Here is a 450186-nt window from a genome sequence, read left to right as displayed (position 1 = left end):
ATCCGAGGTCGAGCACGTGCTGGCCACGCAGACCTTGCCGCTGAGGCCATTTCGGACCATGGCGATCAACATCGACGGCAGCCTGCCGACCGGTGTCACCAGCAAGGATGTCATTCTGGCTGTCATCGCCAAGATCGGCACCGGCGGTGGCCAGGGGTATGTTCTGGAGTACCGGGGACGGGCCGTCGAAGAGATGTCGATGGAGGCCCGAATGACTATGTGCAATATGTCCATTGAGGCGGGCGCGCGGGCAGGAATGGTGGCCCCCGATGAAACGACATATGCGTACCTGAGGGACCGGTCGCACGCGCCCAAGGGGGCGTTGTGGGATGCCGCTGTGGCCGAATGGGACTCGCTGCGCACCGACGAGGGCGCCCAGTTCGACGCCGAAGTGCACATCGATGCCAGTACTTTGACGCCGTTCGTCACCTGGGGCACCAACCCTGGGCAGGGGGTGCCCCTGGGCGCTGACGTGCCCGATCCTGAGCTGATGGCCGACGAAGAAGAGCGGATGGCGGCCGAGAAGGCGTTGACCTACATGGATCTCACACCGGGTACCCCGATGCGTGAGATCCCGGTGGACACCGTGTTCGTCGGCTCCTGTACCAACGGCCGGATCGAGGATCTGCGGGCGGTCGCCGACGTGCTGCGGGACCGGAAGGTGGCCGAAGGGGTCACCATGCTCATCGTTCCCGGCTCGATGAGGGTGCGCGCACAGGCCGAATCCGAGGGGCTGGGCGAGATTTTCACCGCCGCGGGTGCTCAATGGCGCCAGGCGGGCTGCTCTATGTGCCTGGGCATGAACCCCGACCAGCTCTCGCCGGGGCAGCGATGCGCGTCCACGTCGAACCGAAATTTCGAGGGACGACAGGGCAAGGGCGGCCGCACCCATCTGGTGTCACCCGCCGTGGCCGCGGCAACGGCGGTGAAGGGAAAGCTCTCATCGCCAGCTGATTTGGCAAAATCCGTAAAATAGGCACCTGCCAAAAGGCACAGGGAGGAAATAGTGGAGGCATTCGACACCCACACCGGAATTGGTGTGCCGCTGCGTCGTTCTAACGTGGACACCGACCAGATCATCCCGGCGGTCTACCTCAAGCGTGTCACCCGAACGGGTTTCGAGGACGGGCTCTTCGCCGGCTGGCGCACCGATCCGTCGTTCATTCTCAATCTGGAACCGTTCAACCGGGGCTCCGTTCTCGTCGCCGGGCCGGAATTCGGCACCGGATCATCCCGCGAGCACGCCGTGTGGGCCTTGATGGACTACGGATTTCGAGTAGTACTGTCGTCCCGTTTCGGAGATATCTTCCGGGGCAACGCCGGTAAGGCCGGTCTGGTCGCCGGCTTGGTCAGCCAGTCCGATATCGAGCTGCTCTGGAAGCTCATCGAGCAGAATCCGGGCTTGGAACTCACTGTGAATCTTGAGGATCGGACAGTGACCGCCGGAACGGCCGTGGTGCCGTTTGAAATTGACGACTACACCAGGTGGCGGCTGCTCGAAGGATTGGACGATATAGGCCTTACGCTGCGAAAAGTCGATGAAATTGCGGCTTTTGAAGCCTCGCGGCCCGAGTTCAAACCCCGCACTTTGGAGCCTTCTGAGTAGCTGATTGGGCGTCCTTGGGGGGCAAGGGCATTGCTTTTGGTCGGCATATGGGCCGTTAAAAAGCTCAGAGAATTTTGCCGAAATTACGCGTGGCACTTGGAAATCACGTGCACTTGGGTTTACCGTGTTCGAAGTCGGTTCAAAGTGGACCACTGGCTTCGGAGGGTTTTACATGAACAAAGCAGAGCTCATCGACGTTCTGACACAGAAGTTGGGCTCGGATCGCCGGCAGGCCACCGCTGCGGTGGAGCACGTCGTCGACACCATCGTTCGCACCGTGCACAAGGGTGAGAGCGTGACCATCACCGGATTTGGCGTTTTCGAGCAGCGCCGCCGCGCCGCTCGTGTCGCCCGCAACCCGCGGACCGGTGAGACTGTCAAGGTGAAGCCGACGTCGGTGCCGACGTTCCGTCCCGGTGCGCAGTTCAAGGCGGTTGTCTCTGGTGCGCAGAAGCTTCCGGCCGACGGCCCCGCTGTGAAGCGTGGCTCCACCGCCGCCCCGGCCAAGCGCGCCGCTGCCAAGAAGGCCGCCCCGGCCAAGAAGGCTCCCGCGAAGAAGGCTGCGCCTGCTAAGAAGGCTGCTCCCGTGAAGAAGGCAGTCGTCAAGAAGGCTGCTCCCGTGAAGAAGGCTGTCGTCAAGAAGGCTGCTCCCGCCAAGAAGGCTCCGGTCAAGAAGGTTGTGGCCAAGGCTCCCGCCAAGAAGGCCCCGGCCAAGAAGGCCCCGGCCAAGAAGGCTCCGGCCAAGAAGGGCCGCAAGTAGTTTCAACACAACATCGGGTCCCACCTCAGGGTGGGGCCCGATGTTGCTTTGTTGGGGGTAGTGCTGCTGTCAGCTGCCGGCGGGCAGCGGACTGTCCAGATGGTCTGCGGCCAGCAGCTTCTGGCCGCGCATCGACAACACCCACATACTGCCCTTGCGGTTACGTGATTTGTCGGGGCGCACACCGTCGCGCTGCGCCCACCACTGGATGAGATCAGGGATGACCTTGCCTTGGGTGCACAGCACCCGAATGCCGTCCGATCCGGCGATTTCAAGAACCCTGCGGTGCGCTCGTTTGCGATCTGCCCAGTAGGCCTCTTCACTGAGCGCGGGCTCGCTGAAGATCACCGTGTTCAGCTCTTCGGCAAGCGGCTCCACGGTCTGCCGACAGCGCAACCTATCGGCGGCATGAATAGCACTGGCACCGAATGCAAGTAATTGACCGGTGAGCGCTTCGGCTTGGGCGCGGCCCTTCTTATCCAGCGGACGCAGGGTGTCGTCGCCCGAATATCGTTCCTTTCGCCCCGCTTTTGCGTGACGCACAATAATTAATGTCTGAGTATCAATTTCGTGCTTTGCGAAGTTTCGAAGCACTTTCCGATCAACGGCATAGCTGACTGTCTTGATGGCTTCTCCCACCGGTAGCCACCGAATTTCGTCCACTTCATGGTTGGCTTCGAACTTGCCGTCCACGGCTTGTGCCGCCCAGTATTTGACGCGTTTGGTGCCCTGGCTCACCGGGTAACTCACCGACGGCAATCGTCTGCCGAGGCGAGCGGTAAATCCCGTCTCCTCGGCGATCTCGCGGACCGCGGCGATGGCCGCCGTCTCTCCGGGGTCGAGTTTCCCCTTGGGAAGTGACCAATCGTCGTATCGTGGTCGGTGTACCAGGGCCACCTCGATGGCGCCGGTGGTGTGGTCCTGATCAGAGTCTTCCTGATACCGCCAGAGCGCGGCTCCGGCGGCAAGGACCGCCGCACCGGTCCGGGGGGTCGGATCGGGCACGAAAGCTCCTTCGGGGGAGAGTTGTTCAGCCGGGAGAACCTGGTCTAGATCATGTCTGCGAGCGGTGCCGTTTCATCATTTCGACCTGATGGTCGCGTACCTCTTCGCCGTCCGCGGGCGAGGCCAGCCATTGACCGTCGGGCTGCAGCTCCCAGCAGCGGGTGCGGGAGTCCAACGCGGAGGTGAACATATCGTCGAGCTGTGCGGTGAGCTTGGGGTCGGTGACGCGCGCGAGAACCTCGACACGTCGGTCCAGATTACGATGCATCATGTCGGCACTGCCGATCCAGAATTCGTTGATGGCGTTGAAGTGAATGATGCGCGAATGTTCAAGGAACCGGCCGAGAATGGATCGCACCGTAATGCTGTCGGAGTACTCGGGAACCCCGGGGCGCAATGCGCAGATTCCGCGCACCACTACCTCGATGGGGACCCCGGCCTGGGACGCCCGGTACAGCGCGTCGATCACCTGCTCATCGACCAACGCGTTCATCTTCAGCCGGATCCGGGCATCCTGACCAGCCCGATGCGCGGCGATCTCACGATCAATGCGGTCGACGATGCCGGCGCGGATTCCGTGCGGGGCGACCAACAGGTTGCGATAGGAGACCTTTCGCGAGTACCCGGTCAGTGAGTTGAACAGGTCGGTGAGATCGGCGCCGATCTCCGGTGCGCTGGTCAGCAGGCCGACGTCTTCGTAGAGCCGGGCCGTCTTCGGGTTGTAGTTTCCGGTGCCGATGTGGCAGTACCGGCGAATGGCCGACCCTTCCCGGCGTACCACCAGGGCGGTTTTGCAGTGTGTCTTGAGACCGATCAAGCCGTAGACCACGTGCACGCCGGCATCTTCCAACGCGCGGGCCCACTTGATGTTGGCCTGTTCGTCGAAGCGGGCCTTGATCTCCACCAGCGCGACCACCTGCTTACCTGCCTCGGCGGCATCGATGAGCGAGTTCACGATGGGGGAGTCGCCCGAGGTGCGATACAGCGTCTGCTTGATGGCCAGCACCTGGGGATCCGCGGCGGCCTGCTCGATAAACCGTTGCACGCTGGTGGAGAACGAGTCGTACGGATGATGAACGAGTACGTCGCCGTCGCGCAGCGTCGAGAAAATGCTCTTCGGTGTCTCGCCCTGTCCGAAGGCAGGGTGAGTGGCCGGTACAAAGGTCGGATCCTTGAGTGCGGGACGATCCACGCCGTAGACCTGCCACAAGCACGAGAGATCCAGCAGGCCGGGAACCTGCACCACATCACCGGGATCCACGTCCAGTTCACGCAGCAGCAGCTCCAGCATGTGCTCGGTCATGTCGTCGGCGACCTCGAGGCGGACCGGGGAGCCGAAGCGCCGGCGGGCCAATTCCCGTTCGAGCGCCTGCAACAGGTCCTCGTCGCGATCTTCCTCGACCTCGAAATCGGCATTGCGAGTGATGCGGAACGCATGATGCTCGACGATTTCCAGGCCAGGGAACAGCGCCGACAAATGCGCGGCGATCAGTTCTTCCATGGGCAGGAAGCGTGCGGTCTGGGTGGTCCCGGTCCCGTCGGGGCTGCGCAGCCGGACAAAGCGATCCACGTTGTCGGGCACCTTGATTCGGGCGAAGTGCTGACCGCCGGTTTCGGGTACCTGGACCGTGATCGCCAGATTCAGGCTCAAGCCGGATATATAGGGGAAGGGATGCGCGGGGTCGACCGCGAGCGGAGTGAGTACCGGGAAAACCTGGTCGGTGAAATAGGAGGAGAGGTAGCTCCGTTCGTCCTCGGACAGATCGGCCCAGGTGACGACGAAGATGCCGTTCTCGGCGAGCTCGGGGCGTACCGAATCGCTGAACACCCGAGCGTGCTGCACCGAGATTTCCTGGGTGCGCTCGCCGATCAGCTTCAACTGCTCGCGTGGCGACAGGCCGTCGGCCGAACGTACCGAGAGGCCGGTCTCGTCACGGCGTTTCAGGCCGGCGACCCGAACCATGTAGAACTCGTCCAGGTTGGACGCGAAGATCGCCAGGAATTTGGCGCGCTCCAGGATGGGCAGCGATTCATCGGCGGCGAGTGCCAGTACGCGCGCGTTGAAGTCGAGCCACGAGAGTTCCCGGTTGAGGTATCGGTCTTCGGGCAGCTCCTCACCCGACACGATTGTGGTTGCGGCCGGGGGAACGCTCGGTGTGGTCACCCTTGTGATCATAGAGATATCGGACCGGCTCAGAGAGGTAGCGCGGCCCCAAGCTCACGGGCGGCCGCCAGATCGTCCGGGGTGTCGACATCGCAGCGCAATCCCGGCCAGTCCCCGGTGAGCTCAACCGCCCCTGAATCCCGGTGGCGGCGTGCCGAATCGACGCCGAACAGCGGATTCAGGTCACCCTCGGTGCAAAAGAGCGCGGCGGTACCGGTGCCGTGCCGGTCGGCGACAAAACTGCGGGAATGGCCGCGTGCGGCCGCCAGGGCGGCGGCGAATTCCTCGGCCGTGACCACCGGAAGGTCGGCTTGCAACACAACAAGATTCGGTGACGCCGCACGTAGCTGAGCCGCTGCGCTGCGTAAGGCGTTGTTGAGCGGGTCGGGATGGCCCTCGGGGGTGTCGTCGAAGATGAACCGCGCACCGGCTTCGCCCGCTACCGCCTTGGCAGCAGGATCGGGGCTGATCACCGCCACGGTCCCGGCCGCGCTGAACGCCACCGAGATGGCGTGCGTCAGCATGCCCAGCACCAGCCGCTCGCGCTGGGGGCCGGGCAGGGACGACGCCAACCGGCTTTTCGCGGTCGCCAGGTTTTTGACCGCGATGATCACGCCGAAGTCTGTGCCAGCCTGTCTGCCCACATACTCCATGGTGCCAGCCCCGGCTAGGGTGTCTGCCATGGCCACGGATGAGCCGCTTGCGGGAAGACGACCAGTCAAAGCTGCGGTGATGGGTGCGGGTTCCTGGGGGACCGCGTTGGGCAAGGTGCTTGCCGACGCCGGTCACGATGTCCGTTTATGGGCACGCAGATCCGAATTGGCCGATGAGATCAATGCGACGCATCGCAACTCGGTGTACCTCAGCGATGTGGATCTGCCCACGTCGATCGTCGCCACCGGCGTGGCCGAGGAGGCCTTGCAGGGTGCCGAGCTGGTACTGCTCGCGGTGCCCTCGCAGTCATTGCGGGCGAACCTGACGCCCTGGGCCGACCTCATCGAGCCGGGTTCGTCGGTGGTGAGCCTGGCCAAGGGCATCGAGGTGGGCACGCTCATGCGAATGAGCCAGGTGGTCACCCAGGTTCTCGGCACCGATCCCAGCCGCGTCGCGGTGCTGACCGGCCCGAATCTGGCCAGTGAGATCGCCGCGGGCCAGCCCGCCGCCACCGTCATCGGGTGCACCGACTCGACGAGGGCCGTCGCGCTGCAGCGCGCGTTCTCCACTCGCTACTTCCGCCCCTACACCAATTCCGACGTCGTGGGCTGTGAGGTTGGCGGTGCGTGTAAGAACGTGATTGCCCTCAGCTGCGGCATGGCCGCCGGAGTTGGTTTGGGGGAGAACACGATAGCCACGATCATCACCCGTGGTTTGGCCGAGATCACTCGGTTGGGGCTGGCGCTCGGAGCCAGCCACACCACCCTGGCGGGGCTGGCCGGCGTCGGAGATTTGGTGGCCACCTGCACCTCGGCGCATTCGCGGAACCGGACTTTCGGCATGCGGCTGGGCAATGGCGAGACGCTGCAGGAGGCGCGCAACGCCGCCGGCGGTAGGGTCGCAGAGGGAGTTACCTCATGTGAGTCCATCTTGGCGCTGGCGTCGAGCTATGACGTCGAGATGCCGCTCACCGAGGCTGTTCATGGCGTCTGTCATCGCGGACTGAGCGTCACCGATGCCGTCGCTCAGCTATTGGGGCGCAGTACCAAACCGGAGTAAGCACATGCCAGAGCCAGGGATATCGACCCGGGCCGTAGTGGCCGCCACCGCCGAACCTGTTGCCGGACAACCCTTTCTCGCGGGCCCGGTATTCGCCTCCGCCTATCATCTGCCGGTGCCCGAGGATGATTCCCTCGACACCTACGGCCGTGCGTCCAATCCCAGTTGGCGACAATGGGAATCGGGCCTGGCGGCGCTGGAGCATGCCGACAGCGCGCTGGTGTTCGGTTCGGGAATGGGCGCGATCGCCTCCACTTTGCGCGCCCTGGTCCGGCCCGGGCAGACACTGGTGGTCCCGGAAGACGGCTACTACCAGACGCGGCGCTATGCCACGGAGAATCTTGCCGCGCTGGGGATCAACGTGGTCGCGGCCGGTGTGGACCAGATCGTGGACGCGGCGGCGCAGGCCGATGTGGTGGTGGCGGAGACACCGTCCAATCCGCGGCTCGATGTCGTCGACCTGGCCCTGCTGGCCCGTACAGCGCATGCGCACGGTGCGGTGTTGGTGGTCGACAACACCACGGCCACCCCGATGGGGCAGCGGCCACTGGAATTGGGTGCCGATCTGGTGGTCGCCAGCGCGACCAAAGCCCTCTCCGGTCACAGCGATCTGATCGCCGGATACGCCGCGGGATCGCGCGCCGACCTGATATCGGCCGTCGCGCAGGAACGATCGCGGGCCGGTGCCATCCTGGGCCCGTTTGAAGCCTGGCTGGGTGCGCGCAGCCTGGCCACCGCTGGGTTGCGGTTCGAACGCCAATGCCAGAACGCACTCGCGGTGGCGACCATGCTGCGGGAACACCCCGCGGTGGCATCGGTGCGTTACCCGGGACTGCCCGGCGACCCGTCGTATCCGGTGGCCGCCGCGCAGATGGCCCGATTCGGCTCACTGGTGTCGGTCGAACTGGCCAGCGCCGGGGCGGTGCACACGTTGGTGCGGCGCAGCGAGCTGTTGGCGTCATCGACGAGTTTCGGTGGTGTGCACACGTCGGTCGATCGGCGGGCGCGGTGGGGTGATGCGGTTCCGCCGGGGTTCGCGCGCATCTCGCTGGGCATCGAGGACACCGACGATCTGCTGGCCGACATTGAGGCTGCGCTCGCAGCCGGTACGGTCTGACACTGTGAATGACTCGGTGGCCCGCTCGCGCGCAGACCAACAGCGGATCAAGGTCGCGCTCGTCTTTGGTGGACGCAGCAGCGAGCACGCGATTTCCTGCGTGTCCGCCGGCAGCATTCTGCGCAATCTTGACCCGCTCGCCTACGAGGTGGTCGCGGTAGGGGTGACGCCCGAGGGCGGCTGGGTGCTGACCGATGGCGACCCGTCCCGGCTGGCCATCAGTGATCGCACATTGCCGCAGGTTACCGATGCATCCGGTACCGAGTTGGTGCTTGCCACTGACCCGCGTCGCGCGGGCCAGCTGGTCAACGTCGACTCGGCTGCCGCCGGGCAGGTGCTGGCCTCCGTGGACGTGGTTTTCCCGGTGCTGCACGGTCCTTACGGCGAGGACGGCACCATTCAGGGGCTGTTGGAGCTGGCGGGGGTGCCGTACGTGGGTGCCGGCGTGCTCGCGAGCGCGGCCGGTATGGACAAGGAGTTCACCAAGAAGCTGCTGGCCGCTGAAGGTCTTCCGATCGGCAAGTACGCCGTGATCCGGCCACGTGACGCCTCACTGACCCTTGATCAGCGCGAAGAGCTGGGGCTGCCGGTCTTCGTGAAGCCCGCGCGGGCGGGCTCGTCGTTCGGTGTTTCCCGGGTGACCGCATGGGAAGAGCTGCCCGCGGCCATCGCACATGCGCGCCGGTTCGACCCGAAGGTGATCGTGGAGGCCGCCATCATCGGCCGCGAGTTGGAGTGCGGGGTGCTGGAGTTCCCCGATGGAGACATCCGGGCCAGCGTGCTCGGAGAGATCCGGGTCGAAGGGGTACGCGGCCGCGAAGACGGTTTCTATGACTTCGAGACCAAGTACCTGGACGACACCGCCGAGCTGGACGTGCCGGCGAAGGTCGATGACGACGTGAGTGATCAGATCCGCGAGCTCGCCGTGGCGGCGTTCCGGGCGATCGACTGCCAGGGGCTGGCCCGGGTCGACTTCTTCCTCACCGAGGACGGTCCGTTGATCAACGAGATCAACACCATGCCCGGATTCACCACCATCTCTATGTACCCCCGGATGTGGGCCGCGACCGGCGTGGACTATCCGGCATTGCTGGACGCGATGGTCCGTACCGCGCTGGCGCGGGGCACCGGGCTGCGCTGATTTTCCGCGATGGGGTGCCGGGCCCGGATCAGCGCGGTAGCGGCTTTGGATCGGGTTTGACGGCGGGCAGCGCCTTGGCGATGGCGTCGGACATCTCGATCAAGGGCTCCGAGCCGGCGCCGTCGGGCACGGTCACCGCGACGTAGACACCGCGATCCACCGCGAACCAGGTGGTGCTGGCCAGCGCCGAGTCGCTCACCCGGAACCACTGCACCCCATTGACCTGCTCGACGGAGGTGCCGACGGCGAACTCGGCGGGCCGGTCGACACCGCAGCGTGCGATCACCGAATCCTGTCCGCGGCGCCACGCCGCGGCGGCCGGAGGTTGTGGCTCGGCAATCTCAACCCTGGACCAATTGCCTGCCATCTTGCCGGGATACGCCTTCACCACATCTACGCAGAGCGGTGAATTCGCCTGCGGTGCAGGAATATTTGCGACGGATATCGGGCGCTTCTCGTTCTGGAATTGCGCGTACTTGAGAACTCCGAAGAGTACGGCCAGTGCCGCGATCGCACCGAATACCGCGATGCCGATGAGGAGCTTGCGGGGTGGGCCGTCTTCGGATTGCACGGGCCTACACTAACCGAGTGCCAAATCTGGGCGATACCGGCGAGTTCGGCGTGATCAGCCGTCTCACCGCGGGCCGCGACCTCGGTGCCGACGTGCTGCTCGGTCCCGGTGACGACGCCGCGGTGGTGGCCGCGCCCGACGGTCGAGTGGTGATATCCACCGATATGTTGGTGCAGGACAGGCATTTTCGCCTTGAGTGGTCGGCTCCTTCGGAGATCGGCCGTAAGGCCGTGGCGCAGAACGCCGCGGATATCGAGGCGATGGGCGGGCGGGTCACCGCCTTCGTGGTGGCGGTGGGGGCACCGGCCCAGACGGATATCGCGTTTCTTGAGCAGCTCAACGAGGGGGTCTGGGCCGAGGCGACCCTGGTGGGGGCGTCGGTCGCGGGCGGAGATCTGGTGAGCGCGCGCGAGCTGGTGGTTTCGGTCACGGTGCTCGGCGACCTCCAGGGGCGCGCGGCGGTGACGCGCGCGGGCGCCGCGCCGGGGGACACGGTGGCGGTCTGCGGTGCGTTGGGCACCTCGGCGGCGGGATACCGATTGTGGCAGGACGGGATTGACGAATTCCCGGAGCTGCGCCGGATTCACCTGGTGCCCGCGCCGCCGTATGGGCAGGGGCCGGTCGCGGCCAGGGCGGGAGCGACGGCGATGACCGACGTGTCTGACGGACTGTTGGCCGACCTGGCGCATATCGCCGAACTCAGCGCGGTCCACCTTGATCTGAGCTCGGTGTGCATGGAGCCGTACCTGGAGCCGTTGGCCAGCGCCGCCGGGCTGCTCGGCGCCGATCCTTGGGCATGGATATTGACCGGGGGAGAGGACCATGCCCTCGTCGCGACGTTCCCGGGAACGATCCCGCCGGGCTGGATTGCCGTCGGCGAGGTGACGGCGGGTGACGTGGGCGTCACGGTTGATGGTGTCGAGTGGACTCGGGCAACCGGGTGGGACTCGTTTCGGCTAAGTTGACTCTTCGTGACTGCCCGACCTCTCGCCGAGCTGATTGATCCCGGCTGGGCTGATGCACTGGGACCCGTCGCCGATCAGGTGACCAAGATGGGGGAGTTCCTCCGCGAGGAGAACTCCTCGGGTCGCGGATATCTACCCACCGGGGCAAACGTGCTGCGTGCCTTCACCTATCCCTTGGCCGATGTTCGGGTGCTCATCGTCGGTCAAGATCCGTACCCCACGCCCGGACATGCCATGGGGCTGAGTTTCTCGGTGGCGGCCGATGTGCGGCCGGTGCCGCGCAGTCTGTCCAACATCTTTGACGAATACCAAGCGGATCTTGGGCTACCCAAACCCGCCAACGGCGATCTCACGCCGTGGTCGCAGCAGGGGGTGATGCTGTTGAACAGGGTGCTGACCGTGCGGCCGAGCAACCCGGCCTCGCATCGTGGCAAGGGCTGGGAAATCGTGACCGAATGTGCCATCCGGGCGCTCGTCGCGCGCGATGCCCCCTTGGTGGCCATTTTGTGGGGACGCGATGCGGCCACCCTCAAACCGATGTTGGGGGCCGGTGTGCCGACCATCGAATCTGTGCATCCGTCGCCGCTCTCGGCCTCCCGCGGATTCTTTGGCTCCAAACCGTTCAGCCGGGCCAACGAGCTACTCGTTGGATTGGGTGCCCAACCGATAGATTGGCGGTTGCCGTAATGCGTTGGTCTACAGGAGCATTGGCCGCCCTGGGGGGCGCGACGGCGGCGCTGGCGACCGGCGGTACCGCACTGCGTAGCCCGGCCGTGGTGGAGCGCCTGAACGACTGGGCCGCGCGACGGCTCACGGCGCAACAGCGCGCGGACCCCTACTCGGCGATCCTTCCCACCCCGATCACCGGTGACGACTTTTACAGCGACCCAGGCGATCTGAGTCTGCTGGCGCCGGGCGAGGTGGTCCGGTCCGACCAGGTCTCGCCGCGGCTGCCGCTGCGCAGGGCGACCATGCAGCGGATCATGGTGCGCTCCACCGACACCGCGGGCAACGCGGTTCCGGTGACCGCGGCACTGATTGAGCCGGAACGTCCGTGGCACGGTCCGGGTTCACGTCCGGTGGTGGTGCGTAATCAGGCGATCAACTCCCTGGGTTTGAAGTTCACGCCGTCTTATCGTCTGACACACCTGTGGTATCGGGACAACCCGCCGATGTTCCCGTTCCTGTCAGCGCAGAACTACGCCGTGCTGTTCCCGGACCATGAAGGCCCCCGAATGTCGTACGCGGCCGGGAAGATGGCAGGCCACGCGGTGCTCGATTCGGTGCGCGGAATGCTTTCGGAAAGACCTGATCTGGCCGATTCGCCAATCGTCATGCATGGATACAGTGGCGGGGCCATTGCCACCGCATGGGCAGCGCAGCTGCAGCCGACCTACGCGCCGGAGCTGCGGATCGCGGCCGCGGCTGCCGGCGGTACGCCCACCGATTACGCCCTGCTGTACGGCAGCATGAACCGGGGTGTTGGTGCGGGGCTCTTCGCGGCCGCGACCATTGGTCAGGCCCGCGAATTTCCGGAACTGGTGCAGATTTTCGGCGACTTCGCGCTCTACTGCGCGATCCGCGCCAAGAATATGCCGCAACCACCGTTGGCCGCTGCCGGCCTGTTGAGATTCGATCTGGATCTGCTCTCGGCGATCGAGAAACCGTTTGAATCGGAGCTGGGGCAACATGTGATTGCCGCCAACCGGCCCGGTGCCCTGACTCCGACCATGCCGGTGCTGCTCTATCACGGCTCGCGCAGTAAGGCGGTCGGCGATTTGTTCATTCCCGAAGAGGGAGCCTTGGCGTTGCGCGATACGTGGCGTGCCAATGGCGCTGAGGTTGATTACTGGGCGCTGCCGGGTGAGCATGTCACCGCGGATATGGTCGCGATCCCGTGGGTTGTGAACTGGATCCGCAGGAAGCTGCTGGGATGAGCGCTTGCGTGAAGACCGTCGAATCGGGATGAGCGCTTGCGTGAAGACCGTCGGACTCGACTGGATCAGGGCCAGACGGGCTTGCGCTTGCCGACGAAGGCGTCGACGCCTTCGATGCCCGTCGGGCTGACCGAGGCCTCGGCGATGCTCGCTTGTTCAAGATTCAGCTGCGCGTCGAGGGTGTTGCCGACACTCAGACGGAGCAGCCGCCGGATGCGGTTCTGCGCCTCGCGTGGACCGGCGGCCAGCTTCTCGGCTGCGGCTACGGCGGTTGCCTGAACCTCGTCGTCGGCCACCACCCGGCTCAGCAGGCCAATGGCCAGCGCCTCGGGAGCCTCGACAACCCGGTCTGTCAGCAGGATGTCCGCGGCACGGGCCTTGCCGACGATGCGGGGCAATGCCCAGGACATGCCGCCGTCGGAGGAGTACCCGATGCCCGGGTAGGCAGCGCGCAGCTTGGTCGACTCGCCACCGATCGCGATATCGGCGAGCAGCACCAGGCTCAACCCGCCGCCGGCAGCCCATCCGTGTACGGAGGCCACCACCGGGCGATCCGCGGCGTCCACCGCGCGTACGAATTCGTGGAGTCGTCCGGCGAGGTCGTTGAGCTTGGCAGCCCGGTCCTCGGCGGAAGCGAAGTCACGGACATTGCCGCCGGCACAGAAATTGGCGCCGCTGCTGGTGAGCAAGATAGCGCCGACTTCGGTGGGCAGATCACGCAGCAGCGGTACGGCGGCATCGACACCGGTGAAGTCCAGCGAGGTACCAGCCGCCGCAGTGGCAATGGTGATGTGCAGGACGCCGTTGCGTACGGCGACGTAGTCAGACGACACGGCAGGTTCCGGACGCGATCAGGCGCCGCGGACGACCTTGCCGGCCTTGATGCAGGAGGTGCAGGCGTTGACGCGCTGCTTGTTGCCACCGGGGGAGGTGACGGCGTGAACCGTCTGGATGTTCGGGTTCCAGCGGCGGTTGGTACGCCGATGCGAGTGCGAAACCGACTTGCCGAAGCCGGGTCCCTTGCCGCACACGTCGCAGACGGCAGCCATAGTGAAACTCCTCAAACTCGCGATTCCGGCCAACGACCTGATTAGTCAGGGTGGCCCACAACCCTGCAAGGATAGCTTGACCGGCCCGTGAACGCCAAAATGGGTGCAGATGAGCCGCTTGGGTGAAGACCCTCAGACACTGTCAGTTCCGGTAGATAGGCTTTCTCACATGCGGCTCTCGGTATTGGACAGTGCTGCGCTGCTCGATTGGGCGCGCGCCTCCGTCGAGGGACTGATCTCGCGTAGTGACGAGATCAATCGACTGAATGTGTTCCCGGTCGCCGATGCCGATACCGGCACCAACATGTTGTTCACCATGCGGTCGGCGGTCAATGCCGCCGAGGCGCTGGGCGAAGGGGCCACGGTCGCGCAGGTTGCCGCGGCGCTGGCGCGTGGGGCGGTTCATGGAGCCCGTGGTAACTCTGGGGTGATCCTGTCGCAGATTGTCCGCGGTATCGCCGATGCGGCCGATGACCAGGACACCATTGGGGCAGAGGTGGTGCGCCGTGCGCTCCGCCAAGCCTCACAGTTCGTCATTGCCTCGATGAGTACGCCTGTCGAGGGCACCATCGTCTCGGTATTGCAGGCGGCCGCGGATGCCGCGGACAGCGTGCGGTCGGGCGATCTGCCCGAGCTCGTCAGTACCGCCGCCGATGCCGCGGTCTCGGCGCTGGAGAAGACGCCCAAGCAGCTCGACGTGCTCGCCGACAACGGTGTGGTGGACGCCGGTGCGCGCGGTCTGGTGGTCATCCTCGATGCGTTGGTGTCGGTGGTGGCGGGGGAGCTGCCCACTCGCCGCGAGTACAGCCCCTCACCTCCGAAGAACGCGCCGTCACAGGTGTGGGTGGCGGGGCCGGGGCGCGGTTCGGGGGGTCTGAACCTGGATCCTCCGCGCGAGCTGCCCCCCGAGTTCGAGGTGATGTATCTGCTCTGTGGGTGTGATGAACTGCAGATCGCCGACCTGCGAGCGCAGCTCGACGCGATGGGAGATTCCATTGCCATCGCCGGTGATGGCGCGATGGGGTATTCCGTCCACGCGCATGTCAACGATGCCGGGGCTGCCATCGAGGCCGGGATGAAATTCGGTATCCCTCAGTCGATTCAGATCTCCTCGCTGCGCGGCGATGTGGGCGGCGGGCATCACGACGGACGGCATCGGCACCGCCGGGTGCTGGCACTGGCGGAGGGTGACGGCGCGGCCACGCTGTTCTCCAGCGAGGGTGCTCAGGTGCTGCGTGTCGATGAGCCTCCGGCCAGCGCGAAGCGTCTGCTGGATGCGGTGGTCGATAGCGGTGCGCACCAGATCATGGTGTTGCCCAATGGATTGATGGCTGCCGAGGAACTGGTGGCGGTCTGCGCGGCAGCGCGCGGCTGGGGAATCACGGTGATCCCGCTGCCGTCGGCGTCCATGGCGCAGGGGCTGGCGGCGCTGGCGGTGCACGATCCGGAACGGATGGCGGTCGACGACAGCTACACCATGGCGCGTGCGGCCGGTGCCACCCGATTCGGGTTGGTACGCGTGGCCACCGAACGGGCTCTCACCTGGTCTGGCACCTGTGAGCCGGGAGACGCTATGGGCATCATCGGGGATGAGGTGCTGGTGCTCAACCACGATGTCGCCAATGCCACAAAGGCTTTGGTGAGCATCATGTTGTCCTCTGGTGGAGAGCTGGTGACCGTGCTGTTGTCGGACAAGGTGGATGAGTCTCTTGCCGAGTCGCTGGTCGAACACACCCGATCGCACCACGGCGGTGTCGAGGTGATGATTTATCGCACCGGGCAGCACACCGATGTCGTGCACATCGGTGTTGAGTGACGGCGCCCCGTGGTAAAACTTTCCGATCGCCTGGATCATGTGTTGGGCAACAAGGCATCCGACGTTCTCGACGCAGAATTCGGGCTGCTGACGGTTGAGGATCTGCTGCACCATTATCCGCGCCGATACAGCACCGACTTCAGTCTGCGTGACGAGCAAGACGGTGAGCGCGCCAAGCCCGGGGAGCACACCACCCTGGTGGGATTCATCACCTCGGCGGAACTCAAGAGCATGCGTAACCGCAAAGGGCAGTTTCTCTCTGTGACGCTGGGCAGTGCTCCGCATGCCGTGCAGGCCACGTTCTTTCATCCACACAAGGTGAAACGTGATCTGCAGGTGGGTAATCGGGTGATGCTCTCGGGTGCGGTCGGGGAGTTCCGGGGTAAGCCCCAACTGACGCATCCCGATTATCTGGTGCTGGAAACCGCGCTCGGCGAGAGCACCGAAACGCGGGGAAGTACCGCATTGCGCGGTATCGCCGGAGTCGCCCGCGATGCGTCCACTGCTATTTCGGCCTTTCAGCGCAATGTGTTTCCGATCTACCCGGCGACCAAGAACCTGGAAAGCTGGGATATCTATCGTTGTATCGATCAGGTTCTCACTCAGCTGGACCCGGTACCGGAGGCGCTGCCGCACGCGGTATTGGACGAGCACGGTCTGATGTCCCTGGACGAGGCACTGCGCGCGATCCACATGTCGGAGGACGCCTCCGAACAGAAGCAGGCACGCCGGCGGCTGGCGTTCGATGAGGCGCTGGGCCTGCAACTGGCGCTGGCCGTGCGCCGCGGCAGTGATATCGGGTCGGCGGGCCCGGCGATGCCGCTCATCGAAACCGGGCTGCGCGCGGACCTCTTGAGCCGGTTGCCCTTCGACCTTACCGACGGGCAGCAGCAGGTCGTTGCCGAGATCGGCGACGACCTTTCCGGGGTCAAGCCGATGAACCGGTTGCTACAGGGTGAGGTGGGCTCCGGTAAGACCGTGGTCGCGCTGCTGGCGATGATGCAGGCGATCGACGCCGGATATCAGTGCGCGCTGCTGGCGCCCACCGAGGTACTGGCGGTTCAGCATGCCCGGTCCTTGCGGGCGATGCTGGGGGCTTTGGCCACCGCCGGGGAGCTGGGAGCCCCCGACGAAGCGACCAGTATTGCGTTGCTCACCGGTTCGATGTCGCCGGCAGTGAAGAAGCAGGTCAAAGCGGACGTGGCGACCGGGCTTGCGGGCATCGTCATCGGAACCCATGCGCTGCTGCAGGATTCGGTGGACTTTCACAACTTGGGTCTGGTGGTCGTCGACGAGCAGCACCGTTTCGGTGTTGAGCAACGAGATCGGTTGCGGGCCAAGGCTCCAGAAGGAATCGTTCCGCACCTGCTGGTGATGACCGCTACGCCCATCCCGCGTACCGTCGCGCTCACGGTGTTCGGCGATCTGGAGACATCGACACTGCGGGAACTCCCGCGGGGGCGCCAGCCCATCACCACAACCGCGGTGTTCACCCGAGAGAAGCCGGGCTGGCTCGCCCGCGGTTGGGAGCGGATCGCCGAGGAAGTGGCCGCGGGCAGACAGGCCTATGTGGTGGCCTCCAGAATCGACGCCGATGACAAGGATGCTGGGCCGGATGAGGCGGAGGAGAAGCGCCCGCCACCGGTACCTGTCACCGAGTTGTACGAGACCATTCGGGGTTCCTTGTTGCCGGGACTGCGCGTCGGGCTGCTGCACGGCCGGTTGCCATCGGAACAGAAGGATGCCGTGATGACGGCGTTCAATGCCGGTGAGATCGATGTGCTGGTGTGCACCACAGTCATTGAGGTGGGTGTGGATGTTCCGAACGCCACCGTGATGCTCATCATGGATGCCGACCGGTTCGGCATCAGCCAGCTGCACCAGTTGCGCGGCCGGGTGGGCCGTGGCGGAAACAAGGGTCTGTGCCTTTTGGTAAGCCCATGCAGCCCCGCGGGTTCGGCGGGGCGGCGACTGCGTGCCGTACAGGACACCCTGGACGGGTTCACTCTGGCAGAGCTGGACCTGGAAGAGCGGCGTGAAGGTGATGTGTTGGGGCGCGACCAATCCGGGCGTGCGGTCAACCTGCGGCTGCTTTCCCTGCTGGATCATCGCGAGATGATCGAGACGGCCCGGGAGATGGCAATCAATGCCTGTGCGGACGATCCGGAGCTGGCACACCAGCCGGCGCTTGCGGGTATGGCCCGTCGTTTCCTGGTTGCCGATCAGATCGAGTACCTGGACAAGTCGTGAGTAACCGCACCATGCTCATTGTCGCCATTGCCGCGGCGATCGCGATGGTGGTGGCATTTCAGGTCTCGGCCCGATACCGGATACAACGTGCCAATGTCATTGCCGGGCAGCCTAATATTCCGACGCTGGCACCCGGACAGGATCCGCTGGCCGGTGTGACGGTGCAGCCCCAGCGCGTACGGGCCAAGGATTATCAGCGCACTGAGTTCGGTGATGCCTGGTCCGATGACACCGATGCTCCGGGCGGGCGCAATGGGTGCGACACACGCAACGACATCTTGAATCGCGATTTGACCGACAAGAGTTTCGTGTACACACGCAGATGTCCACACGCGGTACGTACCGGCAGCCTGCACGATCCCTACACGGGATCACAGATCGCCTTCACTCGTGGGCCGACAAGCGGGGAAGCCGTGCAGATCGATCACATCGTGCCGCTGGCCTACGCATGGGACATGGGTGCCAGCGCGTGGCCGCCGGCCATGCGCTGGCGTTTTGCGAATGATCCGGCCAATCTCATCGCGGTACAAGGGCAGGCGAACAAGGACAAGGGCGATCAGGCGCCCGCCAGCTGGATGCCGCCGAACAAGGCGTTCTGGTGTCAGTACTCGATGCAGTTCGCCGAAGTGGTTCGTGGGTATCATCTTTCGGTGGATGAGCGCTCCGCAAATGCCATCCGTGCGGCAGCGCAGAGCTGCCCGCGGGGCTCACGTGCGTAACGCCGTGACGCCGGCAGTTGCCTTCGCGACAGCTCCTACAGCCCAGACAACCCTGCGCGGCTGGGGGCGGTCGCCGCCGTGGCGGTGGCGGTGTTCGCGGTCACCACAACGGAAATGATGCCGGTGGAGCAACTCGACGGTGACATTGCCTTTCGCGATGTCCATTGTCGCGGGCGTCACAAAGTGCTCCTCGAGTGCGATTGCGCGCGCGGGACTGTGCGCGCCGGGTAGGTGATGCCAGAGCGAGCTGACTGCTGCCGCGGCCGCCCCCACCATCGCTTTCCGCCGATTCATAGCCACGTTCCGAACCTAAAGTCCTTCTGTACCTTGGGGGATACGCAGTATCACCATGTAGAACAGGGAATTACGCGGCGGCATTACGCCTGTCCACAACCGTTGAATCTGTGGTAGACAGGGACGGAAGCCCAAACAGGTGGTGGTCGTAAATGAAGAGAGTTCGGTGGGGCTGGTTACTTGCCATCGTGGTGATGTGCGCCCTGATTAGTTCGCCTATCGGCATTCCGTCCGCAGTTGCCGCTGCGTGTCCCGATGTCGAGGTCGTATTCGCGCGTGGAACGTTTGAGCCGCCGGGTGTCGGCGGGACTGGAGAAGCGTTCGTCAACGCACTGCGGGCACGCACAAAGGGCAAGTCGGTCGAGGTCTACCCCGTCGAATACCCCGCGTCCTTGGCCTTTGCGACCGCCGCGGACGGTGTGGTCGATGCCAGCAACCGCGTCAAGGATGTTGCCGTGCGCTGCCCCAATACGAAGATCGTGATGGGCGGGTTCTCCCAGGGCGCGGCGGTCGTGGCCTACACCACCGCCGATGCGGTGCCCCCGGGCTTCGAGCTGCCAGAGGGGATCACCGGACCCATGCCCCCCGAGGTGGCCGACCATGTCGCCGCGGTAGCGCTGTTCGGCAAACCCTCCAGCGGATTCTTGCAACGCATCGACAACACGGCCCCGCCGATCAACATCGGGCATCTGTATGCGGCCAAGACTGTCGACATGTGTGTTCCCGAGGATCCGATCTGCTCGCCGGACGGTAGCGATAACGCCGCACACGGCTCATACGGAGACAACGGCATGACGAACCAGGCCGCAGATTTCGCGGCGCGGGAGATCAATTCGTCAGCGGACTGATTCGACGAGTTTCTTCAGGTGCCGTGATGCCGCCCGCAGCGGCTCGTCATCGCTTGAAACACGTGAGATGAGTTCGGCGCCTTCGAGGATCGATATGACTGTGCATGCCAGATCATTGGCGGCCGCGGGTTTGAATCCTCCGTCTCGGAGTTTATCGGCGATGAGGCGCCGCCACAGTCGCAGGGACTCGTCGGCGGCCTGTTGAATGGCTGGCGAGCGGCCGATGATCTCCAGCGCGGTCGCGGCGACGGGGCAACCGTCGGACCAATTCGACCCACGAAGATCTTCGGCGAGCAGGGTCGCGCAGCGCGCGACGGCTATTGCGGGATTGCTCGAGCTGGCCAGTCCGCGCCGCAGCAGGTCCGCGAATTCCGCGGCGCCGTAGCGCAATGCCTCGGCCGCGAGTTCTTCCTTTCCATCGGGGAAGAAGTGATACAGGGAGCCAAATGTGGCACCAGCTTCGGTGATGATGCGTTTGACGCTGGTGGCCTCATAACCCTGCCGCTGCAGCAGTGCGGCGGTCGCGATGACGAGCCGCGTACGCGTGTCCGGTTCCTCCACATACGGGAGCCTACCCGCACTAGAGCGTTCACTCCAGCACCCTGATATCCTCTCGCTAGAGCGTTCGTTCTAATGGAGGTCTAATGCGTGATCTGTTCACCGAACACCCCGGATACACCCGGATGTTCGCGCCCGGAAAATTGACTGTCGGTCTGTTCCTGCCTCTGTGGCAATACGACCGATCAATGAATTCGATGGCGGGTCAGGGCGAGATCATCGAGGCGGCCGACGGTTCGGAGTTCGCGGCACTGTGGGTTCGGGATGTGCCGCTGTACGACCCCGGATTTCGGGATGTGGGGCAGGTTTTCGATCCTTGGACCTACCTTGCGTGGCTTGCGGCTCGCACCAGTCGCCTTTCGCTTGCCGCGGGCAGCATCGTTTTCTCGTTGCGGCATCCGATCGATATCGCCAAACAATCCGCCTCCATCGATCAACTCTCGGGCGGGCGCCTGGTCGTTGGCGCTGCCTCTGGGGATCGGGCTGCCGAGTATCCCGCCTACGGGATCGATCATGCGAGCCGTGGGCAGCGGTATCGGGAGGCTGTGAAGTGGTTCCGGACTCTGACGGAGGAGACGGCCCCGCGTATTACCGGCCCCTACAGCACCTTTGGTGGCGGCCTCGACCTACTGCCGAAACCTGCTGCGCGCCGGGTACCGCTGATCGTCACGGGTTCCTCGCAACAGGAACCGACGTGGATCGCCGAAAATGCCGATGGCTGGCTGGTTTACCCAGGTGCCTACGACCGCGCGGGGACGGGTGAGCTCGGACGCAGGATTGCTGCGTGGCGCGAACTCGTTCCGGGGCAGGAGTTTCGGCCAGTGGCCACCAACGAATGGATCGATCTCGTCGAGGACCGAAAGTCGCCTCCCACGCCGCTACGTGGGGGATTTGTGCTTCGTACCGGAACCGACGGGCTGCTGGATCTGCTCGGCCGGTGGCGTGACGCTGGGGTGAACCACGGTGCATTGGGGGTGCAGCACGGTGCACGCCCGGCCGGCGAGGCGGTTCAACAGTTGATCGAGGAGGTGGCGCCCGAGTTTCCGGCGCTCGTGGGGCCAAAGCCTCTTACTACCCGGTGGTGAGCCGTTTCTGGATGAGTTCGATCGTCGACTCGATCACCGCGACGTCGGATGCGCCCGGTACCAAGATGAATTCATCCAGACCGGCCTCCTCGGCGCCGTCGAGCGTGCGATTCAGCGCGTCGGCGTCGAAGTTGGTCAACGTCTTCGGAACATTCTCGGCGATCTGCGCGCCGAAAATCGCGAGGTAGTCGCTGGTGAACTGCTTGAGTTCGGATTCTGCTTCCGCGATGCCCAGCGTGTAGAAGCAGCCGCTCGACAGCAGCGGCGGTTGGGCATGTCCCGCCTCCTGCCACGCGGCGCGCGCGGCGCCGGCGGAGTGGGCAAGCTCGGCCGGCGCGCCGGAGACGCTGAATCCGGTGATGCCGTCGGCCCAACGGGCGGCACGGGCTAGGGACTTCGGGCCGATCGCGGCGGCGACGATGGGCGGCCCACCGCTTTGAACGGGCGCGGGGCCGACGGGATCGGCGCCGTCGAACGGCGGCTCACCGCACCACAGCCGGCGCAGCTCGGCCACCTGATCATCCAGTCGCTGGTGGCGCCGTTCGAAGGACGCGTCCAACGACCGGTAGTCGTGCTCACGGCCGCCCACACCCACTCCCAGGGTGAAGCGCCCTTCGGATAGCACGTCCAGCGTGGCCGCTTGTTTGGCGACCAACGGCACCGGATGTGCCGGCAGCACAGAAACATTCGCCAGTAACCGCACTCTTTCGGTGACCGCCGCCGCCGCGGCGAGCGTTACCCACATGTCTTGGTTGTGATACGAGATGCGCTCGCCGGAGGAGACGGTGGAAAACGGTCCCTCATCGGCCAGACGGGCCCAGGTGAGCGTCGACTCGCGGGTGTACTCCCGACACATGAAAGGCAGGGCAATGCCGATATCCATACCGGCAGCCTAGGAGTTCTCGCTACGGTGATGGCGTGAGCCCTTTCCGCGACTTCGCCCTGCGTGCCAGCACCGCCGCGACACCGCACATCCCGACTCCGGTCCGGCGGGCCATGGCCGGTCGTCAGGTGATCATCGACGGCAACATCCTGGACCCGACGACCCAGCTCCTGCTGCGCGGTATGGAGCTCATGGGGGAGGGGGAGATATCGCGCGGTGAGGATGTCGCGGAGAACCGGGCCAGCATGCGTAGACAGGCCGGGCTGCTGCAATTCAGCACACCGGTAGGGCAGGTGCGCAACTTTTCTATCCCCGGACCCGCCGGGCCCATCCCGGTCCGCCACTACAAACCGGTGACCGACCACACCCGGGCACTGCTGGTGTTCTTCCACGGTGGTGGCTGGGTGATCGGCGACCTGGAGACCCACGACCAGCCGTGCCGCCAGACATGTCGTGACGCCGGCGTCGCGGTGCTGTCGGTGGACTACCGGCTGGCCCCCGAGCACAAGGCCCCCGCCGCCGCCGAGGACTGTTTGGCCGCGTATCTCTGGGCCGTCGAACATGCAGCCGATCTGGGCGTGGCACCAGACAGGATCGCGGTGGGTGGTGACAGTGCGGGCGGTAACTTGGCGGCCGTCGTCGCGCAGCAGACACGCGACAGCGGGGCGCAACTGCCGTTGTTGCAATTCCTGATCTATCCGGCCGTCGACTTCACGGTCCGCAGACCGTCACGTGATCTGTTCGCCACGGGCTTTTTTCTCACCAAGGCGGCCATGGACGGATTCGAAAGTCACTACCTCGATGGGTCCGATGTCGACAAGGCAGACCCCCAAGTGTCACCGATTCTAGCTGCGGACTTCGGGGGATTGCCCCCGGCGCTCATCACCACCGCAGGTTTTGACCCGCTGCGCGATGAGGGCAACGAATACGCGGAGAAGCTGCGGGCGGCCGGAGTGCCGGTGGACCTGCGGGTAGAGGGATCGCTGATCCATGGCTTCTACAACATGGCCGGGCTGGGCGGGGCGCCCTCGGACGCCATGAACGAGCTGACGTCGGCGCTGCGCGCACACCTGTCCCGCTAATTCTGCCCGGTAGGCTGTGCGCGTGGCCAAACCGAAGCAACCCCCTAGCTACGACCTCAAGAAGTCGGAGCAGCGCCGAAGCCAGCTGATTCAAATCGGGCTCACGGCGATTGTCGTGCTGTTCGCCGTGGGGCTGGTGGGGTTCATCGTCCTCAGTAACAAGAAGGACCCGGGGCCGCCCGCGCCGCCCGCAGGTGAGGTCAAGGCGATCCAGGTGGTCACTCCCGGCCCGGCGAAGCTGATCACCAAGGAGGGAACCACCGAGCCCAAGGTGGTCCTGACCCTGATCGAGGACCCGATCTGTCCCGCGTGCGCCATGTTCGAGCAGGAATTCGGGCCGACCGTGCGCAAGCTCATCGACACCGGCGCGGTGCGGGCCGACTACAACATGGTCGGCATTCTGGATGTGCCCCGCCTCAAGCGCGACTACTCGTCGCGGGCGTCGGCGGCCGCCTACTGCGTGGCCGACCAGTCCCAGGATCTGTTCCTCAAATTCCACTCCGTGCTCTACGACCCCAATAAGCAGCCCGATGAGGTCAACTCCAAGACCTGGCACGACGATAAGTGGCTGATCGACCAGGCCAAGGGTGTGGGTGCTTCTGATGCGGTCGCCAAGTGCATCAAGGACAAGAAGTACATCAACATGGTCAAGGAGCTCGGTCCGAAGCTGAACATCCAGGCCACGCCCACCATCCGGATCAACGGCAAGGACTGGGAGATCAGCAAGGGCGCCACGCCGGACGACCTGATCAAGGCCGTCACGGATATCACCGGACCGGTTCCGGGCCTGAAGTGACGCTTCGTCCCGCGACCGCTTGGTACGTCCTCGTTGCCGGGGTCGCCGGGCTGGCCGCCGCGCTGGCTCTCACCATCGAGAAGATCGAGATCCTGATCGATCCGACCTACGTGCCGTCGTGCAGCCTGAACCCGATCATCTCCTGCGGTTCGGTGATGACGACCGATCAGGCTTCGGCGTTCGGGTTCCCCAATTCGCTCATCGGCATCGTCGCGTTCACGGTGGTGTTGGTGACGGGCGTGCTGTCGGTCGCCAAGGTGGAGCTGCCACGCTGGTATTGGAGTGGTTTGGCCGTTGGCAGCCTATTGGGCGTGGTCTTCGTCCACTGGTTGATCTTCCAGAGCCTGTACCGGATCGGTGCGCTGTGCCCGTACTGCATGGTGGTGTGGTCGGTGACGATTCCGCTGTTTGTGGTGACTACCTCGATTGCCTTACGGCCGTTGGGATCTCAGCGGTGGGCGCGGATTTTGTATCAGTGGCGCTGGTCTTTGGTGGTGTTCTGGTTCGTGGCGCTGATCCTGGCGATCCTCGAACGATTCTGGGATTACTGGATCACACTCGTCTGACTTGATTTGTGAAATTGAGCGGACGCGCGTTCGCTCAATCCTCACGGTACGGTCAATGACTATGTTCTCGAAGGTTCTTGTCGCCAACCGCGGTGAGATCGCGATCCGTGCATTTCGTGCCGCCTACGAACTGGGTGCCGAAACCGTCGCTGTCTACCCGTATGAAGACCGCAACTCGGGTCATCGGCTGAAAGCCGACGAGGCGTACCAGATCGGTGAGAAGGGCCATCCGGTCCGCGCTTATCTTTCGGTATCCGAGGTTGTCAACGCCGCCAAGAACGCCGGTGCCGACGCCATCTATCCCGGTTACGGCTTCTTGTCCGAGAACCCAGATCTGGCCGCGGCGTGCGCCGAGGCCGGCATCACCTTTGTGGGGCCGCCCGCGGACGTCCTGGAGCTGACGGGCAACAAGGCCCGCGCCATCGCCGCCGCGCGTGAGGCAGGGCTGCCGGTACTGACGTCCTCGCCGCCGTCGGCGTCGGTTGACGAGCTGCTGACAGCCGCCGAATCGATGGAATTTCCGGTGTTCGTCAAGGCGGTCGCCGGCGGAGGCGGTCGCGGAATGCGCCGGGTCGCCGAGCGTGATCAGCTGCGCGAGGCGATCGAGGCGGCCAGCCGCGAGGCGGAGTCGGCCTTCGGTGACCCGACGGTTTTCCTGGAGCAGGCCGTCATCAACCCGCGGCATATCGAGGTGCAGATTCTCGCCGATACCGCGGGCAACGTGATCCACCTCTACGAGCGCGACTGTAGCGTGCAGCGGCGCCACCAGAAGGTGATCGAGCTCGCCCCGGCGCCCAACCTGCCCGCCGAACTGCGCGAGAAGATCTGTTCGGACGCGGTCGCTTTCGCTCGTCACATCGGCTACAGCTGTGCCGGGACCGTCGAATTCCTGCTCGATGAGCGCGGTCATCACGTCTTTATCGAGATGAATCCGCGGATTCAGGTGGAACACACGGTGACCGAGGAGATCACCGATGTCGATCTGGTGGCCAGCCAGTTGCGCATCGCTTCCGGCGAGACGCTCGATGACCTTGGTCTGCACCAGGAGACATTGGCGGCGCCAAGGGGATTCGCCTTGCAATGCCGGATCACCACCGAGGATCCGGCCAACGGCTTCCGTCCCGACACCGGTCGCATCACCGCTTACCGCAGCCCCGGCGGTGCGGGCATCCGCCTCGACGGCGGTACCACGCTGGGTGCCGAGGTGGGCGCGCATTTCGACTCGATGCTGGTGAAACTGACCTGCCGTGGGCGGGATTTCCAGACCGCGGTGGCCCGTGCCCGCCGGGCGGTCGCCGAGTTCCGTATCCGTGGCGTCGCCACCAATATTCCGTTCCTGCAGGCGGTCTTGGACGACCCAGACTTCCGTGCCGGTCATGTCACCACCTCGTTCATCGAGGAACGTCCGCAATTGCTGACGGCGCGGTCCTCCGCAGACCGGGGCACGAAGATCCTCAACTATCTGGCCGACGTCACGGTCAACAAGCCGCACGGGGCCAAGCCCTCCAAGGTGTACCCACATGACAAGCTGCCCGCTGTCGACCTGTCGGTACCGCCGCCGGACGGCTCGCGTCAGCGCTTGCTGGCCCTGGGGCCAGAGGGATTCGCCAAGGCGTTGCGGGATCAGAAGGCGGTCGGCCTGACCGACACCACCTTCCGTGATGCGCATCAGTCGTTGTTGGCCACCCGGGTGCGCACCACCGGCCTGTTGGCGGTCGCGCCGTACGTCGCTCGCCTGACTCCCGAGCTGCTCTCGATCGAGGCCTGGGGCGGCGCGACATACGATGTGGCGCTTCGTTTCCTGAAGGAGGACCCCTGGGAGCGGCTGGCGGACCTGCGGGAGGCCATCCCGAACATCTGTCTGCAGATGCTGCTGCGCGGCCGCAACACAGTGGGGTACACGCCCTATCCGGAGACGGTGACCAAGGCGTTCATTCGCGAGGCGAGTGCCACCGGGGTCGATATCTACCGAATCTTCGACGCGCTCAACAACATCGATGCCATGCGTCCGGCAATCGACGCGGTGCGTGAGGTCGGCACTTCGGTGGCGGAAGTTGCCATGTGTTACACCGGCGATCTGTCGAACCCCGATGAAAACCTGTACACGCTGGACTACTACCTCAAGCTCGCCGAGCAGATCGTCGACGCGGGTGCGCATGTGCTGGCGATCAAGGACATGGCGGGCCTGCTGCGCCCGCCCGCCGCCGCGACCCTGGTGACGGCACTGCGTTCGCGGTTCGACCTGCCCGTGCATGTGCACACCCACGACACCGCGGGCGGGCAGTTGGCCACGTACCTGGCGGCCTGGCAGGCGGGGGCCGACGCGGTGGATGGCGCTGCGGCGCCCATGGCCGGAACCACCAGCCAGCCCTCGCTGTCGGCGATTGTGGCGGCGGCCGCGCACAGCGAGTACGACACCGGGGTGTCGCTGACCGCCGTATGCGATTTGGAGCCGTATTGGGAGGCCTTACGGAAGGTGTACGCGCCCTTCGAATCCGGACTTCCATCACCGACCGGCCGGGTGTACACACACGAGATCCCGGGGGGCCAGCTGTCGAACCTGCGCCAACAGGCCATCGCGCTGGGGCTGGGTGATCAATTCGAGGAGATCGAGGCACGTTACGCGGCCGCCGACCGGATGCTCGGTCGTTTGGTCAAGGTGACGCCATCGTCGAAGGTGGTGGGAGACCTGGCGCTGGCACTGGTGGGAACCGGCGTGAGTGCCGACGAATTCGCCTCGGACCCAGGACGTTTCGATATACCCGAATCCGTTGTCGGGTTCTTGCGCGGCGAGCTCGGCGACCCGCCGGGAGGCTGGCCCGAGCCGTTCCGGTCCCGGGCGCTGGAGGGGCGCGGACCGGCCCGTGCCGAGGTTGCGCTGAGCGCCGACGACGAGGCTCAGCTCGATGCCGACAGCTCGACGCGACGTGCGGCGCTGAACCGGTTGCTGTTCCCCGGGCCCACCAAGGAATTCCTGGCGCACCGCGAGCAGTACGGCGACACCTCACGGCTTTCGGCGAATCAGTTCTTCTATGGGCTGCGCTACGGCGAGGAACATCGCGTCAAGCTGGAGAAGGGTGTCGAGCTGCTCATCGGGCTGGAAGCCATCTCCGATGCCGACGAGCATGGCATGCGCACCGTGATGTGCATCATCAATGGGCAGTTGCGGCCGGTGCAGGTGCGTGACAGGAGTATCGAGAACGCGGTGGCCAGCGCGGAGAAGGCTGACCGGGCGAATGCCGACCATGTGCCCGCACCGTTCGCGGGTGTGGTGACGCTCAACGTGGTCTCCGGCCAAGAGGTATCGGCGGGGGAGACCATCGGCACCATCGAGGCGATGAAGATGGAGGCCTCCATCACCGCACCCAAGGCGGGCACTGTCGCGCGGGTGGCGCTGGCGGAGACCGCTCAGGTCGAGGGTGGAGATCTGCTGGTGGTGATCAGCTGACCCGGATCATCGCCGGTACCGCGGGCGGACGCCGGATCGCGGTGCCGCCGAAGGGTACCCGGCCGACCACGGATCGGGTGCGTGAGGCGCTGTTCAGCATGCTGGAGGCGCGCCTGGACTTCGAGGGGATCGTCGTGCTTGATCTGTTCGCGGGTTCGGGTGCGTTGGGGCTGGAGGCGCTTTCGCGCGGTGCGCGGCACGTGACCTTCGTCGAGTCGAATGCCGCGGCGTCCAAGGTGATCTCGGCCAACATCGCGGTGGTGGGGTTGCCCGGTGCCGAGTTGCGGCAATCGCCGGTGTCGACGTTCCTCACGACATCACCCAACCGTGCCTATGACCTGGTATTGGCTGATCCGCCGTATTCGGTTTCCGCTGAAGAGGTTTCGGCCCTGCTGCGGCGGCTGACCGATCACTGGGTAACCGACGAGGCGCTGGTGGTGCTGGAGCGTGACGCATCGGGGCCGGAAGCGGTGTGGCCGGATGGCTGGGAAGTGACCTCTCGCAAGTACGGCGGTACGCGACTCGAGCTGGGATCTCTGTAACCGCCCAGGCAATCCACAGCCACCGTTTACCTATCGGGCGCAGACTTCTCGTCATGACCCCGTTGCAGCGGTATATCGCGGAAGAGATCGCTACGGACCATATCGAGGGACTGTTGACGCGTCGAGAGGCGTTCCGGCGGCTCGCACTGCTGGGTGTCGGTGCCGCTGCCGCCAGTGCGCTCATCGCTGCCTGCGACACCGAGAACAAGCCGGCCGGGACGCCGGCCCCGACCGCCGCGGGTTCCTCGTCACCTCCGCCCGGCATGGACAAGGCGGTCGCGACCGAGCCGATCACCTGGAGTGGTCCCGGTGGCACATTGCAGGGCGCCTGGGCGACGGCCGCCCAGCCGCGCGGCGCGATATTGGTGATACATGAGAACAAGGGCCTGACCGATTGGGTTCGCTCCGTCGCGGGACGGATTGCGGGCGTGGGGTATTCGGCGCTGGCCATTGACTTGTTGTCCGAAGAGGGGGGCACGTCGATGTTCAAAGACCCCGCGGAGGCGACGGGCGCACTGGGCAAGATCACGCCGGAACGGTTTGTCGCCGATCTGAAGTCGGGTGTGGACGAGATTCTGCGACGGGTTCCGGGGAAGCCTGCCGGTGTGGTCGGCTTCTGCTTCGGTGGTGGCCTGGTTTGGCAGCTGCTGAGTTCGGGGGAGGCCCGGCTGGCCGCGGCCGCCCCGTTCTACGGCCCGCTTCCGGACAACCCCGACTTCTCGCGGTCCAAGGCCGCTGTCCTGGCTTTCTACGGCGAGCTCGATAAGCGAGTCACCGCGTCGAAAGACCAGGCCGCCGCCGCGCTGCAGCAGGCCGGATTGGTGCACGAGATCGTCGTCGAACCGGGGGCCGATCACGCCTTCTTCAACGACAGCGGGCCGCGCTACAACGCCACCGCGGCGGTGGATGCCTGGCAGCGTCTCACCGGATGGTTCGGCCAGCACGTCGGCTGAAGGACACCTAGACTGGCTGCCCATGTGGTGTAAAGCGGCAGCGATAGCGGTGGCTTCTGGCCTGGTGTCCCTCGCCGCCGCGGGCGTCGCGCTGGCCGACGACGGCGATGCCCCGGCCCCGCCCGCACCCGCCGTGCAGTCGCCCGTGGCCAGTCTGCTGCCGGGGGGCGCGCAAACCGCGGTGGCACCGTCGGTGGCCAGCGACGCGTTGTCGGCCGGGTTGCCTTCGCAGGTAGCAGGTTTGGGGGCACCCGGAGGTCCGCTGTCGGCGGAAGGGCCGTTGTTGTCGCCCACCGGTCCGCTCTCGGCCAACGGACCGCTGACCGCGTCCGGTGGGCCATTGGCGGCAGACGGACCCGTGCTCTCGCCAACGAGCCCGGTATCGCCGGTCAACGGAATCTGTGGATCGGGATCGCTGCTGAAGTCCGTTACCGACCGATTCTCGGGTGTGATTCCCGAGAGCACCCTGGCCTCCATGCAGAATCAACACCCCGCCGGTACCAGCAAATGTCCGCAGCCCCCGCCGGCGGACAGTCCGGATCCGGCCTCGGATCAACCGGTGGGATAACCGCTCAGCTAATCTTCCGGGGTGGGGCCAAAAGGGTGGACGTCGCTAAGCGCAATCATTGCCGTCCTCGTGCTCGGACTGACCTTCCTGTTCGGTCAGGCCTACTGGGGTAGGCACACGATCGCAGGGGATCCTGAGCCGGCCCACGATCTGCCGTCCTACGCGGAACTGCTGGTGCCGGTGCGGGCCGAACATGCGGGCGCCCTGCCCCGCACGCAGGATGCGGCGAAGTGGAGCCTGGACGGCATCAGGCTGCCCGAGGGGCATCTGATCGCGAGTGTGAGCGGACGTCCACTGGCGTGGGTGAGTAACAGCACGGTGCTGGATATCGAATCGCTGTGGCTGCGCCTGGCCGGCCGATTCGACCGAACGGGTCTGTGGCCCTTGGCTTCCAGTGATTCCTGGTCAGACCCTCAAGACCAGGCATGGCGGGCTGATCCCGCCGATGTGTCGGCAGTCGACGCGAGATCCTTTCTGGCTAAACAGGTGTTGTCATCCGGCGCATCGGCCATCGATGTGCCGGTCACGCCTATCACGCTCAATCAGCGCACCCAGCTACCGCAACGTGCGCTCCCAGTTACCGGAGATCAACTGAGACAAGGATCTTTCCTGCTGCTGGTGCCGGTGACCCGGCCCGCCGACACACTGAATGCCCTGGGCTGGACCCATGGCGTGAACTACGACATCACGGAGGCGGAACTGTCGGCGGTGCTCCGCTCCTGGGAAGACAGATTCGGCGCGGTGGTCACGACGGTGGACCTGGCATCGATCGAGGTGGAGGTGACGCGTCCACCGGGTGCCGACCTCGCGACTGCGGTCGGTTACGAGCACTACGGCTTTTGTCCCGACAACATTGACCAGGGAGCGGGCACGCTGAGCGCGTACGCCCGCCAGATCAGCACGGCCCGAACCTGGAGTTTCTGGTGGGACTAGTGCGTGGCCGAACTAGTCTGAGCCGGGTCGGTGCGGGTGCTAGTGGGAGGGCGTCAATGCGTTACGGCAGTGTGGTGGTGGGTAGTGCGGTGTTGGCCGGTGCATGTCTGGTGGGTTGCTCGTCGGGCGGGGGCGTGCACCGCGACTCGCAGATCAGTCATCCGGTACCGATTTCGGAGAGTGCCGCGCCGGCGGCAGGTCCCCGTGTCGTCGTCAACGGCACGGTCAGATCGGTCGAGAATCAGGTCGAGTGTGTTACCGCCGCAGAGATGACCTTTGTCAACATCGGCAGCGATAACGACGGCATTGCCGCCAGGCTGACGGCGGGCGAGCGCCCATCGCTGGAAAGCCTGACTCTCGGTGTCGTAGACGGTCAGCCGGTGACCTATCGCTCGTCGAATGGCGGAGCAAAGCCGACGGTCACAAAGTCGGGCCAGTCCTACAAGATTGCCGGCCCCGCGACGGCCGGCCTGAGCACGCCGGCGACCTTCGAACTCGAGTTCACCTGCCCGGCCAGATAACGGAATCGTGTTAAGCGCATAACGCACTGAGCGAATTGCGCCCTATAACTGCGCATTTGCGTTCCCGAGGAAATACCCTTGGTTCCATGACTACAAGTGTCGGGCAGGACCTCGTCAAGCATCTCTGGAAATCCGCGTTGGTATCAGGAGTTTTGGCGGTAATTATCGGCGCACTGGTGCTGATATGGCCTCAAATCACCGTGCTCGTCGCCGCGTACGCCTTCGGCGCGTATCTCTTGATCTCCGGTGTCGCGCAGGTGGTGTTCGCCTTCACGCTGCCGGTGTCGTCGGCTGGTATGCGGGTATTGCTGTTTCTCACCGGTGTGGTCTCCTTCATCCTGGGTGTGCTGTGCTTCAAGAGCGAGTTGAATTCGCTTCTGTTGCTGGCCATCTGGATTGGTGTCGGCTGGATCGCGCAGGGTATCGCGGGCACCATCACCGCCGTTGGTGACAAGGAACTGCCTGGCCGGGGCTGGCAGATCTTCAGCGGGATCATCTCGACGATCGCGGGCGTCGTGCTCATCGTCTACCCGATCAGCTCGATCTTCACGCTCGCGCTGGTGGTCGGCATCTGGCTCATCGTGATCGGCGTACTGCAGATCGGTAGCGGTATCGGCATTCGCTCGGCCACAAAATCTGCCGTATGACAGGAGCCGTGTGCCCCGGCTCGTTCGATCCGGTGACCCTTGGGCACCTGGACGTGTTCGAACGAGCCGCGGCACAGTTCGACGAGGTGATCGTCGCCGTGCTGATCAACCCGAACAAAGCGGGCATGTTCACTATTGACGAGCGCATCGAGATGATCCGTGAGTCCACGGCCGATCTGCCCAATCTGCGGGTCGAATCGGGGCAGGGTCTGCTGGTTGATTTCGTCAGAGAACGTGGCATGAATGCCATCGTCAAGGGGTTGCGCACCGGTACCGATTTCGAATACGAGCTGCAGATGGCGCAGATGAACAAGCACATCGCCGGGGTGGACACGTTTTTCGTCGCTACCGCACCCGCGTATTCGTTCGTCTCGTCGTCACTTGCGAAGGAGGTGGCGACCTACGGGGGAGATGTCTCGGCGTTGCTGCCGGCTTCTGTTCATCAACGACTTCTCGGGAAACTGCGTGGCCAGGCACAATAGAAAACAGGCCGCGCAGAAATAGCCGACACACCGGTCAGCTAGCACGGTCACAGGAGTCACACCAGGCACACTGGTAACAGTGGAAACTCGCGTGAAGGGTGTAGCCGTGTACCGAGTATTTGAAGCGCTCGACGAACTGGGCGCCATTGTGGAAGAAGCGCGCGGCGTTCCGATGACCGCCGGATGCGTCGTGCCCCGCGGCGATGTCCTCGAACTGATCGACGACATCAAGGACGCGATCCCCGGCGAGCTCGACGACGCCCAGGATGTTCTGGATGCCCGCGACGCGCTGCTGCGTGAGGCCAAAGAGCATCACGAGACAGTGATCGGCAATTCGAACGCCGAGGCCGAGCAGACACTCGGCCACGCCCGCAACGAGGCAGATCGGCTGCTGGCCGATGCCAAGTCGCAGGCCGACCGCATGGTCGCCGAAGCCCGCAACCACGCCGAGCAGACCGTCGGCGAAGCAAGGGAAGAGGCGGCTCGCACGATCGCCAACGCCAAGCGCGAGCAGGAAAGCACCATCGCACGCGCCAAGGCAGAGGCAGACCGCCTGGTCGATTCGGGTAACGCGTCCTACGACAAGGCTGTGCAGGAAGGCATCAAGGAGCAGCAGCGCCTGGTGGCTCAGACCGAGGTGGTTCAGGCAGCGAACGCCGAGTCCACCCGGCTGATCGACGCGGCACACGCCGAGGCCGATCGCCTGCGTGGTGAATGCGATATCTACGTCGACAACAAGCTGGCCGAGTTCGAGGATTACCTCAACGGCACGCTGCGTTCGGTGGGCCGTGGGCGCCACCAGCTGCGTACCGGTGCGGGGACCCACGACTACGTGCAGCGTTAACTCGCGATGAGCCGCTGGGGGGAAGAGCGTTAACATAAGTTTCATGCCGGGACCTTTCGTACTTGATGTCCTGGCCCTTGGGCTGGGGCGACGCCCCGGGTCGATGCGGGAAATCGAACGCACCTTTGCCAGCCCGGTGCGTATCGGTAACGACCTCATCGCGATCCCCGAGGGCGCAGACGTAGACATGGATCTGCGGGTCGAATCGGTGTCCGAGGGTGTACTGGTCACCGGAACCATCTCCGGTGATCTGGCCGGCGAATGCTCACGCTGCTTGGAACCCATCAGCGGCCACGCGGATGCGAGCCTCACCGAGCTCTTCGCGTATCCGGACAGCGAGACCGAGGCGACCACCGAGGAAGACGAGGTACATCGGGTCGTCGATGGCCTGGTTGATCTCGAGCAGACGATCGTCGACGCGATCGTGCCCGACCTGGAGCTCGCACCGGTCTGCCGGCCGGACTGCCCGGGGCTATGCCCCGACTGCGGGATCGCTTTGGCGACAGCCGAACCCGGTCATCATCACGACAAGATCGACCCCCGCTGGGCCAAACTGGCCAACTTCGGTGATGACCAGTGAGTCCCGCCCCAGCCAATCGCCACGACGAGCTGCGCGCGGCGATTGGTGTACAGCTCGGTGATGAGCTGCTCACGCTTGCGCTGACTCATCGCAGCTACGCCTACGAGAACGGTGGTCTGCCCACCAACGAAAGGCTCGAGTTTCTCGGGGATGCCGTCTTGGGGCTGACGATCACGGAAACGCTGTACCGCCGCCACCCGGACCGATCCGAAGGCGATTTGGCCAAGCTGCGCGCCAGCATCGTCAACACCCAGGCACTCGCGGGTGTGGCCCGCGGCCTGACCGGCGATGGATTGGGCGCGCATCTGCTGCTGGGCAAGGGCGAGGAAAACACCGGTGGCCGCGACAAATCCAGCATCCTTGCCGACGGCATGGAATCGATCCTGGGCGCGGTTTATCTCGAACATGGCCTGGAGATCGCCCGCACGGTGGTGCTGAGGTTGTTCAGTGAGCTGCTGGAGACGGCTCCCAAACTCGGCGCGGGTCTGGATTGGAAGACCAGCCTGCAGGAATTGACCGCGGAAAAGGGCTGGGGTGCGCCGGCGTATGCGGTCACCTCGACCGGTCCGGATCACGACAAGGAGTTCACCGCCACCGTGATGGTCAATGACGTCGCACACGGTGTGGGGGTCGGGCGGTCAAAGAAAGAGGCCGAACAAAGGGCCGCTTCGGAGGCCTGGAACGGCATCAGCGGGTCGAGTGCCTGAGCTTCCCGAGGTGGAGGTGGTTCGCCGCGGACTGCACCACCACCTCGTCGGCAAGACCATCGCGTCCACCGCGGTGCACCATGACCGCGCCGTGCGCAGGCAGCCGGGCGGGTCGGTTGAACTCACCGGACTGCTCACCGGACAGCAGATCACCGGCACCGGTCGGCGGGGGAAGTATCTGTGGCTCAACCTCGATGGCCCACACGGCGCTCAGGCGCTGGTGGTGCACCTGGGGATGAGCGGTCAGATGCTCATCGGACCGATTGCCAAGCCTCAGCATCTGCGCATCGCCGCCACACTCGATGACGGAGCGATACTGAGCTTCGTCGACCAGCGCACCTTCGGCGGCTGGATGGTGACCGACCTGGTCACCGTGGACGGCAGCGAGCTTCCCGAGCCGGTCGCGCATATCGCGCGCGATCCACTGGACGAACTGTTCGAGGTAGGCGCTGTGGTCACCCGATTGCGGGGGAAGCACACCGAGATCAAGCGCGCACTGCTCGATCAAACGGTGGTCTCCGGCGTCGGCAACATCTACGCCGACGAGGCGCTCTGGCAGGCGCGGGTGCATGGGCGGCGCCTGACCGACGGCATGAGCCGTGCCAAACTCACCGAGGTCCTCGATAGCGCGGCTGCTGTCATGCGCCTGGCGCTGGCGCAGGGCGGCACCTCATTCGACGATCTGTACGTCAATGTGAACGGTGAATCCGGTTATTTCGAGCGCTCATTGGAGGCGTACGGGCGCGAGGGTGAGCCGTGCCGCAGGTGCGGACGGGCCATGCGCCGGGAGGCCTTCATGAACCGATCGTCGTACTTCTGCCCGAGCTGTCAACGGATGGTTGAACCCCGTTAATAGCGCGTCAAGGGCCCCATATGAGGGCGTCAAGGGGTCGTAAAGAACGCAGGTAGGGCCCATGGCCGGGACCATGATCTTGGCCGTGACTGATTTCTGGTACCTCGTCCTGACCGTGGTGTTGTTCGCCGCGTGCGTCGCCACCGTGCGGGGGTTGCAGTCCCGATGACCGGCACCGTGACAAGCATCGTGCTGATCGTTCTGTCGGCACTCCTGGTGATCTATCTGGTCGTCGCGCTGCTCGACCCGGAAAGGTTCTGACGGTGAATCCAGCTGTGGCAGCCGGTCTTCAGATCGGCTTCGTACTCATCGTGCTCGCCATCGCCTACGTCCCCTTGGGGGACTACATGGCGCGCGTGTTCACGGTCATCAAACACTCGTTCGCCGAGCGCCTCATCTACCGCGTCGGCCGGGTGAGCCCGGAGACCGAGCAGACCTGGGTCGGCTACACCCTGTCGTTGCTCGGGTTCTCGTTCGTGAGCGTGCTCTTCCTCTACGTGCTGCAACGCGCACAGGGAGTATTGCCACTCTCCGGTGACCTGGACGGCGTGAGTCCTGCGGTGGCGTTCAACACCGCGACCTCGTTTGTCACCAACACCAACTGGCAGTCCTATGTGCCCGAGAGCACCATGAGCAACCTGACTCAAATGGTCGGGCTCGCGGTGCAGAACTTCGTCTCAGCCGGTGTCGGTTTGGCCGTCGCCATCGCTTTCATCCGCGGGATCGTGCGTGTCAGCACCTCCGGTGAGCTGGGCAACTTCTGGGTGGACCTGGTGCGGGGGAACTTGCGCATCCTGCTGCCCCTTTCGTTCCTGGTCGCACTCATCTTGTTGTCGCAGGGCGTTATTCAGTCCGTGCACACCCACTTCGATGCCACCGCGCTCGATGGCGCCAGCCAGCATGTGGCCCTGGCTCCGGTCGCCTCGCAGGAAGCCATCAAGGAACTCGGCACCAACGGCGGCGGGATTCTGGGAGCCAACTCGGCGCATCCGTTCGAGAACCCCACACCGCTGTCGAACATCGTGGAAATCCTGGCGATCCTGATCATCCCGGTCTCGTTGACCCGCACCTACTCGACGATGGTGGGCGACCAGCGGCAGGGCATCACCATCTTGTCGGTGATGGTGTTCCTGTGGGCCGGCCTGCTGGCCTTCGTCACCTGGGCCGAATCGAGCCCGCGCGGTATTGCCGCGCAGGCGGCGGGCGCCATGATGGAGGGCAAGGAGGTTCGGTTCGGCATTCCGGCCACCACCCTGTTCGCCGTCAGCACCACCGGAACCTCCACGGGCGCAGTGAATGCGGCGCATGACAGCTTCTCGGCTGCGGGCGGCGGCGCGCTCATCCTGAACATGCTTTTTGGCGAGATCGCGCCGGGAGGTGTCGGAACGGGGATGTACGGCATCTTGATCCTTGCGATCATCGCCGTGTTCGTCGGTGGTCTGTTGGTGGGCCGCACTCCGGAATTCCTGGGCAAAAAGATCGGGCGCCGCGAGATGACGATGGCCGCCCTGTCCGTGCTGGTCATGCCCGCGCTGGTGCTTATCGGCAGTGGTATCGCCATTGCGCTCTCCACGACGCCGGGATACCAAGGCAACAGCGGGGATCCGGGTAGTCCGCAATCCATCCATGGATTCTCCGAAGTCCTCTACGCCTATGCCTCTGCTGCCAACAACAACGGCAGCGCGTTCGGCGGGCTCACCGTGACCAGCCACTGGTTCCAGGCCTCGCTCGGAGTCGCGATGGTCCTCGGCAGGTTCTTGCCGATCATCTTCACGCTGGCCCTGGCCGGTTCGCTGGCCGCCCAGAAGAGAACCCCGGTTTCCGCCGGGACCCTGCATACCCATGGCCCCATGTTCGCCGGACTGCACGCCGGCACAGTTCTTTTGGTGGCCGCATTGACCTTCTTCCCGGCGCTGGCGCTGGGACCGATCGCCGAGGCGGTGCTGTAGATGTCTGCCAAGAAGACAGTTGTTGCGTCGGGTGTCTTCGACCCGAAGCAGCTGATCAAGGCATTGCCGTTGGCTGTGCGCAAGGTCGATCCACGGCATATGGCCCGCAATCCCGTCATGTTCGTCGTCTGGGTAGGTTCGATCGCCACCACGGTGCTGGCGATTCTGCACTCGTCGGTGTTCTCGTGGTCGGTGACGGCATGGCTGTGGTTCACCGTGGTCTTCGCCAACTTGGCGGAGGCCGTTGCCGAGGGCCGGGGCAAGGCGCAGGCGGCAAGCCTGCGTGAGGTCAAACGGGACACGATGGCGCGCAAGCTGGTTGGTGACGGCGACGGTCACGAGCACGAGGAAGAAGTGCCCGGCAGCAGCCTGCGGCCCGGCGACCGGGTGGTCGTGGAGGCCAATCAGGTGATCCCGGGTGACGGCGATGTCGTCGAAGGTATTGCCACCGTCGACGAGTCGGCTATCACCGGCGAATCGGCGCCCGTGGTCCGCGAATCCGGCGGTGACCGCTGTGCCGTCACCGGTGGCACCACGGTGCTCTCGGACCGCATCGTCGTGCAGATCACGGCCGCGCCCGGTGAATCGTTCGTGGATCGGATGATCGCGCTGGTCGAGGGTGCGTCGCGGCAGAAGACGCCGAACGAGATAGCACTCAACATCCTGCTGGCATCGCTCACCATCATTTTCCTGTTGGCCGTCGTCGCACTGGGGCCGATGGGGAACTACGGCGGTAAGCAACAAGACCCGATCAACTTGATCGCATTGCTGGTATGCCTCATCCCGACCACCATCGGCGCGTTGATGTCGGCGATCGGTATCGCGGGCATGGACCGGTTGGTGCAGAAGAATGTGTTGGCCAAGTCCGGGCGTGCGGTAGAGGCCGCCGGCGATATCGACACACTCTTGATGGATAAGACGGGCACCATCACCTTCGGTAACCGGCAGGCGACTGCGTTCGTGGCGGCGCCGGGGGTGGACGACGCCACCATCGCGGCGGCGGCGCGGGCATCGAGTCTTGCCGACGAGACCCCCGAGGGCCGTAGCATCGTTGAACTCGCAGGTGCGGGTGAGGATGTCGAGGGTGAGTTCGTCGCCTTCACCGCGGCCACCAGGATGAGTGGTATCGACACAATCGATGGACGGCAGATCCGCAAGGGTGCTTCCGATGCCGTGTTCAATTGGGTGGCAAGCGATTCTGTCGGAGCCATCGGTACGGAGGCCGACGACCCGGTGGTGGTGGCGGTTCGCCGGGAGGCCAATCAGATCGCGAGCGAAGGCGGCACCCCGTTGGTGGTGGCAGAGAAGGACGCCGCCGGTGCCCGTCTGCTCGGGGTCATTCGGCTATCTGATGTGGTTAAGCCTGGTATGGCGGAGCGATTTGAGCAGCTGCGCGCCATGGGTATCAAGACCATCATGATTACCGGCGATAACCCGTTGACCGCCAAGCAGATTGCTTCAGAGGCGGGTGTGGACGATTTCGTCGCCGAGGCCACGCCGGAGGACAAGCTGGAGCTCTTGCGCAACGAGCAGAAGGCCGGCCGGCTGGTCGCCATGACGGGAGACGGAACCAACGATGCTCCCGCACTGGCGCAGGCCGATGTGGGGGTGGCGATGAACACGGGAACCTCCGCGGCCAAAGAAGCCGGCAACATGGTGGACCTGGACTCCGACCCCACCAAGCTGATCGATGTGGTGGCCATCGGAAAACAGCTCCTGATCACACGCGGAGCGTTGACCACGTTCTCTCTGGCCAATGATCTCGCGAAGTACTTCGCGATCCTTCCCGCGATGTTCACCGGCATCTATCCCCAGCTGGACGCGCTGAACATCATGCGGTTGGCCACTCCCACGTCGGCGATCCTGTCCGCCGTGATCTTCAACGCGCTCATCATCATCGCGCTGGTGCCGCTGGCGCTCAAGGGCGTTCAATACCGTCCGGTGGGCGCAGGTGAGCTGTTGCGCCGAAACCTGCTTGTTTACGGCCTGGGTGGCGTTGTCGTGCCGTTCATCGGAATTTGGTTGATCGACTTGGTGATTCGGTTCATACCGGGAATTGGGTGAGTGAGAGATGGGAAAGATCACTATTGCGTGGCTACGGCAATGTGTCGCGGGCCTTGCGGTGTTGTTGGCACTGACCGCGGTGCTCGGCGTCGGATATCCGGCGGCGGTGTGGCTGGTTTCCCGTATCGACACGTCTTCCGCCGAGGGATCGCCGATCACGGATAAGAAGGGCTGTGTCATTGGATCCGGCATCATCGGCGTCGATCCGAAGGCGGCGGACGGCGGAGCCGATCCGTTCTTCCATACCCGGCTCGTGGGATCGGTATCGGACAAGGATCCCTTCGCCGTCGGCGATCCCGCCGCGGGATCTCCGACGAACCAGGGGCCCAACAGCGACCTTCTGAAGTCATTTGTTGACGAGCGGCGTGAAGCAATTGCCAAGCGTGAGAATGTCAATCCGGCTCGGGTTCCGGCCGACGCGGTAACCGGCTCGGGTTCCGGTCTTGACCCCGACATCAGTCCCGAATACGCGGCACTGCAGATTCGGAGAGTGGCCGCCGCCAATGGCCTGAGCCCGCAGCGGGTGACACAGCTCGTCAATGACCACACCGCATCGCGTCAATGGGGCATCCTGGGAGTACCGCGCGTCAACGTACCAACGTTGAACGCGGCCCTGGGTCTTACGGCCCCTAACTGCTCATGAAGGAGACTGCATGCGGGGGACCTTGCGCATCTACCTGGGGGCCGCACCCGGTGTAGGCAAGACCTTTGCCATGCTCAATGAGGCACACCGCCGCGCCGGCCGCGGCACCGATGTGGTCGCCGCGGTCGTGGAGACCCACGGCCGCAGTAAGACCGCCGAGTTGCTCGATGGGCTGGAGATCATCCCGCCCAAGGAGATGATGTACCGCGGCGCCATCATGTACGAGCTGGACGTGGACGAGGTGCTCGCGCGTAAGCCCGCCCTGGTGCTCATCGACGAGATGGCACACACCAACGTGCCGGGCAGCCGAAATGCCAAGCGTTGGCAGGATATCGACGAAATACTCGACGCCGGCATCGACGTGCTGACCACTATCAACGTGCAGCACCTGGAGAGCCTGAACGATGTCGTCGAACAGATCACCGGGATCGTGCAGCGTGAGACCGTGCCCGATGCCGTGGTGCGCCGCGCCGAACAGGTCGAGCTCGTCGATATCACGCCGGAGGCCTTGCGGCGCCGAATGGTTCACGGAAATGTCTACGCGCCCGAGAAGGTGGGCTCGGCGCTGAGCAACTACTTTCGCACGGGCAACCTGACTGCGCTGCGCGAGCTGGCGCTGTTGTGGCTGGCCGATCAGGTGGACGCGGCGCTGGCCAAGTATCGGTCCGACAATAGGATCACCAAGACCTGGGAGGCGCGCGAGCGGGTGGTCGTGGCGGTCACCGGCGGTCCGGAATCGGAGACCTTGGTGCGCCGGGCAAGCCGTATCGCGGCCAAGTCGAGTGCCGAGCTCCTGGTTGTCCACGTGGTGCGCGGCGACGGTTTGGTGGGTGCGTCCACGGCGGTCATGACGCGGGTCCGGCGGCTGGCCAACGATATTGGAGCCTCGGTGCAAGCAGTCACCGGCGATGATGTGCCGCAGACCCTGCTGGACTTCGCCCGAGGCGTCAACGCGACCCAGTTGGTGCTCGGGACCTCGCGCCGATCGCGGTGGGCACGGATTCTTGACGAGGGCGTGGCGGCCGCCGTCATCCGGGATTCGGGTGCCATCGACGTCCACATGGTGACGCATGGGCACACCTCGGGACGGTTGCGCAACTGGTCGGTGCCGCAGGACGGACGCAAGCGACTGGTCATCAACTGGCTGGCCGCGATTCTGGTGCCGCCGGCCACCGCGTTGTTCATCCATTTCTTCGACACCGCACTCGGGGTGGGCAGTAAGAGCGCCCTTTTTCTCATTGCGGTGCTGGCTGTTTCACTTCTTGGCGGTGTCTCGACCGCATTGGTGTCCGCAGTCATCTCCGGCCTGCTGCTCAACTTTCTGTTCGTGGCACCCCGGTACAGCTTCACGATCGGCGAGACCGACAACGCGCTGACCATCTTGATGATGATGGTGACCGCGGTCGCCGTCGCGGCCTTGGTCGATGCGGCCGCTACCCGGGCGCGGCAGGCCCGGCGCGCCTCCCGCGAGGCGGAACTGTTGGCGCTCTTCGCCGGCGGGGTACTGGTGAATTCGGATTTGTCCGCACTATTGGAACGAGTGCGGACCACCTACAACCAGACCGCGGTGAGCCTGCTGTGCGCGGAGGGGCCGGCCGTGGCCAGCGTGGGGGAGAACCCGTCCACCCGCGAGTCGGAGGCCGATTCGGTGTTCCGGGTCGATGACGGTGCGTACGCGCTGGCGCTCAACGGGCCACCGGTGCCGTCCAGTGATGCACGGGTGCTGCAGGTGGTGGCCGGAACCGCCGTCGGCCTGGTTCGTTCCGCGCGCCTGGCCGAGGAGGCGTCACAGGCCTCCGCGCTGGCCGAGGCGGACCGGCTGCGCCGGGCGCTGCTCTCGGCGGTCAGTCATGATCTGCGCACACCGCTTGCCGCGGTCAAGGCGGCGGTGTCGAGCCTGCGCAGCCCCGATATCGAGTTCTCGCCGGAGGACACCGCCGAACTGCTTGCCACCGTGGAGGAATCGGCCGATCAGCTCACCGCGCTGGTGGGCAATCTGCTGGATTCCTCGCGGCTGGCCGCCGGCGTCGTCAAGCCCCGAGCGGTGCCGGTCTACGTGGAGGAAATTGCCCAGCGTGCCCTGCTGGGCGCCACCGAGAACGATCGCAAACGGGTGCACCTGGACTTGGGTGGTGCCGTGGTGCAGGCAGATCCGGGTCTGCTGGAACGTGTGTTGGCCAACCTTGTCGACAATGCGCTGCGATACTCACAGGGAGACGTGCGGGTGAGCCACGAAGAGGTGGATGACCGCACGTTGGTGATCGTCGCCGATCATGGGAAGGGGTTAGAGGCGTCCAAGCGTGGCGCGGCCTTCGATGCCTTCCAGCGACTCGGCGATCGCGACAACACTGTCGGTGTGGGGCTTGGTCTTTCGGTAGTTAAGGGTTTTGTGGAAGCGATGGAGGGCACGGTGAACGCGACCGACACGGCCGGCGGCGGTCTGACCATGATCGTCGATCTACCCAGTGCTGGTTACTCTCCTGTCGGGGGAATCCGGTGACGCGGGTACTGGTGGTGGACGACGAGCCGCAGATTCTGCGCGCCATGCGCATTAACCTGTCGGCGCGCGGCTACGAGGTGGTGACAGCGTCGTCGGGCGCGGGTGCGCTGCGGGCAGCTGCCGAGACTCAGCCCGAAGTGGTCATTCTGGACCTCGGACTGCCCGATATGGACGGCACCGAGGTGTTGGCTGGGTTGCGGGGCTGGACCGAGGTGCCGGTCATCGTGCTCTCGGCACGCACTGATTCCGCGGACAAGGTAGAGGCGCTCGACGCGGGTGCCGACGATTACGTCACCAAACCTTTTGGCATGGACGAGTTCCTGGCCAGGCTGCGGGCCGCGGTGCGCCGTGGCACACCCGACAGTACTGAACCGGTGGTCCATACCGAGACTTTTGACGTAGATCTGTCCTCGCACAAGGTGATCCGTGATGGCAGAGAGGTACACCTGACGCCCACCGAATGGTCGATGCTGGCAGTGCTGGTGCGTAATCGCGGGAAACTGGTGGGGCAGAAGGAGTTGCTACACGAAGTGTGGGGTCCGGCATACAGCTCCGAAACTCATTATCTGCGTGTATATCTCGCGCAGTTGCGGCGTAAGCTGGAAATCGATCCGGCGCACCCCAAGCATCTGCTCACCGAAGCCGGTATGGGCTACCGCTTCCAGGAGTGACCCGTCAGAACGGTGGGCGACCGAGGTCGATCTGTTGTACGTCGGGATCGCAACCGGGGCGGTACTTGGGCACCAGCTGTCCGTAGGTGGCCCGGAAGTTATCGGCGCCGACCTTCTCGACGCTTTCCGGTGAGGCCAGGAGAAGATAGATACCCATCGGGGTGATCCGCTTGGTGAAGCAGGTATCGACCACTGTGAAGGTTTGTCGCATGGCGGACGTCGGCACGATCTTGGGGTCGCCGGGTGGGATGTACACCAGCTCCTCGATGCGGGGAGCCCAGGAACCAGACAACAACTGCGCCCGTACCTCGCTGTACGGACGCAGCAACAGTGACTCTAGCGCCACTATCGGTTCTGCCGCGGCAGTTGGCGCCCAGAAAAATGAAGCACAGAAAGTCGCCGCGGCTGTGCAGGCGGCGATTACATAGCATTGCGGGCGTGACGTCATTATGGGTAGAGCGTACGGGCAATCGGCGCTACACGGGGCACAGCTCTCGAGGCGCGGAAGTGCTGATCGGATCGGAGACAGTGGACGGGGTCTTCACCCCCGGTGAGCTGCTCAAGATCGCCCTCGCGGCCTGTAGCGGAATGTCCAGCGATCAGCCTCTCGCGCGCCGTCTCGGTGAGGATTACCAGGTACGCATTGATGTCAGTGGCCCTGCCGATCGGGAGCAGGAGCGTTACCCGGTGCTCGACGAGAAAATGGTCATCGATCTGAGCGGGCTGACACCCCAGGAGCGTGACCGAGTGTTGACGGTGGTGGAGCGCGCCATCGACCAGGTGTGCACCGTCGGCCGCACCCTGAAGGCCGGAGCCGAGGTGAACTTCAGTATTGAGTCCTGAGGTCCGCCTCTCCGCCTGGGTGCACGGCCACGTTCAGGGGGTCGGGTTTCGGTGGTGGGTGCGGTCCCGCGCCCTTGAACTCGGCCTGACCGGATATGCCGCGAACACGCGCGATGGCCGGGTACACGTGGTCGCGCGGGGTGGCAAGGCGCCGTGTGAACGGCTGCTGGCCATGTTGAACAGCGGTGAAACACCAGGTCGCGTAGATCTCGTGGTCGATAGCTGGCAGGAGCCCGGCGAGCCCATCTCCGGGTTTAGCGAGCGATAGCGCCAAGACCGGTATTCTGGCCCGCTGTGCACCTCAAGAGTCTGACGCTGAAGGGCTTCAAGTCCTTTGCTTCGCCGACGACTCTGCGCCTTGAACCCGGTATCACCTGCGTCGTCGGACCCAATGGTTCGGGTAAGTCCAATGTCGTGGACGCCCTGTCCTGGGTGATGGGGGAGCAAGGCGCCAAGGCGCTGCGTGGTGGAAAGATGGAAGACGTCATCTTCGCGGGTACATCTAGCCGCGCCCCGCTGGGCCGCGCCGAGGTGACCTTGACCATCGATAACTCCGACCATGCGCTGCCGATCGAATACTCCGAGGTGTCGATTACCCGCCGCATGTTCCGCGATGGTGCCGGTGAGTACGAGATCAACGGCCAGACCTGCCGCCTGATGGACGTGCAGGAGCTGCTGTCCGATTCGGGTATCGGCCGGGAAATGCACGTGATCGTCGGCCAGGGACGGCTCTCCCAGATCCTGGAGTCCCGGCCGGAGGATCGTCGCGCCTTCGTCGAGGAGGCGGCCGGGGTGCTCAAGCACCGCAAGCGCAAGGAAAAGGCCGTCCGCAAGCTGGAGTCGATGGCGGCCAACTTGGCCCGATTGACAGACCTCACGACTGAGCTGCGGCGACAACTCAAACCCCTTGGCCGTCAAGCGGAAGTCGCCCGCCGCGCCGCTACCGTGCAGGCAGATCTGCGGGATGCGCGACTGCGCCTGGCCGCCGATGACTTGGTGTCCCGCCGGGCGGATTTCGATGGGACCAACGACGCCGAAACGGCGTTGCGCAAGCAACACGCGGAGATCACCGACAACCTCGATGTGGCAACCGCGCTGCTCGCAGAGCACGAGAGCGCATTGAACGAATTGATGCCACAGGCCGAGCTGGCGCAGCAGACCTGGTTCCGGCTCTCGGCACTGGCCGAACGCGTCAGTGCCACGGTGCGGATCGCCGGTGAGCGGGCCAGTCATCTCGATGAGGTGGCGGTCACGCCGACCGGACCCGATCCCGAGGAGTTGGAGGCGCAGGCCGAGCGTGTCGCCGAGCAGGAACGCCTGCTCATCGCGCAGCTGGAAACGGTGACAGAGCAATTGGCCACCGCCAAGGCCGAGCTGTCCGCCAGGGAATCCGCGGTTGCCCAAGCGCAACGGCAGCACCTGGCCGCCGTCGCCGCCGAGGCGGATCGCCGTGAGGGCCTGGCCCGGCTCACCGGTCAGGTGGACACCATGCGCACCCGATTGGAGTCCATTGACGGTCAGGCCCAACGTCTGACCGAAGCAATCGGCGAGGCGACGGTGCGGGGTGAGGATGCCCAGACCGAGTTCGACACCGTGAAAGCCCGGGTCGCCGAGCTCGATCAGGGTGAGGTGGGGCTGGACGAGCACCACGAGCGCTCGATCTCGGCGTTGTCCATCGCCAATGAGCGGGTCGCCGAGCTGCAGTCGGCCGAACGTCAGGCCGAGCGACAGATCGCCTCGCTCAAGGCACGTATCGACGCACTGGCCATCGGTCTGGAACGCAAAGATGGATCCGCGTGGCTTGCGGAAAATCGCAGTGGCGCTGGAATTTTCGGATCCATTGCGCAGCTGGTCAAGGTGCGGCCGGGTTATCAGGGCGCCATCGCCACCGCGATGGGTCCGGCCGCCGATGCGGTGGCGGCCGAGAATCCCGCCGCGGCGCAGGCGGCCGTGGCCGCGCTGAAGGCTTCCGACGGAGGTCGGGCGGCCATCGTGTTCGGCGACTGGCCCGCACATCCGCACGCGCGCCCGGCGCTCACGCTGCCGCCCGGCGCGCACTGGGCCACCGATCTGGTGGAGGCGCCGCAGCGGCTGGCGGCCGCGGTGTCGGCGATGCTGGCGTCGGTGGTGGTGGTCGACGAACTCGGTGCCGCCATCGAAGTGGTGCTGGCCAACCCGCTGTTGCGGGCAGTGACCATCGACGGCGACCGGGTGGGTGCCGGCTGGGTTGCCGGCGGCTCGGACAAGAAGCAGAGCACCCTGGAGGTCCAGGCTGCCATCGAGGCCGCGGGAGAAGAGCTGCGGGCCACCGAGACTCAGGTAGGTGAGATTTCCGCGGCGCTGGCGGGCGCGCTCGCCGAGCAGACCGCGCGCCAAGACACCGCCGAACAGGCGCTGGCCGCGCTCAACGAATCAGATGCGGCCATCTCGGCGGTGTATGAGCAGCTGGGACGTGTCGGTCAGGACGTTCGTGCGGCCGCCGAAGAGGTGAAAAAGCTCACCCTGCAACGTGATCAGCTGGAGCTGAGCCGGGCCAAGTCGCTGGAAGAACTGGCCGAGATCGAGTCTCGGCTGCGTAATGCCGAAGAGGCGCCCAACCTCTTCGACGATGAGCCCCTGGATCGTGACGATATGGCGATCGAGCTGGAAGAGGCCCGTTCCGTCGAGATCGAAGCGCGCCTTGCGGTGCGCACCTCCGAGGAGCGGGTGAACTCCGTTCGTGGCAAGGCTGATTCGTTGCGCCGCGCCGCGGTGGCGGAACGTGAAGCACGGGCCAGGGCGGCGCGGGCCGCTGCGGCACGGATGCGGGCGGCGGCCATGGCGAGCACAGTCGCTGCCCTTGGCCGCGAGGTCGCGGCCCGCCTGGAACATGTGGTCGCCGCCGCCTCGGCGCGGCGCGATGAACTGAGCGCGACTCGCGCACAGCACACCTCGGCGATCGGTGCCGTGCGTGAGCAGGTTCGCGAACTCACCCAGGCGCAGACACGTCTGACCGACGCGCTGCATCGTGACGAGGTAGCCAAAGCCCAAGCGGCACTGCGCATCGAGCAGCTCTCAGAGCAGGTGCTCGAACAGTTCGGAATGGCCGCGGACGACCTGATCGCCGAATACGGCCCGCATGTCGAGCTGCCGCCGTCGCAACAAGAGATCGATGAATACGAGCAAGCTCGTGAGCGTGGCGAGCAGGTGAGCGCACCCCAGCCGATGCCCTTTGACCGGGACACCCAGGAGCGGCGCGCGAAGCGGGCCGAAAAGGACCTGCGCGAGCTTGGCAAGGTGAATCCCCTTGCGCTGGAAGAGTTCGCCGCATTGGAGGAGCGATACAACTTCCTCTCCACGCAGCTCGAGGACGTCAAGGCGGCCCGTAAGGATCTGCTCGATGTGGTGGCCGATGTGGACGAGCGGATCTTGCAGGTGTTCACCGAGGCCTACGCCGATGTGGAGCGTGAGTTCAAGGGTGTTTTCTCGTCGCTGTTCCCCGGTGGCGAGGGACGGCTGGTGCTCACCGACCCCAACGACATGCTCACCACCGGCATCGAGGTGGAAGCACGCCCGCCGGGCAAGAAGGTCAAGCGCCTCTCGCTGCTCTCCGGCGGAGAGAAGTCGCTGACCGCCGTTGCCATGCTGGTGGCAATCTTCCGGGCGCGGCCCTCACCCTTCTACGTGATGGACGAAGTGGAAGCGGCGCTCGATGATGTCAACCTGCAACGTTTGATCGGCCTGTTCGAGCAGCTGCGCGAGAAGTCGCAGCTGATCGTCATCACTCACCAGAAGCCGACGATGGAAGTCGCCGACGCGCTCTACGGCGTCAGCATGCGTGACGACGGCATCACCCAGGTGGTCTCGCAGCGCATGCGTGGCCTAGAGACCCAGCTCGCGAGCCAGAACACCTAGCGCCCGCGGGCGATCGGCGGGATCACCCAGCACCTGGATGGCCACCTGGGTAGCACCGGCATCCCGGTGCTCGTGCAGTCGTGCCGCGATCTGTTCCGGCGTGCCATAGGCGATCAGGGTGTCGATCAGCTTGTCGCTGCCGGGCTTGGCCAGATCGTCCTTGCTGCCCGCGAATCGCTCCAACATTGTCAGGTAGTTGGTCAGGCCGAGGTAGAGGTCGAGGGCCTGGCGACCCAATGCGCGGGCCTCGTTCGGGTCGGTGGTGAGGACCACTTTTTGCTCAGGAACGATGATCGCGTCGGGTCCGAGAAGCTCACGGGCCCAACGGGTGTGTGCCGGCGGTGTGAGGTAGGGATGGGCCAGGGCCGAGCGATCAGCCGCCAGCTTGAGTGACTTCTCCGCCAGTGCGGCTAAGCCCCGGCCCTCTCGCGGCACCCCGACCTCGTCGAGTGCGTCGAGGTATTCGACCAGCCCGGTGTACGGCTTGTAGGGCACGCCGCTGTCGATCTCGGGGTGTCCGGCCCCGATACCCAGAATGAAACGCCCGGGATGGGCCGCCTCGATCCGCTGCCAAGACCGCCCGGCCTGCTGTGCCGGCGCCGACCAGATGTTCACGATCGCGGTCACGATCCGAATCCGCTCGGTTGCCGACAACAACGGATCGACCCATGGCAGATCGGCGGGGGGAGAGCCACCGAGCCAAGCCGTATCGAAACCAAGGCTTTCGACGGTTCGCAGCAGATCTGCGTCCACCGCGTCGTAATGGGCGAAAAATCCGAACGGGGTGAACTCCGGTGTGGTCACCTCACGGCGAACGCGCGGGCCCGCCGCGGGTATTCCCCAGCCGGGTTACTTGTCGGAGCCGCAGGTGCAGCTGGAGCCACACTGACAGTCGGTGCAGGTGCAGTTCGGGTTGTCGCACGCGCCGGCCTTCTCGGCTGCGACAGTCTCATTGCTAGTCATGCATATGATGCTACGCCCCGGCGGGCTAATTCCTCGGCGGTTCCGAAACGTTGGTGCGCCACCAGATGGCCGCGCCGACGGCCGCCAACCCGAGGATGAACAACCACGGCCAGGCGCCGTGCAGATACACCCAGCCGGAGATGGTGCGCTGAATCTTCCCGGCCGCGTTGATGATCGGATCGTCTGGATTGCCGTTGGCGTGAAACAGCCGCACCTCGTAGCTGCCGTAGTACCCCACATAGGCGCCCACGACGATCAGGATGGCGCCGCTGATCCGGTTCAGATAGGGAAGCGCGCGGCGCATCGCCTTCAGCAACACCGTGCTGGCCAGTGCGGTCGAGACGGCCAACGTCCCCACCACCAGGGTGATGCCGGACGCATACGCCAGGTAGACCATCACGCCGTCGAACAGGGAGCCACTCTCGAAGGTGGTGCTGGTGACCGCCAGAAAAGGCCCGATGGTGCAGGACAACGAGGCCACCGCATATCCCACGCCGTAGCCGAACATCGAACCCAGCCTGGTGGTGGGGGCGTTCGCGTCCAGCACCTTGGGCATCAGCGCGATGATGTCGCGCCCCGCCAGTAGCCACAGACCGAGGATGACCAGACCGATTCCGAAAACCACTGTCACGAAAGGCAGATAGCGCTGCACGACCGATGCCACCGACACGGTCAGCAGGCCGAAGACGGTGAACACCGCGACGAACCCAGCCGCCATCACCACGGTTGCTATCACGGCGCGGGCCAGCGCCTGCGACTTGCCGATCTCGGCCCCCGGTCCACGCACCACGAGTGCCAGATAGACCGGCAGCAATGCGAAACCGCACGGGTTGAGCGCGGCGATCAGCCCCGCTGCGAAGGCCAGAGATGTCAGGTGAGTGCCTTCACCCGGTCGCTGAGCTCTTGCTCGGACATCGACGATGTGGGGTTGTTCACAAAGTCCGAAGTGCCGTTGGAGTTGATGAACAGATAGGCGGGCTGCCACGGCACCCCGAACTGCCGCCACAACGAACCGTCCGCGTCGTTGAGGTTCGTGAAGTGAAGGTTGTAGCGCGCGATGAATGCCTCCATCTCCCCGACGGACCCGCGGCCGGAGATGCCGACGAAGGTTACCCGGGGGTTGGCCGCCGATACCGCGCTCACATGCGGGCCTTCGCCATTGCAGAACGGGCAGTACGCCGCCCAGAACCACAGCACCACCGGCTTGCCTTTGAGGCTGGCGCCGTTGAACGGAGCACCGGAGACCGTGGTGCCGGTGAAATCGAGCAGCGAGTCGGCTCGCGCGACAGGCGTCCGGACGATGCCTGCCGATATCAACAACACTGCGGCGGTGACCGCAAGGGTCCGCGCCACGGCCCGAAATTTGTTACGTCCCCCGAATTGGATATTCATGTCAAGAACCTCCTGGGACCCAAAACACAGCGCCAACACAGTGTGACTTCCGCAGTGTATGACGGGTTTCTCGTGTTTAGCGGGGGCTTGACCGGGTACGCAGGGAAATTCGCCGCAGACCTGCGACGGTGTTGACGTCGGCGCAGTGCATGGCGATGCGCAGCTCATCGAGGAACTGTTCGAGCCAGGCAATCACGGCCCGCGGTGACTGCACTGCCGGTGCCAGCAGGGGTAGCGCGACCGACACCACGTTCGCGCCCAGGGCGATCGCCTTGGCGGCATCCATCCCAGTACGGATGCCGCCCGAGCCGATCAGTGGCATATGCGGTAGCTCGGCGTGCACTTCGACAAGTGCCTCCGCGGTCGGGATACCCCACTCGGCGAGGTCGGGAGAGGTGATGGCGCCGAACCGGACGAACTGCTCAACCCGGGCCCATGAGGTGCCGCCCGCCCCGGCGACATCGATCGCCGCCAGCCGGCATCCGCCGAGGCGGCGCGCCGCGGCCCCGCTGATTCCGTGGCCGACCTCCTTGAGCAGCATCGGGAATTCGACGGCGTGGGTCAGTTCCGCGAGGCGGTGTACCTGCCCGGTGAAGTCGGTATCACCTCCGGGTTGCACGGCCTCCTGGAGCGGGTTGGTATGTACCGCCAGCGCGTCGGCGCCTACTTGCTGTACCAGGGTGTTGAGCGCGTCGGCGGGGGCGATGTTGCCGAGCTGCGCCAGCCCGATATTGCCGATCAACAGGATGTCGGGAGCTACGTCGCGGACCGCGAAGGTGTCCGCGCTGTCCGGGTCGACCAGCATCACGCGCTGAGAACCGAGCATCATGCCGATGCCGAGCTCTTGAGCGGCCGCCGCGAGGTTGCGGTTGATGGTGGACGAAAGTTTCGCGCCACCGGTCATCGCGCCGATGAGAACGGGAGCCGACAGCCGCTTGCCCAGAAACTCGGTGGACAGGTCGACACCGGCGAGGCTGGAGTTGGGTAACGCCATATAGGGCAGGTCGAGTCGCTCCAGGCCGGTGGTGCGGGTGACGTACTGCACTGGATCACTCAGGCAGGCGTCAATGTGGCGCTTCTTGCGTTCCTGTAACAATGCCCTGGTGCCTCTTGAAGTGTGGATCGCCATCGCGATCGTCGCCGTCGTGGTTGTTGCCGCACTGGTCTTCGGACTGGTGCGTTACCGCTCCCGTCGTATCAGCCTGACACGTTCCGACAAAAACGCGGGGATCACCGAGGGCGCCACACCGACCGACAGGTCCGGCGGATACACCGCCGGTTCCACCATCACCTTCAGCGAGGGCGGCGCGCAAGCGGCTCCGCTGCCCACCGTGGGAGATGACGCGGAAATTCCGCGGGACGCGCCGCGGCGCACCATCTCCAACGTCCAACTGCCCGAGCCAGCTCCGGAACCCGAGCCCGAGCCCGTTGAGGTCCCCGAACCGGTTGCGGCCCCCAAAGCAGAGCCAGAATCTGAAGCCGAGCCCGAGCCCGAGCCGGCTCCAGAACCTGAACCTGAACCCCAGCCCGAGGCCGCGCCCGCGCCGGTGCTCGATGAGATCGCGCCCGTCGCCGGACGGCTCGACCGGCTACGGGGACGGCTGGCCAGCTCACAGAACGCGGTCGGGCGCGGCTTGCTCGGGCTCTTGGGTGCCGGCGACCTCGACGAGGAATCCTGGGAAGAGGTCGAGGACACCCTGTTGATCGCGGACCTGGGTACGGCGGTCACCACCTCGATCGTGGACAGGCTGCGCAGTGAGATGGCGGCGCGTAGCGTGCGCACCGAGGCGCAGGCCCGGGCGTTGCTGCGTGAGGTGCTGATCGACGAGCTGCAGCCCGACCTCGACCGGTCGATCAAGGCGCTGCCACACAACGACAAACCCTCGGTGCTGCTCATCGTCGGAGTGAACGGCACCGGCAAGACCACCACGGTGGGCAAACTGGCCCGCGTGCTCGTGGCCGATGGGCGCCGCGTGGTGCTGGGGGCGGCAGACACCTTCCGCGCGGCCGCCGCCGACCAGCTGCAGGCCTGGGGGCAGCGCGTGGGCGCTCAGGTGGTCCGGGGTGCCGAGGGCGCCGATCCCGCGTCGGTGGCCTTCGACGCCGTCGACGCCGGTATCCGTGAGGGCGCCGATGTCGTGGTTGTCGATACCGCCGGACGACTGCACACCAAAACCGGCCTCATGGACGAGCTGGGCAAGATCAAACGCGTGGTGGAGCGCCGCGCCGATGTCGACGAGGTGCTGCTGGTGCTGGACTCCACCATCGGGCAGAACGGTCTGGCGCAGGCGCGAGTATTCGCTGACGTGGTGGACATCACCGGAGTGGCGCTCACCAAGCTCGATGGAACAGCCAAGGGCGGCATAGTCTTTCACGTGCAGCGCGAGCTCGGCGTGCCGGTGAAGCTGGTCGGCCTGGGGGAGGGGCCCGACGATCTGGCGCCGTTCGAGCCGCCCGCCTTCGTCGACGCTCTACTGGGCTAGACGACAACCGGTAACAGACGCGAAACACACGCGCGCTCTCTCGGAAACATCTGCTGAGCACTCTGCATGGGCAGAGTCCAAGCTTCAAGATCCCCGAGAGGAATGCCGCTAGTGGATGGTTTCCCAACAATGGGTGTCCCGAATACCGGGGACACCGCGTGGATGCTGGCCAGCGCCGCGCTGGTGTTATTGATGACACCCGGTCTGGCCTTCTTCTACGGCGGCATGGTCCGCGCGAAGAACGTGCTCAACATGATCATGATGAGCATCAGTGCCATGGGCCTGGTGACCGTGCTGTGGGTGCTGTACGGCTACTCGATGGCCTTCGGGAACGACGTCTCGAACCTCTTCGGCGATCCTGCGCAATACTTCGGACTCAAGGGACTTATCGGTGCCAACGGTGCCGACGCCGTCGCGGCGGACCCGGCCAACGGCGTGGACGCCGCTGCCGCGGTTCATATCCCTCTGGTGGGAACGCTTCCGGCCACGGTATTTGTGGCGTTCCAGCTCATGTTCGCGATCATCACCGTCGCCCTCATCTCGGGTGCGGTCGCCGATCGGTTGAAGTTCGGGGCTTGGCTGCTGTTCGCGGGTCTGTGGGTGACCATCGTGTATTTCCCGGTCGCACACTGGGTGTTCGCGTTCAACAAGGCCGCATCGGAGACGGGTGGCTGGATCGCCAACAAACTTCTCGCTGTCGACTTCGCCGGTGGTACCGCGGTGCACATCAACGCCGGTACCGCGGGCCTGGTGTTGGCGCTGATTCTCGGCAAGCGCAAGGGCTGGCCCGGCACGCCGATGCGGCCGCATAATCTTCCGTTCGTCATGCTCGGTGCGGGTCTGCTGTGGTTCGGCTGGTACGGATTCAATGCCGGATCGGCAACCAGCGCCAATGGTTTGGCCGGCGCGACCTTCGTGACCACCACCGTGGCCACCGCGGCCGCCATGTTGGGCTGGCTGCTCACCGAACGGATTCGTGACGGACACGCCACCTCGCTGGGCGCCGCATCCGGAATCGTCGCCGGGCTGGTGGCCATCACTCCGTCCTGTTCGTCGGTGAATGTTGTTGGTGCTCTTGCTATTGGCGCCATCGCGGGCATCCTGTGCGCATTGGCGGTGGGGCTGAAGTACCGGCTGGGATTTGACGACTCGCTGGACGTCGTGGGTGTACACCTGGTCGGTGGAATCGTGGGCACATTGCTCATCGGATTCTTCCTCGCTCCGGGCACCGGTGCGGCCGCCACCGAAGGCGTCAAGCTCGGCCTTTTCTACGGCGGCGGGCTAGAACAGTTGTGGCGTCAAGCGGTTGGTGCCGGGGCGGTTCTGCTCTATTCGGCGATAGGCACCGCTATCGTTGCTTTCATCGTGAAGTACACCATTGGCCTGCGCATCAGCGACGAGGGAGAGGCGGCTGGCGCCGACGAATCCCAACACGCTGAGGGTGCATACGACTTTGTCGCACTGGGAAGTGGTTCGGTTATCGGCCGCCACGTCAGCGGCAGGGAGGAATGAGGGACATGAAGCTGGTCACCGCGATCGTCAAACCGTTCACACTCGAAGATGTCAAGACCGGTCTGGAGCAGGCAGGCATCCTCGGCATGACGGTGAGCGAGGTGCAGGGCTACGGCCGGCAGAAGGGCCACACCGAGGTGTACCGCGGCGCTGAATACTCGGTGGACTTCGTGCCGAAAGTTCGTGTCGAGGTAGTGGTTGACGACAGCGCCGTCGACAAGGTGGTGGAGGTCATCGTGACCGCAGCACGCACCGGCAAGATCGGCGACGGCAAGGTGTGGGTGAGCCCCGTGGACTCGGTGGTGCGTGTGCGCACTGGCGAGCGGGGCGCCGATGCCCTCTAACCGCTCAGTACTTCAAACGGAACGGTAATCACTATGGGCGCCGCAACGGACCTCGTGGCCGCCAGGGCGCAGCTGCTCGGTGATAGCGGTCGGCTGAATGCCGCCGCTATCAGGGAGGCGATGACCGACCTCAATGAGCTGTGGCTGACGACAAAGGCCACCGAGGTCGGCATCACCGACTCCAGTGGATTCGCCATCGTGGCACTTGGTGGATTGGGTCGACGCGAAATGCTGCCGCACTCGGATCTGGATCTGGTGCTGCTGCACGACGAGAACATCGCGCCGGAAACTCTCAGCGAGGTGGCCGACGGTCTGTGGTACCCGTTGTGGGACGCCAATATTCGGCTGGATCACAGCGTCCGTACGGTTGCCGACACCTTGCATGTGGCCGGGCAGGAGATGTCGGCGGCCCTGGCTCTCCTCGACGCCAGGCACATCGCCGGCGATGCGCAGCTGTCCAGCCTGATGATCGGCGGAGTGCGCCAGCAGTGGCGTTCGCAGATCCGGACGCGACTGGACGAACTGATCGAATACACCCAGGCCAGATGGCGGCGCAGTGGCGAGATCGCCCACCGCGCCGAACCCGACCTGAAGTCGGGCCGCGGTGGCCTGCGTGATGTTCAGTTGTTGCGCGCGTTGGCCATTGCCCAGCTCACCGACAGCGGCTTGGCCAAGTCGTTCGACGGTGCGCATTCGGTGATTCTGGATGTTCGCACCGAATTGCATCGTGTCGCCGGACGGGAACGCGACCAGCTGCTGGCTCAGTTCGCCGATGAGATCGGTGCCGCGCTGCGCATCGGTGATCGCTTCGATCTGGCCCGGATGCTCTCCGATGCCGCACGTACCATCAGCTACTCGGTGGATGTGGGTTTGCGCACAGCCGCCAATTCGATTCCCCGGCGCGGTATTTCGGCGTTGCGGCGTACCGTCCGGCGCCCGATCGACGAAGGGGTGGTGGAGCATGCGGGTGAGGTTGTGTTGGCCCGCGACGCCCGCCCCGAGCGTGACCCGTCGCTGATCTTGCGGGTGGCGGCGGCGTCGGCGACCACCGGTCTGCCGATTTCGGCGTCCACCCTGGCACGTTTGGCAGAGTCGGCGCCTGAGCTGCGCACGCCGTGGCCCCGTGAGGCTCTCAAGGATCTGTTGGTGCTGCTGGAGGCCGGGCGTCCTGCGCTGGCCACCATCGAGGCTTTGGATCGAACCGGGTTGTGGGGCAGGCTGTTTCCTGAATGGGGACCGGTGCGCGACCTACCGCCTCGGGATATCGTCCACATCTGGACCGTCGACAGGCATCTCGTCGAGACGGTGGTGCAGGCCAGCGCCTTCACCACCAGAGTCTCCAGGCCCGACCTGTTGGTTCTCGGCGCGTTGGTCCACGACATCGGCAAGGGCCGTGGCGGTGACCACAGTGTCGTCGGCGCGGACCTGGCCGTGCAGATCGGCACCAGGCTGGGGCTGTGGCCCTCGGACGTGGAGCTGCTGTCCAAGATCGTGCGGTATCACCTGCTGCTGCCCAACACCGCGACGCGGCGCGACTTGGCTGACCCGGAAACCATTGATGCCGTGGTCAACACGCTCGGCGGTGACCTGCTGCTGTTGGAGCTGCTGCAGCAGCTCGCCGAGGCCGATTCGCTGGCGACGGGCCCCGGAGTGTGGGGCGACTGGAAGGCATCGCTGATCGGAGAGTTGGTGCGCAAATGCCGGCTCGTGATGCGTGGAGAGCAACTGCCCGAACCTGATCCCATTGACCCGGAGCTGCTTTCATTGGCCGCCGATGGGGGAGTGCAGGTACGGCTGGTGCCGGCCGGTTCGCCGCACATGTACACCGTGAGCCTGATCGCGCCCGATCAGCGCGGTCTGCTGTCCAAAGCCGCCGGGGTGTTATCGCTGAACTCGCTGCGGGTGTTCTCGGCGTCGGTGGCCAGCCATGCCGGGTCGGCCATCAATACCTTCGAGGTATCGCCACGGTTCGGTTCGCCTCCGGCGGCCGGACTGCTGCGCCAACAGCTCATCTCGGCCATCGATGGCGATACCGACATCATCGCGGCCCTCGACGAACGCGAACGCGAGTCGGCGCAGTTCGCCACCGGCGTCGTCGGGGACACCACGCCGGCGGTGCCCACGAACTACGCGCCCGCCCCACCCCGCATCCGCTGGTTCGAGCCTGCCGGGAACGCGGACCAGCAGATCGTGGAGATCCGCACCTCGGACGCGCCGGGTCTGTTGGCGCGCATCACCGCGACGCTGGAGCGCCACGGGGTGGATATCGCCTGGGCCAGGGTCAACACTCTCGGCTCCTCGGTCGTCGACACGTTCTGCCTGAGCACGGGCCCCGAGCAGGCGGTCTTGGAAGCCGCCATCGCCTCGGTGCTCCCGGCGGTCGCGCCGCAGCCGAAGAAGGCCGCCAGCTAGCGCACCGACACGCCGCCCGACGGCGGACACGTGCGATACGAACCCGCCACCATGCGGCGTGTCGGCGCGAAGAGGACTGCCAGCTAGGCTGGTCGACGTGTTTGAATCGCTGTCTGACCGGTTGACCGACGCCCTTGCCGGCCTACGGGGCAAGGGACGTCTGTCCGACGCCGATATCGACGCGACCTGCCGGACCATCCGGCTGGCGCTGCTGGAAGCCGACGTGGCCCTGCCCGTCGTGCGTACCTTCATCGCGCGCATCAAGGAGCGCGCCAAGGGCGCCGAGGTTTCGGGTGCGCTGAACCCGGCGCAGCAGGTCGTCAAGATCGTCAACGAGGAGCTGATCGGCATCCTCGGCGGGGAAACCCGCCAGCTGGCCTTCGCCAAGACCCCGCCGACCGTGATCATGCTCGCCGGTCTGCAGGGTGCCGGTAAGACGACGCTTGCCGGAAAACTCGCCAAATGGCTGAAGGGCCAAGGACATACCCCACTGCTGGTGGCCTGCGACCTGCAGCGCCCGGGCGCGGTGAACCAGCTGCAGGTGGTCGGTGAGCGTGCCGGGGTGTCCGTCTACGCCCCGCATCCCGGGACCGCAGACGGCGGGCTGGAGGTGGGCTCGCTGGTCGGTGACCCGGTCGCCGTCGCCCGCGACGGTCTGGCCCATGCCAAGGCCCAGCATTTCGACGTGGTGCTCGTGGACACCGCCGGCCGCCTCGGTATCGATGCCCAGCTGATGGACCAGGCGGCACGCATCCGCGATGCCGTCGACCCCGATGAGGTGCTGTTCGTCCTCGACGCCATGATCGGTCAGGACGCGGTGAGCACCGCGGAAGCCTTCCGGGAAGGCGTCGGATTCACCGGTGTGGTCCTGACCAAGCTCGATGGTGACGCCCGCGGTGGCGCCGCGCTGTCGGTGCGCGAGATCACCGGCACCCCGATCTTGTTCGCGTCGACCGGCGAAAAGCTGGAGGACTTCGACGTCTTCCACCCGGACCGAATGGCCAGCCGCATCCTGGGCATGGGCGACCTGCTGTCTTTGATCGAGCAGGCCGAACAGCACTTCGACGCCGAGCAGTCGCTGGCCGCCGCCGAGAAGATCACTTCGGGGGAACTGACGCTCGAAGATTTCCTGGAGCAGATGCTGGCGATCCGCAAGATGGGCCCCATCGGCAATCTGCTGGGCATGCTGCCCGGAGCCGGGCAGATGAAAGAGGCCCTGGCTGCGGTGGACGATCGCCAACTCGATCGAGTGCAAGCCATCATCCGCGGCATGACACCGGCCGAGCGGACCGATCCGAAGATCATCAACGCGTCCCGGCGGTTGCGTATCGCCAACGGCTCCGGCGTGACGGTCGCCGAAGTCAACCAGCTGGTCGATCGCTTCTTCGAGGCGCGCAAGATGATGTCCTCCATGGCGGGCCGCATGGGTATGGGCGCCATCAACCGCAAGAGCAACCGCAAGGGCGGCAAGAACAACAAGAAGGGCAAGAAGGGCTCACGCGGCCCCACCCAACCGAAGGTCCGGGGAGGATTCCCCGGCATGGCCGGGCTGCCCGGAGGAATGCCTGCCGGATTCCCTGATCTGTCGGGGATGCCGGAAGGTTTGGGCGAACTGCCGCCCGGCTTGGCCGATATCGACATCTCGAAGCTGAAGTTCCCCAAGAACTGAGCCTGATGCGCGCGCACCTGCGTGGACGAACTCTTCCGTCCGGAGAGCCAATCGAGCTGTGGGTGCACGACGGCGTCATCAGCCTCGAGCCGATCGCGGGCGCTGACACCGTCTTCGACAGCGGGTGGCTGCTGCCCGGACTTGTCGACGCGCACTGCCACGTGGGCATCGGGCCGCATGGCCCCACCTCACTCGAGGAGGCAGTCACGCAGGCCGAAGCCGAGCGCGACGTGGGTGCGCTGTTGCTGCGTGACGCGGGATCGCCGGTAGATACCCGCGGTTTCGACGAGCGCGAAGACCTGCCACGGATCATCCGCGCGGGCAGGCACCTGGCCAAGCCCAAGCGCTACATCCCCGGGCTGCCCATCGATATCGAGGACGACGCGCAGTTGCCGGAAGCCGTTGCACTGCAGGCACGTTGGGGCGACGGCTGGGTGAAGTTGGTGGGGGACTGGATTGATCGGGCCGTCGGGGATCTGGCTCCGCTGTGGTCGGACGAGATTCTCGCGGAGGCCATCGACGCCGCGCATGCCAACGGCGCCCGGGTCACCGCCCATGTTTTCGGTGAGGACGCGCTGCCCGGCCTGATCCGCGCGGGAATCGACTGCATCGAGCACGGCACCGGTCTTACCGACGACACCATCGCGATGATGGCCGAACACGGCACCGCGCTTGTCCCGACCGTCATCAACATCGAGAACTTCCCCGGTATCGCGGACAAGGCAGGAAAGTACCCGCGCTACGCGCAACACATGCGCGACCTGTACGCGGGCCTGCACACGACCTTCGGAAACGCATACGACGCCGGCATCCCGATCTATGCCGGTACCGATGCCGGTGGTTCTATCGCGCACGGGCGCATCGCCGATGAGGTTGCCGCGCTCACCAGGATCGGCATGAGTCCCACCGATGCGCTGGGTGCGGCCTCGTGGCGGGCGCGGGATTGGCTGGGCCGGGCGGGCCTGGACCACGGGGCACCGGCCGACCTCGTCGGATACCGCGCCGACCCTCGGAGTGGACCCGAGGTGCTGTCGCGTCCCGACCTCGTCATGCTGCGCGGCCGCATTCGATAGAGTGCCCGTCATGCGTTTTGCGGTGGCGGTGGTGGTGAGCCTGGGGCTGGTGATGGTCGCCCCGGCCGCGATTGCTCGCGCCGGGACCGGTTGCGCCGAGTTCAATACCATGGATGAGGCAGGCAAATTGGGCGCCGTCCAGGAAGCCGCTGCCGAAGGCAGTGTTGTCGCTCAGATATCTGCCAAGGATGCCGTCTCGCTGGCCATTGCGATGTGTCGGGTGCGCACCTCCGAGACCGTGACCCAGGTACTCAACTCCAAGGGCTAAAGCGAACCGACGCTGGTCGAACCGTCATTGACGAAGCCCCAGTCGAACAGGCTCGCGGCCTGGTCCCAGTAGGTGGGTCCACCCTCATGGATCAGGCCGTACATCATGACCACCACCAGCCGCTTGCCGTCGCGCTCGGCAGCAGCCACGTAGGTTTTGCGCGCCAGGTCGGTGAATCCGGTCTTGCCGCCGATCACTCCCGGGTAGCGATACATCAGCTCGTTCTGGTTGTGCAGCACACGGCCAGGGAAGTCGGCGGTGGGCTGCCGGGTGATGTCCGCGAAGACCGGATTGGCCAGCGCCGCACGGAAGATCACCGCCAGGTCATGTGGGCTGGTACGCATGTCCATGCCCGGTGCGTCCAGTCCGGAGGGGGAGGCGGTGTGCGTGGCGGTGGCGCCGAGCGACGCGGCTTTCGCGTTCATCTTCTCCACCGCGGCCTCGCGGCCGCCGAGCATATGAGCCAGCGTGTTCGCCGCGTCATTACCGGATTCCAGCAGCGCACCTTCGAGCAGATCGTGCGTGGTGTACGTCTGACCGGCCTTGATCCCGACACAGTTGCACTCGGCATGGGAGTCGGCGGCATCGGCGACGACGGTGGCATCCAGCGGTAGCTCGTCGAGAGCCACCAGGGCCAACAGGACCTTGATGGTGCTGGCCGGGGGGTGCACGGCGTTGGGCTCGCGCGCGGCCAGGATCTGGCCGGAGTCCAGATCAGCGACCAGCCACGCCTGCGCGGGCCCCTCGGGCGGCGGTGGCGCCATGTCAGCGTGCGCGACGCCGACCGACATCACCGACAAGAACAGGGCGCTGAGCACCGCCAAGGAACGGTTTCGCAGAGTGGACATCGGGTCCGACACTAGCGCAGCGCCGATTCCACATGATCGAGGTCCAGCGATGGCACGAACTGCGGCTGCTGATACAGCTCTCGCAAGCGGTCCTGTGGAATAGCTTGCAACGCAGACTTTTTGATCTTGTCGCCGCCGCCGGCTGCCCACGCACTGTCCCACACCATGGCGAGCGTGCGGGCGCTGTCGGCCATCAGGATCCCGGTTTGCTCGCCAAACTGGGCCCATAGCCCGTCTTGGGTTGCCACCACGGGCTTACCGCCCAGCGCGACGAACGCGTCGATCAACTGCGTCGGTGCCAGCCGCTGCGCCGATCGGTTCATCAGCTCCACGGTCGCCAGTGCCGCATGTTGGCCATCGTCCACCAGCGCCAGTTCGCCGAGGGAGGTCACAGCGGCGGGTATCGCCGCCACCAGCTCTTGTGCGTGCCGATCGATCATCTTCGACTCGTAGCAGGAGTGGACACCGGCGCCGGTGCCGTTGGGATAGCCGTCCGCGAGGTAGCTGCCGTGCAGCGGTTGTGAGGCGTCGCCGATGTAGTGCGCCAAGAGACCGGCCGCGCACACGAACTGGTCGAGCTGCTTGCTTTTGACGAAGCCGACCATAGCGTCGTAGAACTGCCAGACCCGGAACGGCAGCAGGCCGCGCTTGTCCTGGGTGGTGTGACCGCGTTCGTCGTAGAACTGTTGCCATTTGGCCACCGTGAGGTTGGCGATGTCCTGCAGGCACAGGTCTCGCACGATCGAGCCGTCCGGTCCGGGCTCATCGATATCGGCGTAGTGGCAGGGATGCTCGGGGCCCTGCGACCGGTACCCGGTCATGTGGTCGTCGCGGCCGCCCGTGACCTTGCTCGGCAGGTTCTTCCAGACCAAGTCCGGCACGTCGGCGAGCGGGATGATGCCGTCCGGGTTGCTGCGCGCCTCCTTGAGGCGCTGCGCGATTGTCTTCGGGTCCAGCTCGGACAGCGAGAAACTGATGGCATCCAGATTGGCCTGCATCAGCGTTTTGAGGTTCGGTGAGCGGATCGCGTCGGGGGTGAAGGTCGCGATGCTGTAGTGGCCGGTCTGTCCCCAGAATGGGTGGGCACCATCTTGCTGCCCCACGACCGGTTCCACGTCAAGCAGATTGCACACCGTGCTCAGGCTCGTGGCGAGCGCGAAGTTCATGGTGCATCGGGTGGTTCCATCCAGGAATGCCTGCCCGCCCCATTCCACGGCAAGGGGAGCGGGCCGTGGCCGGTTCTCGGTGAGGTGCCAGATCATGCCGGAATCGCCCGGAATCGTTTGCGGGCCTTGCTGATCCGGTGCGATGAGAAAGTCCGAGACGTACTCCGAGCCCCCTACCGACTTGTATCGGTAGAACAGTGCCATCACCTTGCCGGCCACCAGGCCCGAACCCGCGCCGTGCGCCACCACGGGCTGGTCGATCAGATCGAGCCCGTTGGTCATGTCGCCGGTGTCGACCATGGGGCCGATATCGCCGATGCCGTAGGCGGTCGACGTCCATTCTCCGGCGTCATCGACATCGACCAGGCCGATGTCCAGCGTGAGGTAGGTGTTCGTCATCGAGAAGGGATACACCTCATCGAACGGCAGCCTGGTGAGCTGCTGCCCGCTGGAAACCCCGATGCGCGAACGGGTCAGGCCGCGCACCATATCGATTTCTTGTCCGGCCGGTCCGCAGACGTGGCGGTTGGTCAACGCGTAGAGCGTGTGCCCGTCGGATACGAGACAACCGGCGGTCGCGGTGTGCGACTGATTCTGGACATCGACCACGATCGGGAGCCCGCCGCCCAGCAGTGTGGTGGGCCAGCGCGTCTGCGCCGGGTTCCGCCGGGCGGTGGACACGGGCGCCGGATCCACCTGAACCTTGCAGACCGGGACCACCCGGCCGTCGGGCATGAACAGTTGCTTGGGCACGTAGTCGTACGGGGTAAGTGACTTGGGGGCGGCCCAGTCGCTGATGAAAACCATCACGCAGGGCCACGAAAACCCCTGTTCGACCTGCGAATTGGCCAGTGTGCGAGCCCCGCCGGGCTGCTTGCGAATCAGATAACGGCCGATGGCGGTGCCCACCACGTTGGGTTTGTTGACCAGGTGATGGTGATAGAGGTCGCGGGCCGCCAGCAGATCGGTGACCGACAGGGCTTGTAGGTTGTCCACCGTTGTTTGGTTGTTCGCACGCGCGGGGCTCATCCCTGATTCGTAGCGTCCGCGAACCAGATGCCGGTGCGCATGGGGTGAACAGCAGGTGAATCGCGGCTGGGAATACCCCGGGAACATAAGCGGACCGCAGTCCGTTTATGGATGCATGGGAAATCACGTGCAGTTTGGTTTGGACACGTTCGCCGACGTCCCCGAGGGTATGAGCAACCCCGAAGCGATCCGAGCGGTGGTAGAGGAGGGGGTGCGCGCCGACCAGGTAGGTGTCGACATCTTCGCGATCGGTGAACATCACCGGTCTGAGTTCGTGGGGGAGTCTCCGGAGATGATGCTGGCCGCGATCGCGGCCCGTACCGAGCAGATCACGCTCGCGACCGCGGTGACCGTGCTCAGCACCGACGACCCGGTGCGGGTGTATCAACGCTTTGCCACTCTCGACGGAATCTCGGGCGGCCGCGCCGAGGTGGTGCTGGGCCGGGGATCGTTCACCGATTCCTACCCCTTATTCGGCTACGACCTGGCCGACTACGACGAACTCTTCGAGGAGAAGTTCGATCTGTTGGCCAAGCTGCTGCCCGGGGATCCGGTGACCTGGTCGGGCAAGTTGCGGTCCGGTTTGGACAACGTCGAGGTGTACCCCAAGACGGCCGATGGATTGCGGGCTTGGGTCGGTGTCGGGGGATCCCCGGAGTCGGTGGTCCGCAGTGTGCGGTACCGCATACCGATGATCCTGGCGATCATCGGCGGCAACCCGATGCGGTTCGAGCCCTACGTGGACCTGTACCGCCGCGCGCAGGACCAGCTTGGGGTCACCGAGCCGATGCCGCTGGGTATCCACAGCCCGGGGCACATCGCCGAATCGGACGAGGAGGCGATCGCGCAGTATTGGCCAGGGTTCCGGGAGTTGCGCACCACGATCGGGCGTGAGCGCGGATGGGCGGCACCGCGATACGAGGAGTACCTGGCCGAGGTGAAGTCAGGCTCGTTGTACGTCGGCTCGCCCGACACTGTGGCGGCCAAGATGGCCAAGACAATCCGCGGTCTCGGTGCCGACAGGTTCAGCTTGGTATACCAAGCCGCGCAGCCCGGGTTGGGTATGCAGAACGTCGAGCTGTATGGCACCGAGGTGATTCCGAGGGTGCGCGAGCTGCTCGCCCGCGACGAGTCTGGGGTCGCCTAGGCGAAGTTGTAGGTGGCCAGTGCTTTTGCGACGACTCGTCCGGCGGAGTCGCAGACGGTCACCTCGATGTTCGAGAGCCGCCTGCCGCGGCGGACGACCTGGCCCACTGCGGTCAGGTCGGCCGCGTCGGCGGCGGAAACGTAATTGACGGTCAGCGAAGCCGTTGAACCACCGAACTTCTCGGGCTCCACGTCGTCGGCCCAGGCCGCTGCCATGGCGGCGGTGTCGGCCAGGGTGGCGATTGCGCCGCCGTGCACGGTCTGGCCCATGGTCGCCAGCTCGGACTTGAAGGGCATGGCGAGGACCGCGCGATCATTGCCGATCTCGGTCAGGGTGATTCCCAGGTGCTGACACAGCGGCGAGTTCGGGACGAATTGCGTGATGATTTCGGTCCGAGTGGGCATGCTCACAAGTTATGACATCCGCCTGGACCCTCGACGAAGTTTCCGACCGCCTGCAGATTCAGCAGCTCCTGGTCGACTACGCGACCGCCATCGACACCCGCCAGTTCGACGATTTGGACGAGGTGTTCACCAATGACGCGTACATCGATTACCGCGCGATGGGCGGCATCGATGGGGACTACCCGGATGTGAAGGCGTGGTTGGCGCAGGTGCTACCGGCCTTCCCGATGTACGCGCACATGCTGGGAAACATCTCCATCCGTTTCGATGACGCCGAACGGAGCGCGGCCACCGTGCGCAGCCTGTGCTTCAACCCGATGGTTCCGGCCGGCGACACTGATCAGGTGCTTTTCCTGGGGCTTTGGTACGACGACGCGGTGGTGCGAACCCGGCACGGCTGGCGGCTGACCCGCCGGGTCGAGACGAAATGCTTCAACCGGCTGGTGTAGTCCCTGTGCCGACACGCCGCCTCGTGGCGAACGTGTGCGATACGAACCCGCCGCGCTGCGGCGTGTCGGTGGGATTTGAGCTGGTAGGCCCGGGTCTGGCACAATGACCAACCGTCCGTCGTGCTGGCTATGGCCAGCGGCGGTCAGACCCACGCGAGGCAAAACCGGATCATGCACTTCCGCATGAATCGCCGAATTGCCGCGTGATACCTCAAGGAGAAGTTGTAGTCATGGCTGTCAAGATCAAGCTCACCCGCCTCGGGAAGATCCGCAACCCGCAGTACCGCATCCAGGTCGCCGATGCCCGCACCCGCCGCGAAGGCCGTGCCATCGAGGTGATCGGCCGGTACCACCCGAAGGAAGAGCCCAGCCTGATCGAGATCGATTCCGAGCGCGCGCAGTACTGGCTGTCCGTCGGTGCGCAGCCGACCGATCCGGTGCTGGCCCTGCTGAAGATCACGGGCGACTGGCAGAAGTTCAAGGGCCTGCCCGGCGCCGAGGGCACCCTGAAGGTCAAGGAGCCCAAGCCCAGCAAGCTGGACCTGTTCAACGCCGCGCTGGCCGAGGCTGATGGCGCCCCCACCGGTGAGGCCATCCAGCAGAAAAAGAAGAAGGCCCCCAAGAAGGCCGAGCAGGACGAGGCCGCTGCGCCTGCCGAGGAAGCCGCCGCCGAGGCTCCCGCTGAGTCCGCTGACGCCGCAAGCGAATAGGACCTCAGATGAGTTCTGTCGTGGTCGACGCCGTCGAGCACCTGGTGCGTGGAATCGTCGACAATCCCGATGATGTCCGCGTCGACCTGGTGACGAACCGTCGTGGCCGCACGGTAGAGGTTCACGTCCACCCCGACGATCTCGGAAAGGTGATCGGTCGGGGCGGACGCACCGCCACGGCACTGCGCACCCTCGTCGCGGGTGTCGGCGGCCGCGGTATCCGGGTCGACGTGGTGGACACCGACCGGTAGCTCCATGGAGCTAGTGGTCGGGCGTATCGCCAAGGCGCACGGTGTCACCGGCGAGCTGTCGGTGGAGATCCGTACCGACGATCCTGACGAGCGTTTCGCCGTCGGTTCGGTGTTGACTGGGCGGCTGCCCCGTGGTGGTGGCAGTCGCCAATTCACCGTCGAATCGGTGCGCGAGCACACCGGACGGTTGCTGGTCAGATTTGTCGGGGTATCCGATCGTGACGCGGCAGATGCGTTGCGCGGCACGCTTTTCACGGTGGACACCACAAGTCTTCCGCCCATCGAGGATCCTGACGAGTTCTACGATCACCAGCTCGAAGGGCTCGCGGTGCGGACCCTGGACGGGACTGCCGTCGGTGTTGTTTCCGAGGTCCTGCATACCCCCGGTGGGGAATTGCTCTCGGTACGGGGACCCGAACGCCGGGAAGTCCTGGTGCCCTTCGTATCCGCTATCGTCACATCTATTTCGTTGGCGGACAAAGTGATCGAGATCGATCCGCCCGAAGGGCTGCTGGACCTGTCGTGAGAACTCCGGCATGAAGATAGACGTCATCTCAATATTTCCGGACTATCTGCAGCCTGTGCGGCAGTCCTTGCCCGGTAAGGCCATTGACGCCGGGCTGGTTGATGTCGCGGTGCATGATCTGCGCCGCTGGACGCACGACGTGCATAAGTCGGTCGATGATTCGCCGTATGGCGGCGGACCCGGCATGGTGATGAAGCCGACCGTGTGGGGCGACGCTCTTGACGAGATCTGCTCACCAGAAACCCTTTTGGTGGTGCCTACGCCCGCCGGATATCCGTTCACCCAAGAGACGGCTCGCCAGTGGTCTACCGAAGATCATCTGGTGATCGCGTGCGGGCGGTACGAGGGCATCGATCAGCGCGTCGCCGAGGATGCCGCGACACGGATGCGGGTGCGCGAGGTGTCGATCGGTGATTACGTGCTCAACGGTGGCGAAGTCGCCGCGTTGGTGATGATTGAGGCCGTGCTGCGACTGGTGCCCGGCGTGTTGGGCAACGCGCTTTCCGCACAAGAAGATTCGCATTCAGAGGGGATGGCCAGCCTATTGGAGGGCCCGTCCTACACCAGGCCGCCGAGCTGGCGGGGGATAGACGTACCGCCGGTGCTGCTGTCGGGGGACCACGCAAAAATCGCGGCCTGGCGGGCGCAGCAGTCGCGTCAGCGGACCGCCGAGCGACGTCCCGATCTACTCGGTTTCGATTCGTCCGCCGGGGAACATGGTGGCGACGGCCTGAGTTAGCGTGTTGCGCGCTGTCACGTCATTGGCGGTCTGCAGCGAGGCCACCACCACGATGAAGCGACGGTCGGGCCCCACCACACCTGTCGAGAGATGCATCCACGCAGATCCCACGCAGCACATCCAGCCCTGCTTCACGGCGACAGGCTCGCCGGGAATGCCGTCCGGGATGCCGAATCGCTGCGGGTACCCGTCGATGCCGTTGGGTGTCGAGCGGCTCAGATCGTCGACGATGATGTTTGCCCGCTCGGGCGGTAGCCCACCGGTGCCGGACAGCAGCATGTCGTAGTACTGAACCAAGTCGTTCGCGGTGCTGATTGTGTTCCACCACATCCCGTCGGAGGGCACGGTGGTGGAGGCGAGCCCGTACCGCGCGGCGACCCGGGTAATGATCGAATTGCCGCCCCCGCGTTGCCAAAAGACCTCGGCGGCACTGTCGTCAGAGGACTGCAGCATCCGGTCGAAGGCGGCGCGATCGGTGGGGGTGAGGGTGACCTCGCCCTGCGATTCCCTCATCAGCAGATCGTCGGCGATGAACAGCTTTGCCACCGAGGCGATGGCGACAGTGCTGTTGTTGCCGTTGGATACCACCGCGCCCGAGGCACGGTCCTTGATCACGGCGGTCAGTGTCGCGCCGGCACTCTTGGCCTGGGTGGTTGCCGCGGTAGTGCGCTCGGGCAGCGACGCGAACGAAGTGGGGCTCTCTACCTCGAAGACTGGGGGAGTTTCGGCCGGGGCGCTCACTACTGCCAGCACCGGCGTGGCCGGGTCGCTGCGTACGGATGCCACACAGCCGGAGTTCAGCGCGGTCGCTGCGGTGAGCGTCAAGCCCACAAACAGTTTCTGGCCGCGCATGATGTAGACCCCCTTGCGGTCAAAATCTGGCTTTGTTACCCGTGTGACGGGTGTTCCGGTCACGGTAGCCTACTAGTACTTGCTGGATAACTCCTGTCCAAGGGGTGCTCTGGTGGGCGATTTCACTGGAAGGGCCTCTGTCTGGCACAATTGACTAGCTGTCTGCCGGTGTATCGGCGAAACCAGACAGGATTAAGCAACTAATGATCGGCTGAGGTGCATTTCCGCATGCGACCCGGCCGCGCGACCGCGAGGATGTATCACCGATGAACACGCTGGACTTTGTCGACCAGGCGTCGCTGCGCGAGGACGTGCCTGACTTCCGTCCCGGCGACACCATCAATGTGCACGTCAAGGTTATCGAGGGCTCCAAGGAGCGCATCCAGGTCTTCAAGGGCGTCGTACTGCGCCGCTCCGGTGGTGGCGTGAGCGCGACCTTCACCGTTCGCAAGGAGAGCTACGGCGTGGGCGTCGAGCGCACCTTCCCGGTGCACTCGCCGAACATCGACCACATCGAGATCCTGACCCGTGGTGCCGTCCGTCGCGCCAAGCTGTACTACCTGCGTGAGCTGCGCGGTAAGAAGGCCAAGATCAAGGAGAAGCGCTGACCGAGTCGGGACACTGGCCCCGCTTCGGTAGAGGACGTTCATAGTGTCCTATGACGTCTACTTCGTGCGTCAGCATCCTCCTGAGGACTTCGAAGACGTTCCGGAGAACGAGCATCCGCTGAAGGAATCCCCGGAGTTGCGTTCCCGGCTCGTCGCCGACATGAACGCTCCCGATATTTTCGAGGGTGCGGACGGCAAGTGGGAACTCACCGACTCAGTCACCACGGCGCAGGTCAACTACGCACCTGATGGCGTGGGTATGGGTGTCTCATACGGTGCTGCCACCCCCGGGGAATTCGACACGCGCATCGACCATTTGATGCGATTGGCGAAAATCGTCGAAGAAGAGACCGGGCTGACCGCGTGGGATCCACAGTCGGAGAAGGCTTTCTCCGAGGTGACCCCGGAAGAATCCCGTCAGGCATTCGGACAATTCGAGAGCGTCCGTGGCGATATCGAGAATCGGCACGGGGCCGCGAAGGAGCCCGCGGAAGACTCTGAGGAAGTGACCTCAGAAGAGGACTCCGAAGACGACTCCACGTCCGACGACAGCGGGTCAGGAATGCTGCGCGAGGTCGGCGTTCTCCTGCTGATCGCCTTGGTGCTCTACTGCATCACGCAGAACTTCATTGCCCGGCCGTATCTGATCCCATCGGAGTCGATGGAACCGACACTGCACGGCTGCCGGGGATGCACCGGCGACCGGATCATGGTCGACAAGGTGGTGTTCCGGTTGACCGACCCGCAGCCCGGGGAGGTGGTGGTCTTCAAGGGGCCACCCGAATGGAACGGCAACTATCGGTCGATCCGCTCGTCGAACACCGCGGTCCGGTACGTGCAAAATGCCCTGTCATTCATCGGTGTGGTCCCGCCCGACGAGAACGACCTGGTGAAGCGTGTCATCGCGACCGGCGGACAGACTGTGGAATGCCGCCCGGCCACCGGGCTGACCGTCAACGGCAAGAAGCTCAACGAGCCCTATCTCGATCCGGAGACCATCGGACCGAATATCGACGGGTGCTGGGGTTTCCCATTCGGGCCGATCACGGTGCCCGAGGGCAAGCTCTGGATGATGGGGGATAACCGCACCCACAGCGGAGACTCCCGTGCGCACTGCCAGAGCCGGGATCGCGACGCCGGGCTTGATGTCGATATCGAGCGCAAGATCTACTGCACCGGCGACCCGAACATCGGCACGGTGCCCGTGGCCAATGTCATCGGCAAGGCGCGGTTCATCGCGTGGCCGCCGGGGCGTTGGGGTGCCGTCAAAACGGTGAACCCCCAGACATAGTTCGCGCGGGTATGAGTACCAGCTGGCCGCCACGCACCGTGATTCGCAAGGCATCCGGATTGCGCACCCTCGAATTGACGCTGGACCGAGTGGGTTTGGGGCCAGTCGCGGGCGTCGATGAGGCCGGTCGTGGGGCTTGTGCGGGCCCCTTGGTGATAGCCGCTTGTGTGCTTGGCTCCAATCAACGCAAAAGCCTTGCCGCGCTCAATGACTCGAAGAAGCTCACCGAAAAGATGCGTGAAACACTGTTTCCCCTGATCTGCCGGTACGCGGAGGCCTATCACGTGGTGTCGGTACCGGCCGACGAGGTGGATCGCATCGGGGTACATGTGGCCAACATCGAGGGAATGCGCCGGGCAGTAGCAGGTCTGGGCATCAAGCCGGGGTATGTGCTGACCGACGGATTCCGGGTGCCGGGGTTACCGGTGCCGTCCCTGCCGGTGATCGGGGGCGACGCCTCGGCGGCTTGTATCGCGGCCGCCAGTGTGCTGGCCAAGGTGAGCCGCGACCGGGTCATGGTGGCCATGGATTCTGATCACCCGGGATACGGATTCGCGGTGCACAAGGGATACAGCACAGCCGTCCACACCGAGGCGTTACAGCGTCTGGGACCATCGGTTCAGCATCGACAGTCGTTCGTGAACGTGCGCAATGCAGCGCTGGGAAGTTCACCTGGGGGATAATGGAAGGCCTATGAGCGCCGAAGACCTCGAAAAGTACGAAACCGAGATGGAACTCTCGCTGTATCGCGAGTACAAGGACATCGTCGGGCAGTTCAGCTACGTGGTGGAGACGGAGCGAAGGTTTTACCTGGCCAATAGCGTCGAGGTGATTCCGCGCAACACCGACTCCGAGGTGTATTTCGAGCTGCGGCTCTCTGACGCATGGGTCTGGGACCTGTTCCGGCCGGCGCGCTTCGTCAAACACGTGCGCGTCATCACGTTCAAAGACGTCAATATCGAAGAGGTCGACAAGCCAGAGCTGCGCCTACCGGAGTAGATCTCCGGCAGACGCAGCTCGGTCGCACGCGATTTAGGGGATGCTGACGCAGCCCACGTTGTCGACGCACCCGCCGCCACCGCCAGGTCCGCCGTGACCGCCGCCGACACCCGGAATATGTCCGCCGCCGCCTTCGGGGCCACCGCCTCCGGTGGGGCCGCCGGGAACGCTTCCGCTACCGCCCTCGGGGCCACCGCCTCCGGTCGGGCCGCCGGGAATGGCTCCCGAGCCGCCGTTGGGTCCGCCGGTTCCGGTTGGTCCGGGAGCCGGGGTGCCGGTGCCTTCAGGTGCGCTCGGTGGGGGAGTCGTGGTCGTTGTCGTCGTGGTTGTGGTGGTCGTGCTGGTGCTCGTGGGACCGTTGTCGTTACTGGTGCCACATCCGGCCAAGGCTGCGCCGAGCGCGATGGCACATCCGGCAAAAACCTTGGTGGTCTTGATTTTTCGGGTCTTCATCTGCTGCTCCCAGGCTAGATGTGTGGGGCTTCTTTGATCGTGCTTTTCTCGTTGCCCAGGGTTTTGCAGTAGGCCATGGCGGAATTCTTGGCCGCCGTGGTCTGTAGGCCGCTGGGATCTTGCTTGTTCTCGTCCTTCAGCATCTTGGTGACCGCGTCGTTCTGTGCGTTCTCGTCTTGGGTGAGGAACTCCTTGCATGTCGTGTCACCGCCCTGATTGATCACGTCGGAACATCCCGCCAACGAGACGGCCGCTGCCGCGAAAACAGCCACTGCGAACTTCTTTGAAATGGACGGAATCACTAGGGCCCCTTCTTCTTTTATGGACTGCTTGAGGATGCGGTTGGTCAACGTCTGCCGGTGACCAGACGCACCAGGAACAAGAGAATGCATGCTCCGACCAGTGCGGTGATGAAGGTCAGGACCCAGCCGAAACCGTAAGTACCGACGTCGAGCAGGCTCAGCAGAAACCCGCCCAGCAGCGCGCCCACGATCCCCACCACAATGTTGAGTAGAAGCCCCTGCTGGGCGTCTGTGCCCATGATCTTGCTGGCCACCCAACCGGCGAGCCCGCCGATCACGATCCATGCGATCCAGCCGATGCCGAAGCCTAGGTGCGCTGCCGCGACATTGGCGGCCAGGGGTGAAATCATGTGCGGTTTCCTGATTCTCGTGGTTGTGGGCGCGCTGCGACGGTGTCTGTTTTACTTCTCGGCGTCTTCCCGGGCTTCGTGCACGGCGGCTTCGGCGCGTGCCTTCTCGGCCTCGGCCTCCTTGGTGGCTACCTCACGCTGGGCCTCGGCCTTGTCCTGCTGTGCCTGGCCTTCACGCTCCAGTGACTCGTTATCCGTGAGCTTGCCGAACACTTCCTTGGCCTTGCCCGCGACGCCTTCGACGACGCCCTTAAGGCCGGCTTCGATTCCGCTGTCCCTGTTGTCATCGCTCATGTTTCGCTCCTTTTCAGTGCGTGTGTGCGGTGCAACCGCTCGGTGTCGCCTCGTGATGAGGCGATAATTCCACCGTAGCAAGGGTTGTGTACTACGTAAACTAGTTTGTAAACAAACGGGCGCTGGCCAGGCGTTTAGCCGGCCGGGGTACCGTTTTGTGGACGGCGTAGCCGCCACAGGAACGCCGTCATAGCACGAGCCCAGATATGCACGGTGGGAGTGACGGACGCAGTGGACGAGACGGAAAGCGCAGCGGTTGCCGGTAACCCTGAGGGGCGCCGACCGCGATCGTTGACCCGCGCCGAGATTCTCGACACCGCGATCGCGTTGGTGGACAGCGAGGGATTGGATCAGCTGACCATGCGGCGGCTTGGTTCGGCCTGTGGCGTGGAAGCGATGGCCTTGTACCGGCACGTGCATGGCCGGCAAGACCTGCTCGGCGGAATCGTTGACCACTTGGTGGACAAGCTGTACGACGACCAATTGGCGGCCCGGCGTCAGGAAGACGGCTGGCAGGACTATCTCGTCCGGCTTGCGCACGGAGTACGGGCGATCGCGATCGAACATCCGCATCTGTTCCCGACCTTGGCGACCCGGCCACCGGAAGCTCCGTGGGTGCGGCCTCCGCTGCGCAGCATGAAATGGATGGAGACATTTCTCGACACGTTGATCTCCTACGGTTTTGACGACCGCACCGCGGTGTCCGCCTACCGCGCCTACACCACCTTCCTGCTCGGTCAGCTGTTGCTCGAAGTGTCGGCGCGCGGTGCGTCGTTAAGTCCGGTGGAAGACGAACTGCCGGGGAAGACGCTGCGGAGCCTGTCGAGTTATCCGAACCTGCAGCGGATGCAGAAGCAGCTCAGCGAGGATCACAGCGCGACCGAGTTCGAAGAGGCGCTGGAATCGCTGCTCGATCGGCTGGAGAACGGCGCACCGCGGTAGCGCCGGGAGCCACGGCCCGGCGGCGAACTCTTTTGGATCGTCCAGATTCTGTGTGTCTGGGTGGGAAATGTTGCCCGTGAGTCCTGGTTCGAGTTGCGAACCCGGCGTTCGTGCCGCATTCTCTGCCGATGGGAACTTTGCTGACGAGGGCCATGGCCATGATTGCGCCGGTAATTATGGTAGCCCTGCCGCTGGGCACGCCGCGTGCGGCGGTGTCCGCCACCCCGGTGCATTGCGCGCCGGAGAAGGCGGCCAAGGACGTCTGCACCGCAAATCACGATGCGGAGATCAAGTCGGCTCCCAACGCAAAGGATCTGCCGGCCCCTGCGTCGGGAGCGATAGGCAAGGTTGCACCCGTGGTGCACCCGGTCAAGATGTGGAACTAGCGAGCCGCGCTGTAGTTGTGGACGAATTCATGTTTGTGGATAACCACCGATTGGCGTAGCCCAGCGGTGCGCTGACGTCAGGGTCCCTCGCCATCGTTGGTGCCATGACGCATTCACTGAGCAGATCTCAGATCGGTAGCCGCGGAGAGGAGCTTGCCGCCGACTACCTCAGACAGCATGAGTTCACGATTCTCGATCGCAACTGGCGATGCCGGTACGGAGAGATCGACATTGTCGTGAGTCGTGGCGAGCTGTTGGTGTTCGTTGAGGTCAAGACTCGAACTGGCGAGGGATTCGGGACACCAGCGGAAGCGGTGACCTACACCAAGCTGCGCAGATTGCGGCGGCTCGCGGGAATCTGGCTGGCCGCGCAACGTGGTTCGTGGTCGTCGGTGCGTATTGATGTCATCGAGGTGCGGTTGGGCGGCGCCGCGCCGGAGATCACACACATTCACGGGGTGGGATGAGATGGCGCTAGGCAGGGCGTACTCCGTTGCGGTCAAGGCCGTGACCGGCCAGACCGTCGAGATCGAAGCCGATATCAGTGCCGGACTACCGGGGGTGCACCTGGTGGGACTGCCCGACGCTGCGTTGCAGGAATCCCGGGATCGGGTGCGCGCGGCGATCACCAACTGCGGGTTCACCTGGCCGGCGTCGCGGCTCACCTTGGCTCTATCGCCGGCCACACTGCCGAAGATGGGGTCGGTGTACGACCTCGCGCTTGCGACTGCCGTGTTGTCGGCGAACAAGGCGATCCCGCCAATCCGGCTGGAAAAGACGCTGTTGCTTGGGGAATTGGCGCTTGACGGCCGGGTGCGCCCGATTCGCGGAGTGTTGCCGGCCGTACTCGCGGCCAAGCGGGGCGGGTGGCCGACCGTGGTGGTGCCGCAAGCCAATCTGGCAGAGGCCGGGCTGGTCGAGGGTATCGAGGTCTTGGGAACGCAAACCTTGCGCCAACTGACGGCCTGGTTGTGTACCGAAGGCGAGCTGGATCCGGTGCTGCAGTCAGATTTTCGGCAAGAGACCGATATCCCGGATCTGGCAGATGTGGTGGGCCATGCCGACGCGCGCTTCGCTGTCGAGCTCGCCGCAGCGGGAGCGCATCATCTGATGCTGACGGGGCCGCCGGGTATCGGGAAAACGATGCTGGCTCAACGTCTACCAGGTCTACTGCCGCCGTTGACCGACGCAGAGGCGCTCGAGGTGACGGCCATCCATTCAGTGGCAGGCCTCTTGACGGCCGGGCAGCCATTGATTACCGAACCACCGTTTGTGGCGCCGCACCACACATCGAGTGTCGCCGCGCTTGTCGGTGGTGGCTCCGGAATCGCGAAACCCGGCGCGGTCAGCATGGCTCATCGCGGGGTCCTGTTCCTCGACGAGTGCGCCGAACTGTCCACTCCTGCCCTGGAGGCATTGCGGACACCCTTGGAGGATGGGGAGATTCGGCTGGCGAGGCGCGACGGTGTGGTGGCCTATCCGGCTCGGTTCCAGTTGGTACTCGCCGCGAATCCGTGCCCATGTGCCCCGGCGAATCCACGGGACTGCACGTGTCCTGCTCAACTGCGCCGCCGGTACCTCGGCAAGCTGTCGGGGCCTCTCCTTGATCGGGTGGACCTTCGCGTCAAGATGCACCCCATCAGCCAAGCGGCGCTCAACGATGTGGCCGAGGCTACGGCGCTGGTTCGTGAGCGTGTCACGCTGGCCCGTGACCGGGCGTCGCGACGGTGGTCCGAATACGGATTTCGTGTCAACGCGGACGCGCCGGGGCCGTTGCTGCGCAAGGAGTTCCGTCCATCGCGACCGGTCTTGGAACCGTTACGCAACGCCATGGAGCGCGGACTCATCAGTGTGCGGGCGCTGGATCGATGTCTGCGTGTCGCGTGGACGCTGGCAGACCTCGCGGGCCGTGAGCTACCAAGCGTCGAAGACGTCAAGCTCGCACTGACCTTCCGGGACAAGCGATGAGCGGCAAGCTGGCCGACTGGGCTTACCTGTCACGCGTGAGTGAGGCACCCAATGCGGCACTTGCGGCGATGGTGTCGGTGTTCGGAGTGCAGGAGACCGCCGCGCGGGTCCGGCGATTGGACGTACCTGACCAGGTGCTGACCGGGGTGCGAGCCAGGTATGACATCGACTGCGGCCGAGAGGATCTGGAGATCCTGTCGCGTCTCGGCGGGCGTCTGGTCACGCCCGAGGACGAGGAATGGCCACATTGGCAGTTTCAGGCTTTCGCCTCGGTGGACACTCAACGGCTGCCCAACGGCAGAGTGCCGCTGGCGCTGTGGGTTATTGGCGATCACTCGTTGTCGGAAGTCACGTCGCGGGCCGCGGCGCTCGTGGGCACCCGAGCGTGTAGTGGATACGGCGAACATGTCGCGGCGGAGTTGTCCGCCGGTCTGGTAGCCCGGGATGTGGCAGTTATCTCGGGTGCCGCGTTCGGTATCGATGGGGCCGCTCATCGATCGGCCCTGGCCTGTGACGGGATCACCGTTGCGGTACTGGCGGGTGGGGTGGATGTGCCGTACCCCTCAGGTCACTCCGGCCTGCTGTATCGAATAGCCCGGCACGGGCTGGTGGTTAGTGAGTACCCGCCGGGGGTGCGTCCGGCCCGATATCGGTTTCTGACCCGGAATCGGCTGGTGGCCGCGCTTTCGGGCGCGACCGTCGTGGTGGAAGCCGGTGTGCGTAGCGGAGCAGCCAACACGGCGGCCTGGGCCCGGGCCCTGGGCCGCCCTGTCGGCGCGGTGCCGGGGCCGATCACGTCGGTAGCGTCGGCAGGCACCCACGTTGAGATCGCCGAGCGGGGAGCCCAGCTCGTCACCTGCGCCCAGGACGTGGTCGCACTGGCGGGACGGTTGGGCGAGTTCGCGCCCGAGTCGAACCGCCCGGTCAGCGTGGTCGATGGGCTCGGAGAGGACGAGAAACGTGTCTATGAGTCCCTACCCGGCAGGGGTGGCGCGACGGTGCAAAAGTTGGTTCGCGAGTCGGGATTGAGCACCGAGCGAGTTCGGGGCGCGTTGGCGATTCTGGAGCTTGAGCAGCTGGTGGTCGACGTCGCGGGGGATTGGAAGATAAGACGCGCCAGTCTGGTTCAGGGCGGTGGTGGCTAGTTCCGGTGGTGTACAGGTCAATTCGCACCCCGATACCACGTGGCATCGCGCACGATCGGGCGCTGGGTGCGCGTGTCTTCATCTGGTTGGCCTGGCAATGAGATGAATCCGTTCTGAGTCGGTATCGGTGTGCGGGCGCGATCTGGCGGCCCGGACTTCCAACTTCACACGCGCAGATGATCTCTCGGCTATTGGACGCGGCAAGCTACCTACAGGCGCCTAACTTGTACGAGCGAGGACGATTGCTGGTGGTCGGACGGCATATGTTGCGCCATTGGCAGATCCCAGGCATATTGGAATTGGGTGCTTTCAATGGCTGCGACACCCATCGGGGGAATTGGCGGGTTGCCATCATCGGCAATGACGTCTGTAGTGCGCGAATTCGATTCCGGCGGAGATCATCTCAGGGATTTCGCTGGGTGCTAGATGCTCAACCTAAGGTTGATTAATGTCAACCATGTGTTGAAGATCACACCTATGCCATACCCCGGTAGGGTATTAATTAGATATGACGTCGAGACCAAGGTCTGCCTGGAAGGCACTCGAAGAGGGTAACCAGCGTTTTGTTGGTGGTTTTCCGCAGCATCCGAGCCAGAGCATTGCGCGGCGCGCGGAGTTGGCCAACGGTCAGCACCCCAATGTGTTGTTGTTCGGGTGTTCCGATAGCCGGGTGGCGGCGGAGATCATTTTTGATCAGGGCCTGGGGGATATGTTCATCGTGCGTACTGCCGGTCAGGTGATCGACTCGGCGGTGTTGGGCTCGATTGAGTATGCGGTGGCGGTGTTGGGTGTGCCGTTGATCGCGATCTTGGGCCATGACTCTTGTGGTGCGGTGGGGGCCACGGTGGCGGCGCTGGATACCGGTGAGGTGCCCAGTGGGTATATCCGGGATTTGGTGGTGCGGGTGATGCCGTCGATCTTGGGTGGGCGCAAGGATGGGTTGTCGCGGATCGATGAGTTCGAGGCTCGTCATGTTGAGGAAACCGGCACCAAGTTGTTGCAGCGTTCGCAGGTGGTGGCCGATGCGGTCAAGGCCAACAAGCTGGCCCTTGTGTATCTGACCTACAAACTGGCCGACGGCCGCGTTGTCCTACACGGCCACGTCGGCGATATCGATAACTCATGAGGAGCCGGACATGAACAGAAAAGGCCGGTCCGCGACTTTGGAGAGCGGACTCGAGGCTGGTGTTGAGACCGGCGAGGATGTCGTCGCGGCATCGCGGAACGCTGACGCCGTCATAACGCGTGAGGCGGCAGTGGGCTCGGAGGCCCGACTGTCCTGGCTGTTGTCGGGGTTGGCGGGAATGGTTGGCGCAGTGGCCTTCTTGCACAGCGCGGGCTACTTCGTGACGTTCATGACGGGAAACACCGAGCGTGCCGTGCTGACATGGTTCAAGGTCTCCGACAAGCAGCAGGTGGCAGGTGCGGGTCCCATTGCCGCGATATCGATGATCGGGGCATTCCTGTTCGGGGTCATCGTGGCCTCGTACTGCAGGCGAAAGTTCTGGAAGAACCACCCGCATGGGGCAACGGTTTTGACCACCGTCGGTCTGCTGGCCGCCGCCGCGGTCGACTTCTATCAAGACCGTAGCTTCAACATGAATATCGACGTGCATTTCACGCCGATTCTCCTGTTGGCCTTCTCGATCGGCGCGCTCAATACGTCATTCGTGAAGAAGGGTGAGACGGCTATTCCGCTGAGCTACGTCACGGGAACGGTGGTCAAGCTGGGGCAAGGAATTGAGCGGCATCTGTTCGGCAAGGGTTCGGTGTTCGAATGGCTGGGGTACGCGATGCTCTACCTGTCATTCATGCTGGGGGCGGCGACCGGCGGGCTCATCGCATCGGTTTACAGCGGGTCCAAGGTGATTCTGACTGTCGGAATAATATGTGGCGCAACAACACTGGTCACATTCTTTCATTCGGATCGTAAGACCATTCTTGGTTGAGCGGTGCTGCGAATAGTTCAACCACATGGGAAGAAAGGATGTACGTCATGGAGCCTGGGTTCCAGATCTACGAGCCGCACAAGGCAGAGGCGACAAGCCCCATCGAGCATATGAATGACCTGGTCACGGCGCTGATCATCGCCGCTCTCTTTATCTCGTTGGGAATAGCCAAGTTCGGGCCGCTCTGGCTCATCAACTACTGACACATCCTTGGCCGGGGCCACCGCTTCCGTGGGGCCATCGGGGTGATTCGTCGTGGAGCTGAGGCAGCTTGAGTACTTTCTCGCGGTGGCCGAGCACGCAAACTTCACGCGTGCCGCCGAGGCTCTGCACGTGGCTCAGCCGTGGGTAAGTGCCCAGATACGCCGGCTGGAGCGGGAGCTCGGCAACGAGTTGTTCGATCGATCGAGCCGGGTACTCAGGCTGACCCGGTTCGGGAAGGCGGCACTGCCGCTGGCGGGGGCGGTGCTTCGGGCGGTAGACGAAATACGCTCTGCCGCCGACGCGATGGTGGGCGTACTGGCCGGGAAGCTGACGATTGGTACGGTGGCGCATTCCTTACCCTTGCTCGCCGACGCCCTGGCCGTCTTTCGCAAGGCGCACCCGGCGGTCGCGGTGATGGTGACCGAGGGCCGTTCTGATCGGCTTACCGCGGCAGTCCTGGAACGTCAGCTTGATATGGCAGTAATGGGTTGGGCGACGGTGCCGCCTCCTCAGCTACGTGAACAGGTTCTGGTCAGGGAGAACATCGTGGCGGTAGTCCATGGTGGCGACCCGTTGGCGGGTCGGGAATCGATAGCGCTGGCCGAGTTGCGCAATCGTGCGATCATCAGCCATCCGCAGGGCTGTGAGATACGCACAACGATCGACCAAGCCTGCTTGGCAACGGGATTCACCCCGCGCGTGGTGTTTGAGACAAGCTCGGCCGACATGATGCGACACCTCGTTATCAGGGATCTGGGTGTCGCGGTGACCCCGAAGCTGCCGAATGACCTGCTGGGCCAGCTTCGGCAGATTGACCTCTCTGACCAGGCGATGAGTGGGCGGCTCTCCCTGGTGTGGAGAGGAAAGGGCGCCACACTCGAGGCGATTGCGTTCGCGGCGTGCGTCGATGAACTTTCCCGGCGGGAAGCCGATTTCGTGTAGTGATCGCGGCTGTCGCGGACGGTCAGCCGTACCACTGGAAGGCGACGAACACCGCAAGCACGATAAGCACCACGTTGACCGGCACCAGCTTCCATTCGTTGCGGCGGACATGAACGCCGAACGCTCCCGCTTGCAGCACCGCCAGCCCCGCGGCGGCCAGCGGGCTGAGGACCGGCGCGATCCCGGTGGCATACGGCACGATGACACCGATTCCGCCGAGCACCTCAACGCCGCCGATGGCCTTGACGACGTTGGGGGAGAAATCATTGGCCCACGCCAGGTTGGGGTTCGCTGTGATCTTTTCGTACGGCGTGATCAGCTTGAACACCCCTGCGCCCAGATGCACAACGGCGAGTACGCCGGCACAGATCCATAACCAGGTATCCATCGGGTCAGTATGCCGCGCGGTAACGGCGGAGTTCTGCGAACCCGATAAAGATCATGACCACTGTGTGGACGTCCTTGGGCGCGATTGCCAGCAAGTGGGGGGATGATGGCTGAGGAGGAAGGATGTGACGGATTTCGTGACTGAAGCGGGTGAGCTGGCGCGGCGCCCTCGTGGCAGGCCGCGCAAGGGTGGGGAAGGAGTGTCGGCGGACGCGATTTTCGCGGCTGCGTTACGGGCATTCGCCACCCACGGATATCAGGGCGTGTCGATGCGCACGCTCAATCGAGAGCTGGGCGTTAGTCACAATCTGCTACATCAACGCTTTTCGTCCAAGGAACAGTTGTGGTACGCGGCCGTTGACTGGGGGTTTCAGGCGATCGTCGACAAGGTTCTGGCAGATGACGATGAGAGCCGGAACTCTGCGGAGCGGATCAAACGATTCATCAAGATGTTTGTGATCTTCGCGGCCGAACACCCCGAACTGATCCGGATCATGGACATCGAGGCGGGCCAGGACAGCGAGCGGCTGCGGCACATCTGCCAGGCCTACGTCATCCCCATGCAAGACCGGCTCGGCCCGGTCTATGAGGAAGCTGTCAAGGCAGGGGAGTTGCGCGATGTGCCACTGCAGACCAGCTTTTTTCTGATCACGTCCGGTACCGCAGCCTTGTTCAGTAGCGGGGCCCTGGCTAGGAGCGTGTTCGGCGACGACGTACTCGACCCTGATCAGGTTCATGCGCACGCCGAAGCCGCCGCTGAGCTGATCGTCAGGGGCATGCTGCCCTGAGGTGGCCCCCCGTCGGCGGCGATTTCTCCGTATAGTCAAGGCAATTGACATAGAAGATTCGACGCAGGAGGCGATATGGCACGCCCGCTCCATGAGCTGCAGGTAGTCCGGACCGAACAGGTGACTCCGCACATCACCCGGGTGGTGCTTGGCGGTAATGGATTCGACGGTTTCGAGGCCAACTCAGACACCGACAGCTACGCCAAGCTGATATTCCTGCCCGAGGGCCACGAAGGGCCGGGTCCGCGCGATGTCGATCAGGCGCGTGACATGCAAGCCACGGTGCGCACGTACACCATTCGTTCCGTTGATACCGGCCGCCGCGAGATCGCCATCGACTTCGTGGTGCACGGAGACACCGGCGTCGCGGGACCCTGGGCCGCGCGGGCGAAAGCCGGAGACAAGTTGTATGTGACGGACTCTCATGGCGCGTACTCACCCGATCCCGCGGCCGATTGGCATCTACTTGCCGGCGATGAGTCGGCTGTCCCGGCGATCAGTGTCGCGCTGCAAGCACTTCCGGAAGGTGCTCGCGCCAAGGTGTTCATCGAGGTGGCCGGTCCCCAGGACGAGATCGCCTTCGACACCCGCGGCGATGTCGAGATCGTCTGGGTTCACCGCGGCGCCGGTGCCGACGAGGTCGACGAGAGCCTGGCGGGGGACAACGCCCCGTTGGTGGCGGCGGTGCGCTCGGCAGAGTGGTTGCCCGGACAGGTGCAGGTATTCATCCACGGCGAGGCCCAGACCGTCATGCACAACCTGCGGCCATACATCCGCAAGGAACGTGCGGTCGCACCGAAATGGGCCGCCTCGATCTCGGGCTATTGGCGTCGTGGTCGAACCGAGGAAACATTCCGCGTGTGGAAACAGGAGCTGGCGGCTTCCGAAGCTACCGTGAAGGAGTGACGCCGCAGCTGACCGCGATGCTCGACGAGTTCGCTGAGTATCTTGCGCTGGAGCGCGGGCGGTCAGTACACACCCAGCGTGCCTATCGCGGCGACCTCACGCTCTTGTTCGATCATCTGTCGGCATCCAATCCCGATGCGACCCTGGCCGACCTGTCTCTTCCGGTCCTACGGTCTTGGCTGGGGGCTCAGGCCCGGCAGGGCGCGGCCCGGTCCACCGTCGCGCGGCGCACCTCGGCGGTGAAGATCTTCACCGCCTGGGCGACCCGCCGCGGTCTGATGCAGACAGATCCCGCGATTCGTTTACAGCAGCCTAAATCTCGCCGGACTCTGCCCGCCGTGCTGCGACAAGACCAAGCCGTCGCGGCGATGGAAGCGGCCCATTCTGGTGCCGAACAAGACGATCCGATGGCATTGCGGGATCGACTGATCGTGGAGATGCTCTATGCCACCGGGATTCGCGTCAGCGAGCTGTGCGGGCTGGACATCGATGATATCGACCGGTCGCGAAAAGTCTTGCGCGTCTTGGGTAAAGGTGACAAGGAGCGCACCGTGCCGTTCGGGGGGCCAGCAGCAGATGCGCTGACCGCGTGGCTGGACCGCGGGCGCCCTCATCTTGCTGCGCCGGAGTCTGGAGCCGCACTGCTGCTCGGCGCCCGGGGCCGGCGCATCGATCCGCGCCAGGTCCGCACGGTGGTGCACCAAACCATGTCGGCTGTTCCCGGCGCCCCCGATATCGGCCCACATGGGTTACGGCACAGCGCCGCAACCCATCTCCTGGAGGGTGGCGCGGACCTGCGCGTCGTTCAGGAACTACTGGGGCACTCCACACTCGCCACCACCCAGCTCTACACCCACGTCACCGTGGCGCGGCTGCGAGCCGTGCACGATCAGGCGCATCCGCGGGCGTGACGGTTATTTGTTCGGCTTGTTCTTCCGTGTGATTGCTCGGCCGATGCGGCCGGCCCAGTGGCGTGGCCGAACTGGGTGCGCATCGGCCACCAAGTTTGTCTTCTCTTGCCGCGACTGCTTGCGCATCGCGCGGATCACCTCGCGCTGGTAGTAGCTCATCGAGTTGTTGCCGCCCGTGGCCCACAGCGCCACTGCTAGTAGCAGCAGAAGCAGCGCGGTCACTCCGGCTACCGTGGGCACGGCGTGTGCCATGTGCCGATGCGAATCCGCAGCGAGCCGAGGTTCAGCTCGTACGTGTTGCTTTCGAGATGTCCTGTGCCGAAGTGCATCTCCAGCGCGGTCCGAGGCTTGTCGGTTGCGGATATCCCGCACCAGCTCGCCCATGTCATCGGGCCGCTCCGACCAGCCGGCCACGATCGGGCGCGTCCTCGGGCGCCACCCCGTGGGCAGTGGCGTCCCGGCTGGCGGCTCTGTCGTGCACCACCAGCGGCCACCAGAACCAGCGGCCCAACAGGGTAGCGATTGCCGGGACGACAAACGATCGCACAATCAGTGTGTCCATGAGTAGGCCCATACCGACGGCGGTACCGAGCTGGGCGATGTTCCGCGCGGGAGCGACGATCATCGCGAACATCGTGAACCCGAACACCAGGCCTGCGGTCGTCACCACGCCACCGGTATTGGCCATGGAACGGATGATGCCCGTCTTGATACCGGCATGCAGTTCCTCTCGGAACCTGGCCACCAGCAGCATGTTGTAGTCGGCCCCGACAGCGACCAAGAACACGAAAGACAGTGGTGCCACCGACCAGTGCAGTGGTATGCCGATGAGGTCTTGCCAGACGAATACCGTCACGCCCAGCGCCGAGACATAGGACAGTGCGACGGTCCCGATCACCACGATCGCGGCGACCAGGCTGCGCAGGAGAATCAATATCACGCAGAACACGAACGCGAACGCGGCCACAGCGCTGGTGATGAAGTCCTCGCGCGTGAACGCCTCGATGTTCAGCAGCGTGCCGCCCGGTCCGCCGATGCTGACCGTGCTACCCGCCAACGACGTGCCCTTGATGGCCTGTAGTGCGGTCGGGATGATCTTGGAACTCAGCTCCATCGCTTCCTGGCTGAATCCCTCCTGTTCTGGGGTGACGACCATCCGCGTGACCTTGCCGTCACTCGAGAAGAAGTACGGCATAGCGCTTTTGAACAGTGGGTTCTCAAATGCCTGGGTGGGTATGAAGAATGAGTTGTTCGGGTCACCGTCGGTGAAGCTCTTGCTCAGATCGTCGGTGAATTGCGTGATATCGGAGACCTGTGGCAACAGCACCTGCAGGGTGCTCTGCAGCGGTGCGACAACCGCGTTGACCTGGCTGATGAAATCCTTCAGGGCCGGCAGCTGCGCACCCAGCGCCGGCAAGGTCTGAGCCAGCGTTCCGGTTCCGTTCACCAGATTGCCGACGAGCCCGTCGAAACGGTGCAGGTCGTCGAAGAGCGAGAAGCCGGTGAGTGCGGCCTGGCAGTAGTCGTTGTCGTGGCAGTTCGGGATGCCGCCGATGAAGTCCTCGGCAGGCTTGACGGTTCCGCGCAGTGAGTCAACCTTCTGCACGACGGCCGCCAGGCTTGTGCGCAATTCGGCTGCACCCGAATGGATCCGGGTTGCTCCTACGGTTCCGGTCTGCAGCGCCTGCTCAAGGCCCCGCACCGTCAGTGACAATTGGCCCACCCGGCCACTGAGGGCGGTGAGGTCCTCGATGCGCTGTTTGAGCAGGTTTGTCATCTGGGTCAGTCGGCCACCGACATAGCCGGCCTGTGCGGGCAGTGTTCCCAGTTCCAGCGGGGCGGCCAATGGCCGGGTTATGCCTTGCACATTGCTGACGCCAGGAATGTTCAATATCGCGCTACTCATTTTCGCGAGGGCGATCAGGTCGCCCGAGTTGCGCATATCGTGATCCGACTCCACGATGAACACGCTGGGGGACATGATGTTTGGTGGCAGGTGCCGATCCGATGCGGCGAAGCCCACGTTGGCGGGGGAGTCGCTGGGCTGGGCCTGTCGCTCGTTGTAACTGGGCTGGAACCCGGGCACTGCCAGAAAGGCGATCGCCAGCACGGCCAGGCTGCCGGCCAGCACCGGCCCCGGCCAGCGCACCACATAGGTGGCGATGCGGCGCCAGCGGCGCTGCGATTTCTCTTCGCGCGGTTCGAAGAATCCGAATCGGCTGCCGGCCGCCAGCGCCGCCGGCGCCAGAGTCAGTGCCGCGGCAAGGGTGACCACGACCGCGACGGTGCAGGGCAGCCCGGAGGTACTGAAGATCGCCAGTCGCGTGAAGACCATGCAGGCCGTCGCTCCGGCGACCGTGAGACCCGAGGCGATGATGATGTGCTGCACCCCGGCAAGCGCCGTGTAGTACGCGGTGACAGGGTCTTCACCGGCTCGGCGCGCCTCCTGGTATCTGCCCAAAAGGAATATGCCGTAGTCGATTCCGGCTCCCAGCACGATCACCGCCAGCAGGGCCGACGCGAAGATCGAGACTCCGATGATTTGGTGCTCGCCGAGGAAGGCCACGATCGGGCGCCCGACACCAAGACCTGCTCCTGCCACCAGTAGCGGCAAGGCGATGGTGATCGGTGAGCGATACACCACCAGCAAGATGACGCCCACCAGCCCCGCGCACGCGACCAGCAGGATCAGGATCGAGTCGTTGATGGAAACCAGTTCGTCGTTCACCACGGCGGACGGACCAGTTAGATGCGCCGTGATTCCTTGGGGCGGTGGGTACTGGGCGATGAGTTCACGGATCTGCGCGGTGGACTCCATAGCCAGGGCGGTCCCCATGTTGCCCTTGAGATTGATCAGGACGTAGGCGGCCTTGCCGTCGGCGCTCTCGTTGGCGGGTGCGAATTGCGGGTCGGACCACAGGTCCATGGACGAATTGACGTGCTTCTTGTCCTGGTTGATCCGGTCGAGGATTGACGAATAGTACTGGTGCGCTTCGGCTCCGAGAGGCGAATCACCTTCGAGGAGCAGGTAGACGAAGTTGTTGGTCCCGGCGCCACCGAAGTAGTCGCCCATCTTCGAGATGGCTTGAACAGAGGCGGCGTCGTCAGGAAGGAACGAACGGGCATGTTGCTTGATCACTGTTTCTAGCTGCGGTACAGCGAGATTGAGTAGGCCAGCCGCGCCGAGCCACAGCACGAGAATGGGTATGGAGAATCGGTAGAGGAGCCGGGCCAGCAGTGGCCGCCCAGGCGTGGCCGCCACATCGGCAGGTTTTGCCCACAATTTGTCCAGCACTCGGACGCGCAGGTTATTCATGAGGCTCACGCGACGGTTACCTGGCAAGAGACGGCTGACGCATTGGCCGCGCTTTGATCGCGTGTCTGCCCGTTGATCGTGATGCGGCAGGACATTTGTCCTGAATTGGACTGGGCGACAAGGCCCACGGGAACCACGAGTTGCTTGGCGTGCAGGGTGGTCTGCCAGGGCAGGGTGCCCGAAACTTCGCGTACCGCACCGTCGACGTCCAGATATGACGCCTTGACGGTGCTTCCCGCCGGCCCGTCGAGCCGATACTCGACGACCTTGTCGCGCGGCTTGCCGGTTATGGGCGGCTTGGCCGAATGGCCGATCGCTGGGTCGGGGATGTCACTCAAGCGCAGATGGGCGATGTACGCCCCCGCGATACAGAGTGTCGCTATCGACACCAGATACACCCACGCGCCACGCATTCGGAGCTCCTCGTTGATCCGTTGGTGAGCGTTGACGTTAACTGCCCGATCGTTAATTTAACAGTCGGTCAAATCAACGTCACACCGATCGGTCTACTGTGGCGCGCGCCACAGTAATACGACATGTCCGGACCCGGCGAACTGGTAGAAGGGATTCATGACACGGGCAGGCACCAAGGGCATGCCCCGCGCGGAGCGGGAGCAGCAGATCCTCGATGCCGCATGCCAGGAGTTTGGGCGCAGCGGATACGCGGGCATGTCCCTGGCGGATGTGGCGGCTGCCGTCGGTGTATCCAAGCCCATGGTGCTGGCGTATTTCGGCTCTAAGGAGCAGCTTTACATCGCCTGCGTGGAGCGCGCGGGACGGATGGTTGGGGACCACATCGAGACGGCGATGGCCGCCGCACCGCCCACGCTGGCATTGCCACGTGCGGTGCTGCAGGCCATCTTTCAGGCGCTGGCGCCCCGGCCCTCGGATTGGCTGGTGATCTGGGATCAGACCTTGCCGGAAGGTGGCGAGGCGCTGGCCGCGGCGCGGGTCGCCAGAACCCGGCTCGCGGCGCTGGCAGGTCAGGGTGTGGCCGCGGTGGGAAGCGCGGCAACCCAGCTGCGCGATCCGCAGGACATCGGCGTGCTCACTCAGGGCTGGATGGGGATGGTCGGCGCCATGATCACCTGGTGGATCCGGCATCCCGAGCAGAGCGCGGAGCAGATGGCCGAGCGGGCCAGCCGCCTCATCACGATCATCGCCAGTGCGGGTGTGTCCGAGGCGGAGTCGCCGGAGGGTGCCCTCGCGCCGCGCCCGGGCAGTCCCGTACGTGGGTCAGGGTCGGGGCAGCCGCTCAACGCGGCATTCGATCTGTTCGGCCGGCGTTGGGCCATCTTGATCGTATGGGAACTGCGTTCGGGCGCAAAGACTTTGCCGGAGTTGAAGGCTGAGATGGACGATGCCTCCAGCGGTGTGCTCACCACGCGCTTGAAGGAACTCACTGCCGCGCACATCGTGCGCAATCAGGACGGGCAGTACTCGTTGACGACGGTGGGCAAGGGGCTACTGGTCGCGCTGGCGCCGCTGCACCTTTGGGCGAAAGCCTGGTCGGCATCGGTCCGGTGACTACAGTGCGAAGCATGCGCGCCGGAATCCCTGCCATGACCGTCGCCGTCGCTCTGGCCCTGAGTGCCGTGGTCGCCGCCCCGGGGACGGCGATAGCGGATGTCTACCCGCCATGGTGGGTATGCGTGGCCAACGGCGGCGAGATGCGTGCGTTCTATCAAGTTGTGACCGAACAGGATGCCCTCGACCGTTTCCGCGACGCGGTGTCACGGCTGTCGCAGGCCACCGGTAAACCGGCGCGCGTCGACGTCTGTCAGCCCGCCTAGAGCGGTTTGAGTCGCAGCGGTGTCGCCGCCAGCAACCCGAGCGGGTTCAGATAGTGCGCACTCGACGCGGGCCCGCGCAAAGCCCCCCAATGCAGACATGCCGACGTGGGGCAGCCCGCGTGGCCGCGCTGCAGTACCCCGATCACCGAACCTTCCTCGACTCGCTGCCCAGGCTGTACCAGCGGAGTGACCGGCTCGTAGGTGGTGCGCAGGCCGCCCCGATGTTCGAGCGACACCAGTGGCCGTCCCGCGAGTACTCCCGCGAACACCACGACACCGGGTCCAGCGGCGATGACCCGCTGAGCGGTGGCGCCCGCTAGGTCGACGCCGCGGTGGCCGCGATTCCAGCGCTGCTGAGGCTTCTCGAATGGGTGCGTTACCGCAGGCCGAGGGCTTAGTGGCCAGCCGAACCGCTCTCCGGTGTCCGATGGGGCGGTAGCCGCCGTGGGGGAGGCGGCCACCGCCAGCGCGAGGATCAGAACGGGACGGCCGAGTCCTCTGAACCACACGACCTCATAGTGGCCGGAAGGTGACGGTGCGGGGAAGAGTCATCGCGGTCGCTGTGGATAACCCGGTAGCCCGTTGGTACGTGGCGAAAAGCACTCGTTTCGGCATGTAAACTCAGGACCGCAACTCGCTCAGCGGGTTGACTTCGCGCGTCTGTGCACAAGTTCGTGAGCAGAATGCCGGGCGGTCCCACTCTGGTGGGTTCCGGCATCAGCAGGCGCCAGGGCCCAGGATCACCCGATCCGGGGCGACAACCGACAAAGTAAGGAATGGCCGAAATGGCTGTTGTGACCATGAAGCAGCTGCTTGACAGCGGCGCGCACTTCGGGCACCAGACCCGACGTTGGAACCCCAAGATGAAGCGGTTCATCTTCACCGACCGCAATGGCATCTACATCATCGACTTGCAGCAGACGCTGACCTACATCGACAAGGCGTACGAGTTCGTCAAGGAGACCGTCGCCCACGGTGGTTCGGTCATGTTCGTCGGCACCAAGAAGCAGGCCCAGGAGCCCATCGCCGAAGAGGCGACCCGCGTCGGCATGCCTTACGTGAACCAGCGCTGGTTGGGCGGCATGCTCACCAACTTCTCCACCGTGCACAAGCGTCTGCAGCGCCTCAAGGAGCTGGAGTCGATGGAGCAGACCGGTGGCTTCGAGGGACGCACCAAGAAGGAAATCCTCATGCTCACGCGTGAGAAGAACAAGCTCGAGCGCAGCCTCGGTGGTATCCGGGACATGCAGAAGGTGCCTTCGGCGATCTTCGTGGTCGACACCAACAAGGAGCACCTGGCTGTCGCCGAGGCCCGCAAGCTGAACATCCCGATCATCGCCATCCTGGACACCAACTGCGATCCCGACGTCGTGGACTACCCGATCCCGGGCAACGACGACGCGATCCGCAGCGCCGCGCTGCTCACCAAGGTCGTCGCTTCCGCGATCGCCGAGGGTTTGCAGGCACGCTCCGGTCTGGCCGGTGGCGATGAGAAGCCTGAGGCTGGCGAGCCGCTGGCCGAGTGGGAGCAGGAACTGCTCGCCTCTGCCGTAGCGACCACCGACGAGGGTGCAGCGCCGTCCGCTGCAGCCACCGAAACCACAACTGAGGAAGGCTAAATGGCGAATTTCACTGCTGCCGATGTGAAGCGGCTCCGGGAACTGACCGGTGCCGGAATGCTCGACTGCAAGAACGCCCTGGCCGAGTCCGACGGTGATTTCGACAAGGCCGTTGAGGTGCTGCGCATCAAGGGCGCCAAGGACGTCGGCAAGCGTGCCGAGCGCGCCACCGCCGAAGGCCTGGTTGTCGCGCGTGACGGTGCACTCGTCGAACTCAACTCGGAGACCGACTTCGTCGCCAAGAACGCCGAGTTCCAGGCTCTCGCTGACGCCATCGTCGGTGCGGCCGCGGCCGGCAAGATCGGCGAGGTCGACGCCCTGCTGACCGCCAAGGTCGAGGACGGCCGGACTGTCGAGCAGGCCATCGCCGACCTGGCAGCCAAGATCGGCGAGAAGCTGGAGCTGCGCCGGGTGGCGTTCTTCGACGGCACCGTCGAGGCCTACCTGCACAAGCGTGCCGCGGACCTGCCGCCGGCCGTGGGTGTGCTGGTCGAGTACACGGGTTCTGACGAGGGCGCCGCGCACGCGGTGGCTCTGCAGATCGCCGCGCTCAAGGCCAAGTACCTGACGCGTGAGGACGTTCCGGCCGATGTGGTCGAGAACGAGCGCCGTATCGCCGAGGAGACCGCCAAGGCTGAGGGCAAGCCCGAGGCCGCGCTGTCCAAGATTGTCGAGGGACGCGTGACTGGCTACTACAAGGATGTCGTGCTGTTGGATCAGCCGTCGGTGTCCGACAACAAGAAGTCCGTCAAGGCTCTGCTTGACGAGGCCGGTGTCACCGTGACCCGCTTTGCGCGGTTCGAGGTCGGCCAGGCCTGATTCGCTTAAAACCAATTCGGCCCCGCCAGGATTCGTTCCTGTGCGGGGCCGAACTGTTTGTGCGCTAGCCTCGGGCAATGTCAGCTGTCGGGCCGAGCACCAAGCGGTATCCCAAGGGGGAAGCCAAGCGGCAGGAGATCCTGTCCGCGGCGTTGACGGTGCTGGAGCGAGATGGGGAGGCCGGTGCCTCGATGCGGGTCATCGCCAAGGAGGCCGGCATCAGCCTGGCCGGATTGATGCACTACTTTCCGACGCGCGATGTACTGCTGACCGAGATCCAGCGTGACGCCGACGCCAAAGTAGAAGAGTTGTACGGCAATTCCATTGCGGAGATCGATCCCGGCGAGCTGCTCGCACAGGCCATGCTCGACAAGGCGCGCAAGCCCGGCTCCGGGACGGTGTATCTCTCACTTGCCGCCGCCGCGGCCGTGGACCCCGCACACCCCGCCGGCGTGTACCTGCGGGACCGCTACGAGAAGATACGTGCGCTCATCGCCGACTACGTGCGGAACCGTCAAGCCGACGCTAGGGTTCCCGCGCATGTCGACCCGGATTTCGTCGCTACCGCGCTGATCGCAGCGGCGGACGGCATTCAGATTCAGTGGATGTCGGATCCTTCCATTGACATGGGCGCCCATATGCGTCGGGTGTGGGAGCGGCTCCTGACCTAGAAAACCATACAGTGTATGGTTTTCGTATGAAGTGGATCAGTGCCGCCATGGCGTCGGCAGTCGTATTGGCATTGGGGTTGACCGCCTGCAGCCCTCGGCAGGAGAGTTCGAAGGACGACTCCGCCTGGGATCGCGGGTTTTACTGGGGAACCGCCACCGCGGGCTACCAGGTGGAGGGGAGTGCGCCCGATAGCAATTGGCGACGCTATGTCGACCGCACCGCGGGTAAGCCGGCCGAGTCTGCGGCAAATCCTCTGGCAGCAGGTCCCGTCGATCCCTACAAACAGGCCGACGATTTCCGGCATCGCTACGCCGAAGACATCGCCAATGCACATGCTATGGGGGTCAACACATTTCGTTTCGGCCTGGAGTGGTCTCGGGTGATGCCCGAGCCGGGCAAGTGGGACGAGAAGGAGCTGGCGTACTACGACTCGATCGTCGCCACCCTGCGTGAAAACGGCATGACACCGATGATCACGCTCATGCACTGGGTGTATCCGGGTTGGGTCGCCGACAGCGGCGGGTTCATGAACAATCTCCCGGCGTTCGAAGAATTCGCGAAGGCGATCACCAAACGTTATGCCGGGCAAGGGGTGTTGTGGGTCAGCGTCAACGAACCGCTGGTCTTCGGGGCCATGGAGGTGCGTACCGGCGCGATCAAACCAGACCAGTTCAATACGTTCCTCGACAAGGTTGCTGACGCACACCGCGCCGTGTACCGCGCCGCGCACGATGCCGATCCCAAAGCAAAGGTGACGACCAACGAGGCCTACATCCCGCCGGATGTACTGGCACAGTTCACAGGATTCGGTGTGAAGGGTATCGAGGGATCGTTCTTCGACAGGGTGGCCGAGAGCCTCGACTACCTGGGATTCGACTATTACACCGGCACCGCGGCTGATAACCCGGCCACAAAGCAAAGCATGGCGGCACGCTGGGATATCAAGCTGCAGCCGGAGGACATCTACTACGTGGCGCGACACTATGCGCAGCGGTACCCGGGGCTGCCCATCTACGTCGTCGAGAACGGGATGGTCACTGACAACGGCAAGCCTCGGGCGGACGGCGTGACGCGCTCGCAGTACCTCAAAGACACCGTGTTCTGGCTGCAGCGGGCTAAGGCGGATGGCATTCCAATCATCGGATACAACTACTGGTCGCTGGTCGACAACTACGAATGGGGAAGCTACCGACCACGTTTCGGCCTGTACACGGTCGACGCGCTGAACGATCCGGTGCTGAAACGCGTACCGACAGATGCGGTCGCGGCGTACACCCAAATCACCAGGGACGCAGGAACAGCGCCGGGATACCGGCCAGTGCTCCCCGCCGCGAAATGCTCCACCACGGTGGGGCAGGACAGCTGCGCCCCGCTGGATCCCAAGGGGCCCACTGTTCCACTGCGTTAGTGCGGTGGGGCTGAGCCGCGGGCGATCATGAAGTCACGTTCAGGATCCCGCGGCGCCACGGCGGGGTCGCCGTCGACGACGATGTCGGCGCGCCCCGCGGTGGGGTCTAGCAGAAAGTGTGCTTCTTCGGCGTCGATCCACAGCTGCCAGAACTCCCGGAGCTCTTCGCCATCACGGGCCTCGGCGCGCCGGCGCCGGGTTGGCTGTTCGGTCTGGACCCAGATCAGCATGCTCAACAGGTCGGCGCCGGCGGCGCGGCCTGCCCCGACCCCTTCGAGAAGCAGCACCGCCGGCGGCGGTTGGTGTTCCCACGGGCCGAACTCACGGGTCTCCCAGTTGTAGCGTCGATAGCGTGCGTCTTCGCCCCGCGACCACGGCGCCAGCACCTGCTCTTCGAGCCGCGGCCACCATCCGAAGAACGTGTCCCAGGACGCGAAGTCATCGGTGTGCAGGACCAGCGCCGATGAGACCAACCCCGTCAGCGCGGTGTGCAACCGCCCAGCAAATGTGCTCTTACCTGCGGCGCCCCGGCCGTCGATCGCGACCACACGCACCTTGCCGCAGCGCGGCTCGCTGTTGTCGATGAGCCCGGCCAGCCAGGAGAAGCTCCGCTGCTGGTCCGGTGTCGCCATGGCGCGAGCTTACTGTTGCTCGGCTAACCTGTTGCCGTGGACTGGACCGAGCTCGTTGGCAGCCTGTCCGGTGTGCTGTTCGTCATCCTGGCGGTCCGGCAAAATATTTGGACCTTCCCGGTGGCCATCGTCAGCTCGTTGTTCTACATCGTGGTCTTCAGTCGGCAGACTCTTTACGCCGATGCGGCGCTGCAGATCATGTTCATCGCACTGGCCGTGCAGGGCTGGTATCTCTGGTTGCGCGGGAACCAGGATCGGCACGGAGTCGTGGTGGGGCGGACGCCGGCAAGGGCGTGGCTGCCGTTGGCGGTGTGTCTCGTCGCGCTGGTCGCCGGCCTGTACATGTTTCTGGTTACGTTCACTGATTCCAATGCCCCACAGCTTGATTCGTTGATTACCGGGCTCAGTGTGGTTTCCCAGTTCATGATGAACCGCAAGTGGATCGAGAACTGGATCCTCTGGATCGTCACCGATGCGTTCTCCGTCGGCGTGTACCTGTTCAAGGGGCTGAACCTGACGGCGGGTTTCTACGCGTTTCTGACGGTCATGGCGGCGGTGGGTCTGTGGAGTTGGCGGAAAGAATTGCGCACGGTGGCGACCGCCGAGTCGGTATGAATAACCTTCCCCTTTCAGCTTATAACGCACAGGGGGGCTTGCGGCAAGACCCGGGTGATACCGCACAATCGCTGAGCTCACTGCCAGATGCCATGGACTACAAGAAAAATGGGGAAAATTCGGTTGACGACGCATGAAGAGGAATTGCAGGCCGAGCGGGAGTACATCGCTGGACTGTATGAGCGGCTGGACGCCGAACGCGCACGCGTGAAGGGCCGATACCGCACCGCGCTGCGCGGGCCCGTCGATCAGCAGAACGGTGGCGCCATGGTTGAGCGCGACGATGAAGTTCGCGCGCTGGCCAGACAGGCTCAACGCCTGGACATCGCCGACGACGGGCTGTGCTTCGGCAGGCTGGACGCCATCACCGGGGAACACTCGTATGTCGGACGCATCGGGCTGCTCGACGAGAAGAACGATTACGAGCCGCTGTTGATCGATTGGCGTGCGCCCGCGGCCCAAGCGTTCTACATCGCCACCGGTGCTCATCCGGAAAACACGCGGCGCCGACGTCAATTCCGGACCCGGGGACGCCATGTCGACGACTTCACCGACGAAATCCTTGTGGTCGACTCAGATGGCACTTCCGATGACGGAGATCTCGGCGGGGAACGCGGGAGCATGAGTGATGCGGCGTTGCTGGCCGCTGTCAACGCGCCGCGTGGCAACGGGATGCGCGACATCGTGGCGACCATCCAGGCCGAACAGGATCGCATCATCCGTCTTGACCATCCGGGTGTACTGGTGATCGAGGGTGGCCCGGGTACGGGCAAGACGGTGGTGGCGTTGCACCGGGTTGCCTATCTGCTGTACACACAGCGCAAGCGGATGGAACGCCATGGGGTGTTGTTGGTCGGACCGAATGCGGCCTTCCTGAGCCATATTTCACGGGTGCTGCCCTCGTTGGGTGAGACGAATGTGGTGTTCACCACGGCGGGTGATCTGGTGCCGGGGCTGAAGGTCACCGCAGAGGATGACGCGGAGCCCGCGCGGCTCAAGGGCTCGCTGCGGATTCTGGATGTGCTGACGGCGGCCGTCGCGGACCGGCAGCGGGTGCCCGAAAACCCGCTGCCGATTCAACTGGCCGATGTCACGGTGCGCATCGATGCCGATATCGCGCAGTGGGCCATCGAGGAGGCACGCGCGAGCAAGCTTCCACACAATGAGGCCCGCACGGTCTTCACCGACGTACTCACCTGGGCACTCACCGAGCGGGCCATCCCGCGCATCGGTAAGGGGTGGCTGACGCGCGAAGATCGCAAGGCCTGGGAGCATCTGCGTGCCGAGCTCCTCGATGAACTCGGGGACCACGAGGGGTTCGCCGCTGCCCTGGACATGCTGTGGCCCATGCTCACGCCGGAGACTTTGTTGTCGGAGCTGTACACCTCGCCGGAGCGATTGCGGGCTGCGGGTGCGGACCCGGTGCTGGCTCGCGGGATCGGTGACGCGTGGACCGTCTCAGATGTTCCGTTGCTCGATGAATTGGTGGATCTGGTGGGCCGGGACAAGGCGGCCGAGGAGGCCGCCGAACGTGAACGCCGGGCCGAAGCCGAGTACGCCGCCGGTGTGCTCGACCTCATGACCGGGCGTGAGGACATGATGGATGACGAGGACCATCTGTTCGCGACCGATCTGCTCGGCGCCGAGGACCTGGCAGAACGATTCACCGAACGTGACACCCGCGACCTGGTCGAACGGGCCTCGGCTGACCGGGACTGGACATACGGCCACATCGTGATCGATGAAGCGCAGGAGCTGTCCGAGATGGACTGGCGAGTGCTGATGCGCCGCTGCCCAAGTCGTTCCTTCACGGTGGTGGGTGATCTGGCTCAACGCCGATCGGTTGCCGGTGTCACGTCGTGGGACGAGACGTTGCGCCCGTACGTGCCCGGACGCTGGCTGTACCGGTCGCTGTCGGTGAATTACCGCACACCCGCCGAGATCATGGCCGTCGCTTCGGCGCTGCTGGCCGAGTTCTCGCCCGGTGTCCAACCGCCCGAATCCGTGCGTTCCTGCGGCACACTGCCCTGGTCGCGGCAACTCGCCGAGCAGGAATTGTCCACAGCCATAGAAGAATTCATCCGAGACGAGGAAGGCCGTGAGGGCACCAGTGTGGTGATCGGGCCGCCGGGGGTCCCGGGTACGGTGCCGGCCTCGGAGACCAAGGGGCTGGAGTTCGACGCGGTGCTGGTGGTGGAGCCGGAGCGGATCTTGGCGGATGGTCCGCGTGGTGCCGCCGAGCTCTATGTGGCACTCACCCGTGCCACCCAGCGGCTGGGCGTGCTGCACGTGGCACCGTTGCCGCGGTCTTTCGCCGGTCTGACCGAAAGCACAACCGGCCCAGGTCCGGATCACCGGGTCGTGCCAACGAGTGTGGCCCAATAGGGCAGGATGGACCGCGAGAAAGAACCAGCCGTCGCGGCACCCGGTATTTCCGGGGCCCGATGGCTGTGTTTTGCCCACCGGCTTGTCGACCCCGTACCGAGGAGGCGTGATGACGCGCGATGTGAGCCGCACCGGATATAAGCGGGTGCTGCTCAAGCTCGGCGGCGAAATGTTCGGCGGGGGAGCCGTCGGCTTGGACCCTGATGTGGTTCACAGGGTGGCCAGCCAGATCGCTGAAGTAGTGCGCAGTGGCGCCGAGGTCGCTGTCGTGATCGGCGGCGGCAACTTCTTCCGTGGCGCTCAGTTGCAGCAGCGGGGCATGGAACGCACCCGTTCGGACTACATGGGCATGCTCGGCACTGTTATGAACAGCCTTGCGCTGCAAGACTTCCTGGAAAAGGAAGGCATCGTGACGCGCGTGCAGACCGCCATCACCATGGGGCAGGTCGCCGAACCGTACATCCCGCTGCGGGCCAGAAGGCATCTGGAGAAGGGCCGCGTCGTCATCTTCGGCGCCGGCATGGGCCTGCCGTACTTCTCCACCGACACCACTGCCGCACAGCGCGCGCTGGAGATCGGCGCCGAGGTGGTGCTCATGGCCAAGGCGGTCGATGGCATCTTCACCGACGATCCGCGCGCCAACCCTGATGCGGAGTTCCTGCCGGAGATCACGCATCGTGAGGTCATCGACCGCGGCCTGCAGGTGGCCGATGCCACCGCGTTCAGCCTGTGTATGGACAACCGGATGCCGATCCTGGTGTTCAACCTGCTGACGGAAGGGAATATCGCCAGGGCGGTCGCAGGTGAGAAGATCGGAACGCTGGTAACACCGTGATGAGCCGCTTGCGCGAAGAACGTTCGATACTGATGAGCCGCTTTCGCGAAGAACATCACGCACAGATGGGAGATCAATCGTGATTGACGAGGTTCTTCTCGATGCCGAGGAGAAGATGGAAAAGGCCGTGACGGTCGCCCGTGACGACTTCGCGACCATCCGGACCGGGCGTGCCAATCCCGGCATGTTCCAGCGGGTCGTCATCGACTATTACGGCACCCCGACCCCGATCACGCAGGTGGCCGGGATCAATGTGCCGGAGGCACGGATGGTCGTGATCAAGCCCTATGAGTCCACCCAGCTCAAGGCCATCGAAGACGCGATTCGCAACTCCGACCTGGGGCTGAACCCGAGCAACGACGGCAGCATCATTCGGGTTGCCATCCCGCAGCTCACCGAGGAACGCCGCCGCGAGCTCGTCAAGCAGGCCAAGGGTAAGGGTGAGGATGCCAAGGTGACCCTGCGCAACATTCGGCGCAAGGCCAACGATGAGCTCAACCGGATCAAGAAGGACGGCGAAGCCGGCGAGGACGAGGTCGGCCGCGCGGAGAAGGATCTGGACAAGACCACGGCTCAGTATGTGAGCCAGATCGATGAGCTGGTGAAACACAAAGAAGGCGAGCTACTGGAGGTCTAGGGCCGCCGGTAGTGACGACCATGGGAGATACCGACGCGGCTCCGGCCCCCGGCAGCAACCCCGCACCCCCCTCGGGTGCGAAGTCCCGGGCTGGACGCAACCTTCCGGCGGCCATCGGCGTCGGCGTCGCGCTCGCGGCATTGATCATTTTCTCGTTGCTGTACCAGAAAGAGATCTGGGTCGGCATCATCTCGGTCTTCCTCGGGATCGCGATGTGGGAGGTGACCAAGCGGCTGCGCCAGGCCGATATCTCGGTCCCCTTCATCCCGCTGTTCTTCGGCGGTCAGGCCATGATCTGGCTGACCTGGCCGTGGGGCACCGCGGGATCGCTCGGTGCCTTCGCCGCGACCGTGGTGGTCTGCATGATCTGGCGGCTGTTGAGCCAGGGGCTGGGCAGCCAGCCGGTGAACTACCTGCGTGATGTCGCGATCACGGTCTTTGTGGCGGCCTGGATCCCGTTGTTCGCATCCTTCGGTGCCCTCCTGGTGTATCCGCACAACGGCGCCGAGCAGGTGTTCTGTCTGATGCTGGGGGTCACGTTCTCCGATATCGGCGGCTATGCGGCAGGGGTGCTGTTCGGCAAGCACCCGATGGCGCCTGCGATCAGCCCCAAGAAATCTTGGGAAGGCCTGGCCGGATCACTGTTGGTGGGCACCACCGCCTCGACCCTGGCGGTGACGTTCTTGCTCGGGCATCACCCATTCGTCGGTATCGCCCTTGGCGTGATGCTCGTGATCACCGGCACCCTGGGTGATCTGGTGGAGTCACAGGTCAAGCGGGACTTGGGGATCAAGGACATGGGCACGTTACTGCCCGGCCATGGCGGCATCATGGATCGTCTTGATTCCCTGCTGCCGTCGGCGGTCGCCACCTGGATCGTGCTGACGCTGTTCATCTAAAGAGCGCGTCACTAGGCGTGGTTTGACGCCTCCGCGCTTCGGTACAGCACTGTTTGGTAAATCCCGGTGATGGTCACGCCGTAGAGCACCGCGGCCGCGATCCATAGCCCTCCGGACAGCCCCAGTACCCCGGACAGCACGCCATTTCCCGCCGCCGCGGCGGCGAAGAGCAGGCCGACGCCGGGCAGCACCAGTATGAGGATGAAGATTCGTAGGCCGAGCTGGGCGAGGATGTTCTTGGCCAGCATGCGTCGCAGCGTCCCGATGCAGGCTTTTGTGGCCGCCACGGCACCGACTTCCCGCAGGATGATTGTCGGCAGCACCTGAAACGAGAGCGCACGCCACATCAGTTCCAGGAACCGTCCGATGAAAAGTACGTGGACCAGGTTGCCGACATACAGCCTCTCATCGATGACACCGAAACCCCAGGTGATCGCGGCGTCGATGAGAACCCAGGGAAGCAGCCGTTTGCGGTCCTGGTAGGCGGCGGAGAAACCGCGGGCGAAGCTCAGTGGCTCACCATTCAATATCGCGGTCACCTGCGAGATGAGGGCCGTCTGCCAGAACATCACGAGGTACAGCAGGACGACATAGTCGAATGCCAGCGCGCTTCGCACGAACTGCGGTGAGGTCTTGTCGATATTCGGGGGCAGCAGTAAGCCCAGAATTATCAGGACGACAATGAACACGGCCAAGGTGGCCGCGCCCGCGATGTGGAAGAGCAGCAGCGTTTTACGCCGGCGCACAAGACGTGTCGATGTCTTGAAAATGTCCCACGATGTCGATAGCGCGGTCGATAGCGCGTTGAAAGAAGCCACAGCGAATCCCCTGGCAATTAGTTACTCTTGTTACATAAGTTACCAGTGTGACAACTGAGCTTCTGGTAGCACGGCCGCGCGGCTCCAGGGATGGGCTGCTCTAGCGCGTTCTCAGTGCCTGATTCAAGTCGATTCCGGCGAACGGACCCGGCACCTGGCCGTCAACGGTGAATCGGTACAGCGCCGTCTGGAAGATCCCGGTGAGCGCGGAGCCGATGACGACGGCGGTCACGATCAACAGTGCCCCGAGCGCCAGCAGCACCGGTGTCACCACGGTGGTCCACAGGCTTGCCCCCAAATACACCAGCGCCGCTCCGGGTAGTACCAGCAGAGCCGAGAAGAGGCCCAAACCGACCACCCCGATGACGTTGTCGCCCCACGACCGCTTGAGAGTGTCCTTGGTCTTTTTGATCGTCTCGATCGTGCCCAGGTCTTCCAGCACGATGGTGGGCAGCACTTGAAACGAGATGACCCGCCACGCCACGTCGAGTAGTCGCCCGATGAAGGGCACCCGGTCTTCGATCTCGCTGAGCACCCAGGAAACGACCCCGCTGATGAGGGTCCACGGAATGAGTCGCGCGCCGCGTTGTGCCGCTGCCCCGATACCGCCCGCGACGCTTGGATCGCCGCCCTCCAGTGCCACATTTGCCTGTGAGATCAGGGCTGCTTGCCAGAAGATTGCCATGTAGGCCAGGACGAAATATGCCACCACGATGAGCGGGTAGAAGGTTGGCGGCAGCGTGTCGCTGCCCGTAGGCAGCAGCAGGGCCGCGACGAGCACCATCGCGAATCCCGTCAGGAAGATGGTGAGGCCGGACAGGATGGGAAAGGCCGCGAGTTCCTTGCGGGACCGCAGAACCCGCGCCGAAGCCTTGAAGATTTGCCACGAGGTAGACAGCTTCGCGGAAAAGAACACCAGGTAACCCCCCTGTATATCGACGGCCAAGTGACCTCAAGATAGCAGTGGTTATATGGAGGAGCCGGTTAGCGAAAGCAGGAGGGCCATGCCTCGTCGTAATGTTCAGATCCCCACGCCGGACGGCCAGTGCCCGGCCACCCTGCACGTACCGGATAGGCCCGGCCCGGCAGTGATCCTTTATCCCGACGCAGGCGGTGCTCGGGAGGTCATGTGGCAGATGGGTGACCGGCTGGCGGCGCTGGGGTACGTGACATTGGTGCCTGATGTGTACTACCGCGAAGGGGATTGGAAGCCATTCGATTTGGCGACAGCGTTTGGTGATCCAGAGGAACGTGGCCGGTTGTTCGCGACGATGGCGACACTTACGCCGAACCGGGTTGATGCCGACGCATCAGCTTTCCTGGACTTTCTTGCCCACCAGCCCGAGGTGACCGGTCAGACAGTGGGATTGACCGGTTACTGCATGGGTGGTCGAATCTCCTTGCGGGTCGCGGCAACTCATGCGAACCGGGTGGGTGCGGTGGCATCATTTCACGGTGGCAACCTTGCCAAGTCCGACGACCCCAACAGCCCGCATCGGCTTGCCGACCGCATCTCGGGCGTGGTGCTGGTGGCAGCCGCCGAGGACGACGCGTCCTTCCCGCCCGAGCAGGAACAGTTGCTGGAACAGGTGTTGACGGATGCCGGAGTGCGGCACACCATCGAGACATATCCCGGCAAGCACGGGTTCGCCGTCATGGACAACCCCACCTACGACGAGGCTGCCGCACAACGACATTGGCGGGCCCTCGAAGAGCTTTACGGTGCACATCTGGGGATCTAGTGCTGTTCGAGCCGAGGCTACGGGCCGGAATCCACGATGGCACCATTTCGGTGGCCTACCGGCGCTGGAAACGCCCACAGGTGAAGGTGGGCGGGCGTTATCGCGTCGGCTCGGACCGTATTCGCTCCCTGACCGAGTTCGACTTCATCGAAGTCGACGCCGTAGACCAGATTGTCGCGCGCGATATCGATGACGCTGACGCCTTCTTGGCCGGGTATCCCTCGGCGGCGGCGGCACGAAGCGATGTCGGGGCGCAGCCGGATGATCATCTGTATCGCTTGGCGTTTCGCAAGATTGATATGGCTGACCCACGCGCCGAGCTCGCTTCCTCGGTGGCGCTTTCGGCACAAGACATCTCCGAGATAGATGCGCGATTGGACCGGATGGATCGCAGTGCGACGGGCGGCGCGTGGACCCGGGCGGTGCTCAGTGAGATTGCGCGGAGGCCCGAGGTCAGAGCGAAGGATCTCGAATCGTGCTCGCGGTGGCCCGATCTGGCGACCTTCAAGGTCCACGTGCGCAAGCTCAAGAATATGGGGCTCACGCTGAGCTTGCCGGTGGGCTACCGGCTGTCGCCGCGCGGTGCGGAGTATCTGGCTCGGTCGCCGCGCTAGCAGCTGAATTCGCGACCGGCGCCGTCGGCAGGGGTGGTCTCCTTCAGGCAGCCGAAGGGCTCGATTCCGGCGTCGCTGATCCGGATGGCGGACTTGCTCTTGGTGTCTGCACAGAACAGTCCGGAAGTCTCGCTGCGGCAACTGAAATCGCCGAACGACAGTCGGCCGCCGTAGTCGAGCGGGTTTCCGTCACCGCTTTGAAAGGGGCCTGGGTCTCCGTGCAATCCGCCCACGGTGACCTGTCCGCCCTTGAAATCGGTCCAGCCGCCCACCCAGTTGCCCTCGGTGTCGGCGGGCCTTTTCGGGGGGTTGGTCAAATTGACCAGGCAGGACAGCGTGCCGGGCTGGATGTTGTCGGTCATGCAACGTGTCTTGCCCGACGGGGTCTTGAACGCCACATTGCTGCCCAGATCGGTCTTCTGGCCATCCTGGCTGATGGCTGTGTGGAAGTTGGTGACATCCACCGGGGCACCCTTGGAAATCCACTGGGCCACAGCGTCATATGGCGTGCCGGCGACGGGCTCGGGCAGCTCGACCGGAGTCTTGCTGGTGGTCGTCGTGGTGGGGGCCTTGCTGGTGGAGCTGCTGCCCGACGGTGGTTGACTCGTTGGCGGGGTCGTCGGGGAAACCGATGCCCCTTTCGAGCATCCGGTGACCAGGAGTAGTGCTCCCAGCAGGGTCAGACCGCCAAGTAACAGGGCACGCATGCAGCCAGGCTAGCTGGCCGCGGCAGACGCTCGGGTAGGCGCGGCGGTGGCCGCCGCGATTGCGGGCGTCTGTTCGGCCGGTGCGGGCCGACTCGCCCGGGCGTTGAGCCAGCAGGCCAGAGCGCCGATGGCCAGACCGATTCCCATGCCGACGTCGAGGCCCTGACCTAACAAGATCCAGGACAACAGCCCGGCGACCGCCGGGATGACGCAGAACAGCATCGCTACGGCGGCCGCGCCGAACTTGCTTACCGACCGCACATACAACGAGGTGCATAAGGTGGCATTGAGCAGCACCACCGCGGCCACCGCGCCGGCCGCTTTCCAGGGGTCGTGAACGACGCCGGGGGTCAGGATCGCCAGCGCGCCCGCCGGGAGCAGTCCGGATAGGTTCTGGATGGCGCTGTTGGCACGAAAATCGACATCGGCGCAGAAGCGCTGTTGGTATACCCCGCCGCCGGCCAAACCCAGCAACGCGACGACGAGCAGCACCAGCACGGTGTCGACGCCGCCCGTGGCCAGCAGCCGATTGGCACACGCGGCCAGCACTGCCACGACGCCGAGTGCCAGTGCGACGAGCCGCCACCCGTTGAGGCGCTCGCCCAGGAATACGGCGGCCAACACCGCGGTCACAACGGGATTCATCGAGATGACGACCGCGCCCAAGACGGCGGGCGCGCCGTGCTCCAGGGCTTCGTACAGAGCGCAGAACTGTACGGCCTGCATGAGCGTTCCGGCGACGATGACATGGCCGAGTGTGCGGCCTGTCGGCCAGGTCACCTTGGCGATGAGCGCCCAGATGGTCAGGATGACTCCGGCCAATGCGAAGCGGGCGACCAGCACCAGCATCGGCGTCATGGCTGACACGGCGAGCGCACCGATCGGGTAACCGAGCGCGTACAGAAACGTGAGTGCCGCCGCCGAAGATCGGGTCATGGGCACTGCTTTCTTCTGCATGGTTGCCATCGTGGCCGGTTCGCCAGGGCGATGTCCAACGATAATTACTGATCAGAATTGATCGCTCAGTCTTATCAGTCAATACGTCGTAGGTGTTCACTTCGACATTTGGCGCCCGGAGAATGAAATATTGATCAAATTTTGTGATCGGACTACGGTGGCGGTCATGGCCGGCTCGTCACTCGACATCGCACCGTTGCGGTCGCTCGTCGCGGTCGCCGATTGTGGCGGATTCCATCGTGCTGCCGCCGTGCTGCACCTGACCCAGTCCGCGGTCAGTCAGCATGTGCGAAAGCTCGAGACGACGGTCGGGGAGCCGGTGGTGCGGCGGTCGGGGCGTGGTGTTGTGTTCACGGACAAGGGCACACAGCTGTTGACGCATGCTCGCCGCATTCTGGCCGCACATGATGCCGCAGTCGACGATCTGGTGACGGGTCGCGAGCGCACCCTGGTTTTGGGCGTGACCGAACACGGCGCTGACTTGATTTTGCCGAGCATCACCACGGCATTGCGAAGCCATCTTCCGGACTGGTCGGTGCGCGTGCGGTTCGACCGCAATCTCTATCTCGCCGAATCCGTGGACCGGGGAACCATGGACCTTGCGGTCATCCTGGACGGATCGGGCGTGGACCGCGCCAACGCGGTGGGTACCGTTGGTCTGCGATGGGTGGCGGCACGCGGTTACCGAGCGAATTCGATTGGGCCCCTGCAAGTGATGACCTTCACCGAGCCGTGCACCCTGCGCGCGCCGATGTTCAGCGCCTTGCACACCTTGGGAATTCAGTACCAGATTGTCGGTGAATCGCCCGATTTGTCGGGGTTGTACGCGGGTCTGCGATCAGGCCTGGGGATGGCGCTGCTGCCCATCATCGGGTGGTTGCCCGACGGCATCGCACCCGTCGAGGCCATGCCCGCGGCGAACCTGGCGACGTTGTCGGTCGTCGGTCGCCGCGGGCTTGATCCCGTCGCCTTCAATGCTGTGAAAGATGCTGCACGTGAGGCTCTTTCCGGGGAATCTGCGGCTATCGCCTAGGTTTTCTCCGGTGTGGGCTTGCGCTCAGCGCGCAGCACGGTATCGGCGATGTCGAACTCCTCGTCGTCACGTGTGAACTTCCGGCTGCGTGATTCGGCGACAAGGACGTTCCATTGTCCCGGGTCGAGTGAGTCGGCGATGTCCTCGGCGGTGAAGTACCAGTCGGGCAGGTCGGGACGTCCGATCGCCGCGTGCATGTCCGACGGGTGGTGTCCGACGATGAGCAGCGTTCCTCCGGGCGCCACGGCGGCGGCCAGTGCCGCGAACACGGGCTCGCGAAGATTGGTCGGAAGGTGCATGAAATGCGATGTCACCAGGTCGAATCGCTGGCTGGGTCGCCAGCTGGTCAGGTCAGCTTGGGTCCATGCGATCCGGTTCGCGAGTTCCGGGTCGGCCTTCACCGCGTTGTCGGCAGCCCGCCGCAGGGCGGTCTGGGCGAAATCCATGCCCGTGACCTGCCAGCCCCTCTGTGCGAGCCAGATCGCGTCGCCGCCTTCGCCGCATCCGGCATCCAGCGCGGTGCGCGGAGGCAGTGTCGAGATCTCGGTGACCAGTTGCGGATTGGCGTTCCCGCTCCACAGCGTGTCCCGCGATTGGTAGAACTCGTCCCACGATTTCTCATCGGACGGCGGGTTGTGGTGATCATGCATGTTGCATCTCCTCGGCGTCGGCGACCGCAAGGTCGGCGTTGATGACCGCAGCGACCTCGGTTCCGGCCGCCGCGGATGTGATGACCTGTGCCTTGATATCGGTGACGTTTCCGGCGGCGTAGACGCCGGGGACGACGGTGGCGCCCCTGGTGACCGGCAGGTAGGTGCCCAACAGATGGTCACCAAGTCGCATCTCCTGTGCCGTCAGGCCCACGGGCGCGAGCATGTCGATGCGTGCCGACACCACGGTCGCGACCACCAGTGCTTCGCACGCGACCGTGACACCGGTCTCCAGCTCGACCCCGCTGAGTGCGTCCTCGGTGACCCGCAGCCGTGCTACCGGCCCGTCGATCACGTTGATGTTCCTGCGGCCCAGCTGTGCAGTCTCCTCAGGTGACAGCGGAAACTCGTTGTGCCGCAACAAGGTGACGTTGTCACTGAGTTGGCGGAAGATGAGCGCATGGTGAACCGCTAGCGGTCCGGTGCCCAGCACGGCGATGGCGCGGTCGCGCACCTCCCAGCCGTGGCAGTACGCGCAGTGCAGTACATCGCGGCCCCAGCGATCGGACAGACCGTCGATATCGGGCAGTTCGTCCACCGCGCCCGTGGCCGTCAGCACCCGCCGAGCGCGCACCGCCTGCTGACCGTCGATGGACACATCGAACTGGCTGTTGGCGCGCGATACCGATGTGACGCGTCCGTCAAGGAAGGTCGCACCGTAATGCGCCGCCTCATCACGGCCGATGCCGAACAGCTCGGTAGGAGGTGTCGACTCACGCCCGAGGTAGTTGTGCACCCGATCGGCCGGTGCGTTGCGGGGATGGTGGTCGTCGATCACGACGACCGACCGCCGCGACCGGGCGAGCGTGAGGGCCGCCGCGAGTCCCGCGGCACCTCCACCGATGATGGCTACATCCCAGAGTTTGTTCATGGCACCACTATTGACGCGTATTTGCGAATGGCGCAAGGTTTCTTGCCAAAGTGGCAACCGCGCGTCAGGATGGACCACATGAACGATCAAAACCAGCGCATGGAGGCGGTGCTCGATGCCTTGGGGCCGCGCCTGCGGGCGCTGCGTATGCATCGCCAGGTCACCCTGGCGCAGTTGTCCGAGACCACAGGCATTTCGGAGAGCACCTTGTCGCGCCTGGAATCCGGCCAGCGCCGCCCCACGCTGGAACTCCTGCTGTTGCTCGCCGAGGCGCATCAGGTTCCGCTCGACGAGCTGGTGAACGCCCCCGCAACGGGAGATCCGCGGGTCCATCCCAAACCGTTCAAGCGGAATGGATCCATCTACCTACCGCTGTCACGCAGGCCCGGTGGGGTCCAGTGCTTCAAGCAGATCCTCCCGCCCCATTCACCGAAGGGTGAACCGAACCTGAAGGTCCATGACGGGTACGAGTGGATGTATGTGCTGACCGGGAATCTGCGGCTCCTGCTCGGTGAGCTCGATCTCATCCTGCCTGCTGGCGAGGCCGCCGAGTTCGATACTCACATCCCGCACTGGTTCGGCAATCCGACCGACAAACCCGTCGAGGTGTTGCACATTTTCGGCCCGCAGGGGGAGCGGATGCATGTGCGGGCACGTTCGGGTTCGGGGAACTAGGCAAAGCCTGGGATACTGGGTGGGTTATGTCTGCCGACGATAAGTCCCTGCCGCTGGTCTTCGACGCGCCGCGCCGGGCCATGCCCCCGCGCCATTTGGCAGATATGGACCTGGAGCAGAGCCGCGATGTGGTGACGGCCTTGGGGCTCCCGGCGTTTCGCGCCAAGCAGATCGCCAACCAGTACTACGGACGGCTGGTGAGTGATCCGGCCGCGATGACGGACCTGCCCGCGGGCGCCAGGGAGGGTGTGGGCGAGGCGCTCTTTCCGCAGCTGCTCCACCCATTGCGCCAGGTGGCGTGCGACTCCGGGGATACCCGAAAAACCTTGTGGCGCTTACATGACGGCAGCACCGTGGAATCGGTGCTCATGCGCTATCCCGACCGCAACACGCTATGCATTTCCTCCCAGGCCGGCTGCGGCATGGCGTGCCCGTTCTGCGCCACCGGCCAGGGCGGGCTGACGCGCAATCTCTCGGCCGCCGAAATTCTCGAACAGGTGCGTGACGCCGCGGCGTCGTTGCGCGACGGTGAACTGCCGGGCGGGCCGGGCCGGCTGTCGAACATCGTCTTCATGGGTATGGGTGAGCCCCTGGCCAACTACAACCGGGTGCTGACGGTGCTGCGCAAGATCACCGCGCCGCCGCCCGAGGGGTTCGGCATATCGCAGCGCGGCGTGACCGTCTCCACGGTGGGGCTTGCCCCGGCCATCCGGCGACTTGCCGACGAGGGGCTGGGCGTCACGCTGGCGGTATCGCTGCACTGCCCGGATGATGAGCTGCGCGACACCTTGGTGCCGGTCAACACCCGCTGGGCGATCAGTGAGGTGCTTGACGCCGCGCGTTACTACGCCGATGTCACGGGGCGGCGGGTGTCCATCGAATACGCGCTCATACGTGATGTGAACGATCAGCCGTGGCGTGCGGACATGCTTGGCAAGAAGCTGCGAAAGGCCTTGGGGCAGTTGGTTCACGTGAACCTGATCCCGCTGAACCCGACACCGGGCAGCCAGTGGGATGCCAGCCCCAAACCGGTCGAGCGTGAATTCGTGCGACGCGTCCGTGAGCAGGGCGTCTCGTGCACGGTGCGTGATACCCGTGGCCGCGAGATCGCCGCCGCGTGCGGCCAGCTGGCCGCTTCCGAACGCTAGTTAGCGGATACGGCCGGACCGGCGGCCGAAGTAGTCATTGGCGGTGAACGCCAGCACGATGACGGCGAAACCGACCAGGAAGATGTCTTCGACCTTGCCAACGTGATTGCCGACGAGCATGCACAGCAGGATGGCGGACATCACCACGCCCAGGACGTGGAAGACGCGCGGGTTCTGGCCGGAAAGTCCACGTCCGAACGCCACAGACGGCACGTCCTCGACGTCGACTCCGTCGTACTTGACAACCTCGGTCGTGGCCACCGCCAGCCCTCCAAATCTCAGACGTCTACTACAGCCCATAGTGTGCCATGCCAGTCATCGGATTACTGCGCGAGCCTGCGTCTCACGACGGTTTCCGGCCCAAAACCGTCGTGAGACGCAGGCTCGGCCGTGCTCACACCATCGCGACCGGGGCAGAATGAGCGGGTGACGGTGAGTTCAGAGGTCTGCCGCGTCCTGCTCCTCGGTAGCACCGGGTCCATTGGCACCCAGGCGCTTGAGGTCATCGCCGCTAACCCCGACCGCTTTGAGGTGGTCGGCCTGGCCGCTGGTGGAGGCAATATCGATCTGCTGCGCCGGCAGATCGCGGAAACCGGGGTCACCAATGTCGCGGTCGCCGACGAGCACGCCGCCGCACGGCTCGACACCCCGGTGTTGGCCGGACCCGGAGCCGTCACCGAATTGGTGGAGAACACCGAGGCAGATGTGGTGCTCAACGCGCTGGTCGGCGCCCTCGGGCTGCGTCCCACCCTGGCCGCGCTGAAGACAGGGGCCCGGCTGGCGTTGGCCAATAAGGAGTCTCTGGTGGCCGGGGGGCCGCTGGTCACGAAGGCTGCTGCCCCCGGACAGATCGTGCCCGTCGACTCCGAGCATTCCGCGCTGGCGCAATGTCTGCGCGGTGGATCCCGCGGCGAGATCGCACAGCTGATCCTGACCGCCTCAGGCGGTCCGTTTCGGGGATGGACCGCCGAGCAGCTCGCGGATGTCACGCCCGAGCAGGCGGGCGCGCACCCCACCTGGTCCATGGGGCCGATGAACACACTCAATTCGGCTTCCCTGGTCAACAAGGGGCTCGAGCTCATCGAGACGCATCTGCTGTTCGGCGTCCCGTATCGGCAGATCGGCGTGGTCGTGCACCCGCAGTCGATCGTGCACTCGATGGTGACGTTCTCCGATGGGTCGACACTGGCGCAGGCCAGCCCGCCCGATATGAAACTGCCGATCGCGCTGGCCCTGGGATGGCCGGATCGAGTACCGGGTGCGGCCCTGGCCTGTGATTTCAGTACCGCCGCCACCTGGGAGTTCGAGCCGCTGGACGCTCAGGTGTTTCCCGCCGTTGACCTGGCCCGCAGCGCCGGAGAAGCGGGGGGATGTATGACCGCGGTTTACAACGCCGCCAATGAAACCGCGGCCGCCGCCTTCTTGGCAGGGCGTATCGGATTCAGGTCCATCGTGCGAACAATTGCCGATGTGCTCGATGCCGCAGGCCAGTGGGCTGCGGAACCCGCTACCGTTGACGATGTACTTGACGCGCAGAACTGGGCTGACCAGCAGGCTGCGCAACTCATCTCCACGGAGGAAAATCGGACCTGATGGCTGCGTACGTGATCGGAATCGCACTGTTCGCGCTGGCGATCTTGGTATCGGTGGCGCTGCATGAGTGCGGGCACATGTGGGTGGCGCAGGCCACCGGCATGAAGGTGCGCCGCTACTTCGTGGGATTCGGCCCGACGCTGTGGTCCACCAAGCGCAAGAGCAACCGCGGTGCCAACGACATCATCGAATACGGACTCAAGGCCGTCCCGCTGGGCGGCTTCTGCGATATCGCCGGTATGACCTCGGTGGAGGAGCTCACTCCCGAGGAATCCGACCGCGCGATGTACAAGCAGAAGGTCTGGAAACGGGTCGCGGTGCTGTTCGCCGGGCCGACCATGAACTTCCTCATTGGCATTGTCGTCTTCTATGGCGTCGTCTTGTTCTGGGGTCTGCCCGACAACAATGCGCCCACGCATCCCGAGATCAAGCAGACGAGTTGTGTGGCGCCGCAAAAGAGTGCGGATCCCAAGGACATGGCGGCCTGCACCGGGGAGGGGCCGGCGGCGCTCGGTGGTCTGCGCGAGGGTGATCAAGTGCTCGCCATCGCGGGCAAGCCGGTCAGTACATCCAGCGACATGGTTGCCGCCATCCGAGAGCTGCGCGGTCCACAGGTGTTCGATATCGCGCGCGACGGTAAGCAGCAATCTCTGCTGGTGACCGTCACCGAGACACAGCGCTGGGACGCGAAGGCAGGCAAGCTCATCTCGGTGGGTGCCGTTGGTGCCTCACTGAGTACCTATGTGCCGCAGAAGCACTACAACCCGGTGACCGCGGTTCCCGCCACCGGGAATCTCATCGGGACCGTCGCCGTCGAAACCGTAAAGGCCATCGGGAAGATCCCCACCAAGGTCGGCGCCCTGTGGGACTCGATCACCGGCAGCGAGCGGGCCATGGACACGCCGATGAGCATTGTCGGCGCGAGCCGTATGGGTGGCGAGACGGTAGAGCACGACATGTGGATCATGTTCTGGATACTGTTGGCGCAGCTCAATTTTGCGCTCGGCGCCATCAATTTGTTGCCGTTGTTGCCGTTTGATGGTGGGCACATCGCGGTGGCCACCTACGAGAAGATCCGCAACATGATTCGGTCGGCGCGCGGTTTGGCGGTGGGGGCGCCGGTCAACTACATGAAGCTGATGCCCGCGACCTATGTCGTGCTGGTGGTGGTGGTCGGCTACATGCTGCTGACGATCACCGCCGACATCGTCAACCCGATCAGACTTTTTCAATAGCGCTCCAATTGGAGGATCACATGACCAGCCTGGGCATTCCGAGTGCACCGCCGCCGACCCTGTCGCCGCGGCGCAAGACGCGTCAGCTCATGGTCGGAAACGTCGGAGTGGGCAGCGACTCGCTGGTCTCGGTGCAGTCGATGTGCACCACCAAGACCCACGACGTGAACTCGACCCTGCAGCAGATCGCCGAGCTGACCGCCTCCGGCTGTGACATGGTGCGTGTCGCCTGCCCGCGGCAGGAGGATGCCGACGCCCTCGCCGAGATCGCGCGCAAGAGCCAGATCCCGGTGATCGCCGATATCCACTTCCAGCCCAAGTACATCTTCGCGGCGATCGACGCCGGCTGTGCCGCGGTGCGCGTGAACCCGGGGAACATCAAGGAGTTCGACGGCCGCGTCAAGGAAGTCGCCAAGGCGGCCGGTGATGCCGGCATCCCGATCCGCATCGGTGTCAACGCGGGTTCACTCGATCCACGGATTCTGGGCAAGTACGGCAAGGCCACGCCCGAAGCACTGGTCGAGTCGGCGTTGTGGGAGGCCGGCCTGTTCGAGGAGCATGGCTTCGGCGATATCAAGATCAGCGTCAAGCACAACGACCCGGTGATCATGGTGGCCGCCTACGAACTGCTTGCCGCACAATGCGATTACCCACTGCACCTGGGTGTCACCGAGGCCGGGCCCGCGTTCCAGGGCACCATCAAGTCGGCCGTGGCGTTCGGCGCGCTGTTGTCCAAGGGCATTGGCGACACCATCCGGGTATCCCTTTCGGCACCTCCCGCCGAGGAGGTCAAGGTGGGCAACCAGATTCTGGAATCGTTGAACCTGAGGCCGCGTGGACTGGAAATCGTGTCCTGCCCGTCCTGCGGACGCGCGCAGGTCGATGTCTACACCCTGGCCAACGCGGTGAGCGCCGGACTGGAGGGGCTGGACGTGCCACTGCGCGTCGCGGTCATGGGCTGTGTCGTCAACGGACCGGGTGAGGCTCGCGAGGCCGACCTGGGAGTGGCCTCCGGTAATGGCAAGGGACAGATCTTCGTGAAGGGCGAGGTCATCAAGACCGTGCCGGAGGCGCTGATTGTCGAAACGCTCATCGACGAAGCCATGCGTTTGGCCGAGGAGATGGGCGTCGAGATCGGAACCGACGGAAGCCCCACAGGCCAGCCGGTCGTCACCGTAAGCTGAACATAGCTCGGCGTGAGCGGACGAACCGATGAGCGCTCGCGCGAAGAGGCTTGAGCACGGGAGCGATTGCCGATGACGACAACACTGCCGGCGCCTGGAGCACCTGGGGCGTCATCCTCCGATGCTGTTCGCGTTCTCGGGTTATCGGATACCGAGGCGATACGCGCGGTCCTGGACGTTGATCCGGTGGCCTCCTGCATGCTGGCCGCCCGGGTGGAGGCGCGTGGCGCCGATCCCACGGCCATCGGCGGCGAGATCTGGTCGACTGGTGTACTCGCCGAATCGCTGTGCTTCGTCGGAACCACGATCATTCCGCTGGCGGGCGGCCCCGAAGCCACCCGGCTGTTCGCTGAGCGCGCCATAGAACAGCACCGGATCTGTCCCTCGCTGGTGGGTCCGGCGGATGTGGTGCTCGACATGTGGTGTCACCTCGATCCGGTGTGGGGCCCGGCGCGCGAGGTCCGTCCCTGCCAGCCGCTGCTGGCGATGCTCGACGCGCCCACATGTGTGGTGGACCCCGCCGTGCGGCAGGTACGCGCCGAGGAGCTGGACGCGTATCTGCACGCCTCGATCCAGATGTTCATCGGCGAGATGGGCGTCGACCCGCGCAACGGCGACGGGGGCCGGGGTTACCGGCGACGGGTGGCCGGCCTCATTGACGCGGGCAGGGCCTGGGCGCGTTTCGAGGACGGTCGGGTCATCTTCAAGGCCGAGATCGGGTCACAATCGCGCAGTGTCAGCCAGATTCAGGGTGTCTGGGTCGATCCCGAATTCCGGGGCCGCGGACTCGGTACTGCGGGGGTGGCGGCGGTCGCGGCGGCGGTCCACCACAGCGGGCGGATTCCCAGCCTGTACGTGAACAGCTTCAATGAGATCGCCCGCGCCTCGTATGCCAGGGCGGGATTCATCAGGATCGGCACCTTCGCCACGATCCTGGTTAGCTGATTCTCGCGAGCTGGTAGGCGCTGGCCCCGTGTGCCTCCGAGGTTTTGGGCATTCGCGGTCATAGCATCGACCCCGATGTTCAGACGTATGAGGGTCCTGCCGTTGGTCGGCACCGCGCTGCTGGTGGCCGGTGCGGTTGCGTGTACCCCGCGCCCCGATGGTCCCGGTCCGGTGGCGGAGAAGTTTTTCGAGGCACTGGCCAAAGGTGACACGGCCGCGGCCGCCAAGCTGACCGATGACCCTAATGGCGCGAAAGTGGGTTTGGACCAGGCATTCTCGGGGCTGCAGGCGATGTCGTTCCGGGCTGCCGTGAATGGTTCCCAATACACTCTGGACACCGGCAGTGCCGACGCGACATATACCTGGCAGCTCCCCAGGAAGCGCGTCTGGTCCTACAACGGGCGTCTGGAGATGCTGCGCACGGCAGGTAACTGGCAGGTGCGCTGGGCGCCGAGTGACCTGCATCCGAAACTTGGTGAGCGCCAAATGCTCTCGCTGCGCACCGACCCTGCCAAGCGTGCGACGGTCAATGAAGCCGGTGGTACGACGGTGCTGGCGCCTGCCAATCTGTACAGAATCGCGTTCGACGCGGCGAAGGCCGGTACGTCGCTGATGAGCACCGCGACCGCGCTGGCCGACGCCATCCGGCCCTACGACGACACCATGAACGCCGCCTCCCTCGCCGAGCAGGCGAGCGCGCAAACCTCGCCCATGGACCTGATCACGCTGCGTAAGGACGACTGGGACAAGGTGTCCGTCGCGCTGGAGACCCGGCCCGGGGCGCTGCGGCCCGGTGTGGTGATGACGCCGATCGCCGATCTGCTCCCCACCGATGATGCCTTCGCGCCCGATATCGTCGCGCAGGTCAAGAAGGCCGTGCTCGATGAGCTGGATGGCGAGGCCGGTTGGCGGGTGGTGAGCGTCAACCAGAACGGTGTCGACACCGCGGTGCTCAACGAGGTTAAACCCACTCCGGCGCCGTCGAAGACGATCAGTCTCGACCGCGCGGTGCAGAACGCCGCCCAGAACGCCGTCAATACGCGTGGCCAGAAGGCCATGATCGTGGTGATCAAACCGTCGACGGGGGAGATTCTGGCGGTCGCCCAGAACGCCGCCGCCAACGCGGATGGGCCGCTGGCCACCACGGGCATGTATCCGCCCGGTTCTACCTTCAAGATCATCACCGCCGGTGCCGCGCTGGAGCGCGGCATGGCCACCCCGGACACCATGGTGGGCTGCCCGAAGCGGATCACCATCGGTGACCGCAGCGTGCCCAACTACAACGAGTTCGACCTGGGCACTGTGCCCATGTGGCGTGCCTTCGCCAACTCGTGCAACACCACGTTCGCGAAGCTGGCCAGCGAGATGCCTGTGGACAGTTTGACCGTCGCCGCTTCGCAATTCGGTATCGGGCCCGACTACGACGTGGCGGGCATTCCTACCATCTCGGGGAACGTGCCGCCCACCGTCAACGTGACCGAGCGCACCGAGGATGGTTTCGGCCAGGGCAAGGTCCTGGTCACGCCGTTCGGTATGGCGTTGGCCGCGGCCACCGTGGCCAATGGGAAAACTCCGATACCACAGCTGATTTCGGGCCAGATCACCGGAATCACCGGTGAGCGGCCCGCGGTGACTCCGATCATGGTCGATGGTCTACGCGGGATGATGCGCGAGACGGTGCTCAGCGGCAGTGCGAAGGACATCAACAGCGAGGGTGATGTGCACGGTAAGACCGGTGAGGCCGAGTTCCCGGGCGGGTCACATGCCTGGTTCGCCGGGTACCGGGGTGATATGGCCTTCGCCACCTTGATCGTCGGGGGTGGGGGCTCGGAGGCGGCGGTGCGCGCCACCAAGGTCATGTTCCAGTCGCTGCCGCCGGATTACCTGGCCTAGTCCGCGCGCGAGGCCAGCACGCAGAACTCGTTGGCCTCGGGGTCGGCAAGCACCACCCACGAGGGATCGCCCTGCCCGAGGTCGACGCGGGTAGCCCCGTGCGCCAGGAATCTATGCACCAATGCCTGTTGATCATCATCCCGGAAATCCAGATGCAGACGGTTCTTGGCCGTCTTAGGGTCGGGGCCGTTCATGAAGAACAACAGCGGCGGACGGCGGTCGGGCTGGAACACACTGACGAACCCGTCGTCATCGATCTCATAGGGCCATTGCAGCACCTCAGCCCACCAGCGGCCGAGTGTGGTCGCGTCCTGACAGTCGAGCACAATCGCTTCCAACTCCAGGCCCATGAATTCGATTGTGCGCGCTGTCGCTAACGTTCCGCCAGGCGTTTACGAACTACCATGTAGAAAACAGCATCCAGGGAGGATCGAGAGCTTGCGCAGAGCATTTCGGAGTGTGCTTGTGGTGACCGGGCTCGTCAGCCTCCTGATGAGCACCGCGATCACCGCACCCGCAACCCTCGGCCACGCATTGGCCGCGAGTCCCAGCCCAGTGGCCTCGGTGTCACCCACGCCGGGCCAGACGGTTGGGGTGGCCATGCCCGTGACGATTCATTTCGCGTCGCCGGTCGCCGATAGGCCGGCCGCCGAGCGATCCATCGAGTTCTCCGCGCCGCGCGTCCCGGCTGGAGCGTTCAGCTGGGTCGACAACGCGACGGTTCGTTTCACTCCCCGTGAGTATTGGCCCGCACATTCGTCGATCACCGTGTCGGTGAATGGCGTCAGCGGGATGAAGTACAAATTCCAGACCGGCTCGGAGGTGCTGGGTATCGGCAGCATCAGCGGTCACACCTTCACGGTGAAGATCGACGGCACGGTGATGCGAACGATGCCCGCCTCGATGGGCAAGCCCAAGCACCCCACGCCGGTGGGGTCCTTCACCGCGCTGGAGAAGCAGAGTCCCGTGGTCATGGATTCTCGGACCATCGGTATTCCGCTGAATGACCCCGAGGGCTACAAGCTCACGGTGTACTACGCGGTGCGGGTCACCTGGGGCGGCGTTTATGTGCACAGCGCCCCGTGGTCGACGGGAGCGCAGGGCAACTCCAACGTCAGTCATGGCTGCATCAACCTGAGCCCGGACAACGCCTCCTGGTACTACAACACCGTCAGCGTCGGCGACCCCATCATCATCAACGCGTAGCCACCCCGACGGCTCCGGCTACGCTGCCTTCATGACCGTTCGTGCTGCGTTGCGCCCAGGGGAGCTGTCCCCGGAGCGTCAGGTTCCCGTGTCGATCGACCGCCCCGAGTACGTGGGTAGATCCAAGGTCGCCGAGGCCATCGGAGAGCCGTATGTCCAGACACCCGAGGTCATCGAGAAGATGCGTGTCGCAGGCAAGATCGCGGCTCAGGCGCTGGCGCTGGCCGGCGAAGCCGTGGCGCCCGGCGTCACCACCGATGAACTGGACCGAATCGCGCACGACTACATGGTGTCCCACGGCGCCTATCCGTCGACGCTGGGATACAAGGGATTTCCGAAGTCGTGCTGCACGTCGCTCAACGAGATCATCTGCCACGGGATACCTGATTCGACCGTGATTGAGGACGGTGACATCGTCAACATCGACGTCACCGCCTACATCGACGGTGTGCACGGCGACACCAACGCCACCTTCCTGGCCGGAAATGTCTCCGAGGAGCACCGCCTGCTGGTTGAGCGCACCCGGGAAGCCACCATGCGCGCCATCAACGCCGTCAAGCCGGGCCGGGCGCTGAGCGTCATCGGCAGAGTCATCGAGGCTTATGCAAAGCGGTTCGGGTACAACGTGGTTCGTTCTTTCACCGGCCACGGTGTAGGGCCGACATTTCACAACGGGCTTATTGTGCCGCATTACGACGACCCGAATCTGGACATCGTCATCGAGCCGGGAATGACGTTCACCATCGAACCGATGATCAACTTGGGCTCGCTGGAGTACGAGATCTGGGATGACACCTGGACCGTGGCGACCGTCGACAAGCTGTGGACCGCGCAGTTCGAACACACCATGGTGGTCACCGAGGACGGAGTAGAGATCCTGACCCTGCCATGAGCGGGGCGCTGCTGGTGGGGGGCGCCAGCTCCGATGCCGGTAAGAGTCTGGTCGTGACCGGGCTGTGCCGACTCCTGGCTCGTCGGGGGATTCGCGTCGCTCCGTTCAAAGCCCAGAACATGTCGAACAACTCGGTGGTGACCATCGACGGGGGAGAGATCGGCAGGGCGCAGGCACTGCAGGCACGCGCCTGCGGTCTGGAACCCTCGGTGCGATTCAATCCCGTGCTTCTCAAGCCGGGTAGCGATCGCACCTCGCAACTGGTGGTGCGCGGCCACGCGACAGGAAATGTGAGCGCACGCTCGTATGTCGAGCACCGTGAGGAACTGCGGCAGGTGGTCGCCGACGAATTGCGTTCGCTGCGTGATGAATACGATGTGGTGATCTGCGAGGGTGCTGGGTCCGTTGCCGAGATCAACCTGCGGACAACGGATATCGCCAATATGGGATTAGCGCAAGCGGCGGATCTTCCCGTGGTACTGGTCGGTGACATTGACCGTGGTGGAGTGCTGGCACATCTCTTCGGCTCGGTGGCCGTTTTGGCGCCCGCCGATCAGCGGCTGGTCGCGGGCTTCATTGTCAACAAGTTCCGCGGTGATCCGGGCCTGCTGGCGCCGGGCCTGGAGCAGCTCGCGGCGCTCACCGGGCGGACCACCTATGGCGTGCTGCCGTACGACGACCAGTTATGGCTCGACGCAGAGGATTCCGTTTCCGTGGTGGCCTCGGCCCTGGTGGGCCGTCCCGCCGCCCCGGTCGGGCGCGAATGGCTGAAGGTGGCGGCAGTGCGGCTGCCGCGCATCTCCAACTCCACCGATATCGAGGCCATCGCCTGTGAGCCGGGGGTGATCGTCCGGTGGGCGGCACATCCGGCCGAAATTGCCGACGCCGACGTGGTGGTGATCCCGGGTACCAAGGCGACTGTCGCAGATCTTGCCTGGATGCGTGTCAACGGAATCGCCGATGCCGTTATCGCCCATGCCCGTTCGGGCGGACCGGTGTTGGGTATCTGTGGTGGATTCCAGATGTTGGCAACCACGATCGAGGATCGCGTCGAATCCGGTGCCGGACGCGTCGAAGGGCTGGGTCTGCTCGATATCGATATTGCCTTCGAGCCCGTCAAGACGTTGCGGCGCTGGGTGTCTCCCGGTCTGGCCGGCTATGAGATTCATCATGGCACCGTCACACGGTCGGCGGTTGCGCCATGGTTGGTCGACCACGATGAGGGTGCCGTCGCGGGCGCGGTCTGGGGCACCCACTGGCACGGGGTGCTGGACAACGACGACTTCCGGCGCACCTGGCTCGCCGAGGCGGCGGCCGCCGCCAAACGCCCGGGTTTCGCCGTCGCGGCCGATACCCATGTCGGCGATTGCCGCGCCACGCAACTGGACAGATTGGCCGATCTCATCGACACGCACATCGATGTCGATGCCCTCGAGGCATTGTGGGAAAAATCCGGATCACCGGGATCAGCCCCGTCATATCCGGTAATTGCGGCACGGGTCGAATAGCCTGTGCGGGTGCATCGGGGTCTAGTAGCTGTCGCAGTATCCGCATTGGCGCTTGTGGGCTGCACTCAGACGGTGACGGGTACCGCCACCTGGCCGGGGGCGCGTATCGCGCAGTCGCTGCTCACCGCCGATGAGCTGCCGCCCGGCGCGAAGTACGACAGGGTGGTCGCCGACCTGGGCCCGATGACGGTCAACAATCAGAGCCAGCAGGTTGTCGTGGGCGGTATGCCGTCGAATCCGCAGGGGTGTGCGGACGGTTTGTCGCCGCGTTTGGCCAATGCGGGCAAAGCAGGCCCGGAGAACACCGCGCGATACATCGCCCGATTCAACGGCGCGAACATCATTGTCAGTTTGTTGCGTGACACCATCGACCTCAGCAATGTGAAGGACGTGGCAACGCGTTGCGCCAAGTATGAGGTGTTCTTCGATAAGAGTTCGCCGGGTACGCCGATGACCACCGAGCCGGTGCCGGGTGGGCCGGTCGGGGTCCTCACCTACAAGCAGACGATGATCATGCCCAGGGGTACGACGTCTCGGTATATGGCGTTTGCGAATGTCCGGGGCGTGGCGATGGTGGCGACCTCCTTCGACCTGCGTGACCCGTCGGTCAAGGCCACCGCCACCATGCCCCAGACTTTCCTGGACATCGTGGCGAAGCAGGTCGACAAGATCGAACGGACCTGACGGCCTGGGTGAAAGTTTCCTGATAGGGCTGGTTAAAAGCCCAACCGGATCGGTTGTACTCAGGTACCGTGCGCCCATGCCCAAGGTCTTCGCGCGAGCTGGGGGTCCAGCCCTCTGGTGGGGGACTCGTCCATGAGTCCGATGCCAGAGATTCGCCGCCCGCACCCGGGAACCCCACCCGCGCGCGACGGTGAGCTGCACCAGGTCGTCACGATTGACGGCAGAACGGTGCAGGTCAATGTGTCGGGGCCGGATAAGGGAACCACTGTCGTGATGCTGGCCGCGGCCGGGCATTTCGCGCTCAGCTACCGCTCGGTGTGCGAGCGGCTGCATACCGCCGGGCTGCGTACCGCCGTGATCGGCCACGATCCACACCTGCACGCCAAGGCCATCACCGGGGTGCTCGATGACATCGGGGTGAAGGTGGCGCTGCTGGTGGGGGATCGTGCGGGCGGCGAGCTCGCGTGGGATCTGGCCGCCAGCAAGCTGGACAGATTCATCGGGTTGGTAGCGATCGACCGTGGACATCCACGCGTCGCCGACCGTGCCGGCCTGATCCGCGACAAGCACTGCCCGCCGGTCGAGATCAACACCACGGTGCTGGTCACCTCTGACGCGACTCGGGCGATTGCTCGCGCCAGCCAGCGCTTCGTCTACGGCGACTACCGGATCGTGGAGCTGATGGGCCGCCGTTCGGCCACCCGCGATCTCACCCCGGAACTGGCCGCCGAGGTCGTACTGCGCAGCAGCTCCTGGTGAGGATCGGGCCGGCTTAGCTGTCCGATTCGTACCGCTGCAGCCAAGAGTTCAGCTCCCGGTATGCCCGTGCGCGAGGGTCCGCGACGGACAGGAACACATCGTGTTTGGCGTCCGGAATCGGAACCACCCGCTGGTCGTTGCCGATGCATCCCGCCCAGCGTGCGATTTGTTGCACATCCAGGACCACGTCGCCGTGCAGTGCGACGGCAGGATCGATATCCCCAGGCAGGCTGCGATCCGAGCGCAGGATGATATTGGGCACACCGACGTCCAGGCCGCGATGCAGCTCGGCATGCCCGCGGCGGATAGCGCTGATCCAACCGAACCGCACCGGGAATCCGCCGACGGGCTTCCATTCCAGGTTGTAGTCGAACTCGCCGTGAAAGTCTTTGTGCAGGCTCGCGCCGTATGCACCCTCATGCGGCAGCGGGATCGCTTGTTTGGCGCGAAATCTCGAGATCGCTTTCACCGCCGCGGTGGTACCGCCGCTGCGCAGAAATGGGCGACCTTGCAAATCCAGCCACGGACTGTTCAGGACAAGGCCTGCGATACGGCCCAGCCGGCCGGCTGCCCGTAGACGGTTGAGCCACAGCGAAACGATGAGACCGCCGGCGGAATGTCCGTACACGACGACGGGGGTTCCGCCCGATTCGCCGTTGATGATCTCTATCGCGGCGTTGAGTTCCACGTCGTAAAAAGACAGATCGCTGATGTAGTGCGGGGTTTGGTGAACGTGCCGCGACCGACCGCATTTGCGCAAGTCCAGGGCGAAGAAGCGATAGCCGCGGGCGAGAAAATGTTCGGCAAGCTCGGTATGAAAGAAGTAATCGGTGTATCCATGGACCATGAGCACCGCCCGGCCGGTTTCCGGCTGAATTTCGGGCCGCACCAGTGTGGCGGTAATTACACCTTCGCCGTCAGGGTCAATGCCCAGGTCAATGGTCTGTCGAAGGTAGCCATCGAGGACATCGGATTCCCATGTCACCGCCATAGCCTAGTTGAAGGAATCACGGATATACGCGCGCGATAACCTGTGTGTACTCGCAGGTAGTGGCTTGGTAGCGGCGGAGTATCGCCACGCCATCAAATTTCGAAAAGGACAGTGAACCGGTGTCAAAAGCGCAGGTGGAGCAGACAGACGTTGCCCTGATTGGGTCAGGGATTATGAGTGCGACGCTCAGCGCGCTGTTGCGGTTGGTGGAACCGGACCTGTCGATCACCCTGATCGAGCGGCTGGACGCGGCCGCCAGCGAAAGCAGTGACCCCTGGAACAACGCGGGCACCGGGCACTCGGCACTGTGCGAGCTCAACTACACCCCGCAGAAGGCCGACGGCTCGATCGACATCACCAAGGCCATCACCGTCAACGAGCAGTTCCAGGTGTCCCGCCAATTCTGGGCGTACGCCGTAGAGAACGGTGTGCTGCCCGATGTTCGGGGATTCCTCAACCCCATCCCGCATGTGAGCTACGTGCACGGAGCCGACAAGGTCGAGTTTCTGCGTAAGCGCCACGCGGCCTTGGTGGGCAACCCGCTCTTCGCGAAGATGGAGTTCATCAACGACGAGGACGAATTCGCGCGGCGCCTGCCGTTGATGGCGGCCGGACGCGACTTCTCCGACCCCGTGGGTCTGAACTGGAGCCAGGACGGCACCGATGTCGACTTCGGTGAGTTGTCAAAGCAGTTGGTGGGCTTTGGAGTTCGCAGCGGTACCAGCGCGATCTTCGGCACCGAGGTTCGCAACATCAGCCGGGACAGTGACGGCGGATGGATTCTCAAGCTGGTCAACGGGCGCACCGGTGAGAAGCGCAAGCTCAAGGCCAAGTTCGTTTTCGTGGGCGCCGGCGGTGGTGCTCTTGGTCTGTTGCAAAAGGCCGGAATCCCGGAAGCCAAGGGCTTCGGCGGATTCCCGGTGAGCGGCGCGTTCCTGCGTACCAACAGCACGGACCTGACCGATGGTCACAAGGCCAAGGTTTACGGCTTCCCGCCGCTCGGTGCGCCCCCGATGTCGGCACCGCACTTGGATACTCGCGTGATCAACGGCAAGGAATGGCTGCTGTTCGGGCCGTTCGCCGGCTGGTCGCCCAAGTTCCTCAAGATGGGTAAGGTCACTGACCTACCCGCCTCGATCAAGCCCAACAACCTGATGTCGATGGTGGGTGTCGGCCTGACCGAGTTCAAGCTCGCCACCTTCCTGCTGAGCCAGCTCGCCCTCACACCCGATGACCGCGTGGACATGCTGCGCGAATTCGCCCCCAAGGCACAGCGTTCCGATTGGGAGCTGATTACCGCCGGGCAGCGAGTGCAGGTCATCAGGCCGGCCAAGGGCAAGGGTGGCGCGCTGGAATTCGGCACCATGGTCCTCAACTCGGCCGACGGCAGCATCGCCGGCCTGCTCGGTGCTTCGCCGGGTGCGTCGACGGCGGTGCCGGCGATGCTCGATGTGATGCAGCGCTGTTTCCCCGACCGCTACGCGAACTGGATGCCCAAGCTCAAGGAGATGATCCCGTCGCTGGGCATCAGCCTCTCGGATGAGCCCTCGCTGTTCGGTGAGGTGTGGGACTGGGGGACACGGGTTCTCGGCCTGGAGCAGTGAGCATCGGGTGGTCCTGGTCCGCGGACCTGGACGCCACCACGCTCTACGGGCTGCTGCGGTTGCGCGCCCAGGCTTTCATCGTCGGGCAGAACTGCGCGTACCAGGATCTCGACGGCCGCGACCTGGACCCCGATACCCGGCATTTCTGGATCAAGGACCCGGACGGCATTGTCGTCAGCGGGTTGCGTGTGCTCGCCGACCCGGCCGGGGACGGTTTCTGGATCGGGCGGGTATGTACCGCCGAGCCCGAACGGGGCCGGGGGCATGCCGCGCGCCTGGTCGGTGCCGTGCTGGCCGAGATTGGTGGTGCGCGCTGCCGGCTGAATGCGCAGGCCCACCTGAAAGACATGTATGGCAAGCTGGGATTCGTGGTTTCCGGTGACGAATTCCTTGAGGACGAGATACCGCATGTGCCGATGACATGGGTGGCCGCAAATGGCTAGCCACACAGCGGTTCCCGGATACCCACTGAGCGCGGTCGTCGGACACGATCAGCTGCGGTTGGCGCTTGTGCTCTCGGCGGTACGGCCCGATATCGGTGGTGTACTCATTCGTGGCGAGAAGGGCACGGCCAAATCGACCGCGGTGCGCGCACTGGCATCAGTCCTGGCTTCGGTTGACGGCGCACGCCTCGTGGAGCTCCCGATCGGTGCTACCGAAGACCGCGTCGTGGGATCTCTGGACCTGCAGAAGGTACTGCGCGACGGTGAACACGCCTTCTCGCCGGGGCTGCTGGCGCGTGCCGATGGCGGCGTCCTCTACGTAGACGAGGTCAACCTGCTGCACGATCACCTTGTTGACGTGATCCTGGATGCGGCGGCGATGGGCCGGGTGCACGTGGAGCGTGACGGTGTATCCCATTCCTACGACGCACGATTCGTGCTGACCGGCACGATGAATCCCGAGGAGGGGGAGCTGCGTCCGCAGTTGCTCGATCGTTTCGGGTTCGCGGTGGACGTGCACGCCTCGCGTGATGTCGCGGTCCGGGCCGAGGTCATTCGACGGCGACTCGCCTATGAAGCCGATCCGGCCGGATTCGTCAGGCGGTACGCCTCCGAGGAGGCCGAGCTGGCTGCCCGTATTGCCGACGCCCGGCAGCTGCTACCGCGGGTTGTCTTGCCCGACGCCGAATTACAGCGCATCGCGGCGTTGTGCGCGGCCTTTGATGTCGACGGGATGCGCGCCGATCTGGTGGTGGCACGTGCCGCTGTCGCGCACGCCGCATGGCGCGGTGCCGAGACGGTAGGTGAGCCCGATATCCGGGTGGCAGCCGAACTCGCATTGCCGCATCGGCGCCGAAGGGACCCGTTCGACGAACCGGGGCTGGATCCGGATCAGCTCGACCAGGCGATGCGCGACAGCGCTCCACCGCAGGATAAGGACGGGGAGGACCCTGAGCCCGATCCGGACGGGCCCGGGGGCGGTGGTGCGCCGGAGTCCGCGCCAGAGCCCGCGAAAGCCGATGATTCACAGCAGGATTCGACTTCCGCGCCAGCGCCTTCCCGGCCTAGTCCCGCGCCTTCGGCGACCTTTCGTGCCAAGACCTTCCGGGTACCCGGCGTCGGCATGGGAGCTCCGGGCAGACGCTCCGCGGCACGTAATCGCACGGGCAAGGTGATTGCTCCGAGCTCCGATGAAGGTTTCGGGGTGCATGTGATCGGCACGCTGATGTCCGCGGCAAGCCGGGTGACCCAACCGGGCAGGCTGCCCAGGCCGGTACTCGCGGACGTGCAATGGGCGATCAGGGAAGGGCGCGAAGGCAATCTGGTGATCTTCGTGGTCGACGCCTCCGGTTCGATGGCGGCACGTCAGAAGATGTCGGCGGTCAGCGGAGCGACCTTGTCGCTGCTGCGCGATGCCTACCAGCGCCGGGATAAGGTCGCGGTCATCACCTTTCGCGGACAGGAAGCCGCGACGCTGTTGGCCCCCACCAGTTCGACGCATATCGCGGGCCGCAAGCTGCAGCAGTTCGACACCGGTGGCAAGACTCCCTTGGCCCAAGGACTTCTGGCGGCGCGCGACCTGGTGGCACGCGAGCGTGGGCGTGATCCGCACCGCCGTGCGTTGGTGGTGGTGCTCACCGATGGCCGTGCCACCGGCGGCCCGGATCCTTTGGGCCGCACCCGTCGTGCGGCGGGCATGGTGCGTGCCGAACAAGTTGCCTGCGTGGTAGTCGACTGTGAGACATCTTTTGTGCGCATGGATTTGGCGGTCACGCTTGCCCAGCAGCTCGACGCGCCGGTGATCCAGCTTGACCAATTGAACGCCGACCGGCTTGCCGGGGTGGTGCGCGGCGCCACCGCTGCCGCGTGAGATAGCGGAGGAGGTTCGCATGCCACAGGGGCAGCCACTGGTGGTTCCGGAGGATGGACTCACCACCAAGGCGCGCCGCAACGCACCGATTCTGGCCGTGCATACCGGCGCCGGAAAGGGAAAGTCGACAGCGGCTTTCGGGATGGCGTTACGTGCCTGGCATCACGGGGCCGATGTCGCGGTGTTCCAGTTCGTCAAGAGTGCCAAGTGGCGGGTGGGCGAGGAGTCGGTCTTCGGTGAACTCGCCAAACTGCACGATGAGCACGGTATCGGCGGCTCGGTGCAGTGGCACAAGATGGGATCGGGCTGGTCCTGGTCGCGTAAGGCGGGAACCGAGACGGACCATGCCGCGGACGCGGCGGCCGGATGGGCAGAGATCGCGCGCCGACTGGCCGCGGAGGAGCATGGCTTCTACGTGCTGGACGAATTCACCTACCCCCTCAAGTGGGGGTGGGTCGACGTGGACGAAGTGGTCGAGGCGCTCCGCTCCCGGCCCGGCATGCAACATGTGGTCATCACCGGGCGGGACGCGCCGCAACAGCTGCTCGATGCCGCCGACCTGGTCACGGAGATGACGAAGGTCAAACATCCGATGGACCAGGGCCGCAAGGGTCAGCGCGGCATCGAGTGGTAGTGCGTGGTGTCCTCTAGCGTTCCCGCTGTAGTGATCGCCGCGCCCGCCTCCGGGAGCGGGAAGACCACGGTGGCAACGGGTTTGATGGGTGCGCTGCGAGCCGCTGGTCACCGGGTGGCACCGTTCAAGGTGGGGCCCGACTACATCGATCCCGGATACCACACCCTGGCCACCGGGAGGCCGGGGCGCAATCTGGACAGCGTGCTGGTGGGCAGCGATCTGATCGGTCCGTTGTACGGACACGGGAGCCAGAACGCCGATATCGGCGTGATCGAAGGGGTGATGGGGCTTTTCGACGGGCGGGTCGGCGATGCGAAGGGCTCGACGGCGGAGATCGCGGCCCTGCTCGGCGTGCCTGTCGTGCTGGTGGTGGATGCCAAAGGGTACAGCCAAAGCTTGTCGGCACTGCTGCACGGTTTTGTGGCACACGCCGCCGAGGCGGGGATCCGGATTGCCGGCGTCATCCTGAATCGGGTCGGGTCGGCGCGACACCGGGAGATTCTCACCGCCGCTGCCGGTCGTGCTGGGCTCACGGTGTTCGGGGCGCTGCCGCGCACCGAAGAACTATCCGTTCCCTCAAGGCATTTGGGCTTGGTGACAGCTGTCGAACATGGCCGCGCCGCACTCGACGCGATAGCGGCGATGACACGGCTTGTCGCCGCGCATGTGGATGTCGCCGCGATTGTGGCCGCTGCCCGCAGCGACGTGAGTGCGCCGCGGTGGGATCCGGCGGAGGTCGTGGGGGTGCCGGCCGTGGGGGATCCGGTGGTTGCGCTGGCCGCGGGCCAGGCGTTTACCTTCGGTTATGCCGAGCACCGCGAGCTCTTGTCGGCGGCGGGAGCGGCTGTCGCCGAATTTGATCCGCGCTCAGACTCGTTACCCGCTGGGACAGCGGCCCTGGTGCTGCCCGGCGGATTTCCCGAGCAGTTCGCCGCCGACCTGTCATCCAATGAGTATCTGCGTCAACAGGTTCGTGAGATGTCCGGGCCGATTCATGCCGAATGTGCCGGGCTCACCTACCTGTGCACCGACCTGGACGGTGCGCCGATGTGCGCAGTGTTGGACGCGCGTGCGCGGTTTACCGACTCGCTCACCCTCGGATACCGGGATGCGGTGGCGATCACCGGATCGGTTCTGTTCGAGGAGGGAGAGCGGCTGAGCGGGCACGAATTTCACCGCACCACCGTCGACTACCGCACGGGCGCAGAGCACGCTGCCTGGGCCTGGCGCACCGGTGACGGCGTCCGTCGCGAAGGCGCGGTCGCGGGGGGAGGGCGGATACATGCCTCGTACCTGCACACCCATCCCGCCGCTCACCCCGGCGCGGTGGCACGTTTCGTGGCCCAGGCGGCGACGTATCGCTGAGGCATAGGCCTCAGTCTGGCTGAAGTGTGCGGAGTTCCGGATGGTGGAACGTGTTGGTGCGCAGGTCGTCTAAAACCAGTTGTGGTGGGGGTATCCATTCGGTGGTGCCGTCTGGTCGTTTTCGGGTGTTCCAGCCGTGGCCTAGGAGGCGGTGGTGGGGTGCGCAGGCGAAGGTGAGGTTGTCGATGTTGGTGGGTCCGCCGTGGGCCCATTCGGTGATGTGGTGGACTTCGCAGAGGTATCCAGGGACCGTGCATTGGGGGTGGGTGCAGCCGCGGTCGCGGGCGTGGAGCACGAGGCGCTGTTCGGGGGTGGCGATGCGTTTAGTGCGTCCGAGATAGAGGGGTCGGCCGTTGTCGTTGAAGATCGCTAGGTAGTGGTGGGCGTGGGTGGCCATGCGGATCAGGTCGCGCATCGGCAGGCGGGTGCCCGCGCCGGTCATCGCGATTCCGGCGCCGTCTTCCAACTCTTTGAGTGTGGTGGTGATGACGACGGTGACGGGTAGTCCGTGGTGTGAACCCAGCTCTGCGCTGGCCAGGGTGGAGCGCAGGGCTGCGCGTAGGGCGTCGTGGTGGCGTTGTGTCACGGTGCGGGTATCGCGTTCAGCGGCCTCGGGTGACACCTCACCATCCACGGTGGGGCTTTGATCGTTGGGGTTGCACATGCCGGGGGCGGCTAGTTTGGCGAACACCGCGTCCACATAAGCCCGCGTCTCCGGATCCAGCAGACCTGAGATCGCGGACATGCCATCGAAGCCTTGCGGCCCGATCGTGAGTCCGCGTCGGCGCGCCCGATCGGCGTCGGAGAACTGTCCGTCGGGGTTGAGTAGGGCCATCAGCCGGTCGGCACCGACCCGCAGCGCCTCGGGCCCAAACTGCGCCGCCATCACCGCCAGCTGCGCCTCGGCTGCTTCCCGGGTGAGGGCATCGACCACCGCCGGGAGCCGATCGAAGAAGTGCCGGATGATCCGGACATGTTCCTCACCGATATCGCCACGCCCCAACGCTTCAGCGGTGCAGGGTAGTTGCGGTGCCAACACCTCGCCGGTCAACACCCGCCGCGGCGCCAGCTGCTCGGCGTCGGCGATCCGGCGCCGCGCCGCCCCCTTACCAATATGCAACCGCCGCGACAACACATCCGGAAACGACGTACCGCCCAACTCCACCGGGGACGCCTGCTGCACCAACTGTGCGATGCCGGCGTGTGACGCAGCGGCGAGCCGGCGTTGGACCACCTCCATACGTGCCAGTGTCGCCAGCAGCTCAGGGCTGGAGAGTCCGGCCAAGGTGTCAGCGCATACGGCATCAACCGCCGCCTCCAACATCCTGATCGAACTCATACGTGCATCGTAAAGACGGACACCGACAAGTCCGTGCAGATTGTTGCGCTAGAAACCACTGTGACAGAAGGTATTTCGAGAATTACGAATGCCGAGCCCCGGAGTCGCAAAAATCTTCCTGGTACCATCGTCGATATGTCTGGTCGCGGGGTACCCAAGTACCAGCTGTACTCCGCAGCCCTGCTGGCGATTTTGTGTTTGTTGGTCGGCGGTGCTTGCCTATTTCCGGGTGAGAGTTCGCATTTGGGGGATACCGCCGCACCGGTGTCCTTATATGACACTGTCGAGGCCCATCACTGGGAACTGGTGCAGCATGGCGTGGCCGCAACTCGTTTTCGTCACGGGCTAGTTGGAGAGCCGGTTTGGCTCCCGCACGCCCTGTCGGTCATTTCCCTTGGTGGCGCAGCCCTGCTGATTGTGTTGATGGCGCGCCGGGGCGCGGTGATTTCACGGGGTCCGGAAAATTTTGGGCGACAAAGGCTTCTGCACTTACGAATCAATCGGCGCTGAGGGCTGCCGGACGGTCATCGTTGCCGTCTTGTACATATCAAACCTTCACTAGCCGTCGAGGGTGTATTTTTCGTGCGCCTCGCCGGCTCCGTATCCGTTGATTGGAACGTTTGTAGTGGTGACCTCTGCCAGCTTCTATAGACCTTTGTTGTATGTGAATGTGCGCCGTGATGCGCCGTGGTGGATCTCATGATTGCCCGCCTAGTAGTCACGGGTTTTCTGGTGGCCGTGTTTGGGCTAACTGAACCCGCCGCTGCCAGTGCGGAGCCAAGAGACATGGCGCCACAGCTGTATTCGAGGACTACCCGGGATGGATGGCATCTGGAGATCCGGTTGGACCATGAGCGGGTGAACTCGGTGCCGAATCTCGCGGCCGCCGCCAACTCGCGGGAGGCCTTTGTCACGCTCTCGGGCACGGCGACCGCGACAGGTGGAGCCAATCCCATCACCGACAGTCTCTTCCTCATCGGCTACCAACTTGGTTGCCAGTCCGATGTGTCGTCGGGATTGCAGATCGGCGGATCCGCAGGTGTCGCACCATCAGTGAATCTGGGTGTGCTTCCCTTACAAACCGTGGGCGTCGGTGGCAGTGCCGGCGTCAGCGGTTTCGTACAGACCGTGCTGCAACCGGGCGTCATCGTCAATCTGCCGCTGGGCAACATGGTGTTGTCGCGAGGTAACACCGGTGCGCTGGATCTGGACAACGTTCATCTCAAGGCCGACGCATGCGGTGGAGATGTCACGATTCGGTCTTTCGCTTCGTTGCGTGTTTCCACGGAGACCGGTCACACCGAGTTCGCGATCTACGGCGATCCGATCAGGATCTAGCCCATGCGATCAGCCGTAACAGCAATGCTTTTCCTTCTGGGGGCGTGGCTTGCCTCCGCTGCCGTGGCGGCGGCTGAGCCGCCCCCGATAAACCCAGCCGTACCGGTAGCGGTACCGGGTAGTGCGCCGAACAATCATGCGGCGACACCGTCGCAACCGGCGTTTGGGTTGTTGCCCAGGCCGGGGCGCGGCGCGCATATCTCGGCCGGGCTCGAAGCGGGGCACTCCGCGCGTGTCAGCGGCGGGATGACCGGTGGGCAGTTGGAAGACCCGCGGGGAACAGGTGAAGGAAACGTTCGATGATCCGGGTGGGGTGTGTCGCGGTGTTGGTGATGGGACTTTCCGCTGGGTTCGGTGCTCCGGCCTCGGCGGAGCTACCGCCGCCCAGCCCGTCCCCATACGGGCCGGTGGTCGCGCCGGGGCAACTACCCGCGTTGAATCTGTCTCGAGGAACACGACTTCCGTCGTCGATGTCCGGCGCGCGCGGTCCCCGGATGTCCGGCGGGGTGGATGCGGCCGGGGCGTCCGGAGGTGTGCAGGCCAGTGGTGGATTCGGCCCGTGACGTGAGACATCACTCCACTGGAGGGGCGGGCGCACGCGCCCAAGCTCGGGGAACAACTACACCCGGAAGCAACGCGCGGGGTGGAGCAGGTCGAACAATGGGCCGCTGCATGGACCTGCCCAATCACCCGGCGGTGCCCAGCCCGCGGGCGGGTACCAACCTTGCGGCGGAACCCAATCGGCGGGTGGGTACCAGCCCCGGGGTGGAATCCAGCCGGGCGCCGGATAGCCGCGATTCCAGCCTCGGCCCCACTCCGGGTGGTCCCAGTAGCGATGACCGCCACCTCGCCAGTCGACATGGTCGGTGGTGTACCCGGTGGCCGGCGCGGCCGACGCAACTGCCGGGATCGCAACTGCACCAAGCAATGAGGCGCCGATAGCGGCGACGACAACACCGCTGCGTACTGAGGATCGAACGGGCATCACGCTGTCTCCTTTCACGTGCCGAGGTTCGACAAGCAAAAGGTAAGACGTGAAAATCAAAGTTCCCCACGGGATCTCTTCGGAATTACTGTGGGTTCTGGTTTCTGACGGAAAACTGGGAAGTCTCAGCTCAGTACTAGTGCGAATGCCAAGACCCCGATCAACACCGTGGCCGCCACCGCATCGCGCCATCCCGGATGGGCCGGATGCGCAGCGATGCGCCCCGCGCCGCCTCGCGCGGTTATGGCATCACCCATTTCGGTGGCACGACGCAGCGAGACCACCATGGCAGCCGTGCACAGATCCACCATTTCCGCACGCCGCGAAGGTTTCTCCGGCGCAGGCGGCTGGAGCTTGCGGGCCGCCGCCAGCAGCCGGAACTCCTCGGACAGCATCGGAAACATGCGGAACGCCAGGGAGATGGTGACGGCCCAATCATCGACTGGCGCCCGTACGAGGCGTAGCGGGCGACACAAAAGTGCCACCGCAGGAGCTATGTCGGCGACCTGAGTTGTCCATGAGATCACCGCGCCCAGGCCGATCAGCACCAGACCAAGTGACGTGACGCGCAGGAAGTCGAGGAAGCCGCCCACTCCGACTGTGACGGGTCCCAGCCGTAGCTCGGGAGCGCCTCCGTTGACGATGGTGAACAAGCTGCCCGCCACCACCAGCAGCCAGACCCACCGTGGCACGGACGGCACACATCGGGGTGAAATGCCGGCGAGCGCAGCGGTCCCCGCGATGAGCAGCGCGACGACGCCAATCGCCGTCCATGACGGCATGATGGTGAGCAACACCGATATCGCCAGCACGGCCAGCAGTTTCGTGCCAGCCCACAATGAGTGGATGGGCGACTGACCGGGAATCGGTCGCATCAGCATCAACGGGCGCCGCGGACTCATTGGGCGCTCACCAACTCACCCTGCTCCAGCCGAATGGTGCGTGGACATAACGGAGACAGGCTGTCGGTGTCGTGGGAGATCACGATGACGGCCTGTCCGCCGTTGCGAATGCGCACCAACAAGTCGATGAGGTCGGCCTGAGCATCGACATCCAGGCCCGCCAGTGGTTCGTCGAGAATCAAGAGGCGTGGCGACCGCGCCAGCAGCCCGGCCAGTGCGACACGTCGTAATTGGCCGCCGCTGAGCCGATCGATCAACACTCCGCCAACGGCGGGGTCCAGACTGACCGAGGCCAGCGCGCGATCGATGCTTTCGGTGTCGGAGCTCGAGTACCCGGCCAGTTCGGCCACCGCCGCACCGGCATGGCCGCGCAGCAGCTGTAGCCGCGCGGCTTGGAAACACAACGCGACAGCGCCAACCTGCTCCGCGGCGGGCCGGCCGTCGAGCAGGCATTGGCCCGCCGACGGTTCCAGTAGGCCCGCCATGATCCAGGCCAGGGTGGACTTGCCCGACCCGTTGCCACCGCACAGCAAGATTCCGTCGCCGGAGCGGACCTTCAAGGAGACATCCCGCAGCACCGGTTGCGACCACGGCGTGCCTGCCGCGTAGTCGAACGATACTTGCCGCACATCGAGAATCGTTTCACCGCTGGCGGATTCAATGGGGAATGGGCGCTCCTCGCCCGCCCGTACCTCGATGCCGCCCAAGGCCACCACCCGATCCGCGGCGTCGGCCTCCTGCGGGTAATGGGTGATGTGTACCAGCCCAAGACGGTGGTGGGCGGTGAGCCCGTCCAGCACAGTGAGAAGCGTCTGGCGACCGTCGTGGTCCACCATGGTGGTGACCTCATCGGCGATCAGGAGGGCAGGTTCCCGGGCCAGTGCCGAGGCGACCGCGAGCCGCTGCAGCTCCCCGCCGGAGAGTCCTGCGGTATCCCGGTCGGCCATACCGCCCAATCCCACCTCGGTGAGCAGACTTTCGATATCGATAGTGCGGTCAGGTGGCAGTCCCCACACGATGTCGTCACCCACACGCAGCCCGAGCACCTGACTCTCGGGGTGCTGTAAGACCAGGGCAGTCCCACCCACCTGGCCCAGGCCAACCCCCGCCGGACGTTCGATGGTTCCCGCCGTGGGAGGCACCCCCGCCAAGATGCGCATGAGGGTGGACTTGCCAGTGCCGTTGGCGCCGGTCACCGCGATGTGTTCACCGATATCGACCCGCATCGTCACTGGCTTCAGCGCATCCCGGCTCGCGCCGGCATATCGATAGCCGACATCGGTGAGAACGGTCGGCAGCGGCCCGGGCGGAATGTTCTCGTGCGGAGCGGGCAGTGTGCCCACCGATGCCAGGTCGGTCACCTGCTCGAGCCTGCGCAGCACGGGCGTCAAAACCCGCCATCCGAACGATGTCCCGAAGATGACGATGAGCCACACCGAGACTCCGAAGAACCACGGCCAGTGCACAAGCCAGCCCGCGACGGCGTGGTCGAGCCCCGCCGCCGCGCCGCCAAGAACCGGCACTTCCCGCAGCAGCGCCGCGAAACCGCCCACGTTGGCGGCCACGGCACCGAGCACCACCTCGCGCAGATTCCGCAGGGCCGCGAAAACACCCACGCAGAAAATGGAGACCAACACGCCCCACAACGCGGCGACCACGAACATCGTTGCCGCGCCGCGATTCCGGCGGCGCACCTGGCCGGAAATCGCGCCCATGTAGGCGCATGTCAACGCTGACACCAGGCCGCCGAATCCGGCGATGAGAAAACTGATGAGGCCGGCGGCAACGCATGCGGCCAAAGCGACGCGGATGCGGTGCCGGTAACAGAGCACCCCCATCGGTACCGCACCGAGCCATGCGAAGACCACCGCGCCCGGTAACACGATGGAGACGACGGCGATGGCGCCCATGAGGGCAGCAGTCATCGCGGCCTGGGCCAACTCCGCTGGTTGCATGCGATGGGATTGCACTGGGACCGATTAGAGCACGGCTAACCCGGCCTCGCGATCGGCGTCCACGTAAACTCGCGCGGTGACTCATGACGCCTACCTCGTCGGCCTCCGCCTCACCGGACGCAAGGTCGTGGTCGTCGGCGCCGGTTCTGTCGCGCAGCGGCGCCTGGGGCTGCTGATCGCCAGCGGAGCCGATGTCCACGTGATCGCGCCCAGCGCGACCCCTGCCGTCGAGGGCATGGCCTCGATCACCCTGAGCTTGCGCCCCTATCAGGATGGGGACCTCGACGGTGCCTGGTACGCCATCGCCTGCACCGACGACCCGGCGGTGAACGCGGCCGTCGTGGACGAAGCCGAACGCCGCCACATCTTCTGCGTTCGGGCCGACTCCGCCCGGGAAGGCACGGCTGTCACGCCTGCCTCGTTCAATCACGACGGCATCGCGGTGGGTGTTTTGACCGGTGGTCAGCACAAACGATCGGCAGCGCTGCGTTCGGCCATCCATGAGGCGCTACAGCGGGGTCTCATCGATGACAGAGGCGAGGATCGCGTCAAACCGCAAGGCGTGGCGCTTGTCGGCGGCGGCCCTGGTGATCCTGATCTCATTACTGTGCGCGGGCGCAGGCTCCTCGCGCAGGCCGATGTGGTGGTCGCCGACCGGCTGGCACCCGCCGAGCTGCTTGCCGATCTGGGACCGCATGTCGAGGTCATCGACGCGGCGAAGATCCCCTACGGGCGCGCGATGGCGCAGCAAGAGATCAACCGGGTGCTCATCGAACGGGCTCAGGAGGGCAAGTTCGTGGTGCGGCTCAAAGGCGGCGACCCGTTCGTCTTCGCGCGCGGCTACGAAGAGGTGCTGGCATGTGCCGAAGCCGGCGTCCAGGTGACCGTCGTACCCGGTGTGACCAGCGCGATCTCGGTGCCGGCGGCCGCCGGCGTGCCCGTCACGCATCGCGCGGTGAACCACGAGTTCGTGGTCGTCAGCGGACACGTCGCACCCGGACATCCGGAATCGTTAGTCAATTGGGATGCGCTTGCTGCCCTGAAGGGCACCATCGTGCTGCTGATGGCAGTCGAGCGCATCGAGCAATTCGCAAAGGTGCTCATAGAAGGTGGCCGACCTGCGGATACTCCGGTGTTGGTGGTTCAACACGGCACCACCGACGAGCAACGCGTGCTGCGCGCGGATCTCTCCACGGCGCCAGAACGCATTCGCTCGCAGGGCATCAGACCGCCGGCAATCATCGTCATCGGTCCTGTCGCCGCTTACGGCGCCTTTTGAGCTCTAAAGCGACGTTAAGAGGACGGTAAGGTGTCCTCCATGTCTGGCCTCAGCGTCGAGCAGCTCACTCAAAAGGCGCGCGAATTTCTGCCCTCCCGGCACTACCTGTATGCCGTCATCGCGATCGCCGGTATGCAGTTCCTGGCCACCATGGACGGCACCATCGCGGTGGTCACGCTGCCCAAGATTCAGGCCGAGTTGCACCTCAACGACGCCACCCGAAGCTGGGTCATCACCGCCTACATGCTGTCCTTCGGCGGGCTGATGCTGCTCGGCGGACGTCTCGGCGACACCTTTGGCCGTAAACGGGTCTTCATCGGCGGTATCGCGTTGTTCACGCTCGCCTCCATCGGCGTGGGCCTCGCGCAGGAAGACATCGGTCTGGCCATTTTCCGTCTCATCCAGGGTGTGGGTGCGGCGGTCGCGTCGCCCACCGCGCTGGCACTGATCGCGACCACCTTCCCCAAGGGGCCGCTGCGCACCGCCGCGGTCGGAGTGTTCGGCGCCATGACGGGGGTGGGCTCCATCGCCGGACTGATCGTCGGTGGTGCGCTGGCCGAGGTGTCCTGGCGCCTGGCCTTCCTCATCAACGTGCCGGCCGGTGCCCTGATGATCTACCTCGCGGTGCGGTCGCTGACCGAGACCGAACGCGAGCCGATGAAGCTGGATGTGGCGGGTTCCGTGCTTGCCACGCTGGGTTGTACGGCGGCGGTGTTCGGATTCACCCAGGGACCCGACCGTGGCTGGGACTCTCCGTACACGATCGTGTCGCTGATCGCGGCCGCCGCGCTGCTGATCGCATTCCTTTTTGTCGAGCGCACCGCCGAGAACCCGGTGCTGCCGTTCAGTCTGTTCACCGATCGCAACCGGGTTGCTACGTTCGCGGCGATCTTCATGGCCGGTGGAGTGCTCTTCACCCTCACCATCACCATCGGCCTGTACATGCAGGATCTTATGAAGTACAGCCCGCTGCGCACCGGAATCTCAGCCATTCCGTTCGTCGTCGGCATGGGAATCGGTCTGGCCGTTTCGTCCCAACTCGTCACGCGGTTGGCGCCGCGGGTGCTGATCCTGTGCGGTGGCGTGGTCGTATTCGGTGCGATGCTGTACGGCTCGACGATCGACCGGACCATCGCGTACTTCCCAGACTTCTCGACGGCCATCTTCGTCGGCGGTGTCGGCATCGGCACCATCGTGGTGCCGGTGATCCTGTCCGCCATCACCGGAGTGGACTCCGATCGCATCGGGCCGCTGTCCGCTATTTCTCTCATGCTGCAAAACCTGGGTGGGCCAATCGTTCTGGTGATCATCCAGGCGATCATCACCTCACGAACGCTGTACCTGGGCGGTGCCAAGGGGCCAGTGCAGAACATGAACCAGGCCCAGCTGCACGCGCTCGACCACGGCTACACCTACGGCATGCTGTGGATCGCCGGAACGGCCGTGCTGGTGGGAGTGGCTGCGCTGTTCATCACCTACAGCGCAGCCGACGTCGCCCACGCACAGAAGGCCCAGGCCGCCCACGATCAGGGCCTCGACGAGGAAGAACTCGAACAGGCCTAGCAGTCCTGCGGCGTGTAATCCCCGGCGCGGAACAACAGCCCGTTGGTCACGGGGATGCCGTCGTTCACGGTGATATGGCAGGACATCCGGAAGACGCTGGGCGCGCCGGCCGCGGTGACCCGGAGAACGGGTGGGGTGCCGTCGAGCTTCGCGGTGCGTTCCCAGTAATACCCCGCGAAGGTGTGCCCGGATTCCTCGCGCAGCTGACCGCCGTCCTGATACTGGACGGTGAAGTCGGCATTGCCGATTCCGATGGCCGACAACGAGTATTTGACGGTGGCTGGGGCCGCGTCGGCCGGTGCCGCTAATCCCAGACCAAGTACCGCCACCGCCGGAATGACTGCCCACGCACGCATGCGTGTGATGCTAACCCGAGGCCTCGACCGCACGCCGATATGCTGTGCAACCGTAACTGACGGTCTTCGCCCGAGAGGCTCATCGAAAATGATCACCCGGCTCTCCGAGCTTTTCGTACGCACGCTGCGCGATGACCCGGCCGACGCCGAGGTCCCCAGCCACAAGCTATTGATCCGGGCGGGGTATGTGCGTCCCATCGCTCCGGGCGTGTACAGCTGGCTGCCGCTCGGTCTGCGGGTGTTGCGCAAGATCGAGAACATCGTCCGCGAAGAGATGAACGCCATTGGTGGCCAAGAGATCCTGCTGCCCGCGCTGTTGCCACGCGCACCGTACGAGACCACCAACCGATGGACCGAGTACGGCGACTCGTTGTTCCGGCTCAAGGACCGGCGCGATAACGACATGATGCTGGGCCCCACGCACGAGGAGCTGTTCGCGCTCACCGTGAAGGGGGAGTACAGCTCCTACAAGGATTTCCCCGTCATCCTTTACCAGGTGCAGACCAAGTACCGGGACGAGGCGCGTCCCCGGGCGGGCATCCTGCGCGGCCGGGAATTCGTGATGAAGGACTCCTACTCCTTCGACACCTCCGACGACGGGCTCAAGACGGCCTATCACGCGCATCGTGAGGCATACCAACGGATCTTTGGTCGGCTGGGCCTGGACTACGTGATTGTCGCAGCCACCTCGGGCGCCATGGGCGGTAGCGCGTCGGAGGAATTCCTCGCCGAAAGCCCCACCGGTGAAGACACTTTCGTGCGCTGTGTGGAATCGGGCTACGCCGCCAATGTGGAGGCCGTGATCACCCCGGCGCCGCCGGCGCGGCCCATCGAGGGGCTGCCCGAAGCCACGGTGCATGAGACGGGAGACACCCCGACCATCGCGACCCTGGTGGAATGGGCCAACACGGCCGGTCTCGATCGAACCGTGACCGCCGCGGACACCCTCAAGAACATCCTGCTCAAAGTGCGTCAGCCGGGCGGCGATTGGGAGCTGCTGGCCGTCGGGGTGCCGGGCGATCGTGAGGTCGATGACAAGCGCCTCGGAGCCGCGCTCGAGCCCGCCGAGTACGAGCTGCTGGGCGACGCGGATTTCGCAAAACACCCGTTTTTGGTGCGTGGTTACATCGGTCCGAAGGCCTTGATCGCCAACGGTGTTCGCTATCTCGTGGACCCGCGTGTGGTGGAGGGCACCGGCTGGATCACGGGAGCCGACGAGCCCGGGAAGCATGTGGTCGACCTCGTCGTGGGTCGTGACTTCACCCCGGACGGCACCATCGAGGCCGCCGAGGTACGTGACGGCGATCCCTCGCCCGACGGCGCCGGGCAGCTGGTATCGGCTCGCGGTATCGAGATCGGGCACATCTTCCAGTTGGGCCGCAAGTACACGGATGCGTTCACCGTCGATGTGCTCGGCGAGAACGGAAAGCCGGTGCGGCTGACCCAGGGCTCCTACGGCGTCGGTGTCTCACGGCTGGTGGCCGTGGTCGCCGAACAGCAGCATGACGAACTCGGGCTGCGGTGGCCGTCCGCGATATCGCCGTTCGATGTGCATGTGGTCATCGCCAACAAGGACGAGGCCGCGCGCGCGGGCGCGGAAGAACTGGCCGCGGATCTGGACCGGCTGGGGCATGAGGTGCTGCTTGACGATCGGACCGCCTCGCCGGGCGTGAAGTTCAAGGACGCCGAGTTGCTCGGGGTGCCGTGGATCGTGGTCATCGGCCGCGGCTGGGCCGACGGAACCATCGAACTGCGCAACCGGTTCACCGGGGAGACGCAACCCATTGCGGTGACCGACGCAGTGGCGTCCGTCACACAAGCGATAGGGTAGTGCTCATGCCGTCCTTCAAGCTCCAACCGCTGGTGGAAAGCGATTTCAACACAAGCGATTTCGTATACACGTTCTCGACGCCGCTACCCAAGGACGCGGCGACCGTGTGGGCCGAGCTCAATGGCGAGAGCCCGCTGCACTGGTGCAAGGCCATCAACAAGATCGGCTGGACGTCACCCGAGCCGCGTGGAGTGGGCTCCACCCGTACCGCCAAGCTGGCCCTGCCCGGTGCGGCCGTCAACGAGCGGTTCATCGTGTGGGAGGAGAGCCCGGAGCGGTATCGCAACGCGTTCACCGTCGAGACGGCCACCTTCCCGGGAACGAAGCGCTTCGGTGAGCTGTACGAGGTGGTCGGCACCGCGACGGGCTCGCTGTTCACCTGGAGCTTCTTCATCGAGCCCACGCTCGGATTCACTCGCCACCTCAAGCCGGTGATCCGTCGTGGACTGTCCGGCCTGATCACCGACACCCAGAAGCACTTCGCCTGACCGACGTTCCCGCCCACACGCCGTGTTTTGTTCTGTTTTGCGAGTAGCGCGCGCAGAACACGGCGTGTCGCGGCGAAAGGATTAGGTTCCGCCGGGGAACGCGACGCTCGCCGGTGTGATGTCGCCGGCGACCCGCCAGCGCGCCGCACGGATGGCGCTCTCGGTGAGCATCCGCACCGCGAATCCACGATCGTCACCGCTGTCCGCCTGTTCGGCGACTGCCCGCCAGCATGCCGCGCTGTCGGCCTCGACCCGCAACGCCAGCTTGGTGGCATCGGCAGGGCTGGTGACCGGGAACGGCGCCTGATAACCGGCGGCGGCCACCGGTGCGGTGACCGAGCGGCTGCGCAGCTTGGCGATGCACTCCTCGCGGCACTGCCGGTGTTCGATGAGGCATTCGGTCACCAGCCAGTTGTTGTCCGGGATCGAATGCGCCGACACCACGCCGTAGGCGTAGATGGCCGCGTGCTCATTGGCCAGAGCGTTGGCCAGCGCGGAGTCCGCGGCAGAGGCGGCCGGCTGTGGGGTGGGCTCGGTCGTCGTCATGGCAAATCCACCTCGGCCGCGGAGGCGCATGCGGCACTGATGGAGGCCAGCAGGCCGGCACGGTACCCACTTTGTGTGGTTGCCAGATCCATCGCCGCGCGTGCGGAGTCTTTCAGCTGGGTCTTGAGCTTGTCGACCGGTGGCGGCGCGGCCGATGCGGTGGTGGTGGCGCTGGAGGTGGACCGGGTTGTCGCCTCAGCGCCCGGGATGCGACCCAGCTCCTGGGTCAGCGCCGCGGCGTGGGAGGTCCGGATGCCGGCGATCGCGCTCAGGGTGGGCGCCAACTCGGCGTTGGCGCCGGCAGTCGCGGTCGCGGTGGCCGCGTCCCGGACCGCCAGGTCGATCTGCGCCTGCAGCGCGTCCACCTCGGGTTTGACGTCAGGTGTCTGCTGGCACGCGACAGCCACGACGGCGACCCCGAGGGCGGCACCGCCGATCAACAGATCGCGGCGCGACAGGCTTCTGGGCATCCGCCCATCCTGCCAGTGCGCGCGGTTGCCGCATGACAGCCCTCGCCGGGCGTAAGGTGGAGTGCTGGTCACGACGAGAGTCCGACTAGTGTGTGCAAGCCGTACGCCCGACAACTCAAGATGAGGAGCCACAAACGTCATGCCGGATCCTCTTGACCCGAGTGACTCGTTGGTGGAGCTGCCATCTGACGACGAGGTGAGTGAGCTGCTTGCTCCCGAGTTTTCCCGTTCCGGCGTGGACATCGAGAGTGTGGTGGTCCACGGTGCCGGGGACGGCAAGCCGTCGCGGATCACCGTGGTTGTCGACTCGGATGCGCCGGTGGACCTGGATGCGGTCGCCGCGTTGAGCAGGACCGCGTCGGCGCTGTTGGACGAGGCAGACACCGGTTGGTCGGCCTATGACCTTGAGATCACCACACCGGGTGTCGACAGGCCGCTGACCACATCGACACATTTCCGGCGGGCACACTTGAGACTGGCCCAGATTCGGCTGACCGATGGCGAGGATCTGCTCGGGCGCATCGGCATCACAAACGACGACGGGGTGCAGGTGGTCCTGCGCAAACCCGTCAAGGGAACCGGCTGGACAGTGCGCGATCTCGCGTTCTCCGATATCGAGAGCGCAGTCGTGCAGGTGGAGTTCACCACGCCCAACCCGCAGGAACTCAATCTGGCTGGGGCAGCCGAAAATGGAGGTGGCGCATGAATATCGATCCCGCAGCGGTAAACCTGATGGCTGCCGATAAAGGCATCACGGTCGACGAGGCAATTGACATCATCAAGTCGGCACTGCTGACCGCCTACCGCCATACCGACGGGCATGAGCCCAACGCGCGTATCGAAATCGACCGTAAGACAGGCGTGGTCCGCGTGATGGCACGTGAGACCGACCAGGACGGCAACCTCATCACCGAATGGGACGCCACTCCTGAGGGATTCGGCCGTATCGCGGCCACTACCGCGCGCCAGGTGTTCCAGCAGGGAGTACGCGACGCGGAGAACGAGCACAAGTTTGGTGAGTTCTCCACGCGTGAGGGCGAGATCGTCGGTGGCGTGATCCAGCGTGACGCCCGTGCCAACGCACGTGGACTCGTCGTGGTCCGCATGGGCAGCGAGACGAAGGGCTCAGAAGGAGTCATCCCATCGGCCGAGCAGGTGCCGGGGGAGGACTACCGCCACGGAGACCGGCTGCGCTGCTACGTCGTTGGCGTGTCGCGGGGTGCCCGCGAGCCGTTGATCACGCTCTCGCGTACCCACCCGAATCTGGTGCGCAAGCTGTTCTCACTGGAGGTGCCGGAGATCAGTGACGGCTCGGTGGAGATCGTCGCGGTGGCTCGTGAGGCGGGACATCGGTCCAAGATCGCGGTGGCGTCGAAGGTTTCCGGGCTCAACGCCAAGGGTGCCTGCATCGGCCCGATGGGCCAGCGTGTGCGCAACGTGATGAGCGAGCTGTCCGGCGAGAAGATCGACATCATCGATTACGACCCGGACCCGGCCCGATTCGTCGCGAACGCGCTGTCGCCCGCCAAGGTGGTATCTGTCTCGGTCATCGACGAGGCAGGTAAGGCCGCGCGCGTGGTTGTCCCCGATTTCCAGCTGTCGTTGGCGATCGGCAAGGAAGGGCAGAACGCCCGGCTTGCCGCCCGACTGACCGGATGGCGCATCGACATCAGGAGTGACGCAGACCCTGCCGAGTAAAGGCAGGTGCTGACCAAAGTCCCTATCGGCACATAACTTGCATCTCATATACAAGTTATGTGCAGTTGACGCGATTCACCGATCTTGGCCTGCGCATCATGATGCGCCTGGCCGTTGAGGGGCCGAACGCCCAGCTGCACACCGGCGACCTCGCCTCCCAACTGCACGTGTCCTACGCGCATGCCACGAAAGTCGTTGCCCGGCTTTCGGAAATGGGAGCGATCGAATCCACTCGCGGACGCCACGGGGGTGTGTGTATCACCCAGGACGGGCTCGCTCGCCGTGTCGGATCGCTGGCCCGCAAGCTGGAACGCAGCGGTGAGGTCATCGACTGCGAGGGAGATCCGCCGTGCCCGCTGCGCCGGAATTGCCGCCTTCGGGATGCGCTCCGCTGCGCCCAAGAGGCCTTCTTCACCCACCTCGATCAGTGGACCGTGGCCGAAATAGCCCGTCCAACAATGGAAAGGAAGTAGTCAAAGTGCTATCAGCAGAGTCGCTGGCAGTCATCCGTGAAACGCTGCCCGCCGTGGCGGGTGCGATCGACGAGATCACGCCGTTGTTCTACTCCAAGATGTTCGCGGCGCATCCGGAGCTACTTCGCGATCTATTCAACCGTGGCAATCAGGCGGCGGGGGAGCAGCCGAAAGCGCTCGCCGCGTCCATTGCGGCCTTCGCCGGAATGGTCTTGGAAGGCAATGGCTCTCAGTATGATTCGGTGCTTGACAGGATCGCCCACAAACATGCGTCGTTGGGCATTGTGGCCGAACAGTATCCGATTGTGTATGAGCACCTGTTCGCCGCGATCGCGGAGGTGCTGGGCGAGGCGGTGACCGCTGAAGTGGCAAAAGCCTGGAGTGAGTTCTACTGGCTGATGGCCAACGAATTGATCGCCCGGGAAAAGGCGCTCTACCGTGCCGCGGGGGTGGCTCCCGGTGAAGTATGGCTGCAGGCCAAGGTGATTCGTCGTCAATTGGAGTCGGCCGATGTGGCCGGATTCGAGTTGCGCGGAGTATCTGGTGAGTTGCCGAGTTTTCTTCCGGGGCAGTACATATCGGTGCAAGTCAGCCTGCCGGATGGGGCCCGGCAGATCCGGCAATACAGTCTGTCGCGCGGAGCGGTGCGGGGGGACTGGCGCATCGCCATCAAGAGGCTGAACGGTGGTGTTGCGCCGGCGGGAGAGGTGTCGAACTTCATCTACGACAACGTATTCGAGGGGCAGCAGTTGCGGGTTTCGGTGCCGATGGGTGAGTTCACGCTCGATGATTCGGCCGATCCGCTGGTGCTGGTATCTGCGGGCATCGGCTGCACGCCGATCATGGGAATGCTGCAAGAACTCGTCGCCACCCAGTCACCGCGCGAAGTCGTGGTGCTCCATGCGGATCAATCGGCTGCCGCACACGCGTACCGGCACGAACTGGCGGACCTGGTGGGCAGACTGCCCGCGGGCCGTCTGCACACCTGGTACGAACGGGCACATGTGGAGCACCCGGCTGATGGAATTGGGCGCATGAGCCTGGACCGCCTGCCGATCCACCCCGCATCCACGGTGTTCGTCTGTGGTCCCCGGCCATTCATGTCGGCGATCAATGAGGATCTGGTGTCGCTGGGCATTCCCCAAGAGCAGATCAATCACGAGCTGTTCGGGCCCTTGGCGTCGGCCGTGGCATGACGCGCGCCGAGGTGCTGCTGGCCGCACTGGCCGCGTTTTGGCTCGGCCTGGTGGTGGCGATCTCGTTTATCGAGGCGCCACTGAAGTTCCGGGCGCCGGGTGTGACGATCCAGCTGGGGCTCGCGATCGGCCGCCTGGTGTTCCGTGCGCTGAACGCGGTCGAGTGCGGCGTGGCGTTGGCCATGGTGCTGCTGATGATTGCGGGCGGCTCGTCCGTTCGGGAGATTGTGGCGGCCGGCGCGGCCTGCGTCTGTCTGGTTATCCAGTTGTTGGCTGTGCGGCCGGCCATGGCCAAACGGACCGACGCGATACGCGGCGGCGCCGAATACGCCGGGCGCAGCCGCGGCCACCTGGCATATGTAGCGGTGGAGTGTGCCAAAGTGCTGGCGTTGATTGCGCTGGTAGCGCTGGTGGTGACCGGGGTTCGGTGACCGGAATACAGCCTTGTTATTCGAGGCTGTGGGGCGATTCATAAATAAGGTGTCGCGGACGGTAGACTAAGCCGTGATCCAGCGCGAGACTTCGGTGTCTGCACCTGCCCAAACCGCTAAGCCGGTACGGACATGTGTTGGCTGCCGGGGGCGAGAGCTGGCTGCAGATCTGCTTCGTGTGGTTGCTGCGGATGATCGGCACCTCGTGGTCGACATTCGGCATAGACTGCCCGGCCGAGGTGCGTGGTTGCATCGGTCAGCGCAGTGTTACCAGCTGGCGGTAAAGCGGCGAGCCTTCGCGCGAGCGCTCCGGATCACTGGAACCCCGGATACCTCCGCGGTATCCGGACATGTTGAGCAATACCAAGAGATTGGCAACAGCGAACAATGAGCACACCGTGAAGCGTCGATGATGATCGTCCATCACAGCTAACACGAGGCACGGCGCCTGAAGCCGCTGCCTCGCAGACAGGAGAGCAGTGGCAGGCAAGGCCCGGGTACACGAGTTAGCCAAAGAACTCGGTGTGACCAGTAAAGAAGTTCTCGCCCGACTGAGCGATCAGGGCGAATTCGTCAAGTCCGCGTCGTCGACGGTGGAAGCCCCCGTCGCGCGGCGTCTTCGTGAATCATTTGGCGGCGACAAGTCCGCTCCGGCGGCGTCCAATGGCGCGGCCGCAGAGACGGCAGCTGCCCCCAGGAAGGCCGGTCCCAAGCCGGGCGCCCCGAAGCCGGCGCCGAAGAAGGTTGTGGAGCCGGTTGTCGAGGCGGCCCCCGCGCCGCAGGCTCCCGCCGCGCCCGCCGCCGCACCGGCGGCTCCCGCCCCGAAGCCGAGCCCCGCGGCGCGGCCGGCAGCGGAAGCGCCCGCACCCACACCGGCTCCTGCACCCGCACCGACCCCCGCTCCGGCGCCGGGTCCGCGTCCGGGTGCGACACCGGGCCCCAAGCCTGGTGCCCCCCGGGTGCCGCGCGTCGGGAACAACCCGTTCTCCTCGGCTCAGCCGACTGAGCGTCCCGCGCCGCGTCCGCAGGCGCCGCGTCCCGGTGGCGCCCCCCGGCCCGGCGGTGCCTCCCCGAGCAACATGCCGCCGCGTCCGTCGCCCGGATCCATGGGTCCGCGCCCGCCGCGTCCCGGTGGTGGGCCGCGCCCTGGTGGCGGTCCCCGTCCCGGTGGTGCCGGTCGCCCCGGTGGTGGTGGCGGCGGTAACTACCGTGGTGGCGGTGGTACCGGTACAGGCGCTCCCGCCGGTGGTCCCCCCGGTGCGGGCGGCGGTTTCCGTGGCCGTCCCGGCGGTGGTGGTGGCGGCGGTGGCCGTCCCGGTCAGCGCGGTGGCGCGGCCGGTGCGTTCGGTCGTCCCGGCGGAGCCCCGAAGCGTGGCCGCAAGTCGAAGCGCGCGAAACGTGCCGAGTACGAGAACATGCAGGCGCCTGTCGTCGGTGGCGTCCGGTTGCCACACGGCAACGGCGAGGTCATCCGGCTTGCGCGCGGCGCGTCGCTGAGCGACTTCGCGGAGAAGATCGACGCCAACCCGGCCTCGCTGGTGCAGGCGCTGTTCAACCTTGGCGAAATGGTGACCGCCACCCAATCCGTGGGTGACGAGACCCTGGAGCTGCTGGGCGGCGAGATGAACTACGTCGTGCAGGTCGTCAGCCCCGAGGACGAGGACCGCGAGCTGCTGGAGTCGTTCGACCTCACCTACGGCGAGGACGAGGGCGGCGAAGAGGATCTGCGGACACGTCCGCCGGTGGTGACCGTCATGGGTCACGTCGACCACGGTAAGACCAGGCTGTTGGACACCATCCGTAAGGCCAACGTCCGTGAGGGCGAGGCCGGTGGCATCACCCAGCACATCGGTGCGTACCAGGTCGCCGTCGAGCATGAGGGCGCCGAGCGGCTCATCACCTTCATCGACACCCCCGGTCACGAGGCGTTCACCGCCATGCGTGCCCGCGGTGCGAAGGCCACCGATATCGCGATCCTGGTGGTCGCTGCCGACGACGGCGTCATGCCGCAGACGGTGGAAGCGATCAACCACGCCCAGGCGGCTGATGTGCCGATCGTGGTCGCGGTCAACAAGATCGACAAGGAAGGCGCCGACCCGCAGAAGATCCGCGCTCAGCTCACCGAGTACAACCTGGTGGCCGAGGACTTCGGTGGCGAGACGATGTTCGTCGACATCTCGGCGAAGAACGGCACCAACATCCAGGCGCTGGAGGAGGCGGTACTGCTGACCGCCGACGCGGCGCTGGATCTGCGGGCCAACCCGGACATGGAAGCCCAGGGTGTTGCCATCGAGGCGCATCTGGACCGCGGTCGCGGTCCGGTGGCGACTGTGCTCATCCAGCGCGGCACGCTGCGGGTCGGCGACTCGATCGTCGCCGGCGACGCGTACGGCCGCGTGCGCCGCATGGTGGACGAGCACGGCGAGGATGTCGAAGAGGCATTGCCGTCGCGTCCCGTCCAGGTCATCGGTTTCACGTCGGTGCCCGGCGCGGGCGACAACCTGCTCGTCGTCGACGAGGACCGCATCGCCCGGCAGATCGCTGACCGGCGCAGCGCGCGTAAGCGCAACGCGCTGGCCGCACGTAGCCGCAAGCGGATCAGCCTGGACGATCTGGATGCCGCGCTGAAGGAAACCAGCCAGCTGAACCTGATCCTCAAGGGCGACAACGCCGGTACGGTCGAAGCCCTGGAAGAAGCGCTGCTGGGCATCGCGATCGACGACGAGGTGCAGCTGCGCGTCATCGACCGTGGTGTCGGTGGCGTCACCGAGACCAACGTCAACCTGGCGTCGGCATCGGATGCCATCATCATCGGCTTCAACGTCCGTGCCGAGGGCAAGGCCACCGAGCTGGCCAACCGCGAGGGTGTCGACATCCGGTACTACTCGGTGATCTACCAGGCCATCGACGAGATCGAGAGCGCGCTCAAGGGCATGCTCAAGCCGGTCTACGAAGAGGTCGAGTTGGGTCGCGCCGAGATCCGGGCGATGTTCCGGTCGTCCAAGGTCGGCAACATCGCCGGCTGCCTGGTCACCTCGGGCATCATCCGCCGCAACGCCAAGGCACGCCTGCTGCGCGACAACATCGTGGTCGCCGAGACGGTCACCATCTCGTCGCTGCGGCGTGAGAAGGATGACGTGGTCGAGGTGCGCGACGGTTACGAGTGCGGTCTGACCTTGACGTACAACGACATCAAGGAAGGCGACGTCATCGAGGCGTACGAGCTGCGCGAGAAGGAGCGGGTCTAAGGTGGCAGATCCCGCTCGCGCACGAAGGCTGGCGAAGCGGATCGGGGCCATCGTCGCCTCGGCGATCGAGTACGAGATCAAGGATCCGAGGCTGACGATGGTCACGGTCACCGATACTCGGGTGACCAACGATCTTCACGATGCGACCGTGTACTACACCGTGATGGGGCAGACTCTCTCCGATGAGCCGGATTTCGCCGGCGCGGCGGCTGCGCTAGACAAGGCAAAGGGTGTGCTTCGAACCAAGGTGGGTGCTGGGACAGGCGTGCGGTTTACGCCTACCCTGACCTTCGTGCTCGACACGATGGCTGATTCGGCCCGGCACATGGAGGAGCTGCTGGACCGTACGCGCGCGGCCGACGCCGCGCTCGCCGAGGTGCGGCAGGGAGCCGTGCATGCGGGTGACTCCGATCCGTACAAGGCGTCTCCGGCCGAAGAATCCGCAGTCGACGAGGACGATGAGCGCCGTCCCGATTGAGACGGGTGCCGTGGGGGCACGCGTAGATGAGGATGGTGCCGTGGCCCTGCTGGCGAAGGCCAGCAGGGTGGTGATCATCTGCCATGTTCATCCGGACGCCGATACCGTCGGCAGCGGACTTGCCCTCGGACAGGCATTGGTGGCCAAGGGCGTCGATGTCCAGGTGAGCTTCGGTGAGCCGGCGGCACCCCCGGAGTCGGTGGGAACATTGCCCGGTGCCGAACTGTTGGTGCGGCCGCAGGATCTGCGCAGAGATCCTGATCTAGTGGTCACGGTCGACAGCCCCAGCATGCGCCGGCTTGGTCAGCTCGCTGAGCTGGCCGAGGGGTCCGCGCCGGTGCTGGTCATTGACCACCACGTGTCCAATGAGCTCTTCGGTACGGCGAACTACGTTGATATCGAGGCGGATTCGACGACCATGATGGTGGTCCAGCTGCTCGACGCCTGGGGAGTGGATATCACTCCAGAGATGGCGCATTGTCTGTACGCGGGCTTGGTCACCGACAGCGGTTCATTCCGCTGGGCCACGCCCCGCGGGCACCGGCTGGCGGCCCGGCTGTTGGACTTGGGTGCCGACGGCGTGAACATCACCCGCACGTTCATGGACTCGCATCCTTTCGTCTGGTTGCCGATTCTGTCGCGTGTGTTGGGCACCGCCGAACTCGTCGCGCATGCTGTCGGCGGCGCTGGAATGGTGTATGCCGTTGTCACCCACGATGTTTGGTCTCGTGCGCGCACCGAAGAGGTAGAGTCGATAGTCGATATCGTCCGGACCACCACCGAGGCCGAGGTCGCCGTCGTGTTCAAGGAAATCGAGCCGCGGCATTGGTCGGTATCGATGCGCGCCCGGTCTGCGGTGGATTTGTCTGCGGTGGCAGCCACCTTCGGTGGCGGCGGGCACCGCTTGGCGGCCGGGTTCTCGGCGACCGGTCCGGTCGATGAAGTGGTGGCGGCGCTGGTTCGCGCCCTTGACTGACGCCACTGGCACGGCCGGACTGTCCGGCCTGGCTCGCCGAATCATCGCCCTGGCAGTACCCGCGTTGGGTGTGCTGGCGGCCGAACCGCTGTATCTGCTGTTCGACATTGCCATGGTGGGCCGTCTCGGGGCGGTGCCGCTGGCGGGATTGGCTGTCGGTGCGCTGGTGCTTTCCCTGGTCGGGACGCAACTGACCTTTCTGTCCTACGGCACCACCGCCCGGGCGGCCCGTCGTTTCGGATCGGGCGATCGTCCCGGTGCGGTTCATGAGGGTGTGCAGGCAACCTGGTTGGCCCTGCTCATTGGAGCCGTCTTAGTGCTCATGGTGAACATGGTCGCCGGGCCGGTGGTGCGTTCCATCGCGGCCGCGCCCGATGTCGCCGAGCAGGGTCTGCGGTGGGTGCGTATCGCCATTTTTGCCGCACCGGCCATCTTGGTGTCGCTGGCGGGCAACGGCTGGATGCGCGGAGTGCAGGACACGATCCGGCCATTGCGGTATGTCATCGCGGGCTTCGCCGTTTCGGCCGTCCTGTGTCCGGTGCTGATCTACGGGCTGTTCGGGGCGCCGCGGCTGGAGTTGGCCGGATCGGCGGTAGCCAACCTGGTGGGGCAGTGGCTGGCCGCCCTCCTCTTCCTGCGCGCGCTGAATGCCGAACACGCCCGGCTACGGATGGACCCGCCGGTGCTGCGGGCGCAGCTGGTGCTGGCGCGCGATCTGCTGGTACGCAGTCTGGCTTTTCAAGCCTGTTTCATCAGTGCCGCCGCAGTGGCCGCCCGGTTTGGCGCGGCAGCGCTGGCCGCACATCAGGTGGTTCTGCAGATGTGGAGTTTCCTTGCATTGGTACTCGATTCGCTTGCCATCGCGGCACAGACCTTGGTAGGTGCCGCGCTGGGGGCGGGGCAAGTACCGCAGGCCAAGTCGGTGGCCTCGAGAGTGACCGTCTTCTCGCTGGGGTTCGCGGTGCTGCTGGCCGTCCTGTTGGTCCTCGGTATTCCGGTACTGCCGGGGTTGTTCACCTCCGATGTCGCCGTGCTGCACCAGATGCGGGTGCCGTGGTGGTTCCTGGTGTGCCAGCTGCCGATTTCGGGCCTGGTGTTCGCGCTGGATGGGGTCCTGCTCGGAGCCGCGGATGCGCGCTTCATGCGTAATGCCACCATGATCAGTGCGCTGTGCGGGTTCCTGCCGCTGGTGTGGTTGTCCCTGGTCTTTGGTTGGGGACTTGCCGGGATCTGGTCCGGGCTCACGCTTTTCTTGGTGCTGCGGCTGGTGTTGGTGGGCTGGCGGGCGCTATCGGGGCGCTGGGCCGTGCCCGGCACCGAATCCTGATCTGCCAACGGCGACGAGCTGCTATGTGATCCATATCACTTCGGAGTATTCTGGTGTCGCTGGGTGAGGAGGTGTTTCGAAATGAACCTTGATCGATTTGCCGTATGGACCGGCTACTTCCTTGGGCTGATGTCGGTCACGATCACCGCGCTGGGTCTGGCGGCGTTGGCCTCCGGGCATCACGGCTGGGGAATGGTGGCGGCCATGGCATTACTGGTCACCGCGGGCCTGGGATTCGCGGTGGTCGGTGGCACGGTGCATCACGACCACAAGATCCATAAGGAGACGCCGCATCTGATGTAGGGGTGTGACGGCGACACCGGCGGGTGCTTCGTAGAATGTAGGCCTACCTAAGTTAGGCCTATCAATTGAACGGAGCCCCCTGGCCGATGAACAGCCCCACCGGTTACCGCATCACTCGCGAGAACACCGATGTGGCGGCCGAGGTCGTGGAGGCTGGGCCGCCGCCGATGCCCTCGTTCGGTGGCACTCGTTATGCGCTGCGCCGGGTAGATCCGCTGGGTTCGGACCCGGAGATGCTCAGTGAGTGGTTCGCGCGCCCACACTTGGTGCAGACGTGGGAACAGCCATGGTCGCCGACCCGATGGCAGGAAGACTCCTCCTACCGTCTGGCCGGCGACTATTCGCTGCCCTGCATTCTGTCGGTAGACGGAAGCGAGGTCGGCTACATCGAGCTGTACCGGGCCGCCCGTGACGAGATCGCAGGGATCTATCCGGCCCATGCGCATGACGTCGGGCTGCACGTCGCAACCGCGGACACCCGCCTATTGGGCCGCGGCGTTGTGTCAGCGTGGATAGGGTTGCTGCCCACGGCGATATACCAAGCCGATCCCGCCTGCCGGCGGATGATGATCGAACCGTCGGCGTCGAACACGCCGATGCGCAAAGCGCTCGACAGGATCGGTTGGACACTCTTGGGCGAGTTCGACATTCGGCCCGACCGCCGCATTGCGTTGTATCGAACCGAGCGTGCCTAGGCGTTCTGAGTGCGTCCGCGTTCCATGATGGCGGCGCGGCGGGCCTCCACACCCTCGGCGATCGAGTTCTGATCGATCCAACGGTGGGCATCGTCGAGGGCGACCTGGAGCCCGTCGCCGATGAGCTCGGACTCGATGCGGCGGTAGGACGCCAGCAATTCTCGGACCGCGGGCTGGTTGTTACCGGCGATGGTCGCGGCCAGCCGCTTGGCGGCGGGAAGTAGATCGTCGTGCGCCACCACTTCGGTCACCAGGCCTGCGCGCAGGGCATCCTCGGCCGAGAGGTAGTCGCCGGTCAGGCTCATGCGCCGGGCCAGGCCGCGTCCCACCGACAACGGCAGCAGTGTGGTCAGTCCCCAGGTGGGCAGGATGCCCACGCGTGCATGGGTATCGGCGAAACGTGCCTTTTCCGAGGCGATGAGGATGTCGCAGGCCAACGCCAGCTCCAGGCCGCCGGTCACGGCTGCGCCGTTGATGGCGCCGATGACCGGTTTGTTCAGCTCCGGCCACCACGGGTCCAGGGACTCGGCGCGGTCGCCGCTGCCCAGCTCCTTGAGGTCCACGCCGGCGCAGAACACCGGGTCTGCCGCAGTCAAAATCATCACATCGACGTTGTTGTCGGCGTCGGCCGCGGTGACAGCCTTGACGATTTCCTCACTGAGTGCGGTGCTCAGGGCGTTGCGTGCCTGTGGCCTGTTCAGGGTGATGGTGCAGATGCGGTCTTCGGTCTGGGTCAACAAAATCGGTTCGGTCATGCGTCGATTACCTCCTTGGCAATACGTTCGGCGTGGACGGCGCGCCCCCCAAAGAGGGCCGAATTGCTCACGGCGCGCTTGTAATACAGATGGGCCGGGTGCTCCCAGGTGAAACCGATGCCGCCGTGGCTCTGGATGGCCTTGGCGGTTACCTCTACCGCACCCGCCGATGCCACGTGCTGGGCGATGCTGGTGGCCAGCGCCGGGTCGTCGAGGCTTGGATCGTCATGTGACCAGGCCGCGTGGTAGGCGGCACCGCGTACGTTTCCGGTCGCAGCCGCCATATCGGCAAGCCGGTGCTTGACGGCCTGGAACGAACCGATGATCCGCCCGAACTGAACCCGGGACTTGGCGTATTCGGTTGTCACGTCCAGCATATGGGTGGCGAGGCCGGCCTGCTCGGCCGCCAGCACGGTGGCTGCCACATCGAGCGCCTTGGCCGCTGCCTCGCCGCCGCGTCCCTGCTCGCCGATCAAGCGTGCAGGGGTGGAGTTGAAATGGATGTTGGCCTGTCCCCGGGTTAGATCCAGGGTCGCCAACGAGTGCCGGTCGACTCCGGGTGCGTTGCCGTCGACCGCGAAAAGGGTTGGCCCGGAATCGGTATCGGCGAGCACCAGGATCACGTCGGCGGTAGCACCGTCGGGCACGTGCTCGGTGTCACCGGTGAGCTTCCAGCCGTCGGCGTCGGGTTCGGCGGAGACGGTGATGGCGTCGGCCAGTCGGGTGCGCCCGCCGGCCAGCGTGATGGTCTTTTCGCCGGCGGCCAGCGCGGGCACCCACTCGGCCAGGGCGTCGTCGTCGCCACTGGATACCAGGGCGGTGGCGCCCAGGGCAGCACTGGATATCCACGGCAGGCACGCCAGCGCGCGACCCAGTTCCTCTGCCACGATGGACAATTCGATGACACCCAGCCCGCCACCGCCATGTTTTTCGGGCAGGCTCAAGCCAACCACGCCCAGCTCCGAACCGAATGCGCGCCAAGCGTTCAGATCGATAGTCCCGGCATCGGCGACGTGGCGGACGTGTTCGGGCGTCCAGACCTGGTCGCACCAGCTGCGTACCAGCGAACGCAGGTCGCGGTGTTCTTCGGTGAACTCGAACTCACTCACCCGGATTTGATTGTCGTCGTTGGCACTCATCCGCGGGGCACGTCCTTCCAGGCTTTGTCGGTATCGACCCGGATATCGCCGGGTAATCCGAGAACGCGTTCCCCGATGATGTTGCGCATCACGTCGGAGGTACCGCCTTCGATGGTGTTGGCCTTGGAGCGGAGGAAGGCCCACATGGTGTCGGCGCGCCGGTCATCCTCGACGACGCGCCGCATGTCGTAGGAGGCGTACAAGGTGGCCTCGATGCCTAGCAGTTCCACGCAGAAGTCGTAGATCTGCTGATTGAGTTCGGCGCCCATCAGCTTGCCGATCGATCCCTCCGGACCCATGGGGGCGTCGCCCTGCGCGGCGATCCGCATCTGCGTGCCGTAGCGGTTACCTTCCGAGCGCACAAAGAGGTTGGTGAGTTTGGCCCGCAGCTCCGGGGTGTGCAGATCGGGTCGCTGCTTCCACAGGTTCAGGGCGTTGCCGATTGAACCGCCGCCGCGGCCATGGTCAAACGCGCCACCCAGGGCGCTGCGCTCGTTCATCAACGTGGTCATCGACACCCGCCAGCCATCGCCTTCATTACCCAGGCGGTGCGCGTCGGGGATGCGAACGTCGCTGAGGTACACCTCGTTGAATTCGGCGTCGCCGGTCATCTGGCGCAGCGGACGGACCTCGACACCGGGATCGGTCATGTCCGCCACAAAGTAGGTCAGCCCGCGATGCTTGGCCACATCCGGATTGCTGCGGGCCACCAGCAGTGCCCAGCGGGCCTGATGGGCGCCCGAGGTCCACACCTTCTGGCCGTTGATCACCCAATCGTCGCCGTCGCGGACCGCGCGGGTGGCCAGACCTGCCAGATCCGACCCGGCGCCCGGTTCACTGAACAGCTGACACCACAGTTCTTCGCCGGTGAACAGCGGTCGCAAGATCCGCTGGGTAAGTTCCGGCTGACCGTGGGCAAGTACCGTGGGCGCCGCCATGCCGTAGCCAATGACATTGACAAACAAGGGATCTGGCATGCCTGCAGCGCGCAAAATGGTGTCGGAGACGGCTTGCAGCGCCGGGGGAGCGTCCAGGCCACCGAGGCCGACCGGGAAATGTACCCAGGCCAGGCCCGCGTCGTAGACGGCGCCCAGCAGTTCGGTGACGGGCGTGGTGGCTGGGGGATGTTTGGCGAGCACCTCGTGCGCGGCGGCGGCGATACGCTCGCGTAGCACGTTAGACGGCTCCGATGACGTCACTGGCATGACTTACGTATACACGCGCACAGGAACTAACCGGTGGGTGGGGCATGGCGTCTTCCGGAATGTCTTTCTACTGTCATAGGTATGTGCAGGAACATCACCGAGCTGCGCGGGCTTGAACCTGCGGCAACGGATCAGGAGATCGAGGCTGCGGCGCGGCAATACGTGCGCAAGGTCAGCGGAATCCAGAAGACCTCCGATGCCAATCGGGAGGCATTCGAGCTAGCGGTGGCTGAGGTGACCGCCACGACGCTACGGCTGCTGGAGTCGTTGCCGGCGCGGCGTCAACCGCCCAAGACGGTGCCTCCGTTACGCAGGCCCGAGGTGTTGGCCCGCGTCGCGGCGCGAGGCTGAGGCGGTCTCAGAACTTGTAGGCGGGCACGAGAATATTTGCCATGCGCCGGTTTTCCACGAGACAGCCGGGGCCGTCGGGAGAGTACTTCTGCGACGCGTAGTACAGCGACTGTTGAACCACGCCGTAACTCGTCTTGAACGTGATCATGCACGATACCCACCACTGATTGTTCCAGTCGGTTGGCTTCATGATGTTGTACTCGGCGGCGCGGTGACCGGCGATGGTCGTTTCCACGCCGTCGGCGGGCAACGAGTCTTCATAGGTGCGCCAGACGATCGCTTCGACCGCCAGCTGATAGTTGTTGCGCGAGTCGTAACGGCAGCGCAGTCCTTCTTCAGGTGCGGGCGGAGTCTGGTCGAGGCCCGCCGCGGCGATCACCGAATTGGGGATATCGAAGCAGGGGTCGAAGGGGCGCGGATCGGTGACCGGGACGACCGGCCACTTGATGGTGGTGGTGGCACCGGTGTTCATGGGCGCGGTGGAGAACCTGAGCTGAACCGGTGTGCGCGCGGTGTGCTCAGTGGGGGCGGTGCGCCAGACGACAACGATGCTCAGCGCCAGCGCCACCAGGGCGACGCAGAATCCGGCGCGGACAAGGGCTGCCCGTGGGGCCATGCGAAGTCACCTCAATCTGGTCGGCCGCGGTGCGCCGAAGTCTAGCGGTGCGCCTCGTCGTCTCCTACGGAACATCGAAAACACTAGAACACGTTCTAGTGCGGGCGTATCGTGACGCCATGGCACGAATTGGGAATTATGCGGACGATGATGTGGCCGGCTGGCTGATGGGCGCACCCGAGATGGCGCCCGGTTTCGCCGGGTTTTCCGATGCGGTGTACAACCGCAGCCGGCTTCCGCTCGGGGTGCGCGAGCTTGCCCGTATGGCGGTGGCCTTTGCGAATGAGTGCTCGGTGTGTCAGAACACCCGTTTCGTTCAGAGCGGCGAGCTAGACGGGGATTTCTACGCCGAAGCCGAGCAGTGGCGCACCTCGCCGCAGTACAGCGAGGCGGAGCGAACGGCCGCAGAATTCGCGCACCGCTTCGCCACCGACCACGTCGGCCTGCGCGAGGACGACGAATTCTGGGAGCGGGCGCGCGAGCACTTCGACGACGGGCTGCTGACGGACCTGGCGTTGTCCTGCGCGTTCTGGGTCGGAAGCGGACGCGCGCTGCGCGTTCTCGACGTGGGGCAGAGCTGCAAGATAAACCTGTAGGTACATTGGCCGGATGACGCAGGAACGCGAGCCCAGACTCTGGGCCATCAGTGACCTGCATGTGGGGCAGTCGGCCAACAAGTCGGTTCTCGAGGAACTGCATCCGGCTTCACCCGAGGACTGGTTGATCGTCGCCGGGGACGTGGCCGAGCGCAGCGATGACATCCGGGCTGCGCTGGATCTGTTGCGGCGCAGGTTCAGCAAGGTGATCTGGGTGCCCGGCAACCACGAACTGTGGACAACGGCGCGCGACCCGATGCAGATCTTCGGGCAGTCCCGGTACGACTATCTGGTCAACATGTGCGATGAAATGGGTGTGATCACCCCGGAGCATCCGTATCCGGTATGGGTGGAGCAGGGTGGCCCCGCGACCATCGTGCCGATGTTTGTGTTGTACGACTACACATTTCTGCCGGAGGGGGCCAACACCAAGGCCGAGGGGCTCAAGATCGCCCGCGATCGCAATGTGGTGGCCACCGATGAATTCTTGCTCTCCAGTGAGCCTTTCGCGACACGCGATGCATGGTGCCGAGACCGGTTGCGGTACACCCGTAAGCGGCTGGAGGATCTCGACTGGATGACGCCGACGGTTCTGGTGAACCATTTTCCGCTGGTACGTGAACCCTGTGACGCGTTGTTCTATCCGGAGTTTTCGTTGTGGTGTGGAACCACCGAAACAGCGGATTGGCACACCCGCTATAACGCGGTGTGCTCGGTGTACGGACATCTGCACATTCCCCGCACCACCTGGTATGACGATGTCCGGTTCGAAGAGGTATCGGTTGGTTATCCGCGGGAATGGGCTCAGCGCAGACCGTATTCGTGGCTTCGGCAGATCCTGCCCGCCCCGCACTATCCGCCCGGCTACCTCAATGAGTTCGGCGGTCACTTCGAGATCACCGAGCAGATGAGAGTGGCGGCCAAACGATTCCGTGAGCGACTTGCCAAGGAGCGTGCCAGTGACTGATGAGTTGATCGCCTCGGTGGTTCCCGATGCGCTGTCGTCGGCTGAGTTGTATGACGATCCTCCCGGTCTGGTACCGCTGCCCGAGGAGGAACCGCTGATCGCCAAGTCGGTGGCCAAGCGGCGCAACGAATTCATCACCGTGCGCTACTGCGCGCGGCAGGCGCTGTCTGTGCTGGGTGTTCCCGAGGTGCCGATTCTCAAGGGGGACAAGGGGCAACCGCTATGGCCCAGCGGGGTTGTGGGCAGCATGACGCACACCGAGGGTTTTCGTGGCGCGGTTGTGGGGCGCACGGGTGAGGTGCGGTCAGTGGGTATAGACGCCGAGCCGCACGACGTGCTGCCCAATGGTGTGCTCAAGTCGATCGCGCTGCCCGAGGAAAGGGACGCGCTGGCTGCGTTGCCGACCGGCACGCATTGGGACCGGCTGCTGTTCTGCGCCAAGGAGACTACGTATAAGGCCTGGTTCCCGCTGACCAGCCGCTGGCTGGGTTTCGAGGATGCTCACATAACGCTTGACCCGGATGGAACGTTCACCTCGCACATCCTGATAGACGGCAAGGCCAGCGATGGCAGCGTACTGTCGACCTTCGATGGGCGGTGGATCATCGATAAAGGCCTGATTCTGACCGCGATCGTGGTGCCGTGACCGATCCGCTGAGCCGCGCCGGCCTGGTGATCGTCGACAAGCCAGCCGGGATGACAAGCCACGACGTGGTATCGCGCTGCCGCAGAATGTTTTCCACCCGCAAGGTAGGGCATGCCGGGACCCTTGACCCGATGGCCACCGGGGTGCTGGTCATCGGGATCGAGCGGGCCACCAAGATCATGGGACTACTGACGTTGACGACCAAGTCGTACGCGGCGACCATCCGATTCGGTCAGAGCACAAGTACTGATGATGCCGAAGGTGAGGTATTGCAGGCAGTTTCGGCATCACATCTGACTGACGCGGATATCCAGGCAGCTGTCGCAAGGCTCCGCGGCGATATCGATCAGGTGCCGTCGTCGGTGAGCGCGATCAAGGTTGACGGACAGCGCGCGTACAAGCTGGCGCGTGAGGGGCAGTCGGTCGAGCTGGCCGCGCGTCCGGTGCGTATCTCCCGCTTCGACGTGTTGGCGGTGCGAGGCTCGGGCGAGGATCTGGTCGATGTGGACGTGGAAGTCGACTGCAGCTCGGGGACCTACATTCGTGCGCTCGCCCGGGATGCGGGGGCCGCGCTCGGTGTGGGCGGGCACCTGACGGCACTGCGGCGCACCAGAGTTGGTGATTTCGGGCTGGATCGAGCCCGCACGCTCGAGGAGCTGGCCGAGGACGCGACATTGTCGCTCGACCTGGACACCGCATGTCGCGAGGGATTTCCCCGGCGCGACCTTGATGCCGCAGAGGTCGACGCGGTGCGTAACGGCCGACCGCTATCTCCGGCGGGGATCGAGGGCACCTACGCCGCGGTCGATGCCGAGGATCATGTCATCGCGCTCCTGGCGGACAAGGGTTCTCGCACCACATCGGTTGTTGTGCTGCGGCCTGCGAATCTGTAGAGATCACCCGAAGATGGGCTTATGCCACCACCATTTCGGGTCGCTGAACCAAGGTCCGAAGTTGCCCGAGTTCAGAACTCGCAGTTCTGTCATGTCGATGTTGTATCGCTCGTACAGTGCGGGAAACTCGGACAACTCCGATTCGTCGCCGATATTGACGTTCACGCTGATGTAGAGAGTGTCGCCTCGGCCCCGGTAGCAGTCGACTTGAGGGTTCTTATCCAGCCATTCGAAGAATGCGGCTTCATCGAGTTCGGAGTAGTAGCGGACGCCCGTAGCTTTGAGGACAGCATTGTCCTCCTTCATAAATTCCGATATTTCGACTGGTGGCCACATGTTTGCATGAGTACCCGCGTTTCCTGCTGCCCACTCGTGGTTAGTGTTGTCCGAAAATTCGTGTTTTTCACCCAGGCGAGGACCGTCTTTCACAGTTGAGTCGGTGCCAAACACTTCGTTGTACCACCAGCGTTCAGGGCTACTGAACCAATCGCCAAGTCGCCCCGTGTTTAGAACACGCAGCTCTCTTGGGTCGATGCGGTACCGGCGGTATAGCGCTGCAAGCTCGTGTAATGCCTCCTCATCCAAGGTGTCGACGATTACCTTGATGTACAACGTAAATCGCTGCCCTTGGTAAGAATCGACACTGGGTATCTTGTTAAGCCATTCGAAGAACGCGGCCTCGTCGAAGGACATCTGATACTGAACGCCCGTGGCTTCGAGCATCACATTGTTCACGTCATTCATCGTGTGTGTCCTCCTGGGTAGGCATCCTTGATCTTTTTGCCGTTCTTGTCGATCACGTCCCAGTGCGGACCGCCGTGTGCGTCTCCAGGGCGAGCTGGCGAGCCCGGTCCAGTAGGTACCCAAACGTTCCCATCGGCGTCCTCCCATCCGAAGCGATTCTTGCCTCTGGCGCTGGGGTTTGGCACCCACCTGTCACCGGCTTTGGGTGGCACGAAGCCCTCTGCTGTGCCCGGCTGGCCGGGCGCCTTTGAGCCTGCCTTGTCGAACGCATCACCCGGTGGCTTGTAGTTCGAGTAGACGGTCGTCTCGCCGGTAATCGTCGCGATCGACAATCCGATGATCGCGCCGAGCCCCGCGGCGGTGACTGATCCGGCGCTAAAGGTGATGCCGCTCAACGTTGCAAGGAATGGACGGATGCACGCCGCGAGGGCAGATGCGCAGGCGTCCACCGCTGTGGCTGCGATCTCCCCACCTCCCGCGACGGCACGCCCGCGAGTGATGACGGCCATTGCGGCGATAGCCGCTATCCCGACACCGAGAGTGCTGGCGATCGCGAACTGCTCATCCGAGCGCAACTGGGTGACTGCCGCGTAATGGGCGGTCGTTGAGGTGGCGAGATCGCTTGCGGCTAGCTTGATTCTGCCCGCACTTGTCGAGAGTGTCGTGAGATGATCGCTGAGGTTTGGAATGTCGGGCGCATGAAAATTCCCCAATGCGGTGGCCGATAGCCTGAGATCCGACTCACCTCTGGAAATGGCATCGTTGTCTGCGAATGCCTTCCACGCCTTGGCCGCATGATCGAGCTTGTCCGTGTCGCCGTCCGGGATCTCTCCGCCCGCCACCTGTGCGATAACTTTCCGGTATAGGTCGGGTACGTCTGTCTCTAGGCCGGGTCCGTTGTGTCTTGATGATGCCACGCCGACAACAACGTCTGCCCCATAAGGCAATTCGGAGGGAATCGTACGAGGACAAGCCGGGCCCGTTCCCTTGTTGGGATCGCGGTTTGCGCGCCAATCGGCGATGGCCCAGTTGTATCCCGCTGCGATGAGAACATCTCCCAGGCGTTGCAGCGCTCGTGCATATTCGGTGGTCGCGGTTGTGAGAGCCGCGGCACGATCGTCATAGCCCGAAGACCATGTCTTGACTGCTTGGTAACCGCCCGCCATACCACTGGTTTCCAAGGTGAGTACACGTGAAAGAGGTTTGAACGCAGCCTGGATATCAACCGACAGCTTGTAGCAAGTATTCGCGGCCGCGTAATACGCCGCTGATTCGACGACAACAGGCACGTCAACCCCTCGTCATTCGGAGATTGGCTTCCTGTGCCTCCGAGTACGCGCCATGAGCGGTTCGCGCGGCCTGTTCCATCTGGTTCAGTCCCTCAACGAGTTCGCGCGCCGCCTCGGCCCACTCTTTGTGTGCCTCGGCGTATGCGGCGGCAGCGGCACCAGTCCACTGCCCGCTCTGCACCAGCTTCTGCACACGCGACTCCAGCTGATCAAGGTTCTCGGTGACAAATTCCTTGAAACCCCGGGCGCGCGAAGTGACCTGCTCGATGTGGTCGAGATCAAAGGAGAACTCAGATTCCACGTGAGTGGCCACAGCGTCAGCCCGCCTGGGTCGAGTTGATGGATGATGCCGTCGAAGCCTCTTGAGCCTGGAATGCGGCCACGTTGGAGTCCAATGTGGAGGCGATGTTAGCGAGCGTATCCCATACTTTCGTTGCACCGTCCTGCATTTCGTCCCAGCCGGACCGATAGGCATCCGCGGCGCTGCCCTTCCAGACGCTGAACAACGACTGGACCTCGCGATCCAGCGCCGTTGATCCTGCCCTCATTTGGTCCGCGAGGTCGGAGGCGAACTTGCCCAGCGCGCTGACTTCATCGATTACCACCTGCAGCGGTACGTCACCGGCTGACGTCATTACCTCGCCCTTCCCTGGGGTCTATGCGCTCTTACATACATCCGACGCGCCTAGTGAGGATCCGGTTCCGTCTTTTTTGCGGAAGTTGAGAACCTCCGAAAACCCCAGCTCTAACCGCGGATCCACCTGCTGGGCGGATGCAGCTCCCGCGGCATCCACATGAGGGGCTGCCGATCGTCGAAATGCGGATCGAGCTCGGGGTTCCCGGGAAAACACCCCGCGCCGTCGGGCCACAGGATCTGCAGATACCGCACATGGTTGGTGCGGTTGAACCACAGTCCGAAACCGAACTCGTTGTCGTACCAGCTGGGGTCGATGGGGGAGAGTTTGACGCGGTAGTCGTCCACGTCGGGTAGCGCGAGCACATCGGCGAAGGTCTCGCCGACCTGCAACACCCGCCCTTCTTGTGCCTGCTTGGCCACGGCATTGAGTGCGCGCTGCATCATCGTGACGTCATTGACCCCGTAGATCGCCAACTCCGGTAACCGCATGGTGTGCCACAGCCCGACGGTGTACGCGAACGGTGGGCCCTCTTCTGACGATGTGGGCCCGATTCCCAGTGCGCTCCAACCGTATTTGGTGACGCTGCCGATGATGTCGCGATCGCTGTCGTTGTACTGATCGCGGTCGCCGTAGTCGACGCACAGTAGGCACGCACACGCCGAGTGGTCGGCCATTTCAGTCGAGTACGACCCAAATCGATTGTGCTGCAGGGTTTCCCAGTTCCAGCTTCTTTTCGCCGGCGGCTGGGCTATCGCTGTCGATCGATACCGAGATGGTGCCGGCGAAGTCGCGCCGTTCATCTACCGTGACGCGTGCATCCAGTGCCACGCCTACCGTGTCGAAGTAGCGCAGCATCTCTGGATCCGAATCGGAGATTCGGGCTACCACGCCGGTATCGCCGTTGGCGCAGTCCGATAGCTGGCGGGCCGGGGGAGTGGGTACCTGTCCGTCGGCACCCGGAATCGGATCCCCGTGCGGGTCACGCTGCGGGTGACCGAGTTTGGCGTCGATCTTGGCCAACAGCAGATCGGAGACCGCGTGCTCGAGCACCTCGGCCTCGTCATGCACCTCATCCCAGCCGTAGCCGAGCTCGTTGACCAGATAGGTCTCCAGTAGCCGGTGTCTGCGCACCATGAGCACCGCAGCCTTACGGCCCTGCTCGGTCAACGTCACCGCGCCGTACTTCTCGTGATCCACCAGGCCTTGATCGGCCAGCTTGCGAATGGATTCGGAGGCAGTGCTCGCCGACACGCCCATGCGCTCGGCCAACATTTTGGTGCTGACCTTTTCGTGCGACCACTCCTGCGCGGTCCAGATCACCTTCAAGTAATCCTGGGCGACCGTCGTCAGATCGGTGTCGGCGGATCCGGCGGGTCGGTCGGATCGAGTGGGGCTCACGAAGGTAAGCCTAGTCAGGGAATGACGACCCACAGCCAAGTCGGCCGTCTCACAGCTTCCGAAGTAGGCTTTAGGCCGTGCAACGCTGGCGCGGGCAAGACGAAATCCCGTCCGACTGGGGTCGGTGCGTACTGACGATCGGTGTTTTCGACGGTGTACACCGAGGTCACGCCGAACTCATCGGGCGCGCTGTGAAGGCGGCACGTGAGCTGAATCTGAAGAGCGTCGTGATGACGTTCGATCCGCACCCGATGGAAGTCGTGTTCCCCGGAACCCATCCGGCGCAGCTCACCACCTTGACCCGGCGCGCTGAGCTCGCCGAGGAACTGGGCGTCGACGTCTTCTTGGTGGTGCCCTTCACTCCCGAGTTCATGAAGCTCTCTCCCGAGCGCTATGTGCACGAACTGCTGGTTGAGCGTCTACACGTCGCCGAGGTGGTGGTCGGGGAGAATTTCACCTTCGGCAAGAAGGCCGCCGGAAACGTTCACATGCTTAAGAAGGCGGGCGAGCGTTTCGGCTTCAAGGTCGACGCGGTCACCCTCGTCACCGAACACGCGGTGACGTTCTCGTCGACCTATATCCGGTCGTGCGTGGACGCCGGCGACATGGTGGCGGCCACCGAGGCGCTGGGGCGTCCCCACCGAGTGGAGGGCGTCGTCGTGCGCGGCGACGGTCGCGGTCGTGAGCTGGGCTTTCCGACCGCCAATGTGGCGCCCCCCATGTTCTCGGCCATCCCCGCCGACGGGGTGTACGCGGCCTGGTTCACTCTGCTCGGACACGGTCCGACCATGGGTACCGTCGTGCCCGGTGAGCGCTATCAGGCAGCGGTCTCTGTGGGGAGCAACCCGACGTTCTCGGGTAAGGCCCGCACCGTCGAGGCCTTCATTCTCGACACCACGGCCGATTTGTACGGCCAGCATGTGGCGGTCGATTTTGTGGCGCGGATCCGCAGCATGGAGAAGTTCAACGCCATCGACGACCTGGTTGTGGCGATGGGCAAGGACGCCGAGAAGGCCCGCACGATTTTGGCCCGCAGCTGACCAGGCGCTAAACTCCTTGCTCGGCGTGAGCTGCAGTTCGCGGTGGCCCGCCGGAGATCTTTGTCGCGAACCCCAAAAATGAGCTCTTGCGCGAAAACCGCAAGGGCGGATGGAGATGCCTGCCGTGTCATTGACCACTGAGCAGAAGAAGGAAATCCTCGCCCAGTACGGGCTGCACGAGACCGACACCGGTTCCCCCGAGGCGCAGGTCGCGATGCTGACCAAGCGCATTGTCGATCTAACCGAGCACCTCAAGACCCACAAGCACGACCACCACAGCCGTCGTGGTCTGCTGCTGCTGGTCGGCCGTCGCCGCCGGCTGCTCAAGTACGTCGCCAAGGTTGACGTCGCGCGCTACCGCTCGCTGATCGAGCGCCTGGGCCTGCGCCGCTGATTTTGGTTTCCCCTCGATTGGGCCGCCCCGGCAATTCAGCCGCGGCGTCCATCGCTTTCCTCACTATCGGTGTGGCGCTGCTGTCGGCGTGTTCGGCAGCAGCGGCCACCGATGGCTTGGCTGTGGGCGATTGTGTCAATCTCAGCGGTGGCGATAACCAGGCCAAGCTGGTCAAGGAACCATGCGGCAGCCCGAAGTCGAATTTCAAAGTCTTCGCCAAGACCGCGACCGATGCTGAGTGCCCGCGCGACGCCGACTCTTCGTACTACGCCAAACGCGGATTCGGCCGCAAGAGCCAGGCACTGTGCCTGGACATCGACTGGGTGGTTGGCAGCTGTATGGACGTACCGGACAAGTGGGACGGCGACCCGGTACGTGTCGATTGCGACGACCGGCGCGCCCAGAACAAGAAACGTGTCACCCAGGTTCTCCACGACGTCTCCACCGCAGACGACTGCATCACCGGACTTGGCTACCCGTACGTGGACCGCAACTTCACCGTGTGCGTGGAAGAACTGCCCTGATCAAGCTGCATGGCCGCAAACGCCGCAGGTGGTAGGGTGTGTGCGTTGTCATGCTGGTCCCGCCGGGTAACGGGCGGTCTTCGGTAGTGGCTGCCGGGTTCGGTGCTTGTGCTCTCCGCGCAAGCAACACATCGATCTCCGGCCGCTTCGATCGAACGGCCGTGGCCGATCACCTTCCGGGTCCACCTCGCGCTGGTACGTCCGCGCGCTGACCGCGTGATGGCACGCATGCCCGATGCAGCCACGTGCTGCCAACTGAGAATGTATGAGAGGTATTCCAGAACTTATGTCTGTTACAGAAATTGAAGAAGGCATCTTCGAGTCCACCGCCGTTCTTGACAACGGGAACTTCGGCACCCGCACCATCCGATTCGAGGCCGGGCGGCTGGCCCAGCAGGCCGCCGGCTCCGTCGTCGCCTACCTGGACGACGAGACCATGCTGTTGTCGGCGACCACCGCCAGCAAGACCCCCAAGGATCATTTCGACTTCTTCCCGCTGACCATTGATGTCGAAGAGCGGATGTACGCCGCGGGCCGCATCCCCGGCTCGTTCTTCCGTCGCGAGGGCCGTCCGTCCACCGACGCCATCCTGACCTGTCGCCTGATCGACCGGCCGCTGCGCCCGTCGTTCGTCAGCGGACTGCGCAACGAGATCCAGGTCGTGGTGACGGTGCTGAGCCTGAACCCGCAGGACCTGTACGACGTGTTGGCCATCAACGCCGCATCGGCGTCCACCCAGATCTCCGGGCTGCCCTTCTCGGGCCCGGTCGGCGGTGTGCGGGTCGCGCTGATCGACGGACAGTGGGTTGCGTTCCCCACCGTCGAGCAGCTGGAGACCGCGGTGTTCGACATGGTGGTCGCGGGCCGCAAGGTCGGCGACGACGTCGCCATCATGATGGTCGAGGCCGAGGCCACCGATAACGTCATCGCCCTCGTGGACGGTGGCGCGGGCGCGCCGACCGAAGCAGTGGTCGCCGAGGGGCTCGAGGCCGCCAAGCCGTTCATCGCCGCACTGTGCACCGCGCAGGAAGAGCTGGCGAGCCGTGCCGCCAAGCCCACCGGCGAGTTCCCGCTGTTCCCCGACTACCAGGACGACGTGTACGCCGCCGTCGCGTCGGTGGCCACCGAGCCGCTGTCGCAGGCGCTGTCCATCGCGGGCAAGGCCGAGCGCGATGACAAGACCGACGAGATCAAGGTCGACGTGCTGGGCCGGCTGCAGGAGGGCTTCGACGGGCGCGAGAAGGAAATCGGTGCCGCGTTCCGCTCGCTCACCAAGAAGCTTGTGCGCCAGCGCATTCTGAAGGATCAGTTCCGCATCGATGGCCGCGGTGTCACCGACATCCGCGCCCTCTCGGCCGAGGTCGCCGTGATCCCGCGCGCTCACGGCAGCGCACTGTTCGAGCGTGGCGAGACCCAGATCATGGGTGTGACCACCCTGGACATGATCAAGATGGCTCAGCAGGTCGACTCGCTCGGTCCCGAGACCACCAAGCGCTACATGCATCACTACAACTTCCCGCCGTTCTCCACCGGTGAGACCGGCCGCGTTGGCTCGCCGAAGCGTCGCGAGATTGGGCACGGCGCTCTCGCTGAGCGCGCGCTCATCCCGGTGCTGCCGAGCGTCGAGGAGTTCCCCTACGCCATCCGTCAGGTCTCCGAGGCCCTGGGCTCCAACGGTTCCACCTCGATGGGTTCGGTCTGTGCCTCCACCCTGGCGCTGCTGAACGCCGGTGTGCCGCTGAAGGCCCCGGTCGCCGGTATCGCCATGGGTCTGGTGTCCGATGACATCGAACTCGCCGACGGCACCACCGAGCGTCGCTTTGTCGCGCTCACCGACATCCTGGGCGCCGAGGATGCGTTCGGCGACATGGACTTCAAGGTCGCCGGTACCAAGGACTTCGTCACCGCCCTGCAGCTGGACACCAAGCTCGACGGCATCCCTTCGCAGGTGCTGGCCGCCGCGCTGTCGCAGGCCAAGGATGCTCGCAGCACCATCCTTGAGGTCATGGCCGAGGCGATCGACGCTCCCGACGAGATGAGCCCGTACGCGCCGCGTATCACCACCATCAAGGTGCCGGTCGACAAGATCGGCGAGGTGATCGGGCCCAAGGGCAAGATGATCAACTCGATCACCGAGGAGACCGGCGCCAACATCTCGATCGAGGATGACGGCACCGTGTTCGTCGGTGCGGCCGATGGTGCGTCGGCGCAGGCCGCGATCGACAAGATCAACGCGATCGCCAACCCGCAGCTGCCGAAGATCGGTGAGCGCTTCCTCGGAACCGTCGTCAAGACAACCGATTTCGGCGCGTTCGTCTCGCTGCTCCCGGGGCGCGATGGTCTGGTGCACATCAGCAAGCTCGGTAAGGGCAAGCGGATCGCCAAGGTCGAGGACGTGGTCAAGGTCGGCGACAAGATCCAGGTCGAGATCGCCGACATCGACAACCGCGGCAAGATCTCGCTGGTCCCCGTCGCCGACGACAACGCCGCCGACGCCCCCGAGGCTGCCGGCAGTGACGCCCCCGCGGAGGCCCAGCCGGCAGATGCCGTCACCCAGTAAGGTCCCCGGCGCGGGGTCCGAGTCTCTTCGCGCAAGCGGCTCATCGGTACGCCGCACAGTTCTTCCTGGTGGACTCCGAGTGGTCACCGAGGCAATGCCCTCGGTGCGCTCGGCGTCCGTCGGGGTGTGGGTCGATGTCGGCTCGCGCGATGAGGGCCGCAGCGTGGCTGGCGCCGCGCATTTCCTTGAACACTTGCTGTTCAAGTCGACGCCGACCCGGTCGGCGGCAGATATCGCGCAGTCGATTGATGCTGTCGGTGGGGAGCTGAACGCCTTCACTGCACGCGAGCAGACCTGTTACTACGCGCACGTGCTGGATACCGACCTGGAGCTGGCCATCGACTTGGTGGCCGACGTGGTCCTGCGTGGCCGATGCGCGAGTGACGATGTCGAGGTGGAGCGCGATGTCGTGCTCGAAGAGATCGCGATGCGTGACGACGATCCCGAGGACCTGCTTGGGGAGGCGTTTCTCGGCGCGCTGTTCGGTGATCATCCGATCGGTCGCAGTGTGCTGGGTAGCTCCGAGTCGATATCGTCGATGACGCGAACCCAGCTGCACTCGTTTCACGTGCGGCGGTACCGTCCCGAACGGATGGTGCTCGCGGTAGCCGGCAACATCGAACACGATCGGGTAGTCCGGTTGGCGCGCAAGTATTTCAAGTCCCATCTGGACCCGTCGGTACGGACCGTTGCCCCGCGCAAGGGGAGCGGCCGGGTCGCGGCCAAACCGGGGCTGGAATTGGTCTCGCGCGACGGTGAACAGGTGCACCTGTCGTTGGGTGTCCGTACCCCCGGGCGTGGCTGGAAGCACCGTTGGGCGCTGTCGGTACTTAACAGCGCACTCGGTGGTGGACTCAGTTCTCGTCTGTTCCAAGAGATTCGTGAGCAGCGTGGGCTGGTGTACGCGGTGTATTCGACGGTGGACACCTTCTCTGACGCCGGTGCGCTGTCGGTGTACGCGGGCTGCTCACCCGAGCGATTCGACGAGGTGGCCAAGGTGACCTCGCAGGTGCTGGGAGCGGTGGTGCAGGACGGATTCACCGCGGCGGAGATCGACCGCGCCAAGGGCGCGCTATCCGGCGGACTTGTTCTTGGGCTTGAAGATTCGGCATCGCGAATGAACCGGATGGGCCGCAGCGAGCTGAACAACGGTAAGCACCGCACGATTTCCGCCACATTGGCGAAGATTGACGCGGTGACGGCCGACGAGGTCAATGCCATCGCCCGTCAGCTGCTCAGCAAGCCCGCCGGAGCGGCGGTGGTCGGACCGTACCGATCCAAGCGGACGTTGCCGCGCACGTTGCGCGCGATGATTGAATCCGCAAGCTAGGTAACGTCCGGGAAGATATCCTCTAGCTGATGGTCGCCAAGGCGATTCAGCGCGTTAGGGAACTAACGGCTGGCACATACACAGGGATCGCGGCCGCGATAATTCTGTTGTCGTGGTTGGCTTTCGCGTTGCTTCCGCAACACTCCAGCGGCCATACCCAGGCTCCGGCGGCCGGGCACAACATGCATGGAATGCACGGAATGCATCATGCCGATATGGCACCGATGGCCGCCCCGGTGGCGCATCATCCGGTGCTGTGGGTCGCGATCGTCTCGTGGATTGTCATGACCATCGCCATGATGGGATTGGCCACCCTGCCCTCCATCCAGTACATCGAGCAGACCATGCCGTGGGGGCGCCGTGGTGCGGCTATCGCCGTGTATGCGGCGGTCTGGCTGGCGGTGTGGACCGTGATCGGCGTCGTCATCACGCTGGCACAGTCGGCTGCGATAGGTGCACCGCCCTGGTGGCTTTTCGCCGGAGCCCTCGTCCTTGCCGCGCTCTGGCAGCTGACCCCGCTCAAATGCGTGGCGCTCGGTGACTGCCACAAGTCACGCCCGCTGCCACCCACAGGTTGGCCCGCCGCTCAGGCGGTTACGCGTTTTGGCGCGTTCGGTGGCTGGGCGTGCGTCAGATCTTGTTGGGCCGTGATGCTGGCGATGGCATTGGCGCCCACCGCGCATATCTTGTGGATGGTGCCGTTGACGGTCGCGGTCACCTGGGAGCGTTTCACGCGGCAACCGCGCCGGACGGCGCGCATCCTCGCCGGGGTTTTCGTGATCGCAGCTGCCGCCGTGGGGGTCTTCGCGGCCATCCAATAGGGTCCCGGTATGGATATCAACGGCAGCGTCGCCATCGTCACCGGAGCCGGCTCCGGAATTGGACAGGCCCTCGCGTGGGGCCTCGCGGATGCCGGAGCCACCGTGGTGGCCGCGGATATCGCCGCCGACGCCGTTGCGCACACCGCTGCTGCCCGTTCCGGCCGCATCGTCGGGCAGCGAGCCGACGCCAGCTCGATCGCCGATATCGAGAGTCTTATCGCGTTGGCTGAGAAGGAATTTGGCCCCGTCGATCTGTACGCGGCCAACGCCGGGATCGGCGGCGGGCTCGGACTCGACATCGGCGAGGCGGCATGGGACCTCACCATTGATGTGAACCTGCGTGCGCACATCCGCGCGGCGACGCTGTTGGTGCCGGGCTGGGTACAGCGGGGGCGCGGCTACTTTCTGTCGGTGGCATCGGCGGCCGGACTGCTCACTCAGATCGGCTCGCCGGCCTATTCGGTGACCAAGCACGCCGCCGTCGGCTTCGCCGAGTGGCTGTCGATCACCTATGGCGACAAGGGCGTCGGAGTGAGCTGCCTGTGCCCGATGGGAGTCAAGACGGCCCTGCTCGACGGTCTCACCGAAACCGATGACCCCGCCACCAAGGTGGCCGGCAACTCGATCACCACGGCAGGTGAGGTGTTGCAGCCTGCCGCCGTCGCGGTGATCACCCTGGATGCGATCCGCGACGAGCGGTTTCTGGTGTTGCCACATCCGCAGGTTCTGGACATGTATCGGCAGAAGGGCGCCGACTACGACCGATGGATCGCGGGTATGCGCCGCTACCAGGGGTTTCTCGAAGCTCAAGCGGGAGCGTAGACCTGCCGAATGGGAACCTCACGCGCAATTTCGGCTGAAATCCGTCGTGAGATTCCCACTCGGCGCGGGCTGTCTAAGCCAGAACCTGCGCGGGCTCGGTGAACGTCAGCCCTAGGTCGTGCGCGACATGCGCGTTGAGCAGTGCGCCCTCGTGTGTGGACAGGCCCTTGGCGAGCGCGGCATCGTCACGGCAGGCCTGGCGCCAGCCCTTGTCGGCCAGCGCCAGCACGTACGGCATGGTGGCATTGGTCAAGGCGAAGGTTGACGTCCGGGGTACCGCTCCGGGCATGTTGGCCACGCAGTAGAAGACGCTGTCGTGAACCGTGTAGGTCGGTTCGTCGTGGGTGGTGGGGCGAGAATCGGCGAAGCAGCCGCCCTGGTCGATCGCGATATCCACCAGCACCGATCCCGGCTTCATCTGGGCCACAAGCGCGTTGGAGACGAGCTTGGGGGCCTTGGCTCCCGGAATCAGAACCGCTCCGATCACCAGATCGGCGCGCTTGACGGCGCCTTCCAACTCCAGGGTCGAGGAGTAGCGGGTCCGGATGGTGCCGCCGAATTCGGCGTCAAGCTCACGTAGTTTGTTGAGGTTGACGTCGAAAACCGTGACATGAGCGCCCATTCCGGCGGCGATCCGCGCCGCGTTGTACCCGGCGACGCCGCCACCGATGACCACTACGTCGGCCGGGCCGACGCCGGGAACGCCGCCCATGACCAGGCCGCGCCCACCCACGGGAGCCATCAGGTGATAGGCGCCAACCTGCGCCGACAGCCGGCCGGCCACCTCGCTCATCGGTGCCAGGAGGGGGAGCGCGCCGTCGGCGGTCTGCACGGTCTCGTAGGCGATCGAGGTGGTCGCCGATGCCAGCAGGGCCTGCGTGCACGGAAGTGACGCCGCCAGGTGCAGGTAGGTGAACAGCGTCTGGCCGCGACGCATGAGGGCGTACTCGGGTTCGATGGGTTCTTTGACCTTGAGCAGCAGATCGGCCTCGGCCCAGATCTGCTCGGCACCGTTGATGACCTGTGCGCCAGCGGCTTTGAAGTCCACGTCGGATATCGAGGAGCCCTCACCGGCGCCCGCTTGAATGATCACCTCGTGACCGCGACGGGTCAGCTCGGCCACCCCCGCGGGTGTGGTGGCCACGCGGTATTCGTTGTTCTTGATCTCGGTAGGGATGCCTACGCGCATGATTCTTCTTCTCCTGTTTCAAAACTAAGTCTCGCGTTCAAGTGTGAAGAAGCGTCGATAAACCTGCAATATTTGTGTGGAAGATTCGGTAGATTGCAAAAATGGTCGCAAAATCACCGGAATCTCGGTTCGACATACCAGCCACGCCGAATGATGTTCGGCGCGTGGAGCTCGACGATGTCGACCGCCGCATCCTGATGGAACTGCATGACGACGCACGTATCCCCAACAGTGCGCTGGCTGAAGCCGTGGGGATCGCTGCATCGACCTGTCATGGACGGGTCCGGCGCCTGCAGGAAGCGGGCGTGATCCGTGGATTCTTCACCGATGTCGACCCCGCGGCCATCGGCCGGCCGCTGCAGGCGATGATCTCGGTCAGCTTGCAGGCCAACGCGCGCGGAAAGATCCGCACCTTCATCCGGGACATCCGTGCGCTGCCGCAGGTTATCGACGTGTACTTTCTCGCGGGCGCCGACGATTACATCCTGCACGTCGCCGCCCGCGACACCGAGGACCTGAGGTCCTTCGTCGTTGAGAAACTCAACGCACAGCCCGATGTCGCGGGCACGCAGACGTCGTTGATCTTCGAACACCTACGCGGGGGAGCGCCCCTGTAGGTCGCCGATCAGCTGAGGGCAGGGGCGGGGTCCTCGAGGACTCCGTCAGAGTTGCCGTCCTGCCCGACTATCCCATTCTCGTCTACCTCGTAGACGTGTGCTTCGGCGATGTTGAAGAACGTGCCGACCACACGTACCCGCCCGGATACCACGGCCCCCGCCAGGATCGGGTGGTGAATGAGGCGCTCCACCTGGATGGCCACATTCACGACGCCGAGCTGGTCGACCTCGTTGAACCCGTGTGCCTCCGCGCTCGCCCGCGCCGGATGGTGCTCCTGGAAGGCGATAAGGCTGTCGCGGGCGTAGTCGAGCCAGCGTCCCACCGGGGTGGTGGGTGCATCGGTCGATTCTGTCAGCAGTGCCTTCATGGCTCCGCACGATGAATGTCCGCACACGACAACCGAACTCACGTTCAGCTGGTTGATCGCGAAGTCGAGCGAGGCGTCAACCGAACCATCGGCGGGATCGGTGGGTACCACGTTGCCGACATTGCGGATCGTGAACAGATCTCCCGGGCCGCTTGCCGTGATGACGTTCGGCAGAATGCGTGAATCGCCGCAGGTGAGGAAGAGCGCGTCGGGATCCTGGTAGTCGGCCAACTCGGTGACATGCGGCCGCAACGCACCCGAACCGCGGCTGTTGTATTCATTGATGCCGTCGATGATCGACGCGCCCGCTTCGCCGTTCTGTTCCCGGCGCCACGACCGCCACGGCACCAAACCGACAGCGCGCGAGACGAAGTGACGCTTCGGGCGAGTGGTGTGAGCGTGGTGCAGCTTCGCGTGGGAAGACTCCACGATCATCACGGTGCCGCCCACCGCTTCATGAGCGCGCTTCCAGTCGGAGATGGCTTCGGAGATGGCGTGATCGACATAGTCGGCGTTGATGGCCAGCGTGACATGCGCGCCCGGCGGGACGGTGCTGAGCGTCTTGGTGAGGCGGGGGAGCGACAGGAAGCTCAGCGTGCCGTCGAGTTCGACGTGCCACTGCCGCGATCCCTCGGTGCCGAACGGACGGGCGTCCATGTGTGCCCGCATCACCCGCCCCACCAGAATCCCGATGGCGACCAGCAGGCCGATCCCCACGCCTTCCAGCAGGTTGAGGAACACCACGCAGACCATGGTGATGGCGTACACCGCCAGATCTCCTGTGCGCCAAGCAAGTTTCATATGAGCCAACTTGACCAGCTGGATACCGATGACAATCAGCAGACCGGCCAGCGCGGCCTTGGGGATGAGCTGCACCAGGCCGCTGAACAGCGAGGCGAACAGCAGCACCCAGACGCCGTGCAGGATGGCCGAGGCGCGGGTCTTGGCCCCGGCGGCGACGTTGGTCGAGCTGCGGACGATCACACCGGTGACGGGCAGACCACCCAGGAAGCCGGACACCACGTTGGCGCTGCCCTGGCCGATCATCTCGCGATCGAAGTTGGTCCGGGGCCCGGTGTGCAGCTTGTCCACCGCGACGGCGGATAGCAGCGACTCGACGCTCGCGATCAGCGCGACAGTCAGCACCGCCAGCAGCACCCCGGCCCAGTCGCCGTTCGCCGGACCGGTCAGCGTCGGCAGGCTGATGGCATCAAAGAAATCGCCCGCCAAGGTGATTCGTTCGGCAGGGGAGTTGGTCAGCACCGCGAAGGCGGTGGCGACAACGATGGCCACCAGCGCGCCGGGCACCATGCGGATCTTGGGCGGCAGCTTGGGCCACAGCAGCAGGATCGCGATCACCATCACGCCGATGATCACGTCGGGCAGGTGATGGTTGATGACGCCCGGGGGCAGTGCCTTGAGGTTCTGCCAGGCGGAGCTCTGCGACGAGCCGCCCATCAGGACGTGGATCTGCTGCAGTGCGATGGTCACACCGATACCGGCCAGCATCGCGTGCACCACGACGGGCGCGATGGCCAGCGCGGCACGCGCGATCCGGCTGAGTCCGAAGAGGATCTGCAGCACGCCCGCACCGATGGTGATCAGGCATGCCACCTGCCAGCCGAACGTGTTGATGATTTCGGCAACGACCACGGTGAGGCCGGCGGCCGGACCGCTGACCTGTAGTGGTGATCCGCCGAGCGAGCCGGCGACAATGCCGCCGACTACGGCCGCGATGAGACCCGCCATCAGCGGGGCTCCAGAAGCAATCGCGATACCCAGAGACAGCGGCAACGCGACGAGGAATACGACGAGGGAGGCCGGAAGGTCGTGCCGCAGATTCTGCAGTAGCGACGGCTTGGCGGTCTGCTCGGTGACAGAAGTCGTCATGGAAGTAAGCCCTATCGGGATGAAGAGTCGCTGCAGCTATGGCTACGTGCGGATTGCGCGACTTATGGATAGATGGGTGAGGAGACGCGTATGACGGCGTCTTTGCCGTCTCAGCGGCAGCTCAGCGTCGATCTATCCCGATGGTGATAAGGCGTTGTCGTCCCAAGTTGTCGGGAGCGCGCGAGAACACGAAACCTCGCGCGGCAAGCAGTGCCAACAGACTGGCACCCAAGAGAGTGGTCAGCACGATCCCGAGCGGAACCGGTATCGAACTGGGTTGCTGACGGATGCGGGTGACCGCCGCGTTTACCGAGCTTTTGACATGCTCGTGGATTTCTTCGGGCAGCAGGCTCGTTGCTGGCGAAGTTCCGACGACCGCAGCTCGCCATCCGAACATCTGCCCGTGGGCGGCGGGTCCGAGGAAGCACACGGCCGCGAGAAGGGCGATCACGAAGCCCCCCACGCGCGCGTATCGCTTGCGGCCCGACATGCGCACCAGAGTACCAGTGCATGCCGAAAATTGGTCGTACCGCAGCTAGAGATATGTTTCTGAGAGGAACCTGAGAGTCTCGCGTGACGTCGGCAAATGGTTGCCAGAACCGTGACAGTGGTCACAGTACGTTGCTCGCCTCGGGGTAATCACATTCGGCCGAATGGGCAAAAATAGGCTCAACCAGGAGTTGACATTGCATTCTGGCAAATTGAGTGACCGATAGAAATGGGGTAGCTCGGGCCAATGCTGGGTGGCGTCCTGGTGAACTTGCGCCGACGGGCTACCACGGGATCGGCGAGCCCCGCCTCGTGTCGCGGAGAGCCGGCGATCGGACGGGCGTCCTCGCCGCCGTCGCGGCCTAGAGGATTAGGGTGACCGCGTGACTAACATCGCGACCGGAGTGCTGGGAGCACAGGGCAAGGTAGGCCAGGCCATGTGTCAGGCAGTGGATTCCGCGGCCGATCTGGACCTGGTGGCCGCCGTCGACAAGAACGATCCGTTGGAGGCGCTCACCGCCGCCAGCGTGGTCATCGACTTCACCCATCCCGATGTCGTGATGGACAACCTGAAATTCTTGATCGGTAACGGCATTCATGCCGTCGTGGGCACCACCGGCTTCACCGACGAACGTTTGGATCAGGTGCGCTCCTGGCTGGCGGATAGCCCCGGGACGGGAGTGTTGATTGCTCCGAACTTCGCGATCGGTGCCGTGCTGTCGATGAAGTTCGCCCAGCAGGCCGCCCGATTCTTTGAGTCGGTGGAGGTCATCGAGCTGCATCACCCCAATAAGGCGGACGCCCCTTCCGGAACAGCGACGCGGACGGCACGTTTGATCGCCGAGGCGCGTAAGGGATTGCCGCCGAGTCCCGACGCCACCAGCACCGGGATCGAAGGGGCGCGCGGGGCCGATGTCGATGGCGTGCGGGTACACGCGGTGCGTGTGGCCGGACTCGTCGCGCACCAAGAGGTGTTGTTCGGGACGACGGGTGAGACGTTGACCATTCGGCACGACAGCATCGACCGGACCTCCTTCGCGCCGGGTGTGCTGCTGGGCGTGCGCAACATCGCGACGCGGCCCGGTCTCACCATCGGAATCGAACCCCTGCTGGAGCTCGGATGAGCCGCGTGCGCGAAGACCGAGAGGCGTAAGTGTCCGCCGCGGCCAGAGTCAAGATCCTCATCGCGTTCATGTGTGTGGCGATGGTGGTGTATTTCCTGATCCTGGGGAAGATGGGTATCGCCCTCGTGCAGAGCGGCAAGCCAGCCGCGATCGGTATGGGGATCGGTGTGCTGATCCTTCCGTTCATCGGCTTGTGGGCCATGATCGCTACTCTGCGTGCGGGTTTCGCGCATCAACGGCTGGCCGCGCTGGCGGTGGAACAGGGCCGCGATCTGGATGTGAGCGCGTTGCGGACCACGCCCTCCGGACGGATCAACCGCGAAGACGCCGATGCGCTCTTTGCGACGGTGAAGGCCGAGGTTGAGGCCGAACCCGACGACTGGGTCGGTTGGTACCGGTTGGCACGCGCGTACGACTACGCCGGAGATCGGGGCCGCGCCCGCGAGACCATGCGCACTGCGGTGCAGATGCAGCAGGACGCGGCAAGGTGAGTCGTCTGCTGGTGGTGCACCACACTCCATCGCCGGCTACCCGAGAGCTGTTGGAAGCGGTGCTGGAGGGTACGAGGGATCCGGATATCTCGGGGGTCGAGGTGGTGGCGCGGCCGGCGCTCGCCGCGACGATCTCCGACATGCTGGACGCCGATGGCTACTTGTTCGGCACCACGGCCAATTTCGGGTACATGTCTGGCGCCCTCAAGCATTTTTTCGACACCGTCTACTACCCAAGCCTCGATCATGTGGCCGCGCGCCCGTACGGCGTGTGGGTGCACGGCAACAACGACACCGTGGGCGCGGTGACGGCGGTCGACAAGATCGTGACCGGGCTGGCGCTGGAGAAGGCAGCAGACGTGCTTGAGGTGGTGGGCCCGATCGACGCATCCGTGCGTGAACAGGCCTATAACCTTGGCGGCACACTCGCCGCGATCTTGATGCAATGAGGAGGCAGGCATGCCCGGACTTGCCGAACTTGCCCTGGGGGCCGCGCCCATCGCCGGTGGCGCGCTGCTGGGTGCGGTAGCGGGAAACCTTAAGCCCCCGGATATTCGGGAGATGATCGCCAAGGACTTCGATCTGCTGGACCGCATTCCCGAGCAGCAGGCAGAACGCCGCGCGGCGGTCCGTCGCATGATCGATCAGCGCATCGATGATCTTGTCGCGAGCAATGACCGCGGCCGCTCGCTGCGTGAGGCCGCGCTGTCCTACGGCGGCGGCTGGCGCGACATTCTGGTATTCGTCGGCGCGGTTCTATTCACGGTGATCTGGTGGAACATCGAGCACACCCGGAGCAACTGGCTGGTGATGTTTCTGGTGATGCTGGCCTTGACGTTGATTGCAGGGTTCTATGCCGTCCGCACGGTGCTGCGCAGTGTGTATGGTGTGGCCGGCCGCTTGCGGCACCGATCGTCCGGATCGTCATAGGCGTATTCCGCTGCATTCGTCGGCAAATTCGAATCTGTCATATTCTGCGTAATCTGTTACATCGAACTGTAAATATCACGCGATGTTAATGACGCGGAATCTTTGGGTATCTTGCATATCCACATAACGCGCATACAGTGCCCTTGAAACCTGTTCCGCCCATGTGAAATTGGAATTCGCCCTTGAGTGCCCCACTGCGCGTCGAAGAATCCATCGGTATCCAGCGGATGCTGTCGGTGGCGGAATCGGAATTGAACCATCTGCGCAAGTACACGACCATCTGGTACGTCGCGTGGCTGCGGGGCGATCTGAACGTCACGGCCCTGCGTGCCGCGGGTGCGGCCATGCAACGCAAGCATCCCTACCTCGCGGCCCGGGTCGAGCCTGTCGGCCGCCGATTTCGAGTGACCACCGAAGGCGTCCGCGACAGCGTCGTATCTGTGCACGACCAACCGCTGCGGGATGTCGCGGCGCTCCCGGTGCTGTCGCTGGATGACGGAACCTACGCGATCTTGGTGTATCCGGATGGCCCCGGTAGTGCCGTCGCGGTGGGAGTGGATCACTCGATCGCCGACGCGCGCTTGAGTTATTCGTATTTCTACGAATTGTGGGAGCTCTATACCGAAATCGTGGTGAACGGCGAAATTCCACCGCTGCCACGTCAGCCGATCCCGGTGGCCCCGGAATACGCCATGGCGCAACGGGGCCTGCGGCAGACCCCGCTGCCGCAAAAGTCGTGGTTCGGCCCGACGTCCTGGGGCGGTGGCCAACACGATGATTCGGCGACCTCGCGGACGGTGCTGGGCTGGAAACAGCGCTTCGACCCGAACCTCTCCGCCTCGCTGCGTGCCTCGGCGCGTCGACGTCAGACCACCGTGAACACACTCGTCACCGGGGTGATCGCGCTGGCCGAACGTGCCCTGATTCGCGTCGATCACGACGCGGCGGTGAATCTGGGTTTCGAATCACTCGTGGACTACCGCAAGCATCTGACGCCGCCTGCCGAGCTCGGTGAGATCGCCAACGGCATCATGGTCGCTCGCGGCCAAGTCAAGGTCGGGATGAATGACGACCCGGTGCGGATCGGCGCCGCGGTGGCGAGCCAGATCAATGACGACATCAGCAGTGGGTTTCTTCTGCAAAGCGTCTACCACATCGGGGGTGCGGCGCTCACCGGTGAATTCGGTCCGTTCATCAGGATCACCAATCCCGGAGTATTACCCAGCCCGCCGTTACCGCCGGGCCTGGCCATGGAAGATTTCGACGCTCAGCTGACCACGCCGCGCACCGAGAAGGGGCGCGCTCAGGCCGTGCCCCAGGCATCGCGCTACGAGGTCTATTCGATCGGCGCGGAGTTCACCATCGTCTGCAAATTCGCTGCCGGAGCGCTGACCGCGGAACAGGCAGACGCCTTGCGCGCAGACATCGTTGCCAGGGTGGAAGCGCTCGCCAAACCGTAGTACGCAGCCCGCGGGGCGCGCTGTCTGTGTTGGGGACCCCGGCTTCGTCGTAGCCCCGACGTAAGCTAGCTGCGTGTCCGTTCCCACTCCCTACGAGGATCTGCTGCGTCTCGTGCTCGAACAGGGCACGCCGAAGTCGGATCGCACCGGCACCGGTACCCGTAGCGTCTTCGGGCATCAGCTGCGCTATCGCTTGGCTGATGGCTTCCCGCTGATCACCACCAAGAAGGTTCACCTGAAGTCGGTGATCTACGAGCTGCTCTGGTTCCTGCGTGGAGAATCCAATGTGCGCTGGCTGCAGGAGCGCGGCGTCACGATCTGGGATGAGTGGGCCTCGGAGACCGGCGAACTCGGCCCCGTATACGGGGTGCAGTGGCGTTCCTGGCCGACTCCTTCGGGGGAGCACATCGATCAGATCAGCGCCGCACTGGACCTGCTGCGCACCAACCCGGATTCGCGCCGCAACATTGTTTCGGCGTGGAACGTCGGCGAGATTCCGCAGATGGCGCTGCCCCCGTGTCACGCGTTCTTTCAGTTTTATGTCGCCGACGGCAAGCTGAGCTGTCAGCTGTATCAGCGCAGTGCTGATCTGTTTCTCGGCGTGCCCTTCAATATCGCCAGCTATGCACTGCTCACCCACATGATGGCGGCGCAGGCAGGGCTCGGCGTGGGCGACTTCGTGTGGACCGGCGGCGACTGCCATATCTACGACAACCACATCGAGCAGGTCACCGAGCAGCTCAGTCGCGATCCCTATCCGTATCCCCGGCTTGTTCTGGCGCAGCGTGATTCGATATTCGACTACGGATACGAGGACATCACTGTCGAGAACTATCAGCACCATCCGGCCATCAAGGCGCCTGTCGCGGTATGACGGGGACCATCGGGCTGATTTGGGCACAATCGCGCGGCGGCGTCATCGGTGCGGATGGCGCGATCCCGTGGCGACTGCCCGAAGATCAGGCGCGCTTCAAGCGAATCACCATGGGGCACACGGTGATCATGGGTCGCAAGACCTGGGAATCGCTTCCCGCCAGTGTCCGGCCGTTGCCGGGGCGGCCCAACATCGTGCTGACCAGGGATGCGTTGTTCGAGCCGGACGGGGCGCTGGCCGTCGGGTGCACGGACGCGGCCCTGGCGGCATCTGACGAGTCGCCGTGGGTGATCGGTGGGGGCGAGATCTATCGGCTGTTCCTGCCGTTGGCGCAGCGGTGCGAGGTGACAGTGGTGGACGCCGATGTGGCGGGTGACGCTCTGGCTCCGCAGCTCGGTGACGGTTGGGTTGTCGAGGAAAATGATTGGCAGACAAGTGAATCCGGCCTGCGGTATCAGTTTTTGAGCTATCGGAGGGCCGACGGATGAGCCTCCCGCGCGGGGGAGGCGCCCCGAGGGCGCTACTGCTGGCGTTCATGGTGCTGTTGGTGCTGACTGGCTGCACGCGCGTCGTGGACGGAAGCCCGTCGGCTCCGGCGGCAGCCGCGGGTTGGGGGAGTAGCCAGGGGGCGGGCGTGACGGTCGGCGGTGCCGGTGATGTGGCCGCCGGGATCACTGTCTTTCTCGATTTCCAGTGCCCGTTCTGCCAGCGGTTCGAGGCCCAATACGGCGATGACATCACGAAGTACGTCACCACGGGGCGGTTGCAGGTGACCTATCGGCCGGTGAGCTTTCTGGACCGGATTTCGGCCAGTGGCGACTATTCATCGCGGGCAGCGGCCTCGCTGTTTCTCATCAAGAAATCCGGTGCCACCGACGCGGTGATCCTGGGCTTCATCGGCGAGATGTTCCGCAGGCAGCCGGTCGAAGGCGTCGGAAACCTCACGAACTTGCAGATCAGTGAGATAGCGGCCGGGGCAGGGGTCACCGGTGAGGTGCTGCATGACATCTCGTCGCTTCAGGTCAGTGACGGCGATCGCCAGCGCGCCGAAGGTAACGAACAGCAGCTCATCGCGCACGGCCTGGGTGGTGTGCCGGGTGTTGTCGACAGCTCGGGCGAGCTGATCGACCCGTCCGACCCCGACTGGTTGACCCGTCTTGTGGGAGCCCGGTGAGCCGATCGGCCTTGAGTACCGCGCAGGCGCGACGTATCGCGATCGCGGCGCAGGGCTTCACCGATACAACCGGCGTGTCAAACGCCCCGGTGACCCGCGCGCACCTGCGCAAACTCATCTCCAGAATCCAGGTGCTGCAACTCGATTCGGTATCGGTGGCCGTACGCGCGCACTACGCGCCGGTGTTCAGCAGGCTAGGGCCCTACGACCGCAATCTGCTGGACGATGCCGCGTGGAGCCACAGCGCCCGCACACCGCGCCTGCTCATCGAGTACTGGGCGCACGAGGCGGCATTGATGTCCATCCAGGATTGGCCGTTGATGCGTTGGCGTATGCGCGAGTACCGGCACGGACGTTGGGCGCGAAAGTTTGTCGAAGAGAATCCGGGCCTCGTCGACGAGGTTCTCGGTGCGGTCGCCGAACTGGGCCCCTGCACGGCCGGCCAGATCGAGGCGTATCTGGAGCGGGAGGCGCCGGGGCGCAAAGGCCCATGGTGGGATCGCAGCGAGACCAAATGGATCGCCGAAGCACTGTTTTCCTCGGGTGAGCTGACGACCGACAAACGCGTCGGGTTCTCACGGCATTATCAGGTGGCGCACAAGGTGATTCCCGCCGATATCTACCAGCGTGAGGTGTCCGACGAAGAGGCGGTACTGGAGCTCGCGCGCCGAGCTGTGCGCGCCCTGGGCGTGGGAACCGAGGCCGATATCCGCGACTACTTCCGCCTCTCGGCCGGGCAGATCAAACCCGCGCTGGCCGCGCTCGCCGACGCGGGGGAAGTCGAGAAGGTTGCCGTCGAGGGGTGGAGCGCGCCGGCATATCTGGCTGTTGGGCAGACGATTCCGCGCGCCGATCGGGGAACGGCGCTGCTATGCCCCTTTGATCCGCTGATCTTTTTTCGCCCGAGGGTCGAGCGGCTCTTTGATTTTCACTACCGCATCGAGATCTATACGCCGGCTCCCAAACGGCAGTACGGCTACTACGTCTGGCCGTTCCTGCTCGATGGCCAACTCGTCGGCAGGGTCGACCTCAAGGCAGACCGTGCGGCCGGGACGCTCAATGTCGTCGGCGCCTTCGCCGAAGAGGGCCGAGACCCGGCGCACATCTGCGGCCCACTGGCCGGGCAGCTTGTCAGCATGGCGTCGTGGTTGGGGCTGGAACGTGTCACGGTGGGCAAGCGCGGGGACCTGGCCAGGTCGCTCAGCGGTGCCCTTCGAACGACACGGTGACCACGTCAGCGACCTTCAGTGATCCCATGGCCATCGAGAAGGGCTTGATGTCGTACGCGCGCTGTGAGACTTCGGTGGTGAGGCTCAGTCGCGGGGGATCGCCGTCCGCGGCGACCGCCAGGTTGATCTCGACAACCTGAGATACGCCATGAATGGTCAGCGGGCCGCGCAACAGATAGCCGGCGGCCTGCTTCGTGATCTCTTCGGCGTGGAACTCGACGGTGGGAAAACGCTTGGCGTTCAGCGTCTTGAGCGCATTCGACCGCACCATGGCCTTCTCGGGCGCGGTGAGTGGCGTCAGCCCGCCCTCAGCGCTTTCCACCCGCAACGAATCGACGTTCACCACCAGGCTGACGGACGACGGCTGCTGATCGGGCCCGTCGACCGAGAGGGTCCAGACGTCCATGACGATCGTCAGCCGGTGCCCCATGCGCGCCGCCGCACCGGTGACTCCGGTGCGCAGTGTCAGGGTTCCGTTCTCGGGTCCAAGCGTCCAGGAACTCACGAGGCAGATGGTAGGCGGCATACATGGCGTTTCGGTGCTGGAGCCCGGCATCGATAGGGTGTTGCGCGTGGCTGAGATCGTGCCGCTGCGCGTGCAGCTGATAGCGAAGACCGACTTCATCGCACCTCCGGATATCGATTGGAGCACCGATGCGGACGGCGGACCGGCGCTTGTCGAGTTCGCCGGCCGGGCCTGCTACCAAAGCTGGTCCAAGCCGAATCCGCGTACCGCCACGAACGAGAGCTACCTGCGCCATGTCATCGAGGTCGGGCACCTGTCGGTGCTCGAACACGCGTCGGCGACCTTCTACATCACCGGTATCTCGCGTTCGTGCACTCATGAGCTGATCCGCCACCGTCATTTCTCGTACTCCCAGCTCTCCCAGCGGTTCGTCCCCGAAGACGACTCGAACGTGGTGCTGCCACCCGCCGTCGAGGACGATCCCGAACTGGTGGCGCTGCTGCGTAAGGCCACCGATGCCAGCCGCGCGGCGTATGTCGAACTGTTGGAGAAGCTGGAATCCAAGCTGGCAGACGTCCCGAACGCCGTGCTGCGGCGCAAGCAGGCGCGCCAGGCCGCCCGGTCGGTATTGCCCAACGCGACCGAGACCAGGATCGTCGTCACCGGTAACTACCGCGCGTGGCGCCACTTCATCGCGATGCGGGCCAGCGAGCACGCGGACGTGGAGATTCGGCGGCTCGCCATTGCCTGTCTACGCCAGCTCACCGACCTGGCCCCGTCCATCTTCGGTGACTTCGACATCGCGACTCTGGCCGACGGCACCGAGGTCGCGATCTCCCCATTGGTCTACGAGGGATAGAACCGAGGGGCACAACACAGCCGGTAGGGATTAACCGCTTGGTCGGGGCGGGTATTCTCGTGCCGTGACAGCAGGTGAAACAGTGGCGCGGCTCGGCACCGTGCTCACCGCGATGGTGACTCCTTTCGATGCCGATGGCGCCCTTGACGTCGATACCGCGGTGCGGCTGGCCGCGCATCTGGTCGACTCCGGATGCGATGGGCTGGTTCTTTCCGGCACCACCGGGGAGTCTCCCGTAACTTCCGACGCCGAGAAGCTCACCCTGCTGCGCGAGGTGGTGGCGGCCGTCGGAGACCGCGCGCGCATCATCGCCGGGTCGGGCACGTACGACACCGCCCACAGCATCAAGCTGTCCCGCGAGTGCGAGGCTGCCGGAGCGCACGGGCTGCTGGTCGTCACTCCGTACTACTCGCGCCCTTCACAGGCGGGGCTGCTGGCGCATTTCACCGCTGTCGCGGACGCGGTAAACGTGCCCGTCATCCTGTACGACATTCCGCCGCGCTCGGTCATCCCGATCGACTTCCACATCATTCGTGAACTAGCCGCGCACCCGAACATCGTGGCGGTCAAGGATGCCAAGGGAGACCTGCACGGCGGTGCGCAGATCATCGCTGGCACCGACCTCGTCTACTACTCGGGCGACGACCCGCTGAACCTGCCCTGGCTGTCGGTGGGCGCTGTCGGATTCGTCAGCGTCATATCGCATTTCGTTGCCGGACCACTGCGCGAACTGCTGGCCGCGTACAACGTCGGTGACGTCGAGACCGCGCGCAAGCTCAACGCGCAGGTCGCGCCGATCACCGAGGCATGCCGGCGCCTGGGCGCCGTGGGTGCGGTCAAGGCCGGATTGCGACTGCAGGGCATCGACGTCGGCGACCCGCGCCTGCCCAATGTTCCGCCCAGCCCGGAGCAGATCGAGGCATTGGCTGCCGATATGCGCGCTGCCGGGGTGCTGTAGGTGGCGGTTACCCCACCCGAGAACCTGCGCGCGCCCGGACCGCTCGCCGATGGCGCACTGCGCGTAACGGCGCTCGGCGGCATCAGCGAAATCGGCCGCAACATGACGGTTTTCGAGCTCCGTGGACGCCTGCTCATCATCGACTGTGGAGTGCTGTTCCCCGGGCATGAGGAGCCCGGCGTCGATCTGATCCTGCCCGATATCCGCCACATCGAGGACCGTCTCGAGGACGTCGAGGCGCTGGTTCTCACCCATGCCCATGAAGACCACATCGGGGCCATCCCGTTCCTGCTGAAGATGCGTCCGGACATCCCCGTCGTCGGATCCGCGTTCACGCTCGCGTTGGTGGAGGCCAAATGCCGTGAGCATCGCATCACGCCGAAGTTCGTCAGGGTCACGGAAGGCGAGCGGTCCACGCACGGGCCGTTCGAATGCGAATACTTCGCGGTCAACCATTCGATACCCGACGCGCTGGCCATCGCCGTGCACACTGAGGCCGGAACCATCCTGCACACCGGCGATATCAAGCTCGATCCGCTGCCGCCGGACCGGCGCCCGACCGACCTGCCCGGTCTGTCCGGCCTGGGTGACCGGGGCGTCGATCTGTTCCTTGTCGACTCCACGAACTCCGAGGTACCCGGTGTCGGCCCCTCGGAAAGCGAGATCGCCCCGACTCTCAACCGGCTTATCGAAACCGCCCGCGGCCGGGTGATTGTGGCGTGCTTCGCCAGCAATGTGGCGCGGGTGCAACAGATCATCGACGCCTCGGTGGCACACGGCCGCCGAGTCGCACTCGTGGGCCGGTCGATGGTGCGCAACATGGGTATCGCCCGCGATCTCGGCTTCCTCGATGTCGACGACCGTGATCTCATCAACGTAGAGGCTGCCAACGAGCTTGCCCCGCAACGCGTTGTGCTGGTGACGACCGGTACCCAGGGTGAGCCGATGGCGGCGCTGTCGCGGATGGCGCGTGGTGACCACCGTCAGATCACGCTGACCCCTGACGATTTGGTGATCTTGTCGTCATCGCTAGTGCCCGGCAATGAGGAAGCGGTCTACGGCATCATCGATTCCCTCGCGAAGGTGGGCACTCGTGTGGTGACCAACACCCATGCGCGGGTGCATGTCTCGGGACATGCTTACGCGGGCGAGCTGCTCTACCTCTACAACGCGGTGCGTCCGCGGAACGTGATGCCGGTGCACGGCACCTGGCGGCACCTGCGCGCCAACGCCGGGCTCGCGGTCAAAACCGGTGTCGATGAAGACCGGATCGTCTTGGCGGAGAACGGTGTCAGCGTCGATCTGCACAACGAGCGCGCAGGTATCTCCGGCCGGGTACCGGTGGGCAAGATGTTCGTGCACGGGCTGGTCGACGGCGACGTCTCTGATGCCACGGTGGGCGAGCGTTTAGTGCTGGGCAACGGCGGGTTCGTGGCCGTCACCGTGGTGATTCGCAGCAATGGACGCCCGGTGGGCCGGCCGGAACTGTTCTCACGCGGGTTCTCCGATGACGCGAAGGCGCTCGACCCGGTAACCGAAATGGTGATCGCCGAGTTGAATGCGCTTGCCGATCAGGCTGTCACCGACACCGGCCGCATCGCACAGTCTGTGCGCCGGGTAGTGGGCAAGTGGGTCGGCGAGACATACCGGCGCCAGCCGATGATCGTGCCGACCGTCCTCACGGTCGACTAGATCTTCTCGGCGAGCACGGTCCGTTCCAGCTCGGTGGTCGAGAGTCTGCGGCCGACCGGTAGCAGGTACCGCTGCGCAAACTCTGGGCCGCTGACATCCTCCAAGACTCGCCAGCCGTACTCCGCGAGCAGAGACGGCACCGCGCTTGGCGTCAGGCCAAACATCCACACTTGGCTGCGTATCCGAAAACGCTTGTACAGTATGGAATTTCCGTAGAGGTTGCTACCGTCGATGAAGTCGCGCTGCACGTAGGTGAAGGCCAGGCGGCTGCCCGGTGCCGCCGTGCTCAGGTATGCGAGAGTGGCGCGCACCGCGGTTTCCGGAATGTACTGGGTGACGCCCTCCCAGATGAAGAATGTGCGGCGGGCAGGGTTGTGCCCCGCGCGTTGTAGTTCCTCGGCCAGTTCGTCGCGCTGGAAGTCGACCGGTACCAGATGAACCGACCTGGGCACCGCGTGAAGAGCGTTGCGGATCGCCCGCTGTTTGGCGGCGATGTTGACCACTTGATCCACCTCGAACACCGGTGTCGGCGTGCTGCGTGCCAACCGGCAGCCTCTGGTATCCAAGCCGGCGCCCAGATCCACGACGGCATCGAATGATGCCGCGGCGAGCTGATCATCGATGTATCGCTTGCGGCATACAAAGATTGACCACGCACCCTGCCCGCTGCGCTCACCGAGCCTGATCAGCCAGTGTCTCAGCGGTGTCCACGCGGTGGCGCGGACGAACCATCGCAGTCCATTGGGCAGGATGCACGCGGCGAGGTCGTCGTCGACGATCCGGGAACCAGGCGGTTCATGCTGTTCGATCGCGGCAATGACCATCGGGCCATAGGCGGTCTGGGCGGCCGGATTCGACTTCGGCACGGCTACCGCCGGTTGGTGAATCCGGCGTCGACCGGAAGGGCGACGCCGGTGATGTACCGGGCGTCCTCCGATACCAACCACGCCACGGTGTTGGCCATGTCCTCGGGTTCCATCAGCACGACCGGCAAGGCGTTACCGGTATCGGACATGCCTTCCGGTGCTCCGTCGGCGAACAGCTTTTCGGTGATCGGGTTGATCAGCATCGGAGTCGCGACACCCGAAGGGTGGATGGTGTTTACCCGGATATTGTGCGGCGCAAGCATATTCGCGTAGCTGCGCATGAGCCCCACGAGTCCGTGCTTGGCCGCGGTGTAGGCGAGCCCGCCGGGGTTATCCATCACCATGCCGGTCAGTCCGGCCACCGAACTGGTGAGCACAATCGAACCGCCCGCACCACGTTTCACCATGGATGGTCGTGCCACCTCGATGGTGTGGTAGACGCCGGTGAGATTGACGTCGAGCACATCTCGCCAGCCGTCGTCTCCGCACGCGGGAGTCAGCGTCGCGATTCCGGCGTTCGCCACCACGATGTCGACCGGCCCGAGCGCCTCGACTCCGGCGTCGAAGGCTGCCTGCAGTGCCTCCCGGTCACGCACATCCGTCTCGTGCGCCGAGATGGCCCGCCCCAGGGCGTCGACTTCCTTGATCGTGAGATCGAGATCCTCGGTGGTGGCCATCGGATACTCCACCGAAGGGATCTGTGCACAGATGTCGACCGCGATGATGCTGGCGCCCTCGGAGGCCAGTTTGATCGCATGGGCACGCCCCTGCCCGCGCGCGGCACCGGTGATGAACGCGACCTTGCCGTCGAGTTTCCCCACCTCAGTGCACCAAGTCGCCCTTGGCCGGGTCGCCTGCCGGGATAGCTTCGGCGACAACAATTTCCGGCGGCTGGCTCAGTAGCGGGCCCACTTTGCCGAACATGGCAGTCACGGCGGGTGCCTTCCCGTGTTCGGCCAGCGCCTCTCCGCTTGCCCACGATTCCACGAAGACGAATCGATCCTGTGCCTCGTGCAGCGTGTACAGGCTGCAGCCGGGTTCGTCGTGAACCAGCGGGATGGTCTCCAGGAGAGCGGCACGAACCTCGTCGCGCTTGTCGGGCTGGGGATACAGGAACGCGACCACAGTGGGCATGGAACGCCTCTCGTCGTTGGGAGTGGATCGAATTCCACCGTACCGAAACGGAGCCGGGTCGATAGGCTGTGCGGGACAAAGGGGAGGGATATGACCGAACAGGGCCTGGAGCGCGGATCGCCGATCCGGACGGAAGTTGTGCTCACCGACGAGGCCCGCGCCCGGCTCGCCAAGGGTGCGCTCCAGACGGTGGGGCGGTCGCGGGGTGTCTGGATGCTGCTGGTTCTAGCAGTCTTGTACGTGGGGTTCTTCTTCGTGTTTGTCGCGGTTCCCGCTGGCGTGATCATCTTGGTCGTCGTGATTGCCGCCGCGGCGCTGATCACTTCGAGAGTTCGCGTCCGCACCCGGCAATCGATGCAGGCGTTACCGGTCGGGACCGTGCAGCGCGCCGAATTCGGGGCTTCCGACTTCACCTTCTGGGCGCTGCGCCCGACGACGAACGCCCTACTCGGGCAATCATTTCTGACGACACGGTTGATGATGCTGCGGGACTATGCCGAGATCAAGAATGTGGTGGTCAACGAGTATGTCGTGGGGATACTGTTCGCGGCCCGCCCGGGAACGCGTGAAGCCTTCCCCCGTGAACTGTTTCCCGATCAGGCCCTGGCGCTGATGTCCCGGTACACCAAGGTCAGCGGGAAGTGGTCGCCTCCGTCGGCACCGACGAATTGATCCAGATCGAGTACTCGTCGAGTGCGGCGTTGAGGCGTTTGTGATCCACCCGGGTGCCGAACTGCTGGGCCCCGATCAGGATGCTGAATCCGATGCGTGCCAGGGTATCTGCCTGGACTGGACCGAAACCCGCCTCGATGTAGTGCTTGGTGAGGTGTTCGTGGCGGACTTGGTCTACGCGCTGCTGCGCCGCCGCGACATAACGGTCGGCCATAGCCCAAGAACGGATCGCTTTCTCGACCTCGTGATCGGCCTCGCGGGCGGCCTGTTCCAGCGCCGCAAGCCGCTCGCGCGGGTCGGCCACCGCGTCCACACGCCGACGTTGCGCGGCGGTGACATCGTTTTCCCAGTAGTCGATGACGGCCCGGTAAAACGCGGCGCCGCTGCCGAAGTGGTGATACAGGGAACCTGTCGTCACGCCGATCCGGCGGCAGACGGCGGTTGTCGTCAGAGCGGATTTGCCGCCGGATGCCAGCAGCTCGAAGGCCGCAGTGAAGTAATCGTCTCGGGAGACCTTCTCGGTCATCTGATAACCATAGATAAATCTATGGATATTCGGAAGGGATTGTTTTAAAGGTAGCTGTACGCTGTTACTGCGGTGTCGCATGCGACGATGTGTGTATCATTTTCTGGGGTACGACCGCAGATGGCAGGGCACTGTGCGATGTCATTGGAAACAGGGGAGAGACAAGTCATGTCGCGTAAATTGTTTGCGATGTTTGGTGTGGTAGCTGGCCTGGCGATATCTGCGGGGGCGGCGCTGCCGGCCGCTGCAGACCCGCCGAAGAATCCGTACCCGGATACCAGCAAATATGCCAAGCTCGACTTCGAGGGCTTCCGCATCGCCGACAAGCCAGGTCTGTGGTTCTCCACGCCGTTCGGCCTGGACTGCGGGATCTGGGAGGACAGCAGCTTCGGATGTACCGGTGTGATTCCAGGTGCTCCGGGGGGTACCAACCAGGTCGGCTGGTTCAGGGGAGATTCGGCGGCGCACTTCGATAACACCGCGCAACTGCGGTTCTCGTCGGGACAGGCGCAACGTGTGCTGCCTGCCAACAACTACATCGAGCTCGGCAGCACTCGCTGCGCCACGACGCCGGACAACAACGTGTATTGCACGGGTGGCGGCAACTATGCGAGCTACACGAACCAATTCATGGTGTCGGCCGGTAAGACCTGGCTGGGAGCCCAGAACTAGGTACTGACGCGCGGGGCGTGCGGCACCGGGCATCCGACCGGTGTCGCCGCTGTCGCGTCGTGGTGGGTGTAAGACGTGTCGTGCATCCCGCCCAGCCTGGCCAATACTTGGTTCACGACAGTTGCCGACCACCACAACAGCTCGCCTTTGCGTTGTCGGGCAAGATATTTGGAACCCGGAAGCTTGTCGGTCAGCCGTCGTAGCCTGATATTGGCGCGTACCGCTACGCCGGCGATAGTGATCCAGGGCTGTAGGCGGACGTTGTGCAGCGGGGTAGCGCGCACCAGGGCCCGGGTCAGTTCCTCCCCGCCGAAATAGGCGGCCAACCCGAGTACTGGGGTCAAGGCGAGTCGCCCGAACTTCCCGATAACTCCTTTGTCGACGAAGCCCAGCGCGGAGCTCGCCATGGTGTCGGTCCACTCGGATGGTCCACCGGCGTAAGCGACCATGTAGTCCATCGTCTCCATACCTTCGGCGACGGTCTTGGGGATCAGCTCCTCGGCGACGCCGAATACATGGGCGATGTATGCCCAATACATGATGGCCGCCTCCAGGTCGGCCGTGGTGCGGGTGCGCCCGTGGTGATGATCAATCAACGGTGGGATGAGTCCGAAGGTCATCGCCGCGCCCATCATCATCGAATTGGAGATCGGGTTGCCGTGCTGGGTGAATTGTTGGTCGCCCCAGGACCTGCGCAGCCCGGCCCGCACCATGGAGTGCATCAGCCGGACGCGCACGGTGTCTTTGAAGGGCTGGGAGAATCGTTCCAGCGCGCCGCGATAGGTCATCTTGCGAAACCACGCCGTGGTTTCGAGATTGCGTCGCAGGGTGTCGTTGACGAACCTGCCGGTAGCTCCCGTGGCGTAGGCAACCTCGTCTCCCACGAAGGTGCCAAAACCATCGCCGATCACCATTGCGTACTTCGCGGCGAGCGATGAGTCATTCCACAGCTGGCGGCCCCGCTCCCAAAGTTCGGGGTCGTACCAGCCGGGCGGATTGTCGAGATGCTCGAACAATGCGACAAACTCCGCGGGCGGATTTTCCACGGATTCGATGCCGTGATCGAGTGCTTGGTTGAGCATCGCGCGGCCGTGGCGCGCGGGCATTTTGCGGATGCGGTCCACGACTGCGTCCATCAACTCATCGCCCTGCCAGAGATGATCGACGAGGAGCCGGGTGCGCGCCGTTTCGCGGGGCACCTCATGGAAGTCCATCCACGGTTCCAGGATGTCTTGCCGCGACTTGGTCCACATCGCGTCATAGCGCAGGCGCGGAGGCGCGGGGCGGAGGTCTATGCCTGGCCGCCAGTAATAGTCGTACGGATGTGTGTAGCTGGCCGATTCGGTTGGTAGAACGTCGTTTTCGGTCATAAGGGTGACAGTAGCGCGGATGAGCCCATGTTGGCAACAGTAATTGTCAACATGGGCTTGGCGTTTTTCCGGCGAAGGATCGGGCGCGCCAATAGAATCGGCCTCGCTATTTTGCTGACTGGATAACCATGGAATGCATTTGGGGAGGTCGGAGTGCGGCTACTCACTCGGATTGCGGGCATCACCGCGCTGGCGCTGGGACTTATGGGCGGATTGCTCGCATCCGCGCTGGCGGACCCGGACATCTCCGGAGATCCCAATCCCTATCCGGACGTCAACAACACCACCAAGTTCAGGCAGGCCGACTTCGAGCAGTTCCTGCGCGACGACACCGACGGCGCCTGGTTCTCGACACCGCGCGGGCTGAACTGTGCGATCTGGATTGACGGGAGTTTCGGCTGCAACGGCTCGTTCCCCGGAGCGCCCGCCGGCACCAACCAGGTGGCCTGGTTCCCGGGGGATTGGCGCGCCCATTTCGACGCCACCGGCGAGCAGCTCTTCACGGCTGCGACGCGTCCGCCGGTGCTCACTCCGGGTAACTACTTCAACTATCGGGCCGTCAAATGTGCCGTCACCAAGGATGAGGGGGTGTACTGCTTCCGGGGTCACTCGGCCAGCAGTTTCAACGGCGACCAGTTCTATATCGCGGCGAATCAGTCCTGGCTGGGTGAGACCAAGCCGCGCCCCGAGCGTTAGGGGCGATTTTCAGGTCACGAGAACGTCTCGGGGCGGCCTCGCGTAGGTGACAAAACATTTGCTTACTAGCGGTTTTGTCCGTGTTGCAGATGGTGCAGATGTGACTGTTGCGACTAGGCTGTCGCCTATGGCGAGTAAGACTGTCAGCCGCTCGGGCGGCCGGAACACCAAATCGGGACCCCGGTCGCGCAACACCGCGCCCACTCGTCGTCCGGCACCACGGCGCCGCAATCAGCGGCGCAACCAGCACTGGACGACGCCACTGGTCGCGCTCGGGCGAGGGGCGCGCACGGGATGGCGTGCGTGCGCCCACGGTGTCGGTTCATTGTTCCGGTCAGTGGGCCGGGCTCGCGACATCGAACACGGACATCGACGTGACGGCATCGCCCTGGCGTTGCTGGGCCTGGCCTTCGTGGTGGGCGCCAGCTCCTGGTTCCACGCGGCCAAGCCGGTAGGCGGCTGGATCGACAGTGCTTTCCGCGCGGTTGTCGGGTCCGGTGTCGCGCTGGTTCCCATTCTTGCGCTCGTCATCGCCGTGTTCCTGATGCGCACCGAACCGAACCCCGAGGAGCGCCCACGCCTGCTGCTTGGCTTCGCCATGGTCGCGCTGCCCATCCTGGGCCTGTGGCATCTGTTCGCAGGATCTCCCGACTCGCCCGAGGGGCGCTCGGCCGCAGGCGGATTCGTTGGCTTTGTGATCGGCGGACCGCTTGCCCAGGGGCTGACCGCATGGATCGCGGCGCCCTTGCTGGTGATGGCGATCGTCTTCGGAGTGCTGCTGTTGACCGGGACCACGATTCGCGATATCCCGGACACCCTTCGGAACATGTTCGCGCCCAGGGATTACGAGGAATGGGACGACGAGGACTACGACGAGGACTACAACGACGAGTACGACGAATACGACGCGGCGGAGCCCGAAGAGGACTACGCGCCGACACGTGAATTCAAACGCGGTGCCACTCCGATGGACAACTATCCGGTCGAGCAAGAGGCTGCCGTCGCACCCGAGCCGCCCGCCCCGCCCGCGCCCAAGCCGGCACCGGTGGTCAAGTCGACCAAGAAGGCCAAGCCGAAAGCACAGATGCCTGTTGTCGATCGGGTGATCGAAGGCCCCTACACCCTGCCGTCGCTGGACTTACTGATTGCGGGAGATCCGCCCAAGGAAAGCAGCGCCGCGAACGACGACATGATCGCCGCCATCAGCGGGGTGCTTGAGCAGTTCAAGGTCGACGCCGCGGTCACCGGTTTCAACCGCGGTCCCACCGTCACCCGCTACGAGGTCGAACTCGGCCCCGGCGTGAAGGTGGAGAAAATCACCGCCCTGCAACGCAATATCGCCTACGCGGTGGCCACCGACAGCGTTCGTCTGCTCGCCCCCATCCCGGGTAAGTCGGCGGTGGGTATCGAGGTGCCCAACACCGATCGGGAGATGGTGCGTTTGGCCGACGTGCTGACCGCGCCCGAGACCCGCCGCGATCACCACCCGCTGGTTGTGGGGCTCGGCAAGGACATCGAGGGCGACTTCATCTCGGCGAACCTGTCCAAGATGCCGCACCTGTTGGTCGCCGGTTCCACCGGCTCGGGTAAGTCGAGCTTCGTCAACTCCATGCTGGTCTCGCTCTTGGCGCGGGCCACGCCGGAGGAGGTCAGGATGATCCTGATCGACCCGAAGATGGTGGAATTGACTCCCTACGAAGGCATTCCGCACCTCATCACGCCGATCATCACCTCACCCAAGAAGGCCGCCTCGGCACTGGCCTGGCTGGTCGAGGAGATGGAACAGCGCTATCAAGATATGCAGGCCAGCAAGGTTCGGCACATCAACGATTTCAATGCGAAGGTGCGTTCCGGAGAGATCACCACGCCGCTGGGCAGCCAGCGCGAGTACCGGCCATACCCGTTCATTCTGGCGGTGGTCGACGAGCTCGCCGACCTCATGATGACCGCGCCGCGTGACGTCGAGGAAGCCATCGTGCGCATCACCCAGAAGGCCCGTGCGGCAGGCATCCACCTGGTGCTGGCCACCCAGCGTCCATCGGTGGACGTGGTCACCGGCCTTATCAAGACGAATGTGCCCTCGCGCCTTGCCTTTATGACGTCATCGCTGACCGATAGCCGCGTCATCTTGGATCAGCCGGGCGCTGAGAAGCTCATCGGTATGGGTGACGGACTGTTCTTGCCCATGGGAGCTGGGCGGCCCATCCGCATGCAGGGCGCGTTCATTACCGACGAGGAGATCTCCGCCGTCGTCGCCGCGTGCAAGGAGCAGGCCGAGCCCGAGTACACCGAGGGCGTCACCACCACCAAGGTCGGGTCAGCGGGACCGGGCAAGGATGATGTCGATCCCGACATTGGTGACGACATGGACGCTCTCCTGCAGGCCGTTGAGCTCGTGGTGTCGAGCCAGTTCGGCTCGACATCCATGCTGCAGCGCAAGCTACGGGTGGGCTTCGCCAAGGCGGGCCGCCTGATGGACCTGATGGAGACACGCGGAATCGTCGGCCCCAGTGAGGGTTCCAAGGCGCGCGAGGTGATGGTCAAGCCCGAGGACCTCGCCGGGGTGCTTGCCTCGATCCGGGGCGGCGGTGGAGCCGACGAGGACGAGGACGACGGCGGAGTCCCCGAGGACTTCTAGGCGTTCTCGTCGCGCCGTAACGCGATGGCGTCGCCCACGTCGAAGGATGTGAATCCTTCGGGTGCGGCGATCTCCACAATCGGCTCGTCGCGGTTGTCCCATTCCAAACGCAGCGCGGTGCTCATCACGGCATGCATTTCGTACATGGCCGTGATGTAGGTGAGTTCCAGGATCTCCTCGTCGGAGAGGTGAGCCTGCAGCGCGGCGAACACGCCGTCGGGTACCCGGCCCCCATCGAGCACCAGGCAGTCGGTATAGGCCAGCACCGCGCGCTGCACCGGGGTGAAGCATTCCGCCGTACTCCATGACGGGATCGCCGCGATCATCTCCTCGGTCATCCCGACGATGCGACACGACTTGCAGTGCTGAGAGAACACGAACTGGCTGCGCCGCGCCCATCCGGCCCGTGTCTGCCCGAGTTCTCGCAGTACCGGATCGAGCCTGCGGTTGGGACTGCGGTAGAACGCGAAACCCTGGACCGAATGCTTCAGCGCATCGGGGACGAGCGCGAAAACCGTCCACCAGTCACCCGGTGTGCCCGTAGTCGTTCCCGGATCGGTGACAGGGTCTCGGTCGCCGAAAATCTGGTCGTACATGCGATGGACAAGTTGATCATCGGTTTCGGCACGGGAAACCTGGCGCAGACGTGGCATGCCTCGATCATGGCTGACCGCCGTACCGGGTAAGCCGTAATTAGAGATGTGCGAGCATGCGGGTATTGCCGAGGGTGTTCGGCTTCACGTAGCTCAGGTCCAGGAATTCGGCAACGCCGGTGTCGTATGACCGGCACATCTCCTCATACACCTCCGCTGTCACCGGAGTGCCGTCGATTTCGCGAAAGCCGTGCTTGGTAAAGAAGTCGACTTCGAAGGTCAGCACAAAGACCCTCTTGAGTTCGAGTTCCCTGGCCACATCCAGCAGGCGGCTGACGAGCGCGTGCCCCACACCGGAGCCCTTGAGCCGGGGGTGCACCGCGATGGTCCGCACTTCGCCCAGATCCGACCACAGCACGTGCAACGCGCCGCAGCCCACTATCTCCCCGGCGAGATCGGCCACCCAGAATTCCTGCACCGCCTCATAGAGCGTCACAAGGTTCTTTTCCAGCAGAATGCGCCCGGCATAGACGTCGACAAGTGCCTTGATGGCAGGGACATCGGAGGTACGGGCACGACGGACAGTCACCGAGGGGGCGGTCTGCCCGGGATTGTCCGAGATGCCAGATGTACCTTCTGCGCTCATGCGTGAACAGTAGCCAGCCCCAGAACAGATAGGGTGTTTGACGTGCCGATGCCACCGGAAACCCAGCCTGATTCCGCGGCCTCTGCTGCGCCGGTGCCGGTGCTGAACATCGCCAACGTGCTGACGGTGCTGCGCATCGCGCTGGTACCGGTGTTCGTCATAGTCCTGTTCGTGGAGGGTGGGCACCAAACTTCTTGGCGCATTGCCGCTTTCGGGGTGTTCGCGCTGGCCATCGCGACCGACCGCTATGACGGCATCATCGCGCGCCGCTACGGTTTGATCACCCCATTCGGCCAGCTCGCCGATCCGATCGCCGACAAGGCCCTGATTGGCGCGGCGCTGGTAGGGCTCAGCCTGCTCGGAGATTTGTCGTGGTGGGTCACCGCGGTCATCCTGGTGCGCGAGATCGGGATCACCGTTCTACGCTTCTCGGTGCTGCGCCATGGCGTGATCCCCGCGAATCGGGGTGGCAAGCTCAAGACCTTGGTGCAGTCGTTGGCGATCGCCGGCTATCTGTTGCCCTTGACCGGGTATTGGCACACCGCCGCCGTAGTCCTGATGGGGTTCGCGGTATTCCTCACTGTTCTTACCGGCCTTGACTACCTGGTGCAGGCCCTGCGCCCACGGCCGAAAGCCGCCTAGATTCCCGCTGAAATGTCCTGATCCTTGAGGCGGGCCGTCTTGCTGCCCCGCGTCAACGCGGTGAGCAGCGTCCGCGTGAACGGTGTGTGGATGAGCCGGGCCACGCCGCGCCGCACGAGCAATTCCCGGCGATTTTCGGGCGTGAAGAAGAATCGCTGTTTGAGCCCATAGCCTTGGTAGGCGTCGATGAACGGCCTGAGCGCGCGCTCCCACTCGGCAAATGCCGTGCCCGGGTCGTCGGGGTGGCGGGCCAGCATGGTGCCCAGCAGCTCGGGGCCGGCCAGCGCCGAGGAAACCCCCAGTCCGGAGTACATCGTTTCGCACCAGGCGGCGTCGCCGACGAGCACCACGCGATCGCGGTACCAGCGAGGCATATGAACCTGCTCGACGGAGTCGAAGAGATACTGGTCGGTGCGGTCAAAGGCGTCGAGTACTTCACCGAGGATCGAGCCGTAAGGGGCGGGTCCGAACATTCTGCGCAAGCGCGCCGCGGCCGGCTCGGTGAACTCCGCGTCCACGTCCTCGGTGCGGTACGAGAGCTGCGCGGTGGGCATGCGGTCGCGCATCGGATAGATGATCAGGGAGCGCCCCGCCTCCACCAACCACGCTCCGTCCTGCACCGCCACAGCGGTGAGTTTCTCCGGCATTTCGAATGTCGCCACCATGTGGTTGAGACGCCGCAAGTACTGCTCATCCGGCCCGAATACGAGCTTTCGTACCGTAGAGCGCAATCCGTCGGCGCCGACGACGAGGCCGAATTCTTCGGTGCGGACGGTGGTATCGCCTGAGTTGGCGGTGCTCGACAGCGTTACCGAGGCTCCGCCGGCGTGCTGTTCGATCTTCATCGGAGTGGTGGAGTAGCGGATCTCGATATCGTCGGGAAGTGCGTGAAACGCGGCGGCTTCCACGTCGCCGCGAAGCACCATCCATGCCTCGCCGGGCAGATCGGTGAAGTTCATGCCCACTCGCCGGCGGCCCCGCCGATCGCACTCGTAGGAGATTCCGGTCGGGCGCCGGTCACGCAGATGTGGTGAAATGCCCAGCCGGGCCGCGGCCGATCTGCCCGAACCGAAGACGATGACGAAATTGCCGCCGGTGCGGCGCGCCGGAGCACGTTCCACGATGATCGGCTTCCAGCCGATCTGGTGTAGCCGAATCGCCGCGGCCATTCCGCTGATTCCCAGCCCGACGATGAGCGCCCGCCTATCTTCTCGGGGTGGCTCAGCACACGACATGGCTATTTCCTGCCTGGGTTACATCCAAATGCGGGAGCGAAGACTCAGCATGGCTTTGTGTGCACCGCATGGTGCATCATGCCCCACCTTTACCGATCTGGTCTGGCCATTCGGAAAGACATATTTATTGGGCATGACTGATGCGAATGCCTGCAAGTCCGGATTGCTCTGGGGTAGCGTGCATCAACTGATTCGAAAAGCGCCCATGAAATTGACATACGGGAGTAACCAAATTAGGAGTCAGGCTAAGTTCTTGCATCAACGCCGTAGTCGGTGCGGCCGTTGCCGGCCTATGGGGTCACCGCAATGAGAACACTGCTGATTGATAACTATGACTCGTTCACCTATAACCTGTATCAACTCATAGGCGAGGTTTGTGACCGGCCGCCCACCGTGGTGAGAAATGACGTGCAGTGGTCGCAGCTGATACTCGATGACTTCGACGCGATTGTCATATCGCCCGGACCGGGACGGCCGGACCGTCCGCGCGACTTCGGGATCAGTGCCCGGGCCATCACGGAGAGCGGATTGCCCACGCTGGGTGTCTGCTTAGGCCATCAAGGTATCGCGCAGTTGTTCGGTGGATCCGTCCGTCGTGCCCCGGAGCCAATGCATGGGCGAACATCAAAGATGTGGCACAACGGAACTGGCTTGTTCAAGGGCCTGCCGTCGCCCATGTCGGTGATCCGGTATCACTCTCTGGTCGTTGAGGACACGCCGGCGGATCTGGAGGAGATCGCGTGGACTGATGAAGGCCTACTGATGGCCGTGCGCCATCGAACGGCACCCATTTGGGGGGTGCAGTTTCATCCCGAATCCATCGGGACCGAGTGGGGCGCTGAGCTCATGGCCAATTTCCGGGATCTGGCCCTGCGGTCGCCGCGGCAGGGTCGGTCAAAGCTACCGGTGCGGCGATCGTTCACTGTGGGCTCACGAGTTCTCGCGAATTGCCCCGACGCCGCCCTCGTCTATCAAGAATGCTTTGCCCAATCGTCAATGTCGTTTTGGTTGGACAGCAGCGCGGCTATCGAAGGCGTGTCACGTTTCTCCATCTTGGGAAGCGGCGAAGGTCCGCTGGCCGAGTTTGTTTCCTACCGGGTGTCCGAACAAAAAGTTCGGGTGACGACATCGGGCGGTGGTGAGGAAACGGTCCAGGGATCCATTTTTGACTATCTCGACCAAGAGTTGAAAGCGCGATTCGCGGAAAAGCCCGAGGAACTCCCATTCAACTTCAATCTCGGCTATGTCGGCTTTCTTGGCTACGAGCTGAAGGAGGACCTGTTCGGGGCGAATGTCCATACTTCTCGGACACCGGATGCGGCAATGTTGTTTGTCGATCGTGCGGTAGTCATCGATCACCAGCTCAATCAATGTCATGTACTCGCCTTGGCCGCGCCCGAGGATCACGCCGCCGACGATTGGGTGGAGGCGATTTCGCGGCGCATCGAGTCGCTCCCGGAGGCCGGGCCGGCTTCCGGGGAGCCGCCGGCACTGGCGCCCATCCCCGATGTTTTTGAGCAGCATGGCCTGTTGCGGCCATGGCATGGCAAGGGTGCGTACGTGCGCCGGATCGAGAGATCCCTCGACGAGATACGCGACGGGGAGTCCTATCAGATCTGCCTGACCAACCAGGTTGAGGTCACTGCCGATATCGAGGTGCTGGAAACGTATCTGCGGCTTCGGCGCGTCAGCCCGGTGCCCTACGGGGCGCTGCTGCAGTTCCCGGGACTCGCGGTGCTCAGCGGGTCCCCGGAGCGATTCCTCGCAATAGGTCCGGATCGCGTCGTTGAGTCCAAGCCGATCAAGGGGACGCGGCCCAGGGGAGTGACCGAAGCCGACGATGAGCACCTCAGGTCGGAGCTCATGCACAGCGAGAAGGATCGTGCGGAGAACCTCATGATTGTGGATCTCGTGCGCAATGACCTCAACGCGGTGTGTGAGGTGGGCTCGGTACATGTTCCCCACATGATGTATGTCGAATCGTATTCCTCTGTACATCAATTGATCTCAACGATTCGGGGTACTCTGCGTGGTGGGGTGAGCGCGGTGGATTGTGTCCGGGCAGCCTTTCCCGGCGGATCCATGACGGGTGCGCCGAAGCGACGGGCCATGGAGCTGATCGACAGGCTCGAAGACGGGCCACGGGGTGTGTACTCGGGTGCGCTGGGCTGGTTTTCGCTGTGCGGCGCTGCTGATCTGAGCATTGTCATCCGAACACTCGTTGTCGCCGACGGGCTGGCGACATTCGGTGTGGGCGGTGCCATCGTCGCGCTGTCGGACCCGCAGCGCGAATACGAAGAAACCGTGGTCAAGTCGCGCGCGATCCTGACCGCGCTCATGAAAACAAAGGCGGGCGAACGGCAATCGTGAGCTGTATCGAGAATGTTGTCGTCGTTGGTGGTGGCGGTGCGGTAGGTGCCATGTTCGCCGATCTGCTGACAAAGGCCGGTCTGCCGACCACGGTGGTGGACCTGCCGGGCGCGGTGGACGGTGTACCCGAATGCGCCTGTGAGGTGATCGAAGGGGACGTCTTGCGCCCCGGGGAGCAGCTGCGGACGGTCCTGGCCGGCGCGGATCTGGTGCTGCTGGCTCTGCCCGAACATGTCGCGTGCGCCGCCGTCCCGAAGGTGGCGTCGATGCTCAAACCGGGCGCCCTGCTTGCCGATACCCTTTCGGTGAAAGCAGGAGTGGCGGCAGCCTGGGCGTTGGTCGAAGCAGATGTCGAGGCGGTGAGCCTGAACCCGATGTTCGCGCCCTCGCTGGGGGCTACCGGGCGCCCTGTGGCGGCGGTCGTCTTGCGCGACGGGCCCAAAGCCGCCGCGCTGATGCGGCTCATCGAAGACGGCGGCTACCCGGTTGTCCGGATGGAACCGGACGAACACGATACGATCACCGCGGCCGTACAGGCCATGACCCACGCGGCCCTCTTAGGGTTCGGTCTGGCGTTGCGGCACAACGATGTTGCCCTGGAGCCGCTGTTGCGGGTGGCGCCGCCGCCCTTTCAGGCCTTACTCGCTCTGGTGGCACGCGTAGCCGGTGGAACACCCGAGGTCTACTGGGATATCCAGCAGGCGAATCTCCACGCCCCGCAATCTCGGGAGATGTTATCGACGGGCCTGCGGCGGTTGAATAATGCTGTGGCGCTGGGAGAGTCGGATTTCAGTGGGCTTTTTGCCGATATCAACGAATTCTTGGGTCCCGCTGGGCACCTGCTACGCGAGCACGCTCAGACCATGCTGACCGTTCTGCCTGGTGCCTGGCCGGCGCCCTCGGATCGAAAGTCGTCGTGGGGCAGCACCTTCGGGAGAAAGGAATGAGATGACGGTACAGCTGACACCACAAAGCGGTGGTGACGCACCTGCCGCGCTTCAGGTACTACGCGCAGAGCTGGACACGATAGACGCGCAATTCCTGGACGCGTTGCGCCGAAGAATCGAGTGCTGCGTGCGGATCGCCGAGTGCAAGTCTGATACCGGAATAGCAGTGCTGCAGCCACATCGGATCACCTTCGTCAAGCAGCGGGCGGCCCACTACGGGGCACAGCACGGAATTGATCAGGACTTTCTCGACAGGCTCTACGACCTGATCATCGGTGAGACATGCCGGGTGGAGTCAGTGGTCATGGGCTTGCCGGTTGATTGACGCGTTCTGGCTGCGGTGATGCCGGGCCGCCTGCGTGTCGCGGTGCTTCGAAAAAGTCGCGCAGAGCGGATTCATCGCCTTCGATACTGACCAGTGTCGCGACGTCCTCCAGCTTCAGCACGCCCGCGGCGAGTCCCAGTACGAGCTGCGCCTCGGCGGTGAGCACCGCATCCAGCTTGCGGCCGTCGGATGCGCCTACGTCGATGCCGGATGCGGTGGCTCGTAATTGGACAGTGGTCCCGGCCACTGAGATTCCCACGGCTATCGACGGATCCTTGGGCATCCGACCGTCGAACAAGGCGGGCAATGCCACCAACAGGCCGGTGGCGCGGAATTCGTCCCCTTCGGGGCCCCGGACCATTAGCGGCGTCGACCAGCGGATAAGTGCGTTGATGGGCTCGCGTAGCTGCGCACCCCAGGGTGTCAGCGCGTAGGTGATAGCGCTGCTGTCGTCGGCTAGTCGCCGCCCAATGACGCCGGCCGTCTCCAGTTCGCGGAGTCGGTTGGTCAGCAGATTCGTGGCGATGCCAGGCAGCCCGTCTCGCAGCTCGCCGTAGCGGGCCGGCCCGATCAGGAGCTCACGGACGATCAACAAATTCCACCGGTCGCCCACCACGTCCAAGGCCCGGGCAAGTCCGCAGTACTGACCGTAATCTCGACTCATCACCATCTGCTTGATAATCTAAAGTTCAGGTGATTATATCATCTGAACTGGTGGGAGGATCGCGATGGCGTTCATGGGACGGCCCACGTGGGTCGATGACAAGTTGTTCCCCTTCGAAAGCCGATTCGTCGACATCGATGGGCACACCGTGCACTATGTGGACGAAGGCTCGGGGCCCACGCTCCTATTTCTGCATGGCAACCCGACGTGGTCATTCGACTACCGCAGAGTGGTCGAATCGCTTAAGCGGGAATTTCGTTGTGTTGCAGTGGATTACCCGGGATTTGGACTGTCGGTCGCCGCGCCGGGATACCGGTATCTGCCCGCTGATCACGCCCAAGTCATCGAACGGTTCGTAGCGGCGCTCGGGCTGAACGGAATCACACTGGTCGCTCACGATTGGGGTGGGCCGATCGGGTTGGCGGCAGTTCAGCGCCATCCGGGAATCTTCGACCGTCTGGTGCTGACCAACACGTGGGCATGGCCTGTCAGCGATCCGGTCGTGCAGCTCATGTCCCATGTGCTGGGCAGCCCGATGGGGCGTCTGCTAATTCGCCAGCTCAACCTCTTCGTGAATCTGATGATTCCGATCGGGCACCGTCTGGCCAAGCCCACCGCCGAACAGATGGCCCACTATCGGAAGGCCCTCGACAGTCCCGCGCGACGCGAGGCCTCTGCGGTCTTCCCCCGCGAGATCACTTCGAGCCGGGCCTTTCTCGCCGAGATTGAAGCTCGCTTGACCGGCATCGCGGCACTGCCGGCGTTGATCATCTGGGGTGATGCCGATTTCGCATTCGGGGACAAAGAGCTGCGGCGGTGGGAGCGGACCTTCACCGATCACAAGACGGTCATCGTCGAAGGTGCTGGCCACTTTGTCCCGTCCGACGCTCCTGAACAGTTCGCGGCCGCGATCCGCGGCTGGCACCCGTAGTCGCTGCGTCGTGCGGTGCGACTGGCCCGGTTCAACTGGAGTTGAGGCGTCTGTCACCTCCGGGGAACCTCTGCGTGCGCGGCAACGTTGAGCAAGGCAGACTCAACTACTACGCGGTATGGACGCGGACAGAGGTTAAGGAGAAAGACATGGCTCTGTTGCTTCGAGAGGCCATCGGCGACACCCTGCGGAGCGCTCGTTCCGGGCAGGGGAAGACCCTGCGTGAGGTGTCGGACTCGGCACGCGTCAGTCTCGGGTACCTATCCGAGGTCGAGCGCGGCCGCAAGGAAGCCTCCAGTGAGCTGCTGGCCGCGATCTGTGGAGCGCTCGAGGTCCCCTTGTCGCAGGTGTTATCCGAGGTCAGCGAGAGACTGTCGCGCCGGGAACTGCCCGTTGTGGCCCCCGGAACCGCAGTGGCCGCACCCGCCGGCTCGGTCAACGGGATCGATGTGGCCACCAAGGTGGTCATTCCGCAGGTTCGCGCAATGGCGGCCGCCTAACTACTGTGGCGATCGCATTGTTTCGCGCCCGGTAGGGGGTGTGGGGATCGGCATGCAACAGATAAGTTGGGACCCACGCAGTCGTAGTTAGCGGCGACTACCGGCATCCAAGCAGAAGGCGGATCGATCTCATGGCTAACCCGTTCGTCAAGGCGTGGAAGTACCTGATGGCACTGTTCAACGCGAAGATCGACGAGAACGCAGACCCGAAGGTGCAGATACAGCAGGCCATCGAGGAGGCGCAGCGGAACCATCAGGCACTCTCGCAGCAGGCCGCTTCGGTCATCGGTAATCAGCGTCAGCTGGAGATGCGCCTCAATCGTCAGCTCGCCGACGTCGAGAAGCTGCAGGTCAACGTCCGTCAGGCCCTGACCTTGGCCGACCAGGCGAACACCGCGGGCGATGCCGCGAAGGCGACCGAATACAACAACGCCGCCGAGGCGTTCGCCGCCCAGCTGGTCACCGCCGAGCAGAGTGTGGAGGACCTCAAGGCTCTGCACGATCAGGCGCTTGCCGCCGCGGCCCAGGCCAAGAAGGCCGTCGAGCAGAACGCGATGATGCTGCAGCAGCGCATCGCCGAGCGCACCAAACTGCTGAGCCAGCTGGAACAGGCCAAGATGCAGGAGCAGGTGTCCGCCTCGCTGCGATCGATGAGCGAGTTGGCCGCTCCCGGAAACACGCCGAGCCTGGACGAGGTACGCGACAAGATCGAGCGCCGCTATGCCAACGCTCTCGGTCAGGCCGAGTTGGCGCAGAACTCGGTGCAGGGCCGCATGATCGAAGTGCAGCAGGCCAGTGTCCAGATGGCCGGGCATTCGCGTCTGGAGCAGATCCGCGCCTCCATGAAGGGCGAGGCCCTGCCCACCGGTGGCACCGCCACCCCGGCACCCGCCGCGGCCCCGGAGCAGGCCAACCCTGCCAATCCGCTGGGACAGCAGTAGCTTTCTTCTCCTTACTCCGCCGAGGGCGAGCATCAGTGCTCACCCTCGGCGGAGTTGTTTCATCGGTATTCACCCTCGGCGGACGCCGGATTTTCGGGCACAATGTGAACATGACACCCCAACCGCCTCGCCGCGCCGCGGTGCACGGAGGCTGGGAACAGCTGCTGCGCCGCCTGGCCACCAACGTCAACGATCTCGGCGAGGAACTCGCGGCACGAATGCGCGCGATGTCCGATAAGCGTGAGAAGCTGCTGCGAAAGCGGCTGCGAGCCAAGCGTTGGAGCATCCGTTGGGCGCTGGCCTGCGTGGCGGGCCTGCTGGTCACCACGGTGCTGGCCACCACCGGGGCGCCGCCCTGGCTGCTGATCATTCCTGCGCTGCTGACGGCGGGCTGCGCGATTCCGGCGACCTATCTGTTTGTGCGGTACCGCTTTCTCAAGGCGGAGCCGCTGCCGCCACCGCGTCCCGGGGCGCAGCGGCGGCTGCCCCCTTACGGATCCTCGGCCCGCCCGCCGATGGCAGCCCTGGATGCGGCCGAGCGTTCACTTTTCTCCCTGCTCGGCGTGGTTGAACGGGGCAACATGATTCCGGGTAGCGAAGGGCGGCAGGTTCTTTCGGCTGCCAACCGCGCCGCGTATGTGATGGCCGCGACCGCCAAGGAAGTGGTGTCCATGGAGCGGGCTGCCGCAGAAGCCCCCCACACGCACGAATACCTGCAGCCGACCATCAAGGCATTCACCGCCCAGCTCGACACGGGCGTGCGTCAGTACAACGAACTGGTCACTGCGGCAGCGCAATTGGTTTCTGCGGGCAATGGCGGTGGGGGAGTGGTCGCGTCGCCGATGTCGCGCGGACCGCTTTTCGACGATCTGGTGTCGGCCACCGATCGTCTTACCGGGTGGGCCGGTGCTCTCGACGAGCTCGGCCAGCTATCAGGGTAATCCCCGATCTTTCCCTGATCTTCGGTGCTCCGGGTTCCTCAGGCGCCAATCGTCCTGCCAGGCTTGTGCTGTCGCAGCAAGTCGAAAGAACGGTGGTACCGGCGGTGTGGAAGATCATTGGAGTGCTGCTGCTGGTGGTATGGCTGGCATTCCTTGTAGTGGGTGCCATCTTCAAGCTTGTCGTCCCGATGCTGGTGGCTGGTGTGCTGATCCTCGGCGGCGTGCTGCTCTACCGTGCGGTGACGGAATCGGACAAGACGCCGCTGCCGTGACTGCTCACAGCCGCGGGCGCAGCGCGGGGAAGGCGATTCCGGCGATCCCGCGCACGAAGCCCTTGGTGATATTCCAGACGTCGGCGTAGTCACGCCACAGCGTCAGCTTGCCGTCGTCGGTCAGCTCGGCGACACCACATACCCAAAACGCGATATGCAGCGGGCCCACGATGACGACATCCGTGCGTTCCGTCATCACCGTCTTGCCGTCGGCGGTGATCCTGTGGATCTTGACGTCGAAACCGGCTCCCGGCAGATTCAGGGCGGATAGGGCTCGCATCACCGTGGCGCGTCCCCGGACCGTGGGCAGGCCGACATTCTCCCAGCGGATGGTGTCATCGAGTAGGAGGTCGAGGCTGCCCAGATCGCCGCGGCGCATGGCATCCCAAAATCTCTCGACGATCTGCATGGGGCGCGTGAGGGTGAGCGTGTCCGTCATGAGACAACGGTAGGCGCGTACCAGAGCTCAGAAAAGGGTGGCCGCCGGATATCGGGTTGTACCCCAAGGCGGGTCGGGCCGATTCGTAGGCCGACTAGCGGTCAGAAACGTGGCCGCAGTGCGGGTAGCGGGATGGCCACCAGGCCACGCAGGGTCGCCTTGAACATGTCGAACATGTCGAAGTAGTCGCGCCACAAGGTGATGGTGCCCTCGTCAGAGACCTCGAAGACTCCGCACACCCAGAACTGCAGGCGTAGCGGCCCGAGAACGATCGCGTCGTGGCGTTCGTTCATCACGGTGTTCCCGTTGGTTGTGGTGCGGTGAATCTTCACTTCGAACCCGAAACCGGGTCGCTTGAGCGGCTCGAAGACCTTCAGCGCCGCGCGGCGTCCATAGATGGTGGGTAGGCCAACGTTCTGATACACGAGGTTCTCGTCCAGGACCTTTTCGGCGAACTCGGTGTCGCCGTCCTGTGCGGCTTCCAGGAAGCGGGTGACGGTTTCGGCTGGGGTCAGGGTGGAGCGTTCCAGCGTGGTATCGGTCATGCGTTTCAACGTAGCCCGAATCGCTGTGGCAGGGTAGGGCGGTGCGTGTTGCCGTGGTCGCCGGTCCCGATCCCGGGCATGCCTTTCCCGCCCTGGCATTGTGTCTGAAGTTCGCGGCGGCCGGCGACGACCCGGTGTTGTTGACGGGCACACGCTGGCTTGATCAGGCTCGGGTGGCGGGCCTGCGATCGGTGGAGCTATTGGGCCTACAGCCCCGGGTTGACGATGACGACGCGGACTCGGGCGCCAAAATTCATCAGCGGGCCGCGCATATGGCATTGGCCAATCTCGATCAGTTGCGTGACCTGGCTCCGGATCTCATCATTTCCGATGTCATCACCGCCTGCGGCGGGATGGCCGCCGAGCTGCTCGGAGTGCCGTGGGTGGAGCTGAATCCGCACCCGTTGTACCTACCATCAAAAGGATTGCCGCCCTTAGGAAGTGGTTTGGCGCCCGGTGTCGGTTGGCGTGGCAGGATGCGTGACGGGTTGATGCGCCGGCTGACCCAGAAGTCGATTGACCAGGGGCTGCGGCAGCGGTCGGAGGCTCGCGTGCGGATCGGGCTGCCCGGACGGGACCCCGGGCCCGCGCGCCGATTGATTGCGACACTGCCGGCACTGGAGGTGCCGCGTCCCGATTGGCCGGATGAGGCGGTTGTGGTGGGGCCTCTGCACTGGGAGCCCACTGACGTTGTGTTGCAGCCGCCTTCGGGTTCTGGACCGATGGTCGTGATCGCGCCGTCGACAGCCTTCACCGGGGCCGAGGGCATGACCGAGCTGGCGGTGCGGGCCCTGGAATCGGCTGGTGCGCGCGTGGTCATTTCTGCTCTGGAACCTCCCGCGGCGGGGTTGCCGTCGTGGGCGGTTGCCGGGCTGGCGCGCCAGGATCAACTGCTGGCCGGCGCCGACTTGGCCATTTGTGGTGGGGGGCATGGGTTTTTGAGCAAGGCGCTGTTGGCTGGAGTGCCGGCGGTGGTGGTTCCGGGTGGTGGCGACCAATGGGAGTTGGCGAATCGTGTTGTGCGACAAGGCAGCGCCGAATTGGTGCGGCCGCTGAATCGCGATTCGCTGGCGTCGGCGATCGGCCGCGTCTTGGGTGAGCCGCGCTATGCCGAGGCCGCGCGTACGGCCGCGGCGGGGGCCGGTGCTGTCGCGGATCCGGTACGGGTGTGCCAGGACGTCTTGGCGGCCCTAAGGTGACGGTGTGCGTCTGACGGAGTTTCACGAGCTTGTCCACGGCCGATTTGGTGCGGCCTATGGCTCGTCGGTGCTGGTCGATCATGTGTTGACGGCCCTCGGCGGGAGGACGGCGTCGCAAGCCGTCGAGGACGGGGTGGAGCCACGGGATGTGTGGCGCGCGCTATGCGCGGATTTTGACGTGCCGCGCGATCAGTGGTGAGTTGGGGGAACGTTCTTCTCTCTCTCCTGGCGCGCGGGCTGCGCTCTACCTACCCGCATTGAACTAACCGCTTAAATCTCATTGACAGGTTATGTGACACATGTTTGACTCCTAACTATCAAAATAGTTTTAAGGAGTTAGTCATGAGTCTGGACGTGCTGCATCGCTACGCCACCGTTGACGGGCACCGACTGTTCTATCGCGAGGCGGGACGCGAGGAGGCTCCGGCAATCGTGCTGCTCCACGGGTTTCCGACCAGCTCATACATGTTCCGGAACCTGATTGAGCGCTTGGCCGACGACTACCGCGTGATAGCTCCGGATCACCTGGGCTTCGGCTATTCGGACATGCCCTTGGTAAGCGAATTCGACTACACCTTCGACGCACTCGCCGATCTCACGCGAGGACTCCTGGATCAGCTGGGGTTGAGTCGTTACGCGATCTACGTGCAGGACTACGGTGCCCCCATTGGCTGGCGGCTGGCGCTGAATCGTCCCGGCTCCATCACCGCGATCGTCACGCAGAGTGGCAATGGATATGACGAAGGATTCGTCGAGGACTTCTGGACGACCGTTTGGGATTATCAGCGCGCACAGACCGCTGAGTCGGAGGCGGCGATTCGTACCGCGCTGGACGTCGAGGCGATCAAATGGCAGTACTTGACCGGCGCCCCCGACGAGGCCGTGGTCAGTCCCGATACCTGGACCTTGGACAGTGCGCTGTTGTCGCGTCCGGGCAACGACGAGATCCAGCTGAAATTGTTCCGCGACTACGCCACCAACGCGCCGATGTATCCGGCACTGCATGAGTATCTGCGAAGCAGCGGAGTGCCTGTTCTGGCCGTGTGGGGCCGCAATGACCCGATCTTCGGCCCGGACGGCGCGCGGGCCTTCAGGCGGGACGCGCGGAATGCGGAGATCCACCTGCTCGACGGTGGCCACTTCCTGTTGGAGACCGCGGGAGAGCACGTGGCGGCGCTGATCAAGGCATTCCTGCGGCGCGTCGGCGCAGAATAAGTGCCATGGCTGCTATCGACCGCCCGGAGGTTCTCGTGTTCGACGTCAACGAGACTCTCATCGACATCGAATCGCTGAATCCCTATTTTGCAAGGGTTTTCGGTGATTCCGGGGTGCTCCGGGAATGGTTCGGGCAACTGGTTACTTACTCGATGACCGTCACCCTGGCGGAATGCTACGCGGATTTCTTCTCGCTGGGGCAATCGGTGTTGAGAATGATCGCCGAGTACCGCGACGTTGAACTCACCGACGAGGACGTGTTGGCTTTGACTGATGCGATGGCCTCGATGCCGCCGCATCCCGATGTGCCGGAGGGGCTTTCGCGGCTGCGGGACGACGGCTACCGGTTGGTGGCACTCACGAACTCGCCGAGTCGTGCCGGCTGTGCCACGCCATTGGAGCGGGCCGGCCTGGGTGACTACTTCGAGAGCCGGCTCAGTGTCGACACATTGCGTGTGTTCAAACCCGCACCGGCGCTCTATCGGTATGCGGCGCAGCAAGCGGACGTGGCCCCGTCGGCGTGCATGATGGTCGCGGCGCATGTCTGGGACACCATCGGCGCCCAGGCTGTCGGATTCGGGGGTGCGCTCATCATGCGCCCTGGCAATGCGCCGTTACGCGCTTCTGTTGTGCCCCAACCGGATCTGGTGGCCGCTGACGTCATTTGCCTGGCTCGGCAACTGGCGCGGACATTCAGGAAATAGACGGATCGGACGATCCGGGGGAGATGTCCATGCCGGTTGCTCTCCGAGGATGACGCGCGTCGATTTTTCCGGCGTGTCTATGCGTGCAATCGAACAGATGTTCGCCTACAGTGGGTGATGTTCGAGCGAGATGGTTTTCGCAGGTCAGTCACTTGTCGGTGGTTGGGTTTAGCGTCTGCCTCAACCGATCGGGAACCCGATCTTCGAACATAACGACGAAACGGAGAACACCATGGCGCAGGCACCGGATCGCGAGAAGGCTCTCGAGCTCGCGCTCGCACAAATCGACAAGAGTTTCGGTAAAGGCTCGGTCATGCGGTTGGGCGACGAGGTGCGCCAGCCCATCTCCGTGATCCCCACCGGATCCATCGCGCTGGACGTGGCACTCGGTATCGGTGGCCTGCCTCGCGGCCGCGTCATCGAGATCTACGGTCCGGAATCTTCGGGTAAGACCACGGTGGCGTTGCATGCCGTGGCCAACGCACAACGTGCCGGCGGCATCGCGGCGTTCATCGATGCCGAGCACGCTCTGGATCCCGAGTACGCCAAGAAGCTCGGTGTCGACACCGATTCGCTGCTGGTATCACAGCCCGACACCGGTGAGCAGGCGCTGGAGATCGCCGACATGCTGGTGCGCTCCGGCGCTATCGACCTCATCGTCATCGACTCGGTGGCCGCGCTGGTGCCACGCGCTGAGATCGAGGGCGAGATGGGCGACAGCCACGTCGGTCTGCAGGCTCGTCTGATGAGCCAGGCGTTGCGCAAGATGACCGGCGCGCTCAACAACTCCGGTACCACCGCGATCTTCATCAACCAGCTGCGTGAGAAGATCGGCGTGATGTTCGGTTCGCCCGAAACCACTACTGGTGGTAAGGCTTTGAAGTTCTATTCCTCCGTGCGCCTGGATGTGCGTCGTATCGAGACTCTCAAGGACGGTACCGAGGCGGTGGGTAACCGCACCCGCGTCAAGGTTGTCAAGAACAAGGTGTCGCCGCCGTTCAAGCAGGCCGAGTTCGACATCCTCTACGGCAAGGGCATCTCCAAGGAGGGCTCACTCATCGACATGGGTGTGGAGCAAGGCTTTATCCGTAAGTCCGGTTCCTGGTTCACGTATGAAGGTGAACAGCTGGGCCAGGGCAAGGAAAATGCCCGCAACTTCTTGCTGGAGAACGTCGATGTCGCCAATGAGGTCGAGAAGAAGATCAAGGAAAAGCTTGGTATCGGAGCGGTGCTGACCGATGACGAAGTCGTCCCGGCCCCAGTCGATTTCTGATTCGGCTTCTCCACCGGGTTCACAAGGAACCCTTGACGATCTGCGAGCCCGGATCGCGTCGGTCCCCGAAGCCCCGACGCGTGAACCGGTTGACTCGCGGGACGAGCAGGCGTGGTCATTTTGCCTACGCCTGTTGACAAGTCGGGCGCGTACCCGCGCCGAGCTGACCCAGAGGTTGGCGCGGCGCGGGTACCCCGATGATGTCTCTGATCGAATTATGGATCGGCTGACTACTGCCGGACTGGTTGATGACGAGGATTTCGCCGCGCAATGGGTGCAGTCCCGGCATACGTATTCCGGGAAAGGTAAGCGCGCCTTAGCGGCAGAGCTGCGCACCAAGGGGGTATCTGCCGAGAACGCAGCCGCCGCGCTCGCGCAGATCGACGGAGATGCCGAGCGATCACGGGCCGCCGAGCTGGTGGCCAAGAAGCTCCGGTCGGAGAACCTGGATGACGGCGGGATCAAGGCGGCGCGACGATTGGTGGCCATGCTTGCGCGCCGTGGCTACGGCCAGTCGATGGCGTATGACGTGGTGAAGAATGCCCTTGCTTCGGAAAACGACCGACGAAACGTCGGGTGAGTTATAGCCCGAAGGGGCGAGCCGGGGGATTCGGTGGCGGATCGCCCTCGTCGGTGCCATTGGAGCGCATGCTCATGGACGCCTCGGCGGAGGGGGACTGGACGCCCGGCAGGCAAGGCACTTGGCGAGAGATCGTCTTGAACGGCCCGATCTCGGTGTCCTCGTTAAGCATCGGCAGCGGGCCGCAGTTGCCCTTGAAATGCGCGTCCATAGTGAACGGGGTCGGGTTCACGCAGGTCAGATTCATGCCGATGGGTGTCGCAACCTGCAAGCAGTCGAAGTTCAGCGGAGCGCCGTAGGCCACCGGCGCACCCGACAGTGCCGCCCCCGTGCATGCCGCTCCGAAGACGGCGGACACGCCGATGGTCAATACGATGTTTCGCATGGTGATTATGGTAACGAAGTGATACCTGTTACGTAATACTTCGATTGTGATAGTTGAGTAAGAATCTAATCTGTGATGCGGCTGTGAAGTGGGACTACGTGGTCTTCGCGTAGTGCCGAGCGGCCTTTGCTCTGTTCCCGCAGGTCGCCATCGAATGCCACCGGCGTGCCCCGTTCTTGGATGTGTCATAGAAAAACAGCACGCACTGCGGGTGGGCGCACTGTTTGATCCGATTGGGCGATTCGGAGAGCAGGGCGAGCAGGTTATCGGCAGCAAGCCAGCCGGCGAGCCAGTGTGATTCGGGAACCTCCGCGGTGTCGAGTGGCCCGTCCGCGGTCAAGGAGCGGCGGATCGCGCCACGGGACAGCACGGCGTTCAGGCCGTCGATGTGTGAATCCTTCACCGCGTGATAAATGGCTTCGCGGGCAGTGCGGAGTGCCTCGAGTGTCCTGTCGTCGACTGTGCATCGGTCGTCAAGGTCATTGGTGTGCAGCCAGATTCGCAGACCGTCCAGATCGGTTAAAAGATCCTGCGGCCCATCGCCACTCATCCACCGGGTGTTCAGTAGGTCCAGTGCGAGCGGTTCATCGAGATGTGGGCGTGGATCGGGCATGGGCCTGAGGTTAGCCGCCTCCTTGTCGGGTGAGCCTGTCCTAGAAATCATAACCGGTAAAAGTCGAATAGATGGTTGACGATGCTGGTTTGTGATGATTACTCTCTAACCGGCAATACTTTGTTATCGGTTAGAGAGGGTTTCTCATGAGCACAGCCATCGCGCCCCGTGTCGTCACCGGCCACGTCGGCCTGAACGTCAGTAACCTGACGCGGTCCATCGCGTTCTATCGGCAGGCGTTCGGATTCGATGAACTCGCGGTGAGTGCCGAAGGTGCGCGGCGGTTCGCATTTCTGGGATTCGACAGCGGTCCCGTGCTCACCCTCTGGGAACAGAGCAGCGGGGAATTCTCAGCGGCCACACCGGGCTTGCACCATTTGTCGTTCCAAGTGGATTCCATACAGCAGGTGCGGCAGGTGGAGGCGATCTTGAAGCAACTATCGACGGTGTTCGCCCACGACGGTGTTGTCGCACACCAGGAGGGCGTGGCCTCAGGAGGCATCTTCTTCGCCGATCCTGACGGAATACGCCTCGAGGTGTTCGCGGCGGTCGGTGCCGAACAGCACCAAGCGCCAGCGGGCGAATCGCCGACCTGTGGGTTCTTCTGAGATGACCTACCATGGCGGCGAGCTTGCCGTTCAGCGGCGAATGGGTCAGTCCGCCAGCGCTATTCGAGTCGGGCGGATTATCTCGGCAGATATACCGGAGGTTGCGGCGACCTTCCTGTCAGCCCAGCCGATGGTGTTTGTCGCGGCGCGAGATGACAGTGGCCGGATGTGGGCGAGCCAGATTGTCGGCCCGCCGGGGTTCGCGCATGCCACCGATGCCCGAACCGTCGCGATCGACGCGATGCCGGTCTACGGTGACCCGTTGGCCAGCGTGCTGCGGTCGGAGCGCAAGATTGGGATGCTCGCGCTACAGCCGCAGCGCCGGCGCCGGATGCGTGTCAACGGCACCGCCGTACCGTCGAAGGACGGACTGATTGTCACCACCGATCAGGTGTACTCGAACTGTCCCAAGTACATCGCGCGGCGTGACGTCTCGGGTATCGGCCGCGGATTGCCCGGCGACGCGCGCCGTGGGGCATCTCTCAATGCCGCACAACAGAAGACAGTGTCGCTGGCCGACACCTTCATCATCGGGACGGCCGACGATGAAGGCAACGCGGACACATCGCATCGGGGCGGCAATCCGGGTTTTCTGCGGGTGCTCTCGCCGAATCTGCTGCGCTGGCCCGATTACCTGGGCAACTCGATGTTCATGACGTTGGGAAATCTGCACGTCGACCCGCGATGCGGCGTATTGATTCTGGATTGGCACACCGGATCGACGTTGCAGCTCACCGGGACGGCTCGCCTGAATTGGGACGAGGCGACCTTCGCTCCGGGTGCGCAGTGCTCGGTCGACTTCACCGTCGAGGAAGTTGTTGAGATCATCAATGGGAGCCCGCTGCGGTGGGGGAATCCCGAACCTTCGCCGGCGAATCCGCCGCTGTAGACAAGGAAGACACATGACACGCCCACCCTTGCCGCCATTCGACATCGACTCCGCCCGTCAGAAAGTACGGGCCGCCGAGAATGCCTGGAACACTCGCGACCCACAGCGCGTCGCCGCCGCCTACACCGAGGACTCGGTATGGCGAAACCGCGACGAGTTCATCACCGGCCACGCCGAGATCGTGGCGTTTCTCACCCGAAAGTGGGCCAAGGAGAACGGGTATGCGTTACGCAAGGAGCTGTGGGGTTTTCGGGAGAACCGGATGGCCGTGCGGTTCCAATACGAGTGGCACGATGAGGCCGGGCAGTGGTGGCGCAGTTACGGAAACGAGCTGTGGGAATTCACCTCGGAGGGTCTAATGTCGCGGCGCGAAGCCAGCATCAACGACACCCCGATCGCCGAAGACGAACGCCGTATCTTCGGCCCGCGGCCTGAAGGCGACGAGTCGTCACTACCGATCCGCTGACTACTCGCCGTAATCCTGGCGCAGGTCTTTCTCGATGCTCTTTTTCCGTCTGCCCTCGCGCAGTTGACGTTCGATTCTGGTGGCCAGCGACGACAGGGCGAAATTGATGAGGATCATGATCACCGCGACCACCACGAGGGCGGGTAGGTAGTTCCCGTAGTACGACGCCGACCGAATGCCCGATCGCACCACCTCGATGTACCCGAAGGCGTAGCCCAGTGCCGAGTCCTTCAGCGCGATGACCATCTGCGAAATGAGCGCCGGCAGCATCGCGGCAATCGACTGGGGAAGCAGAATGAGCCGCATCATCTGCGACTTGCGCATGCCCAGCGCGACGGCCGCCTCGGACTGCCCCTTCGGTAGCGATTGGATGCCCGAGCGCAAGATCTCGGCGATGACCGAGCCGTTATACAGCGACAGTCCTGTCACCACTGCGGCGAATGCCAAATATTCGGACGGGAAAACAGCCTGCTGGCCGTACAGGTAGTAGGAGAACACCATCAAGATCAGCACCGGGATGGCGCGGAAGAATTCCACGAGAGAGCTGGAAATCCAACGCACCGGGCGGTGCTCGGAAAGTCGGCCGATACCGAGCACCGCACCGAGTGCCAACGCGAACACAATCGACAGCGCCGCCGCGGTGACGGTCCCCAGCAACCCCGGCAAGATGTACGTGGTCCACGTGTTCAGGCGCAGGAAGGGTGACCACTTTTCCGCGGTGAGCTGCTCGTTGGCCACGAGAGTCCAGATCACCCACGCCGCCGCCGCACACACCAGGGCGGTGAACGCGACGGCGATGACCCGATTGAGCGCGCGGCCCTTCGGGCCGGGTGTGTCATACATGACTGTGGCACCGCCGGTCATCGCTTCACCGCCAGCCGCTTTGCGAAGTATCCGAATGACAGTCCGATAGTCAGCGTGATCACCATGTACCCCGCCGCGATGATGAGGAAGATCCAGACGATCTGATCGGCGAACAGCTCGATCTCCGAACGCATCAGCAGGGCGGCCTCGGCGACACCGATCGCCGAGGCTATCGAGGTGTTCTTCACGAGCGCGATCAGCACGCTGCCCAGCGGGGCCAAGACCGACCGCATGGCCTGCGGCAGCACGATGAGGGTAAAGACCCGCCAGAACGGCAACCCGAGGGACCGGGCTGCCTCGGCCTGGCCCAGCGGCACGGTGTTGAAGCCCGAGCGCAGCGTTTCACACACGAAAGTCGCCGTGTACAGGGAGAATCCGAGAACCGACAGCCAGAAGTTGTTGTTTCTGATGAAGTTGGAGTTCTCGGGCGCCAATGCGATACCGAGGTTCTGGTAAAGCCCCACCGAGCAGAACAGAATGATCAGGGTCAGCGGCGTATTGCGGACCAGGTTGACGTACCAGGTGCCGAAGATCCGCATGACCGGCACCGGTGACACCCGGAATTCGGCGAGGACGGTGCCCCATACCAGGGAGCCCACCGCGGAGAAGAACGTCAGTTTCAGGGTGGTCCAGAAGGCGGGCCACAGCTGCGGTCCCATGCTCGCCCACAGCGCGCTCATGCGGCCTCACATGCCGGATCGGCGACAGGCTTGGTGCCGGTGATCTTCTCGATCGCAGCGGGTGAGGGGTCGGGTCGTAACCCGTAGGTGCCGCCCTGGGCGCGCTTCTCCCAATCGGTGATTGTGCTGTCTCCGAGGGCTTCCCGTAGGTCGCTATCCCATGCCCCGGTGGTGATCATCTTGTCCAGTGCGCGATCGATGGCTTCGATGGCTGCGGTGTCGCCCTTGGCCAGCCCGATCCCGTACACCTCCCGGGAGAAAGGGTCGCCATTGTGCCTCTGCCGCTTAGGGCTTCCGATACACAGCGGCTTGCTCAGCTCGTAGTTCATCTGAATCAGCTTGAACTCACCCTCGTAGCGCTTGGCGTATCCGGCCAGGATCGTCTCGTCGGTGGTCAGCGCGTCGACCTTGCCGCGCCGCAACGCCTCGACGCACGAGGAGTACGAGTCGAACTCTTGCAACTGGACGCCTGGTAACAGGTTCTTGACGTTCTGCGCCGGTGTCGAGCCGGACACCGAGCACAGTTTCTTGCCGCGGTTCAGGTCATCCAGCTTGGTCAGCGAATCGTCGGCCTTGCGCACCAGGAGCCCCTGATAGGTGATGAGATACGGGCCGGCGAATGAAACCTTCTGGGCGCGACTGTAGTTGACCGAATAGCTGCCCGCGATCATGTCCACGGTGCCGTTGTCGATCAGTTGTTCGCGCTGCGCGGACGGGGTCTCGTACCAACGGATGGTTGGGTGCGCCACGCCCAGCTCGTCGGCAATGGCGTTGACCACGTATTCGGAGATCTTGACGTCGAAGCCGCTCATCTTCTTGTCGGGATGCTGTAGGCCCACACCCGGCTGATCAAACTTGGTGCCAAGGATGACGGTGCCGCCGCGGATCGACCCGAGCAGTTGTCGGGGCTCGGTGCTGCCACACGAACTGATCAGCGCGGCGAGCACGGCCAGAGCTACCACTAGCGCGGTGTGCCGGCTCATCAATGCCCGAGGATCTTTCCGAGGAAATCCTTGGCGCGTTCGGACGTCGGATTGGTGAAAAAACTCTCCGGATCGGAGTCCTCGACGATCGCCCCGTCGGCCATGAAGATGATCCGGTCGGCCGCCTTACGCGCGAATCCCATCTCGTGGGTCACGACCAGCATGGTCATGCCCTCCTTGGCCAGCGAGACCATCACGTCCAGAACCTCGTTGACCATCTCGGGGTCGAGGGCGGAGGTGGGTTCGTCGAACAGCATGACCTTGGGGCCCACGGCCAGCGACCGGGCGATCGCGACGCGTTGCTGCTGGCCACCGGACAACTGTGCGGGGTATTTGTCTTTCTGGCTGGCGATACCGACCCGCTCCAGCAGTTCGATCGCGCGCTTGCGTGCCGTCTCTTTGTCGTGTTTGCGCACCTTGATGGGTGCCAGCGTCACGTTGTCCAGGATCGTCTTGTGTGAGAACAGGTTGAACGACTGGAACACCATGCCGACCTCGGCGCGCAGGTGCGCCAGCGCGCGGCCCTCCTCGGGCAGCACCTCGCCGTCGATCCGGATGGTGCCGCTATCGATGGGCTCGAGGCGGTTGATCGTGCGACACAGCGTCGATTTACCGGAACCTGACGGGCCGAGGATGACGACGACCTGGCCGCGTGGAATTTCGAGGGTGATGTCCTTGAGCACGTGCAGGTCGCCGAAATGCTTATCGACATGCTCGAGGGAGATCATGGGGACGCTGGTTGCGGGGGAATTTTCCCCGCTCGTTGACGTGTCGGTACTCACCGGCATGGTCAGACAATACGGGTTCCTCACACTTTTGCAGTCTGGAACCAGTGGGTCCGCGCATCCACCGATGAACGATCAGATGTTCCGCGTGGCGGGTTGCAGCAAACTTCTGTAATACTGGGTCCATGCGGGTGTGGCGACAATCTTCCCTTGATGTCCCGCGAATCAAGGCGCTCGCGAGAGTTATCGCCGCTGTGCTGTTCATCACGTCTTTCCCGGTCGCAGCGGCCAATGGGGCAACTCCTGAGGGCTGGATAATGGCCAGCCTCGGGCTGATGCTCGGATCGTTGCTGCTGCCCAGCTCGCTAATGCGTTTGGCCACGTCGTCGAGTGGCCTGGCTGTCGGCAGAACCCACCCGGGGCGGTACTTGCGCGAGAGCGAGACCCCGGAGCGACCGCAGCCCCGGCGGGATATCGCGTTCGCGATCGTCTCTGTGCTGATCTGCGTCATCGTCCTGGTGGCGCTGTGCGAGCCATTGCTGGAACCCGCGGTGCCCGGTGTGTGGTTCGGGGCGGGCTGGTTGGCGTGGATAGGCGTCAGCACCGTCTGCGGCCTCGACGATTGGTGGCGGGGCTGGCGCGCACGGGGTGCGGGCGTGGTGAAACGCGTCGTCAATCGGCACGGAAAACCGGCCGGGCGCGGGCACGTACCATAAGCCGGTGACCAGTACCGCGACTTCCGAGCAGTTGGCGGTCCGGACGTACCAGGTCCGCACCTACGGCTGCCAGATGAATGTGCACGACTCCGAGCGGGTGTCGGGTCTGCTGGATGCGGCCGGATACGTCAAGGCTCCTGAGGGCACCGACGCCGACATTGTCATCTTCAACACGTGTGCGGTGCGTGAGAACGCCGACAACAAGCTGTACGGCAACATCAGCCACCTCGCACCACGCAAGGCTGCCAACCCGAACATGCAGATCGCCGTCGGTGGATGCCTTGCGCAGAAGGACCGCGAGGGCATGCTCACCAAGGCGCCCTGGGTCGACGTCGTGTTCGGCACGCACAACATCGGCTCGCTGCCCGCGCTGCTGGAGCGCGCACGCCACAACAACGAGGCTCAGGTCGAGATCGTCGAGGCCCTCGAGCACTTTCCGTCGGCACTGCCGGCGACCCGCGAATCGGCCTATGCCGCATGGGTGTCGATCTCCGTGGGCTGCAACAACACCTGCACTTTCTGCATCGTTCCCTCCTTGCGGGGCAAGGAGATCGACCGTCGGCCGGGTGACATCCTCGGTGAGGTGCAGGCGCTGGTAGACCAGGGCGTGCTCGAGGTCACGCTGCTCGGCCAGAACGTCAACGCCTACGGCATCAACTTCGCCGATCCCGATATCCCCAGGGACCGTGGCGCTTTCGCGGACCTGCTGCGGGCCTGCGGTCGCATCGAGGGGCTGGAACGGGTGCGGTTCACCTCGCCGCACCCCGCCGAGTTCACCGACGACGTCATCGAGGCGATGGCGCAAACCCCCAACGTCTGTCCTCAGCTGCACATGCCGCTGCAATCGGGTTCCGACCGCGTCCTCAAGGCGATGCGCCGCTCTTATCGGTCCGAGCGCTTCCTGTCGATCATCGACAAGGTGCGATCGGCGATGCCGCACGCGGCGATCACCACCGACATCATCGTCGGATTCCCGGGCGAGACCGAAGAGGACTTCCAGCAGACGCTCGAGGTGGTGGCTCGCGCACGCTTTTCCAGTGCCTTCACCTTCCAGTACTCGATCCGGCCGGGCACCCCGGCTGCGGAGCTTCCCGATCAACTGCCGAAAGCTGTTGTGCAGGAACGTTATGACCGGCTCATCGCGCTGCAGGAATCCATCACGCTTGCGGAGAATCAGAAGCAGATCGGTCGCATGATCGAAGTGCTGATCGCCACCGGAGAGGGACGTAAGGACGGCGAGACCGCCCGGATGAGCGGGCGTGCCCGGGACGGCCGTCTGGTGCATTTCCGGCCGCACGGCCAGGTGGATGGCGTCTTGCGGCCCGGCGATGTGATCACCGTCGACGTCACCGGTGCCGCGCCACACCACTTGGTCGCCGACGGGGGAGTGCTGAGCCACCGGCGTACCCGCGCTGGTGATGCGCACGAAGCCGGCAAGAAGCCCAGTACGCCGGGCATTGGCTTGGGAATGCCCGGAATCGGGGCCCCGAAGACGGAGCGGATTGAGGTTGCAGGGTGCGGGCTATGAGTGACCCGGAATCGGGCAAAGAAGACGCCGAGTTCGAGGAATTCCGCAGGGATATCGACGCGGCCGAAAAGAAGGTCGCCGGCGAAATCGATCCGGGTGCCCGCGCCATGGTGGTCGCGGTCCTGGTCTTCGCGCTGCTGTTGACCTTCGTGCTTCCGCACACCGGCCACGCCAGGGGCTTCGACGTTCTGGTCAACGGGGCGATCGCCGACCAGGAATCCGTGCGGGTGCCGTCCCGGATCTTTGTGTGGCTGGCGATGATCTTCGGAGTCGGGTTCTCCATGCTGGCGCTGCTCACGCGCCGTTGGGTGTTGTCCTGGATCGCGCTGGCGGGCTCATTTGTCGCCAGCGTCATCGGCATGTTGGCGATCTGGACGCGTCAGACCGCGGGAACGGGACACCCCGGCCCAGGGATCGGGCTGGTGATCGCCTGGGTTGCCGTCATTCTGCTGACGTTCCATTGGGCTCGCGTGGTGTGGTCACGCACCGCGGTGCAGCTGGCAGCCGAGCAGGAGCGCCGCGAGGCCGCCCAGCGCGATCAGCGCACCTTCCTCGACGACGCCTTCGAGGACGACGAGGACCGCGACAAGTAGGACGGATCGCTAGCGCGATCGGCTCTTGACCGCCGCCACCGCGGCATCGGCCCATTCCTGCCACTGCTTGGCGCTGGCCCGAGCCTTCTCGGCATCCTTGGTCTTACCGGCGGCCTCCGCCTTGACGGCCTGCTCCTCGAACTGGCGCGCGCGATCGCGGAACTGCTCGGCACGTGCTTCGGCCTCGGGGTCACCCCAGCCGGATTCGCCCGCCTCGCGAACCTTCTTCTCCACCGCGCGCAGCCGTCGTTCGAGATCGGCCTGCTGTTCGCGGGGAACCTTGCCGATGGCGTCCCACTTGTCGCCGATGGTGCGCAACGCCGCCCGGGCACCGTCCACATCGGCATCCGGATCGATCTTTTCGGCCTCCACCAGTAGTGCACGCTTGGCATCCGCATTTGCGGTGAATTCGGCATCACGAGAAGCGGATTCGACATTGCGGGCGGCAAAGAACTTGTCCTGCGCGGCCTTGAAGCGGTGCCAGAGGTTGTCGTCGGTCTCCCGGGGAGCCCGCCCGGCGGCCTTCCAGTCGGTGAGCAGATTGCGGAACGCGGCGGCGGTCGCGCCCCAATCCGTCGAGTCCGACAGCGCCTCGGCCCGCTTGCAGAGCTCTTCTTTCTTCTCGCGGGCACCGGCGCGCTCGCGATCCAGTTCGGCGAAGTGCGCCCCACGCCTGCGATTGAATGTCTCGCGTGCCGACGAGTACCGCTTCCACAGCGCGTCGTCGGTCTTGCGGTCGACACCGTGGATGGACTTCCACTCGTCGAGGATGGCCCGAATCCGGTCTCCGGCGGCCTTCCACTGGGTGGAGTTGGTGGCCAGCTCCTCGGCCTCGGCGGCAAGCTCCTCCTTGCGGGAGATGCTCGCCGAGCGTGCCTCGTCGCGCTGTGCGCGTGCGGCCGCAGCCTGGCTGTCGGCGGATTCCACGAGTGCCGACAGCCGCGCCGTCAGGGAATCCACATCACCGAGCACCGAGGCGGTGGGCAATGTCTCCGCCAGATGTTCGGCAGCGGTCTTGATCTTGCGGGCGTCACCCGACCCGGAACCGAGCCGCAGCTCCAGCAGTTGGATCTCCGTCTCGAGATCTTCGAATCTGCGCCCGAAGTGCGCATATGCCGCGTCGGCATCCCCGGCCTGCCACGATCCGATCTGGCGTTCCCCGGTGCTGGTGATCAGCCATACGGTGCCATCGTCATCTACCCGGCCGAACTTGTGGGGATCAATGTGGTGGGCCGCAGGAGCGGGCGCCGGTGCCGCTGGACGGCGCGGCATCGGATGAGGTTTCGGCCCCGGCCGGGGGACGGGGGCAATGCTCTCTTGCTGTACTGAGAGTTCCGGCTGAGTCTGATCGGACATGAAACCTCTTCCTACAATTGTTGCCGCGCAGCACGGCGCCCTAAGCTCACTACACCGTTCATTCAAACAGGTGTCCTCGCCGCACGGGCGAACATATGCCAGATGATTCCGCGAGGAGGCCGCGATGTCCGAGGTGGATATCGCGTCGGCCACTGCCTTGAAGGCCACTTAACGCTGTGGATCTGTCGATAGCGATCTGCCCCTCGACCCCGCTGTTGGTGCCCGAATTGGGCGGAGAGGCCGCCCAGGAAACCGCTGAGCTGCGTGCGGCCGCGGTGACGGCGGTACGCGGACTGCCCAAGCGGTGGATCGCGGTCGGAGTGGGAGACGGGAGCTACCGCGACGAGGTATCGGGCACCTTCGCCGGGTACGGGGTTGACGTGCGTGTGTCGCTTTCGGACCGGTCCGCCGGGCCGGTCGAACTTCCGCTACCGGTGCTCATCGCCGGCTGGTTACGGGCACGTGTGGGAGCTGACGCGGCCGAGGTGCGGCTCATCGCATCCGGCGACGCCGATGGTGTCCGCCTGGGGCGCGCGTTGCGGAGCGAGATCGAGGCACAGCCGGCGCCCCCCGGCGTGCTCGTCATCGCCGACGGGGCCAACACCTTGACCGATAAGGCGCCCGGCGGACACCGGGCCGACGCCGAGGAGGCGCAGACCGCCCTCGCCGACGCGCTGGCGCACGGAGACGCGGCCTCGTTGCACCACCTACCGGCGGTCATCACCGGGGGCGCCGCCTACCAGGTGCTTGCCGGGCTCGCGGGTACCGACGCCGTCGAGGCCCGGTGCCTGTACCGCGGGGCGCCCTACGGGGTCGGATACTTCGCGGGCACCTGGCGGGTGTCATGACGCGGCCCATCGCCGTCATCGGCCCCACCGCGACCGGCAAGTCGGCGCTCGCCCTGGACCTGGCTGAGCGGTTGGGCGGAGAGATCGTCAACGCCGACGCGATGCAGCTATATCGCGGTATGGATATCGGCACCGCCAAGGTGCCCGAGTCCGAACGGCGGGGGATCGCGCACCACATGCTCGATGTGCTCGACGTGACCGAGACCGCCACCGTCGCCACCTATCAAGAACGGGCCGTCGCGATAATCGGCGACATCCGGGCCCGCGGCCGGGTACCGGTGATCGTCGGCGGGTCGATGATGTATATCCAAGCGCTGCTTGATGATTGGGCTTTTCCGGCGACGGACCCCCAGGTGCGGGCACGGTGGGAGGATCGGCTGGAGCAGATCGGGGTCGCGGCATTGCACGCCGAGCTGGCCGCGCGCGACCCGGCGGCCGCCGCGATCATCTTGCCCACCGACGGGCGCCGCACGGTGCGCGCGCTGGAGGTGATCGAGCTCACCGGTCAACCGTTCGCGGCATCGGCGCCCACTATCGGGCCGCCGCGATGGGGCGCGCTGATTGTCGGATTGGACTGGGAGACCGAGAAACTCGACGCACGGATCGCGCGTCGCACGGATCTGATGTTCGAGCAGGGATTTGTCGCCGAGGTCGAACGTCTGCTGGGTGCCGGTTTACGTGAGGGCGTCACCGCGGCGCGGGCCATTGGATATGCGCAGGTCATCGCCGCGCTGGATGCAGGCGGCGGCGCCGATGAGCTGGCGCGGGCGCGTGAGCTGACCTTCATCGGCACCCGGCGCTATGTTCGCCGGCAACGATCATGGTTCGGTCGCGACCATCGCGTCACCTGGCTGTCGGGTGAGTGCGCGGCGTCCGAGGGGCAGGAGGGACTCGTGGGAGAAATCGAGTCGCGCTGGCGCCTATCCTCGAATACGTGAAGTTCACCAAGGGGCACGGCACCCAGAACGATTTCGTGGTGCTGCCGGATGTCCACGTCAAACGAGACCTGTCGGTGGCCGCCGTCCAGGCGCTGTGTGACCGGCAACGCGGTCTTGGCGCCGACGGCGTGCTGCGTGTCACCACCGTGGGCGCTGCCCTCGAGGGTGGGGTGCTGGCAGAGAAACCCGTCGGGGTGAGCGGCGAAGACTGGTTTATGGACTACCGCAACGCCGACGGCTCGATCGCCGAGATGTGCGGTAACGGTGTGCGGGTGTTCGCGCACTATCTGCGGTCGGTGGGTCTGGAAACCCGTGACGAGTTCGTGGTGGCATCGCTGGCCGGACCGCGACCGGTGCGCATCAATGCCTGGAGTCAGCTTTCCGCCGATGTGACCGTCGACATGGGGCCGGTCAAGGAATTCGGTGCGGGTGCAGCCGTGGTCGGCGGGCGCCGGTTCTCCGGCCTGGCCATCGACGTGGGGAACCCGCATCTGGCCTGCGTGGATGCGGATCTGTCCACCGAGCAGCTGCGCACGCTCGACGTGGGGGCGCCGGTCACGTTCGACGAGCAACTGTTTCCCGAAGGGGTCAACATCGAGGTGCTGACGGCTCCCACGCCGGGTCCGGTCGGCACTGTGCACATGCGGGTGCATGAGCGTGGTGTCGGTGAGACGCGTTCCTGCGGAACGGGAACGGTAGCGGCCGCCTATGCCGCGCTGCGCCATATCGGGCAGCAGGCCGGTGAGATTGTCGTCAACATCCCCGGCGGGCAGGTCCGGGTGACGGTCACCGGCGAATCTAGCTTTCTACGCGGCCCTTCCATGTTGCTGGCCGACGGCGAAATCTCCGATGAATGGTGGGGCGGCATTGGCGCCTGCTGATAATTCGGATGCGTTCGATGAGCCCGAGGTGGGAGCATCGGTAGCCAGTATGCGTACCACCTATGAGACGCCCACCGATGGCGAACTTGCCCTGGAAGACCGCGCCGCACTCAAACGTGTGGCCGGGCTCTCCACCGAACTCGCCGACGTCACCGAGGTCGAGTATCGCCAGCTGCGCCTGGAACGGGTGGTGCTGGTAGGTGTCTGGACCGATGGCACGGCTCAGGAGGCCGACGCCAGCATGGCCGAGCTGGCCGCACTGGCCGAAACCGCCGGCTCTGAGGTGCTTGAAGGATTGATTCAGCGCCGCCAAAAGCCCGACCCGGCAACGTACATCGGCTCCGGCAAGGCGATCGAGCTGCGGGAGATCGTATTGGCGACCGGTGCCGACACCGTCATCTGTGATGGTGAGCTGAGCCCGGCGCAGCTGGTGGCGCTGGAGAAGGCGGTGAAGGTCAAGGTCATCGACCGCACCGCGTTGATCCTGGACATCTTCGCCCAACACGCGACCAGCCGGGAGGGCAAGGCGCAGGTGTCGTTGGCGCAGATGGAGTACATGCTGCCGCGGCTGCGCGGCTGGGGTGAGTCGATGTCCCGGCAGGCCGGTGGCCGTGCCGGTGGTGCCGGTGGTGGTGTGGGTACCCGTGGTCCCGGTGAGACGAAGATCGAGACCGATCGGCGCCGGATCCGCGAGCGCATGTCTAAGCTGCGCCGCGAGATCCGTGAGATGAAGAAGGTCCGTGACACCAAGCGCAGTCGGCGATTGGAAAGCGATGTGCCGTCGATCGCCATCGTCGGTTACACGAACGCCGGTAAATCCAGTCTGCTGAACGCGATCACCGGTGCCGGGGTATTGGTGCAGGACGCACTGTTCGCCACCCTCGAGCCCACGACGCGACGCGGAACCTTCGACGACGGACGCGAATTCGTCATCACCGATACCGTAGGTTTCGTGCGGCACCTGCCCACTCAGCTGGTCGAGGCCTTCCGCTCCACGCTGGAGGAGGTCGCCGATGCCGACCTGCTGGTGCATGTGGTCGATGGCTCCGATGTCGCTCCGCTGGCGCAGATCGAGGCGGTGCGCAAGGTCATCAACGAGGTCGTTGCCGACCATTCGGGCGACACGGCATCCGCATCTCCCGAACTCATGGTGATCAACAAGATCGATGCGGCGGGTGATCTGGCACTGGCGCAGCTGCGCCGCGCGTTGCCCAAGGCATTGTTCGTTTCGGCTCACACCGGGGAGGGTGTGACCAAGTTACGCGAGGCCATCGCCGAAACGGTGCCCCGCGGAGATGTGCGCGTCGATGTGGTGATCCCCTATGAGCGGGGCGATCTGGTGGCACGAATCCACACCGAGGGGCAGGTGCAGTCCGCCGAGCATCTCGCCGACGGCACGCGGGTGATCGGCCGGGTGCCGCAGGCCCTGGCCGCCGCGCTCGCCGAGCTGTAATCGCGCGGCGCTAATCGCTGTCCTGATCGCGCGGAACGAACCGCGGCGGGTTGTGGGCCCGCACCGGAGGTGGCGTTCCCTCGAACCGCTCGATCTGCACCAGGACATGCTGACCGGTGCAGCCCTGCGCCAACGACGAGGTTCCCGAGTCATCGGTCAGCACATTCGGATTGCCATGCGCACAGGGTGAATCCGGGTCAGCGGGATCGATCGGGTCGAACCAGGCGCCGGTAGATAGTTGCACCACCTGACGCCGCAGCCCGTCGTCGAGAACCGCCCCGGCCAGGCAGGCGCCGCGATCGTTGAACACCCGCACCACATCGCCGTCGGCAATGCCGCGCGAAGCGGCGTCGTCCGGATGTATACGCAGGGGCTCGCGTCCGCGCACCTTCGATCGTTGGCTGGTGCCGCCGAAATCGAGCTGGCTGTGCAGCCGGGTACGCGGCTGGTTGGCGATCAGATGTAGCGGAAACGTTTGCGCGCGCTGCCCGCCCAGCCATTCGGTGGGCTCATACCAGCGCGGGTGGCCGCCGCAGTCGGCATATCCGAATCCGTCGATGGTTTGCGAGAAGATCTCGATGCGCCCGCTGGGAGTATGCAACGGGTGCGCCGTGGGGTTCTCGCGGAAGTCCGAGAGCAGCGTCAAACCGGGATTGGTGGGCAGCCGCAGGTAGCCGAGGTCCCAGAACTCGTCGAAGCAAGGCACCGGGAAATCCAGGGTGCCGGCCCATTCGGCGTAGATATGGCGTAACCACTGGGCGGCCGTGCGTCCCTCGCTGAACTGCTCGCCAAAGCCGAGTCTGTCGGCGAGCGCGGTGAATGTGGTGTAGTCATCGCGGGAGTTGGCATACGGCGGTGCCACGGCTTTCATCGCCACCAAGAGTGGATCATTGCGGCTGCCGGAGAAGTCGTCGCGTTCCAGGCTGGTCGTGGACGGCACCACGATATCGGCGTGCTTGGCCATCGCCGTCCACACCGGATCGTGCACCACCACGGTGTCGACTCGGGCCAGTGCACGGCGCAGCCTCGGCAGATTCTGGTGGTGATGGAACGGATTCCCGCCCGCCCAATAGACGCATTTGATATCGGGCAGGGTGAGTGTCTGGCCGTTGTAGGTCAGCGTCTCGCCGGGCCGCAGTAGCAGCTCGCTGATGGCTGCCACCGGGATGAACGTCTCGACCGGGTTGGGGCCCTGCGGGAAGACGGGCAGCGGGCAGCTCACCGGAGCCAGCCCTGGCTCGTTCATCGAGCCGTAACCGTGGCCGAAACCGCCTCCGGGCAAGCCGATCTGGCCGAGCATCGCGGCCAGGGTGAGTCCCATCCAGGGTGCCTGCTCGCCGTGACGAACCCGCTGCAGCGACCAGCTGATCGTCACCAGGGTGCGCCCCGATGCCATCCGACGGGCCAGCGTGCGCAGCTCGCCGGCATCCACCGCGCTGATGGTCTGGGCCCATTCGGGGCTTTTGGGCACACCATCGTCGGTACCCAACAGGTAGCGTTCGAATCGCTCGTAACCGGTGCAGTAGGTGCGTAGGAAGGTCAAGTCCGCCAGGCCCTCGGTCGCCAACACATGTGCCAGTGCGAGCATGATCGCGACGTCGGTTCCGGGAACCGGTGCGTGCCATTCGCATTCGCCATCGATATCGTCGCGTAGCGGACTGAAGGAAACGATGCGCCCGCCGCGGTCGCGGAACCTGTTGAGGGCGTCGCGTGCCGGGTGGGCGGTGGTGCCGCCGTGATTCACGCCCGTGTTCTTCAGCGCGATTCCGCCGAATGAGACCAGCAGGTCGGTGTTTTCGACGATGACATCCCAGGACGTGGACCTCTTGAACAGTCCGTCGTGGGTTCCGATGACATGCGGCATGATGACGCCGGTCGCGCCGAGGCTGTAGGAATGGCGCGAAAAGGTATATCCACCAAGAAGTTTGAGAAACCGGTGGACCTGGCTCTGGGCGTGGTGGAAACGTCCGGCGCTGGCCCAGCCGTACGAGCCGCCGTAGATGGCTTCATTGCCATGAGTGTCGACGACGCGGCGCAGTTCATCGCCCAGCACTTCGGTCAACTCATCCCAGGACACCTCGACGTACTCGTCGGCGCCGCGCTTCGTACTGGGGCCGGGACCGTCGCGTAACCAGCCGCGGCGTATGGATGGCGCGGTAACCCGGGCCTGATGCCGGAGGGAGCCGGGAATGTTGTGCAGCAGCGGGGAAGGATCGGTGTCTGTGCCCAAGGGGGTGACGCCGATCACCTCGCCGTCGCGAACCTCGGGCGTGAACGCACCCCAGTGGGTATGTGAAAGTGCCGGCCTGGTCACCCCGATCAGCCTAGGCTTTCTGTCCGTCGAAACCAGGTAGGCGAGTGCCAACCGACCAGTGGGTTGGTATACATTCTGCCAAGTACGTAAACCCAAACCGGAAGGTGATCATGGCCGGCGCCGTTAAGTTCACACGCACCATTTTCGAACCCGAGCACGAACTGTTCCGCGAGTCGTTCAAGACCTTCCTGGAACGGCACGCCGAGCCTTACCGCGAGGAGTGGGACGAGAACAAGATCGTCGACCGCTCGCTGTGGGTCGAGGCCGGCAAACAGGGCTTCTTGGGCACCGATATGCCCGAGGAGTTCGGTGGCGGTGGACTCGTCGATTTCCGCTACAACGCCATCATCGGTGAAGAGATCACCAAGGCCCGTCAGTCGGGTATTGGTTTCACCCTGCACAACGATGTCGCCGGCCCGTACTTCCGGGATCTGGCCAATGACGAGCAGAAGGCCCGCTGGTTCCCGGGATTCTGTTCCGGCGAGCTGATCAGCGCCATCGCCATGACCGAGCCGGGTACCGGCAGCGACCTGCAGGGCATCAAGACCCGCGCGGTCAAGGATGGCGATCATTACATTCTCAATGGCGCGAAGACCTTCATCACCAACGGCATCAACGCCGACCTGGTGATCGTGGTCGCCCAGACCGACCCGGAGAAGGGCGCGCTGGGCTTCTCGCTCATCGTGGTGGAGCGCGGTATGGAGGGCTTCGAGCGCGGCCGCAAGCTCGACAAGATGGGTCTGGACGCTCAGGACACCGCCGAGCTGTCCTTCACCGACGTTCGGGTGCCCGCTGCCAACCTGCTGGGTCAAGAGGGCCAGGGCTTCATCTACCTCATGCAGAACCTGCCGCAGGAACGCATGTCGATCGCGGTCGTCGCGGCCGCGGCGATGGAAACCATGCTCGAGGCGACCATCCAGTACACATCTGAGCGCAAGGCGTTCGGCAAGCCGATCAAGAGCTTCCAGAACAGCCGCTTTGTGCTGGCCGAGCTCGCCACCGACGCCACCATGATCCGGATCATGGTCGACGAATTCATCACGCTGCTCAACAAGAAGGAGCTGAGCGTCGAGCAGGCCGCGATGGCCAAGTGGTACAGCACCGAGAAGCAGGTCCACCTGATCGACCGCTGCCTGCAGCTGCATGGCGGCTACGGCTTCATGCGTGAGTACCCGGTCGCCCGGGCGTACATGGACTCCCGTATCCAGACGATCTACGGCGGAACTACCGAGATCATGAAGGAGATCATCGGGCGTTCGCTCTAGTCGCCCATGCATATTCGTGACGCGACGGCCGCCGACGCGGCCGCGTGCGCGGCGATCTATGCGCCGTACGTGACCGATACGGCCATTTCGTTCGAGGAGGTGCCGCCGTCGGATGCCGTTCTTGCCGAACGCATCCAGACGGCGGCCCACCGCCATGCCTGGCTGGTGGCCGAGGACGGTGGGGATATTCTCGGCTACGCCTATGCGGCGCCGTGGAAATCACGCATGGCCTACCAGTGGGCCTGCGAGGTCAGTGTCTATGTCGATGGCGCGCGGCGGCAGCGCGGCGCGGGACGCCTGCTGTATGCCGCGCTATTGGACCGGCTCCGCGATCTCGGCTACCGCACAGTGCTCGCCGTAGTCGTGACGCCCAATGAAGCGAGCGAAAAGCTACACCTGACAATGGGATTCGAACAGGTCGCGTTGTATCGCCGGATCGGGTACAAGCTGGGCAGCTGGCATGACGTTACGCATTTTCAGTTGTTCTTGACCTCTGCCGACGATTCCTCGGCCCCAGGACCGGCGCCCGCAGGCATTTAGACCTTGCGGATAACCGTGACGACCTTGCCGAGGATGGCGGCGTCGTTACCGGGGATCGGTTCGAAGAGCGGGTTGTGCGGCATCAGCCAGACATGGCCCGCCGTCCGCTTGAATGTCTTGACGGTCGCTTCGCCGTCGATCATCGCGGCCACGATATCGCCGTTGTCGGCGACATTCTGCTGGCGTACCACCACCCAGTCGCCGTCACAGATCGCGGCGTCGATCATCGACTCACCCACCACCTTGAGCAGGAACAGCGATCCCTCGCCGACAAGTTCGCGGGGGAGTGGGAAGACATCCTCGACGGCCTCCTCGGCCAGGATGGGACCACCGGCGGCGATACGTCCGAGAACGGGGACGAACGTCGGTTCCGGCAGGTCGCCGGAGCCGATCACATCGGTGGTGGCCGATGGGGTATGAGAATCATCGAGGCCCCGAACATCAACGGCGCGTGGACGGTTCGGATCACGCCGCAGAAAGCCCTTCTGTTCGAGGGTGCGTAGTTGATGGGCGACCGAGGATGTGGAGGTGAGCCCGACGGCGTCTCCAATTTCGCGGATGCTCGGGGGGTAGCCCCGTTCATTCACCGATGCGCGGATGACCTCCAGGATGGTCCGCTGGCGCTCGGTCAGTGAACCGGTGGCGGGTCCCTTGCTGGGTGTATCGCTCATGGGCCCGAATCTAGACCTGTCGACGACATTTATCAAACATGTGTTCGATGCGTGTCGCGACGCATGCCTGGCGGCCCGCCGATGGGGTGTATCGGTGCTGCTCAGGGCCACTTGTCGGTACCGGATGCTACAAATCGATCACATGTTCGGACATCGAACACATGATCGAGTACATTCGAACATAAGAGCGAACGGGCCGACCGATCGACTGGACAGGAAGGGCATGCAGATGAGCACAAACGTTCTCGCCCCGCCGCGTAGTTCTCACGCTCGCGAGCACGCGCCGCGCGAGTACGCCCCACAGGCGCGCGCCTATAGCGCCCAATACCCGCTGACCCAACGGCGGGCGCTACCGGTGCGCACTGTCGCGTATCGCCGGCCCGCGGGCAGGCCGGTCGCATACCGCGGTAACGGCATCCGCGTCTCGGCGATGCCGCATCGGGTGCATGGTCGCCGCCCGGTGAGCCTGAAGGCCACCATCCTCGTCGCGGTGGGTGCCGCGGTGGCGACGATGTGGCTGCTGATGCTCGGCCAGGTGAGCGCCGCAGGCGTCGGGGGCGCGGGTGTGCCGGAGCGGGTGGCGGTAGTGCAGGTCGCTCCCGGGGAGACCCTGGCAGACGTGGCCTCACGTGTCGCGCCGGAGGCGCCACGGTCGGCCGTGGTGTCCAAGATCCGGGAACTCAATGAACTCGACTCGGCGACAGTGCAAGCCGGTCAGACGCTGGTTTCTCCGGTCGGCTGATCGGCAGCCGGGCGTGACCTTCGGGCGTGCGGGAGCACGGGTATCCTCGACACCGGTCTGGGCGCGTTGCGCGGTGCGTCAACAAACCCAGCTCAACGACATCGAGTCCAGAACCGGCGAAGGAGCAGTGATGCACTGTCCGTTCTGCCGTCATCCTGACTCGCGTGTTGTCGATTCCCGCGAAGCGGACGAAGGCCAGGCGATACGACGCCGGCGATCGTGTCCAGAGTGCGGCCGTCGTTTCACCACCGTCGAGACCGCCGTCTTGGCCGTCGTGAAGCGCAGCGGCGTCACCGAGCCGTTCAGCCGCGACAAGGTCGTCAAGGGTGTACGCCGTGCCTGCCAGGGCCGTGATGTCGATGACGATGCGCTGAATCTGCTTGCCCAGCAGGTCGAGGATGCCGTCCGGGCCGCCGGGTCCCCAGAGATCCCCAGCAATGAGGTGGGTCTGGCCATCCTGGGTCCACTGCGCGACCTGGATGAAGTCGCCTACCTGCGCTTCGCCTCGGTGTACCGGGGGTTCAGCTCCGCCGAGGATTTCGAGCGTGAGATCGCCGCACTGAGGGCCCATCGGGACGCCCCAGCGGGGTCCTGAGCCGTTGGTCGGGTCCTAGTCCAACGTGAGCGGCTGATCGGCGACCACACGGCCACCGATCGTCACCCAGCCCTCGGGGCTCCACTGTGTGAGGATCTGCGACCCCTTGCCCTGATTGATGATCAAGTCACGGCTGAGCAGGTCAGTCATCCGCGCGGCCACTGAGCCGGTCGCCTCGTCCTCGTTGACACCCAGATCGGACGCGAACACCCGGGAACGGACCAGGCTGGCGTCGCGGTCCTGCCACGCCCACACGCAATGCAGCAGTTCGTCCGCGTAGTCGGAGGGGTCGGCGGCCTCCACATCGGCAGGGGAGAGCGCCTCATGGAAATCGGTCTCCGGGGCCCAGTCGGACCGGGCCCGTATCCACGTCCGGTCGTCATAGCTCACCTGCAGCACTCCCGCGGGAACTTGCAGGGTGTTGACCGGAGTGCCACGTTCGCGCAGCCACCACGCCAGCCCCACCGTGGGATGCCCGGCGAAGGCAAGCTCTACTGCCGGAGTGAAAATCCGCAGGTGTGCGGTGTTGGATCCTTCGGCTGGCAGATCGACGAAAACCGTTTCGCTGAACCCCAATCGGGCAGCAACCTGCTGGCGCTCCTCCGGGGCCACGTCGGCGCCGTTGGCGATACCCAAGGGATTGCCGAAGTTGCCCGTTTCGTCGGTGAATACGCGAACAACCGCGACATCAACGCTCATTCTTCGACTCTACGTCCATCGCGTGCCGCGCACACGAGGACCCGTGATCAGGCAATTCTTCGGCAGCGCTTGATTTCTCGGATCAGGTGGCGCTGCGCTCGTCGGTGCCCATGGCATCGAGCACGGCCATACGGGTGCGTGCGGCCCCGCCGATGGCACGTTCGGTGACGCCGGTGCGCAGCAATCGGCGCAGTTCTTTCTCGTCGTACTCGCCGGGTTCGGTGGAAGCGATGAATTGGCGAACGATAGCGATGAATCGCTCGGGATCGTCATGGAAGGGGAAATGCCCGGATTTGTCGAATATCTCCAGCGTCGAACCGGGCATCGCGGCGTGCGCGAGGTGGCCGTGGCTGACCGGGATCACCAGATCGTCACTGCCCCAAATCAGCTGAACAGGAACAGATTCGGTCAAATAACATCGGTCCAGCATGGTCACCACCTGGCCGCGCCAATCCACCACGGCGCGCAGTGTCCGGGTGAACGCGGCCGAGGCCGTGGGTTCGGGGAGGTCAGCGAGTACGCGCAGTACATCGGGGATATCGCGGCCCATTCCCGCCCGCCCGAATGTTGCGCGGGCCACCGCTCCGCCCAGTCGGATCATCGGCATGGCCAACGGCAGCCGCAACAGCCCCAGCGCATCACCGATGAATGGCATGGACGCACAACGCAACACGATGTTGACGTCCTTGGTCACCCCGCCGGGTGCCACCAGAATGAGCCGCTCGACCAGGTGTGGGAACTGATAGGTGAATTGCATCGCCACACCACCACCCAGCGAATGCCCGACAACCGTGACCCGCTCGATGTCCAGCACCGCCAGCAGGTCACGCATGCCGTTCGCATAGGCCGCTACCGAGTAGTCGGCGCGCGGCTTGTCCGACTGTCCATGCCCCAGCAGGTCGGGTGCGATCACGGTGAAGTGCTCGGCGAGCTGCGCGTGCACGCTCTCCCAAGTCGCCGAGTTATCGCCGATCCCGTGGATGAGCAGCAGTACCGGGCCCGATCCCGCGATCCGGAAGGCGCGCCGGTAGCCGTGGATGGTGCGGAAGGCCAGCCGCGGACGCGTCGATGTGTCGTCGGCGGAGGGAGTGCCGCCGTCGTCCTCGACGCCGTCGATGCGCTCGGCATCCGGCACCGGACGCAAGAGCCGCGGTGGAGGATTCATACGAAGTATTTTCACCCGTCGCCGCAAATTTGGCGCGGTGAGCGCATAACCGGGCTAGAGAATCGGGCCTCCCGGCGTCGGACCCGACGGGTCGTCGCCGAACTTGGCCTGTTCGGCGAGGAATCGCTCGAACTCTCCGGCCAGCTCATCGCCGCTGGGCAGTTCCTCGTCCCGGGCCAGCAACGAGCGGTTCTCCTGGGCGGCCACAAAGGCGTCGTACTGGCGTTCCAGCGCCTGCACCACCTGGGCCACTTCCTCGCTGCCTTCGACCTGCTCATTGATCTGATTGCGCACCTTGGCGGCCGCCTCAGTGAGCTCCTGCAGGGGCAGCTCCAGATCGCCGGTCCTGGCGACCTCCTCCAGCAGGCGCTGCGAGGCCTCCGGGTAGTCGGTCTGGGCCAGGTAATGGGGTACATGCACGGCGAAGCCGACCACGTCGTGCCCGTGCTGGGCAAGGCGGAATTCCAGCAGATTGGATGCGCTGCCCGGCACCTGAACCTCATCGATCCAGCCCGGGTGCTCATCAAGGGTCTTGCGATCGTTGCCATGCGCGGTCAAGGTGATCGGGCGGGTGTGCGGAACCGCCATCGGAATAGCACCCAAGCCGATGGTCTTGCGCACACCGAGCTGGTCAGCCAGCAGCCGGATCGCATTGACGAAGCGCTCCCACTTCAGATCCGGCTCAAGTCCAGCCAGCAGCAGAAACGGCGTGCCCTTGGTGTCTTTGAGGGCGTACAAGTTGAGCTCGGGAGTGGCGTACTCGGTGAAGTGATCGCTCTTGAACGTCATCACCGGACGGCGCGATCGGTAGTCCAGCAGATCATCGATCGCGAACGAGGCCACCAGCTCGCTTTCGAGCGTGCTGCGCAGATGCGCCGCGGCCAGCTTCACGGCATGACCCGAATCGGAGAATCCCTGTAGCGCGTGCACGAGCACCGGACCGCGTCCATCAGCAGATGCCAGCTGTGGTCCCGGAAATTCCAGCTCGTACATGCCGCTCTGATCCGGTTTGTACGGCTGTGGCTCTGCGCCCTCATTGCTGGTCATGGCTCGCCTCCCTTCGCGTCCTGGTCCCACCAGTGTCCCTTACCGGTAGGCAAACGGCGAATGTACCTATGGGCTCAACGGCCCAGGCGGGATGCGAATTCCGCGCGGGGACGGTATTCGCCCAGCGCGAAATACCTCAGGCCTTGAACTGGTTCAGCGCGCGGATCTTATTCATCACGTCGAGCGCGGCCACCTTGTACGCCTCCGAGAACGTCGGGTAGTTGAATACCGCGTCCACCAGGTATTCGACCGTTCCGCCGCAGCCCATCACCGCCTGGCCGATGTGCACCAGATCGGTGGCGTCGGACCCGAAGATGTGAACTCCGAGCAGCTTGAGGTTCTCGGTGGACACCAACAGCTTGAGCATGCCGTAGGAATCCCCGGCGATCTGACCGCGCGCCAGCTCGCGATAGCGCGAGACGCCCACCTCATAGGGAATCGCGTTCTTGGTGAGTTCAACCTCGGTGGCGCCCACATAGGACACCTCGGGAATGGAGTAGATACCGATCGGCTGCAGATCGGTCATGCCCTTCGACGGCTCCCCGAAGGCGTGATAGGCCGCCAGGCGTCCCTGATCCATCGAGGTGGCGGCCAGCGCCGGGAATCCGATGACATCGCCCACCGCGTAGATGTGGTCGACCTTGGTCTGGAAGTTCGCGTCGACCCAGATGCGTCCACGATTGTCGGCCTCCAGGCCGGCTCTGGTGAGGTCGAGCTGGTCGGTTTGTCCCTGCCGTCCCGCCGAATACATGACGGTGTCGGCAGGGATCTGCTTGCCGCTGGCCAGGGTGGTCATGGTGCCGGTCTCGTTGACGTCGACGGTGGTGACTTCCTCGCCGAACCGGAACGTCACCGCCAGATCGCGCAGGTGAAAGCGAAGAGCCTCAACAACTTCCGGATCGCAGAAGTCGAGCATCGAGTCGCGCTTCTCTACCACGGTCACCTTGGTGCCGAGGGCGGCGAACATGGACGCGTACTCGATGCCGATCACGCCGGCGCCCACCACCACCATCGACCCGGGGATGAAGCGCAGATTCAGGATGCCGTCCGAGTCCAGCACACGTTTCTCATCGAAGGACACACCATCGGGGCGGGCAGGGTTGGTGCCGGTGGCGATGACGACGTATTCGGCGTGCAAGGTGGTGCGCTCGCCCCGCGAGGGCTCCTCCACGACCACGGTGTGCTCGTCGGTGAATCGCCCGATACCGCTGATCAAATCGATGCGGTTGCGTTGCAGCTGAGCGCGTACCACCTCGATTTCCTTGCGGATGACGTGTTCGGTGCGGGCCAGCAGGTCCTCGGGGGTGATGTTGGCCTTTACCCGATAGCTCGCGCCATACAGCTCGCGCTGATTCATGCCCGTCAGGTAGAGCACCGCCTCGCGCAGTGTCTTGGACGGAATGGTGCCGGTGTTGGTGCAGACACCGCCGAGCATGTTGTCCCGTTCGACGACCGCCACCGACTTGCCGAGCTTGGCCGCGGCGATGGCGGCCTTCTGGCCGCCGGGGCCGGAACCGATGACGACGAGATCGTATTTGGGGGTATCTGCTGCCATGGCTGTACTCATACGCCGATTCACCGAATCGTGCATGCCGTCCGCGTCACGGTCACATGAACAGTTGTCCCCGCGGAATCTCGCGCGCGCCTCCTGGGACCCGGGCTATGCCGATGGCAGCATGTGACCGTGACGGCATCGCGGCTGGTAGCGACGATAGTTGTGGCTGGATGCTGCGCTGTTTTCGCTCCGGCATGCACGCGGGCCGTGGAGGGGGCCGCGGTACAGGCCTCGGGTGGCGCGGCCGCCCCGCTGACCACCACGACGACCGCCGTTCGCGCTCCGGCCGGCCCGGTGGGCCCGCTGTTGCTGTCGCCGGCAGATTTTCCGCACCAATATCCCGCCACCACCCTTGACCCGGGTGCGGCCGGGGTGGCGCTCCGCGATATCCGGGGTGTACCCGACGCGGCTACCGTCGCGCCCACGACGTGCGCGCCGGCACCCGTTCCGGCGGTGCCGCAGGATGCGGCGGTGGCGGTGGGTACCAATGGGTCCGACAACTCGACCATCACGGTCGCGGTGTTGCGGGTGCCGCAGCCGTTGGCCATCTACAAATCGCAGCTGGAGCAATGCGCTTCGTTCACCTTCACCGGTCCAGATCAGGTCCGGAGCACGGTCACCGCCTCACAGGCGGTGGCCCCGCCGATCAATGCCGATGATTCGGTGGCGGTCAATCAGAGTGTTTCCCCGACCGGGGCAGGCAGCGGTACCCAGACGACCCTCTCGCTCATCGCACAGGTGGCCGACATCCGAATCCAGGCCACCTACATGACGTTTCAGGGCACCGAACCCGACGCGGTACTCCTGGACCAGGCATTCACCGCCGCAGTACTCAAGGTGCACGACAACTTCCGCTGACGTGCACCGGTTTTGAGCGCGTTGTCCACACATGTGATCGCATCCACAGGTCGGCGGGTGCTCTCTAAAACGCCTGGTCGCTATCTGCGGCGTGACGGCCCTTGCTGTCAGCGTGCGGGCATGACATCACTGATACCCCCGACCCCCGGCCGCCCCGACTTTCGGCTGAATCGGCCGTCCGCTTTGATCGCAGCGCTACCGGCAATGCTGGGCTTCGTCCCCGAGGACTCCCTCGTGGTGGTCACGCTAGCCGACGGACTGATTGAGACGGTGCTGCGTAGGGATCTCTATGACCTGGACAACCCTGAACATGCTGCCTTTGCGGCGCTGGCCGAGGTACTCAGCCCTGGGCCAGCGGACGCGGTGATCGCTGTGGTCATCAGCGCCGGTCTCGATGTTCTGGGGGCCGCGGACATCATCCGGCGGCTGGCCAAACATCTTGCTTGCCGGGGCGTTTCGCTGATCGCCGGTCATGTGGTGGATCACATCGGACCCGGCGGATGGTGGCGATGCTACGACGGATGCGGGGCGGGCGGGCCTGTCGATGACCCGCAGTGTTCACCGCTGACGGCGGCCGCCGTGTTGGCGGGCAGGACGGTGCACCGGCGCCGCGAAGACCTCGTCGCGTTGATCGCGCCGACCGACACGCGCCGCACCGCCACCTTGGCCGCGTCACTGCGGCGCCCGTCGCCGGCGCGCGGTGAGGACGCGCCGGCAGATAGGCGGGCGGTGAACCGCGTGATGCGGGTGGCCTGCCGGATGGCCGAGATACGGCCGCTGTCCAACCGCGACATCCTCGCGATCGCTCGGTCTCTGACGGTCCTGCGTGTGCGCGACACCTTGTGCGCGTTGACAGTTGGTGTGCTGGCCACAGACGTGGAGCGGCTCTGGCTGGCGCTGAGCCGACTGCTACCGGCACCCTGGCGGGCCGAAGCGCTGGTGCTCTTGGGCTTCAGTGCCTACGTACGCGGCGACGGCCCGCTGGCAGGCGTCGCGTTGGATGCCGCGCTCGCGGCCGCGCCCGATCATCGCCTAGGGCAGCTGTTGATGTCGGCTCTGCAGGCCGGGATGCGGCCCGACGAGATCGGTACGTTGGCCGACACCGGCTTCCGGCTCGCTCATGAGCTGGGAATCAGTATGCCGCCCAAACAGATTCGGGGTGGCTGTTAGACCTTTTCCACCATGACGGCGTGGGCCATTTCGTGGGGAAGCTCGACGCTCTCATGGCCGGGAATGATGATGATGACACCATCGGGGGAGGACTCCACGGTCACACGTGCGTTGGGCACCACACCGGCGTCCTTGAGGCGGGACAGCAGGTCGGTGTCGGCCTGCACATGCTCGGCCAGCCGACGCACTACCACGGCAACCTGAGACCCAGACGGGATCTCGGTGAGCCGCACCGCGCTGGCGCTCTCGGACCGGTCGGTGGGGACCCCGAGCTCGGAGAGTCCGGGGATCGGGTTACCGAACGGCGAGGTGGTCGGGTTGTTGAGCACGGTGAGCAGACGGCGTTCCACGTCCTCGCTCATCACGTGCTCCCAGCGGCAAGCCTCGGCGTGCACGTCCTCCCACGGCAGGCCGATGATGTCCACCAGCAGGCACTCGGCCAGCCGGTGCTTACGCATGACCGACACCGCCAGCGCGCGGCCCTTGTCGGTGAGTTCAAGGTGGCGGTCGCCGGCGACATTCAGCAGACCGTCGCGTTCCATCCGCGCCACCGTCTGGCTGACCGTCGGGCCACTCTGCTCGAGCCGCTCGGCGATGCGAGCACGCAGCGGTACGACGCCCTCTTCTTCAAGGTCGTAGATCGTGCGCAGATACATCTCTGTCGTGTCGACAAGATCGTTCACTACTCGCCCCTTACGGTCGTGCTCATTCTAGCGATCTACAACGCAAATCGGGGCGCTGCGCTTCCAGAACGCAGCGCCCCGAGGGCAGGGTAGTAGGTCAACTAGCTCGCGTACGAACGCAGCCGTTCCGCGCGGTCGCCGTGGCGCAGTTTCGTCATGACTTCACGCTCGATCTGACGCACTCGCTCGCGGGAGAGTCCGAACAGCTTGCCGATCTGATCCAGCGTCCGCGCCTGTCCGTCATCGAGGCCGTAGCGCAGCCGAATGACCTGCTGCTCGCGTTCGTCGAGCGTGGCCAGCACACTGCGCACATCCGAGTGCAACAGCTCGGCGATGACGGCGTTCTCTGCCGACATGGCCTCGGTGTCCTCGATGAAGTCACCCAGCGGCGCTTCCTCGTCGGTGCCGACTGGCATGTCCAGGCTTACCGGGTCCCGGCTGTGGTCCAGCAGATCGCCGATCTTCTCCACCGGGATACCCGACTCCTCGGCCAGTTCCTCATCGCTGGCCTCGCGGCCGAGCCGCTGGTGCAGTTCGCGCTTGATGCGGGCCAGCTTGTTGACCTGCTCCACCAGGTGGACAGGCAGCCGGATGGTGCGGCTCTGGTCGGCCATGCCGCGGGTGATGGCCTGACGGATCCACCAGGTCGCGTAGGTCGAGAACTTGAAGCCCTTGGCGTAGTCGAACTTCTCCATGGCGCGGATCAGACCCAGATTGCCTTCCTGGATGAGATCAAGCAGCGGCATGCCGCGGCCGGTGTAGCGCTTGGCGAGCGACACCACCAGACGCAGGTTGGCCTCCAACAGGTGGCTGCGCGCCGCGTTGCCCTCACGCACGATCACCGCGAGGTCCTTCTTGCGGGCCTCGCCGAGGCGCTTCTTGGTGTCGAGAAGGTGCTGGGCGTACAGCCCCGCCTCAATCCGTTTGGCCAGCTCGACTTCATCCTCCGCCGTGAGCAGAGCGGTCTTGCCGATGCCGTTCAAATACACCCGAACGAGATCGGCGGCCGGACTTTGGGCGTCCAGATCCTCGGACTCGGTGGTGCGGGCCGGACGGGTCGTGGCGTTTGCCATCGCTGCCTCCTAGTTGATCCGTAAGTCTCATGTGTTGCAACGCGTGGTGGGCCCGGAAAGTTCCTGAGGTTCCCAAACGTCGCCATCATTGACCTGCGGATTTGCCGTCAGCAGCTGAGAATGTCCTGAGAATTGACATAGCTGCCCCTAAGACGGGCCAGCGGAGTCCTCTGGCGGGGAGTGCGGTTGCGGCGCAGACGCGGGATCAATCGCTCTGCGCTCTGCGGTGGGAAACAGCGCGTGGTGTTGGGTCTGAGGGCCGTACCGGCGTGGCTCCTCGGCCTTTCGCGGCGGGCGATCGTTGGCGATCAGTACGGCCATCCAGGGAAGCGGGATCGATGCGGCCAGGATGGCCAGCGATATCCACCCGTTGTGCCACACGCTGTAGGCCCAGGCGGCGCCGATCAGGGCCGGGATCCGGAACGCCATGAGCGACAGATACCGGCGTACCCGGGCGCGATGCTGGTCCTCTACCGAGACCGCGGCCGCTGTGATGAGTACGGGTCGGCCATCGTCATCGAACGACAGCTCTTTTCTCATATCTCCACAATGTCACAATGTAGGAATGGATACGCAGACCCTTGAGCGTCCGGATACCACCGTCGACGAAAGCACCGATAGCGATACGCCGAAGGTCTTCCATTACGTCAAGAAGGACAAGATCGTCGAGAGCGCGGTCATGGGAAACCACGTGGTCGCCCTGTGCGGTGAGGTTTTCCCGGTCACCCGGTCGGCCAAGCCCGGCTCCCCGGTGTGCCCGGACTGCAAGCGCATCTACGAGATGATGAAGAAGGACTAGCAGCCTTCCGGGGAATCCGCGGGGGAGCCGTCGGCCTTGCCGTTTTGGCCGTTCTGACCGTTTTGGGGGCTGAGCCACTCCCGCAGCTGCCGGGCGTGCGTCGCCCCGGCGGGCCAGCTCTCCTCGATCGCGGCATTGAGTTCGGCGCCCAGCACGATCGCGAAGCCGAGCATGAACGCGAACAGCAGGAACGCGATCGGGGTGGCCAGTGCGCCGTAGGTGTATCCCGTTCCGGTGATCCAGTTCAGGTAAAACCGCAGCCCCAGGCTGGCGATCACGAAGAACGTCACGGCCAGTAGCGCGCCGATCCACAGCCGATGCGACGGAAGCGGCCTGGGTAGGGACACCCGGTACAGCAGCGTCACCAAGGCCACCAGCGCGATACCCAGCAGCGGGAAGTAGCCGTACCGAAGCAGCGCGTTCCACGAGTCGGGCACCACCTCGGCGATCCTTTTTGGTCCCAACGCGATCACCGGCAATGTCACCACCGCCATCACCAACGCCGCGACGTACAACCCCAGCGCAAAGAACCGCTGACGGACGGGGTGGCGCAGCGGAGTCTGGTCGTGTGCCTCCACGACGGAGTCCACAAAACTCGAGATCGCCGACGAGCCCGCCCACAGCGAGATGACGAACCCTATCGAAACCACCTCGCCACGCCCATCGCGCATGATGTCGATGATTGTCGGCTCGATGATCTCGCTGACCACGCTCTTGCTGAAGACGCTGTTGGCCACCCGGACAAGCCGCTCCTGGATCTCGGGCAACGTGTCCGGGCCGAACAGCGGCCCGACGAACGTCAAGCTGCCCAGGATACCCAACAGCAGTGGCGGTAGTGATAGCACCTGCCAGAAAGCGGCTTGGGCTGACTGCGCGAAAATCGAGTCATCCCAACTCTTTACGGCAGTCCGGCGCATCACGTGTAAGACGTCCCGACCGAACGAGACATGGCGTGGCTTCTCACTCATGGCCACACCAGCATTCCTGATGGGATGGTCAGCGTTGCTTACCGGGGGTGAAACCGCGGTAACTAATCCTCGAGCGGGCCGCTGATGTACAGCACCGCCGACATGGCCGCCAGCTTCTCGGAGTGCTCATTGGCGTGGTGCTGGCAAAAAAGCAGCTCGGCCCCCGAGGGGAGCGTGGCGCGGACCCGGGCAGCCGCTCCGCAACGATCGCAGCGGTCAGCCTTCGTCAGCTCTGGACTGGTCAGAGTTGCGTTCATGGCTCCTCCGTATCTCTCCTGAGCTTTGCGGTCCGGTGAACCGCTCGGCGCTTCTGTTCGTACTCGATATGTACATTGTCAGACGTTTGGGGGGTTTCGGTTGTTCCCTGGGTGTGTCCGGTGTGTCGCGACTCACGTCCGGTGCGTTACCGGGCGGCGGAGGCCGGCGGGAAGGTCGATGTGCCGTCTGTAGGTAGCGGATCAGATACTGGTGTGATGCAGTCGATGGACAGCGGCGAAGCCGAACTTCTTCACATCTGCTCCACCGATGAGTGGGCGGTCGCACGTGCACAGGGAGAGCATCGGCCCACGTCACTGGCCGAAACGGGATTTATTCACCTCTCCGCGCCGTATCAGATTCACCTTCCCGCCAACCGTTTGTATCGCGGAAGGTGTGATCTGGTCGTATTGTCTGTTGCCCTGAATCTGCTTGACTCTCCGGTACGTTGGGAACCAGGCGTGCCCAGCGACCCGGAATCGATGCTTTTCCCTCATTTGTACGGACCGCTGCCGACTGCCGCGGTTACCTCTGCGGCGAAATTCCGGCCGGGGCCGGATGGCTTTTTTGAGCCGCTGGCACCAAGCACTTCCTAAGCTATCAACGTGGTAGCTAGACTGGCGTAGTTCGTCGGTCTTGAGATAAGGGGGTAACCGCGGTGGCCTCTTCAAATCACCCGCTTAAGACCGTGCTGGCCGACGAGCCCGCGGTCGGCGCCTCGTGGCGCCCCGAGCTTGCTGCGATGTTCAACCAGGGCGCCGTCACCGACGATTCGCTCAACCTCGCTTTCACCGAGATCGTCGCCGAGAACTTCCGTCCCGGACAGCTGCCCGCGGAACTGACGGGCCTGCGTGAGGCGGGCACCGTTGTGGTGCCGCACGGGGTGTCGTTGGGTTTGGCCGGCGCTGACCTGCCGGACGCCAAGCGCGTGAAGCACCTTGCTGCCCTGGCATCGGAACTGAACGCACCGATGGTCAGCGAGCATGTGGCCTTCGTGCGGGCCGGGTTTGAAAACGGGCGGTACAGCGGTGTGCTCGAGGCGGGGCATTTGATCGCTCCGCCGCGCACCACATTGGCGCTCGACGTGCTGGTGGACAACGTGTCGCGGGTTCAAGACGACCTCGGTGTGCCGCTGGCGCTGGAGAATGTGGCCACCACCTTGCAGTGGCCCGAGAACGAGCTCAGCGAGCCCGATTACTTGCGTGAGTTGTCGCGGCGCACCGACTGCTGGCTGGTGCTCGATATTCCTAATCTCTACGCGACGGCGGTGGCCTCGGGCACCGATCCGGTCGCGCTGCTGCGCCGTTTCCCGATCGAGCGGGTGGCGTACGTGCATATCGCGGGTGGCCGCTTCGAGGGCAATCTGTACTGGGATACCCATGCCGACACCATCATCGAGCCGGTGGCCGACCTGCTCACCGAACTCGTGGTGCTCACCTCGGGCCGCAGCCTGGGCGTGCTGATCGAGCGTGACGGGTCGATCGACGAGGCCAGCGTGAGTGCCGATCTGTCGGTCGTTCGTCAGGCGATCAAGGCCGGTGTTGTCCATGCTTGACAACCGTGAGGTACTGCGGCGCCGCCAATTGTCGGTGCTGTCGGATCTGCTGGCGGGCAACGCCCCGTGTGGTTTTGACGAGTACACGGCGCTGACCGCCGGTGCGCAACTGCGCGCCAAACGACGCTTTGACATGGCCAGGGCCGTGCCGTGGCTCGAGGAAATGCCCAACTGGGAGTACGAATTCGAGCAGTATGCGCGGCTGCATTCGATGCGATGCTGTGTGCTGTGCGATGCCAAGGAGTTTCGCGAGTACAGCTACGAGCTGCCGCGTCTGCGTGATTGGGTGATGGATCGCGAGGTCTCCGAAGGACTTCGCCGCATCGCCCTGGTGCGCCGTGGTGGCCGCCGGGAACTCCAGATCGCATTTGGAAAGAAGCTGCGTTACTTCGCATTACGGCCGGAGCAGGCTGAGGCATGATGACCGCGATCATCGTCGGTGTGACGGTGATCGTGTTGTTGATCGCTGGGCTGGGGTTTTTTGTGGCCACCAATTCGGGCAGTAGGCCGCGGAACCATGCTGGCGGGCCGGATCATCAGCAGGACGGCTATTCGGGAGCCAGTTGCGGGCCCGGTTCCGGGACCTAACCAGTAATGCTGGGCGCGTGTAGATTTCGCACAGTCGGCGAGGATTTCACCTGCTGCGGGTCCGGATAGGTTCCCAGTAGCCGGTCGGCGGTTCCCGAGCTGGTGACGGTGAACCAGTAGTTCTCGTTCTTGAAGTGGTGGTACCGGTGGTTACGCCAGACCGCGCGATAGATGGCATGCCGCGGCTTGTAATCGGTGTGGATGAGATAGTGCGTCCACTCGTAGAACACCAGAAACAGCGCGATTGTGAGAGCGAAGGTTAGACCAATCCCAGTGCGCGGGAAGGCCAATAGTGCGATCGCGGTGACCCCGGCAACCACCACGATCAGGCTGGGCCAGGGGATGAACACCAGCGGGACGTCGCGCGGATCCTGATGATGCAGCCGGTGGTCGCGGGCCAGTCTGGAGTCCACCCGCACCGGTCCCCATGAACGCGGGCGCCAGTGCAGGATGCCGACATGGATCAGCCATTCGGCGATCGGGGAGATGGCTACCAGCGCGATGGGTGTGATGGCGTCCGCGATTGTCCAGCCGCCCAGGGAGATTCGGCTGGCCAGAAGCGCGACGGACCATGCGATCAGCATCCATGGCGTGGGGTGTTTGACGAATTCTGCGAGGGCATCGCGCAGGGTCATCGACTTGCGTGCGGTACGCGTCATTGCCGGTTCTCCGATTCCGCCGCGGTGTCAGTTGGGAGTTCGCGCAAGAGTTGGTCAAAAGCCTTGGTGCCCAAGGCGAGCATCGCCGCCGCAGCGTCGTGCGCGGCGGCGGGATCTGCGGAGGCGACAGCGTCGGCCAGTGCACGATAGTGGCCGATATTGCCTACCTCGGCGGCCATGACATTCACCAGGACATCCAAGGCCCGCACGTATGAGTCGCGCATGGTGTTGAACACCAACCGAAAGGCGATTGAGTCGGCGGTATCGATGACCAGCTCCCAGAATCCGAGTGCTTGCCACATCCGTTGCAGGGGATCGCTTTCCGATTCCAGTTCGGCGGCCATCGCATGCAAGCGATCGGCTACCCCGGGGGTTTGATGTGCCCGTTGCGCGGCCAGGCGTGCGACCTGGGGGCCGATGATGGCCCGGGCCTCGATCACGCTGGCCAGGGTGCGGCGGTCTACATCACCGCCGTACGCCAGGAGCAGTGGCAGTACATCGAAACCGGCGTCGCTGCGGTAATCGCGGATCACCGTCGATCCGCCCTGGCGGATGTGAATCAGCCCCGAACGTTCCAGGCGTCCCAGTGCTTCGCGGACCGCGGTGCGTGACACCCCGAGGGCTTCGGCGAGGGCTCGTTCACTGGGCAGCGTGTCGCCCGGGGTGCGGTCGCCGGTGAGAACCTGCGCCGCGAGCTGGCTGAATATCTCGTCGGGGATCGACTGACGGGCGATCGGCTGCAGTGCCATGTAGGCACGGTAGCACCACGATTGGTAAGAGGTCTAGTGGTCAGACCAATTGTCCTATTCCACGATGGCGTCTGCTTCTATCTCCACGAGCAGCGCCGGGGCGATGAGTGCCGACACCTGGACCATCGTGGCGGCCGGGCGGATATCGCCAAAAAACTCGCCGTGGGCCGATCCGACCTCGCGCCATCGACTGATATCTGTCACAAAGATCCGGGTCCGCACCACATCGCCCAGTGAGGCACCCACCTGGTTAAGTGCTGATGAGATGCGGCGCAGCGCCTCGCGGGTCTGTTCGGCGATGTCATCGCCCCCGACGGGGGGACGGCCCGGCTGTGCGGCGGTGGTGCCGGCGACGGCAACGTGCCCGCCGGTCCGCACCGCACGTGAGTAGCCGACCGTGCTTTCTCATTCGCCGCCCGACGAGATCCGCATGCGTTCCATGGCGGCAGCGTAGGTGGCCGGGAATACCGGTGGCGATCGAATAATTGGACTGCGATGTGACTGATCGCATACGCATTGGAATTCAGCTCCGGCCGGCCAAGGCGCAGAGCTACCGGCAGTGGCGTGACGCCGTGCTGCGCGCCGAAGACAAGGGTGCGGACGTCATCTTCGGCTATGACCATTTCCATTGGCCGGCCGGCACCCTCAGCAGTGCAGGGGTGGTCCTGGACGAGGTGCAACCCGATGTCAACAACTTCGAGGCCTGGACCGCGCTTGGGTCGTGGGCCGAGATCACCTCGCGGGCAGAGATCGGGCTGCTCGTCACGGGTGTGGGATATCGCAACCCTGATCTGCTGGCCGATATGGCGCGCACCGTCGATCACATCAGCGATGGCCGCCTGATCCTCGGGGTCGGTGCTGGTTGGTACGAAAGGGACTACACCACCTATGGGTACGAGTTCGGGACGACGGGTTCACGTTTCGATTTGTTCGAGGACAGCCTGGTCCGGATCGAGAGCCGATTGGGTCAGCTGCTGCCGCAGCCGGTGCGCCCCATCCCGATCCTGATCGGTGGTGGCGGCGAGAAGCGCACCATCCCGTTGGTGGCCCGGCACGCGCACATCTGGCATGCGTTCGGCGACATCGACACCTACCGGCGTAAGAACAACATTCTGATCGCCGAGGCTGACCGCATCGGTCGCGACCACCATGAGATCGAACGCTCCACCAGCTGGGGACTGGATCCCGCGCGCGGGCTCACCGGGGCAGAGGCGGACGCGTATGTCGAGGTGGGTGCCAGGCTTTTCACCGTCGGGATTGACGCCGATAACGACTATGACCTGTCGGTGCTCGACGCGCCGCTGGCCTGGCGCGATTCACGCTCCTAGCCCCTCAGTGGTTGAACCAGGAAATGCTCACCGATCTCCAGCGCGGTGGGTATGTCCGCCGTGACGATGGTTGGCGCGGCGGCCGGTGCCACCCGGTTCTCGGGGCGCCAGGTGGCGTCGGCCGGTACCAGGATGAACAGTCCGTCGTGGTCACCCATCGGACCGAACCGGGCAGAGGGCTCTCCGAATGGCAGTAGTGCGAGTTTGTCGCGCAAGAGCGTCTGGGTCTGCAGCACATCGGAAACACCGAATCCGACCTCGCTGATGTACCGGATGTCTTCGACACCGAACGGCCGCTCGATGTGGTTGTCCAAGATGTTGCGTTCGATCAGTTCGAGCACCGCGTCATCGGGTCCGGCGAAGTAGACGCTGCGCGCCTGCCAGTTGGGCGGGCAGTCGAACTCGTCGTGCCATTCTCCGTCCGTCTGCAAGGTCACCCGCTGTGATAGCCACTGCTTGGCCGACGTGAGGCTTCCGGCCGGGACGGTAAAGGCGATGTGATGTGAACCGTGATATGCCGGACCGGGCACCATCGTCAACGTGCTGTCGCCAATATGCACCGTGGCTACGTCACGATCGAGTTGTACTGGTAATTCCAGTGTTTCGGAGTAGAAGCGCGCGGCGCTGGGTACATCGGTTGCGGTGATCCGCACATCGTGAATCTTCATGATCAGATGCTATTGTCTCAAGTGCACTTGAGATCAAACGAGCGGTTGAAGATCGCCCAATACTGTGGGCAGGAACTCCGCCACGGTCGGATGGATGTGCACGGTGCGCTGAAGCTGCCGTGCGGGCACGCCGTACTGCATGGTGTCGAGAAGGCAGTGCACCACCTCGTCGCCGCCCACCCCGAGGATCGTCGCACCCAGAATCAGATCGGTATCGGCATCGACCAAAACTTGCATGTAGCCGTCGGTTTCACCCTTTTCCAGGGCGCGGCCCACCTGGCTCATCGGTTTGCGCCCGACCAACACGGGGCGTCCTGACGCGCGTGCCTGCGTCTCGGTCATGCCCACCCGGCCCAGTGGCGGATCGGTGTACAGGGCATAGCAGGGCAGTCTGTCGGTGACCCGCCGCGGATCGTCGTCCAGCAGATTTGCCGCGACGATCTCGTAGTCGTTGTATGACGTATGGGTGAACGCGCCACGGCCATTGCAGTCGCCCAGCGCCCAGATACCCGGCACCGTCGTGCGCAGCTGGTCGTCCACCGTGATGTACCCACGGTCGTCGGTGGCCACCCCGGCGTTCTCCAGGCCCAAGTCGTCGGTGTTCGGCCGTCGTCCCACCGCCACCAGCACATGAGACCCGAGCACCTCGGGTGTACCGTGCGTGCAATCGACGCCGACGGCGACTCCCTGCTCATGGCGCGCCAGGTTGATGCAAGAGGCGTTGAGACGGAAGGAGATTCCCTCACGCTCGAGAACTTCTTGAATGATCCCCGACGCGTCGGGGTCTTCGCGCTCCACCAGGCGCGGTCCCCGGTGCACCACGGTGACCTGGCTGCCGAACCGGCGGTAGATCTGTGCGAATTCCAGTCCCACATAGCTGCCGCCGATCACCACGAGATGTTCCGGTATTCCGTCGTACTCGATCAACGAACTGTTGGTGAACAACGGGACATCGTCGACACCGGGCCACTCCGGTACCACCGCGCGGCCCCCGACGTTCAGGAAAATCTTTGGGGCGGAAATAATCTCGTCATCCACGGCGAGTTCGGTGGGGGAGACGAAGCGGGCATGCCCGTGGTAGATCGTGCAGCCGAGATCCTTGAGCCATTTCTGTCCGCCGTTGCGTGACGGCAGGATCACCGAATCCTTGCGTTCGCGCACCCGTGCCATGTCCATGCCCACCGGGCCGTCGACAACCACGCCCCAGCGTGCCGCGTCGCGTGCCATGTGAGCGGCGTGCGCGCTGGCCACCAGCGCCTTGGTGGGCCGGCATCCCGTGTTAACGCAGGTGCCGCCGAATAGGTGCCGCTCCACGATGGCCACCGTCATCCCCGCGCCGCGCAGCCGCGCGGCCAGTGAGGGACCGGCCTGCCCGGCGCCCACCACGATGGCGTCGAAATGTGCGCTCACGCGGCCAGTCCCAAGGTGATCGCGAGGGCCGTGACCATGGTGACCACATCCTCGGTGAGTGCGGCGGGAAGATCCTTGCCGAAGGCCCCGGCCAGTTGTCCGCGCGCCCAGGCTCCGCCGAGCGTGCCGATCACCGCGCCGATCGCGCCGAGTATGAGCCCGATGATCAGCCCGGGCGAGGTGCCGCCGGCCAGCGTGCCGAACACCGCACCGTAGAAGGCGCCCAGCACCACGCGCGCGGCGAATGCCGGCGGCGCCTTTCGGCTTGGCGTCTTGGGCAGTTTGTCGTTGACAATCTCGCCGACCGCCAGCACCGTGGCAATGATGGCCACGATCAGGCTCGCCAGGAATGATGCCCAGGTGCCTTCCACGAGAAGGCATTTAGCGAATGCTGCCCAGCTCAAGACGGCCAGTGGAGTCATCGCGCGCAGACCCGCGACGATTCCGATGAGCAGTGCGGCTACATAAAGACCGGTCATGGATTCTCCCGAGGCGTAAGCCGGTGATCTTGGCGGAGCTGGGCTAGAGCGTAGTCTCGCGATCTAGCTTTCGCGTCAGAACAGGGTGGGGTCGTCGAAACCGGGGGTGTGTTCGAGCCTGAGGAGTTCGCGTTTGGTCACCACCCCGCCGTAGGCGGAGAAGCCGTGCAGGCTGTGGTCGGCGGCCAGCACCCGGTGGCAGGGGACCAGGAGTGGAATCGGGTTGCGGCCCAAGGATTGTCCGACGGCCTGTGCGGCACCCGGCTCACCGACGGAAGCGGCCACCTCGCCGTAACTGCGGGTCTTTCCGGGGCCGATGGCCCGCGTCACCGCGTAGACCTCACGATCGAAATCGGTGGTGCCATCCAGATCCAGGGTGACCCATTGCAGATCGTCGTTCTCACCGGCCAGCACACGCCGAACACCGTCGATGGCGTCCGACACGTGAGCGGGCGGAGGAAGTTCACTGCCCGCGGGGCGCCGGATCCTGGCAAGGGTGGCCACATCGTCGTGCTCGGGCAGTTGCAAGGCGACAATGCCCTTGTCGCTCCAGGCGATCGCGCAGTTGCCAATCGCGGTGTCGAAGAAGCAGTGGCCGACAGTGCTCACGTTCCCCAGTATGGCCGCAACCACTGACAGGCTGGCTACGCTGGTCGCCATGGTGGGGGTGGGGCGTCGTATCAAGGGCTTGGTATCGGCCGCGGGATTGTTCGCGTTGGTGCTGGGTTGTACCGGTGCGCCCGACCGTCATGAAGAAGCCGCTCGACTGGAGTCGGCGCTCAGGCAAATGCCCGGCGTTGACCGGGCGTCGGTGGCGTACGAGAACGCCTTCGCGCGGGGTGCCACGCTGGGTATCGACGTGGCCATGCCGACGGCCACCGAAACGCAGATCGGTGATGTGGTCAGCACCCTCGGGCGATTGAAAGGCCACGACTTCGACGGGTTCTATCAGTGGACCAACATCACCGTCACACAACGTAACCGGCTGCTTGTCCGGCCCGGTACGAATCCGGACGTGGCCGCACTGACCACGCAGGTTGGGCAGCTCCGGGCAGTGGAAGCCGCATTTCCTGGCGAGAAGATCGAGCAGTACGCGGGGATCGACATCACCGAGCTGACCATGCCGGTGCCCGAAGCACTGGCCCGCGTGCGCACTGCCGTGGGCAGCGCACCGATCGAAGTTGTGGTCAAACCGAAACGGGCCAGCGACGAGCCGATCTGGAGTGTCCAGTTTCCGTTCTCCGCCGGCCACGAGACGGCGATTCGTCAGCGGCTTGGCCGGATGCCGATCACCGTCGGCGGCGTCTGGGTCGGCGAGGCGGGATATTTGACGCGGCTAACCGCTGATATCCGTCACCGCCAGACGGCCTATGACGACCTTGCTGCCGCCATCGTCGCATCGGGAGCCGGTAAAGAACGACCGATGAACCTTCTCTGGGCGGCCCAAGACGGCCCTCAGGAGCGCGACCGGCCGACGTTCCACGGTGAGGTGTCCGTGGGCAGCTGCGACTACGGATCCAACGACACCGGCCAACCGGATCCGAAGTACTACACCCCGGACGCGATCGATGTGCAAAAACGCATCCGGGAGCGATTCGACAACTGCCCGCGCTGATCGCGCCGGCGGTGCGGGAACCGGCTAGTCCAGGTAGTCGCGCAGCACCTGTGAACGGCTGGGGTGGCGCAGCTTGGACATGGTCTTGGATTCGATCTGCCGGATGCGCTCGCGGGTCACCCCGTACACCTGGCCGATCTCGTCGAGCGTGCGCGGCTGACCGTCGGTGAGACCGAACCGCAGACGCACCACGCCGGCTTCGCGCTCGGAGAGCGTCTCCAGCACCGACTGCAGCTGATCCTGCAACAGCGTGAAGGACACCGCGTCCACGGCGACAACGGCTTCGCTGTCCTCGATGAAATCGCCGAGCTGGGAATCGCCCTCGTCACCGATGGTCTGGTCCAGCGAGATGGGCTCACGCGCGTACTGCTGGATCTCCAGCACCTTCTCCGGCGTGATGTCCATTTCTTTGGCCAGCTCTTCGGGCGTGGGTTCGCGACCCAGGTCCTGCAGCAGCTCACGCTGGATACGGCCGAGCTTATTGATGACCTCGACCATGTGCACCGGAATGCGGATGGTGCGGGCCTGGTCGGCCATCGCGCGCGTGATGGCCTGGCGGATCCACCAGGTGGCGTACGTCGAGAACTTGTAACCCTTTGTGTAGTCGAACTTCTCGACCGCGCGGATCAGGCCCAGGTTGCCTTCCTGGATGAGATCCAGGAACGCCATGCCACGGCCGGTGTAGCGCTTGGCCAGCGACACCACCAGACGCAGGTTGGCCTCCAGCAGGTGGTTCTTGGCGCGATCTCCGTCACGGCAGATCCACATCATGTCGCGGCGCTGCGCGGCGGGAAGCTTCTCGCCCTTCTCGGTCAGCTCGGTGACGATCTGGGTGGCGTAGAGCCCCGCCTCGATCCGCTTGGCCAGCTCAACTTCCTCTTCGGCGTTGAGCAGTGCGACCTTGCCGATCTGCTTGAGGTAGGCACGCACCGAGTCCGCGGAGGCGGTGAGTTCGGCGTCCTTGCGGGCTTGCCGCAGCGCCTCGGATTCTTCCTCGTCCCAGACGAAATCGCCCGAAGCCTTGTCCTTCTCGGAGGGCTCGTCGTCGCTCTCGGCTTCCGCCTCGGGCTCGGGCTCGGCGGCCGCCTCAGCGAGGTCGGCCTCGATGTCGGTGTCATCGCCGAGGTCGGTGTCCAGATCGTCGCCAGGCTCGATGTCGCCGTCATCGGCGGAGCCCTGCGGCTCGAGACTGGGATCGGTGGCCTTGGCGGCGGCCTTCTTGGCCGGGGCTTTCTTGGCCGGAGCCTTCTTCGCGGGCGCCTTGGCGGCGGCCTTCGCGGGTGCCTTCTTGGCCGGTGCCTTCTTCGCGGGCGCCTTCTTGGCAGGCGCTGCCTTGGTGGCGGTGGTGTTCGACGGTGTTTCGGCGGTGGCCTGCGTTACCGGAGCTGCTTTCGTGGCTGCCACGTACGCCCTTTCCTGACTACTTCTTCGACGCGCATGGGCATGCAAAATCGAGAATTTGGCTGTCTGCTTGATGTTTGTCGCCGCGGGGGAGCACCTGCGTGGACCTGCGTGCGGCTATCTGAGTGCCATTGTAACGACAAGAGTGCGGAAGCTGTGAAAAAGCTAAGGCGAAACGCCAGCGTGTGCCGCCATCGCGGCACCGACGATGCCCGCGCTGTTCTGCAGTGCGGCGGCGACCACCGGGGTGCGATTGGCCAGCAGCGGCACCCATTTGTCGGCCTTGCGGCTAATCCCGCCGCCCACGATGAACAGATCTGGCCACACTGCGTTCTCCACCGCCTCCAGGACCTTGGTGACCTCGGGCGCCCACTGCTTGTAGCTCCAGTCGTTCTTCTCCTTGACCGATGACGCCGCGCGGTGCTCGGCCTCCATGCCGTCGACCTCGATGTGCCCGAATTCTGTATTGGGCAAAAGGATTCCGTCATGCAAAACGGCGGAGCCGATGCCGGTACCGAAGGTCAACAGCACGATCACACCGGACTGGTCCTTGCCCGCTCCGTACCGGTCCTCGGCCAGCCCGGCGGCGTCGGCGTCGTTGAGCACGGTGACGGTCTGGCCGTTCAGTTCCGCGCTGATGATGTCGTGGACGTTCACGCCCAGCCACGATTTATCGACGTTGGCGGCGGTGCGGGCCTCGCCGTGGACGATCACGCCGGGATAGGTCACCCCGACCGGTCCGGTCCAGGAGAAATCACGGACGACTGTGGCGATGGTCTCGGCCACCGCCTTCGGCGTGGCGGGCTGTGGCGTGGGGTATTTGACCCGTTCGCCGACCATCTCGCCGGTGTGCAGATCGATGATCGCGCCCTTGATCCCGCTGCCGCCGACGTCGATACCGAACCCGCGCAACTCGGTGTTGCCGGCTCCCGCGGCGGGTGCGGCTGTTGCGGAATCGGTGGCGGTCATCGGCGCTCCTCGGTCCTGGGTCTAGACGGCTGGCACACCCGGGCGGCGAACACAGCCGGAACACACTGAATGCGACTGACACCCTAATGCCCGTAAGGACGCCGCGCGTGTCGCTCTCGGCTGTGCTGCGATAGACGGGTGGGAATTGAACCGGGAGCGTTGCGTTCGGTAGCGGTGCGGCTGGCGTCTGAGGCCGCGGAATTCGTGCGACATCGTCGCGGCTCCGTCGATTGGACGGCGTCGGTGCGCACCAAGAGCAGCGAGACCGATCCGGTGACCCTCGTCGACACCGATTGTGAACGGTTGTTGCGCAAGCGGTTGGCATCGCTTCGGCCGGATGACGCGATCCTGGGCGAGGAGGACGGGGAGAGCGCGGGTGGCGCGTCCCCTGAGGGTGCCGGTCAGCCTTCCGGGGTGCGCTGGGTGATCGATCCGATCGACGGCACCGTCAATTTCGTCTACGGAATTCCCGCCTATGCGGTGTCTGTGGCCGCCCAGCTGGACGGTCAGACGGTGGCTGGTGCGGTAGCCGATGTGGTGGCCGATCGTGTCTTCTCGGCGGCCTCAGGCGGTGGCGCGACGGTACGTGAGGCGAACGGTCTGCAGCGGGAGCTGGTGTGCAATCCGGTTCGCGAAACACAGCTCGCCCTGGTGGCCACCGGCTTCGCCTACTCGGCGGTGCGGCGGGCGCGCCAGGCGCAACTGGTGGCGCAGCTGTTGCCCCGGGTGCGGGACGTCCGCCGCATCGGTTCGGCCGCACTGGACCTGTGCGGGGTCGCCGAGGGGCGGGTCGACGCGCAGTACGAGCACGGGCTGGGGCCATGGGATTGGGCCGCGGGCGCGCTCATCGCGCGCGAGGCCGGTGCGGTGGTGATCCTGCCCGGCGTCGACGCGCGCAGCGCCGATGGTGCGCTGATCGCGGCCATGGCGCCCGGGATCGCCGAGGGATTCGGGCAGCTGCTCACCGATATTGGCGCGATAGCACCGATTCCCGGCTAGCAGGTGCTCTGCCGGGCCCGGGTGATCAAATCCGTGTTGGCCTGGCCCCCCGGCTTGAGGCTGTTCAGGGCCGACGTGACCGCATTACCGGAGGCCAGCTCGGTGAATTCGCTGCCAAGGGCCAGGTCCACCGAGTCGTCGGACCGCTTGTCCTCGACGAACTCGACACACGGCGCCACCAGCGACAACGTCAACGCGTTGGCGTAGCCGGACTCGCCGAAGCGGATCTGGCCGACGCAGTTCAGGCGAGATCCGCTGGGGTAGAAGGAGTCATTGTCGGCGGTGGGCGCCGGGAACCCTAGATCGCGCAGCGAGGCGGACACGTCACCGGCCTGACCTGCCTGACCATTGGCGTTGAGCACGCGCACCTTGACGTCGTTGAGCGTGGCGGGCGTGGTTCCCGTCAGTGATGAGCGCGATACCGGCTTACCGATGGTTCCGGATCCGGGTTCGGCCTGCGCGGCGGGCGGGTTGCATGCCGTCGCCTCCTTGACCGGCGTTTCCTGGGTGAGCGCCGAGGCCCAGACGAAGACGGTGACGGCCAGCAACGCGATACCGAGGATCAAGGCTGGCAAATAATTCCGGCGACGAAACGGGCGTCCGAGCTTGTCTACCGAGGTGCCCTCGGTGATGTCTGCGACCACGGATGGCACTCTAGGCCAGCGGACTTCCCGGCGACAGAGGCCGAAATAGACGGTGCGTCCACTACTGTGTGATGTAAATCACACAAAGATCCTGGCCGTTCTGGGCACTAATAGTTGGTGGTGTCCGTTTCAGCCTGGTACAAAGCCTTGCTGCGCATATGCAGAAGCTTGATGACGAGATGTTGATAAGGGGATGGACGCATGGCTACCGACTACGACGCTCCGAGGCGAACCGACGCCGACGATGTGTCAGAGGACTCGTTGGAGGAGCTGAAGGCTCGTCGTAACGAAGCACAGTCGGCGGTGGTCGATGTCGATGAAGCGGAAACCGCGGAATCGTTCGAGCTACCAGGTGCCGACCTATCCGGTGAGGAATTGTCGGTACGGGTTATCCCGAAGCAGGCTGACGAGTTCACCTGTTCGAGCTGCTTCCTGGTGCACCACCGCAGCCGGCTGGCCAGCGAGAAGAACGGCCAGCTGATCTGTACCGACTGCGCGGCCTGAGGGTTCGCGCCGTTCGCGGCCCTGCCGCGGACTAGCTGCGCAGGGCAGCCAGTATCCGATCGGGATGCCGGCTGCTCACCAGCCAATACGGAGTGGGATCGTCCGGATCGTCGAGGACTACCAACACCATGGGACCGATCCAGGCCCGGTGCACGACGAAGGCGGCCGGATCCAGCTGGCGGCCCAACGCTGCGCTTTTCGCGGTGGCGGGAATCGCCGCCGACTTGGCGATCACGCTGACCGGAAGATGGGCCGATCCCGCGCGAAGCTCTGGGGCGCCGTCCGGTCCGGTGCCGACCTCGACGCGGATCCTGCTGAACCACAACAAGACTCCCGCGACAATCGCGAACAGGATGGGGTACGGCACCCAGCTGGGCAGCTGACGCATGCTCTGGTTGATCTCCAGGCCGATGAGCGTTGCGGCGCCGAAGCCGGGCAGTGCCCACCACCATGGCACCCACAACCGCTCGAGGTAGCGGATATCGGTCGTGTTGCTGGGGGATGCCATCACGCGGCCAAGGGTAGTCTGGGCGATCGTGCCCACACCTACGAGATTGGCGATTGTTCGCCTCGATCGAGAGCTTCCCCTGCCCTCCCGTGCACATGCCGACGATGCGGGGGTCGATCTCTACAGCGCCGAGGACGTGGTGATCGAACCCGGCCGCCGGACGCTGGTGGGCACCGGTATTGCCGTTGCCATCCCGTCGGGGATGGTCGGCTTGGTGCATCCACGATCGGGTTTGGCTGCACGGGTGGGACTTTCGATCGTCAACAGCCCCGGCACGATTGATGCCGGATATCGTGGCGAGGTGAAGGTCAACCTGATTAACCTGGATCCGCAGACCCCGATCGTCATTGCTCGTGGCGACCGGATCGCGCAATTGCTGGTTCAGCAGGTTGAATTGCCCGAACTGGTTGAGGTGGATTCCTTTGACGAGGCCGGTCTGGCCGTGACCACCCGCGGTGCGGGTGGATACGGGTCCAGCGGCGGACATGCGAGTTTGTGATGGCTTTACACCGCAGTGGTGGTCTCAACGACCTCGATGATGCAGCCGCATCATCGTCGGGCGCGGATGAAACATTCGATGGCCCATACGAAATCGAAGACTTCGATAGTCCTGAGGACGCCGGGGTCGGTCGTCTGGACCTGGGTTCGGTGCTCATTCCCGTGCCCGAGGCCGGGCAGATCCAGGTTGAGTTGACCGCGGCCGGCGCGCCCGGCGCGGTCTTTGTGCTGACTCCCAACGGGCGTTATTCGGTGGCCGCGTACGCCGCCCCGAAATCGGCAGGCCTGTGGCGCGAGATCGCCGGAGAGCTCGCCGAGTCGCTGCGCAAGGAAGCGGCGGAGGTCTCTATCGCCGACGGCCCGTGGGGCCGGGAAGTGGTCGGAGCGGCCCAAGGCGGTTCCGTGCGCTTCATCGGAGTCGACGGCTATCGCTGGATGATCCGCTGTGTCCTGCAGGGGCCTGCGGAGACCTTTGACGCGCTGGCCGAGGAGGCCCGTGAGGCGGTGGCCGATACCGTGGTGCGCCGCGACGATAGCCCGTACCCGGTGCGCACCCCGCTGCCGGTTGTGCTGCCCGAACCGATGCTGGAGCAGCTGCAACAGGCACAGGCCCAGGCGATGGCCCAGGCGGAAGCCGAAGCCGCCGCCCAGGAACCCGCTGCGCAGGACGACCCGGAACCCGTCGCGCGCCGCAGCGTCTCCGGCTCGGCCATGCAGCAGCTGCGTTCCACCATCACCGGCGGATAACTCGGCAGCTAATCCGGATCGAACCGGAAAACCGACAGGGTGTCGGCCAGGGCTTCGAACTCGGCGGGAGATCCGTCGCGCACCAGTCCCGCGCTCTTGGCGAATCGCACCCCCACCGGCACCTTGACGGCGAACTCGCGCAGCACGCGTCGCGCCGCCTCGGGCGGCACGGTGACAATCCGCACGTGCCGCACACGGCGGCGCCGGGTGAGTGTTCCCGACCCGGCCGCGGCGGCATTGCGGGCCCACTCCGAGCCGGGATAGCCGCCGACCGCGTACAGCTGGCCCTGCACCTCGAAAGGGGTGATGGGAGTGGGCCGGGGACGGCCGGTTTTCCTGCCGGGGACAGTCAGCACCATCGCCGGGCCGGTGGGGATGCCCAGGCGATGAAATGCCCGCACCACCTTGTTCATTGGTGTCAGCCATCGGGGTGGTCGTGCGTTCGTCATGGCCGTCACGCCTGCCGCGCCGTGCACTCGACGGGCGCGAATTCGTCGCGAAATCTGTTGGCCCAGGCCGCGAATGTTTCCGCCGGACGCCCGAGTGTCCGGTTCACCTCGTGGGTGATGATGGCCGGTTGGGTGATGGTGGCGGCCTGCATGGCCAGATAGGCGTCGGCGAACGCCGCGGGAAAGCCCAGGCCGGCGAAGCGCTGGCGCACCAGATCATCGGAAACCTGCAGGTATCGCAACGGTCGCCGCAAAACGCTGCCGAGGACGTCGACCAGTCCGGCATTGGTGAATGCCTGCGGACCGGTCAGCGCGACGCGCTGCCCGACGAGGTCGTCGGTGAGCAATGCGTGGGCGGCAACCGCGGAGATGTCCCGATCGGAGATCGGTGCGGCCGAGGCTCCCGCGTATGGCCCGCGGACCACATCGCCCGCGGCGAGCTGACCGGCCCACATTCCCAGAAAGTTGGAGGTGAAAACGGTCGGCCGCAGGCTCACCCATTCCAGCCCGGAGTCGACGGCGTACTGCTCCACCTCCCTGTTGCGGTCACCGCGGAACCGGGACGGCTGGACAGAGAAGTCATCCTCACAATTGATGGCAGAAAGCGCCACGAGTCGCTTCACGCCCTCGCGCACAGCCTGATTCACAAAGTCGTGAAGATCCTTTCCCAGGGCCCGTGAATTCAGAAAGACGGCAGTGGCGCCGCTGAGTCCCGCTCGGGCCGATTCGACGGCCTGGATCTGCGGTGCGAAGCTCGCGTGTTGGGGACGCCGGGTGACGGCACGCACGTCGGCGCCCGCCTCGGCCAGGAGATCGACAAGTGGGCGTCCCACATTGCCTGTTGCGCCGGTGACGAGAATTGTCATGTCAGGTACTCCAATTCGGGAGGGTCGGGATGGTTTCCGCTGGGCGTTGGACCACATGAAGACGGTCCACATGAATACGACGGGGCGCGGGCGGCGAAAGTTACGCGCGTCGTGCGGTGGGATCGGTAACTTTCCGGCGTCCGGAATCGTCGTAGTGACATGAGTTCTTCGCCGACCCACGACGCTCTGGTCGCTGCCGTCTGGCGCGACCACTACCCCTACCTGGTGAACCTGGCCTACCAAATGTTGGGGGACATCGGCGACGCGGAGGACGCGGCCCAGGAGGCGTTCGTGCGGCTGGCTCGCGCCGATGAGACAGAGATCGACGAGCCGCGTGCCTGGTTGTCGGTGGTGACGGGGCGGCTGTGTCTGGATCAGCTGCGTTCGGCGCGGATGCGCCGCGAGCATGTCGATGCTGCTTCCACGGTGGAATCCGCTGAACCGCTGCATATTTCGGTGAGCGCGGATCCTGCCGATCGGGTCACCCTGGACGATGAGGTGCGCGGCGCACTGTGGGAGGTGCTGCGCTCGCTGAGCCCCGGGGAGCGGGTGGCGTTCGTCCTGCACGACGTGTTCGGGGTTCCGTTCGATGAGATCGCGTCGACGGTGGGCCGCCCGGTAGGCACCTGTAGGCAGCTCGCCCGGCGGGCGCGCACGCGATTTCAGCAGTCCGCGTCCCGGACCGTCGATGTCACCGGTGCCGAACACCGGCAGCTCATCGAAAAGTTCGTCACCGCATGCGCCAACGGCGACCTCAGCGGCCTGATGGCGGTGTTGGATCCCAGCGTGTGGGGAGTGGGCACCATCATCGGAGATCCGGCACCGCCGCCGCAGGTGAACCGGGGACGCACCGATGTGGCCACCAACCTGTTGGTGTACCTAGGGAACGGCGCCACCCTGGTGGGCGGGCCGTTCGGGCAGCCGGTCCTGCTCGCCTTCGCGCAACGCCGGCTCTTCGCGGTGGTCACTCTGACGGTGCGCGACGGTCTGGTACTCACGATCGAGGCCACCGCAGACCCCGCGGCCCGCGGATTGTGACCTAGATATCACCCGGTGATATTCACCCGGCGATATCACCCAGCGCGGCGACACACGCCCATCCCAGGCAGGACGGGTCGGCACCCAGCTGATCCAGGGTGAAGGTGCGCAGCGCCGCCCGCGGTGCCCACGACGCCCAGTCGCGGCCCACCTCGAGCGGGTGGATCGGGTCATCGGTGGCTGCTGCCACCGCCAACGGCACGGTCAGCCCCCGGATATCGTCCGCCGAGGGGTTCACGAACGCGGACACCTCCTCCATGGCGTTGGGCAGACCTGGCCATTGCACGGCCCATGATCGGGTGAGCTCGGCAGCGAGCCACTCTGGACTGCTGGCCTGCATCGCGGCGGTCACCGCGTCCAGACCGTCAGCGCGCAACGATTCGGCGGTGACCCGTGCGGACACCGATGCCGGCGAATTTTCGGGGGCCCCGGTCCAGGCGGGCATTGTCGCCAGCACCGCCACGGTCGCCCCCGGGTTCTGCAACGCCCAGGTCAGGGCCACGGCGGTGCCGATGGACACTCCACCCACCACGATCGGTCCGGCGTGTGCGGCCCGGTCGAGTGCGCGCCGATAACCGTTGACCAGATCATCGGGTTCGGGGCGCACCGCGATCAGGGTGGCACCCGCCGCCGCGAGCGCCGGACCGAAGGCGCGGTGGATGAAGTCGTCATCCGAACCCGTGCCGGGCATGAGAACAGCCGTGTGGCCATCAAGTGGTGGAGATGAGCCGCGTGCGCGAAGAGCATTGATGGACGTCACGCACCTGATCTTGCCCGGTATGCGGAACACCCAGGGGGTCGCCTGGCATCGCGGGGCGCAAAGGTCTACCGTGGCGGATGCACAGATCAAGCGATTGCGCATGTTGAGAGGCCAGGACTGGAAGTGGCTACCACCGGCGGTTATCTGCGTCGACTAACCCGTCGACTGACAGAGGACCTGGAGCAAGTAGACGCCGAGAAAATCGGTGACGACGCCGCCGCCACCGGTGCTCAGCGCGTCATCGACTGTCAGCGTGGCCAAGAGGTCACCATGTGCGGGACGCTGCGCACGGTCGAAACCAACTCCAAGGGTTGCGTGGCCGGCGTCAAGGCGGAGCTGTTCGACGGCACCGACACCGTGATGCTGGTCTGGCTGGGGCAACGGCGTATCCCGGGAATCGAGTCGGGGCGCACGCTGCTGGTGCGCGGCCGGCTCGGCAAGCTCGAGAACGGCGGCAAGGTGATTCACAACCCGTACTACGAGATTCAGCGCTAAGTGCCCGAAACCTCATCACACGAGTCCGACGGCTCGGGTGCAGTAGAAGCGCACGAGGGCCCGCACCTGAAGATCAGCGTGCCCGGAACCAAACCCGAGGAACCAGGCAGCTCACCGCTGCACGAGATGTGGCACCAGGCCGGGGGATGGCAGGGCATCGTCTACTCGTCCATCCCGGTGATTGTTTTCGTTGTCGCGGTGAGCGTTTCGTCGCTCATCCCGGCGATCGTCTCCGCGCTGGTCGCCGCCACCCTGGTGCTGATCTGGCGACTGATAAGGCGCGAATCCGTACAGCCGGCGGTATCCGGGTTCATCAGCGTCGGCATCAGTGCGCTGATCGCCTATCTGCTCGGAGAAGCCAAGGGCTACTTCCTCATTGGCATTTGGGCCAATTTCTTCTGGGGCACCGTGTTTCTGGTGTCGGTCATCATCCGCCGCCCGATCGTCGGCTACGCCTATAGCTGGGCCACGGGGGGCGACATGTCCTGGCGCGGTAACCGGCGCATTGTGACGGCCTTCGATATCGCGACCGTGTCCTGGATCGTGCTGTTCGCCGTCCGATTCGTGGTGCAAGAGTGGTTGTACCTCGCGGGAAACACGGCCTGGCTCGGCGGCGCCAAAATCGCCATGGGCTGGCCCCTGACAGCCGTCGGCGCCCTGGTCACCTTGCTGGTGATCCGGTACGTGCGCCGTCACACCGACCCGGTGACCGAGGGCCAGGCCCCGGAGGCGGAGCCCGCCGAATAGGGCGGGACCTACTCCGGAAGCACCGCCTGGTGCAGCTCGTCCTCAATATCGGCGGTAGCCACCAGAATCAGCTCGTCGCCACCCTCAAGAGGCTCATCGGGCTGCGCGGCGATGACACGCGATCCGCGCAGAATCGCCACCAGCACCGCGTCACGGGGGAGCTCCAGCTTGCGCACCGGCTTACCGCCCCAGGGGGTGTCGTCGGGCAGCGTGATCTCCACCAGATTGGCCTGCCCCTTGCGGAACTCCATGAGCCGCACCACATCACCGACCGCGACTGCCTCTTCGACGAGGGAGGCCAACATGCGCGGGGTGGACACCGCGACGTCAACACCCCAGGCATCGTCGAACAGCCACTCGTTGCGGGGATCGTTCACACGGGCCACCACCCTGGGCACCGCGAACTCCGTTTTGGCCAGCAGGCTCAGCACCAGATTGGACTTATCGTCGCCGGTCGCGGCGATCACCACATCGAAGGTGTGCAGCTCTTCGGCTTCCAGCAGACTGATCTCACAGGCATCGCCGAGTCGCCACTGCGCCTCGGGCACAGCCTCCGGATCGATGTGGTCGGGGTTGCGTTCCAGCAGCGTGACGTCGTGACGGCTCTCGATGAGCTCGCGTGCGATCGAGCGCCCGACGGCGCCGGCGCCTCCGATGGCGACCTTCATCGGGCACCTCCGTGGTCGTCGTCAGCATCCTCGCCGGGTGGTTGTGCCGCGATGGCCATCGCCTCGGCGGCGCGCCCCGACACCGCGGAGACGTAGACCTCGTCGCTGTCCTGGATCACCGTCTTGGCGTCCGGCAGCACACCGGTGCCGAACCGGATGATGAAGGCCGCCCGCGCACCCGTGGCGGCCTCGAGCGCGGTGACCCGCTTGCCAATCCAGTCCTCGTGCAACGCGAGTTCGGTGACGACGACGGAACCCGACGGATCGCGCCATTTGGTGGTATCGCTCTCACGGGTGAGGGCATGCAGCAGACGATCGGTGGTCCAGGGCACGGTCGCCACCGTCGGGATGCCGAGCCGCTCGTAGACCGCGGCACGCTTGGCGTCGTAGATGCGGGCCACCACGCGCTCGACGCCGAAGGTCTCGCGAGCCGCCCGGGCAGAGATGATGTTCGAGTTGTCGCCGGAGGACACCGCGGCGAAGGCCTGCGCCCGTTCGATCCCGGCCCGCAACAGGACGTCGCGGTCAAAACCCATGCCGACAATGCGTTCGCCGGTGAATTCGGAGCCGAGCCGATTGAAGGCCGCGGCTTCCTTATCGATGATCGCCACCTCATGGCCGATTCTGGCCAGGCCGCCGGCCAGCGCGGCGCCCACACGCCCGCAGCCCATCACCACTACTCGCACCGGTAGACCTTTCTGAATACGGCTTCGTCGCAATAGTTAGACACCGCGTCACGGCACCCGACACAGCGATGTCAAGTGAGACCGTACCGCGATTGCTCGCGTGGCCTAGTGTTGGCGTTCGTGTCTACGCTTTCCAAGCTGTCGACGGCGGCTCGGCGCCTGGTAATCGGCCGACCGTTCCGCAGTGACAGCCTTGGCCATACCCTGCTGCCTAAGCGCATCGCGCTACCGGTTTTTGCCTCGGATGCGCTGTCCTCGGTGGCGTACGCGCCCGAGGAAATCTTCTTGGTGCTTTCTGTCGCGGGCATGTCCGCCTACGCGATGACGCCGTGGATCGGACTCGCGGTGGCCGCCGTGATGATGGTGGTGGTGGCGAGTTATCGGCAGAACGTGCACGCCTACCCCTCGGGTGGTGGCGACTATGAGGTGGTCACCACCAATCTCGGACACACCGCCGGGCTGACCGTCGGCAGCGCCCTGCTGGTGGATTACGTATTGACCGTTGCCGTTTCCATGTCCTCGGCGATGTCGAATATCGGCTCGGCCGTTCCGCTCGTCGCCCAGCACAAGGTCACCTTCGCGGTCGTCGCCATCGTGATCCTGATGTCGATGAACCTGCGCGGTGTGCGCGAGTCGGGCGCCGCGTTTGCGATCCCCACCTACGCCTTCATGATCGGCATGTACGTCATGCTGGGTTGGGGGCTGTTCCAGATCTATGTGCTCGGCACCCCGCTGAAGGCCGAATCGGCGTCGTTCGAGATGCACGGCGAGGGCAGCGGCATCCTGGGCTTCGCGCTGGTGTTCCTTGTCGCACGCGCGTTCTCGTCGGGGTGCGCGGCGCTGACCGGTGTCGAGGCGATCAGCAACGGTGTGCCCGCCTTCCGGAAACCCAAGTCACGCAACGCGGCCACCACGCTGCTGCTCTTGGGTGGCATCGCGATCACCCTCTTCATGGGCATCATCCTGCTGGCCGAACGCACCGGCGCGAAGATCGCCGAGGATCCCGCCACGCAGTTGGCGGGTGCGCCCGCCGATTATCACCAGAAGACCCTCGTCGCGCAGCTGGCCGAGGCGGTGTTCGGGGACTTCCGGATCGGATTCCTCTTCATCACCGTGGTCACCGCCCTGATCCTGGTACTGGCCGCGAACACTGCCTTCAACGGTTTCCCGGTACTCGGATCGATTCTGGCGCAGGACCGCTACTTGCCGCGGCAGCTGCACACCCGCGGCGACCGGCTCGCGTTCTCCAACGGCATCATCTTCCTGTCCGCCGTCGCGATCCTGTTCGTGGTGGCGTTCAAGGCCGAGGTGACGGCTCTGATTCAGCTGTACATCGTTGGCGTCTTCGTGTCCTTCACGCTGAGCCAGATCGGCATGGTGCGGCACTGGACCCGCCTACTCAAGACGGAGACCGACCCGGCGGTGCGCCGCAAGATGATCCGCTCGCGGGTGATCAACACCGTCGGCTTCATCATGACCGGCACGGTGCTGCTGGTCGTCCTGGTCACCAAATTCCTTGCCGGAGCATGGATCGCCATCCTGGCCATGACTCTGCTTTTTGTCCTGATGAAGATGATCCACAAGCACTACGACACGGTGGCCCGCGAGTTGGACAACCACGAGGGTGAGGTCGTGCTGCCCAGCCGGACGCACGCGGTGGTGCTGGTGTCCAAGGTGCACCAGCCCACGCTGCGGGCCCTCGCATACGCTCGCGCGACCCGCCCCGACGTCGTGGAGGCGGTCACCGTCAGCGTGGACGACAGGGACACCCGCGAACTGGTACGGGAGTGGGAGGCAAGCGATATCAGCACGCCGCTGAAGGTGATCGCCTCTCCGTACCGCGAAATCACCAGGCCCATCCTCGATTATGTGAAGCGAATCAGTAAGGAAGCGCCGCGCACCGTCGTCTGCATATTCATCCCCGAGTATGTGGTGGGCCACTGGTGGGAGCAGGTATTGCACAACCAGAGCGCGCTGCGGCTCAAGGGGCGTCTGCTGTTCGTTCCCAATGTCATGGTGACATCCGTTCCGTGGCAACTTGATTCATCCGAGCGTCGGCGCGAGCTGTACAGGCAGTCGGCACCGGGCGACTCACGGCGCGGTTTCGATTCGTAGATGACCATCGGCGACATTCTGGAAGTTCAGACCGGCGGCCCGGCCAACGGCGGCAGCGTGGTGGCCCGGCAAGACGGGCGGGTCATCTTCGTCAGGGACGCGCTGCCCGGCGAGCGGGCGCGTGTCCAGATCACCGACGACCGCCAAGCCAGTTTCTGGCACGGTGTGGCGATCGAGATCCTGGACCCCTCACCTCACCGCATCGAACCGTTATGCCCGATAGCGCACGGCAGCACTGAATCTGGCTGTTGCGACTTGTCTTTCGCCGATCCTGCGTATCTGCGCGAGCTCAAGGGCGATGTGGTGAGCCAGCAGCTGGCGCGGCTGGGCAAGCACGACTGGCAGGGTGTGGCCGAACCCGTGGGTACCGGCGATCCCACCGGGTGGCGCACCCGGGTGCGCCTCGATGTGAATGCTCTGGGCCAGCCTGGCTTTCACCGGTATCACAGCGACGAGTTGGTGACCGATCTGCGCTGTGCGCAAGTGGTTCCGGGACTACTCGACGGGTTGGACGAACCCGCGCTGGGCGCTGAGGGACCGCTGCACGCCGTGCTGGACGATCAGGGCCGACGGCATGTGTTGCGTGGGCGCACGATCGTCGAGGGTGAGGATGTCGCCGTCCAGAAGGTGGGAGATCGGCACTGGCTGGTGCCGGTCACGGCCTTCTGGCAGGCGCACCGCGACGCGGCCAACACCTACAGTCAGCTGGTTACCGAATGGGCCGAGCTGGAGCCGGGTATGAGTGCGTGGGACTTGTACGGCGGTGTGGGCGTTTTCGCCGCCGCATTGGGGGAGTCGGTGGGGCGCGCGGGACGTGTTGTGAGCGTGGATACCTCGCGTCCGGCGTTCCGTAGTGCCAAGAGCGCGCTGGGGGATCTGCGTCAGGTCACCATGATCTGCGGATCCGTCCGGCACGCCGTGGGTGATCTGGGTGCGGCCGATGTCGCGGTGCTGGACCCGCCCCGGGCCGGCGCCGGGCGCGAGGTCATCGGGAAGATCGCCGAGGCGAATGTGCCCAGGGTCATCCATATCGGCTGTGAGGCAGCGGCATTCGCGCGTGATGTTGGTCTTTATCTGGAGCGTGGATACCGCGTGCGCGAGTTACGGGTGTTCGACGCGTTCCCGCTGACCCATCATGTCGAAAGCTTCGCGCTGCTCACCCGATAGACAGCGACCGGCGTAAAGATCTTATAAAGTAAGCACCAGGTGTGCCGGGAAGTCTGGTCGGCGGTACTGAACGCTGCCTGAAAGAACGGACACCGACTCATGCGATTGAGCCAGCGCGTCTTCACCCGTGGATCGTGGGCGGAGTCGTCGCGCGTCGCTGAAATTCTGCGCAAAGAGACCGTTGGCGGTGTCTTGCTGGTGCTGGCCGCGCTGACCGCGCTGCTGTGGGCGAACTCGCCGTGGAGCTCCTGGTACTACCGGCTGGGGGCCATCACCGTCGGCCCGGAGCGGTTACATCTGAATCTGACACTGGCGGGCTGGGCCACCGACGGACTACTCGCGATCTTCTTCTTCGTCGTCGGTGTGGAACTCAAACGCGAATTCGTCGCCGGAGATCTCCGTGATCCCGGCCGCGCCGCGCTGCCGATCGTCGCGGCCGTCGGCGGCATGCTGGTGCCCGCCGCCATCTATCTGGCGGTCAACGCCTCCGGCGGCGGGGAGGCGATGCGGGGGTGGGCGATTCCCACCGCCACCGATATCGCCTTCGCGCTCGCTGTGCTCGCGGTGATTTCTACCCATCTGCCCTCGGCGCTGCGCACCTTCCTGCTCACTCTGGCGGTGGTAGACGATCTGCTGGCCGTCATCGTGATCGCGGTGTTCTACACCGATCAGCTGCATTGGGGCCCGTTGGGACTGGCACTCATCCCACTGGGACTGTTCGCGCTGGCAGTGCAGCGCCGGCGCCGCGAATGGTGGTTGCTGGTGCCACTGGCGGTGGCGGCCTGGGCCTTGGTACATGCCTCGGGCGTGCACGCCACGGTGGCGGGAGTGCTGCTGGGCTTCATGGTGCCGGTCTTGCGGCGCGATGGGCGCACCGACGTGCACGGGATGGCCGAGCAATTCGAGCATCGGCTGCGACCGTTGTCGGCGGGGGTCGCGGTGCCGGTGTTCGCGTTCTTCGCCGCAGGCGTCACGCTCGGCGGGTTCGCGGGGCTGGGGCAGGCATTACTCGATCCGGTGGCACTCGGTGTGGTCCTGGGCCTGCTGGTGGGCAAACCGGTCGGGGTGTTCCTCACCACCTATCTACTGGCGCGGTTCACCCGGGCCAGCCTCGATGACGACCTGAGCTGGCTGGACATCGCCGGTGTCGCGCTGCTGGCCGGGATCGGCTTCACGGTGTCGCTGCTCATCGGTGAGCTGGCGTTTGGAGCCGCGGGGTCGGCGACATCCGGTCTGGGCGCGGACACCGCGTCTCACGTCAAGGTAGGTGTGCTCACCGGTTCGTTGACGTCGGCCGCGGTGGCTTCGGTGGTGCTCCGGCTGCGCAACCGGGCGTATCAGCGCATCGAGGCCAAAGAGACCCTCGATGCCGATCACGACGGGGTGCCCGATGTTTTTGGCTCCGCTCCCAGAGACCGGATCTGAATCGCTGCGTAGACTGACCAGATGCTTGACGACATCAGGGGGCCGGGTGACCTGCAGGGTCTCTCGAAGCGAGAACTGGACTTACTCGCCGACGAGATCCGCGAGTTCCTGATCCATAAGGTTGCCGCGACCGGCGGTCACCTCGGACCCAACCTGGGCGTCGTCGAACTGACCCTGGCGCTGCATCGCGTTTTCGAGTCGCCGTATGACCCGATCATCTTCGACACTGGGCATCAGGCCTATGTGCACAAGATCCTGACCGGCCGTACCGGAGATTTCGACACGCTGCGCCAGAAAGATGGGCTGTCGGGATACCCGTCGCGGGCCGAGAGCGAGCACGACTGGGTGGAATCGAGCCACGCGTCGACGGCGCTGTCCTACGCCGACGGTCTGGCCAAAGCCTTCGAACTCACGGGGCAACGGCGGCGCCATGTGGTCGCGGTCGTCGGGGACGGTGCCCTGACCGGCGGGATGTGCTGGGAGGCGCTGAACAACATCGCCGCCGCCGCACATCGGCGCATCATCATCGTCGTCAACGACAATGGGCGCAGCTATGCGCCCACCATCGGCGGGCTCGCCTCGCATCTGGCCGGGCTGCGGCTCACTCCGTCCTACGAGAAGGTTCTCGACGAGAGCAAGCGGCTGCTGCGCGGGATGCCGGTGGTGGGTCCGTTGGCGTACGCGCTGATGCACAGCCTCAAGGTGGGGGTCAAGGACGCGGTATCACCGCAGGTGATGTTCACCGATCTTGGCTTGAAATACGTTGGGCCGGTTGACGGTCACGACGAGCACGCGGTGGAGGACGCACTGCGGCGCGCCCGTGGCTACGGCGGTCCGGTGATAGTGCACGTGATCACCCGCAAGGGCATGGGATACGCCCCTGCCGAGGACGACGAAGCCGAGCAGATGCATTCCACCGGTGTCATCGACCCGAAAACCGGTCGTGCCATTAAAGCTTCGGCCCCTGGGTGGACATCGGTATTCTCCGACGCGCTCATCGATGTGGCCAGCGAGCATCGCAATATCGTCGCGATCACCGCGGCTATGCCGGGCCCGACCGGACTCAGCAAGTTCGGCGAACGCTTTCCCGAGCGGTTGTTCGACGTCGGGATCGCCGAGCAGCACGCTGTCACCTCGGCGGCGGGGCTGGCGATGGGCGGCATGCGCCCGGTGGTTGCGATCTACTCCACGTTCCTGAATCGCGCGTTCGACCAGGTGATGATGGACGTTGCGCTGCACCGGCTTCCGGTGACCTTCGTATTGGACCGGGCCGGCATCACCGGTAGTGACGGAGCCAGCCACAACGGCATGTGGGACCTCTCGATCCTGAATGTGGTGCCCGGAATGCGGGTTGCCGCGCCACGTGATGCCTCGCGACTGCGCGAAGAACTCACCGAGGCCTTGGCTGTCGACGACGGACCGACCGCATTGCGATTCCCGAAAGGCGAAGTCGGCGAAGATATTCCGGCGCTCGAACGACGAGATGGGATCGACATACTGGCCCGTCCGGCCAGTGGCTTACATGCCGATGTGCTGTTGGTGGCGGTTGGCCCGTTCGCGTCGACGGCGTTGGCGGCGGCCGAAAGGCTAGGCAAGCAGGGCATCGGAGTGACCGTGGTGGACCCGCGCTGGGTGCTGCCGGTTCCCCAACACGTGGTGGAACTGGCCGGCCAGCATCGTCTGGTGGTCACCCTGGAAGACAGCGGCGTGCACGGCGGCGCCGGCAGCGCGGTCACGGCAGCGATGCAGGATGCTGATGTGGATATCCCGAGCCGGGATATCGGTGTGCCACAACAGTTCCTGGACCACGCGTCACGGGGGCAGATTCTCGAAGAGCTTGGGCTTACCGATCAGCACATCGCGCGCAAGATCACCGGTTGGGTGGCTGCGATGAGTCGTGAGATCGGGGACAGCACCGTGAACCCGGCGGCGCAGCAGGTCGACTAGCCGTCTTAGTGTGACTTCCCGGTTGCGTGGATGGTTTCTTGGACTTTGGGTGTGTAGTAGTCGCCGCCGAGATAGATGGAGTATTGATAGATCTCGTTGCCGTTCTTCTTTCTGGCGGTGACCTCCACTACCAATCCCGCTAGCCCGACACCCATCCCGAGGGTGGATTTGTCGGTTTCGTGTTTGGCTGAGTCATTTATCCAGCGTTCGACGTCTTGCGGCCGAAACCCCCACCGATATATGCCGGAGCGTAGTTCGGCATGTGCCGCATCTATGTTGGCCGGCGCGCTGAACCAGACAATATTGTCGACGCTGTTGGTGATGTTGCTGGTTGTAAAGGTGATGCTGTCGGTGATTAGCGTTTCTTCTGCTGCCGGGCCAAGGAACGTGAAGGTCAATTCTTCGCCCCCGGGGCGCCCTATCATGGGCTCTTTGTCTGAGTTTTCAAGTCCTACAGCAGCTTTAGATAGATCTCCAGACCTCAGATCAAATCGCGCACGTTTCGTGCGGATGATCTCGTCGATTCCTGCTTCGGTCAGCAAGGAAAAGCCTTGCTCGTTGACGGTGGGTCCGGTCACAGGAGCTCCTTGTTTGGTTGTTCCGAAGACGCATCCGCTGGCTAACAGCGCGGCGGACAGGGTAATTACGAGGCTCTTGATGCTCATTTGTGGCGGATATCCCAACCGTCGATGAATCGTTTGACGATGTCGTCGATTTGATTGCTCAATCGTTGGCTCTCCATCCGCTGATTGAAGTTGGAGCCGATGATCTGCTGTGCGAGTTCAGGATTGTCGTGTAGGAGCTTTTGGTACGCCGGCAAGGTGTCTTGGGTGATGAGTTGCCATCGCTGGTCTGCATTGGAGATGTTCCCGTTGGGGAACGGCGTTGTCGCCTCGTACCCGAATGGCAGATCAATCGTCTTGGGGAAGAGCTCTGCATACGAGTGAGCGCCGGGAATTGACGGCGCCCCAAGCATGGTCATGCCCCAGGTTACGACACCGCCCGTGCCGGGATGGTTCCGCATGCGGTCGTAGTCGTCGGCGATGATGTCCCACTGCTCTCGGTGAAGCAACTGTTTGTTGCCGGCCTCGATCAACTGTTGGTTGTTGGTCGCTGCGCCTTCAGCAATCTGTTTCCAAGCAGTCTGTGTTTTGTCGTCCAGTAGGCCCGCTCTGAACATCCGATCCATCTCTGCTGTTCCGCCGTGTAAGTAGGCCTCGTGCATAGCCGCCTGGTCCATGAAAATTTCTTTTTGCATGGACAGCAGCGTGGTTTGGTAGAACTGCAATTCGCTTGCCGGCATGTTGGCGAGCTTGTGGATGTTCTCTTTGACGTCGTCTGGAATCCCGGGGATATTGGGAAGATTGGCTTCGATCTGCTTGGCAGCCTGCTGCATCGCGTCCAAGTCGTAGAACGCGCCCGCGAATGATGGCCCGATCATGTTGGCCATTCCGGCCCATTGCAGTTCGGGGTGATCCAGGAAAAGCTTGCCGTAGTACTCGTAGACCTTGCGGATTGTTTCGGAGTTGGCCTCCGCGCCCTTCGACGGATCCCACGTTGAGACGTCGATGCCCGCAGCTTCAAGTGCTTCACGCTGCCAGTAGCCCTGCAGGAAGTTTCGATAGAGGTCACCCGCTGGGTTCAGCTGTCCTGCGTCCACCGCGGCATCCAGGACCGGCTTCGCCGCGTCGGGGTGCTCCTTCATCCATTCCTGAAATTCCGGAGAGTTGACGATCTTCGAAACTTCTTCGGCGGATTTTCCTTGCAGGGAAGGAGGTTCGTAGTCATCGCCCTGAGCCTCGTCTTTTGCCCAAGCCTTGATCTCGTCGAACTTGGCATCCAGGTCGAAAGCGACTGCCTCGTCGGCCTCTACGAGTTTGTGCCGGCCGTCCTCGACCAGTCCTTGGTGATGATCGCGGCGCGCTGGGGCGTTCTTGTCGTTGGCCTGTGACGCAGACAGGGTTACCTTCCAGCTGTCGGAAACGTCGAAATGCTCATGGAGGGCATCGTCAACCCGGGCGAGTGCCACATTGCGGGCGTCTGTCAGGCGGGATGCCCCAGCACGCAACGAAGCGACGCCGGCATCGATCGCTTTGGCGATGTGCATGCCCATCGAGTGTTCCTTCTGTGCGGCCGCCAGCCGGGCGTCCGCCTCCTGGCCACTGCCGCGGTTGTGTTCCTCCTCGGCCTCGCGAAGCGCCGTATCGAGTTGGTTCTCGTAGCTCGTGTTCCCGGTGTCTAGAGCGGTAGCGAGCTTGTCGAAGAACGAGGGGTCCCAGGCGCGTGCCTGGGAAACGCTGAGGGTCATTGCTGTACCGCGCGAATTACCGACGTATTGGAAGTTTCCTGGCTTTCGAAACTCGAAGCGTTTCCGCGTGTGGTGGTCGCCATGGACTGCAGTTTCTTCGCGGTGCCACCGTAAGCGTCTCGGACAGGCTGGGTCGTTGCCGAGGCGGTGGCGGCTGCCCTACTGCCGGGGAGGGCGCTCGTCGCGCCGGACGCGTCGTACTGTCCTGCGATGTAGGTGATGTTGTCGGCAATTTCATCAAACCTGGTTGCCAGATCGCGCAGGCTCTGAGGGTTCGTGCGCAGAGTCATGCTGTTCTCCTGGGGGACATTCGTCAGTTATCAATTACGACGGAGTCCGGCAGAGTTTGGTTCCACGATCTTTGGAAAGTTTCTGACCTAGGAGGTCGGCAGCAGGTCGACTAGCCGCGGACCCAGTCCGGATTGGCGATGATTTCGCGTAGTTCCTCGACGAGACGCGCGCTGTGGTAACCGTCGGCGGCGGCGTGATGAATATGTAGGGCCAGCGGCATCATGGTTCGTCCGTCGTGCTCGAAGAACTTGCCGATGGTGAAGATGGGCGCCAGATGCTCCCACCCGGGGGCGATGGTGAGTGTGAAGCCGGTGAAACGTGTCCAGGGGATGCTCGAGATATCGAACACGTTGCGTGGATGTGATGTTCCTTGTGGGAAAAGTGTTGAGGCGGTACGGTATTCGCGCAGAAGTTCGGTGGCCTCGGCATGAAACGCGTCGAAGTCAGGCAGGTAACGCGCGCGGATACCCGCGAAGGTCTCACTCTCGGGATTGAAGACCGTGAATGCTGGGTCTACGACGTCCCAGATGCCGGGGTTTCCCTGATCATCCAGTGCCATGCGGAATTCCGGATGGCGGTTCACCACTGTCGCCAATGCCCAGATCTGCGTGGGATATGTCTTGCGGCCGGCCGCGCGAACCGCTTCGCGCAGATCGGTGACGTCCACATCCACCGTCATCGAGTAGTAGGTGGGGCAGCGGTCCAGATAGTGCTCGAACCAATCTCGTCGCGGCCACTGCTGCAGGTCGAGGGGTTCGAGGATCGCCATGGCCACCAGCAGAGCGTGTTCGGCCAGCGCCCGCAACTGAGTTTTGACCGACGCCCTGGCGAGCTACTGCGCCAGCACCTCGGTGAGGATGGGCGCGGTCAGTTCCCGCTGCCATTGCCGCGCACCGTGCCCGGCCAGCTGCTCCTCGACGTCGCCGTGTCCTTCCCAGTCCCAGCAGATTCGCCGCACGATCTCCGGGGTGACAATGTTCTCCACGGGTACCGATATTTGTTCGGACAGCGCGGCCAGCGCCGTTCGCGCGGCTTCCAGGCGGGCGTATGCCTCGGGTTTGCGCCGAGCCCATCGCGATACCGGCGGGGGTCCCGTGGTGGGTTCGTTGACCGGCGGTGGGGTGGTGGCGCTGCGCGCCTTCGCCAGCGCCGTGAGCCAGCGGTCGGCCTGCTGCTTCTGCCGGGGGCCGCCGAAGACGGGGAGCGCGATCAGTTCGGCACGTGTCTTGGGATCGGCCAGTGCCGCCTCGACGATCGCCGAATCGGGGAGCGTGCGGCCAGGGGCCACATCTCGCGCACGGGCCAATTCATCACGGCTGAGCCATAATTCGCGCACAGCAGACAATTGTCCGGGCTTGCGTACCTTGTGAATGCCGGAGGTGCGCCGCCAGTTGTCCCGGCGCGTTGCGGGCACCGGGGTATAGGCGAGATGCTCGAACTCTTGTCGTGCCCATTCTGTCTTGCCCTGTTCGGCAAGCACTTCGGCAACCTTCTCGCGCAGCTCGACAAGCACCTCGACATCGAGTGCCGCGTAGTTGAGCCAGTCGTCGGGCAGCGGGCGCTTGGACCAGTCGGCGGCGCCATGTCCCTTGGCCAGCCCCAAGCCCAACAGCCGGTGCACCATCGAGGCCAGGTTCACCTTGTCGAATCCAGCCAGGCGGCCGGCCAATTCGGTGTCGTAGAGCGACGGCGGCTTCATGTCTAGCTCGGCCAGGCACGGCAGGTCCTGGTCGGCGGCATGCAAAATCCATTCATCGGCGCCGAGCGTTTCCACGATCGGACCGAGCGCGTCCGGCATGTTCGTGGGATCTAGCAGCACGGTGCCCGCACCGCTGCGACGGATCTGGACGAGGTAGGCACGGTTGGAGTAGCGAAATCCCGAGGCCCGTTCGGCGTCGACGGCGAACGCCCCGGTCCCTGCGGCCAGACGTTGCGCGGCTGCCCGGATCTCGTCAGTGGATGCGGTGATCGGCGGCACCCCTTCGGCGGGGCGCAGCAGCGGCGTTGGCTCGGGAAGCTCGGAATCGGCATCCATGTTGTCGGTTTTCATATCTGAGTCAGCAGCGTATGCGCTAGGCGCGGTGGCGCGAACCCAGATCCGTCACACCCACCGGCGGCAGGCCTGCCGCATGCTCCAACACTTCGCAGAACGCCTCGACATGAGTACCGATATCGGTCCCGGTCGCGGTCCAGGACGCCCGCAGCTCCAACTGGTGGGCACGGCCCGGCCCGGCGATATCTCCGTAGCGGACCGATGTTGTCGCGGTCACGGTTCCACCCAGCGCGGTCACATCCGCCGTCCGCGAATTGATCGCGTCCACCAGCCAGCTCCACGCCACCTCCGGCAGCAACGGGTCAACGGCCTCGGAGGCGTCCAGGTCGGCCTGGATATAGGCGACCAGCCTCATGGTGCCGTTCCACGCCTCGTCACCGTCGGGATCGTGCAGCAGAATTAGCCTGCCGAACGCGTCGCCCTCGGATTGTTCGGGCACGTTATCGGTATCGCGATGCTTGATCTCGGCGCCGAGTGCGTAGCTGAACGGGGCCAGCCGTTGCGGGGGACGAATAGTGCCCAGCTCGATTTCCGGACGCGCGGTCACGGAGTTCATCGCGTCGACCGCCGCGCGGAACGGGGCTGGTTCGGCAGACGTCACAGCAATGGACGGTAGCGCGCCGGGCCGACATGCTCCCGCAGGCGCGCCGTGCGAGGTCGCCATGGCAGCATGGGCGGTGATGACCGGATTGAACGAAGATAGCGCCACGGCGGCGCAAACCCCTTCGAAAACGCGGCGTGACCTGCCACTTTCCCCATATTTGACGGCTGCTGCGGGGGGGACCCCCAGCCATCCGCCGGTGTGGTTCATGCGACAGGCCGGACGTTCGCTGCCCGAGTACCGGGCGGTGCGTGCCGATCACGCGATGCTGGACGCTTGTTTCAATCCCGAGCTGGTTTGCGAGATCACGCTCCAGCCCGTCCGCCGGCACCGCGTCGACGCCGCCATCCTCTTCTCGGACATCGTGGTGCCACTCAAGGCCGCCGGAATTGATCTGGACATCGTTCCCGATGTCGGGCCGGTGATCGCCAACCCGGTGCGCACCACCGCAGACGTGGCGGCGCTGCCGCGCTTGGAGCCCGGTCAGGTTGAGGCGGTCAGTGCTGCGGTGCGGCTGCTGGTCGCCGAGCTCGGCCAGACTCCGCTGATCGGCTTCGCCGGCGCCCCCTTCACGTTGGCGTCCTATCTCGTAGAGGGCGGACCGAGCCGGCACCATCAGCGCACCAAGGCGCTGCTGCTGGGCGATCCACAGACCTGGCACGCGTTGATGACCGCGCTGACCGATATCACCATCGCGTTCCTGCGTGCGCAGCTCGACGCCGGTGTGGACGCGCTGCAGTTGTTCGACTCGTGGGCGGGCGCGCTATCGCTGGCTGACTACCGTTCTGCGGTATTGCCGCACAGCACAAGGATTTTCGAGGAGTTCGCGGGCGCTGGCGTGCCGATGACGCACTTCGGGGTGGGTACCGCCGAGCTGCTGGGAGCGATGGGGGAGGCCGGCGCCACCGTGGTCGGGGTGGATTGGCGCACCCCATTGCACGTCGCGGCTGCACGGGTTGACTCCGGAAAAGCCTTGCAGGGCAACCTCGATCCCGCTGTGTTGTTGGCCGGTTGGCCGGTGGTGGAGAGCGAAGTGCGCCGTATCGTCGCCGAGGGGCGCCGGGCGGTGGCGGACGGAGCTGCCGGACATATCTTCAATCTGGGTCACGGAGTGCTGCCGGATACCGATCCCGCGGTGCTCACCGACGCGGTGGCGCTGGTGCATTCGTTGTGATGTCCGAGATGGCCGAGATAACACGGTGACGCCGCCGTCGTCGGGGCCTGCCTCCATTGCGATTGTGGGGGGCGGTATTTCGGGTCTGACGGCGGCATATCGGCTGCGCGGTGCACTCGGTGATGACGTTCGGATCACCGTGTACGACCCGGCCGCCCAACTGGGCGGCATCTTGCGCACTATCACGCTGGGTGAGCACCGCATCGATATCGGTGCCGAAGCATTCATCACCCGGCGCCCCGAGGTACTGGACCTGCTGGACGAACTGGGGCTGGCCGACCGCACGCTCGACACCACGGGGGCGCGGCCGCTGATCTACGCCGGCGGCGGTCTGCATCCGCTGCCCACCAGGACCGTGAACGGCATTCCCGCCTCGGCGTCCTCGGTGGTCGGGCTGGTCGACGACGAGACCGTCGCACGCATCGACAGCGAACCCCAGCGCGATATGCATTGGGCCGTCGGCGCCGAACCGACCGTCGCCGATCTGGTGTCGCTGCGGTTCGGGCCGCAGGTCGTCGCGCGTCTGGTCGATCCGTTGCTCGGTGGCGTGTACGCGGGCTCGGCCGCCACGACGGGCCTGCGCACGGCGGCGCCCGGTATCGCGCGGGCGCTGGATGAGGGGGCGGGCAGTCTGCTGGCGGCGGCCCGGCAGGCGCTGCCGCCGATCTCCGCCACCGGCATCTTCGGTGCCATCGACGGCGGCTACGCGGTGCTGGTGGAGGAACTCTGGCGCCGTGCGCGGGCTGAACACCGGCAGGTCGCTGTCGGCGGAATCGAACGCGACGGTGCGGGCTGGGTCGTCACCGGCGACGGCGGGCTGGCGGATGCCGTTGACGCGGTCATTGTGGCAGTACCCGCTCCGCGCGCCGCCGGGATTCTCGACGCGGTGGCACCCGAATCGGCGGCGGCGGCACGCACCATCCCGGTGGCTTCCTCGGTGGTGGTGGCGTTGACCCTGCCTGGCGATGCCCCGATTCCCGCCAATTCGGGTGTGCTCGTCGCGTCGGGAGAAGCCTTGCATACCAAGGCCATAACCTTCTCGACCGGCAAGTGGGGGTTACGCGGACGCCGCACCCAGGTGGTGCGGTTGTCCTACGGCCGCTTCGGCGACACGGTGGCGCGTGCCACCACCGACGAGCAGCTGCGGCATTGGGCGGTGACCGATCTGGAAACCGTGCTTGGCGCTGCGGTCGACCCGATCGACGCGGCGCTGGCCCGCTGGATCGATGCCATGCCACAGTACGGGCCAGGCCACGCTGAAGTGGTCGACGCCATCCGTTCCGGATTGCCGTCCGGAATCGCGGTGGCAGGCTCCTACCTGGACGGGATAGGGGTGCCGGCTTGTGTGGCCTCCGCCTCTCGGGCCGCGCAGGACAGCGTGGCACGATGGAGGCATGGCTAGCCTCGATTTCGACACCCTCAACTCCACCATCCGTTACCTGATGTTCTCGGTGTTCCAGGTACGCGACGGCGGATTGGGCGATGACCGTGATGGCGTCGCCGACGAGGTGGCCACCCTGATCAAACGGCACGAGGATGACGGCGTGGTGGTGCGCGGCATCTACGACGTGGCGGGTCTCCGTGCCGACGCCGACTTCATGATCTGGTCGCACGCCGAGTCCATCGAGAAGCTGCAGGCGCTGTACAGCGACTTCCGGCGCAGCACCGCCCTGGGCCGGGCCAGTACTCCGGTATGGAGCAACGCGGCCCTGCACCGTCCGGCCGAGTTCAACAAGAGCCACATCCCCGCGTTCCTGGCGGGCGAGGAGCCGGGCGCCTACATCTGCGTGTATCCCTTTGTCCGGTCCTATGATTGGTACTTGCTGCCCGATGAGGAGCGGCGCAAGATGCTTGCCGATCACGGTATCGCCGCGCGCGCGTACAAGGATGTGCGCGCCAACACCGTGCCGGCCTTCGCGCTCGGCGACTACGAGTGGCTGCTGGCGTTCGAGGCACCCGAGCTGTACCGCATCGTCGACTTGATGCGCGATCTGCGCGCCACCGAGGCGCGGCTACATGTACGCGAGGAAACCCCGTTCTTCACCGGCCCGCGCATCTCGCCGGAAGAACTCGTCGCCCGCCTGCCGTAGCCGCCGACACGCCGTGACATGCCGAGACACGCCCGCACAACGCGGCGTGTCGACGGCAAGGGGTGTCAGGACGGCTGCAGCGTCAGTGAGATCGAGTTGATGCAGTACCGCTGGTCGGTGGGCGTGGGGTAGCCCTCGCCCTCGAACACGTGACCCAGGTGGCTGTGGCAGTTGGCGCACAGCACCTCCACGCGTCGCATGCCCAGTGAGTCGTCGGGCTTGAGGATCACCGCGTCCGAATCGGCCGGGTCGAAGAACGAGGGCCAGCCACAATGCGATTCGAATTTCTCGGTGCTGCGGAACAGCTCGGCGCCGCAGGCCCGGCAGTTATAGACACCTTCGGTCTTGGTGTCGGTGTATTCACCGACGAACGGTCGCTCGGTGCCCGCCCGGCGCAGCACCGCGAACTCGTCAGGAGTCAGTCGCTCCCGCCACTGCTCGTCGGTCAGATTCACCTTCGGGTCGTTCGGTGTCGTCATCGGCGGCTGACTCCTTAGTGCCTATCTGGGCCCTCATCCAGTCCGGGTCTAGTCCTTGATCCAGTGTGCCAGCGGCCTTGGCGTCCCGGTACCGAAGCACCAGCACCATCATCACGACGATCAGCAGCAGGCACCAGCCGTAGGTGATTTTCAGGTACTCCAGGGCGCGTCCCGTGGTGGGCCAGTGGCCCAGCAGCCAGCGGTCCATGGAGAAGAATCCGTAGACCGCGAGCCAAGCCGGCCAGTTCCGCAGCACCGAGTTGGGTAGCACGATCGTCATCACAAACGGGAACAGCGCCATCGAGTAGTAGCCCTGGCCCAGGCCCAGCAGCAGGAAGGAGGCGGTGAGCAGCACACCGCCGGTGGTCAACGCCCAGAACCTGGGGTCGCGCCGGCGGTAGTACTTGTACAGCAGCCACACACTGACCAGCGCGATCACCAGGAAGGCTATGCGCAAGAAGGCGATCAGTGGTTCGGGCAGCCCGTAGTACACCCCGTTGCCTGCGATGGAGCTGTTGAAGTAGTCGCGGGTCTCGCCGAGGTACTTCACGGTGCGCCGGACGTAGTCCCAGCCGTCGACGATCCGGACCCTGCGTGGGCCGTACAGGGCCACCAGGTTGAAGAACGCGGGGATGCCGAGCGCACCGGCGAAGACGCGCCATTGGCGGTTCAACAACGGCAGTAGCAGCAGCGGAGCCAGCAGCGGTTTAATCACCAGCGTCAGGCCGATGGCCACACCGGCCAGCCAGTCCGACTTCTTGTCGCCCTTCAGCAGCCAGCCGAAGAACAGCACCTCCAGCAGCAGCACCACACCGTTGATATTGGTGAAAACCAATGTGTTGGTGACGCTCTCGGTGCAGAACATGGCGAGCAACAGTGCCGGCGCGGCTACCGAGGCCAGTGTGAAGTTGAACAGCCGCAACAGGAAGTAGGCCGCGATGACGATCGCGATGGTGTTGATGGTGATGAACCAGTAGCGCGAGGCGTCCACCGGTAGATAGCCGAAGGGCGCCAGCAGCAGGGTGCCGCCCGGGGGATAGATGTAGTGCGGGTCGACGTAGGAGAAGTTCTCGCCGTAGACCGGCTGGTGCCGTTTGAAGGCGATGACGGCCCGGTAGACGGGCCCGAAATCATCGGTGATGTAGCCGTTGGTGCCCAGCACATAACTGCGGTGGATCACCGCCATGATGGCCACCGGCCACAGCACCGAACGCAGGATGGTCGCGACCGACGGCGGAGCTTTCCTCGGTGCCAGAGAGTTCCTGAAGCCGGCGACTAGGCCGGTAAACCACGCATCGACTGACACCACGCAGGCACCGTACCCTGAACGCCTCAAAAGGCCCCCGTAAGTACGGCTAGGCCGGGCAGAACGTGTCGGTGTCCGGCAGCTTTCCGTCGTTCAGGTACGCCAGGGCGGGGGGTTGGGCGCAGGGGGTGTAGACGATGGCCCCGTGGCCGATGCCCTGCCACATGACGCGCTTGCTGGCAGCCTTGGCGTTGATGATCACCGCGGCCGTCGCCGAGACGCCCTCGCTGCCGGAGATCGGGTCGTGCTGCCCACCGAGGATCAGCACATTGATCTTCAGATCCTGTGGTGGGTTGGGCTTGGATCCGCTGGGCCATTGCAGGCAGTTCACCAGTTCCAGGGCGGAGGTGCGGCCGAACAGCGGGTACTGCTTGCCCCAGGCCACCACCAGCTCGCGCACCCGGTCGGGGGTAGGGCGGGCCAGCGCGTCGCTGCAGGAGTTCACGAACTGCCCGTCGGTGTCGCGCAGCGCGTTGGCCCGATCCACCAGCGGGGTCAGCGCGCCGCTATCGGGGCCACGTGCGGCGTTGAGTGTGTTCGCAAGATTCTGGACCACGGCGGTGCTGTCGCCGACCGGATAGGCCAGCGCTGTGGTGATGGCCCGGACAACTGTCGCCCGGGACCAGGGCAGACCGCCGTTCTGGGCGCGGTTGAGCAGGTCACCCACGGCCCCGGCCGGGTCGGGTCCCAGCGGGCAGCTGTTGGCGACGCACTGCGCGGCGAACGCGTCGAACGCGGACTGCTCGCCCTTGAGTCGTTGTTCGGCGGCCGCCTCTGCGGCGATGTCGGCGGCGACCGGCGAGTCGAGCAGTAGCCGGGCCACCTTGTTGGGATGGGACCCGGCATACGCCAACGCGACCCGGGCTCCGCTGCCTATACCGAGGAGCGCCAGGGCCGGCACATCCCACTGCGCGCGTAGCGCTTCCAGATCCTCGGCGGCGTGCGCGTCGTTGTACGCGGAGTCGCCGGGGGAGATGGTGTCGGTGCAGTTGGTTGTCGCCGTCTCGACGATCTTGCCCAGGCTTGCCACCGGGTCGTCGCCGCCGCGGTTCTGGGCCTGGTCACGTATGTCCCGGGTGTCCCAGGTGTCGCGGCAGGTGATGGCGTCGGATCGCCCGATACCGCGCCGGTCGACGGCCACGACGGGCCGCTGCTTGAGCACCTGCGCCCCCGGGCCGTTGAGCCAGGTCGCGAGCTGGACCGAGGACGGCAGATCGGAGCCCGTGGTGAAGACGAGCGGACCGGCATCGGCGGGGGTCTGCGAGGTCTTGGCGCGCACCGCGCCCAGCGTCACGGTGCCCGGCGCGCCGTTGATCGGGTCCAGCGGCGCCTTGTACTCCGCACACTCGAGCGTGAAAGTGGGCGAGGTGGTGATGTTGGCGTTGGCGAGCACCTCACGGGTGCAGTCTTGCCAGGACAGGTCGACCTTGGGTTTGTCGATCGACGGCGGGCCGCTCGGCGGCGGCGCTGTGGAGGGACCCGCATTTCCGTGGCCCTCGTCCATCGCGAAATGCGGTCCCGCAGAAGGGCCGGGTGCACACCCTGCCAGTACCCCGGTTAGCAGCTGGGCAACCGCCATCGCCCCCATCAGCCGTGCACGCATGCCGACCACAGTATCGGGTGACCATCGGCTAATCCCGGACGTGCCGCGTGAACAGGTAGCCGTCCGTATCTGCGAGTAGCAACACCCGTCGCCACGCCGTGAGCTCGTCGGTGGGACCCGCTGCGATCCGGGCCCCGCTGCCGCCCACCGTGGTGGGGGCCACGGTCAGACACAGCTCATCGACAAGGCGGGCCGAGAGCAGGGTGCCCAGCAGGGAAGGACCGCCCTCGCACAGCACCCGGGACAACCCCCGGCCGTGCAGTTCGGCCAGTGCCGCCCGCAGGTCGACCTTTCCGGCCTGGTCGGCGACGAGTATCTGCGCGCCGGGCACGCGGGACGCGGCGTTCGCCGCCCCGGAGGCCGATGTCACCACGATGGGGGCGACCTCTGACTCGTCGAACAGGGGAACGCTCGGATCCACCGCCCCCGAGGCCGTGACCACGGCAATCGTCGGGACTTCGCCCTGTCCGCGGGCCTGACGGCGTTGGCGCTGGCCAACCGGCAGATGGGCGCCGTGATAGCGCTCGGCGCGCACCGTGCCGGATCCGACCAGAATCACATCGGCGTTGGCACGCATCGCGGCGAAGACCGCCCGGTCGCCGTCGCCGCCGAGCCCGCCGGACAAACCGGCCACCGTCGCGGCACCATCCAGGCTGCCAATCATGTTGGCGCGCAAATAGGTTTGATCGCTCAAGGGGTAGTCGTACAGGTCGATAAGCTCACTGGAGTCGACCGGCCTACCGGTGCTCAGCTGTGTGAGCTGCGTCCCAGCCGTGCCCCGAATCACCTGTTCATCGTCACTGTCGGCCACAAGAAGATCTCAACACGCCGTTACGCTGCCCGTGTGACTGATCCGCAATCCGGTGCCGCTTTGGGCCATTCCCCGTCGCTCCGCTCGCCCGGGTCCCCGCAGCACCTTGCCGACCGGCACCCCACGGTTTCCAACGAGCGGCTGATTGCCCAGCTGGTGCCGCCCCCAACGTTCAGTTCGGTGAGTTTCGACTCCTACCGGCCCGATCCCAACGAGCCGACCCAGACGGCGGCCGTGGAAGCGTGCCGGGCCTTCGCGCAGGAAGCGACCACCCGCCGGGCCGGTAAGAAGAAGCTGTTCGGCAAGCGTGAGGTGCTGCCCGGAGTCGGGATCTACCTCGACGGTGGGTTCGGTGTGGGTAAGACGCACCTGCTGGCGTCGATCTATCACACGGTGCCGGGCCCCAAGGCATTTGCGAGCTTCGGTGAATTGACCCAGGTGGCAAGCGTTTTCGGCTTCCTGGAGTGCATCGAACTGTTGGCGGACTACACCGTGGTGTGCATCGACGAATTCGAGCTGGATGACCCCGGCAACACAACACTGGTATCCCGTCTGCTCTCGGAGCTGGTGGCGCGGGGAGTGTCGATCGCGGCCACCTCCAACACGCTGCCCGAGCAGCTCGGCGAGGGGCGGTTCGCGGCGCAGGACTTCCTGCGTGAGATCGCGGCGCTCTCGGCGATCTTCAACACCGTGCGTGTCGAAGGCCCGGACTACCGGCACCGCGATTTGCCACCCGCCCCCGAACCGCACACCGACGAGCAGCTTCGTGAGCTGGCGGCATCCATCAACGGCGCCACCTTCGACGGATTCGACGAGCTGTGCAAGCACCTGGCGAGCATGCATCCGTCGCGGTACCTGACCCTCATCGAGGGCGTGACGGCGGTCTTCATCGCGGGCGTGGAGCAGGTGCACGATCAGTCGGTGGCGCTGCGGATCGTGGCGTTGACCGACCGTCTCTACGACGCGGGTATCCCGGTGCAGGCTTCGGGCGCGAAACTGGACACGATCTTCGACGAGGAGATGGTGGCCGGCGGTTTCCGCAAGAAGTACCTGCGCGCCACCTCGCGGTTACTGGCGCTCAGCGCGGCGCCGCTACCCGGCCGCGACTGATCGGGCACGACTGATCGGGCACTGCATCACGTAGTCGTTCTCCAGCCGTTCGCCCACCTGGAAGGTCTTCGTACCACTGCGGGTAAAGCCATGCTTGGCATAAAAGCGTTGCGCGCGTTCATTTTCCTGATTGACGCCCAGCCACACGCCACTCGCGCCGAACGCGGCGGCCTCGGTCAGTGCCGCGCTCATCAGCGTCGCCGCCACGCCGGCCTGGTGGAACTCGGGCACCACGTACATCTTGGAAAGCTGCATGGCGGGCCGTAGCGTCACCGCCTGCTGCACATCCGGGTCGTCGGCGACGCCGTCGACCAGCATCGCGTATCCGATGATCGCGGTGTCGTCCGCACGGGCCACCAGTACGTGGTGGTCACGGAGGTATTCGTCGAAGTTTTCGGCGCTGAGATTGGCCGCGATGAAGGCCGCCACGTCATCGGCAGTGGACGACGGGGGACAGGCGAGCGGGAAGGTGCGGGCGGCGACGGCCGCCAGTTCGGCGCTGTCGGCCGCGGTGGCGACGCTGACCTGAATCGGCATGACCGGGAGGCTACCTATACTTGGCCCGGTTCCAGACCTTGCGACCTAATTGAGGAGCAGCACATGACCCGGCGCGTGACGGCCTTCGGCGAGATTCGTGATGCCGTGGTGGGGCAGGGCCTGCGCACACTTGCCCGCACCACCCCCTGGGTGGAAAGCGAACTGGTCGGCATCGCGCAGGTGGTCAAACCAGGCGATGTCTGCCTTGATGTGGGTGCGGCGGCGGGTTTCTACACCGCGGAGCTGGCCCGTCTGGTGGGTGCGGATGGCCTGGTCTACAGCCTGGAGCCGTTGCGGTTCGCGCACGCGACATCGTCGGCCGCCCTGGGGCTGCGTAGCGCGCAGAATGTGCGCCGCCACGCCGTCGCGCTCGGGACCAACATCGGCGAGCAGGTCATGAGCGTGCCGTTGCGCAACGGCAAGCCCATTACCGGACGGTCGTTTGTCGACGCGGGTGCCGACGGACTGGGTTCCAATGCCGAATTCGACGAACACATTCGGGTGGTTGTCGACACCGAGTCCTTCGACGGTTTCTGCGAGCGCCTCAACATCGCGCGGATCGACTTCGTGAAGATCGATGTGGAAGGTGCTGAACTCGATGTCCTGGTCAGTGGCGAGAAGACGATTGAGCGGACCCGCCCGGCGATGATGCTTGAGGTCGAGGACCGCCACATGGAGCGCTTCGGGCGTACCGCCGACGACATCGTCGCGTGGTTCGCGGCGCGGGACTACCGGATGTCGGTGTGGAGCGCTGACTCATGGCGTCCCGTGGACAAGGTCACCGAGACCTTCCGCAACTACCTGTTCCAGCCTCGCTGACTTCCTGCTCGCGGGCTTAGAGGTCCCACTGCGCCAGGTGAACTTGGGTCTGGGTCGACCGCAGCACGATGTGGCGCACCGGCCCGCGGTAGACGTCCCAGTACACGGCGCCGTTTACCGTCGAGCCTTGCGGTGCGTTGCGCAGCGCGTAGTTCAGGTCATCGGGCTCATCGGTGCGCTGCGGCTCGTAGGCGTCCCCGGTTTCCGGTGAGATGCCGCCGAGTTTGAGCGCCATCAGCAGCGCGTACGCGTTGGGTACCTTGGTGGGCCGGATGGTGACGTACGCCTTCCAGATCACCCCGCGCGGCGTGGCCATGCCGGCGGGGACGCCGGTGGGCTCGATGTTGTGCACGGTGACGTCGGCGCCGATGGTGCCGTAGTCGAAATGCAGCGTCTCGCCGATATGCCCGATGGGCGCCATCCGGTCGGGCAGCGCGGAGGCCGTCGGCGCCACCAACATGGCAAGGGCGCTGAGGGCGGCGATGAGCGGGAGGCCGGGGCGTAGACGCACCCAGCGATCTTGGCACATGCGGTGCAGGAGTCGTCGCCGCACGGCTCTTCGATATTCCCCTGCCCAGGCGCTCCGACGACCTACGATGACCTGAGTGGAGCGTGCGGCCCGGCCGAAGGGGACGTGAGGAATGCGCGTATTGATCACTGGCGGTACAGGATTCGTGGGTGGGTGGACCGCTAAGGCGATGGCCGAGGCGGGCCATAAGGTCCGGTTCCTGGTGCGCCGCGAGACCCGGCTGCACACCACGGTGGGCACTCTCGGCGTCGACGTATCCGACTACGCGGTCGGCGATATCACCGACCGGGAATCGGTCGAGGCGGCGCTCGACGGATGCGATGCGGTGGTGCACAGCGCGGCCATGGTTAGCACAGATCCCAAAGAGGCCGACACGATGATGGCCATCAATCTGGAGGGCACCCGCAATGTGCTCGGCACCGCGGTCGCATGGGGACTCGATCCGATCATCCATGTTTCGAGCATCACCGCACTGTTCAGACCGGGCCTGCGGACGTTCACGGCCGACCTGCCCGCGGCCGGCGGGACCGATGGATACGGTCAGTCGAAAGCTCGGGTCGAGCTGTATGTGCGCGAATTGCAGGACGCCGCCGCACCGGTCACCATCACCTATCCCGGCATGGTGTTGGGTCCGCCTGTCGGCGATCAGTTCGGTGAGGCCGCCGAGGGCGTGCGCTGGGTTTTGTTGATGCGATCGGTTCCGGGCCGTAGCGCCGCCTGGCTGGTGGTCGACGTTCGCGATCTCGCCGCGCTGCACACCGCGCTACTGGAGCCGGGCTGTGGTCCGCGGCGCTACACCGCGGGCGGTCATCGGCTGGAGGTCGACGAGCTGGTGGAACTGTTGACCGGCGCCGCGGGCAGCACCGTGCTCGCCGTTCCGGTGCCCGATTCGCTGCTGCGTGTGGCGGGGACCGTCATGGATCAGCTCGGCCGCTACGTGCCCCTGGAGACCCCGATGACCGAGGCGGGTATGCAGTACTACACACAGATGCCCGCCTCGGACGACACACCCAGTGAGCGTGAACTGGGGGTCACTTACCGAGATCCACGGGAGACACTGGCAGACACCATCGTTGGTTTGCGTGCCGCGAAGACGAACTCGAGGCTATTCGGACTATGGCCCTTCTCAGAATAGAGCGCCGCAGCGCGCTGCCCGCCGACGCGGCATTTACGCGGATCACCGACTGGCCGCGGCACAGTGAGCACATCCCCTTGACCACCGTTGTCGTTACCAGTGAGCCGCCTGCTGGCGTGGGTACCACATTCGTGGGGCGAACAAGGCTGGGGCGCATCGGGTTTGAGGACCCCATGACGGTCACCCGATGGGAACCGCCGCGCGACGGTCGGCCCGGCCGCTGCCGTCTGCAGAAGACGGGAACGCTGGTCCTGGGGTGGGCCGAGATCGAGGTGCACGCGGAGGGCGCCGGCTCACGGGTGATCTGGACAGAGGACGTGAGTGTGCGCGGTGTGCCGCGGATATTCGATCCATTGGCCAAGGCCGGTGGGCAATGGATGTTCGGCCGCGCCCTCACCGGACTGCTGCGTTAGCGCGCAGCGCGCCACCGCGCGATGGCGACTCCGACCTCGGTGGCGGGCGGCTCGCCGAATACCCATTCGCGGGCAATGCGATGCCAATTGCCGGTGACGTTCAGCTGGCCCAACACGCCAAAGGTGTAGAAGTCGGCGCGGCGGGAAAAGATGTGCTCCGGTGGCAGGTTCTGGCGGCGCATACCCGCGAACTCACTTGAACGCGGGTCGACCGCGAGAATCATGGCGCTGGAGGCGATTTCCGGGGTGATGGTCATCTCCTCGTCGACGAGGTTCCATCCCGACGCCGCATGGCAGTACTCCAGACAGTCTTGCGGGGTGACGCCGGCGTCGGGATCGATGATTCCGCGTACGACCATGGCGTCGTACATGTCCTGGGCGCGGTCCTCGGTGGCGGCCCGCATGATCTGCCGTTCGAACTCCACATGTGCGGGGTCCATGCGGTTGTACAGCCCGAAGTCCACAAATCCGAGGATGCCGTCGCGGGTGCGCAGAATGTTGCCCGGATGCGGGTCTCCGCAGAAGTCGTTGTCCTGGAACAGCGACCCGATGTAAAACCGGAAGATGAGCTCGCCGATACGGTTACGTTCTTCGTCGGGAAGTGTCTGCATGTAGGGAAATGCTTGACCGTCGAGGAATTCCGTCACCAGAATCTGTGATGTGCACAGCTCCGGTATGCAATCGGGGATGACGATGAACGGATGCCCACGGTAGCGTTCGGCGATCTCGTGTTGGGTGTGCGCTTCCCGGAGATAGTCGAGTTCGCTTTCCAGGTTCATGGAGATCTCGTCCATGAACGCCGAATTGGACAGCGTGGGTAGCGCTTTGCGCCAAAACTTAGTGAACAGTGCCAGGTTCTGCATGTCGGCGCGGACGGCTTCGTCGACTCCGGGGTATTTCACCTTGACCGCGACCTCGCGCCCATCGAGCAGGACGGCGCGGTAGACCTGGCCGATGGACGCGGCGGCGACGGGGGTCTCGTCGAAGTCGCGGAAGTTCTTCGGCAGTGTGCCCAGGTTGGACTCGATGATGGGCCGCATCACCGAGAATGGTTCACGTGGGGCCTGATCGCGCAGTTTGGCCAGTTTCTGCCGGAATCGCTCGCGGTGAGCCTCCGGGACCATGTCCACTTCAAGCATCGAGAGCAGCTGGCCAAGCTTCATCGCCGATCCCTTGAGACTGCCCAGCACCGTGACGAGCTGATCGGCGGCTTGTAGCGTCGAGCGTTCCGCGAGTAGCTCGCGCGCTTGCTGCGATCGTCCGATCATCGATATCCGGCTGCCGGCGGTGCGCACGGCCTGCCCGGCCGCCAACTTGCCCAGTGCGCGGCCACGGCTGATGCGCGCCAGGGGGACTCGGTCGCTCACGGGCGTTCACCGGGTGTACGGGTGAATGCCAGGTGCAGTGGTTGATCGGGATTGAGGGTCAGGTCGTTGAATTCGGCGATAGACGCGGCGAGTCCCGACAACACCGTGGTCAGGTACTCCACGAACCTCTCGATGGGCATGGGCTCGGCACGTAACTGGTTGGGGCCCAAAAACCATTCGGTGGCGGTACCGATCGCGCCGGCCGCCGAGCTGACCGCCAGATCGGCGTCGTCGATGTCCACGGTCTCGTCATCGATCGCATTCGACAGGATCTCGGCGATGTCATGGGTCATCTGTTGCGCGGTTTCCACCAATCGCTCGGTGCCGTCAGTGGAGTTGATGAAATGTCCGTGCACGATGAAACGCAACACATTTGGATGATCAGAAATCATTTGGGCGTACTCGTTGGCGCCATGCTGCACCAGATCACGCGCGGAATCGGTCATCAGATTGATCCGGTTCATGGACGCGGTCCACAACATGTCCTGCACCCGTTCCAGTACGGCACTGTGCAGATCGGCCTTGTCTTCGAAGTACCGGTACAACTTCGGTTTGGCGACACCGGCCTCCCGCGCGATGTCGTCCATGCTCACGGTGGCGCCCAGGCTGTCGATGGCGCGGAACGCGGCGTCCAGCAATTCTTCGCGGGCAACCTTGCGCCGGTCGCGGCGCTTGGCGCCGACCGGCGCCGACTTCGACGCGATCGCTGTGCTCACGTTCTCCACGCCTCTCATCACCACTGATGGTACGTGTCCCTGGCCGTTAGCTGTCTGGTTCGGGGGACACGCTCCCGCTGCCTATTGTGCTCATGCCGCACGGTATGGATACTAACAGTAGTACTGCGAGTACTACTAATAAATCGCCAGGTCAGACGTCAATGGAGATGTCTCAGGAAGGAGTTCCGTCATGGCTGTTGTCGAGCAGAGGCGGCGGGGAGATGGGACCCGCGCATTGCCCAAGGTGCGTCGGATGAATTTCCGGTTCGGTGAGCCGGCCCCCATGAAGAAGCACTACGTTGAGGGCGACATCGTCTTCAGTCACCTGGTCTCGCTCCTGTCCGGAGCATTCCCTCCCGGCGAAGAGTCGTTCATCCGGTCCGTGCGTAACTACGCCGACCAGATCACCGACCCGGTACTGAAGAAGCGGGTCGCCGGCTTCATCGGTCAGGAGGCCATGCACGGCCGAGAGCACCGCAAGCTCAACGAGAAGATCATCGGCATGGGCTACCCCCTGGTCCGGATCATGAATTTCGAGGAAGGTAGCCGGCGCGAACGTTTGGTCATCGCGCTGGAGAAGCGCGCGCCCAAGATCGCGCACCTGGCGATGACGGCAGCCGCGGAGCATTACACGGCAGTCCTGGCCCAGCGGGTGCTGTCCAGCGCTGAGCTGCAGGAGATTCCCATGTCCGACGAGGTTCACCATCTCTTGAATTGGCATGCCATGGAGGAGATGGAACACAAGTCGGTCGCCTTCGATGTCTACCGGTCGGTGGGCGGCCCGGAATCGGTGCGTATCGGCGTCATGTCGCTGATTTGGGCGGGCACCCTGCCGTTCATGACCCTTGCGGTGTTGGCGTCGATCCTGACCGACCCCAGCGGCTGGAAACCGTTGGCTGTGTTGCGGCAGACCATCGATGTGTATCGCGGCCCACTGGTGAAGGGTCTGATGCGCGATATCGCCGAATACATGCGGCCGGGATTCCACCCCGATGACATCGACACCGAAGAGCTGCTCGAGGACTGGCAGGCAATCCTGTTCGGTTCCGACGGTGAGCTCAATGACCGTCTGCCCGGACGCCGCGCGGTCGGACAGTGACGGCCGAGGCCATTCGAGTCACGGCCCGCGAGGCTACCGGCAACACGGTGCTGGAGGTCGAAATTTACGGCAGCACACACGTTCTGGACTGGCCACCGGGCAAGAAGCTGCTCGATGTGCTGCTCGACGCGGGTATTGACGCGCCCTACGTGTGCCGGGAATCGGCCTGTGCCACCTGCATCTGTTCGGTGCGGGCGGGCCAGACACGCATGCTGATGAACGAGTCGCTCATCGACAGTGAGGTGGCCGACGGCTTCACGCTGGCCTGTCAGACGCTGCCGGAATCGGAGCGGGTGCAGATCGTGTTCGACGGGTAGCCCGGTCGGCCCGGAAAGCCTCCGGGGAAGCCTCGGATGGGGCTTTCAGGTAGGCCCGGTCGAGCAGCGATAGGCTGGCTATCTGCTGATCGAATGAGGTGTATCGACTATGGCGACATATGACCTGCTGGTGCGCGGCGGCCTGGTGTTCGATGGGACGGGAGCGCCCGGCCGGGCCGTGGATGTCGGAATCCGCGGTGGCAAGGTGGTGGCGATGGCACCCGATCTACCGGCTGCCGACGCCGGCGAGATCATCGACGCCGATGGCAAATGGGTCATCCCGGGCATGGTCGATGTGCACACCCACTATGACGCCGAGGTGCTTGTCAGCCCGGGGCTCGGGGAGTCCGTGCGCCACGGCGTCACGTCGGTCATCTACGGCAACTGCTCGATGTCGGCGGTGTATGCCGATCCGGAGGATGTCGCCGACCTTTTCGCCCGGGTTGAGGCGCTGCCGTGGGATGCGGTCCACTCCGCGCTCAAGGAGCACAAGGACTGGGACGGGCCGCGTGGATACCGCAGGTTCATCGAGTCACTTCCGTTGGGTGCCAATGTCGCAACGCTGATCGGCCACTCGGATATCCGCGCCGCGGTGATGGGGCTGGCGCGTGCGACGGACTATGCCGAGCGCCCCACGTCTGGGGAGCTTGCCCGGATGCGTGCCATGGTGACCGATGCCCTGGACGCCGGGTTTGTGGGCCTGTCCACCGACCGGCTGCGTTTCTCCAAGCTCGAAGGCACACGTTTTGCCGGCCGTCAGCTGCCGTCCACCTACGCCACCTGGCGCGAATACGGTGCCCTCTACGACGTGGTGCGCCGGCGTGGTGCCGTGGTGCAGTCGAATCTCGATGTCGAGAAGCGGCCCGAGACCATCATGCACTTCCTGCTCAGCGGTGCCCGCCCATGGCGGCGGTCGCTCAAGACCACGTTGTTGGCGGCCTTCGACCTGAAGAGCAACCGCTCGGTGATCAAACTTCTCAAAGCGGCCACTGGTGGACTCAATCCGCTGCTGCGATCCCAGGTCAATTTCCAGCTGCTGGCGGTGCCGTTCCACCTGTACTCCGACGGAATGGACCTGGTGATCTTCGAGGAGTTCGCCTCGGGTACGGCGGCATTGGATATCCGGGATCAGCTGCAGCGGGTCGATCTGATCAAGGACGAAGGATATCGGCGGCGGTTCCGCAAGGAGATGGCGCAGAAATACGGGGTGGTGGCCTGGAACCGGGACATGTACGACACCGAAATCGTCGGCTGCCCCGACGAATCGGTGGTGGGCAAGTCCTTCGGTCAGGTGGCCGACGCCCGCGGCGTGCAGCCGGTGGACGCGTTTCTTGACCTTGTTTCGGAGTATCCCGGAAAGGTGCGATGGCACACCACCATTGCGAACGACCGGACCGACGTGCTCAACGAGGCCATCAAGTACCCGCATTTCCAGCTGGGTAACAACGATTCCGGCGCGCACCTGCGGAACATGTCCTTCTACAACGCGGGCCTACGTTTGCTCAAACGTGTCAAGGAGGCCGGTGAGGCGGGTGCTCCGTTCATGCCACTGGAGGCAGCGGTGCACCGGCTCACCGGTGAGCTGGGCGAGTGGTACGGACTGGATGCGGGCCGGTTACGTATCGGCGATACTGCCGACATCGCCGTGATAGATCCTGCCGGACTTGATGATTCGCTCGAGGAGTACCACGAGCAATACATGGAGGAGTTCGGGGTGTCGCGTCAGGTGTGTCGTAACGACCAGGCGATTGCGGCCACCGTGGTCGGTGGGCAGCGGGTGTACTCCTACGGCACATTTGTCGAAGGCTTTGGCAGCACGTTCAAGGCCGGCAGGTTCCTGGCGACGAGCTAGGCGGGAGTGTTCAGCTGAGCCAGCCCATATTTTTCCCGAAGGTTTCCGCCGCCGGGGAGAGTGAACCCAGCTCGCCACTGCGCTGGACGTAGCCCTGAATCGCGATCATGAACTGCATCGGGTTGTACACGTCTTCCTCGCCCGCCCATTGGTTGTCGCCTGCGTAGCGGAAGATGCTGATATTCGTTGCTTCCCAGATGCTTCCGTCGCCGGGGTCCTTCATTCGGTTGACCAGTTCGCAGATGACCCAGCCGTGTTCCTCGTCCACGACATGCCAGTTGGAGAAGTAGTGGGGCATCTCGGCGCCGGGGAACTCTGACATGGTCTTGACCATGGACTCGCGAATGGACTCGCGGCCCTCGAAGGTGCCGTAGGTCGGTTCGATGTAGGTGCCGTTCTCGGCGAACAGATCCGCGTATTTGGCCCAGTCGCCCTTGGGGCCTATCTCGTCGACCACCCGCAGGTGATGGTCGAACATGCCCTGCAGTTCGTCGCGTGACCACTGTCCCATGGCGGCGACACTAACACCGCCGACCGTTCGGCTTCCGGGGTTTCTTCGGTATTGGCGTGAAATTGAAAGCAGGGCACAGAAATTCGCGCGGCTACAACAAGCCGAGCTGTTTCAGGTCGGTTGCGTACTTGACGATGAGATCCCGTGTGAGGTGTGGGATATCGGCGTTCTGCGCGGACTGGACACCCTCACGGAACCTGATCGCCGGCAGGAAGGCGCCGTTGTGTGCGTGTTGCGGATACCGATACGCGTGGAGCAGCGGTAGCAGGGAGTGTTGTTTTTGTTTTTCGGGTAGGCCGCGGATGGCGGTGTCGAAGCGGTTGAACCATTCGTTGTAGTTGGCGATGCGCTGGATGGGGTATCCGGCGTCGATGAGCCAGTCGACGAAGTTGTCCAGCGAGATCCCATCGGCATGCGGATTCACCGAATCGTAGGTATGGAATCCTTCGATGGCACCGAGGGCGGTGATGGCCGATGCCGTGAAATCGGCTGGTAGTCCGTCATAGTGGGCCAGTGGTCGCTCGCCAGTGACCTGTGCTTGGTAGAACGAGCCGGGCGCGATTCCGGTGGCGATGAGGCTGAGGATCAGGCGGGTGAATTGGTCGGGGACGTTGAGCTGGCCGGTGTAGTGGCTGTGGGCCAGGATCATGTCCGAGCGCAAGACTGCGACCGGTAACCCGCACAGGTCGTGTGCCTCGCGCAGCAGTACCTCGCCGGCCCATTTCGCGTTGCCGTACCCGTTGGCATAGCCCTCGTCGATAGGCCGGACCGCGCTGATGATGCGGATATCGGAATCCTCGTCGAACACCTTGGGATCTACCGAGATTGCCACCGCAACCGTCGAAAGATAGGTGATGGGCTTGATGGTGGTGGTCAGTGCCAGTTTGATGATTTCGGCGGTGCCCACGACATTCGGCCCGAAGAGCTGGTTGTAGGGCAGTACGTGGTTGACCAGGGCGGCCGGGTGCACGATGACGTCGACGGTGTCGGCGAGGCGCTGCCAGGTCTCGGCGTCCAGTCCCAGGTTTGGGTCTCCGATATCGCCGGCGAGCACTTCCAGATGCTTTTCCGCCAGCGAGCGGAAGTGCGAGAGCAGTGCGGCATCACCGCTGTCGAAGGCCTCCTCAAGACGCCGGTACGCCGAGGCGCTGTCCTTACCGCGGATGACAGTGACGAGCTTGCCGCCGGTTTTGTCCAGGCGCTCAAGCCATTCCAGGGCCAGAAATCGGCCCAGGTAGCCGTTGGATCCGGTGAGCAGCACCGTCTGGGGGATTCCCACAGCGCGGGGGAGCGTGCGGGCTGCCTGCAGGGTGGCCTCATGGATGAACTTGTCCAGCGTCAGGTCCGCGGCCCGTATCTCGGTATGCCCGGTCCCATGCACCGATTCCGCTGTGGGTCTTGCCGACCCCGCGTCGCGGTGCTGCTCGATGATGCGTGCGATAGCAGTCAGGTCGTTGGCGGCGCTGACGATATCGCCGACCGGTATCTCGACCGCGAAGATATCGCGCAGCAGATCCGAAAAGGCAAGGGCTGACAGTGAATCTCCGCCGAGATCGATGAAGTGAGCGTCCGGGCTCACCTCTGCCGCGGACAGGCCCAAGAGTGCGGTGACCGCGCGTTGCACGGTATCGAGGACGGGTTTGCCTTCATGCCCGGCAGAGTGCAGGGCCTGCAGCTCTAGGGCCTGGGCGGTGGCGATATCGGTGTACAGCTGTTCCAGCTGGGCGCTGTACTTCTCATGCAGCTTGGGACGAGCCAGCTTGGCGATGCCAGTCAGTAAGCCGTTGGCCGCTGTGAATGGTTCGGTCTCGACCAGGAAGTCCCGCGGCACCTCGTAGGGTTGCAACGCGGCGTCGCGGGCGACCTGCTGAAGCGACTCCGCGATCAGGCGTTTGAGCAGCTCGCCGTTGCCCCGGCTCTGTTCATGTGCCTCGGCGGTCGGTACCACCACGGCCAGCAGATAGGACCTCTCGCTGCTTCCGTAGACGCAAATCTGGTGCACCAGCGGGCTGTTGGCGTACTCGGCTTCCAGATTCGCGATGGCTACGAACTCGCCCTGGGACAGCTTGATGACATTGTTCCGTCGGTCCACGATCTGGATCTTGTCGGGTTCCAGCTCGGCGACGATGTCTCCGGTCTTGTAGTACCCGTCGGGATCGAACACATCGGCGGTGACGTCGGGGCGCTTGAAATAGCCGCCGAATACCGATTCCGCTTTCACCAGCAGCTCGCCGCGCGGGTGTGGCTTGTCCGTGGAGAAGTAGCCCAGCTCGGGCACATCGACCAGCTTGTAGTCGATGACCGGTGGGCGCTGGATGCGGCCGTTGCGCACAATGACCCCGGCTTCGGTGGAACCGTAGCCGTCGGTGATACGGGCATCGAGGCAGGATTCGATGAAAGCGGCCAGTTCCTCGGAGAGCGGGGCCGAGCCGCACACAATCGTCAAAACACGTCCACCGAAAAGGTTTTCACGGATATCGGTTTTGACCTCATCATCGAGGGAGGGTAGATCGGCCGCCGGATCAACGGCGGCACGGCGCTCGACCTCATTGCGGTACCGCTGAAAAAGCATGTCGCACACGCGGGGCACAAGGGTCACCACCGTCGGCCGGGTCAGCGTGATGTCTTCGAAGAGCGTGGACATGTCGCTGGATGCCGCGAAGTAGGCCAAACCGCCGCAGGCGAGCGCCGTGACGAGGCTGCCGCGTCCCATCACGTGGCTCATCGGCATGAAATTGAGGTTGATCAGTGGAATTTCGGCCTTGGAGCTCAGTGTGTCGGCGCGCAGCCAGGGCTTGGCGACCATCTTCTCGGTATAGGTGGCGCCCTTGGGGGTGCCCGTGCTTCCCGAGGTGTAGATGACCAGTGCCAGCGGGTCGGTGCCCTCCTCGGCAATGAACAGCGGGGCATCCGGAAAGGCGCGCCCGTGCCCCACCACCAGGGACATCGCATCGATGGCAATGGGCAGGCCGGCTTCGGCGATTCGGCGCTGTGCTGATTCGAGGTTTTCGCGCTGCGCGTCGACACCGGGGTGGTAGTCGAAGACGGTGATATGCCGCAGCGACGGCGTCGCGAGTACCGATTCCATTGCGGCGTCGAGTAATTCGGCGCTCACTGCCAGTACAGCGGGTTCGGATTCGGCTAGAATCGCGGTCCAGTTGGAGGCCGGCGCGCTGGTCTGCAGCGGAACCGCTACCGCGCCAAGATGGATGCACGCGAGGTCGATCGCGGTGTAGTCGACGCTGGTGAAACCGAGCATCGCGACAAAATCACCCGCACGCACCGGTGCGAGGGGATCGTGATACCAGGCAGAGGCCAGTGCACGCGCCATGCCCCACAGCTCTCCGTAGGTGACGGTCTCGAACTCGGGCAGCGGACGCAGTCGCGAGTGGCCGGCCTCGTCGGTGACCAGCTCCTGAACCCGGTGCCCTAGAGCCGGACGGTCGCTGTACCCGTCCATGATCGTGGCGACCACCTGCGCGAGCCGCAGACCGGGCGCGGCAACGGCGGCATCGACCGCGGTGTCGGGCTTGGCAGCACGAAACTGCGGGTCCTCGGTGAATAGGCGCCTGACGCGGTCTCCCAACCGCTGACGACGTGCTTCTTTGGTGTTATCAGCGGCGGCGTCGATCGTCATATCGGCAGCTTACGAAACCGTCGATTCTGTAAGCGCGCGGGTCACAGGAGCCCGAGTTGTTCGAGGTCCTTGGCATACTTCACGATCAGCTGTTGCGACAGGTGTGGAATGTCCGTGGTGCCATCCTGCCCGGCCGGGCCGATCCCGGCGGCCTGCACGGCATGCTGGAACCGCTTGGCCGGGACAACCCCATGGTCCTCGGCGCCGGACGGCTGCTCGAACGCGTGCAGCAGCGGTAGCAGGGAGTGTTGTTTTTGTTTTTCGGGTAGGCCGCGGATGGCGGTGTCGAAGCGGTTGAACCATTCGTTGTAGTTGTCGATGCGCTGGATGGGGTATCCGGCGTCGATGAGCCAGTCGACGAAGTTGTCCAGCGAGATCCCGTCGGCGTGCGGGTTCACGCAGTCATAGGTTTCGTAGCTATCCGTCACCTGCGTACCCAATGTGGTGATCGCCTCGGCGGTGAAGTCACCGGGCAGCCCGTCGTAATGTGCCCGGGGGCGTTCGCCGGTGGCTTGTGCTTGGTAGAACGAGCCGGGGGCGATTCCGGTGGCGATCACACTGAGAAGTAGCCGGGTGAATTGGTCGGGGACATTGAGCTGGCCGGTGTAGTGGCTGTGGGCCAGGATCATGTCCGAGCGGAACACCGCGACCGGTAGCCCGCACAGGTCGTGTGCCTCACGCAGCAGTACCTCGCCGGCCCACTTGCTGTTGCCGTAGCCGTTCGCGTACAGCTCGTCGACTGGACGCACCGCACTGATGAGCCGGATGTCCGACTCTTCGTCGAACGTCGCCGGATCCACATACGCCGCGACCGCCACCGTTGACAGGTAGGTGATGGGCTTGATGGTGGTGGTCAGTGCCAGTTTGATGATTTCGGCGGTGCCCACGACATTCGGCCCGAAGAGCTGGTTATAGGGCAGTACGTGGTTGACCAGGGCGGCCGGGTGCACGATGACGTCGACGGTGTCGGCCAGGCGCTGCCAGGTCTCGGCGTCCAGTCCCAGGTTTGGGTCTCCGATATCGCCGGCGAGCACTTCCAGATGCTTTTCCGCCAGCGAGCGGAAGTGCGAGAGCAGCTCCGTGTCCCCGGTGTCGAAGGCTTCCTCAAGACGCTGATAGGCCGCCTCGGCGTTCTTGCCGCGCACGATGACGATGAGCTTGCCGTCTGTTTTGTCCAGGCGCTCAAGCCATTCCAGGGCCAGATAGTGGCCGAGGTAGCCGTTGGATCCGGTGAGCAGCACGGTGTGCGGGGTACCGGTGGTCTTGGGGAGCGAGGGGGCCGCCTGCAGGGTGGCCTCATCGATGAACTTGTCCAGCGTCAGGTCCGCGGCCCGGATCTCGGTATGCCCGGCGCCGTGCACTGTTTCGGCGGTCGGCCGCGTCCCACCCGAATGGCGTTGTTCGTCAACAAACTTCGCGACCCCGCCGAGATCGTTCGCGGCGCTGACGATGACACCGACCGGTACTTCGACCGCGAAGATATCGCGCAGCAGATCAGAGAAGGACAGTGCGGACAGCGAATCGCCACCCAGATCGGTGAAATGCGCGTCCGCGGCGAGTTCGGCGGACGAGACTCCGAGCAGAGCCTGTGCGGCCTTGAGTACGGTCTCCAGCGCGGGCTTGTCCGGGTCGACGCTGTGCAGCGCCCGCAGCTCGGCGGCCTGCTGCTCGGCGATCTCGGCGTACATCTGTTCTAGCCGTTCGCCATAGTGCGCCTTGAGATTTGGCCGCGCCAGCTTGGCGATACCGGTCAATAGGCCGTTGCCCTGGCTGAACGGCTGCGGCTCGATGATGAAGTCACGGGGAACCTCGTAGGACTGCAGCTGGATTTCCCTGGCGATGTCCTGCAACGAGTCCGCGATGGTTGCCTTCAGTGCTGCCGTATCGCCCTTGGCGGACGCAACCGCCTCCGGGGTCGGCACCACGACGGCCAGCAGGTAGGACCGCTCGCTGCTCCCGTACACGTAGATCTGATGCACCACAGGGCTGTTGGCGTACTCGGCCTCCAGCGTAGCGACCGCGACGAACTCGCCCTGGGAGAGCTTGAGCACGTTGTTACGGCGATCGATAATCTGGATGTTGTCGTGGGACAGCTCCGCGACGATGTCGCCGGTCATGTAAAACCCGTCGGGGTCGAAGACGCCGGCAGTTACCTCGGGACGCTTGTAGTACCCCAGGAACATCCCGTCGGTCTTCAGCAGAAGTTCACCGCGCGGGTGCGGCTTGTCGGTGGAGAAGTAGCCCAGCTCCGGCACGTCAACGAGTTTGTACTCGATGACAGGTGGGCGTTGCACGATGCCGTCGCGGAACACCATGCCGGCCTCGGTGGAGCCGTAGCCGTCGGTCAGGTTCAGCTCGAAACACGATTGGATGAACTCGCTCAGCTCTTCGGACAGTGGAGCAGAGCCGACCATCACCGCCAGCACACGGCCACCGAACAGGTTGTCGCGGATATCGGTCTTGACCTCTGCGGCCACCGCGTCGGCGTCGAGAGCCCTACCACTGGCGAGGCGCCGGTCCACCTCTGTCTGGAAGCGCTGGAACACCATGTCGCAGACACGTGGAACCAGGGCGAGGGCCGTCGGGCGGATCAGCTCCATATCTTCGAAAAGCGTTGACATATCGCTGGATGCGGCAAAGTAGCCGGTCCCGCCCGTGGACAGGGTGGAGGTGAGTGTGCCGCGGCCCATGATGTGGCTCATCGGCATGAAGTTGAGCCCGATCATGGGCAGATTCTCGGTACCGGCCATGACGTCTTCGCGAATCCACCACCGGCGCACGATGTTTTCACTGTGCATCGCGCCCTTCGGCGCCCCGGTGCTGCCCGAGGTGTAGATGAGCAGCGCCAGTGGGTCATCGCCGGGAGAAGGTGCGTAGAGCGGGGCCGCGGGAAGTGCGGCACCACGGGTGATCACCGCGTCGAGGGTCTCAATGGCGATGCCCGTGCCCGCGAGTTCGGCACTGGCCGCCTCGAAGGCCTCTCGCTGCCCATCGACCTCGGGGGTGTAATCGAAGACCACGACCTGCTTGATAGAGGGTGTCGCACGCACGGATTCCAGTGCCGTGCCGATCAATTCAACGCTCACGGCCAGAGTGTTCGGTTCTGTCTCGGCCAAAATAGTGGTCCACTGCGAAGCCGGTGCACTGGTTTGCAACGGAACCGCGACGCCGCCAAGGATCATGATCGCCAAATCCAGCACGGTGTAGTCGATGCTGGTGAACCCCAGCGTCGCCACCAGATCGCCGGCCTTGACGGGGTGGGTGGGCTCGTGATGCCAGGCGGCTGCGACTGATGTTGTGCGGGACCATAATTCACCGTACGAGGTGATATCGAAGCGGGGGAGCAGGCGCAGCACGGTGCGTCCGTCTTTGTCGGTGACCAACTCACGCGCACGCTCGCCCAGTGCGGGACGCTCGGCGTAACCCGTCATGAGTGTCGCGATAGCCTCGGAAAGGTGCAGGCCGGGGCGTAGGACTTGCTTGGTGACCTCCGGATCGGGCAGGGCGGATCGGAACTGTGGATCGGTCTCGCGCAGGTTCTCAACGCGGAGGGACAGCTGCTCCTGCTGCAGGTCGGTTTCATTGGTCACAGTCATGGGCAGCCTCACATCGAGAGAGTGTTCTTGGGAAGTCCAAAAAGTAGATTACCTAAACTAACGATATATCCAGTTATGGTATTCCTCACAATCAGTGTCCCGCTATCGGGTGGGTAAATCCACTGTTGAACTGCCCATAAGCGGTTGGCGCGACACGGGCCCCGCGGGAACTGCCCGGCTAATCATCACCCTGGTGTGCGGGTGTAAAAGCCTCTGGACGGCCTAGTCGAGGCGCGGGATTGCGCCTCTTCGCGCGGAGGCTAAGCGTCCTCGGTACGCGCGAACTCGACGATGTCGCGCCACCGGCTTCCCGTCGCGGACGTGAAGGAGAAGCCCAGGGGCTCGACGAGGGCGCGCAGGTCGGCGGTTCCCAGGCGATCGGGGTCGAGGAAGATCTCGTGGAAGACCAGTCGGCCGCCAGGTTTGAGCACCTGTGCCAGCGATCGAACGCATGCGGTCTTGTCGGGCACCTCGCCGATCACGCTGGCGAGGAATGCGACGTCAAAAGTATTGTCCGAAAAGGGAAGTCCATTGCCAGCGTCGCCCGAGTGGAAACCGGCATGGTGGTGCCCGGCCCGCCGGAGCTTGCGTTTCACCTTGTCCAGCATTTCGGGCTGTACGTCGAACAGGTCCAGATGTCCGTGGGGTAGCCGCGACGCGATGGGCAGGCTGAAGATTCCCGGGCCCGGCCCGATCTCCAGCAGCCATTCGTCGCCGCTCAGCGCCAACTGCTCGGCCACTGCGGCAGGATTCACGAACCTTCGGTGAATCGGGTTGTCGAGGAGGAATGCCGCCTGGTGTGGGAACGGAAAGTCGCCGGCCCGGCGCACCTGGCGTACCACGGTGTCCATCCATGTTGTAGGCATGAACTAAGGGTACCCTTACTCAACGTGCTGTGGGGTACCCGTCAGTGACGGCCACCACCGCCGCCACCACCGCTGATCCCGCCGCCGCCGCCGTTACCGCTACCCGCGCTGGGTGCCTGGGGCGCCTGCGTGGCCGTGCTGTAGCTCGGAGCTTCCCGGGTGGGAGCTTCCCGCGTCGGAGCCTCACGGGTGGGTGCTTCTCGTGTCGGAGCCTCACGGGTGGGTGCTTCCCGGGTAGGCGCGGCTGGTTCCGAGGCGGGTGCGCGGGTTGGAACCGGCTCAACGGGTGCCGGTTCAGTCGTCGCACGTGGCACGGGGGCCTCTGAGGTAGGGGCCTCATGTGTCGGCGTGCTGTGCTGCTTGGTCGGCTCGGGGGCGGTTGTGGGCTCCGCCGTCTGCGACGGTGGCTCGGTGGCCGTTTGGCGCGGGGTGGGTGTCGCCGGTGTCTCGTGAGTGGGACTGGCAGGCGTGGTCACCGGCGCGGAGGACTCGTCCTTCGGAGTGGGAGTCGGCGCGACCGGGCTGCTCGAGGGGGCCTGCGGACCCGTGGTGGCATTGGCCGGAGATTCCGACGATGGCGCCGGCGAATGTGACGGCTCCGCGGACGGCGCCGGGCTGGTGGCGCTCGAGGTCGGGCGCGGCTCGGTCGACGGCGCGGGCGTTACCGGCGGCACCGTGGGCAGTGCCGGCGGTGTGAAATCGGCCGGCACCTCCTTCGGCGGCACCTTCGGTACCGGGGCCGTCAATACCGGTGGGGCAGCGGGTATTACGGTAGCCGGCGAGTCCGGATTGGAGGACTTCTCCGGGGTCGGGGGCTGGGCTGCCAGCTCTCTACTGAAGTTGCGGGCCGACTTGGTGGACAGATCCTTGATCAGATCCTGCGACGGACGGGCCGACTTGTCCTCGGCGATGAACTGCGCGAGCGAAGCGTCGAGATTGACCACCGGCTCGGCCAGCACCGGGCGATCGGCGATATGCGCCACGGGCGACCAGTCACGCTCCAACGGGTTGTCCCAGTTGCGATTCAGATTCCAGTCCCGGTACTGGGAGGGGTCGATTCCGTGTGACTGATCCCAGAGGCTGCGGCTGTACACCGGATTGGTGTTCTGGAATTTCCAGTCGTAGTACTGCCGATAGGGGTGGTACCGGTCGTACCAGTTCTGGTCGCGGGGGTCGTTGTCGTTGCGCTGACCCCACTCATTGCGGCCGTCGCGATCCCTGCCGTCGCGGTTGTATCCCGACCAGTTGTAGCCATCCCAGTTGTAGCCCCAGCGGTCGTAGCCCCAGCGATCGAAGCCCCAGCGGTCATAGCCCCAGCGATCGAAGCCCATGAAGTCATATCCGTAGCGGTTGAATCCGGACAGCCCCCAGTTGAACCAGTCCAGGACGTTGTATCCGTACAGCGGCGACCATGACGGGTCAAAGCCGCCCAGATCCTGAAGATTGGGGGTGAGCGGAGGAGCGATGGGGGCCGGCCAGTCCGCTACGGGGTCGACGGGAATACCGGGAGGTGGGGGAACGGCATAGGTCTCGGCCGCGGGTGCTGGTGCGTTCGCCGCGGCGGTGTATCCCCAGCTGGGCGGTGACGCTGCCGGTGCCGCCGGGCCCACATTGGCCGCCAGGTTCGTGTCGGTATTCACTCCCGGGGGTGCGGGCAACGCGGGAAGCTGTTGTGCCTGTTCGGGGGTGTACTGGCGGAGCTGCTGGTTGAGCTGCATGTACAGGTTCTGTAGCGAGGTGCGCTCATCAGAGGCCGAGACGAATTCCAGCCCCTGCTTGGCGTCATTCAACGAGCTCCGGACGTCGGTGAGCTGATCAGCCGACGGCTGCTTGCTGTTGCCCAAGATGTCCTGGGCGCTCTTGAGATCAGATACCACCGCGCGTATCGCCACGTCCTGCGAATGGGTGGGGAACACGGTCTTGTTCAACGACCACAGCGACGCGCCAGGTTGTGCGCCGTACGCGGCGCCCATCAGCACCGCGAACAGCAGGCCAACCAGGGTGCCAAAGGCGGCCGCACGCAGCTGCGGTTCGCTGGGTACGTACTTGCTCCACTGCGCGGGAGGTTCGGGGTTTTCCCCGGGGAATTCCCACGTCCGCATCGCGGTCTCCTCGCCGGGAGATGGAACAGTCGTCATCTCAACCTTCTGTACTACCGGTGCCCCGCCGAGCCGCGCGGGAACAACTATCGGCAACTAAATGCGCACACTGAACTCTAGGTATTGCATCGTCAGCCTAGTCGTGGTCGTTACCGATTCTCAGTAATCCGGCGGCCCGTAATCAGCGACGTTGGGGCGCAATCAGTCCCGGTACATCGCCCACAGGCGGGGACCGTTGGCCGTGGGTTTGATCTCGTCGACGACCTTGAAGCCGAAGCGTTCGTACAGGGGGTTGTTGCGGATGTTGGAACTCTCCAAGTACGCGGGTCCCTCGATCTGGTCGATCCCGTGTTTGAGGAGCGCCGATCCGATACCTCTGCCGGGGACGGTGGCACCGATGGTCGCGAGATACCAATGCGGGTGTGTGGGGCGGACCGCCGCGGTAGCACGCGCCACCGCGATTCCGCGCGCGACACCCAGCCGTAGGCCGCCCAACAGTAGTGGAATGGCGCGGAGCCGCTGCGCGGCCGGCGGCTCCCAGCTCGGGGGATCCCAATGGGCGGCCCCGACCGCCACTCCGTCCTCGTACAGCAGATATTCGCCCTGGCCGGACCCGTGCAGGGCCAGCCCGATGCCACGGAAGATGGCTTCGTCACGCCGGGGTTCGGAGTTCACCCATCGGACCACGGGATCTTCGGCGAAGGCGGTGGCGATCACGCGGTGGGCAACAGCTTCGTTGGTGGAGTCGAGTTCTCGGATCTCACGGCTCATATGTTTTCTACGAGTCTCGGCCGCCGAAGGTTCCCGAAACCGGCGGCCGTCAATTCTGCGGGCGCATAACCACCGCGGCGGCGACTGCGGTGGCCACCAGTAAGAGTGTGGAGGCCCCGGCCACGGCATGGATGCCGTCGGTCCAACCCGTCCTGGCGAGATCGGCCGCGGCGGCACCCGCTTCGCCGCCGATGTCCTTGGCTCGGGTCATGGCCTGCCCGAGCGTCTCGTGCACATGGGTGCGTGCGGTGAAGATGGCCGAAGCGAGTGCGCCGAACAGCGCCAGCCCGAAAGCCGTCCCGAGCTCGAAGCTCATCTCCGAAATGCCTGTGGCCTGCCCCGCCCGTTCGGTGGGGGCGGCATTGAGCGCCACGGCGGAGACGAAGGTGAACATCACCCCTGCGCCGGCGCCGACGATCACTGTTGCCGCGATGTAGACGCCCACTGGTCCGTGTGGGCCGAGCCCCAGCAGCACCGCGTTGCCGACAGCCATTGCTAGCAGCGAGACCACAAACGTCCAGCGCTCACCGAGCAGGCGTTCGATACGCGCTGCGTCCATCGAGAAGTAGGCGACGGTTACCGCCATCGGCAGTCCCAGGAAAGCGGCGGCCAGCACGTCGAACCCCAGTACCGACTGTAGGTAGAGGCCGGTGAGGTACGTCGTGGCGCCGAAGGTGGCCATCGCTGCGATGGTGCCGACGATTGCCACGGTGAAGGTCCGATTGCGGAACAGGTCGAGCGCGAGCAGCGGATATGGATTGCGCACCTGTTGGCGGATGAACGCCGCGAGCGTGACTACTCCGATCACACCGGTGACCGCAACTGACAACGAGAAGCCATGTGTCGCAGCAGCTTTAATCGCATAGACCAGGGTCATGATGCCGAGCATGGACAGCGCGACGCCGGCGAGGTCGAAGGGCTCCCGCACCGGGTTGCGGTATTCGGGGATGAGCGCGTTCGCGGTGAGCAGCAGCACGATCAGCACCGGGACATTGATGAGGAATACCGAGCCCCACCAGAAGTGGTGCAGCAGCATGCCACCGATGACCGGCCCGACGGCCGCGCCGAAGGAGAAGGCCGCAGCCCAGATGCCGACCGCGAGCGCCTTCTGGCGGGCGTTGGGGAACATGACCCCGATAAGCGCCAGGCTGGCCGGCAGTAGGGTTGCCCCGCCGACGCCCATCAGCGCGCGGGCGGCGATCAGTGCCAGTGGTGTGGGTGCGAATGCGGCGAGCACCGAGGCGGCTGCGAAAAGTGTTGCACCCCAGAGCATGAGGCGACGACGCCCCCAGCGGTCGCCCAGATTTCCCATGGTGATGAGCAGGCCCGCGAGCAGGAACCCGTACACGTCCAGAATCCAGAGCTGTTCGGCTGCTGAGGGATTGAGCGATTCGGACAGTCGCGGCATGGCCAGGAATAGCACCGAGACGTCCATGGACACCAGGAACACTGGCAGTAGTAGGGATGCCAGGCCGAACCACGTGCGGCGTCCAGCGCGGGCACCCTCGAGGGGAGTCGCGTTTTCTGGCGCGGTGGACTTGCAGCTGGTCATGGGGTATCGCTCCGGTGATAATTGGGCGCGTACGGCGTACGCAGTAGACTGGGTACACTGTACGCAAATCGGCTAAGATGGTCAATCGAATGTGGAGGGAGCGCCGTGACGGATCCGCGCCTGACATTGGAGTCGATTGTCGCCAAGGCGATCGAGATAGCGGATTCGGACGGTCTGTCCGGCGTTTCGATGCGCAAGATCGCCGAGGCGCTCGGCGTGGGCGCCATGTCCCTGTACCGCCACGTGGCGGACAAGGATGCGCTCCTGGTGGAGATGACCGCCGAGGTGACTCGGCGGTTCGCGTACCCCGGCGAGATGCTGGGCGATTCTGACTGGCGCGCACGGGTGCGTGTCGCCGTGGAGTACGACTTCAATCTGTACAGCACCCATCCCTGGGTGCTGTTGGCGTATGCGGTGCCACGCAATGGAATGCAACCCGAGACCCTGGTGTGTTTCGACTGGCTGCTTGAGGCGTTTGGGCACCTGGGGGTTCCGGTACCCGAGGCCGCCGAGTTGTCGTTCCAAGTGTGGAGTTACTCGCAGGGCGTGGGTCTGGGTGCCGTCGGTGGCCAACTTGTTTCACCAGGGGCCCGCACCGATTTCTCTGGGTTGTCGGCACTCATCGAGGGCAACGTCGACATGCCGGAATCGCCGCGGTTGGCGGCCTTGGTGGGCTTGGGTGACCTGCCTCAGGTGACCAACCCGCGCGAAGTGATCGTCAAGGGCGTCGAGATCCTGTGCGACGGCATCGCGCGACGGTACGGGGCGCTATAGATATTCGGCGAGTACCTGAGCCTCGCCGCGCAGTTTCGCGGCGGCGTCGGGCTGGCCGAGTGCTTCGTAGCGCTCGGCTTGCGTGGTCCGCTCGTCGATCTGCCCCTGCAGGATGGTGCGGACTTCGGCGGGGGAGAGCGTGCGGCGGGGTGCCTCGGCCGCGCCGAGACCCATCGCGGCACCGGCGACATGGGCGCTGTTGGTGGCGATATCGGCTGTGGTGTCCACTGACTCGGCGTTGTCGATCGCGGCGATCGCCGTCCGCAACGCGCCGACCGCTTGGCTGTCGCGGGACTTCATGGCGACACTGAGGTCGGCACGCATCGTGGCGCGCAGCACGTGTGGGTCGTGTGTGGATGTCATGGGATCTCGAGGCTAACCGGCGGGGCCGGTGTGGGCCACCGAATAACCGATGGTGTCAATATGATTCGGGCCGGCCTACTCCGTCGTCGCTGATCGCATGGTCGCGCCAGTGGTCAGGTGCCGTCGCGTGTTTCGCCCTCGGAATTGCTGCGCCACTCCGAGAAACGGCGCCGGACGTCGCTGGCGACGTCGCTGACTCCTTGTCCGACGACGTTCACCACACCGTCGAGGGTGGATCCGAAGTTGCGCAGCGCGGAGATCAACGGGTCGGTTGAGGAATCGAAGTTGTCCCTGTATGTCCTTGCCGCAGAACGGAAATCCGAACCGAGATCGGCGTGCTCGTCGTCATCGCGGCGCGGGTACTTGCCGCCGAGGATCGCGCCGTACTCGCCGCGGTCGATCCATTTGCTGAGCTCGGCCGCCCGGATCACCGAGAACGGGTGTGACTGCAGCTCGAGGTTGAGGAGCTTGAGCACGCCATCGCGCATATCGCCGGTGCGTTCATACTCGGCTGCCTGCGCCAGGAAGCGCTGGGTATCCATCTCGTCCAGCCGTGAACCGCCGGACAGTTTCATCTCGACGCGGATGGCCGTGTCCACATCCTGCCCGCAGAGCATGCCGGCGCGGTCCCCGGACAGCTCGGATTTCCGTTGCCACTCCATGAGTGCGGCCACGACGGCGCGCAGCGCCCATCCGCCGATCGGCATCCAGCCGAGGTTGCCGGCCAACCGCATCAGGTGCAGCAACATGGTGCGGTACACGCCATGTCCGGAGAGGGCATGCCCGAGTTCGTGGCCGACGATGAAGCGCAGCTCCTGTTCGTTCATCAGATCCAACAAGCCGGAGGTGAGCACGATGAACGGACGGTCCATCCCGATGGTGTACGCGTTGGCGTATGGCCCCTGGATGACGTAGAGCTCGGGGACCTCGGGGGCGTCCAGAATGCGGGCGCAATCGTTGAGGGTGTCGTTCAGCGTGCTGAACTGTCGATCGTCGACCCGGATCGCGGTGGCCAGGTACATCAGCCGGTGCTGACGTTCCCGTAGCAGTGCTGCCAGCGCCTTGAGGATGGTGTCGAACCCCTTGAGGCTGCGCAATGTTTGCAGCGCGGCACGATCGGCGGGGTGCTCCCAGGCGCGGGTGCTGATTCCGGGAAACTCAACGTATGTACGAGTAGGCAGATCGGGCATGGTGTTCAACCTAACTGGTTACCGGGCGAACCGGGTGGGACCAGAGAGATCACGGACACCGGAATGAGTTAGCCGCCCCTGAGTGGCCGAGCCTGCTGCCGATGTCCGGTGCTCCCCCCGGAACTGCTTCTTACATGGCTAAGACGATCACACGCTCGTCGTGGTTCCGCGCGTGGCCTACGCGCGCGCATCTTTGAGCTCCTTCTGATACGACTCCGCCTTGCTACGCACCGCCTCCATCAGGGTGGGATATTGGTCGACCCCGTGGGCGCCGGCTCCGCCGAGTTCGAACACCACGCCCGGCTCATCGCTGAAATACGAGTGCGCGACGGCGATGATCACGACATAGTCACCGGTGGTCCCGAGGACGGGCATCAGCTGGTTGAAGGAATGCGCACCGAAGTATTCGGGGCCGAGGGAGGCCCCCTGGATATACGCCTTCATGTCTTCCCAGTTCTGCGAGCCGGGCCCCGAATCGGCGAGGGAGAACAAGTCGTCGAATCCGCAGATGGCGTGCAGGCCGTCGGAGATTTGGAGCAATTCGCGGTGGTCGGCGTCGAGGTAAAGACCCCACTGCCGCTCCTTCGTGCGGATGTCGGTGCGGGTCGTCGGTGTGCGTGCGCCGGGAAGGTCATAGCGGGGGTCTTTTTCATGTAGTGCCCGCTGTTGGTCGGCAAGCATCGAGACCAGTGCGGACCATTCGTCGTGACGGATCGAGCTACTGGGCGAGACGCAGGCGCAGAGCACTGTCGCGATGAGAAAGGCTATTGCGCTGAACCGCATACGTTCCCCAAGCTTTGGACTTGTTGAGAACGATAGCAAACAGAAGCTTTGTGTGGCGCCGTAACCCGGCGGCGGTCGGCCATCTTGACAACGTTTGATGTCAACATAATCATTGCTCGTGAAACACTCAGCCGCACATGAACAATGGGAGAGCCGATGCGGGCCGTCAGGCACATGATCAACGCGCTTACCAAACCGGTCAGGGCGAGTTATCCATGGACGCCGACGCTGGCCTCGCGCGTGCGCGGCCGCACCGTGTTGATCACCGGTGCGTCGAGCGGGATCGGCCGCAGGCTCGCCGAGCAGGTCGCGGCGGCGGGGGCCATCGCCGTCGTCACCGCGCGCCGCGCCGATGAGCTCAACGAGGTGGTGCGCGTCATCACCGCGCGCGGTGGCACGGCCCACGCCGTGCCCGGCGATCTGTCGACAGGTGAGGGTGCGGGTGCGGTCGCCGACGAGGTCCTGGAACGTTTTGGGGCACCGGACATCTTGGTGCTGAACGCGGGCCGGTCGATCATGCGCTCACTGGCCGATTCCGAGCATCGGCTCCACGACTACGAAAGGACGGTCGCGATCAATTATCTCGGCGGTGTCGGCCTGGTACTGCGCCTGCTGCCCGGCATGCGTGCGCGGGGTTCGGGACATATCGTGCACAGCTCATCGATCGGAGTGTTGGGCAATCTGCCCGAATTCTCCGCCTATGTCGGATCGAAGGCGGCCATGGACGCGGTGTTGCGTATCGCGGGCATCGAGAGCCGTGCTGACGGCGTGCGGGTCACCAACATCCATCTGCCGCTGGTCGCGACCGACATGATCGCGCCCACGGATTGGAGCCAATACGCGTCACTGACGCTGGAGGAGGGCGTCGACATGGTCATCGACGCGATCCGGCGGCAGAGCCGTGAGGTGAACAATCCCTTGGGCATCTTGTATCGCGACGCGTATCGCGTGGCACCGGCAATCGTCAGCCGGGTGCAGAACGATTACTACCGCTGGTACTCGGCGCGGGGGCCTAGGGCGGATCCGCGGCCTGTCGGGGCTGCCGCTATCGGCTAATCCGATGCGGCGCCAATGAATTCCAGGCCGGCGTTGATCGCGGGACGGTGCCGCAGGATTCGGAAGTGTGCCAGGCGGCCGAGTCCCTTCGTCGCGATGAAACGTGCGCCGGGCCATGACTGCGCCAGCCGCTCACTCGACGCGTACGGCGTGTCCGGGTCGTCGGGGTCGTGGATCAGCAGCAGCGGGGGATGCCCGGCGGCCGCAGCGACGCGGGCCAACTCGGTTTCGGGCAGCGTCAACTCGATGCGGCGCTCGAGCTGGCGCTCCAGTCCGGCGCGTATCCGCTTGCCGAAGCCGTGGCGTGCGGCGAACAGGTCCAGGTAGAGGGGGAAATCGCCCATCGGCGCGAGGTACACCACGCGGCCCACCGGTGCGCCATAGGAGGCCGCGAAGGTGGTCGCGTTGGCACCCAGGGAGTGGGCCACCACCGCGTGGGCGGGCCCGTGCTCCTTGATGACGGCAGCCACTGCGTGCGCGCACTCGATCAGCGTGGTGCGTCCGGGTGCCAGTGCACCGCGCTCGGACTCGTTATGGCTGGGCAGGTCGAAGGCGATGACGCGGTATCCGGCCTGCAGCAGCGGCTTGATGAAGATCCCGAGGTGCGTGCGCTGACCGCCCCAGCCGTGGACCAGGTAGACCGTCGGTCCCTCGCCCCACGACTCACCCGCAATCCGGTGGCCGTCCCAATGGGCCTCCAGAGGCTCGCCGGCGGGCACGCCGGGTGGCATGCGAAGACTCGACTCGATGACCGGCGGGGTGCACCACAGCTCGACCGCCCAGCGTGATCCGATGGCCGGTGCGAAGCGTTCCAGCCACCAGAAAGCCCGGCGGATGCGCGGGGAAACCGGGGGTTGAACGCCGGAGCCCTCCACGTCGAGCGCGGGCGTCGCGTCCTTGGCCGGTGCGGACTGCGCCTTGTCTTGTTCGGTCACGTCGAACGATTCTATTGACGCCCAGGACAGCCGTGCGCGGTGCGGGCCAGTCAGCGGCCGCGGAGAGAGTCCATTGCGGCCGTCGTGAGGTCGCCGAAGAGCCGTAGACGTGACAGCCCGCCGTCGGGGTAGATGTCCAGGCGCACCTCGGTGACGGGCTGCCGATCATCCAGCAAGAAGCGGTGCCGGGTATCGGGCTGCAGCGGCGTTCGGGGCAGGAGTGGCACCCAGTCGCCCTGTGCGGTCAGGCCCCGCAGTGCCGCCGCGCCCGGGCTGTTACCCACGAAATAGGAGGTATCGATTTCGGCGATCCGGATCAATCCCTCCCCGGCAAGCCGCACCTGGACCCAGTCGTTGGCGTCGTCGCGGCGCCGCGCGGTTTCCCATCCGTCACCCATGACCCGGGCGACACCCGGAAACAGCAGATTCTGGGGCGAGCTGTAGAACCGATTGGAGCAGTCGGTGACCAAGCCTCCGTTCTCGATGGCCGCCAGATCGAACTGCCCGGCGTTGAGGAACCGTGGGTCGGGCAGCCCGCGGCCGTGGACGCGAAGCCGTGCCACACCGCCGTCGGGATACATGGTCAGCCGCACGTGCGTCCAGCGCCGTTGCGAATCGACATCGAAGGCATTGCGGCTGTCGCCGTAGACCTTTGTACGGTCAACAATGCTGTGCCAGGCGGTATCTCGGGCTATTTCCGCGGCCGGTGGGTATCCCTCGATCTCTGCGGCGTCCACCGAGATCTCCGGCGGGTAGTTGCCCTTGAACCATGCGGTGTCGACGACGACGCCCGCTATCACCCCGGGCACACCCAGCCGGACTATCGCGGCGTCATGGCCCGGTTCGCCCGCGGGGTCACGCCGGCGCCGGGTCTCCCATCCGTCATAGACCTGTCCCTTGTGCCCGAAGGTCGCGGGCCGATAGTCGGCCGGCCCGGGTTTGATCAGGTTCTCCTTCTCGGCGAATAAGTCGTCGTTGGCCCAGATCACCGCTGCGCCCAGGGGGCGCAGCGCCAAGTCGGGCAGCATGGTGAAATCTGGCAGCCCGGTGGGTGTGTTGCCGGTCATTGCTGGTCGGTATCTCCTGTTGTGGTGCGTTGCACGAGTTGGTCCAGTACCGCCCGGTCGCATCCGGGCGCGATGGCGACCACGTCGTCGGGGGAATAGGCGCCGCAGTCCAGACCGCGCAGAACCCCGGCGGCCAATGCCTGGGCCGTCGCCGGTTCGTCGACGACGGCGCCTCCCTGTCGCTGCAGGTAGGCGACGATGCGGGGGCCGGCTACCGTCAGCGCGCGCCGATGGAATCCGTAGGTGGCCAGCCATCGGGTGATCAGATGTCCCGGGTGCATGTCCCAGCCCTGCCAGTAGCCGCGCTCCAGGGCGCGGGTCACCAGCCGGTGATGGCGGGTCAGTGCGGCGGCCTGCTGTTCCGCCGGGCCATCGGGGGCCACCTGGGTGGAGCCGTCGCACACCCACACTCCGGTTTGTGCCGCCGCCGCCAGCATCACGGCCTTGGCATGGTCGGCCACCGGATGCTCCAGCGATTGATGTTCGGCGGCGATCCCGCAGGCCGCGCTGTAGTCATATGTGCCGTAATGCAGTCCCGTCAGGCGCTCGCGGGCCACGTGGATGGCCTTGGCCAGGGTGGCCGTGCCGTCAGCGCCCAGCACCGCCTGCGGGCTCTCGATCTGAAGCTCGAAACGCAGTGAGCCGTTAGGTAATCCGTGTACTCGCTCGAGCTCGTCGAACAGCCGGAGTGCGGCCTCGACTTGAGTCAGCGTCCGGAATTTCGGGATGGTGGTCACGAATCCTCGCGGCACTCCGGACGCGCCGTCGAGCACCAGCTCCAGTGTGCGCACGCTGCGCCGCAGGTGCAGCGAGGTGAGGCCCTTGATGCGGATACCCAGTGCCGCAGGTGGATTCGCGTCGATAGACAGCGCGCGTAACACGCGCCCGGCCTTGCGTGCGTCGGCGTCTTCGGCGCTGTCCTCGCGCCAGCCGTAGCCATCCTCGAAATCGAGTCGCAGATCCTGAATGGGCGCGGTAGCAAGCTGTTCCTTGACGCGGGGGAGGACGCCATGGACGTCAAGCGCCGACAGTGTCTGCTCGTGGTGCTCGGCCAGCGCGAGGGCCGATGCGCCCCATTGTCGCGGTAGCCGGGTGTCGGCCGAAGCCGCACTGGCGTACACGGTGTGGATGGGCTGCGGTTCACCGCGGTCTTCGGGGTAGGCGCACTTCAGCTCGGCATCCGCGAGGGCCAGTAGTTCCGCGATAGGAGCGAGCCAGCCGGGGCCACCGGCATCTGCTGGGTTCGATGGGGATGGTGCTGACACGGCTCCCATGCTCGCAGACTCGTCACCGTGGTGCGTGGCGGTGTGCAGCGGCGGATTCCTCGCTGGTCGGTTCTCCCGCGAGAACTGCGCGCATGGTTTCTTTGGCTCTATTGCCATGAATGTGGGTCGGGTGGGGTGTGCTATGTCTCGCGTGGCGGAGTGGTCTGGGCGCACGGGTAGCTCATAGGTTCGAAAGCTCCTACACCTCGTACCAAGGAGCTTGCCCGTGCGCGCGACCACTTTACTCAACCGTGTCCTCGACCTGCCGAAGACCACGGTCCGCGACGTCGAGTGCGGCGACAAGGTGACGGTGTGGGTGCGCCCGCAACAGCGGGTGATGTCCTGTCCGCATTGCGATTTCCGTACCCGGCACCGCTACGACACACGGATGGTGGATTCGGCGTGGCGGCACCTGGACCTCAGTGGGCGGGTATGTGTGCTCAAACTGCGGCGACGTCGGTTGCGCTGCCCCGAGCACGGTGTCCTGGCCGAGTCAGTGCCGTTCGCGCGGCCGGGATCGGGGTTCACCCGCGACTTCGAGGACCTTGCGGTCTGGCTGGCCGCCAAGTGTGACAAGAAGACGGTGTCGACGTTCTGCCGCGTCACGTGGCGCACCGTCGGGGCGATGTGTTCGCGCGTCGTGGCCGAGAAACTGGACCCCGACCGGCTGGCCGGGCTGGTCGACATCGGCGTCGATGAGATCTCCTGGCGCAAGCACCACAAGTATTTGACTTTGGTGTCCGACCACGACACCGGCACAATCGTGTGGGGTGCGCCGGGCAAGAAGGCAGCCACTCTCGACGCGTTCTTCACCGCGGCCCTACCCGCCGATGGCGCGAAGAAGATCGAGGCCGTGTCGATGGACCTCGGGCCGGCATTCGCGAAATCCGTTCGCGCACATGCCCCGCAGGCGGTGATCTGCTTCGATCCGTTCCATGTCGTCAAACTAGCCACCGACGCCCTCGACGACGTTCGCCGTCAGGTATGGCAGTCCGCGCGCAAACTGTCGGACAAGCAGATCGCCAAAACCTACAAGGGAGCCCGCTGGGCGCTGCTGAAGAACCCCGAATCCCTCACCGACACACAGAAAGCCACCCTCGCCCAGCTCAAACGCGAGGGCGGCGCACTGGTCCGCGCCTACGAACTGAAGGAATCGCTGCGGGCGGTGTTCGCCGGGGATCTTGACGCCGACACCGTCACCGACATGCTCGGGAAATGGTGCTCATGGGCGCAGCGGTGCCGGATCCCGCAGTTCGTCAAGGTCGGCCGAACCATCAACAAACACCTCGATGGCATCCAAGCCGCGGTGGAGCGCGGACTGGCCAACGGCCGCCACGAAGGGCTCAACAACAAGGTCCGGTTGATCATCCGCAGGGCCTACGGCTTCCACAACGCCGAGAACGCGCTCGCCATGATCATGCTCGTCTGCGGACCGGTGACCCTCGAACTCCCATACCACACATGAGGTCATCCACATTCATGGCAATAGAGCCGTTTCTTTGTCGAGTTGGCGTTCCCAGTTGGCTACCACCAGCGTCGCCACGCAATTGCCCAGCAGGTTCACCGAGACACGCATCGAATCCATCATCCGATCCGAACCCAGCAACAGCGCGACGGCTGCCACCGGAATGGCGCCATGACCGATGGCGCTGACGGTTGCGGACAGGGCAAGGAATGACGAACCAGGCACGCCTGCCATGCCTTTGGAGGTCAGCATCAGCACCAGCACGGCGGTGATCTGTTCCCCGAGGGTCAGGTCGACCCCGAGTGCCTGCGCGAGGAACAGCACACAGATCGACAGGTACAGGGTGGCTCCGTCGAGATTGAAGGAGTATCCGGTGGGAATGACCAGTCCGGTGGTCGTCTTGGAACAGCCCGCGTAATTGAGCTTGGTCATGATGCGCGGCAACACCACTTCGGTGGAGGCCGTGCCGAGCGCCAGAAACAGTTCATCTTTGATGTAGACGACGAATTTCCAGAGATTTACTCCCGCGAAGATCCGCGCGATCACCGCCAGCACGCCGATGAACAGCAGTGCCGCCGCATAACATGCGGCGATGAGCTTGCCGTAGCTACTCAACGAGCCGATGCCGTATTGACCCACGATGTAGGCCATCGCCCCGAGTGCGCCCAGCGGTGCCAGCCGCATGATCCACCCGATGATGGTGAAGAAGATGTGACTGAGGTGGTCGATGAACTCGAGGACCACTGGTGGCCCGGATTCTCCGAACTTGGCCAGTGCCAGGCCGAACAGCACCGCGAAGAACAACACTTGCAGCAAGGCGTTCTCGGCGAAGGCCGAGACGATCGAGGAGGGGATGATGCCGAGCAGGAACTCGACGGTATGGGGCAGCTCGCCGTTGTTGGTCTTCTTCGCGATGGCATCGGCCCCCGTCGCCAGGGTGTCCGCGTTGATGTGAAATCCCGCTCCCGGTTTGGCGAGATTGCCCACCAGCAGGCCGAACAGCAGCGCGAAGGTGGTCACCGCCTCGAAGTAGATCAGTGCCTTGACCCCGATGCGGCCGACGGACTTGAGGTCTCCGACATGGGCGATACCGAGCACCACCGTGCAGAAGATGATCGGGGCGATCACCATCTTGATCAGCTTGATGAATCCGTCGGCCAGGGGGCGCAGGTCGGCGCCGAACTCGGGCCATTGCCAGCCGATGACCACGCCCGCGGCGATCGCCACCAGCAGCTGGGTGAATAGCGAGCGATACCAGGGCGGTTTGGTCGCCGTGCGTACTGTCTGGCGCTCGGGTACCTCGCTCGCCGTCGGCATGTGGGCGACCGTATCGACGCGCTGTTTATGCGATGTGAACACCGGATTCAGCCCGTATTACCCAGCGAGTGGTTGTGCGGTTGGATGGGGAGATGGAACCCGCCCCATCGGCAGGTGTCGTTGCCGGAGCCGTGCTTGCCGCAGGAGCCGGTAATCGTTACGGCATGCCCAAGATCCTTGCCGAGGACGGGCGTTGGCTCGAACTCGCGGTGGCGGCATTGGATCGCGGCGGCTGCGACGAGATCTTCGTGACGCTGGGTGCGGCGCAATGCGAGATACCTTTGCCCGCAACGGGTATCGTCGTCGATCGGTGGCAGATGGGTATGTCGGAATCGGTGCGAACGATCCTGGAGCGTGTCCGCCTGCGACCGGAGGTGGTGGGAATCGTCATCCATCTGGTCGACCTGCCGTCTGTGGGTCCCGAGGTGGTGCGTGCCGTACTGCGCGCGAGTGGGTGTCGCCGCTCGGCGGTTGCCCGCGCGACGTTCGAAGGCAAGGCCGGGCATCCCGTGTATCTCGGTTCGGAACACTTCGACCCGGTGCTGGCGGCATTGACCGGGGACAGGGGAGCCGGGCCCTACCTGGCCGCCCGCACCGATGTGATCGGGGTGCCAGGTGATCACTGGACCGACGGCGCCGACCGGGACCGGCCGTAGATCACGTGTGCGGGGACGCTTCGCATACCCAGTAGGTAGAGGACGAAGCCGATTCCCGCGCCGAGAAACCACGTGAAGCTCGCCAGATACGTGCTGCCCCAGATGACTACCGCGATCGCCAGCGCCGCACCGACGGCCGTCGCGGCAACCGCTACCGGGTTGATGCCACCCCGGTAGAAGTACGCCCCCGCGGGCGAAAGAGTGAATAGATCGTCGACCTCGATGGTGCGACGGCGCACGAAGTAGAAGTCGGCGATGAGGATTCCGAACAGCGGGCCGATCACCGCGCCCAACGTGTCGAGCGTGTCATGGATGGTGCCCGGATTGTTGTAGAGATTCCAGGGGGTGATCAGGATCGAGCCGACCGCCGCGATCATCCCGCCGGCACGCCAGCTGATCCGTGTCGGTGCGAGGTTGGAGAAATCGAAAGCGGGCGAGACGAAGTTGGCCACGATGTTGATCCCGATGGTGGCGATCGCAAAGGTGAGCACTCCCAGCACCGCCGCTGTCGTGTTGTCGATTTTGTCCACGATCAGCACCGGGTCCGTGATGGCCGTGCCATCCGCGTCGCGGCCGATCACCGTGGTCCCCGCCGACACCGTGCAGACCACCAGCACCGCGAAAAACAGGAAGTTCAAGGGCAATCCCAGGAAGTTGCCGCGCTTGACCTCATCGAAACTGCGCCCATATCGTGCGAAGTCGCCGAAGTTGAGCATGGGGCCCGAGAAGTAGGAAATCACCAGTGCGATCGCGCTCACTATCGTCGCCGCCGCCGCGAACCCGGTTTTCGGGGGACCCGAGGCCAGGTCGAAATGCACGTTCTGCCAGCCTGCCGCGACGACAAGATAGAGCGCAAGCGCCAGCATCACCGCGTACACGGCGGGTCCGCAGAAGTCGATGAACCGGCGGATCGCTTCCATCCCATTCCAGAACACGGCAGCCTGCAACGCCCACATCAGCAGGAAACCGGCCCAGCCGAGCAACGACAAACCCAGGAATCCGTAGTCGTCGGCATTGCCGTAGCGGCTCAGTGATGGATCGAACTTGATCGCCAGCAGCACGAATGCCGCAGAAGCCAAATAGGTTTGGATGCCATACCAGGCGACCGCGATGAGGCCGCGAATCACCGCGGGCAGATTGGCGCCGCGCACACCGAACGCGATGCGCGCGGTTACCGGATACGGCACGCCAGCCTGCTGAGAAGGCCGCGCCACCAGATTGCACAGCCAGTACACCGCCGCAATCCCCACCACCAGTGCCAGGAGTACCTGCCAGGCCGAGAGACCCAGAGCGAAAAGGCTTCCGGCGAAGACGTAGCCGCCGACGCTGTGCACATCGGACATCCAGAAGGCGAAGAAGTTGTAGCCGGTCCACGTTTGGGTACGCAGCGGCGCCAGGTCGCCGTTGGTCAACGCCGGGTCGTAGCCGGATTTGATTACCCCGGCCCCGGGCCCGCTGGCCGGGGCGATTGCATCGGCCGTGAGTACGCCGGTCACGCAACCTCCAGAATCGTCCATCAGCGGCGGAAACGCTGGTGACAACCGAAACTAGGCGGCCGGTGTTGCCGTCGTGTTGCGTGCAGACAATATTTTCCCGGCTCGGAATTGCTCTACTGGAACGCGATTCGATGCGGCGATACGGGCGGCCTACTATCGTGCCCACGATGGCTCACAACGAGGCTGACCCGGTGGCATCCCGCGACATGGTGGGCTATGGGCGCACGCCACCGCATCCGCGGTGGCCGGGCGACGCCCGGATCGCTGTGCAGTTCGTGCTCAATTACGAAGAAGGCGCGGAGAACAACATCCTGGACGGATCGCCGGCTTCGGAGACATTTCTCTCGGAGATGGTGCCGGCCGAGGCGTTTCCCAATCGGCACATGAGCATGGAATCGCTGTACGAGTACGGTTCACGTGCCGGGCTGTGGCGAGTCTTGCGGGTCTTCGAACGGCGTGGCCTGCCGCTGACGATCTTCGCGGTGGCACAGGCACTGCGGCGTAACCCGGAGGCAGTGGCCGCGTTCGGAGAGCTTGGGCACGAAATCGCCTGCCATGGGCTGCGCTGGCAGTCCTACCAGCTGGTGTCACCGGATATTGAGCGCGAGCACATGGCGCAGGCGGTTCAGGTCCTGCGTGATCTGACCGGTGCGGCTCCGCTGGGGTGGTATACGGGAAGAGATTCCCCGCAGACGCGGCGGCTGGTCGTCGAACATGGCGGGTTTTCCTACGATTCCGATTCCTACGCCGATGACCTGCCGTACTGGGTGCGGGTACCGGTAAACGCCGGTGTGGCCGACCACTTGGTGGTGCCCTATACCCTGGACACCAACGACATGCGCTTCGCCTCGCCGGCTGGATTCCCCAGCGGGGAACAATTTTTCACACATCTGCGGGACGCTTTCGACTGTCTCTATGCCGAGGGCGAGGCGGGTAGCCCGAAGATGCTCTCGGTGGGTCTGCACTGCCGGCTGGTGGGCCGTCCCGCGCGGACCGTCGCGCTCGAACGGTTCCTCGATCATGTGCAGGCGCGCGAAGGGGTGTGGATCGCCAAACGCATCGACGTCGCCGAGCATTGGCGCCGGGTTCACCCGGTGGGCAGCGACCCAAACGAATCCAGCAGTCCGGCATAGGGTTTGATCAGTGGCGCGGCGAACTCACCCCGCCCCGATTTGCGCAAGCCCATGGACACCAGTGACTGCACCAGGTTCACTGCCGCGGCCACCCCGTCGATCACGGGAAGACCGATCTCGCGGGAGATGTCCCGGCATAATCCGGCCATGCCCGCGCAGCCCAGCACGATCACCTCGCTGTCGTCGTCATGGGCTGCGCGGCGACAGCGCTCCGTGAGAATGTCCTTGGTGCTGGGATTCTGGTCCAATTCCAGGACCGCGATATCGCAACCGTGCACTCCTCGGCAAAAGCGAGACATCCCATAGCGTTCGGCCAGATCCCAGGCCCGGCCGACAGTGCGCTCCAAGGTGGTGACCACACTGAAACCCCTGCCGAGATGACTGGCCATGTGCATGGCTGCCTCGGCGATGCCGAGCACCGGGCCGGTGGCCAGCTCCCTGGCCGCATCCAGACCGGGGTCGCCGAAGCAGGCGAGCACATACCCGGCAGTCCCCTCGGATTCGGCGCGGCGGATCTCGGTCAGGATGCCCGGCACGCTCAGTGCCTCGTCGTAGTGGCTTTCTATCGACACCGGTCCCATGGAGGGGTTGACGGTGGTGACGCTGGTTCCCGGCCAGGCCACCGATTCCGCCGCCGCGGCGATGGACGTGGTCATGGCCTCGGTGGTGTTGGGGTTGATCACGCGTATGCGCATGGCCGACAGGGTACGTCGGCGCCGCGTGGCGCGGGCAGCGGTGCGGTTACCGGGTATCCGGTTATGAAACGTTCGCGTTAACTCTGCGTCGCCTGCGATGGCAGCCACGCGCCACCGCTGCCAGAATCGGGTTCTGGCCGATGGCGATGGAGGGCGAATGTCACGTACGTTCCGCTACCGGCGGCTGATCAACGAGTTGCGCGCCAACAGGTCCGGTCATGATCAGACCAGTGTGCTCGACGGGTTGCGGCGTGCCATCCTCGACGGTGCCGCACCGCCGGGTTCGATGATCCCCATCAGTGAGGTGGCCGACACCTACCAGATCAGCCCCATCCCGGTCCGCGAAGCGCTCAAGACCCTTGTCGCTGAAGGCCTTGTCGACCATCGTGCCAATGGCGGATACCGTGTAGCCCAGCTCACCCTGCCCGAGCTACGTGAGATCTATTTCACCCGAGGCGTTCTGGAGCGGGCAGCGCTGGCACAAGCGGCCGCGCTGGCCACACCCGAGGACTTGGATCGCGCACTGGCCGAACATGAGCTGCTGCAACAGGCCACAGTGGAGGGTGATGCCCGGGCATTTCATCAGCACTCTCGGAAATTTCACCGCGCGCTGGTGCTGCCCTGTGGCATGCATCGCCTGTTGCACATGTTCGAGGCCACCTGGAATCTGACCGAGCCGTTTCAGGTGATGCGAACGGTATCCGCGTCGGATCAACTGCAACTGCATGCCGACCATGAGGCGATGATCACAGCGGTGGCAAGGCGTGACACCGCGGCTCTGCTGACCGTAGCGACCACTCATCACGACCGTTTGGAGTCGGTGATAGTCGCTGCCGCAGGACAATTGGATGTAGTTGCCGAAGGGTAGCGCTGTGAGGCCGCCGAAGATATAGGTAACCGGCAACCTGGCCGCAACACGTTCGATCTAGCGTCGCTTGCGCGTCCGGGTAGGTAGGCGCGGGTGCGCCGAGGCAGGGAGGTTCGCGATGAGGAGGGTCCATCCCGTTGACGAGGTGCCGTCCGCGGGCAGACTCGTCACGCTGGGCATCCAGCACGTGATCGCGTTCTACGCCGGCGCGGTACTGGTGCCGTTGCTCATCGCGCGTGCCATCGACCTGGACGCCGAGGCGCTGACCATGTTGATCACCGCGGACCTGTTCACCTGCGGTATTGCCTCGATCCTGCAGGCGGTCGGATTCTGGAAGATCGGGGTGCGGCTGCCGCTGCTGCAGGGGGTCACCTTCGCGACGCTGGCGCCGGTGATCAAGATCGCGAACGATCACGGCGGCGGCCGGGTCGGGCTGCTCACCGTGTACGGCGCCGTCATCACGGCGGGAGCGTTCACCTTTCTCATCGCACCTTTCTTCGCGCGCCTCATCCGCTTCTTCCCGCCGATCGTCACCGGCTCGGTGATCACGATCATCGGAGTGTCACTGCTGCCGGTGGGTATCGGCGACGCCACCCGCAACCCGCATAGCCCGGTGGCCGCGCATGACCCCGGTAATGGGCGCTGGCTCATGTACGCCGTGGGCACCATCGTGCTGATCGTGTTGATGCAGAGGTTCTTCCGGGGCTTCTGGAGCACTATCGCCGTGCTGTTGGGGTTGGTCGCCGGTACCGTCATCGCGTGGATTGCCGGGGACACGGACTTCGGCGGGGTCGGCGAGGCGGACTGGGTCGGGTTCACGTCCCCGTTTGCGTTCGGCGCGCCGCGTTTCGACGTGATCGCCGTGGTGTCGCTGATCGTGGTGCTGATGGTGACCGCCGTCGAGTCCACCGGCGCGGTCTTCGCCACGGCCGAGATAGTGGGCAAGCGGGTGCGCGGGGCCGATATCGCCGCGACGGTGCGCGCGGATGGCATCGCCACCATGGTCGGCGGCACCTTCAACTCGTTCCCCTACACGGCGTTCTCGGAGAATGTCGGGCTGGTGCGACTCACCGGTGTCAAGAGCCGTTGGGTGGTAGCGGCCGCTGGGGTGATCATGATGGTGTTGGGTGTGCTGCCCAAGACCGCGAAGATCGTGGAGTCGATCCCGGCTCCGGTGCTGGGCGGCGCCGCGATGACGCTCTTCGCGACGGTGGCCGTGGTGGGTATCCAGACGTTGGGCAAGGTCGACTTCAACGACCACCGCAACCTGATCATCGCCAGTACCTCACTGGCCATGGGAATGTACGTGCAGTTCTCCCAATCATCGGGCCCGTCAACGGTCTTGGACCATGGTCGCGGTATCGCGGTCCCGGCGCTTCCGGGAATCGACCAGGCAGTTCCGGGCCTGCTGCAGATCCCGTTCAGTACCGGCATCACCATGGGTGCCATCACCGCAATCGTCTTGAACCTACTGTTCTTCCATACCGGCAGCCGTGGTGTGGCCGTGGCCGGGGGCGGAACCATCCGGCTCGCGCAGGTCAACGAGATGACGCTCGAACAGTTCCGGCACACATTCGGTGGCTTGGTCCAGAACGTGAATTGGGTGGTAGAGCGCGCCTACCGGCAACGGCCCTTCGCCGACACCCACGACCTGCGCAGCGCTTTCCAGGAGGCGATGCTCACCGGCAGTGACAGAGAACAGCGTGAACTCATCAGATCTTTCCCCGATTTGGGCGCGGAGGACGAAGCTGGAGAGATGGCGGCCGTCGACCACACCATTTTGCAGACGCTCGATGAGAGCGAGCTGAACAACGTGGTGAGTTTGGCCAACGCCTATCGCGAGCATTTCGGTTTCCCGCTGGTGATCTGCGCGCGCGAGACCGAGCGCTACGAGCGGCTGCTGCGCAACGGCTGGAGCCGCATGGAGAACTCCGCGACCAGCGAGCGCGCTTTCGCCCTCATCGAGATCGCGAAGATCGCCAACTACCGGTTCGACGATCTGGTCGCCGAGGCCAATCCCATCACGGCCGCTCGCTTCGGGCGCTTCGAGGATTTTCATGCGACGCGTTGACTGGCGGGGGATCGAGAGCTTCAACGAGCTGAGCGATGCCCAGGCGATCCACTGGCTCTACGAATGCTGTTCATCGCGAATATGGGCACTGCGGGTGGCTGCCGGCCGGCCCTTCCGCGACGAGGAGGCCCTGTACAACCGGGCAGACCTGATCCTGGCCGAACTCACCGACGCCGATCTCGACGAGGCACTCGACGGTCACCCGCGGATCGGGGAGCGGTCGGCCAATGCGGCGTCCCGGCGCGAGCAATCCGGTGTCGCGGGTGCCGATGCCGCGGTCCTGGATCGCCTGCGCGAAGGTAACGCCGAGTATGAGAAGCGTTTCGGCTACGTGTACCTGGTATTCGCGAACGGCAGGCCGGCCGGGGAACTGCTGGCGATCCTGCAGGAGCGGCTTAAAAACGATCCGGGGCACGAACGCCGGGTCATGAGAATGGAGTTGGGCAAGATCAATCGCAGCCGCCTGGCCCGGATGCTTGGTCCTGCCGGGCGGCATGCCGACGACATCGAGACGGAAGGCGATACATGACGGGATTGAGCACCCACGTGCTGGACGCGGTATCCGGACGCCCCGCACAGGGTGTGCGGATAACGCTGCACGACGGTGCGGGTGAGCAACTTGCCAGTGGTACAACCGATGCTGACGGAAGAATCGGCGATCTCGCTGGGGCCGCGTTGGCCACCGGCGACTACCGACTGGTGTTCGATACCGGAACATGGTTCACGGACAACGGAATCCAGGGTTTTTATCCGGAAGTGATCATCAGCTTCCGGAACGACGGAAATGCCGGGCACCTGCATGTGCCGCTGCTGCTGAGTCCGTACGCCTACTCGACCTATCGCGGCAGCTGAGAAAGGAAGCATCTATGGGAATCGTTCTCGCAGGCAACCAATATGGCAAGGCCGAGAATCGAGTGGTCCGCATCTATCGGGACACGCCGCGCCACGAGATCAAGGACCTCAACGTCGGTAGCGCCCTGCGTGGGGATTTCGCCGCGGCCTACACCGCTGGCGATCAGCGCAAGGTGCTGCCCACAGACAGCCAGAAGCAGACCATCTATGCCTACGCAAAAGAAAAAGGCATCGAGACCATCGAACAGTACGGGCTCGATCTGGCGCGTCACTTCGTGGACGAATACGAACCGGTGACCGGCGCACGGATCGAGATCGATGAATATGCCTGGGAACGAGTGACCGTCGACGGACGCGAGCACGATCACACCTGGGTGCGCACAGGTCAGGAGGTGCGCACCGCCGAGATCACGGTCGACGGCACCGGTGTGCAACAGCAGACGTGGGTGATCGGCGGACTCAAGGATCTGACCGTGCTCAAATCCACTGGCTCGGAGTTCCACGATTTCCTGGAGGATAAATACACGATCTTGCAGCCGACCACCGATCGGGTGATGGCTACCTCGTTGGTGGCCAAATGGCGCTTCGTGGGTACCGATATCGACTGGGATGCAACGTATGCCGGGGCGAGGGGGATCATTCTGGAGAGGTTCGCCACCGTGCACTCGCTGGCTCTGCAGCAGACGTTGTACGAGATCGGCAAGGCCGTTCTGGAGGCATACCCGACAATCGTCGAGGTGCGGCTCTCGGCGCCCAACAAACACCACTTCGTCTATGACCTAGCGCCTTTCGGGCTGGAGAACCCCAACGAGGTGTTCCATGCCGATGATCGCCCGTACGGATTGATCCAGGCCGTTATCGCCCGAGACGACGCCCCGGACGCCGGGCCGGCATGGGAACCGCATCTGGCCTGGCTGGCCTAGCGGTTGTCATCGAGGTATCCGGTGATCTCGCGCCCCCGCACCAGGACCGAGCCGATGGCGGGCTCCCGCAGCCCCATCAGCAAACGGAATAGTGTCTGCTCGGTGGCCAGCTGCTCGTCATCGGACCGGATCCCGTGGGAGAGGTTGTCGGCCAGGGGCTCAGATCGGTTCGGATCGATGATCAGGAAGTCCGCCTGCTTGCCCGCATCCAGATTGCCGAACGTGGCCTCCCGGTCCAGCGCGCGTGCTCCGGCCAGCGTCGCCGTGAACAGTAACGCCGCTGGGTGCAAGGACACCGATGCCCCGGCGGTTTCGGAGATGTGGACCTTGAAGCAGTCGTTCAGCACGCGGGCCAACAACCATTCGTCTCCGCCTGCCACATCGCTGCCGAGTGCGACGTTCACTCCGCTCGCGATGGTCCGGCGCCACGGCATGGTGCCCGAGCCCAGGAACAATTGGGAGGTGGGGCAGTGCGAGATCGAGGTTCCCGTCTCTGCCATGCGAGCCAATTCCCGGTCGTGGCAGTGCACGGCATGCGCCAGGATGCTTCGGCGTCCCAACAGAGTTGATCCGCCTCGGCGAGAGCCGGGTAAGAAATGACCGTCGTAGGTATCCAGGTAGCTATCGACCTGATAGGTCGACAAGGTGGTGTCCACCTCGCCAGTGCCTGGCCGCGCGTTCTCGCTCAGGTGGGAATGGAAGTAGACGCCGTCACCGCGCACCGCGTCGTAGAGCTCGCCGAGCGCGGTCAGGGTATCGGTGTCGACAGACAGCGCGAATCGCGGAACCAGCGCGACGTCGGTCAGCCCACTGCCGTGCCAGCTGTCGATTTCGTTGGCACACAGCGCTATCGCACGCTGGGTCGAGGTGAGCAAAGGCTGCGCACTCGGTGGTCCCACGGTTTGCACCCCACGGCCGGTGACCATCCGCAGGCCCGCCGCGTGGGTGGCCGAGAACAACAACTCCTGCGCCTCGGGGAACGCCGAGCCCATGACCATCGCGGCGGTGGTGCCGGCGGCGATCCGGCGGCGGCAGAATGCCTCGGCCGCCCGCTGCGCCAGGCACGGATCGGCCAGGCGCGCCTCAGCCGGGAAGATGCAGTGCTCCAGCCATTCCAGCAGCTGGCCGCCACCGTACGAATCGGTGCAGTAGGTCTGCGGGAAATGCATATGGGTGTCCACGAAGCCGGGCAACAGGAAGCCGCCTCGGTGGTCGTGGACATCCCATGCCGCGTAGGCCGGGGGCAATTGGGAATACGCTCCGCAGTAGGCGATCACGCCATCGGTACCGACCGCCAGCGCGCCGTCGGGGATCGACTGCAGATGTGCGGGCGCATCGTTCACCGTGGGGGAGCCTGTGATGTGAAAGATGTGCCCGCGATAGACGGCAGCGGCGATCGGGTCCATCGCACCATAGTGCACAGTGCACCTCGGTGGCGCAGCGCAAAGCGCCACGGCGCGGAGCCTCGATGAGACCAATGATGTTGATCGAGAATGTATTCGCCGCCACCATCGATCATGACCGCCGCGAGATCGGCGATGCGACGGTGGTCGTCGAGGACGGCCGGATCGCCGCCGTACTGACAGCCGGGGAACCCAACCCCTGGCAGGCATCGCCGGATGTGGAGCGGGTGGATGGCCGGGGCTGCTTGCTCACACCGGGATTGGTCAACACACACCACCACCTTTACCAGTGGATCACGCGTGGGCTGGCCGCCGATCACACGCTGTTTCAATGGCTTACCGCCCTGTACCCGGTCTGGGAGGGCATCGACGCTGATAGCACGTACGTGGCGGCGCAGGGCGCGCTGAGCTGGCTTGCGTTGTCGGGATGTACCACGACCACCGATCATCACTATGTATTTCCTTCGGGCGCAGGTGATCTGCTGGAAGCCGAGATCGAGGCCGCGCAGCAGATCGGGCTGCGATTCGACCCCACCCGGGGCTCCATGGATCTTGGCCGATCGAGCGGTGGGCTACCACCGGACAGAGTGGTGGAGTCCATTGACGCCGCGTTGGAAGCCAGCGCCGCCGCCATCGCACGGTGGCACGACCCAACGCCGGGGTCCATGGTGCGGATCGGTCTGGCGCCTTGCTCGCCCTTTTCGGTGACCGGCGAGTTGCTTCGGCAGTCGGCGCTGCTCGGCCGTGCACACGGTGTGCGGCTGCACACCCACCTTGCTGAGACCGCCGACGAGACCGCATTCTGCGCGGAACGTTTCGGCTGCACCCCGCTCGAATACATGGAAGAACTGGGCTGGTTGGGCCCGGACGTGTGGTTCGCGCATGGCGTACACCTCGATGACGCGGCCATCGATCGGCTCGCCGCCACCGGTACCGGAATCGCGCATTGCCCGACGTCCAACGGACGCCTGGGCGCCGGTATCGCGCGCACCCGGGAGCTGCTGGCAGCGGGTGTGCCGGTGGGCTTGGGAGTGGACGGGGCAGCCTCCAACGAGTCTGGGCGGTTGTTGGACGAGGCACATCAGGCGCTGCTGTTGGCGCGCGCCGTCGGCGGGCCGACGGCGCTGAGCACCCGCACCGCACTGGAGCTGGCGACGCTGGGCGGGGCCCGCCTGCTGGGCCGCGCCGATGAGATCGGTTCGATCGAGGCTGGTAAGTGCGCCGACCTGGTGCTGTGGGATCTGAGCACGCTGGGGCACAACGGCATCGACGACCCGGTGGCCGCACTGGTACTGGGCGCAGTGCCACCCATCCGGTATTCGTGGGTGGGTGGCAGACCGATTGTCAGGAACGGGGAGATGCTCACCGTCGACACCGACCGGGTCGCCGCCGCCGTCGAGGCGGCGCATCATGGGTTGATGAGCAGGTTGCGCTGATGGATCTGCACACCATCGACTCTGTGCTGATTGCCCGGGACCGCGCTGACCTCAGCGGTCTCGGGGCAGCGGATGGGTTGATGGCGGGTGGCACCTGGCTGATGAGCCAGCCGCAACCGGGACTGCGGCGGCTGGTGGACCTGACCGGGATGCGATGGCCCGATGTGGTCGTCAGTGCCGAGGGGCTGGAGGTGGCGGCCACCTGCAGCATCGAGCGGCTCATCAATGCTTCGTATCCGCCTGAGTGGGAGGCCGTGAACCTCTTTGGGCAGTGTGCGCGGGCCCTGCTGGCCTCGTTCAAGATTTGGCGGACCGCGACGGTCGGCGGCAACATCTGCCTCGGCTTGCCCGCGGGAGCGATGATCTCGCTGTGCGCGGCCCTTGATGCCGAATTGCTCATCTGGCGTGGTGACGGCACCGACGAGCGCTGCGCCATCACCGAATTCGTGACCGATATCAACGAGACGGTCCTGCGCCCCGGCGATGTACTGCGCGCCATCACCTTTCCCTCCGCGGCGTTGTCGCAGCCGGCCGTATTGCGCAAGATCGCGTATTCGGCGTTGGGCCGCTCCGGCGCGCTGGTCACAGGACGGCTCGACGGTACCGACATCGTGCTGGGAATCACCGCGGCTACGCGCAGACCGATCGTGTTGCGGGTACCCGCCGACGCGGAGCGGGCCCACGAAGCGGCGGCGGCCATCCCCGGCGCCCAATTCCATAGCGATGCCCACGGCACCGCCGCATGGCGCCGTGCGGTCACGTGGCAACTGGTCCGCGGGGTCGCCGATGAGCTGACGAGCGGGCGGCCATGAAAGTCAACGGTCAGATCATCGACACCAGTCCGCGGCCCGGGCAGTGCCTGCGCACCTTCCTGCGCGAGCACGGCCATAGCGAGGTCAAGAAGGGGTGCGATGCCGGTGACTGCGGCGCCTGCACGGTGCTGGTGGACGGTGCCTCGCAGCACTCGTGCATCGTGCCCGCGCACCGCGTGACCGACGCCGAGATCCTCACTGTCCGGGGTTTGGGAGACGAGTGTGACCTTCATGCCATGCAGCGCGGATTCATCGAGCATGCCGGTTTCCAGTGCGGATTCTGCACCGCCGGAATGGTGTTGACGGCGGCCACGCTGACACCGGAGCAGACCGGCGATCTGGACAACGCCTTGAAGGGCAACCTGTGCCGGTGCACCGGCTATCGGCCCATTCGCGCGGCCATCTGTGATGCCGAGCCGCCGCAGGGCGCCGTCAGCGCCCCGGCCGCCGCGCGCGTGGTCACCGGTACCGAGCCGTACACCATGGATCAGCTGCCCGCCGATGTGGGACACATTGCGGTACTGGGTAGCCCGCACCCGTCGGCCCGCATCACGCGGCTCGACACCGAACGGGCCCGCGCCCTGCCGGGGGTGCGGGCGGTGCTCTGCTACCGCGACGATCCGGGCATCCCGTTTTCCACCGCCCGCCACCACGAGCGCACCGACGATCCGGACGACACAATGATTTTCGACCGGGTGCTGCGGTTCGCGGGACAGCGGGTCGCCGCGGTGGTGGCTGATTCGCCGACCATCGCGAACCGGGCGCTGGAGTACATTGACGTCGAATACGAAGTGCTGCCAGCGGTATTCGACCCCGAGCTGGCGCTGCGGCCCGGAGCGCATCTGGTGCACGGCGACAAGGGGCCCGGCGCCCGGATCGCCGATGCCGCCCACAATCTGGTGGCCGAGGTGCACGGCGAGGTAGGCGATATCGCGGCGGCGCTTGCTCAGGCCCGGGAATCGGGGGCGGTGGTCAGTGGCAGCTGGCAGACAGCACGGGTACAGCATGTGCACCTGGAGACGCACGGCGCGGTGGGCTGGCAGGACGAGCGCGGTCGCTATGTGCTGCGCACCAGCAGCCAGGTGCCTTTCCTGGTACGCGATGAGCTCTGCCATGTGTTCGGCCTTGAACGTGATCAGGTCCGGGTGTTCGCGCCACGGGTAGGCGGAGGTTTCGGAGCCAAGCAGGAGATGCTGACCGAGGATCTGGTGCTGCTGGCGGTGCGCGCCACGGGTGCGTCGGCGGTCTACGAGTTCACCCGCGGCGACCAGTTCACCATCGCCCCGTGTCGGCACCCCATGCGGGTGAACGTCACGGCAGCGGCGGGCACCGACGGTGTGCTGACGGCACTGGCCGTCGATGTGCTCTCCGACGCCGGCGCGTACGGGAACCACAGCGTGGGAGTGATGTTCCACGGCTGCAACGAATCGATGGCCCAATACCGCTGTGCCAACAAACGAGTCGATGCGCGGGCGGTGTACACGAACAACATCCCGTCCGGCGCGTTTCGCGGTTACGGCCTGGGGCAGGTGCTGTTCGGGATCGAATCAGCGCTGGATGAATTGGCGCGCGATCTCGGAATCGCTCCGTTCGAGTTCCGGCGCCGCAACGCGATCGTGCCGGGGGACCGCTTCGTGAGCTGGGAAGTGGAGGAAGACGACCTGGAATTCGGGAGCTATGGGTTGGACCAGTGCCTGGACCTCGCGCAGAACGCACTGGCCGACGGCGCCTCGGATCCGGCACGCAACGGATCGGCACTGCCCGTGGGATGGAAGGTGGGCGAGGGTACGGCCATGGCCATGATCGCGACCGTGCCCCCGCGCGGGCACGTGGCCGATGCTCGGGCCGAGCTCGATGAGCGTGGCCGCTATCGGATCTCGGTGGGGTCGGCCGAATTCGGCAACGGCACTACCACCGTGCACGCCCAGCTGGCCGCCGCCGTGCTGGGCTGTGCGCCGGACCAGATCGATATTCACCAGGCCGATACCGACGAAGTGGGGCACGACACCGGCGCCTTCGGTTCGGCCGGAACCACCGTGGCCGGCCTGGCGGTACACCGCGCGGCAGAGATGTTACGGAACAAGATTGTTCGGTGTGCCGCGGCCAAACTGGCAGTGCCGCGGGCGCGGTGCGTGCTGGAGTGTGACGGTGTACGGATCGGCAGGGATCTGCTGAGCCTGGCCGATATCGCTCGGTCGGCGTCTGAGCCTTTGGCCGCGATAGGGCGCCATGAGGGCACACCGAGGTCTGTTGCCTTCAACGTGCAGGCATTTCGCGTTGGCGTCCATCCGGCAACCGGAACGGTGCGCATCCTGCAATCGGTGCAGACCGCCGATGCCGGCGTGGTGATCAACCCGCAGCAATGCCGCGGCCAGGTGGAAGGCGGTGTGGCCCAGGCGATCGGCTCGGCGCTGTACGAGGAAATCGTGGTGCGGGACGGCTTGGTCACCACCACCGCGCTGCGCGACTATCACATTCCACGGCTGGTGGACCTCCCCGAAACCGAGGTCTATTTCGCGGACACCTATGACACCTTGGGCCCGAGGGGAGCCAAGTCGATGAGTGAGTCCCCGTACAACCCGGTGGCGCCCGCGCTCGCCAACGCCATCCGCGATGCCGTCGGCGTCCGGATGTACCGGTTGCCGATGAACGCGGCGCGCGTGTGGCAGGCCATCAATGAGCCTGGGGCGAGGGAGCTCTCATGAAAGATGTCCTCGCTGGACTGATCGCCCAGCTCGAAGTCGGCGCCGTCGTCGCGCTGGCCCGTGTGGTGGAGGTCAACGGTGCCGCTCCCCGTGAGGCCGGCGCCGCGATGATCGTGACGGCCGAAGGGGAGGTCATCGGGTCACTGTCCGGTGGGTGCGTGGAAGCGGCGGTCGTCGAAACCGCGCGAGAGGTATGGGAAACCGGAACATGTATCGGTGAACGATTCGGCATTGATGACGGAATCGCCCCGGGACTGACCTGCGGCGGCGAGGTCGAAATCGTCACTGAATATGTTGGCGCCGAGCGACTGCCGTTGTTGCGCGCCTTGCGGCAGGGGATCGACGCGGGGGAGCCGTTGGCCTTGGTGAGCACGCTGGCGGGGGCGCCTGAGTGGGCGTTGGTGCGCCCGGGTGAGCCGTCGCCGTGGCCGCTGATCGATGGTGATATCGCGGCACTGGTGCGAGCGGGCCGCAGTGCGTTGGCGGGTGCCGACCGCTGCGAACCGGATCAATCCGCGCTACCTCGGGTATTCGTGCAGGCGTTCGCCGCCCCGCCACGGATGATCTTGGCTGGGGCCAATGCCTTTGTGCGAGCGCTGAGCCGCACCGGCAGTCAGCTGGGCTACCGGGTGACGGTTGTCGATGCCCGCGAGGTGTTCGCAACCGCCGCGCAATTCCCGCATGCCCATGAGGTGGTGATCGCCTGGCCGCATCGGTATCTGCGCGCTGAGGCGGCGGCCGGGCGGATCGACGGACGCACCGTGGTGTGCGTGCTGACCCACGACCCCAAGTTCGATGTCCCGATGCTGGCGGCGGCGCTGACCGCGGTACCGGTGGCGTTTGTCGGCGCGTTGGGATCGCGTCGCACGCATGCCGAGAGGATGGCACGGCTGCGCGAGGAAGGCATCACCGACGATCAGCTGCGGCGGCTACACAGCCCGCTGGGCCTGGACCTGAACGCCCGCACCCCGGAGGAGACCGCGATATCCATCGCGGCACAGATCATTGCCGAAACCTCGGGCGGTTCCGGGCGCGCCTTGGGTGATACCGACGGGCCCATTCACCGGTAGGGGGCTGAGGTGTACCTGAAGGCCTGTCTGAACGGGGTGCGGCGCAAGGACCAGCACCCGGCGGTTCCGTGCACACCGGATGAGATCGCGGCGGACGCGTTGGCATGCCGCGGCGCGGGGGCGGCGGCGGTTCACGTTCACGCGAAGGACGCCAAGGGATTCGATTCACTGCTGGCCAGTGCGGTCGATCCGGTGGTCGCGGCGATACGGGCGCGGTGCCCCGGTCTTCCCATGGGCCTCACCACGGGTGCCTGGGCCATGGCGGATTCGGCCGGGCGCTGTGCGGCCATCGGCACCTGGACCGAACTCCCGGACTTCGCCTCGGTGAATTGGCATGAGGAGGGTGCTACCGAGGTCGCCAGGGCATTGCTGGCTCGCGGTGTCGGTGTGGAGGCGGGGTTGTGGAATGAGACGGCCGCTCTGGCGTGGTCGAGTTCGTCGCTGCGCAGGGAGTGTTTCCGCGTATTACTGGAGCTGCCCGGTGCGGTCGCCGGTACCGAGGTCGAAGAGCAGGCGGTGCGCATGCTGACGCAGGTTCGGGCGGCCGGTGCCACAGATGTGCTGTTGCACGGTGAGGACTCCTCGGCGTGGCCCATGCTCGAACTCGCTGCCGCGCGGGCAGTATCCGCACGGATAGGGCTGGAGGACACATTGCGCCTGCCCGATGGATCGCTGGCAGCGGACAACGCTGAACTGGTCGCTGCCGGGCGTGCGCTGATGGGAGCACGCTAGCCGCCCCGGCAGCGATTCAGTTGGCGCGTGCTAGGCGGCCCGTTCCGCAATCCGGTCCCGGTGCCATCTGCTGCGCTCTGAATGGTGCGCCGAGAAGCCTTCATTGGGATGTGTTCCCAGCCTGCCATTGGGCTGATCGAACTGAATGAACACATCGAGATCTTCGGGGGACAAACTGAAATCGAAAATCTGGAGATTTTCGGCCAGCCGCCGGGCTGAGCAGGTCTTGGGGATCACCACGTGCCCCAGCTCGATATGCCAACGCAGAATCAGCTGCGCCGGGGTCTTGTTGTGCTTGGCGGCCAGCGCGGCCAGCGGAGAATCCTCGGCGGTGCCGATTCCCTGGGCGAGCGGACTCCATGCCTCGGTGACGATCTCGCGATCGGAGTTGAACTGACGCAACTTTCGCTGCTGGAAGTACGGATGCAACTCCACCTGATTGATCACGGGCAGCACACCTGTCGCATCGACGATGGCCTGTACGTGCTCGGGTTCGAAATTGGACACCCCGATGGCGCGGATGCTACCGGCGAGATACAGCTGCACGATCTGCTGCCACGCGGTCACATATTTCCCGTGATCGGGTGCGGGCCAATGGATCAGGAACAGGTCCACATAGTCGGTGCCGAGCATGTCGAGGCTTCGCGCGAAAGCACCTGCGGCGTCGGAGAAATCATCTACCCACAACTTCGTGGTGATGAAGACTTCTTCCCGGGGCACGCCCGAGCGAGAGATGCCGAGGCCTACGCCACGCTCGTTGCCATACCTGGTGGCGGTGTCGATATGCCGGTATCCGGCGTGAAGTGCTTGCCCAACAATGGTTTCCGCTTCATCGTCGGGGATGGCGGCGACACCGAGGCCCAACTGGGGGATGTCAACACCATTGTGGAAACGAACTTTGGGGACAGTGCATGGCTGCACGACGGACTCCAATCACTCTGCGGCTGAGGGAGCAGTGGAATTGATACCCGGGGCGACACGTCCTTGTGACAGTTGAAACTGTAGAACTGTCAGTTGAAATCCGCAGCTATGACGCCGCTCACAGAATTGCTGTGAACTTCCTGAAATGGCTGAACAACAAGGGATTTCGTGGCGCGTGAGGTCGTCTGGTTAACAAGATTCTTACGCGCGGATATCCGCGATCGGTACGGGTGGCGGTTGAGTTACCGCAAAAATCGGCGTATCGGATGCGGACCCGGCCGCAGTGCGCCACAGTGGAGAGAACGCCGCGCCAGCTTGGAGGTTTGTCGATTTCTGGGACACTACGAGTTGCGGGGCTGCAGTCGGCTGGGAAGCCCGCCGATCCGGATGCGAATCTTGATGAACTGGACCGGGCCGCGAAAAACCTAGCGGGGCAGGCGGACCTGCTCATCACGCCGGAGCTGTTCGTCACCGGCTATGACATCGGGGATCGTCTACGGGAACTTGTGAGCGTCGATCACCTTGAGTCGGTCCGATCTATCGCTCAACGGAACCAGATGGCGATCATCGTGGGTCTGGCCGAAGAAGGTCCAGCGGGGGCGCTGCACAACAGTGCCGTCTTCATCGATGAGCGGGGCGTGGTGCGTGGCAGGCATCGGAAGACTCATCTGTTCGGGGAGATCGATCGAGCCTATTTCACGCCCGGCAGCCAACCGGCGACAGTGGTGCAGTACCGCGGAGTCCAGGTCGGCGTGATGATTTGTTACGACGTCGAGTTTCCCGAGAATGTGCGGATGGCCGCACTGGCCGGCGCGGACCTGCTCGCGGTTCCGACGGCTCAGATGGAGCCGTTCGAGTTCGTTGCCGATGTCCTGGTGCGGGCACGGGCCTGGGAGAACCAGATCTACCTGGCCTACATCAATCACGACGGTGCCGAGAATGCGACGACGTATGTCGGTCGAAGCAGCATCGTGGGGCCCGACGGAGGCGTGCTTGACCGCATCGAATCCGGAACGGGCACCATCATCGCCGAGATCGACACCGAGGTGGTGCGCGTCGCGCAGCGGGTCAACCCGTACCTGACCGACGTGCGTCCCGAACTGAATGCCCCTTTGCTGGCGCAGTCGGCGCGCAGGCCTGAGTGGCCCGTTTAGGTGTGGGGTGCCGCCCCCCACCGTGGGGGTCCCGAGGGGAACGAAGGGGGCGGCACCTGTCCTCGTGGGCCGGAGGGTTCTCGCGTGAATGAGCGCCACCCGCACGGTTTGCAACCATGGTGACCGTGTGGGCGGCGCCCTGCCACGATCTTGACAGGTTGTGCCGCGATAGCCGGGGTTGTCGCCGGTATTGGGTACTGCTGCCGTAGTTCCTTGACCGGTCTCCTCCAGGCTGGTCTCTGCCCGTATAAGGGCGAGGGGAGGGAGCGTGTGCGTTCACCATGAAGTTGCATTGGGAACGACATAAGCAGAATCTTGGCCTGCGAAAAGAAATGTGGTGCGCGATACTGGGATTGAACCAGTGACCTCTTCCGTGTCAGGGAAGCGCTCTCCCGCTGAGCTAATCGCGCGGGTCTTTATGGAGGTGGAGACGGGAATCGAACCCGTGTGCACGGCTTTGCAGGCCGTTGCCTCACCACTCGGCCACTCCACCGCTAGGGATGACTGTCCACCCTTCGAGCGGATGACGGGATTCGAACCCGCGACCCTCACCTTGGCAAGGTGATGCGCTACCAACTGCGCTACATCCGCGCGCAACGGATGAGATCGTCATCCGGTGCGAGTTGAAACAGTAGTCGAACGAGAGGTTTATTCACAAATCCCTTGCGTGCGCGGCCTGTCGGCCAGCGGAGTGCGGGGTTTCGGACGGCTCGTGCTAGCCTTTCACCTCGATCGGTCAGCCTGAATGATCGGTACGCGGTCTCGTAGCTCAGCGGAAGAGCACTCGCCTCACACGCGAGGGGTCGCTGGTTCGAACCCAGCCGGGACCACCAAAAAGCCCAGGTAGAAGCGTTGTGCTACCTGTTCGCCAAGCAGTTGTTTGGCTCTGAACCGTGGCGATCGTGGATGTTGGCCTTTGGCCGCTAGCAGCCAGAGGGGCCATGCCTCCGCCGTGCTCCCAGCTTTCGGCGGCGTCTCACCGGAATCCCCGCTGACTCGCTACGCCGCACACCTCCCACGGCTGACCCGGTGACCGGCCGGGGCTTTGTCGGTGGGTCCCAGCAGTATGGACCCATGGCGACGCGCGAACAGGCTCAGACCGTCCTCGAACGACTGGCCGGACGTGCCGCCGTACTGCGCGATGACCAGTGGGCCGCGATCGAGGCACTGGTGGTGCAGCGCCGCCAGGCGTTGGTGGTACAGCGCACGGGGTGGGGCAAATCGGCGGTGTATTTCATCGCGGCCAAGCTGCTGCGCGGTAGCGGTCACGGCCCCACGATTATCGTGTCGCCGTTGCTGGCGCTGATGCGTAACCAGGTGTCTGCGGCTGAGCGTGCTGGGGTGGCCGCGGCGACCATCAACTCCGGGAACGTCACCGAATGGAACGCGATTCATCAACGGGTTGCGGCGGGTGAGCTCGATGTGTTGCTGGTGAGCCCAGAACGGTTGAACAACCCCGATTTTCGGGACAACGTCCTGCCGGCGCTCGCCGCGGATGCCGGTCTGGTGGTGGTCGACGAGGCGCACTGCGTGTCCGACTGGGGCCATGACTTCCGTCCCGACTATCGACGGATTCGTACGCTGATCGCCGAGCTGGGTGCCGACATCCCGGTGTTGGCCACCACGGCGACGGCGAACGACCGGGTGGTCAACGACGTCGCAGCCCAACTCGGCGTGGGCGGACGGGACACGCTGGTACTGCGCGGTGGGCTCGATAGAGAGTCGCTGCGGCTGGCGGTGGTCAAGGCGGGGAATGCCGCACAGCGCGCGGCTTGGATTGCCGCACAGCTGGATTCGTTACCCGGCTCGGGCATCATCTACACCTTGACGGTAGCCCAGGCCCACGACGTGGCCGCCCTGCTGTCCGAGCAGGGTCACAAGGTGGCCGCCTATACCGGGTCCACCGACACCGCCGAGCGTGAACAGCTGGAAGCCGACCTGCTGGACAACCAGGTGAAAGCTCTGGTGGCGACCTCGGCGCTCGGGATGGGATTTGACAAGCCCGACCTCGGTTTCGTCGTGCATCTGGGTGCGCCGTCGTCACCGATCGCTTACTACCAGCAAATCGGTCGCGCGGGCCGCGCCACCGACTGCGCCGAGGTGATCCTGCTCCCCGGAGCCGAGGATCAGGATGTCTGGCGGTACTTCGCGTCGGTGGCGTTTCCGTCAGAAGCCATGGTGCGCCATGTCATCGGCGCGCTCGATTCCGAACGCCCGCAGTCGGTTCCCGCTCTTGAAACGCTGGTGGATCTGAACCGGTCTCGGCTGGAGATGGTGCTGAAGGTGCTCGATGTGGATGGCGCGGTGCGTCGAGTCAAGGGTGGCTGGATCTGCACCGGTGAACCGTGGAGCTATGACGGAAACCGCTACCAGGCGCTCGATGAGGCCCGCCGGCGCGAGCAGCAGGCCATGCTCGACTATCTGGACACCGACGGCTGTCGGATGGCCTTTCTGCGTGGACAACTCGACGATCCTGAACTTCATCCCGGGCAGCGGTGCGGTCGCTGCGACAACTGCACCGGAACCCGCTACGCGACCGCCGTCGATGAGGCCACCGCAGCGGCCACGCGCGAGCGGCTGCGTCGTCCTGGGGTCGCTGTGGCGCCCCGTAAGCAGTGGCCGTCGGGCCTGGGTGCGCTGGGACTCGGACTGTCGGGCCGCATCAACGATGGCGCCGCGCCGGGACGTGCCATCGGGCGTCTGACCGATCTGGGCTGGGGCGCGCGGTTACGCAAACTGCTGGCCGACCCGGATCAGGAGGTGCCCGACGAGGTTGTGCAGGCAGCAGTGGCGGTGCTGAAGGCATGGAATTGGGAGAACCGGCCGGTTGCCATCATGGGTCTGGACTCCGAGAGGCACCCGCGGTTGATCGCGTCCACCGTGCGGCGGCTGGCTCAACTGGGCCGGCTGACCGATCTCGGCACGCTGCGTTATGTGCCCGGACGTCGCCAGGTGACTGCCGCCAACTCGGCCTATCGGGTGGCGGCGTTGAACGGGTCGTGGGAGCCGCCGCAACTTCAGTTCAATGACGGCCCCGTCCTGCTCGTCGACGATATGACCGACACCGGGTGGACACTGACGATGGCCGCACGGGTGCTGCGGGATGCCGGGGTGTCCGAGGTGCTGCCGTTCGTGCTGGCCAGCACGAGTTAGCGCATCCGCTTTGATCCGCCAAGCTGGACCGTAGCCCTCTCATCGGACTCGACCGCAGCTGCGCCGCGTCCGGCGATGCCTGGCTTCTAGGCCAGGGGGTCTTCAAGGCTGCGGGGCAACCGCTGCCAGGCTTGCACTGCCATGTAAAGCTCAGCTGCCTCTTGCGGATGTTGAAGAGAACGTCCGGTCAGTTGCTCGATGCGGCGCACTCGGTACCGAACGGTGTTTGGGTGCACCCGTAGATGATCCGCCATCGCATTGGCAGATGAATCGGTCATGAAAGATGCCGTCAGCGTCAAGAGTAGGGAGTCACGATCATCCGGGGGGAGGTCCAGCAGACTGCCGAGCACATTGCGGCTCAGTCGCTGTGCCACGAGCGGCGCACTGAGCACCATCATGGGCAGGGGTGCTTGGTCGAACTGAATAACCCCCGCAGACGGTGATGCGGTGTCGGCCATCGCAATGCGTGCAAATCGCAATGCGTGCGGTGTCTGATCTAGGCGTGAGTAGATGGGGCTGACTCCCACTCGGCTGGTTGCCTGTGCTTCCAGTATCCCGATGAGTTCAGCAAGGTTATCTGCCTGGCGCACGGATACGATACCGATATGGAGATCTGGCGTTAGTCGCCATGCTGAACCTATGTCGGCATTGCGTAGCACCGTCTCAATCTCCGGCAGCGCAGTCCGTCTCAGCTGTTGCACGCCTGCGGCGACGACGACAAAGACGCCTTCGTAGGGTAGATCCAGAATATGGGCGACTTCCCACACAGATGTAGCTTCGTCGGAGTGACCTTGCAGAAGAGCTTCAACCATGGCTGATCTCTCGTGCTCACGCCTGACGACTATTCCCTCCATGGTCTCGGCATAGGCATTCATCATGGTGGTGCTGAATAGGTCATGGAAGAGCCACACGTCTGAGGCCATGGACACCAGGTCAGATGCAGTTGCCGCCTCGGACACAGTCGCTTCGTGCACGATCACTTCCCACAAATACTGGAAGCTTACGCGAAATGCGTTCTGTACCAAAGATAGTGGTACACCTTGCTGCGCACGTAAGATGCCTGTTTGTCGCGGCGCCTCTAGGTCGATGGACTGCTCGTGCGCTACGTGGCGGAACATGAACTCCAGATTGGCCAAGCAAGACTGGTATAGATCCTCGCGTGTCACCAATGATTCGGATCGGTAACTATCCAACTGGCCCATGATCCGGTCCACCAGAGCTTCAGTGAGTCCGGGGAGCTGGCGCAACAATGCCCCTGCCACGGCGTGGGCTGGACGGTGCTGATCCGTCGAATTATTGTCAGCCATCAATTCCGCCGTAGTCCCAGGTGTTGCCCGCCGTTGATGCCGACACTGAGCGCGGGGTAATCCGAATTAAGTTCCGTGTCAACCATATTGATAAACATGTGAATGATTGAGTCGCTGAATTTGGCCATCAACGCCGCGAAGCCCGCGCCGATGACCACCGAGACTGCGGGGTCAATGACGTTGCCGCGCAGCAGAGAATCCCTGGCTCCCTTGAGCATGACCTGACATTAATGCAGAGCCGATGCCGGCGCTGAATAACGGGCTGGCTGATTGCACTACGTCAGTCTGTATTAGTTCCAGACGGCGGCAACGTGCGGCGATGCGGTCGAAATCCTGTCGTTTTGTTCCGTGAAACAAAATACACGATGCTCAATTGTATTGAAGGACAACGAGTAACAACTCGGGTGCTGGGCTGACAAGAATGTGGAATGCGCCTAAGCTGAACCTGTGAAGGCAGGAGAAGGGGTACGACGGTAACTACGAGTACGCGAACCAGCAGTGCTGTCGCGGGATCGGCAACTCGGGCTCTGCGAGCGCGGCGCCTTGATGAAAAGAACGTGTTGCCAGACAGGAAGATTCGCGTATTCCGGGCGAAAAAGGGGCAAAGCCGGTGGTAGGGAATACTGCGGTGTGGTTCATTACGGGTGCATCGAAGGGTATTGGACTCGAGACGGTGCGAGCCGCTTTGGAAACAGGTGCGCGGGTCGTTTGCACTTCGCGTGACCCGGCGCAACTGCGAGGGCAGGTCGATGCTGGACCCGATGTGCTACAAGCAGTTCAGATGTCTATAACCGACCCGGCGCAGATCGAGGATGCCGTTGCCGGCGCTGTTGACGCGTTCGGACGCATTGATGTGTTGGTCAACAACGCGGGTTATTCAGTTCTGGGAGCGGTGGAGGACTTTTCCCGAGCAGATGTCCGCGATAACTTCGATGTGAATGTTTTTGGCCTCTTGGAAGTCACTCAACAGGTACTGCCGCACATGCGCCGGCAGAAAGCGGGCCGGGTCATCAACCTTGCTTCGATCTCGGCGAACGTCACTGGGCCTGCGACCGGCTTGTATAGCGCGACCAAAGCGGCGGTATTGATGCTGACCGAAGCCTTGGCTGAGGAGGTCGCGCCATTGGGCATCTATGCGACGGCAGTATGTCCGGGCGGGGTGCGTACCGATTTTCTTGACTCCAGATCCAGGCGGGATGCGGCCCATCGCATCCCTGACTACCAAAACGTCGAAGCGGCCCGCAACGAGTACACCAGGCTCAATCATCGGCAAGGTGGTGATCCTCGCCTGGTAGCGGAGGCGTTTGTGTCATTGAGCCAGATGGAGCCGCCACCGCGCCGCATATATCTCGGAGCCGATGCGCTGCGGGCAGTCACTCACAAACTCGATGCCGTGGCCGCGGACATCGAGCGATACCGGCAGTTAAGCCTCAGCATCAATGATTAGTTCGAGCAATCGGCACGCAGTACATGACGGATACGGAGAGCTAACGATGTATCAGGCCATCAGCAACCCGATAACTGGGGAAAGGATGATCACCCGCCAGCTTCCGGATCAGCGGAACGGCTACTCGTCGATTGTGGATCTGTACGCCGCTCCGGGTGCGAAGGTCAACGGAACCCACGTCCATCCGCGATCGACCGAGACGTTCACTCTGCTCGATGGAGAACTGGAGATGAACATCGACGGGCACACGCAGGCGGCGATACCCGGCCAGCCTGTCGTGGTTCCGCCCGGCACCCCGCATGCGTGGTGGAACGCCGGGGATGCAGAAGCGCGCGTATTGGTCCAGGCGTCGCCTGAGCCGGACAACCGGCTCAATCTCATGTTGTCCGTGCTGTTTACTCTCGCCGACCGCGGGGAGCTTGACCATGAGGGGATGCCGGTTCCTCCGCTGCGGGAGGCATTTCTGTATCGATACAAAGACGCCATCGTCTACACAGATATCGAATACGCCAATCTGCAGGCCGACCCAGAGTCTGAGTCCCTCCTGGCAACCTTGGAGAAACGAGAACCCCGGACTGTCGAGTTCATCGAGCCGATCCCAGCTTTTGTCTCGAAGCGGCAGCTGGCCGAGTATTACAACTTCGACGAATAGCAACTGGAGAGATAGGAGTGTCTGACGACTCAGTGGCAATTTACTAAGGACTCTCAATCATAGATATATTGATAGGAAATTAGATTATGACGACATCCGATGCCGATCTGTCCAAAGCGCCAGTTGCCGACCCCGCAGAATACAACGCTTTTTTCCCCTCTGCATACTCGCTAACGAAATACGTCGGGCCCAAGAGTGACTTTGGCGATGCCGAATACCCGAATCCCTACACTGGTGGTCGATGGAAAGTATTGTTAATCGCGACCGAAGAGCGTTATCTACTCACGCAGAACGGAACTTTCTTCTCGACCGGTAATCACCCCCTGGAACTGCTATTGCCATTGTTGCACTTCGACGCCGCAGGCTTCGAGGTCGATATCGCCACCATCAGCGGGAATCCGGTGAAATTCGAATTATGGGCCTTCCCCGCTGAAGACGCGGCAGTGAAAGCGGGATTTGAGAAGTTTCTGCCGAAGTTCAAGCAGCCTCTCAACTTATCTGAAGTTGTCCAGAACAATCTCGGGCCAGATTCCGATTATATTGCATTATTCGTCCCGGGCGGACACGGTGTGATCAATGGTATTCCCTCCAGCGAGCTTGTCGGCGAGTCGCTTAAATGGGCCCTGGACAACGATAAATACATTGTCACCCTGTGCCACGGTCCGGTATTTCTCGCATCTTTGCTAGCCGTCGGTGCAAGCCGAGACGAATACCCTCTTAAGGGCTATGAGATCACGGTTTTCCCCGATGCCCTCGACGAGGGTGCCAATCTCGAAATCGGATATATTCCCGGCCGATTGGTGCATTTGGTCGCCAAGGAACTTGAGGAACTAGGCCTGAAGGTACTCAACACCGGCATCACCGGGCAAGTGCACCAGGACCGCAAATTGCTGACTGGCGACAGTCCGCTGGCATCAAACAACCTGGGCAAGCTTGCCGCACCCCTGTTGCTTGAAGAAGCCGGTAAATCCTGAGCGCTGGCCGCGCGGACATGTGAGGTGCCTGAAGGCGGGTGCTCCGCGGGTTAAACACCGGCGGAGCACCCGTTTTCTCCGCAGGCTCATGCGGTAGGCGCCCGAAATGAAGGCTGCTTGGCGGTCGCTGAATCGAACCGCTTCCCTTGGCTGTCTGTTGTCCGGCGCGTAGTCAGGGGACTTGGTCGGAGTGACGTGTTGGATGCTGCTCTACTACCGCCGGTCCAGCTCCGTCAGAAAGTCGTCGATGGCCGGCCACGTCTCGTTGACACCGGCCGACAATGCCACTAGTCCCAGGTGACTCGCCTCCACGGTGGTGAACCGGACGTCCGCCGACTTGAGCATGTCGACGCCGTTGTGCACACACTGCCACGGTGCGATGGCATCGCGATGGCTGCCGAAGAGCTGGATTGGCAGCGTCAGGGCAGTCAGATCGAGCGTGTATCCGGCGACATTGACCACGCCTGCGGCGATCTCATCGTGATAGATAAATCGGCCCCACATCTGCGACACCGCCCGCCCCGGATAACCGGGGAAGGCGTCCTGAAACCGGTCGATCACCTCAGCTTTGGCCAACGCTTCGGTGTTGTCCAGATTGTTCAGGAGGAACCAGGGGCGTTTGATTTCGCGGTCCCACGAGGTGGCGCGGTAGGCCGCCTGTACCACCGGAGCGGGAATGCCGCCGAGTGCTCGCAGCACCGTGGTTATGGCATAGCCGTTGGTGGGCTTGGTGATTCGGCGTGCCTCGGGATAGCCCGGGATCTGTGAGTAGTCCAACGGGGTACCGATGGCGACGATCGAACGGATCGGCAATTCTCGGTCTGCCGCTGCGGTCAAAAGGCTCAGGGTGCCGCCCAGGCTCCACCCAATCAGGTCGAGCTGCGCCTTGCCGGAATCGATGAGCACGCGCTCTATGGCCTGCGGAATGATGTCGGCGAAGAAGGTTTCCAGGCCCAGATGTCTGTCTGCCCAGCCGATCTCACCGTAGTCAACGACATAGGGCGTGCGGCCCTGTTCGAGTAGATGCGCCACCAGTGACTGACCCGGTGCTAGGTCATAGCATGTCGCCGACGCTGCCAGCGGCGGAACCAACAGGACTGGGGCGGCGCTGGACTCACGCGGATCGTGGGTGCCGTATCGGCGCAACTGGCGATGCGGTTCGTCGAACAGCACAGCATGGCTGGTCGGCCGGGGTGGGCGCACACCGTCGCCGAAGGTAATGGAGAACAGGTTTCTCGCCGATACCGGAATCGAGACCATAAGTAGTTCGCGCCCTCATTCTTGTTGTCACTGCCCGGCTCATCGGCTGGTCCACTAAAAGCCTTTCAGTAGACCGGTCGATGTACAACATTTTGTGGCATTTGCGACACCTGGGCGCACTGGCCGCCGCGTCCCGACTCGGTTCAGTCCGAGCCTCGCCTTTGGCCTCATGAGAGGCTCAGCCCGATTGATCGATACGCGGTCGCGTAGCTCGGCGGAAGAGCACACGCCTCACACGCGAGGTGTCGCCGGTTCGAACCCAGCCGGGACCACCCAAGAAGTACAGATAGGAAGGTGTTTTCCCTTTCCTGACTTCGATATTTGACCCGCGGCGCTGCTAAATGCCCGGCTGGTCGAAGTGAACACCATCGTGACCCGGCTGTCGACCGTCGAAAGCCGTCACCTGGAGTCTGTCAAACGTGCTTCCAGCTGGATCGGGCAGTGACCGTAACGCCGACCTGCTGTAGGTGTAGCCGCCACCGAAATGAGGACGGCTGATCTATCGGTTGCTGAATTGGAGTCAGCTGCGGGGAATCTTATAGGGCAATATTGCAATAGTCCGGACCACTTAGTGGTTTTAGCCTTGTGCGTCGCATGGTGCTTGGAGGTATACGCGGACAATTCGCTTCGCGATATGAGCGATGTTAGGAAGATCGATTGCTTCAGGTTCAGCAAGGTGCTGGAGGATGATGCCGCGTAGCATTCCCTCGAGAATAGTTGCCACGTCGCCTGGTTGGCCTTGTAGTTGAATCTCGCCACCGTCAGAGGCGTCACGTATCCATTCGCTGATCATGTCTCGGAAGATCGCGTTATTCTCGACGACCGCTGACTTCAATGCTGGTGTGGCGGTGACTGATTCAATGATCATGACATGCATTGCACGGACGCGCTGTCCGGCTCTGGCGTCACTAAGTAAGTAGTTTTCGATCAGTCGGTCTATGGCCTGCAAGCCATAGACGCGCGGCTCGGCTGTCAGTCGTGAACGGATACCTTCACGGATTGAGTGGATGGCAGCAAGAACCAGCTGTTCTTTAGTTCCGAAATGGAAGCTGACTATGCCGCGGCTGAATCCGGCCCTGCGGCCGACTTCAGCCAGCGTCGTTCCGCTGTACCCATTGGTGCCGAGGAGATAGATAGCAGCATCGATAAGTTTTGCGCGCGCTTCCTCTGTGCGTTCGAGTTGTTTGCGGCGTGGATGGTCTTGTCTGGGAGTAGCCTCCCGCTTTCGCGTTGACATGTGGGCACCATAAAGCTGGGCGACTGGCAGGTTGGCAGCAGGGTAGCGACTCGCCCGGGATGGTGCGCGCCCCAGTCGCAGATCTGGTGTTGACACATCTGCGCTGCCTGCCCCGAAGTGTCTATGTGGGCAGGCGGTGGCCAAGGCCCATGCGGTCGACCGGTTAGGGCCGAGGCGTCACGAGGATTTGCTGCACTGTAGGTGCCCGTGGGTGGAGGCGAAACCTTTGAAAACCGTGGTGTATAACTTGCTTGTTGTATAACAAGTATTAGAGTGAAGGGGCGGCCTGCGGAGAACCTGATCGTGCCGGGTGTGCGTTCGGAGGCCGTACCTGGGGCCGTGACAAACCACTAAGGAGATTAACTATGGCTGAGTCGACCGGTGAGATAGTCAACGGCTGCAGTCCTGACTATGAGGATTCCTGTGCTGCATGGAATGCCTTGTATCGCAGTCGTCCTAGGGAGATCATCTACCCGAAGGACGTGTATCAGGTTCAGGCGGCCGTGCGTTACGCCCGCAAGCAGGGGCGGCCTTTGCGGATCCGTTCTGGCGGGCACAGTTTCGATGGGTACTCCTCCGTCGACGGAGGAGTTGTCATCAGCTTGTCAAAAATGAATACGATCGAAATTCGTGACGACGACACCGTTGTACTGGGTCCGTCTGCTCGGTTCGGCTCCGTTTATCCGGCATTGGGTCTGCGCGGATTGGCGATCCCCGGCGGGACGTGTGGTGGGGTGGCTGTCGGGGGCAACTGCCTGGGCGGGGGAGCGGGATTGCTTGCTCGTTCGCACGGATGGCTTACGCAGAGCATCCGGTCGTTGGAAGTTGTCGATGCGGAAGGGGAGATACTCACTGTCGACAGTGAGCATCACCCTGATCTGTTTTGGGGACTCCGTGGCGCCGGCGGGAATAACTTTGGTGTGGTGACATCGTTGACCTTCCAGGCGTATCGGCTGCCTACATTGACTCAAGGGCTCATTCGGTGGGACTGGGAGCACTTCGTTGAAGTTGCTGACGCGTTTCAGCGGTGGCTGCCCACGCTCGATAGTCGAGTAAACACTGTTGCCCACCTTGAGCGTAAGGAGCTTGGCTTTGTTGCGATTAACGTGATTTCATTGCTGCCGCACGCGGAGACGGAGACCGCGGTCGCGCCCCTGCTGGACGCACTGCCCCCAATAATCGATCAGAAATACGTCGCGACCGCGTATGCAGATGCTGTTCACGAGGCTATTGACCCAGAGATGTTGTATTCCAAAGCTATTCGTGCAACGACTTTGATGGGGTCAGCGCTGGGGCCGCTGAGTCGCGGTGTTCTGGAGAAGTTAAAGAACAGACTCGCAGTTGGCAGAGGGGAAACAGCGCTGTATCTGTATGGGTTGGGCGGAGCTGATGGCGTTGCGGCCCAGCGTCATCGCGCAGACCCTGTTTCGTTGCCTCACGTCAATGCGCTGCTTGCGCCATACACGCGAATCTACTGGACAGATCCTGCCGAGGATGAGTACAACCTTGCGTGGATGGCAGGACTTGGCAAGGATATCTTGCCGTCGCTGGACGCCACTTATATCAACAGTCATGATATTCACGTTGATGACCGTGTTTATCCGCGTTATGGGGAGAGCTTCGCGAGGCTTGTCGATATCAAAAGGCAATACGACCCTAGCAACCTATTCAGTTTCCAGGCAAGCATCCCTCCATCGCTGAGCCGTGAAGAGGCGATCACGCTAGGCCTTCCCGAAAGTCAGATCAAAGAGGCTCAAGAGCGTGGCTTGCTTAGCTCGTAGCTGAGGTAGCTCCAGCTACGCTAGGCAGGATCCTCCAGCACGATCACGCCATGAGTGTGCTGGAGGCCCCTGCGTGGACCGATGGTCTTGTAGGACACCAGATTTTGTCGCCGATGATCGACATGGCTGCTAGCACAAGCGCTTTGAGTATTACTGTGATATCTAAAAGCAACACAAGAATCACGTGTGTACCGGCTCGATCTGAACGTTGAAGAACAATGCTCTGGGAAGCCGCCGCAGCCTCGGACGTTGGGGTTGCACCTGATCCCTTACTGGGGATACTGGACGCCGTTATCTTTCACGAGCTAGCCGCGCTGTACTGGAGACATGGTGTGGTTGGCGCGCTCGGAGTGCCATAGAATGAGCCTTTATAGTCTCGCCTTTGGCCTCGTGAGAGGCTCAGCCTGATTCTGGCGGCGATTCTGCTGCCATCGAAGCCGCGTACAACGCCACCGTTTCTGATTTACCTCGCAACGGAATCGTTGGCCGCGCGGTGATGGTGGCCATACTGGCGTTTTCCAGCCGTTCCAGAGTCTGCTCGCTCAGCAGAATGGCATCCCCGGTCAACCGGGTGGCCGACTCGACTCGCGCTGCCACATTCACGGTGTCACCGATTACGGTGAAGTCGAATCGTCCCGCGCCCCCGATATTTCCGGCGACAACCGGGCCGGAGTTGAGTCCGATACCCACTTGCGGCCCGCCCGGGCGGGTATCGAGCGTTCGCGCGATTTCCAGGGCCGCCGCCAGCGCCCGATCGGCGTGGTCGCGGTGTGGCTGAGGGGCACCGAAGACGGCGAGAAGCCCATCGCCGACGAACTTGTCCACGTGGCCGCCATGTTTGCCGATGATGGGTACGACGATGCCGAACAGGTCATTGAGCATAGCGACCACCTCACTGGCCGGGCGGTGCTCTGAGTAGCCGGTGAACCCGCGGACATCCAGGAACAATGCGGTGACCTCAACCTCCTGGCCGAGTGCCAGGGCTTCGTTGCCACTGGTCAGGATGAGATCGGCGATGGCTGGATCCAGATACGTGCCGAACGCCGCGCGGATGCGGTCACGTTCCCGCAGCCCACTGATCATGGTGTTGAACGACTGGGCAAGTACTCCGAGGTCGTCGCTGCCGGTCACCGGTACCCAGGTGTCGAGATCGCCGCGGCCGATGCGATCGGCCGCCGACATCAAGTCGCGTACCGGTTCGGTCACCGAACGGGTGAGAAGCAGCACCAGCACGCCGGCGATGCTGACCGCCACGGCGATCGAGACGCCCACCCCAATCGCGAGGCTGGCCACGGTGTGTGGGCCGACAATTCCCGCGACAACGGTTCCGGCGACGATGGCAATGGCCAGGGTGACCACGAACATCCGCTGGGTCACCGGAATGCGCACCCGGACGGGAATCGGCTGATCGCCTGCCGCGGTGCTGATGTCGGCCAGTACCGGCCGCAACATCTGCTCGGAGAGCATTGCGCGCATGCCCATCCAGTACAGCCTGGTCAACAGCGTCCCGGGAACGAACAACACGAGCGTGGGGATGGGTATGGACTGCAGCCACCCGAGCACCCCGATCCACCCGATGTTGAGGACCGCGACGAACAGCAGTCGATCCCACCGCAACGGTGCCAAGGGAATCTGGGCGCCTACCTGCCACACCTGAACAGCGGCGCTGGGGTCGCGGGTCTGCGCCCATTCCTCGATCACCCGTAGCCGTGGCGCGATGGTGCCAAAGGCAAGAAACCCGTCGACGAGGAAGATGCTGAATCCGAGAGTAACGAGCACCGCGATGTCCCGCGGCGTCAAGCCCGGTACGAACAGGCGGGCCAGCAGTGTGCCGACGATCGCGAATAACAGGGCAAGAGCGAACTGGCAGAACAGCATTGCGCGTCTGACGAAACCGATGCCCATGCGTGCGTATGCGATCTCGAACACCCGGATGGTGTCTGGATGCACGGCATCATCCCGATACACATCGCTCACAAGCGCAAAGCCTGCCTGGCAACCAGCGCGATGTCCGTATTTTCGTGACACTAGCCGTGGCGATCGGCAGTCGAGGCCCCATCGTCTCCGATTCAGCCAGGGCTACCAAGAGTTCATTTTCGTCACCTACGCCGTCGCGATCACTGCGTCAGGATGGCGATATGGCCCATATCGATTTTTCGCTGCTGGATGTGCCACGAACCGCGCCGGTGGCCGATCCCGAGGCCTATCTACGCGCCGCGATCGCCTGGCACTTCGGACAGGACACCGGCTCACCGTTCTGGCTGCGCACCGCGCGCACGCTGAGCTTCAACCCGTTGACCGATGTGAACGGGTTCGATGACCTGCGGTTGTTCCCAAACCTTGTCAATGAGCTGCGGAACACGCCCGTCGAGGATCTCGTTCCGCGAGGCTACGGATCGCCGGCGCCCGTCCCCAAAGTGTTCGAATCCGGAGGCACCACGGGGGCGCCCAAACGCACGGCACAGCTTCCCGACTGGGTTGAGCAGGTCACCCAGTGGCAGATCGAGGACTTCACGATGGGTGGCTTCGTGGCCGGCCAGGGTCTGCTGTTCCTGATGCCGAGCGGTCCACACGGTGTCGGACACTTCTCGCGCGCGGTGAGCGAGCGGCTCGGTTCGGTGTTCTATCCGGTGGACCTGGATCCGCGATGGGTCAAGAAGATCGCCGCGCGGGGCGCCACCGCCGAGGTGTCCGCATACGTGGAGCACGTACTGGAGCAGGCTCGGTTCGTGCTGCACACGCAGAACGTGGCCAATCTGCACACCAGCCCGCCGCTGCTGGGTGCGATAGCCCGCGATGACACCATGGCCGACTTGGTGAACCAGAAGATCCGCTACATCCTGCTTAGCGGTGCGCACGTGGACCTCGATACCCTCGATCTGCTCCGCGAGATCTTCCCGACGACGGCCATCGCGATGGCGTTCGGCAGCACAATGATCTTGTCCCAGGCCAAGACCCGCGTCGATAGTGACGTCTACGTGTTCGACCCCCGCACGCCCTATGTCGTTTTTTGGGTGATCGACCCCGTCACGGGGGATCGGGTGTCCGATGGTCAGCGCGGCCAGGTGGTGATGAACCACATCAGCAAGGGCATGTTCATCCCGAACAATCTCGAGCGCGACACCGCGATCCGCAGACAGGGACCTGACGGGCAGATCGGCGACTCGGTCAGCGAAGTGGCTCCGGTCGCGACCTTTGATGGTGAAGCCGTCATCGAAGGCGTCTACTGATCGTGATCGCAGTGGACGTGCTTGGCCCCAACGGCGAATACCGCACCCGCGCACGTGAAGTGATCGCCGATATCGCGGGGAAACCGGTCGCTGAACTGAGTATCGCGCCGCCGCTGTTTGTCAGCCGCAGCATTCGCGCTCAGCGCAGTGTGCGGCCGTTGCCGGCGGTCCGCAGGCGGGCCGCGCTGGCCGAAGCGGCCGAGATCTTTGTCGGCGCCGGGATAGCAGGTCACGGCTTTGATCAGTACGTCGAGGTGGTCAGCCGGGTATCGGGACTGCCCATCGCTGTTGCGCGGGCCAGCGCCTGCGAGGTCGCGCAGGCCATTCGGCATGCGTTCGACGCGGTCGCACCCGCCAGACCTGTCGGGGCGACATTCGACTGGCGCGATGAGCGCACACGCCGGGGGAGCGCGTTCTGGGCCCGGCGCGGTGAGGTGCTGGCCGTGCACGCGTCGGGCAACAGCCCGGGTGTGCACGGCGGATGGGTGCAGGCGCTGGCGCTGGGATATCGCGTGGCCGTCCGCCCCTCGCGGCGCGAGCCTTTCACCGGACATCGGCTCGTCACCGCTTTGCGGCAGGCGGGGTTTCGGCCCGAAGATGCCCTATATCTGCCCACCGACCATGCCGGTGCGGCCGAAATCATCGCCGCGGCCGACCTCGCCATCGTCTACGGCGGGCAGGACGTCGCCGAGAAGTACACCGGCGACGCCACGGTGCTGGTGAACGGGCCGGGCCGCACCAAGATTCTGATTACCGCAGAAAAGGATTGGCGCGACTATCTTGATGTGATCGTCGAGTCCATCAGTGGACAAGGCGGCATGGCGTGCACCAACGCCACAGCCGTTCTCTACGAGGGCGATCCCCGGCCGCTGGCAGAGGCCATCGTGGCTAGGCTAGCGACGATAGCGCCCCTGCCGATTGCCGATGAACGCGCCGTGCTGCCGGTGCAGCCGCTCGACACGGCCAGAAGAGTTGCCGAGTACCTGGCGGCGAAATCGCAGGGCTGCACAGCGCTTTTGGGCGCCGATCACATCGTTGCCGACCTCGGAGATGGCTCGGCCGCGCTGCGGCCGGCAGTGCATCTGCTTGACCGGCCCGACGTCGACAAACTCAACACCGAATTGGCCTTCCCATGCGTGTGGATCGCGCCGTGGACGCGCGCCGATGGTCTTGTCCCGCTGAGATGTTCGCTGGTGATCAATGCGATCACCGATGACGGGGAACTCATAGACGCACTTGTCGAGGAGCCGACGGTGTCCAACGTCTATAGCGGCAGGTACCCCACCTCATACGCGTCCCCCGAGATCCCGCATGACGGATTCCTCGCGGATTTCCTGATGCGTACCAAGGGTTTCATCCGGGGCTGACTTGTTTCAGAACTCTCGTCGCCACGGTTCGGGCCATTCCTGCGTGCCTGTGGCGGCGTTGAGCTCCGCGATCTTGGCGGGCGCGGCAAAGAGAATGATAGTGGTCATGTCTAGGAAGTACGCGCGAAAGAAGCGCCGTTGCTCTGCCGGACGCGCAAAGATATCCGCCAGTTCTTCGAAGAGTCCCAGGGGTAAGTATTTGTAGAACATGACGATCGGCAGAGAGTGCTGCTGCGTACCGAGCGTAAATTCGACGACGGCATTCGGCTGTTCGGTCCCGGACGCCAATTCCTCGGAAGACGGTTCCGCAAAATCCGACGTGGTCGTCAACCGCAGTCCGCGCAGTGTCTCGCCCTGCTCGGACAGCCGGGCGAATTCCTTCACGATGTCCAGAATGTCCTCGTCGTAGATATCGACTTGACTCTGGAACACGGTGACCCGCTTCAGCGGAACGTCGCGTTCCCGGTGCAGGCTACACAGCACGGCGGCAACCGCGCAGATGTCGATGGCGTCGTAGTCGCGTTCGAACTCCGCAGCATCGATAATCTCATCGGCTGTGACCTCGCCGGGCTCCGTGACACCTGCGAGCTCCAATAAGGCAAAGTGCCGCAACAGGTCTTGGCGGAGCGGGTCGGTGAGTGGACGCCGCGTCGGAGTCCACTCGACACGAGTGACGCGCGCTTCGTTGAGTGGAGGTCGGGGTCGCCACTGTTTGGCCTCGCGATATTCCTTGCGGGCTGTCCACTGTGCCCACACGGCGTATCCGACAAGTGCTGACAGGCCAAGCCACGATCCGGGCGGCGTCTGTTCCGGGGTCATGTTGCAGAAGTGAACCACCACGACGGCGATCGCCGCGACCCCGGTGGCCGCGTATGCAATCGGTGAGAACCATCGAAGCAGGCGCCAGACACGGTCAAACACGTTGTGTCCTTGCCTTTCCCAGCGCTCGGCAACCGAGCCCGACATCGGCGCTGTCAAGCCCAGGGGCCATGCCCGCCCACTGACTCGACTCGGATTCGGGTGAGGAATCCCTCCGGCGCGTTGGGTGGCGGGAAATGCTCGTCGGAACCCAGGAGCGCGGTCGCCAGCTGTTTGAGTAACTCAGGTGCACCGCCCTCAACCACTCGTGCCGAGCCAGTGACGGCCAGATACTCGCGCTGCTGCCCGGGCTGGCTGGGGGCAAGGACAGTCAGGGCGACGTGAGGATCGCGGCGGATGTTGCGCAGCTTCTTGTAGTTACCCGATAGATGGGCCGCCACCAACTCGTCACCGTCGGGTGTGGACTGCAGGGCGACCCACACCACGGATACCTGTGGGCTGCCGTCGGGGTTGATGGTGATGAGCGTAGCGTCGGCGCCCGCTCCGATCAGGGCGCGCGCGGCGTCGTTCAGTTCCATGTCGGATTTCTACTCCGTACCGCGCGGTTTCATTCCCGGTTGGCGGTCAGTGCTGAGGAAAGAAGCGCGCGATCGCCGGGCGCAGGCGCTTCGTCTCGAAATCCTCCACGGGGAGCGCCAACTGTTCCAGCCCTAATCCGTTCACGGTGGTGAGCAGATCGGCGGCATCTGCCTCGGGGTCCGCCACGCCGGCCCCTCGCAGTTCCTGGGCGAAGGCCGCGCGCTGGGTGTTGCCCCATTCGTCCAGGCTTGCCCGCAGGCTGGGGCGGCGCGCGACTTCCAGGAAGAATTCGTACCGCGCGATGACCGAGTTCCGGTCGACGGCCAGCGACTCAGTGACATACCGCGCCAAGCGATCGATCCGCTCCGGAATCTTGGCGTCGGGCAACTCGGTGAACAGCTTGCGTACTTCCTCGATCTGCTGAGCGGCCAAGCGCCGCATCGCTTCATCGAGCAGCTGGTCCAGGGTGCCGAAGTAATACCGGGCATTTCCGTGGGTGGTCCCCGCTTCGGTGGCTACGGCGCGATGCGTCACGGCACGTGCCCCCTCACGCGCCAGCAGGCGAAGCGCGGCATCGAGCAGTGCATCGCGGCGGGCGGCTCCCCGGGCCATGCGCGGCTCGCGTACCGGTGGCGTCATGCGGCTCATCGTACTGACGCTTATTTCCCTAATTTTCTCCAAATGGAGAAAATTAGGGATACGGTGGCTCTCGTCGACGAACGGCAAGGAGGCCGCAATGACCACAACACTCATCACCGGCGGACAGGTGATCACCTTCGATTCGGCTGTGCCTGAGGCTGAAGCGCTGGTTCTATCGGACGGGCGCGTTGTCGCCGTGGGAGACCGGCGTGACATGGAGGACGTGGCAGGGCCCGACGCGCACCGCGTCGACGCCGGAGGTGGCACGGTGATGCCCGGCTTGGTCGACACGCACCCGCACGCCATGCATTTCGGAATGCTGGCAGGCGGACTGGTCGATCTGACCGATGCCGTGGATCACGCGGACATCGTGGCCAGAATCCGTGCGAAGGCGGCTGAGACACCAGAGGGTGAGTGGATCATGTGCACTCCGGTGGGGGAGCCGCATTACTTCATCAGGCGCTCCGAGCGCGATCTGGCTGAGCGGCGGCTGCCGGACCGCTGGGTGCTGGACACCGCGACGGACAAGCATCCGGTGATGATTCAGGCATGGGCGCCCCGGATGCCCAATGTGGTGGCCTTCAACAGTGCCGGACTGCGTACTTTGGGCCTGACCGCGCTCATTCCCAGCCGGGTATGCGATGTGGAGATCGACAGGAATGAGAACGGTGACCTCACCGGCATCCTGCGTGGCCCCGTCACGAACTACTACACCTACGATCCCTTCTGGGGGCAGATCCTCACCAAGCTGCCGCGTCTCAACCTGGAGAACGCCGCGGCGGGGACCATTGCCGAGGTGAGTCGCTTTACCGTGCAAGGGATCACCAGCTTGTATGAGGGCCATGCCATGGAACCCGAACACGTCGAGCTGTACCGGCATCTGCGCAATGCCAACGCACTGAACATGCGCGTGATGGCGACGTTTGATGTCGAGTCTGCCATTTTCTATCCGTTCGATCCGATGTCACAAGAAGACTTCACCGCGCGGCTACGCAAGCTCGCGAGCCAGGCGCTGCAATTGGATGACGACAGGCTGCGCATCAACGGGCTCACGATCAGCCCCGGAGGCCCGTGTTTCTCCGGTTACTTCGCGCTCTACGAGCCCTACACCGACCCCTTCGGGCGGCCGGCCACCGGCATGCGCTTCCTGTCGCTGGAGAAGGAGGAGGCATTCGTCCGCTACTGCGCGACAGAGGGGATCCGCGCGAACATATGCGTGGGGGCCCTTCGGGAACACGACGAATTCCTCGACATCGCCGAACGCGTTGTGCAAGAACATGACTTCCGGGATCAGCGCTGGATTCTGCAGCACGCCATCACGATCACTCCCAAGCAGGCGCAGCGATACGCGGCGCTGGGGTTCCAGGTGACCACTTGCGCCGGCTTCACGTGGGGTAAGGGAGCGATGTATGGCGATCGCATCGGTAAGCACATCTGGCGGGACTTGGAGCCCTTGCAGCGGCTGATGAACACCGGGCTACTCCTGACCGGTGGCACCGACTGGGGCCCCAAGAATCCGTGGGAGCAGATCGAGCTGGCGGAAACGCACCGATTCGCGGGCAGTGACCATCGCAATGACGGACCCGATCAGAAGATCTCCCGGATGGATGCGCTGAAGATGTGGACGTCGAACGCCGCCACATTGCTGGACTGGTCAGAAATCGGCGCGTTGGCGCCAGGAAAGTACGCCGACGTGATCATCACGGACCGCAATCCGCTGACCTGCCCCATCGATGAACTGCGTGCCACTCACGTGCTGCGGACCTACCTCGGTGGCGAAACTGTCTACGACAGTGGTGAATTGGCATCTGCCGCGGCGCATTCGGAAACGGCACTGGCATGAGCGATGCGGCGCAGGTGCTGGCCCGCGTCGACGGCTTGCGTGACGAGCTGGTCGCCACGCTCGCCGAGGCGATAGCGCTACGGAGCGTGAATCCGACCTATGCCGGCCAGGACTACGACGATCTGGTGGGCGGGGAATCTGATGTCGCCCAGCTGTTGGCCGGTGTGTATCGGCAGAGCGGGGCGGAGGTCGAGCTGTTCGGCGAGGTTCCCGGGCGCGACAACGTGGTCGGTGTGCTGCGTGGCAGCGGCGGAGGGCGGTCACTGATCTTCAACGGGCATGTTGACGTTGTGCCGGCCGACGACGGCGCAGCATGGACCCACGACCCGTTCTCGGGATTCCATGACGAGACACATATTTGGGGTCGTGGGTCGGTCGATATGAAGAGCGGGCTGGTGGCGCAGGCCTTTGCCGCCAGGGCCTTACACGAATCGGGTGTCACGCTGCGCGGCGACCTGATGCTGCAGGGGGTGGTCGGCGAGGAGAACCTTGAGCATCATCTGGGCACCTCGGCGGTGCTCGGACGTGGGTACACCGCCGACGGCGCGATCATCGCCGAGCCCACCGGCTCGCGTCTGCCGTTGTCGGTCATGCCCGCCACGCCCGGTGTGCTCGTCCTGCGTATCACGGTGACCGGCCGCTCGGGGCACGCGTCGGCGCGTGCGCTGATGCGTGCGCAGGCGGCCTCGAACCCGGGCGTCGAGCCCGTCGCCGTGAGTGCCGTCGACGCCGCGCTCTCGATCCACGAGGCGTTGCGCCGGTTGGAGATTGAATGGGAGCAGACACGTATCGATCCTCTTTTTGAGCGTGGACAGTTCACGATTGGCCTCGACGTGATCGAAGGCGGTGCCCGCAGCGCACGCAATGTGGCGTTCATTCCGGATGAGACCGTGCTCGATTACGCGGTCTTCTATCCACCCGCGGACGATGTGGCCGGTGTTCAGGCCGAGATCGTTCGTACGGTTTCGGCAGTTGTCGAAGCCGATCCCTGGTTGCGGCGCGAGCCTCCGCGCATCGAATGGCCCATGCACTATCCGGGTGGGCGAACCGACAAGGATCACCCGCTGTGTCAGGCTGTGATCTCCGCCCGTCAGGACGCCGCCACCGGATCGGCCTTCAGCGGACTGCCGGATGTTCGTCCCTTTCCCTCGGCGGCCGACCTGCCCTGGTTCACCGCGGCGGGCATTCCGGCGGTCGGCATGGGGCCGGGAAATTTGGCGATGGCTCATGCGGTGGACGAGCGGTGTGCGATCGAGGAAATCATCTGCGCTACCAAGGCGTACGCCTTGGTGGCGATGCGCTGGTGCGGTGTGCGATGACCGATACCGCCGCCCCGGTGGCGCCTTATATGGCGGTCGGGTTGTCGACCATCGTCCATGGCATCGGCTCGCGCCAACACATCGCGCGCAATCTCGACAACATCGAGGAGGCCATCCATGCCGCTATTTCGATTGTCGGTATCAATCTGCCGGTGAAAATCGTGGCGCTTGCCGAGGGGGCGCTCACCGGGTTCACCGACGAGGTCTTCAATCTGCCGCATATCCGTTGTGCCCGAGAGCTGTTCATCGATATTCCGGGGCCGGAGACTGATCGGCTCGCGGCGCTGGCCAGGATGTACGAGACGTACATCATTGTGCAGTGCAAGGCTCGATGGCCCGAGGTCATCGAGGACCGGTACTTCAATGTGATGGTGGTGATCTCGCCGCAAGGTGAGATCGTGCACCGGGCTGCCAAGAATCACGTCTGGTGCCGCGAGCACTCCTGCACTCCGCACGATGTGTACGACCGATGGGTGGAGTTGTTCGGGGATGGGATCGATGCCTTTTACCCGGTACTGCACACGCCGGATATCGGTTCCATCGGCACGCTGTGCTGCAGTGACGGGGAGTATCCGGAAGCGGTGCGGGCCTTGGCATTCAATGGGGCCGAAGTGGTCTACCGGCCCAGTGAGGCGGTGCCGATGACCGTGTCCGGTCCGGATCCGGGCGGCACGTGGCTACTGCAGAACAGGGCACATGCGCATTTCAACGGTGTGTATATGGTGTGCCCGAACGCAGGGCCGGTGTATTCCACTCCTGCCGCCGAACACCCGGTCGATATCGCGGGTGGAAACGGCCACATTGTCGATTACTACGGTCATGTCATCGGACACGCGGTCTCCGGGGCGAACGCGATCGTGGCGGCTCCGGTCGACATCGAGGCATTGCGGCAGTTCCGGATGATGAATCTGAATTCGAACTGGCTCAAGGACGTTCGCACAGAGCTGTTCCGGCGCATGTATGACCGAGAGATCCACCCCGCCAATCTGTGGCTTGACCGTGAGCCTGGCCGCAATGCTGAGGTCGACGAGATCTACCGAGCCAATATTGCTCGGCTTGTCGAAGCGGGGACGTATACCGAACCGGCTCATCGGTTTCCGGGGGCGCGGCACCTGTCTGGCCCCGGTGACGGTGATATGGACGCGGTCTTGGCGAATTGGTTGCCATAACCACACGGTGAAAAACGGCGGTGCCCGGCTGACAACGTCGTCAGCCGGGCACCGTGTCGTTATGCGTTACTGCAGAACGGTTGTGGTGTTGGTGCCGTATGGCACGTGGGGGTTGGTTCCCAAGGGAGTGCGCGGATTTGCGCCCTCGTGGGTGGGCTCATGGAAACCGCGGTCATACAGATCGGTGCCCGGCTGCGTGCAGGCTCCACCCACGCGGGGGGCACCGCCGGAGCACGCGGTACGGCAGTTATGGGTGTACGGGGCCTCTCCAGAACCGCAGACCGGTGGAATCGGCGGCTGGGCGGCTGCGACGGGCGCCACGGATATCGCGGCTGCGGCGCTCAGGGCCCCGGCGAACAGCGCGATGCGGGCGTGCGGTGAAACCATGGGGCTCAGAGCTCCTAACAAAGCATGAATCAAAGTTGAACAAAAGGTTACACATCATAATGATCTGAAGCCGGTGAATATTTGCCAGCGGCATGGCAATGCTTCGATGGGTTGCGCAAATACGCAAGGAATCGCCGACGAGCGCGACACGCCAGAAGATAGCTAGGTGGAGCGTCCAGCTAACCCGTAGGTTACCGGGGGAGGGTTTAACTCACCTGCCGTGGGTGTGCGATGTTCAGAGCGCGCGCAGATACCGCTGAGTTACCAGTCGCTGCAGTTGTTTGACCACTAGATTGCCGGCCCGAACCCACCAGAACGATGGTTTTGAAAACGCCGTAATCTCCACGCTGACAACGTTGTTGGATGGATCGAGGCGCACGATGAAGGATTCTTCACCGGTCTCTGGGTGGCCGTGAAGCGTGCCATACGCGAAACCGCGCCGATTCGGTTCGTCGATCACATAGACGACGCGGCATAACGCCCAGAACGGCCACAGCTGTGTCGCCACGTTCACGCCCGCGGCAGCCTCGGGCTCCGAGGTGAGGACTCGCAGCCCGATCCCGCGCTGAATGCCGAAACGCATGAGGCTGTCAGCGGCTTCTTCGAAGCGGTCCTTACCTGTGCCGATCTGTCGAGATTCCCGCACATGGTGGTATTCGGTGGGGAGCTCGCCGGCCGTCGCGCCGATTTCCTGGTAGGTGAACGGGAGCTGGCTCAGTCGTGCGATATCCACCCCAATAACGTAGGGGAGCATGACCACCAAGGAAGCAGTACCGGCGCACGAGGGCGGTGGGTTCAACCCGCCCGATCCCACCCTCAAGGGCGGCCCCGACTACGGCCGTTTCATCGATGCGCTGCGGACCCTTCAGGATCGGGCCCGGGCCGCACTGCCGCCCGACGAGGTGGTTACCGAACTGGCCGCTCAACTTGAGGCCATGAACGAGCTGCTGGCTCCGTATGAGGTCTCGGAATGGGACTCGCCCTCGGGCCGGCGCACCGACCTTCCGCTGCGCGGAAACATCCTGTTGGTGCCGATGACGATCGACAGCTTCGACAAGGGGGTGCTCACCGGTACAGCGACATTCAGCCGGTACCACCTGGGGCGCAACGGCGCGGTGCACGGTGGTTGCCTGGGGCTGCTCTTCGACACCATCTTCGGCACCGGTTCGCTGCTACTGACCGATCTGCGCAAGCTGCGCACCGCCTACTTGAACATCAACTACCGCAAGATCACACCCATTGAGAAGGAACTGCGGTACGACTGCACGCTGGACCGCGTCGAGGGCCGCAAGGTGTTCATGACTGGCCGGCTTCTCGACGCTGACGAGGTGCTGGCGGAGGCGGAGGCGCTCTTCGTCAAGCTCAATCCCGGCCAGCCCTGATCTGATAGTGGCCAGATAGCCACTATCCGATGAAATATTGCCATCCGGCGGGCTAGTCTGATCGGATGCATTCCGTGCCTGTGGGTCGTTCGGGCGAGCCTCATTCGGTCGTTGTTCTCGCGCTTCCCGAAACCGTCGGTTTCGATCTGGCCACCGCCGTCGAGGTGTTCGGGCGTGTGTGTCTCGCCGACGGCACCAGTCCCTACCGCGTGCGGGTGTGCGGCACCGAGCCGATCGTTTCCGCCGGGCCGTTCGGCATCGCGACAGATCTTGGACTCGAGGCGCTTTCGGAGGCCGACACTGTCGTGGTGCCGGCGCGCGATGACGTCACCGCCCCCTTACCGGAGGGCGTCATCGACGCCCTCCGGGCCGCCCATGCGCGCGGCGCACGCATCGCCTCCATATGTGCGGGGGCCTTCACGCTCGCCGAGGCCGGCATTCTGGACGGCAAGCGGGTCACCACGCACTGGCTGGCTGCCGACTTGTTTCGGGAGATGTACCCGGCAGTGCACCTGGATGCCGATGTGTTGTACGTCGATGAGGGACAGGTGCTCACCTCCGCCGGAGCCGCGGCCGGACTCGACCTGTGTCTGCACATGGTGGCGCGCGATCACGGCGCGGCGGTGGCCGCGGAAGCCGCACGGATGGCCGTGACACCGCTGCACCGCGACGGCGGGCAGGCCCAATATGTCGTGCGGAACCGCCGGAGCTCCGAGGCCGGCCTCGGCGACATGCTGGCGTGGATCGAACACAACGCGCATCGCGAGCTGTCGCTCGAGGACCTGGCCGCGCAGGCCGCCACCAGTGTGCGCAGCCTCAACCGGCGGTTTCGGGCCGAAACGGGGCAGACACCCATGCAGTGGCTGACCGGGGTGCGGGTGCGTCACGCCCAACAACTGCTGGAATGTTCAGCCGATTCCGTCGAGCGGATCGGGCGCGAAGTGGGGTTCGGCTCACCTGCGAATTTCCGGGAGCAGTTCCGCCGGCTCGCCGGGGTCTCGCCCCTGACGTATCGGAACACATTCCGCGCACAATCGGCCTGAGTGGTCATGGCGCCCATCGGGCTGGGAAGCCGCTGGTGTGGACCGATAGCATGAGTTCGCAAACCCCCCGTCTCTGAATTGGAGAACTGCCGATGACTGCGCCCAACCCGTCTTCCCTTGTGGCACCAATCCGGGTGCCGGCCGGGACGACGGCGGGGACCGCGGTACGAGAGGCCGGCCTGCCGGGCAAGGGGGAGGACGCCGTCGTCGTCGTGCGCGTCGATGGTGCCCTGAAGGATTTGTCCTGGACGCCACAGGTCGATACCGAGGTAGAGCCCGTCGCGGCCAACACCGAAGACGGGCGCAGTGTCATCCGGCACTCGGCCGCCCACGTGCTAGCGCAGGCTGTGCAGGACCTGTTCCCGCAGGCCAAACTCGGCATCGGTCCGCCGATCACCGACGGTTTCTACTACGACTTCGGGATCGATCACGCCTTCACGCCTGAAGATCTCACCGCCCTCGAGAAAAAGATGAAGCAGATCATCAAAGAGGGGCAACGATTTTCGCGCCGGGTCTACGAATCGGTGGAAGAGGCCCAGGCCGAACTGGCCAACGAGCCGTTCAAGCTGGAACTGGTGTCGGACAAGTCCGGCGCCGATGACCCGGAGGTCATGGAGGTCGGCGGCGACGAGCTGTCCGCCTACGACAACCTGAATCCGCGTACCGGGGAACGCGAATGGTTCGACCTGTGCCGCGGCCCGCATATCCCCACCACCAAGCACATCCCGGCCTTCCGGCTCACCCGCAGTTCAGCTGCCTACTGGCGCGGCAACCAGGCCAACGCCAGCATGCAACGTGTCTACGGCACCGCCTGGGAGTCTCAGGAAGCCCTGGATAAACACCTCGAACTGCTGGAGGAGGCGCAGCGGCGCGACCACCGCAAGCTCGGTGTCGAGCTGGATCTGTTCAGCTTCCCTGACGAAATCGGTTCCGGGCTCCCGGTTTTCCACCCCAAGGGTGGCATCGTGCGCAAGGAGCTTGAGGATTACTCGCGCGCCAAGCACACCGCGGCCGGGTACGAATTCGTCAACACCCCGCACATCACCAAGGAAAACCTGTACCAAACCTCCGGGCACTTGGACTGGTACTCCGACGGCATGTTCCCCCCGATGCAGATCGACGCCGAGCTCAACGAGGACGGCACCGTGCGCAAGCCAGGGCAGAACTACTACCTCAAACCCATGAACTGCCCGATGCATCACCTGATCTACCGGGCCCGGGGCCGTTCCTACCGTGAATTGCCATTGCGACTCTTCGAATTCGGCTCGGTGTACCGATACGAGAAGTCCGGTGTGGTGCACGGCCTGACCCGGGTGCGCGGCATGACGCAGGACGACGCGCATATTTACACGACTCGCGAACAGATGCACGAGGAGCTGACCTCACTGCTGCGATTCGTGCTCGACCTGCTGTCCGACTACGGGCTCGACGATTTCTACCTGGAACTCTCGACCAAGGACGAGACGAAATTCGTTGGTTCCGATGAGGTTTGGGAAGAAGCGACCAAGACTCTGGAGCAAGTGGCGCTCGATTCCGGGCTGCAGCTGGTGCCGGATCCCGGCGGCGCGGCCTTCTACGGGCCCAAGATCTCGGTGCAAGCCAAGGACGCGCTGGGCAGGTCCTGGCAGATGTCCACGATCCAGCTCGACTTCAATATGCCGGAGCGGTTCAACCTCGAGTACACGGCCGCCGACGGCACGCGCAAGCAGCCGGTGCTCATCCATCGGGCGCTGTTCGGGTCCATCGAGCGCTTCTTCGGTGTGCTCACCGAGCACTATGCGGGAGCCTTCCCGGCCTGGCTGTCGCCGGTGCAGGCGGTGGGTATTCCGATTGCCGATGCGCACGCGCCGTACCTGAACGACATTGTGTCCCAGCTCAAATCGCAAGGCATCCGTGCCGAGGTGGACAGCAGCGATGACCGCATGAACAAGAAAATCGTCAACCACACCAACCAGCGAGTGCCGTTCCTGCTGCTGGCCGGTGACCGTGACGTCGAGGCGGGGGCGGTCAGCTTCCGGTTCCGGGACCGCACTCAGGTGAACGGGGTGCCCCGCGAGGAGGCGGTCGCTGCCATCCTCGACTGGGTGAATCGCCGTGAGAACGTATCGCCGACAGCCGAACTCCTGAAGTTGGGTGCCAGTGACTGACGAGGACTCGACCATCATCGACCGCGGCGTGGGCGACCCAGATCATCTGCAGCGACTGTGGAGCCCGCACCGGATGAGTTATATCGCCGAGGCCGTGAAGGCGCCCAGTCCCGACTCGGCGCCCTTCACCGAGATCCCCGAGATGGCCGATGAGGACGGTTTGGTGGTGGCCCGGGGCGAGCACGTGTACGCCGTGCTCAACCTCTACCCATACAACCCCGGACATCTCATGGTGGTGCCCTACCGCCAGGTGGCCGAGCTCGAAGACCTCACCGAGGGAGAAAGTCGCGAGCTGATGGCCTTCACTCAGAAGGCGATCCGGGTGATCAAGAAGGTCTCGAGGCCGCACGGCTTCAACGTCGGACTCAATCTGGGTAGCGCCGCGGGCGGATCGCTGGCAGAGCATCTGCATCAGCATGTGGTGCCACGCTGGGGTGGCGACGCGAACTTCATCACCATCATCGGCGGTTCCAAGGTGTTGCCACAGCTGCTGCGGGACACCCGCACTTTGCTCGCCACTGCCTGGGAGCAGTTGCCGTGAGCGGCCTGTTGTCGCGGGAGACATTCGCGAAAATCACCAACCCACTGGCTCACGCGCTACTGCGTGCGGGATTCACCCCGGATACGGTCACCATCTTCGGCACGGCGGCCTCGGTTGTCGCGGCGCTGACACTCTTCCCGACCGGTCACCTTTTCTGGGGCGGCATGGCGGTTTGGCTGTTCGCGATGTTCGACATGCTCGACGGCGCGATGGCCCGTGCGCGCGGCGGCGGCACCCGGTTCGGTGCGGTGCTGGACGCGACCTGTGATCGTGTCGCCGATGGCGCGGTCTTCGCCGGCTTGGTCTGGTGGGCCGCATTCGGCTGGGGTTCAACTTCTTTGGTGGTATCCACGCTGATCTGCATGATCACCTCGCAGGTGATTTCGTATGTGAAGGCGCGTGCCGAGGCGTCGGGATTGCGTGCCGATGGCGGATTGATCGAGCGGCCGGAACGGCTCATCATCGTGCTCGCCGGCGCGATCTTCAGCGGCGGATTCGGCGTGCAGTGGCCGTTGCACACCGCGATGTGGGTGCTGGCGGTGGCAAGCCTGGTGACCGTTGGGCAACGGATGCACGCCGTCCGCACCTCACCGGGAGCTCTGGAGCTGCTGCCCAATTCGGATGCCGGACAGGACACCGCGGAGACGAATCAGTCATGAGTACCTGGGGTGAACGCGCCGCCGACTGGGGATACGCCGCGGGCTGGAATGTCACGCAGGCGACTCCGGACCTCCTTGCCCGCGCCATATTCGATGTCGGCGCCATGGTCGGTGCCCGCAAGGGCGGACCCGAGCAGCTACGCAAGAACCTCGCGCGGGTACTGGGCGTGCACCCCTGGGAGGTGCCCGACCGGCTGATGATCGACTCGATGCGTTCCTACGCCCGGTATTGGCGTGAAGCGTTCCGGCTGCCGTCGCAGAACATGGAGCGCCTCGCCGCCCGTTTGGACAGCTGCCTGTTCGGCCGGCGCAACCTGGATGCCTCGCGGGAGGAAGGGCGGGGCACGGTTATCGCCCTGCCACACAGCGGAAACTGGGATATGGCCGGGGTGTGGCTGGCGCAAACCTATGGCACCTTCACGACCGTCGCCGAGCGCCTGAAGCCCGAATCGCTGTATCGGAGATTCCTGGACTACCGCGAGACGCTGGGCTTCGAGGTGCTTCCGCTGACCGGTGACGCGTCAGGTCCGTATGAGGTACTGGCGCAGCGATTGCGGGAGAACCGAGTGGTCTGCCTCATGGCCGATCGCGACCTGAGCCGCAGCGGCGTCCCCGTCGACTTCTTCGGTGCCGAGGCCCGCATGCCCGCAGGGCCGGCTCGTCTTGCCATCGATACCGGCGCGCGTCTGCTGCCCGCGCACTGTTGGTTCGAACCGCATGAGCAATGGGGGGTACGTATCCATGGGCCCGTCGACACCTCGGCGGGCGATGTCGCGGCCGCCACCCAGGCCATGGCCGATGTGTTCGCGGCCAACATCGCTGAACGCCCCGCGGACTGGCACATGCTGCAACCGCTGTGGCTCGACGATCTGTCCGAGGAACGCCGCACCACGCTGCGGACGGCGTCTGCGCCCACGCGGGCACCGGAACCTGAACCCTCCCTGGAGACCGATCCCGTTGGTGGGCAGGCGTAATGCGCATCGGGATGGTCTGCCCGTACTCCTTTGACGTACCGGGTGGCGTCCAGTCCCACGTAGTGCAGCTGGCCGAGGTCATGCGCGATCGCGGCCATCACGTGAGCCTGCTCGCGCCGTCATCGTCGGACCTGGAGCTACCAGAATTCGTGGTCTCGGGTGGCAAGGCCGTGCCGATTCCCTACAACGGATCGGTCGCGCGGCTGCGATTCGGCCCGGCCACCTACGCCAAGACCCGGCGCTGGCTGCTCGACGGCGATTTTGATGTGCTGCACCTGCACGAACCGAACGCGCCGAGCCTGTCGATGCTGGCCCTCATGGTGGCGGAAGGACCGATCGTCGCGACGTTCCACACGTCCACCACGAAATCGTTGACGTTGAGCGTTTTTCAGGCCGTCCTGCGGCCCTGGCACGAGAAGATCGTCGGCCGGATCGCCGTTTCGGAGCTGGCCCGGCGCTGGCAGATGGAGGCGCTGGGATCCGACGCGGTCGAGATTCCCAATGGCGTCGATGTTCGATCCTTCTCCGGTGCACCCGTCCTCGATGGATACCCACGCGAAGGTAAGACGGTGCTGTTCTTGGGCCGCTACGACGAACCGCGCAAGGGGATGGACGTGCTGATGGGCGCGTTACCGAAGATCGCGACCAGCTTCCCCGACGTGGAGATCCTGATCGTCGGCCGCGGAGATGAAGCCGAACTACGCACGCAGGCAGGACCGTTGGCCAAACATCTGAAATTCCTCGGCCAGGTTGACGACGCCACCAAGGCGTCGGCCATGCGCAGCGCCGACGTCTACTGTGCCCCCAACATCGGCGGTGAGAGCTTCGGCATCGTGCTGGTAGAGGCGATGGCGGCAGGGACGGCGGTCGTTGCCAGCTCACTGGACGCGTTCCGCCGGGTGCTGTTGGACGGCGCCGCGGGCCGATTGACGCCAACGGGTGACCCGGATGCCCTGGCAGCCGCCATCATCGGTGTGCTGGGTGATGACGAAGGCCGGGCGCAGCTGGTGGCGGCGGGCACCGAAGCGGTGCAGCGGTACGACTGGTCCGTGGTCGCCCAACAGATCATGCTGGTCTACGAGACGGTCACCGCCTCTGGCGCGCGAGTCAAGGTCGACAGTTGGTGACCTTCTCGGCGTTGACCGTCATTGTCATGGCCGTCGTGGCCACGCTCTTCGCTCTCGGTTTGTTGTGGGCCTATTTGGTGGCCAACCGTCTTGACCGGCTGCACGTGCGGGGTGACCTGTCCTGGCAGGCGCTCGATGCCGCGCTGGCGCGGCGCGCCGTTGTTGCCCGTGCCGTGGGAGACGCGCTCAAAGACGACCACCTGATCAAACTCGCGGCGAAAGCCGAACGTGCCGAACGCAACCGGCGCGAGGATGCGGAGAATCAACTGGCCGCGGCGTTGTCGACCGTCGATCCTGACCGGCTGCGCCCGGCCCTGGTCGCCGAACTCGCCGATGCCGAGACCCGGGTGCTCATCGCGCGGCGCTTTCACAACGATGCCGTACGTGACACGTTGGCGTTGCGAGTGCGGCGCCCGGTGCGGTGGCTGCGCCTGGGTGGAACCGCGCCGATGCCAACATATTTCGAGATCATCGATCGTCCGGGCGCGGGCACCGAAGACCCGGCGCTGGCCAATTTCCGGACTTCGGCCCGGGTCGTCCTGCTCGATGAGGATGGCCGGGTGCTGCTGCTGCGCGGTTTCGATCCGGCCGCGCCCACCCCGGCGGTGCACTGGTGGTTCACCGTCGGCGGACAAACGCTGCCGGGGGAGAAGCTCGCTGACGGTGCGGTGCGCGAGCTAGTGGAGGAAACCGGACTATCGGTCCCGTCCGGACGGTTGGTGGGCCCGCTGTGGCGGCGCGTGGCGGTCTTCGACTTCAACGGCACCACCATCCGGTCCGAGGAACTGTTCTTCGTGCATCGCACCAAGCGGTTCGAACCGGCCACCGACGGGCGCACCAATCTGGAGCAGCGTTACATCACCGGTCACCGCTGGTGTGATGCCGAGGCGATCGCCGAGCTCACCGCGTCGGGGGAGCAGGTGTACCCGACTCAGCTGGGAGAACTGCTCTGTGAAGCCGCCACTGCGGCCGATGCGGTGGCCACCGGCGCACCGCGTGCGCCGATCCAAATCGGGTGAGTCACCCCGCCGCACCTCCCGCCACAAAATCGCTGGTGTGGCCGCATTAGACTGGTCGCAGACCCCGAGATTCAGGAGCCCCCAGTTGACTAGCACGACCAATGGAACGTCCCCCGAGACCGGCACCGGTACCGCTCGCGTGAAGCGCGGTATGGCCGAGATGCTCAAGGGCGGCGTGATCATGGACGTTGTTACCCCCGAGCAAGCGAAGATCGCCGAAGATGCCGGCGCCGTGGCTGTCATGGCGCTGGAGCGAGTGCCCGCCGATATCCGCGCTCAGGGCGGCGTGTCCCGCATGAGCGATCCGGACATGATCGACGGCATCATCAGCGCGGTCAGCATTCCGGTGATGGCGAAGGCCCGCATCGGGCATTTCGTCGAGGCGCAAATCCTGCAGAGCCTCGGTGTGGATTACATCGATGAGTCTGAGGTGCTGACACCCGCCGACTACACCAACCACATCGACAAGTGGAAGTTCACCGTGCCGTTCGTGTGTGGTGCCACCAACCTGGGCGAGGCGCTGCGCCGCATCACCGAGGGCGCGGCGATGATCCGCTCCAAGGGTGAAGCCGGTACCGGTGATGTGTCCAACGCGACGACTCACATGCGCAAGATCGGTGGCGAGATCCGTCGGCTCACCTCGCTTGCCGAGGACGAATTGTACGTCGCGGCAAAGGAACTGCAAGCGCCGTACGAGCTGGTGGTCGAGGTGGCCCGCGCCGGCAAGCTGCCGGTGACGCTGTTCACCGCCGGTGGCATCGCCACCCCGGCCGACGCGGCGATGATGATGCAGTTGGGTGCCGAAGGCGTTTTCGTGGGCTCGGGCATCTTCAAGTCCGGTAACCCCGAGCAGCGCGCCGCGGCAATCGTGAAGGCCACCACCTTCTACGACGATCCGGACGTGCTTGCCAAGGTGTCGCGCGGCCTGGGTGAGGCGATGGTCGGTATCAATGTGGAGGACATCGCGCAGCCGCATCGGCTCGCCGAGCGCGGCTGGTAGAACTAGGCATGGCCGATATCGAGGAGATCCTTACTCTCGAGCAGCTAGAGAAGGACATCTTCCGGGGCAATGTGACCCCCAGCAATCTTCGTCGTACCTTCGGCGGGCAGGTCGCCGGGCAGTCGCTGGTCTCCGCGGTCCGCACGGTGGAACCGGAGTATCTGGTGCACTCATTGCACGGGTACTTCCTGAGGCCCGGAAATCCCAACGAGCCCACCGTGTTTCTTGTCGACAGGGTGCGTGACGGCCGATCCTTCGTGACCCGCCGGGTCACCGCGATTCAGGATGGGCAGGCCATCTTCAGCATGTCGGCCTCGTTCCAGACGCTGGACACCGGCATCGAGCATCAGGACCTGATGCCGCCGGTGCCCGATCCTGAAGATCTGCCCGACGCGCAGGAGCAGGATTCGTTCAACCGTGATCTGTTCCGGCAGTTCGCCGAGTGGGATATCCGGATCGTGCCCGATGAGCTGATGGACCGGAATCCGCGGCTGGCCGCGCAGCAGCGCGTGTGGTTCCGCTGCCGCAAGCACCTGCCCGACGATCCGGTGCTACACATCTGCGCGTTGGCGTACATGAGCGACCTGACGCTGCTGAGCTCTTCGAAGGTGCCGCACCGGGATACGGTGCTGCAGACGGCTTCGCTGGATCACGCGCTGTGGTTTCTGCGGCCGTTCCGTGCCGACGAATGGATGCTGTACGACGAGACATCGCCGTCGGCCGGGTTTGGCCGGGCGCTGACACAAGGCCGCATCTTCAACCGCGACGGAACCATGGTGGCGGCGGTGGTGCAGGAGGGGCTCACCCGCATCGAGCGCAACCCCGAGCAGGCGTCTGTCGCCCGAGGGAACATGGCGTGAGCCCCCTCGTGGGTGTGCTGGCATTGCAGGGCGATGTCAGGGAACATATTGCCGCCCTGAAAGATTCGGGTGCCGAGGCACTCGGCGTACGCCGTCCCGAGGAGTTGGGGAAGGTGGACGGACTGGTCATCCCCGGCGGGGAGTCGACCACGATGAGCAATCTGCTGCGTGTTTTCGAGCTGTTGGATCCGCTCACCGAACGCCTGCGCGGAGGGCTGCCCGTTTATGGCTCGTGTGCCGGGATGATTCTGCTGGCCAGCGAGATCCTGGATACCCGCCCCGACGCGGTGGCTCTCTGTGCCATCGACATGACGGTGCGGCGCAACGCATTCGGGCGTCAGGTCGATTCGTTCGAGGGTGACCTTGATTTCACCGGGCTGCACGGTGCGATGCATGCGGTATTCATCCGGGCGCCCTGGGTGGAGCGGGTCGGCGCCGATGTCGAGGTGTTGGCCAGTGCCCAGGGGCACCCGGTCGCGGTTCGGCAGGGGAGCGCGCTGGCGACGGCTTTTCATCCCGAGGTGACCGGTGACCGCCGGGTGCATGAGCTGTTCGTCGACATGGTGCGCGCCTCCTGATCCTGAACGCATACCAGGCGAGGCTCTTTCGTTCGATCTACTCGCGTGCGGTATGCGCCGGGAATCACCAGCGCAGCATGGGCATGGGGCGCAGTGGGTGCCGCAGCGTCCACTTTCCGGCCGTACGCAATAAGAATGCGTGAAAACCGCCGTAGGGCAGTGCCTCCACCACCTCGCGCACATCTGAACGTTCCAGTCCGGTCCAGGCATACAGACCGTGGAACGCGTCGACCCGGTCGCCCAGCCGGAACATCTCGACCCACAGATCGTCGGCCGACCTCAGCTTGTGGTGGTCGGCCACCATCGCCTTCACGCGATCGACATCGGTGATCCCGAACTCGGGCGCCAGCTGCTCGGCCAGTGCCACCGACGGCTCCAGATAATCCCAGCTACCGGCCGTCCAAATGCCGATGTCATGGGTCGCCCACGCCAGCGCGATCTCGGGCGGAGGCGTGGTCATGCCGAGAAGCCTCAGCTGGTAGTTCATCGCGCGGTACAGATGATTGCGGTAATCGGTGAGGCTGTCGCCGATCGTTGCCGCGTATCTGTCCAGTACCGCGTCGACAATGGGGTCCTTCACCAGGACAGTCATGTGGTTCAGCCTAGGTGCGCGAGTACACTCGGGCAGCGCAGAAGTGCGACAGAACCTAGAGAAAGTAGTACAGGGGTACATGAGCGGCCATTCCAAGTGGGCCACCACCAAGCATCAGAAGGCCGTCAAAGACGCGCGCCGTGGCAAAGAGTTCGCCAAGCTGATCAAGAACATCGAGGTCGCCGCACGTACGGGCGGCGGAGATCCGGCCGGCAACCCGACGCTCTACGACGCCATTCAGAAGGCCAAGAAGACCTCGGTGCCCAACGACAACATCGAGCGGGCCCGTAAGCGTGGAGCCGGCGAAGAAGCCGGTGGCGCCGACTGGCAGACCATCATGTACGAGGGTTACGGCCCCAACGGCGTCGCGGTGCTCATCGAGTGCCTGAGTGACAACCGTAACCGCGCCGCCGGTGAGGTGCGGGTGGCGATGACGCGCAACGGTGGCAGCATGGCCGATCCGGGTTCGGTGTCGTACCTGTTCTCCCGCAAGGGCGTGGTGACGCTGGAGAAGAACGGCCTGGCCGAGGACGACGTGCTGACGGCAGTGCTGGAGGCTGGCGCCGAGGAGGTCAACGACCTGGGCGAGACTTTCGAGGTCATCTCTGAGCCCACCGACCTGGTCGCCGTCCGTCAGGCGCTGCAGGAAGCCGGAATCGACTACGAATCGGCGGAAGCCAGTTTCCAGCCGTCGATGAGCGTGCCCGTCGACGTCGAGACCGCCCGCAAGGTGTTCAAGCTGGTCGACGCGCTGGAAGACAGCGACGACGTCCAGAACGTCTACACCAACGTGGACTTGTCCGACGAGGTGCTGGCCGCGCTCGACGAAGACTGACCAGCGGCCCATATCGCCAACGTCACCACCGCGGTGGTGACGAGTACGGCACCGACGGTGTCGGTGAAGTAGTGGTAGCCGCAGGCGACCTGCCCCAGCAGCCCGAACGTGCTGACAATCACGGCGATGATGTATGCCCATAGGGCTCCGCCGGCGACCAGTACCAGCATGCCCATGACCGCCACCACCAAGGTGGTGTGGCCGCTGGGGTAGGCGAGGTAACCGCCGCCCTTCTCGCGGCCGACCAGCATCTTGGTCGCCTGAGTGGTCCAATTCGCGACAAACGGGCAGGCAAGCACGACGGCTGCTACCCGCCAGCGCCGCCGGTACAGCTCGAATCCGACGCACACCACCAGCACCGGCACAAGAAACTCCCAGTCGGTGAAGAACAGCAGCCAGCGTGGCTGGACCCCGAACACAACCTGGGTCGCCTCGAAAAACCAGGTGTCAAGAGGTGTGGTGCCCTTACCCACGGAGAATCCGAGCACCAGCATCGTGACCACGCCGAGGGGCGGCCACCACTGAATCAATTTCTCGCTGGGCAGTTTTCCGGCAGACACGCCGTCGACAGTAATCGGCCACACACCCCGGCCCTGAATCGTGCCGGCTGCCGGGAATCAAACGTCACTGGTCGGCGTTTATTGTGACGTCAACGACTGTTGGTCAACAACTGTTGACAGCCTATGTCAGGTAGGCGTACATCTAAGACATCCAAAGAAGTGAGGGGAGGCCCGTCATGGCCACACAAACAGTCGCCCCGGCGTCCGAGTCGGTTACCCGGTGGCACACCACGCGCTCCGTACTCGCGGTGCCCTTCGCGGTGGCGGTCGTAGTTCCGCTCGTCATCCTGTACGGAACAGGTGCCGAGGTGCCCTCGTGGATGTCGGATCAGATGTCGATGACCGCGACGGTGATTGGAACCCTGCTGATCGCGGCGGGCTTGTTCCTGGTCACCCGCACCGTCGCACTGTTCGATCAGCCTGGCAGCCGTCACGTGCGTAGCCCGCTGGTCACCGGTGTCGTCGCGGTACTGCTGGGTGAGGCGTTCGCGGTGAACTCAGTGGCGCTGCTGATCTGGACCGCTGTCTTCGTGGTCATGAGCGCCATCTACTTCTCGCTGGTCGACGAGCGTGGGACGTTGAAGGTTCGCAACGCTGAGGGAGCGAACTAACACGCTCCGCAGTCCCACGGGCAGTCCAGGTAGTACTGGATGGTCGGGGCGACCAGCTCGATGATTTGTTCGTGCGTCATATTCGGCACGTCGCCGAGTCGTATTACGTACCGGCACATGGCCAAACCGATCATCTGCGTGCTGATGAGTGTGGCGCGCTCCAGGGCGCGGTCGGTGGTCAATGCCTCGATTTCCGGCACCATCTGGCTGGTGAACAGATCGGCCATGCGTGCGCGTGCCGATTCCTGCGACACGGTGGCGCGCATGAGCGCGACCATGGTGTCGTCCTGTTCCCATCTCTCGAGGAAATGCTTGACGAGCATCGCCCCGAGTTCGGAGCGTGGCATGTCGGCCAGGTCCTCAGGCAGGTGAATGTCGAAGTCGGCCGCTGACATGAACAGCTTGCCCTTGTTGCCGTAGTAGCGCATGACCAGGGAGGGGTCGATGCCCGCGGTGGCGGCGATGGCCCGTATGGTTGCCTTCTCGTAGCCGACACTGGCGAAATGCTCCTGAGCAGCCTCAAGGATGGCTGCGCGGGTGGCATCCGATCGCCGAGGTTCGGGGGGCATGCGCTGAGCTTAGGCCAACGAGCGTTGACATTTGCAGCGCCCTCGCGTGTTGTTCGTCCAATAGCGGAATCTCCTCGATATGCTGATCGAACAACTGTTCTACAGCGAGAGGGCTGACGCGTGCGCGTGATGGGAGTCGACCCGGGGCTTACCCGGTGCGGTCTGTCCATGGTCGAGGCGTCCTCGGGTCGCAAGGTGGTGGCCCTGGACGTCGATGTCGTGCGTACCCCCGCCAATCAGCCTCTGCCGCAACGACTCTTGGCGATCAGTGAGGTCGTTGAACATTGGATGGACACCCACCGGCCGGAAGTGGTCGCGATCGAGCGCGTCTTCGCGCAGCAGAATGTTTCCACTGTGATGGGCACCGCGCAGGCCGGTGGCGTGATTGCGCTCTGTGCGGCCAAACGGGGGATCGAGGTGTACTTCCACACCCCGTCGGAGGTCAAGGCGGCCGTCACCGGCAACGGGCGGGCCGATAAATCCCAGGTGACGGCAATGGTCACGCGCATCCTCAACCTGCAGGCAGCGCCAAAGCCGGCCGACGCCGCCGACGCGCTGGCCCTGGCAATCTGTCACTGCTGGCGTGCGCCGATGCTCGCCAGAATGGCCAAGGCGGAAGCCGCGGCCGAGAAACAACGGAAGGCCTTCGCGGCCCGGATGAAGGCGGCGGTTCGGTGACGGCCCGTCCGCGTAGGAAACGGAGTGCGGCGTGATTGCATCGGTCAACGGCGAGGTCATCGAGATCGCGCTCGACCATGTGGTGATCGAGGCGGCCGGGGTGGGATACCGCGTCAACGCCACTCCGGCGACGCTCTCGACACTGCGCCGCGGCACGCAGATTCGGCTGATCACGGCGATGATCGTGCGCGAAGATTCGATGACGCTTTATGGCTTCACCGACACTGATGCCCGCGACCTCTTCATGACGCTGCTCGGGGTTTCCGGCGTGGGACCCAAGATCGCAATGGCCACCCTCGCGGTGTACGACGCACCGAGTCTGCGCCAGGCCTTGGCCGACGGCGATGTCGCCGCCCTCACCCGGGTGCCGGGCATCGGTAAACGCGGCGCCGAGCGTCTGGTGCTCGAGTTGCGTGAGAAGGTGGCGGCCGCGCCGGGCGGATCCACCGATCTGGGTCGCGGCAGCCCGTCGCTGGTGCGGACTCAGGTCATCGAGGCGCTGATCGGTCTCGGATTTGCCGCCAAGCAGGCCGAACAGTCCACCGATACCGTTCTGTCCCAAGAAAACCAGGCGGAGACGCCCGCCGATGTCTCCGGAGTGTTGCGGTCGGCCCTGGCGCTGCTGGGTAAGACGCGATGAGTCCTTTCCGCGAGTCCGACCATCTTGGTGGTGCCGACGATGACGGCTTCGACGATGCCCACATGTCCGGTGCCCTGACTGTCGGCGAAAACGATGTCGACGCGGGGTTGCGTCCCAAGTCGCTGCGTGAGTTCATCGGCCAGCCGCGGGTACGCGAACAGTTGGACCTGGTGTTGTCCGGCGCGAAGAATCGCGGCGGCACGCCGGATCACATCCTGCTGTCGGGGCCGCCCGGATTGGGCAAGACCTCGCTGGCCATGATCATCGCCGCCGAGTTGGGCTCATCGCTGCGGGTGACGTCGGGCCCGGCGCTGGAGCGCGCGGGCGATCTGGCGGCCATGTTGAGCAATCTGGTGGAACACGATGTGCTGTTCATCGACGAGATTCACCGCATCGCCCGGCCTGCCGAGGAAATGCTCTACCTGGCCATGGAGGATTTTCGGGTCGACATCGTCGTGGGTAAGGGCCCCGGCGCGACGTCCATCCCCCTGGAAGTGGCGCCGTTCACGCTGGTGGGCGCCACCACCCGATCGGGATCGCTGACCGGGCCGCTGCGCGACCGGTTCGGGTTCACCGCCCACATGGACTTCTACGAACCCGATGAGCTTGAGCTGGTGCTGGCCCGTTCGGCGGGCATCCTGGGCATTGAACTGGGAGCAGACGCCGGTACCGAGATCGCGCGGCGCTCGCGCGGCACGCCACGCATCGCCAACCGCTTGCTGCGCCGCGTCCGTGATTACGCGGAAGTGCGCGCGGACGGCGTCATCACGGTGGGCGTCGCCAAGTCAGCCCTGGCGGTGTACGACGTCGATGAGCTGGGGCTCGATCGTCTGGACCGGGCGGTGCTCACCGCACTGACACGCAGTTTCGGCGGTGGCCCGGTGGGTCTGTCGACACTGGCGGTGGCAGTCGGGGAGGAGTCGACCACCGTGGAAGAGGTGTGCGAGCCGTTCCTGGTGCGCGCCGGGATGTTGGCCCGCACGCCACGCGGACGGGTGGCGACACCTTTGGCGTGGACGCATCTGGGCCTGACCCCGCCGCCGCAGCTGCTGGGCCAGGTCGGCCTGTTCGAGTGAGGCGACACCAGCGCCCCTGCGGGCACGGGGTTCGCGTCGATTCCACAGAGTCAGATGGCACACTGGTGACTTGTCGCGTGCTCATTTCACGCTGACCGCGCTTGACCTCGTGAAGACCCAACGGAAAGAACCCCGAAAGCCGCCATGGAATCGATCATTGTCTTCTTGCCGCTCATCCTCGTTATGGGCGCATTCCTCTTCTTTGCGAACCGGCGGCAGCGCAAGGCTCTCGACGCCACCATCGAGCTGCACGAGTCCTTGGCGATCGGCGACCGGGTACACACCACGTCAGGCCTGCAGGGCACCATCACCGCCGTCACCGACGACACGGTGGATCTGGAGATCGCGCCGGGTGTGGTGACCCGCTGGATGAAGCTCGCCGTCCGGGACAAGATCGTGGACGAGGTTGAAGACAGTGCAGCCGCCGGCGACGGAACGGTTCGCGACGTCGAGAGCAGCGGGGTCGAGCTGACCAAGGAGTAGCGGCTTTCGCCTTTGCTCAAAACCCCCGAAAGCTCCCCGACCCGCCCTCGACAAGCAAGGAGACCGGACACGTGGCCTCGTCATCGGCCCCTGTGCATCCCATGCGCTATCTCGGTGCCTTCCTGGTGCTGCTCATTGGCGCCTATCTGCTGGTGTTTCTGACCGGCGATAAGCAGCCAAAACCCAAGCTCGGCATCGATCTGCAGGGTGGCACCCGTGTCACCCTGACGGCACGCACCCCCGACGGTTCCAAGCCGACCAAGGAAGCATTGACGCAGGCGCAGCAGATCATCAATGCGCGCGTCAACGGTCTCGGTGTGTCCGGGTCCGAGGTCATCATCGACGGCGACAACCTGGTCATCACGGTCCCCGGAAATGACGGCAGCGAGGCCCGCAACCTCGGCCAGACCGCAAAGCTCTACATCCGGCCCGTCGTGCAGGCGGTACCCGCTCAGCCCAAGGAAAGCCCGGAGCCGGGCGCCGGGGCACCCCCGCAGGGGCGCCAACCGGCCCCCGCCGGCGAAGGAGCGCCGCCGCAGCCCGCGGGTAAGCCCGCGCCTGCCTCTCCGAAACCGCAGCCGCGGCCGTACCCGGCGCAGACCACCACGCCACCGCCACCGCCGCCTGCCCCGGTGACGCAGCCGGCCACCCCGAACGCGACAACGGCTCCGGCGCCTCCCGCCGATCTGCCGCCGAAGCCGGGTAGCGGTGAGGAACGCAAGCAGCTGATCGACTTCGAGAAGCAGATCAGGCAGAGCGAGGACCCGCGGATTCAGATGCTGGCCCTGCAGGTTCAGGCCTCGCGTTGCTATGACTCCGACGACCCGCTGGCCGGGAACGACGACCCCAACCTGCCGTTGGTCACCTGTGGCGACGACAGTGGAGGCGGAAAGGCCGCATACCTGCTGGACAAGTCGATCATCAGCGGTGAAGAGATCAAGGACGCCAGCTCGGGTCTGGATCAGCAGCGCGGTATCTATGTGGTGAGCATGGAATTCAAGCCCACCGGCGCAAAGGTCTGGGCGGACTACACCTCCTCACATTGGCAGCAGGGCACCCAGACGGCGTTCACCCTGGACTCCAAGGTGATCAGCGCGCCGGCGATTCGTGAGCCGATCCCGGGCGGCAAGACTGAGATCAGCGGGCAGTTCACGTCCGCCTCGGCCAAGCAGCTGGCCGCCGCACTCAAGTACGGTTCGCTGCCGCTCTCGTTCGAATCTTCCGATGCCGAAACTGTTTCGGCGACACTGGGATTGACTTCGCTCAAGGCGGGTTTGATCGCGGGTGGCATCGGGTTGGCGGTTGTGCTGCTGTACTCGCTGATCTACTACCGCGTCCTGGGCCTGCTGACCGCGCTCTCGCTGGTGGCCTCCGGTGCGATGGTGTTCGCGATCCTGGTTCTGCTGGGTAGATACATCTCGTACACCCTCGATCTCGCGGGTATCGCCGGTTTGATCATCGGTATCGGAACCACCGCGGACTCGTTCGTGGTGTTCTTCGAGCGCATCAAAGACGAGATACGAGAAGGCCGTTCCTACCGCTCGGCGGTACCGCGCGGTTGGGCTCGTGCCCGTAAGACGATTCTGTCGGGTAACGCGGTAACCCTGTTGGCCGCCGTGGTGCTCTACATCCTGGCCATCGGGCAGGTCAAGGGCTTCGCGTTCACCCTCGGGCTCACCACCATCCTCGACGTGGTCGTGGTCTTCCTGGTGACATGGCCACTGGTTTACCTGTCCTCGAAGTCCGCGACCCTGTCCAAGCCCGCGTACAACGGGCTCGGCGCGGTCCAGCAGATTGCCCGCGAACGTAAGGCGGCAGCACACGCATGAGTACCAGCAACGGCACAGTGAGCAACGGCAACGGCACCGACAAGGATGTCGTGGACGACGCCAAGGAAGCCACGGAAAGCACCGCCAAGGAACCCAAATCTACGGCGGTTGAAGCCAATAGCGCCGCACCCGAACACGGATTCCTGTACCGCCTGTACACCGGAACCGGAGCGGTCGACGTGGTCGGCAAGCGCAAGCTGTGGTTCGGGATCAGTGGCGCTTTCATGTTGATCGCGATCCTGTCCATCGCGATCAACTGGTTCGCCTTCGGCATCGACTTCAAGGGCGGCACCAAGGTGTCGTTCCCGAAGGGTGAGGCCACCGTCCAGCAGACCGAGGACGTCTTCAGCCAGACACTGGGACGGGACGCCGAATCGGTGGTCGTGACGGGCAGCGGTGCGACGGCTTCGATTCAGATCCGCACCGAGACTCTCGACAACGACGAATCGGCGAAGCTGCACAAGGCGCTCTTCGACAAGTTCGCGCCGAAGGGGCCGGACGGCAAGCCGTCCATCAACGCCATCAGCGATTCGACGGTGTCGGGGACCTGGGGTAGTCAGATCACCAACAAGGCGATCCTCGCGCTAGCGGTGTTCCTGGTACTTGCCGGCATCTACATCGCCGTGCGTTATGAGCGTTACATGTCGCTGGCCGCGCTGGCCGCGCTGGTTTTCGACCTGCTGGTCACTGCCGGCGTGTACTCGCTGGTGGGCTTCGAGGTCACCCCCGCGACGGTGATCGGTCTGCTGACCATCCTTGGATTCTCCTTGTACGACACCGTGATCGTGTTCGACAAGGTGGAAGAGAACACCCACGGTTTCCAGCACACGTCGCGGCGCACGTATGCCGAGCACGCCAACTTGGCCGTGAACCAGACGTTCATGCGGTCCATCAACACCAGCCTCATCTCGGCCATCCCGGTGCTCTCGCTCATCGTGGTCGCCATCTGGCTGCTGGGTGTGGGCACGCTGAAGGACCTGGCGCTGGTTCAGCTGGTCGGCATCTTGGTGGGTACCTATTCGTCGATCTTCTTCGCCACCCCGCTGTTGGTGGCGTTGCGTGAACGCACCGACCTGGTGGCCAGCCATACCAAGAAGGTGCTGAGCCGTCGTAAGCCGGACGCGCCGCAGCTGGCCGACGCCGCCTCAGGAACAAAGGCAGTGAAGGCGACCGCCTCCGATGTCCCCGCAGCCGGAGTCCGCCCCGCCAAACCCAAGCCCGGCGCCCGCCCTCAAGGTAAGCGAAACGTGCGGCGGCACTGATGGATTCACGAAGTCCAGCACGGACCGGGGCTCAACGAATCGCGCGAATCGGCGCCATCGCCACCACGGTGCTGCTCGCGGCGGGGCTGTTGACCTCGTGTTGGACCTCGGCGGCGAAAACGCTGGATTACGCCGTCGACGGTCGTCTCACCACGTACAACGTCAACGGCGTGGCGGGTAACGCCTCGGCCGGGGCGCAGGCGTTCAACCGGGTGCTCACCGGCTTCGGCTTCCACGGGCCCGACGGCCAGGTGATCGCCGACCACGATTTCGGCTCCGTCGAAGTGGTCGGCCGGATTCCGCTGGTGCTGGACTACACCATCAACGAGAAGGCCGTCTATTCCGACGGCAAGCCGGTGACCTGTGAAGACATGGTGCTGGCCTGGTTCGCGCAATCCGGCAGGATGCCCGACTTCGATGCCGCCAGCACGGCGGGATACGCGGACATCTCCACGGTCGACTGCAAACCGGGGCAGAAGACCGCCCGGGTCACCTTCGCTCCTGATCGCGCCTTCACGGACTGGACTCAGTTGTTCACCGCCACCACGATGTTGCCGTGGCACGTGATCGCCGACAAGCTGGGCGGGAACATCGATCTGGTCGCCGCCATCGCGGCCAACGATGTTCCGGTGCTGCAGAAGATCGCCGATTTCTGGAACAACCAGTGGAACCTTGACTCCGATCTGGACCTGTCGAAGTTCCCGTCGTCGGGCCCGTACAAGGTCGACGGGTACAACGACGACGGGTCCGTGGTGCTGGTGGCCAATGACAAGTGGTGGGGCAACCCGCCGGTGACCAAGCGGGTCACGGTGTGGCCCAGCGGGATCGACGTGCAAAAGCGGCTCTCCGACGGCGATCTTGAGGTGGTCGATGTCGCGGCCGGGTCGGCCGGGACACTCACCGCACCCGACGGCTTTGTGCGCACCGAGGAACCCGGTTCAGGTGTGGAACAGCTCATCTTCGGTGCCGGGGGATCCGTCGGTGCCCCGGACCTGCGCCGCGCTGTCGCCTTGTGCACGCCGCGTGACGCCATCGCGGGAATCGCCGGCGTGCCAGTGATGAACGCGCGGCTGGACACCAGCATCGGGGATTCGTTCGCCTCGGTGGAGGCCGCCGCCGAAGCGGGCCGCTTCATGCGCTCGGACCCGATCGCGGCCCGCGCGGCAGCGGCGAATCATCCGTTGACGCTGCGGGTGGGTTACCAGGCGCCCAATCCGCGGCGCGCGGCCATCGTCTCTGCCATGGCGCAGGCCTGCGAACCAGCCGGGATCACCGTGCAGGATGTCAGCTCGCCCGAGACCGGACCGCATTCGCTGCGGGACAACCAGGTTGACGCGCTGCTCAGCTCCATCGGTGGCGCGCCCGGAAGCGGTTCGACCGGGTCCTGGCTCATGGACGCCTACGCCCTGCGCTCGCGCGAGGGAAAGAACCCGGCGAACTACGCCAACGGCCAGATCGACGGCATCATCGCCGCCCTTGCGGTGACCACCAACGCCAGGGATCAGAGCCGGCTACTCGGCGACGCCTCGGCGATCCTGTGGAACGACCTGCCCACGTTGCCGCTCTACCGGCAGCCGCGGGTGCTGATCGCACCGAAGTCGATGTACGCCGCCACGCCCAGCGTCACCCGGTGGGGTGCCGGCTGGAACATGGATCGTTGGGTGTTGCCCACGTGACGGCCCCGGACGAGATTGCGAAACTTGTCGCCTCGCTGACCCGTGAGGTGGCTGATTTTCCCGAACCGGGAGTGCAGTTCAAGGATCTGACACCGCTGTTCGCGGATGCCCGGGGTCTATCGCGCGTCACCGACGCGTTGGCAGAGGCGGCATCGGGCGCCACCCTCATCGCGGGGATTGACGCGCGTGGCTTCCTGCTCGGTGCCGCGGTGGCGATCCGGCTCGGGGTGGGCGTGCTGGCGGTACGCAAGGCCGGGAAGTTGCCACCGCCGGTGCACGCCCAGACCTACAAGCTCGAGTACGGCACCGCGGCGCTGGAAATCCCGGCCGACGGGGTGGAGCTCACCGGTCGCCGGGTGGCGATTGTCGACGATGTGCTGGCCACTGGAGGAACGCTGGCGGCAACCGCGAGGCTGCTGACCACCGCGGGAGCCGATGTGATCAGTGCGGGCGTTGTCCTGGAACTGTCGGATCTGGGCGGCCGCGCGGCCGTGGCGCCGCTCCCATTAACTGCGCTGCGCGCGATCTGAGAGATAATCTATTGCGGTAGGAGGTGAACCGTGGCTGACGAGCAAGTGCCCAGCGAGAATCGGGTCGCGGTCGAATCCTTGCCTGCCGTGAGCGATCCCGGGCCGGTAACCGAGTCGTTGCGGGTAAGCGGCGGCACCATGAGCGCGTCGCGCCGGGTGCGGGCGCGGCTGGCCCGCCGGATGACCGCCCAGCGCGGTGCCGTCAGCCCGGTCCTGGAACCGCTCATCGCGGTTCATCGCGAGTTCTACCCCAAGGCCGACCGATCGGTGCTGCAGCGTGCCTACGAGGTGGCGGAGAGCCGGCACGCCGAACAGTTCCGCAAGTCGGGTGATCCCTACATCACCCATCCGGTCGCGGTGGCGAACATCCTGGCCGAGCTCGGCATGGACACCACCACGCTGGTGGCGGCGATCCTGCACGACACCGTCGAGGACACCGGCTACAGCCTGGAACAGCTGACCGCGGAATTCGGTACCGAGGTGGCTCACCTGGTCGACGGGGTGACCAAGCTCGACAAGGTGGTGCTGGGAAACGCCGCCGAGGGCGAAACCATTCGCAAGATGATCATCGCGATGGCGCGCGATCCCCGGGTGCTGGTGATCAAGGTGGCCGACCGGCTGCACAACATGCGCACCATGCGGTTCCTGCCGCCGGAGAAGCAGGCACGTAAGGCCCGCGAGACGCTGGAAGTGATTGCGCCGCTGGCACACCGGCTCGGTATGGCCACCGTCAAATGGGAACTCGAAGACCTCTCCTTCGCGATTCTGCACCCCAAGAAGTACGAGGAGATCGTGCGGCTGGTGGCCGACAGGGCGCCGTCCCGCGATACCTACCTGGCCAAGGTGCGCGCCGAGATCGTTGCCACTCTTAACAGTTCGCGCATCAGTGCCACCGTCGAGGGACGTCCCAAGCACTACTGGTCCATCTATCAGAAGATGATCGTCAAGGGACGCGACTTCGACGACATTCATGACCTGGTGGGTGTGCGCATCCTGTGCGACGAGATTCGCGACTGTTATGCCGCGGTGGGTGTGGTGCACTCGCTGTGGCAGCCCATGGCGGGCCGGTTCAAGGACTACATCGCCCAGCCGCGTTTCGGGGTGTACCAGTCCCTGCACACCACGGTCGTCGGCCCCGAGGGCAAGCCGCTGGAGGTGCAGATCCGCACCCGAGATATGCACCGCACCGCCGAATACGGCATTGCCGCGCACTGGCGATACAAGGAAGCCAAGGGCCGCAACGGAGCTCCACCCACGCACGCCGCCGCCGAGATCGACGACATGGCGTGGATGCGTCAGCTGCTCGATTGGCAGCGTGAGGCCGCCGACCCCGGTGAGTTCCTGGAATCGCTGCGCTACGACCTGGCGGTTCAGGAGATTTTCGTCTTCACCCCCAAGGGTGACGTCATCACGTTGCCCGCCGGATCGACACCGGTGGACTTCGCCTACGCCGTGCACACCGAGGTGGGGCACCGCTGCATCGGTGCCCGCGTCAACGGCCGGCTGGTGGCGCTGGAGCGCAAGCTCGAAAACGGGGAAGTGGTGGAGGTTTTCACCTCCAAGGCCGCCAATGCCGGACCGTCGCGCGACTGGCAGACCTTTGTGGTGTCACCGCGCGCCAAGGCGAAGATCCGGCAGTGGTTCGCCAAGGAACGGCGTGAGGAAGCGCTCGAAGCCGGCAAGGACGCCATCGCGCGCGAGGTACGCCGCGGTGGTCTTCCCTTGCAGCGCTTGGTCAATGGTGAAGGTATGGCCGCGCTGGCCCGTGAGCTGCGCTACCAGGACACCTCACAGCTCTACACCGCGGTGGGCGAGGGGCATGTCTCCGCCCGGCATGTGGTGCAGCGCCTCGTCGCACAGCTCGGCGGTGTGGATAGCGCCGAGGAGGAGCTGGCTGAACGCTCCACGCCGTCGACCATGCCGATCCGGCAGCGGCGCTCCGATGATGTCGGGGTCGCGGTGCCCGGGGCGCCCGGTGTGCTGACCAAGCTCGCCAAATGCTGCACGCCGGTACCTGGCGACCAGATCCTGGGATTCGTGACCCGGGGCGGGGGAGTCAGCGTGCACCGCACCGACTGTACGAACGCCGAATCCCTGCAACAGCAATCGGAACGGATCATCGAGGTGCACTGGGCGCCGTCGGCATCCTCGGTGTTCTTGGTGGCCATCCAGGTTGAGGCCCTCGATCGGCACAGGTTGCTCTCCGATGTGACCCGGGCCCTGGCCGATGAGCGGGTCAACATCCTGTCCGCCTCGGTGACCACCTCAAATGATCGAGTAGCCATCAGCCGCTTCACCTTTGAGATGGGAGACCCCAAGCATCTGGGCCACGTTCTCAACGTGGTGCGCAACGTCGAGGGCGTCTACGACGTCTACCGGGTGACCAGCGCGGCCTAGCGCATGCCCGGCCGGGTGCCGTAAGCCGCGCTCTCGGGTGCGTCGAGATCGACGTTTCGCAGAGAAAGTGCGAGTGCGCGTCTACAAAACGTCGATCTCGCGAGGCGCGCTAGGTGCCGAAGGCTTTCAGCACGATGCGGGTCGCGGCGGCGATCGTCGGCTTGCCCTTCGTGGACTTCGGGTCGTCGGGAATCGCCAGCACCGCAACGACGATGGGAGCACGGCCCGGCGGCCAGATCACTGCGATGTCGTTGGTTTCGCCCTTGAATCCACCGCCGGTCTTGTCGGCGACGGTCCACCCGGCCGGGACACCCGCCCGGACGGACTGATCGCCGGTGGTGTTCCGCTTCAGCCAGTCGGTCAGCAGCTCGCGACCCGGACCATCAAGCCCTTCATCGAGGACCAGCCTGCGCAGATTGGTCACCAGTTGCGACGGGGTCGAGGTATCCAAGTCGCCGTCGGGGATGTTGAGCTGCTCTTCGAGGCGATCCATCCGAGAGACGTTGTCGCCCAGGCTGCGGACGTACTTCTCGGTTTCCTTCGGGCCCCCGAGCTCGGCGATGAGTAAGTTGGCCCCGGTGTTGTCGCTGTAGCGGATCGTCGCATCGCACAACTCCGAAATGGTCATGCCTTCGCCGACATGCTGGGACGCGATGGGCGCCCATTCCTGGAGGTCGGCCTGTGTGTACTGAATTCGCTTGTCCAACAGGCCCGGTTCGCTGAGACGACGGTGCAAGATGGCCGACACGATGAACGTCTTGACCGTCGAGCACATGATGAAGCGCTCATTGGCCCGGTGGCTCAGCGTGTCGCCCGATCCGGTGTCCAGTGCGTGCACGCCGAGGCGCCCACCGAAATCCTGTTCCAGCGAGGCCAGTTCTGTCGATTTCTGTTGACGGTCGTCGGCGCGTGAGCAACCGACGGCCGCCACACCGACTGCCGACAGACCACCGACGAGCAGCACGCGACGCGAGAACATGTCAGTCCAGCTGCAGGTCGATGATCTTGACTTCCTGGGCGGGCTCGCCGTCACCCGCGCCACGCGCGCCGGCCTTGATGCCGTTCTTGGCAATCTTGGCCAGGGTGTCCAGGCCCGTCTTGTCGATGGTGCCGAATTTGGTGTAGTTCGGCGGCAACTTCGAGTCGGCGTACACCATGAAGAACTGGCTGCCGTTGGTGTTGGGTCCCGAGTTGGCCATGGCCAGCGTGCCCGCCGGATAGTCGATGGGGCTGCCGCTCGAATCGCCCGGTGTCACCGGGTACTCGTCGGCGAACTGGTAGCCGGGGCCGCCGGTGCCGGTCCCGGTGGGATCACCGCACTGCAGGACCGACAGTTGGCCGCCGCCCGTGATGCGATGGCAGGTGGTGTTGTCGAAGAACCCCTTCTGGGCCAGACTGACGAAGCTGTTGACGGTGCAGGTGGCCCGCGCGTTGTCCAGTTCCAGACCGATATTGCCCTGGTTGGTCTTCATGCTCATGCTGATCTGCGCCGTGGTGTTGGGGATCTTGCCCGAGCGCGGCGGGTCCACCTTCTTTGCGGCCGCGCCGGCGGCCGGATACGTGCAATCGACCTCGCCGGCCGTTGGGGCCGCCTGCGCCTGGTCGGTCTGCTTGTCGCTCTTGTTGATGGCGAACCATGCGGTGATGGCTACCGCGACGATGACGGCGACCACCGCGGCACCGCCAATCGCCCAGATCCGCTGTTTACGGGCACGCTCGGCACGGTTCTCCAGCTGTCGCTCCAGCTTGCGCTTGGCAGTCTGACGTCGCTGCTCGTTGGTCGGCACCGGCTCTCCTTCTCGGGCGTCCATTGAAGAATCATCGAAGAATGTAGGTCGCCAGAGAGTGTGCCAGCCACACCTGAGAGAAGGTGCAACACCCTCAAGATGCTCTTCGCGCAAGCGGCTCATCGCCGCCGCCTAAGCTGGTCGGGTGCTGATCACCGGTTTTCCCGCGGGCATGTTCGCAACGAACTGCTACATCGTGGCGCCCCATGAGGGCGGCCCCGCCGTCATCGTCGATCCCGGCCAGGACGCCATCGACGGCGTCAAGGAGATTCTCGCCGAGCGTGCTCTCACCCCGGAGGCCGTGCTGCTGACCCACGGACATTTGGATCACACCTGGACCGCGCAGCCGCTTGCCGATGAATATGGGATTCCCGTCTACATCCATCCCGACGACCGCGTGATGCTCGCCGACCCGCTGGCCGGGATCGGTCCGGGGCTGGCTCAGTTCATTCAGGGCGAGGTATTCACCGAGCCCAAGGAGTTGGTCGAGATCGGTGACGGCGACAAGTTGGAGCTGGCCGGGATCACGCTCACCGTGGATCACACGCCGGGCCACACTCGCGGTTCCGTGGTTTTCGGTATCGAGGTGGATAGCGATACCGGTCCGGTCGATGTGGTGTTCAGCGGCGACACCCTGTTCCAGATGTCGATTGGGCGTACCGATCTGCCCGGCGGAAATCACCAGCAGCTGCTCGACTCGATTGCGGCCAAGCTGCTCACCCGCGACGATTCGACCGTCGTGCTGCCGGGGCATGGCAATGCCACCAGCATCGGCGACGAGCGACGCGCCAACCCGTTCCTCGAAGGAATCCAGTGAGCGAAAACACTTCCGGCGCTTCGTCCTTCCAGGCCCCCAAGGGCGTTCCGGACTATGTGCCACCGGACTCGGCGCAATTCCTGGCGGTCCGCGATGGGCTGCTGGAGCAGGCACGCCTTGCCGGGTACGGCTATATCGAGCTACCGGTGTTCGAGGACACCGGGCTGTTCGCCCGCGGGGTGGGGGAATCCACCGATGTGGTGAGCAAGGAGATGTACACCTTCGCCGATCGTGGTGATCGGTCGGTGACCCTGCGTCCCGAGGGCACGGCCCCGGTGATGCGCGCGGTCATCGAGCATGGTCTGGACCGCGGCCAGCTTCCTGCCAAACTTCGCTATGCCGGGCCCTTTTTCCGCTACGAGCGTCCGCAAGCCGGCCGCTACCGTCAGCTGCAGCAGGTGGGCGTGGAAGCGATCGGTGTCGACGATCCGGCCCTGGACGCCGAGGTGATCGCGATCGCCGACGCCGGATACCGTTCTCTGGGCCTGACCGGCTTCCGTTTGGAGATCAGCTCACTGGGTGACGCGTCGTGCCGGCCGCAGTACCGAGAGTTGTTGCAGGAATTTCTCTTCGGCCTGGACCTGGATGAGGCAACACGGGAACGGGCCCGTATCAACCCCATTCGGGTGCTTGATGACAAGCGGCCCGAGGTGCGTGAGATGACGGCCCATGCGCCGCTCATGCTCGATCACCTGTCGGAGGAAGCCAAGGCACACTTCGATCAGGTCCTGGGTCACTTGGACGCGCTGGGAGTGCCGTATGTGGTGAACCCCCGTTTGGTGCGCGGCCTGGACTACTACACCAAGACCACCTTCGAATTCGTGCATGACGGACTTGGTGCGCAATCCGGTATCGGTGGCGGCGGGCGCTATGACGGCCTGATGGCGCAACTCGGTGGACAGTCATTGTCGGGTATCGGGTTTGGGCTCGGTGTGGATCGAACTGTGCTCGCGTTGCGTGCCGAGGGTGTCACGGTGGGGGACAGCGGGCGCTGTGAGGTGTTCTGTGTACCCCTTGGCCAGGAAGCGAAATCGGTACTGGTGAAGGTGGCGGCGCAGCTGCGCGGCGCAGGGATTCGCACCGATATTGCCTACGGAGACCGCGGACTCAAGGGCGCGATGCGTGGTGCGGACCGCTCGGGTGCCTCGATCGCGCTGGTCGCCGGGGACCGGGAAATCGGAGAAGGAAACATCGAGCTCAAGACGCTCGCCGACGGTGTTCAGCAGCCGGTGCCGATCGATTCGATTGTCGGCGAAGTAACGGCGCGGCTAGCATCGCGGATATGACACGTATGGGACGTATCACAGCAGCTCTGCTCGCCACGGCCAGTACCGCAGCCCTGACGCTCTCGTCGGTGGCCATCGCCCCGATGGCGCAGGCGGCTACGCACCAGGTGAAGTATGTGATCAGTTCCGATCGTGACTTCCTGTCGCAGACTCTGGTTCTGCAGAATGAGCCGCCGAGCAAGTCCGCGTACGACTCGGAATCGAGCAAGTACCTGGTGCGTAACTCGACGCGTATCGCCCCCGACTCGCCCTTCGTTGTCGAGACCACGTTGAACGACCCGACCCAGTGGGCATACGTGAGCGCCAGCGCGGCGGCCAAGGCCGTGACCGGCGCCCCCGTATTTCATTGCGAGGTGTACGTGGACGGCGCACTGGCGACTCAGGCAGATGGCGAGACCGCGGTCACCTGTTCACTGCGGCAGTGGTAACCCGCTAGCGCCTCCGGCGAAAAGCCGCGCCGTGCGCTAGTCCTGGTTCAGCGCGCGGTACTTGTCCGGCCGGGTGCGCCGCACCCGCTCGGCTACGCCCAATCCGGTGACGAAGATTGCCGTGATGAGTCCGCCCAGCACCAATGCCGTTGTGGTACTGCCCACGAGCAGCGGGAAGTTCTTGATCACCAGCAGCAGGATCGCGGTGAGCCCCACGAACGAGAGCCCCGGTGCGACGACGGCATGCCAGCGGCCCGTCTCATGTTCCGTGCTGCGAAAGAACACGATCACAGCCAGGCTGGTCATGGCCATGAGAGCAACCAGCCCGAGTGTCGATGCGCCCGTACACCACATATAGGCCTGCTTGATGGGGTCCCACCCCGCCGCGGCAACAGCGGCCATCGCGACGAGTGAAATGATCGTGAAGGTCAGTGACGAACGTGAGGGAGTACGGTGCCTGCGATCGATTGTCGCCAACGGTTGAGGAAGTAAACCCTTTGTGGCCAAGGTGAATTGGTACCGGGTGATGACGTTGTGGAAAGACAGCACACACGCGAAGAAACTCGTCACCAGGAGCACCTGGATCACGTCCGTCAGGATCGGCGACACATAACCGCGAGCCAGGTTCTGCACCACAGATTCCGGCTGTGCCGACGCCATGCTCACCGCATTGTCCGTGCCCAGCCCGACGACCACGACCCATGCGGCCAGGGCGTAGAACAGGCCGATGAAAACCACCGCGATGAAGGTCGCGCGGGGAATGGTGCGATCCGGATCCCTGGCCTCGTTGCGAAACACGGTGGTGGCCTCGAACCCGATGAAACAGAAGAATCCGAACATCAGGCCGAGGCTGGGCGCGCCTGTCGTGAACGTGCTGGGCAGCAGCGGTTGCAGGGTCAGGCCGGCGGCTCCGCCACTGGTGATGACGCCGATATCGACGAGGACGACAGCCAGCGTCTCGGCGACGAGTAGCACACCGAGCACCTTCGAACTGAGTTCGATATCGCGGTAGCCGAGCACGCCGACCAAGGAAATCCACCCGAGCGCGCTGGCCCACCACGGCATGTCGACGTGGACCGCCGACAAAAGTGCGGAGGTTGCCACGCCCAGATACGCGTAGAGCCCCAAAAGCATTACCGCGTATGACCCCATCGCCAATGCCGCGGCCCCGACACCGATATGGCGTCCCAGTCCGCGTTGGATGTACGAATAGAACGCGCCGGCGTTCGGTACGTACTTGCTCATCGAGGTGAAGCCGACCGAGAACAAGGCCAAGACGGCCATTGCCACCAGAAAGAACTGCGGCGCCGCGGTGCTGGCGCTCACCGAGACGATGAGAGGAATGCTGGCGGTCACCACTGCCAGCGGTGCCGCGGCCGCGACGACCATGAAGACGATGGACCCGACCCCGAGCCCGCGGTTGAGCATGCTGGGGGAGTCTGCGGCGTCGTGGGATTCGGTGTGGGAAGCATTGATCATCGTGTTTTCACCTTCTGACGGCATTGTCGGGCAGTGCGGGCGTATACGGTGGCGTTTCACTCGGAGGTGAGCACTCCTCGCAGCACGATGCTCTTGACCTGAGTGAATTCATCGAGGGTGTAGGCGATTCCCTCACGGCCCAGGCCGCTTTTCCGGTAGCCGCCGAATGCCGCCGCATCCGGCCGATAGGTGTTGCCGCCGTTGACCGAAACGATGCCTGCCTTGATCCGCCGCCCCGCGTCGATGGCCCGGCGAAGATCGTGGGTGAATACCGCGGCGTTCAAACCGAACTGCGAGGAGTTGGCGATGTCGATGGCCTCGTCGACGTTGTCCACCGCCATGAGCGCGAAGACCGGACCGAAGATCTCGGTATCGGTGGCGATGCCGACGTGGGTATCGATCTCCAACAGCGTGGGATCTATGAAGGCTCCCCGGCGCGTGCCGCCGACAACGAGCCGTGCGCCCTGCCGGACCGCGTCCTGGATCTGTTGCTCCACCGCACAGGCGGCTTTCACGGTGATCAGCGGTCCCACGTCGGTGGTGTCACACGACGGATCGCCGACCTTCAGCCCACGGACCCGATCACCGAGCAGGGTAAGAAACTCCTGGTACCGGGAACGGACCACCATGATGCGCTTGGTGGCGACGCAGACCTGCCCGTTGGCGTAGGTGCGTCCGGTGATGGCATGGTCCACCGCCGCATCCAGATCGGCGTCCTCGCAGACGATGAACGCGTCATTGCCGCTGAGTTCGAGGAATACCCGAACGATGTTTCTGCCCGCGTTGGCGGCGATGATCGCGCCGACCGCGGTACTACCGGTGAAGGTGACCGCGGCGATGTCGGGGCTCTTGGACAAATGGTCGCCGACGATCTCGCCGTAGCCTGTCACCAATTGCAGTGCGGCAGCCGGGACTCCGGCACGGTGCAGGATATCAGTCAGCATGATGGCGACGATCGGGTCGTCTTCGGGTGCCTTGACGATCATCGCGTTGCCGGCGGCGAGTGCTGCGCCCACCTTGTGCGCGTAGAGCTCGGCAGGAAAGTTGAAGGGAACGATCCCGACCATCACCCCGAGCGGTTCACGCATGGTCACCATCAGGTCGCTCTGCATACCCTCCTGGATATCGAGCGGGATGGTCTGACCGAAGAGTCGTTTGGATTCCTCGGCGAACCCATCAAAGATGCGCGCAGTGGTGTCGATCTCCATCAGTGCGTGCGCGAACGTCTTGCCATTCTCGGCCGAAAGCATCGCACCGAGATCGTCGCGGCGGGTCCTGATCTGCGCCGCCGCGTCCTGGAGGATCGCGGCCCGCCGGAATGTCGGTGTCTGCGACCAGACCGAGAATCCCCGTGGGGCGGCGTCCAGCGCATCCTGAGCGTCCTGGACTGTCCCCGCGGGTACGGTGCCGATGAGGTTGCCGTCGAACTTGTTCCGGATCTCGATGACCTCGCCGGTGGCACTGTCGCGCGGCATGCCGGCTATCGACATTCGGTATTGGGTCAGCGTGTGCATCGGTGCGCTCATGTCGCCCATGATGCGAAACGCGCCCCCAACCACGGATGAACTCCGAACATCGTGCTCAATCCGGTTCCGATGTCGCGAAGAATTTCGGCCGGGCGGACCCGTCGACGGCGCCCCACCGAATGTTCTTCGGTGACTAATGGATCGGCCGCCGCATCTCCTCGTATCCGCTGACGTACTCCATGTGCTGCATGCCGATGTAATGGTCGAAGACGATGCTTGTGGTGGTGGCCGCGACGGGGCCGGCGCTCAGCTTGGTGGCGACGAAATCGCGTAGCTGGCTGGTCGATGTACAGGCCACATGAATCAGGAAATCATCGGGCCCGCCCATGTGAAACACGTTGAGTACCTGAGGAAACTGAATGACGCGGCTGGCGTAGTCCTTGACCTGATCCCGGGCCGGCGGGGGGAGCCGGACGAACACGATCGCCTGTACCGGGAAACCGAGCGCCTCGTAGTCCACAAAGGCGTTGATCGACTTGATCAAACCCAGTTGTTCGAGGCGCTTGATGCGGGCGTGGCAGGTCGACGGCGCGATTCCGGCCTTACGTGATAGCTCATTGTTGGGAATGCGGCCGTTGGCATTGAGCTCCCAGAGCAGCAGTTCATCGATCTCGTCGGTCTTGATCTCGCGTGGCCGCTCGTCCTCATACCGTTGCATGCCTGACCTCCTGATCGACCGGATTGACGTGTGCATCGCCGTGGTCCGGATGCGGCGATTCCTTCGGATTCATTGCGACGATACGGATGGCCGATGAAAAAAGTGCTTAGTTTGGCCGAAATTCCGAAGGAAGTTCAGTATCGCGAGCATCCGGTCGAAGCATATCCCACGATATCGGGGCACCGACTCAATCAAACCCGGTACAAGAAATCGCACCTGTTGCGCCACAAAGCCATTGGCGAACAATGCCGCTTCCTAGCCTCGCCACCTGCAAAGGAGCAGAATCCGATGATTCCGACCCAGGGCACACCCGACCGCGAAGCCCTCATCAAACACCTCTCCGATCGTGCCAAGTTCGTCCGCCTCGAGACGGTGCGGCTGTCCAAGATCGCGGGAGCCGGGCACTATACGTCCTCGTTCTCGGCGGCGGAGCTCTTCGCTGCGTTGTATTACGAGATTTTGCAATACAACTCGGCCGAACCGAAGTGGCCGGATCGTGACCGATTCGTGCTCAGCAAGGGGCACGCGGCAATCGGGCTCTACCCGATTCTGGCCGACGTCGGCTACTTCGATCCCGCGGAGCTCGACAACTACACCCGGCTGGGCAGCCCGTTCGGAGATCACCCGGATATGAAAAAGGTTCGCGGCGTGGACTTCAGCTCCGGGTCGCTGGGACACGGGCTGTCGATTGCCGTCGGGATGGCCTTGGCCGGACGGGTGGGCAAGCGGCTGTACCGGACTTTCTGCATGCTCGGTGATGGCGAGCTGCACGAGGGGCAGATATGGGAGGCGGCCAATGCTGCCGGCCACTATCGGCTGGGTCGCCTGGTTGCCATCGTGGACCGCAACATGTTGTGTATCGATGGCTTCACCGATGACGTGATGGCTGTCGAGCCCATTGAAGACCGATTCCGGGCCTTTGGCTGGCAGACGCATCGGGTGGACGGGCACGATCTGGACCAGCTGCTCGATGTCTTCGACGGTCTGCCGAACGTACAAGACGGTCCGCCACAGCTGATCGTGGCGGACACGGTGAAGGGACGCGGTGTGCGCCTCATGGAATACAACCCCGACTGGCACGTCGGCAATCTTGTTGGGGCCGACTACGACGACGTGATCGCAGAGCTGGAAGCCGGCCTGCGCCCGCTGGAGGAAGCGAAATGACCGAGACTCAGGATCAGGCAGAGATTTTCGGCGGTGGAGCCACCGAGCTGCGTGACAAGCGTTCTTTCGACGGCAGCGATGTGAGTTCGATTCCGGCGTTCGTGTTCGGTGAAGAGTTGGCCGACCTCGCAGACGCGGACTCGCGGGTAGTGGTGCTGACCGCCGACCTCGCCAGCGCGAACCGGGCCACCGACTTTGCCGATCGGCACCCGGATCGCTTCTTTAACATGGGGATTGCCGAAAAGGGCATGATCACCACGGCGGCAGGCATGGCGTCGTGTGGATATGTGCCCTTCGCGGCGACCTTCGCCTCGTTCTCGGCATTGCTATGTGCCGAGCAGATTCGCACCGACTGCGCCTACCCGCGGATGCCGGTGCGTGTCGTGGGCCACCACTCGGGCATGTCGATGGGGTTCTACGGCACCAGCCACCACGCGCTGGAAGACCTTGGGGTGCTGCGCACATTCGCCGAATTGACAGTCGTGTGCGCCACCGACGCCAACCACCTGCGCGCGATCTTGCGCGCGGCCGTGGACCACCCGGGGGCGATGTACATCCGGCTGGGTCGTGGTCGCGATCCTGAGGTCTATGCATCGGTACCGGACATCACGTTCGGCAAGGCCATCAGAATCCGGCAGGGCACGGATCTGACCATCATCGCTACCGGCACCGAGGTGCATCCCGCTTTGGCCGCCGCCGAGGAGCTCGCCGAATGTGGGATCAGCACAAGGGTTGTCGACATGCACACGGTAAGCAGTGTCGATACCGAAGAGGTGCTTGCCGCCGCACGTGAGACCGGCGCGATCCTGACGGTGGAAGAACACAACATCACCAATGGGCTCGGCACGGCAGTCGCAGAGGCCTTGTTCGAGGCGGGCGTGCAGGGGGTGCGATTCCGCAAGCATGGTGTCCCCGACGAATACATACCGGTCGGGCCGCCGGCCGCGCTGTACGCGGCATACCGATTGGACGCACCGGGTATCGCCGAGGTGGCCAAGGAACTACTGCGATGACGGCCGACAATGACACCGGGCTGTCCAAGCGTGCCGCCACCGTCATTCCCGGGGGAATCTACGGACACATGAACGTCCTGGAGTTCTCGGATACGTTGCCGCAGTATATGGTTAGTGGACAGGGCTGCCGCCTGACGGACACTGAAGGAAAGATCTACCTCGACTTCATGTGCGGATGGGGGCCGGTGGTGCTCGGTCATCGGCACCCACGAGTGCAGCATGCGGTGCAGCGGCAACTCGAGCAGGGAGACTGCCTCAATGGGGCGGCGCCCGTCATGGTGGAGCTGGCTGAACTCCTGGTCGACACCATCGCTCACGCGGATTGGGCACTGTTGGCCAAGAACGGGACGGACGCCACCACCGCGTGCCTGACCATCGCCCGGGCGGCGACCGGCCGCCGCAAAGTACTGATGGCACACGGCGCCTACCATGGGGCAGTGCCGTGGTGCACACCGGTGAATGTCGGTGTTACCGTTGAGGATCGGGCCCATCTGGACTACTTCGAATACAACGATCTGGCGTCGGTACACGCCGCGGCGGACCGTGCCGGCGATGACCTTGCGGCCATCATCGTCTGTCCCTTCCGCCATGACGTGCGGCGGGACCAGGAACTTGCCGATCCGGAGTTCGCGCGCGGGCTGCGTGCTCTGTGTGACAAGACAGGCGCGGCACTGATTCTCGACGATGTCCGTTGTGGGTTCCGCCTTGCGCTCGCAGGCAGTTGGGAGCCGCTGGGAGTGCGTCCCGACCTGTCGGCCTGGTCCAAGGCCATCGCCAATGGCTACGCGTTGGCCGCCGTCACCGGAACGGAAGCACTGCGTGAGGCGGCCTCCCGGATTTATGCCACGGGCTCGTTCTGGTTCTCCGCGGCGTCGATGGCGGCGGGCATCGCCACCATCACCGAATTGCGCGATACCGATGCGTTGCAGAACATTCAGCGCGCGGGACAGCGTCTGCGTGACGGGCTTGCGGCGCAGGCGGTGGCCCACGGCTTCGCGATCACCCAGTCGGGTCCGGTGCAGATGCCGTTGCTGCACTTTGCCGACGACGATGATTTCGCGCTCACCCGCCGCTGGTGTGATGAGGCCGGTGCGCGCGGCGTCTACGTGCATCCGTATCACAATTGGTTCCTCGGGTCCGCGCATTCCGACGACGACATCGATGAGGCATTGCGGCACACCGATGCGGCCTTCGAATCGTTGGCACGGAATCGGTGACTTCGATGAAGATCACCGCGGCGGTGCTGGAAGAATCGGGACGCGCCAGGCCTTTTGCGCTGTCGCGGCCGATCTCCGTCGGCGAGGTCGATCTGGCCGAACCCGGGCCGACGGAGCTGCTTGTCCGGATCGAGGCGGCCGGCGTCTGTCACTCCGATCTGAGCGTGGTCGACGGCAACCGATCGCGCCCGCTGCCCATGTTGCTCGGACACGAAGCAGCAGGAATCGTGGTGGGTACCGGCTCCGCGGTCACCGATATCCGGCACGGGCAGCGCGTGGTGATGACATTCCTGCCACGCTGCGAACAATGCGAGGCGTGCGCCCAGGACGGCCGGTTGCCGTGCTCGGCCGGATCGGCGGCCAACAACGCCGGCCTATTGCTTCGCGATGGGCTGCGACTGCACCGCGCGGGGACCCCCATTCGTCACCACCTGGGGGTGTCGGCATTCGCTACTCACGCGGTCGTCGACCGCGCCTCGGTGGTGCCGGTGGGTCTGGACGTCCCTCCCGATGTGGCGGCGGTTCTCGGGTGCGCGGTGCTCACCGGAGGCGGTGCGGTGCTCAACGTCGCCAAGCCCGCACCCACGGACACGGTCATGATCGTCGGGCTCGGCGGCGTGGGGATGGCCGCCGTCATCACCGCGAAAGCGGTTGGCGTGGAAAGAATCATCGCGGTAGATACGGTGGGACAGAAGCGTGCTCAAGCCGTGGCACTCGGTGCCAGTGAGGCATACGCGCCCGACGAAGTCCTGGAGCAGGGTATTTCGGCGCGCTATGTGATCGAATGCGCCGGGCATCCACGCGCCTTCGAGACGGCCTTCGCCGCCACCCGGCCGGGTGGCACCACGGTCACCGTCGGGCTGCCCGCACCGGCGGCGCGGGCCTCGATCTCCCCGCTGACAGTCACCGCCGAGGCACGCACAGTAGTGGGCAGCTATCTGGGGACCGCGGTACCCTCGCGGGACATTCCGCGCTATGCCCAACTGTGGCGGGCAGGGAAATTGCCTGTGGACAAGCTCATTTCGTCCAGGATAGAACTCGCGCAGATCAATGAGGCGATGGATCTACTGGCCGACGGCCTGGCCATTCGTCAGGTGATCATGTTCGATCAGCCGGCGAACACGTAGACCCAGGCATTGGCACCGGAACGCAGCGGCACGGAAACCCGTTGGTAGTCATCGACTTCGTACTCATCGGCGGCAGCGAGCTGCGCGGCGGTGATGGAGAATACCGTGCCGGGAACTTCCGCCGCCGCGTCAGCAGACGGGCGCAGGATGGGATGGCGGTCGCTACCGCTGGTCTCGATGACATGTGGGTCGGTGATGGTCACGTAGTCCAGATCGAACCCCACAATGGCATCGGCACGGCCGTCGAGCTCCTGACCGAATGTGCTGCGTTGCACCTCGGGCTGTTGCAGAGTGCCGTAAGAAAACAGGAGTTCGGTCGCGGTATCCGTCACCTGCTCAGTCAACCAGGCCGCCGCATGGGCCGCTCAGGGTGTCAGGCGCCGAGGTGTACGGCGCCATCCGGACCGATCCGCCAGCCCGGGTTGTGTGCGATTTCCCAGATCAGTCCGTTCGGGTCCTGGACATGGGCGTGGAACACCCCGCCGAACTGCCCAGGCTGCGGATGCTTGAGAACTGTGCCACCCGCGGCAGCCATGATGCCGGACAGCTCGTTGACATCTTCGGGGGTGTCGACGTTGTGCGCCAAGGTGATTCCGGAGACTCGTGCCTGGTCACCCGGCGTGGCGAGATCCTCGTTGAACTTGTCCGCGAGGAAGAAGCCCAGCACTTGTCCCGGGGCGCTCTGGTAGAAGACGATCTCGCCTTCGACATCCAGCAGCGGGGTCCAGCCCAGCGCGCCGTAGAAATGTCGAGTGGCGTCCAGATCCGTTGCGGCGATAGTGACAAAGTGCAACTGCTGCTTCATGAGACCAACCCTAGATTCGTGTTCCGACACCGCGTAGGGGATTGACAGGAGTATCGAACATATGTTCGCATGGACGCATGCGGTGGGATGCTCAGACGTTGAACGCCGACGATGGCGCTCTCCCCGGACTGGAGCGTATCGGTCTGGTGCGCAGCGTGCGCACGCCAGAGTTCGAAGGCATCACCTTTCACGAGGTGCTCTGCAAGTCCGCGCTGAACAAGGTGCCCGCGGTCTCCATGCTGCCATTTCGGTTCACGGTCAATGCCTTTCGGGGCTGTGCACACGCCTGCCGGTATTGTTTCGCCCGCCCCACCCATGAGTACCTGGAGTTCGATAGCGGCGCCGATTTCGACACTCAGATCGTGGTGAAGACCAACCTGGTTCCGGTGCTCAGGAAGGAGCTCGGTCGCAGGTCGTGGACCCGCGAGACAGTGGCACTCGGCACCAATACCGATCCTTATCAGCGGGCCGAGGGGCGCTACCAGCTGATGCCGGGAATCATTGCGGCGCTGGCAGAGTCAGGTACGCCCATGTCGATCCTGACCAAAGGCACATTGCTGCGCAGGGATCTGCCGCTGCTGTCCGAGGCCGCTGGACAGGTATCGGTGAGCCTGGGGATATCGCTGGCCATCGGAGACGAGGCGCTGCACGGGGAGGTCGAATCAGGGGTCCCGTCGCCGCAGGCCAGGCTGTCGCTGATCGCCGCGGCGCGTGAGGCCGGATTCGAACCGCATGTCATGGTGGCGCCGGTGCTTCCGTTCCTCACCGACACGACCGAGCATCTCGATGATCTGTTGAGCCGGATCGCCGCCGCCGGTGCGGCGGGCGTCACCGTCTTCCCCTTGCATCTGCGGGGGACTACCCGGGGCTGGTTCATGTCCTGGATATCGCAATCGCATCCCGAGCTCGTCAGCCGATACCGCGAGCTGTATCGCAAGGGTGCCTACGTACCCGCCGAGTATCGCGCGTGGCTGCGCGAGCGCGTCGGGCCATTGGTGCGCAAGTATGGGCTGGCCTCGCATCGGGAGGAGACCCCAGCGCGGCCGGTGAAAATGGCTCCAGCGCTGGAGCCGACACTTTTCTAGGCGGGTTAGTTCAGGCTCTGCGCGTTGAAGGTGTCGCAGGTGCGGTAGTCGCCGGTGTTGTATCCCTGGGTGAACCAGCGCTGGCGCTGCTCGGATGAGCCATGGGACCACGCCTCGGGGTTGACCCGCCCGGTGGCCCGCTTCTGGATCCGGTCGTCGCCGACCGACGATGCCGCCGACAAAGCGTCACGAATATCCTGATCCGTCAACGGCTTCAGGAACGGGACGCCGGTACCTTCCTGAACCGTGGTGGACGCGTGCTTGGCCCAGACACCCGCGTAGCAGTCGGCCTGCAGTTCGGTGCACACGCCGCCGCCCGCCTGTCCCTCGGCGCAGCGGTGATTCTTGCCCAGCACCCCGAACAGGTTCTGCACGTGATGACCGAACTCGTGGGCCACCACGTACTCCTGCGCCAAGGGGCCGCCACTGGAGCCGAACTGGTCGACCAACACCTGGAAGAAGCTGGTGTCGAAGTAGGCGGTGCGGTCGGCCGGGCAGTAGAACGGGCCTACCTCGGTGGTCGCGGCGCCACATCCGGTGTTGACCTGATTGCTGAACAGCTTGACGTTCGGCCGCGGGTACTTCGGGCCGAGAATCTGAGTCCAGACGGCGTCCACCGAGTTCCCCGTCGCGATGATGCGGCAGTCCAACGACTTGTTCGCGTCGGCACCGGTTCTGCAGTGGCTGAAATCCTGTGTCTGCCCCTGCGCGGGGCCGGCTTGCTGCGGGCCTTGTTGTTGCAGGACCTGGCTGGGATCGCCGCCGAGCAGCATCACCACCACCGCGATCAGCAACCCGCCGACACCGCCACCGATGGCCATTTTCGGGCCGCGGCCCATGCCGCCGCCCGAGGTGGTGCTGGTGTCGATCTGCATGCCTTCGTTGAAGGTCATTGGTCTGCCACTCCCAAGTCTGTGTTCGCGCCACTGTGCTGTCGGCTGCCGATACCTTTGCATACTCCTCAGACCCACGTACCGCTACATGGCGAAGAGTTCATGTCACCTCCAATACTTTCCGGCGGCGTCGACGTGTCTGTAGCCCCCGCCCGCATTACGATTCGGGACGTGGCCGTTGACGTCGCTGTGCCGACCGTCGTCCGTACGCCATTGGGGGAGCTGCGGGGTACGACCGAGGGCGGCGTTTCGGTCTGGCGCGGCGTCCCCTACGCGCAGCAGCCCGTCGAGCAGCTCCGATTTCTGGCGCCTGTTCCGCTGCTGCCCTGGGACGGTGTGCGCGACGCCATCGAACATGCCCCGTTGCCGCCGCAGGGAAAGTCGTTCGTGGGTGCCGGCCGTGACGATCCCAAGATCCGCGGCGAAGAATGCCTGACCGTCACCGTGTGGTCACCGGACGTGCACGCCAGCCTGCCCGTCATGGTGTGGATTCCCGGCGGTGCATTCGTGTTCGGTGCCGGGCAGCTGGAGTTGTACAGCGGTGCGCGGCTGGCCGCCAACGGCAACGTCGTCGTCGTGAACGTCACCTACCGCATCGGAGCCCTGGGCGGGCTGGAGCTCAGTGCGCTCGGGGATGGCTTCGATGACAATCTGGCGTTGCGCGATCAGATCGCGGCGTTGACATGGGTACGCGACAACATCGCGGCGTTCGGCGGCGATCCGGACAGCGTGACGATTTTCGGCGAGTCGGCCGGGGGGACATCGGTGCTGGCGTTGCTGGCCAGCCCGGCGGCGGAGGGATTGTTCGGCCGTGCCATCGCCCAGAGCCCGGCACTGCCGCTGATCGCCGACAAGGCACTGCGCGATAAGCGTGCGCATCGATACCTGGAGCTGCTGGACGTCACCGATCCCAGCAGGCTCAAGGTGCTGCCCCAACGTGAGCTGCGCCGTGGCGCGGCCAAGCTCCAGATTGAGAGCGCCACAGAAACTCCGGTCCTCGGATACGGACTCGCGCACGGCACCGAGCTGCTGCCGCATCACCCGATCGAGGCGGCCCGGCGTGGCGAGGTGCATCAGGTGCCGCTCATCATCGGGTCCAACAGTCACGAGGCGTCGATGTTCGCCCGCGTGAAGCCGCCAATGCTGCCCACCACCGAGCCCACCGTGAACGGGTATTTCAATCGGATCGGCCCGGAGTATCAGGACGCGATCATCGCCGCCTATCCCGGTTATCCCAGCCGACAGGCACTTGTCGCGGTGGGCTCCGACGCGATGTTCGCCGCACCCATGTGGGCCTTTGCCGATGCCTACAGTGCCTTCGTGGACACCTACATGTACCGCTTCGACCACACCGCGTGGGGACTGCGGCTACTCGGCTTGGGCGCGACCCATGGCAGTGAGATCGTGCACGTGCACCACAGCTATGGATCGTTCGTGGGCATGCTGCTCAGTCCGCTGGGTGCGCGGATGATGCCCTCGGTGGGGCGCCGCATGCAACGGGCCTGGCTGGATTTCGCCACCGGCGACGGACCGCGGGACTGGCCGACCTATGGCGCTGACGGCCGGCAGACGCGGATCATCCGATCGCGTTCGGACGTCACCATCGAGGACCCCGACTCGGTCCGCCGTATCGCCTGGGCCCAGGTGCACTGAGCCGCCTCCGTCGAGTGCGAGCCTGGCGCGGAAAGGTGGCCCGAAAATCGCGTGACGCTCGCACTCGTCGGCGGGAAAATACGGACCGCTAGGCTCAAATGTCTCAACACTGACTTTTCGAAGGGATCTTTCGTGCTGCGCACTCATGACGCCGGTTCGTTGCGGGAGTCGAACGCCGGGCAGCGAGTGACGCTTGCCGGCTGGGTGGCACGCCGGCGCGACCACGGCGGCGTCATTTTCATCGACCTGCGTGATGCCTCCGGTGTCGCCCAGGTGGTGTTCCGTGATGACACTGTGCTGGAGCAGGCCCACCGGCTGCGCGCGGAGTTCTGCGTCGAGGTCACCGGTGTGGTCGAAGTCAGGCCCGAGGGCAACGCCAACGCGGAAATCCCTACCGGCCAGATCGAAGTGAATGCCGCCGAACTCACGGTGCTCAACGAGAGCGCGCCGCTGCCGTTCCAGCTCGACGAGACCGCGGGTGAAGAAGCGCGTTTGAAGTATCGCTACCTCGACCTGCGCCGCGAAGGACCCGGCAGCGCGATCAGGTTGCGCTCCAAGGCGAACGCGGCCGCACGCAGTGTGCTGTCGCGCCACGATTTCGTCGAGGTGGAGACCCCGACGCTGACCCGCTCGACACCTGAGGGTGCGCGCGACTTCCTGGTCCCGGCGCGTTTGCAGCCGGGCAGTTTCTACGCGCTGCCGCAGAGCCCGCAGCTGTTCAAGCAGCTGCTCATGGTCGCCGGCATGGAGCGGTACTACCAGATCGCGCGCTGCTACCGCGACGAGGATTTCCGCGCGGATCGGCAGCCCGAGTTCACTCAGCTCGACATCGAGATGAGCTTCGTGGACCAGGACGACGTCATCGCGCTCGCCGAGGAAATCCTCGTGGCGCTGTGGGACTTGATCGGATACCACGTGCCCACGCCCATCGCCCGCATCACCTACGCGGAGGCCATGCGCCGCTACGGCAGCGACAAGCCGGACCTGCGGTTCGGGCTGGAGTTGGTGGAGTGCGCCGAGTACTTCTCCGAGACCAGCTTCCGGGTGTTCCAGGCACCGTACGTGGGCGCGGTCGTGATGCCCGGCGGTGCCGATCAGCCACGGCGCACCTTGGACGGCTGGCAGGAGTTCGCCAAGCAGCGCGGGCACAAGGGGCTGGCATACGTTCTGGTGGGCGAGGACGGCACGCTCGGCGGTCCCGTGGCCAAGAACCTGTCCGACACCGAGCGTGACGGGCTCGCTGCTCATGTGGGTGCCAACCCGGGCGACTGCATCTTCTTCTCCGCGGGCGCCGCCAAGTCGTCGCGCGCGCTGCTGGGTTCGGTACGTGGTGAGGTGGCACAGCGCCTCGGGTTGATCGACCCCGACGCGTGGGCGTTCACCTGGGTGGTGGACGCGCCGCTGTTCGAGCCCGCCGATGACGCCACGGCCGCCGGTGATGTGGCGGTTGGTTCGGGCGTGTGGACGGCCGTGCACCACGCCTTCACTTCGCCGAAACCGGAGTCGGAGAACACCTTTGACACCGATCCGGGTTCGGCCTTGGCCTATGCCTACGACATCGTGTGCAACGGACACGAGATCGGCGGCGGTTCGATCCGTATCCACCGTCGTGACGTCCAGGAGCGGGTCTTCCAGGTGATGGGCATCAGCAACGAGGACGCACAGGAGAAGTTCGGCTTCCTGCTGGACGCCTTTGCCTTCGGCGCACCGCCGCACGGCGGTATCGCCTTCGGTTGGGACCGGGTGACGGCACTGTTGGCGGGTACCTCCTCGATTCGCGAGGTCATCGCCTTCCCGAAGTCCGGCGGCGGTGTGGATCCGCTGACCGACGCGCCGGCCCCGATTACCGCCGCGCAGCGTAAGGAATCCGGGATCGACGCCAAACCCGAGAAGGCCGACAAGGCCGACAAGGTGGACAAGCCGGCGAACGCGTAGCCCGCGTGCTACACGTCAGGGTGATCGCGCCCGCCGATCTGTCCGACCAGGTGGTCGAATTCCTTTCCACCACCACCGGAGTCGCCCACATCGTGCGGGTGCCCAAGGCTGCCATCAGTCCGGCGGGCGATGTCATCACCGCCGACGTGGCCCGCGAGACCGCCAACGACGTGCTCGACGGCCTGAAATCGATCGATATCGACAAGCGCGGATCGATCACCGCCGAGGTGCTCGACACGGTGATTTCGCAGACCGCCTTCGAGGCGGAGGACGACGCGGAAGGCGATCCCGCCGACGCCGTCATCTGGGATGAGCTGATCGGGCGTACGCGTGAGGAGTCCACCCTCAATCTGACCTTCCTCGCCTTCTTGTGCCTGGCCTGCCTGATCGCCGCGGTGGGCATTGTCACCGATTCGCCGGTCACCATCGTGGGTGCCATGGTGGTCGGCCCTGAATTCGGTCCGCTTGCCGCCCTGGCAGTTTCGATTGTGCGGCGCAAATGGTCGCTGGCCCGGCGGTCGCTGCTGGCGCTGCTTGTCGGGTTCCCGGTGGCGATGGGGGTGACCGCGGTCGGAACGCTGGCCGCGGAGGCCGCCGGGTGGGTCACCCTGACGAGCGTGCGTGAGCTGCAGCAGGTCGACTTCGTGTTCCAGGTTGGGCCGTTCTCGTTGGTGGTGGCACTCCTGGCCGGCGCCGCGGGCATGCTTTCCCTGATGTCGGCCAAATCGGCAGCGCTGGTAGGGGTTTTCATCTCGGTCACCACCGTGCCGGCAGCCGGGCTGGCGGTGGTAGCGGCGACGGTGGGGGAATGGGATATCGCCGGCCTGTCCGCCTTGCAGCTCGCCGTCAACCTTTTCGGCATCGTTCTGGCCGGAGTGTTGGTGCTCTTGGTACGGCCCCGAGGCCTGCGCTAGGCGATTTCGCCGATGTCGGCGACTCGTTGATCGAACTCCTCGTCGGCGTCGGTGTGAGCCAGCACGGGGTCACCGTATTCGTGTGGCCGCGAGACGAAGACGGTGCCCATACCGATCTCGCGCGCGGCCCGCAGGTCGTAGGGGTGAGCCGCCACCATCGCTGCCTCGTGCGGCTGCACGTTGAGGTAGCGCAGCGCGCCCCGGTACACCAGGGGGTCCGGCTTGAAACGCCCGAACACCTCGGCAGTGAGGATGGCATCCCACGAAATGCCCAGGCGCTTGAACACATTCACCATGGTGGCCATATCGGTGTTGGATAGGGTTGCCGCGACCGCCCGGGACCGTAGCGCCGCCAGGCCGGTGGGCACATCGGGCCACGGGACCAGGCGTTGCCAGCTGGACGCGACGGTCTCAGCGTGTGCGGCCTGGGGGCGCGGCAGCCCGAACTTTTCGCAGACATCGGCGAAACCGCGTGCGTACAGTTCCTGCACCCGTGTCCAGTCGTCCGCGGACTGGGTCAGATTCGCGACGCGCTCGAAGTAGTCGGTGCGCCAGGCCCGGGTGAAGGCGGCAGCGTCGAGCTCAGGGGAGTACTCGGCGACCGCCTGCGATACCGGCTCGAAGAAGTCGAGCAGAGTGCCCTGCACGTCGAACAGATATGCCTTGTAGCGCAATGCGACTCCCTCAGTAGGTGCTCTTGGGCGGATCAGTACGGGTCACCCCGGTGACCTCGATCACCGGAATCGACGACGGGCCCCGGTAACTCTGCCCTCCCGGCACGGTGCCGGTCACCGCCACCCAGGTGTTCTCGGGGAGCGCAGCGGCCGACGCCGCCGCGGGCCCCGACATCTGCAATCGCGCCAGCTGTGCGTCCGCCGCACAACAGACGATCACGATCTTGGCCAGGTCGGTACGCTCGCCCTCCTTGAACGTGAACCCCGTGACCGTGATGGTGCGGCCCGAGAGGGTGTCCGAGGAACCGGCAGCAATGCGCATCAGGACTTCCGGCAGCGGGACCGGGGGTGCGTCGCCCGGCGGCAGTGGGGGAAAGGCCCGCCGGGGAGTGTTGGCGGAGGATGCGATATTGGCCGGTGCGATGGAGCGCGCACTCAATGCCGGCGGGACGATGAAGATCAGCAGAACTATCGGCAGCACCAAAAACCATGTGGCCCCGTGCTTATGAGTGTGGCCGCCGTGACTGTCGTGGTCATGTTCGGAGTGTCCGTTGCGCACATCGCGGATGATGGCGGCCAGCCCGAGGCCGATCACGATGATCGCCGATCCGGCAAGCCACGGCAGTAGGCCGGGCTTGACATAGCGGGTGAAGGTGCCGGTCGCGGCGATCATCGCCACACTGACGCCGAGCAGGATCAGCAATGTGTTCTCGGTATCGCGCCTCACGGGGCCCCCAACACCGCGACACCGACACCAGTAGCGACCAAGGTGGCCACCACGAACGTCACCGGCGCGAATCTGACCGCGAAGGGCCGCCCGAACATTCCCGACTGCATCGCGATGAGCTTGACGTCGACGGCCGGGCCCACCACGAGAAACACCAACCTCGGAATCAGCGGCATCATGGTGATGCTTGCGGCGACGAACGCGTCGGCCTCAGAACACAGCGCCAACACCACCGCCAGCAGCGCCATGGTCACCACGCCGACCACCAGGTTGCCAGCCAGATGCTCGAACACCCAGATGGGCACCAAGACGTGCAAAGCCGCGGCCGCTACCGCGCCGACGGCCAGATACGAGGCCGCCTGAAGGAAGTCGTGTCGTGCCGCCTCGGTGAATGTCGTCCAGCGAGAAGAGGATTCGGAATGCGCCGTCGGCAGGCGGCGAGTCACCCAGCTGTCACGACCCCAGCGGGACCAGATCATGCCCATCACCATCGCGGTGAGCAGGGAGGCCGCCGCGCGCGCCAGCACCATCCGGGGCTGGCCGGGGAAAGCGACCGCGGTGGCGACCAACACCACCGGGTTGATGGCCGGCGCCGACAACATGAACGTCAGTGCGGCCGCGCCGACGGACCCGGGTCCGTAGAGCCGGCGCGCCACCGGCACCGACCCACATTCGCAACCGGGCAATGCCGCACCGCTGACGCCGGCCACCGCGACCGCGGCGACGGACCGGTCAGGCAGCCACCGCGCGAGCCGCTCGGGGGTCACGAAGGTCGCGACCAGACCACTCACGATCACCCCGAGCGCAAGGAAGGGGACGGCCTGGACGAACACCCCGCAGAACACCGTCCCGGCCGTCGCCAGCTTCTCGTTGCCGTCGACGATCCCACGTAACCAGCCCGCTGCCAGGGCCATAGCGATGAGTGCCACGACCAGGATCTCGGTTGAACCGAACCAACGCCGATCCTGGGAGGCAGCCACCGTCACCCCGCCATCCTGACAGCGCAACCTGAGAACGCGGCGCAACAGTGGCACTCTGGTGTGGTGACCGATGACACACCCTTCAATGAGCAGCCCGTTGCGGTAATCAACGAATTCAATGACAGCATCGCCCAGGAGTTCCGTGCCAATGGCGGTGAGGTGGGCGGGCAATTCGCCGGCGTGCCGATCCTGCTGCTAACGAACACCGGCGCCAAGAGCGGACAGAAACGCCTGAATCCGCTGGCCTACTTCAACATCGACGACACGATCTACATTGTCGGTTCGTTCGGCGGTTCCGACAAGGACCCCGCCTGGGTGCATAACCTGCGTGCGAATCCAGATGCGCATATCGACATCGGTGCGCAGGGATATGACGTCGTCGCACATGAGCTTTCGCTCGACGAACGCGACGCGCTGTATCCGAAGGTGGTCGAGCTGATTCCGGTTTTCGCCGATTACCAGCAGAAGACGGCCCGGCCGATCCCGATTTTCGAGCTGCGCCGCGGCTAGTGCGCCGAGTGTGCGTGTCGTGTCGATTTCTGGCCGGATCTCAACCGTATTCGCACGCTCGAGCTACATGTCCGGCGGACTGACGCCATCCCCGGTGACCGGTAGCGCATGAGGCTCTGATTCGCAGACCCTGCGGGTGAAGCCAGGTTATGGTGGGATCAGCCGATGGGCATCAAGGTGGCGCTGGAGCATCGGACCAGCTACGCATTCGACAGACTCGTGCAGGTGCACCCGCACGAGATTCGGTTGCGCCCGGCGCCGCACACCCGGACCCCCATCGAGGCCTATTCGCTGCGGATCGCCCCCGGCGATCACTTCATCAACTGGCAGCAGGACGCCTTCGGTAATTTCCTTGCCCGCGTGGTGTTCCCGAACCGGACCCGGCAACTCTCCATCACGGTCGGGCTCATTGCCGATCTGAAATCGGTCAACCCGTTCGACTTCTTCATCGAGGAATGGGCCGAGCACATCGGGTTCGGGTATCCGCCCGCATTGGCGGCCGATCTGGAGCCGTATCTCAAGCCGGTGGACGAGTCCGTACCCGGTTCGGGCCCCGGTGAATTGGTACGGGCCTGGGTGGCCAACTTCACGATGCCGCCCGACACGCGCATCATCGACTATCTCGTCACCCTCAACCAGGCGCTCTGCGCCGATGTCGGCTACGCGGTGCGTCTGGAACCCGGAGTGCAGAGCCCCGACACCACGCTGGCGTTGGGTATCGGTTCGTGCCGTGACACCGCGTGGCTGCTGGTGTCCCTCCTGCGCCAGAAGGGACTCGCCGCCCGTTTCGTGTCCGGGTACCTGGTTCAGCTGACCTCGGATATCGCCGAAATCGATGGGCCTTCAGGGCCGGTTGCCGACTTCACCGATCTGCACGCCTGGGCCGAGGTGTACATCCCCGGCGCCGGGTGGGTCGGTCTGGATCCCACCTCAGGGCTGTTCGCGGGGGAGGGGCACATTCCGCTGTCCGCGACTCCGCATCCGTCGACATCGGCCGCGATAACCGGTGCCACCGACATGTGCGAGTCGACTCTCGATTTCTCCAACACCGTGACGCGCGTGCATGAAGATCCGCGCGTCACGTTGCCCTACACCGCAGCGACCTGGGAATCAGTGATCGCCCTGGGCGAGGAGATCGACACCCGGCTCGACGCGGCCGCCGTCGGGTTGACGATGGGTGGCGAACCGACGTTCGTATCGATCGACGATCAGGTCTCCGAGCAGTGGACCACCGCGGCCGACGGGAAACACAAGCGCGTACGTGCCAGCGACCTTGCCGCCCGTCTCAAAGCGGCCTGGGCGCCAACGGGTTTGGTGCAGCGCAGTCAAGGGAAATGGTATCCGGGCGAGCCGCTACCGCGCTGGCAGATCGGTTTGTACTGGCGCCGCGACGGTCAACCGCTGTGGTCCGATCCCGAGCTGCTGGCCGACCCGTGGGACGAGGATCGTCCATGGTCCACCCCCGAGGGAGCCGACCGCGCGCTGCTGAGTGCTCTGGCCGGTGATCTAGGGCTGCCGGACAGTCAGGTCCGTCCGGCGTATGAGGACCCGCTGAGCAGGCTCGCCGCGGCGGTTCGGCGCCCCGAGGGCGCTCCGGTGAATTCCGCCGATGACCCGTCACCGCAAGAGGATTCGGCGGGTGTTCGGGCCGAGCTGCTGAGCCGTCTGGATGAGTCGGTGCTGGAGGCGACGGCGTATGTGTTGCCGCTGCACCGCGGCGAGGATGGTTGGGAAAGCGCCGACTGGACGCTTCGCCGGGGCCGGATCGTGCTGGCAGACGGCGACTCTCCGGCAGGATTGCGGCTGCCGTTGGACGCGATCGCATGGAAACCTGCCCCGCGCCCCGCCGAGGCGGACCCGTTGAGCGCCCCCGCGGAATTCGATGCCCAGCGCACCGGCGCGACGGCTGTGGTGGTGCCCGCCGAGGGGGCGCCAACCACGGCCCTGGTCGCGGAAATCCGTGATGGTCTGCTGTACCTGTTCCTGCCGCCATTGGAACAGGTCGAGGACTTCGTGGATCTCATCGCGCGCATCGAGGCGGCGGTCACCTGCCCCTTGGTCATCGAAGGGTATGGGCCACCGCCGGATTCACGGCTGGAGGCCATGAGCATCACACCCGATCCGGGGGTGATCGAGGTCAATGTGACCCCGACCGGCAGTTTCGCCGAGCAGTCTGTGCAACTGCGGTCCCTCTATGAGGAAGCGCGCAAAGCACGCCTGACCACCGAGTCGTTCGATGTCGACGGAACTCACACCGGAACAGGCGGCGGTAACCACATCACATTGGGGGGCCGTACGCCTGCGGCGTCGCCACTGTTGCGGCGGCCCGATCTCCTGGTATCGCTGCTGACCTACTGGCAGCACCATCCGGCGTTGTCGTACCTGTTCTCCGGGCGGTTCGTCGGCACCACGTCACAGGCTCCACGCGTCGACGAGGGACGCGAAGAGGCGCTGTACGAGCTGGAGATTGCCTTCGCCGAGATCGATAGGTTGACGAAAACCCCAGAAGACGGCCGGGCCTCGGACGTCGCGCCGTGGCATGTCGACCGGGCGCTTCGGCACCTGCTCACCGACATCACCGGAAACACCCATCGCGCGGAGTTCTGCATCGACAAGCTCTACAGCCCCGACAGTGCCCGCGGCCGCCTGGGGCTGCTGGAGTTGCGTGGCTTCGAGATGCCGCCACATTTTCAGATGGCGATGGTCCAGTCGCTACTGGTCCGCGCGCTGGTAGCCCGGTTCTGGGAGCAGCCCCTGCGGGCTCCGCTGATTCGCCACGGCGCGAATTTGCACGGCCGTTACTTACTGCCGCACTTCATTATTCACGATATCGCGCAGGTTGCTGCCGATCTGCGTGCGCACGGGATAGCGTTCGAGACCAGCTGGCTCGATCCGTTCACCGAGTTCCGGTTTCCGCGCATCGGCACCGCGGTGTTCGACGGTATCGAGATCGAATTGCGTGGCGCCATCGAACCCTGGCGGGTGCTCGGGGAGGAGGCCACCGCGGGCGGCACCGCCCGGTACGTGGACTCGTCGATCGAACGGGTGCAGGTACGGGTCATCGGCGCCGACCGCTCCCGGTACGTGGTCACCTGCAACGGCGAGCCCATTCCGCTGCTCTCCACCGAAAATCCGGATGTACAGGTGGCCGGCGTCCGATACCGGGCCTGGCAGCCGCCCAGCGCTCTGCATCCGAGCATCACCGTCGACGATCCGCTGCGTTTCGAGCTCATCGATACCGCCAATGCCCTGTCCCGGGGCGGCTGCACCTATCACGTCTCACACCCCGGCGGGCGCTCGTACGACGACCCTCCCGTCAACGCGGTAGCCGCCGAAGCACGCCGCGGACGGCGTTTCGATGCCACCGGTTACACCACCGGTCGTGTCGATTTGTCAGACTTGCGCGAGAAACAAGCCCGCATGTCCACAGACGCCGTGGCGCCCGGCATCCTGGATTTGCGCCGTGCGAGAACCGTGGGACGCAGGTAGAACCGCATAAACGGGAAGGAAGGTACGGCCGGTGGCAGCACCTGCTTCGGGGGCTCCCGTCGGACCAGGCTTCAGTCTGGGTGATAACCCGTTGATTGGGCAGTATCGCAGCGCGCGTGCTCAGGGAGCACTGTTCGAGGTCGGGCGCCGGGGCAGCCAGGCGGGCTACGACGAGTTCCTGGCGCCTGACGGCAGCGTGCGGCCCGCCTGGATCGACCTAGCCGACGCCATCGCACAACGTGGCCGCCCGGGCCTGGACCGTCTGCTGGACCGGGTCCACACGCTCATCGACAGCGACGGCATCACCTACATGGATCCGCGCCGCGCCTCCGGATCTGCGCCGGGGCCCGACGCCCCCGTCTATCCGGTGCCGTGGCGTCTGGACGGGCTGCCGTTGCTGGTCGACCCCGCGGACTGGAACGTTCTGGAGGTCGGACTTACCCAGCGGGCCACGTTGCTGGACGCGGTCCTCAGCGACCTGTACGGACCGCAGGAGTTGATCAGCTCCGGGGCGCTGCCGCCGCAGCTGCTCTTCGCGCACCCTGGCTACGTGCGTGCCGCCCACGGTATGGCCCTGCCCGGTCGGCATCAGCTGTTTCTGCTCGGGTGCGATATCGGTCGCGCCGCCGCCGGCGATTTCCGCGTGAACAGGGATTGGACGCAGGCCCCCTCCGGCGCCGGATATGCGATGGCCGACAGGCGGGTGGTCGCGCATGCTGCCCCGGACCTATACGAGAAGGTGGCGCCGCGGCCGACGTCGTCGTTCGCGCAGACACTGCGGCTGGCGCTCATCGATGTCGCACCCGAATCGGTCGAGGATCCGACGGTGGTGGTGCTCAGTCCGGGTATCCATTCCGAGACTTCCTTTGACCAGGCATATCTCGCTTCGGTGCTGGGTTTCCCGCTGGTCGAGTCGGCCGACCTGGTGGTGCGTGACGGGAAACTCTGGATGAGGTCGCTGGGCACCCTGCGGCGGGTTGATGTGGTGCTGCGCCGCGTGGACGCCGATTACTCCGATCCGCTTGATCTGCGTGCCGACTCGAGGTTGGGCGTGGTGGGTCTGGTCGAGGTGCTGCGGCGCGGCGCGGTGACTGTCGTCAACTCGTTGGGCAGCGGGGTGTTGGAGAATCCCGGGCTGGCCCGCTTCTTGCCGCAGCTGTCGCAGCGCCTGCTCGATGAGCCGCTGGCCCTGCCGGGCGCCCAGTCGTGGTGGGGCGGTATCGACGCGGAGCGCTCTCATCTGCTTGCGCATCTGAGCTCGCTGTTGGTGAAATCCACAGTGGGGGAGGAGGTCTACACCGGACCGCTGGAGTCGGCGCAGACCCTGGAAACGTTGCGCGCGCGTATCGAGGCGGCACCCTGGTGCTGGGTTGGTCAAGAGCTCCCCGAATTGTCGGTGGCGCCCACGTACCTGCGCTCCGGGGCACTCACCGCCACGCCGGTCGGTATGCGCTTGTTCACGGTCGCGCAGCGCGGCGGATATGCGCCGATGATCGGTGGGCTGGGCTACATAACAGCCTCCGGATACTCGGGTTCGATACTCAATAGCTTTGCTGCCAAAGATATTTGGGTTCAGCAGCCGGACCGCGATCAGACGGAGCGCGCGTTGACCGTGGCGCCGTTGGATGCGCCCGTCGGCCGCTCTGTGGGATCGGATGCCGTCAGCTCGCCTCGCGTGCTGTCCGACTTGTTCTGGCTGGGACGTTACGGTGAACGCGCGGAAAACCTGGTCCGGCTGCTGTCGGTGACTCGGGAGCGCTTCCACGAGTACCGATACCGCCAGTTCATGGAGGCCAGCGAATGCGTCCCGGTGCTGTTGAAAGCGCTGGGGGACATCACCGGTACCGCTACCGACGCCGAGGATCTGGGAACACAGCTGTGGTCTTTGACGGTGGACAAGGAGCGCGCCGGTTCGCTGGCCCAATCGGTGGAACGGCTGGGCCTAGCTGCCCGGGCGGTGCGCGACCAGATGTCCAACGACACCTGGATGGTGCTGGGCGGTATGGATCGGGCCATCGCTGCCGCCGCATCCGAGTACGACGAATTCACGCGATCCCGTGACACTCCGACGCGTGCCGACGACACCGTGCTGGCCGCGACCCAGACCCAGGTGCTGGCGGGCCTTCTCGCGCTGTCCGGGCTGGCCGCGGAATCGACGGTGCACGACATCGGCTGGACCATCATGGATATCGGTAAGCGCATCGAACGCGGCCTGGGCCTGACGGCGTTACTGCGATCCACGCTGACCACGGTCCGCGGCCGCGCCGCCGAGCAGTCGGTCACCGAGTCCACGCTGGTGGCCTGTGAGTCTTCGGTGATGTACCGCCGCCGCACCAGGGGCAAGATCAGTCTGGAGGCCGTCGCGGATCTGTTGTTGTTCGATGCCGACAATCCGAGATCCCTTCTTTATCAAGTGGAGTCGCTGCGGAACGATCTCAAGTCGCTGCCCAGCGCCTCCGGGACGTCACGTCCCGAACGGTTGGTGGAAGATCTGGTGACGCAGCTGAGGCGGATTGATCCTGCCGATCTGGATACCGTCGGAGACCAGGGACAGCGGGAGACGCTGTCCGAAACTCTCGACAATGTGCACCAGGTGCTGCGTGAGCTGTCGTCCGTGGTCACTGCCACGCACCTGTCCATGCCGACCGGTATGCAGCCACTGTGGGGTCCCGATACCAGACGGAGGCTGCCATGACCGGGGACCTGAGTCCCGGCGCTGCGCCTGCGATCCGATACCAGGTGACGCACCGCACGCTGTACCGGTACTCCGACGACGTCACCAGCTCATACGGACGCGGGTACCTGACCCCGCGTGAGACCGATTGGCAGCATTGTGAATCCAGCGAGCTGATCGTTGAGCCGGAGCCCTCGGACAGATCCACCGGCCGGGACCTGTACGGGAATCTGAGCTTGTACTTCCACGTCACCACGCCGCATCGCGAGCTGAGTGTGACGGCTCGCTCGATCGTCGATGTCGAGAATTCGGCGCCGCCGGGAGCCGGGTGGGACCAGCCGTGGGAGCTTGCCCGCCCGGCATCCGGAGAAACGTCAGGAGCGGCGGCGTTGGCCACCGAGTTTGTTCTCGACCTGGTGCCTCCGGAGATCACTGAGGATGTCCGTGATTACGCCGCGGTGAGTTTCACCGCCGGGAGGCCACTGGGCGAGGCGGTGGTGGATCTGATGGGCCGGATCTACCGTGACTTCGAGTACCGCTCGGGTTCGACCACCATCTCCACCAAGGTCAGTGAGGTGCTGGCCGCGCGGGAGGGTGTCTGTCAGGATTTCGCCCGCATCGCGGCCACGGCCCTGCGCACGCAGGGGCTGGCGGCACGTTACGTATCCGGTTATCTGGCAACGAATCCGCCGCCAGGGCAGCCGCGTTTGGTCGGTTCCGACGCCACGCACGCCTGGGCCGCGGTGTGGGTTCCGCCGGACGGCTGGGTGGCTTTCGATCCGACGAATGACACCCTTGCCGACGAACGGTATGTCACCGTGGCCTGGGGCCGCGATTACGCCGACGTCCCGCCCTTGCGCGGCATCATCTACACAGATTCAGACAGCAGCACGATAGATGTGTCGGTTGACGTCGCACCCTGTGAGGAGAGCCCCGCCCATGCGTGATTTCATCTGTCCGCAGTGCGGCCAGCACCTTGCGTTCGAGAACTCGGTGTGCCTGTCGTGCGGCAGCCACGTGGGATTCGCCCTCGCACAGCGGGCATTGCTGGTCCTCGCCGAGGACGAGGGTCCCGGATTCGTCGACGCCGACAGCCACCAGCTGTGCGCAAATCTGCATGTGGCCGAATGCAATTGGCTGGTAAGCGGTGCCGGGACGGCAACATTGTGTGCCTCGTGTGCGCTCACTCGCACCCGGCCCAATGACTCCGACACCACGGCCTTGCCGGCATTCGCAGAGGCGGAGCGGGCGAAGCGCCGGCTCATCGCCGAACTGGCCGAGTTGCGCCTACCGGTCACCGGTCGAGATGTCGACCCCGAGTTCGGGCTGGCCTTCGACTTGCTCTCCAGTGAGCAGGAACAGGTGATGACGGGCCATCACAACGGCGTGATCACACTGGATCTGGCCGAAGGTGACGATGTACATCGCGAGCAGCTCCGTATTTCGATGGATGAGCCGTACCGAACTCTGCTCGGACACTTCCGTCACGAGATCGGGCACTACTTCTATTACCGGCTTGTCGGTGCCTCGCCGGATTATCTGGAGCGGTTCCGCGCCCTCTTCGGTGATGCGGACGCCGACTACCAGGCGGCGCTTGACCGTCACTACCAGCACGGTGCGCCGGAGGGCTGGGAGGAGAACTATGTGTCCTCCTATGCCACCATGCATCCCGCCGAGGACTGGGCGGAGACCTTCGCGCACTACTTGCATATTCGGGACACCTTGGACACCGCCGCGTCCTTCGCGCTGGCACCCGCCGGCGGCACCTTCGATCGAAGGGTGCTGGGGCCGAGCGGATTCGACACCATCATCGAGATGTGGCTGCCGCTGGCCTGGTCGCTCAACATGGTGAATCGCTCGATGGGGCACCTCGACTTGTATCCGTTCGTGCTGCCCGGCCCCGTGCTGGAGAAGATGCGGCTGATTCACGAAATCGTGATGGCCGCAGGGGATACGGACCAGTGACTATCCGCCAGGGGTAGCAAAGACAAACAGGGCCATGAACGCGATGTTGATGAAGAACGTCGCCTCTACCAGGCTGACCGTGATGAAAAATGGTGTGAACAAACGGTTCTGCGATTCCGGTTGGCGGGCCACTCCGGCGATGAGCTGAGCGCCGGCCATGCCGTCACCGATCCCTGCTCCGATCGCACCGCCCGCCAGTGTGATCGCACCGGCCAGCAGCGCGTTGCCCATCAGTAGCTCGGTAGCCATCATCTACACCTTTCGTCGATGTGCCAGTCAGCCGTCGCGGAATCGCGGGTGCTGTTTTCGGTGTCGCCGTCTGCGCAGAGCAGGATGCTGGTCATGGTGCGCAGCCGACGGCTTTGGTGAATATCTGGACCAGCTGTTCCCCATATCCGGTGGCGTCGTAGCCGACGTCTCGGCCCAGCTCCCAGACCGCGCCATCCAGGGCGGCCCGCAGCGCGGTCTTCATGAATCGAGGGGAAAGCGGCTGGAATTCGCCGGTGGCCACGCCATCGGCAAAGATTGACTCAGGATCCATCGCCGCGAACTCAGCCGGTGGCGCTGTCTCCGCGGCCGCCTGGTCGAAGCGCAGGCCGCCCTGGCTGCGATAGCCGGTGATGATCTCCAGCAGAGCTATCGCGGCCACCCGATTGTTCACGATGAATTCGATGTTGGCTCTGATGTAGGCCGTGAGCCGCGCCGTCGCGGTGGACTGTGCGTGCACGGCGGGCACGATCGTGGTGGCAGCGCGGGTGAAGACCTCGACCATCACGGATTCGATGACCTCAGTCTTGGAAGTGAAGTGATAGAGCACCGCGCTTTTGGCTACCCCCACGTGTTCGGCGATCTTCGCCAGGGATGTCTGTGGATAGCCCGCACCGGCCAACACCTCGATGGCGCCGGCCACAATCTGGGCGCGTCTGGCACGTTCGGTGAACGTCAACGACTCTTCAGACCGCATGGTCTTAAATTAGACCGATCGGTCAGATCGTGCAAGAGCAATCGCCGACAAGGTGACGGGCAAATGTATGGGTATGAATGTCGCGATGAGTGTGTGCGGCCCCACAGTCTTATAAAGACGGGGTATGGTGAGGCGGTAATGACGACATTATTGGCAGACCCCGTCGCGCAGGTTATCGCCACAGCCGAGGAGTTGCTCTCCAGGCGCGCAGGGGCGACCGTGACGCTTGCTGAGCCGGAAGATCTTGGTGGCAGCGGGCCCGCGATCGTGCTCCGGGTCCGTGCCGTACAGAATCCTTTTGCGTTGCCGAAGTCCATGGTGATCAAACAGGTGCCCGAAGGCGGATCCGACGCGTCGGTGCTGCGTGAAGTGGTGTCGTACCAGTTCGCAAATTCCTTGACGGCCAAGCATCGGCCCGGGCCCGAATTGGTTGCCTATTCCGTCGCCGACCGACTCATCGTGCTGACCGATCTCGGGTCGGCTCCGACCATGTCCGAGCTGCTCGCTGAACGTAATCGTGCGGCGATAAACCATGCGCTGATGGCATGGGCGCAAGCGCTCGGACGCATGCATGTGGCCACGGTGGGCCGTGAGGGAGACTTTGCTGCGCTGCTCCGGCGGCTCGATGTCAAGAAGATCGATGTGGACCCGACACAGCAGCGTCTGGGTGGCGCGGAAACCCTCGCGCCGCTGCAGCAGATCCTGAGAAGCGAGTACTCCCTCGAGGTGCCCCCCGCGCTGATCTCCCGCCTGCAGCAAACAGCCGAGCTTTTCGGGAAGGGTGGTGTGCGGGCCTTCAGCCCCTCGGAGGTTGCCCCCGACAACATCCTCGTCACCGAACACGGCGTCCGGATCCTTGACTACGAATGGGGCGGTTTCCGGGACATCGTGCTGGACATCGCGCACGCACTCACCGTCTACCCCGAGTTCTTGGGCGCGACCGAGCGCGAGGAAGTCGCCGAGCTGGACGACGCGATGACCGAGGCGTGGCGATCGGATGTTGTATCCATCGCTCCCGGACTCGCGGACGACGCCAATCTCGCGCGACGAATCCTGGACGCCCGGCTGATGTGGGTGTGGCTGGCCACCCATGAGTACTTCATGATCGACATCGATATCGATGGCGACCTGGACGATGACGACGCCGAAGGCTCCGATGACATCGCCGTCTTCGAGAACCCCGCCCCCTCTCACTCCGCGCTTTTGGGGCGATGGGTGGCATTGCGGGCGGCCGCCGAACGTGTCGGCGACGACCTCGTGGCCGCACATGCCTCGGGCGTGATCGGCGGACTGCGCGGCGAGACCCTAGTCGAGGGTTAGTCTCAAGCTTCCATGCTGATTGCTTCTCTATGCAGCGCATAGTGCTGTGACCCCAGAACCAACGCACTGCTAACTCTCGCGCCCCGTCGAAGTAGTAGACCGACAGTATCCGCCGATTCGGTGGTGGGCACTCGCACCCACACCCACACGGAGCCGGTCACGGTCTAATCACGCGGGCGCGTCGTAGCCCGGTCGCTGTCGGGCGCGTTCCTACGATCGCCGGGTGGCTGATCGCTATGGATCCGATGTCTTGTCCAACAACCCGCATGCCCCACGGCGTCCGCGCTCGACCGAGGTCGCCGCGACCATCGGCACCGTGGTGGAGGACGCCCAGAGCGGGTTTGTGGGGGCCGTCGTGCGCATCGAGTACGGGCGGATGGACCTGGAGGACCGCCACGGACGTGTCCGCGGATTTCCGGTGGGCCCCGGGTATCTGATCGACGGTAAGCCGGTCATTCTCAAGGAGCCGCTGCGGCACACCCCCACCAAGCCGACCAGGAGCGCCTCGGGATCGGTTGCGGTACACGGACTCAAAGCACGCACGGCGTTGGCCAGCCGAATCTATGTGGAGGGCCGTCACGACGCCGAACTCGTCGAACAGGTGTGGGGTCATGACCTGCGTGTCGAAGGTGTGGTCGTGGAGTACCTCGGCGGGGTGGACGACCTGGCGGCCATCGTGAAGGAATTCCAGCCAGGCCCCGGTCGTCGGCTCGGGGTGTTGGTCGACCACCTGGTGAAGGGATCGAAGGAGTCACGCATCGCCGAGACGGTGCAGAAGGGTCCGTATGGGGAGCACACGCTGGTGGTAGGCCACCCGTTCGTCGACATCTGGCAGGCGGTCAAACCCGAGCGGATCGGCCTACGTGCGTGGCCCACCGTGCCGCGCGAGATCGAATGGAAGCACGGCATCTGCCAGGCGCTCGGCTGGCCGCACGGGACCCAGACCGAGATCGCCGAGGCCTGGCGCCGAATCCGCGGCAAGGTGCGCACCTGGACCGACCTGGAACCGGCCTTGATCGGCCGCGTCGAGGAGCTCATCGATTTCGTCACGCAACCGGCAGGCTGAACCCGTCGGCCCGGCATGGTAAGCCTGAGGCGTGTCAGACAGCCTATTCGACGTGCCCGGGGGCGGATTCGACTCGTCCGCCGCGGACCTCGGGGTGCCACCCAACGCACCCCTCGCTGTCCGGATGCGCCCGGCGGCGCTCGATGAGGTGGTGGGGCAGGGGCACCTGCTCAAACAGGGCTCCCCGTTGCGGCGTCTTGTCGATGGCTCCGGGGCTGCTTCGGTCATTCTGTACGGCCCCCCGGGCACTGGGAAAACCACTCTCGCATCGTTGATTTCGGGGGCCACCGGCCGCAGGTTCGAGGCGTTGTCGGCGCTGTCGGCGGGGGTGAAGGAGGTGCGGGCCGTCATTGACGAGGCCCGCCGCGCCGCCGTCCACGGCCGCCAGACGGTGCTGTTCATCGATGAGGTGCACAGGTTCTCCAAGACACAGCAGGACGCGCTGCTTGCTGCCGTCGAGAATCGGGTGGTGTTGTTGGTGGCTGCCACCACCGAGAACCCGTCCTTCTCCGTCGTGGCACCACTGCTGTCGCGCTCGTTGATTCTGCAGCTGCAACCATTGGGCGACAACGATATTCGCGAGGTGCTCACCCGGGCGATCGCCGATGAACGCGGGCTCGGTGGCGCCGTGGCCGTAGATCCCGAGGCGCTCAGCTTGCTGGCGCAGCTCGCCGCCGGCGACGCACGGCGAGCACTGACCGCGCTCGAAGTGGCCGCGGAGACCGCCGGCGGACCCGGCGGAACCGTCACGGTCGAGGTGGTGGAGCAGTCGGTGGATCGTGCCGCGGTGCGTTACGACCGCGACGGAGACCAGCATTACGACGTGGTGAGTGCCTTCATCAAGTCGATTCGCGGCTCCGATGTGGACGCCGCGCTGCATTACCTGGCGCGCATGCTGATCGCGGGCGAGGACCCACGCTTCGTGGCGCGGCGCCTGGTGATCCTCGCCAGTGAGGATGTCGGCATGGCCGATCCCACCGCACTGCCCCTGGCCGTGGCCGCGGCCCAGACGGTACAGCTGATCGGGATGCCGGAGGCGCAGCTCACCCTGACGCACGCCACCATCCACCTCGCGACCGCACCCAAATCCGGCGCGGTGCCGGCGGCCCTGGGCGCGGCCATGGGCGACATCCGGGAGGGGAAGGCCGGCTTGGTGCCGCCGCACTTGCGCGACGGCCACTACAGCGGTGCGGCCAAACTCGGCAATGCCGTCGGCTACGTGTACCCGCACAATGATCGCGATGGTGTCGTGGCCCAGCAATATCCGCCCGACGAACTAGTCGGCGCGGATTACTACCAGCCCACCGATCACGGCAACGAGCGCGAGATCGGTTCGAGGCTGGAGAAGCTGCGCGCCATCGTTCGGCGTGGCCTGAAGCGCTGAGCCGCGCGCTCGGCATACTGAATGGCATGACGTTACGTATGCGCTTGGCTGCGGGCGGATTAGCCGCGTCGGTGGCCATGATGACGGCACCGGCGCTGGCCTGGGCCGACCCGGAACCTGATCCCGGACCCGAGCCGGTTTTCGAGGATCCGGGCCCGCCGCCACCGCCGCAGGTCGATCCGTGGGTGGAACAGTACGGCCGCGATGTGGGCGCGGGTGCCGCCGGTGATGCCGCCGCCGCGGGCGCCGGCATCGTGCTGGGCCCCTTCCTGGGCCCGTTCACCGGTTTGGCGACCGCGCCTATCGGCGGGGCCGTGGATAGCTCGATCCGGGACGCGCCGGGCGCCCCTTAACTGTCGCGCCGGCGACCGAACACGCCGCGTATGCCCCGGCGCTTGGGTTTCTCCCCGACAGAGGTTGGACTTTGCGCGTGCAGATTCATGCGAGAGATTCGTCCGAGGTCGTCGAACGCCACCGTCATCTCGCCATCGGGCGCCGCAAGATGAGCCAGATCGTCTCTCTCCCAGCGGATGTCTATACCGCGTAGCTGCGCGTACGACCGCAAGGCCTTGTGGCTGTCCGCCAACACACCCTGATCAAGGGTTTCGGTGATCACGCGGGGGATTCGGATGACCGACGGGCCGGATAATCCCACCGCGGGACCATCGAGAAGTAGCCAGGTGCGGCGAGAGCGGTCACTCGATGGGCACGAGTAGTGGGCGTACTTCCCAGAGACCGCTTTGGCGGCCAGTGTGAGTCGATGCCCGATATCGAGTGCGGTGTCTTCATCCAGTGGAGTCTCTTCAGTGGTGAGCTCGGGTACACCGTGCTCCTCGCCGTATCGGCGAACAGCGGTAGCCAGCTCGACGGCTGCGTCGGGGAAACCGTTGATGTTCTTCCAGCCCCACAGCCAGCTGCCGGCATCGAGCGATGTTGTGCCAAGGAAATTGCAGGACAACGTCGTGGGTGGATCTGTATGAAACACAAAGGATTGGTCCATCAGGTCGACATTCCACGGCGCGAGCTCGATGGCATCGCTCATGTCCTGTTGGTGTTCGGTCGATAGGAAGGCCGCTCGGTCGATCAGATCTTGCAGTCCGCTGCTCCATCGCACACCAGGACAGTACGGACTCATCAGCGCCAAGCCGTCCGATTCGGGCGGCGCGCTCCAGCGCCCCGTGACCGCCCCCGGGAGCCGTCATTGCTGTGGTCGCACGCGCCACCTGTTCATGTGTGTCGCGCCTCATCTTTTCGGTTAGCTCGATGCAGTGTGACGGAGTAGATACTTGCTGGCGGTACCGCCTGACCTTGGCGTATACCGGCGATAGGCGGACACACCGGTAGGGTGGTCCGGTCAGATTCCCCAGCTACACGCAAGGACGACATGCAGACACACGAGATCCGGAAGCGATTCCTGGACCACTTCGTGAAGGCCGGTCACACCGAGGTGCCGAGTGCTTCGGTGATCCTCGACGACCCCAACTTGCTGTTCGTCAACGCCGGCATGGTGCAGTTCGTGCCGTTCTTCCTGGGGCAGCGCACACCGCCGTACAACACCGCCACCAGCGTCCAGAAGTGCATCCGCACCCCGGACATCGACGAGGTGGGCATCACCACCCGGCACAACACGTTCTTCCAGATGGCCGGAAACTTCTCGTTCGGCGACTACTTCAAGCGCGAGGCGATCCGGCTGGCCTGGACCCTGCTGACCAACCCGCTGTCCGAAGGCGGATACGGATTCGACCCGGAGAAGTTGTGGGCCACCGTCTACCTGGATGACGATGAGGCCATCGAGCTGTGGCAGGAGATCGCCAATCTGCCGCTGGACCGGATTCAGCGCCGCGGCATGGCCGACAACTATTGGTCGATGGGCATTCCCGGACCGTGCGGCCCGTGTTCGGAGATCTACTACGACCGCGGCCCCGAGTACGGCATCGAGGGTGGCCCGGAGGCCAACGAGGACCGCTACATCGAGATCTGGAATCTCGTGTTCATGCAGAACGAGCGTGGCGAGGGCACCTCGAAGACGGACTTCGAGATCCTCGGGCCGCTACCGCGCCAGAACATCGACACCGGTATGGGCGTCGAGCGCATCGCGTGTCTGCTGCAGGGCGTCGACAACGTCTACGAAACGGACCTGGTGCGGCCCGTCATCGACTGCGTGGCAGCGGTCGCCCCGCGCGGATACGGGCAGGGCAACCACGAGGACGATGTGCGCTACCGCGTCATCGGCGATCACGCCCGCACGGCGGCGATCATCATCGGTGACGGGGTCAGCCCCGGCAATGAAGGCCGTGGCTATGTGCTGCGCCGTCTGCTGCGTCGGATCATCCGCTCCACCAAGTTGCTTGGCGTAGAAAAGCCGATGATGGGCGAGCTGATGGCCGTGGTGCGTGACGAGATGGGCCCGTCATACCCGGAGCTGGTCACCGACTTCGAACGCATCAGCCGCATCGCCGTCGCCGAGGAAACCGCGTTCAACCGCACCCTGGCTTCCGGTTCGAAGCTGTTCGATGATGCCGCGGACAAGACGAAAACGGCCGGCAAAAGCACGCTGTCGGGTAGCGATGCGTTCACCCTGCACGACACCTATGGATTCCCCATCGAGCTCACCCTCGAAATGGCAGCCGAGGCCGGGCTTTCGGTGGACGAGAACGGCTTCCGCGAGCTGATGAACGAGCAGCGGCAGCGCGCCAAGGCCGATGCCGCCGCGCGCAAGCACGCCCACGCCGACCTGACGGCGTACCGCGAGCTGGTCGACGCGGGTCCCACCGAGTTCACCGGTTTCGACGAGTTGGATTCGGCGGCAAGGATTCTGGGTATCTTCGTGGACGGAGCGCGGGTACCGGTCGCCTCGGCGGGTGCCGAAGCCGAAATCGTGCTGGACCGTACCCCGCTGTACGCCGAGTCGGGTGGCCAGATCGCCGACATCGGTTCGATTCGTGGGGACGGGACAAACGCGGCCTCGCAGGCGAAGGTCTCCGATGTCCAGAAGATCGCCAAGACACTGTTCGTGCACAAGGTCACGGTGGAATCCGGCGAGTTCGTCGAGGGTGACCAGGTTGTTGCCTCTGTCGATCCGCACTGGCGTCACGGCGCCACCCAGGGCCACTCGGGCACACACATGGTGCATGCCGCACTGCGACAGGTGCTGGGTCCCAACGCCGTTCAGGCGGGTTCGCTGAACCGGCCCGGATATCTGCGGTTCGATTTCAGCTGGCAGGGCGCGCTCTCGGACGCGCAGCGCCAAGAGGTCGAGGATGTCGCCAACAAGGCGGTCGAGGCCAACTACCCCGTCAACACGTTCGTCACCAACCTGGACGAGGCGAAGTCGATGGGCGCGATGGCGCTGTTCGGCGAGAACTATGGCGATCGGGTGCGCGTGGTCGACATCGGTGGGCCGTTCTCGCTGGAGCTGTGCGGTGGCACCCACGTGGCGCATTCCTCGCAGATCGGCCCCGTGACACTGCTGGGCGAATCGTCGGTGGGCTCCGGGGTCCGCCGTGTAGAGGCCTACGTCGGGCTCGACGCGTTCCGGTACCTGTCGAAGGAACGCGCGCTGATGGCGGCACTCTCGTCGAGCCTGAAGGTGCCGTCCGAAGAGGTACCCGGCCGCGTCGCCACGCTGGTGGAGCGGCTGAAGGTGGCCGAAAAGGAGCTGGAGCAGACGCGCTTGGCCTCGGTGAAGGCGTCCATCGCGACGTTGGTGGACAACGCCGAGCGGATCGGCACGACCACCGTGGTGGCGCACCGGCTGCCCGACGGTACCGGCGCGGGTGACCTGCGCAGCCTGGTCGGCGACATCCGTGGCCGCCTGGGCAGTGACCCCGCTGTGGTGGCGTTGATCGCCGCCGGTGACGGCTCGGTGCCCTTCGTGGTGTCGATCAACCAGGCCGCACAGGACGCCGGGCTGCGTGCCAACGATCTGGTGGCCGCTATCGGCCCGGCAGTGGACGGCCGCGGCGGTGGTAAGGCCGATACCGCGCAGGGTTCCGGTAAGAACCCGGCAGGCATCGACGCGGCGCTGCAGGCGCTGCGTGAACAGATCCGCCGGGCCTGAGCCGAGTGCCCGATACCGCAGCCCCCACCCCGGATCGTCCCGGCCCCGACGACCCGGGGCGAGGACGGCGTCTAGGCGTGGACGTGGGTACCGTCAGAATCGGGGTCGCGTCCTGTGACCCCGATGGCATCCTTGCCACGCCGGTCGAGACAGTTGCACGGGACCTTAAGGCCGACAACGATTTTCGGCGTATCGCCGATCTCGTTGAGGAGCTGGGAGTGGTCGAGGTGGTCGTCGGCCTGCCGCGCAACCTGCGCGAGGGCACGGGATCATCGGCACGTGACGCGGCGGGCTTCGCGCGCGAGTTGGGTGCACGGATCGCCCCGGTGCCGGTGCGGTTAGTGGACGAGCGTTTCACTACTACCACCGCCCAGCGTTCCCTGCGTGAGGCAGGAGTACGGTCTCGTCAGCAGCGCGGGATCATCGACCAGGCGGCAGCGGTGGCCATTCTGCAGGATTGGCTTGAGCAGCGGCGCCGGGGTGGCAGTGAAGGGGACACGCGTTGAGCGACCGGCGCGACTGGGACGATCGCCAGGAGCACGACGACGATGACTGGGGAGGCGGCCGCCGGGCCGTCCCGGTCGCTGTTGGTCCCCGTCCCCGTGAAACCCGGCGGGAACGCGCGCGGCGCAGGGCAGCGGCCCGGCGCCGGCGCAATGCCGGAATCCTCGGCCTAGCGGCTGTCGTCATCATCACGGTTGCGGCCGTGGTCGGGGGAGCCAGACTGTGGGACAGCCTGTTCGGCGCTGATCATCCCGTCACCGACTACTCGGGGGCCGGGGTCAAGGACTTCGTGTTCGAAGTACACCGCGGCGACACCACCAAGGTCATCGGCCAGCGCCTGAAGGACGAGGGTGTAGTCGCGACCCCGAACGCGTTCACCGACGCCGCGGCCGGCAACCAGGCCATCGCGGCGATCCAGCCGGGCTTCTACAAACTGCGCACCAAGATCGCCGGCAAGGAGGCCGTCGCACGCCTTGCCGAACAGGAAAATCGTGTCGGTCTGTTGGTCATCCCCGAGGGGCGCCAACTCGACGATGTGTCCGCGGTGTCCAACGGCGCGGTCACCGAGGGGATTTTCACTCTCATTGCCCGTGCCTCGTGCGTGGACCTCGACGGAGACAAACACTGCGTGGCCGCCTCCGATCTGCGGCAGGCCGCCACCACGGCGTCACAGGCCGAGTTGGCCGTGCCCGACTGGGCGTCCAACGGGGTCAACGCCGTGCGCGACGACCATCGCCGTATCGAAGGGCTGATCGCCGCCGGCCGGTGGGATTTCGATCCGATGGCAGAGCCGGAGCAGATCCTCGCCTCCCTGATCAGGGAGAGCAACGCCCAGTATGAGCAACTCGGATTACTGGGCTCGGACGCGGCAGGGCTGTCGCCCTATGAGGTGCTGGTGGTGGCATCACTGCTGCAGCGCGAGGCCAAGCCCCGCGACTTCGCCAAGGTTTCGCGCGTCGTCTACAACCGGCTGGCCAAGCATCAGAAGCTGGAATTCGACTCCACCGTCAACTACCCGTTGGACCGGCAGGAAGTCGCCACCACCGACGAAGACCGTGAGCGCAAGACCCTGTGGAACACCTATGTGTCACAAGGTCTTCCGGGTACACCGATCAGCTCGCCCTCGCCGGAGGCGTTGGAGGCGGCCGAGCGCCCGGAGCCGGGGGACTGGCTGTACTTCGTGACCATCGACTCCGAGGGCACCACGTTGTTCACCGCCGATTATCACGAGCATTTAGCAAACATCGAACTCGCGAAGAAGAACGGCATCCTGGACAGTGCACGCTGACGTTCGCCACGCTGCCGTCCTGGGTTCGCCGATCGGGCACTCACGCTCACCCGATCTACATTTGGCCGCCTACCGTGAGCTGGGCCTGACCGGCTGGACGTATGAGCGCATCGAATGCACGGCCGAGCAATTGCCCGACGTCGTCGGTGGCGCCGGGCCCGAATGGGTCGGTTTCTCGGTGACCATGCCCGGCAAGTTCGCCGCGCTGGCGTTCGCGTCGAGCTCGACCGAGCGTGCGCGCTTGATCGGTGCCGCCAACACGCTGGTGCGGTCGGGCGATGGCTGGTACGCCGACAACACCGACGTCGACGGGGTGTCGGGGGCATTGAACGGTGCCGGTGTCGACCCCGCCGGGCATGCCGCGGTGATCGCGGGTGCCGGCGGTACCGCGCGGCCGGCGATCGTGGCGCTCGCGGCGATGGGTGTGCGGTCCCTGACTGTGGTTGCCCGTGACGCGGGGCGGGCGCGGGGCGCGCTGGAGCTCGCCGAGCAAGTGGGCCTGGCGGCCTCGGTGCTCGGTTTCGAGGACCCGGCGCTGTCCTCGGTGTGTGCGGCTGCCGGCGTGCTGGTGAGCACCGTGCCGGCGGAGGCCGCCGCGCCCTACGCGCAGTCGTTGGCGACGGCGCCGGCGATTCTCGACGTCATCTATCACCCGTGGCCCACCTCATTGGCCACCATTGCGCAGCGCCGCGGAGCGGTGGTCGTCGGCGGCCTGGACATGCTGCTCAATCAGGCGTTCACCCAGGTGGAACTGTTCACCGGGGAATCCGCGCCGCGAGCGGCCATGGCCGCGGCACTGCGCTGACCGCCAGCCTCCACCACTGCGCGAGAGCTCACTCCTCACCTGGGCCGATGAAATTTGTGGGACTTTCGGTCCCATCAGGCCTTGCATGGGATGTTGTGTCCCATTAAATTGGAGGGCAGTTGAGGAGGAAGCAATGCCGCTGTTCACCGTTCCTAAGTCGGGCGCATTCGATGCCGAGTACCTGCAGACGCTGCAGACGCTGTCGGAGGGGTCGGTGCGCCTGCACTTCGACCCGTTCGAGGACATCGACTGGGATTCCCCGGAGTATCAGATCGATCGCAACGATCCCCGCTGGGTGCTGGATCCCGAGCTGGACACCCTCGGCGCCACCGAGTGGTACCGCAACCAGCCCCTGGATCGCCAGATCGAGATCGGCCGCTGGCGTCAGGCCAACGCGGTCAAGGTTGGTCTCGCATTCGAGAGCATCCTGATCCGCGGCATGATGCAGTACCTCATGAAGCTGCCCAACGGCTCTCCGGAGTTCCGTTACTGCCTCCACGAGATGACCGAGGAGTGCAACCACATCCAGATGTTCCAGGAGCTCGTCAACCGTATCGGTGACGATGTCCCGGGCATGCGCAAGTGGTTCCGCAGGCTGTCGCCGATGATTGGCGTTGCGGGCGGCTGGGCGCATGTGGTGCTCTTCATCGGCATCCTCGGTGGCGAGGAGCCCATCGACCATTACCAAAAGTCGTTGATTCGCAATGACATTGATCAGCCGCCCGCGGTGCGGCGCGTCATGCAGATCCACGTGGCCGAGGAAGCGCGGCACATCTCCTTCGCGGGTGAGTTCCTGCGCGTGCATGTGCCGCTGATGAGCAAGCGCAAGAAGGCGATCTGCACGGTCCTGTTCCCGCTCACCATGCGTTGGCTGGCCGGCGAGATCATGACGCCGCCAAAGTCTTTCGCCACCGAATTCGGCATTCCGCGTGAAGTTTTCAAGGAAGCCTTCTGGCGCAGCGAGCATGCCCGTGCCACGCTGTCCGGTTACTTCGGCGACATGCGCAAGCTCACCGAAGACATCGGCCTGCGGCCGTGGTGGGTGCGTCCGCTGTGGAAGCTGATGCACATCGATGGCCGTCCCTCGCGGTACCGCAGCGAGCCTGACCGCTCGCACACGGGCGCGCCGCTAGCGGTTGGCGCCTGAGAGCTTGGCCAGCGCGGCCATCAGCTCGGTCGTCGGGTCCAAGGACACGCCGACCGAGCCACCCGCGCCGTCCAGCACGTACCACACGTAGTTCGCCAGGTCTTCGACGATCTCGCTGCGGCTGCGCACCGGCTCGCTTTCTCGCAGCCACCGGGAAAGGCTGCCCTCGACCATGGTCACCACGGCATAGGTGACCGATTCGAATGGGCTGTAGTCGATACCCAGCATCTCGGTGATCGGGATCAACACGCCGCGCACCCGTTGCTCCATGCGTACCTTGACGGTGCTGATCGCGTCGACGGCGGGATCGTCGTCGGTGGCCCCGGAACGCATGAACTCGTAGCGATGCGGATAGTCGGTCATCCAATCCAATACCGCCCGAATGGTTCTGGTGGCGATGTCGATGATCGAGCCCTCGGTGACATCGAGCTGGGATGAGATCGTCGTGTCGAAATCCTGCAACAGATACGAGCGGATCCGGCGATCCAGATCCTCACGGCCTTCGAACTGCCGGTACACCACCGACTTGGCCAGCCCGGCGCGCTTGGCGATCGACTGCACGGGAATCTCGGTGCCGGGGGCCGTTTCGTCGAGCAGCGCGACCGCTGACTCCACGATGCGGGTTTGGCGAGCAGAGTTATGCCGTTCCCAGCGGGCCTCATGCCCCGTCAGTGAGCGCTCTTGGGCATCGGTTTCCGGCACCGTTTGAGTCTATCGAGCCCCATCCGGCTTCGATGCCACACAGAAGATCCGGCGGAAGCCGAAAGGCGTCACATCGCCGGAGCGTGGGTAGGCCTGGCGTAACAGAGCGGCGTACTCCGTCTCGAACTCCGCGAATTCATCGGCCGTGAGTGCCGAGATGACAGGCCGCAGACCGGTACCGTGCACCCAGCGCAGCACCGGGTCATCGCCGCCGAGCAGGTGCACGTACGTCGTCTCCCAGGCGTCCGGAATCAGGCCTGCGGAAATCGCCAGGCGCGCATAATCTTCAGCCCCGTCGGTGCTGTCGGTGCCGCGTAGCACGCCCTCCAGACGCGTCGCCCAGCGTGGCGATTCGGCGACCTGGCGCATCAGCGCGTGCGACGGCGCCCCGAAGTTGCCGGGAACCTGGAAAGCAAGCCAGCCGCCGGGATTGAGCTGTTGGGCCCAGGTGGCGATGAGATCGCGATGTTGTGGAAGCCATTGCAACGCGGCATTTGTGAACACCACGTCCACGCCGTCGGCACGGAAATCGGCGATATCACCTTGTTCGAGTCGCAGATTGGCGGGCAGGTCTGTGGGGGCGGTGGCGAGCAACTCCGCAGAGGAGTCCAGGCCCAGGATCGATGCCTCTGGCCAGCGCCGCGCCAGCTCGACCGTCAGGACTCCACTGGCACAACCCAAATCGACAACCACGCGTGGGTTCGAGACCGGGATACGCGAAAGAAGTTCGAAGAACGGGCGGCTGCGCTCATCGCCGAAACGGCTGTATTCCTGCGGGCTCCACTGGGTTTTCGGTGTCCTGGTCACTATTCCGAATCTAGCCCCGTGGCGTTAGATTCCCCACATGATTTACGGGGCGGGGGCCGCGGTGTTGTGCTGGATGGCGGCACTGTCGTATTTCGACATCAGATATCGCAGACTGCCGAATTGGCTGACCCTGCCCGCCGCCGTTGTGATCGTGGCGGCGGCCGCGCTCACGCGCAATCCGGCGATGCTGGCGGGAGCGGCGGCGCTGACGGGCCTCTATCTGGCCGCGCATCTGCTGTCGCCACGTGCGATGGGGGCCGGGGACGTCAAACTCGCGTTCAGCACCGGCGGGCTGACGGGGGCGCTCGGTGTGGACGGGTGGTTTCTGGCCGCAATCGGTGCGCCGCTGGTCACGGGGTTGATCGGCCTGTTGCTGCTGGGGTTGGGACGGCGCGGCGTGTCGGTTCCGCACGGGCCCTCGATGTGTCTGGCGACGGCCGTGGCGGCCGGACTGTGCGCCACGGCGTCGGGTATCTGACAGAGAAGCATCGACTGTGCCGATCGATTTGGAGGACCGGCCAGCCCGCATGGGACAATGGCCCACGTGTTGCGCTGGATCACGGCAGGTGAATCGCACGGACGCGCGCTGGTCGCGGTCTTAGAAGGCATGGTCGCTGGTGTCGAACTGACATCGGAGGACATCGGCAGGCAGTTGGCGCGTCGCCGCCTCGGCTATGGCCGCGGTGCCCGGATGGCCTTCGAGGCCGACCAGGTCACCATGCTCGGTGGCGTACGCCACGGTCTGACACTCGGTGGCCCGGTGGCGATCGAGGTCGGCAACACCGAATGGCCGAAGTGGGAAACGGTGATGTCCCCGGACCCGGTGGATCCCGCCGAACTGGAGAACATCGCGCGCAACGCGCCGCTGACCCGTCCGCGCCCCGGGCACGCCGACTACGCGGGCATGCTCAAGTACGGGTTCGACGACGCGCGCCCGGTGCTGGAACGCGCCAGCGCGCGCGAGACCGCGGCACGGGTGGCGGTGGGCACCATCGCCAAGGCATTCCTCAAGCAGGCGCTGGGCGTCGATGTCCTCTCGCATGTGATCTCGATCGGTAACTCCGAACCGTATGAGGGTCCGGTACCCGGCGCGGCCGACTTGGCCGCGATCGACGCCAGCCCGGTGCGTGCGTTCGACGAGCAGACACAGGCTTCGATGATCAGTGAGATTGAGGCCGCCAAGAAGGACGGCGACACGCTCGGGGGCGTGGTGGAGGTCGTGATCGCCGGTCTGCCGGTCGGGCTGGGCTCGTTCATCAGCGGGGACGATCGGCTGGACAGCCAGCTCGCCGCCGCCATCATGGGGATTCAGGCCATCAAGGGCGTCGAGATCGGCGATGGATTCACCACCGCACGCCGGCGCGGCAGCGCGGCGCACGACGAGATCTACCCCGGTCCGGACGGCATCCTGCGTTCCACCAACCGGGCGGGCGGCCTGGAAGGTGGCATGACCAACGGTCAGCCGCTGCGGGTGCGTGCGGCCATGAAGCCCATCTCGACGGTGCCGCGCGCACTGGCGACCGTGGACATGTCCACCGGCGACGAGGCTGTCGCCATTCACCAGCGTTCGGACGTGTGCGCGGTTCCGGCCGCCGGCGTGGTCGCGGAGGCGATGGTCGCACTGGTGGTGGCTCGCGCCGCGCTGGAGAAGTTCGGCGGGGACTCGCTGTCCGAGACCAAGACCAATGTCGGCACCTACCTTGACGCGGTGGCGCGGCGGGAGCCTCGGCAAGAATCTTCCGATGAGCAGCTTGCGCGAAGAGCGGCTAACACAGCGGGATGAGCCCCAAAGCCGTTCTCGTCGGGCTACCCGGTTCGGGTAAGTCCACCATCGGCCGTCGGCTGGCAAAAGCATTGGGTGTCAACATCTATGACACCGATGCCGGGATCGAAACCGAGGCCGGGCGAACCATCGCCGACATCTTCGCCACCGACGGTGAGCCCGAGTTCCGGCGCATCGAGGAATCGGTGATTCGTCAAGCCCTGGACGACCAAGAGGGGGTCGTTTCGCTGGGGGGCGGCGCCGTGCTCACCCCGGGCGTCCGCGAAGCGCTCTCCGGGCACACCGTGGTGTATCTGGAAATCAGTGCCGCGGAAGGTATTCGACGCACCGGCGGCAGTGTGGTGCGTCCACTGTTGGCCGGACCGGACCGCGCCGAGAAGTATCAGGCACTCATGTCGCAGCGGGTGCCGCTGTACCGCGAGGTGGCCACCATCAAGGTGAACACCGACAGGAGAAATCCGGGCGCGGTGGTGCGGATGATCGTTTCCCGGCTGGAGAACCCCGACGGTTCCACGGGATCTGGTTCGTCACGGCGGCGGCGTCCGCGCCGGCGCCCACGTTCCCGGCGGCGTAGCTCGGGCACCGCGGCGGCACCCCACACGAACACCTCCGGAACCGAAACCAAGGAGAGCGGACAATGACCAGCGCCAACCCGACCACGATCACCGTCGAGGTGAATCCGCCCTACCCGGTCATCGTGGGTACCGGCCTGCTGGGCGAGTTGGTGGACGCACTCAAGGGCTCCGATAAAGTGGCGATCCTGCATCAGCCCACCCTCGCCGTCACCGCCGAGGAAATCAGGAAGACGCTGGCCGACAAAGGAATCGACGCACACCGTGTCGAGATTCCGGACGCGGAGGCGGGCAAGGACCTGGCCGTGCTCGGCTTCATCTGGGAAGTGCTGGGGCGCATAGGGATCGGGCGCAGGGATGCGGTGGTGAGCCTCGGGGGAGGGGCCGCCACGGACACCGCGGGATTCGCGGCAGCCACCTGGCTGCGCGGAATCAAAGTGGTGCACGTGCCCACCACGCTGCTGGCCATGGTCGATGCGGCAGTGGGCGGAAAGACCGGTATCAACACCGAAGCGGGCAAGAACCTGGTCGGGGCATTTCACCAGCCGGGTGCGGTGCTGGTGGACTTGGCGACCCTGGAATCCTTGCCGCGCAACGAGATCATCGCGGGAATGGCCGAAGTGGTAAAGGCCGGTTTCATCGCCGACCCGGTGATTCTCGACCTCATCGAGGCCGACCCGGAGGCGGCCATCGATCCGTCCAAGCCGGTGCTGCGGGAACTCATCGAACGCTCGATCGCGGTGAAGGCCAAGGTGGTGGCGGCCGACGAGAAAGAAGCCGAGCTGCGCGAGATTCTCAACTACGGCCACACACTCGGCCATGCCATCGAGCGGCGTGAGCGCTACCGTTGGCGTCACGGCGCCGCCGTCTCGGTCGGGCTGGTCTTCGCCGCCGAGCTGGGGCGCCTGGCGGGACGTCTGGACGACGAAACCGCGGATCGCCATGCCCGGGTGCTCTCGGCGCTGGGGTTGCCGGTCAGCTACGACGCCGACGCGTTGGGGCAGCTCGTCGAATATATGCAGGGCGACAAGAAGACCCGCTCGGGCATACTGCGTTTCGTGGTTCTCGACGGATTGGCCAAGCCGGGGCGCCTGGAAGGCCCCGATCCGTCATTGCTGGCGGCCGCCTACTCGGTGGTCGCGGGTGAGCCGCGTGGCGAAGGAGTGTTCCTGTGACGATTCAGGTTCTCAACGGCCCCAATTTGGGACGCCTCGGCAAGCGGGAAGCCGCCGTCTACGGCAGCGTCACCTATGCGGACCTGGTGTCGCTCATCGAGGCCGAGGCCGATGCGCTGGGCGTCGATGTTCAGGTACGCCAGAGCGATAGCGAAGCCGAGCTACTCGGCTGGGTGCATGACGCCGCCGACGCCAAGGATCCCGTGATCCTCAACGCCGGTGCGTTCACCCACACGTCGGTGGCACTGCGTGATGCGTGCGCCGAATTGACCGCCGGACTGATCGAGGTGCATATCTCGAATGTGCATGCGCGCGAAGAGTTCCGGCACCACTCATATTTGAGTGCGTTGGCCACCGGGGTCATCGTCGGGCTCGGCGTCCAGGGGTATCTGCTGGCGCTGCGGTACATCGCTGGCAACCTCGCCGGTTCGCCGTAGTCTTCGCCGGGCCACGGCGCGGCCCACGAAGGCCGCGGCAGTCGATGGGACGTACAGCACAATCGTCAAAATCAAAGCAGTCCAAATAATCTGATCAAACGGTCCACCCAACCGCATGTGCAGGTTGAAGGTGAAGATCACCCAGGCCAGGCAATCCCCGAGCACGGCCGCTACGACAGTGGTCAGTGCCCACTGTGTCGCCAGGTCTTGTCGCCGGTGCGGATCGGCATAGCCATCGGCGAAGGCCCACACCGCGCCCGCAAGGACACATGCGAAGAATGCGGCGGTGATCAGGTCTTCGTGATTGTTGAACTGAGCTTCGACGCTCGACAGCACGTCGAAGACAGTCAGCAGGGCTGTCCAGACCCCGAAGACGACTCCGCGCGGCAGCCAGACCACGGGCTAGGTGACCGCTTCTTCTTCCTGAACTGCCTGGAACACATCGGTATCGGACTGCTGCAGCGCGGCGTGTTCCTTGCGCTTGCGGTCCACCAGGAGCCGGCCCACGAAGGTGCCGACCATCGCGGGTCCGAGCACCAACAGTGCGACGAACGCCGCGGTGGTGGTCAGCTCGGCAAGGACGCTTGCGGCATAGACACCATCGTTGAACAGGCTGATCAACCACACCGCCAGGCCACTGACGACACCGGCGAAAATGCCGCCCAACAGCCACCACATGGCCAGATCGTCACGACGGTCGGGGTCCGGGTTGCGCTGGGCATCACCGCGTCCGTCGGCGACGGCCCATGCCGACACCGCGGCCAGGAACACCAGGAGTAGCACGATGTTGATCGCGGTGCCGTGGGCCTCCCAGAGGCTGATGGCCAATCCCTGCACCACGCGGATCAACACCATCAGGACTGCCAAGACGGCGCCGCGGGTGAGCCATTGGGTCGTCATAGAACGTGTTCCAGCCTCGGGCATGGGGCCAGCGTATCGCGGTAGCGTCGACACTTGTGAAGAGCGATGAGCCGCGTGCGCGTACAACATCGGGTTCGGCCCTCAGTCATATCGACCGCAGGCAACGACTTCGCGAGGTGCTGCGCGCCGAGGATCTCGATGCGCTGTTGGTCACCGATCTGATCAATATTCGCTATCTGACAGGTTTCACCGGGTCGGCCGCCGCACTCTGGGTGGCCGCTGGCGATGGTGCGGAGGAGACGGCGACCGTGCTGTGCACCGATGGCCGGTACCGCACTCAGGCTGCCGCGCAGGTTCCGGATCTGCGTGCCCTGATCGATCGCCGATACGGTGCGGCACTGGTGGCCCTGGGAGGACGCGGGCGCGCGGGCTTCGAAAGTCATGTCGTGACCGTCGATGGGTTCGACAAACTGGCCGGGGCGGCCGCGGATGTCGAGTTGGTGCGCGCGCCGAACCGGGTGGAGAAGCTGCGGGAGGTCAAGGATGATTCCGAGGTTCTGATTCTCGAAAGAGCTTGTGCGGCAGCAGATACCGCCTTGACGGCGCTCATCGAGACCGGCGGGATCCGGCCCGGGCGCACCGAACGGGATGTGGCCCGTGACCTGGAGAATCTGATGGCCGAGCATGGTGCGGACGGTCCGTCCTTCGAGACCATCGTCGCGGCGGGGGCGAACTCCGCGATCCCGCATCACCGGCCCACCGATGCGGTGCTGGCCGACGGCGATTTCGTCAAGATCGACTTCGGTGCGCTGGTTGCTGGATATCACTCCGACATGACCAGGACCCTGGTGCTGGGCAAGATCGCGCCCTGGCAGCAAGAGATCTACGACCTGGTGCTGGCGGCGCAGGCAGCGGGACGTCAGGCGCTGGCTCCAGGGGCATCGCTGAGGGATGTGGACGCCGCGGCCCGCGATGTCATCGGCGCCGCCGGATACGGAGAGAACTTCGGGCATGGCCTCGGTCACGGGGTTGGATTGCAGATCCACGAAGCACCGGGCATCGGATCGACAGCCACCGGTACACTGCTTGCTGGCTCGGCGGTGACCGTCGAGCCCGGGGTCTACCTGCCCGACCGGGGCGGAGTCCGGATAGAGGACACGCTCGTGGTGCGGCCCGACGGGCCTGAGCTATTGACCCGGTTCCCCAAGGAACTCACCGTTATCGACTGAGCAGTGACAAGAGGAGACTGAACACGTGGCTTCAACCGCCGATTTCAAGAACGGCCTGGTGCTCAACATCGAGGGTCAGCTGTGGCAGATCACCGAGTTCCAGCACGTGAAGCCCGGTAAGGGACCGGCCTTCGTGCGTACGAAGCTCAAGAATGTGCTCTCGGGCAAGGTCGTCGACAAGACCTTCAACGCGGGCGTCAAGGTAGAGACCGCGACCGTTGACCGTCGCGACACCACCTACCTGTACCGCGACGGCGATTCGTTCGTCTTCATGGACAGCCAGGACTACGAGCAGCATCACTTGTCGCCGGAGCTCGTCGGCGATGCCCACCGCTTCCTGTTGGAGAGCATGACCGTGCAGGTCGCGTTCAACGAGGGCGCCGCGCTGTACATCGAGCTGCCGGTCTCGGTTGAGCTGGTGGTCACCCACACCGAGCCGGGTCTGCAAGGCGACCGCTCCAGTGCCGGCACCAAGCCCGCGACCATGGAGACCGGCGCCGAGATCCAGGTGCCGCTGTTCATCAACACCGGTGACCGGTTGAAGGTCGACACGCGCGACGCCAGCTACCTCGGCCGTGTGAATGGCTGAAACCGGCCCAGCCGGGCGGGCGTCCGGCAAGGGAGGTCGCCGCAAGGCCCGCAAGCGGGCCGTGGATCTGCTGTTCGAGGCCGAGGCCCGCGAGACCACGGCGGCCGCGGTGGCCGACGAGCGTCGTGCGCTGGCGTCCGCCACGCCGGATGTCGAGCCGTTGAACCCGTACACGGTGACCGTCGCACACGGCGTCACCGAACATGCCGCGCATATCGACGAGCTGATCTCATCGCATCTGCAGGGCTGGACATTGGCCCGGTTGCCCGCGGTGGACCGCGCGATCATGCGGGTCGCGGTGTGGGAGCTGCTGCACGCCGAGGACGTGCCCGAAGTGGTGGCCGTCGACGAGGCGGTCGAGTTGGCCAAGCAGCTCTCCACCGATGAATCACCGGCCTTTGTGAACGGGGTTCTCGGTCAACTCATGCTGGTGACGCCGCACATCCGCGGCAGCTCGGCATCCAGTTCGACGGATTAATTCAGCCGAGCTGGATCTCGAACACCGGGATTACCCGGTCGGTCAGTGTCTCGTACTCGGCGAATCCCGGTGCGCGCTGCTTGACGATCTCGAAGATGCGGTCACGTTCGGCGCGGGGGAGTTCCACCGCGGTCGCGTGCGTCTTGGGCCGGGAGCCGATCTCCACCTCGACGTGTGGGTTGGCGCGCAGATTGGCGACCCAGGCCGGGTTCTTCGGCCGGCCCGCGGACGATCCGACGATATAGGCCTTGCCGTCGATATCGAAGTAGGCCAATGGATTAACACGTTCGGCGCCGGATTTTGCCCCGGTGCTGGTCAGCAATATCAGCGGAAATCCCTCGAACTGGCCGCCCACCTTGCCGTCATTGGCGCGGAACTCGGCGATGTTGGCCTCGTTGAATGACTGCTCGGTGCCTGATGGTTCGCTCATCGTGGTCTCGATTCATTGGATTGGCTGGTGTCAAACATGTCAACGTCATTGACATGTGTGGGTATTCCTGGCACCGTGAAAGCATGACCGAGAACTTGCAAGATATGTTCGAATCCTCCTATCGCGGTGAGGCACCCGAGCAGCTCAGCGCTCGGCCGCCGTGGAGCATCGGGCAGCCGCAGCCCGAAATCCTGACACTCATCGAGCAGGGCAAGGTGCATGGTGATGTGCTTGACGCCGGATGCGGGGAGGCTGCCACGGCCCTGTATTTGGCCGAGCGCGGCCATGCGGCGGTGGGTCTGGATGCCGCGCCCACCGCGATTCAGCTGGCCAAGGGGTATGCCGCCGATCGTGGGCTGACCAACGTCACCTTCGATGTCGCGGACATCTCGAACTTCAGCGGCTACGACGGCCGCTTCGGGACGATCATTGATTCAACGCTGTTCCACTCCATGCCGGTGGCGCTGCGCGAGGGATACCAGCAGTCGATCGTGCGTGCGGCGGCGCCGGGCGCCACCTACATCGTGCTCGTCTTCGACAAGGCGGCCTTTCCGCCGGATATCGATGGTCCGTATCCGGTCACCGAGCCCGAGCTGCGCGAAATCGTGTCCAAGTACTGGTCCATCGACGACATCAGCCCGGCACGGCTGTATGCCAACGGTGAGGGATTCAAGGATGGCGGCGCGCAGCACTTCGCCGAGGTCCGGGCGGAATCGAACGGCTGGGTATCGATGGCGGGCTGGCTACTGCAGGCGCATCTGGACTGACGCGCCGGTTACAGCGCGGCATAGACGGCCTGGCTGAACTGCACATGTAGCAGTTGCAGCCGGATCGTCGAGGTGCGTGCCAGCGCGGCCTTCGGGTCGAGCTCGGACATCCGCCATTGTGGCAGGAACATGAGAATCGCGTCGGCCTTCGGGTCGGCGTGCCACCAGGTGCCGAACGCGCCGGGCCAGCCGAAGGTGCCGGCGCCGCCGGGCCCGAACAGTGCGGCCTCGTTGGGATCCATCACGACGGAAAGTCCGAGGCCGAAACCCCGTCCGGTCCAGTAGGGAATGCCGAAAGACGGGAGCTGTCGCTGCGCGGGTGTGAGCCGGTTGGTACGCAACGCCGCGGTGGACTCGGGCGACAGGATGCGCACCCCATCGGCCTGGCCACCGCCGAGCAGAGCGCGCGCAAAGGTCAGATAGTCGTGCGCGGTGCTGGCCAGCGCGCCGCCGCCGCGACACAGCTCGGGAGCTGAGGTGGGCATCGCCGTGAGGTAGCCGCTGTCGGCCGCCACGATCGTGTCGTCGTCGCCGATGCCGTACAGGCGTGCCAATCGGCCCGCCTTGTGCTCGGGGACGAAGAAGTCGGTGTCGTTCATGCCGAGCGGATCGAGGATCCGTTGCCGCAGCAGCGTGTTCAGCGGCAACCCGGCCGCCCGGGCGATGAGCAGACCGAGCACGTCGGTGGAGTGGCTGTAGTGGAAGCGCTCCCCAGGTGGGTACACCAGCGGCAGCGCCGCGATGGCGGCCAGCCACTCTTCGGGCCGGCTGAAGGCCGCGGTGTGTAGCGGGTGGTAGGCCTTGGCTATCGGCCCGGTGGCGATGAAGTCGTAGGTCAAGCCGCTGCGATGGGTCAGCAGATCTTCGACGGTGATGACACGCGGTGCCCGGAAGGTGTCATCCAGCGGGCCGTCCGGGTTCCTCAGCACGCGCATATCGCTGAATTCCGGCAGCCACGTGGTGATCGGGTCGCTCAAGCGGATGACGCCGTCATCGACCAGGGCCATGGTCGCCGCGCTGATGACGGGCTTGGTCATGGATGCGATGCGGAAAATGGTGTTCTCGGCCATCGACAGGCCCGCGTCGACGTCGCGGTAGCCGGTGGCGCCCAGGTGCCTGAGCTGCCCGCCCTGCCATACGAGAGTCACCGCGCCGGCCAGGATACGGTCGTCGATCGCGGCACGGATCGGGGCGAGGGCGGCATCGAAGGTGGAGTCGCGTTCGGGCATCACTCCATCCTGTCAGTCGGGGCCGATGGGTGCCCGGATGCTAAGCTCCCTGGCGATAAGTGACATCCTTTAACGATCCGTCCAGTGAGGCGGAGAAGGAGGTCTCGCGTAAGCGTGGGCGCAGTATCTGAAGGACGCGAGTTGCTGTCCGCCGCAGATGTCGGCAGGACCATCTCGCGCATCGCGCATCAAATCATCGAAAAGACCGCGCTTTCCGACTCTGGCGATGCCCCCCGCGTCGTGTTGGTCGGCATCCCCACCCGCGGCGCCATCCTCGCCAAACGGCTCGCCGCCCACATCACCGAATTCTCCGGTGTCGAGGTGCCGGCAGGATTCCTGGACATCACGCTGTACCGCGACGACCTGCGGAACAAACCGCATCGGCCCCTGGAACGCACCTCGATTCCGGAGGGCGGTGTCGACGGCGCCCTGGTGATCCTCGTCGACGATGTGCTGTTCTCCGGGCGGACCGTGCGCTCCGCGCTCGACGCGCTGCGCGATCTCGGCCGGCCGCGCGCGGTCCAGCTCGCGGTACTGGTCGACCGCGGCCACCGAGAGCTGCCGCTGCGTGCCGATTACGTCGGCAAGAACGTGCCCACCGCGCGCTCGGAGGACGTCAAGGTGCTGCTCGCCGAGCATGACGGCTGTGACGCGGTGATCATCAAGGGCGGGCAAGGGACATAGGTATGAGACATCTCCTCTCGGCGGCCGATCTGACTCGCGACGAGGCCACCGCCATCTTGGACGACGCCGACCGGTTCCTGCAGGCACTGGCCGGGCGTGAGGTCAAGAAGCTGCCGACCCTGCGCGGGCGCACCATCATCACGATGTTCTATGAGAACTCCACGCGGACAAGGGTTTCCTTTGAGGTCGCGGGCAAGTGGATGAGCGCTGATGTCATCAACGTCAGTGCGTCCGGCTCGTCGGTGGCCAAGGGCGAGTCGTTGCGTGACACCGCACTGACCTTGCGTGCGATCGGCGCCGACGCACTGATCGTGCGTCACCCGGCCTCCGGCGTCGCGGCACAGTTGGCGCAGTGGACCGCGGAAGGCGATGGGGGACCGGCTGTCATCAACGCCGGTGATGGCACACACGAGCATCCCACCCAGGCTCTTCTCGACGCACTCACCATCCGGCAGCGGCTCGGCAGTCTCGAAGGGCGTCGGGTGGTGATCGTCGGGGACATCCTGCACAGCCGGGTTGCGCGATCGAATGCCTTGCTGCTCAGCACGTTCGGCGCTGAGGTGGTGTTGGTGGCGCCGCCCACCCTGCTGCCCACCGGCGTCGAGACCTGGCCGGTGACGGTCACCCACGATCTGGACGCCGAACTGCCGGGCGCCGACGCGGTGCTGATGCTGCGGGTGCAGGCCGAGCGCATGACCGGCGGCTTCTTCCCATCGGCGCGCGAGTATTCGGTGCTGTACGGCCTGTCCGAGGCCCGTCGGCGGCTCCTGCCCGAACATGCGGTGGTCCTGCACCCGGGGCCGATGCTCCGTGGCATGGAGATCGCGTCCTCGGTGGCTGACTCATCGCAATCCGCTGTTCTGCAACAGGTATCGAATGGAGTGCATATCCGCATGGCCGTGCTGTTCCACCTGCTGGTCGGGTCGTCCGATAGCGCCGAGGCGGTGCCGGCATGAGCGTTTTGATCAAGGGTGTCCTGCTCTACGGCGAGGGCGATCAGGTCGACGTCCTCATCGAGGACGGTCAGATCACCCGCATCGAGGCCGGTATCGGTCCAGGTATCGAGACCGAGGTCGACACGGCCATCGAGGCTCCCGGCCAGGTGCTGTTGCCGGGATTCGTGGACCTGCACACGCATCTGCGTGAACCCGGCCGGGAAGACACCGAAACCATCGACTCAGGCTCGGCCGCCGCGGCGCTGGGTGGTTACACCGCGGTGTTCGCGATGGCCAACACCAATCCGGTGGCCGACAGCCCCGTGGTGACCGATCACGTGTGGCAGCGTGGCCAGCAGGTGGGATTAGTCGATGTGCACCCGGTGGGCGCGGTCACCGTTGGGCTCGAGGGCAAGCAGCTCACCGAGATGGCGATGATGGCGCGCGGTGCGGGCCGGGTGCGGATGTTCTCCGACGACGGCAAGTGCGTGCACGATCCGCTGGTCATGCGCCGTGCCCTCGAATACGCCAAGGGGCTGGGTGTGTTGATCGCTCAGCACGCCGAGGAGCCACGGCTCACGGTCGGTTCGGTGGCGCACGAGGGTGCCCACGCGGCTCGGCTGGGCCTGACCGGTTGGCCGCGCGCGGCCGAAGAATCCATCGTCGCGCGGGATGCCATTCTGTCCCGCGACACCGGCGCGCCGGTGCACATCTGCCACGCCTCCACTGCGGGAACTGTCGAGCTCCTCAAATGGGCCAAGGGGCAAGGGATTTCTATTACCGCCGAGGTGACGCCACATCATCTGCTGCTGGATGACGGCCGGCTGGCCTCCTACGACGGCGTGTACCGGGTGAATCCGCCGCTGCGTGAATCGACGGATGCCGCGGCATTACGCCAGGCCCTGGCCGACGGTGTGATCGACTGTGTGGCAACCGATCACGCACCGCATGCCGACCACGAAAAATGCTGTGAGTTCGCCGCGGCCCGCCCCGGCATGCTCGGGCTGCAGACCGCGCTCTCCGTGGTGGTGGAGACCATGGTGAAATCGGGGCTGTTGACCTGGCGCGATATCGCCAGGGTGATGAGCGAGCGCCCCGCGCAGATCGTCGGTCTGCCCGATCAAGGGCGTCCGATCGCCGTCGGTGAGCCCGCCAACCTGACGATCGTCGATCCCGACGCCACCTGGACTGTCCAGGGTGACGGGCTGGCCAGCAAGTCCGCCAACACGCCATTCGAATCAATGACATTGCCCGCCACGGTGACCGCCACGTTGTTGCGTGGCCGCGTCACCGCACGGGACGGGAAGGTGGTCGAGTGAACCACGGGGACTTCGTCGGCGCCCTCATCATGGCGGGTGCCTCGGTGACCTTGGCGGTACTGCTTTTCCGTCTGATGTGGCGTGGCTGGCATGCCCGCGCCCGGCGGCAGCGCGACGCGGTCGGGGAGCTACCTGCCGCGCCCGCCGACCGTGGGGACATGGTCATCGAACCCGTGGAAGGCCTGTACGTCGGCAGCACCATCGCGCCGGACTGGCAAGACCGCATCGCGGTGGGTGACCTGGGCTATCGAGCCAATGCCACCCTGACCCGATATTCTCGAGGAATCCTGTTGGAGCGCAGTGGAACCGGAGATATCTGGATTCCCGCCGACGTGATCACCGAGATCCGTACGGCCAAGGCGCTGGCGGGCAAGGTGCTGACCCACGACGGGATTCTCGCGATCAGGTGGCGGTTGCCTTCCGGTACCGAGATCGACACAGGATTTTTGGCCCGACCGCGAAGTGAATACGAGGAATGGAAGCAGGCGTCATGAGTGACAAGGCGGTGCTCGTTCTCGAAGACGGGCGGGTTTTCACCGGTAAGCCGTTTGGTGCGGTGGGAGAAACCCTTGGTGAGGCGGTGTTCTGCACGGCCATGTCGGGGTATCAAGAGACCCTGACCGATCCGAGTTATCACCGGCAGATCGTGGTGGCGACGGCGCCCCAGATCGGCAATACCGGGTGGAACGACGAGGACGACGAGAGCCGTGGCGGCAAGATCTGGGTTGCCGGTTATGCGGTGCGCGACCCCTCGAACCGCGTATCGAACTGGCGCGCAAACGGTTCCCTGGACGACGCCCTCAAGGCGCAGCACATCGTCGGTATCGCGGGCATCGACACCCGGGCCGCGGTTCGGCACCTGCGTACGCGTGGATCGATGAAGGCGGGCATCTTCAGCGGCACCGTCGCCGACGCGCCCACCGACTTCCTGCTGTCGCGCGTCAACGGGCAGCCCGCCATGTTGGGCGCCGATCTGGCCGGCGAAGTAAGTACCGATGACACCTACGTCGTGGAGCCCGACGGTGCGCACCGGTTCACCGTGGCGGCGCTGGACCTGGGCATCAAAACCAATACCCCGCGCAATTTCGCGCGGCGCGGCATCCGCGTGCAGGTGGTGCCCTCGTCCATCAGCCCGGACGAGCTCCTCGCGCTGGCGCCCGACGGTGTCTTCCTGTCCAACGGTCCGGGCGATCCGGCCACCGCGGACCATGTCGTCTCGGTGACGAGGGCGGTGCTGGAACGCAAGATCCCGTTGTTCGGTATCTGCTTCGGTAACCAGCTGCTGGGCCGGGCCCTTGGCCGGTCCACCTACAAGATGACCTTCGGGCATCGCGGCATCAACATTCCGGTCATCGACCACTCGACCGGACGGGTCGCGATCACCGCGCAGAACCACGGCTTTGCGCTTGAGGGCGAGGCCGGTGAGCAGTTCGATACGCCCTTCGGGCGTGCCGAAGTCAGCCACACCTGCGCCAACGATGGCACGGTGGAAGGGATCCGGCTGTTGGACGGATCGGCCTTCTCGGTGCAGTACCACCCGGAGGCGGCGGCGGGACCTCATGACGCCGAATACCTGTTCGACCAGTTCGTTACGGCACTTGAGAATCGGGGTAACCGCTGATGCCACGCCGCACAGACCTCAACCACATCCTGGTCATCGGTTCCGGACCCATCGTGATCGGCCAGGCCTGCGAGTTCGACTATTCGGGCACCCAGGCCTGCCGCGTGCTGCGTTCGGAGGGGCTACAGGTCAGCCTCGTCAACTCGAACCCGGCCACGATCATGACCGACCCGGAATACGCCGACAACACCTATGTCGAGCCGATCACTGCCGAGTTCGTGGAGAAAGTCCTTGCCGCACAGGCGGAGAAGGGCAACAAGATCGATGCCCTGCTGCCGACACTGGGCGGCCAGACCGCGTTGAACACCGCGGTCGCGCTGTACGAGAACGGTGCGCTGGACCGGTACGGCGTGGAGCTCATCGGCGCCAACTTCGAGGCCATCCAGCGCGGTGAGGATCGGCAGCGTTTCAAGGACATCGTGGCCAAGGTGGGCGGCGAGTCGGCCAAGTCGCGAGTCTGTTTCACCATGGACGAGGTGCGCGAGACCGTCGCCGACCTCGGTCTGCCGGTGGTGGTGCGCCCGTCGTTCACCATGGGCGGCCTGGGCTCGGGCATGGCCTACACCCCCGAAGATGTCGAACGGATGGCGGGCGAGGGACTCTCGGCCTCGCCCTCGGCGAATGTCTTGATCGAGGAATCGATCTACGGCTGGAAGGAATTCGAGCTCGAGCTGATGCGTGACGGCCGCGACAATGTGGTGGTCGTGTGCTCGATCGAGAATGTCGACCCGATGGGTGTGCACACCGGCGACTCGGTGACGGTCGCGCCCGCGATGACCCTGACCGACCGCGAGTACCAGAAGATGCGCGATCTGGGCATCGCGATCCTGCGCGAGGTCGGCGTGGACACCGGCGGCTGCAACATCCAGTTCGCCATCAACCCCCGCGACGGCCGCCTCATCGTGATCGAGATGAATCCACGCGTCTCGCGCTCGAGTGCGTTGGCGTCCAAAGCGACCGGATTCCCGATCGCCAAGATCGCGGCCAAACTGGCCATCGGATACACGCTCGACGAGATCGTCAACGACATCACCAAGGAGACCCCGGCCTGTTTCGAGCCGACCCTGGACTACGTGGTGGTCAAGGCACCCCGGTTCGCCTTCGAGAAGTTCCCCGGCGCCGACGCCACGCTGACCACCACCATGAAGTCGGTGGGCGAGGCGATGTCGCTGGGCCGCAACTTCGCCGAGGCGCTCGGCAAGGTCATGCGCTCACTGGAGACCTCGGCGGCGGGCTTCTGGACCGGCGGACCGGATACGGCCGGTCCCATCGAAGATCTGGAGGCGTTCCTGGAGGAGCTGCGGGTGCCGCGCGACGGCCGGCTCTACGGCATCGAACGGGCACTGGCCGCGGGCGCCCCGGTTGAACAGGTGGCCGAGATCACCGGCGTCGACCCGTGGTTCGTCGAGGAAATCGCCCAGATCGATCAGCTCGGCACCGAGCTGCGTGAGGCGCCGATCCTCGACGAGGAACTGTTGCGGCGCGCCAAGCATTACGGGCTTTCCGATCGCCAGATCGCCGCGCTGCGTCCGGAATTGGCGGGGGAGGACGGCGTTCGATCGTTGCGCCACCGCATGGGTATCCGGCCGGTGTACAAGACCGTTGACACCTGCGCCGCCGAATTCGAGGCCAAGACGCCGTATCACTACTCCAGCTATGAGTTGGATCCGGCGGCGGAGTCCGAGGTGGCTCCGCAGACCGAGCGTCCCAAGGTGCTCATCCTCGGCTCGGGTCCCAACCGCATCGGCCAGGGCATCGAATTCGACTACAGCTGCGTGCACGCGGCAACCACGTTGTCGCAGGCCGGATTCGAGACCATCATGGTCAACTGCAACCCGGAGACGGTGTCCACCGACTACGACACCGCCGATCGTCTCTACTTCGAACCGCTGACGTTCGAGGACGTGCTGGAGGTCTACCACGCCGAATCCGAGTCCGGCCGCGGTGGTCCGGGCGTGGTGGGAGTGATCGTGCAGCTCGGCGGGCAGACTCCGCTGGGTCTGGCCAAGCGCCTGGCCGACGCGGGTGTGCCCGTGGTGGGCACCAGCCCGGCGGCCATCGACCGCGCCGAGGACCGTGGAGTCTTCGGTGACCTGCTGGTTTCGGCCGGCCTGCCGGCGCCACGTTTCGGCACCGCAACCACGTTCGAGCAGGCCAAGCAGATCGCCGCCGATATCGGTTACCCGGTGCTGGTGCGCCCGTCCTACGTGTTGGGTGGGCGGGGCATGGAGATCGTGTACGACGAAGAGACCCTGCACGGCTACATCACCCGCGCCACCCAGCTCTCACCCGAGCATCCGGTGCTGGTGGACCGCTTCCTGGAAGACGCCATCGAGATCGACGTCGACGCGCTATGCGACGGCACCGAGATCTACCTCGGCGGCGTGATGGAGCACATCGAGGAGGCGGGTATTCACTCCGGCGACTCGGCGTGTGCGTTGCCGCCGGTCACCCTGGGCCGCAGCGACATCGAAAAGGTGCGCAAGGCCACCGAGGCCATCGCGCATGGCATCGGCGTGGTGGGTCTGCTCAATGTGCAATACGCGCTCAAGGACGATGTGCTGTACGTCTTGGAGGCCAACCCGCGTGCCAGCCGGACCGTACCGTTCGTGTCCAAGGCCACCGCGGTGCCGCTGGCCAAGGCCTGTGCGCGGATCATGTTGGGCGCCACCATCGCCGGCCTGCGCGAGGAAGGTCTGCTGCCCGCCACGGGCGATGGTGCCACCTCTCCGGTCGGCGCCCCGGTCGCGGTGAAGGAGGCGGTGCTCCCGTTCCACCGGTTCCGCAAGGCCGATGGCAGCCAAGTGGATTCCCTGCTGGGGCCCGAGATGAAGTCGACCGGCGAGGTCATGGGGATCGACGCCGACTTCGGCAGTGCCTTCGCCAAGAGCCAGACCGCCGCATACGGGTCGCTGCCCAAGGAGGGCACCATCTTTGTCTCGGTGGCCAACCGTGACAAGCGTTCCCTGGTCTTCCCGGTGAAACGTCTCGCGGACCTCGGGTTCAAGGTGCTGGCCACCGAAGGTACGGCGGAGATGCTGCGCCGCAACGGAATACCATGCGAAGAGGTGCGCAAGCATTACCAGGAGCCGGGCGACGCACTTCCGGCACGGTCGGCGGTAGATGTCATCAAGGCCGGCGACGTCGCGATGGTCATCAACACCCCGTACGGGAACTCCGGTCCCCGCGTCGACGGTTACGAGATTCGCTCCGCGGCGGTATCGATGAACATTCCGTGCATCACCACGGTGCAAGGCGCCTCGGCAGCGGTGCAGGGTATCGAGGCGGGTATCCGCGGTGATATCGGCGTGCGGTCGCTGCAGGAACTCCACGCGGGACTGCGGTGAGCCTCTCGGGCGAAGAGCCTGGGGCGGTGGAGACGTTCGGCGCGCGGTTGCGCGCCGCCACCGCCTCCCGCGGCCAGTTGTGCGTGGGCATCGATCCTCATCCGGAGCTGCTGCGGGCCTGGGGATTGGATGCCGACGCCGCGGGACTGGCCAGGTTCAGTGAGATCTGCGTGGCGGCATTCGCCGATGTCGCGATCGTCAAGCCGCAGGTGGCCTTCTTTGAAACCTATGGCGCCGCTGGGTATTCGGTTCTGGAACGGACCATCGCGGGATTGCGTGAGGCGGGCGTACTGGTGCTCGCCGACGCCAAGCGCGGAGACATCGGCTCGACGATGGCGGCCTATGCGCAGGCGTGGCTGGGCGATTCACCGTTGAGCTCCGACGCGGTCACGGCCTCGCCGTACCTGGGATTCGGGTCATTGGCACCGTTGTTGGATCTTGCGCGTGAACACGGACGAGGGGTGTTCGTGCTGGCGGCCACGTCCAATCCGGAAGCGCCCCCGGTACAGCGTGCGCGCGCGGCAGAGGTGACCGTCGCGCAAGCGATGGTGGATCAGGTGGCTGCGCTCAACGCGCAGCAGGCCGGCCCGGGATCGGTGGGTGTGGTGGTCGGCGTGACTGTTACCGATCCGCCGGATTTGTCGTCGCTGGGCGGCCCCGTCCTCGTTCCGGGGCTCGGCGCGCAGGGAGGCAAGCCCGAGGACCTGGACGGCCTGGGCGGGGCGTCCGGAGAACTGCTGCTACCTGCGGTCTCACGCGAGGTGCTCCGCGCTGGACCGGACGTCGCGGCACTGCGCGCCGAGGTTGCGCGGTTACGCGAGAGCGTCGCTTATCTGCGCGGCTGAGCCGGACGGTCTCAGCGAGCGTGCGAATCCGGTCGACATTCGGGGGAAAATCGACACCATCCGCACAGTGAAGCTCTGCGGATTTCTACCTCGCCGACTGTGCCAGCGTCAGCTGGTCGCTGATTTCGGATTCGTTGCCGGACAACGTGCTTCGGCATAGCAAGCGTGCGGCCATCAGCGGCACCAGCGAGGCGACCACGATCCACCTCCCGATGGGGGTGAAGCCACCCCAGTGCGGATCGATGACGTAGATCCGGGTGTACACCAGTGTCAGTACCGCCCCGATGAGTACCAGCGCGCCGACCGCGATATCGCGCCCGGTGCTCATCGGCGCCACCGGGCGGTCCCACCACGGCAGCGGCCGGCGCTCGGTGGCCCGCAGCGGCACGAAGAACACGGCGACGATGGCGCACACGATGATGAGCCGCAGCACATTTGCCGGCCAGTACCAGGCGTCGTGTTGGCTGATCAGCCCGACGCGCAAGGTCAGGTAGACGCCGTAGGACAGCAGGAATGTCGCGACCCAGTGCCACAGGTAGATCGTCATGCTGCCGCTGTTGCACAGTTCGACGACGCGCCAGGTTCTCGCGCCCCGGACCCAGCGATCGATGGTCGGTGCGAACGCGATGACGGCCATACATTCCACGATCGCGCTGGTGGCCAGTAGCAGGGTTGGCGGCATGTTGGCGATCAGCCCCGACGGATACGGCCCCACGACGGCCAGCGCCACGGTGGCGGCCAAGGCGACGCTCGCGACCGTCAACGCCGCCGCGCGGGAGACCAGGCGGCGCTGATACGCGATGCCGAGGGCCGCAGGGATCAGCCACATGAAGATCATGGTGATCCAGCCGGTGATCAGCCACGTGTCGGTGACCAGGCTGACGGTGTCCACCAGGGCGGTGATCAGGCACATTGCCGCGATGAACCAGCCAAGCTGACGTGCGGTGTGGATGCGGGCGAGCCAGGGCAAGAACGCCAGAGTCAGCAGGTAAGCGCCCACGTACCAGAGCAGCTCGATATGGCGCATTTCGAGATACAGCAGCTGGGGGGAGTTGCCCATCGTGATGCGCAGCAAGATGGTCACCAGCGCGACGAAGGCCAGGAAATAGAAGACGGGACGGAAGAGCCGTGTCGCGCGACCCATCAGAAACTGCCCCCAGGATCTACCCGACTCCCAAGAATGAAGATTTGCTGCGGCTCCCGCGAAGAAAAACAGAGGCATGAGTGGGATCAGCCAAAACAGCCAATGTACGTCGTAATTGGACGCCATGGCTGGTTTGCCCTTAACGAGGGTGGGGCTGCCGGCGAGGACGTGGTAGGCCACCACGGTGGCCAGTGACACCAGCCTCACGGCGTCCAATACCCGATCACGCTCACGTGATGGGTGCGCGCGGTCACCCATATTTCGCACCCTACCCAGCAACCCGGTCGCCGCGCCGAGTGGCTTCACGGGTGCCTGACGGACGGTGTCCCCACCTGCGTCTCTTCAACGGAACGTTGACGCGTCGCGACACGCGCAACACGAGATTCACACAAGATTTTCAGTTTGCCCTCACGGCAATCACGGTTTGCTTGTCTCCGCTTCGGGTACAAGAATTGCCGGTGTTGTCAACTCCTTATGAAATATCTTGTATAGCAACATCTTTCAATGTCGACCTGCAGAAATGCCGAGTAGGACGGCATGGATGCGATGGTTGCTCGACGGGATCGCTCGCGGCCCCTCTAGCAGGCGATTTTCACCGAGATACGGGGGGTGGGGTTCACATTTGTCGGCTGGCGTGGGTACGGTCGCTGTCGCTGGCTGGTTGTTTTCCAGCCGAACAGAAAAATCGACGAGTTTCGTACGAGACGGAGGAATCGTGGCCCTTCCACAGTTGACTGACGAGCAGCGCGCCGCCGCGTTGGCGAAGGCGGCTGCCGCCCGCCGCGCCCGGGCCGAGCTCAAGGAGAAGCTCAAGAAAGGTGGCACCAATCTCAAGCAGGTGCTCACCGACGCCGAGACCGACGAGGTCCTGGGCAAGATGAAGGTTTCCGCTCTGCTGGAGGCTCTACCCAAGGTCGGCAAGGTCAAGGCACAGGAGATCATGACCGAGCTGGAGATCGCCCCGACCCGCCGCCTGCGTGGCCTTGGCGACCGCCAGCGCAAGGCACTGCTGGAGCGGTTCGACTTTTCCTGATCTTCTCCAGATGACAGCTTCGACGAGGGGCCGGGTAGTAGTCCTATCCGGCCCCTCCGCCGTCGGTAAATCCACCGTTGTGCGTCGACTACGCGATGAGGTCGACGGCCTGTTCTTCAGCGTCTCCGCCACCACCAGGGCTCCGCGGCCGGGTGAGGTGGACGGCGTCGACTATCACTTCGTCACCGCCGAGGAGTTTCAACGGCTGATCGACGACGGTGCACTGCTCGAGTGGGCGGACATCCATGGTGGATTGCAACGCTCAGGCACGCCTGCCACGCCCGTTCGCGAGGCCATGCAGGCAGGACGCCCGACTCTCATCGAGGTCGATCTGGCCGGCGCCAGGGCCATCAAGGCGGCCCTTCCGCAGGCGCTCGCCGTTTTCCTGGCGCCACCGAGCTGGGACGCGCTGGTGCAGCGGCTTACCGGCCGGGGGACCGAATCGGAGTCGGTGATTGCCCGCCGATTGGAAACCGCCAAGGTGGAAATGGCGGCTCAAACCGACTTTGATGTCGTCGTCGTCAACGACCAGTTGGATAATGCCTGCGCAAAGTTGGTATCGTTATTGGTCGGACGTTAACCGGCAGCGCTTCGCGGATACCGCGCCAGCCATTTTCAGCGCCATTACCTATCCAGGAGATTCTTTAGTGAGCACCTCCCAGACCGACGTCATCGTCGAACCGGGCACCGACAGCTACGACGCCGCTCTCGACACGCCGCTGGGTATCACCAACCCGCCGATCGATGAGCTACTGGCCCGCGCGTCGAGCAAGTACGCGCTCGTGATCTACGCGGCCAAGCGTGCGCGCCAGATCAACGACTACTACAACCAGCTGGGTGACGGCATCCTCGAGTACGTGGGTCCGTTGGTCGAGCCGGGCCTGCAGGAGAAGCCGCTGTCGATCGCGCTGCGCGAGATCCACGGCGACCTACTCGAGCACACCGAAGGCGAGTAGAAACCAGGACGCCGGTGATGGCTGACCGTAAGCGGATCATCGTCGGAGTGGGCGGGGGAATCGCCGCCTACAAGGCCTGCACCGTGGTGCGCCAGCTCGCTGAGGCCGGGCACAGCGTCCGGGTCATTCCCACGGAATCGGCCCTGCAGTTCGTGGGGGCCGCGACGTTCGAGGCGCTCTCCGGTGAGCCCGCGCGTACCGGTGTGTTCGAAGACGTTCCCGAGGTTCCGCATGTGCGGCTCGGGCAGGACGCTGACCTGGTTGTGGTGGCGCCCGCCACCGCGGACCTGCTGGCTCGTGCCGCCACGGGGCGTGCGGACGACCTGCTGACGGCGACGCTGCTGACGGCCCGCTGTCCGGTCCTTTTCGCCCCCGCGATGCACACGGAGATGTGGTTGCATCCCGCGACGCAGCAGAATGTCGCGACATTGCGCAGTCACGGCGCGGTTGTTCTTGAGCCGGCCTCCGGGAGGCTGACGGGCGCCGATACCGGTCCTGGCCGGCTGCCTGAGGCCGAAGAGATCACCACCCTGGCCCAACTGCTGCTGGCGCGCTCCGACGCGCTGCCACACGATCTGGCGGGAGTGCGGGTACTGGTCACCGCGGGCGGTACCCGCGAGCCTCTGGACCCCGTGCGCTTCATCGGAAACCGCAGTTCCGGCAAGCAGGGGTATGCCCTTGCCCGGGTCGCCGCGCAGCGCGGCGCCGAGGTCACGCTCATCGCGGGGCACACGGTCGGATTGCCCGACCCTGCCGGTGTCGAGGTGGTGCACATCAGCTCGGCGGCCCAGTTGCAGGACGCGGTCAACAAGCACGCGCCCGCGGCCGAGGCCCTGATCATGGCGGCGGCGGTAGCAGATTTCCGCCCGGCGCATGTTGCGACCAGCAAGATCAAAAAGAGCCACGGCGCCGACGGTGAAAACCCGGTCGACGCGCCCATCGAATTGCTGCGCAACGCCGATGTACTGGCCGGTGTGGTGCGTG

General features: G+C 64.7%; 464 protein-coding genes, 4 tRNA genes and 4 pseudogenes (2 of these 472 cut by a window edge). 301 read left to right on the top strand and 171 right to left on the bottom strand.

Annotated features, from left to right (window positions below; translation table 11 throughout):
* The 3 genes from leuC to ABG82_RS17405 form a co-directional block, all read left to right on the top strand.
* Window positions 1-976: the 3' portion of a 3-isopropylmalate dehydratase large subunit gene (leuC, locus tag ABG82_RS17415; protein ID WP_043079087.1), read on the top strand. Its footprint begins 467 nt before the window's first position; only the last 976 of its 1443 coding nucleotides appear in the window; the start codon falls outside the window, past its left edge; it ends in the stop codon at window positions 974-976.
* Between the two features lie 30 nt (window positions 977-1006).
* Complete coding sequence (leuD, locus tag ABG82_RS17410) at window positions 1007-1606, top strand: 3-isopropylmalate dehydratase small subunit (RefSeq protein ID WP_043079086.1); 600 nt, start codon at window positions 1007-1009, stop codon at window positions 1604-1606.
* A gap of 172 nt (window positions 1607-1778) precedes the next feature.
* The gene (locus tag ABG82_RS17405) at window positions 1779-2366 is read left to right on the top strand and encodes an HU family DNA-binding protein (protein WP_062826695.1); all 588 of its coding nucleotides are present in this window, start codon (window positions 1779-1781) and stop codon (window positions 2364-2366) included.
* 69 nt (window positions 2367-2435) lie between these two features.
* Here the strand turns inward: ABG82_RS17405 and mutT1 are convergent, their stop codons facing one another.
* The 3 genes from mutT1 to cofC are packed head-to-tail and all read right to left on the bottom strand — an operon-like array spanning window position 2436 to window position 6188.
* Window positions 2436-3371, bottom strand: coding sequence for an 8-oxo-(d)GTP phosphatase MutT1 (mutT1, locus tag ABG82_RS17400; RefSeq protein ID WP_043079084.1), 936 nt, complete (start codon window positions 3369-3371; stop codon window positions 2436-2438).
* A gap of 49 nt (window positions 3372-3420) precedes the next feature.
* A complete protein-coding gene (locus ABG82_RS17395; protein WP_078343282.1) occupies window positions 3421-5547 on the bottom strand; it encodes an RNA degradosome polyphosphate kinase in 2127 nt (708 codons plus the stop codon).
* A 17-nt stretch (window positions 5548-5564) separates the two neighbouring features.
* Window positions 5565-6188 (bottom strand): 2-phospho-L-lactate guanylyltransferase, encoded by a 624-nt coding sequence (gene cofC / locus ABG82_RS17390; RefSeq protein ID WP_043079106.1) that lies wholly within the window; start codon window positions 6186-6188, stop codon window positions 5565-5567.
* 79 nt (window positions 6189-6267) lie between these two features.
* On the opposite strand from cofC, the gene ABG82_RS17385 reads away from it, so the two are divergent.
* From ABG82_RS17385 to ABG82_RS17375, 3 genes are read left to right on the top strand one after another with little or no spacing between them, the layout of a single operon-like run.
* Window positions 6268-7248, top strand: a complete 981-nt coding sequence (locus tag ABG82_RS17385) for an NAD(P)H-dependent glycerol-3-phosphate dehydrogenase (RefSeq protein WP_043079083.1) — start codon at window positions 6268-6270, stop codon at window positions 7246-7248.
* A gap of 4 nt (window positions 7249-7252) precedes the next feature.
* Window positions 7253-8365, top strand: coding sequence for a cystathionine gamma-lyase (locus tag ABG82_RS17380; RefSeq protein WP_043079082.1), 1113 nt, complete (start codon window positions 7253-7255; stop codon window positions 8363-8365).
* Window positions 8366-8369: 4 nt separating this feature from the next.
* Window positions 8370-9506 carry a D-alanine--D-alanine ligase family protein gene (locus ABG82_RS17375; RefSeq protein WP_043079081.1) on the top strand — a complete coding sequence of 379 codons (1137 nt, stop codon included), beginning with the start codon at window positions 8370-8372 and terminating at the stop codon, window positions 9504-9506.
* Between the two features lie 28 nt (window positions 9507-9534).
* On the opposite strand, the gene ABG82_RS17370 is transcribed toward ABG82_RS17375, so the two are convergent.
* Entirely contained in the window at window positions 9535-10077 is a 543-nt protein-coding gene (locus ABG82_RS17370; RefSeq protein ID WP_043079080.1) for a DUF3515 domain-containing protein, read from the bottom strand.
* A gap of 17 nt (window positions 10078-10094) precedes the next feature.
* On the opposite strand from ABG82_RS17370, the gene ABG82_RS17365 reads away from it, so the two are divergent.
* Genes ABG82_RS17365 through ABG82_RS17355 form a run of 3 tightly spaced genes read left to right on the top strand, consistent with a single transcriptional unit; the run spans window position 10095 to window position 12979 of the window.
* Window positions 10095-11042 (top strand): thiamine-phosphate kinase, encoded by a 948-nt coding sequence (locus tag ABG82_RS17365; protein WP_043079079.1) that lies wholly within the window; start codon window positions 10095-10097, stop codon window positions 11040-11042.
* A 6-nt stretch (window positions 11043-11048) separates the two neighbouring features.
* Window positions 11049-11729, top strand: a complete 681-nt coding sequence (locus tag ABG82_RS17360) for a uracil-DNA glycosylase (RefSeq protein ID WP_043079078.1) — start codon at window positions 11049-11051, stop codon at window positions 11727-11729.
* A complete protein-coding gene (locus ABG82_RS17355) occupies window positions 11729-12979 on the top strand; it encodes a lipase family protein (protein ID WP_043079077.1) in 1251 nt (416 codons plus the stop codon). Before ABG82_RS17360 ends, ABG82_RS17355 begins: the two co-directional genes overlap by 1 nt.
* Before the next feature lie 65 nt (window positions 12980-13044).
* Here the strand turns inward: ABG82_RS17355 and ABG82_RS17350 are convergent, their stop codons facing one another.
* Window positions 13045-13812: an enoyl-CoA hydratase/isomerase family protein gene (locus ABG82_RS17350; RefSeq protein WP_043079076.1), complete on the bottom strand. Its 768-nt coding sequence runs from the start codon at window positions 13810-13812 to the stop codon at window positions 13045-13047.
* Between the two features lie 18 nt (window positions 13813-13830).
* Complete coding sequence (gene rpmB, locus ABG82_RS17345) at window positions 13831-14028, bottom strand: 50S ribosomal protein L28 (RefSeq protein ID WP_005056915.1); 198 nt, start codon at window positions 14026-14028, stop codon at window positions 13831-13833.
* 169 nt (window positions 14029-14197) lie between these two features.
* Between rpmB and ABG82_RS17340 the strand changes: the two genes are divergently transcribed.
* From ABG82_RS17340 to ABG82_RS17325, 4 genes are all read left to right on the top strand, one after another.
* The gene (locus ABG82_RS17340; protein ID WP_043079075.1) at window positions 14198-15844 is read left to right on the top strand and encodes a DAK2 domain-containing protein; all 1647 of its coding nucleotides are present in this window, start codon (window positions 14198-14200) and stop codon (window positions 15842-15844) included.
* Between the two features lie 9 nt (window positions 15845-15853).
* Window positions 15854-18094 (top strand): ATP-dependent DNA helicase RecG, encoded by a 2241-nt coding sequence (gene recG, locus ABG82_RS17335; protein WP_043079074.1) that lies wholly within the window; start codon window positions 15854-15856, stop codon window positions 18092-18094.
* Window positions 18091-18813, top strand: a complete 723-nt coding sequence (locus ABG82_RS17330; protein ID WP_043079073.1) for an HNH endonuclease family protein — start codon at window positions 18091-18093, stop codon at window positions 18811-18813. The genes recG and ABG82_RS17330 overlap by 4 nt, the downstream gene beginning before the upstream one ends.
* Window positions 18814-19259: 446 nt before the next feature.
* Complete coding sequence (locus ABG82_RS17325; protein ID WP_043079071.1) at window positions 19260-19955, top strand: cutinase family protein; 696 nt, start codon at window positions 19260-19262, stop codon at window positions 19953-19955.
* Here ABG82_RS17325 and ABG82_RS17320 read toward each other — a convergent pair.
* On the bottom strand, window positions 19944-20516 hold the full coding sequence (locus tag ABG82_RS17320; RefSeq protein WP_043079070.1) for a TetR/AcrR family transcriptional regulator: 573 nt from the start codon (window positions 20514-20516) through the stop codon (window positions 19944-19946). The two genes, ABG82_RS17325 and ABG82_RS17320, sit on opposite strands and share 12 nt — an antisense overlap.
* A gap of 83 nt (window positions 20517-20599) precedes the next feature.
* On the opposite strand from ABG82_RS17320, the gene ABG82_RS17315 reads away from it, so the two are divergent.
* Entirely contained in the window at window positions 20600-21598 is a 999-nt protein-coding gene (locus tag ABG82_RS17315; RefSeq protein ID WP_043079069.1) for an LLM class oxidoreductase, read from the top strand.
* On the opposite strand, the gene ABG82_RS17310 is transcribed toward ABG82_RS17315, so the two are convergent.
* Window positions 21585-22481 (bottom strand): LLM class flavin-dependent oxidoreductase, encoded by an 897-nt coding sequence (locus ABG82_RS17310; RefSeq protein WP_043079068.1) that lies wholly within the window; start codon window positions 22479-22481, stop codon window positions 21585-21587. The genes ABG82_RS17315 and ABG82_RS17310 overlap by 14 nt on opposite strands.
* A 35-nt stretch (window positions 22482-22516) precedes the next feature.
* Between ABG82_RS17310 and ABG82_RS17305 the strand changes: the two genes are divergently transcribed.
* The 21 genes from ABG82_RS17305 to ABG82_RS17205 all read left to right on the top strand — a co-directional run bounded on the left by ABG82_RS17305 (window position 22517) and on the right by ABG82_RS17205 (window position 43830).
* Window positions 22517-23563 (top strand): alpha/beta hydrolase, encoded by a 1047-nt coding sequence (locus ABG82_RS17305; protein ID WP_043079067.1) that lies wholly within the window; start codon window positions 22517-22519, stop codon window positions 23561-23563.
* Window positions 23564-23585: 22 nt separating this feature from the next.
* The gene (locus ABG82_RS17300) at window positions 23586-24359 is read left to right on the top strand and encodes a DsbA family protein (RefSeq protein ID WP_043079066.1); all 774 of its coding nucleotides are present in this window, start codon (window positions 23586-23588) and stop codon (window positions 24357-24359) included.
* Complete coding sequence (locus ABG82_RS17295; protein ID WP_043079065.1) at window positions 24356-24925, top strand: vitamin K epoxide reductase family protein; 570 nt, start codon at window positions 24356-24358, stop codon at window positions 24923-24925. The genes ABG82_RS17300 and ABG82_RS17295 overlap by 4 nt, the downstream gene beginning before the upstream one ends.
* Before the next feature lie 61 nt (window positions 24926-24986).
* Window positions 24987-28373: a pyruvate carboxylase gene (locus ABG82_RS17290; protein WP_043079064.1), complete on the top strand. Its 3387-nt coding sequence runs from the start codon at window positions 24987-24989 to the stop codon at window positions 28371-28373.
* Window positions 28370-28915, top strand: coding sequence for a 16S rRNA (guanine(966)-N(2))-methyltransferase RsmD (rsmD, locus tag ABG82_RS17285; protein ID WP_043079063.1), 546 nt, complete (start codon window positions 28370-28372; stop codon window positions 28913-28915). Before ABG82_RS17290 ends, rsmD begins: the two co-directional genes overlap by 4 nt.
* A 53-nt stretch (window positions 28916-28968) precedes the next feature.
* On the top strand, window positions 28969-29868 hold the full coding sequence (locus tag ABG82_RS17280; RefSeq protein WP_043079062.1) for a dienelactone hydrolase family protein: 900 nt from the start codon (window positions 28969-28971) through the stop codon (window positions 29866-29868).
* Window positions 29869-29890: 22 nt separating this feature from the next.
* Complete coding sequence (locus ABG82_RS17275; RefSeq protein ID WP_043079061.1) at window positions 29891-30436, top strand: hypothetical protein; 546 nt, start codon at window positions 29891-29893, stop codon at window positions 30434-30436.
* A gap of 54 nt (window positions 30437-30490) precedes the next feature.
* Window positions 30491-31369 (top strand): DUF4253 domain-containing protein, encoded by an 879-nt coding sequence (locus tag ABG82_RS17270; protein ID WP_043079105.1) that lies wholly within the window; start codon window positions 30491-30493, stop codon window positions 31367-31369.
* A 56-nt stretch (window positions 31370-31425) separates the two neighbouring features.
* Entirely contained in the window at window positions 31426-31890 is a 465-nt protein-coding gene (locus ABG82_RS17265) for a lipoprotein LpqH (protein WP_043079060.1), read from the top strand.
* A gap of 86 nt (window positions 31891-31976) precedes the next feature.
* A complete protein-coding gene (locus ABG82_RS17260) occupies window positions 31977-32537 on the top strand; it encodes an HdeD family acid-resistance protein (protein WP_043079059.1) in 561 nt (186 codons plus the stop codon).
* Window positions 32534-33019: a pantetheine-phosphate adenylyltransferase gene (coaD, locus tag ABG82_RS17255; protein ID WP_043079058.1), complete on the top strand. Its 486-nt coding sequence runs from the start codon at window positions 32534-32536 to the stop codon at window positions 33017-33019. The genes ABG82_RS17260 and coaD overlap by 4 nt, the downstream gene beginning before the upstream one ends.
* 106 nt (window positions 33020-33125) lie before the next feature.
* Window positions 33126-33863, top strand: coding sequence for a cell division protein SepIVA (sepIVA, locus tag ABG82_RS17250; protein ID WP_043079104.1), 738 nt, complete (start codon window positions 33126-33128; stop codon window positions 33861-33863).
* A gap of 43 nt (window positions 33864-33906) precedes the next feature.
* The gene (locus tag ABG82_RS17245; RefSeq protein ID WP_078343280.1) at window positions 33907-34443 is read left to right on the top strand and encodes a YceD family protein; all 537 of its coding nucleotides are present in this window, start codon (window positions 33907-33909) and stop codon (window positions 34441-34443) included.
* Window positions 34440-35150, top strand: coding sequence for a ribonuclease III (gene rnc, locus ABG82_RS17240; protein ID WP_043079056.1), 711 nt, complete (start codon window positions 34440-34442; stop codon window positions 35148-35150). Before ABG82_RS17245 ends, rnc begins: the two co-directional genes overlap by 4 nt.
* Window positions 35143-36003 (top strand): bifunctional DNA-formamidopyrimidine glycosylase/DNA-(apurinic or apyrimidinic site) lyase, encoded by an 861-nt coding sequence (gene mutM / locus ABG82_RS17235; protein WP_043079055.1) that lies wholly within the window; start codon window positions 35143-35145, stop codon window positions 36001-36003. The genes rnc and mutM overlap by 8 nt, the downstream gene beginning before the upstream one ends.
* Window positions 36004-36168: 165 nt before the next feature.
* Window positions 36169-36264, top strand: coding sequence for a K(+)-transporting ATPase subunit F (gene kdpF / locus ABG82_RS17230; protein ID WP_078343279.1), 96 nt, complete (start codon window positions 36169-36171; stop codon window positions 36262-36264).
* 2 nt (window positions 36265-36266) lie between these two features.
* Entirely contained in the window at window positions 36267-37952 is a 1686-nt protein-coding gene (gene kdpA, locus ABG82_RS17225; protein ID WP_043079054.1) for a potassium-transporting ATPase subunit KdpA, read from the top strand.
* Window positions 37953-40016, top strand: coding sequence for a potassium-transporting ATPase subunit KdpB (gene kdpB, locus ABG82_RS17220; RefSeq protein WP_043079053.1), 2064 nt, complete (start codon window positions 37953-37955; stop codon window positions 40014-40016).
* Window positions 40017-40023: 7 nt separating this feature from the next.
* Entirely contained in the window at window positions 40024-40659 is a 636-nt protein-coding gene (locus tag ABG82_RS17215; protein WP_043079052.1) for a potassium-transporting ATPase subunit C, read from the top strand.
* A gap of 10 nt (window positions 40660-40669) precedes the next feature.
* Entirely contained in the window at window positions 40670-43159 is a 2490-nt protein-coding gene (locus ABG82_RS17210) for a sensor histidine kinase (RefSeq protein WP_043079051.1), read from the top strand.
* Window positions 43156-43830, top strand: a complete 675-nt coding sequence (locus ABG82_RS17205; RefSeq protein WP_043079050.1) for a response regulator — start codon at window positions 43156-43158, stop codon at window positions 43828-43830. The genes ABG82_RS17210 and ABG82_RS17205 overlap by 4 nt, the downstream gene beginning before the upstream one ends.
* Window positions 43831-43834: 4 nt before the next feature.
* Here ABG82_RS17205 and ABG82_RS17200 read toward each other — a convergent pair whose 3' ends face one another.
* Entirely contained in the window at window positions 43835-44278 is a 444-nt protein-coding gene (locus tag ABG82_RS17200; protein WP_043079049.1) for a hypothetical protein, read from the bottom strand.
* On the opposite strand from ABG82_RS17200, the gene ABG82_RS17195 reads away from it, so the two are divergent.
* Genes ABG82_RS17195 through smc form a run of 3 tightly spaced genes read left to right on the top strand, consistent with a single transcriptional unit; the run spans window position 44269 to window position 48567 of the window.
* Entirely contained in the window at window positions 44269-44673 is a 405-nt protein-coding gene (locus ABG82_RS17195) for an OsmC family protein (RefSeq protein WP_043079048.1), read from the top strand. The two genes, ABG82_RS17200 and ABG82_RS17195, sit on opposite strands and share 10 nt — an antisense overlap.
* Complete coding sequence (locus ABG82_RS17190) at window positions 44663-44941, top strand: acylphosphatase (protein ID WP_043079047.1); 279 nt, start codon at window positions 44663-44665, stop codon at window positions 44939-44941. Before ABG82_RS17195 ends, ABG82_RS17190 begins: the two co-directional genes overlap by 11 nt.
* A 26-nt stretch (window positions 44942-44967) precedes the next feature.
* Window positions 44968-48567, top strand: a complete 3600-nt coding sequence (gene smc / locus ABG82_RS17185; RefSeq protein WP_043079046.1) for a chromosome segregation protein SMC — start codon at window positions 44968-44970, stop codon at window positions 48565-48567.
* Here the strand turns inward: smc and ABG82_RS17180 are convergent.
* From ABG82_RS17180 to fni, 4 genes are all read right to left on the bottom strand, one after another.
* Window positions 48535-49371, bottom strand: coding sequence for a TIGR03620 family F420-dependent LLM class oxidoreductase (locus ABG82_RS17180; protein ID WP_052511065.1), 837 nt, complete (start codon window positions 49369-49371; stop codon window positions 48535-48537). The two genes, smc and ABG82_RS17180, sit on opposite strands and share 33 nt — an antisense overlap.
* Window positions 49372-49555: 184 nt before the next feature.
* Window positions 49556-50404, bottom strand: a complete 849-nt coding sequence (locus ABG82_RS17175; RefSeq protein ID WP_179948713.1) for a cytochrome c biogenesis CcdA family protein — start codon at window positions 50402-50404, stop codon at window positions 49556-49558.
* A complete protein-coding gene (locus ABG82_RS17170) occupies window positions 50401-50922 on the bottom strand; it encodes a protein disulfide oxidoreductase (RefSeq protein ID WP_043079045.1) in 522 nt (173 codons plus the stop codon). The genes ABG82_RS17175 and ABG82_RS17170 overlap by 4 nt, the downstream gene beginning before the upstream one ends.
* Window positions 50923-50998: 76 nt before the next feature.
* Window positions 50999-51967, bottom strand: coding sequence for a type 2 isopentenyl-diphosphate Delta-isomerase (gene fni / locus ABG82_RS17165; RefSeq protein WP_043079044.1), 969 nt, complete (start codon window positions 51965-51967; stop codon window positions 50999-51001).
* A 22-nt stretch (window positions 51968-51989) separates the two neighbouring features.
* On the opposite strand from fni, the gene ftsY reads away from it, so the two are divergent.
* The 7 genes from ftsY (at window position 51990) to ABG82_RS17130 (ending at window position 60683) form a co-directional block, all read left to right on the top strand.
* Window positions 51990-53405: a signal recognition particle-docking protein FtsY gene (ftsY, locus tag ABG82_RS17160; RefSeq protein WP_174544334.1), complete on the top strand. Its 1416-nt coding sequence runs from the start codon at window positions 51990-51992 to the stop codon at window positions 53403-53405.
* Window positions 53406-53534: 129 nt separating this feature from the next.
* Window positions 53535-54917, top strand: a complete 1383-nt coding sequence (locus ABG82_RS17155) for an ammonium transporter (RefSeq protein WP_043079043.1) — start codon at window positions 53535-53537, stop codon at window positions 54915-54917.
* Window positions 54918-54922: 5 nt separating this feature from the next.
* Window positions 54923-55261, top strand: a complete 339-nt coding sequence (locus ABG82_RS17150; RefSeq protein WP_005056967.1) for a P-II family nitrogen regulator — start codon at window positions 54923-54925, stop codon at window positions 55259-55261.
* 33 nt (window positions 55262-55294) lie between these two features.
* Window positions 55295-57673: a [protein-PII] uridylyltransferase gene (locus tag ABG82_RS17145; RefSeq protein ID WP_043079042.1), complete on the top strand. Its 2379-nt coding sequence runs from the start codon at window positions 55295-55297 to the stop codon at window positions 57671-57673.
* A gap of 97 nt (window positions 57674-57770) precedes the next feature.
* Window positions 57771-59342 carry a signal recognition particle protein gene (ffh, locus tag ABG82_RS17140; RefSeq protein WP_043079041.1) on the top strand — a complete coding sequence of 524 codons (1572 nt, stop codon included), beginning with the start codon at window positions 57771-57773 and terminating at the stop codon, window positions 59340-59342.
* Between the two features lie 5 nt (window positions 59343-59347).
* Complete coding sequence (locus tag ABG82_RS17135) at window positions 59348-60415, top strand: amidohydrolase family protein (RefSeq protein ID WP_043079040.1); 1068 nt, start codon at window positions 59348-59350, stop codon at window positions 60413-60415.
* Window positions 60416-60425: 10 nt separating this feature from the next.
* Window positions 60426-60683, top strand: a complete 258-nt coding sequence (locus ABG82_RS17130) for a hypothetical protein (protein ID WP_078343350.1) — start codon at window positions 60426-60428, stop codon at window positions 60681-60683.
* Here ABG82_RS17130 and ABG82_RS17125 read toward each other — a convergent pair.
* Window positions 60680-61543: a D-alanyl-D-alanine carboxypeptidase family protein gene (locus ABG82_RS17125; protein WP_078343276.1), complete on the bottom strand. Its 864-nt coding sequence runs from the start codon at window positions 61541-61543 to the stop codon at window positions 60680-60682. The two genes, ABG82_RS17130 and ABG82_RS17125, sit on opposite strands and share 4 nt — an antisense overlap.
* Complete coding sequence (locus ABG82_RS17120; protein WP_043079038.1) at window positions 61543-63726, bottom strand: Nal1-like putative serine protease; 2184 nt, start codon at window positions 63724-63726, stop codon at window positions 61543-61545. The genes ABG82_RS17125 and ABG82_RS17120 overlap by 1 nt, the downstream gene beginning before the upstream one ends.
* A gap of 127 nt (window positions 63727-63853) precedes the next feature.
* Here ABG82_RS17120 and ABG82_RS17115 point away from each other — a divergent pair, with 127 nt between their 5' ends.
* Window positions 63854-64873, top strand: coding sequence for an LLM class flavin-dependent oxidoreductase (locus ABG82_RS17115; protein ID WP_043079099.1), 1020 nt, complete (start codon window positions 63854-63856; stop codon window positions 64871-64873).
* On the opposite strand, the gene ABG82_RS17110 is transcribed toward ABG82_RS17115, so the two are convergent.
* Entirely contained in the window at window positions 64870-65277 is a 408-nt protein-coding gene (locus ABG82_RS17110) for a PaaI family thioesterase (RefSeq protein ID WP_043079037.1), read from the bottom strand. The two genes, ABG82_RS17115 and ABG82_RS17110, sit on opposite strands and share 4 nt — an antisense overlap.
* Window positions 65278-65288: 11 nt before the next feature.
* Between ABG82_RS17110 and ABG82_RS17105 the strand changes: the two genes are divergently transcribed.
* From ABG82_RS17105 to trmD, 5 genes are all read left to right on the top strand, one after another.
* A complete protein-coding gene (locus ABG82_RS17105) occupies window positions 65289-65726 on the top strand; it encodes a nuclear transport factor 2 family protein (RefSeq protein ID WP_043079036.1) in 438 nt (145 codons plus the stop codon).
* A 230-nt stretch (window positions 65727-65956) separates the two neighbouring features.
* Entirely contained in the window at window positions 65957-66436 is a 480-nt protein-coding gene (gene rpsP, locus ABG82_RS17100; protein ID WP_043079035.1) for a 30S ribosomal protein S16, read from the top strand.
* 8 nt (window positions 66437-66444) lie between these two features.
* Entirely contained in the window at window positions 66445-66687 is a 243-nt protein-coding gene (locus ABG82_RS17095; protein ID WP_005081564.1) for an RNA-binding protein, read from the top strand.
* 4 nt (window positions 66688-66691) lie between these two features.
* On the top strand, window positions 66692-67213 hold the full coding sequence (rimM, locus tag ABG82_RS17090) for a ribosome maturation factor RimM (RefSeq protein ID WP_043079034.1): 522 nt from the start codon (window positions 66692-66694) through the stop codon (window positions 67211-67213).
* Window positions 67214-67223: 10 nt separating this feature from the next.
* The gene (gene trmD / locus ABG82_RS17085) at window positions 67224-67952 is read left to right on the top strand and encodes a tRNA (guanosine(37)-N1)-methyltransferase TrmD (RefSeq protein WP_043079033.1); all 729 of its coding nucleotides are present in this window, start codon (window positions 67224-67226) and stop codon (window positions 67950-67952) included.
* Here the strand turns inward: trmD and ABG82_RS17080 are convergent.
* Window positions 67899-68804: a serine hydrolase gene (locus ABG82_RS17080; RefSeq protein ID WP_043079032.1), complete on the bottom strand. Its 906-nt coding sequence runs from the start codon at window positions 68802-68804 to the stop codon at window positions 67899-67901. The genes trmD and ABG82_RS17080 overlap by 54 nt on opposite strands.
* A 266-nt stretch (window positions 68805-69070) precedes the next feature.
* Here ABG82_RS17080 and rplS point away from each other — a divergent pair, with 266 nt between their 5' ends.
* From rplS to ABG82_RS17060, 4 genes are all read left to right on the top strand, one after another.
* A complete protein-coding gene (gene rplS, locus ABG82_RS17075; protein WP_005056983.1) occupies window positions 69071-69412 on the top strand; it encodes a 50S ribosomal protein L19 in 342 nt (113 codons plus the stop codon).
* A 319-nt stretch (window positions 69413-69731) separates the two neighbouring features.
* The gene (lepB, locus tag ABG82_RS29255; RefSeq protein ID WP_407661885.1) at window positions 69732-70703 is read left to right on the top strand and encodes a signal peptidase I; all 972 of its coding nucleotides are present in this window, start codon (window positions 69732-69734) and stop codon (window positions 70701-70703) included.
* Window positions 70704-70714: 11 nt separating this feature from the next.
* Complete coding sequence (locus ABG82_RS17065; protein ID WP_043079030.1) at window positions 70715-71386, top strand: ribonuclease HII; 672 nt, start codon at window positions 70715-70717, stop codon at window positions 71384-71386.
* A 10-nt stretch (window positions 71387-71396) separates the two neighbouring features.
* On the top strand, window positions 71397-71702 hold the full coding sequence (locus ABG82_RS17060) for a DUF2469 domain-containing protein (RefSeq protein ID WP_005056986.1): 306 nt from the start codon (window positions 71397-71399) through the stop codon (window positions 71700-71702).
* A 33-nt stretch (window positions 71703-71735) separates the two neighbouring features.
* Here ABG82_RS17060 and ABG82_RS17055 read toward each other — a convergent pair whose 3' ends face one another.
* The 4 genes from ABG82_RS17055 to mbp1 are packed head-to-tail and all read right to left on the bottom strand — an operon-like array spanning window position 71736 to window position 73101.
* Window positions 71736-72155: a hypothetical protein gene (locus tag ABG82_RS17055; RefSeq protein ID WP_043079029.1), complete on the bottom strand. Its 420-nt coding sequence runs from the start codon at window positions 72153-72155 to the stop codon at window positions 71736-71738.
* A gap of 14 nt (window positions 72156-72169) precedes the next feature.
* Window positions 72170-72457 (bottom strand): hypothetical protein, encoded by a 288-nt coding sequence (locus ABG82_RS17050; protein WP_043079028.1) that lies wholly within the window; start codon window positions 72455-72457, stop codon window positions 72170-72172.
* A 44-nt stretch (window positions 72458-72501) separates the two neighbouring features.
* Window positions 72502-72807, bottom strand: coding sequence for a GlsB/YeaQ/YmgE family stress response membrane protein (locus ABG82_RS17045; RefSeq protein WP_043079027.1), 306 nt, complete (start codon window positions 72805-72807; stop codon window positions 72502-72504).
* Window positions 72808-72858: 51 nt separating this feature from the next.
* Window positions 72859-73101 carry a microaggregate-binding protein 1 gene (gene mbp1 / locus ABG82_RS17040; RefSeq protein ID WP_043079026.1) on the bottom strand — a complete coding sequence of 81 codons (243 nt, stop codon included), beginning with the start codon at window positions 73099-73101 and terminating at the stop codon, window positions 72859-72861.
* 231 nt (window positions 73102-73332) lie between these two features.
* Between mbp1 and ABG82_RS17035 the strand changes: the two genes are divergently transcribed.
* From ABG82_RS17035 to ABG82_RS16995, 9 genes are all read left to right on the top strand, one after another.
* Complete coding sequence (locus ABG82_RS17035) at window positions 73333-74043, top strand: TetR/AcrR family transcriptional regulator (RefSeq protein ID WP_043079025.1); 711 nt, start codon at window positions 73333-73335, stop codon at window positions 74041-74043.
* Window positions 74044-74171: 128 nt separating this feature from the next.
* Window positions 74172-74429 (top strand): hypothetical protein, encoded by a 258-nt coding sequence (locus ABG82_RS17030; protein ID WP_234708060.1) that lies wholly within the window; start codon window positions 74172-74174, stop codon window positions 74427-74429.
* 104 nt (window positions 74430-74533) lie between these two features.
* On the top strand, window positions 74534-74896 hold the full coding sequence (locus ABG82_RS17025) for a YraN family protein (RefSeq protein WP_043079024.1): 363 nt from the start codon (window positions 74534-74536) through the stop codon (window positions 74894-74896).
* 1 nt (window position 74897) lies between these two features.
* Window positions 74898-76397, top strand: a complete 1500-nt coding sequence (locus ABG82_RS17020) for a YifB family Mg chelatase-like AAA ATPase (RefSeq protein ID WP_043079023.1) — start codon at window positions 74898-74900, stop codon at window positions 76395-76397.
* Window positions 76394-77542, top strand: a complete 1149-nt coding sequence (gene dprA / locus ABG82_RS17015) for a DNA-processing protein DprA (RefSeq protein WP_043079022.1) — start codon at window positions 76394-76396, stop codon at window positions 77540-77542. The genes ABG82_RS17020 and dprA overlap by 4 nt, the downstream gene beginning before the upstream one ends.
* A gap of 508 nt (window positions 77543-78050) precedes the next feature.
* Window positions 78051-78668, top strand: a complete 618-nt coding sequence (locus tag ABG82_RS17010) for a carbonic anhydrase (RefSeq protein WP_062826692.1) — start codon at window positions 78051-78053, stop codon at window positions 78666-78668.
* Window positions 78669-78678: 10 nt separating this feature from the next.
* Entirely contained in the window at window positions 78679-79491 is an 813-nt protein-coding gene (locus ABG82_RS17005) for a YoaK family protein (protein WP_043080355.1), read from the top strand.
* Window positions 79492-79538: 47 nt separating this feature from the next.
* Window positions 79539-79694, top strand: a complete 156-nt coding sequence (locus ABG82_RS28610; RefSeq protein WP_052511141.1) for a hypothetical protein — start codon at window positions 79539-79541, stop codon at window positions 79692-79694.
* Between the two features lie 52 nt (window positions 79695-79746).
* Window positions 79747-80637 carry a LysR family transcriptional regulator gene (locus ABG82_RS16995; RefSeq protein WP_043080356.1) on the top strand — a complete coding sequence of 297 codons (891 nt, stop codon included), beginning with the start codon at window positions 79747-79749 and terminating at the stop codon, window positions 80635-80637.
* A gap of 22 nt (window positions 80638-80659) precedes the next feature.
* Here the strand turns inward: ABG82_RS16995 and ABG82_RS16990 are convergent, their stop codons facing one another.
* Window positions 80660-81025, bottom strand: a complete 366-nt coding sequence (locus tag ABG82_RS16990; protein ID WP_043080357.1) for a DoxX family protein — start codon at window positions 81023-81025, stop codon at window positions 80660-80662.
* Window positions 81026-81224: 199 nt separating this feature from the next.
* Between ABG82_RS16990 and ABG82_RS16985 the strand changes: the two genes are divergently transcribed.
* The 3 genes from ABG82_RS16985 to ABG82_RS16975 all read left to right on the top strand — a co-directional run bounded on the left by ABG82_RS16985 (window position 81225) and on the right by ABG82_RS16975 (window position 83629).
* On the top strand, window positions 81225-81812 hold the full coding sequence (locus ABG82_RS16985) for a TetR/AcrR family transcriptional regulator (RefSeq protein WP_043080381.1): 588 nt from the start codon (window positions 81225-81227) through the stop codon (window positions 81810-81812).
* Window positions 81813-81887: 75 nt separating this feature from the next.
* Complete coding sequence (locus tag ABG82_RS16980) at window positions 81888-82718, top strand: siderophore-interacting protein (RefSeq protein WP_043080358.1); 831 nt, start codon at window positions 81888-81890, stop codon at window positions 82716-82718.
* Window positions 82715-83629, top strand: a complete 915-nt coding sequence (locus ABG82_RS16975; RefSeq protein WP_078343274.1) for a tyrosine recombinase XerC — start codon at window positions 82715-82717, stop codon at window positions 83627-83629. The genes ABG82_RS16980 and ABG82_RS16975 overlap by 4 nt, the downstream gene beginning before the upstream one ends.
* A 3-nt stretch (window positions 83630-83632) precedes the next feature.
* Here ABG82_RS16975 and ABG82_RS16970 read toward each other — a convergent pair whose 3' ends face one another.
* The 3 genes from ABG82_RS16970 to ABG82_RS16960 form a co-directional block, all read right to left on the bottom strand.
* A complete protein-coding gene (locus tag ABG82_RS16970; RefSeq protein ID WP_043080383.1) occupies window positions 83633-83869 on the bottom strand; it encodes a hypothetical protein in 237 nt (78 codons plus the stop codon).
* A gap of 145 nt (window positions 83870-84014) precedes the next feature.
* On the bottom strand, window positions 84015-86954 hold the full coding sequence (locus ABG82_RS16965; protein ID WP_043080359.1) for an MMPL/RND family transporter: 2940 nt from the start codon (window positions 86952-86954) through the stop codon (window positions 84015-84017).
* Entirely contained in the window at window positions 86951-87358 is a 408-nt protein-coding gene (locus ABG82_RS16960) for an MmpS family transport accessory protein (protein ID WP_043080360.1), read from the bottom strand. The genes ABG82_RS16965 and ABG82_RS16960 overlap by 4 nt, the downstream gene beginning before the upstream one ends.
* A 157-nt stretch (window positions 87359-87515) precedes the next feature.
* Between ABG82_RS16960 and ABG82_RS16955 the strand changes: the two genes are divergently transcribed.
* Window positions 87516-88472, top strand: a complete 957-nt coding sequence (locus ABG82_RS16955) for a TetR family transcriptional regulator (RefSeq protein WP_043080361.1) — start codon at window positions 87516-87518, stop codon at window positions 88470-88472.
* Window positions 88473-88507: 35 nt separating this feature from the next.
* Window positions 88508-88738, top strand: a complete 231-nt coding sequence (locus ABG82_RS16950) for a hypothetical protein (protein ID WP_043080384.1) — start codon at window positions 88508-88510, stop codon at window positions 88736-88738.
* Here the strand turns inward: ABG82_RS16950 and ABG82_RS16945 are convergent.
* Complete coding sequence (locus tag ABG82_RS16945) at window positions 88735-89217, bottom strand: M23 family metallopeptidase (protein ID WP_062826721.1); 483 nt, start codon at window positions 89215-89217, stop codon at window positions 88735-88737. The two genes, ABG82_RS16950 and ABG82_RS16945, sit on opposite strands and share 4 nt — an antisense overlap.
* Window positions 89218-89523: 306 nt before the next feature.
* Between ABG82_RS16945 and rpsB the strand changes: the two genes are divergently transcribed.
* The 4 genes from rpsB (at window position 89524) to ABG82_RS16925 (ending at window position 93256) form a co-directional block, all read left to right on the top strand.
* Complete coding sequence (rpsB, locus tag ABG82_RS16940; protein WP_043080386.1) at window positions 89524-90357, top strand: 30S ribosomal protein S2; 834 nt, start codon at window positions 89524-89526, stop codon at window positions 90355-90357.
* The gene (tsf, locus tag ABG82_RS16935) at window positions 90358-91176 is read left to right on the top strand and encodes a translation elongation factor Ts (RefSeq protein WP_043080362.1); all 819 of its coding nucleotides are present in this window, start codon (window positions 90358-90360) and stop codon (window positions 91174-91176) included.
* A 77-nt stretch (window positions 91177-91253) separates the two neighbouring features.
* Window positions 91254-91847, top strand: a complete 594-nt coding sequence (locus ABG82_RS16930) for a TetR/AcrR family transcriptional regulator (RefSeq protein WP_043080363.1) — start codon at window positions 91254-91256, stop codon at window positions 91845-91847.
* A gap of 26 nt (window positions 91848-91873) precedes the next feature.
* Window positions 91874-93256 carry a family 1 glycosylhydrolase gene (locus tag ABG82_RS16925; protein WP_043080364.1) on the top strand — a complete coding sequence of 461 codons (1383 nt, stop codon included), beginning with the start codon at window positions 91874-91876 and terminating at the stop codon, window positions 93254-93256.
* Here ABG82_RS16925 and ABG82_RS16920 read toward each other — a convergent pair.
* The gene (locus ABG82_RS16920; RefSeq protein WP_043080365.1) at window positions 93253-93888 is read right to left on the bottom strand and encodes a uridine kinase family protein; all 636 of its coding nucleotides are present in this window, start codon (window positions 93886-93888) and stop codon (window positions 93253-93255) included. The two genes, ABG82_RS16925 and ABG82_RS16920, sit on opposite strands and share 4 nt — an antisense overlap.
* 36 nt (window positions 93889-93924) lie before the next feature.
* Here ABG82_RS16920 and pnuC point away from each other — a divergent pair, with 36 nt between their 5' ends.
* From pnuC to ABG82_RS16895, 5 genes are all read left to right on the top strand, one after another.
* Entirely contained in the window at window positions 93925-94503 is a 579-nt protein-coding gene (gene pnuC, locus ABG82_RS16915; RefSeq protein WP_043080366.1) for a nicotinamide riboside transporter PnuC, read from the top strand.
* Between the two features lie 108 nt (window positions 94504-94611).
* The gene (helR, locus tag ABG82_RS16910) at window positions 94612-96888 is read left to right on the top strand and encodes an RNA polymerase recycling motor ATPase HelR (RefSeq protein WP_043080367.1); all 2277 of its coding nucleotides are present in this window, start codon (window positions 94612-94614) and stop codon (window positions 96886-96888) included.
* A 109-nt stretch (window positions 96889-96997) separates the two neighbouring features.
* Complete coding sequence (pyrH, locus tag ABG82_RS16905) at window positions 96998-97723, top strand: UMP kinase (protein WP_030094003.1); 726 nt, start codon at window positions 96998-97000, stop codon at window positions 97721-97723.
* 79 nt (window positions 97724-97802) lie between these two features.
* Window positions 97803-98360: a ribosome recycling factor gene (gene frr / locus ABG82_RS16900; RefSeq protein WP_043080368.1), complete on the top strand. Its 558-nt coding sequence runs from the start codon at window positions 97803-97805 to the stop codon at window positions 98358-98360.
* 20 nt (window positions 98361-98380) lie between these two features.
* Entirely contained in the window at window positions 98381-99259 is an 879-nt protein-coding gene (locus ABG82_RS16895; RefSeq protein ID WP_043080369.1) for a phosphatidate cytidylyltransferase, read from the top strand.
* A gap of 11 nt (window positions 99260-99270) precedes the next feature.
* Here ABG82_RS16895 and ABG82_RS16890 read toward each other — a convergent pair whose 3' ends face one another.
* Window positions 99271-100077: a DUF6159 family protein gene (locus ABG82_RS16890; protein ID WP_043080370.1), complete on the bottom strand. Its 807-nt coding sequence runs from the start codon at window positions 100075-100077 to the stop codon at window positions 99271-99273.
* A gap of 100 nt (window positions 100078-100177) precedes the next feature.
* Window positions 100178-101011 (bottom strand): DUF6159 family protein, encoded by an 834-nt coding sequence (locus tag ABG82_RS16885; RefSeq protein ID WP_109475913.1) that lies wholly within the window; start codon window positions 101009-101011, stop codon window positions 100178-100180.
* A 70-nt stretch (window positions 101012-101081) separates the two neighbouring features.
* Here ABG82_RS16885 and ABG82_RS16880 point away from each other — a divergent pair, with 70 nt between their 5' ends.
* Both ABG82_RS16880 and ABG82_RS16875 read left to right on the top strand, forming a co-directional pair.
* A complete protein-coding gene (locus tag ABG82_RS16880) occupies window positions 101082-101819 on the top strand; it encodes a dienelactone hydrolase family protein (RefSeq protein WP_043080372.1) in 738 nt (245 codons plus the stop codon).
* A complete protein-coding gene (locus tag ABG82_RS16875) occupies window positions 101819-102433 on the top strand; it encodes an ASCH domain-containing protein (protein ID WP_043080373.1) in 615 nt (204 codons plus the stop codon). Before ABG82_RS16880 ends, ABG82_RS16875 begins: the two co-directional genes overlap by 1 nt.
* On the opposite strand, the gene ABG82_RS16870 is transcribed toward ABG82_RS16875, so the two are convergent.
* Together ABG82_RS16870 and ABG82_RS16865 are read right to left on the bottom strand one after the other, a co-directional pair.
* On the bottom strand, window positions 102430-103140 hold the full coding sequence (locus ABG82_RS16870; RefSeq protein WP_043080374.1) for a hypothetical protein: 711 nt from the start codon (window positions 103138-103140) through the stop codon (window positions 102430-102432). The two genes, ABG82_RS16875 and ABG82_RS16870, sit on opposite strands and share 4 nt — an antisense overlap.
* Window positions 103141-103149: 9 nt before the next feature.
* Window positions 103150-104097 (bottom strand): DMT family transporter, encoded by a 948-nt coding sequence (locus ABG82_RS16865; RefSeq protein ID WP_043080387.1) that lies wholly within the window; start codon window positions 104095-104097, stop codon window positions 103150-103152.
* 166 nt (window positions 104098-104263) lie between these two features.
* On the opposite strand from ABG82_RS16865, the gene ABG82_RS16860 reads away from it, so the two are divergent.
* The gene (locus ABG82_RS16860) at window positions 104264-105130 is read left to right on the top strand and encodes a LysR family transcriptional regulator (RefSeq protein WP_043080375.1); all 867 of its coding nucleotides are present in this window, start codon (window positions 104264-104266) and stop codon (window positions 105128-105130) included.
* On the opposite strand, the gene ABG82_RS16855 is transcribed toward ABG82_RS16860, so the two are convergent.
* Both ABG82_RS16855 and ABG82_RS16850 read right to left on the bottom strand, forming a co-directional pair.
* The gene (locus tag ABG82_RS16855) at window positions 105127-105780 is read right to left on the bottom strand and encodes a class I SAM-dependent methyltransferase (RefSeq protein WP_043080376.1); all 654 of its coding nucleotides are present in this window, start codon (window positions 105778-105780) and stop codon (window positions 105127-105129) included. The two genes, ABG82_RS16860 and ABG82_RS16855, sit on opposite strands and share 4 nt — an antisense overlap.
* The gene (locus tag ABG82_RS16850; RefSeq protein ID WP_043080377.1) at window positions 105773-106711 is read right to left on the bottom strand and encodes an NAD(P)/FAD-dependent oxidoreductase; all 939 of its coding nucleotides are present in this window, start codon (window positions 106709-106711) and stop codon (window positions 105773-105775) included. The genes ABG82_RS16855 and ABG82_RS16850 overlap by 8 nt, the downstream gene beginning before the upstream one ends.
* A gap of 99 nt (window positions 106712-106810) precedes the next feature.
* Between ABG82_RS16850 and ABG82_RS16845 the strand changes: the two genes are divergently transcribed.
* The gene (locus ABG82_RS16845) at window positions 106811-107386 is read left to right on the top strand and encodes a helix-turn-helix domain-containing protein (protein ID WP_162269266.1); all 576 of its coding nucleotides are present in this window, start codon (window positions 106811-106813) and stop codon (window positions 107384-107386) included.
* A gap of 26 nt (window positions 107387-107412) precedes the next feature.
* A complete protein-coding gene (gene rlmN, locus ABG82_RS16840) occupies window positions 107413-108534 on the top strand; it encodes a 23S rRNA (adenine(2503)-C(2))-methyltransferase RlmN (RefSeq protein WP_043080378.1) in 1122 nt (373 codons plus the stop codon).
* Here the strand turns inward: rlmN and ABG82_RS16835 are convergent, their stop codons facing one another.
* Window positions 108535-108795 (bottom strand): DUF2631 domain-containing protein, encoded by a 261-nt coding sequence (locus ABG82_RS16835; RefSeq protein WP_043080379.1) that lies wholly within the window; start codon window positions 108793-108795, stop codon window positions 108535-108537.
* A gap of 171 nt (window positions 108796-108966) precedes the next feature.
* On the opposite strand from ABG82_RS16835, the gene dxr reads away from it, so the two are divergent.
* The 5 genes from dxr (at window position 108967) to ABG82_RS16810 (ending at window position 115384) form a co-directional block, all read left to right on the top strand.
* Complete coding sequence (gene dxr, locus ABG82_RS16830; protein ID WP_043080389.1) at window positions 108967-110127, top strand: 1-deoxy-D-xylulose-5-phosphate reductoisomerase; 1161 nt, start codon at window positions 108967-108969, stop codon at window positions 110125-110127.
* On the top strand, window positions 110127-111362 hold the full coding sequence (locus ABG82_RS16825; protein WP_054173111.1) for a M50 family metallopeptidase: 1236 nt from the start codon (window positions 110127-110129) through the stop codon (window positions 111360-111362). The genes dxr and ABG82_RS16825 overlap by 1 nt, the downstream gene beginning before the upstream one ends.
* A gap of 20 nt (window positions 111363-111382) precedes the next feature.
* The gene (gene ispG, locus ABG82_RS16820) at window positions 111383-112546 is read left to right on the top strand and encodes a flavodoxin-dependent (E)-4-hydroxy-3-methylbut-2-enyl-diphosphate synthase (protein ID WP_043078087.1); all 1164 of its coding nucleotides are present in this window, start codon (window positions 111383-111385) and stop codon (window positions 112544-112546) included.
* Between the two features lie 72 nt (window positions 112547-112618).
* Window positions 112619-113491: a GNAT family N-acetyltransferase gene (locus ABG82_RS16815; protein ID WP_043078086.1), complete on the top strand. Its 873-nt coding sequence runs from the start codon at window positions 112619-112621 to the stop codon at window positions 113489-113491.
* Window positions 113492-113566: 75 nt separating this feature from the next.
* Window positions 113567-115384: a penicillin-binding transpeptidase domain-containing protein gene (locus ABG82_RS16810; RefSeq protein ID WP_043078085.1), complete on the top strand. Its 1818-nt coding sequence runs from the start codon at window positions 113567-113569 to the stop codon at window positions 115382-115384.
* Here ABG82_RS16810 and ABG82_RS16805 read toward each other — a convergent pair.
* Window positions 115381-115734 (bottom strand): VOC family protein, encoded by a 354-nt coding sequence (locus tag ABG82_RS16805; protein WP_043078084.1) that lies wholly within the window; start codon window positions 115732-115734, stop codon window positions 115381-115383. The genes ABG82_RS16810 and ABG82_RS16805 overlap by 4 nt on opposite strands.
* Before the next feature lie 115 nt (window positions 115735-115849).
* Here ABG82_RS16805 and ABG82_RS16800 point away from each other — a divergent pair, with 115 nt between their 5' ends.
* The 5 genes from ABG82_RS16800 (at window position 115850) to ABG82_RS16780 (ending at window position 120433) form a co-directional block, all read left to right on the top strand.
* Entirely contained in the window at window positions 115850-116590 is a 741-nt protein-coding gene (locus tag ABG82_RS16800) for a L,D-transpeptidase (protein WP_043078122.1), read from the top strand.
* Window positions 116591-116621: 31 nt separating this feature from the next.
* Window positions 116622-117482: a type I methionyl aminopeptidase gene (gene map / locus ABG82_RS16795; protein WP_043078083.1), complete on the top strand. Its 861-nt coding sequence runs from the start codon at window positions 116622-116624 to the stop codon at window positions 117480-117482.
* Window positions 117479-118990 (top strand): cobyric acid synthase, encoded by a 1512-nt coding sequence (locus ABG82_RS16790; RefSeq protein WP_043078082.1) that lies wholly within the window; start codon window positions 117479-117481, stop codon window positions 118988-118990. The genes map and ABG82_RS16790 overlap by 4 nt, the downstream gene beginning before the upstream one ends.
* Before the next feature lie 54 nt (window positions 118991-119044).
* Window positions 119045-119674 carry a hypothetical protein gene (locus ABG82_RS16785; protein ID WP_043078081.1) on the top strand — a complete coding sequence of 210 codons (630 nt, stop codon included), beginning with the start codon at window positions 119045-119047 and terminating at the stop codon, window positions 119672-119674.
* A gap of 132 nt (window positions 119675-119806) precedes the next feature.
* A complete protein-coding gene (locus ABG82_RS16780; RefSeq protein WP_078343269.1) occupies window positions 119807-120433 on the top strand; it encodes an alpha/beta fold hydrolase in 627 nt (208 codons plus the stop codon).
* Between the two features lie 13 nt (window positions 120434-120446).
* Here ABG82_RS16780 and ABG82_RS16775 read toward each other — a convergent pair whose 3' ends face one another.
* Window positions 120447-121424: an alpha/beta hydrolase gene (locus tag ABG82_RS16775; RefSeq protein ID WP_043078080.1), complete on the bottom strand. Its 978-nt coding sequence runs from the start codon at window positions 121422-121424 to the stop codon at window positions 120447-120449.
* A 119-nt stretch (window positions 121425-121543) separates the two neighbouring features.
* Here ABG82_RS16775 and mqo point away from each other — a divergent pair, with 119 nt between their 5' ends.
* The 5 genes from mqo to ABG82_RS16750 are packed head-to-tail and all read left to right on the top strand — an operon-like array spanning window position 121544 to window position 127340.
* Window positions 121544-123028: a malate dehydrogenase (quinone) gene (mqo, locus tag ABG82_RS16770; RefSeq protein WP_052511016.1), complete on the top strand. Its 1485-nt coding sequence runs from the start codon at window positions 121544-121546 to the stop codon at window positions 123026-123028.
* Window positions 123025-123471: a GNAT family N-acetyltransferase gene (locus ABG82_RS16765; RefSeq protein ID WP_043078078.1), complete on the top strand. Its 447-nt coding sequence runs from the start codon at window positions 123025-123027 to the stop codon at window positions 123469-123471. The genes mqo and ABG82_RS16765 overlap by 4 nt, the downstream gene beginning before the upstream one ends.
* A complete protein-coding gene (locus tag ABG82_RS16760; RefSeq protein WP_043078077.1) occupies window positions 123464-125341 on the top strand; it encodes a VWA domain-containing protein in 1878 nt (625 codons plus the stop codon). The genes ABG82_RS16765 and ABG82_RS16760 overlap by 8 nt, the downstream gene beginning before the upstream one ends.
* A gap of 19 nt (window positions 125342-125360) precedes the next feature.
* A complete protein-coding gene (gene cobO / locus ABG82_RS16755; RefSeq protein WP_043078121.1) occupies window positions 125361-125975 on the top strand; it encodes a cob(I)yrinic acid a,c-diamide adenosyltransferase in 615 nt (204 codons plus the stop codon).
* 6 nt (window positions 125976-125981) lie between these two features.
* Window positions 125982-127340 (top strand): cobyrinate a,c-diamide synthase, encoded by a 1359-nt coding sequence (locus tag ABG82_RS16750; protein ID WP_078343345.1) that lies wholly within the window; start codon window positions 125982-125984, stop codon window positions 127338-127340.
* Between the two features lie 10 nt (window positions 127341-127350).
* On the opposite strand, the gene ABG82_RS16745 is transcribed toward ABG82_RS16750, so the two are convergent.
* Window positions 127351-128679, bottom strand: a complete 1329-nt coding sequence (locus tag ABG82_RS16745; RefSeq protein ID WP_043078076.1) for an HNH endonuclease signature motif containing protein — start codon at window positions 128677-128679, stop codon at window positions 127351-127353.
* A gap of 201 nt (window positions 128680-128880) precedes the next feature.
* Here ABG82_RS16745 and ABG82_RS16740 point away from each other — a divergent pair, with 201 nt between their 5' ends.
* From ABG82_RS16740 to ABG82_RS16725, 4 genes are all read left to right on the top strand, one after another.
* The gene (locus ABG82_RS16740) at window positions 128881-129189 is read left to right on the top strand and encodes a hypothetical protein (protein WP_078343344.1); all 309 of its coding nucleotides are present in this window, start codon (window positions 128881-128883) and stop codon (window positions 129187-129189) included.
* A 189-nt stretch (window positions 129190-129378) separates the two neighbouring features.
* Complete coding sequence (locus ABG82_RS16735; protein ID WP_043078119.1) at window positions 129379-130017, top strand: MspA family porin; 639 nt, start codon at window positions 129379-129381, stop codon at window positions 130015-130017.
* Window positions 130018-130020: 3 nt separating this feature from the next.
* The gene (locus tag ABG82_RS16730) at window positions 130021-130320 is read left to right on the top strand and encodes a hypothetical protein (protein ID WP_052511015.1); all 300 of its coding nucleotides are present in this window, start codon (window positions 130021-130023) and stop codon (window positions 130318-130320) included.
* Window positions 130317-130580 carry a hypothetical protein gene (locus tag ABG82_RS16725; protein ID WP_052511014.1) on the top strand — a complete coding sequence of 88 codons (264 nt, stop codon included), beginning with the start codon at window positions 130317-130319 and terminating at the stop codon, window positions 130578-130580. Before ABG82_RS16730 ends, ABG82_RS16725 begins: the two co-directional genes overlap by 4 nt.
* A gap of 56 nt (window positions 130581-130636) precedes the next feature.
* On the opposite strand, the gene ABG82_RS28280 is transcribed toward ABG82_RS16725, so the two are convergent.
* The 3 genes from ABG82_RS28280 to ABG82_RS16715 form a co-directional block, all read right to left on the bottom strand.
* A complete protein-coding gene (locus tag ABG82_RS28280; protein WP_131676259.1) occupies window positions 130637-131002 on the bottom strand; it encodes a hypothetical protein in 366 nt (121 codons plus the stop codon).
* Between the two features lie 125 nt (window positions 131003-131127).
* Window positions 131128-131904 carry an energy-coupling factor transporter transmembrane component T family protein gene (locus tag ABG82_RS16720; protein WP_043078075.1) on the bottom strand — a complete coding sequence of 259 codons (777 nt, stop codon included), beginning with the start codon at window positions 131902-131904 and terminating at the stop codon, window positions 131128-131130.
* The gene (locus ABG82_RS16715; protein WP_043078074.1) at window positions 131901-133859 is read right to left on the bottom strand and encodes an ABC transporter ATP-binding protein; all 1959 of its coding nucleotides are present in this window, start codon (window positions 133857-133859) and stop codon (window positions 131901-131903) included. The genes ABG82_RS16720 and ABG82_RS16715 overlap by 4 nt, the downstream gene beginning before the upstream one ends.
* 76 nt (window positions 133860-133935) lie before the next feature.
* Here ABG82_RS16715 and cobA point away from each other — a divergent pair, with 76 nt between their 5' ends.
* Both cobA and ABG82_RS16705 read left to right on the top strand, forming a co-directional pair.
* Window positions 133936-135138: a uroporphyrinogen-III C-methyltransferase gene (gene cobA / locus ABG82_RS16710; protein ID WP_043078073.1), complete on the top strand. Its 1203-nt coding sequence runs from the start codon at window positions 133936-133938 to the stop codon at window positions 135136-135138.
* A 39-nt stretch (window positions 135139-135177) separates the two neighbouring features.
* Window positions 135178-136701, top strand: coding sequence for an MFS transporter (locus ABG82_RS16705; protein ID WP_043078072.1), 1524 nt, complete (start codon window positions 135178-135180; stop codon window positions 136699-136701).
* Here ABG82_RS16705 and ABG82_RS16700 read toward each other — a convergent pair.
* Window positions 136698-137057 carry a hypothetical protein gene (locus tag ABG82_RS16700; protein ID WP_043078071.1) on the bottom strand — a complete coding sequence of 120 codons (360 nt, stop codon included), beginning with the start codon at window positions 137055-137057 and terminating at the stop codon, window positions 136698-136700. The genes ABG82_RS16705 and ABG82_RS16700 overlap by 4 nt on opposite strands.
* Before the next feature lie 88 nt (window positions 137058-137145).
* Here ABG82_RS16700 and ABG82_RS16695 point away from each other — a divergent pair, with 88 nt between their 5' ends.
* Window positions 137146-138888 carry a proline--tRNA ligase gene (locus tag ABG82_RS16695; protein WP_043078070.1) on the top strand — a complete coding sequence of 581 codons (1743 nt, stop codon included), beginning with the start codon at window positions 137146-137148 and terminating at the stop codon, window positions 138886-138888.
* The gene (locus ABG82_RS16690; RefSeq protein ID WP_043078069.1) at window positions 138888-139376 is read left to right on the top strand and encodes an SRPBCC family protein; all 489 of its coding nucleotides are present in this window, start codon (window positions 138888-138890) and stop codon (window positions 139374-139376) included. Before ABG82_RS16695 ends, ABG82_RS16690 begins: the two co-directional genes overlap by 1 nt.
* A gap of 81 nt (window positions 139377-139457) precedes the next feature.
* Here ABG82_RS16690 and ABG82_RS16685 read toward each other — a convergent pair whose 3' ends face one another.
* Complete coding sequence (locus ABG82_RS16685; RefSeq protein WP_043078068.1) at window positions 139458-139922, bottom strand: ferritin-like domain-containing protein; 465 nt, start codon at window positions 139920-139922, stop codon at window positions 139458-139460.
* Entirely contained in the window at window positions 139919-140392 is a 474-nt protein-coding gene (locus tag ABG82_RS16680; protein ID WP_043078067.1) for a hypothetical protein, read from the bottom strand. The genes ABG82_RS16685 and ABG82_RS16680 overlap by 4 nt, the downstream gene beginning before the upstream one ends.
* 139 nt (window positions 140393-140531) lie before the next feature.
* On the opposite strand from ABG82_RS16680, the gene rimP reads away from it, so the two are divergent.
* From rimP to ABG82_RS16620, 12 genes and pseudogenes are all read left to right on the top strand, one after another.
* Window positions 140532-141098: a ribosome maturation factor RimP gene (gene rimP / locus ABG82_RS16675; protein ID WP_043078066.1), complete on the top strand. Its 567-nt coding sequence runs from the start codon at window positions 140532-140534 to the stop codon at window positions 141096-141098.
* Entirely contained in the window at window positions 141095-142090 is a 996-nt protein-coding gene (nusA, locus tag ABG82_RS16670; protein WP_043078065.1) for a transcription termination factor NusA, read from the top strand. The genes rimP and nusA overlap by 4 nt, the downstream gene beginning before the upstream one ends.
* A 59-nt stretch (window positions 142091-142149) precedes the next feature.
* Complete coding sequence (locus ABG82_RS16665) at window positions 142150-142563, top strand: RrF2 family transcriptional regulator (protein WP_043078064.1); 414 nt, start codon at window positions 142150-142152, stop codon at window positions 142561-142563.
* A 5-nt stretch (window positions 142564-142568) separates the two neighbouring features.
* On the top strand, window positions 142569-143759 hold the full coding sequence (locus ABG82_RS16660) for a globin domain-containing protein (protein ID WP_043078063.1): 1191 nt from the start codon (window positions 142569-142571) through the stop codon (window positions 143757-143759).
* On the top strand, window positions 143756-144190 hold the full coding sequence (locus ABG82_RS16655) for a hypothetical protein (protein WP_043078062.1): 435 nt from the start codon (window positions 143756-143758) through the stop codon (window positions 144188-144190). Before ABG82_RS16660 ends, ABG82_RS16655 begins: the two co-directional genes overlap by 4 nt.
* 73 nt (window positions 144191-144263) lie before the next feature.
* Window positions 144264-144458, top strand: a pseudogene (locus ABG82_RS29250) (YlxR family protein); the annotation flags it as partial.
* 211 nt (window positions 144459-144669) lie between these two features.
* Complete coding sequence (gene infB / locus ABG82_RS16645) at window positions 144670-147438, top strand: translation initiation factor IF-2 (protein WP_043078061.1); 2769 nt, start codon at window positions 144670-144672, stop codon at window positions 147436-147438.
* Window position 147439: 1 nt separating this feature from the next.
* Window positions 147440-147916 (top strand): 30S ribosome-binding factor RbfA, encoded by a 477-nt coding sequence (rbfA, locus tag ABG82_RS16640; protein WP_043078060.1) that lies wholly within the window; start codon window positions 147440-147442, stop codon window positions 147914-147916.
* Window positions 147897-148892 (top strand): DHH family phosphoesterase, encoded by a 996-nt coding sequence (locus tag ABG82_RS16635; RefSeq protein ID WP_043078059.1) that lies wholly within the window; start codon window positions 147897-147899, stop codon window positions 148890-148892. Before rbfA ends, ABG82_RS16635 begins: the two co-directional genes overlap by 20 nt.
* Window positions 148855-150219 (top strand): MATE family efflux transporter, encoded by a 1365-nt coding sequence (locus tag ABG82_RS16630; protein WP_174544332.1) that lies wholly within the window; start codon window positions 148855-148857, stop codon window positions 150217-150219. The genes ABG82_RS16635 and ABG82_RS16630 overlap by 38 nt, the downstream gene beginning before the upstream one ends.
* An 81-nt stretch (window positions 150220-150300) precedes the next feature.
* Entirely contained in the window at window positions 150301-150522 is a 222-nt protein-coding gene (locus tag ABG82_RS16625; RefSeq protein ID WP_043078058.1) for a membrane protein, read from the top strand.
* 86 nt (window positions 150523-150608) lie between these two features.
* Window positions 150609-151217: a GNAT family N-acetyltransferase gene (locus tag ABG82_RS16620; RefSeq protein ID WP_043078057.1), complete on the top strand. Its 609-nt coding sequence runs from the start codon at window positions 150609-150611 to the stop codon at window positions 151215-151217.
* Here the strand turns inward: ABG82_RS16620 and ABG82_RS16615 are convergent.
* The 3 genes from ABG82_RS16615 to ABG82_RS16605 are packed head-to-tail and all read right to left on the bottom strand — an operon-like array spanning window position 151214 to window position 154316.
* Window positions 151214-151972, bottom strand: a complete 759-nt coding sequence (locus ABG82_RS16615) for an enoyl-CoA hydratase (protein WP_043078056.1) — start codon at window positions 151970-151972, stop codon at window positions 151214-151216. The two genes, ABG82_RS16620 and ABG82_RS16615, sit on opposite strands and share 4 nt — an antisense overlap.
* Entirely contained in the window at window positions 151969-153111 is a 1143-nt protein-coding gene (locus ABG82_RS16610) for an acyl-CoA dehydrogenase family protein (protein ID WP_043078055.1), read from the bottom strand. Before ABG82_RS16610 ends, ABG82_RS16615 begins: the two co-directional genes overlap by 4 nt.
* Window positions 153108-154316, bottom strand: coding sequence for an acyl-CoA dehydrogenase family protein (locus tag ABG82_RS16605; protein WP_078343264.1), 1209 nt, complete (start codon window positions 154314-154316; stop codon window positions 153108-153110). The genes ABG82_RS16610 and ABG82_RS16605 overlap by 4 nt, the downstream gene beginning before the upstream one ends.
* 81 nt (window positions 154317-154397) lie before the next feature.
* On the opposite strand from ABG82_RS16605, the gene ABG82_RS16600 reads away from it, so the two are divergent.
* Entirely contained in the window at window positions 154398-154667 is a 270-nt protein-coding gene (locus ABG82_RS16600; RefSeq protein ID WP_043078054.1) for a DUF2277 domain-containing protein, read from the top strand.
* Between the two features lie 7 nt (window positions 154668-154674).
* Here the strand turns inward: ABG82_RS16600 and ABG82_RS16595 are convergent, their stop codons facing one another.
* Window positions 154675-155283 carry a DUF3558 domain-containing protein gene (locus tag ABG82_RS16595; protein ID WP_043078053.1) on the bottom strand — a complete coding sequence of 203 codons (609 nt, stop codon included), beginning with the start codon at window positions 155281-155283 and terminating at the stop codon, window positions 154675-154677.
* Window positions 155284-155402: 119 nt separating this feature from the next.
* On the opposite strand from ABG82_RS16595, the gene ABG82_RS16590 reads away from it, so the two are divergent.
* The 4 genes from ABG82_RS16590 to truB are packed head-to-tail and all read left to right on the top strand — an operon-like array spanning window position 155403 to window position 158385.
* Window positions 155403-155879: a carboxymuconolactone decarboxylase family protein gene (locus tag ABG82_RS16590; RefSeq protein WP_043078116.1), complete on the top strand. Its 477-nt coding sequence runs from the start codon at window positions 155403-155405 to the stop codon at window positions 155877-155879.
* Window positions 155880-155892: 13 nt separating this feature from the next.
* On the top strand, window positions 155893-156846 hold the full coding sequence (locus ABG82_RS16585; RefSeq protein WP_043078052.1) for a metallophosphoesterase family protein: 954 nt from the start codon (window positions 155893-155895) through the stop codon (window positions 156844-156846).
* Between the two features lie 4 nt (window positions 156847-156850).
* On the top strand, window positions 156851-157492 hold the full coding sequence (pptT, locus tag ABG82_RS16580; RefSeq protein ID WP_174544371.1) for a 4'-phosphopantetheinyl transferase PptT: 642 nt from the start codon (window positions 156851-156853) through the stop codon (window positions 157490-157492).
* Window positions 157489-158385, top strand: a complete 897-nt coding sequence (gene truB, locus ABG82_RS16575) for a tRNA pseudouridine(55) synthase TruB (protein WP_078343262.1) — start codon at window positions 157489-157491, stop codon at window positions 158383-158385. Before pptT ends, truB begins: the two co-directional genes overlap by 4 nt.
* Window positions 158386-158388: 3 nt before the next feature.
* Here the strand turns inward: truB and ABG82_RS16570 are convergent, their stop codons facing one another.
* The 6 genes from ABG82_RS16570 to mntR all read right to left on the bottom strand — a co-directional run bounded on the left by ABG82_RS16570 (window position 158389) and on the right by mntR (window position 162454).
* Window positions 158389-159129, bottom strand: a complete 741-nt coding sequence (locus ABG82_RS16570) for a hypothetical protein (RefSeq protein WP_043078050.1) — start codon at window positions 159127-159129, stop codon at window positions 158389-158391.
* Entirely contained in the window at window positions 159126-160418 is a 1293-nt protein-coding gene (locus ABG82_RS16565; RefSeq protein ID WP_043078049.1) for a polymorphic toxin type 37 domain-containing protein, read from the bottom strand. The genes ABG82_RS16570 and ABG82_RS16565 overlap by 4 nt, the downstream gene beginning before the upstream one ends.
* Before the next feature lies 1 nt (window position 160419).
* Complete coding sequence (locus tag ABG82_RS16560; protein WP_078343261.1) at window positions 160420-160731, bottom strand: WXG100 family type VII secretion target; 312 nt, start codon at window positions 160729-160731, stop codon at window positions 160420-160422.
* A gap of 4 nt (window positions 160732-160735) precedes the next feature.
* Window positions 160736-161053: a WXG100 family type VII secretion target gene (locus ABG82_RS16555; protein ID WP_043078048.1), complete on the bottom strand. Its 318-nt coding sequence runs from the start codon at window positions 161051-161053 to the stop codon at window positions 160736-160738.
* A gap of 110 nt (window positions 161054-161163) precedes the next feature.
* Window positions 161164-161730 carry a DUF4262 domain-containing protein gene (locus tag ABG82_RS16550; protein WP_043078047.1) on the bottom strand — a complete coding sequence of 189 codons (567 nt, stop codon included), beginning with the start codon at window positions 161728-161730 and terminating at the stop codon, window positions 161164-161166.
* A 1-nt stretch (window position 161731) separates the two neighbouring features.
* Entirely contained in the window at window positions 161732-162454 is a 723-nt protein-coding gene (gene mntR, locus ABG82_RS16545; protein WP_043078046.1) for a manganese-binding transcriptional regulator MntR, read from the bottom strand.
* Between the two features lie 77 nt (window positions 162455-162531).
* On the opposite strand from mntR, the gene ABG82_RS16540 reads away from it, so the two are divergent.
* From ABG82_RS16540 to ABG82_RS16510, 7 genes are all read left to right on the top strand, one after another.
* Window positions 162532-163494, top strand: coding sequence for a bifunctional riboflavin kinase/FAD synthetase (locus ABG82_RS16540; RefSeq protein ID WP_043078045.1), 963 nt, complete (start codon window positions 162532-162534; stop codon window positions 163492-163494).
* A 124-nt stretch (window positions 163495-163618) separates the two neighbouring features.
* Complete coding sequence (rpsO, locus tag ABG82_RS16535; RefSeq protein WP_005057119.1) at window positions 163619-163888, top strand: 30S ribosomal protein S15; 270 nt, start codon at window positions 163619-163621, stop codon at window positions 163886-163888.
* A gap of 17 nt (window positions 163889-163905) precedes the next feature.
* Window positions 163906-164412, top strand: a complete 507-nt coding sequence (gene lppU, locus ABG82_RS16530) for an LppU family putative lipoprotein (RefSeq protein WP_078343260.1) — start codon at window positions 163906-163908, stop codon at window positions 164410-164412.
* A gap of 286 nt (window positions 164413-164698) precedes the next feature.
* Entirely contained in the window at window positions 164699-166972 is a 2274-nt protein-coding gene (locus ABG82_RS16525) for a polyribonucleotide nucleotidyltransferase (protein WP_043078044.1), read from the top strand.
* Window positions 166956-168302 carry a M16 family metallopeptidase gene (locus ABG82_RS16520; protein ID WP_179948708.1) on the top strand — a complete coding sequence of 449 codons (1347 nt, stop codon included), beginning with the start codon at window positions 166956-166958 and terminating at the stop codon, window positions 168300-168302. Before ABG82_RS16525 ends, ABG82_RS16520 begins: the two co-directional genes overlap by 17 nt.
* Before the next feature lie 29 nt (window positions 168303-168331).
* A complete protein-coding gene (locus tag ABG82_RS16515; RefSeq protein ID WP_078343258.1) occupies window positions 168332-169123 on the top strand; it encodes a DUF2182 domain-containing protein in 792 nt (263 codons plus the stop codon).
* 9 nt (window positions 169124-169132) lie between these two features.
* The gene (locus ABG82_RS16510) at window positions 169133-169945 is read left to right on the top strand and encodes an SDR family oxidoreductase (protein WP_043078043.1); all 813 of its coding nucleotides are present in this window, start codon (window positions 169133-169135) and stop codon (window positions 169943-169945) included.
* Between the two features lie 73 nt (window positions 169946-170018).
* Here the strand turns inward: ABG82_RS16510 and ald are convergent, their stop codons facing one another.
* A complete protein-coding gene (gene ald / locus ABG82_RS16505; RefSeq protein ID WP_043078042.1) occupies window positions 170019-171134 on the bottom strand; it encodes an alanine dehydrogenase in 1116 nt (371 codons plus the stop codon).
* Between the two features lie 101 nt (window positions 171135-171235).
* On the opposite strand from ald, the gene ABG82_RS16500 reads away from it, so the two are divergent.
* A complete protein-coding gene (locus ABG82_RS16500; protein WP_043078041.1) occupies window positions 171236-171751 on the top strand; it encodes an HTH-type transcriptional regulator AldR in 516 nt (171 codons plus the stop codon).
* 8 nt (window positions 171752-171759) lie between these two features.
* Here ABG82_RS16500 and ABG82_RS16495 read toward each other — a convergent pair whose 3' ends face one another.
* The gene (locus ABG82_RS16495) at window positions 171760-174009 is read right to left on the bottom strand and encodes a SulP family inorganic anion transporter (RefSeq protein ID WP_043078040.1); all 2250 of its coding nucleotides are present in this window, start codon (window positions 174007-174009) and stop codon (window positions 171760-171762) included.
* A gap of 121 nt (window positions 174010-174130) precedes the next feature.
* Window positions 174131-174406, bottom strand: a complete 276-nt coding sequence (locus ABG82_RS16490) for a hypothetical protein (RefSeq protein WP_043078110.1) — start codon at window positions 174404-174406, stop codon at window positions 174131-174133.
* Window positions 174407-174890: 484 nt separating this feature from the next.
* Here ABG82_RS16490 and dapB point away from each other — a divergent pair, with 484 nt between their 5' ends.
* The 9 genes from dapB to ABG82_RS16445 all read left to right on the top strand — a co-directional run bounded on the left by dapB (window position 174891) and on the right by ABG82_RS16445 (window position 181780).
* Complete coding sequence (gene dapB, locus ABG82_RS16485; protein WP_162269265.1) at window positions 174891-175622, top strand: 4-hydroxy-tetrahydrodipicolinate reductase; 732 nt, start codon at window positions 174891-174893, stop codon at window positions 175620-175622.
* A gap of 29 nt (window positions 175623-175651) precedes the next feature.
* A complete protein-coding gene (locus tag ABG82_RS16480; protein ID WP_043078039.1) occupies window positions 175652-176113 on the top strand; it encodes a hypothetical protein in 462 nt (153 codons plus the stop codon).
* The gene (locus ABG82_RS16475) at window positions 176110-176562 is read left to right on the top strand and encodes a flavodoxin family protein (RefSeq protein ID WP_043078038.1); all 453 of its coding nucleotides are present in this window, start codon (window positions 176110-176112) and stop codon (window positions 176560-176562) included. The genes ABG82_RS16480 and ABG82_RS16475 overlap by 4 nt, the downstream gene beginning before the upstream one ends.
* A gap of 10 nt (window positions 176563-176572) precedes the next feature.
* The gene (locus tag ABG82_RS16470) at window positions 176573-177043 is read left to right on the top strand and encodes a hypothetical protein (protein WP_043078037.1); all 471 of its coding nucleotides are present in this window, start codon (window positions 176573-176575) and stop codon (window positions 177041-177043) included.
* Window positions 177044-177225: 182 nt separating this feature from the next.
* The gene (locus ABG82_RS16465) at window positions 177226-178503 is read left to right on the top strand and encodes a phthiocerol/phthiodiolone dimycocerosyl transferase family protein (RefSeq protein WP_043078036.1); all 1278 of its coding nucleotides are present in this window, start codon (window positions 177226-177228) and stop codon (window positions 178501-178503) included.
* A gap of 73 nt (window positions 178504-178576) precedes the next feature.
* Window positions 178577-179377: a thymidylate synthase gene (locus tag ABG82_RS16460; protein ID WP_043078035.1), complete on the top strand. Its 801-nt coding sequence runs from the start codon at window positions 178577-178579 to the stop codon at window positions 179375-179377.
* On the top strand, window positions 179374-179865 hold the full coding sequence (locus ABG82_RS16455; protein WP_043078034.1) for a dihydrofolate reductase: 492 nt from the start codon (window positions 179374-179376) through the stop codon (window positions 179863-179865). The genes ABG82_RS16460 and ABG82_RS16455 overlap by 4 nt, the downstream gene beginning before the upstream one ends.
* On the top strand, window positions 179862-180551 hold the full coding sequence (locus ABG82_RS16450) for a DsbA family protein (protein ID WP_043078033.1): 690 nt from the start codon (window positions 179862-179864) through the stop codon (window positions 180549-180551). The genes ABG82_RS16455 and ABG82_RS16450 overlap by 4 nt, the downstream gene beginning before the upstream one ends.
* Window positions 180548-181780, top strand: a complete 1233-nt coding sequence (locus ABG82_RS16445; RefSeq protein ID WP_078343255.1) for a winged helix-turn-helix domain-containing protein — start codon at window positions 180548-180550, stop codon at window positions 181778-181780. The genes ABG82_RS16450 and ABG82_RS16445 overlap by 4 nt, the downstream gene beginning before the upstream one ends.
* Here ABG82_RS16445 and ABG82_RS16440 read toward each other — a convergent pair.
* Window positions 181752-182285: a YceI family protein gene (locus ABG82_RS16440; protein ID WP_043078107.1), complete on the bottom strand. Its 534-nt coding sequence runs from the start codon at window positions 182283-182285 to the stop codon at window positions 181752-181754. The two genes, ABG82_RS16445 and ABG82_RS16440, sit on opposite strands and share 29 nt — an antisense overlap.
* 67 nt (window positions 182286-182352) lie before the next feature.
* Between ABG82_RS16440 and thyX the strand changes: the two genes are divergently transcribed.
* The 3 genes from thyX to ABG82_RS16425 all read left to right on the top strand — a co-directional run bounded on the left by thyX (window position 182353) and on the right by ABG82_RS16425 (window position 185755).
* The gene (gene thyX, locus ABG82_RS16435) at window positions 182353-183105 is read left to right on the top strand and encodes an FAD-dependent thymidylate synthase (protein ID WP_043078106.1); all 753 of its coding nucleotides are present in this window, start codon (window positions 182353-182355) and stop codon (window positions 183103-183105) included.
* An 82-nt stretch (window positions 183106-183187) separates the two neighbouring features.
* Window positions 183188-184063 carry a 4-hydroxy-tetrahydrodipicolinate synthase gene (dapA, locus tag ABG82_RS16430; RefSeq protein ID WP_078343254.1) on the top strand — a complete coding sequence of 292 codons (876 nt, stop codon included), beginning with the start codon at window positions 183188-183190 and terminating at the stop codon, window positions 184061-184063.
* A complete protein-coding gene (locus ABG82_RS16425) occupies window positions 184064-185755 on the top strand; it encodes a ribonuclease J (protein ID WP_043078032.1) in 1692 nt (563 codons plus the stop codon). It begins immediately after the preceding gene.
* On the opposite strand, the gene ABG82_RS16420 is transcribed toward ABG82_RS16425, so the two are convergent.
* Genes ABG82_RS16420 through ABG82_RS16410 form a run of 3 tightly spaced genes read right to left on the bottom strand, consistent with a single transcriptional unit; the run spans window position 185752 to window position 187755 of the window.
* Window positions 185752-186621, bottom strand: coding sequence for an SAM-dependent methyltransferase (locus ABG82_RS16420; RefSeq protein ID WP_043078031.1), 870 nt, complete (start codon window positions 186619-186621; stop codon window positions 185752-185754). The genes ABG82_RS16425 and ABG82_RS16420 overlap by 4 nt on opposite strands.
* Before the next feature lie 2 nt (window positions 186622-186623).
* Window positions 186624-187442, bottom strand: coding sequence for a mycofactocin-coupled SDR family oxidoreductase (locus tag ABG82_RS16415; protein ID WP_043078030.1), 819 nt, complete (start codon window positions 187440-187442; stop codon window positions 186624-186626).
* A 1-nt stretch (window position 187443) separates the two neighbouring features.
* Window positions 187444-187755 carry a putative quinol monooxygenase gene (locus ABG82_RS16410; RefSeq protein ID WP_043078029.1) on the bottom strand — a complete coding sequence of 104 codons (312 nt, stop codon included), beginning with the start codon at window positions 187753-187755 and terminating at the stop codon, window positions 187444-187446.
* Window positions 187756-187845: 90 nt separating this feature from the next.
* On the opposite strand from ABG82_RS16410, the gene ABG82_RS16405 reads away from it, so the two are divergent.
* A complete protein-coding gene (locus tag ABG82_RS16405; RefSeq protein WP_043078028.1) occupies window positions 187846-188427 on the top strand; it encodes a hypothetical protein in 582 nt (193 codons plus the stop codon).
* On the opposite strand, the gene ABG82_RS16400 is transcribed toward ABG82_RS16405, so the two are convergent.
* Entirely contained in the window at window positions 188387-188953 is a 567-nt protein-coding gene (locus tag ABG82_RS16400; protein ID WP_043078027.1) for a TetR/AcrR family transcriptional regulator, read from the bottom strand. The genes ABG82_RS16405 and ABG82_RS16400 overlap by 41 nt on opposite strands.
* A gap of 168 nt (window positions 188954-189121) precedes the next feature.
* Here ABG82_RS16400 and ABG82_RS16395 point away from each other — a divergent pair, with 168 nt between their 5' ends.
* Window positions 189122-189625 (top strand): hypothetical protein, encoded by a 504-nt coding sequence (locus ABG82_RS16395; RefSeq protein WP_043078026.1) that lies wholly within the window; start codon window positions 189122-189124, stop codon window positions 189623-189625.
* Here ABG82_RS16395 and ABG82_RS16390 read toward each other — a convergent pair.
* On the bottom strand, window positions 189622-190995 hold the full coding sequence (locus ABG82_RS16390) for an oxygenase MpaB family protein (protein ID WP_043078025.1): 1374 nt from the start codon (window positions 190993-190995) through the stop codon (window positions 189622-189624). The genes ABG82_RS16395 and ABG82_RS16390 overlap by 4 nt on opposite strands.
* A 153-nt stretch (window positions 190996-191148) precedes the next feature.
* On the opposite strand from ABG82_RS16390, the gene ABG82_RS16385 reads away from it, so the two are divergent.
* Window positions 191149-191691, top strand: a complete 543-nt coding sequence (locus ABG82_RS16385; protein WP_043078024.1) for a hypothetical protein — start codon at window positions 191149-191151, stop codon at window positions 191689-191691.
* Window positions 191692-191818: 127 nt separating this feature from the next.
* A complete protein-coding gene (locus ABG82_RS16380; RefSeq protein WP_043078023.1) occupies window positions 191819-194329 on the top strand; it encodes an FtsK/SpoIIIE family DNA translocase in 2511 nt (836 codons plus the stop codon).
* Here ABG82_RS16380 and ABG82_RS16375 read toward each other — a convergent pair.
* Window positions 194326-194982: a carboxymuconolactone decarboxylase family protein gene (locus ABG82_RS16375; RefSeq protein WP_043078022.1), complete on the bottom strand. Its 657-nt coding sequence runs from the start codon at window positions 194980-194982 to the stop codon at window positions 194326-194328. The two genes, ABG82_RS16380 and ABG82_RS16375, sit on opposite strands and share 4 nt — an antisense overlap.
* A gap of 40 nt (window positions 194983-195022) precedes the next feature.
* The gene (locus tag ABG82_RS16370) at window positions 195023-195568 is read right to left on the bottom strand and encodes an amino-acid N-acetyltransferase (RefSeq protein ID WP_078343253.1); all 546 of its coding nucleotides are present in this window, start codon (window positions 195566-195568) and stop codon (window positions 195023-195025) included.
* Window positions 195569-195610: 42 nt separating this feature from the next.
* Here ABG82_RS16370 and pgsA (ABG82_RS16365) point away from each other — a divergent pair, with 42 nt between their 5' ends.
* Complete coding sequence (pgsA, locus tag ABG82_RS16365) at window positions 195611-196210, top strand: CDP-diacylglycerol--glycerol-3-phosphate 3-phosphatidyltransferase (protein ID WP_078343252.1); 600 nt, start codon at window positions 195611-195613, stop codon at window positions 196208-196210.
* Here pgsA (ABG82_RS16365) and ABG82_RS16360 read toward each other — a convergent pair.
* Window positions 196207-197445 carry an FAD-dependent monooxygenase gene (locus tag ABG82_RS16360; protein ID WP_043078020.1) on the bottom strand — a complete coding sequence of 413 codons (1239 nt, stop codon included), beginning with the start codon at window positions 197443-197445 and terminating at the stop codon, window positions 196207-196209. The two genes, pgsA (ABG82_RS16365) and ABG82_RS16360, sit on opposite strands and share 4 nt — an antisense overlap.
* Before the next feature lie 306 nt (window positions 197446-197751).
* On the opposite strand from ABG82_RS16360, the gene pabB reads away from it, so the two are divergent.
* Genes pabB through ABG82_RS16345 form a run of 3 tightly spaced genes read left to right on the top strand, consistent with a single transcriptional unit; the run spans window position 197752 to window position 201087 of the window.
* Window positions 197752-199815, top strand: a complete 2064-nt coding sequence (gene pabB, locus ABG82_RS16355) for an aminodeoxychorismate synthase component I (RefSeq protein WP_043078019.1) — start codon at window positions 197752-197754, stop codon at window positions 199813-199815.
* Entirely contained in the window at window positions 199812-200762 is a 951-nt protein-coding gene (locus ABG82_RS16350; RefSeq protein ID WP_052511012.1) for a prephenate dehydrogenase dimerization domain-containing protein, read from the top strand. Before pabB ends, ABG82_RS16350 begins: the two co-directional genes overlap by 4 nt.
* A 1-nt stretch (window position 200763) precedes the next feature.
* Window positions 200764-201087, top strand: a complete 324-nt coding sequence (locus ABG82_RS16345) for a chorismate mutase family protein (RefSeq protein WP_043078018.1) — start codon at window positions 200764-200766, stop codon at window positions 201085-201087.
* Here ABG82_RS16345 and ABG82_RS16340 read toward each other — a convergent pair.
* On the bottom strand, window positions 201065-201751 hold the full coding sequence (locus tag ABG82_RS16340; protein WP_043078102.1) for a winged helix-turn-helix transcriptional regulator: 687 nt from the start codon (window positions 201749-201751) through the stop codon (window positions 201065-201067). The genes ABG82_RS16345 and ABG82_RS16340 overlap by 23 nt on opposite strands.
* Window positions 201752-201815: 64 nt before the next feature.
* Here ABG82_RS16340 and ABG82_RS16335 point away from each other — a divergent pair, with 64 nt between their 5' ends.
* From ABG82_RS16335 to ABG82_RS28600, 5 genes are all read left to right on the top strand, one after another.
* On the top strand, window positions 201816-202682 hold the full coding sequence (locus tag ABG82_RS16335; RefSeq protein WP_043078017.1) for an alpha/beta fold hydrolase: 867 nt from the start codon (window positions 201816-201818) through the stop codon (window positions 202680-202682).
* 149 nt (window positions 202683-202831) lie between these two features.
* Window positions 202832-203182 (top strand): helix-turn-helix domain-containing protein, encoded by a 351-nt coding sequence (locus ABG82_RS16330; RefSeq protein WP_043078101.1) that lies wholly within the window; start codon window positions 202832-202834, stop codon window positions 203180-203182.
* A 131-nt stretch (window positions 203183-203313) separates the two neighbouring features.
* Window positions 203314-204123, top strand: coding sequence for a phage shock protein PspA (gene pspA, locus ABG82_RS16325; RefSeq protein ID WP_043078016.1), 810 nt, complete (start codon window positions 203314-203316; stop codon window positions 204121-204123).
* A gap of 110 nt (window positions 204124-204233) precedes the next feature.
* Window positions 204234-205064 carry a phage shock envelope stress response protein PspM gene (pspM, locus tag ABG82_RS16320; RefSeq protein WP_054429038.1) on the top strand — a complete coding sequence of 277 codons (831 nt, stop codon included), beginning with the start codon at window positions 204234-204236 and terminating at the stop codon, window positions 205062-205064.
* 104 nt (window positions 205065-205168) lie between these two features.
* Window positions 205169-205336 (top strand): hypothetical protein, encoded by a 168-nt coding sequence (locus ABG82_RS28600; protein WP_052511018.1) that lies wholly within the window; start codon window positions 205169-205171, stop codon window positions 205334-205336.
* A gap of 4 nt (window positions 205337-205340) precedes the next feature.
* Here the strand turns inward: ABG82_RS28600 and ABG82_RS16310 are convergent, their stop codons facing one another.
* Entirely contained in the window at window positions 205341-205775 is a 435-nt protein-coding gene (locus tag ABG82_RS16310; RefSeq protein WP_043078013.1) for a limonene-1,2-epoxide hydrolase family protein, read from the bottom strand.
* Window positions 205776-205876: 101 nt separating this feature from the next.
* Complete coding sequence (locus ABG82_RS16305) at window positions 205877-206320, bottom strand: limonene-1,2-epoxide hydrolase family protein (RefSeq protein ID WP_043078012.1); 444 nt, start codon at window positions 206318-206320, stop codon at window positions 205877-205879.
* 41 nt (window positions 206321-206361) lie between these two features.
* Here ABG82_RS16305 and ABG82_RS16300 point away from each other — a divergent pair, with 41 nt between their 5' ends.
* The 6 genes from ABG82_RS16300 to recX all read left to right on the top strand — a co-directional run bounded on the left by ABG82_RS16300 (window position 206362) and on the right by recX (window position 211291).
* A complete protein-coding gene (locus tag ABG82_RS16300; protein ID WP_043078011.1) occupies window positions 206362-207519 on the top strand; it encodes a glycosyltransferase in 1158 nt (385 codons plus the stop codon).
* Between the two features lie 4 nt (window positions 207520-207523).
* Window positions 207524-207718: a DUF3046 domain-containing protein gene (locus tag ABG82_RS16295; protein WP_043078010.1), complete on the top strand. Its 195-nt coding sequence runs from the start codon at window positions 207524-207526 to the stop codon at window positions 207716-207718.
* Window positions 207719-207861: 143 nt separating this feature from the next.
* The gene (locus ABG82_RS16290) at window positions 207862-208734 is read left to right on the top strand and encodes an alpha/beta fold hydrolase (protein ID WP_043078009.1); all 873 of its coding nucleotides are present in this window, start codon (window positions 207862-207864) and stop codon (window positions 208732-208734) included.
* Between the two features lie 14 nt (window positions 208735-208748).
* Window positions 208749-209438, top strand: a complete 690-nt coding sequence (locus tag ABG82_RS16285) for a haloacid dehalogenase type II (protein WP_174544370.1) — start codon at window positions 208749-208751, stop codon at window positions 209436-209438.
* A 232-nt stretch (window positions 209439-209670) separates the two neighbouring features.
* Complete coding sequence (recA, locus tag ABG82_RS16280; protein ID WP_043078007.1) at window positions 209671-210711, top strand: recombinase RecA; 1041 nt, start codon at window positions 209671-209673, stop codon at window positions 210709-210711.
* Entirely contained in the window at window positions 210677-211291 is a 615-nt protein-coding gene (gene recX, locus ABG82_RS27760; protein ID WP_078343251.1) for a recombination regulator RecX, read from the top strand. Before recA ends, recX begins: the two co-directional genes overlap by 35 nt.
* Before the next feature lies 1 nt (window position 211292).
* On the opposite strand, the gene ABG82_RS16270 is transcribed toward recX, so the two are convergent.
* Together ABG82_RS16270 and ABG82_RS16265 are read right to left on the bottom strand one after the other, a co-directional pair.
* Complete coding sequence (locus tag ABG82_RS16270; RefSeq protein ID WP_043078005.1) at window positions 211293-211676, bottom strand: hypothetical protein; 384 nt, start codon at window positions 211674-211676, stop codon at window positions 211293-211295.
* A gap of 94 nt (window positions 211677-211770) precedes the next feature.
* Complete coding sequence (locus tag ABG82_RS16265) at window positions 211771-212289, bottom strand: CGNR zinc finger domain-containing protein (RefSeq protein ID WP_043078004.1); 519 nt, start codon at window positions 212287-212289, stop codon at window positions 211771-211773.
* Window positions 212290-212435: 146 nt separating this feature from the next.
* Between ABG82_RS16265 and ABG82_RS16260 the strand changes: the two genes are divergently transcribed.
* The 3 genes from ABG82_RS16260 to ABG82_RS16250 are packed head-to-tail and all read left to right on the top strand — an operon-like array spanning window position 212436 to window position 214252.
* Complete coding sequence (locus ABG82_RS16260; protein ID WP_043078003.1) at window positions 212436-212897, top strand: VOC family protein; 462 nt, start codon at window positions 212436-212438, stop codon at window positions 212895-212897.
* A 1-nt stretch (window position 212898) separates the two neighbouring features.
* On the top strand, window positions 212899-213786 hold the full coding sequence (locus ABG82_RS16255) for a pyridoxamine 5'-phosphate oxidase family protein (protein ID WP_043078002.1): 888 nt from the start codon (window positions 212899-212901) through the stop codon (window positions 213784-213786).
* A 13-nt stretch (window positions 213787-213799) separates the two neighbouring features.
* Complete coding sequence (locus ABG82_RS16250) at window positions 213800-214252, top strand: nuclear transport factor 2 family protein (RefSeq protein ID WP_043078001.1); 453 nt, start codon at window positions 213800-213802, stop codon at window positions 214250-214252.
* On the opposite strand, the gene ABG82_RS16245 is transcribed toward ABG82_RS16250, so the two are convergent.
* The 4 genes from ABG82_RS16245 to ABG82_RS16230 are packed head-to-tail and all read right to left on the bottom strand — an operon-like array spanning window position 214253 to window position 217507.
* Complete coding sequence (locus ABG82_RS16245; protein WP_043078000.1) at window positions 214253-215116, bottom strand: amino acid ABC transporter permease; 864 nt, start codon at window positions 215114-215116, stop codon at window positions 214253-214255.
* Window positions 215113-215796, bottom strand: a complete 684-nt coding sequence (locus ABG82_RS16240; RefSeq protein WP_043077999.1) for an amino acid ABC transporter permease — start codon at window positions 215794-215796, stop codon at window positions 215113-215115. Before ABG82_RS16240 ends, ABG82_RS16245 begins: the two co-directional genes overlap by 4 nt.
* The gene (locus ABG82_RS16235; protein WP_043077998.1) at window positions 215793-216779 is read right to left on the bottom strand and encodes a glutamate ABC transporter substrate-binding protein; all 987 of its coding nucleotides are present in this window, start codon (window positions 216777-216779) and stop codon (window positions 215793-215795) included. Before ABG82_RS16235 ends, ABG82_RS16240 begins: the two co-directional genes overlap by 4 nt.
* Window positions 216779-217507 (bottom strand): amino acid ABC transporter ATP-binding protein, encoded by a 729-nt coding sequence (locus tag ABG82_RS16230; RefSeq protein ID WP_043077997.1) that lies wholly within the window; start codon window positions 217505-217507, stop codon window positions 216779-216781. Before ABG82_RS16230 ends, ABG82_RS16235 begins: the two co-directional genes overlap by 1 nt.
* Before the next feature lie 182 nt (window positions 217508-217689).
* Here ABG82_RS16230 and ABG82_RS16225 point away from each other — a divergent pair, with 182 nt between their 5' ends.
* The 3 genes from ABG82_RS16225 to ABG82_RS16215 are packed head-to-tail and all read left to right on the top strand — an operon-like array spanning window position 217690 to window position 220341.
* On the top strand, window positions 217690-218220 hold the full coding sequence (locus ABG82_RS16225; RefSeq protein WP_043077996.1) for a hypothetical protein: 531 nt from the start codon (window positions 217690-217692) through the stop codon (window positions 218218-218220).
* 4 nt (window positions 218221-218224) lie between these two features.
* Window positions 218225-219748, top strand: a complete 1524-nt coding sequence (gene miaB, locus ABG82_RS16220) for a tRNA (N6-isopentenyl adenosine(37)-C2)-methylthiotransferase MiaB (RefSeq protein WP_043077995.1) — start codon at window positions 218225-218227, stop codon at window positions 219746-219748.
* Window positions 219745-220341: an Rv2732c family membrane protein gene (locus ABG82_RS16215; protein WP_043077994.1), complete on the top strand. Its 597-nt coding sequence runs from the start codon at window positions 219745-219747 to the stop codon at window positions 220339-220341. Before miaB ends, ABG82_RS16215 begins: the two co-directional genes overlap by 4 nt.
* 9 nt (window positions 220342-220350) lie before the next feature.
* Here the strand turns inward: ABG82_RS16215 and ABG82_RS16210 are convergent, their stop codons facing one another.
* Window positions 220351-221697, bottom strand: a complete 1347-nt coding sequence (locus ABG82_RS16210; protein ID WP_078343248.1) for a DUF349 domain-containing protein — start codon at window positions 221695-221697, stop codon at window positions 220351-220353.
* A gap of 176 nt (window positions 221698-221873) precedes the next feature.
* Here ABG82_RS16210 and ABG82_RS16205 point away from each other — a divergent pair, with 176 nt between their 5' ends.
* The 4 genes from ABG82_RS16205 to hflX are packed head-to-tail and all read left to right on the top strand — an operon-like array spanning window position 221874 to window position 225817.
* On the top strand, window positions 221874-222545 hold the full coding sequence (locus ABG82_RS16205) for a class III extradiol ring-cleavage dioxygenase family protein (protein ID WP_043077993.1): 672 nt from the start codon (window positions 221874-221876) through the stop codon (window positions 222543-222545).
* Window positions 222542-223483 (top strand): tRNA (adenosine(37)-N6)-dimethylallyltransferase MiaA, encoded by a 942-nt coding sequence (gene miaA, locus ABG82_RS16200; protein WP_043077992.1) that lies wholly within the window; start codon window positions 222542-222544, stop codon window positions 223481-223483. Before ABG82_RS16205 ends, miaA begins: the two co-directional genes overlap by 4 nt.
* Window positions 223480-224364, top strand: a complete 885-nt coding sequence (gene dapF / locus ABG82_RS16195) for a diaminopimelate epimerase (protein ID WP_043077991.1) — start codon at window positions 223480-223482, stop codon at window positions 224362-224364. The genes miaA and dapF overlap by 4 nt, the downstream gene beginning before the upstream one ends.
* Window positions 224365-224413: 49 nt before the next feature.
* The gene (gene hflX, locus ABG82_RS16190) at window positions 224414-225817 is read left to right on the top strand and encodes a GTPase HflX (RefSeq protein WP_043077990.1); all 1404 of its coding nucleotides are present in this window, start codon (window positions 224414-224416) and stop codon (window positions 225815-225817) included.
* A 10-nt stretch (window positions 225818-225827) separates the two neighbouring features.
* Here hflX and ABG82_RS16185 read toward each other — a convergent pair whose 3' ends face one another.
* Window positions 225828-228131 (bottom strand): molybdopterin-dependent oxidoreductase, encoded by a 2304-nt coding sequence (locus ABG82_RS16185; RefSeq protein ID WP_043077989.1) that lies wholly within the window; start codon window positions 228129-228131, stop codon window positions 225828-225830.
* Window positions 228132-228241: 110 nt separating this feature from the next.
* On the opposite strand from ABG82_RS16185, the gene ABG82_RS16180 reads away from it, so the two are divergent.
* Both ABG82_RS16180 and ABG82_RS16175 read left to right on the top strand, forming a co-directional pair.
* Entirely contained in the window at window positions 228242-229396 is a 1155-nt protein-coding gene (locus ABG82_RS16180) for an acyl-CoA dehydrogenase family protein (protein WP_043078099.1), read from the top strand.
* A gap of 6 nt (window positions 229397-229402) precedes the next feature.
* Window positions 229403-229936: a GNAT family N-acetyltransferase gene (locus ABG82_RS16175; RefSeq protein ID WP_043077988.1), complete on the top strand. Its 534-nt coding sequence runs from the start codon at window positions 229403-229405 to the stop codon at window positions 229934-229936.
* On the opposite strand, the gene lexA is transcribed toward ABG82_RS16175, so the two are convergent.
* Window positions 229933-230607: a transcriptional repressor LexA gene (lexA, locus tag ABG82_RS16170; protein WP_043077987.1), complete on the bottom strand. Its 675-nt coding sequence runs from the start codon at window positions 230605-230607 to the stop codon at window positions 229933-229935. The two genes, ABG82_RS16175 and lexA, sit on opposite strands and share 4 nt — an antisense overlap.
* 229 nt (window positions 230608-230836) lie before the next feature.
* Between lexA and ABG82_RS16165 the strand changes: the two genes are divergently transcribed.
* Window positions 230837-231349, top strand: coding sequence for a LysM peptidoglycan-binding domain-containing protein (locus ABG82_RS16165; protein ID WP_062826719.1), 513 nt, complete (start codon window positions 230837-230839; stop codon window positions 231347-231349).
* Between the two features lie 130 nt (window positions 231350-231479).
* Complete coding sequence (nrdR, locus tag ABG82_RS16160) at window positions 231480-231944, top strand: transcriptional regulator NrdR (protein WP_043078097.1); 465 nt, start codon at window positions 231480-231482, stop codon at window positions 231942-231944.
* Between the two features lie 15 nt (window positions 231945-231959).
* On the opposite strand, the gene ABG82_RS16155 is transcribed toward nrdR, so the two are convergent.
* The 4 genes from ABG82_RS16155 to sthA all read right to left on the bottom strand — a co-directional run bounded on the left by ABG82_RS16155 (window position 231960) and on the right by sthA (window position 236410).
* Window positions 231960-232643 carry a PhzF family phenazine biosynthesis protein gene (locus ABG82_RS16155; RefSeq protein WP_043077986.1) on the bottom strand — a complete coding sequence of 228 codons (684 nt, stop codon included), beginning with the start codon at window positions 232641-232643 and terminating at the stop codon, window positions 231960-231962.
* Window positions 232644-232725: 82 nt separating this feature from the next.
* Entirely contained in the window at window positions 232726-233808 is a 1083-nt protein-coding gene (locus ABG82_RS16150; protein ID WP_078343247.1) for an alpha/beta fold hydrolase, read from the bottom strand.
* Between the two features lie 54 nt (window positions 233809-233862).
* Window positions 233863-234855, bottom strand: a complete 993-nt coding sequence (locus tag ABG82_RS16145) for a proteasome assembly chaperone family protein (protein WP_043077985.1) — start codon at window positions 234853-234855, stop codon at window positions 233863-233865.
* A 136-nt stretch (window positions 234856-234991) separates the two neighbouring features.
* The gene (gene sthA / locus ABG82_RS16140; RefSeq protein WP_179948707.1) at window positions 234992-236410 is read right to left on the bottom strand and encodes a Si-specific NAD(P)(+) transhydrogenase; all 1419 of its coding nucleotides are present in this window, start codon (window positions 236408-236410) and stop codon (window positions 234992-234994) included.
* 123 nt (window positions 236411-236533) lie between these two features.
* Here sthA and ABG82_RS16135 point away from each other — a divergent pair, with 123 nt between their 5' ends.
* A complete protein-coding gene (locus ABG82_RS16135; protein ID WP_052511011.1) occupies window positions 236534-237268 on the top strand; it encodes a hypothetical protein in 735 nt (244 codons plus the stop codon).
* A gap of 120 nt (window positions 237269-237388) precedes the next feature.
* Window positions 237389-238438 (top strand): DUF4192 domain-containing protein, encoded by a 1050-nt coding sequence (locus tag ABG82_RS16130; protein WP_043077983.1) that lies wholly within the window; start codon window positions 237389-237391, stop codon window positions 238436-238438.
* Here ABG82_RS16130 and ABG82_RS16125 read toward each other — a convergent pair.
* The 3 genes from ABG82_RS16125 to ABG82_RS16115 form a co-directional block, all read right to left on the bottom strand.
* On the bottom strand, window positions 238435-239121 hold the full coding sequence (locus ABG82_RS16125; RefSeq protein WP_043077982.1) for a metal-dependent transcriptional regulator: 687 nt from the start codon (window positions 239119-239121) through the stop codon (window positions 238435-238437). The two genes, ABG82_RS16130 and ABG82_RS16125, sit on opposite strands and share 4 nt — an antisense overlap.
* Window positions 239122-239222: 101 nt before the next feature.
* Window positions 239223-240194 carry a sigma-70 family RNA polymerase sigma factor gene (locus ABG82_RS16120; RefSeq protein ID WP_043077981.1) on the bottom strand — a complete coding sequence of 324 codons (972 nt, stop codon included), beginning with the start codon at window positions 240192-240194 and terminating at the stop codon, window positions 239223-239225.
* Window positions 240195-240341: 147 nt separating this feature from the next.
* Window positions 240342-240734: a DUF3099 domain-containing protein gene (locus tag ABG82_RS16115; RefSeq protein ID WP_043077980.1), complete on the bottom strand. Its 393-nt coding sequence runs from the start codon at window positions 240732-240734 to the stop codon at window positions 240342-240344.
* Window positions 240735-240759: 25 nt separating this feature from the next.
* Between ABG82_RS16115 and ABG82_RS16110 the strand changes: the two genes are divergently transcribed.
* Entirely contained in the window at window positions 240760-240993 is a 234-nt protein-coding gene (locus tag ABG82_RS16110; protein WP_005057213.1) for a DUF3039 domain-containing protein, read from the top strand.
* On the opposite strand, the gene ABG82_RS16105 is transcribed toward ABG82_RS16110, so the two are convergent.
* Both ABG82_RS16105 and ABG82_RS16100 read right to left on the bottom strand, forming a co-directional pair.
* Window positions 240990-241961 carry a YihY/virulence factor BrkB family protein gene (locus tag ABG82_RS16105; protein WP_043077979.1) on the bottom strand — a complete coding sequence of 324 codons (972 nt, stop codon included), beginning with the start codon at window positions 241959-241961 and terminating at the stop codon, window positions 240990-240992. The genes ABG82_RS16110 and ABG82_RS16105 overlap by 4 nt on opposite strands.
* 62 nt (window positions 241962-242023) lie before the next feature.
* A complete protein-coding gene (locus tag ABG82_RS16100) occupies window positions 242024-242218 on the bottom strand; it encodes a DUF7455 domain-containing protein (RefSeq protein WP_043077978.1) in 195 nt (64 codons plus the stop codon).
* Window positions 242219-242434: 216 nt separating this feature from the next.
* Here ABG82_RS16100 and ABG82_RS16095 point away from each other — a divergent pair, with 216 nt between their 5' ends.
* From ABG82_RS16095 to ABG82_RS16080, 4 genes are all read left to right on the top strand, one after another.
* Window positions 242435-242812 carry a DUF952 domain-containing protein gene (locus tag ABG82_RS16095; protein WP_043078094.1) on the top strand — a complete coding sequence of 126 codons (378 nt, stop codon included), beginning with the start codon at window positions 242435-242437 and terminating at the stop codon, window positions 242810-242812.
* A 62-nt stretch (window positions 242813-242874) separates the two neighbouring features.
* A complete protein-coding gene (locus ABG82_RS16090) occupies window positions 242875-243771 on the top strand; it encodes a DUF692 domain-containing protein (RefSeq protein ID WP_043077977.1) in 897 nt (298 codons plus the stop codon).
* Window positions 243764-244192 (top strand): hypothetical protein, encoded by a 429-nt coding sequence (locus ABG82_RS16085; RefSeq protein ID WP_043077976.1) that lies wholly within the window; start codon window positions 243764-243766, stop codon window positions 244190-244192. The genes ABG82_RS16090 and ABG82_RS16085 overlap by 8 nt, the downstream gene beginning before the upstream one ends.
* A complete protein-coding gene (locus ABG82_RS16080) occupies window positions 244189-244359 on the top strand; it encodes a hypothetical protein (RefSeq protein WP_162269176.1) in 171 nt (56 codons plus the stop codon). The genes ABG82_RS16085 and ABG82_RS16080 overlap by 4 nt, the downstream gene beginning before the upstream one ends.
* On the opposite strand, the gene ABG82_RS16075 is transcribed toward ABG82_RS16080, so the two are convergent.
* The 3 genes and pseudogenes from ABG82_RS16075 to ABG82_RS16065 form a co-directional block, all read right to left on the bottom strand.
* Window positions 244356-245018: a sterol desaturase family protein gene (locus tag ABG82_RS16075; RefSeq protein WP_043077975.1), complete on the bottom strand. Its 663-nt coding sequence runs from the start codon at window positions 245016-245018 to the stop codon at window positions 244356-244358. The genes ABG82_RS16080 and ABG82_RS16075 overlap by 4 nt on opposite strands.
* Complete coding sequence (locus ABG82_RS16070; RefSeq protein WP_043077974.1) at window positions 245015-245767, bottom strand: FadR/GntR family transcriptional regulator; 753 nt, start codon at window positions 245765-245767, stop codon at window positions 245015-245017. Before ABG82_RS16070 ends, ABG82_RS16075 begins: the two co-directional genes overlap by 4 nt.
* Window positions 245768-245821: 54 nt before the next feature.
* A pseudogene (locus ABG82_RS16065) lies at window positions 245822-246208 on the bottom strand (RidA family protein).
* Between the two features lie 56 nt (window positions 246209-246264).
* Here ABG82_RS16065 and ABG82_RS16060 point away from each other — a divergent pair.
* Window positions 246265-247095, top strand: coding sequence for an LLM class F420-dependent oxidoreductase (locus ABG82_RS16060; protein WP_043077973.1), 831 nt, complete (start codon window positions 246265-246267; stop codon window positions 247093-247095).
* Here the strand turns inward: ABG82_RS16060 and ABG82_RS16055 are convergent.
* The 4 genes from ABG82_RS16055 to ABG82_RS16040 all read right to left on the bottom strand — a co-directional run bounded on the left by ABG82_RS16055 (window position 247092) and on the right by ABG82_RS16040 (window position 250285).
* Window positions 247092-247763, bottom strand: coding sequence for a VOC family protein (locus ABG82_RS16055; RefSeq protein ID WP_043077972.1), 672 nt, complete (start codon window positions 247761-247763; stop codon window positions 247092-247094). The two genes, ABG82_RS16060 and ABG82_RS16055, sit on opposite strands and share 4 nt — an antisense overlap.
* Window positions 247764-247796: 33 nt before the next feature.
* Entirely contained in the window at window positions 247797-249173 is a 1377-nt protein-coding gene (locus ABG82_RS16050; protein WP_043077971.1) for an FAD-containing oxidoreductase, read from the bottom strand.
* Window positions 249170-249652 carry a membrane protein gene (locus ABG82_RS16045; protein ID WP_043077970.1) on the bottom strand — a complete coding sequence of 161 codons (483 nt, stop codon included), beginning with the start codon at window positions 249650-249652 and terminating at the stop codon, window positions 249170-249172. The genes ABG82_RS16050 and ABG82_RS16045 overlap by 4 nt, the downstream gene beginning before the upstream one ends.
* Window positions 249653-249727: 75 nt before the next feature.
* Window positions 249728-250285, bottom strand: coding sequence for a methylated-DNA--[protein]-cysteine S-methyltransferase (locus tag ABG82_RS16040; RefSeq protein ID WP_162269196.1), 558 nt, complete (start codon window positions 250283-250285; stop codon window positions 249728-249730).
* On the opposite strand from ABG82_RS16040, the gene ABG82_RS16035 reads away from it, so the two are divergent.
* A complete protein-coding gene (locus tag ABG82_RS16035; protein ID WP_054429040.1) occupies window positions 250272-251267 on the top strand; it encodes a hypothetical protein in 996 nt (331 codons plus the stop codon). The genes ABG82_RS16040 and ABG82_RS16035 overlap by 14 nt on opposite strands.
* 24 nt (window positions 251268-251291) lie before the next feature.
* Here the strand turns inward: ABG82_RS16035 and ABG82_RS16030 are convergent, their stop codons facing one another.
* Together ABG82_RS16030 and ppgK are read right to left on the bottom strand one after the other, a co-directional pair.
* Complete coding sequence (locus tag ABG82_RS16030; protein WP_078343246.1) at window positions 251292-252743, bottom strand: RNA polymerase sigma factor; 1452 nt, start codon at window positions 252741-252743, stop codon at window positions 251292-251294.
* A 90-nt stretch (window positions 252744-252833) separates the two neighbouring features.
* On the bottom strand, window positions 252834-253637 hold the full coding sequence (gene ppgK, locus ABG82_RS16025; protein WP_043077967.1) for a polyphosphate--glucose phosphotransferase: 804 nt from the start codon (window positions 253635-253637) through the stop codon (window positions 252834-252836).
* 159 nt (window positions 253638-253796) lie between these two features.
* Here ppgK and ABG82_RS16020 point away from each other — a divergent pair, with 159 nt between their 5' ends.
* On the top strand, window positions 253797-254636 hold the full coding sequence (locus ABG82_RS16020; RefSeq protein ID WP_043078092.1) for an inositol monophosphatase family protein: 840 nt from the start codon (window positions 253797-253799) through the stop codon (window positions 254634-254636).
* On the opposite strand, the gene cei is transcribed toward ABG82_RS16020, so the two are convergent.
* Window positions 254633-255280, bottom strand: coding sequence for an envelope integrity protein Cei (cei, locus tag ABG82_RS16015; protein WP_043078091.1), 648 nt, complete (start codon window positions 255278-255280; stop codon window positions 254633-254635). The two genes, ABG82_RS16020 and cei, sit on opposite strands and share 4 nt — an antisense overlap.
* 201 nt (window positions 255281-255481) lie before the next feature.
* Here cei and ABG82_RS16010 point away from each other — a divergent pair, with 201 nt between their 5' ends.
* The gene (locus tag ABG82_RS16010) at window positions 255482-255784 is read left to right on the top strand and encodes a DUF4193 domain-containing protein (RefSeq protein ID WP_043077966.1); all 303 of its coding nucleotides are present in this window, start codon (window positions 255482-255484) and stop codon (window positions 255782-255784) included.
* Between the two features lie 31 nt (window positions 255785-255815).
* Here the strand turns inward: ABG82_RS16010 and ABG82_RS16005 are convergent, their stop codons facing one another.
* Window positions 255816-256328 carry a DUF3093 domain-containing protein gene (locus ABG82_RS16005; protein ID WP_179948706.1) on the bottom strand — a complete coding sequence of 171 codons (513 nt, stop codon included), beginning with the start codon at window positions 256326-256328 and terminating at the stop codon, window positions 255816-255818.
* Between ABG82_RS16005 and dut the strand changes: the two genes are divergently transcribed.
* Together dut and ABG82_RS15995 are read left to right on the top strand one after the other, a co-directional pair.
* Window positions 256321-256791 (top strand): dUTP diphosphatase, encoded by a 471-nt coding sequence (gene dut, locus ABG82_RS16000; protein WP_165589730.1) that lies wholly within the window; start codon window positions 256321-256323, stop codon window positions 256789-256791. The genes ABG82_RS16005 and dut overlap by 8 nt on opposite strands.
* Window positions 256791-257537, top strand: a complete 747-nt coding sequence (locus tag ABG82_RS15995) for a DUF3710 domain-containing protein (protein WP_043077964.1) — start codon at window positions 256791-256793, stop codon at window positions 257535-257537. The genes dut and ABG82_RS15995 overlap by 1 nt, the downstream gene beginning before the upstream one ends.
* A gap of 8 nt (window positions 257538-257545) precedes the next feature.
* Here the strand turns inward: ABG82_RS15995 and ABG82_RS15990 are convergent, their stop codons facing one another.
* Together ABG82_RS15990 and ABG82_RS15985 are read right to left on the bottom strand one after the other, a co-directional pair.
* Window positions 257546-257986 carry a nitroreductase family deazaflavin-dependent oxidoreductase gene (locus ABG82_RS15990; protein ID WP_043078089.1) on the bottom strand — a complete coding sequence of 147 codons (441 nt, stop codon included), beginning with the start codon at window positions 257984-257986 and terminating at the stop codon, window positions 257546-257548.
* 5 nt (window positions 257987-257991) lie between these two features.
* Window positions 257992-258852, bottom strand: coding sequence for an NAD(P)H-binding protein (locus ABG82_RS15985; protein ID WP_054173113.1), 861 nt, complete (start codon window positions 258850-258852; stop codon window positions 257992-257994).
* A 159-nt stretch (window positions 258853-259011) separates the two neighbouring features.
* Here ABG82_RS15985 and sigI point away from each other — a divergent pair, with 159 nt between their 5' ends.
* On the top strand, window positions 259012-259890 hold the full coding sequence (sigI, locus tag ABG82_RS15980) for an RNA polymerase sigma factor SigI (protein WP_043075412.1): 879 nt from the start codon (window positions 259012-259014) through the stop codon (window positions 259888-259890).
* Between the two features lie 22 nt (window positions 259891-259912).
* On the opposite strand, the gene ABG82_RS15975 is transcribed toward sigI, so the two are convergent.
* Complete coding sequence (locus ABG82_RS15975; RefSeq protein ID WP_043075413.1) at window positions 259913-260581, bottom strand: alpha/beta hydrolase family protein; 669 nt, start codon at window positions 260579-260581, stop codon at window positions 259913-259915.
* A gap of 192 nt (window positions 260582-260773) precedes the next feature.
* Between ABG82_RS15975 and ABG82_RS15970 the strand changes: the two genes are divergently transcribed.
* Together ABG82_RS15970 and ABG82_RS15965 are read left to right on the top strand one after the other, a co-directional pair.
* Complete coding sequence (locus ABG82_RS15970; RefSeq protein WP_005057265.1) at window positions 260774-261145, top strand: OB-fold nucleic acid binding domain-containing protein; 372 nt, start codon at window positions 260774-260776, stop codon at window positions 261143-261145.
* Window positions 261146-261892, top strand: a complete 747-nt coding sequence (locus tag ABG82_RS15965) for a DUF3159 domain-containing protein (protein WP_043075414.1) — start codon at window positions 261146-261148, stop codon at window positions 261890-261892. It begins immediately after the preceding gene.
* Window positions 261893-261900: 8 nt separating this feature from the next.
* On the opposite strand, the gene ABG82_RS15960 is transcribed toward ABG82_RS15965, so the two are convergent.
* Entirely contained in the window at window positions 261901-262560 is a 660-nt protein-coding gene (locus ABG82_RS15960; protein ID WP_043075415.1) for a potassium channel family protein, read from the bottom strand.
* Entirely contained in the window at window positions 262557-263246 is a 690-nt protein-coding gene (locus tag ABG82_RS15955) for a potassium channel family protein (protein ID WP_078343244.1), read from the bottom strand. Before ABG82_RS15955 ends, ABG82_RS15960 begins: the two co-directional genes overlap by 4 nt.
* A 120-nt stretch (window positions 263247-263366) precedes the next feature.
* On the opposite strand from ABG82_RS15955, the gene ABG82_RS15950 reads away from it, so the two are divergent.
* From ABG82_RS15950 to dxs, 4 genes are all read left to right on the top strand, one after another.
* The gene (locus tag ABG82_RS15950; RefSeq protein ID WP_043075756.1) at window positions 263367-265361 is read left to right on the top strand and encodes an APC family permease; all 1995 of its coding nucleotides are present in this window, start codon (window positions 263367-263369) and stop codon (window positions 265359-265361) included.
* Window positions 265362-266528, top strand: coding sequence for a class I SAM-dependent RNA methyltransferase (locus tag ABG82_RS15945; protein ID WP_043075417.1), 1167 nt, complete (start codon window positions 265362-265364; stop codon window positions 266526-266528).
* 99 nt (window positions 266529-266627) lie between these two features.
* Window positions 266628-267953, top strand: coding sequence for a Na+/H+ antiporter NhaA (nhaA, locus tag ABG82_RS15940; protein ID WP_043075418.1), 1326 nt, complete (start codon window positions 266628-266630; stop codon window positions 267951-267953).
* Window positions 267954-267974: 21 nt separating this feature from the next.
* A complete protein-coding gene (dxs, locus tag ABG82_RS15935) occupies window positions 267975-269900 on the top strand; it encodes a 1-deoxy-D-xylulose-5-phosphate synthase (RefSeq protein WP_043075419.1) in 1926 nt (641 codons plus the stop codon).
* A 5-nt stretch (window positions 269901-269905) separates the two neighbouring features.
* Here dxs and ABG82_RS15930 read toward each other — a convergent pair whose 3' ends face one another.
* The 6 genes from ABG82_RS15930 to ABG82_RS15905 all read right to left on the bottom strand — a co-directional run bounded on the left by ABG82_RS15930 (window position 269906) and on the right by ABG82_RS15905 (window position 275108).
* Window positions 269906-270565, bottom strand: coding sequence for a hypothetical protein (locus tag ABG82_RS15930; protein ID WP_043075420.1), 660 nt, complete (start codon window positions 270563-270565; stop codon window positions 269906-269908).
* Window positions 270562-272208 (bottom strand): hypothetical protein, encoded by a 1647-nt coding sequence (locus ABG82_RS15925; protein WP_052510877.1) that lies wholly within the window; start codon window positions 272206-272208, stop codon window positions 270562-270564. The genes ABG82_RS15930 and ABG82_RS15925 overlap by 4 nt, the downstream gene beginning before the upstream one ends.
* Window positions 272205-272498, bottom strand: a complete 294-nt coding sequence (locus ABG82_RS15920) for a hypothetical protein (RefSeq protein ID WP_043075421.1) — start codon at window positions 272496-272498, stop codon at window positions 272205-272207. The genes ABG82_RS15925 and ABG82_RS15920 overlap by 4 nt, the downstream gene beginning before the upstream one ends.
* A gap of 110 nt (window positions 272499-272608) precedes the next feature.
* Entirely contained in the window at window positions 272609-273268 is a 660-nt protein-coding gene (locus tag ABG82_RS15915; protein ID WP_043075758.1) for a CatA-like O-acetyltransferase, read from the bottom strand.
* 63 nt (window positions 273269-273331) lie between these two features.
* A complete protein-coding gene (locus ABG82_RS15910; protein WP_043075759.1) occupies window positions 273332-274534 on the bottom strand; it encodes an HRDC domain-containing protein in 1203 nt (400 codons plus the stop codon).
* Between the two features lie 37 nt (window positions 274535-274571).
* A complete protein-coding gene (locus ABG82_RS15905; RefSeq protein ID WP_005093682.1) occupies window positions 274572-275108 on the bottom strand; it encodes a DUF3000 domain-containing protein in 537 nt (178 codons plus the stop codon).
* A 124-nt stretch (window positions 275109-275232) separates the two neighbouring features.
* On the opposite strand from ABG82_RS15905, the gene hemE reads away from it, so the two are divergent.
* The 3 genes from hemE to hemQ are packed head-to-tail and all read left to right on the top strand — an operon-like array spanning window position 275233 to window position 278417.
* Window positions 275233-276327: a uroporphyrinogen decarboxylase gene (hemE, locus tag ABG82_RS15900; protein WP_043075760.1), complete on the top strand. Its 1095-nt coding sequence runs from the start codon at window positions 275233-275235 to the stop codon at window positions 276325-276327.
* Window positions 276328-276352: 25 nt separating this feature from the next.
* Window positions 276353-277729, top strand: a complete 1377-nt coding sequence (locus ABG82_RS15895; RefSeq protein ID WP_043075422.1) for a protoporphyrinogen oxidase — start codon at window positions 276353-276355, stop codon at window positions 277727-277729.
* Entirely contained in the window at window positions 277722-278417 is a 696-nt protein-coding gene (gene hemQ, locus ABG82_RS15890; RefSeq protein ID WP_043075423.1) for a hydrogen peroxide-dependent heme synthase, read from the top strand. Before ABG82_RS15895 ends, hemQ begins: the two co-directional genes overlap by 8 nt.
* A 65-nt stretch (window positions 278418-278482) precedes the next feature.
* Here hemQ and msrB read toward each other — a convergent pair whose 3' ends face one another.
* Genes msrB through ABG82_RS15870 form a run of 4 tightly spaced genes read right to left on the bottom strand, consistent with a single transcriptional unit; the run spans window position 278483 to window position 282616 of the window.
* Window positions 278483-278872 carry a peptide-methionine (R)-S-oxide reductase MsrB gene (gene msrB, locus ABG82_RS15885; protein WP_174544369.1) on the bottom strand — a complete coding sequence of 130 codons (390 nt, stop codon included), beginning with the start codon at window positions 278870-278872 and terminating at the stop codon, window positions 278483-278485.
* The gene (locus tag ABG82_RS15880; RefSeq protein ID WP_043075425.1) at window positions 278829-280205 is read right to left on the bottom strand and encodes a glycosyltransferase family 87 protein; all 1377 of its coding nucleotides are present in this window, start codon (window positions 280203-280205) and stop codon (window positions 278829-278831) included. The genes msrB and ABG82_RS15880 overlap by 44 nt, the downstream gene beginning before the upstream one ends.
* 46 nt (window positions 280206-280251) lie before the next feature.
* On the bottom strand, window positions 280252-281805 hold the full coding sequence (locus tag ABG82_RS15875) for an alpha/beta hydrolase (RefSeq protein WP_078343241.1): 1554 nt from the start codon (window positions 281803-281805) through the stop codon (window positions 280252-280254).
* 28 nt (window positions 281806-281833) lie between these two features.
* Window positions 281834-282616 carry a pyrimidine reductase family protein gene (locus ABG82_RS15870; protein WP_043075427.1) on the bottom strand — a complete coding sequence of 261 codons (783 nt, stop codon included), beginning with the start codon at window positions 282614-282616 and terminating at the stop codon, window positions 281834-281836.
* A gap of 33 nt (window positions 282617-282649) precedes the next feature.
* Here ABG82_RS15870 and zapE point away from each other — a divergent pair, with 33 nt between their 5' ends.
* The gene (gene zapE / locus ABG82_RS15865; RefSeq protein WP_078343240.1) at window positions 282650-283726 is read left to right on the top strand and encodes a cell division protein ZapE; all 1077 of its coding nucleotides are present in this window, start codon (window positions 282650-282652) and stop codon (window positions 283724-283726) included.
* Here the strand turns inward: zapE and ABG82_RS15860 are convergent.
* Complete coding sequence (locus ABG82_RS15860; RefSeq protein WP_043075428.1) at window positions 283709-284263, bottom strand: GNAT family N-acetyltransferase; 555 nt, start codon at window positions 284261-284263, stop codon at window positions 283709-283711. The two genes, zapE and ABG82_RS15860, sit on opposite strands and share 18 nt — an antisense overlap.
* Window positions 284264-284326: 63 nt before the next feature.
* On the opposite strand from ABG82_RS15860, the gene ABG82_RS15855 reads away from it, so the two are divergent.
* Window positions 284327-285082 carry an FkbM family methyltransferase gene (locus ABG82_RS15855; protein ID WP_043075429.1) on the top strand — a complete coding sequence of 252 codons (756 nt, stop codon included), beginning with the start codon at window positions 284327-284329 and terminating at the stop codon, window positions 285080-285082.
* A gap of 16 nt (window positions 285083-285098) precedes the next feature.
* Here ABG82_RS15855 and ABG82_RS15850 read toward each other — a convergent pair whose 3' ends face one another.
* Window positions 285099-285611 carry a DUF1942 domain-containing protein gene (locus ABG82_RS15850; protein ID WP_043075430.1) on the bottom strand — a complete coding sequence of 171 codons (513 nt, stop codon included), beginning with the start codon at window positions 285609-285611 and terminating at the stop codon, window positions 285099-285101.
* A 112-nt stretch (window positions 285612-285723) separates the two neighbouring features.
* Between ABG82_RS15850 and ABG82_RS15845 the strand changes: the two genes are divergently transcribed.
* A complete protein-coding gene (locus tag ABG82_RS15845) occupies window positions 285724-286746 on the top strand; it encodes an SDR family NAD(P)-dependent oxidoreductase (protein WP_043075431.1) in 1023 nt (340 codons plus the stop codon).
* Complete coding sequence (locus ABG82_RS15840) at window positions 286728-287159, top strand: SRPBCC family protein (RefSeq protein WP_043075432.1); 432 nt, start codon at window positions 286728-286730, stop codon at window positions 287157-287159. The genes ABG82_RS15845 and ABG82_RS15840 overlap by 19 nt, the downstream gene beginning before the upstream one ends.
* On the opposite strand, the gene ABG82_RS15835 is transcribed toward ABG82_RS15840, so the two are convergent.
* Window positions 287156-288526 (bottom strand): ABC1 kinase family protein, encoded by a 1371-nt coding sequence (locus ABG82_RS15835; protein ID WP_043075433.1) that lies wholly within the window; start codon window positions 288524-288526, stop codon window positions 287156-287158. The genes ABG82_RS15840 and ABG82_RS15835 overlap by 4 nt on opposite strands.
* Window positions 288523-289251, bottom strand: coding sequence for a TetR/AcrR family transcriptional regulator (locus ABG82_RS15830; protein ID WP_043075434.1), 729 nt, complete (start codon window positions 289249-289251; stop codon window positions 288523-288525). The genes ABG82_RS15835 and ABG82_RS15830 overlap by 4 nt, the downstream gene beginning before the upstream one ends.
* Before the next feature lie 181 nt (window positions 289252-289432).
* Here ABG82_RS15830 and ABG82_RS15825 point away from each other — a divergent pair, with 181 nt between their 5' ends.
* From ABG82_RS15825 to ABG82_RS15815, 3 genes are all read left to right on the top strand, one after another.
* Window positions 289433-290341: a metal-dependent hydrolase gene (locus tag ABG82_RS15825; protein ID WP_043075435.1), complete on the top strand. Its 909-nt coding sequence runs from the start codon at window positions 289433-289435 to the stop codon at window positions 290339-290341.
* Complete coding sequence (locus ABG82_RS15820; protein ID WP_043075436.1) at window positions 290338-290658, top strand: 2Fe-2S iron-sulfur cluster-binding protein; 321 nt, start codon at window positions 290338-290340, stop codon at window positions 290656-290658. Before ABG82_RS15825 ends, ABG82_RS15820 begins: the two co-directional genes overlap by 4 nt.
* A gap of 109 nt (window positions 290659-290767) precedes the next feature.
* Window positions 290768-292510 carry an N-acyl-D-amino-acid deacylase family protein gene (locus tag ABG82_RS15815; RefSeq protein ID WP_043075437.1) on the top strand — a complete coding sequence of 581 codons (1743 nt, stop codon included), beginning with the start codon at window positions 290768-290770 and terminating at the stop codon, window positions 292508-292510.
* 10 nt (window positions 292511-292520) lie between these two features.
* Here ABG82_RS15815 and ABG82_RS15810 read toward each other — a convergent pair whose 3' ends face one another.
* From ABG82_RS15810 to ABG82_RS15780, 7 genes are all read right to left on the bottom strand, one after another.
* Window positions 292521-293021, bottom strand: coding sequence for a nuclear transport factor 2 family protein (locus ABG82_RS15810; protein WP_043075438.1), 501 nt, complete (start codon window positions 293019-293021; stop codon window positions 292521-292523).
* A 91-nt stretch (window positions 293022-293112) separates the two neighbouring features.
* A complete protein-coding gene (gene car / locus ABG82_RS15805; protein WP_054173114.1) occupies window positions 293113-296658 on the bottom strand; it encodes a carboxylic acid reductase in 3546 nt (1181 codons plus the stop codon).
* Window positions 296659-296699: 41 nt separating this feature from the next.
* Entirely contained in the window at window positions 296700-300254 is a 3555-nt protein-coding gene (gene car, locus ABG82_RS15800; RefSeq protein WP_054173122.1) for a carboxylic acid reductase, read from the bottom strand.
* A gap of 260 nt (window positions 300255-300514) precedes the next feature.
* Window positions 300515-301105, bottom strand: coding sequence for a class I SAM-dependent methyltransferase (locus tag ABG82_RS15795; protein WP_043075440.1), 591 nt, complete (start codon window positions 301103-301105; stop codon window positions 300515-300517).
* Window positions 301106-301161: 56 nt separating this feature from the next.
* Window positions 301162-303258, bottom strand: a complete 2097-nt coding sequence (locus ABG82_RS15790) for a hypothetical protein (protein ID WP_043075441.1) — start codon at window positions 303256-303258, stop codon at window positions 301162-301164.
* Window positions 303259-303420: 162 nt separating this feature from the next.
* Window positions 303421-303990, bottom strand: coding sequence for a GNAT family N-acetyltransferase (locus ABG82_RS15785; RefSeq protein ID WP_043075442.1), 570 nt, complete (start codon window positions 303988-303990; stop codon window positions 303421-303423).
* Window positions 303991-304039: 49 nt separating this feature from the next.
* Complete coding sequence (locus tag ABG82_RS15780) at window positions 304040-305542, bottom strand: MFS transporter (RefSeq protein ID WP_043075443.1); 1503 nt, start codon at window positions 305540-305542, stop codon at window positions 304040-304042.
* A 105-nt stretch (window positions 305543-305647) separates the two neighbouring features.
* Between ABG82_RS15780 and ABG82_RS15775 the strand changes: the two genes are divergently transcribed.
* Window positions 305648-306316 carry a TetR/AcrR family transcriptional regulator gene (locus tag ABG82_RS15775; protein ID WP_043075444.1) on the top strand — a complete coding sequence of 223 codons (669 nt, stop codon included), beginning with the start codon at window positions 305648-305650 and terminating at the stop codon, window positions 306314-306316.
* Here ABG82_RS15775 and ABG82_RS15770 read toward each other — a convergent pair.
* The 3 genes from ABG82_RS15770 to ABG82_RS15760 form a co-directional block, all read right to left on the bottom strand.
* Entirely contained in the window at window positions 306311-306679 is a 369-nt protein-coding gene (locus ABG82_RS15770) for a GatB/YqeY domain-containing protein (protein ID WP_043075445.1), read from the bottom strand. The two genes, ABG82_RS15775 and ABG82_RS15770, sit on opposite strands and share 6 nt — an antisense overlap.
* 113 nt (window positions 306680-306792) lie before the next feature.
* Window positions 306793-307869, bottom strand: coding sequence for a M48 family metallopeptidase (locus tag ABG82_RS15765; protein ID WP_043075446.1), 1077 nt, complete (start codon window positions 307867-307869; stop codon window positions 306793-306795).
* 177 nt (window positions 307870-308046) lie between these two features.
* The gene (locus ABG82_RS15760) at window positions 308047-308550 is read right to left on the bottom strand and encodes an SMI1/KNR4 family protein (protein WP_043075762.1); all 504 of its coding nucleotides are present in this window, start codon (window positions 308548-308550) and stop codon (window positions 308047-308049) included.
* Between the two features lie 258 nt (window positions 308551-308808).
* Here ABG82_RS15760 and ABG82_RS15755 point away from each other — a divergent pair, with 258 nt between their 5' ends.
* Window positions 308809-309708 (top strand): SDR family NAD(P)-dependent oxidoreductase, encoded by a 900-nt coding sequence (locus ABG82_RS15755; RefSeq protein ID WP_043075763.1) that lies wholly within the window; start codon window positions 308809-308811, stop codon window positions 309706-309708.
* On the opposite strand, the gene ABG82_RS15750 is transcribed toward ABG82_RS15755, so the two are convergent.
* The 3 genes from ABG82_RS15750 to ABG82_RS15740 are packed head-to-tail and all read right to left on the bottom strand — an operon-like array spanning window position 309705 to window position 312984.
* Complete coding sequence (locus ABG82_RS15750) at window positions 309705-310643, bottom strand: alpha/beta fold hydrolase (protein WP_078343236.1); 939 nt, start codon at window positions 310641-310643, stop codon at window positions 309705-309707. The two genes, ABG82_RS15755 and ABG82_RS15750, sit on opposite strands and share 4 nt — an antisense overlap.
* Before the next feature lie 50 nt (window positions 310644-310693).
* Window positions 310694-311710, bottom strand: coding sequence for an allantoicase (gene alc, locus ABG82_RS15745; protein ID WP_043075448.1), 1017 nt, complete (start codon window positions 311708-311710; stop codon window positions 310694-310696).
* Window positions 311707-312984 (bottom strand): DUF6986 family protein, encoded by a 1278-nt coding sequence (locus ABG82_RS15740; protein ID WP_065212769.1) that lies wholly within the window; start codon window positions 312982-312984, stop codon window positions 311707-311709. Before ABG82_RS15740 ends, alc begins: the two co-directional genes overlap by 4 nt.
* A gap of 217 nt (window positions 312985-313201) precedes the next feature.
* Here ABG82_RS15740 and ABG82_RS15735 point away from each other — a divergent pair, with 217 nt between their 5' ends.
* Window positions 313202-314440, top strand: a complete 1239-nt coding sequence (locus tag ABG82_RS15735) for an ISL3 family transposase (protein ID WP_043080596.1) — start codon at window positions 313202-313204, stop codon at window positions 314438-314440.
* A 12-nt stretch (window positions 314441-314452) separates the two neighbouring features.
* Here the strand turns inward: ABG82_RS15735 and dctA are convergent, their stop codons facing one another.
* The gene (gene dctA / locus ABG82_RS15730; protein WP_062826691.1) at window positions 314453-315757 is read right to left on the bottom strand and encodes a C4-dicarboxylate transporter DctA; all 1305 of its coding nucleotides are present in this window, start codon (window positions 315755-315757) and stop codon (window positions 314453-314455) included.
* A 92-nt stretch (window positions 315758-315849) separates the two neighbouring features.
* Here dctA and ABG82_RS15725 point away from each other — a divergent pair, with 92 nt between their 5' ends.
* Window positions 315850-316413, top strand: a complete 564-nt coding sequence (locus ABG82_RS15725) for a nucleotidyltransferase family protein (protein ID WP_043075765.1) — start codon at window positions 315850-315852, stop codon at window positions 316411-316413.
* Here the strand turns inward: ABG82_RS15725 and ABG82_RS15720 are convergent.
* Complete coding sequence (locus ABG82_RS15720) at window positions 316377-317909, bottom strand: NCS1 family nucleobase:cation symporter-1 (RefSeq protein ID WP_043075766.1); 1533 nt, start codon at window positions 317907-317909, stop codon at window positions 316377-316379. The two genes, ABG82_RS15725 and ABG82_RS15720, sit on opposite strands and share 37 nt — an antisense overlap.
* Before the next feature lie 167 nt (window positions 317910-318076).
* On the opposite strand from ABG82_RS15720, the gene puuE reads away from it, so the two are divergent.
* Entirely contained in the window at window positions 318077-319042 is a 966-nt protein-coding gene (puuE, locus tag ABG82_RS15715; protein ID WP_078343235.1) for an allantoinase PuuE, read from the top strand.
* On the opposite strand, the gene ABG82_RS15710 is transcribed toward puuE, so the two are convergent.
* Window positions 318997-319737 carry an aspartate/glutamate racemase family protein gene (locus ABG82_RS15710; protein ID WP_043075450.1) on the bottom strand — a complete coding sequence of 247 codons (741 nt, stop codon included), beginning with the start codon at window positions 319735-319737 and terminating at the stop codon, window positions 318997-318999. The two genes, puuE and ABG82_RS15710, sit on opposite strands and share 46 nt — an antisense overlap.
* 157 nt (window positions 319738-319894) lie before the next feature.
* On the opposite strand from ABG82_RS15710, the gene ABG82_RS15705 reads away from it, so the two are divergent.
* The 5 genes from ABG82_RS15705 (at window position 319895) to pucL (ending at window position 324451) form a co-directional block, all read left to right on the top strand.
* Window positions 319895-320605: a GntR family transcriptional regulator gene (locus ABG82_RS15705; RefSeq protein WP_043075451.1), complete on the top strand. Its 711-nt coding sequence runs from the start codon at window positions 319895-319897 to the stop codon at window positions 320603-320605.
* 118 nt (window positions 320606-320723) lie between these two features.
* On the top strand, window positions 320724-322676 hold the full coding sequence (locus tag ABG82_RS15700) for a solute carrier family 23 protein (protein ID WP_043075452.1): 1953 nt from the start codon (window positions 320724-320726) through the stop codon (window positions 322674-322676).
* Window positions 322663-323205 (top strand): 2-oxo-4-hydroxy-4-carboxy-5-ureidoimidazoline decarboxylase, encoded by a 543-nt coding sequence (gene uraD / locus ABG82_RS15695; protein WP_043075453.1) that lies wholly within the window; start codon window positions 322663-322665, stop codon window positions 323203-323205. Before ABG82_RS15700 ends, uraD begins: the two co-directional genes overlap by 14 nt.
* Window positions 323202-323528 carry a hydroxyisourate hydrolase gene (gene uraH / locus ABG82_RS15690; protein WP_043075454.1) on the top strand — a complete coding sequence of 109 codons (327 nt, stop codon included), beginning with the start codon at window positions 323202-323204 and terminating at the stop codon, window positions 323526-323528. The genes uraD and uraH overlap by 4 nt, the downstream gene beginning before the upstream one ends.
* Before the next feature lie 14 nt (window positions 323529-323542).
* A complete protein-coding gene (pucL, locus tag ABG82_RS15685) occupies window positions 323543-324451 on the top strand; it encodes a factor-independent urate hydroxylase (RefSeq protein WP_043075455.1) in 909 nt (302 codons plus the stop codon).
* Here the strand turns inward: pucL and ABG82_RS15680 are convergent.
* On the bottom strand, window positions 324448-325857 hold the full coding sequence (locus tag ABG82_RS15680) for an amidohydrolase family protein (protein ID WP_043075456.1): 1410 nt from the start codon (window positions 325855-325857) through the stop codon (window positions 324448-324450). The two genes, pucL and ABG82_RS15680, sit on opposite strands and share 4 nt — an antisense overlap.
* A gap of 77 nt (window positions 325858-325934) precedes the next feature.
* On the opposite strand from ABG82_RS15680, the gene ABG82_RS15675 reads away from it, so the two are divergent.
* The 5 genes from ABG82_RS15675 to ABG82_RS15655 are packed head-to-tail and all read left to right on the top strand — an operon-like array spanning window position 325935 to window position 332609.
* Window positions 325935-327290, top strand: a complete 1356-nt coding sequence (locus ABG82_RS15675) for an 8-oxoguanine deaminase (RefSeq protein ID WP_162269261.1) — start codon at window positions 325935-325937, stop codon at window positions 327288-327290.
* Window positions 327290-328102 carry an FAD binding domain-containing protein gene (locus ABG82_RS15670; protein ID WP_043075457.1) on the top strand — a complete coding sequence of 271 codons (813 nt, stop codon included), beginning with the start codon at window positions 327290-327292 and terminating at the stop codon, window positions 328100-328102. The genes ABG82_RS15675 and ABG82_RS15670 overlap by 1 nt, the downstream gene beginning before the upstream one ends.
* Window positions 328099-330807, top strand: a complete 2709-nt coding sequence (locus tag ABG82_RS15665) for a molybdopterin-dependent oxidoreductase (protein ID WP_043075458.1) — start codon at window positions 328099-328101, stop codon at window positions 330805-330807. The genes ABG82_RS15670 and ABG82_RS15665 overlap by 4 nt, the downstream gene beginning before the upstream one ends.
* Entirely contained in the window at window positions 330804-331877 is a 1074-nt protein-coding gene (locus tag ABG82_RS15660) for an XdhC family protein (protein WP_043075459.1), read from the top strand. Before ABG82_RS15665 ends, ABG82_RS15660 begins: the two co-directional genes overlap by 4 nt.
* Before the next feature lie 9 nt (window positions 331878-331886).
* Window positions 331887-332609: a 3-keto-5-aminohexanoate cleavage protein gene (locus ABG82_RS15655; protein WP_043075460.1), complete on the top strand. Its 723-nt coding sequence runs from the start codon at window positions 331887-331889 to the stop codon at window positions 332607-332609.
* Between the two features lie 30 nt (window positions 332610-332639).
* Here the strand turns inward: ABG82_RS15655 and ABG82_RS15650 are convergent, their stop codons facing one another.
* On the bottom strand, window positions 332640-333530 hold the full coding sequence (locus ABG82_RS15650; RefSeq protein WP_043075461.1) for an aldo/keto reductase: 891 nt from the start codon (window positions 333528-333530) through the stop codon (window positions 332640-332642).
* A 323-nt stretch (window positions 333531-333853) separates the two neighbouring features.
* Between ABG82_RS15650 and ABG82_RS15645 the strand changes: the two genes are divergently transcribed.
* Window positions 333854-334684 (top strand): carbon-nitrogen hydrolase family protein, encoded by an 831-nt coding sequence (locus tag ABG82_RS15645; RefSeq protein ID WP_043075769.1) that lies wholly within the window; start codon window positions 333854-333856, stop codon window positions 334682-334684.
* 335 nt (window positions 334685-335019) lie between these two features.
* Here the strand turns inward: ABG82_RS15645 and ABG82_RS15640 are convergent.
* The 3 genes from ABG82_RS15640 to ABG82_RS15630 form a co-directional block, all read right to left on the bottom strand.
* A tRNA-Val gene (locus ABG82_RS15640) sits at window positions 335020-335094 on the bottom strand.
* A gap of 9 nt (window positions 335095-335103) precedes the next feature.
* Window positions 335104-335177 (bottom strand) — tRNA-Cys (locus tag ABG82_RS15635).
* A gap of 25 nt (window positions 335178-335202) precedes the next feature.
* Window positions 335203-335275: transfer RNA gene (locus ABG82_RS15630), tRNA-Gly, on the bottom strand.
* Between the two features lie 167 nt (window positions 335276-335442).
* Here ABG82_RS15630 and ABG82_RS15625 point away from each other — a divergent pair.
* Together ABG82_RS15625 and ABG82_RS15620 are read left to right on the top strand one after the other, a co-directional pair.
* A tRNA-Val gene (locus tag ABG82_RS15625) sits at window positions 335443-335517 on the top strand.
* A gap of 241 nt (window positions 335518-335758) precedes the next feature.
* Window positions 335759-337837 carry a RecQ family ATP-dependent DNA helicase gene (locus tag ABG82_RS15620; protein ID WP_043075462.1) on the top strand — a complete coding sequence of 693 codons (2079 nt, stop codon included), beginning with the start codon at window positions 335759-335761 and terminating at the stop codon, window positions 337835-337837.
* A gap of 86 nt (window positions 337838-337923) precedes the next feature.
* Here ABG82_RS15620 and ABG82_RS15615 read toward each other — a convergent pair whose 3' ends face one another.
* Together ABG82_RS15615 and ABG82_RS15610 are read right to left on the bottom strand one after the other, a co-directional pair.
* A complete protein-coding gene (locus ABG82_RS15615) occupies window positions 337924-339144 on the bottom strand; it encodes a PucR family transcriptional regulator (RefSeq protein ID WP_043075463.1) in 1221 nt (406 codons plus the stop codon).
* Window positions 339144-339362: an MscL family protein gene (locus tag ABG82_RS15610; protein WP_052510879.1), complete on the bottom strand. Its 219-nt coding sequence runs from the start codon at window positions 339360-339362 to the stop codon at window positions 339144-339146. Before ABG82_RS15610 ends, ABG82_RS15615 begins: the two co-directional genes overlap by 1 nt.
* Window positions 339363-339772: 410 nt before the next feature.
* Here ABG82_RS15610 and ABG82_RS15605 point away from each other — a divergent pair, with 410 nt between their 5' ends.
* From ABG82_RS15605 to hchA, 3 genes are all read left to right on the top strand, one after another.
* The gene (locus tag ABG82_RS15605; protein WP_052510880.1) at window positions 339773-340591 is read left to right on the top strand and encodes an SDR family NAD(P)-dependent oxidoreductase; all 819 of its coding nucleotides are present in this window, start codon (window positions 339773-339775) and stop codon (window positions 340589-340591) included.
* 46 nt (window positions 340592-340637) lie between these two features.
* A complete protein-coding gene (locus tag ABG82_RS15600) occupies window positions 340638-341243 on the top strand; it encodes a cupin domain-containing protein (RefSeq protein WP_052510881.1) in 606 nt (201 codons plus the stop codon).
* An 86-nt stretch (window positions 341244-341329) separates the two neighbouring features.
* Window positions 341330-342217, top strand: a complete 888-nt coding sequence (gene hchA / locus ABG82_RS15595) for a glyoxalase III HchA (protein WP_043075465.1) — start codon at window positions 341330-341332, stop codon at window positions 342215-342217.
* Between the two features lie 213 nt (window positions 342218-342430).
* Here hchA and ABG82_RS15590 read toward each other — a convergent pair whose 3' ends face one another.
* On the bottom strand, window positions 342431-343477 hold the full coding sequence (locus ABG82_RS15590; protein WP_043075466.1) for an alpha/beta fold hydrolase: 1047 nt from the start codon (window positions 343475-343477) through the stop codon (window positions 342431-342433).
* Between the two features lie 577 nt (window positions 343478-344054).
* A complete protein-coding gene (locus ABG82_RS27750) occupies window positions 344055-344714 on the bottom strand; it encodes a TetR/AcrR family transcriptional regulator (protein ID WP_078343232.1) in 660 nt (219 codons plus the stop codon).
* A gap of 365 nt (window positions 344715-345079) precedes the next feature.
* Here ABG82_RS27750 and ABG82_RS15570 point away from each other — a divergent pair, with 365 nt between their 5' ends.
* Complete coding sequence (locus tag ABG82_RS15570; RefSeq protein WP_043075467.1) at window positions 345080-346495, top strand: FAD-binding oxidoreductase; 1416 nt, start codon at window positions 345080-345082, stop codon at window positions 346493-346495.
* 399 nt (window positions 346496-346894) lie between these two features.
* Here the strand turns inward: ABG82_RS15570 and ABG82_RS15565 are convergent, their stop codons facing one another.
* Window positions 346895-348472, bottom strand: coding sequence for an adenylate/guanylate cyclase domain-containing protein (locus tag ABG82_RS15565; protein ID WP_052510884.1), 1578 nt, complete (start codon window positions 348470-348472; stop codon window positions 346895-346897).
* 161 nt (window positions 348473-348633) lie between these two features.
* On the opposite strand from ABG82_RS15565, the gene ABG82_RS15560 reads away from it, so the two are divergent.
* Both ABG82_RS15560 and ABG82_RS15555 read left to right on the top strand, forming a co-directional pair.
* Window positions 348634-349725: a phenazine antibiotic biosynthesis protein gene (locus ABG82_RS15560; RefSeq protein ID WP_043075468.1), complete on the top strand. Its 1092-nt coding sequence runs from the start codon at window positions 348634-348636 to the stop codon at window positions 349723-349725.
* Between the two features lie 2 nt (window positions 349726-349727).
* Window positions 349728-351092 (top strand): aldehyde dehydrogenase family protein, encoded by a 1365-nt coding sequence (locus ABG82_RS15555; protein WP_043075469.1) that lies wholly within the window; start codon window positions 349728-349730, stop codon window positions 351090-351092.
* Between the two features lie 6 nt (window positions 351093-351098).
* Here the strand turns inward: ABG82_RS15555 and ABG82_RS15550 are convergent, their stop codons facing one another.
* The 3 genes from ABG82_RS15550 to ABG82_RS15540 are packed head-to-tail and all read right to left on the bottom strand — an operon-like array spanning window position 351099 to window position 353129.
* A complete protein-coding gene (locus ABG82_RS15550) occupies window positions 351099-352013 on the bottom strand; it encodes a hypothetical protein (protein WP_131676204.1) in 915 nt (304 codons plus the stop codon).
* Window positions 352014-352066: 53 nt separating this feature from the next.
* Window positions 352067-352489, bottom strand: a complete 423-nt coding sequence (locus ABG82_RS15545; RefSeq protein WP_043075471.1) for a PPOX class F420-dependent oxidoreductase — start codon at window positions 352487-352489, stop codon at window positions 352067-352069.
* A gap of 46 nt (window positions 352490-352535) precedes the next feature.
* Window positions 352536-353129 carry a TetR/AcrR family transcriptional regulator gene (locus ABG82_RS15540; RefSeq protein WP_054416735.1) on the bottom strand — a complete coding sequence of 198 codons (594 nt, stop codon included), beginning with the start codon at window positions 353127-353129 and terminating at the stop codon, window positions 352536-352538.
* 97 nt (window positions 353130-353226) lie between these two features.
* On the opposite strand from ABG82_RS15540, the gene ABG82_RS15535 reads away from it, so the two are divergent.
* The 4 genes and pseudogenes from ABG82_RS15535 to ABG82_RS28985 all read left to right on the top strand — a co-directional run bounded on the left by ABG82_RS15535 (window position 353227) and on the right by ABG82_RS28985 (window position 357460).
* Window positions 353227-354972: an amidohydrolase gene (locus ABG82_RS15535; protein ID WP_043075472.1), complete on the top strand. Its 1746-nt coding sequence runs from the start codon at window positions 353227-353229 to the stop codon at window positions 354970-354972.
* A complete protein-coding gene (locus ABG82_RS15530; protein WP_043075473.1) occupies window positions 354969-356291 on the top strand; it encodes a M20 family metallopeptidase in 1323 nt (440 codons plus the stop codon). The genes ABG82_RS15535 and ABG82_RS15530 overlap by 4 nt, the downstream gene beginning before the upstream one ends.
* A pseudogene (locus ABG82_RS27745) lies at window positions 356288-357178 on the top strand (nitrilase-related carbon-nitrogen hydrolase); the annotation flags it as partial. The gene ABG82_RS15530 and the pseudogene ABG82_RS27745, both read left to right, overlap by 4 nt.
* A 99-nt stretch (window positions 357179-357277) precedes the next feature.
* Window positions 357278-357460, top strand: coding sequence for a hypothetical protein (locus ABG82_RS28985; RefSeq protein WP_052510893.1), 183 nt, complete (start codon window positions 357278-357280; stop codon window positions 357458-357460).
* 66 nt (window positions 357461-357526) lie between these two features.
* Here ABG82_RS28985 and ABG82_RS15520 read toward each other — a convergent pair whose 3' ends face one another.
* Together ABG82_RS15520 and ABG82_RS15515 are read right to left on the bottom strand one after the other, a co-directional pair.
* Window positions 357527-357847, bottom strand: a complete 321-nt coding sequence (locus tag ABG82_RS15520) for a hypothetical protein (protein ID WP_043075474.1) — start codon at window positions 357845-357847, stop codon at window positions 357527-357529.
* A gap of 235 nt (window positions 357848-358082) precedes the next feature.
* The gene (locus ABG82_RS15515; RefSeq protein ID WP_043075475.1) at window positions 358083-358580 is read right to left on the bottom strand and encodes a DUF1990 family protein; all 498 of its coding nucleotides are present in this window, start codon (window positions 358578-358580) and stop codon (window positions 358083-358085) included.
* Window positions 358581-358599: 19 nt separating this feature from the next.
* Here ABG82_RS15515 and ABG82_RS15510 point away from each other — a divergent pair, with 19 nt between their 5' ends.
* The 11 genes from ABG82_RS15510 to pdxT all read left to right on the top strand — a co-directional run bounded on the left by ABG82_RS15510 (window position 358600) and on the right by pdxT (window position 369177).
* Window positions 358600-359229, top strand: a complete 630-nt coding sequence (locus ABG82_RS15510; RefSeq protein WP_043075476.1) for a PaaI family thioesterase — start codon at window positions 358600-358602, stop codon at window positions 359227-359229.
* 65 nt (window positions 359230-359294) lie between these two features.
* On the top strand, window positions 359295-360272 hold the full coding sequence (locus ABG82_RS15505; protein ID WP_078343230.1) for a GlxA family transcriptional regulator: 978 nt from the start codon (window positions 359295-359297) through the stop codon (window positions 360270-360272).
* Between the two features lie 92 nt (window positions 360273-360364).
* Window positions 360365-362419 carry a threonine--tRNA ligase gene (gene thrS, locus ABG82_RS15500; RefSeq protein WP_043075477.1) on the top strand — a complete coding sequence of 685 codons (2055 nt, stop codon included), beginning with the start codon at window positions 360365-360367 and terminating at the stop codon, window positions 362417-362419.
* Complete coding sequence (locus ABG82_RS15495; protein ID WP_043075478.1) at window positions 362412-362960, top strand: HIT family protein; 549 nt, start codon at window positions 362412-362414, stop codon at window positions 362958-362960. The genes thrS and ABG82_RS15495 overlap by 8 nt, the downstream gene beginning before the upstream one ends.
* On the top strand, window positions 362957-363619 hold the full coding sequence (pgsA, locus tag ABG82_RS15490) for a phosphatidylinositol phosphate synthase (protein ID WP_043075479.1): 663 nt from the start codon (window positions 362957-362959) through the stop codon (window positions 363617-363619). The genes ABG82_RS15495 and pgsA (ABG82_RS15490) overlap by 4 nt, the downstream gene beginning before the upstream one ends.
* The gene (locus tag ABG82_RS15485) at window positions 363616-364593 is read left to right on the top strand and encodes a phosphatidylinositol mannoside acyltransferase (RefSeq protein ID WP_043075480.1); all 978 of its coding nucleotides are present in this window, start codon (window positions 363616-363618) and stop codon (window positions 364591-364593) included. Before pgsA (ABG82_RS15490) ends, ABG82_RS15485 begins: the two co-directional genes overlap by 4 nt.
* Window positions 364593-365720 (top strand): glycosyltransferase family 4 protein, encoded by a 1128-nt coding sequence (locus ABG82_RS15480; RefSeq protein WP_043075481.1) that lies wholly within the window; start codon window positions 364593-364595, stop codon window positions 365718-365720. Before ABG82_RS15485 ends, ABG82_RS15480 begins: the two co-directional genes overlap by 1 nt.
* A complete protein-coding gene (locus ABG82_RS15475; protein ID WP_043075482.1) occupies window positions 365717-366739 on the top strand; it encodes an NUDIX hydrolase in 1023 nt (340 codons plus the stop codon). Before ABG82_RS15480 ends, ABG82_RS15475 begins: the two co-directional genes overlap by 4 nt.
* Window positions 366740-366824: 85 nt before the next feature.
* Window positions 366825-367739 carry a pyridoxal 5'-phosphate synthase lyase subunit PdxS gene (gene pdxS / locus ABG82_RS15470; protein WP_005057540.1) on the top strand — a complete coding sequence of 305 codons (915 nt, stop codon included), beginning with the start codon at window positions 366825-366827 and terminating at the stop codon, window positions 367737-367739.
* A gap of 8 nt (window positions 367740-367747) precedes the next feature.
* Complete coding sequence (locus tag ABG82_RS15465) at window positions 367748-368599, top strand: acyl-CoA thioesterase (protein WP_005068926.1); 852 nt, start codon at window positions 367748-367750, stop codon at window positions 368597-368599.
* Window positions 368600-368607: 8 nt separating this feature from the next.
* Window positions 368608-369177, top strand: a complete 570-nt coding sequence (pdxT, locus tag ABG82_RS15460; RefSeq protein ID WP_043075483.1) for a pyridoxal 5'-phosphate synthase glutaminase subunit PdxT — start codon at window positions 368608-368610, stop codon at window positions 369175-369177.
* Window positions 369178-369241: 64 nt separating this feature from the next.
* Here pdxT and ABG82_RS15455 read toward each other — a convergent pair whose 3' ends face one another.
* On the bottom strand, window positions 369242-369769 hold the full coding sequence (locus tag ABG82_RS15455; RefSeq protein WP_043075484.1) for a hypothetical protein: 528 nt from the start codon (window positions 369767-369769) through the stop codon (window positions 369242-369244).
* Window positions 369770-369848: 79 nt separating this feature from the next.
* Here ABG82_RS15455 and ABG82_RS15450 point away from each other — a divergent pair, with 79 nt between their 5' ends.
* Window positions 369849-370604: a YebC/PmpR family DNA-binding transcriptional regulator gene (locus ABG82_RS15450; RefSeq protein WP_043075485.1), complete on the top strand. Its 756-nt coding sequence runs from the start codon at window positions 369849-369851 to the stop codon at window positions 370602-370604.
* Here ABG82_RS15450 and ABG82_RS15445 read toward each other — a convergent pair.
* Entirely contained in the window at window positions 370550-371164 is a 615-nt protein-coding gene (locus ABG82_RS15445; RefSeq protein ID WP_078343332.1) for a phosphatase PAP2 family protein, read from the bottom strand. The two genes, ABG82_RS15450 and ABG82_RS15445, sit on opposite strands and share 55 nt — an antisense overlap.
* Before the next feature lie 176 nt (window positions 371165-371340).
* Here ABG82_RS15445 and ABG82_RS15440 point away from each other — a divergent pair, with 176 nt between their 5' ends.
* Window positions 371341-371775 (top strand): hypothetical protein, encoded by a 435-nt coding sequence (locus tag ABG82_RS15440; protein WP_043075486.1) that lies wholly within the window; start codon window positions 371341-371343, stop codon window positions 371773-371775.
* Here the strand turns inward: ABG82_RS15440 and ABG82_RS15435 are convergent.
* Window positions 371772-372344: a TetR/AcrR family transcriptional regulator gene (locus ABG82_RS15435; RefSeq protein WP_043075487.1), complete on the bottom strand. Its 573-nt coding sequence runs from the start codon at window positions 372342-372344 to the stop codon at window positions 371772-371774. The two genes, ABG82_RS15440 and ABG82_RS15435, sit on opposite strands and share 4 nt — an antisense overlap.
* 120 nt (window positions 372345-372464) lie before the next feature.
* Between ABG82_RS15435 and ruvC the strand changes: the two genes are divergently transcribed.
* The 9 genes from ruvC to ABG82_RS15390 all read left to right on the top strand — a co-directional run bounded on the left by ruvC (window position 372465) and on the right by ABG82_RS15390 (window position 382915).
* Window positions 372465-373022 carry a crossover junction endodeoxyribonuclease RuvC gene (gene ruvC, locus ABG82_RS15430; RefSeq protein ID WP_043075488.1) on the top strand — a complete coding sequence of 186 codons (558 nt, stop codon included), beginning with the start codon at window positions 372465-372467 and terminating at the stop codon, window positions 373020-373022.
* Between the two features lie 31 nt (window positions 373023-373053).
* A complete protein-coding gene (ruvA, locus tag ABG82_RS15425) occupies window positions 373054-373662 on the top strand; it encodes a Holliday junction branch migration protein RuvA (RefSeq protein WP_043075489.1) in 609 nt (202 codons plus the stop codon).
* Window positions 373659-374738 (top strand): Holliday junction branch migration DNA helicase RuvB, encoded by a 1080-nt coding sequence (gene ruvB / locus ABG82_RS15420; RefSeq protein ID WP_078343228.1) that lies wholly within the window; start codon window positions 373659-373661, stop codon window positions 374736-374738. Before ruvA ends, ruvB begins: the two co-directional genes overlap by 4 nt.
* A gap of 144 nt (window positions 374739-374882) precedes the next feature.
* The gene (gene yajC, locus ABG82_RS15415; protein ID WP_043075490.1) at window positions 374883-375221 is read left to right on the top strand and encodes a preprotein translocase subunit YajC; all 339 of its coding nucleotides are present in this window, start codon (window positions 374883-374885) and stop codon (window positions 375219-375221) included.
* Window positions 375222-375292: 71 nt separating this feature from the next.
* Window positions 375293-377050: a protein translocase subunit SecD gene (gene secD / locus ABG82_RS15410; RefSeq protein WP_043075491.1), complete on the top strand. Its 1758-nt coding sequence runs from the start codon at window positions 375293-375295 to the stop codon at window positions 377048-377050.
* A 17-nt stretch (window positions 377051-377067) separates the two neighbouring features.
* Window positions 377068-378312: a protein translocase subunit SecF gene (gene secF / locus ABG82_RS15405; RefSeq protein ID WP_174544368.1), complete on the top strand. Its 1245-nt coding sequence runs from the start codon at window positions 377068-377070 to the stop codon at window positions 378310-378312.
* On the top strand, window positions 378312-379988 hold the full coding sequence (locus ABG82_RS15400) for an ABC transporter substrate-binding protein (RefSeq protein ID WP_043075493.1): 1677 nt from the start codon (window positions 378312-378314) through the stop codon (window positions 379986-379988). The genes secF and ABG82_RS15400 overlap by 1 nt, the downstream gene beginning before the upstream one ends.
* Window positions 379985-380518: an adenine phosphoribosyltransferase gene (locus ABG82_RS15395; protein WP_043075494.1), complete on the top strand. Its 534-nt coding sequence runs from the start codon at window positions 379985-379987 to the stop codon at window positions 380516-380518. The genes ABG82_RS15400 and ABG82_RS15395 overlap by 4 nt, the downstream gene beginning before the upstream one ends.
* Window positions 380519-380548: 30 nt before the next feature.
* The gene (locus ABG82_RS15390; protein ID WP_043075495.1) at window positions 380549-382915 is read left to right on the top strand and encodes a RelA/SpoT family protein; all 2367 of its coding nucleotides are present in this window, start codon (window positions 380549-380551) and stop codon (window positions 382913-382915) included.
* 109 nt (window positions 382916-383024) lie between these two features.
* On the opposite strand, the gene blaMAB is transcribed toward ABG82_RS15390, so the two are convergent.
* Together blaMAB and ABG82_RS15380 are read right to left on the bottom strand one after the other, a co-directional pair.
* Window positions 383025-383894, bottom strand: coding sequence for an MAB family class A beta-lactamase (blaMAB, locus tag ABG82_RS15385; RefSeq protein ID WP_043075496.1), 870 nt, complete (start codon window positions 383892-383894; stop codon window positions 383025-383027).
* 1 nt (window position 383895) lies between these two features.
* On the bottom strand, window positions 383896-384702 hold the full coding sequence (locus ABG82_RS15380; RefSeq protein WP_043075779.1) for a peptidylprolyl isomerase: 807 nt from the start codon (window positions 384700-384702) through the stop codon (window positions 383896-383898).
* Between the two features lie 145 nt (window positions 384703-384847).
* On the opposite strand from ABG82_RS15380, the gene ABG82_RS15375 reads away from it, so the two are divergent.
* From ABG82_RS15375 to ABG82_RS15365, 3 genes are read left to right on the top strand one after another with little or no spacing between them, the layout of a single operon-like run.
* Window positions 384848-385519, top strand: coding sequence for an MBL fold metallo-hydrolase (locus tag ABG82_RS15375; protein WP_043075497.1), 672 nt, complete (start codon window positions 384848-384850; stop codon window positions 385517-385519).
* Window positions 385516-386805 carry a histidine--tRNA ligase gene (hisS, locus tag ABG82_RS15370; protein ID WP_043075498.1) on the top strand — a complete coding sequence of 430 codons (1290 nt, stop codon included), beginning with the start codon at window positions 385516-385518 and terminating at the stop codon, window positions 386803-386805. The genes ABG82_RS15375 and hisS overlap by 4 nt, the downstream gene beginning before the upstream one ends.
* 5 nt (window positions 386806-386810) lie before the next feature.
* The gene (locus ABG82_RS15365) at window positions 386811-387233 is read left to right on the top strand and encodes a hypothetical protein (RefSeq protein ID WP_043075780.1); all 423 of its coding nucleotides are present in this window, start codon (window positions 386811-386813) and stop codon (window positions 387231-387233) included.
* A 36-nt stretch (window positions 387234-387269) separates the two neighbouring features.
* Here ABG82_RS15365 and ABG82_RS15360 read toward each other — a convergent pair whose 3' ends face one another.
* From ABG82_RS15360 to ABG82_RS15350, 3 genes are all read right to left on the bottom strand, one after another.
* Window positions 387270-388712, bottom strand: coding sequence for an APC family permease (locus tag ABG82_RS15360; protein ID WP_043075781.1), 1443 nt, complete (start codon window positions 388710-388712; stop codon window positions 387270-387272).
* Window positions 388713-388768: 56 nt separating this feature from the next.
* Window positions 388769-390238: an aldehyde dehydrogenase family protein gene (locus ABG82_RS15355; RefSeq protein WP_043075782.1), complete on the bottom strand. Its 1470-nt coding sequence runs from the start codon at window positions 390236-390238 to the stop codon at window positions 388769-388771.
* A 133-nt stretch (window positions 390239-390371) separates the two neighbouring features.
* A complete protein-coding gene (locus tag ABG82_RS15350) occupies window positions 390372-390896 on the bottom strand; it encodes an Lrp/AsnC family transcriptional regulator (RefSeq protein WP_043075499.1) in 525 nt (174 codons plus the stop codon).
* Window positions 390897-391184: 288 nt separating this feature from the next.
* Between ABG82_RS15350 and ABG82_RS15345 the strand changes: the two genes are divergently transcribed.
* From ABG82_RS15345 to ABG82_RS15330, 4 genes are read left to right on the top strand one after another with little or no spacing between them, the layout of a single operon-like run.
* The gene (locus ABG82_RS15345) at window positions 391185-392060 is read left to right on the top strand and encodes a transketolase (protein WP_043075783.1); all 876 of its coding nucleotides are present in this window, start codon (window positions 391185-391187) and stop codon (window positions 392058-392060) included.
* Window positions 392057-393073 carry a transketolase family protein gene (locus tag ABG82_RS15340; protein ID WP_052510886.1) on the top strand — a complete coding sequence of 339 codons (1017 nt, stop codon included), beginning with the start codon at window positions 392057-392059 and terminating at the stop codon, window positions 393071-393073. The genes ABG82_RS15345 and ABG82_RS15340 overlap by 4 nt, the downstream gene beginning before the upstream one ends.
* Window positions 393070-394290 carry an aminotransferase class III-fold pyridoxal phosphate-dependent enzyme gene (locus ABG82_RS15335; protein WP_043075500.1) on the top strand — a complete coding sequence of 407 codons (1221 nt, stop codon included), beginning with the start codon at window positions 393070-393072 and terminating at the stop codon, window positions 394288-394290. The genes ABG82_RS15340 and ABG82_RS15335 overlap by 4 nt, the downstream gene beginning before the upstream one ends.
* Window positions 394291-394295: 5 nt before the next feature.
* Entirely contained in the window at window positions 394296-395417 is a 1122-nt protein-coding gene (locus ABG82_RS15330; RefSeq protein WP_043075501.1) for an alcohol dehydrogenase catalytic domain-containing protein, read from the top strand.
* On the opposite strand, the gene ABG82_RS15325 is transcribed toward ABG82_RS15330, so the two are convergent.
* Together ABG82_RS15325 and ABG82_RS15320 are read right to left on the bottom strand one after the other, a co-directional pair.
* Window positions 395399-395749: a gamma-glutamylcyclotransferase family protein gene (locus tag ABG82_RS15325; protein WP_043075502.1), complete on the bottom strand. Its 351-nt coding sequence runs from the start codon at window positions 395747-395749 to the stop codon at window positions 395399-395401. The genes ABG82_RS15330 and ABG82_RS15325 overlap by 19 nt on opposite strands.
* A gap of 41 nt (window positions 395750-395790) precedes the next feature.
* Window positions 395791-396222, bottom strand: coding sequence for a VOC family protein (locus ABG82_RS15320; RefSeq protein ID WP_043075503.1), 432 nt, complete (start codon window positions 396220-396222; stop codon window positions 395791-395793).
* A gap of 77 nt (window positions 396223-396299) precedes the next feature.
* Between ABG82_RS15320 and ABG82_RS15315 the strand changes: the two genes are divergently transcribed.
* Complete coding sequence (locus ABG82_RS15315; protein ID WP_043075504.1) at window positions 396300-397307, top strand: Rv2578c family radical SAM protein; 1008 nt, start codon at window positions 396300-396302, stop codon at window positions 397305-397307.
* Window positions 397308-397312: 5 nt separating this feature from the next.
* Here ABG82_RS15315 and ypfJ read toward each other — a convergent pair whose 3' ends face one another.
* Entirely contained in the window at window positions 397313-398200 is an 888-nt protein-coding gene (gene ypfJ / locus ABG82_RS15310) for a KPN_02809 family neutral zinc metallopeptidase (protein WP_043075505.1), read from the bottom strand.
* A gap of 102 nt (window positions 398201-398302) precedes the next feature.
* Here ypfJ and ABG82_RS15305 point away from each other — a divergent pair, with 102 nt between their 5' ends.
* The 3 genes from ABG82_RS15305 (at window position 398303) to ABG82_RS15295 (ending at window position 402702) form a co-directional block, all read left to right on the top strand.
* Window positions 398303-399853: a carboxylesterase/lipase family protein gene (locus tag ABG82_RS15305; RefSeq protein ID WP_078343226.1), complete on the top strand. Its 1551-nt coding sequence runs from the start codon at window positions 398303-398305 to the stop codon at window positions 399851-399853.
* A 132-nt stretch (window positions 399854-399985) separates the two neighbouring features.
* The gene (gene aspS / locus ABG82_RS15300; protein ID WP_043075506.1) at window positions 399986-401788 is read left to right on the top strand and encodes an aspartate--tRNA ligase; all 1803 of its coding nucleotides are present in this window, start codon (window positions 399986-399988) and stop codon (window positions 401786-401788) included.
* Between the two features lie 5 nt (window positions 401789-401793).
* Entirely contained in the window at window positions 401794-402702 is a 909-nt protein-coding gene (locus tag ABG82_RS15295; RefSeq protein ID WP_043075507.1) for a DUF389 domain-containing protein, read from the top strand.
* On the opposite strand, the gene ABG82_RS15290 is transcribed toward ABG82_RS15295, so the two are convergent.
* Genes ABG82_RS15290 through ABG82_RS15280 form a run of 3 tightly spaced genes read right to left on the bottom strand, consistent with a single transcriptional unit; the run spans window position 402699 to window position 405089 of the window.
* Window positions 402699-403376 carry a haloacid dehalogenase type II gene (locus ABG82_RS15290; protein WP_043075508.1) on the bottom strand — a complete coding sequence of 226 codons (678 nt, stop codon included), beginning with the start codon at window positions 403374-403376 and terminating at the stop codon, window positions 402699-402701. The two genes, ABG82_RS15295 and ABG82_RS15290, sit on opposite strands and share 4 nt — an antisense overlap.
* 10 nt (window positions 403377-403386) lie before the next feature.
* The gene (locus ABG82_RS15285) at window positions 403387-404103 is read right to left on the bottom strand and encodes a TIGR03943 family putative permease subunit (RefSeq protein ID WP_043075509.1); all 717 of its coding nucleotides are present in this window, start codon (window positions 404101-404103) and stop codon (window positions 403387-403389) included.
* A complete protein-coding gene (locus ABG82_RS15280) occupies window positions 404100-405089 on the bottom strand; it encodes a permease (RefSeq protein ID WP_043075786.1) in 990 nt (329 codons plus the stop codon). The genes ABG82_RS15285 and ABG82_RS15280 overlap by 4 nt, the downstream gene beginning before the upstream one ends.
* Before the next feature lie 57 nt (window positions 405090-405146).
* Between ABG82_RS15280 and ABG82_RS15275 the strand changes: the two genes are divergently transcribed.
* The 5 genes from ABG82_RS15275 (at window position 405147) to ABG82_RS15255 (ending at window position 413721) form a co-directional block, all read left to right on the top strand.
* A complete protein-coding gene (locus ABG82_RS15275; protein WP_043075787.1) occupies window positions 405147-405593 on the top strand; it encodes a nitroreductase family deazaflavin-dependent oxidoreductase in 447 nt (148 codons plus the stop codon).
* Window positions 405594-405758: 165 nt separating this feature from the next.
* A complete protein-coding gene (locus tag ABG82_RS15270; RefSeq protein ID WP_043075510.1) occupies window positions 405759-409082 on the top strand; it encodes a transglutaminase family protein in 3324 nt (1107 codons plus the stop codon).
* Window positions 409083-409173: 91 nt separating this feature from the next.
* Window positions 409174-411777, top strand: coding sequence for a circularly permuted type 2 ATP-grasp protein (locus tag ABG82_RS15265; protein WP_043075511.1), 2604 nt, complete (start codon window positions 409174-409176; stop codon window positions 411775-411777).
* Window positions 411774-412703 carry a transglutaminase family protein gene (locus ABG82_RS15260; protein WP_043075512.1) on the top strand — a complete coding sequence of 310 codons (930 nt, stop codon included), beginning with the start codon at window positions 411774-411776 and terminating at the stop codon, window positions 412701-412703. The genes ABG82_RS15265 and ABG82_RS15260 overlap by 4 nt, the downstream gene beginning before the upstream one ends.
* The gene (locus ABG82_RS15255; protein ID WP_043075513.1) at window positions 412696-413721 is read left to right on the top strand and encodes a zinc-binding metallopeptidase family protein; all 1026 of its coding nucleotides are present in this window, start codon (window positions 412696-412698) and stop codon (window positions 413719-413721) included. Before ABG82_RS15260 ends, ABG82_RS15255 begins: the two co-directional genes overlap by 8 nt.
* On the opposite strand, the gene ABG82_RS15250 is transcribed toward ABG82_RS15255, so the two are convergent.
* Together ABG82_RS15250 and ABG82_RS15245 are read right to left on the bottom strand one after the other, a co-directional pair.
* Window positions 413722-413970, bottom strand: coding sequence for a F0F1 ATP synthase subunit C (locus ABG82_RS15250; RefSeq protein ID WP_043075788.1), 249 nt, complete (start codon window positions 413968-413970; stop codon window positions 413722-413724). It lies immediately after the preceding gene.
* 91 nt (window positions 413971-414061) lie between these two features.
* Window positions 414062-414685, bottom strand: a complete 624-nt coding sequence (locus ABG82_RS15245; protein ID WP_043075514.1) for a TetR/AcrR family transcriptional regulator — start codon at window positions 414683-414685, stop codon at window positions 414062-414064.
* A 138-nt stretch (window positions 414686-414823) separates the two neighbouring features.
* Between ABG82_RS15245 and ABG82_RS15240 the strand changes: the two genes are divergently transcribed.
* From ABG82_RS15240 to ABG82_RS15225, 4 genes are all read left to right on the top strand, one after another.
* Window positions 414824-416005, top strand: coding sequence for a kinase (locus tag ABG82_RS15240; RefSeq protein ID WP_043075515.1), 1182 nt, complete (start codon window positions 414824-414826; stop codon window positions 416003-416005).
* Between the two features lie 223 nt (window positions 416006-416228).
* Entirely contained in the window at window positions 416229-417071 is an 843-nt protein-coding gene (locus tag ABG82_RS15235) for a DUF3097 domain-containing protein (protein ID WP_043075516.1), read from the top strand.
* Window positions 417072-417102: 31 nt separating this feature from the next.
* Entirely contained in the window at window positions 417103-418455 is a 1353-nt protein-coding gene (locus ABG82_RS15230; protein ID WP_043075517.1) for a replication-associated recombination protein A, read from the top strand.
* A gap of 26 nt (window positions 418456-418481) precedes the next feature.
* Window positions 418482-418808 (top strand): hypothetical protein, encoded by a 327-nt coding sequence (locus ABG82_RS15225; protein WP_043075518.1) that lies wholly within the window; start codon window positions 418482-418484, stop codon window positions 418806-418808.
* On the opposite strand, the gene ABG82_RS15220 is transcribed toward ABG82_RS15225, so the two are convergent.
* Window positions 418805-419569: a DUF6882 domain-containing protein gene (locus ABG82_RS15220; RefSeq protein ID WP_052510887.1), complete on the bottom strand. Its 765-nt coding sequence runs from the start codon at window positions 419567-419569 to the stop codon at window positions 418805-418807. The genes ABG82_RS15225 and ABG82_RS15220 overlap by 4 nt on opposite strands.
* Before the next feature lie 270 nt (window positions 419570-419839).
* On the opposite strand from ABG82_RS15220, the gene alaS reads away from it, so the two are divergent.
* The 5 genes from alaS (at window position 419840) to ABG82_RS15195 (ending at window position 426259) form a co-directional block, all read left to right on the top strand.
* Window positions 419840-422515 carry an alanine--tRNA ligase gene (gene alaS / locus ABG82_RS15215; protein WP_043075519.1) on the top strand — a complete coding sequence of 892 codons (2676 nt, stop codon included), beginning with the start codon at window positions 419840-419842 and terminating at the stop codon, window positions 422513-422515.
* A 5-nt stretch (window positions 422516-422520) separates the two neighbouring features.
* On the top strand, window positions 422521-423021 hold the full coding sequence (gene ruvX, locus ABG82_RS15210; RefSeq protein ID WP_043075520.1) for a Holliday junction resolvase RuvX: 501 nt from the start codon (window positions 422521-422523) through the stop codon (window positions 423019-423021).
* On the top strand, window positions 423018-424307 hold the full coding sequence (mltG, locus tag ABG82_RS15205; protein WP_043075521.1) for an endolytic transglycosylase MltG: 1290 nt from the start codon (window positions 423018-423020) through the stop codon (window positions 424305-424307). The genes ruvX and mltG overlap by 4 nt, the downstream gene beginning before the upstream one ends.
* Window positions 424297-425112 (top strand): shikimate dehydrogenase, encoded by an 816-nt coding sequence (locus ABG82_RS15200; RefSeq protein ID WP_043075522.1) that lies wholly within the window; start codon window positions 424297-424299, stop codon window positions 425110-425112. Before mltG ends, ABG82_RS15200 begins: the two co-directional genes overlap by 11 nt.
* Before the next feature lie 133 nt (window positions 425113-425245).
* Window positions 425246-426259 (top strand): AurF N-oxygenase family protein, encoded by a 1014-nt coding sequence (locus ABG82_RS15195; protein WP_043075523.1) that lies wholly within the window; start codon window positions 425246-425248, stop codon window positions 426257-426259.
* Here the strand turns inward: ABG82_RS15195 and ABG82_RS15190 are convergent.
* The gene (locus tag ABG82_RS15190; protein ID WP_043075524.1) at window positions 426242-426961 is read right to left on the bottom strand and encodes a TetR/AcrR family transcriptional regulator; all 720 of its coding nucleotides are present in this window, start codon (window positions 426959-426961) and stop codon (window positions 426242-426244) included. The genes ABG82_RS15195 and ABG82_RS15190 overlap by 18 nt on opposite strands.
* A gap of 9 nt (window positions 426962-426970) precedes the next feature.
* Entirely contained in the window at window positions 426971-427768 is a 798-nt protein-coding gene (locus ABG82_RS15185) for a methyltransferase domain-containing protein (RefSeq protein WP_043075525.1), read from the bottom strand.
* Window positions 427769-427805: 37 nt separating this feature from the next.
* On the opposite strand from ABG82_RS15185, the gene ABG82_RS15180 reads away from it, so the two are divergent.
* The 5 genes and pseudogenes from ABG82_RS15180 to aroQ all read left to right on the top strand — a co-directional run bounded on the left by ABG82_RS15180 (window position 427806) and on the right by aroQ (window position 431735).
* Window positions 427806-428246: a prepilin peptidase gene (locus ABG82_RS15180; RefSeq protein ID WP_043075526.1), complete on the top strand. Its 441-nt coding sequence runs from the start codon at window positions 427806-427808 to the stop codon at window positions 428244-428246.
* A 66-nt stretch (window positions 428247-428312) separates the two neighbouring features.
* Window positions 428313-429551, top strand: a complete 1239-nt coding sequence (aroC, locus tag ABG82_RS15175) for a chorismate synthase (protein ID WP_043075790.1) — start codon at window positions 428313-428315, stop codon at window positions 429549-429551.
* Window positions 429548-430301: pseudogene (locus tag ABG82_RS15170) on the top strand (shikimate kinase). Before aroC ends, ABG82_RS15170 begins: the two are co-directional and overlap by 4 nt.
* The gene (aroB, locus tag ABG82_RS15165) at window positions 430189-431298 is read left to right on the top strand and encodes a 3-dehydroquinate synthase (RefSeq protein ID WP_043075528.1); all 1110 of its coding nucleotides are present in this window, start codon (window positions 430189-430191) and stop codon (window positions 431296-431298) included. The pseudogene ABG82_RS15170 and the gene aroB overlap by 113 nt, the downstream one beginning before the upstream one ends.
* Window positions 431295-431735 carry a type II 3-dehydroquinate dehydratase gene (gene aroQ, locus ABG82_RS15160; protein WP_043075529.1) on the top strand — a complete coding sequence of 147 codons (441 nt, stop codon included), beginning with the start codon at window positions 431295-431297 and terminating at the stop codon, window positions 431733-431735. The genes aroB and aroQ overlap by 4 nt, the downstream gene beginning before the upstream one ends.
* On the opposite strand, the gene ABG82_RS15155 is transcribed toward aroQ, so the two are convergent.
* Together ABG82_RS15155 and ABG82_RS15150 are read right to left on the bottom strand one after the other, a co-directional pair.
* A complete protein-coding gene (locus tag ABG82_RS15155; RefSeq protein ID WP_054175733.1) occupies window positions 431631-432134 on the bottom strand; it encodes a hypothetical protein in 504 nt (167 codons plus the stop codon). The two genes, aroQ and ABG82_RS15155, sit on opposite strands and share 105 nt — an antisense overlap.
* Window positions 432135-432137: 3 nt before the next feature.
* Window positions 432138-432659, bottom strand: a complete 522-nt coding sequence (locus tag ABG82_RS15150; protein ID WP_179948705.1) for a B-4DMT family transporter — start codon at window positions 432657-432659, stop codon at window positions 432138-432140.
* Window positions 432660-432691: 32 nt separating this feature from the next.
* On the opposite strand from ABG82_RS15150, the gene ABG82_RS15145 reads away from it, so the two are divergent.
* From ABG82_RS15145 to nusB, 3 genes are read left to right on the top strand one after another with little or no spacing between them, the layout of a single operon-like run.
* The gene (locus ABG82_RS15145) at window positions 432692-433825 is read left to right on the top strand and encodes a M24 family metallopeptidase (RefSeq protein WP_043075530.1); all 1134 of its coding nucleotides are present in this window, start codon (window positions 432692-432694) and stop codon (window positions 433823-433825) included.
* 25 nt (window positions 433826-433850) lie between these two features.
* Complete coding sequence (efp, locus tag ABG82_RS15140) at window positions 433851-434414, top strand: elongation factor P (RefSeq protein WP_043075531.1); 564 nt, start codon at window positions 433851-433853, stop codon at window positions 434412-434414.
* A complete protein-coding gene (nusB, locus tag ABG82_RS15135) occupies window positions 434407-434892 on the top strand; it encodes a transcription antitermination factor NusB (RefSeq protein WP_043075532.1) in 486 nt (161 codons plus the stop codon). Before efp ends, nusB begins: the two co-directional genes overlap by 8 nt.
* Before the next feature lies 1 nt (window position 434893).
* Here the strand turns inward: nusB and ABG82_RS15130 are convergent, their stop codons facing one another.
* Complete coding sequence (locus ABG82_RS15130; protein WP_043075533.1) at window positions 434894-435322, bottom strand: nitroreductase family deazaflavin-dependent oxidoreductase; 429 nt, start codon at window positions 435320-435322, stop codon at window positions 434894-434896.
* 83 nt (window positions 435323-435405) lie between these two features.
* On the opposite strand from ABG82_RS15130, the gene ABG82_RS15125 reads away from it, so the two are divergent.
* Complete coding sequence (locus ABG82_RS15125) at window positions 435406-436089, top strand: class I SAM-dependent methyltransferase (RefSeq protein ID WP_043075534.1); 684 nt, start codon at window positions 435406-435408, stop codon at window positions 436087-436089.
* Between the two features lie 8 nt (window positions 436090-436097).
* Here the strand turns inward: ABG82_RS15125 and ABG82_RS15120 are convergent, their stop codons facing one another.
* The gene (locus ABG82_RS15120; RefSeq protein WP_043075535.1) at window positions 436098-437318 is read right to left on the bottom strand and encodes a serine hydrolase domain-containing protein; all 1221 of its coding nucleotides are present in this window, start codon (window positions 437316-437318) and stop codon (window positions 436098-436100) included.
* 114 nt (window positions 437319-437432) lie between these two features.
* Here ABG82_RS15120 and pyrR point away from each other — a divergent pair, with 114 nt between their 5' ends.
* The 7 genes from pyrR to pyrF are packed head-to-tail and all read left to right on the top strand — an operon-like array spanning window position 437433 to window position 446069.
* Window positions 437433-438002: a bifunctional pyr operon transcriptional regulator/uracil phosphoribosyltransferase PyrR gene (gene pyrR / locus ABG82_RS15115; RefSeq protein WP_078343224.1), complete on the top strand. Its 570-nt coding sequence runs from the start codon at window positions 437433-437435 to the stop codon at window positions 438000-438002.
* Between the two features lie 2 nt (window positions 438003-438004).
* Window positions 438005-438958: an aspartate carbamoyltransferase catalytic subunit gene (locus ABG82_RS15110; protein WP_043075537.1), complete on the top strand. Its 954-nt coding sequence runs from the start codon at window positions 438005-438007 to the stop codon at window positions 438956-438958.
* Window positions 438955-440256 (top strand): dihydroorotase, encoded by a 1302-nt coding sequence (locus tag ABG82_RS15105; protein ID WP_043075538.1) that lies wholly within the window; start codon window positions 438955-438957, stop codon window positions 440254-440256. Before ABG82_RS15110 ends, ABG82_RS15105 begins: the two co-directional genes overlap by 4 nt.
* On the top strand, window positions 440253-440750 hold the full coding sequence (locus ABG82_RS15100; RefSeq protein ID WP_043075539.1) for a PH-like domain-containing protein: 498 nt from the start codon (window positions 440253-440255) through the stop codon (window positions 440748-440750). Before ABG82_RS15105 ends, ABG82_RS15100 begins: the two co-directional genes overlap by 4 nt.
* Window positions 440732-441877, top strand: a complete 1146-nt coding sequence (carA, locus tag ABG82_RS15095; RefSeq protein WP_078343223.1) for a glutamine-hydrolyzing carbamoyl-phosphate synthase small subunit — start codon at window positions 440732-440734, stop codon at window positions 441875-441877. Before ABG82_RS15100 ends, carA begins: the two co-directional genes overlap by 19 nt.
* Window positions 441877-445224, top strand: coding sequence for a carbamoyl-phosphate synthase large subunit (gene carB / locus ABG82_RS15090; protein WP_043075541.1), 3348 nt, complete (start codon window positions 441877-441879; stop codon window positions 445222-445224). Before carA ends, carB begins: the two co-directional genes overlap by 1 nt.
* A gap of 26 nt (window positions 445225-445250) precedes the next feature.
* Complete coding sequence (pyrF, locus tag ABG82_RS15085; RefSeq protein WP_043075792.1) at window positions 445251-446069, top strand: orotidine-5'-phosphate decarboxylase; 819 nt, start codon at window positions 445251-445253, stop codon at window positions 446067-446069.
* Window positions 446070-446154: 85 nt separating this feature from the next.
* On the opposite strand, the gene ABG82_RS15080 is transcribed toward pyrF, so the two are convergent.
* A complete protein-coding gene (locus tag ABG82_RS15080; RefSeq protein WP_043075542.1) occupies window positions 446155-447471 on the bottom strand; it encodes an acyltransferase family protein in 1317 nt (438 codons plus the stop codon).
* A gap of 457 nt (window positions 447472-447928) precedes the next feature.
* Here ABG82_RS15080 and mihF point away from each other — a divergent pair, with 457 nt between their 5' ends.
* The 4 genes from mihF to coaBC all read left to right on the top strand — a co-directional run.
* Window positions 447929-448246, top strand: coding sequence for an integration host factor, actinobacterial type (gene mihF, locus ABG82_RS15075; RefSeq protein WP_005057687.1), 318 nt, complete (start codon window positions 447929-447931; stop codon window positions 448244-448246).
* A 10-nt stretch (window positions 448247-448256) separates the two neighbouring features.
* Window positions 448257-448826 (top strand): guanylate kinase, encoded by a 570-nt coding sequence (gmk, locus tag ABG82_RS15070; protein WP_043075543.1) that lies wholly within the window; start codon window positions 448257-448259, stop codon window positions 448824-448826.
* Between the two features lie 67 nt (window positions 448827-448893).
* Window positions 448894-449202, top strand: a complete 309-nt coding sequence (gene rpoZ / locus ABG82_RS15065; RefSeq protein ID WP_005057694.1) for a DNA-directed RNA polymerase subunit omega — start codon at window positions 448894-448896, stop codon at window positions 449200-449202.
* 17 nt (window positions 449203-449219) lie between these two features.
* On the top strand, window positions 449220-450186 hold the 5' portion of the coding sequence (gene coaBC, locus ABG82_RS15060; protein ID WP_043075544.1) for a bifunctional phosphopantothenoylcysteine decarboxylase/phosphopantothenate--cysteine ligase CoaBC. 296 nt of this gene lie beyond the right edge of the window; 967 of the gene's 1263 nt are visible here — the first part of the coding sequence; the start codon lies at window positions 449220-449222; its stop codon lies beyond the right edge, outside the window.

It is taken from the genome of Mycobacteroides immunogenum (assembly GCF_001605725.1).
GTDB lineage: Bacteria > Actinomycetota > Actinomycetes > Mycobacteriales > Mycobacteriaceae > Mycobacterium > Mycobacterium immunogenum.
Note: the sequence above shows the minus strand (reverse complement) of the source record. Positions and strands in the feature narration are given on the sequence as shown.

Excerpts from the sequence above, each read along its gene's own strand:
- ABG82_RS17405 (WP_062826695.1), top strand. The coding sequence starts at position 1,779 with ATGAACAAAGCAGAGCTCATCGACGTTCTGACACAGAAGTTGGGCTCG.
- ABG82_RS17395 (WP_078343282.1), bottom strand. The coding sequence starts at position 5,547 with ATGATCACAAGGGTGACCACACCGAGCGTTCCCCCGGCCGCAACCACA.
- cofC (WP_043079106.1), bottom strand. The coding sequence starts at position 6,188 with ATGGAGTATGTGGGCAGACAGGCTGGCACAGACTTCGGCGTGATCATC.
- ABG82_RS17385 (WP_043079083.1), top strand. The coding sequence starts at position 6,268 with ATGGGTGCGGGTTCCTGGGGGACCGCGTTGGGCAAGGTGCTTGCCGAC.
- ABG82_RS17380 (WP_043079082.1), top strand. The coding sequence starts at position 7,253 with ATGCCAGAGCCAGGGATATCGACCCGGGCCGTAGTGGCCGCCACCGCC.
- ABG82_RS17355 (WP_043079077.1), top strand. The coding sequence starts at position 11,729 with ATGCGTTGGTCTACAGGAGCATTGGCCGCCCTGGGGGGCGCGACGGCG.
- rpmB (WP_005056915.1), bottom strand. The coding sequence starts at position 14,028 with ATGGCTGCCGTCTGCGACGTGTGCGGCAAGGGACCCGGCTTCGGCAAG.
- ABG82_RS17340 (WP_043079075.1), top strand. The coding sequence starts at position 14,198 with ATGCGGCTCTCGGTATTGGACAGTGCTGCGCTGCTCGATTGGGCGCGC.
- ABG82_RS17325 (WP_043079071.1), top strand. The coding sequence starts at position 19,260 with ATGAAGAGAGTTCGGTGGGGCTGGTTACTTGCCATCGTGGTGATGTGC.
- ABG82_RS17315 (WP_043079069.1), top strand. The coding sequence starts at position 20,600 with ATGCGTGATCTGTTCACCGAACACCCCGGATACACCCGGATGTTCGCG.
- ABG82_RS17310 (WP_043079068.1), bottom strand. The coding sequence starts at position 22,481 with ATGGATATCGGCATTGCCCTGCCTTTCATGTGTCGGGAGTACACCCGC.
- ABG82_RS17290 (WP_043079064.1), top strand. The coding sequence starts at position 24,987 with ATGTTCTCGAAGGTTCTTGTCGCCAACCGCGGTGAGATCGCGATCCGT.
- ABG82_RS17280 (WP_043079062.1), top strand. The coding sequence starts at position 28,969 with ATGACCCCGTTGCAGCGGTATATCGCGGAAGAGATCGCTACGGACCAT.
- ABG82_RS17275 (WP_043079061.1), top strand. The coding sequence starts at position 29,891 with ATGTGGTGTAAAGCGGCAGCGATAGCGGTGGCTTCTGGCCTGGTGTCC.
- ABG82_RS17265 (WP_043079060.1), top strand. The coding sequence starts at position 31,426 with ATGCGTTACGGCAGTGTGGTGGTGGGTAGTGCGGTGTTGGCCGGTGCA.
- ABG82_RS17260 (WP_043079059.1), top strand. The coding sequence starts at position 31,977 with ATGACTACAAGTGTCGGGCAGGACCTCGTCAAGCATCTCTGGAAATCC.
- coaD (WP_043079058.1), top strand. The coding sequence starts at position 32,534 with ATGACAGGAGCCGTGTGCCCCGGCTCGTTCGATCCGGTGACCCTTGGG.
- ABG82_RS17245 (WP_078343280.1), top strand. The coding sequence starts at position 33,907 with ATGCCGGGACCTTTCGTACTTGATGTCCTGGCCCTTGGGCTGGGGCGA.
- kdpF (WP_078343279.1), top strand. The coding sequence starts at position 36,169 with ATGACCGGCACCGTGACAAGCATCGTGCTGATCGTTCTGTCGGCACTC.
- kdpB (WP_043079053.1), top strand. The coding sequence starts at position 37,953 with ATGTCTGCCAAGAAGACAGTTGTTGCGTCGGGTGTCTTCGACCCGAAG.
- ABG82_RS17215 (WP_043079052.1), top strand. The coding sequence starts at position 40,024 with ATGGGAAAGATCACTATTGCGTGGCTACGGCAATGTGTCGCGGGCCTT.
- ABG82_RS17210 (WP_043079051.1), top strand. The coding sequence starts at position 40,670 with ATGCGGGGGACCTTGCGCATCTACCTGGGGGCCGCACCCGGTGTAGGC.
- ABG82_RS17200 (WP_043079049.1), bottom strand. The coding sequence starts at position 44,278 with ATGACGTCACGCCCGCAATGCTATGTAATCGCCGCCTGCACAGCCGCG.
- ABG82_RS17170 (WP_043079045.1), bottom strand. The coding sequence starts at position 50,922 with ATGAATATCCAATTCGGGGGACGTAACAAATTTCGGGCCGTGGCGCGG.
- ftsY (WP_174544334.1), top strand. The coding sequence starts at position 51,990 with ATGTGGCGCTTCTTGCGTTCCTGTAACAATGCCCTGGTGCCTCTTGAA.
- ABG82_RS17155 (WP_043079043.1), top strand. The coding sequence starts at position 53,535 with ATGGGTGTCCCGAATACCGGGGACACCGCGTGGATGCTGGCCAGCGCC.
- ABG82_RS17150 (WP_005056967.1), top strand. The coding sequence starts at position 54,923 with ATGAAGCTGGTCACCGCGATCGTCAAACCGTTCACACTCGAAGATGTC.
- ABG82_RS17145 (WP_043079042.1), top strand. The coding sequence starts at position 55,295 with ATGGGCGCCGCAACGGACCTCGTGGCCGCCAGGGCGCAGCTGCTCGGT.
- ABG82_RS17135 (WP_043079040.1), top strand. The coding sequence starts at position 59,348 with ATGCGCGCGCACCTGCGTGGACGAACTCTTCCGTCCGGAGAGCCAATC.
- ABG82_RS17130 (WP_078343350.1), top strand. The coding sequence starts at position 60,426 with ATGCGTTTTGCGGTGGCGGTGGTGGTGAGCCTGGGGCTGGTGATGGTC.
- ABG82_RS17120 (WP_043079038.1), bottom strand. The coding sequence starts at position 63,726 with ATGAGCCCCGCGCGTGCGAACAACCAAACAACGGTGGACAACCTACAA.
- ABG82_RS17110 (WP_043079037.1), bottom strand. The coding sequence starts at position 65,277 with ATGCCCACTCGGACCGAAATCATCACGCAATTCGTCCCGAACTCGCCG.
- ABG82_RS17105 (WP_043079036.1), top strand. The coding sequence starts at position 65,289 with ATGACATCCGCCTGGACCCTCGACGAAGTTTCCGACCGCCTGCAGATT.
- rpsP (WP_043079035.1), top strand. The coding sequence starts at position 65,957 with ATGGCTGTCAAGATCAAGCTCACCCGCCTCGGGAAGATCCGCAACCCG.
- ABG82_RS17095 (WP_005081564.1), top strand. The coding sequence starts at position 66,445 with ATGAGTTCTGTCGTGGTCGACGCCGTCGAGCACCTGGTGCGTGGAATC.
- rimM (WP_043079034.1), top strand. The coding sequence starts at position 66,692 with ATGGAGCTAGTGGTCGGGCGTATCGCCAAGGCGCACGGTGTCACCGGC.
- trmD (WP_043079033.1), top strand. The coding sequence starts at position 67,224 with ATGAAGATAGACGTCATCTCAATATTTCCGGACTATCTGCAGCCTGTG.
- ABG82_RS17080 (WP_043079032.1), bottom strand. The coding sequence starts at position 68,804 with ATGCGCGGCCAGAAACTGTTTGTGGGCTTGACGCTCACCGCAGCGACC.
- rplS (WP_005056983.1), top strand. The coding sequence starts at position 69,071 with ATGAACACGCTGGACTTTGTCGACCAGGCGTCGCTGCGCGAGGACGTG.
- lepB (WP_407661885.1), top strand. The coding sequence starts at position 69,732 with ATGCGATTGGCGAAAATCGTCGAAGAAGAGACCGGGCTGACCGCGTGG.
- ABG82_RS17065 (WP_043079030.1), top strand. The coding sequence starts at position 70,715 with ATGAGTACCAGCTGGCCGCCACGCACCGTGATTCGCAAGGCATCCGGA.
- ABG82_RS17060 (WP_005056986.1), top strand. The coding sequence starts at position 71,397 with ATGAGCGCCGAAGACCTCGAAAAGTACGAAACCGAGATGGAACTCTCG.
- ABG82_RS17055 (WP_043079029.1), bottom strand. The coding sequence starts at position 72,155 with ATGAAGACCCGAAAAATCAAGACCACCAAGGTTTTTGCCGGATGTGCC.
- ABG82_RS17045 (WP_043079027.1), bottom strand. The coding sequence starts at position 72,807 with ATGATTTCACCCCTGGCCGCCAATGTCGCGGCAGCGCACCTAGGCTTC.
- mbp1 (WP_043079026.1), bottom strand. The coding sequence starts at position 73,101 with ATGAGCGATGACAACAGGGACAGCGGAATCGAAGCCGGCCTTAAGGGC.
- ABG82_RS17030 (WP_234708060.1), top strand. The coding sequence starts at position 74,172 with ATGGGAACTTTGCTGACGAGGGCCATGGCCATGATTGCGCCGGTAATT.
- ABG82_RS17025 (WP_043079024.1), top strand. The coding sequence starts at position 74,534 with ATGACGCATTCACTGAGCAGATCTCAGATCGGTAGCCGCGGAGAGGAG.
- ABG82_RS17020 (WP_043079023.1), top strand. The coding sequence starts at position 74,898 with ATGGCGCTAGGCAGGGCGTACTCCGTTGCGGTCAAGGCCGTGACCGGC.
- dprA (WP_043079022.1), top strand. The coding sequence starts at position 76,394 with ATGAGCGGCAAGCTGGCCGACTGGGCTTACCTGTCACGCGTGAGTGAG.
- ABG82_RS17010 (WP_062826692.1), top strand. The coding sequence starts at position 78,051 with ATGACGTCGAGACCAAGGTCTGCCTGGAAGGCACTCGAAGAGGGTAAC.
- ABG82_RS17005 (WP_043080355.1), top strand. The coding sequence starts at position 78,679 with ATGAACAGAAAAGGCCGGTCCGCGACTTTGGAGAGCGGACTCGAGGCT.
- ABG82_RS28610 (WP_052511141.1), top strand. The coding sequence starts at position 79,539 with ATGGAGCCTGGGTTCCAGATCTACGAGCCGCACAAGGCAGAGGCGACA.
- ABG82_RS16990 (WP_043080357.1), bottom strand. The coding sequence starts at position 81,025 with ATGGATACCTGGTTATGGATCTGTGCCGGCGTACTCGCCGTTGTGCAT.
- ABG82_RS16980 (WP_043080358.1), top strand. The coding sequence starts at position 81,888 with ATGGCACGCCCGCTCCATGAGCTGCAGGTAGTCCGGACCGAACAGGTG.
- ABG82_RS16960 (WP_043080360.1), bottom strand. The coding sequence starts at position 87,358 with ATGCGTGGCGCGTGGGTGTATCTGGTGTCGATAGCGACACTCTGTATC.
- ABG82_RS16955 (WP_043080361.1), top strand. The coding sequence starts at position 87,516 with ATGACACGGGCAGGCACCAAGGGCATGCCCCGCGCGGAGCGGGAGCAG.
- ABG82_RS16950 (WP_043080384.1), top strand. The coding sequence starts at position 88,508 with ATGACCGTCGCCGTCGCTCTGGCCCTGAGTGCCGTGGTCGCCGCCCCG.
- rpsB (WP_043080386.1), top strand. The coding sequence starts at position 89,524 with ATGGCTGTTGTGACCATGAAGCAGCTGCTTGACAGCGGCGCGCACTTC.
- tsf (WP_043080362.1), top strand. The coding sequence starts at position 90,358 with ATGGCGAATTTCACTGCTGCCGATGTGAAGCGGCTCCGGGAACTGACC.
- ABG82_RS16930 (WP_043080363.1), top strand. The coding sequence starts at position 91,254 with ATGTCAGCTGTCGGGCCGAGCACCAAGCGGTATCCCAAGGGGGAAGCC.
- ABG82_RS16925 (WP_043080364.1), top strand. The coding sequence starts at position 91,874 with ATGAAGTGGATCAGTGCCGCCATGGCGTCGGCAGTCGTATTGGCATTG.
- ABG82_RS16920 (WP_043080365.1), bottom strand. The coding sequence starts at position 93,888 with ATGGCGACACCGGACCAGCAGCGGAGCTTCTCCTGGCTGGCCGGGCTC.
- helR (WP_043080367.1), top strand. The coding sequence starts at position 94,612 with ATGGGGAAAATTCGGTTGACGACGCATGAAGAGGAATTGCAGGCCGAG.
- pyrH (WP_030094003.1), top strand. The coding sequence starts at position 96,998 with ATGACGCGCGATGTGAGCCGCACCGGATATAAGCGGGTGCTGCTCAAG.
- ABG82_RS16895 (WP_043080369.1), top strand. The coding sequence starts at position 98,381 with ATGGGAGATACCGACGCGGCTCCGGCCCCCGGCAGCAACCCCGCACCC.
- ABG82_RS16880 (WP_043080372.1), top strand. The coding sequence starts at position 101,082 with ATGCCTCGTCGTAATGTTCAGATCCCCACGCCGGACGGCCAGTGCCCG.
- ABG82_RS16870 (WP_043080374.1), bottom strand. The coding sequence starts at position 103,140 with ATGCGTGCCCTGTTACTTGGCGGTCTGACCCTGCTGGGAGCACTACTC.
- ABG82_RS16865 (WP_043080387.1), bottom strand. The coding sequence starts at position 104,097 with ATGCAGAAGAAAGCAGTGCCCATGACCCGATCTTCGGCGGCGGCACTC.
- ABG82_RS16860 (WP_043080375.1), top strand. The coding sequence starts at position 104,264 with ATGGCCGGCTCGTCACTCGACATCGCACCGTTGCGGTCGCTCGTCGCG.
- ABG82_RS16855 (WP_043080376.1), bottom strand. The coding sequence starts at position 105,780 with ATGCATGATCACCACAACCCGCCGTCCGATGAGAAATCGTGGGACGAG.
- ABG82_RS16850 (WP_043080377.1), bottom strand. The coding sequence starts at position 106,711 with ATGAACAAACTCTGGGATGTAGCCATCATCGGTGGAGGTGCCGCGGGA.
- ABG82_RS16845 (WP_162269266.1), top strand. The coding sequence starts at position 106,811 with ATGGAGGCGGTGCTCGATGCCTTGGGGCCGCGCCTGCGGGCGCTGCGT.
- rlmN (WP_043080378.1), top strand. The coding sequence starts at position 107,413 with ATGTCTGCCGACGATAAGTCCCTGCCGCTGGTCTTCGACGCGCCGCGC.
- ABG82_RS16825 (WP_054173111.1), top strand. The coding sequence starts at position 110,127 with ATGGCTGCGTACGTGATCGGAATCGCACTGTTCGCGCTGGCGATCTTG.
- ispG (WP_043078087.1), top strand. The coding sequence starts at position 111,383 with ATGACCAGCCTGGGCATTCCGAGTGCACCGCCGCCGACCCTGTCGCCG.
- ABG82_RS16815 (WP_043078086.1), top strand. The coding sequence starts at position 112,619 with ATGACGACAACACTGCCGGCGCCTGGAGCACCTGGGGCGTCATCCTCC.
- ABG82_RS16810 (WP_043078085.1), top strand. The coding sequence starts at position 113,567 with ATGTTCAGACGTATGAGGGTCCTGCCGTTGGTCGGCACCGCGCTGCTG.
- ABG82_RS16805 (WP_043078084.1), bottom strand. The coding sequence starts at position 115,734 with ATGGGCCTGGAGTTGGAAGCGATTGTGCTCGACTGTCAGGACGCGACC.
- map (WP_043078083.1), top strand. The coding sequence starts at position 116,622 with ATGACCGTTCGTGCTGCGTTGCGCCCAGGGGAGCTGTCCCCGGAGCGT.
- ABG82_RS16790 (WP_043078082.1), top strand. The coding sequence starts at position 117,479 with ATGAGCGGGGCGCTGCTGGTGGGGGGCGCCAGCTCCGATGCCGGTAAG.
- ABG82_RS16780 (WP_078343269.1), top strand. The coding sequence starts at position 119,807 with ATGAGTCCGATGCCAGAGATTCGCCGCCCGCACCCGGGAACCCCACCC.
- ABG82_RS16775 (WP_043078080.1), bottom strand. The coding sequence starts at position 121,424 with ATGGCGGTGACATGGGAATCCGATGTCCTCGATGGCTACCTTCGACAG.
- ABG82_RS16760 (WP_043078077.1), top strand. The coding sequence starts at position 123,464 with ATGGCTAGCCACACAGCGGTTCCCGGATACCCACTGAGCGCGGTCGTC.
- cobO (WP_043078121.1), top strand. The coding sequence starts at position 125,361 with ATGCCACAGGGGCAGCCACTGGTGGTTCCGGAGGATGGACTCACCACC.
- ABG82_RS16745 (WP_043078076.1), bottom strand. The coding sequence starts at position 128,679 with ATGAGTTCGATCAGGATGTTGGAGGCGGCGGTTGATGCCGTATGCGCT.
- ABG82_RS16735 (WP_043078119.1), top strand. The coding sequence starts at position 129,379 with ATGATTGCCCGCCTAGTAGTCACGGGTTTTCTGGTGGCCGTGTTTGGG.
- ABG82_RS16730 (WP_052511015.1), top strand. The coding sequence starts at position 130,021 with ATGCGATCAGCCGTAACAGCAATGCTTTTCCTTCTGGGGGCGTGGCTT.
- ABG82_RS16725 (WP_052511014.1), top strand. The coding sequence starts at position 130,317 with ATGATCCGGGTGGGGTGTGTCGCGGTGTTGGTGATGGGACTTTCCGCT.
- ABG82_RS28280 (WP_131676259.1), bottom strand. The coding sequence starts at position 131,002 with ATGCCCGTTCGATCCTCAGTACGCAGCGGTGTTGTCGTCGCCGCTATC.
- ABG82_RS16720 (WP_043078075.1), bottom strand. The coding sequence starts at position 131,904 with ATGAGTCCGCGGCGCCCGTTGATGCTGATGCGACCGATTCCCGGTCAG.
- ABG82_RS16715 (WP_043078074.1), bottom strand. The coding sequence starts at position 133,859 with ATGCAACCAGCGGAGTTGGCCCAGGCCGCGATGACTGCTGCCCTCATG.
- ABG82_RS16705 (WP_043078072.1), top strand. The coding sequence starts at position 135,178 with ATGTCTGGCCTCAGCGTCGAGCAGCTCACTCAAAAGGCGCGCGAATTT.
- ABG82_RS16700 (WP_043078071.1), bottom strand. The coding sequence starts at position 137,057 with ATGCGTGCGTGGGCAGTCATTCCGGCGGTGGCGGTACTTGGTCTGGGA.
- ABG82_RS16695 (WP_043078070.1), top strand. The coding sequence starts at position 137,146 with ATGATCACCCGGCTCTCCGAGCTTTTCGTACGCACGCTGCGCGATGAC.
- ABG82_RS16685 (WP_043078068.1), bottom strand. The coding sequence starts at position 139,922 with ATGACGACGACCGAGCCCACCCCACAGCCGGCCGCCTCTGCCGCGGAC.
- ABG82_RS16680 (WP_043078067.1), bottom strand. The coding sequence starts at position 140,392 with ATGCCCAGAAGCCTGTCGCGCCGCGATCTGTTGATCGGCGGTGCCGCC.
- rimP (WP_043078066.1), top strand. The coding sequence starts at position 140,532 with ATGCCGGATCCTCTTGACCCGAGTGACTCGTTGGTGGAGCTGCCATCT.
- nusA (WP_043078065.1), top strand. The coding sequence starts at position 141,095 with ATGAATATCGATCCCGCAGCGGTAAACCTGATGGCTGCCGATAAAGGC.
- ABG82_RS16655 (WP_043078062.1), top strand. The coding sequence starts at position 143,756 with ATGACGCGCGCCGAGGTGCTGCTGGCCGCACTGGCCGCGTTTTGGCTC.
- ABG82_RS16635 (WP_043078059.1), top strand. The coding sequence starts at position 147,897 with ATGAGCGCCGTCCCGATTGAGACGGGTGCCGTGGGGGCACGCGTAGAT.
- ABG82_RS16630 (WP_174544332.1), top strand. The coding sequence starts at position 148,855 with ATGAAGTGGTGGCGGCGCTGGTTCGCGCCCTTGACTGACGCCACTGGC.
- ABG82_RS16625 (WP_043078058.1), top strand. The coding sequence starts at position 150,301 with ATGAACCTTGATCGATTTGCCGTATGGACCGGCTACTTCCTTGGGCTG.
- ABG82_RS16620 (WP_043078057.1), top strand. The coding sequence starts at position 150,609 with ATGAACAGCCCCACCGGTTACCGCATCACTCGCGAGAACACCGATGTG.
- ABG82_RS16615 (WP_043078056.1), bottom strand. The coding sequence starts at position 151,972 with ATGACCGAACCGATTTTGTTGACCCAGACCGAAGACCGCATCTGCACC.
- ABG82_RS16610 (WP_043078055.1), bottom strand. The coding sequence starts at position 153,111 with ATGAGTGCCAACGACGACAATCAAATCCGGGTGAGTGAGTTCGAGTTC.
- ABG82_RS16605 (WP_078343264.1), bottom strand. The coding sequence starts at position 154,316 with ATGCCAGTGACGTCATCGGAGCCGTCTAACGTGCTACGCGAGCGTATC.
- ABG82_RS16600 (WP_043078054.1), top strand. The coding sequence starts at position 154,398 with ATGTGCAGGAACATCACCGAGCTGCGCGGGCTTGAACCTGCGGCAACG.
- ABG82_RS16595 (WP_043078053.1), bottom strand. The coding sequence starts at position 155,283 with ATGGCCCCACGGGCAGCCCTTGTCCGCGCCGGATTCTGCGTCGCCCTG.
- ABG82_RS16590 (WP_043078116.1), top strand. The coding sequence starts at position 155,403 with ATGGCACGAATTGGGAATTATGCGGACGATGATGTGGCCGGCTGGCTG.
- ABG82_RS16585 (WP_043078052.1), top strand. The coding sequence starts at position 155,893 with ATGACGCAGGAACGCGAGCCCAGACTCTGGGCCATCAGTGACCTGCAT.
- ABG82_RS16570 (WP_043078050.1), bottom strand. The coding sequence starts at position 159,129 with ATGAATGACGTGAACAATGTGATGCTCGAAGCCACGGGCGTTCAGTAT.
- ABG82_RS16555 (WP_043078048.1), bottom strand. The coding sequence starts at position 161,053 with ATGACGTCAGCCGGTGACGTACCGCTGCAGGTGGTAATCGATGAAGTC.
- ABG82_RS16550 (WP_043078047.1), bottom strand. The coding sequence starts at position 161,730 with ATGGCCGACCACTCGGCGTGTGCGTGCCTACTGTGCGTCGACTACGGC.
- ABG82_RS16525 (WP_043078044.1), top strand. The coding sequence starts at position 164,699 with ATGTCTGTTACAGAAATTGAAGAAGGCATCTTCGAGTCCACCGCCGTT.
- ABG82_RS16520 (WP_179948708.1), top strand. The coding sequence starts at position 166,956 with ATGCCGTCACCCAGTAAGGTCCCCGGCGCGGGGTCCGAGTCTCTTCGC.
- ABG82_RS16515 (WP_078343258.1), top strand. The coding sequence starts at position 168,332 with ATGGTCGCCAAGGCGATTCAGCGCGTTAGGGAACTAACGGCTGGCACA.
- ABG82_RS16510 (WP_043078043.1), top strand. The coding sequence starts at position 169,133 with ATGGATATCAACGGCAGCGTCGCCATCGTCACCGGAGCCGGCTCCGGA.
- ald (WP_043078042.1), bottom strand. The coding sequence starts at position 171,134 with ATGCGCGTAGGCATCCCTACCGAGATCAAGAACAACGAATACCGCGTG.
- ABG82_RS16500 (WP_043078041.1), top strand. The coding sequence starts at position 171,236 with ATGGTCGCAAAATCACCGGAATCTCGGTTCGACATACCAGCCACGCCG.
- ABG82_RS16495 (WP_043078040.1), bottom strand. The coding sequence starts at position 174,009 with ATGACGACTTCTGTCACCGAGCAGACCGCCAAGCCGTCGCTACTGCAG.
- ABG82_RS16490 (WP_043078110.1), bottom strand. The coding sequence starts at position 174,406 with ATGTTCGGATGGCGAGCTGCGGTCGTCGGAACTTCGCCAGCAACGAGC.
- ABG82_RS16470 (WP_043078037.1), top strand. The coding sequence starts at position 176,573 with ATGCCCGGACTTGCCGAACTTGCCCTGGGGGCCGCGCCCATCGCCGGT.
- ABG82_RS16455 (WP_043078034.1), top strand. The coding sequence starts at position 179,374 with ATGACGGGGACCATCGGGCTGATTTGGGCACAATCGCGCGGCGGCGTC.
- ABG82_RS16450 (WP_043078033.1), top strand. The coding sequence starts at position 179,862 with ATGAGCCTCCCGCGCGGGGGAGGCGCCCCGAGGGCGCTACTGCTGGCG.
- ABG82_RS16410 (WP_043078029.1), bottom strand. The coding sequence starts at position 187,755 with ATGCCCACTGTGGTCGCGTTCCTGTATCCCCAGCCCGACAAGCGCGAC.
- ABG82_RS16405 (WP_043078028.1), top strand. The coding sequence starts at position 187,846 with ATGACCGAACAGGGCCTGGAGCGCGGATCGCCGATCCGGACGGAAGTT.
- ABG82_RS16400 (WP_043078027.1), bottom strand. The coding sequence starts at position 188,953 with ATGACCGAGAAGGTCTCCCGAGACGATTACTTCACTGCGGCCTTCGAG.
- ABG82_RS16395 (WP_043078026.1), top strand. The coding sequence starts at position 189,122 with ATGTCGCGTAAATTGTTTGCGATGTTTGGTGTGGTAGCTGGCCTGGCG.
- ABG82_RS16390 (WP_043078025.1), bottom strand. The coding sequence starts at position 190,995 with ATGACCGAAAACGACGTTCTACCAACCGAATCGGCCAGCTACACACAT.
- ABG82_RS16380 (WP_043078023.1), top strand. The coding sequence starts at position 191,819 with ATGGCGAGTAAGACTGTCAGCCGCTCGGGCGGCCGGAACACCAAATCG.
- ABG82_RS16375 (WP_043078022.1), bottom strand. The coding sequence starts at position 194,982 with ATGCCACGTCTGCGCCAGGTTTCCCGTGCCGAAACCGATGATCAACTT.
- ABG82_RS16370 (WP_078343253.1), bottom strand. The coding sequence starts at position 195,568 with ATGAGCGCAGAAGGTACATCTGGCATCTCGGACAATCCCGGGCAGACC.
- ABG82_RS16360 (WP_043078020.1), bottom strand. The coding sequence starts at position 197,445 with ATGTCGTGTGCTGAGCCACCCCGAGAAGATAGGCGGGCGCTCATCGTC.
- pabB (WP_043078019.1), top strand. The coding sequence starts at position 197,752 with ATGAGAACACTGCTGATTGATAACTATGACTCGTTCACCTATAACCTG.
- ABG82_RS16345 (WP_043078018.1), top strand. The coding sequence starts at position 200,764 with ATGACGGTACAGCTGACACCACAAAGCGGTGGTGACGCACCTGCCGCG.
- ABG82_RS16340 (WP_043078102.1), bottom strand. The coding sequence starts at position 201,751 with ATGAGTCGAGATTACGGTCAGTACTGCGGACTTGCCCGGGCCTTGGAC.
- ABG82_RS16335 (WP_043078017.1), top strand. The coding sequence starts at position 201,816 with ATGGCGTTCATGGGACGGCCCACGTGGGTCGATGACAAGTTGTTCCCC.
- ABG82_RS16330 (WP_043078101.1), top strand. The coding sequence starts at position 202,832 with ATGGCTCTGTTGCTTCGAGAGGCCATCGGCGACACCCTGCGGAGCGCT.
- pspA (WP_043078016.1), top strand. The coding sequence starts at position 203,314 with ATGGCTAACCCGTTCGTCAAGGCGTGGAAGTACCTGATGGCACTGTTC.
- pspM (WP_054429038.1), top strand. The coding sequence starts at position 204,234 with ATGACACCCCAACCGCCTCGCCGCGCCGCGGTGCACGGAGGCTGGGAA.
- ABG82_RS16310 (WP_043078013.1), bottom strand. The coding sequence starts at position 205,775 with ATGACGGACACGCTCACCCTCACGCGCCCCATGCAGATCGTCGAGAGA.
- ABG82_RS16305 (WP_043078012.1), bottom strand. The coding sequence starts at position 206,320 with ATGACCGATACCACGCTGGAACGCTCCACCCTGACCCCAGCCGAAACC.
- ABG82_RS16290 (WP_043078009.1), top strand. The coding sequence starts at position 207,862 with ATGAGTCTGGACGTGCTGCATCGCTACGCCACCGTTGACGGGCACCGA.
- recA (WP_043078007.1), top strand. The coding sequence starts at position 209,671 with ATGGCGCAGGCACCGGATCGCGAGAAGGCTCTCGAGCTCGCGCTCGCA.
- recX (WP_078343251.1), top strand. The coding sequence starts at position 210,677 with ATGACGAAGTCGTCCCGGCCCCAGTCGATTTCTGATTCGGCTTCTCCA.
- ABG82_RS16270 (WP_043078005.1), bottom strand. The coding sequence starts at position 211,676 with ATGCGAAACATCGTATTGACCATCGGCGTGTCCGCCGTCTTCGGAGCG.
- ABG82_RS16265 (WP_043078004.1), bottom strand. The coding sequence starts at position 212,289 with ATGCCCGATCCACGCCCACATCTCGATGAACCGCTCGCACTGGACCTA.
- ABG82_RS16260 (WP_043078003.1), top strand. The coding sequence starts at position 212,436 with ATGAGCACAGCCATCGCGCCCCGTGTCGTCACCGGCCACGTCGGCCTG.
- ABG82_RS16255 (WP_043078002.1), top strand. The coding sequence starts at position 212,899 with ATGACCTACCATGGCGGCGAGCTTGCCGTTCAGCGGCGAATGGGTCAG.
- ABG82_RS16250 (WP_043078001.1), top strand. The coding sequence starts at position 213,800 with ATGACACGCCCACCCTTGCCGCCATTCGACATCGACTCCGCCCGTCAG.
- ABG82_RS16245 (WP_043078000.1), bottom strand. The coding sequence starts at position 215,116 with ATGACCGGCGGTGCCACAGTCATGTATGACACACCCGGCCCGAAGGGC.
- ABG82_RS16240 (WP_043077999.1), bottom strand. The coding sequence starts at position 215,796 with ATGAGCGCGCTGTGGGCGAGCATGGGACCGCAGCTGTGGCCCGCCTTC.
- ABG82_RS16235 (WP_043077998.1), bottom strand. The coding sequence starts at position 216,779 with ATGAGCCGGCACACCGCGCTAGTGGTAGCTCTGGCCGTGCTCGCCGCG.
- ABG82_RS16230 (WP_043077997.1), bottom strand. The coding sequence starts at position 217,507 with ATGATCTCCCTCGAGCATGTCGATAAGCATTTCGGCGACCTGCACGTG.
- ABG82_RS16225 (WP_043077996.1), top strand. The coding sequence starts at position 217,690 with ATGCGGGTGTGGCGACAATCTTCCCTTGATGTCCCGCGAATCAAGGCG.
- ABG82_RS16215 (WP_043077994.1), top strand. The coding sequence starts at position 219,745 with ATGAGTGACCCGGAATCGGGCAAAGAAGACGCCGAGTTCGAGGAATTC.
- ABG82_RS16210 (WP_078343248.1), bottom strand. The coding sequence starts at position 221,697 with ATGTCCGATCAGACTCAGCCGGAACTCTCAGTACAGCAAGAGAGCATT.
- miaA (WP_043077992.1), top strand. The coding sequence starts at position 222,542 with ATGACGCGGCCCATCGCCGTCATCGGCCCCACCGCGACCGGCAAGTCG.
- hflX (WP_043077990.1), top strand. The coding sequence starts at position 224,414 with ATGCGTACCACCTATGAGACGCCCACCGATGGCGAACTTGCCCTGGAA.
- ABG82_RS16180 (WP_043078099.1), top strand. The coding sequence starts at position 228,242 with ATGGCCGGCGCCGTTAAGTTCACACGCACCATTTTCGAACCCGAGCAC.
- ABG82_RS16175 (WP_043077988.1), top strand. The coding sequence starts at position 229,403 with ATGCATATTCGTGACGCGACGGCCGCCGACGCGGCCGCGTGCGCGGCG.
- lexA (WP_043077987.1), bottom strand. The coding sequence starts at position 230,607 with ATGAGCGATACACCCAGCAAGGGACCCGCCACCGGTTCACTGACCGAG.
- ABG82_RS16165 (WP_062826719.1), top strand. The coding sequence starts at position 230,837 with ATGAGCACAAACGTTCTCGCCCCGCCGCGTAGTTCTCACGCTCGCGAG.
- nrdR (WP_043078097.1), top strand. The coding sequence starts at position 231,480 with ATGCACTGTCCGTTCTGCCGTCATCCTGACTCGCGTGTTGTCGATTCC.
- ABG82_RS16155 (WP_043077986.1), bottom strand. The coding sequence starts at position 232,643 with ATGAGCGTTGATGTCGCGGTTGTTCGCGTATTCACCGACGAAACGGGC.
- ABG82_RS16150 (WP_078343247.1), bottom strand. The coding sequence starts at position 233,808 with ATGAATCCTCCACCGCGGCTCTTGCGTCCGGTGCCGGATGCCGAGCGC.
- ABG82_RS16145 (WP_043077985.1), bottom strand. The coding sequence starts at position 234,855 with ATGACCAGCAATGAGGGCGCAGAGCCACAGCCGTACAAACCGGATCAG.
- sthA (WP_179948707.1), bottom strand. The coding sequence starts at position 236,410 with ATGGCAGCAGATACCCCCAAATACGATCTCGTCGTCATCGGTTCCGGC.
- ABG82_RS16130 (WP_043077983.1), top strand. The coding sequence starts at position 237,389 with ATGACATCACTGATACCCCCGACCCCCGGCCGCCCCGACTTTCGGCTG.
- ABG82_RS16120 (WP_043077981.1), bottom strand. The coding sequence starts at position 240,194 with ATGGCAAACGCCACGACCCGTCCGGCCCGCACCACCGAGTCCGAGGAT.
- ABG82_RS16115 (WP_043077980.1), bottom strand. The coding sequence starts at position 240,734 with ATGAGAAAAGAGCTGTCGTTCGATGACGATGGCCGACCCGTACTCATC.
- ABG82_RS16110 (WP_005057213.1), top strand. The coding sequence starts at position 240,760 with ATGGATACGCAGACCCTTGAGCGTCCGGATACCACCGTCGACGAAAGC.
- ABG82_RS16105 (WP_043077979.1), bottom strand. The coding sequence starts at position 241,961 with ATGAGTGAGAAGCCACGCCATGTCTCGTTCGGTCGGGACGTCTTACAC.
- ABG82_RS16100 (WP_043077978.1), bottom strand. The coding sequence starts at position 242,218 with ATGAACGCAACTCTGACCAGTCCAGAGCTGACGAAGGCTGACCGCTGC.
- ABG82_RS16095 (WP_043078094.1), top strand. The coding sequence starts at position 242,435 with ATGCAGTCGATGGACAGCGGCGAAGCCGAACTTCTTCACATCTGCTCC.
- ABG82_RS16085 (WP_043077976.1), top strand. The coding sequence starts at position 243,764 with ATGCTTGACAACCGTGAGGTACTGCGGCGCCGCCAATTGTCGGTGCTG.
- ABG82_RS16080 (WP_162269176.1), top strand. The coding sequence starts at position 244,189 with ATGATGACCGCGATCATCGTCGGTGTGACGGTGATCGTGTTGTTGATC.
- ABG82_RS16075 (WP_043077975.1), bottom strand. The coding sequence starts at position 245,018 with ATGACGCGTACCGCACGCAAGTCGATGACCCTGCGCGATGCCCTCGCA.
- ABG82_RS16070 (WP_043077974.1), bottom strand. The coding sequence starts at position 245,767 with ATGGCACTGCAGCCGATCGCCCGTCAGTCGATCCCCGACGAGATATTC.
- ABG82_RS16055 (WP_043077972.1), bottom strand. The coding sequence starts at position 247,763 with ATGAAGATTCACGATGTGCGGATCACCGCAACCGATGTACCCAGCGCC.
- ABG82_RS16045 (WP_043077970.1), bottom strand. The coding sequence starts at position 249,652 with ATGACCGGTCTTTATGTAGCCGCACTGCTCATCGGAATCGTCGCGGGT.
- ABG82_RS16035 (WP_054429040.1), top strand. The coding sequence starts at position 250,272 with ATGGCCGCAACCACTGACAGGCTGGCTACGCTGGTCGCCATGGTGGGG.
- ppgK (WP_043077967.1), bottom strand. The coding sequence starts at position 253,637 with ATGACCGCCACCGATTCCGCAACAGCCGCACCCGCCGCGGGAGCCGGC.
- ABG82_RS16010 (WP_043077966.1), top strand. The coding sequence starts at position 255,482 with ATGGCTACCGACTACGACGCTCCGAGGCGAACCGACGCCGACGATGTG.
- ABG82_RS15995 (WP_043077964.1), top strand. The coding sequence starts at position 256,791 with ATGGCTTTACACCGCAGTGGTGGTCTCAACGACCTCGATGATGCAGCC.
- ABG82_RS15990 (WP_043078089.1), bottom strand. The coding sequence starts at position 257,986 with ATGACGAACGCACGACCACCCCGATGGCTGACACCAATGAACAAGGTG.
- ABG82_RS15985 (WP_054173113.1), bottom strand. The coding sequence starts at position 258,852 with ATGACAATTCTCGTCACCGGCGCAACAGGCAATGTGGGACGCCCACTT.
- sigI (WP_043075412.1), top strand. The coding sequence starts at position 259,012 with ATGAGTTCTTCGCCGACCCACGACGCTCTGGTCGCTGCCGTCTGGCGC.
- ABG82_RS15975 (WP_043075413.1), bottom strand. The coding sequence starts at position 260,581 with ATGCCCGGCACGGGTTCGGATGACGACTTCATCCACCGCGCCTTCGGT.
- ABG82_RS15960 (WP_043075415.1), bottom strand. The coding sequence starts at position 262,560 with ATGAAGGTCGCCATCGGAGGCGCCGGCGCCGTCGGGCGCTCGATCGCA.
- ABG82_RS15945 (WP_043075417.1), top strand. The coding sequence starts at position 265,362 with ATGACCATCGGCGACATTCTGGAAGTTCAGACCGGCGGCCCGGCCAAC.
- nhaA (WP_043075418.1), top strand. The coding sequence starts at position 266,628 with ATGCGATTGAGCCAGCGCGTCTTCACCCGTGGATCGTGGGCGGAGTCG.
- dxs (WP_043075419.1), top strand. The coding sequence starts at position 267,975 with ATGCTTGACGACATCAGGGGGCCGGGTGACCTGCAGGGTCTCTCGAAG.
- ABG82_RS15930 (WP_043075420.1), bottom strand. The coding sequence starts at position 270,565 with ATGAGCATCAAGAGCCTCGTAATTACCCTGTCCGCCGCGCTGTTAGCC.
- ABG82_RS15925 (WP_052510877.1), bottom strand. The coding sequence starts at position 272,208 with ATGACCCTCAGCGTTTCCCAGGCACGCGCCTGGGACCCCTCGTTCTTC.
- ABG82_RS15920 (WP_043075421.1), bottom strand. The coding sequence starts at position 272,498 with ATGACTCTGCGCACGAACCCTCAGAGCCTGCGCGATCTGGCAACCAGG.
- ABG82_RS15915 (WP_043075758.1), bottom strand. The coding sequence starts at position 273,268 with ATGGCGATCCTCGAACCCCTCGACCTGCAGCAGTGGCCGCGACGAGAT.
- ABG82_RS15910 (WP_043075759.1), bottom strand. The coding sequence starts at position 274,534 with ATGGATGCCGATTCCGAGCTTCCCGAGCCAACGCCGCTGCTGCGCCCC.
- ABG82_RS15905 (WP_005093682.1), bottom strand. The coding sequence starts at position 275,108 with ATGAACTCCGTGACCGCGCGTCCGGAAATCGAGCTGGGCACTATTCGT.
- hemE (WP_043075760.1), top strand. The coding sequence starts at position 275,233 with ATGACCGGATTGAACGAAGATAGCGCCACGGCGGCGCAAACCCCTTCG.
- hemQ (WP_043075423.1), top strand. The coding sequence starts at position 277,722 with ATGGCTAGCCTCGATTTCGACACCCTCAACTCCACCATCCGTTACCTG.
- ABG82_RS15875 (WP_078343241.1), bottom strand. The coding sequence starts at position 281,805 with ATGCGTGCACGGCTGATGGGGGCGATGGCGGTTGCCCAGCTGCTAACC.
- ABG82_RS15860 (WP_043075428.1), bottom strand. The coding sequence starts at position 284,263 with ATGCCGATTCAGGTCAGCGTCGCCACCGCGGCCGACAGCGCCGAACTG.
- ABG82_RS15855 (WP_043075429.1), top strand. The coding sequence starts at position 284,327 with ATGACCCGGCGCGTGACGGCCTTCGGCGAGATTCGTGATGCCGTGGTG.
- ABG82_RS15850 (WP_043075430.1), bottom strand. The coding sequence starts at position 285,611 with ATGTGCCAAGATCGCTGGGTGCGTCTACGCCCCGGCCTCCCGCTCATC.
- ABG82_RS15845 (WP_043075431.1), top strand. The coding sequence starts at position 285,724 with ATGCGCGTATTGATCACTGGCGGTACAGGATTCGTGGGTGGGTGGACC.
- ABG82_RS15840 (WP_043075432.1), top strand. The coding sequence starts at position 286,728 with ATGGCCCTTCTCAGAATAGAGCGCCGCAGCGCGCTGCCCGCCGACGCG.
- ABG82_RS15825 (WP_043075435.1), top strand. The coding sequence starts at position 289,433 with ATGGCTGTTGTCGAGCAGAGGCGGCGGGGAGATGGGACCCGCGCATTG.
- ABG82_RS15815 (WP_043075437.1), top strand. The coding sequence starts at position 290,768 with ATGGCGACATATGACCTGCTGGTGCGCGGCGGCCTGGTGTTCGATGGG.
- ABG82_RS15810 (WP_043075438.1), bottom strand. The coding sequence starts at position 293,021 with ATGGGACAGTGGTCACGCGACGAACTGCAGGGCATGTTCGACCATCAC.
- car (WP_054173114.1), bottom strand. The coding sequence starts at position 296,658 with ATGACGATCGACGCCGCCGCTGATAACACCAAAGAAGCACGTCGTCAG.
- car (WP_054173122.1), bottom strand. The coding sequence starts at position 300,254 with ATGACTGTGACCAATGAAACCGACCTGCAGCAGGAGCAGCTGTCCCTC.
- ABG82_RS15795 (WP_043075440.1), bottom strand. The coding sequence starts at position 301,105 with ATGGACACCGTGGTACGCCAGGTGCGCCGGGCCGGCGACTTTCCGTTC.
- ABG82_RS15790 (WP_043075441.1), bottom strand. The coding sequence starts at position 303,258 with ATGACGACTGTTCCATCTCCCGGCGAGGAGACCGCGATGCGGACGTGG.
- ABG82_RS15785 (WP_043075442.1), bottom strand. The coding sequence starts at position 303,990 with ATGAGCCGTGAGATCCGAGAACTCGACTCCACCAACGAAGCTGTTGCC.
- ABG82_RS15780 (WP_043075443.1), bottom strand. The coding sequence starts at position 305,542 with ATGACCAGCTGCAAGTCCACCGCGCCAGAAAACGCGACTCCCCTCGAG.
- ABG82_RS15770 (WP_043075445.1), bottom strand. The coding sequence starts at position 306,679 with ATGACATCCACACACGACCCACACGTGCTGCGCGCCACGATGCGTGCC.
- ABG82_RS15765 (WP_043075446.1), bottom strand. The coding sequence starts at position 307,869 with ATGCCCGATCTGCCTACTCGTACATACGTTGAGTTTCCCGGAATCAGC.
- ABG82_RS15760 (WP_043075762.1), bottom strand. The coding sequence starts at position 308,550 with ATGCTTGCCGACCAACAGCGGGCACTACATGAAAAAGACCCCCGCTAT.
- ABG82_RS15755 (WP_043075763.1), top strand. The coding sequence starts at position 308,809 with ATGCGGGCCGTCAGGCACATGATCAACGCGCTTACCAAACCGGTCAGG.
- alc (WP_043075448.1), bottom strand. The coding sequence starts at position 311,710 with ATGACCGGCAACACACCCACCGGGCTGCCAGATTTCACCATGCTGCCC.
- ABG82_RS15740 (WP_065212769.1), bottom strand. The coding sequence starts at position 312,984 with ATGGGAGCCGTGTCAGCACCATCCCCATCGAACCCAGCAGATGCCGGT.
- dctA (WP_062826691.1), bottom strand. The coding sequence starts at position 315,757 with ATGCCGACGGCGAGCGAGGTACCCGAGCGCCAGACAGTACGCACGGCG.
- ABG82_RS15725 (WP_043075765.1), top strand. The coding sequence starts at position 315,850 with ATGGAACCCGCCCCATCGGCAGGTGTCGTTGCCGGAGCCGTGCTTGCC.
- puuE (WP_078343235.1), top strand. The coding sequence starts at position 318,077 with ATGGCTCACAACGAGGCTGACCCGGTGGCATCCCGCGACATGGTGGGC.
- ABG82_RS15710 (WP_043075450.1), bottom strand. The coding sequence starts at position 319,737 with ATGCGCATACGCGTGATCAACCCCAACACCACCGAGGCCATGACCACG.
- ABG82_RS15705 (WP_043075451.1), top strand. The coding sequence starts at position 319,895 with ATGTCACGTACGTTCCGCTACCGGCGGCTGATCAACGAGTTGCGCGCC.
- ABG82_RS15700 (WP_043075452.1), top strand. The coding sequence starts at position 320,724 with ATGAGGAGGGTCCATCCCGTTGACGAGGTGCCGTCCGCGGGCAGACTC.
- uraD (WP_043075453.1), top strand. The coding sequence starts at position 322,663 with ATGCGACGCGTTGACTGGCGGGGGATCGAGAGCTTCAACGAGCTGAGC.
- uraH (WP_043075454.1), top strand. The coding sequence starts at position 323,202 with ATGACGGGATTGAGCACCCACGTGCTGGACGCGGTATCCGGACGCCCC.
- pucL (WP_043075455.1), top strand. The coding sequence starts at position 323,543 with ATGGGAATCGTTCTCGCAGGCAACCAATATGGCAAGGCCGAGAATCGA.
- ABG82_RS15680 (WP_043075456.1), bottom strand. The coding sequence starts at position 325,857 with ATGGACCCGATCGCCGCTGCCGTCTATCGCGGGCACATCTTTCACATC.
- ABG82_RS15670 (WP_043075457.1), top strand. The coding sequence starts at position 327,290 with ATGGATCTGCACACCATCGACTCTGTGCTGATTGCCCGGGACCGCGCT.
- ABG82_RS15665 (WP_043075458.1), top strand. The coding sequence starts at position 328,099 with ATGAAAGTCAACGGTCAGATCATCGACACCAGTCCGCGGCCCGGGCAG.
- ABG82_RS15660 (WP_043075459.1), top strand. The coding sequence starts at position 330,804 with ATGAAAGATGTCCTCGCTGGACTGATCGCCCAGCTCGAAGTCGGCGCC.
- ABG82_RS15620 (WP_043075462.1), top strand. The coding sequence starts at position 335,759 with ATGGCGACGCGCGAACAGGCTCAGACCGTCCTCGAACGACTGGCCGGA.
- ABG82_RS15615 (WP_043075463.1), bottom strand. The coding sequence starts at position 339,144 with ATGGCTGACAATAATTCGACGGATCAGCACCGTCCAGCCCACGCCGTG.
- ABG82_RS15610 (WP_052510879.1), bottom strand. The coding sequence starts at position 339,362 with ATGCTCAAGGGAGCCAGGGATTCTCTGCTGCGCGGCAACGTCATTGAC.
- ABG82_RS15600 (WP_052510881.1), top strand. The coding sequence starts at position 340,638 with ATGTATCAGGCCATCAGCAACCCGATAACTGGGGAAAGGATGATCACC.
- hchA (WP_043075465.1), top strand. The coding sequence starts at position 341,330 with ATGACGACATCCGATGCCGATCTGTCCAAAGCGCCAGTTGCCGACCCC.
- ABG82_RS15590 (WP_043075466.1), bottom strand. The coding sequence starts at position 343,477 with ATGGTCTCGATTCCGGTATCGGCGAGAAACCTGTTCTCCATTACCTTC.
- ABG82_RS27750 (WP_078343232.1), bottom strand. The coding sequence starts at position 344,714 with ATGTCAACGCGAAAGCGGGAGGCTACTCCCAGACAAGACCATCCACGC.
- ABG82_RS15570 (WP_043075467.1), top strand. The coding sequence starts at position 345,080 with ATGGCTGAGTCGACCGGTGAGATAGTCAACGGCTGCAGTCCTGACTAT.
- ABG82_RS15560 (WP_043075468.1), top strand. The coding sequence starts at position 348,634 with ATGGCCCATATCGATTTTTCGCTGCTGGATGTGCCACGAACCGCGCCG.
- ABG82_RS15545 (WP_043075471.1), bottom strand. The coding sequence starts at position 352,489 with ATGGAACTGAACGACGCCGCGCGCGCCCTGATCGGAGCGGGCGCCGAC.
- ABG82_RS15540 (WP_054416735.1), bottom strand. The coding sequence starts at position 353,129 with ATGACGCCACCGGTACGCGAGCCGCGCATGGCCCGGGGAGCCGCCCGC.
- ABG82_RS15535 (WP_043075472.1), top strand. The coding sequence starts at position 353,227 with ATGACCACAACACTCATCACCGGCGGACAGGTGATCACCTTCGATTCG.
- ABG82_RS15530 (WP_043075473.1), top strand. The coding sequence starts at position 354,969 with ATGAGCGATGCGGCGCAGGTGCTGGCCCGCGTCGACGGCTTGCGTGAC.
- ABG82_RS15520 (WP_043075474.1), bottom strand. The coding sequence starts at position 357,847 with ATGGTTTCACCGCACGCCCGCATCGCGCTGTTCGCCGGGGCCCTGAGC.
- ABG82_RS15510 (WP_043075476.1), top strand. The coding sequence starts at position 358,600 with ATGACCACCAAGGAAGCAGTACCGGCGCACGAGGGCGGTGGGTTCAAC.
- ABG82_RS15505 (WP_078343230.1), top strand. The coding sequence starts at position 359,295 with ATGCATTCCGTGCCTGTGGGTCGTTCGGGCGAGCCTCATTCGGTCGTT.
- thrS (WP_043075477.1), top strand. The coding sequence starts at position 360,365 with ATGACTGCGCCCAACCCGTCTTCCCTTGTGGCACCAATCCGGGTGCCG.
- ABG82_RS15485 (WP_043075480.1), top strand. The coding sequence starts at position 363,616 with ATGAGTACCTGGGGTGAACGCGCCGCCGACTGGGGATACGCCGCGGGC.
- ABG82_RS15480 (WP_043075481.1), top strand. The coding sequence starts at position 364,593 with ATGCGCATCGGGATGGTCTGCCCGTACTCCTTTGACGTACCGGGTGGC.
- ABG82_RS15465 (WP_005068926.1), top strand. The coding sequence starts at position 367,748 with ATGGCCGATATCGAGGAGATCCTTACTCTCGAGCAGCTAGAGAAGGAC.
- ABG82_RS15455 (WP_043075484.1), bottom strand. The coding sequence starts at position 369,769 with ATGACTGTCCTGGTGAAGGACCCCATTGTCGACGCGGTACTGGACAGA.
- ABG82_RS15450 (WP_043075485.1), top strand. The coding sequence starts at position 369,849 with ATGAGCGGCCATTCCAAGTGGGCCACCACCAAGCATCAGAAGGCCGTC.
- ABG82_RS15440 (WP_043075486.1), top strand. The coding sequence starts at position 371,341 with ATGGCCACACAAACAGTCGCCCCGGCGTCCGAGTCGGTTACCCGGTGG.
- ABG82_RS15435 (WP_043075487.1), bottom strand. The coding sequence starts at position 372,344 with ATGCCCCCCGAACCTCGGCGATCGGATGCCACCCGCGCAGCCATCCTT.
- ruvB (WP_078343228.1), top strand. The coding sequence starts at position 373,659 with ATGAGTCCTTTCCGCGAGTCCGACCATCTTGGTGGTGCCGACGATGAC.
- yajC (WP_043075490.1), top strand. The coding sequence starts at position 374,883 with ATGGAATCGATCATTGTCTTCTTGCCGCTCATCCTCGTTATGGGCGCA.
- ABG82_RS15400 (WP_043075493.1), top strand. The coding sequence starts at position 378,312 with ATGGATTCACGAAGTCCAGCACGGACCGGGGCTCAACGAATCGCGCGA.
- blaMAB (WP_043075496.1), bottom strand. The coding sequence starts at position 383,894 with ATGTTCTCGCGTCGCGTGCTGCTCGTCGGTGGTCTGTCGGCAGTCGGT.
- ABG82_RS15365 (WP_043075780.1), top strand. The coding sequence starts at position 386,811 with ATGGGACGTATCACAGCAGCTCTGCTCGCCACGGCCAGTACCGCAGCC.
- ABG82_RS15360 (WP_043075781.1), bottom strand. The coding sequence starts at position 388,712 with ATGATCAATGCTTCCCACACCGAATCCCACGACGCCGCAGACTCCCCC.
- ABG82_RS15355 (WP_043075782.1), bottom strand. The coding sequence starts at position 390,238 with ATGAGCGCACCGATGCACACGCTGACCCAATACCGAATGTCGATAGCC.
- ABG82_RS15350 (WP_043075499.1), bottom strand. The coding sequence starts at position 390,896 with ATGCAACGGTATGAGGACGAGCGGCCACGCGAGATCAAGACCGACGAG.
- ABG82_RS15345 (WP_043075783.1), top strand. The coding sequence starts at position 391,185 with ATGATTCCGACCCAGGGCACACCCGACCGCGAAGCCCTCATCAAACAC.
- ABG82_RS15340 (WP_052510886.1), top strand. The coding sequence starts at position 392,057 with ATGACCGAGACTCAGGATCAGGCAGAGATTTTCGGCGGTGGAGCCACC.
- ABG82_RS15335 (WP_043075500.1), top strand. The coding sequence starts at position 393,070 with ATGACGGCCGACAATGACACCGGGCTGTCCAAGCGTGCCGCCACCGTC.
- ABG82_RS15330 (WP_043075501.1), top strand. The coding sequence starts at position 394,296 with ATGAAGATCACCGCGGCGGTGCTGGAAGAATCGGGACGCGCCAGGCCT.
- ABG82_RS15320 (WP_043075503.1), bottom strand. The coding sequence starts at position 396,222 with ATGAAGCAGCAGTTGCACTTTGTCACTATCGCCGCAACGGATCTGGAC.
- ABG82_RS15315 (WP_043075504.1), top strand. The coding sequence starts at position 396,300 with ATGCGGTGGGATGCTCAGACGTTGAACGCCGACGATGGCGCTCTCCCC.
- ypfJ (WP_043075505.1), bottom strand. The coding sequence starts at position 398,200 with ATGACCTTCAACGAAGGCATGCAGATCGACACCAGCACCACCTCGGGC.
- ABG82_RS15305 (WP_078343226.1), top strand. The coding sequence starts at position 398,303 with ATGTCACCTCCAATACTTTCCGGCGGCGTCGACGTGTCTGTAGCCCCC.
- ABG82_RS15270 (WP_043075510.1), top strand. The coding sequence starts at position 405,759 with ATGGGCATCAAGGTGGCGCTGGAGCATCGGACCAGCTACGCATTCGAC.
- ABG82_RS15260 (WP_043075512.1), top strand. The coding sequence starts at position 411,774 with ATGACCGGGGACCTGAGTCCCGGCGCTGCGCCTGCGATCCGATACCAG.
- ABG82_RS15255 (WP_043075513.1), top strand. The coding sequence starts at position 412,696 with ATGCGTGATTTCATCTGTCCGCAGTGCGGCCAGCACCTTGCGTTCGAG.
- ABG82_RS15250 (WP_043075788.1), bottom strand. The coding sequence starts at position 413,970 with ATGGCTACCGAGCTACTGATGGGCAACGCGCTGCTGGCCGGTGCGATC.
- ABG82_RS15245 (WP_043075514.1), bottom strand. The coding sequence starts at position 414,685 with ATGCGGTCTGAAGAGTCGTTGACGTTCACCGAACGTGCCAGACGCGCC.
- ABG82_RS15240 (WP_043075515.1), top strand. The coding sequence starts at position 414,824 with ATGACGACATTATTGGCAGACCCCGTCGCGCAGGTTATCGCCACAGCC.
- ABG82_RS15225 (WP_043075518.1), top strand. The coding sequence starts at position 418,482 with ATGACGTTACGTATGCGCTTGGCTGCGGGCGGATTAGCCGCGTCGGTG.
- alaS (WP_043075519.1), top strand. The coding sequence starts at position 419,840 with ATGCAGACACACGAGATCCGGAAGCGATTCCTGGACCACTTCGTGAAG.
- ABG82_RS15195 (WP_043075523.1), top strand. The coding sequence starts at position 425,246 with ATGCCGCTGTTCACCGTTCCTAAGTCGGGCGCATTCGATGCCGAGTAC.
- ABG82_RS15180 (WP_043075526.1), top strand. The coding sequence starts at position 427,806 with ATGATTTACGGGGCGGGGGCCGCGGTGTTGTGCTGGATGGCGGCACTG.
- aroB (WP_043075528.1), top strand. The coding sequence starts at position 430,189 with ATGACCAGCGCCAACCCGACCACGATCACCGTCGAGGTGAATCCGCCC.
- ABG82_RS15150 (WP_179948705.1), bottom strand. The coding sequence starts at position 432,659 with ATGCCCGAGGCTGGAACACGTTCTATGACGACCCAATGGCTCACCCGC.
- nusB (WP_043075532.1), top strand. The coding sequence starts at position 434,407 with ATGGCTGAAACCGGCCCAGCCGGGCGGGCGTCCGGCAAGGGAGGTCGC.
- ABG82_RS15130 (WP_043075533.1), bottom strand. The coding sequence starts at position 435,322 with ATGAGCGAACCATCAGGCACCGAGCAGTCATTCAACGAGGCCAACATC.
- ABG82_RS15125 (WP_043075534.1), top strand. The coding sequence starts at position 435,406 with ATGACCGAGAACTTGCAAGATATGTTCGAATCCTCCTATCGCGGTGAG.
- ABG82_RS15120 (WP_043075535.1), bottom strand. The coding sequence starts at position 437,318 with ATGCCCGAACGCGACTCCACCTTCGATGCCGCCCTCGCCCCGATCCGT.
- ABG82_RS15110 (WP_043075537.1), top strand. The coding sequence starts at position 438,005 with ATGAGACATCTCCTCTCGGCGGCCGATCTGACTCGCGACGAGGCCACC.
- ABG82_RS15105 (WP_043075538.1), top strand. The coding sequence starts at position 438,955 with ATGAGCGTTTTGATCAAGGGTGTCCTGCTCTACGGCGAGGGCGATCAG.
- carA (WP_078343223.1), top strand. The coding sequence starts at position 440,732 with ATGGAAGCAGGCGTCATGAGTGACAAGGCGGTGCTCGTTCTCGAAGAC.
- carB (WP_043075541.1), top strand. The coding sequence starts at position 441,877 with ATGCCACGCCGCACAGACCTCAACCACATCCTGGTCATCGGTTCCGGA.
- ABG82_RS15080 (WP_043075542.1), bottom strand. The coding sequence starts at position 447,471 with ATGGGTGACCGCGCGCACCCATCACGTGAGCGTGATCGGGTATTGGAC.
- gmk (WP_043075543.1), top strand. The coding sequence starts at position 448,257 with ATGACAGCTTCGACGAGGGGCCGGGTAGTAGTCCTATCCGGCCCCTCC.